The sequence below is a fragment of the Shewanella sp. 553 genome, from assembly GCF_059338375.1.
The window spans coordinates 2,305,367-2,766,739 of the sequence record NZ_CM181701.1; the positions used below are offsets into that span (position 1 = coordinate 2,305,367).

General features: G+C 46.6%; 356 protein-coding genes, 3 tRNA genes, 1 other RNA gene and 12 pseudogenes (2 of these 372 only partly in view). 156 read left to right on the forward strand and 216 right to left on the reverse strand.

Features of this window, described 5'->3' with window-relative positions; all coding sequences use genetic code 11:
* From AC5YBZ_RS10420 to AC5YBZ_RS10440, 5 genes are all read right to left on the reverse strand, one after another.
* On the reverse strand, positions 1-257 hold the beginning of the coding sequence (locus AC5YBZ_RS10420) for a DUF8689 domain-containing protein (protein WP_494542873.1). 1,108 nt of this gene lie to the left of the window's left edge; 257 of the gene's 1,365 nt are visible here — the first part of the coding sequence; its start codon is at positions 255-257; its stop codon lies off the left edge, out of view.
* Between the two features lies 1 nt (position 258).
* Positions 259-828, reverse strand: coding sequence for an A24 family peptidase (locus tag AC5YBZ_RS10425; protein WP_494542874.1), 570 nt, complete (start codon positions 826-828; stop codon positions 259-261).
* Positions 829-920: 92 nt separating this feature from the next.
* The gene (locus tag AC5YBZ_RS10430; RefSeq protein WP_494542875.1) at positions 921-1,121 is read right to left on the reverse strand and encodes a Flp family type IVb pilin; all 201 of its coding nucleotides are present in this window, start codon (positions 1,119-1,121) and stop codon (positions 921-923) included.
* Entirely contained in the window at positions 1,108-1,272 is a 165-nt protein-coding gene (locus tag AC5YBZ_RS10435) for a hypothetical protein (protein ID WP_494542876.1), read from the reverse strand. Before AC5YBZ_RS10435 ends, AC5YBZ_RS10430 begins: the two co-directional genes overlap by 14 nt.
* A gap of 603 nt (positions 1,273-1,875) precedes the next feature.
* Entirely contained in the window at positions 1,876-3,348 is a 1,473-nt protein-coding gene (locus AC5YBZ_RS10440) for a L,D-transpeptidase family protein (protein WP_494542877.1), read from the reverse strand.
* A 488-nt stretch (positions 3,349-3,836) separates the two neighbouring features.
* On the opposite strand from AC5YBZ_RS10440, the gene AC5YBZ_RS10445 reads away from it, so the two are divergent.
* The gene (locus tag AC5YBZ_RS10445; RefSeq protein WP_494542878.1) at positions 3,837-4,241 is read left to right on the forward strand and encodes a hypothetical protein; all 405 of its coding nucleotides are present in this window, start codon (positions 3,837-3,839) and stop codon (positions 4,239-4,241) included.
* Positions 4,242-4,287: 46 nt separating this feature from the next.
* Positions 4,288-6,456, forward strand: coding sequence for a sulfatase-like hydrolase/transferase (locus AC5YBZ_RS10450; RefSeq protein WP_494542879.1), 2,169 nt, complete (start codon positions 4,288-4,290; stop codon positions 6,454-6,456).
* A gap of 93 nt (positions 6,457-6,549) precedes the next feature.
* Here AC5YBZ_RS10450 and gmhB read toward each other — a convergent pair whose 3' ends face one another.
* Both gmhB and AC5YBZ_RS10460 read right to left on the reverse strand, forming a co-directional pair.
* Positions 6,550-7,110: a D-glycero-beta-D-manno-heptose 1,7-bisphosphate 7-phosphatase gene (gene gmhB, locus AC5YBZ_RS10455; protein WP_494521551.1), complete on the reverse strand. Its 561-nt coding sequence runs from the start codon at positions 7,108-7,110 to the stop codon at positions 6,550-6,552.
* A gap of 180 nt (positions 7,111-7,290) precedes the next feature.
* Complete coding sequence (locus AC5YBZ_RS10460; RefSeq protein WP_494521550.1) at positions 7,291-7,875, reverse strand: uracil-DNA glycosylase family protein; 585 nt, start codon at positions 7,873-7,875, stop codon at positions 7,291-7,293.
* An 842-nt stretch (positions 7,876-8,717) separates the two neighbouring features.
* Between AC5YBZ_RS10460 and AC5YBZ_RS10465 the strand changes: the two genes are divergently transcribed.
* The gene (locus tag AC5YBZ_RS10465) at positions 8,718-9,782 is read left to right on the forward strand and encodes a ketoacyl-ACP synthase III (protein ID WP_475514203.1); all 1,065 of its coding nucleotides are present in this window, start codon (positions 8,718-8,720) and stop codon (positions 9,780-9,782) included.
* A gap of 151 nt (positions 9,783-9,933) precedes the next feature.
* On the opposite strand, the gene AC5YBZ_RS10470 is transcribed toward AC5YBZ_RS10465, so the two are convergent.
* From AC5YBZ_RS10470 to AC5YBZ_RS10510, 9 genes are all read right to left on the reverse strand, one after another.
* The gene (locus AC5YBZ_RS10470) at positions 9,934-10,608 is read right to left on the reverse strand and encodes an exonuclease domain-containing protein (protein ID WP_494543715.1); all 675 of its coding nucleotides are present in this window, start codon (positions 10,606-10,608) and stop codon (positions 9,934-9,936) included.
* Between the two features lie 4 nt (positions 10,609-10,612).
* The gene (locus AC5YBZ_RS10475; RefSeq protein ID WP_494542880.1) at positions 10,613-12,460 is read right to left on the reverse strand and encodes a DUF294 nucleotidyltransferase-like domain-containing protein; all 1,848 of its coding nucleotides are present in this window, start codon (positions 12,458-12,460) and stop codon (positions 10,613-10,615) included.
* 359 nt (positions 12,461-12,819) lie between these two features.
* On the reverse strand, positions 12,820-14,538 hold the full coding sequence (locus tag AC5YBZ_RS10480) for a sodium:solute symporter family protein (protein WP_494521546.1): 1,719 nt from the start codon (positions 14,536-14,538) through the stop codon (positions 12,820-12,822).
* A gap of 12 nt (positions 14,539-14,550) precedes the next feature.
* Entirely contained in the window at positions 14,551-14,817 is a 267-nt protein-coding gene (locus tag AC5YBZ_RS10485; protein ID WP_110456929.1) for a DUF4212 domain-containing protein, read from the reverse strand.
* 364 nt (positions 14,818-15,181) lie between these two features.
* Positions 15,182-15,994 carry a Rossmann-fold NAD(P)-binding domain-containing protein gene (locus tag AC5YBZ_RS10490; RefSeq protein WP_475514206.1) on the reverse strand — a complete coding sequence of 271 codons (813 nt, stop codon included), beginning with the start codon at positions 15,992-15,994 and terminating at the stop codon, positions 15,182-15,184.
* 67 nt (positions 15,995-16,061) lie between these two features.
* Entirely contained in the window at positions 16,062-16,556 is a 495-nt protein-coding gene (locus AC5YBZ_RS10495) for a DUF2919 domain-containing protein (RefSeq protein ID WP_475514207.1), read from the reverse strand.
* Between the two features lie 150 nt (positions 16,557-16,706).
* Entirely contained in the window at positions 16,707-18,716 is a 2,010-nt protein-coding gene (ligA, locus tag AC5YBZ_RS10500) for an NAD-dependent DNA ligase LigA (RefSeq protein WP_475514208.1), read from the reverse strand.
* A gap of 69 nt (positions 18,717-18,785) precedes the next feature.
* Complete coding sequence (gene zipA / locus AC5YBZ_RS10505; protein ID WP_494542881.1) at positions 18,786-19,808, reverse strand: cell division protein ZipA; 1,023 nt, start codon at positions 19,806-19,808, stop codon at positions 18,786-18,788.
* 22 nt (positions 19,809-19,830) lie between these two features.
* A complete protein-coding gene (locus tag AC5YBZ_RS10510; RefSeq protein WP_494542882.1) occupies positions 19,831-23,235 on the reverse strand; it encodes a chromosome segregation protein SMC in 3,405 nt (1,134 codons plus the stop codon).
* Between the two features lie 185 nt (positions 23,236-23,420).
* Here AC5YBZ_RS10510 and cysZ point away from each other — a divergent pair, with 185 nt between their 5' ends.
* Entirely contained in the window at positions 23,421-24,194 is a 774-nt protein-coding gene (gene cysZ / locus AC5YBZ_RS10515) for a sulfate transporter CysZ (RefSeq protein ID WP_494521501.1), read from the forward strand.
* A gap of 95 nt (positions 24,195-24,289) precedes the next feature.
* Here cysZ and AC5YBZ_RS10520 read toward each other — a convergent pair whose 3' ends face one another.
* Positions 24,290-25,468, reverse strand: a complete 1,179-nt coding sequence (locus tag AC5YBZ_RS10520) for an RDD family protein (RefSeq protein WP_494521500.1) — start codon at positions 25,466-25,468, stop codon at positions 24,290-24,292.
* Positions 25,469-25,752: 284 nt separating this feature from the next.
* On the opposite strand from AC5YBZ_RS10520, the gene cysK reads away from it, so the two are divergent.
* The 3 genes from cysK (at position 25,753) to AC5YBZ_RS10535 (ending at position 31,307) form a co-directional block, all read left to right on the forward strand.
* On the forward strand, positions 25,753-26,721 hold the full coding sequence (gene cysK / locus AC5YBZ_RS10525; protein WP_494521499.1) for a cysteine synthase A: 969 nt from the start codon (positions 25,753-25,755) through the stop codon (positions 26,719-26,721).
* A gap of 301 nt (positions 26,722-27,022) precedes the next feature.
* Complete coding sequence (locus AC5YBZ_RS10530) at positions 27,023-27,988, forward strand: TDT family transporter (protein WP_494521498.1); 966 nt, start codon at positions 27,023-27,025, stop codon at positions 27,986-27,988.
* Positions 27,989-28,592: 604 nt separating this feature from the next.
* Complete coding sequence (locus AC5YBZ_RS10535) at positions 28,593-31,307, forward strand: TonB-dependent receptor plug domain-containing protein (RefSeq protein WP_494521497.1); 2,715 nt, start codon at positions 28,593-28,595, stop codon at positions 31,305-31,307.
* A gap of 101 nt (positions 31,308-31,408) precedes the next feature.
* On the opposite strand, the gene yfcC is transcribed toward AC5YBZ_RS10535, so the two are convergent.
* The 3 genes from yfcC to AC5YBZ_RS10550 all read right to left on the reverse strand — a co-directional run bounded on the left by yfcC (position 31,409) and on the right by AC5YBZ_RS10550 (position 34,791).
* Positions 31,409-32,947 carry a putative basic amino acid antiporter YfcC gene (gene yfcC / locus AC5YBZ_RS10540; RefSeq protein WP_494542883.1) on the reverse strand — a complete coding sequence of 513 codons (1,539 nt, stop codon included), beginning with the start codon at positions 32,945-32,947 and terminating at the stop codon, positions 31,409-31,411.
* A 229-nt stretch (positions 32,948-33,176) separates the two neighbouring features.
* On the reverse strand, positions 33,177-34,622 hold the full coding sequence (gene panF, locus AC5YBZ_RS10545) for a sodium/pantothenate symporter (protein WP_494542884.1): 1,446 nt from the start codon (positions 34,620-34,622) through the stop codon (positions 33,177-33,179).
* Positions 34,615-34,791, reverse strand: a complete 177-nt coding sequence (locus AC5YBZ_RS10550) for a DUF997 family protein (protein ID WP_494521494.1) — start codon at positions 34,789-34,791, stop codon at positions 34,615-34,617. Before AC5YBZ_RS10550 ends, panF begins: the two co-directional genes overlap by 8 nt.
* A gap of 422 nt (positions 34,792-35,213) precedes the next feature.
* On the opposite strand from AC5YBZ_RS10550, the gene AC5YBZ_RS10555 reads away from it, so the two are divergent.
* Positions 35,214-36,125 (forward strand): LysR family transcriptional regulator, encoded by a 912-nt coding sequence (locus AC5YBZ_RS10555; RefSeq protein ID WP_494543716.1) that lies wholly within the window; start codon positions 35,214-35,216, stop codon positions 36,123-36,125.
* Between the two features lie 94 nt (positions 36,126-36,219).
* On the opposite strand, the gene focA is transcribed toward AC5YBZ_RS10555, so the two are convergent.
* Complete coding sequence (gene focA / locus AC5YBZ_RS10560) at positions 36,220-37,788, reverse strand: formate transporter FocA (protein ID WP_494521493.1); 1,569 nt, start codon at positions 37,786-37,788, stop codon at positions 36,220-36,222.
* Between the two features lie 855 nt (positions 37,789-38,643).
* Here focA and AC5YBZ_RS10565 point away from each other — a divergent pair.
* The 3 genes from AC5YBZ_RS10565 to pflA all read left to right on the forward strand — a co-directional run bounded on the left by AC5YBZ_RS10565 (position 38,644) and on the right by pflA (position 43,826).
* Positions 38,644-40,176 carry a DUF3360 family protein gene (locus tag AC5YBZ_RS10565; protein ID WP_494521492.1) on the forward strand — a complete coding sequence of 511 codons (1,533 nt, stop codon included), beginning with the start codon at positions 38,644-38,646 and terminating at the stop codon, positions 40,174-40,176.
* Between the two features lie 530 nt (positions 40,177-40,706).
* Positions 40,707-42,989, forward strand: coding sequence for a formate C-acetyltransferase (pflB, locus tag AC5YBZ_RS10570; RefSeq protein WP_494521491.1), 2,283 nt, complete (start codon positions 40,707-40,709; stop codon positions 42,987-42,989).
* A 96-nt stretch (positions 42,990-43,085) separates the two neighbouring features.
* Complete coding sequence (gene pflA, locus AC5YBZ_RS10575) at positions 43,086-43,826, forward strand: pyruvate formate lyase 1-activating protein (protein ID WP_494542885.1); 741 nt, start codon at positions 43,086-43,088, stop codon at positions 43,824-43,826.
* 3 nt (positions 43,827-43,829) lie between these two features.
* Here the strand turns inward: pflA and yfbV are convergent, their stop codons facing one another.
* Positions 43,830-44,273 carry a terminus macrodomain insulation protein YfbV gene (gene yfbV / locus AC5YBZ_RS10580; protein ID WP_494521489.1) on the reverse strand — a complete coding sequence of 148 codons (444 nt, stop codon included), beginning with the start codon at positions 44,271-44,273 and terminating at the stop codon, positions 43,830-43,832.
* A 196-nt stretch (positions 44,274-44,469) separates the two neighbouring features.
* Here yfbV and ackA point away from each other — a divergent pair, with 196 nt between their 5' ends.
* From ackA to AC5YBZ_RS10595, 3 genes are all read left to right on the forward strand, one after another.
* Entirely contained in the window at positions 44,470-45,669 is a 1,200-nt protein-coding gene (gene ackA / locus AC5YBZ_RS10585; RefSeq protein ID WP_494521488.1) for an acetate kinase, read from the forward strand.
* 80 nt (positions 45,670-45,749) lie between these two features.
* Positions 45,750-47,888 (forward strand): phosphate acetyltransferase, encoded by a 2,139-nt coding sequence (gene pta, locus AC5YBZ_RS10590; protein ID WP_494523647.1) that lies wholly within the window; start codon positions 45,750-45,752, stop codon positions 47,886-47,888.
* 520 nt (positions 47,889-48,408) lie between these two features.
* Positions 48,409-48,840, forward strand: a complete 432-nt coding sequence (locus AC5YBZ_RS10595) for a nuclear transport factor 2 family protein (protein WP_494523648.1) — start codon at positions 48,409-48,411, stop codon at positions 48,838-48,840.
* 550 nt (positions 48,841-49,390) lie between these two features.
* On the opposite strand, the gene AC5YBZ_RS10600 is transcribed toward AC5YBZ_RS10595, so the two are convergent.
* On the reverse strand, positions 49,391-50,317 hold the full coding sequence (locus tag AC5YBZ_RS10600; RefSeq protein ID WP_494523649.1) for a class I SAM-dependent methyltransferase: 927 nt from the start codon (positions 50,315-50,317) through the stop codon (positions 49,391-49,393).
* Positions 50,318-50,337: 20 nt separating this feature from the next.
* Positions 50,338-51,432 carry an AI-2E family transporter gene (locus AC5YBZ_RS10605; protein ID WP_494521484.1) on the reverse strand — a complete coding sequence of 365 codons (1,095 nt, stop codon included), beginning with the start codon at positions 51,430-51,432 and terminating at the stop codon, positions 50,338-50,340.
* A gap of 473 nt (positions 51,433-51,905) precedes the next feature.
* Between AC5YBZ_RS10605 and AC5YBZ_RS10610 the strand changes: the two genes are divergently transcribed.
* The gene (locus AC5YBZ_RS10610; protein WP_494521483.1) at positions 51,906-52,829 is read left to right on the forward strand and encodes a TIGR01777 family oxidoreductase; all 924 of its coding nucleotides are present in this window, start codon (positions 51,906-51,908) and stop codon (positions 52,827-52,829) included.
* 85 nt (positions 52,830-52,914) lie between these two features.
* Here the strand turns inward: AC5YBZ_RS10610 and AC5YBZ_RS10615 are convergent, their stop codons facing one another.
* The gene (locus AC5YBZ_RS10615) at positions 52,915-55,365 is read right to left on the reverse strand and encodes an ABC transporter permease (RefSeq protein WP_494542886.1); all 2,451 of its coding nucleotides are present in this window, start codon (positions 55,363-55,365) and stop codon (positions 52,915-52,917) included.
* Complete coding sequence (locus AC5YBZ_RS10620; protein WP_494521481.1) at positions 55,365-56,102, reverse strand: ABC transporter ATP-binding protein; 738 nt, start codon at positions 56,100-56,102, stop codon at positions 55,365-55,367. Before AC5YBZ_RS10620 ends, AC5YBZ_RS10615 begins: the two co-directional genes overlap by 1 nt.
* A 58-nt stretch (positions 56,103-56,160) precedes the next feature.
* Here AC5YBZ_RS10620 and AC5YBZ_RS10625 point away from each other — a divergent pair, with 58 nt between their 5' ends.
* Together AC5YBZ_RS10625 and AC5YBZ_RS10630 are read left to right on the forward strand one after the other, a co-directional pair.
* The gene (locus AC5YBZ_RS10625) at positions 56,161-56,730 is read left to right on the forward strand and encodes an arylesterase (RefSeq protein ID WP_494523651.1); all 570 of its coding nucleotides are present in this window, start codon (positions 56,161-56,163) and stop codon (positions 56,728-56,730) included.
* 321 nt (positions 56,731-57,051) lie between these two features.
* Positions 57,052-59,701: pseudogene (locus AC5YBZ_RS10630) on the forward strand (parallel beta-helix domain-containing protein).
* Between the two features lie 81 nt (positions 59,702-59,782).
* On the opposite strand, the gene AC5YBZ_RS10635 reads toward AC5YBZ_RS10630, so the two are convergent.
* From AC5YBZ_RS10635 to AC5YBZ_RS10645, 3 genes are all read right to left on the reverse strand, one after another.
* Positions 59,783-60,805 (reverse strand): AraC family transcriptional regulator, encoded by a 1,023-nt coding sequence (locus AC5YBZ_RS10635; protein WP_494523652.1) that lies wholly within the window; start codon positions 60,803-60,805, stop codon positions 59,783-59,785.
* Positions 60,806-61,007: 202 nt separating this feature from the next.
* On the reverse strand, positions 61,008-62,039 hold the full coding sequence (gene sohB, locus AC5YBZ_RS10640) for a protease SohB (protein WP_494523653.1): 1,032 nt from the start codon (positions 62,037-62,039) through the stop codon (positions 61,008-61,010).
* A gap of 134 nt (positions 62,040-62,173) precedes the next feature.
* Positions 62,174-64,705, reverse strand: a complete 2,532-nt coding sequence (locus AC5YBZ_RS10645; RefSeq protein ID WP_494542887.1) for a VolA/Pla-1 family phospholipase — start codon at positions 64,703-64,705, stop codon at positions 62,174-62,176.
* A gap of 260 nt (positions 64,706-64,965) precedes the next feature.
* Between AC5YBZ_RS10645 and AC5YBZ_RS10650 the strand changes: the two genes are divergently transcribed.
* Complete coding sequence (locus AC5YBZ_RS10650) at positions 64,966-65,703, forward strand: YciK family oxidoreductase (protein WP_494521475.1); 738 nt, start codon at positions 64,966-64,968, stop codon at positions 65,701-65,703.
* 66 nt (positions 65,704-65,769) lie between these two features.
* Here the strand turns inward: AC5YBZ_RS10650 and fabB are convergent.
* Positions 65,770-66,980: pseudogene (fabB, locus tag AC5YBZ_RS10655) on the reverse strand (beta-ketoacyl-ACP synthase I).
* Positions 66,981-67,083: 103 nt separating this feature from the next.
* On the opposite strand from fabB, the gene mnmC1 reads away from it, so the two are divergent.
* Positions 67,084-69,090 (forward strand): FAD-dependent 5-carboxymethylaminomethyl-2-thiouridine(34) oxidoreductase MnmC1, encoded by a 2,007-nt coding sequence (gene mnmC1 / locus AC5YBZ_RS10660; protein ID WP_494523655.1) that lies wholly within the window; start codon positions 67,084-67,086, stop codon positions 69,088-69,090.
* A gap of 292 nt (positions 69,091-69,382) precedes the next feature.
* Here the strand turns inward: mnmC1 and AC5YBZ_RS10665 are convergent, their stop codons facing one another.
* From AC5YBZ_RS10665 to prmB, 6 genes are all read right to left on the reverse strand, one after another.
* The gene (locus AC5YBZ_RS10665) at positions 69,383-69,919 is read right to left on the reverse strand and encodes a TrmH family RNA methyltransferase (RefSeq protein ID WP_494524812.1); all 537 of its coding nucleotides are present in this window, start codon (positions 69,917-69,919) and stop codon (positions 69,383-69,385) included.
* Between the two features lie 2 nt (positions 69,920-69,921).
* On the reverse strand, positions 69,922-70,203 hold the full coding sequence (locus AC5YBZ_RS10670) for a YfcL family protein (RefSeq protein WP_475514233.1): 282 nt from the start codon (positions 70,201-70,203) through the stop codon (positions 69,922-69,924).
* A gap of 38 nt (positions 70,204-70,241) precedes the next feature.
* Entirely contained in the window at positions 70,242-71,372 is a 1,131-nt protein-coding gene (locus tag AC5YBZ_RS10675; protein WP_494523656.1) for an ATP-NAD kinase family protein, read from the reverse strand.
* A gap of 51 nt (positions 71,373-71,423) precedes the next feature.
* Positions 71,424-72,599 (reverse strand): MFS transporter, encoded by a 1,176-nt coding sequence (locus AC5YBZ_RS10680; RefSeq protein WP_494523657.1) that lies wholly within the window; start codon positions 72,597-72,599, stop codon positions 71,424-71,426.
* An 88-nt stretch (positions 72,600-72,687) separates the two neighbouring features.
* Positions 72,688-73,782, reverse strand: a complete 1,095-nt coding sequence (aroC, locus tag AC5YBZ_RS10685; protein ID WP_475514236.1) for a chorismate synthase — start codon at positions 73,780-73,782, stop codon at positions 72,688-72,690.
* Positions 73,783-73,879: 97 nt separating this feature from the next.
* Complete coding sequence (gene prmB / locus AC5YBZ_RS10690; protein ID WP_494542888.1) at positions 73,880-74,824, reverse strand: 50S ribosomal protein L3 N(5)-glutamine methyltransferase; 945 nt, start codon at positions 74,822-74,824, stop codon at positions 73,880-73,882.
* 79 nt (positions 74,825-74,903) lie between these two features.
* Between prmB and smrB the strand changes: the two genes are divergently transcribed.
* A complete protein-coding gene (smrB, locus tag AC5YBZ_RS10695; RefSeq protein WP_494523658.1) occupies positions 74,904-75,431 on the forward strand; it encodes an endonuclease SmrB in 528 nt (175 codons plus the stop codon).
* Between the two features lie 77 nt (positions 75,432-75,508).
* Here smrB and sixA read toward each other — a convergent pair whose 3' ends face one another.
* Positions 75,509-75,979, reverse strand: a complete 471-nt coding sequence (gene sixA, locus AC5YBZ_RS10700) for a phosphohistidine phosphatase SixA (protein WP_494521469.1) — start codon at positions 75,977-75,979, stop codon at positions 75,509-75,511.
* A gap of 219 nt (positions 75,980-76,198) precedes the next feature.
* On the opposite strand from sixA, the gene AC5YBZ_RS10705 reads away from it, so the two are divergent.
* The 3 genes from AC5YBZ_RS10705 to AC5YBZ_RS10715 all read left to right on the forward strand — a co-directional run bounded on the left by AC5YBZ_RS10705 (position 76,199) and on the right by AC5YBZ_RS10715 (position 84,513).
* The gene (locus AC5YBZ_RS10705) at positions 76,199-78,988 is read left to right on the forward strand and encodes an insulinase family protein (protein ID WP_494542889.1); all 2,790 of its coding nucleotides are present in this window, start codon (positions 76,199-76,201) and stop codon (positions 78,986-78,988) included.
* A gap of 354 nt (positions 78,989-79,342) precedes the next feature.
* Positions 79,343-83,665, forward strand: coding sequence for an EAL domain-containing protein (locus AC5YBZ_RS10710; RefSeq protein ID WP_494542890.1), 4,323 nt, complete (start codon positions 79,343-79,345; stop codon positions 83,663-83,665).
* Positions 83,666-83,862: 197 nt separating this feature from the next.
* The gene (locus AC5YBZ_RS10715; RefSeq protein ID WP_494542891.1) at positions 83,863-84,513 is read left to right on the forward strand and encodes a hypothetical protein; all 651 of its coding nucleotides are present in this window, start codon (positions 83,863-83,865) and stop codon (positions 84,511-84,513) included.
* Positions 84,514-84,758: 245 nt separating this feature from the next.
* Here the strand turns inward: AC5YBZ_RS10715 and AC5YBZ_RS10720 are convergent, their stop codons facing one another.
* From AC5YBZ_RS10720 to fadI, 3 genes are all read right to left on the reverse strand, one after another.
* Positions 84,759-84,959 (reverse strand): hypothetical protein, encoded by a 201-nt coding sequence (locus AC5YBZ_RS10720; RefSeq protein ID WP_475514241.1) that lies wholly within the window; start codon positions 84,957-84,959, stop codon positions 84,759-84,761.
* 268 nt (positions 84,960-85,227) lie between these two features.
* Positions 85,228-87,348, reverse strand: coding sequence for a fatty acid oxidation complex subunit alpha FadJ (fadJ, locus tag AC5YBZ_RS10725; RefSeq protein WP_494542892.1), 2,121 nt, complete (start codon positions 87,346-87,348; stop codon positions 85,228-85,230).
* A 4-nt stretch (positions 87,349-87,352) separates the two neighbouring features.
* A complete protein-coding gene (gene fadI, locus AC5YBZ_RS10730; RefSeq protein ID WP_494542893.1) occupies positions 87,353-88,663 on the reverse strand; it encodes an acetyl-CoA C-acyltransferase FadI in 1,311 nt (436 codons plus the stop codon).
* Between the two features lie 401 nt (positions 88,664-89,064).
* Here fadI and AC5YBZ_RS10735 point away from each other — a divergent pair, with 401 nt between their 5' ends.
* From AC5YBZ_RS10735 to AC5YBZ_RS10810, 16 genes and pseudogenes are all read left to right on the forward strand, one after another.
* Positions 89,065-90,021 carry an AAA family ATPase gene (locus AC5YBZ_RS10735; RefSeq protein ID WP_110456115.1) on the forward strand — a complete coding sequence of 319 codons (957 nt, stop codon included), beginning with the start codon at positions 89,065-89,067 and terminating at the stop codon, positions 90,019-90,021.
* Entirely contained in the window at positions 90,021-90,950 is a 930-nt protein-coding gene (locus tag AC5YBZ_RS10740) for a DUF58 domain-containing protein (RefSeq protein WP_475514243.1), read from the forward strand. Before AC5YBZ_RS10735 ends, AC5YBZ_RS10740 begins: the two co-directional genes overlap by 1 nt.
* Positions 90,951-91,454, forward strand: coding sequence for a DUF4381 domain-containing protein (locus AC5YBZ_RS10745; RefSeq protein WP_494521461.1), 504 nt, complete (start codon positions 90,951-90,953; stop codon positions 91,452-91,454).
* Positions 91,442-92,446: a vWA domain-containing protein gene (locus AC5YBZ_RS10750; protein WP_475514245.1), complete on the forward strand. Its 1,005-nt coding sequence runs from the start codon at positions 91,442-91,444 to the stop codon at positions 92,444-92,446. The genes AC5YBZ_RS10745 and AC5YBZ_RS10750 overlap by 13 nt, the downstream gene beginning before the upstream one ends.
* Positions 92,443-94,395 carry a vWA domain-containing protein gene (locus AC5YBZ_RS10755; protein ID WP_494542894.1) on the forward strand — a complete coding sequence of 651 codons (1,953 nt, stop codon included), beginning with the start codon at positions 92,443-92,445 and terminating at the stop codon, positions 94,393-94,395. The genes AC5YBZ_RS10750 and AC5YBZ_RS10755 overlap by 4 nt, the downstream gene beginning before the upstream one ends.
* The gene (locus AC5YBZ_RS10760) at positions 94,389-96,008 is read left to right on the forward strand and encodes a BatD family protein (protein ID WP_494523669.1); all 1,620 of its coding nucleotides are present in this window, start codon (positions 94,389-94,391) and stop codon (positions 96,006-96,008) included. Before AC5YBZ_RS10755 ends, AC5YBZ_RS10760 begins: the two co-directional genes overlap by 7 nt.
* A gap of 101 nt (positions 96,009-96,109) precedes the next feature.
* Positions 96,110-96,673: a sigma-70 family RNA polymerase sigma factor gene (locus AC5YBZ_RS10765; RefSeq protein WP_494521457.1), complete on the forward strand. Its 564-nt coding sequence runs from the start codon at positions 96,110-96,112 to the stop codon at positions 96,671-96,673.
* Positions 96,666-97,370, forward strand: a complete 705-nt coding sequence (locus AC5YBZ_RS10770) for a DUF3379 domain-containing protein (protein ID WP_494521456.1) — start codon at positions 96,666-96,668, stop codon at positions 97,368-97,370. Before AC5YBZ_RS10765 ends, AC5YBZ_RS10770 begins: the two co-directional genes overlap by 8 nt.
* Positions 97,371-97,508: 138 nt before the next feature.
* Positions 97,509-98,960: a sodium/proline symporter PutP gene (putP, locus tag AC5YBZ_RS10775; RefSeq protein WP_494521455.1), complete on the forward strand. Its 1,452-nt coding sequence runs from the start codon at positions 97,509-97,511 to the stop codon at positions 98,958-98,960.
* Between the two features lie 434 nt (positions 98,961-99,394).
* The gene (locus tag AC5YBZ_RS10780) at positions 99,395-100,711 is read left to right on the forward strand and encodes an OmpP1/FadL family transporter (protein WP_494542895.1); all 1,317 of its coding nucleotides are present in this window, start codon (positions 99,395-99,397) and stop codon (positions 100,709-100,711) included.
* 314 nt (positions 100,712-101,025) lie between these two features.
* Positions 101,026-101,735: pseudogene (locus AC5YBZ_RS10785) on the forward strand (SIMPL domain-containing protein).
* Between the two features lie 198 nt (positions 101,736-101,933).
* A complete protein-coding gene (locus AC5YBZ_RS10790) occupies positions 101,934-102,977 on the forward strand; it encodes an efflux RND transporter periplasmic adaptor subunit (RefSeq protein ID WP_494542896.1) in 1,044 nt (347 codons plus the stop codon).
* Positions 102,978-103,024: 47 nt separating this feature from the next.
* Complete coding sequence (locus AC5YBZ_RS10795; protein ID WP_494523672.1) at positions 103,025-106,282, forward strand: efflux RND transporter permease subunit; 3,258 nt, start codon at positions 103,025-103,027, stop codon at positions 106,280-106,282.
* Between the two features lie 14 nt (positions 106,283-106,296).
* Positions 106,297-106,518, forward strand: coding sequence for a YgaP family membrane protein (locus AC5YBZ_RS10800; protein ID WP_475514254.1), 222 nt, complete (start codon positions 106,297-106,299; stop codon positions 106,516-106,518).
* A gap of 54 nt (positions 106,519-106,572) precedes the next feature.
* Complete coding sequence (locus tag AC5YBZ_RS10805; RefSeq protein WP_494543717.1) at positions 106,573-106,923, forward strand: rhodanese-like domain-containing protein; 351 nt, start codon at positions 106,573-106,575, stop codon at positions 106,921-106,923.
* A 301-nt stretch (positions 106,924-107,224) separates the two neighbouring features.
* Complete coding sequence (locus tag AC5YBZ_RS10810; protein WP_494542897.1) at positions 107,225-107,572, forward strand: VF530 family protein; 348 nt, start codon at positions 107,225-107,227, stop codon at positions 107,570-107,572.
* 110 nt (positions 107,573-107,682) lie between these two features.
* On the opposite strand, the gene AC5YBZ_RS10815 is transcribed toward AC5YBZ_RS10810, so the two are convergent.
* The 7 genes from AC5YBZ_RS10815 to rssA form a co-directional block, all read right to left on the reverse strand.
* Positions 107,683-107,847 carry a hypothetical protein gene (locus AC5YBZ_RS10815; RefSeq protein WP_494542898.1) on the reverse strand — a complete coding sequence of 55 codons (165 nt, stop codon included), beginning with the start codon at positions 107,845-107,847 and terminating at the stop codon, positions 107,683-107,685.
* A gap of 16 nt (positions 107,848-107,863) precedes the next feature.
* Entirely contained in the window at positions 107,864-108,502 is a 639-nt protein-coding gene (gene ribA, locus AC5YBZ_RS10820) for a GTP cyclohydrolase II (RefSeq protein ID WP_494523674.1), read from the reverse strand.
* A gap of 245 nt (positions 108,503-108,747) precedes the next feature.
* Entirely contained in the window at positions 108,748-109,104 is a 357-nt protein-coding gene (locus AC5YBZ_RS10825; protein WP_494523675.1) for a YibL family ribosome-associated protein, read from the reverse strand.
* Between the two features lie 86 nt (positions 109,105-109,190).
* Entirely contained in the window at positions 109,191-109,658 is a 468-nt protein-coding gene (gene nrdG / locus AC5YBZ_RS10830; protein WP_494523676.1) for an anaerobic ribonucleoside-triphosphate reductase-activating protein, read from the reverse strand.
* 61 nt (positions 109,659-109,719) lie between these two features.
* A complete protein-coding gene (nrdD, locus tag AC5YBZ_RS10835) occupies positions 109,720-111,837 on the reverse strand; it encodes an anaerobic ribonucleoside-triphosphate reductase (protein WP_494542899.1) in 2,118 nt (705 codons plus the stop codon).
* Between the two features lie 260 nt (positions 111,838-112,097).
* Entirely contained in the window at positions 112,098-112,796 is a 699-nt protein-coding gene (locus AC5YBZ_RS10840) for a hypothetical protein (RefSeq protein ID WP_475514261.1), read from the reverse strand.
* A gap of 226 nt (positions 112,797-113,022) precedes the next feature.
* Positions 113,023-113,973 carry a patatin-like phospholipase RssA gene (gene rssA / locus AC5YBZ_RS10845; RefSeq protein ID WP_494523678.1) on the reverse strand — a complete coding sequence of 317 codons (951 nt, stop codon included), beginning with the start codon at positions 113,971-113,973 and terminating at the stop codon, positions 113,023-113,025.
* A gap of 204 nt (positions 113,974-114,177) precedes the next feature.
* On the opposite strand from rssA, the gene AC5YBZ_RS10850 reads away from it, so the two are divergent.
* From AC5YBZ_RS10850 to AC5YBZ_RS10860, 3 genes are all read left to right on the forward strand, one after another.
* Positions 114,178-115,521 carry a DEAD/DEAH box helicase gene (locus AC5YBZ_RS10850; protein WP_494523679.1) on the forward strand — a complete coding sequence of 448 codons (1,344 nt, stop codon included), beginning with the start codon at positions 114,178-114,180 and terminating at the stop codon, positions 115,519-115,521.
* A 177-nt stretch (positions 115,522-115,698) separates the two neighbouring features.
* Complete coding sequence (locus AC5YBZ_RS10855) at positions 115,699-116,139, forward strand: DUF3010 family protein (protein WP_110456136.1); 441 nt, start codon at positions 115,699-115,701, stop codon at positions 116,137-116,139.
* 80 nt (positions 116,140-116,219) lie between these two features.
* A complete protein-coding gene (locus AC5YBZ_RS10860) occupies positions 116,220-116,726 on the forward strand; it encodes a M48 metallopeptidase family protein (RefSeq protein WP_475514264.1) in 507 nt (168 codons plus the stop codon).
* A gap of 69 nt (positions 116,727-116,795) precedes the next feature.
* On the opposite strand, the gene AC5YBZ_RS10865 is transcribed toward AC5YBZ_RS10860, so the two are convergent.
* The 22 genes and pseudogenes from AC5YBZ_RS10865 to AC5YBZ_RS10970 form a co-directional block, all read right to left on the reverse strand.
* Positions 116,796-118,049, reverse strand: coding sequence for a peptidoglycan DD-metalloendopeptidase family protein (locus tag AC5YBZ_RS10865; RefSeq protein WP_494543718.1), 1,254 nt, complete (start codon positions 118,047-118,049; stop codon positions 116,796-116,798).
* Between the two features lie 260 nt (positions 118,050-118,309).
* Complete coding sequence (locus AC5YBZ_RS10870) at positions 118,310-121,366, reverse strand: AAA family ATPase (RefSeq protein WP_494542900.1); 3,057 nt, start codon at positions 121,364-121,366, stop codon at positions 118,310-118,312.
* Positions 121,363-122,508: an exonuclease SbcCD subunit D gene (locus AC5YBZ_RS10875; protein ID WP_494542901.1), complete on the reverse strand. Its 1,146-nt coding sequence runs from the start codon at positions 122,506-122,508 to the stop codon at positions 121,363-121,365. The genes AC5YBZ_RS10870 and AC5YBZ_RS10875 overlap by 4 nt, the downstream gene beginning before the upstream one ends.
* Before the next feature lie 167 nt (positions 122,509-122,675).
* Positions 122,676-122,951 carry a hypothetical protein gene (locus AC5YBZ_RS10880; RefSeq protein ID WP_494523682.1) on the reverse strand — a complete coding sequence of 92 codons (276 nt, stop codon included), beginning with the start codon at positions 122,949-122,951 and terminating at the stop codon, positions 122,676-122,678.
* 79 nt (positions 122,952-123,030) lie between these two features.
* A complete protein-coding gene (locus tag AC5YBZ_RS10885; RefSeq protein ID WP_494521439.1) occupies positions 123,031-123,810 on the reverse strand; it encodes a TSUP family transporter in 780 nt (259 codons plus the stop codon).
* Positions 123,811-124,019: 209 nt separating this feature from the next.
* Positions 124,020-124,406, reverse strand: coding sequence for a ribonuclease E inhibitor RraB (locus tag AC5YBZ_RS10890; protein ID WP_494521438.1), 387 nt, complete (start codon positions 124,404-124,406; stop codon positions 124,020-124,022).
* Between the two features lie 25 nt (positions 124,407-124,431).
* Positions 124,432-124,665, reverse strand: coding sequence for an RNA-binding S4 domain-containing protein (locus AC5YBZ_RS10895; RefSeq protein WP_494521437.1), 234 nt, complete (start codon positions 124,663-124,665; stop codon positions 124,432-124,434).
* 58 nt (positions 124,666-124,723) lie between these two features.
* Positions 124,724-125,260, reverse strand: coding sequence for a GNAT family N-acetyltransferase (locus tag AC5YBZ_RS10900; protein ID WP_494523683.1), 537 nt, complete (start codon positions 125,258-125,260; stop codon positions 124,724-124,726).
* Positions 125,261-125,274: 14 nt separating this feature from the next.
* Positions 125,275-125,552 (reverse strand): annotated as a pseudogene (locus AC5YBZ_RS10905) (peptidylprolyl isomerase).
* Between the two features lie 100 nt (positions 125,553-125,652).
* A complete protein-coding gene (locus AC5YBZ_RS10910; RefSeq protein ID WP_494521435.1) occupies positions 125,653-127,479 on the reverse strand; it encodes a DUF885 domain-containing protein in 1,827 nt (608 codons plus the stop codon).
* 354 nt (positions 127,480-127,833) lie between these two features.
* Positions 127,834-129,081, reverse strand: a complete 1,248-nt coding sequence (locus tag AC5YBZ_RS10915; protein ID WP_475514275.1) for a tetratricopeptide repeat protein — start codon at positions 129,079-129,081, stop codon at positions 127,834-127,836.
* Positions 129,082-129,083: 2 nt separating this feature from the next.
* Positions 129,084-129,701, reverse strand: coding sequence for an energy transducer TonB (locus AC5YBZ_RS10920; RefSeq protein ID WP_110456698.1), 618 nt, complete (start codon positions 129,699-129,701; stop codon positions 129,084-129,086).
* Between the two features lies 1 nt (position 129,702).
* The gene (locus AC5YBZ_RS10925) at positions 129,703-130,107 is read right to left on the reverse strand and encodes an ExbD/TolR family protein (protein WP_110456699.1); all 405 of its coding nucleotides are present in this window, start codon (positions 130,105-130,107) and stop codon (positions 129,703-129,705) included.
* Between the two features lie 13 nt (positions 130,108-130,120).
* Positions 130,121-130,648, reverse strand: coding sequence for a MotA/TolQ/ExbB proton channel family protein (locus AC5YBZ_RS10930; protein WP_475514276.1), 528 nt, complete (start codon positions 130,646-130,648; stop codon positions 130,121-130,123).
* Positions 130,648-132,003 (reverse strand): MotA/TolQ/ExbB proton channel family protein, encoded by a 1,356-nt coding sequence (locus tag AC5YBZ_RS10935; protein ID WP_494521434.1) that lies wholly within the window; start codon positions 132,001-132,003, stop codon positions 130,648-130,650. The genes AC5YBZ_RS10930 and AC5YBZ_RS10935 overlap by 1 nt, the downstream gene beginning before the upstream one ends.
* Positions 132,003-132,785, reverse strand: coding sequence for a DUF3450 domain-containing protein (locus AC5YBZ_RS10940; RefSeq protein WP_494521433.1), 783 nt, complete (start codon positions 132,783-132,785; stop codon positions 132,003-132,005). The genes AC5YBZ_RS10935 and AC5YBZ_RS10940 overlap by 1 nt, the downstream gene beginning before the upstream one ends.
* A gap of 685 nt (positions 132,786-133,470) precedes the next feature.
* Positions 133,471-133,884: a TonB-dependent receptor domain-containing protein gene (locus AC5YBZ_RS10945; protein WP_494543719.1), complete on the reverse strand. Its 414-nt coding sequence runs from the start codon at positions 133,882-133,884 to the stop codon at positions 133,471-133,473.
* Between the two features lie 7 nt (positions 133,885-133,891).
* On the reverse strand, positions 133,892-136,303 hold the full coding sequence (locus tag AC5YBZ_RS10950) for a TonB-dependent receptor plug domain-containing protein (RefSeq protein ID WP_494542902.1): 2,412 nt from the start codon (positions 136,301-136,303) through the stop codon (positions 133,892-133,894).
* 992 nt (positions 136,304-137,295) lie between these two features.
* Complete coding sequence (locus AC5YBZ_RS10955) at positions 137,296-138,504, reverse strand: porin (protein WP_494542903.1); 1,209 nt, start codon at positions 138,502-138,504, stop codon at positions 137,296-137,298.
* Positions 138,505-138,765: 261 nt separating this feature from the next.
* Positions 138,766-141,132: a DNA polymerase II gene (locus tag AC5YBZ_RS10960; RefSeq protein ID WP_494543720.1), complete on the reverse strand. Its 2,367-nt coding sequence runs from the start codon at positions 141,130-141,132 to the stop codon at positions 138,766-138,768.
* A 126-nt stretch (positions 141,133-141,258) separates the two neighbouring features.
* A complete protein-coding gene (locus AC5YBZ_RS10965; RefSeq protein WP_494542904.1) occupies positions 141,259-141,864 on the reverse strand; it encodes a response regulator transcription factor in 606 nt (201 codons plus the stop codon).
* Positions 141,857-143,689, reverse strand: coding sequence for a sensor histidine kinase (locus AC5YBZ_RS10970; RefSeq protein ID WP_494521430.1), 1,833 nt, complete (start codon positions 143,687-143,689; stop codon positions 141,857-141,859). Before AC5YBZ_RS10970 ends, AC5YBZ_RS10965 begins: the two co-directional genes overlap by 8 nt.
* 248 nt (positions 143,690-143,937) lie before the next feature.
* Here AC5YBZ_RS10970 and dsrO point away from each other — a divergent pair, with 248 nt between their 5' ends.
* Genes dsrO through AC5YBZ_RS10985 form a run of 3 tightly spaced genes read left to right on the forward strand, consistent with a single transcriptional unit; the run spans position 143,938 to position 148,924 of the window.
* Entirely contained in the window at positions 143,938-144,705 is a 768-nt protein-coding gene (gene dsrO / locus AC5YBZ_RS10975; RefSeq protein ID WP_494521429.1) for a sulfate reduction electron transfer complex DsrMKJOP subunit DsrO, read from the forward strand.
* Between the two features lie 2 nt (positions 144,706-144,707).
* Positions 144,708-145,808: an NrfD/PsrC family molybdoenzyme membrane anchor subunit gene (gene nrfD / locus AC5YBZ_RS10980; protein ID WP_494521428.1), complete on the forward strand. Its 1,101-nt coding sequence runs from the start codon at positions 144,708-144,710 to the stop codon at positions 145,806-145,808.
* 23 nt (positions 145,809-145,831) lie between these two features.
* A complete protein-coding gene (locus tag AC5YBZ_RS10985; RefSeq protein WP_494521427.1) occupies positions 145,832-148,924 on the forward strand; it encodes a tetrathionate reductase subunit A in 3,093 nt (1,030 codons plus the stop codon).
* A gap of 389 nt (positions 148,925-149,313) precedes the next feature.
* Here the strand turns inward: AC5YBZ_RS10985 and AC5YBZ_RS10990 are convergent, their stop codons facing one another.
* Entirely contained in the window at positions 149,314-150,885 is a 1,572-nt protein-coding gene (locus tag AC5YBZ_RS10990; RefSeq protein ID WP_494521426.1) for a methyl-accepting chemotaxis protein, read from the reverse strand.
* A gap of 426 nt (positions 150,886-151,311) precedes the next feature.
* On the opposite strand from AC5YBZ_RS10990, the gene dinG reads away from it, so the two are divergent.
* The 5 genes from dinG to AC5YBZ_RS11015 all read left to right on the forward strand — a co-directional run bounded on the left by dinG (position 151,312) and on the right by AC5YBZ_RS11015 (position 156,058).
* Complete coding sequence (dinG, locus tag AC5YBZ_RS10995) at positions 151,312-153,384, forward strand: ATP-dependent DNA helicase DinG (protein ID WP_494521425.1); 2,073 nt, start codon at positions 151,312-151,314, stop codon at positions 153,382-153,384.
* An 8-nt stretch (positions 153,385-153,392) separates the two neighbouring features.
* Positions 153,393-154,166, forward strand: a complete 774-nt coding sequence (locus AC5YBZ_RS11000) for a sulfite exporter TauE/SafE family protein (RefSeq protein ID WP_494521424.1) — start codon at positions 153,393-153,395, stop codon at positions 154,164-154,166.
* A complete protein-coding gene (locus AC5YBZ_RS11005) occupies positions 154,163-154,825 on the forward strand; it encodes a primosomal replication protein (RefSeq protein ID WP_494521423.1) in 663 nt (220 codons plus the stop codon). The genes AC5YBZ_RS11000 and AC5YBZ_RS11005 overlap by 4 nt, the downstream gene beginning before the upstream one ends.
* Positions 154,826-154,834: 9 nt before the next feature.
* A complete protein-coding gene (locus AC5YBZ_RS11010; RefSeq protein ID WP_494542905.1) occupies positions 154,835-155,518 on the forward strand; it encodes a DUF2057 domain-containing protein in 684 nt (227 codons plus the stop codon).
* Between the two features lie 267 nt (positions 155,519-155,785).
* Positions 155,786-156,058: a late competence development ComFB family protein gene (locus tag AC5YBZ_RS11015; RefSeq protein ID WP_494521421.1), complete on the forward strand. Its 273-nt coding sequence runs from the start codon at positions 155,786-155,788 to the stop codon at positions 156,056-156,058.
* 506 nt (positions 156,059-156,564) lie between these two features.
* On the opposite strand, the gene ffs is transcribed toward AC5YBZ_RS11015, so the two are convergent.
* Together ffs and AC5YBZ_RS11025 are read right to left on the reverse strand one after the other, a co-directional pair.
* An RNA gene (gene ffs, locus AC5YBZ_RS11020) (signal recognition particle sRNA small type) lies at positions 156,565-156,661 on the reverse strand.
* 174 nt (positions 156,662-156,835) lie between these two features.
* Positions 156,836-157,135: a ComEA family DNA-binding protein gene (locus AC5YBZ_RS11025; RefSeq protein ID WP_494521420.1), complete on the reverse strand. Its 300-nt coding sequence runs from the start codon at positions 157,133-157,135 to the stop codon at positions 156,836-156,838.
* Positions 157,136-157,534: 399 nt separating this feature from the next.
* Between AC5YBZ_RS11025 and AC5YBZ_RS11030 the strand changes: the two genes are divergently transcribed.
* Positions 157,535-158,926: an SLC13 family permease gene (locus AC5YBZ_RS11030; RefSeq protein ID WP_494523690.1), complete on the forward strand. Its 1,392-nt coding sequence runs from the start codon at positions 157,535-157,537 to the stop codon at positions 158,924-158,926.
* A 56-nt stretch (positions 158,927-158,982) separates the two neighbouring features.
* On the opposite strand, the gene megL is transcribed toward AC5YBZ_RS11030, so the two are convergent.
* From megL to pspA, 6 genes are all read right to left on the reverse strand, one after another.
* Positions 158,983-160,161, reverse strand: coding sequence for a methionine gamma-lyase (megL, locus tag AC5YBZ_RS11035; protein WP_494542906.1), 1,179 nt, complete (start codon positions 160,159-160,161; stop codon positions 158,983-158,985).
* A gap of 96 nt (positions 160,162-160,257) precedes the next feature.
* Positions 160,258-161,349 carry a YcjF family protein gene (locus AC5YBZ_RS11040; protein WP_494521417.1) on the reverse strand — a complete coding sequence of 364 codons (1,092 nt, stop codon included), beginning with the start codon at positions 161,347-161,349 and terminating at the stop codon, positions 160,258-160,260.
* 40 nt (positions 161,350-161,389) lie between these two features.
* Positions 161,390-162,832 carry a YcjX family GTP-binding protein gene (locus AC5YBZ_RS11045; protein ID WP_494521416.1) on the reverse strand — a complete coding sequence of 481 codons (1,443 nt, stop codon included), beginning with the start codon at positions 162,830-162,832 and terminating at the stop codon, positions 161,390-161,392.
* Between the two features lie 103 nt (positions 162,833-162,935).
* The gene (gene pspC / locus AC5YBZ_RS11050; RefSeq protein ID WP_475514302.1) at positions 162,936-163,331 is read right to left on the reverse strand and encodes an envelope stress response membrane protein PspC; all 396 of its coding nucleotides are present in this window, start codon (positions 163,329-163,331) and stop codon (positions 162,936-162,938) included.
* Complete coding sequence (pspB, locus tag AC5YBZ_RS11055) at positions 163,318-163,557, reverse strand: envelope stress response membrane protein PspB (RefSeq protein ID WP_110456720.1); 240 nt, start codon at positions 163,555-163,557, stop codon at positions 163,318-163,320. Before pspB ends, pspC begins: the two co-directional genes overlap by 14 nt.
* Before the next feature lie 20 nt (positions 163,558-163,577).
* Positions 163,578-164,273 (reverse strand): phage shock protein PspA, encoded by a 696-nt coding sequence (pspA, locus tag AC5YBZ_RS11060; protein WP_494521611.1) that lies wholly within the window; start codon positions 164,271-164,273, stop codon positions 163,578-163,580.
* 178 nt (positions 164,274-164,451) lie between these two features.
* On the opposite strand from pspA, the gene pspF reads away from it, so the two are divergent.
* The 7 genes from pspF (at position 164,452) to fabV (ending at position 172,258) form a co-directional block, all read left to right on the forward strand.
* Complete coding sequence (gene pspF / locus AC5YBZ_RS11065) at positions 164,452-165,525, forward strand: phage shock protein operon transcriptional activator (protein ID WP_494521415.1); 1,074 nt, start codon at positions 164,452-164,454, stop codon at positions 165,523-165,525.
* Positions 165,526-165,613: 88 nt separating this feature from the next.
* A complete protein-coding gene (locus AC5YBZ_RS11070; protein ID WP_494542907.1) occupies positions 165,614-167,257 on the forward strand; it encodes an ABC transporter substrate-binding protein in 1,644 nt (547 codons plus the stop codon).
* On the forward strand, positions 167,257-168,288 hold the full coding sequence (locus AC5YBZ_RS11075) for an ABC transporter permease (RefSeq protein ID WP_494542908.1): 1,032 nt from the start codon (positions 167,257-167,259) through the stop codon (positions 168,286-168,288). The genes AC5YBZ_RS11070 and AC5YBZ_RS11075 overlap by 1 nt, the downstream gene beginning before the upstream one ends.
* Complete coding sequence (locus AC5YBZ_RS11080) at positions 168,275-169,165, forward strand: ABC transporter permease subunit (protein ID WP_494542909.1); 891 nt, start codon at positions 168,275-168,277, stop codon at positions 169,163-169,165. The genes AC5YBZ_RS11075 and AC5YBZ_RS11080 overlap by 14 nt, the downstream gene beginning before the upstream one ends.
* Before the next feature lie 12 nt (positions 169,166-169,177).
* Positions 169,178-170,191: an oligopeptide/dipeptide ABC transporter ATP-binding protein gene (locus AC5YBZ_RS11085; RefSeq protein WP_475514306.1), complete on the forward strand. Its 1,014-nt coding sequence runs from the start codon at positions 169,178-169,180 to the stop codon at positions 170,189-170,191.
* Entirely contained in the window at positions 170,166-170,951 is a 786-nt protein-coding gene (locus tag AC5YBZ_RS11090) for a peptide ABC transporter ATP-binding protein (protein ID WP_494521411.1), read from the forward strand. The genes AC5YBZ_RS11085 and AC5YBZ_RS11090 overlap by 26 nt, the downstream gene beginning before the upstream one ends.
* 104 nt (positions 170,952-171,055) lie before the next feature.
* The gene (gene fabV / locus AC5YBZ_RS11095) at positions 171,056-172,258 is read left to right on the forward strand and encodes an enoyl-ACP reductase FabV (RefSeq protein WP_494542910.1); all 1,203 of its coding nucleotides are present in this window, start codon (positions 171,056-171,058) and stop codon (positions 172,256-172,258) included.
* 396 nt (positions 172,259-172,654) lie between these two features.
* Here the strand turns inward: fabV and AC5YBZ_RS11100 are convergent, their stop codons facing one another.
* The 9 genes from AC5YBZ_RS11100 to AC5YBZ_RS11140 form a co-directional block, all read right to left on the reverse strand.
* On the reverse strand, positions 172,655-174,520 hold the full coding sequence (locus AC5YBZ_RS11100) for a SurA N-terminal domain-containing protein (protein ID WP_494523694.1): 1,866 nt from the start codon (positions 174,518-174,520) through the stop codon (positions 172,655-172,657).
* 217 nt (positions 174,521-174,737) lie between these two features.
* Entirely contained in the window at positions 174,738-175,010 is a 273-nt protein-coding gene (locus AC5YBZ_RS11105) for an HU family DNA-binding protein (protein ID WP_011866302.1), read from the reverse strand.
* Positions 175,011-175,268: 258 nt separating this feature from the next.
* A complete protein-coding gene (gene lon, locus AC5YBZ_RS11110; RefSeq protein WP_494521408.1) occupies positions 175,269-177,626 on the reverse strand; it encodes an endopeptidase La in 2,358 nt (785 codons plus the stop codon).
* 126 nt (positions 177,627-177,752) lie between these two features.
* Positions 177,753-179,033, reverse strand: coding sequence for an ATP-dependent protease ATP-binding subunit ClpX (clpX, locus tag AC5YBZ_RS11115; RefSeq protein WP_494521407.1), 1,281 nt, complete (start codon positions 179,031-179,033; stop codon positions 177,753-177,755).
* Positions 179,034-179,115: 82 nt separating this feature from the next.
* Positions 179,116-179,727 carry an ATP-dependent Clp endopeptidase proteolytic subunit ClpP gene (clpP, locus tag AC5YBZ_RS11120; protein ID WP_110456621.1) on the reverse strand — a complete coding sequence of 204 codons (612 nt, stop codon included), beginning with the start codon at positions 179,725-179,727 and terminating at the stop codon, positions 179,116-179,118.
* 89 nt (positions 179,728-179,816) lie between these two features.
* Positions 179,817-181,121, reverse strand: a complete 1,305-nt coding sequence (gene tig / locus AC5YBZ_RS11125; protein ID WP_494521406.1) for a trigger factor — start codon at positions 181,119-181,121, stop codon at positions 179,817-179,819.
* Positions 181,122-181,376: 255 nt separating this feature from the next.
* A tRNA-His gene (locus tag AC5YBZ_RS11130) sits at positions 181,377-181,452 on the reverse strand.
* 7 nt (positions 181,453-181,459) lie between these two features.
* Positions 181,460-181,536 (reverse strand) — tRNA-Arg (locus AC5YBZ_RS11135).
* Between the two features lie 63 nt (positions 181,537-181,599).
* Positions 181,600-181,676 (reverse strand) — tRNA-Pro (locus AC5YBZ_RS11140).
* A gap of 420 nt (positions 181,677-182,096) precedes the next feature.
* Between AC5YBZ_RS11140 and folD the strand changes: the two genes are divergently transcribed.
* A complete protein-coding gene (gene folD / locus AC5YBZ_RS11145; protein ID WP_494521405.1) occupies positions 182,097-182,951 on the forward strand; it encodes a bifunctional methylenetetrahydrofolate dehydrogenase/methenyltetrahydrofolate cyclohydrolase FolD in 855 nt (284 codons plus the stop codon).
* A gap of 90 nt (positions 182,952-183,041) precedes the next feature.
* On the forward strand, positions 183,042-183,929 hold the full coding sequence (locus AC5YBZ_RS11150) for an IS982 family transposase (RefSeq protein ID WP_475514295.1): 888 nt from the start codon (positions 183,042-183,044) through the stop codon (positions 183,927-183,929).
* A gap of 106 nt (positions 183,930-184,035) precedes the next feature.
* On the opposite strand, the gene cysS is transcribed toward AC5YBZ_RS11150, so the two are convergent.
* Complete coding sequence (gene cysS, locus AC5YBZ_RS11155; protein ID WP_494521404.1) at positions 184,036-185,415, reverse strand: cysteine--tRNA ligase; 1,380 nt, start codon at positions 185,413-185,415, stop codon at positions 184,036-184,038.
* A gap of 256 nt (positions 185,416-185,671) precedes the next feature.
* Here cysS and AC5YBZ_RS11160 point away from each other — a divergent pair, with 256 nt between their 5' ends.
* A complete protein-coding gene (locus AC5YBZ_RS11160) occupies positions 185,672-186,166 on the forward strand; it encodes a peptidylprolyl isomerase (RefSeq protein WP_494521403.1) in 495 nt (164 codons plus the stop codon).
* A gap of 45 nt (positions 186,167-186,211) precedes the next feature.
* Positions 186,212-186,928 (forward strand): UDP-2,3-diacylglucosamine diphosphatase, encoded by a 717-nt coding sequence (locus tag AC5YBZ_RS11165; protein ID WP_494521402.1) that lies wholly within the window; start codon positions 186,212-186,214, stop codon positions 186,926-186,928.
* Positions 186,929-186,994: 66 nt separating this feature from the next.
* Here AC5YBZ_RS11165 and miaE read toward each other — a convergent pair whose 3' ends face one another.
* Complete coding sequence (gene miaE, locus AC5YBZ_RS11170; protein ID WP_494521401.1) at positions 186,995-187,759, reverse strand: tRNA isopentenyl-2-thiomethyl-A-37 hydroxylase MiaE; 765 nt, start codon at positions 187,757-187,759, stop codon at positions 186,995-186,997.
* 249 nt (positions 187,760-188,008) lie between these two features.
* On the opposite strand from miaE, the gene AC5YBZ_RS11175 reads away from it, so the two are divergent.
* A complete protein-coding gene (locus AC5YBZ_RS11175) occupies positions 188,009-188,605 on the forward strand; it encodes a Yip1 family protein (RefSeq protein WP_494521400.1) in 597 nt (198 codons plus the stop codon).
* Between the two features lie 97 nt (positions 188,606-188,702).
* Here the strand turns inward: AC5YBZ_RS11175 and glnS are convergent, their stop codons facing one another.
* From glnS to AC5YBZ_RS11190, 3 genes are all read right to left on the reverse strand, one after another.
* Positions 188,703-190,373 carry a glutamine--tRNA ligase gene (gene glnS, locus AC5YBZ_RS11180; protein ID WP_494521399.1) on the reverse strand — a complete coding sequence of 557 codons (1,671 nt, stop codon included), beginning with the start codon at positions 190,371-190,373 and terminating at the stop codon, positions 188,703-188,705.
* A 187-nt stretch (positions 190,374-190,560) separates the two neighbouring features.
* The gene (gene feoB / locus AC5YBZ_RS11185; RefSeq protein ID WP_494523696.1) at positions 190,561-192,855 is read right to left on the reverse strand and encodes a Fe(2+) transporter permease subunit FeoB; all 2,295 of its coding nucleotides are present in this window, start codon (positions 192,853-192,855) and stop codon (positions 190,561-190,563) included.
* Positions 192,848-193,087 carry a FeoA family protein gene (locus tag AC5YBZ_RS11190; RefSeq protein WP_494521397.1) on the reverse strand — a complete coding sequence of 80 codons (240 nt, stop codon included), beginning with the start codon at positions 193,085-193,087 and terminating at the stop codon, positions 192,848-192,850. The genes feoB and AC5YBZ_RS11190 overlap by 8 nt, the downstream gene beginning before the upstream one ends.
* Before the next feature lie 455 nt (positions 193,088-193,542).
* Here AC5YBZ_RS11190 and AC5YBZ_RS11195 point away from each other — a divergent pair, with 455 nt between their 5' ends.
* The 9 genes and pseudogenes from AC5YBZ_RS11195 (at position 193,543) to AC5YBZ_RS11235 (ending at position 210,509) form a co-directional block, all read left to right on the forward strand.
* The gene (locus AC5YBZ_RS11195; RefSeq protein ID WP_494524814.1) at positions 193,543-194,445 is read left to right on the forward strand and encodes a DmsE family decaheme c-type cytochrome; all 903 of its coding nucleotides are present in this window, start codon (positions 193,543-193,545) and stop codon (positions 194,443-194,445) included.
* A gap of 15 nt (positions 194,446-194,460) precedes the next feature.
* A complete protein-coding gene (locus AC5YBZ_RS11200; protein ID WP_494521396.1) occupies positions 194,461-196,569 on the forward strand; it encodes an MtrB/PioB family decaheme-associated outer membrane protein in 2,109 nt (702 codons plus the stop codon).
* 32 nt (positions 196,570-196,601) lie between these two features.
* The gene (locus tag AC5YBZ_RS11205) at positions 196,602-198,524 is read left to right on the forward strand and encodes an OmcA/MtrC family decaheme c-type cytochrome (RefSeq protein WP_494542911.1); all 1,923 of its coding nucleotides are present in this window, start codon (positions 196,602-196,604) and stop codon (positions 198,522-198,524) included.
* 79 nt (positions 198,525-198,603) lie between these two features.
* Positions 198,604-200,752: pseudogene (locus AC5YBZ_RS11210) on the forward strand (OmcA/MtrC family decaheme c-type cytochrome).
* A gap of 590 nt (positions 200,753-201,342) precedes the next feature.
* Positions 201,343-203,596, forward strand: a pseudogene (locus AC5YBZ_RS11215) (OmcA/MtrC family decaheme c-type cytochrome).
* 371 nt (positions 203,597-203,967) lie between these two features.
* A complete protein-coding gene (locus AC5YBZ_RS11220; RefSeq protein ID WP_494542912.1) occupies positions 203,968-206,028 on the forward strand; it encodes an OmcA/MtrC family decaheme c-type cytochrome in 2,061 nt (686 codons plus the stop codon).
* 118 nt (positions 206,029-206,146) lie between these two features.
* A complete protein-coding gene (locus AC5YBZ_RS11225; protein WP_494521609.1) occupies positions 206,147-207,094 on the forward strand; it encodes a DmsE family decaheme c-type cytochrome in 948 nt (315 codons plus the stop codon).
* Positions 207,095-207,106: 12 nt separating this feature from the next.
* Positions 207,107-209,206, forward strand: a complete 2,100-nt coding sequence (locus AC5YBZ_RS11230; protein WP_494521391.1) for an MtrB/PioB family decaheme-associated outer membrane protein — start codon at positions 207,107-207,109, stop codon at positions 209,204-209,206.
* A 148-nt stretch (positions 209,207-209,354) separates the two neighbouring features.
* The gene (locus tag AC5YBZ_RS11235; protein ID WP_494521390.1) at positions 209,355-210,509 is read left to right on the forward strand and encodes a sugar diacid recognition domain-containing protein; all 1,155 of its coding nucleotides are present in this window, start codon (positions 209,355-209,357) and stop codon (positions 210,507-210,509) included.
* A 69-nt stretch (positions 210,510-210,578) separates the two neighbouring features.
* On the opposite strand, the gene AC5YBZ_RS11240 is transcribed toward AC5YBZ_RS11235, so the two are convergent.
* Positions 210,579-212,288: an RluA family pseudouridine synthase gene (locus AC5YBZ_RS11240; RefSeq protein WP_494542913.1), complete on the reverse strand. Its 1,710-nt coding sequence runs from the start codon at positions 212,286-212,288 to the stop codon at positions 210,579-210,581.
* Between the two features lie 785 nt (positions 212,289-213,073).
* Between AC5YBZ_RS11240 and AC5YBZ_RS11245 the strand changes: the two genes are divergently transcribed.
* The 5 genes from AC5YBZ_RS11245 to panP all read left to right on the forward strand — a co-directional run bounded on the left by AC5YBZ_RS11245 (position 213,074) and on the right by panP (position 219,989).
* On the forward strand, positions 213,074-213,298 hold the full coding sequence (locus tag AC5YBZ_RS11245) for a hypothetical protein (RefSeq protein WP_494542914.1): 225 nt from the start codon (positions 213,074-213,076) through the stop codon (positions 213,296-213,298).
* 401 nt (positions 213,299-213,699) lie between these two features.
* The gene (locus tag AC5YBZ_RS11250) at positions 213,700-214,101 is read left to right on the forward strand and encodes a GFA family protein (RefSeq protein ID WP_494523703.1); all 402 of its coding nucleotides are present in this window, start codon (positions 213,700-213,702) and stop codon (positions 214,099-214,101) included.
* A gap of 1,426 nt (positions 214,102-215,527) precedes the next feature.
* Positions 215,528-216,886: a GntP family permease gene (locus tag AC5YBZ_RS11255; protein WP_494521387.1), complete on the forward strand. Its 1,359-nt coding sequence runs from the start codon at positions 215,528-215,530 to the stop codon at positions 216,884-216,886.
* Positions 216,887-217,009: 123 nt separating this feature from the next.
* Positions 217,010-218,176: a glycerate kinase gene (locus tag AC5YBZ_RS11260; protein ID WP_494521386.1), complete on the forward strand. Its 1,167-nt coding sequence runs from the start codon at positions 217,010-217,012 to the stop codon at positions 218,174-218,176.
* A gap of 169 nt (positions 218,177-218,345) precedes the next feature.
* Positions 218,346-219,989 (forward strand): pyridoxal-dependent aspartate 1-decarboxylase PanP, encoded by a 1,644-nt coding sequence (gene panP, locus AC5YBZ_RS11265; protein ID WP_494521608.1) that lies wholly within the window; start codon positions 218,346-218,348, stop codon positions 219,987-219,989.
* A gap of 41 nt (positions 219,990-220,030) precedes the next feature.
* Here the strand turns inward: panP and AC5YBZ_RS11270 are convergent, their stop codons facing one another.
* The 3 genes from AC5YBZ_RS11270 to AC5YBZ_RS11280 all read right to left on the reverse strand — a co-directional run bounded on the left by AC5YBZ_RS11270 (position 220,031) and on the right by AC5YBZ_RS11280 (position 223,370).
* A complete protein-coding gene (locus AC5YBZ_RS11270; protein WP_494521385.1) occupies positions 220,031-220,435 on the reverse strand; it encodes a thiol-disulfide oxidoreductase DCC family protein in 405 nt (134 codons plus the stop codon).
* Between the two features lie 84 nt (positions 220,436-220,519).
* Positions 220,520-220,984 carry a GyrI-like domain-containing protein gene (locus AC5YBZ_RS11275; RefSeq protein WP_494521384.1) on the reverse strand — a complete coding sequence of 155 codons (465 nt, stop codon included), beginning with the start codon at positions 220,982-220,984 and terminating at the stop codon, positions 220,520-220,522.
* Between the two features lie 286 nt (positions 220,985-221,270).
* On the reverse strand, positions 221,271-223,370 hold the full coding sequence (locus AC5YBZ_RS11280) for an amidohydrolase (protein WP_494523704.1): 2,100 nt from the start codon (positions 223,368-223,370) through the stop codon (positions 221,271-221,273).
* Positions 223,371-223,564: 194 nt separating this feature from the next.
* On the opposite strand from AC5YBZ_RS11280, the gene AC5YBZ_RS11285 reads away from it, so the two are divergent.
* Positions 223,565-224,212, forward strand: coding sequence for a TetR/AcrR family transcriptional regulator (locus tag AC5YBZ_RS11285; RefSeq protein ID WP_475514343.1), 648 nt, complete (start codon positions 223,565-223,567; stop codon positions 224,210-224,212).
* Positions 224,213-224,619: 407 nt separating this feature from the next.
* On the opposite strand, the gene AC5YBZ_RS11290 is transcribed toward AC5YBZ_RS11285, so the two are convergent.
* From AC5YBZ_RS11290 to AC5YBZ_RS11300, 3 genes are all read right to left on the reverse strand, one after another.
* A complete protein-coding gene (locus AC5YBZ_RS11290) occupies positions 224,620-226,380 on the reverse strand; it encodes a phospho-sugar mutase (protein ID WP_494542915.1) in 1,761 nt (586 codons plus the stop codon).
* A 212-nt stretch (positions 226,381-226,592) separates the two neighbouring features.
* Complete coding sequence (gene hdhA, locus AC5YBZ_RS11295) at positions 226,593-227,354, reverse strand: 7-alpha-hydroxysteroid dehydrogenase (protein WP_494521381.1); 762 nt, start codon at positions 227,352-227,354, stop codon at positions 226,593-226,595.
* Positions 227,355-227,612: 258 nt separating this feature from the next.
* Positions 227,613-228,563 (reverse strand): GGDEF domain-containing protein, encoded by a 951-nt coding sequence (locus AC5YBZ_RS11300; RefSeq protein ID WP_494521380.1) that lies wholly within the window; start codon positions 228,561-228,563, stop codon positions 227,613-227,615.
* 394 nt (positions 228,564-228,957) lie between these two features.
* On the opposite strand from AC5YBZ_RS11300, the gene AC5YBZ_RS11305 reads away from it, so the two are divergent.
* Positions 228,958-229,806, forward strand: a complete 849-nt coding sequence (locus AC5YBZ_RS11305) for an RluA family pseudouridine synthase (protein ID WP_494521379.1) — start codon at positions 228,958-228,960, stop codon at positions 229,804-229,806.
* Between the two features lie 60 nt (positions 229,807-229,866).
* Here the strand turns inward: AC5YBZ_RS11305 and AC5YBZ_RS11310 are convergent, their stop codons facing one another.
* The 4 genes from AC5YBZ_RS11310 to AC5YBZ_RS11325 all read right to left on the reverse strand — a co-directional run bounded on the left by AC5YBZ_RS11310 (position 229,867) and on the right by AC5YBZ_RS11325 (position 234,162).
* Entirely contained in the window at positions 229,867-231,828 is a 1,962-nt protein-coding gene (locus AC5YBZ_RS11310; protein ID WP_494521378.1) for a monovalent cation:proton antiporter-2 (CPA2) family protein, read from the reverse strand.
* Positions 231,825-232,451 carry an NAD(P)H-dependent oxidoreductase gene (locus AC5YBZ_RS11315; protein WP_494542916.1) on the reverse strand — a complete coding sequence of 209 codons (627 nt, stop codon included), beginning with the start codon at positions 232,449-232,451 and terminating at the stop codon, positions 231,825-231,827. Before AC5YBZ_RS11315 ends, AC5YBZ_RS11310 begins: the two co-directional genes overlap by 4 nt.
* A gap of 245 nt (positions 232,452-232,696) precedes the next feature.
* The gene (metA, locus tag AC5YBZ_RS11320; protein ID WP_494542917.1) at positions 232,697-233,638 is read right to left on the reverse strand and encodes a homoserine O-succinyltransferase MetA; all 942 of its coding nucleotides are present in this window, start codon (positions 233,636-233,638) and stop codon (positions 232,697-232,699) included.
* Between the two features lie 122 nt (positions 233,639-233,760).
* Positions 233,761-234,162, reverse strand: a complete 402-nt coding sequence (locus AC5YBZ_RS11325; RefSeq protein ID WP_494542918.1) for a YbaY family lipoprotein — start codon at positions 234,160-234,162, stop codon at positions 233,761-233,763.
* A gap of 203 nt (positions 234,163-234,365) precedes the next feature.
* On the opposite strand from AC5YBZ_RS11325, the gene AC5YBZ_RS11330 reads away from it, so the two are divergent.
* Both AC5YBZ_RS11330 and AC5YBZ_RS11335 read left to right on the forward strand, forming a co-directional pair.
* On the forward strand, positions 234,366-235,160 hold the full coding sequence (locus tag AC5YBZ_RS11330; RefSeq protein WP_494521374.1) for an SDR family NAD(P)-dependent oxidoreductase: 795 nt from the start codon (positions 234,366-234,368) through the stop codon (positions 235,158-235,160).
* A gap of 292 nt (positions 235,161-235,452) precedes the next feature.
* A complete protein-coding gene (locus tag AC5YBZ_RS11335; RefSeq protein WP_494521373.1) occupies positions 235,453-237,192 on the forward strand; it encodes an AMP-binding protein in 1,740 nt (579 codons plus the stop codon).
* 213 nt (positions 237,193-237,405) lie between these two features.
* Here the strand turns inward: AC5YBZ_RS11335 and AC5YBZ_RS11340 are convergent, their stop codons facing one another.
* Together AC5YBZ_RS11340 and AC5YBZ_RS11345 are read right to left on the reverse strand one after the other, a co-directional pair.
* Positions 237,406-239,277 carry a methyl-accepting chemotaxis protein gene (locus AC5YBZ_RS11340; RefSeq protein WP_494542919.1) on the reverse strand — a complete coding sequence of 624 codons (1,872 nt, stop codon included), beginning with the start codon at positions 239,275-239,277 and terminating at the stop codon, positions 237,406-237,408.
* Positions 239,278-239,799: 522 nt separating this feature from the next.
* Complete coding sequence (locus AC5YBZ_RS11345; protein WP_475514355.1) at positions 239,800-240,336, reverse strand: GNAT family N-acetyltransferase; 537 nt, start codon at positions 240,334-240,336, stop codon at positions 239,800-239,802.
* Between the two features lie 568 nt (positions 240,337-240,904).
* Here AC5YBZ_RS11345 and AC5YBZ_RS11350 point away from each other — a divergent pair.
* Positions 240,905-242,614, forward strand: coding sequence for a proline--tRNA ligase (locus AC5YBZ_RS11350; RefSeq protein ID WP_494521371.1), 1,710 nt, complete (start codon positions 240,905-240,907; stop codon positions 242,612-242,614).
* Positions 242,615-242,712: 98 nt separating this feature from the next.
* Here the strand turns inward: AC5YBZ_RS11350 and AC5YBZ_RS11355 are convergent, their stop codons facing one another.
* The 9 genes from AC5YBZ_RS11355 to AC5YBZ_RS11395 all read right to left on the reverse strand — a co-directional run bounded on the left by AC5YBZ_RS11355 (position 242,713) and on the right by AC5YBZ_RS11395 (position 254,494).
* A complete protein-coding gene (locus tag AC5YBZ_RS11355) occupies positions 242,713-244,545 on the reverse strand; it encodes a S8 family serine peptidase (RefSeq protein WP_494521370.1) in 1,833 nt (610 codons plus the stop codon).
* A 416-nt stretch (positions 244,546-244,961) separates the two neighbouring features.
* Complete coding sequence (locus AC5YBZ_RS11360) at positions 244,962-246,191, reverse strand: phenylacetate--CoA ligase family protein (protein ID WP_494542920.1); 1,230 nt, start codon at positions 246,189-246,191, stop codon at positions 244,962-244,964.
* Positions 246,192-246,202: 11 nt separating this feature from the next.
* Entirely contained in the window at positions 246,203-247,021 is an 819-nt protein-coding gene (locus tag AC5YBZ_RS11365; protein WP_110458636.1) for an ABC transporter ATP-binding protein, read from the reverse strand.
* A gap of 66 nt (positions 247,022-247,087) precedes the next feature.
* A complete protein-coding gene (locus AC5YBZ_RS11370; protein ID WP_494521368.1) occupies positions 247,088-248,332 on the reverse strand; it encodes an ABC transporter substrate-binding protein in 1,245 nt (414 codons plus the stop codon).
* A gap of 186 nt (positions 248,333-248,518) precedes the next feature.
* The gene (locus tag AC5YBZ_RS11375; protein ID WP_494521367.1) at positions 248,519-249,592 is read right to left on the reverse strand and encodes a branched-chain amino acid ABC transporter permease; all 1,074 of its coding nucleotides are present in this window, start codon (positions 249,590-249,592) and stop codon (positions 248,519-248,521) included.
* A gap of 57 nt (positions 249,593-249,649) precedes the next feature.
* Entirely contained in the window at positions 249,650-250,543 is an 894-nt protein-coding gene (locus AC5YBZ_RS11380; RefSeq protein ID WP_110458633.1) for a branched-chain amino acid ABC transporter permease, read from the reverse strand.
* On the reverse strand, positions 250,540-252,501 hold the full coding sequence (locus AC5YBZ_RS11385; protein ID WP_494542921.1) for a long-chain fatty acid--CoA ligase: 1,962 nt from the start codon (positions 252,499-252,501) through the stop codon (positions 250,540-250,542). The genes AC5YBZ_RS11380 and AC5YBZ_RS11385 overlap by 4 nt, the downstream gene beginning before the upstream one ends.
* Complete coding sequence (locus AC5YBZ_RS11390; RefSeq protein ID WP_494521365.1) at positions 252,501-253,298, reverse strand: ABC transporter ATP-binding protein; 798 nt, start codon at positions 253,296-253,298, stop codon at positions 252,501-252,503. The genes AC5YBZ_RS11385 and AC5YBZ_RS11390 overlap by 1 nt, the downstream gene beginning before the upstream one ends.
* A 155-nt stretch (positions 253,299-253,453) precedes the next feature.
* Positions 253,454-254,494 carry a DcaP family trimeric outer membrane transporter gene (locus AC5YBZ_RS11395; RefSeq protein WP_494521364.1) on the reverse strand — a complete coding sequence of 347 codons (1,041 nt, stop codon included), beginning with the start codon at positions 254,492-254,494 and terminating at the stop codon, positions 253,454-253,456.
* Between the two features lie 352 nt (positions 254,495-254,846).
* Here AC5YBZ_RS11395 and AC5YBZ_RS11400 point away from each other — a divergent pair, with 352 nt between their 5' ends.
* Positions 254,847-258,344 (forward strand): sensor histidine kinase, encoded by a 3,498-nt coding sequence (locus AC5YBZ_RS11400; protein WP_494521363.1) that lies wholly within the window; start codon positions 254,847-254,849, stop codon positions 258,342-258,344.
* 117 nt (positions 258,345-258,461) lie between these two features.
* Here AC5YBZ_RS11400 and AC5YBZ_RS11405 read toward each other — a convergent pair.
* Positions 258,462-259,122 (reverse strand): annotated as a pseudogene (locus AC5YBZ_RS11405) (response regulator transcription factor).
* Between the two features lie 451 nt (positions 259,123-259,573).
* On the opposite strand from AC5YBZ_RS11405, the gene AC5YBZ_RS11410 reads away from it, so the two are divergent.
* A complete protein-coding gene (locus AC5YBZ_RS11410; protein WP_494521361.1) occupies positions 259,574-260,707 on the forward strand; it encodes a patatin-like phospholipase family protein in 1,134 nt (377 codons plus the stop codon).
* Here AC5YBZ_RS11410 and AC5YBZ_RS11415 read toward each other — a convergent pair.
* Positions 260,704-261,516 (reverse strand): SGNH/GDSL hydrolase family protein, encoded by an 813-nt coding sequence (locus AC5YBZ_RS11415; protein ID WP_494521360.1) that lies wholly within the window; start codon positions 261,514-261,516, stop codon positions 260,704-260,706. The two genes, AC5YBZ_RS11410 and AC5YBZ_RS11415, sit on opposite strands and share 4 nt — an antisense overlap.
* A gap of 79 nt (positions 261,517-261,595) precedes the next feature.
* A complete protein-coding gene (locus AC5YBZ_RS11420) occupies positions 261,596-263,545 on the reverse strand; it encodes a monovalent cation:proton antiporter family protein (protein ID WP_494521359.1) in 1,950 nt (649 codons plus the stop codon).
* 290 nt (positions 263,546-263,835) lie between these two features.
* On the opposite strand from AC5YBZ_RS11420, the gene dgcS reads away from it, so the two are divergent.
* The gene (dgcS, locus tag AC5YBZ_RS11425) at positions 263,836-264,714 is read left to right on the forward strand and encodes a diguanylate cyclase DgcS (RefSeq protein WP_494521358.1); all 879 of its coding nucleotides are present in this window, start codon (positions 263,836-263,838) and stop codon (positions 264,712-264,714) included.
* A 48-nt stretch (positions 264,715-264,762) separates the two neighbouring features.
* Here the strand turns inward: dgcS and tilS are convergent, their stop codons facing one another.
* The 17 genes from tilS to rpsB all read right to left on the reverse strand — a co-directional run bounded on the left by tilS (position 264,763) and on the right by rpsB (position 284,581).
* Complete coding sequence (gene tilS, locus AC5YBZ_RS11430) at positions 264,763-266,133, reverse strand: tRNA lysidine(34) synthetase TilS (protein ID WP_494521357.1); 1,371 nt, start codon at positions 266,131-266,133, stop codon at positions 264,763-264,765.
* 1 nt (position 266,134) lies between these two features.
* The gene (gene dnaE, locus AC5YBZ_RS11435; RefSeq protein WP_494523717.1) at positions 266,135-269,608 is read right to left on the reverse strand and encodes a DNA polymerase III subunit alpha; all 3,474 of its coding nucleotides are present in this window, start codon (positions 269,606-269,608) and stop codon (positions 266,135-266,137) included.
* Positions 269,609-269,727: 119 nt separating this feature from the next.
* Positions 269,728-270,348, reverse strand: a complete 621-nt coding sequence (gene rnhB / locus AC5YBZ_RS11440) for a ribonuclease HII (RefSeq protein WP_494523718.1) — start codon at positions 270,346-270,348, stop codon at positions 269,728-269,730.
* Position 270,349: 1 nt separating this feature from the next.
* Positions 270,350-271,498, reverse strand: a complete 1,149-nt coding sequence (gene lpxB, locus AC5YBZ_RS11445) for a lipid-A-disaccharide synthase (protein ID WP_494542922.1) — start codon at positions 271,496-271,498, stop codon at positions 270,350-270,352.
* Positions 271,499-271,710: 212 nt separating this feature from the next.
* Complete coding sequence (lpxA, locus tag AC5YBZ_RS11450) at positions 271,711-272,478, reverse strand: acyl-ACP--UDP-N-acetylglucosamine O-acyltransferase (protein ID WP_494542923.1); 768 nt, start codon at positions 272,476-272,478, stop codon at positions 271,711-271,713.
* Positions 272,475-272,936: a 3-hydroxyacyl-ACP dehydratase FabZ gene (gene fabZ, locus AC5YBZ_RS11455; protein WP_494542924.1), complete on the reverse strand. Its 462-nt coding sequence runs from the start codon at positions 272,934-272,936 to the stop codon at positions 272,475-272,477. Before fabZ ends, lpxA begins: the two co-directional genes overlap by 4 nt.
* 30 nt (positions 272,937-272,966) lie before the next feature.
* On the reverse strand, positions 272,967-273,992 hold the full coding sequence (gene lpxD / locus AC5YBZ_RS11460) for a UDP-3-O-(3-hydroxymyristoyl)glucosamine N-acyltransferase (RefSeq protein ID WP_494542925.1): 1,026 nt from the start codon (positions 273,990-273,992) through the stop codon (positions 272,967-272,969).
* A 6-nt stretch (positions 273,993-273,998) separates the two neighbouring features.
* Positions 273,999-274,493 carry an OmpH/Skp family outer membrane protein gene (locus AC5YBZ_RS11465; RefSeq protein WP_494521607.1) on the reverse strand — a complete coding sequence of 165 codons (495 nt, stop codon included), beginning with the start codon at positions 274,491-274,493 and terminating at the stop codon, positions 273,999-274,001.
* Between the two features lie 68 nt (positions 274,494-274,561).
* Complete coding sequence (bamA, locus tag AC5YBZ_RS11470; protein ID WP_494521351.1) at positions 274,562-277,045, reverse strand: outer membrane protein assembly factor BamA; 2,484 nt, start codon at positions 277,043-277,045, stop codon at positions 274,562-274,564.
* A gap of 31 nt (positions 277,046-277,076) precedes the next feature.
* A complete protein-coding gene (gene rseP / locus AC5YBZ_RS11475; RefSeq protein ID WP_494542926.1) occupies positions 277,077-278,438 on the reverse strand; it encodes a sigma E protease regulator RseP in 1,362 nt (453 codons plus the stop codon).
* Between the two features lie 12 nt (positions 278,439-278,450).
* Entirely contained in the window at positions 278,451-279,644 is a 1,194-nt protein-coding gene (gene ispC / locus AC5YBZ_RS11480) for a 1-deoxy-D-xylulose-5-phosphate reductoisomerase (protein ID WP_494542927.1), read from the reverse strand.
* Positions 279,645-279,646: 2 nt separating this feature from the next.
* Positions 279,647-280,504, reverse strand: a complete 858-nt coding sequence (locus AC5YBZ_RS11485) for a phosphatidate cytidylyltransferase (RefSeq protein ID WP_494521348.1) — start codon at positions 280,502-280,504, stop codon at positions 279,647-279,649.
* A gap of 18 nt (positions 280,505-280,522) precedes the next feature.
* On the reverse strand, positions 280,523-281,317 hold the full coding sequence (gene uppS / locus AC5YBZ_RS11490) for an undecaprenyl pyrophosphate synthase (RefSeq protein ID WP_494523722.1): 795 nt from the start codon (positions 281,315-281,317) through the stop codon (positions 280,523-280,525).
* An 81-nt stretch (positions 281,318-281,398) separates the two neighbouring features.
* On the reverse strand, positions 281,399-281,956 hold the full coding sequence (frr, locus tag AC5YBZ_RS11495) for a ribosome recycling factor (protein ID WP_494521346.1): 558 nt from the start codon (positions 281,954-281,956) through the stop codon (positions 281,399-281,401).
* A gap of 48 nt (positions 281,957-282,004) precedes the next feature.
* The gene (pyrH, locus tag AC5YBZ_RS11500) at positions 282,005-282,751 is read right to left on the reverse strand and encodes a UMP kinase (protein ID WP_475514382.1); all 747 of its coding nucleotides are present in this window, start codon (positions 282,749-282,751) and stop codon (positions 282,005-282,007) included.
* Between the two features lie 133 nt (positions 282,752-282,884).
* Positions 282,885-283,733 carry a translation elongation factor Ts gene (gene tsf, locus AC5YBZ_RS11505; RefSeq protein WP_475514383.1) on the reverse strand — a complete coding sequence of 283 codons (849 nt, stop codon included), beginning with the start codon at positions 283,731-283,733 and terminating at the stop codon, positions 282,885-282,887.
* A 119-nt stretch (positions 283,734-283,852) separates the two neighbouring features.
* Complete coding sequence (rpsB, locus tag AC5YBZ_RS11510; protein ID WP_110458609.1) at positions 283,853-284,581, reverse strand: 30S ribosomal protein S2; 729 nt, start codon at positions 284,579-284,581, stop codon at positions 283,853-283,855.
* Between the two features lie 290 nt (positions 284,582-284,871).
* On the opposite strand from rpsB, the gene map reads away from it, so the two are divergent.
* The 5 genes from map to AC5YBZ_RS11535 all read left to right on the forward strand — a co-directional run bounded on the left by map (position 284,872) and on the right by AC5YBZ_RS11535 (position 289,864).
* Entirely contained in the window at positions 284,872-285,669 is a 798-nt protein-coding gene (gene map, locus AC5YBZ_RS11515; protein WP_494521345.1) for a type I methionyl aminopeptidase, read from the forward strand.
* Between the two features lie 103 nt (positions 285,670-285,772).
* Entirely contained in the window at positions 285,773-288,343 is a 2,571-nt protein-coding gene (glnD, locus tag AC5YBZ_RS11520) for a bifunctional uridylyltransferase/uridylyl-removing protein GlnD (protein ID WP_494521344.1), read from the forward strand.
* 47 nt (positions 288,344-288,390) lie between these two features.
* Entirely contained in the window at positions 288,391-289,215 is an 825-nt protein-coding gene (gene dapD, locus AC5YBZ_RS11525) for a 2,3,4,5-tetrahydropyridine-2,6-dicarboxylate N-succinyltransferase (protein WP_494521343.1), read from the forward strand.
* A gap of 303 nt (positions 289,216-289,518) precedes the next feature.
* Positions 289,519-289,653 carry a hypothetical protein gene (locus AC5YBZ_RS11530; protein WP_494542928.1) on the forward strand — a complete coding sequence of 45 codons (135 nt, stop codon included), beginning with the start codon at positions 289,519-289,521 and terminating at the stop codon, positions 289,651-289,653.
* On the forward strand, positions 289,613-289,864 hold the full coding sequence (locus AC5YBZ_RS11535) for a DUF3718 domain-containing protein (protein WP_494542929.1): 252 nt from the start codon (positions 289,613-289,615) through the stop codon (positions 289,862-289,864). Before AC5YBZ_RS11530 ends, AC5YBZ_RS11535 begins: the two co-directional genes overlap by 41 nt.
* 212 nt (positions 289,865-290,076) lie before the next feature.
* Here the strand turns inward: AC5YBZ_RS11535 and purU are convergent, their stop codons facing one another.
* The 5 genes from purU to AC5YBZ_RS11560 all read right to left on the reverse strand — a co-directional run bounded on the left by purU (position 290,077) and on the right by AC5YBZ_RS11560 (position 294,518).
* A complete protein-coding gene (gene purU, locus AC5YBZ_RS11540; RefSeq protein ID WP_494521606.1) occupies positions 290,077-290,910 on the reverse strand; it encodes a formyltetrahydrofolate deformylase in 834 nt (277 codons plus the stop codon).
* Positions 290,911-290,987: 77 nt separating this feature from the next.
* The gene (locus tag AC5YBZ_RS11545) at positions 290,988-292,454 is read right to left on the reverse strand and encodes a PTS transporter subunit EIIC (protein WP_494542930.1); all 1,467 of its coding nucleotides are present in this window, start codon (positions 292,452-292,454) and stop codon (positions 290,988-290,990) included.
* Complete coding sequence (locus AC5YBZ_RS11550) at positions 292,418-292,882, reverse strand: flavodoxin (protein WP_494523724.1); 465 nt, start codon at positions 292,880-292,882, stop codon at positions 292,418-292,420. Before AC5YBZ_RS11550 ends, AC5YBZ_RS11545 begins: the two co-directional genes overlap by 37 nt.
* Before the next feature lie 495 nt (positions 292,883-293,377).
* The gene (gene truC / locus AC5YBZ_RS11555; protein WP_494524817.1) at positions 293,378-294,175 is read right to left on the reverse strand and encodes a tRNA pseudouridine(65) synthase TruC; all 798 of its coding nucleotides are present in this window, start codon (positions 294,173-294,175) and stop codon (positions 293,378-293,380) included.
* 22 nt (positions 294,176-294,197) lie between these two features.
* Complete coding sequence (locus AC5YBZ_RS11560; protein WP_475514390.1) at positions 294,198-294,518, reverse strand: YqcC family protein; 321 nt, start codon at positions 294,516-294,518, stop codon at positions 294,198-294,200.
* A 149-nt stretch (positions 294,519-294,667) separates the two neighbouring features.
* Here AC5YBZ_RS11560 and AC5YBZ_RS11565 point away from each other — a divergent pair, with 149 nt between their 5' ends.
* Together AC5YBZ_RS11565 and AC5YBZ_RS11570 are read left to right on the forward strand one after the other, a co-directional pair.
* On the forward strand, positions 294,668-295,681 hold the full coding sequence (locus AC5YBZ_RS11565) for a DUF3549 family protein (RefSeq protein ID WP_494523725.1): 1,014 nt from the start codon (positions 294,668-294,670) through the stop codon (positions 295,679-295,681).
* A complete protein-coding gene (locus AC5YBZ_RS11570) occupies positions 295,678-296,067 on the forward strand; it encodes a DUF3301 domain-containing protein (RefSeq protein WP_494523726.1) in 390 nt (129 codons plus the stop codon). Before AC5YBZ_RS11565 ends, AC5YBZ_RS11570 begins: the two co-directional genes overlap by 4 nt.
* 1,387 nt (positions 296,068-297,454) lie before the next feature.
* Here the strand turns inward: AC5YBZ_RS11570 and AC5YBZ_RS11575 are convergent.
* Both AC5YBZ_RS11575 and AC5YBZ_RS11580 read right to left on the reverse strand, forming a co-directional pair.
* A complete protein-coding gene (locus AC5YBZ_RS11575) occupies positions 297,455-297,769 on the reverse strand; it encodes an Mpo1-like protein (RefSeq protein ID WP_494521338.1) in 315 nt (104 codons plus the stop codon).
* The gene (locus AC5YBZ_RS11580; RefSeq protein ID WP_475514394.1) at positions 297,762-298,412 is read right to left on the reverse strand and encodes a GNAT family N-acetyltransferase; all 651 of its coding nucleotides are present in this window, start codon (positions 298,410-298,412) and stop codon (positions 297,762-297,764) included. Before AC5YBZ_RS11580 ends, AC5YBZ_RS11575 begins: the two co-directional genes overlap by 8 nt.
* Before the next feature lie 272 nt (positions 298,413-298,684).
* On the opposite strand from AC5YBZ_RS11580, the gene AC5YBZ_RS11585 reads away from it, so the two are divergent.
* Positions 298,685-298,915: a DUF2789 domain-containing protein gene (locus AC5YBZ_RS11585; protein WP_475514395.1), complete on the forward strand. Its 231-nt coding sequence runs from the start codon at positions 298,685-298,687 to the stop codon at positions 298,913-298,915.
* A gap of 141 nt (positions 298,916-299,056) precedes the next feature.
* Here the strand turns inward: AC5YBZ_RS11585 and AC5YBZ_RS11590 are convergent, their stop codons facing one another.
* A complete protein-coding gene (locus AC5YBZ_RS11590) occupies positions 299,057-299,461 on the reverse strand; it encodes a DUF3192 domain-containing protein (RefSeq protein ID WP_475514396.1) in 405 nt (134 codons plus the stop codon).
* Between the two features lie 115 nt (positions 299,462-299,576).
* Here AC5YBZ_RS11590 and AC5YBZ_RS11595 point away from each other — a divergent pair, with 115 nt between their 5' ends.
* Both AC5YBZ_RS11595 and AC5YBZ_RS11600 read left to right on the forward strand, forming a co-directional pair.
* Entirely contained in the window at positions 299,577-299,912 is a 336-nt protein-coding gene (locus tag AC5YBZ_RS11595) for a hypothetical protein (protein WP_475514397.1), read from the forward strand.
* Positions 299,912-300,685: a Zn-ribbon-containing protein gene (locus tag AC5YBZ_RS11600; protein ID WP_494542931.1), complete on the forward strand. Its 774-nt coding sequence runs from the start codon at positions 299,912-299,914 to the stop codon at positions 300,683-300,685. The genes AC5YBZ_RS11595 and AC5YBZ_RS11600 overlap by 1 nt, the downstream gene beginning before the upstream one ends.
* A gap of 114 nt (positions 300,686-300,799) precedes the next feature.
* Here AC5YBZ_RS11600 and syd read toward each other — a convergent pair whose 3' ends face one another.
* Positions 300,800-301,462: a SecY-interacting protein gene (syd, locus tag AC5YBZ_RS11605; RefSeq protein ID WP_475514399.1), complete on the reverse strand. Its 663-nt coding sequence runs from the start codon at positions 301,460-301,462 to the stop codon at positions 300,800-300,802.
* Positions 301,463-301,522: 60 nt separating this feature from the next.
* Between syd and queF the strand changes: the two genes are divergently transcribed.
* Positions 301,523-302,380, forward strand: a complete 858-nt coding sequence (queF, locus tag AC5YBZ_RS11610; protein ID WP_494542932.1) for an NADPH-dependent 7-cyano-7-deazaguanine reductase QueF — start codon at positions 301,523-301,525, stop codon at positions 302,378-302,380.
* A 245-nt stretch (positions 302,381-302,625) separates the two neighbouring features.
* Here the strand turns inward: queF and AC5YBZ_RS11615 are convergent, their stop codons facing one another.
* From AC5YBZ_RS11615 to AC5YBZ_RS11625, 3 genes are all read right to left on the reverse strand, one after another.
* Complete coding sequence (locus AC5YBZ_RS11615; RefSeq protein ID WP_494542933.1) at positions 302,626-303,615, reverse strand: 4'-phosphopantetheinyl transferase family protein; 990 nt, start codon at positions 303,613-303,615, stop codon at positions 302,626-302,628.
* 385 nt (positions 303,616-304,000) lie between these two features.
* Entirely contained in the window at positions 304,001-305,194 is a 1,194-nt protein-coding gene (gene hmpA, locus AC5YBZ_RS11620; protein WP_494521333.1) for an NO-inducible flavohemoprotein, read from the reverse strand.
* Positions 305,195-305,407: 213 nt separating this feature from the next.
* Complete coding sequence (locus AC5YBZ_RS11625) at positions 305,408-305,764, reverse strand: RidA family protein (protein WP_494521332.1); 357 nt, start codon at positions 305,762-305,764, stop codon at positions 305,408-305,410.
* 238 nt (positions 305,765-306,002) lie between these two features.
* Between AC5YBZ_RS11625 and AC5YBZ_RS11630 the strand changes: the two genes are divergently transcribed.
* Positions 306,003-306,479, forward strand: a complete 477-nt coding sequence (locus AC5YBZ_RS11630) for a cupin domain-containing protein (RefSeq protein ID WP_494521331.1) — start codon at positions 306,003-306,005, stop codon at positions 306,477-306,479.
* 140 nt (positions 306,480-306,619) lie between these two features.
* Here AC5YBZ_RS11630 and AC5YBZ_RS11635 read toward each other — a convergent pair whose 3' ends face one another.
* The gene (locus AC5YBZ_RS11635; protein ID WP_494521330.1) at positions 306,620-308,788 is read right to left on the reverse strand and encodes an OmcA/MtrC family decaheme c-type cytochrome; all 2,169 of its coding nucleotides are present in this window, start codon (positions 308,786-308,788) and stop codon (positions 306,620-306,622) included.
* Positions 308,789-309,826: 1,038 nt separating this feature from the next.
* On the opposite strand from AC5YBZ_RS11635, the gene AC5YBZ_RS11640 reads away from it, so the two are divergent.
* A complete protein-coding gene (locus tag AC5YBZ_RS11640) occupies positions 309,827-310,681 on the forward strand; it encodes a PA4780 family RIO1-like protein kinase (protein WP_475514406.1) in 855 nt (284 codons plus the stop codon).
* A gap of 108 nt (positions 310,682-310,789) precedes the next feature.
* Here AC5YBZ_RS11640 and fusA read toward each other — a convergent pair whose 3' ends face one another.
* A complete protein-coding gene (gene fusA / locus AC5YBZ_RS11645; protein ID WP_494521329.1) occupies positions 310,790-312,838 on the reverse strand; it encodes an elongation factor G in 2,049 nt (682 codons plus the stop codon).
* 434 nt (positions 312,839-313,272) lie between these two features.
* On the opposite strand from fusA, the gene AC5YBZ_RS11650 reads away from it, so the two are divergent.
* The 5 genes from AC5YBZ_RS11650 (at position 313,273) to pfaD (ending at position 331,612) form a co-directional block, all read left to right on the forward strand.
* The gene (locus tag AC5YBZ_RS11650; RefSeq protein WP_494521328.1) at positions 313,273-314,151 is read left to right on the forward strand and encodes a transposase family protein; all 879 of its coding nucleotides are present in this window, start codon (positions 313,273-313,275) and stop codon (positions 314,149-314,151) included.
* Positions 314,151-321,947, forward strand: coding sequence for an SDR family NAD(P)-dependent oxidoreductase (locus AC5YBZ_RS11655; RefSeq protein WP_494542934.1), 7,797 nt, complete (start codon positions 314,151-314,153; stop codon positions 321,945-321,947). The genes AC5YBZ_RS11650 and AC5YBZ_RS11655 overlap by 1 nt, the downstream gene beginning before the upstream one ends.
* Positions 321,947-324,142, forward strand: coding sequence for a PfaB family protein (locus tag AC5YBZ_RS11660; RefSeq protein WP_494521326.1), 2,196 nt, complete (start codon positions 321,947-321,949; stop codon positions 324,140-324,142). The genes AC5YBZ_RS11655 and AC5YBZ_RS11660 overlap by 1 nt, the downstream gene beginning before the upstream one ends.
* A complete protein-coding gene (locus AC5YBZ_RS11665) occupies positions 324,142-329,898 on the forward strand; it encodes a hotdog fold thioesterase (protein ID WP_494521325.1) in 5,757 nt (1,918 codons plus the stop codon). The genes AC5YBZ_RS11660 and AC5YBZ_RS11665 overlap by 1 nt, the downstream gene beginning before the upstream one ends.
* A 91-nt stretch (positions 329,899-329,989) precedes the next feature.
* On the forward strand, positions 329,990-331,612 hold the full coding sequence (pfaD, locus tag AC5YBZ_RS11670) for an eicosapentaenoate synthase subunit PfaD (protein ID WP_494542935.1): 1,623 nt from the start codon (positions 329,990-329,992) through the stop codon (positions 331,610-331,612).
* A 118-nt stretch (positions 331,613-331,730) separates the two neighbouring features.
* Here pfaD and AC5YBZ_RS11675 read toward each other — a convergent pair whose 3' ends face one another.
* Positions 331,731-334,031, reverse strand: coding sequence for a penicillin acylase family protein (locus AC5YBZ_RS11675; RefSeq protein WP_494542936.1), 2,301 nt, complete (start codon positions 334,029-334,031; stop codon positions 331,731-331,733).
* A 124-nt stretch (positions 334,032-334,155) separates the two neighbouring features.
* On the opposite strand from AC5YBZ_RS11675, the gene AC5YBZ_RS11680 reads away from it, so the two are divergent.
* Positions 334,156-334,407 (forward strand): hypothetical protein, encoded by a 252-nt coding sequence (locus AC5YBZ_RS11680; protein WP_110458578.1) that lies wholly within the window; start codon positions 334,156-334,158, stop codon positions 334,405-334,407.
* 302 nt (positions 334,408-334,709) lie between these two features.
* On the forward strand, positions 334,710-335,513 hold the full coding sequence (locus AC5YBZ_RS11685) for a molybdate ABC transporter substrate-binding protein (protein ID WP_494521322.1): 804 nt from the start codon (positions 334,710-334,712) through the stop codon (positions 335,511-335,513).
* 85 nt (positions 335,514-335,598) lie between these two features.
* Here the strand turns inward: AC5YBZ_RS11685 and AC5YBZ_RS11690 are convergent, their stop codons facing one another.
* A complete protein-coding gene (locus AC5YBZ_RS11690) occupies positions 335,599-337,569 on the reverse strand; it encodes an alpha/beta hydrolase family protein (RefSeq protein ID WP_494542937.1) in 1,971 nt (656 codons plus the stop codon).
* 348 nt (positions 337,570-337,917) lie between these two features.
* Here AC5YBZ_RS11690 and AC5YBZ_RS11695 point away from each other — a divergent pair, with 348 nt between their 5' ends.
* Positions 337,918-340,695, forward strand: coding sequence for a TonB-dependent receptor domain-containing protein (locus AC5YBZ_RS11695; protein WP_494521320.1), 2,778 nt, complete (start codon positions 337,918-337,920; stop codon positions 340,693-340,695).
* 223 nt (positions 340,696-340,918) lie between these two features.
* Here the strand turns inward: AC5YBZ_RS11695 and AC5YBZ_RS11700 are convergent, their stop codons facing one another.
* Positions 340,919-341,815, reverse strand: coding sequence for a choice-of-anchor H family protein (locus tag AC5YBZ_RS11700; protein ID WP_494542938.1), 897 nt, complete (start codon positions 341,813-341,815; stop codon positions 340,919-340,921).
* A gap of 383 nt (positions 341,816-342,198) precedes the next feature.
* On the opposite strand from AC5YBZ_RS11700, the gene AC5YBZ_RS11705 reads away from it, so the two are divergent.
* The 3 genes from AC5YBZ_RS11705 to AC5YBZ_RS11715 are packed head-to-tail and all read left to right on the forward strand — an operon-like array spanning position 342,199 to position 344,517.
* On the forward strand, positions 342,199-342,432 hold the full coding sequence (locus AC5YBZ_RS11705; protein ID WP_494521318.1) for a PepSY domain-containing protein: 234 nt from the start codon (positions 342,199-342,201) through the stop codon (positions 342,430-342,432).
* 22 nt (positions 342,433-342,454) lie between these two features.
* Positions 342,455-343,135, forward strand: coding sequence for a response regulator transcription factor (locus tag AC5YBZ_RS11710; RefSeq protein ID WP_494542939.1), 681 nt, complete (start codon positions 342,455-342,457; stop codon positions 343,133-343,135).
* Positions 343,136-343,140: 5 nt separating this feature from the next.
* The gene (locus AC5YBZ_RS11715; RefSeq protein ID WP_494542940.1) at positions 343,141-344,517 is read left to right on the forward strand and encodes an ATP-binding protein; all 1,377 of its coding nucleotides are present in this window, start codon (positions 343,141-343,143) and stop codon (positions 344,515-344,517) included.
* An 85-nt stretch (positions 344,518-344,602) separates the two neighbouring features.
* On the opposite strand, the gene AC5YBZ_RS11720 is transcribed toward AC5YBZ_RS11715, so the two are convergent.
* Complete coding sequence (locus tag AC5YBZ_RS11720; RefSeq protein ID WP_494542941.1) at positions 344,603-346,159, reverse strand: methyl-accepting chemotaxis protein; 1,557 nt, start codon at positions 346,157-346,159, stop codon at positions 344,603-344,605.
* A gap of 743 nt (positions 346,160-346,902) precedes the next feature.
* Here AC5YBZ_RS11720 and AC5YBZ_RS11725 point away from each other — a divergent pair.
* Positions 346,903-348,291 (forward strand): DUF3300 domain-containing protein, encoded by a 1,389-nt coding sequence (locus AC5YBZ_RS11725; RefSeq protein ID WP_494542942.1) that lies wholly within the window; start codon positions 346,903-346,905, stop codon positions 348,289-348,291.
* Between the two features lie 57 nt (positions 348,292-348,348).
* On the opposite strand, the gene AC5YBZ_RS11730 is transcribed toward AC5YBZ_RS11725, so the two are convergent.
* From AC5YBZ_RS11730 to AC5YBZ_RS11740, 3 genes are all read right to left on the reverse strand, one after another.
* Entirely contained in the window at positions 348,349-349,089 is a 741-nt protein-coding gene (locus AC5YBZ_RS11730) for a pseudouridine synthase (protein ID WP_494542943.1), read from the reverse strand.
* Positions 349,090-349,158: 69 nt separating this feature from the next.
* Positions 349,159-349,662 carry a YgjV family protein gene (locus tag AC5YBZ_RS11735; RefSeq protein WP_494521313.1) on the reverse strand — a complete coding sequence of 168 codons (504 nt, stop codon included), beginning with the start codon at positions 349,660-349,662 and terminating at the stop codon, positions 349,159-349,161.
* Between the two features lie 261 nt (positions 349,663-349,923).
* Positions 349,924-350,514: a Crp/Fnr family transcriptional regulator gene (locus AC5YBZ_RS11740; RefSeq protein ID WP_494521312.1), complete on the reverse strand. Its 591-nt coding sequence runs from the start codon at positions 350,512-350,514 to the stop codon at positions 349,924-349,926.
* A 153-nt stretch (positions 350,515-350,667) separates the two neighbouring features.
* On the opposite strand from AC5YBZ_RS11740, the gene AC5YBZ_RS11745 reads away from it, so the two are divergent.
* Together AC5YBZ_RS11745 and AC5YBZ_RS11750 are read left to right on the forward strand one after the other, a co-directional pair.
* Positions 350,668-351,018, forward strand: coding sequence for a putative quinol monooxygenase (locus AC5YBZ_RS11745; RefSeq protein ID WP_494521311.1), 351 nt, complete (start codon positions 350,668-350,670; stop codon positions 351,016-351,018).
* Positions 351,019-351,279: 261 nt separating this feature from the next.
* Complete coding sequence (locus tag AC5YBZ_RS11750; RefSeq protein WP_494521310.1) at positions 351,280-351,645, forward strand: group I truncated hemoglobin; 366 nt, start codon at positions 351,280-351,282, stop codon at positions 351,643-351,645.
* Positions 351,646-351,859: 214 nt separating this feature from the next.
* On the opposite strand, the gene nqrF is transcribed toward AC5YBZ_RS11750, so the two are convergent.
* The 6 genes from nqrF to AC5YBZ_RS11780 form a co-directional block, all read right to left on the reverse strand.
* The gene (nqrF, locus tag AC5YBZ_RS11755; protein ID WP_494521309.1) at positions 351,860-353,077 is read right to left on the reverse strand and encodes an NADH:ubiquinone reductase (Na(+)-transporting) subunit F; all 1,218 of its coding nucleotides are present in this window, start codon (positions 353,075-353,077) and stop codon (positions 351,860-351,862) included.
* Positions 353,078-353,128: 51 nt separating this feature from the next.
* Complete coding sequence (gene nqrE, locus AC5YBZ_RS11760) at positions 353,129-353,737, reverse strand: NADH:ubiquinone reductase (Na(+)-transporting) subunit E (protein WP_494521308.1); 609 nt, start codon at positions 353,735-353,737, stop codon at positions 353,129-353,131.
* A 9-nt stretch (positions 353,738-353,746) separates the two neighbouring features.
* Complete coding sequence (locus AC5YBZ_RS11765; RefSeq protein WP_494523738.1) at positions 353,747-354,370, reverse strand: NADH:ubiquinone reductase (Na(+)-transporting) subunit D; 624 nt, start codon at positions 354,368-354,370, stop codon at positions 353,747-353,749.
* A gap of 1 nt (position 354,371) precedes the next feature.
* On the reverse strand, positions 354,372-355,142 hold the full coding sequence (locus AC5YBZ_RS11770; protein WP_494523739.1) for a Na(+)-translocating NADH-quinone reductase subunit C: 771 nt from the start codon (positions 355,140-355,142) through the stop codon (positions 354,372-354,374).
* Between the two features lie 114 nt (positions 355,143-355,256).
* Complete coding sequence (locus AC5YBZ_RS11775) at positions 355,257-356,471, reverse strand: NADH:ubiquinone reductase (Na(+)-transporting) subunit B (protein WP_494521305.1); 1,215 nt, start codon at positions 356,469-356,471, stop codon at positions 355,257-355,259.
* Positions 356,471-357,832 carry a Na(+)-translocating NADH-quinone reductase subunit A gene (locus AC5YBZ_RS11780; protein ID WP_494521304.1) on the reverse strand — a complete coding sequence of 454 codons (1,362 nt, stop codon included), beginning with the start codon at positions 357,830-357,832 and terminating at the stop codon, positions 356,471-356,473. The genes AC5YBZ_RS11775 and AC5YBZ_RS11780 overlap by 1 nt, the downstream gene beginning before the upstream one ends.
* 397 nt (positions 357,833-358,229) lie before the next feature.
* Here AC5YBZ_RS11780 and AC5YBZ_RS11785 point away from each other — a divergent pair, with 397 nt between their 5' ends.
* Positions 358,230-359,522 carry an O-acetylhomoserine aminocarboxypropyltransferase/cysteine synthase family protein gene (locus AC5YBZ_RS11785; protein ID WP_494542944.1) on the forward strand — a complete coding sequence of 431 codons (1,293 nt, stop codon included), beginning with the start codon at positions 358,230-358,232 and terminating at the stop codon, positions 359,520-359,522.
* Positions 359,523-359,614: 92 nt separating this feature from the next.
* On the opposite strand, the gene AC5YBZ_RS11790 is transcribed toward AC5YBZ_RS11785, so the two are convergent.
* A complete protein-coding gene (locus AC5YBZ_RS11790) occupies positions 359,615-360,346 on the reverse strand; it encodes a DUF599 domain-containing protein (protein ID WP_494521603.1) in 732 nt (243 codons plus the stop codon).
* 254 nt (positions 360,347-360,600) lie between these two features.
* Between AC5YBZ_RS11790 and AC5YBZ_RS11795 the strand changes: the two genes are divergently transcribed.
* Both AC5YBZ_RS11795 and AC5YBZ_RS11800 read left to right on the forward strand, forming a co-directional pair.
* Positions 360,601-362,193 (forward strand): S41 family peptidase, encoded by a 1,593-nt coding sequence (locus AC5YBZ_RS11795; protein ID WP_494521302.1) that lies wholly within the window; start codon positions 360,601-360,603, stop codon positions 362,191-362,193.
* A 9-nt stretch (positions 362,194-362,202) separates the two neighbouring features.
* On the forward strand, positions 362,203-362,613 hold the full coding sequence (locus tag AC5YBZ_RS11800) for a hypothetical protein (protein WP_494521301.1): 411 nt from the start codon (positions 362,203-362,205) through the stop codon (positions 362,611-362,613).
* Between the two features lie 119 nt (positions 362,614-362,732).
* Here AC5YBZ_RS11800 and AC5YBZ_RS11805 read toward each other — a convergent pair whose 3' ends face one another.
* Together AC5YBZ_RS11805 and AC5YBZ_RS11810 are read right to left on the reverse strand one after the other, a co-directional pair.
* Positions 362,733-362,975 carry a DUF2496 domain-containing protein gene (locus AC5YBZ_RS11805; RefSeq protein ID WP_494521300.1) on the reverse strand — a complete coding sequence of 81 codons (243 nt, stop codon included), beginning with the start codon at positions 362,973-362,975 and terminating at the stop codon, positions 362,733-362,735.
* Positions 362,976-363,046: 71 nt separating this feature from the next.
* Positions 363,047-363,790, reverse strand: a complete 744-nt coding sequence (locus tag AC5YBZ_RS11810) for a substrate-binding periplasmic protein (protein WP_494521299.1) — start codon at positions 363,788-363,790, stop codon at positions 363,047-363,049.
* Positions 363,791-364,205: 415 nt separating this feature from the next.
* Here AC5YBZ_RS11810 and AC5YBZ_RS11815 point away from each other — a divergent pair, with 415 nt between their 5' ends.
* The 3 genes from AC5YBZ_RS11815 to AC5YBZ_RS11825 all read left to right on the forward strand — a co-directional run bounded on the left by AC5YBZ_RS11815 (position 364,206) and on the right by AC5YBZ_RS11825 (position 365,764).
* A complete protein-coding gene (locus AC5YBZ_RS11815) occupies positions 364,206-364,457 on the forward strand; it encodes a hypothetical protein (protein ID WP_494521298.1) in 252 nt (83 codons plus the stop codon).
* Between the two features lie 43 nt (positions 364,458-364,500).
* Positions 364,501-365,157 carry a Rossmann-fold NAD(P)-binding domain-containing protein gene (locus tag AC5YBZ_RS11820; protein WP_494521297.1) on the forward strand — a complete coding sequence of 219 codons (657 nt, stop codon included), beginning with the start codon at positions 364,501-364,503 and terminating at the stop codon, positions 365,155-365,157.
* Positions 365,158-365,242: 85 nt separating this feature from the next.
* A complete protein-coding gene (locus AC5YBZ_RS11825) occupies positions 365,243-365,764 on the forward strand; it encodes an NUDIX hydrolase (protein ID WP_494521296.1) in 522 nt (173 codons plus the stop codon).
* A gap of 49 nt (positions 365,765-365,813) precedes the next feature.
* On the opposite strand, the gene gltS is transcribed toward AC5YBZ_RS11825, so the two are convergent.
* Both gltS and AC5YBZ_RS11835 read right to left on the reverse strand, forming a co-directional pair.
* Positions 365,814-367,043 (reverse strand): sodium/glutamate symporter, encoded by a 1,230-nt coding sequence (gltS, locus tag AC5YBZ_RS11830; RefSeq protein WP_494542945.1) that lies wholly within the window; start codon positions 367,041-367,043, stop codon positions 365,814-365,816.
* Between the two features lie 154 nt (positions 367,044-367,197).
* Positions 367,198-367,650 (reverse strand): YaiI/YqxD family protein, encoded by a 453-nt coding sequence (locus tag AC5YBZ_RS11835; RefSeq protein WP_494521294.1) that lies wholly within the window; start codon positions 367,648-367,650, stop codon positions 367,198-367,200.
* Positions 367,651-367,898: 248 nt separating this feature from the next.
* Between AC5YBZ_RS11835 and AC5YBZ_RS11840 the strand changes: the two genes are divergently transcribed.
* Together AC5YBZ_RS11840 and AC5YBZ_RS11845 are read left to right on the forward strand one after the other, a co-directional pair.
* Positions 367,899-368,603 carry a DUF2461 domain-containing protein gene (locus tag AC5YBZ_RS11840; RefSeq protein WP_494543721.1) on the forward strand — a complete coding sequence of 235 codons (705 nt, stop codon included), beginning with the start codon at positions 367,899-367,901 and terminating at the stop codon, positions 368,601-368,603.
* A gap of 113 nt (positions 368,604-368,716) precedes the next feature.
* On the forward strand, positions 368,717-369,346 hold the full coding sequence (locus AC5YBZ_RS11845; RefSeq protein ID WP_494542946.1) for a glutathione S-transferase: 630 nt from the start codon (positions 368,717-368,719) through the stop codon (positions 369,344-369,346).
* 273 nt (positions 369,347-369,619) lie between these two features.
* Here the strand turns inward: AC5YBZ_RS11845 and AC5YBZ_RS11850 are convergent, their stop codons facing one another.
* Together AC5YBZ_RS11850 and AC5YBZ_RS11855 are read right to left on the reverse strand one after the other, a co-directional pair.
* Entirely contained in the window at positions 369,620-370,402 is a 783-nt protein-coding gene (locus AC5YBZ_RS11850; RefSeq protein WP_494523744.1) for a 2OG-Fe(II) oxygenase family protein, read from the reverse strand.
* A 122-nt stretch (positions 370,403-370,524) separates the two neighbouring features.
* A pseudogene (locus tag AC5YBZ_RS11855) lies at positions 370,525-371,857 on the reverse strand (aldehyde dehydrogenase family protein).
* Positions 371,858-372,018: 161 nt separating this feature from the next.
* Between AC5YBZ_RS11855 and AC5YBZ_RS11860 the strand changes: the two are divergent.
* Positions 372,019-372,354, forward strand: coding sequence for a winged helix-turn-helix transcriptional regulator (locus tag AC5YBZ_RS11860; RefSeq protein WP_475514440.1), 336 nt, complete (start codon positions 372,019-372,021; stop codon positions 372,352-372,354).
* A 531-nt stretch (positions 372,355-372,885) separates the two neighbouring features.
* Here AC5YBZ_RS11860 and AC5YBZ_RS11865 read toward each other — a convergent pair.
* The 11 genes from AC5YBZ_RS11865 to betI form a co-directional block, all read right to left on the reverse strand.
* Complete coding sequence (locus AC5YBZ_RS11865; RefSeq protein WP_475514441.1) at positions 372,886-373,686, reverse strand: PhzF family phenazine biosynthesis protein; 801 nt, start codon at positions 373,684-373,686, stop codon at positions 372,886-372,888.
* A gap of 95 nt (positions 373,687-373,781) precedes the next feature.
* Positions 373,782-374,177 carry a DUF3465 domain-containing protein gene (locus tag AC5YBZ_RS11870; RefSeq protein ID WP_475514442.1) on the reverse strand — a complete coding sequence of 132 codons (396 nt, stop codon included), beginning with the start codon at positions 374,175-374,177 and terminating at the stop codon, positions 373,782-373,784.
* An 89-nt stretch (positions 374,178-374,266) separates the two neighbouring features.
* Positions 374,267-374,689 carry a VOC family protein gene (locus AC5YBZ_RS11875; RefSeq protein ID WP_475514443.1) on the reverse strand — a complete coding sequence of 141 codons (423 nt, stop codon included), beginning with the start codon at positions 374,687-374,689 and terminating at the stop codon, positions 374,267-374,269.
* 263 nt (positions 374,690-374,952) lie between these two features.
* The gene (locus AC5YBZ_RS11880) at positions 374,953-375,354 is read right to left on the reverse strand and encodes a carboxymuconolactone decarboxylase family protein (protein WP_494542947.1); all 402 of its coding nucleotides are present in this window, start codon (positions 375,352-375,354) and stop codon (positions 374,953-374,955) included.
* Between the two features lie 214 nt (positions 375,355-375,568).
* A complete protein-coding gene (locus AC5YBZ_RS11885) occupies positions 375,569-376,423 on the reverse strand; it encodes a patatin-like phospholipase family protein (protein WP_494543722.1) in 855 nt (284 codons plus the stop codon).
* A gap of 408 nt (positions 376,424-376,831) precedes the next feature.
* A complete protein-coding gene (locus AC5YBZ_RS11890) occupies positions 376,832-377,308 on the reverse strand; it encodes a MarR family winged helix-turn-helix transcriptional regulator (protein ID WP_494542948.1) in 477 nt (158 codons plus the stop codon).
* Between the two features lie 272 nt (positions 377,309-377,580).
* On the reverse strand, positions 377,581-378,312 hold the full coding sequence (locus AC5YBZ_RS11895) for a TorF family putative porin (protein WP_494542949.1): 732 nt from the start codon (positions 378,310-378,312) through the stop codon (positions 377,581-377,583).
* Between the two features lie 57 nt (positions 378,313-378,369).
* On the reverse strand, positions 378,370-379,587 hold the full coding sequence (locus tag AC5YBZ_RS11900; protein ID WP_494542950.1) for a BCCT family transporter: 1,218 nt from the start codon (positions 379,585-379,587) through the stop codon (positions 378,370-378,372).
* A gap of 225 nt (positions 379,588-379,812) precedes the next feature.
* A complete protein-coding gene (gene betA / locus AC5YBZ_RS11905) occupies positions 379,813-381,510 on the reverse strand; it encodes a choline dehydrogenase (protein ID WP_494542951.1) in 1,698 nt (565 codons plus the stop codon).
* Positions 381,511-381,519: 9 nt separating this feature from the next.
* Positions 381,520-382,983, reverse strand: a complete 1,464-nt coding sequence (gene betB, locus AC5YBZ_RS11910) for a betaine-aldehyde dehydrogenase (protein ID WP_494542952.1) — start codon at positions 382,981-382,983, stop codon at positions 381,520-381,522.
* Positions 382,974-383,579, reverse strand: coding sequence for a transcriptional regulator BetI (gene betI / locus AC5YBZ_RS11915; protein WP_494542953.1), 606 nt, complete (start codon positions 383,577-383,579; stop codon positions 382,974-382,976). The genes betB and betI overlap by 10 nt, the downstream gene beginning before the upstream one ends.
* Before the next feature lie 698 nt (positions 383,580-384,277).
* Between betI and AC5YBZ_RS11920 the strand changes: the two genes are divergently transcribed.
* Together AC5YBZ_RS11920 and AC5YBZ_RS11925 are read left to right on the forward strand one after the other, a co-directional pair.
* Entirely contained in the window at positions 384,278-385,681 is a 1,404-nt protein-coding gene (locus AC5YBZ_RS11920) for an RsmB/NOP family class I SAM-dependent RNA methyltransferase (protein ID WP_494542954.1), read from the forward strand.
* Between the two features lie 259 nt (positions 385,682-385,940).
* Positions 385,941-386,429, forward strand: coding sequence for a glutathione peroxidase (locus AC5YBZ_RS11925; protein WP_494521286.1), 489 nt, complete (start codon positions 385,941-385,943; stop codon positions 386,427-386,429).
* A gap of 846 nt (positions 386,430-387,275) precedes the next feature.
* Here the strand turns inward: AC5YBZ_RS11925 and AC5YBZ_RS11930 are convergent.
* The 6 genes from AC5YBZ_RS11930 to AC5YBZ_RS11955 all read right to left on the reverse strand — a co-directional run bounded on the left by AC5YBZ_RS11930 (position 387,276) and on the right by AC5YBZ_RS11955 (position 394,649).
* The gene (locus AC5YBZ_RS11930; RefSeq protein ID WP_494523754.1) at positions 387,276-389,060 is read right to left on the reverse strand and encodes a M1 family metallopeptidase; all 1,785 of its coding nucleotides are present in this window, start codon (positions 389,058-389,060) and stop codon (positions 387,276-387,278) included.
* A 566-nt stretch (positions 389,061-389,626) separates the two neighbouring features.
* Positions 389,627-390,598 carry a PstS family phosphate ABC transporter substrate-binding protein gene (locus AC5YBZ_RS11935; RefSeq protein WP_494521284.1) on the reverse strand — a complete coding sequence of 324 codons (972 nt, stop codon included), beginning with the start codon at positions 390,596-390,598 and terminating at the stop codon, positions 389,627-389,629.
* Positions 390,599-390,886: 288 nt separating this feature from the next.
* Positions 390,887-392,194 carry a phosphate regulon sensor histidine kinase PhoR gene (gene phoR / locus AC5YBZ_RS11940; protein ID WP_494523755.1) on the reverse strand — a complete coding sequence of 436 codons (1,308 nt, stop codon included), beginning with the start codon at positions 392,192-392,194 and terminating at the stop codon, positions 390,887-390,889.
* A gap of 94 nt (positions 392,195-392,288) precedes the next feature.
* Entirely contained in the window at positions 392,289-392,978 is a 690-nt protein-coding gene (phoB, locus tag AC5YBZ_RS11945; RefSeq protein WP_475514456.1) for a phosphate regulon transcriptional regulator PhoB, read from the reverse strand.
* 250 nt (positions 392,979-393,228) lie between these two features.
* Entirely contained in the window at positions 393,229-394,053 is an 825-nt protein-coding gene (locus AC5YBZ_RS11950) for a mechanosensitive ion channel family protein (RefSeq protein ID WP_494521282.1), read from the reverse strand.
* A gap of 32 nt (positions 394,054-394,085) precedes the next feature.
* On the reverse strand, positions 394,086-394,649 hold the full coding sequence (locus AC5YBZ_RS11955) for an OmpA family protein (RefSeq protein WP_494542955.1): 564 nt from the start codon (positions 394,647-394,649) through the stop codon (positions 394,086-394,088).
* A 323-nt stretch (positions 394,650-394,972) separates the two neighbouring features.
* On the opposite strand from AC5YBZ_RS11955, the gene AC5YBZ_RS11960 reads away from it, so the two are divergent.
* Both AC5YBZ_RS11960 and AC5YBZ_RS11965 read left to right on the forward strand, forming a co-directional pair.
* Positions 394,973-395,269: a hypothetical protein gene (locus AC5YBZ_RS11960; RefSeq protein WP_494542956.1), complete on the forward strand. Its 297-nt coding sequence runs from the start codon at positions 394,973-394,975 to the stop codon at positions 395,267-395,269.
* Between the two features lie 27 nt (positions 395,270-395,296).
* Positions 395,297-396,852, forward strand: a protein-coding gene (locus AC5YBZ_RS11965; RefSeq protein ID WP_494542957.1) for an IS3 family transposase whose coding sequence is annotated in 2 segments (ribosomal slippage) — positions 395,297-395,750 and positions 395,750-396,852 — 1,557 coding nt in all. Because the reading frame shifts where the segments join, the coding sequence is not laid out codon by codon here.
* Between the two features lie 185 nt (positions 396,853-397,037).
* Here the strand turns inward: AC5YBZ_RS11965 and AC5YBZ_RS11970 are convergent.
* Together AC5YBZ_RS11970 and AC5YBZ_RS11975 are read right to left on the reverse strand one after the other, a co-directional pair.
* Complete coding sequence (locus AC5YBZ_RS11970) at positions 397,038-397,490, reverse strand: DUF924 family protein (protein WP_494521279.1); 453 nt, start codon at positions 397,488-397,490, stop codon at positions 397,038-397,040.
* A gap of 258 nt (positions 397,491-397,748) precedes the next feature.
* The gene (locus AC5YBZ_RS11975; protein WP_475514462.1) at positions 397,749-398,309 is read right to left on the reverse strand and encodes a DUF4136 domain-containing protein; all 561 of its coding nucleotides are present in this window, start codon (positions 398,307-398,309) and stop codon (positions 397,749-397,751) included.
* A gap of 176 nt (positions 398,310-398,485) precedes the next feature.
* On the opposite strand from AC5YBZ_RS11975, the gene AC5YBZ_RS11980 reads away from it, so the two are divergent.
* From AC5YBZ_RS11980 to ruvX, 4 genes are all read left to right on the forward strand, one after another.
* Complete coding sequence (locus tag AC5YBZ_RS11980) at positions 398,486-398,797, forward strand: hypothetical protein (RefSeq protein ID WP_475514463.1); 312 nt, start codon at positions 398,486-398,488, stop codon at positions 398,795-398,797.
* Between the two features lie 198 nt (positions 398,798-398,995).
* Entirely contained in the window at positions 398,996-399,325 is a 330-nt protein-coding gene (yciH, locus tag AC5YBZ_RS11985) for a stress response translation initiation inhibitor YciH (RefSeq protein WP_475517015.1), read from the forward strand.
* Positions 399,326-399,342: 17 nt separating this feature from the next.
* Positions 399,343-399,900: a YqgE/AlgH family protein gene (locus AC5YBZ_RS11990; protein WP_475514464.1), complete on the forward strand. Its 558-nt coding sequence runs from the start codon at positions 399,343-399,345 to the stop codon at positions 399,898-399,900.
* A gap of 19 nt (positions 399,901-399,919) precedes the next feature.
* Positions 399,920-400,339, forward strand: a complete 420-nt coding sequence (gene ruvX, locus AC5YBZ_RS11995; protein WP_475514465.1) for a Holliday junction resolvase RuvX — start codon at positions 399,920-399,922, stop codon at positions 400,337-400,339.
* 232 nt (positions 400,340-400,571) lie between these two features.
* Here the strand turns inward: ruvX and hemH are convergent, their stop codons facing one another.
* The 4 genes and pseudogenes from hemH to AC5YBZ_RS12015 form a co-directional block, all read right to left on the reverse strand.
* A complete protein-coding gene (gene hemH / locus AC5YBZ_RS12000) occupies positions 400,572-401,588 on the reverse strand; it encodes a ferrochelatase (RefSeq protein WP_475514466.1) in 1,017 nt (338 codons plus the stop codon).
* Positions 401,589-401,611: 23 nt separating this feature from the next.
* Positions 401,612-402,154, reverse strand: coding sequence for a glutathione peroxidase (locus AC5YBZ_RS12005; protein ID WP_494523759.1), 543 nt, complete (start codon positions 402,152-402,154; stop codon positions 401,612-401,614).
* A 177-nt stretch (positions 402,155-402,331) separates the two neighbouring features.
* A complete protein-coding gene (locus AC5YBZ_RS12010) occupies positions 402,332-403,444 on the reverse strand; it encodes a PilT/PilU family type 4a pilus ATPase (protein WP_475514468.1) in 1,113 nt (370 codons plus the stop codon).
* A gap of 14 nt (positions 403,445-403,458) precedes the next feature.
* A pseudogene (locus tag AC5YBZ_RS12015) lies at positions 403,459-403,920 on the reverse strand (type IV pilus twitching motility protein PilT); the annotation flags it as partial.
* A gap of 108 nt (positions 403,921-404,028) precedes the next feature.
* Between AC5YBZ_RS12015 and AC5YBZ_RS12020 the strand changes: the two are divergent.
* Complete coding sequence (locus tag AC5YBZ_RS12020; RefSeq protein ID WP_096035922.1) at positions 404,029-405,150, forward strand: ISAs1 family transposase; 1,122 nt, start codon at positions 404,029-404,031, stop codon at positions 405,148-405,150.
* Between the two features lie 20 nt (positions 405,151-405,170).
* Here AC5YBZ_RS12020 and AC5YBZ_RS12025 read toward each other — a convergent pair.
* Positions 405,171-405,755, reverse strand: a pseudogene (locus tag AC5YBZ_RS12025) (type IV pilus twitching motility protein PilT); the annotation flags it as partial.
* A gap of 35 nt (positions 405,756-405,790) precedes the next feature.
* Here AC5YBZ_RS12025 and AC5YBZ_RS12030 point away from each other — a divergent pair.
* The 7 genes from AC5YBZ_RS12030 (at position 405,791) to hemW (ending at position 410,886) form a co-directional block, all read left to right on the forward strand.
* Positions 405,791-406,486, forward strand: coding sequence for a YggS family pyridoxal phosphate-dependent enzyme (locus tag AC5YBZ_RS12030; RefSeq protein WP_494521275.1), 696 nt, complete (start codon positions 405,791-405,793; stop codon positions 406,484-406,486).
* A 242-nt stretch (positions 406,487-406,728) separates the two neighbouring features.
* Positions 406,729-407,547: a pyrroline-5-carboxylate reductase gene (gene proC, locus AC5YBZ_RS12035; RefSeq protein WP_494523760.1), complete on the forward strand. Its 819-nt coding sequence runs from the start codon at positions 406,729-406,731 to the stop codon at positions 407,545-407,547.
* A gap of 27 nt (positions 407,548-407,574) precedes the next feature.
* Entirely contained in the window at positions 407,575-408,123 is a 549-nt protein-coding gene (locus tag AC5YBZ_RS12040) for a YggT family protein (RefSeq protein WP_494521273.1), read from the forward strand.
* A complete protein-coding gene (yggU, locus tag AC5YBZ_RS12045) occupies positions 408,123-408,416 on the forward strand; it encodes a DUF167 family protein YggU (protein ID WP_494521272.1) in 294 nt (97 codons plus the stop codon). The genes AC5YBZ_RS12040 and yggU overlap by 1 nt, the downstream gene beginning before the upstream one ends.
* Positions 408,417-408,539: 123 nt before the next feature.
* A complete protein-coding gene (locus AC5YBZ_RS12050; RefSeq protein WP_494521271.1) occupies positions 408,540-408,974 on the forward strand; it encodes a DUF4426 domain-containing protein in 435 nt (144 codons plus the stop codon).
* Positions 408,975-409,144: 170 nt separating this feature from the next.
* Positions 409,145-409,747: an RdgB/HAM1 family non-canonical purine NTP pyrophosphatase gene (rdgB, locus tag AC5YBZ_RS12055; protein WP_494521270.1), complete on the forward strand. Its 603-nt coding sequence runs from the start codon at positions 409,145-409,147 to the stop codon at positions 409,745-409,747.
* Positions 409,747-410,886 carry a radical SAM family heme chaperone HemW gene (gene hemW, locus AC5YBZ_RS12060; protein ID WP_494523762.1) on the forward strand — a complete coding sequence of 380 codons (1,140 nt, stop codon included), beginning with the start codon at positions 409,747-409,749 and terminating at the stop codon, positions 410,884-410,886. The genes rdgB and hemW overlap by 1 nt, the downstream gene beginning before the upstream one ends.
* A 783-nt stretch (positions 410,887-411,669) precedes the next feature.
* Here the strand turns inward: hemW and AC5YBZ_RS12065 are convergent.
* From AC5YBZ_RS12065 to trmB, 5 genes and pseudogenes are all read right to left on the reverse strand, one after another.
* On the reverse strand, positions 411,670-412,611 hold the full coding sequence (locus AC5YBZ_RS12065) for a LysR family transcriptional regulator (RefSeq protein WP_475514476.1): 942 nt from the start codon (positions 412,609-412,611) through the stop codon (positions 411,670-411,672).
* A gap of 343 nt (positions 412,612-412,954) precedes the next feature.
* Positions 412,955-413,776: a YggN family protein gene (locus tag AC5YBZ_RS12070; protein ID WP_494542958.1), complete on the reverse strand. Its 822-nt coding sequence runs from the start codon at positions 413,774-413,776 to the stop codon at positions 412,955-412,957.
* 248 nt (positions 413,777-414,024) lie between these two features.
* A pseudogene (glsB, locus tag AC5YBZ_RS12075) lies at positions 414,025-414,938 on the reverse strand (glutaminase B).
* Positions 414,938-415,261 carry a YggL family protein gene (locus tag AC5YBZ_RS12080; RefSeq protein ID WP_475514477.1) on the reverse strand — a complete coding sequence of 108 codons (324 nt, stop codon included), beginning with the start codon at positions 415,259-415,261 and terminating at the stop codon, positions 414,938-414,940. Before AC5YBZ_RS12080 ends, glsB begins: the two are co-directional and overlap by 1 nt.
* A gap of 80 nt (positions 415,262-415,341) precedes the next feature.
* The gene (gene trmB, locus AC5YBZ_RS12085) at positions 415,342-416,058 is read right to left on the reverse strand and encodes a tRNA (guanosine(46)-N7)-methyltransferase TrmB (protein WP_494521266.1); all 717 of its coding nucleotides are present in this window, start codon (positions 416,056-416,058) and stop codon (positions 415,342-415,344) included.
* A gap of 283 nt (positions 416,059-416,341) precedes the next feature.
* Between trmB and mutY the strand changes: the two genes are divergently transcribed.
* Together mutY and AC5YBZ_RS12095 are read left to right on the forward strand one after the other, a co-directional pair.
* On the forward strand, positions 416,342-417,427 hold the full coding sequence (gene mutY / locus AC5YBZ_RS12090; protein ID WP_494521265.1) for an A/G-specific adenine glycosylase: 1,086 nt from the start codon (positions 416,342-416,344) through the stop codon (positions 417,425-417,427).
* 2 nt (positions 417,428-417,429) lie between these two features.
* Positions 417,430-417,708, forward strand: coding sequence for an oxidative damage protection protein (locus tag AC5YBZ_RS12095; protein ID WP_494521264.1), 279 nt, complete (start codon positions 417,430-417,432; stop codon positions 417,706-417,708).
* Between the two features lie 337 nt (positions 417,709-418,045).
* Here AC5YBZ_RS12095 and AC5YBZ_RS12100 read toward each other — a convergent pair whose 3' ends face one another.
* Entirely contained in the window at positions 418,046-418,996 is a 951-nt protein-coding gene (locus AC5YBZ_RS12100; RefSeq protein WP_494542959.1) for a porin, read from the reverse strand.
* A gap of 302 nt (positions 418,997-419,298) precedes the next feature.
* Here AC5YBZ_RS12100 and rdgC point away from each other — a divergent pair, with 302 nt between their 5' ends.
* The 6 genes from rdgC to AC5YBZ_RS12130 all read left to right on the forward strand — a co-directional run bounded on the left by rdgC (position 419,299) and on the right by AC5YBZ_RS12130 (position 427,382).
* Complete coding sequence (gene rdgC, locus AC5YBZ_RS12105; protein ID WP_494521262.1) at positions 419,299-420,210, forward strand: recombination-associated protein RdgC; 912 nt, start codon at positions 419,299-419,301, stop codon at positions 420,208-420,210.
* 439 nt (positions 420,211-420,649) lie between these two features.
* Positions 420,650-422,803, forward strand: coding sequence for a tetratricopeptide repeat protein (locus AC5YBZ_RS12110; protein WP_494521261.1), 2,154 nt, complete (start codon positions 420,650-420,652; stop codon positions 422,801-422,803).
* 185 nt (positions 422,804-422,988) lie between these two features.
* Positions 422,989-424,545, forward strand: a complete 1,557-nt coding sequence (locus tag AC5YBZ_RS12115; protein WP_494521260.1) for a GGDEF domain-containing protein — start codon at positions 422,989-422,991, stop codon at positions 424,543-424,545.
* A 159-nt stretch (positions 424,546-424,704) separates the two neighbouring features.
* Positions 424,705-426,057 (forward strand): nucleotide 5'-monophosphate nucleosidase PpnN, encoded by a 1,353-nt coding sequence (ppnN, locus tag AC5YBZ_RS12120; RefSeq protein ID WP_494521259.1) that lies wholly within the window; start codon positions 424,705-424,707, stop codon positions 426,055-426,057.
* Positions 426,058-426,078: 21 nt separating this feature from the next.
* Positions 426,079-426,846, forward strand: a complete 768-nt coding sequence (xni, locus tag AC5YBZ_RS12125; protein WP_494521258.1) for a flap endonuclease Xni — start codon at positions 426,079-426,081, stop codon at positions 426,844-426,846.
* A gap of 140 nt (positions 426,847-426,986) precedes the next feature.
* Positions 426,987-427,382: a DUF3192 domain-containing protein gene (locus AC5YBZ_RS12130; RefSeq protein WP_494521257.1), complete on the forward strand. Its 396-nt coding sequence runs from the start codon at positions 426,987-426,989 to the stop codon at positions 427,380-427,382.
* Positions 427,383-427,418: 36 nt separating this feature from the next.
* Here AC5YBZ_RS12130 and AC5YBZ_RS12135 read toward each other — a convergent pair whose 3' ends face one another.
* Together AC5YBZ_RS12135 and AC5YBZ_RS12140 are read right to left on the reverse strand one after the other, a co-directional pair.
* Positions 427,419-427,943, reverse strand: coding sequence for a methyltransferase family protein (locus tag AC5YBZ_RS12135; RefSeq protein ID WP_494521256.1), 525 nt, complete (start codon positions 427,941-427,943; stop codon positions 427,419-427,421).
* 94 nt (positions 427,944-428,037) lie between these two features.
* The gene (locus tag AC5YBZ_RS12140; RefSeq protein WP_494542960.1) at positions 428,038-430,869 is read right to left on the reverse strand and encodes a S9 family peptidase; all 2,832 of its coding nucleotides are present in this window, start codon (positions 430,867-430,869) and stop codon (positions 428,038-428,040) included.
* A 289-nt stretch (positions 430,870-431,158) separates the two neighbouring features.
* On the opposite strand from AC5YBZ_RS12140, the pseudogene AC5YBZ_RS12145 reads away from it, so the two are divergent.
* A pseudogene (locus AC5YBZ_RS12145) lies at positions 431,159-432,167 on the forward strand (isocitrate dehydrogenase).
* 79 nt (positions 432,168-432,246) lie between these two features.
* Here the strand turns inward: AC5YBZ_RS12145 and rlmM are convergent.
* The 4 genes from rlmM to AC5YBZ_RS12165 all read right to left on the reverse strand — a co-directional run bounded on the left by rlmM (position 432,247) and on the right by AC5YBZ_RS12165 (position 435,447).
* The gene (gene rlmM, locus AC5YBZ_RS12150) at positions 432,247-433,332 is read right to left on the reverse strand and encodes a 23S rRNA (cytidine(2498)-2'-O)-methyltransferase RlmM (protein ID WP_475514489.1); all 1,086 of its coding nucleotides are present in this window, start codon (positions 433,330-433,332) and stop codon (positions 432,247-432,249) included.
* A 94-nt stretch (positions 433,333-433,426) separates the two neighbouring features.
* Positions 433,427-433,816 (reverse strand): DUF423 domain-containing protein, encoded by a 390-nt coding sequence (locus AC5YBZ_RS12155; RefSeq protein ID WP_494521253.1) that lies wholly within the window; start codon positions 433,814-433,816, stop codon positions 433,427-433,429.
* Positions 433,809-434,555 carry an alpha/beta fold hydrolase gene (locus AC5YBZ_RS12160; RefSeq protein ID WP_494521252.1) on the reverse strand — a complete coding sequence of 249 codons (747 nt, stop codon included), beginning with the start codon at positions 434,553-434,555 and terminating at the stop codon, positions 433,809-433,811. The genes AC5YBZ_RS12155 and AC5YBZ_RS12160 overlap by 8 nt, the downstream gene beginning before the upstream one ends.
* Positions 434,536-435,447, reverse strand: a complete 912-nt coding sequence (locus AC5YBZ_RS12165) for a transcriptional regulator GcvA (RefSeq protein WP_494521251.1) — start codon at positions 435,445-435,447, stop codon at positions 434,536-434,538. The genes AC5YBZ_RS12160 and AC5YBZ_RS12165 overlap by 20 nt, the downstream gene beginning before the upstream one ends.
* A gap of 180 nt (positions 435,448-435,627) precedes the next feature.
* Between AC5YBZ_RS12165 and AC5YBZ_RS12170 the strand changes: the two genes are divergently transcribed.
* Positions 435,628-435,861, forward strand: a complete 234-nt coding sequence (locus AC5YBZ_RS12170) for a hypothetical protein (protein WP_494521250.1) — start codon at positions 435,628-435,630, stop codon at positions 435,859-435,861.
* A 466-nt stretch (positions 435,862-436,327) separates the two neighbouring features.
* Here AC5YBZ_RS12170 and thiI read toward each other — a convergent pair whose 3' ends face one another.
* The 3 genes from thiI to pomA all read right to left on the reverse strand — a co-directional run bounded on the left by thiI (position 436,328) and on the right by pomA (position 439,656).
* The gene (gene thiI, locus AC5YBZ_RS12175) at positions 436,328-437,782 is read right to left on the reverse strand and encodes a tRNA uracil 4-sulfurtransferase ThiI (protein WP_494521249.1); all 1,455 of its coding nucleotides are present in this window, start codon (positions 437,780-437,782) and stop codon (positions 436,328-436,330) included.
* 166 nt (positions 437,783-437,948) lie between these two features.
* The gene (locus tag AC5YBZ_RS12180; protein ID WP_494521248.1) at positions 437,949-438,884 is read right to left on the reverse strand and encodes a flagellar motor protein MotB; all 936 of its coding nucleotides are present in this window, start codon (positions 438,882-438,884) and stop codon (positions 437,949-437,951) included.
* 4 nt (positions 438,885-438,888) lie between these two features.
* Positions 438,889-439,656, reverse strand: coding sequence for a flagellar motor protein PomA (pomA, locus tag AC5YBZ_RS12185; protein ID WP_494521247.1), 768 nt, complete (start codon positions 439,654-439,656; stop codon positions 438,889-438,891).
* A 401-nt stretch (positions 439,657-440,057) separates the two neighbouring features.
* Between pomA and xseB the strand changes: the two genes are divergently transcribed.
* From xseB to dxs, 3 genes are read left to right on the forward strand one after another with little or no spacing between them, the layout of a single operon-like run.
* Entirely contained in the window at positions 440,058-440,297 is a 240-nt protein-coding gene (xseB, locus tag AC5YBZ_RS12190) for an exodeoxyribonuclease VII small subunit (RefSeq protein ID WP_494521246.1), read from the forward strand.
* Entirely contained in the window at positions 440,298-441,179 is an 882-nt protein-coding gene (ispA, locus tag AC5YBZ_RS12195; RefSeq protein ID WP_494542961.1) for a (2E,6E)-farnesyl diphosphate synthase, read from the forward strand.
* A gap of 22 nt (positions 441,180-441,201) precedes the next feature.
* The gene (dxs, locus tag AC5YBZ_RS12200) at positions 441,202-443,070 is read left to right on the forward strand and encodes a 1-deoxy-D-xylulose-5-phosphate synthase (RefSeq protein WP_494521244.1); all 1,869 of its coding nucleotides are present in this window, start codon (positions 441,202-441,204) and stop codon (positions 443,068-443,070) included.
* A 101-nt stretch (positions 443,071-443,171) separates the two neighbouring features.
* Here dxs and grpE read toward each other — a convergent pair whose 3' ends face one another.
* Positions 443,172-443,804 (reverse strand): nucleotide exchange factor GrpE, encoded by a 633-nt coding sequence (grpE, locus tag AC5YBZ_RS12205; protein WP_494521243.1) that lies wholly within the window; start codon positions 443,802-443,804, stop codon positions 443,172-443,174.
* A gap of 100 nt (positions 443,805-443,904) precedes the next feature.
* Between grpE and nadK the strand changes: the two genes are divergently transcribed.
* Complete coding sequence (gene nadK / locus AC5YBZ_RS12210) at positions 443,905-444,783, forward strand: NAD(+) kinase (protein WP_494521242.1); 879 nt, start codon at positions 443,905-443,907, stop codon at positions 444,781-444,783.
* A gap of 223 nt (positions 444,784-445,006) precedes the next feature.
* On the opposite strand, the gene AC5YBZ_RS12215 is transcribed toward nadK, so the two are convergent.
* The 5 genes from AC5YBZ_RS12215 to AC5YBZ_RS12235 form a co-directional block, all read right to left on the reverse strand.
* Positions 445,007-446,071 carry a TonB family protein gene (locus AC5YBZ_RS12215; protein WP_494521241.1) on the reverse strand — a complete coding sequence of 355 codons (1,065 nt, stop codon included), beginning with the start codon at positions 446,069-446,071 and terminating at the stop codon, positions 445,007-445,009.
* A 125-nt stretch (positions 446,072-446,196) separates the two neighbouring features.
* Complete coding sequence (locus AC5YBZ_RS12220; RefSeq protein WP_494521240.1) at positions 446,197-447,537, reverse strand: MATE family efflux transporter; 1,341 nt, start codon at positions 447,535-447,537, stop codon at positions 446,197-446,199.
* Between the two features lie 130 nt (positions 447,538-447,667).
* Positions 447,668-448,780 carry a CobW family GTP-binding protein gene (locus tag AC5YBZ_RS12225; protein WP_494521239.1) on the reverse strand — a complete coding sequence of 371 codons (1,113 nt, stop codon included), beginning with the start codon at positions 448,778-448,780 and terminating at the stop codon, positions 447,668-447,670.
* Positions 448,781-448,921: 141 nt separating this feature from the next.
* Positions 448,922-450,193 (reverse strand): DEAD/DEAH box helicase, encoded by a 1,272-nt coding sequence (locus AC5YBZ_RS12230; protein ID WP_494521238.1) that lies wholly within the window; start codon positions 450,191-450,193, stop codon positions 448,922-448,924.
* A 139-nt stretch (positions 450,194-450,332) separates the two neighbouring features.
* Positions 450,333-453,392, reverse strand: a complete 3,060-nt coding sequence (locus AC5YBZ_RS12235) for an EAL domain-containing protein (RefSeq protein WP_494542962.1) — start codon at positions 453,390-453,392, stop codon at positions 450,333-450,335.
* 271 nt (positions 453,393-453,663) lie between these two features.
* Between AC5YBZ_RS12235 and AC5YBZ_RS12240 the strand changes: the two genes are divergently transcribed.
* On the forward strand, positions 453,664-454,104 hold the full coding sequence (locus AC5YBZ_RS12240) for a thioesterase family protein (protein ID WP_494542963.1): 441 nt from the start codon (positions 453,664-453,666) through the stop codon (positions 454,102-454,104).
* Positions 454,105-454,114: 10 nt separating this feature from the next.
* Here AC5YBZ_RS12240 and AC5YBZ_RS12245 read toward each other — a convergent pair whose 3' ends face one another.
* Together AC5YBZ_RS12245 and AC5YBZ_RS12250 are read right to left on the reverse strand one after the other, a co-directional pair.
* On the reverse strand, positions 454,115-455,620 hold the full coding sequence (locus AC5YBZ_RS12245) for a putative bifunctional diguanylate cyclase/phosphodiesterase (RefSeq protein ID WP_494542964.1): 1,506 nt from the start codon (positions 455,618-455,620) through the stop codon (positions 454,115-454,117).
* A gap of 70 nt (positions 455,621-455,690) precedes the next feature.
* Complete coding sequence (locus AC5YBZ_RS12250; protein WP_494521234.1) at positions 455,691-456,533, reverse strand: HDOD domain-containing protein; 843 nt, start codon at positions 456,531-456,533, stop codon at positions 455,691-455,693.
* 787 nt (positions 456,534-457,320) lie between these two features.
* Here AC5YBZ_RS12250 and trhP point away from each other — a divergent pair.
* Positions 457,321-458,685 carry a prephenate-dependent tRNA uridine(34) hydroxylase TrhP gene (trhP, locus tag AC5YBZ_RS12255; RefSeq protein ID WP_110458485.1) on the forward strand — a complete coding sequence of 455 codons (1,365 nt, stop codon included), beginning with the start codon at positions 457,321-457,323 and terminating at the stop codon, positions 458,683-458,685.
* A gap of 13 nt (positions 458,686-458,698) precedes the next feature.
* Positions 458,699-458,959 carry a YfhL family 4Fe-4S dicluster ferredoxin gene (locus AC5YBZ_RS12260; protein WP_110458198.1) on the forward strand — a complete coding sequence of 87 codons (261 nt, stop codon included), beginning with the start codon at positions 458,699-458,701 and terminating at the stop codon, positions 458,957-458,959.
* A 148-nt stretch (positions 458,960-459,107) separates the two neighbouring features.
* Here the strand turns inward: AC5YBZ_RS12260 and ubiT are convergent, their stop codons facing one another.
* The gene (ubiT, locus tag AC5YBZ_RS12265; RefSeq protein ID WP_494521233.1) at positions 459,108-459,620 is read right to left on the reverse strand and encodes a ubiquinone anaerobic biosynthesis accessory factor UbiT; all 513 of its coding nucleotides are present in this window, start codon (positions 459,618-459,620) and stop codon (positions 459,108-459,110) included.
* Positions 459,621-459,817: 197 nt separating this feature from the next.
* On the opposite strand from ubiT, the gene ubiU reads away from it, so the two are divergent.
* Both ubiU and AC5YBZ_RS12275 read left to right on the forward strand, forming a co-directional pair.
* Positions 459,818-460,819: a ubiquinone anaerobic biosynthesis protein UbiU gene (gene ubiU, locus AC5YBZ_RS12270; protein ID WP_494521232.1), complete on the forward strand. Its 1,002-nt coding sequence runs from the start codon at positions 459,818-459,820 to the stop codon at positions 460,817-460,819.
* Positions 460,820-460,836: 17 nt separating this feature from the next.
* Positions 460,837-461,373, forward strand: the 5' portion of a protein-coding gene (locus tag AC5YBZ_RS12275) for a U32 family peptidase (protein WP_494521231.1). The gene runs 369 nt beyond the window's last position; 537 of the gene's 906 nt are visible here — the first part of the coding sequence; the start codon lies at positions 460,837-460,839; the stop codon falls past the right edge of the window.

Below are 461,373 nucleotides of genomic sequence, written 5' to 3' on the forward strand. Positions count from 1 at the left end.
AAAATCCCCCCAGTTATACCCATTTTAGCAACCATCAACTCTTTGGTGAGCACTCCTGCACTAAATATATGTTTTACCAAGAGATCTAACAATAAGGACTCTGAAAGCCCTGTGGCGTCTAAAGTAATAGGCTTAGGCGCTAATTGACTAACGTCTACAACATTTTGAGGTTCAGTCTGTTGCAACTCTGTATGTTGCGACAATGGCTTAGACAATGGCTCAACTGTCGCATTATGGTCCACATCCGCTCGCAACATATTACGCCCCCGCTAAAGAATGGCTTAACTGCAAATAAATACTGGGTAAATCATAGTTGATGCTGCAAGCCACCAACCAGCCTATGGCCAATGCGGGGGCATAGGGCACTTTTTGTCCCGCAGCTTCGCCAGACTCAGGTTTGAAATAGGTTTTGCAGTAAATGCAGTCCCAATAACGCTTAAGCGTGTTGACTACACCACTAAAACCGGTGCGCCACAACACAAGTATCAAGCTGGTGATACTGCCTGCAGCAACGCCATATAACAGACTCCAGGCTAACAATTCTGGGCCCATTAAGGCGCCAATCCCCATCATTAATTTAATGTCGCCAGCGCCGAGAACCCGAATCATAAATACCGGAAACAAGATGATAAATGCCAGAGCAAAGCCAAAGCTGGCTAACAGCAGGCCATTAAGCTGTGCATAATATCCGTTGATGGCAAAACCACAGAAAATCGCTGCCAATGACAAGGCATTAGGAATGCGTTGCGATCTTAAATCGGTAGCGATGGCGATGATAAAAAACAGCGCTGCCAACGTAATTTGAAGCACTAACTGGGCATCTGTCATCGAAATAGGATCTCTTTAAATTGGCATGGAAATAAGTAGTATAGATGCCTAGCTTACAGGTCAAACTAGGCATCTCTATAGACCTCAGTACCTTAAGGAGTTGTAGTACAGTCGGTGCTAGCACCATTCACAGCAGAGGCGAGGCAATCAATTTTAGCTGTTGCATTTGTTCCCAACAGGTTAAAGGCGGCAATCATACCGCCGACCACCAAGCCACCGGCGATGGCATACTCCACTGCCGTTAAGCCACTTTCATCTTCAATAAAATCTTTCAATATGTTAGTAAGGTTCATAATTTTCTCCTAACGACCCAAAGGGCATACTGTCGAGATACTGAGTGCCGAGATACTGAGCGCTGAGATACTGAGTGATATCATGACGCGATACGTAAACTTGCTTATGCTCATCTAGCTCACTTTCATAACTCACTTTCTGCTTCACCATCTCGTTTTCCTTGTATTCAACGGTGCCATTATTTGTTGTCGAGCATTGGTTACTATTGCCAATCGTTGATAATGGCAGGTACAAGCCCTAACGCTCGCGACCTAGCCTGCTGTGCAGCAATTGGAGGTAAAATCGCACCATTTCACATTGCTGTTACATTTAAAGGTAGCAAAGTTTTTACAATACACAGCTTAAAAATAAAAAATAAATAATTACCGCAAGGCTATTGCGCTTTATGGCAACATTATATTTCCAATACAATGAGTTTAGGCAAGACGCTTAATAGCAAGTAGTAGCAAGTAGTAGCAAGAATGTTGTCGTAAAAGGAAGCATAAGGCTTGATGTTGCATTGTTATGTGACAGCTTTATTGGGCGACAGTAAGGCACCTCTAAGGCAGCGCAAATGACTAGGCTAATGCTATAACGCAATACACAGCTAACGACTTCAGCGCCGTTATCCTTTAGCCGTTATTAACCTAGATTAACCGAGTCATAAGAAATACATCATAGGCGATGCTTGAGCGGGCTATAAGTGACGAGCTATAAGTGAAAAGCGAGGAGTGACGGGCTAGCGCCTAATCGCTAGGCTGTCCTCTATTCGCCTTAAGGGGGGTTTAACTGGTAAATATCGGGGCGAAACTGCACCACTCCATTCGTATCTATCCAAGTGGTTAAATAGGTCATTAATACGGGCAACGGTTCTGCGAGCTTAATATAACGCGGCGATGGTTGTGTTAACGCATCTTTAATAACCGCGGACGACTGTTTAATATGCTGATTTAATAGATAGTTAACTAAGGCATCAGCTTGTTCCAAACGAACACAACCATGGCTCAAGGCGCGGTCTTGATGGGTAAACAGCGACTTAATCGGGGTGTCATGCAGATAAATCGCTTCATTATTTGGAATAGAAAATCGATAGCGCCCCAATGAATTATTAGCGCCGGGTTGTTGCACGAGTTGATACTCGCTCAGCAGAGCGGCGACTTGCTTAGACGATTGGTTTGCCAATGGTATCACTGAAGAATGACCTTGACTGACTTTACGCAGCTCAAACCCATGGGCAGCCAGATACCCTGGCGAGCGGCCATTTTTAGGCAATAACTCTCCATAAACAATACTTCTGGGCGGGGTCCAGGTCGGGTTCAATGTCACTAGCGTCAGTGTGGTCACCATTTGAGGCGTCGGCGTGGCGGGTTTGCCGACAATCACTCGCATATTCAATACGCTGGTGTCATTTTCCATAATCTGTAATTGGTAGGCCGGAATATTGACCCACAGGTAGCGTTGCGGCAGTTGCGTGGGTAACGCAAACCAGCGAAATAAGGCTTGGCGCAGGTGCAAAATTCGCTGCGATGGTGATATATGTAAGGCTTGCAGCGTCGCGTTATCGAGTTCTCCGCTTTGAGTTAATCCGTGCCTTAGTTGAAAATGCTTGATGGCGCTAACGAGGACAGGATCATAAATCGCATCACGATAATTGTTAGGCGCCTTAGGTGGTAAGTCACCTAATTGAGTCAGCATCCAGCGCAATTTGGCTATTTCGGGCGATCTTTGTCCAAAACGGTATGACATGGGCGAAATTGATGGCCATACATATCGTTCAAGTTGTTGATAGTGCCTAATTTGCTCGCGTAACAATTGCACCTGTTTATGTTCGGGTAACATGCTATCGAGCAGGTTATGTAACCGCTGAGCTTGTGCGGCGCGGCGTAATTGTTCAACACTCAACAGCGCTGCATTGCCCTGTCCTAGCCTTATGGTTTGGATCATATCGATAAATAGTTGTGAATAGCGGTCATCTACCGCATTAGAAGCTGAAGTATAAGCGCCAGCCAATGGCTCGTTTGTTGGCTGCCAAAAGCCTAGGTCTTGCGCGAGTGAGAGCATATCGAGCGTAATTGGCTTCGGGCCTTGCTCATTGAGCCAAATAAACGCCGGCTCATGTTTCACTGGCTGATTAAGCTGCGCTGTCTGTAAGACTGGTTCAGCCGTCACCAACGCTGGCAGGCCGATGAGGTAGAGCAAAACACAGGTAAATGCGAGTAATCGTTCGCTGAGTAAATAAGGTTTCATGTTGTCGATATCATCCATTTATCTGAGTTCATATATACCTAGCACCCACCTAACAACATTGAGTACTGCTGCCAGTGAGTACTGCTGCCAGTCACGATTAGAGTTCGAAGTATAAAATCGAATCATAGAGGCGTTTATCACGGTCACAGCGTCATATGCGTCACCTTAATGAAATGATGCCAAAGTCCACTTAAGTGTAGTCAGTAGCTCAGGTTTAGCTCATACATCACTTTTAAACAAGATGATTAGGGACTATTGTTTGTTGTATGACATTTTTTAGATAAGTGAATAAGATAAAGCCGCTAGTTTTGTCAAGCTTACGTATGCTAAACAGCGCGACTGACATCAGAGATTAATGAGTCATCTATACTTGAAATATCAGATTAGTCACAGCGACATAAATGCAGTGCCGTAGCGATTGCCTATATGCAGCTATTACCTATGTTACCTATGTTACCTATGTAAAGAGTGCAGGATAATTATTAAGCATGAACAATATAAAATTAACTCAGCCGCAACGACTGCAAGTGATATTAATCGTGCTAATAAGCCTATTATTACTGACCATTATCTACCCAGCCTGGAGAGGGGTAAAAACGCATCAAGCCTTAAAGTCCGACACTGAATCGGGTAAGACATTAGCAGAACGTTATCTATTACTGGGTGATTGGCCATCGGGTAATGAAGATACTTTATTGGCTAATTTCGATGACTTTCAAGTCAATATGGCCACTCAGATAAACGAATCAACTATAGATAGGCTTGACACTGACAGCGCGACCCCACCAACGAGTCGCAAGATTGCGCGCGCAGCATCGAACTCGACACAGGACCTAAAGCTAAATACACAGCAGCCTATCGATGGCGCTATTGAACTCGACAAACTAAAGTAAAAGCCGAGGTATTTAAACCCTCATAGCAAGATATGATTGAGAGACTATGCCTAATACAATAAAACATAACATTACCCCAGCAAGCACTGTCACACTCGCGCGCACCTTTTTCAGAACGTTTGCCTTGCTGGTGTTGTTTATTGTTATTGCGATTAACTATAAACAGCTAATCCAGTATTACTCTGTCTTTTCAATTGCCAATGCTATGACTCATATCGAAGATGAGCACTTAGTGAGTAGTGGTTTGGTGTTAGACCTGATCTATTTTGCGCTAATGGTCTTGGTACTGCATATAGGTTGGGCTTGGGTGATCACCCTTTCCTGCCGCCCATGGTTTGCTACCTGCTCTAATGATAATGTCAAAACACAAATTTGGTTGGTGCTGTTACTAGTGCACTGCATTTTTGTGCTGTCAGCAAATGCCTATTTTTATCCGACATCGTTACTGGGTTTTTTTCGTGGCACGCCGCTGGCAAGCGGTATAGCAGTAGCGACCTTAGCGCTATTACTGTTAGCGAATCTTGTTTATGCTTTGATGGACACCATCGCTAGTAAGAAAAGAGGACTCAGCATTCTATTCACCATTAGCCTATTGGTGTTTAGCTTGGTGCCTGTTTATCTTTTTAGCAGCAACACAAGCACACCGACGCTCCCCAAGAGTCACGATCAGCCTAATATTTTTATTATCGGTATTGATGGTTTACGTCCAGATCACCTTGCTTATCGCGGCGCCGATAGATCGCTTGCACCAACACTGAATCAGTTATTGTCGCAATCATTGATTTATAATCAAACCTATACGCCGCAAGGTCGTACTTATGTGGCGTGGATGGGGATTTTATCAGGCTTATACCCCATTAATAACGGCGCTAGGTTTAACCTTGCACCGCCAGAATTCGTCGAAAAACCGTTTCCCATATTAAAGCAGCTTTCTGCCAGTGGCTATCAGGCCACTTATGCTATCGATGAGCGCCGCTTCAATCAAATCGATGCTAGTTATGGCTTCGATCGCGTTGTTGGCCCCAAAGTAGGGGCTGCCGATGCAATTATCTCGAATGTAGCCGATCTCCCCTTGGTTAACTTAATGATTAATGCTCCGCTATCGCGCAAGCTATTTCCCTATCTCTATATCAATCGCGCCTATGGGAAAACTTACGATCCTTTGCTGTTTAATCATGAGGTTCTTCAGAGTTTGTCGGTCGATAAACCTAATTTTTTAGCGGTACATTTTTGTCAATTACATTGGCCTTTCACCTCAAAGGATTTTATCGAGCTGGATAAATCACGTTGGGATGGTAATTACAATCACTATATGTACAGCGAAATGATTAAAAAAGTTGATGTACAGATTGCCGACTTTATCGGCAAATTGCGCCAAGGCGGCCTACTAGACAATGCTGTGGTCTACCTGTTATCGGATCACGGTGAAGGCTTTTTATTGAGTCAAGATAAGCTCGTTGCCGCTGATAGTTTGGTACAAACAGACCCTGCTATTGTTCCAACAGCACTCAATGTCGCCGCATGGGGACATGGCACAAACATTCTATCTCAGGAACAATCGCAGGTGGTGCTCGCTTCATTAAGGTATCGAGATGGTAAACCGATAAACCCTGCTGGCAAAGTAGATGGTTTATTTTCATTGATTGACCTAGCACCAACAATAATGTCAGAACTCACCCATACCGCCTCTAGAGCATCGATAGATGAAGACATGATATTCGATGGCGAAGAACTGCCACAGGAGCTGAGCTTTAGTAATAACAGACATATATTTGTCGAATCGTCACTGCCAGTGCGTTCAATTAATACCAGCTTTATCGATAATAAAAAGGTGATGTCAGAAACCGCATCTCATTACGAGATAAGGGATGATGGACGAGCGGTAATGAAACCTGAGTCCTATTACAATAATATCCAATTAAAGCAACGCTCAGTGTATGCCGAGCACTGGCAACTGGTTATGCTGCCTAAAGATGAACGGCTTATCTTAGTGGATACGGCAAACAAGCGCTGGCATAACCTCAGCGATTATTCGGGTAATGCGCCTTGGGAAACGATGCTCGATTCATTATGCTTGCACTATCAAGCAGATTTTATTGGTACACCACGCAGCGCATGCAGCCCTTCATTTAAGCTACAGCTAAGCAAAAACAGGGCTGTCAACACTGATCACGCACAGTATGTCAAGGGACAAGATGTTCCATTATCGCGCTAACCACCACATAATCTTTAGGCGGCAGTCAACGCTATTGTTCACGATTAAGCTAAATAATGCGTGGCAGAGTTCACTTTGGAATGAGCGTCTCCGTTAACCCGCTGCCAAAGTACGTAGGTACTTAGGCACATCGGCGATTGAATCGAGAACCACGGTCGCTGCGGCAATGGCCTCATCAGTCACCTCTTTACCGGTACGAACCAGGATACGTGTTGGGACACCGGCTGCTTCAGCCGCTAACATATCATCACGCTTGTCGCCGACCATGACCGATGTTGACAGGTCGATCGCTAAAAACTGCGCCGCACTATTGAGCATTCCCGGCTTGGGTTTACGGCAGTCACAATCGATTTTGTATTCACCAATGCCTTTATCACTATGATGCGGACAGTAATAGATGCCATCTAACTCAACGCCTTTATCGGCAAAGTTCCAATCCATCCATTCGGTTAAACGGTGAAATTGCTCTTCGCTATAGCGTCCACGGGCGATGCCTGACTGATTGGTGACTACAGCCAGTTTATAGCCCATCTGCTTTAATTCGGCACACGCCTCGAATACACCGTCAATATATTCAAAATCATCCACTTGATGTACATAACCATGGTCAATATTGATGACACCATCTCTATCTAGGAACACAGCAGGATTCACAGGAAATACCCCAAATCAGAACAACACAATTTAATGGACATTATTATCACACCACAATCACTAAAATGCACCGTTCTATCTCTATAATGAATACAAAATGAATAAAATTATCTTATTGACCAGGGTTTTAAACTCATGTTCCACAGTGAAAGTTATCTTGTTGGTAAACCTGAGTTCAAATTAGTCAGCAATAATTTCAGCAACCCGCTGTTTTAGCGAAGGTAAGACTTCAATTTCAAACCATGGATTGGCCTTTAACCAGCGGTTATTGAGCGGGCTAGGATGAGGCAACGGCAATACTTCATCTTGATCGGTACAGCTATTTCTGACTCGCTGAGTCAAGGTTAAGGCAACACTGCCTTTAGGCGTTGGGCAATGGTAGGCTTGGGCATATTGACCAATCACTAGGGTCAGCTTAACCTCTGTCAGCTGACTTAATAGTTTATGTCGCCACATTACGGCGCATTCTGGCCTAGGCGGCAGATCGCCACTTTTGCCTTTGCCAGGATAACAAAACGCCATAGGTAAAATGGCAAACAACTGCTGATCATAAAACTGCTCACGACTAACACCCAGCCACTTACGTAAGCGCTCACCACTGGCATCATGAAAAGGCACACCGGTCTCATTTGCCGCCCTGCCGGGCGCTTGTCCTGCGATCAAAATTTTAGCCTGCGCCGCCGCCTGAATGATCGGCCGAGCATCCAACGGTAAATACGCTCGGCACAACTGGCACTGCGCTACCTCATTGACTAACCGACTCAACGTCGAGCCTTGATCTGCTAAAAGCTGCCGCTTTGAATTGATGATAATGATGTCGCTGGAAATGATGTACCTGCCTTATTTTGCTATTGATCCACGGGTTTGCCGTGAGCTTATCTAAACCATAACGATAAATTCAAACACTACCGTTAACCTAATGCGCCATTATAGGCCAATCATACACACATCACCTCGGCTTACACTGGCTTACAAGCGTCATTTTATGTAAAGCGAAACCACAGTTTCCCTTTATTTATAGCGTTATAAACGGTAATCTTATCCGGCTCAGCGACTATCATGCATATACATTACGACAAGTATGAGCCGAGCTGGCCTTATGTGTTCACAAAGTATACAAACTAAGTGTAGTGAGAACCTTAAGAGAGAACATGCAGTCAGGAGATATCGCAGTAAGCGGAATCTGTCTGTAAAACTGCGTTGGATCAAGCAAGCAATATACACCGTATCTCTGGCGGCAGGAGTGAACTCAATAGCCAGTTTCATACCTGTTTCTATCAAGCCGATAATCGCCCGGACGCTTGATTTTATTATGATGTAAACACCAATCTCGACCGCAATATTCATTTACAGTTGTTATTGACAGGCACTAGCACTAAAGCTGCCCCATAGCATCCTACTCGTGCAGTGCCACTAGAGATGTAGAAAAATCCGTTTCTGTACTTTTAGGGAACACATATTAGATGCAGCAGATACATTTAAGCATTTGCTTGCACAACAAGTCGACTAGATCACGGTTGATTTATCAACTTATTGCTAGGCTTATTTAGATTAGTTCGATAAGGCAGAGCTGTGCTTCTGCCTTTATTATTTTGAGAGAATATAAGATGCAGTACGCCACCATTACAGGTTGGGGAAAATGTGTTCCCCCCGCCACGCTTACAAACCATGATCTTGCGACTTTTATCGATACGTCAGATGAATGGATTAAGCCTCGCACCGGCATAAGCCAACGACACATTAGCCATGTCAACACATCGGAACTGGCATCCGTTGCTGCACAGCGTGCATTAGCTGCAGCAGGGCTTGAAGGCAGTGATATCGACTTGATAATCCTAGCCACTGCGAGCCCAGACACTCTAATACCCAACATTGCATCAACAGTACAAGCCAATATTGGCGCAAGCTGTGGCGCTTTTGATATCAACGCCGCCTGCAGTGGTTTTCTGTATGGGCTAGGTCTGGCCAGCTCACAAATTAAGAGTGGCCAATCTAAGCGAGTACTGGTGATTGGCGCCGAACGTCTCTCTTATTATCTTGATTGGTCACGCCGTGATACCGCCGTATTGTTTGGCGATGGCGCTGGCGCCGTGGTAGTAGAAGCTACCGACCAACCTGGTGGTATTTTAGGTTATGAGCTGAATAACGATCCTGCTGCGCGCGACATCCTTAAAGCGAGCTTCGGTACCGCTATGGACCGATTTAATGCCGCGTCTCTGGACTTTTATATCGAATTCAATGGCCAAGAGATCTTTAAGCGTGCCATTGCCGGTATGGGTAAACTCAGCACCCAAGTGCTTGAAAAGTGTGGCGTAGATAAAGACGATATTGACTGGGTCATTCCGCACCAAGCTAATGAGCGCATTATTGATACCCTAATCAGCCGCATGAAGATCCCTAAAGAAAAAGCAGTGGTCAACATTGCCAATTACGGTAACACCTCTGCGGCAACCATCCCGATTGCTATCTGTGATGCGCTCGAAAAAGGGATGATTAAACCGAATCAAACCATTTTATCTTGTGCCTTTGGCGCTGGCCTAACCTCGGCAGCCGTGTTGTTTAAATGGGGCGATCGCATCACTCCAATTAACCAATCTGATGCAGAGCTGCCACCTTGTGATAAAACCGGTATCGAACTGGTCGCCAGAGCCGTTAAGCATTTCTGCGGTTAATCGTTATCCACACTAAGGCGCACACGCCTGATACATAAAAAATGTCGGCATTTGCCGACATTTTTTATTTAATCGCTTGTATGACACACACCCAATAATAATCGCATTTATCAAAATTGATTGATGCGCTCATCGGCAACCTAGAGTGGACCTAAAATAGCTCGCTCACCTTAAGTTTATCGCCACCGCCCATGGCCGCAACTTGAGCTAACAATAATTCACCACAGGCAATGGCATCGATTAACGCATTATGGGCCGCATAAACGGGCAAGCCATAACGGGCTCGGCTAGCCCCCAAGCGCAAGGCCCCCTCTTGCAATACCTCATGCTGACGCAGCAATCGCTTTTTTTCCAGTGCCAAAGTATCAACCGCCATCAGCTTAATGTGTTCACCATAAGCTTGAGCAAGCCCTACCTGTAAAAAGGCCAAATCCAAAGGAGAGTGATGCGCCACTAGCACCTTGCCCTGAGTGACGCTTAAAAACCATTGCATTGCCGTTTTCATCGATACGGCTTGTTGCAGATGCATATCTAATATGCCGTGAATGGTAGCGCTTTGACCGACACTGCCCTCAATTTGCACCAGTTTATGTTGTGCCTGTTGCAGTAAAATCCGCCCCTGCTGAATCGGGACGACACCAATACTCAAGATTTGATCGCAAACAGGGTTCAGGCCTGTCATCTCCAAATCAATGGCCACTAGACTCACTTGCTCGACATTACGGGCTAAGTTATCCAGTAATGCCTGTTGGTAAGCCTTGAGCTGTGGATGCTTGGTTGTCGCCGTGCGCCAGCATAAGCGGCTTTTAAGCATAGGATGATGCAACACCCTAAAAGCTCCGCATAAACTTAAGCTTCATGCCCGCCTGCGCGTCATGCACCACTTTAAACGCATCACGCAGTTGATGGCGCACTAGTGATGACAAGTTTTGGGGCATCAAATAGTTACTCAGCACCTGATTGTGGGTAAATTGATAACCTTGATTTGATAAGCGGATATGGGCAATAAACTCATGAGCATCGGCAAGGTTAAGCGCATCTTTACGATTAATGATGTTTTGCTCCATCAACAATCGGATGCGCTTGGCAGTATTAACCTCTTTGATCCCCGCCGAGAGTGCATAAACACGGGCGATATCGTTAATTAAGACGCTGCCTTTATGCTTTAAATCGATTCCTTTAACCTCTTGCCCATCACGTTCTAAGACAAATTTCTTAAAGAAGCCCAGCGGCGGTGAGACTTGCAGCGAGTTACCCGCCATCCCGGCTAAAAAAATATCATTGTCTTTGGTCGATGCAAGCACCTGCGATTGCAGGCTGTCAAATAAACTCTGTGGCCCATAAACACAGCGCATATCAAAAAAGATACTGGCATGCATTAACGCCTTAGGCTCTGGGCTATCGACCCAATGACGAAACTTATTTTGCCACTGCTTTAAGGTCATTTGCCATTGAGGGTTTTGCGCCATGATGTCACCAGGGCAATAGATATAACCACAGCTATCTAGGCCGGCACATACCGCTTTGGTGAGTGCATCAAAATACCCCTTGGCCTGTTCATCCATATCATGGGCTAACAATAAACCGTTATCTTGATCTGAACACGCCACCTGATCTTGCCGCCCCTGAGAGCCAAAGGCCAACCAGCAAAAAGGCATAGGCGCTTGGCCCAAGATCTGCTGATTAAGTAAGATCAGTCGCCGAGTAAGGGCATCGGTTACCGACGTGAGTACGCGACCAATCTCTTCGGCTCTGGCATCGGCGCTGATGAGGTTTTGCAACAACAGCGGGATCTGTTTACTGACAGCGATGAGACTATCCAAACTGTTTTGTCGCTCAATTTCACCAATCAACAATAAAGGCTGCGAGCTTTGTCCGCGTAAAATATCTGTGCTACTGACCACGCCCACGGGTAACTCGTTATCCACTATCGGTAAATGATGAATATTATGCTGACTCATCAGTAACATCGCCTCAAACACTAAGGCACTTGAGGATAAGGTTATGGGATGGCTGGTCATGGCTTGATGCACAGGCAATTGGCCATCATGCCCCAGCGCTAAAACCCGATTACGTAAATCTCTGTCGGTTAAAATACCGGCCAGTTTATGATTGTCGATAACTAACAAGGACGACACCCGCGAATCGCGCATTAAGCAGGCCGCTTGGGTCACGCTGGCGTTGATATCGAGTGTCAGTGGCTGTTTAGACATCAAACTACTCACCCGACTGGTGGAGCCTAATTCTTTAGCCTTGAAACGGCTTTGGTGACGTAAACGTTTAGCAAAGGCGCGATTAAAAAAGCGATCAAATTCACGGCTTTCACTGCGTAGTTGATTAAAAGTATCGGGGTCGAGATGATAGACTAGACCATCTTCAAGAATTTGAATTTTATTGCTTATTTTCTCGCCAGACAGTAAAGAGGGAAAACCAAAAAAGTCGCCATCACCTAACCTATCAATTAAGTCACCGTCATCACCGTGCACCTCAAATGCGCCACTGCGGACGATATACAACTGCGGATGGCTTTCATCTAACGGCACATAGGTTGAGGCTTTACTGTAGTAGCCTATGGTCAACGTACGACAACAGCGCGCTAAAGTGCTGGCAGACAAAGTGTCAAATGGCGGAAGCTGGCGCAAAAAATCGGTGATGGGTTGTAACTCACTGGCATCCATAATCGACCTCATCAAGTAATGTGAGGATCGATTGATCCTCTAACGCGTTATCATAATAAAATGAAGCAGTGAGCGAATGATAGATGTAAGGCACACCGGCTTATTATCATGACTGGATGGATATAAATACAGTATGTGCTTGACTCGCTCAACATAAAACCACCGCTAAATATCACTATAACCTTGAGTCATCACATCTTGCTATACGACTTATGGCCAGCCAAATCGATACATTTATCCATGTTTATTCCCAATGACACCGTAGCTAATCGATTAATGCCTCCACACATCATGCTACGCAACCAGAGTCATAAAAAAGGAGCGCTCAGCGCTCCTTCTTAACTTAAGATCATGATTGATTAATGATCATGCGCCTCGCCAGACCCTTTAGGGAAGCGAATCGACTCAACCATATCCACCACATCTTGGGGTACGGCTGTCGTCACTCTGCTGACAATAAAGGCCACGGTAAAGTTTACTATCATACCAAGCATACCAATCCCTTCTGGCGAAATACCCAATAACCAATGCTCAGGATTATTATCTGCAGGATTGATAAACTTAAAGTTAATAATATACGCAGCACTAAACAGCAAACCGGTTACCATACCTGCGACCGCACCTTCTTTGTTCATGGTGCGAGAGAAGATCCCCATGATGATCGCAGGGAACAAGGATGATGCTGCTAAACCAAAGGCTATCGCGACCACCGCAGCCACGAAACCGGGTGGATTAATACCAAAGTAGCCAGCCATAACGATGCCTAAACCAGCCGCTACACGGGCATACATAAGTTCTTTTTTATCAGAGATATCAGGCATCAAGTTTTTCTTCAGTAGATCATGTGAAACCGACGTTGAAATCACCAATAGCAAACCAGCTGTTGTCGACAGCGCTGCAGCCATGCCTCCCGCAGCCACCAATGCAATAACCCAAGCAGGCAAATTAGCAATTTCAGGCGTTGCGAGTACCATGATATCGCGGTCAATCGTCATTTCATTGGCCTCACCATTGGCATAATAAAGCTTTCCATCGGCATTTTTATCATCCCAACTAATCAAACCGGTTTTTTCCCAATTTTTAATCCAGTCAGGCGCAGTTTCATAAGCAACACCGCTAGCATCTGGACCATTAATGGTCTCAATCATATTTACACGAGAGAACGCTGACAAAGCAGGCACCGTGGTATACATAATGGCGATGAACACCAATGCCCAACCAGCCGACACTCGAGCATCTTTCACCTTTGGTACCGTGAAGAAGCGAACAATCACGTGTGGTAAACCTGCCGTCCCAAACATCAAGGCTCCAGTGATAAAGAACACATCAATCATGCTCTTAGAGCCCTCTGTATACTGGGAGAAACCCAGTTCCGCCGAGAGGCCATCGAGTTTCTCAAGCAAAAAGACCCCAGTCCCATTGCCCGCGGCATCAATCAGTTCGGCCCCAAAGCCAATTTGCGGCAAAATATGTCCCGTCATCATGATAGAGATAAAGATAGCTGGCACCATAAAAGCGAAAATCAATACGCAATACTGTGCAACCTGGGTGTAAGTGATCCCCTTCATGCCACCGAGCACGGCATAAAAGAACACCACGCCCATACCGATATACACTCCAGTTTCAATCTCAACCTCGAGGAAACGTGAGAACACTACTCCTACACCACGCATTTGTCCTGCGATATAAGTAAAACAGATAAAGATGGCACAGATAACCGCCACCGTGCGCGCTGTCTGAGAATAATAACGGTCGCCAATAAAGTCAGGTACGGTAAACTTACCAAACTTACGCAGATAAGGTGCCATACATAGCGCCAGTAATACGTAGCCACCGGTCCAGCCCATCAGGTAGACAGAGCCGTCATAACCAACAAAAGAGACGATACCAGCAAGCGAAATAAATGACGCTGCAGACATCCAGTCAGCCGCTGTTGCCATACCGTTCATAATAGGATGGACACCACCGCCAGCGACATAAAATTCTTTAGTCGAACCAGCACGAGACCAAATCGCAATACCAATGTAAAGCGCGAAGGTTGCGCCAACAATCAGATAAGTTAATGTTTGTATATCCATATTCGTTACTCCTTAATCTTCATGAACACCGTATTTTTTATCTAGCGTGTTGGCTTTCGCCACGTAGACAAAAATAAGCGCAACGAATACATAGATAGCCCCTTGCTGAGCAAACCAGAAGCCCAACTTAAAGCCCATAAAATGGATTTCATTAAGTACATCGACCAGTAAAATGCCACAGCCAAATGAAACAGCAGCCCATATTGCCAGCAGTCCAAGTACCAAGCGTAAATTCTCACGCCAGTATCCTTCTGCCTTTTCGTTATTTTCAAAAGCCATTACGACTCCCCTGTGCTAATTATGATTAAATCAAAATTTAATCTAGCAAGCATCTGCGCAACAACAATCACGACCTTAGTCTAACGCCAGCGTAAACCTTTTAGCGGGCTCTAAATTAACAATTTAAAAACAATTAGATACAGGTTTACGTAAGCGTAATGCAAGCAAAATATGAAACGGCAACATTAGACTAATGTCGAACAGAAATGTGACTAATTCGTTAATTACTAGCGCGCCGGGTGACTTGAGAAATGGTTACACTTGTATGGATAAAATGAAGCAGTAAACTCTGACCTTGGCAAAACGGGCAATGTTGGCTAACAATAACTTGGTGAGTACACCAAGTTATTGTTAAATTGAAGGGCTAACAAAAGTTAAGCGTATTAAATAGATCCTGATGGCAATATTGATAACCCAGCTGCTGACAAATGAGCGAGCCGTCGACCACTTTATCCTCGGCCTTATCTCCCGATGAGGCAAACTCTGGCTCAGCTAAACCGAGCATTGCCGCCGCGCGCTGATAGAATGCAACCTTATTAGGATGATCGGGGGAGCAGATATTATAAGCTGGCGCCAGTGGGCCTTGATGGGTAAGTAAGGCCATCACGCCGCCGACACAATCATCAAGGTGAGTCATGTTGACCGATAACATTGCCCCAGTTAAGCCCGTTTTACCGACTAGAAAACGCCCCGGATGACGTTTAGGCCCCATCAATCCGGCAAATCGAACAACAACCGCCCCTGTAAACATGGCTTCAGCCTGCAGCAGGATCTCACTGGTATCGTTATATGCTTTGGCGTCAGCTTCATGTTGCACCTTGCCATTAGCAGGATACACGCCTGTGGTGCTAATAAAGATAATGCGCTGATAGGCATGGTCGCCCATCAGCGTCAGTAGACGTTCAAGTCGCGCAAGATAACCAGTGTCGCCACGGCGAAGCCCTGGGGGGATATTAATGACTATCGCATCGGCGTGAAGTTTAGCTAACTGCCCACCATCAACAGGCTGCTGCGCGTCAAGATCTAATGCAAACCCATCAATGCCTTGCTCTTTTAATGCTAATGCTTGAGCTGCATCCCGTTTAGATCCACGCACAGACAGACCTTTTTCCACCAACGCTTGGGCTAAGGGTAAGCCAAACCAACCACAACCGACAACGGCAACTGAATGAATCATAAAGTATCTTTATTAAAAATAATGGTAACCATAAAATACCTTAAATCCTCAAGCCAGCAAAGTCAGTTCACTTCCCGCTATCGATATGGGCCACGTTAGCGTCAGCTCGCCAGTCATTAAGGTAATAACGCAGATGTTTGGAACTGGCGATATACAACAGACTCCAAAACAAAAAGAGCGCGTCCAGACCAAAGTGCCATGTGTACAAAAAGTGATTATGTATTAAGCGTTGTAGTAACAAGCCACCATCAATCATCAATAGCAACACCAACAACCACTTCAATTGATTGAATAAAGGACGAGCCCAGCAAGGAGCGCGTTTACGCTCGGCTATCACCAATGCATACAGTATTAATGCCCCGGCACCGGCGGCTAATGCCAACAGAAAATCAGACTTTTGCGGATAGATCAACGCCACCAAGGCCGCCCTGTCACTGGCTTGGGTCAGCGAGGCGATAAACACACACCAACCTCGAGCGATAAACGCCAAGATCAGGTAAAGCATGATAGGCGGTTTAAAGTGCCCATTGTCATCAATCCAGTTGATGTGACCAAAATTCAAACGTGCATCTCCGTAATGAGCCAACCCTTAGCGGCATTGCAAGAAGTGTGATACTGGCAGTGACAGCGCTAACGCATAAGCGGTAGACAATAATAAGCTGACAGATACCCGATAATATTATCTGCCAGCCGAGTGACTTAGGTGTTTGGGCTACCCATTGAGTAAGGCTAATAACTCATCTTCACCGATCACCTTCACCCCTAACTCCTGCGCCTTAATTAGCTTTGAACCAGCGGCTTCTCCAGCTACTAAGCAGTCGGTATTTTTCGACACACTGCCTGCCACTTTGGCGCCAAGAGCCTGTAATTGCGCCTTGGCATCGTTACGATTAAGCAGATTTAAGGTGCCAGTTAACACCCAAGTTTGCCCTTTTAGTGGTTGTTCATCGGCGGCGACCTCTTCGATTGCAGGCCAAGTCACGCCCGCCTCTAGCAGTCGCTCGACCACTTCAAGGTTATGGGGCTGGGCAAAAAAGTGCACCAGATGCTGCGCCACAATCACTCCGACATCATCGACCTTCATAAAGGTCTCGGCATCAGCCTGAATCAACTTATCGAGGGTTTTAAAATAATGGGCCAAATTAGCTGCGGTGGCCTCACCTACCTCGCGGATCCCTAATGAATAGAGAAAACGGGCAAAGGTAGTTTGTTTCGCCGCTTCAATGGCTGCGACTAACTTGGTGGCTGACTTAAGCCCCATGCGATCTAGCATGGTCAATGATGATGCGCTCAGCTTAAATAGGTCCGCAGGGCTTTCGATAAGCTCTTTATCGATCATCTGCTCGACCACTTTATCGCCCATGCCATCGATGTTTAATGCCTTGCGTGAGGCAAAGTGCTTAATCGCCTCTTTACGCTGCGCTTCACAAAACAGGCCGCCACTGCAACGGGCCACAGCTTCACCTTCGATACGCTCCACATCACTGCCACACACAGGGCAAGCCATAGGAAAAACAATGTCTTGTGCATCATCGGGACGCTTATCACTTACTACAGCCACAATTTGCGGGATCACATCGCCAGCACGGCGAATAATGACACTGTCGCCAATTTTCACCCCAAGACGTGCGATCTCGTCGGCATTATGCAAGGTGGCGTTCGACACCGTCACCCCACCCACAAACACAGGTTTTAACCGCGCTACCGGGGTCACTGCGCCAGTGCGCCCGACCTGAAAGTCAACCCCTTCGAGTACCGTTAACTCCTCTTGGGCGGGGAATTTATAGGCGGTTGCCCAGCGCGGCGCTTTGGCCACAAAGCCAAGCTGCTTTTGCTGCGCGATATCGTTGACCTTAAGCACTACCCCATCAATTTCATAAGCTAAGTCGGCTCGGCGCGCCATAATATCTTGATAATAGGCAAAAATAGCAGGGATATCCTTGCACACTTTCACTTCGGCGCTTACGGGCAGCCCCCAAGCTTTAAGCTGCATTAACTGCTCATAATGATTGTCTGCCAAGGGCCAAGATTCAGGTTCGACGACTCCGAGCGCATAGGCATAAAAGGCTAATGCGCGGCTGGCGGTAATTTTACTGTCGAGTTGACGCAAGCTGCCAGCTGCAGCGTTACGCGGATTAACAAACAGCTTTTCACCCTTTTGGCGCGCCTTATTATTGACCGCTTCAAACGCGGCTTTAGGCATAAATACTTCGCCGCGTACCTCTAACAATGGCGGAAAATCATCACCACGCAGGCGCAATGGTATCGATTTAATGGTGCGCACATTTTCGGTAATGTCTTCGCCCACGGTGCCATCGCCGCGGGTGGCGGCGCGTTCATATAGCCCATTGCGATATAAAATACTGACCGCCAAACCATCGAGTTTGGGCTCACAGCAAAATGCGGGCGCCGTGATGGTTTTATCGCTCACACGTTTATAAAAAGCATTAAATTCGGTATCACTAAACACATTGTCTAGGCTAAGCATCGGCTTTAAATGTGTCACTTGGTCAAACTTTGCTAGCGCGGCACCGCCTACACGTTGGGTCGGTGAATCCATTAAGGCAAACTCAGGGTATTGCGCTTCTAAACTCTGTAAGCGGCGCATAAGGCGGTCATATTCGGCATCGGGAATAGACGGCGCGTCGTCGACATAATAACGGTAATTGTGAAGATTAAGTTCGGCGGTGAGTTGTTGAATTTCGTCTTGTATGGCTTGCATGGTTTCTCGTCCAGATTAAGCAATAGAGGCCGCATCTGCGGCCTCTATTTTCAATATATATGCTTCAATTTACGCTTGGGCACGGATGCGTTGTAGGTATGACTGCTTAGTTTGCTCACTCCATAAGCTGCGGCCACCGTCGAGTACCTTGCCGCCTAAATCATCGGCCAATTGGTGCGCCGAATTCAGCATAATTGAAAAGTTCATCAGTGGGTCGCCATAACAAGGTAGTGTCATAAATAACACGATACCTTGAGTGGTAAACTGCTCCATTTCATCGGGGTTAAACACACCAGGCTTAACCATATTAGCCAACGAAAATAATACCTTACCTGTTCCAGCGTTATCCTCATGGCGATGGAAAATATCCATGTCGCCAAATTTAAAGTTGAGGGTTAATAAGCTCGGCAGTAACTCGGCACCCTGTAACGTTTCGCCTTCGTTGGCCACAACATGCAGTACCAGCACATCTTGTGGTTCGCCCAGTGGCTCATCCTTAATCTCAGCTTGCGCCGATGACGCTGCTAGCGGTTCTGTAGGCTCGGCAACTTGCGGTGTTTCATCGAGCGGTTGAACATCATCAAAAAATGAACTTTGAGCCGGTGTTTGCCCTAAACCTAACTCCATTTGTTCTACTGTCTCTGGACTGTGTTGCTCGTTGCTACCGATACTTGGTTCAATTTTGTGGCCTACATCTTTATGGCCTGCATCGCGTCCAGCCGTGACGGGTTCTTGGCGAGGGCGAGTCACTTTGGCGTGGGGCTCGTCAGACAAGGTAAAGTCAGCTTCACTGTCACGACTTGAGGTCTCCGTTGGCGCATCAACACTGTGAACACCCGGGTTTATCGCCGCAGCATCACCCATAGCACGCGCAGGTACTTCTTCAGGGCTCAGTTTTCGTACACGCACGGCGCCAATACCGTCGGCGTCAAAGCCTTCGCGATCACGATTTTTATCTGTGTACATTTCCGCCATGGATCCAGACTTTAATGACTTAGGCTGCTGCCGTCTAATGGACCAAAAACCATGCACAAGTACCGCGATAATGGCTATCGCTCCTAACACGGACAATACCAGTTGCAAATTTTCCATTGATTACCCTGTTTTCCCAAAATTATCCTGCGTCGGCTAACGCCACCGCTTCATCAATATCGACGGCAACTATGCGTGATACCCCTAGTTCATGCATAGTGACACCTATTAATTGATCCGCCAATTCCATGGTGATCTTATTGTGACTAATATAAACAAATTGTACGCTTTGAGACATCTCTTTAACTAAACGACAGAATCTGTCGACATTAGCGTCATCGAGTGGCGCATCGACCTCATCCAACATACAAAAAGGCGCCGGATTGAGCCTAAAAATTGCAAATACCAATGATAAAGCGGTTAGCGCTTTTTCTCCACCAGAAAGCAGGTGAATTGTACTATTCTTTTTGCCTGGTGGACGCGCCATAATGGTCACTCCGGTTTCAAGCAAATCGTCATCGGTCAATGCTAGCTGCGCACTGCCACCACCAAACACCTTAGGAAACAATAACCCTAAATCTTGATTAACCTTATCAAATGTCTCTTTAAAGCGGGTTTTGGTTTCTTTATCAATCTTGCGGATCGCTTCTTCTAAACTGTTAAGCGCCTTATTTAAGTCGGCATCTTGGCTGTCTAAATAGTGTTTACGCTCACTTTGTTGCTCATACTCTTCAATTGCAGCCAAATTGATGGCGCCTAACTGAGTAATACGGACTCGAACCTGCTCTAAGGCTTTTTGACGCTGTCCGACAGTGGTTGCTGCATCGAGTGTGGCTTTAACCGCCTCGAGATTAATCTCATGTTCTGTCAGCAAGGCCCGTTGGCTATCGGCCTGTCCCTTTATGCCTTCGCGTCGTAACTTTAGCGTGCTGATAGCCTGAGTCAAGTGTTCGATATTACCAAATAGTTGTTTTTGCTTAGTTACTATCTCATCGATCTGAGTTTGTAATTGCGCTTGCTGCGCACGTAATGCCGTCAATGCTTGCTGCTTAGCTTGTTGTATTTCCAGCTCTGCGTTCAGTTGCTGCTGCATCTGCTGCGCGCTGTGATCGCTTATTGCTTGGTCGCTCCCCCCAAGTTGCTGGCTTAGGGCGGCCGATGCAGCTGACAGTTCACCGATCTGTTGTTGCAGCTGTTGTATTTGTTGTTGATTGAGCGCTAGATCAGTTTGCAATGTTTGCAGCGCGGTTTGGCTCTGACTGCACTGGCGAGCGCAGTCGGCGCGCTGCTGCTTTAATCGTTTAAGTTGGGCGCTACTTTCTTGCTGCGCCCGAGCACGCAGTTCGCTTTGCTTAATCAGGTCGCTAGCACGGGACTCATCGAAGCTTAAGCGCTCACTTAAGCCTAGGCAGCGCTGCTCATCGGCCGCTAAAGTCAGTTCTAGTTCACTGAGCTGCATCTCAAGCTGACTATGCTGCTCACGGGCATGGGCTATGCGCTGCTCAGCAGCATCAATTTGGCTATGTAATCGCTCAAGACTCAATTGCATTTGCTGCATTTGAACCGCGCCATCCTTGCAACGAGTGCGGCAGGTTAGCAGTTCGCTAGCACACAGCTGCGACTGCTGGCGAAAGGTGTTTAAGGTCGCTTCGCTGCTTGAAATACTGGCCGTTAATGCCTCTTTTTCCATTTTAAGCTGAATTAAAGCACTGCCCTGTTCGCTTTTTTGCAATATAAACCCATGACCGATTAGGTAGCCATCGGCTGTCACGATACGTTCATGTTGCTCGATACTGGGCAGCAAGGCTTGTGCGCTACTTAAATCGTTCGCCCAGCGCAAGTGCGCCAACCAAGGGGTCAAGTTAACGGCGGCGCTAACACCCACCCAGTCATGGGATTCAGTGGTGACAAACCCATGACCAGATGCGGCGTCCACTTTTTGGGTCAGCACCCCTTCGAGCGCCAAGTCGATGGCCACTTCCCATCCGGGAGTCACGTTAAGGGTTTGCCATAGGGCACTGCCATCATGGGTATCTTCACTGGGCAGTAAACGATTGACGACATTGAAACGACCTCGCTCCTCGGCTAAGGACTCTGAGAGCGCATCTATCTGCTGCGTGAGACGTTTATCTTGTTGTTCTAGCTCATTTAATTGGCTATTTAACTGCTGATTACTCTGGTTAAGCCGTTTAGATTGCGCTTGTAAATCATCGCGCTGAGCTTGTAATTGCTGCAGCTGGATCTTGGCGTTATCTTGATTGAGTTTGGCAAGCTGAGTGACTAAAGCCGCTTTTTGAGTTCTCTTTTGTGCCAAGTTACTTTGACTGTGGCTCAGTTCCGTTTGCGCCACTTTATAGGCTAACTGGTGCTGATTTTGCGCTTGTGTGGCGAGCACTTGTGCCTCGCTATCTTGCTCAAATGCTTGTTCGGCTTCGACGAGCTGCTCATCAAACACCTCAAGTTGCATCGACAACTGTTGGTATGCATCGATTGCTGCTTGGTGATGTTGGCTTAGTTGCTCGCGGCGATCATCTAACTCACTCAACTGACCCTGAGTTTGCATCAGCTTAGCTTGGGTATCTTCAACCCGTTGATGCAAGTGGGCATCTTGCTGCTGACGATGTTTTAGAGATTGTTCGAGTTTGGCGATATGGGTGCCGGTTAGATAAAAATCTTCTACCTGACGATGCTCTTGTTGATCGAGTTCATCGAGTTGCACCTTAAGCTGAGTATGCTCACTTTGCAGGGCCTCTTTCGCGGCGTCGAGCTCACTTTTTTTCAGCTCTTGACTAACAATGTCACTGCTGAGCTTATCAAACTGGGCTTGCAACTCAACAAAACGACAGACGCTCAGCTCTGCATCTTGGGTACGCTCGGTCTGTTTTAGGGCACGATATTGTTTAGCCGCTTGGGCTTGCTCGGCCAATTTATCAATTTGACGACCTAGCTCTTGGCGAATATCACCTAAGCGCTCTAGGTTTTCACGGGTATGGCGTATGCGATTTTCGGTTTCACGACGGCGCTCTTTGTAACGCGAGATCCCCGCCGCCTCTTCAATAAACACTCTAAGCTCTTGCGGCTTAGATTCGATAAGCCGCGAGATAGTCCCCTGCTCAATAATGGCGTAGCTGCGCGGCCCAAGCCCGGTGCCCATAAACAGGTCGGTAATGTCTTTACGACGACACTTTTGCCCGTTGAGAAAATACGCCGAATCACCATCACGGCTAACTTGGCGTTTAACCGCGACCTCTTGATAACTGGCGTACTGCCCAGCTAAGCGCCCCTGTTGATTGTCAAACAGTAACTCAACGCTGGCGACGGAAACGGGCCTACGGGCCGAGGAGCCATTAAAAATAACATCGGACATCGAGTCGCCGCGCAGATGTTTGGCCGAGCTCTCACCTAACACCCAACGCACCGCGTCAATGACATTGGATTTACCGCAGCCGTTGGGGCCGATAATAGCACTTAGCGGTTGGTTAAAAGGGATTTTAGTAACATCGACAAACGACTTAAATCCAGCAAGTTTTATCTGTTTGAGTCTCATTGAGCCAGCGGGTCGTCTTTATTGATGGAGCCTGAAAAACTCCGGCGAATATTGGCTGCCACTTTAGCAAAGCACGGCGCATTTTGTAACGTTTTTTATCGCTTAGCGGCTCATTTCGCTCTTGTTTTTCGCGCTTTGCTGACACACAATCGTGGCTAATTCAGTTAACGGTGGTATTTAGCACAATGAATCAACAAACCCGCTCAACGCCCAAGAGTGGCGTCAACTATTTTATCGATGGTTTTCGGCTCATAAAGCAGCCTGGATTAAGACGTTTTGTCTTTATCCCGCTGACCATCAACTTGCTATTATTTTCGGCGGTGATCTATGTTGCCATTGGGCAACTGGAGCAGATGTTTACTTGGGTCACCAGCCAATTACCCGACTATTTAACGTGGCTTAACTTCTTACTCTGGCCACTGGCGGTACTCACCCTACTGGTGGTGCTCTCTTTTGTGTTTAGTTCGGTGATGAACTGGCTCGCCGCCCCTTTTAATGGGTTATTGGCCGAAAAAGTCGAGCAGTACTTAACGGGTAAAGACCTGAATACCGGCACCACGGTTGATCTCATCAAAGACTTGCCCCGCATCATGGGCCGAGAATGGATTAAGTTGAAATATTATTTACCGCGGGCATTGGTGTTTTTAATTTTGTTTTGGGTGCCATTTATTGGCCAAACCGCCGCCCCCATTCTGTGGTTTATGTTTAGTGCGTGGATGATGGCGATTCAATATTGTGATTATCCGTTTGATAACCACAAGGTGCCGTTTGAGGATATGAAATTTGCCCTCAATCAAACTAAGGGCAGCAGTTTCAGCTTTGGGGCATCGGTCACCTTGTTTTCAATGATCCCCATTGTTAACTTTATCGTGATGCCAGTGGCCATCTGCGGCGCGACCTCTATGTGGGTCGACAAATATCGGGCTGCCTATAAAAATAACCTTATCGCCCCCGAGTAACCGCCCGCCTTTTACCTGACGCATAAAGGGCGCTGCTACAACGCGGCGCCCTTTGCCATTAAGCCCTATACCATAGATTAAAGCTGATTTAGCGATTAAGTAGACTCAGCCACAGCACTAACCATGGTAGTCTCGGTGGGATTTAGCCTTTTTTTAGATAGATCGATCACCACAGTTGCCGATATTTTATCTTGGATCGCCTGGCGATTGGCATCCCAAAAAATTTGTATAAACCCTAACAGCCCTGTGGCAAATCCCGCGCCATAACCGCCATATCGCCCAAAGGCATCCCAGAGTGAAATGCCAGTGCCATCGAGCTGGATCACCCGAATATTGAGCAACTTTTTGCCCAAGGTTTGGCCATCGAACCAGGCAGTGAACACAGTGAAATAAAACGCGGCCCAGCCAAAACCTAAACCTAAATCGTTAAGCAGCCCCTTAGCCCACGCCAGCAGACTGTAAGGCGCGCGGTCAGTGCTATCGGACTCGCTACGGTTGGTGTCAGTAGGCAAAGCGATGCTGCCGGTATCATCTATAATGGGCTCGCCTTTATCGCCACTGCTCTGCGTAAAGCTAGGTTCTGGTGTGGCTGATATTGATGATGTTGTTGCCTCGGCAGCACCTTTAACAATGGCAGGTGTAGCGCTATCACTGGCAATCTCAATATTCGAGGCAAACATCTCTGTGACCATATGGGATAAATCAGCCTTGTCCGCTGGCGGCAACTCTAGCTCAGAGAGGATATCCAATAACATCTGCTGCTTGTCGGCCTCGCTAAGGCTTGTCGTGGCGAGCTTACTACTCAATTGAGCTAACTGCTTATCGGCACAAAGTCGGCTTTCACACAGGGTTAAGCTTAAGATGTCGGGCAATAATTTAAGTGATGCCAGCCCAACCTTGTCAGTACTCACATCTGTGCTATCTTGCTGCTGGACATCGCTATTTGCATCTTGTTTAAATTCAATCAGGTTATCACTGGTCACCCAAATGGTCATCAGCAGCATGGCGGCATATAACAGCCATTTCAGGGCGCGCCCTAGCTGATGGCTTTTGCGCTCGATCAATAAGGTTAATCCCACCAGCAAGATAAATACTGCCCCGGCCTGTTCGGCTAATACTGTGATTAATAGTCCATCAATAATCATTGCCAATCCCCGTTTTAATGGAGATGCCAAAGGCGTATACAGCACACTAGGGGCAATAGTAAATGCCAGCGGCGTGACAATGGTTTTTGGATCTTTGTCTCGATTTTTAAGGGCTCTATCAGGGTTCACACATCCGCTCCATGGGATAAATTAAGTTATCTATAGTGAACAAAAAATAGCTAAGATCAATGATTAATGGCTTTCCTTCCATTACCCAATGAAAACGAGCCATGAGGCGTCATCATTCCACCTCTGATATTGCTAGCGACTAATGGGCTGCGTTACACTGGGGTAATTAATGATAAATATGACTCTATTAATAACTAAAAAGAATAAAGAAGACGAAACTATCATTTCTAAACTGGCAAAAGAACACTATGATTTAACGGTATAAATAAAGGAGCAAGCAACCCATGAGTCACATTTTCGAAGATAATTCACATACTATTGGCCATACCCCTCTTGTTCGTCTCAATCGTGTCAGCAAGGGCTATGTCCTCGCAAAAATAGAAGCACGTAACCCTAGTTTCAGTGTTAAATGTCGCATCGGCGCAAACATGATTTGGGATGCAGAAAAAAAAGGCTTACTGACTTCGGATATCGAGCTGGTAGAACCCACCTCAGGTAACACTGGGATTGCATTAGCCTACGTTGCAGCTGCTCGCGGCTACAAATTAACATTGACCATGCCCAATACTATGAGTCTTGAGCGTCGTAAATTATTAAAAGCCTTGGGTGCCAACCTGGTATTAACCGAAGGCGCTAAAGGAATGAAAGGCGCTATCGACAAAGCCGAAGAAATTCGTCAATCAGCACCTGAAAAATACCTTATTTTAGGCCAGTTCGATAACCCAGCTAACCCAGAGATCCATGAGAAAACCACTGGACCTGAGATCTGGAACGACACCGACGGTGAAGTCGATGTTGTCGTGGCCGGTGTTGGCACCGGTGGGACCATCACAGGTATCAGCCGGTACATCAAAAATGTACAAGGTAAAGCGATCACGTCAGTGGCGGTTGAGCCAGTCGACTCACCCGTTATTGCCCAAACCTTAGCAGGCCAAACCATTCAACCTGGGCCACACAAAATTCAGGGTATTGGCGCGGGCTTCATTCCCGGTAACCTAGATTTAGAAGTGGTTGACCGCGTAGAAGCTGTCAGCAATGAAGATGCGATTGAAATGGCGCAGCGACTCATGAAAGAAGAAGGCATCTTAGTGGGAATTTCATCGGGTGCCGCCGTAGTTGCCGCTAATCGCATTGCGGCGCTGCCTGAATTTGAAGGCAAAAACATCGTGGTGATTTTACCTTCAGCAGCCGAGCGATACTTATCTTCAGTCTTGTTCCAAGGTCAATTTGGTGACGCTGAAAACGTGCAGTGATCTGTTTAATGTGTGTAAAACATTGATTAACAAGTTACTTATTTAATTGCTTTTGATTAAACCAGTCCATTCGGACTGGTTTTTTATTAGGTATGCTCATAAGGTTAAGCATTACTTAATCAACAATTAAAATAAATCAACTATTCTTATGCCACTCATCTTCCTACAATGACGTTACTGACAAAACGGACACTATTTTTGCTCGTGAATACCATGATAGTTAGCGCATGAAGAGTAGTCAGATAACTAAATGCTCAAGCAATTTGCTCAAGCTATTTACTCAACAAGTAAGGGGGATAAGATGAGACAAAAAATTCATTCTGTGTATCACGGTGCATCCCGCTTACCCAGCCCTTTGGGTGGCTTAGCCCTCGCTATCGCCAGCCTAGGTTGGGCTTGGGATACCTTGTTACCTCAGCTTAATGGCACAGGACAAACCGTGGGCGCGGCGATAGCCAGCGTGCTCTTACTGGCGCTTGTGGCTAAATTTTTGCTTCACCCTCAAATATTGAAAGAGGAATTAGCACACCCCGTTATCGGCAGTGTGTTACCCACTTTCGCCATGGCTTTGATGGTGGTATCTAACAGTGTTAGCCAGTTTAAGCTTCAACTTGGTCAAGGACTGTGGCTAACGGCTATCGTATTACACTTAGTCTTTTTATGCGTGTTTCTCTATCATCGCGCACGTGAATTTCAGCTCAATCACATGGTGCCGAGCTGGTTTGTCCCCCCTATTGGCATCATTGTGGCGGCAGTAAGCTACAGTGGCACTGACTACCAATGGCTTGCCCAAGCACTGCTTAAATTTGGGATTGGTTGTTACTTATTTTTATTGCCCGTGATGTTATACCGACTGATTTTTTGTGGTGAAATTGACGATGCGGCTAAGCCAACGATGGCGATCATGGCAGCCCCTGCCAGCTTGTCTTTGGCGGGTTACCTTAGCATCACTGAGCATCCGTCAACCATATTAGTGGCATTATTACTAGGTATCGCATTATTAATGACCAGCCTAGTGTACATGGCGCTGGTGAAACTCCTCACCCTGCCATTTTCACCAGGTTATGCGGCATTTACCTTTCCACTTGTGATTGGTGCTACCGCATTATTTAAAGTGTATCACTGGATTATTAATGAATTTGGTCAAACTGAATTAGCCATGGGCATAAAAACAACAGCCATTGTTGAATTAATGATTGCTAGCATCGTCGTCAGCTATGTTATTTATCGCTATGTACGTTTTTACAGCATGCAGGCGGTTAAGTAATGACCGTCTGCTACGACAATTAAACGGTCTAACCATAATATAAAAAGTGTTAAAATGGCTTACTAGAGATGAGCCTTACCCATAATTCAATATAATAAATCTTGCATCAATATATTGAAAACCATGACTTAGTAACACAATGTCATTAAATTGTTACCCGCAGAACTCATCTAAAGAACAGTTAATATTAAGGTGTTAGCTATGAAAGCATTTAATTCAAAAAAAATTATATGTAAAACAACTTTTTTACCGCAACAACTGCAACAAAATCACAACCAAAATCTATATAAAACAGCATGGTAAAGATGCCCGTCAGAGCAGTAGCAAAGTAATCTATATCAGCAAAGCTCACAAAAAATATTATTATATGACATTAATCAGACAATAAAAGCTGAAATGTTTATATTAAAAAAACCAATAGTTAATGAACTGAGCTCAATACGTTAACAACACTCTCTTCGATTGCTGTAACCCGTATGTTGCAGTTGTTATTTGGCTATGATTATATCCCCATAAGTAGAAGCGATTTATATAAGAAAACTATTAAAAACCTTTTACTTAACAAAAAATCAAATCAATAACAATATTCTCAGGGAGAATCAAAATGCAGCCTAATTCTATATTGGCTAAAGCTGTGCGTTTTGCATTAATAAGTGGTGCCACTGCCGCCGCACTTGGAACATCTGTAGCCTATGCGGCCAATGAAGATAGTAGCGTTGAACGAATCGAAGTAACAGGTTCACGCATTAAGCGTACCGATATGGAAACCGCCACACCGGTTACGGTAATGAGTGCCGACGAAATGGCCAAACAGGGTTTCACTAATATTCAAGATGCGTTAGAAAGCCTAACATCAACAACTGGTGCGATGACCACACAATCTGTGCATGGTTTTACCCCTGCAGCGTCATCAATCAGTTTACGTGGTGCTGGCGCAAACCGGACCTTAACGCTTATCAATGGTAAACGCCTGAACCAATACCCGAAACCTGCAGGCGGTACTGATAACTTCGTTGACACGGCTAACCTGCCGATGGAAGCGGTACAACGTATCGAAATTTTACAATCGGGTGGTTCGGCTATTTACGGTGCCGATGCCGTCGGTGGCGTCATTAACATCATCTTGAAGAAAGACTTTGAAGGCGTTGCCATCAAGTATCGCCACGGCGATACCAGTAACGGTGGTGGCGGCAGTGACCGTATTGCCTTGTCGTTAGGAGCCTCTTCTGATCGCGGTAACGTATCAAGCTTTATTGAATTTACCGATAACCAGCAGCTTAAAGCAACCGACCGTGATAATTTTGGCCTGCACACGGATAAGGTCCCTTACAGTCCCTATTCGGCATACAGTTCGTACGGCGCACGCATTGCCGCTATCGCTCGTGACGATAAGACGGTTCCAACAGGACAACGGGTACTAACGGCACAAGAGTGCACTGACGCCGGCTTTACTATGGCTGGAAGCCTATGTGGCTTTGACCGTTCACAATGGCGCGATCTACAACCAGAAAGCACGCGCTTTATCAGCTCGACTAATTTTAACTATGAGATAGCCGATGATATCTCTTTTGTTGGCCGTCTCGATTTTGCTGAAGCCAAATCGGTAACCAATATCGAACCTATGGCCATTGGTGATGAATATGGCATCACAGTCGATGGTAATAGCCTCACTGTCACAGGCGCTGGCCAAAGTAAAACATTTGCCGACAAAACATTAGCCCTTGGCGGCGACTTTGCCAATGCAGAAAACGGCGAATACTTTTACGCCCGCCGCCTGACTGAATTTGGTAGCCGCGGCGGTGAAACCAAGACACGTAACTACTTCTTTACTACTGGTCTTGAGGGCATGTTAGCCGACGAATATAACTGGGATGCATCGATAAACTACGGCCGCACTAATGTCGACGTGCTTGGCCAAGGTTTAGCGACTGAGCTTGGCATGTATAACTATCTGACTGCTGGAGATAACGGTAATTCATTATTTAAAAAAATGAGTGGTAGCGATGTGGCTAACGCATCTTATACGCCATTTGAAACAGCCCAGTCGACCCAGAAAAACATTCAAGCCAATATCTCAGGCATGGCGTTTGAAATGCCTGCTGGTGATGCAATGTTTGCCTTTGGTGCTGAGTACTCAGAGCAAGATTATCAAAGCGATGCCGACTCTGAGTCGAAAAAAGGCAATGTGTTAAACAAAGGTGGCTCATCAGGTGCGGGCGAGCGCTCATACTGGGCAACCTACGCCGAGCTTAGCTTACCTGTATCTGATGTGGTCACCATCAACGCGGCGCTGCGTTACGATGATTACGATGATTTTGGCAGTAACTTGTCACCACAGATCGCCGTTGAATATCGTCCACTACGCGAACTCTTAGTGCGTGGTTCGGTCTCTAGTGTGTTCCGCGCTCCCGATATGCACCGTGTTTATGGCGATCCTACCGAGGCTTTCTCATCGGTTATCGACTTCAAGCAGTGTCAAGCGATGGGCGGCACCCCTGGCCAAGCGTATGACAATGACCCAGCACTGAATGAAGTGTGTAAAGAACTGCACATCGATATGACCACAGGCTCTAATAAAGATCTCGAAGCTGAAACCGGTTATACCGCTAACATTGGTGCGGTATGGGGCGGCGATACGCTTAATGCTTCTTTCGACCTATGGGAGTGGAAACTCGATGACATGGTCAGCGATATCAGCCCAAGCAAGGCGGCGCGTGAATATGAGCAATATGCAGATATGATCACCCGTGATGAAAGCGGCAAAATCACCCATATCAACGCCGTTGCCCAAAACCTCGCCTTCCAAAAAGTACGTGGTATTGATGTTACTGCGGGCTATGGCTGGGATCTTGAGCAATTTGGTGAACTAAAACTTAACTTTAACGGTAGCTATATTCTGCTGTCGGAAGGTCAGATCTCACCAACCGATCCTATCGAAGACGATATCGAAAATGGCGGCCTCCCCCAGTACCGCGCTAACCTTGTTTTAGGTTGGTTTGTTGATGATTTCGAAGCGACACTGGGTGCTTATCACACGGCGCGTATGCACGGTATGTACTACAAATCGTTTAAGCAATCAGCTATCGATAAGGGCGAAGCGTTTGAAGAAAGCGCATATGAAGTGGCGTCACAAACGAAGTGGAACCTGACTGCAGGTTACAACATTAGCGATGCGATTAAGGTGAAAGCCGGTGTTGTTAATCTATTTGATGCCGGTCCTAACTTCGATCCAACGGCCACCTCTTGGCCACATTATGACCGCTCGGTTTACAATGCACGTGGACGCGAATGGTTTGTTGAAGGTGAAGTGAAGTTCTAACATCAATATCACCTATTAAAAACGGCATCCTTGGATGCCGTTTTTTATCGCGCAAGACAAGTTTAATACGCCAGCCTCTGACTCATCATGTACACGATAAGCTAAACAAAACCTAAATAATGCGCCGCGATAACCAATAGACTCGATACGACAAACAAGCCCAACATAAAACGCCAAATAAACTTAAGCCATATACCCCAATCGACTCGGCACACACCTAATGTCGCCATTAATGACGCCGATGTGGGCACCAACACATTGGTAAATCCATCGCCCAGTTGAAAGGCCAGTACCGCCACTTGCCTGCTCACCCCCACAATATCGGCTAATGGCGCCATCAAGGGCATAGTCAAGGCCGCTTGACCCGAACCCGAGGTAACAAAGAAATTAAATACCGCTTGGAATAACAACATGAACCACGCCGATAACGCCGCGGGCAGCTGACCAATAATACTGCCCGCGCCACTAAGCAAGGTATTGAGCACACTGGGCGAGGTCGGATCGCCGCCGCCCAGTAAAATTAAGATCCCCGAGGCACAGCCCACCAAAATTGCCGGCTCTAACATGGTCGCCGCGCCCTGCTTAAAACTGCTGGCAACTCGGTTAATGGTCATGTCATTGAGCCCAAACACCACGGCAATCACCCCCACGGCGATCCCCATCGTAAAAAACTGACTGGCGATTTCAGGAATAAACCACCCATTGGCCACCACGCCCCATATCACCCACACCACAGTCACTAAGATGCTGCTGAGCACTAGGATATCGCCCCAATTAAAGCGCGAGTCTAGGCTTGCATGAGACTGATGATCACGGAAATATTGATCGCTTTGATAACTGTATGACAAACTTGGTGTGGCGCGGATCTTAGCGCCATAACGCATGGTAAAGATGATCCCCATCAGCGTAAAACCGGCCCACATCAGCCCACGAATGCCAGCACCCGACAACACCGGCACGCCGGCGATACCTTGAGCGATGGCCACACTAAACGGGTTCATCCACGAACTGGCAAAACCAATTTGGGTCGCCACATATGTCACCATAACCGTGGTGATGCCATCAAAGCCTAAACGGATCATTAACGGGCAGATAATAATCGCAAAGGCAATGGCTTCCTCCCCCATGCCAAAGACCGCGCCGCCCAGCGAGAATAGGGTAAATAATGCGGGGATAAACAGGTTTTCATTACCTTGAGTTTTGTCGATTAAGCGCAAGATACCATTGTCTATGGTACCGGTTTCCATCACGACCCCAAAAGCACCGCCAATGACTAACATAAACATGATGACGCCAATGGCCGTGCCCCACTTAGACCCCGAGGCTAAGCCTTCAAACGCGAAATTAAAAAAGCCCACCCCACCGCCGCCTTCAAACAGCGCCACGGGTTGCATCACCGCATGACCACTGTCATCGCGTTGATATTGAAATGAACTTGGATCAACCACACTGCGGCTTTTCTCAACACCATCGCTTACATAAACAATCTCTTGGGTGTCAAATGAGCCCACTGGCACTAAATAGGTCAATGCCATGGCGGCTAGGGCGACAAAGAAAATAATAACTAAGGTATCTGGCATCTGCCAGCGGGTGAGCGACGTTGCGACAACAGAGGATTCTTGAGTAGTTTGTGAGTGCATGTTACGACCATGATTCTTATTATGATGAGACAATCTGCACGCAAATATAAACTAATTCACCCACCATTTACACTGACGCAGCATTTTTGCGACTAAGTTAGCTGCAAGCCTCACCTCGTCTGCGCATTACTGTGCTCACTTAAACGTACGACAAACAGCAAAAAGCCGCTTGATGACAAGCATCAAGCGGCTGTTCAAGTCAAAAATCAGCGACGAACGATGTTGATGGTTACAGATGAGCACCGGCCTGACGCGATGGACGCCGCTGGATCATATGGCTCAGCAACATCGCTGCTAATGAGACCACCAAAGCCGGTACAATTGGGTGGATCTGCCACATAAAGGGTGCGCTCCATTGCAGCAATAAATAACAACCTAAGCCCGAGACCATAGCCACCAGCGCGCTGCTGCCATTAATGCTTGGCCAAAAGACGCCAGCAATAATCGGCCATAAAAACACTGCCTGCAGGGCACCAAAGGCGGCTAAATTGATCCACACTATCATTTTGGGCGGCGACAGCGCCCAATAGGTGGCCACCAAGGTAATAAGGGTTATGGCGATGCGCGTCAAACGCACCTGCGCGCTTGAACTTAAACTGGGGTAGCGTTTAAGCGCACCATCACGAATCAGGCTCACCGCCGATTGCAATAGCATAGAGTCCACCGACGACATTACCGCCGCAATGGGGGCTGCCAGCAATACCCCAGCCCAAAACGGATGAAATAACCCAGCAATCAAGGTCGGCATAATGTCATCGGGTACTGATAAATCAGGGTAAAGCGCCCGTCCGAGTACACCGCACAAATGGGGCAATAGGGTCATCAAGAAACAGATCACCGTACCCCATATTATGCCTCGCTTCAATGACGCGCGATCTTTAACCGCCAATAACCTGACTAGGGTATGAGGTAATCCCATAGTGCCAAAACAGATCAACACCCAAAATGACAACATCATCGGCCAACCAAGAGCATCATTGACCCCGTGCGGAGTTAACATGGCCGGCGAATAATCACTAACCCGCTGCATCAGCTCAGGCAATGGCGCCTGTAACAATATCACCACCAACAGCAGTAACAATCCAGCTAACATGACCATGCCCTGCAGCGCATCGGTCATGACGACGGCACGAAAGCCGCCGGTTAAGGTATAGGCCAACACCGTGACCACAAATAGCCCTAAGCCCAGCTCATAACTGATGCCGCTAACACCTGCAAATAAGCGGGCGCCGCCAATAAATTGCACCGCGATCATTGCAATAAAGCCCGTCACCAGACTGAGTACCGCTATTCGGCTAAGCCAGGGACTGTGGTAGCGGCTATCGAGCCATTCGATTAAGGTAGCATGCTGCGCGGCGCGCTGGTGCAAAAACTTAGGGCCCAACACCCCTAAGGTTAAAATGGCGACAGGCACTTGAATTAATGCCAGCCATACCCAGCCTAAGCCCATTTTGTAAGCCGCCCCAGGGCCGCCAATAAATGAACTGGCACTGGTGTAGGTTGCCACGAGTGTGAGCGCCAGCAAGGGACCATTCAAAAAGGCGCCACCAATAAAAAACCGTTTTGCTTTATCTTGATAAAGCTCACCATTGGTTTGATTTTGCCTATGGCTCCACCAACGAGTGATCACTAGGCTCAGTAATAAGTAGCCTAATACTGGCAGTAGATTAATCATCAGCAACCACACTCATCACTAACACCAGTACCAAAATCAACAGCAGAGGCGCAGCAATACAGGAAAACCAAAACCACAAGGGTAACCCTACCCATGTACCAGCATCTTTTAATAATAAGGGGCCAGCGCACCATAACAGCAGATAGCCAAGGGTTAATGCCAATGCCATTTTCGACAATGAAACCATAAGGAGTACACGAGAAATAAACCAAGTGCCCGATTCTAGACAAAACCAATAACATGGGCTAGCCCTAATCATCAACGCCGCGGGGAGGATGGCAAAATTTCACGCTACAATGGACTCACATCAGCCGCGAGCGCCCTAGTCTGATGTTTTATCCTCTCGATAAGCGGTGAGTAAGGTGGCCTTTTTAGCCATTGAGACAGGGCTCACCTGCTATAAGTGCTGCTAACAAGTGCGTTAACGCACAGTCCCGCCAAAAAAGTGAAGCGCATCTAGGTCTGCTCAAATAGATCAACAACTTACTTGTATCCCTTGCCTGACGCTCCTACAATCACAGGCAAGCAACCATCAATAAAATTGATACTTTAAATTCATTATTTTTTCCGTTAGGAGACCTGCTAGCCGTGATGAAGTATTCACTCAAACAAATCATGGTTTTTGATGCCGTTGCCAGCTTAGAAAGTGTCAGCGCCGCCGCAAGAAAACTGTCGATGACTCAATCAGCCGTCAGTATGTCACTGGGACAATTAGAAAATCTTTTGGGTCGGCCACTGTTTATTCGACAAGGTAACCGACTCACGCTTAGTCACTGGGGCAACTGGTTACGCCCTAGAGCGAGAAGACTGCTACAAGATGCGCAGCAAATCGAATTAGGCCTTCATGAACAACACCTTATTAGCGGGCGCTTCCGATTATGCTCTAGCCAGACCGCGGCGGAGCATCTTTTACCCGAGCTTATCAGTAAAATCGATACTGATTTCCCCGAGCTGAGGATCGAACTTACCGTTGAAAATACTGACAATGTGACCGATGGTCTGCTCAATTATGAGTATGACTTCGGCATTATTGAAGGGCGTAATGACGATGCACGGTTATATCAAGAACAATGGCTGGACGATCATTTAGTGGTGGTAGCGTCTCCGCATCACCCTTATGCCAGTAATAAAACCACCAGCCTATCGCAATTAGAGCAGGCGAAGTGGGTGTTGCGTGAACAAGGCGCTGGTACACGGCGTATTTTTGAAGGCGCGATACACGGAATAATTGAGAAATTAAATGTATGGAAGGAGTATGAGCATGTCTCGTTACTTAAAGCACTGGTAAAAAATGGGACTTACTTAAGTAGCTTACCCTTTTTAGATGTTGAGAAAGAGGTTGCCGCTGGCGAGTTGGTGATCCTCTCAACGCCGCAGCTCAATATGCAACGCCACCTCTCTTTTATATGGCGCAGTGACTCTGGTGACAACCCATTAAGAGACTGCGTGATAACCGAAGCGCGGCGACTGAGTAAACACCGCCAGCGCAGCAAGAAAACTTAAATAATACCCAGATATAAGCAAATGGGGCGTTCAGCCCCATTGCTTAGCGATTAATGATGATTGACTAGCGATACCCTAATTGACAGCTCATTGCTCACGCATAGACTGCACATACTTTCGCTGCCAGCGCTTCACGACTAATCACGCCGAGCAGTTGACCCGCTTCCACCACAGGAAAACAACTGGGTTTATTGGCGTATGCATGCCTTAAACGCTCCTCATAACTGGCAAACGTACTACCGGTGAGTACCCCCATTTGGCTGACTGGGAATAATTTATTTCTGTCGACTACCATAAGTTCAATCACATCAGCGACGGCATCATTAGGGGCTACGGTTAGCACTTGGGTTTGCATCAAGTCAGCCACTTTATAGGGAATGCCGCGCACATATTCTTCTGACCATAGGCTACGCAATAAATCTTGCTGTGAAATAAACCCCAGTAACCTTTGCTGCTCATCAATAACCGGTGCGCCCCGTTCATTGGCATCACATAAGCGCTTAAGGCCTTCATAGACTGATAACTCAGGTGTTAAGGTAAAAGGCGTGGTGTTCATAATATCGCTAATATTAAGTTTTTGAATTGATTTAGGCATTGATAACTCTCCAGAAGAAGCTACTGATAACGGATTTGTTTGAATATAAGCATCATGGCTCGCCGATTGGTGAACTGATTCAGTCAAGGAAGATGGCGCTTGCGTAACTGATTTTTGAGCGGCTAAAGGGGTAATACACTCGGCCAGTGGTGGCGGTGCAATATGCAGTACAGTGGCAACTTGAAGCTGTTTCTCAATCAGCCAGTAGCCTAAACCCACCAATAATCCGCCGCCGACTATGTTGCCAAGCGTCACGGGGATCAGGTTATGTAAGATAAAGTGGGCAATGGTTAAATCGCTATACTGCGTCGCACTGATCCCGGCGCTAGCAAAAAAGCTCGCATCGGCAAAATGGGCAATAGCAATTCCAAGGGGCACCATAAACAGATTGGCGATGCTGTGTTCAAAGCCACTGCTGACAAACATGGCCACCGGCAACATTAATAAAATGGCTTTAGTCAGTGCATCTTTGCTGGCGAAGGTCATCCATACACCAAGGCAAACCAACATGTTACACAACACCCCCAGCACAAAGGCTTGCCCCCAACCATAATGCAATTTGTGCTGCGCAATATTGAGTGCGTTCACGCCCCATAAGCCGCCATCGAGTTGATGCATGCCACCAGCAAATACCAGCCCTAGCATCAAGAGGGCGCCCAATACATTGCCAACATAAACTCGCAGCCAACAGATAAGTAGCGCTTTGGTGCTTACCAGTTTTTGTGCCCACGCCACGGTGCTGAGTACGGTACTGGTAAACAGCTCACCGCCACAGATCACCACCAACATTAAGCCCAAGCTGAAGGCTAACCCGCCCGCAAGCCTAACTAGGCCCCACGAACCGCTAGCCCCGGTTGTCACCGTGATATAAAACACAAAGGCTAATGCAATAAAAGCTCCAGCGAAGGCTGCTAAGCCGATGGACTGGCCGTGAGATTTATTGACTTTTGACAACCCATAATGCTCGGCATCTAAATACATACTCATCGAGCCACTGGGTGCCTCTGCGCTGGAGTGTTGAGCCAAGTGGGGCTGCTCTTGTTGGCTATTCATCGAAGAAGGTGACATCACTGCCCCTCCTTCATACCAAAATATCGAGGCTGATATCTGGCGCATTTACTTAATAACATTCTGTACTCCATCATAAATTAAGTAAGAGGTTCATTAGATATGGATAAGCTAGCCTTAAATTAAGCAGAAGAAAATCTGATAATAATGAACGTTAGTATCAATATAAATGATGTAAATCCCCTACAAATAACTCAGTGGTACACAAGCCGCAAAATAGTGGTTAACCGACTGTATTAATTAGATTAGTTACATAAAAACAACAGAGGTAATAGGCAGAAGACGCCAATGAAAGATGAAGTGCTCAAAGACAGATAACCAAAGCTTAATTCTGTCTATTGCTGGCTCGTCCTAACCGCATAAAGCGTGACCCGACCCTCACTAAACCAATCTTTGCGCCATACAAGCACATCAAATCACGCCGCAAAGAGAGGCAGGTCAAGCAAACTCAAAACCAGCGAGGCGCTTCACAAAACTCCTGGTTAATGAGAGCCAAGCAGCAGCGCAATATGCGTGCCTAATTAGAAAAAATCGGCTACTTCGTGGTGTAAGTTGTTAAGTTGCTCCCAATTCATCTAATCTTTAGTTTCAACTTTATTGATACTTAATGTCAGCCTTATTTGGCTGTGTTAAGATTTTTAAGGTAAATTGGTCAGACCAATTTTAGGCAAGTAAGGGACGCATCTGCTCACTCTAAAATGGAGCGTTTTCATTTCATTTACAGTAGCGGCCAAGTTAATCGAGTATCACAGACGGCATAAATGCCTGCACCACTTGACTAACTTATTAGGGATTCAGTTGCAGCCATCATCAATTTTGATGAATCACTATGTTCTTTTCGGAGAATGAGAAATTATGTCAGAAACCGTCAAACACGAAGAAATGGAAGCCTCAGAGCAGTCTTACAAAGCGCTTCATCGTCCCGCGTCTGAGTTTAATACTCGTGAAGAATACTTAGATCATGAATTACAAATCATGAAACCAAGGCGTTGGGGACTTAACTTACCAGGTCGAGATTTTCGCTTTGAATGGGAAGACCTTGTTCCCGCCATCGCTGGTACTATCGGCATTACCGTTATGTACTCTGCGGTAATGGCAGCTTGGGCCGCTGGCCTGACCGAAAAATGGGAACACGTTAATTTAGGTGCCGAGTTTGCCATTCAAGTTGTTCGAGTAGAAATGCTCATCCCCGCGTTACTCTTCTGTATTATCAGTTCCGGTTTTATCAATCCTCGCGCCAACCTTGGCGGTAACCATGGTCCGATGATCCCACTAATTGGCGCTATTGCCTTAGCAGGAGCTCATCCCCTTGCGCTGGCTATTTTGCTTGGGATCTTTGGTCTTATCCTCAGTTACTTTAAGGGCGGATCACGGTTGGTTAACCTCACCTCCAGTGGGGTGGCCGGTGGCTTATTGGTGTTCCTCGGATTTATGGGCGCCAAGAGTCAAATTAGCTCATTGTTCGATTGGGCCGGCGGTTTACAATCCAAGCATGCGCTCGATTACAGCTTAGGCTATGTGGCCTTCTTTATTTTGCTGGTGAATGTGATCTTATATGCCTATCTCGCTAAAGTAGGTAAACGATGGCTGGCTATTCCACTGTGCTCAATTGCCGCGATTGCTCTAGCATTCGGGCTGGGAGCAGGGCTAGATCTGCAGTTTGTCACTGAACCTGGCATCCCTAACTTGAACCCGGCTTACTGGTGGGGTTCAACCGAATACGGTTGGCAACTAGGCTTGCCGAATGCGGCGCATTTTATCGCCTCACTGCCCTTTGCGATTCTCGCTGTTGCCATGTGGTCGCCAGACTTCTTAGGTCACCGTATTTTCCAAGAACTTAATTACCCTAAAGGTACTGAAAAGGTACTCATGGATGTTGATGACACCATGACCACCTGCTCTTTACGTCAAATTGTGGGGACAGCTGTGGGCGGCGGTAACATCACCTCATCATGGGGCACTTACATGATCCCCGCAGCCATTGCTAAACGCCCTATTCCTGCTGGAGCCATTTTACTGGGCACACTTTGTATCATAGTGGCAGTTCTGGGCTATCCAATGGATGTAACGGTATGGCGCCCGGTGATGTCAATTGCGTTACTTGTGGGCGTATTTTTACCACTACTCGAAGCGGGTATGCAGATGGTAAAAGACACCCAAAGTAGCCAAGCGGCCGGGATCTGTATTTTTGCATCGTTTGTGGCCAACCCCGTGCTTGCATGGGCATTGACCATGTTCTTAGACAACAATGGCCTGATTGGTGACAAAGAGCGCGCTAAAACATTAAGCGTTGCCGACCGATTAATTATCCCAGGACTGGCGTTTGTTATCTGCCTTGCGGCAATGCTGGCAGTAGGCATGATCCAAGGGATCCCAGCCCTACTTTAAGACTGCGTCACAAAGTGGGTGATAACGCCCTCTTTGTGACTTCTCTTCTATACTTATGATGGTTTAACGCTCTCTCATTTCTGGTCGTCATTATCACAGTCAAAACCGCAATCTCATACGCTAGCGGGATTGTTATTGGCTAATGGTGACGCTAATTTAAGTCTAAATAACCGACTTTGAGATGAGATGCAATTAGACAATGCAGGTAAAAATGATAGGTCGGTAACAGTTTTGCCTTTATCTCTAGCGAATCTAATGCAGCTAGTAGGTGGATATGCTAATATCTATCAGGTAAATTGGTCTTACCAATTTAATGATCGCCGATAAAACTGTATCGCGTCATCTTATCGGCCATCTAAAGTATAGAATTTAATCGACTCGTTAACACGAATCGATAATCAGTTCCCATCATCAGGGCTACACATTGAGGGGAGCTGTTAAGACTTAGCTATTGGTGTATCGCAATCTTTGTAATCAAAGTTAACCCGCTACCCAATAACCTTTATCTCAATACAAAAGGTATTAGTACGATGACCGAAAAAACTGAGCTGTTCACCAAAGCGTGGGAAGGTTTTACTCCTGGTGATTGGAAGTCTGCAGTAAATGTACGTGACTTTATTCAAGCGAACTACACCCCATATGAAGGCGATGAGTCATTCCTAGCTGGCCCAACCGAGGCGACCCTAAAATTATGGGACAAGGTCATGGAAGGCATTAAGCTAGAAAACCGCACCCATGCCCCTGTTGATTTTGATACCGATAAGGTATCAACTATCACCTCTCACGAAGCGGGTTATATCACTAAAGAATTAGAAACCATCGTTGGCCTACAGACTGAAGCGCCTCTTAAGCGCGCTATGTTGCCAAACGGCGGTATCCGTATGGTAGAAAGCTCTTGCGCTGCCTACGGTCGTGAATTAGATCCAAACATCAAATATATCTATTCAGAGCTACGTAAAACTCATAACCAAGGTGTATTCGACATCTACACCCCAGAGATCATGCGCTGTCGTAAGTCTGGGATCCTTACCGGATTACCCGATGCCTATGGCCGTGGTCGTATTATCGGTGACTACCGTCGTATCGCGCTCTACGGTATCGACTATCTGATGCAAGACAAGTTTGCCCAATTTAGCTCGCTACAAGAAAAATTTGAAGCCGGTGAAGACTTGACTGCCACAATGCAACTGCGCGAAGAGATTGCAGAGCAGCATAAAGCCCTTGGCCAGATGAAGCAGATGGCAGCTAGCTATGGTTTTGATATTTCACGCCCTGCAACCAACGCCAAAGAAGCGATTCAATGGACATACTTTGGTTACCTTGCGGCAGTGAAAAGCCAAAACGGTGCTGCTATGTCACTGGGTCGTACTTCGACCTTCCTTGATATTTATATCGAGCGAGACCTTAAAAATGGCCTGATCACCGAAGAACAAGCGCAAGAAATGGTTGACCATTTCGTGATGAAACTGCGTATGGTTCGCTTCTTACGCACCCCAGAATACGATGAGCTATTCTCTGGCGATCCAATCTGGGCGACCGAGTCTATCGCTGGTATGGGACTAGACGGCCGCACTTTGGTGACCAAATCAAGCTTCCGTTTCTTACATACGTTATACAACATGGGCCCAAGCCCAGAGCCAAATATCACTGTGCTTTGGTCAGAAAAACTGCCTCTGACCTTTAAAAAGTACTGTGCTAAGGTGTCGATCGATACTAGCTCTATTCAGTATGAAAACGATGATCTGATGCGTCCAGACTTCCAGTCTGATGATTACGCTATTGCTTGTTGTGTTAGCCCTATGGTTGTGGGTAAACACATGCAGTTCTTCGGCGCACGTGCCAACCTAGCTAAAACCATGCTTTACGCTATCAACGGCGGTATGGATGAAAAACTCAAGACCCAAATCGGTCCTAAGTTTGAGCCTATTACTGACGAAGTGCTTGAGTTTGATGACGTGATGGGACGTTTAGATGTCATGATGGATTGGTTGGCTAAGCAATATGTATCAGCGCTTAATGCCATTCACTTTATGCACGATAAGTACTCTTATGAAGCGGCCCTAATGGCACTACATGACAGAGATGTTCGTCGCACTATGGCGTGTGGTATCGCGGGCCTTTCTATCGCAGCCGATTCATTGTCAGCTATCAAATTTGCCAAAGTGAAGCCTATTCGTGACGAGCACGGCATTGCAATCGATTTCGACATTGAAGGCGATTACCCTAAATTTGGTAACAATGATGCACGCGTTGATGACTTAGCTACTGAACTGGTTGAGCGCTTCATGGCGAAAATCCGTGACATGAAAATGTACCGCGATGCGATTCCAACACAGTCAATTCTCACCATCACCTCAAACGTGGTTTATGGTAAGAAAACAGGCACGACACCCGATGGCCGTCAAGCAGGTGCGCCGTTTGCACCAGGTGCAAACCCAATGCATGGCCGTGACGAGAAAGGCGCTGTCGCTTCATTAACCTCGGTGGCTAAACTGCCCTTTGCTCACGCTCAAGACGGTATCTCTTATACCTTCTCTATCGTGCCAAATGCACTAGGTAAAGATGATGATGGTCGCCGCACTAACCTAGCTGCGCTGATGGATGGCTATTTTGCCCATAACGATTCTCGTGAAGGTGGTCAGCACCTCAACGTGAACGTAATGAACCGCGAAATGCTGGAAGATGCCATCGTTAATCCTGATAAGTACCCACAGCTAACTATCCGTGTTTCTGGTTACGCTGTGCGCTTTAATGCCCTAACGCCAGAGCAGCAACAGGACGTTATTACACGTACTTTCACTAAAGGGATGTAAAACTAGGCAATCCCTAGTATTAACGGTGGATTTTTGGTGAATTTAAGATAGGCTGTGCGGCTAATTTAGCACAGCCTACTTTACTTAGGAGTCGTAATGACAGTAAAAGGCCGGATTCATTCGCTAGAATCCTTTGGTACAGTTGATGGTCCAGGCATAAGGTTTATTGCCTTTATGCAGGGCTGTTTAATGCGCTGCCAATACTGCCATAACCGTGATACGTGGGATCTGAATGGTGGTCGTGAAGTCGAGGTCGATGAGCTAATGGAACAGATCATTAGCTATCGCCCGTTTCTCGAATCGAGCGGTGGTGGGGTAACCGCCAGCGGTGGTGAAGCCATACTGCAAGCCGAGTTTGTTGCCGCCCTCTTCCATGCCTGTAAAACCCAAGGTATCCACACCTGTTTGGACACAAACGGCTTTGTCCGTAAATACACCCCTGTTATTGACGAGCTGCTCGATAACACAGATTTAGTGCTACTGGATATCAAACATATTGATGATGCCAAGCACATCGAATTAACCCAAGTCAGTAATCATCGCACCCTGCAATTTGCGCAGTACCTTCAAAAACGCCAACAAAAAACATGGATACGCTATGTGGTTGTCGGTGGATTTACTGATGATATTGACTCAGCTAAAAGCCTCGCTGAGTTTATTAAACCCATGAGTAACGTTGAAAAGGTTGAGTTATTGCCCTATCACGAACTCGGTAAACACAAATGGGAAGCCTTAGGTGAAGAGTATCAACTGAGCCATATTTCGCCCCCGAGTCGCGACACAATGGAACAGATAAAACAGATTTTTTTAGATGCTGGGATCAATGCAGTTTATTAATCACTATAGATTTTCCCAGTAACTGTTATCGAGACGTTCAAAGGCCATTTTTAAAATCACCGCCATATCGAGATAACATGCTTTTGCCCCTAAAGGGGCACAAGCAACACCCATGCTTTGCAGTTTGATTGATAAATTATTACACCAATCGAGCAAGCTTAACGGTAACGGATGCGTGGCTCGCCAGCCGAGCCAAAATAAACCTTGGATAGGTAAACTGATAAAAAACAACGCAATGGTAATGGCTTGCGGTAAAAAAGCCCAACCATAGAGATAAAGTTGACTGCCAGCAGCAATAATGGCTAACAACGGCATCAAGCGTAACGCCAGTTGAGTCGCCCTGACAACGCGATACTCTGGGAAATAAAAACTAAGTTGTTTGACCATGGGCCACGTTTTCATATAACGACGACCGTCCCCTAAGGTCTTAAACACTTTTACTGTCAATGATGACACCTAAACTTTGAGACACTGCCTTTACCATAGCACAATCGGTTTAAGAGTCCCAAGTACTCACGACTGGCTTAAGGTAGTTTATCAGCCCCATTAATGGGCAAAACACGTGGTTTGCACTACATATTAATGCAGCCATTACATTTTGGTGAACGCACCCGATTCATCTACTTTGCAAAAGGTTTTAAACATGTCAAATAAACTGGTATTGGTACTTAACTGCGGCAGTTCTTCATTGAAGTTTGCTATTATTGATGCCCTCACAGGTGATGACCAGATCTCTGGCTTAGCAGAGTGCTTTGGTCTTGAAGACTCACGTATTAAGTGGAAGGTTAACGGCGCTAAATCTGAAGCCAAATTAGGCGCTTTTACCGCTCACCGTGAAGCAGTTGAGTTCATCGTAACCAAAATATTGGGTGAACATCCGCAAATTGCAGAAAAGATCCAAGCGATTGGTCACCGTATCGTTCATGGCGGCGAGAAATACACTCAGTCAGTCATTATTGATGAAACCGTGCTTAAGGGGGTTGAGGACAGCGCAGTATTTGCACCGCTGCACAACCCTGCTCACCTGATCGGTATTCGCGCTGCACAAGCATCTTTCCCTGAGCTACCACAAGTTGCTGTATTTGATACTGCTTTCCACCAAACCATGCCTGAACATGCATACATCTATGCACTGCCATATAAACTATACCGTGAGCACGGTATCCGTCGTTATGGCGCACATGGTACCAGTCACCTATTCGTTAGCCGTGAAGCGGCGAAAGCCTTAGGTACAGAACTGAGCGACACCAATGTTATCTGCGCCCACTTAGGCAACGGTGCATCTGTTACAGCGATTAAAGGCGGTAAGAGTGTTGATACCTCAATGGGCTTAACACCGCTTGAAGGCTTAGTGATGGGCACACGTTGTGGTGATATGGACCCTTCTATCGTATATCACCTAATTCATCAACTTGGCTACACTGCAGATGAAGTCAACAACTTGATGAACAAGCAAAGTGGCCTACTGGGCATTTCTGAACTGACCAATGACTGCCGTGGCATCGAAGAAGGTTATCAAAATGGCCATAAAGGCGCGACACTGGCATTGGAAATTTTCTGCTATCGTTTAGCCAAGTATATCGCCTCTTATACTGTGCCACTCGGCCGCCTAGACGCATTGGTCTTTACCGGCGGTATTGGTGAAAACTCCGATCTTATCCGTGAAAAAGTGCTTAACTTACTTTCTATCTTCAATTTCGAAGTGGATAAAGAACGTAACACCGCAGCACGTTTTGGCAACCAAGGTCGGATAACCACTGACAATAGCCCAATCGCCATGGTTATTCCAACCAATGAAGAGTGGGTTATCGCCGAAGACGCGGTATCACTGCTCAATAAATAATAGTGAGTCGGGATTAACCCGTCTCGCCTAAGCGTAAATTGACCTGCAAGTGTTAACTTGCAGGGTAACTAGAGGTATTTATGTCTCGTAATATCATGCTCATACCTAACGGCACTGGTGTAGGCTTAACGTCTATCAGTCTCGGTATGGTTCGTGCGTTAGAGCGCCACGGCGTCAAGGTGCGTTTTTTTAAGCCTATCGCTCAGCAGCGTCCAACCGATACAGGCCCTGAACGTTCGACCACTATTTTAAGTAAGTCGCCTACAGTAAACCCGCTTGAGCCGTTCGATATGGCTCACGCTGAAAACCTGATCCGCAACGATCAAACCGATGTGTTAATGGAACAGATCATTGCGCGTGCTACTGAATGTGCCGATGCCAGTGAAACATTGATTGTCGAAGGTTTAGTGCAAACCCGAAACCATCCGTTCTCTGACGATATCAACTATCAGATTGCCAAAGCACTTGATGCGGATATTATTTTCGTCGCAGCGCCGGGAAATGAAACCCCAACGGCACTGATGAACCGCCTTGAAATTGCATTCAACGCTTGGGGCGGCATTAAAAACAAACGCATTATCGGCGCGATTATCAACAAGATCGGCGCACCTGTTGATGATGAAGGTCGTGCTCGCCCTGATCTGTCTGAAGTATTTGACCATCAAGATGTGCAGCGCCCCGATCCAGCAAGCATGTTCCAACTGCCAGGTAAGAGTAAACTGCGTATTCTAGGCAGCGTACCTTACAACTTAGATCTGGTCGCGCCACGGGCATCGGATCTGGCTAAGCACTTACGCGCGCGCATCATTAACGCTGGCGAAATGCATACCCGCCGCTTGCGCAAAGTAACCTTCTGCGCGCGCAGTATTCCTAACATGGTCACCCACATTAAAACCGACTCATTGTTAGTCACCTCGGGCGATCGCTCAGATGTGATTGTATCGGCTTGCCTAGCAGCAATGAACGGGGTCAAGGTTGGCGCACTGCTGCTCACGGGTAGCTATGAGCCAGAGCCTGAGATTATGGCATTGTGTGAGCAAGCCTTTGAAACGGGTTTGCCTGTGTTCCTTATCGACACTAACACATGGCAAACATCACTTAATATTCAACGTTTTGATCATGAAGTGCCTGTCGATGACGCCGTGCGTATCGAACAGGTACAAGAGTATGTGGCTAGCCATATCGACCAAAACTGGGTAGAGAGTGTGACCGAAAACTCACCTCGCGAACACAGACTCTCACCACCGGCTTTCCGTTACAAACTCACTGAAATGGCGCGTGCTGCGGCTAAAACCGTGGTATTACCCGAGGGCGACGAACCTAGAACCATCGAAGCGGCTGCCATTTGTGCACAGCGCGGTATCGCTCGTTGTGTACTACTAGGTAATCGCGAAGAGATCTTGCGTATCGCCAACCAACAAGGCGTTACACTGGGCGATGGCGTTGAAATTGTTGAGCCAGAATCCGTGCGCGAGCGTTATGTTGAGCCTATGCTCGATCTTCGTCGTCACAAGGGGCTGACTGAAGTCGTCGCGCGTGAACAGCTTGAAGACAACATGGTTCTTGGGACTATGATGTTAGCCCAAGGTGAAGTTGACGGTATCGTTTCGGGTGCCGTTAACACCACAGCAAACACTATTCGCCCACCGCTGCAGTTAATTAAAACCGCGCCGGGTTCAAGCTTAGTCTCTTCTATCTTCTTTATGTTGATGCCAGATCAAGTGCTGGTGTACGGTGACTGTGCGATTAATCCAGATCCAAATGCAGAGCAACTGGCCGATATCGCCATTCAGTCAGCGGAAAGCGCAGCAGCATTCGGTATTGAGCCTCGCGTGGCAATGATCAGCTACTCAACGGGTAGCTCGGGCACAGGATCTGATGTAGACAAAGTGCGTGAAGCAACACGTATCGCCAAAGAGAAGCGTCCCGATCTGATCATCGACGGACCACTGCAATATGACGCAGCAGTTATGCCTAATGTGGCCCGTTCTAAAGCACCAAACAGCCCTGTAGCTGGTCAAGCGACTGTATTTGTGTTCCCAGACCTAAATACCGGTAACACCACTTACAAAGCCGTACAGCGAAGTGCTGACTTGATTAGTATCGGTCCTATGCTGCAAGGTATGCGCAAGCCGGTTAACGACCTTTCACGTGGTGCATTAGTCGATGATATCGTCTACACCATCGCACTGACCGCGATTCAAGCTTCACAAAGTTAAGCCATGATCCCAAGGTAAGTCGTTACCCACAAAAAAGCCTGTCAATCGACAGGCTTTTTTATTATTGGAAATAAAAAAATATTAGAAAAGGACAAATAACTCAATCAAAATCACAATGCGTCAAAATTTAACCAATAGTTATTATCAATTAAGTTCAACGACTTAAAAGTTATGCATCTAGTCTTCAACATAGTTGTCCACAGATTCTGTGGATAACCGCAATAAGTTATTCATTAAGATATGCCTGATTGCTGCGCCATAGTCAAGCAATTTGTGGCAACAGGCCTTAAAATTGGTACCGCGGCAGGTTAACGTGTATTCTTATCGACTGTACACCTTGATGATGACACTTAACCTTGGTAGCTTTGCTCCCTTGTAGAGAAAACGACTGGTCAATTTATCGACATCCAAATCTGTTCGTAGATCTAACCTACACACAGGTAACGGCGAGTAGCTCTACCCCTTGCCAAGTCAATGCAGAGTCGCGATACTATTTAACAAACTTACCTATATAAACTTTATGAGAAACTTACTTTTTTTGGTGATGGTTTTACTTGCTGGTTGCAGTCAGGGTAGCGATCCGATGAAGGGAATACAAACCCCGGAGCAGGTGTCATTGGGATTTTTCAACGCCATCTATGTCGATAGGAATGTAGAACAAGCGCTGCAATATGTCGATGAGCCAATGCAGCAAGTCCTGCAGCATTACTATATCGCTTCAGCGGTACAACGCCATGTACTCAATCTATCAATGACAAATGTCACGCTAGAAATAGAAGAGATTGATATCGATTTTTTTCGTAAATTCACCAAAGACATTACGGTCATAGTGAAGTTCTTCGGCCAAAAAGACGGGCAGCAATGGATAGATGACCGTACTATTAGATTACATAAAATGGATAACCGCTGGGTAATAGTTGAGATATTACCTGAGAAAGGTAATTTAAATTAGGTTATTGATAAAAAGCAAAAAAATAGCAACCTGATGATTGCTATTTTTATCTGAAATCGGCCTTATGCACATTGTGGATAGGATAACGCTGACTCAGTTATGGCGTTAGCCATTAACATAATCCCTTATCCAAAAACGTTTCTTCATCCATTTCAACAGGCAGTGATTCCATCACTTCATCTTGAACTTGGTAATATGCGCTTTCGTAATCATATGCTTCCATAACGACTCCAGATAGTATTGTAGGATACAGGCATGCTTTATGAACGCATTTTGCCTTGGGTATTAATCTGCCTCTCAGCAAACTATGGCGTGCATACTAACATCAAAAAACGCCGACTTACAGAAAACTTTCAAAAGCGTTACCGCTTAAAGGTTAAAAAACCACTTCACACAGAAGATATCGACAAAACCTGAAAGACTTTCAGATTGACATACGTTTTTAGCCCACATAATAACTATATTTTTAGTCAAAAGCATAAGTGATATTGAGAGCAAGACTATGACGCTACGCCATAGTCTTGAATAAGTAAAATCTCCTATTCAATAATTATGTTAGGGCGCTATCCTTCTTATGCTGATAACGCAGCACTTTAAGGGCTTTATTGGGATCTTTATCGCAATACACTTCAGGGTTAGCCAACTGCTCAATAAACGCTAAGCTAGGACTATGTTCTGCCACCTGTTGCATCAAAAAATCGATATCCAGTTCAGGTGCATTTAGACACAGCAAAATATCTCCCTCTTCAGATAAGAGGCTGGGAAGACGCCTTAATAATCTGGCGTAGTCTTTTGTTGCAACAAAACTGCCACGCTGATTACTCGGCGGATCGGCAATAATCAGATCATAAGGCCCAAATTTAGTTAGTTTGCCCCATGATTTAAAAATGTCATGGCCTAAAAAGCGGGCGCCATGAGCAAAACCGTTACGCAGATGGTTTTGCTTACCAATACTCAACGCGCCCTTACTCATGTCGATATTAACCACTTCATCGGCACCACCTTGCAGTGCCATCACTGAAAAGCCACAGGTATAAGCGAATAGATTAAGTACTTTCCGCTGCTTAGCGTGTTGCTTCACCCAGGCCCTACCCGCTCGCATATCGAGAAATAAACCGTGATTCTGCCCTCTTAACAGGTGCACCTGAAACTGTGCCTCATTCTCAGTAACATAATGGGGTTCAGGGACTTCACCTTGAAGCAGTTGGGTTTCTGTCTGACCGCCACAACGGTGTTGAAATACCAAGTTAAGGGCCTCTTGCCCTTTAAGTTGGTGCCAGCGCTGAGAGATTGCCGTTGTTAATACCTTAATTTCCTCATCATCGATGGCCTTAAAACTGGTTAAAAGTAATACCGGAGGAAACCAATCTAAACATAGGTGCTCACACCCAGTAAACATACCACCACGGCCATGAAAAAGGCGCTCTGCATCATCACCAAAAGTAGCGTGTTGCAATGCTTGTACAAATAATTGCATTAAATTTTATAACCTATTAATTAAGCCTGACTATCATTGTCAGCCACTGATTCATCGGTAGCGATATCAGCGATATCAGCCACCTCATCGACCTTATCGGCCAATAATACAGCTAACCAGCCACCACTCTCACTCGACTCTAGGGCAATCTTGACAATCATCGTCAGCGGCACAGATAACAACATGCCAACCGAACCTAATAGCCATCCCCAAAAAATTAATGATAAAAAAACAACCAAGGTCGATAAGCCTAACCCTCGACCCATATATTTAGGTTCCACTACATTGCCCATCACCATATTGGTTGCTAAATAGAGCAATGCTGTTCCGCCAGCGGCGGCAGGTCCAACCTGAATAAACGCTAGCAATACAGCAGGAATAGCCGCGATAATCGAGCCAATATTGGGAATATAGTTAAACAGAAACGCCACCACCGCCCACAGTAATGCGTAATCCACGCCAATCACAGTCAAGCCTATGCCAACTATGATACCTGTCCCTAGGCTAACTAGGGTTTTAATCACCATATATTGATTGACTGAATGCAGAAATTTATCGATCTGCTTTAAGCGCATGTCAGGATCATCCAAGGCGAAGTGTAATTTTTTAGGTAAACTTTCCGCTTCAGACCACATAAAGACGACGGTTAGGATGATCAAAAACAGATTAGCCATCACCCCGCCCACACTAGACAACATATTGCTGGTCATTGACAGAGCGGCACCTGGATCAAAATAAGCCAAGATCTGCTCACGTGATAACTCAATATTTAACGTTTGTAATTTCGTCAAAATCCAGGCGAATTGTTCGACTAACTGGTCACGATATTGCGGTAACTGACGTGAAAACTCGTTGATAGAACTGCCTACTAGTGAAGCCATCCAAAGTCCCATCAGTACGATAAATACCATCATAAAGAAAATCGCAATCGCCCTAGGGATCTTAAGTCGGGTCATCCCATTAATTGCAGGATTACAGATAGCCGCAATAAAAGCCGATAATACAAATGGTACCACTATCGGGCTAGCCGCCTTCATACCAGCTAAAATCACCACTATAAAGGCCATAATGGCAAAACCTTTAAATGCGACGCCTTGGTTTTCAAATCGAGCCATCTACATAATATCCTTATAAATAAACTATAAAATGATAAAGTGTGAATTGTATTAAGATACCACCACACTGCAAATGGTCACCTAACGCTATCTTCATTTATCGACTAACACCACTTACTTCAAACCAAATCATTCAACCTTGGTTTCACCATAGTGAATTAAATTATCGCACTATGATTAAATAAATCATTACTTTGATTGCAACCAACACCTTAGCAGAAACTGTGGATCACCGCTTTAGCAAACAACATAATGACTTAATTAGCCATTAAATATCATAGTCACTCATACACTCTAACCCAAACACTCAGGTTATCCCGACAGTGCAGCTCAAACGGGCACCAATACCTTGTTCTTAACAACCTTGCGTCATTGCCTAGATATTAGCGCCGATTAAATTATTAGCAATAATATGATCCTAACGATAATAGTTAGTGTATATTTTTGATAACGCACAAAAAAGTGGAGCAACCATGAAAATACTCATCACGGGAGGCACGGGCTTTATCGGGCGGCAACTCGTTAAGGCATTAAGCGCCGATAATGACATCACCATATTGACCCGCTCCGCGGGTAAAGCACATCTCGAGCTGGGCCATCAACATCGACTCCTTGGCAACCTCAGTGCGTTATCCTCGCTAGACGGATTCGATGCAGTGATTAACCTTGCGGGCGAGCCAATTGCCGACAAGCGTTGGACCTTAGAGCAAAAACAGAAAATTTGTCACAGCCGTTGGGATATCACCGCACGGCTCAGCCAACTGTTTAACGCCAGTCAACATCCGCCGTCGGTGTTTATTAGTGGTTCGGCGATTGGGATCTACGGTAATCATGATGATCACACCTTAATTGATGAGAGTTTTGAGTTAACTCAGCAGCATGAAGCTAGCCATTCTACTGATTTTGCCCATCGAGTCTGTTCACACTGGGAGGAATTAGCACTGGAAGCCGCTGACTGCACACGGGTTTGTATTGTACGCATTGGTTTAGTGCTAGGCCTTGACGGCGGCGCGCTGAAAAAGATGTTACTGCCCTTTAAAATGGGCGGTGGAGGCATTATCGGCTCAGGCAAGCAAGGGATGAGCTGGATACATCAAGCGGATTTAGTGGAACTCATCCTTTTCTTACTCCGCAATGATAAGTGTAGTGGCATTTTTAACGGCACGGCGCCCAATCCGGTGAGTAATAAAGACTTTACTAAAGCATTAGGCAAAGTGCTGCATCGACCCACTTTTTTACCTATGCCTGCTATGGCGCTGAATATTGCTTTAGGTGAGCTTTCACAATTGCTACTCGAGGGGCAATATGTCTACCCTAATCGTGCATTAGCAGCGGGTTATCAGTTTACATACCCACAACTACCCGAGGCACTAACCGCATTAATACAACATGATTAACGGTATAGATGACAGTGTCTAAGCTACCGCGCTGACACAAGAGGCCAGCGATCCCTGACGGAATCACCGGCCTCTATTTTTATGCTCAAGCTTTGAGTAACTCACCACACGACTTTTGCAGTAATTGACGGCAACGCCAGGTGCCTAACAAAGCCACAATTACGGCGCCAGACAGTGGCGCTAATATCCACCAATCCCAATGCATATACACAACAAGCTCAAACACTTGGGTCTTTAACAGATACAAGGTGAATTCGGCCACAACCACAGCCATCACCCCGGCTATCAGCCCCAATAAGGCAAATTCTAGTGCGGTCGCCATGCGCAATAACCAGCCCGATGCACCAAACGTCCTTAACACGGCAAGTTCGCGTTGGCGCGTTGCCATGCCCGCTTCCGTTTGCGCCACCATCACTAAACTACTGGCGAGCAATACCAGAACCAGCACTAAGGTGAGCGATAACGACACTTGGTCGATGATCTCACGCAACTGCTTAACCATGGCGCCCACATCAATAATCGACACGGTTGGAAAGCGTTTAATCAACTCAAGTACCAGATGCTTTTGACTGTCTTCAAGATAAAAGCTAGCCATGGAGGTATACGCAAAAGGCGCTAACGCCTCTTGGGTGAAAATCATAAAAAAGTTGGGCTGTAAGGTTTCCCAGTGCACCGCACGTATACTGGCAATGTTCACCGTGAACCTTTGATTATCTATTTCAAAAGTTAATGCATCACCTAAATCAACGCCCAAGCGTTCTGCGACGCCAGACTCAATTGATACCTCATCACTGTCTTGGTTAAATGTGCCCGATAACAGATCGTTATTAGGAGGTAAATTATCACGCCAGGTCAGGTTGAGCTCTCTGGATATTCCCACCCGGCCTTGATCGCCCGCATCGGCTTGAGCCGATGAAATCAAGTCTTCGCCATTGATCTGCACCAAACGTCCACGGATCACCGGATAAATATCGGTAGCCTTTATCGCATTTTGACTAAAGTACTCATTAAGGGCTTGCTGCTCATCAGGAGCAATATTGACTAAAAAGTAATTAGGTGACCCCTCTGGCAGCTGCTGTTGCCACTCATTGAGCAGGTCTTGACGCAACGCAATGATAGTCAACAAGAGTACTAACGCACTACTAAAGCCCACCAGTTGTACCGCATTCTGTTTTGCTCGACGGCGCAGACCTGCTAATGCCAATTGCATAGGATTGGTAGTTTTCATGCCTACGCTGTGACCAGCCCTGATAAGCACAAAACCAAAGAGACTCAGCAGTATTCCTAACAACAATACACCAGCAACAACTGTCATGGTCAGCGCAAGGCTTTGCGAATACAAATAACCTAACAAGGCCATGGCACCGACACTCAAAACTAGGTGTAACCACATGCCAAACTGCACGGCTTCAAGCTGCCGCTGCAGCACCCTTAATGGCGGAATCGATAACAAGCGCATCAGCGGATAAGCCGAAAACATAAACGCCGAAATAAGCCCGGTTGCTACGCCCAATAAAAGCGGCCGAGCCAAGGGTGCGTCATAGTCGGCAATCGCTTGAGGTAAATAAGCGGTTAACATTGCATCAAGCGCGAGCCCACCAAGTAGCCCTAAAATAATGCCTAAACTGGTGACAAGTAAGAGATGCACGCCAAATAACACGCGAATTTGCTGGCTCGATGCGCCGAAGGTTTTAAGCATAGCGACGACGTCAAAATGGCGCTGACAATAGCGCTGAGCCGCAATACCAATAGCGGCGCAGGCAAGTGCGATACCCAGTAAACTGGCCAAGAGTAAAAAACGCTCCGCCCGTTTAACCGCACTGGCAATGGGAGAATCCCCCGATTGCACATCGACCCAGCGTTGGCTGTTGTTAAGCAGCGGTTTAACGGCCTCTTCAAATGAGGTTAGCTTATCGGCATCGCCCGCAAACTGATGAATATAACTGACTCGGCTGCCTGGTTGAATCACCCCCGTTTTCCCCACGTCCTCGAGACGCATCAATACCACAGGTGACGAAGCAAAAGGATTAAAACCCGCATCGGGTAGACGCGCTATCTCGGCGCCCAGGTGAAATTCGGCATTACCAATCTCAAGTGAGCTGGGGTAACTTAATATGCCACCCAGACGCGTCTCATACCATAAGGTGTCTGCTTGCGGTAAGGTATTGGTCACGCCATCAATTAACTCGATTTGACCTTTTAACGGGTAATTTGAATCTACCGCACGGACGGTAACCAGCTGAAAATTATCGTTAGCAAACACCATGGAATTAAACTGCATGCTCTGAGCGTGCGCGAGCCCTAGGGTATCTGCTATAGCTAAAATCTCGCTGTCGATGGGCGTTGGCGAATTGATAATACGGTCGGCGGCAATAAATTTAGACGCCTGCCCATTGATGGCAATTTGTAATCGCTCGCTTACCCGTGCTAGCCCTGTGACTGATAATACTGCTAGGGTAATGGCTAAGATGATCAGCAGAAGTTGGCCCTGAAACAGCTCACGCTTAAATAACTTCCATGCAATGCGCATCTCCATTAACTTGCCTCCATCGATGCCAACTTATCTGACTCATGGGAAGCGGTTTGCAGCGTTTCATCTGGCTCAGTTAACACTCCTGCCTGCATAATAAATTGACGCTCACAGCGGTTAGCCAGCTGCAGATCATGGGTGACTAAAACCAAGGTCGTGTCACTATCACGGTTAAGTTCAAATAACATATCAGCGACCTTGTCGCTGTTGGCACCATCGAGATTACCCGTAGGCTCATCGGCAAACAGCACCTTAGGCTCGCAGATAAACGCCCGCGCAATCGCGACACGTTGTTGCTCTCCCCCCGATAACTGGTTAGGAAAATGGGTTAAACGATGACTTAAACCAACGCGCTCGAGCATAGCTTCGGCCTTTTCACGGGCACGCTCAACCCCTGATAACTCTGCCGGCAACATCACATTTTCTAATGCATTGAGGGTATCTACTAGCATAAACGATTGAAAAATAAAGCTAACCTTTTCCTTCCTCAACCTCGCTTTACCTTCTTCATCAAGACCGTGCAATGCGACACCATCGAGATATATCTCGCCAGACGTCGGTGAGTCCAATGCCGCCAGTAACCCAAGCAAGGTCGATTTACCCGATCCCGAGGGGCCGAGGATCGCCACACTCTCGCCTAACTTGACATCCATCTTGATGCCGTTGAGGATAGTAAGCTCTCCCTCTTGGGTAGCCACTGACTTAATGAGATTATTTACCGTGATAGCGCTATTGTCTGACATAAAATCCCTATTCATCCTTCGCTTAAATGTTGTGTTGCGACTGCTCGGCCTCGGCCTAATGCTCAATATGGCCCCTGTCCATGCTAGCCCAATCTTGATACTAGGTGATAGCCTAAGTGCCAGTTATGGTATGGAGCAAGATCAAGGTTGGGTGCATCTGTTGCAACAAAAAATGCCCGATAAAACCATAGTCAATGGCTCTGTCAGCGGAGAAACCTCCGCAGGCGGCCTTCGTCGGTTACCAGGGCTGCTGAAATCAGTTAAGCCCAAACTGGTGCTTATCGAACTCGGTGGTAACGACGGTCTGCGCGGTTTTTCACCCAAGCAGCTAAAGACTAATCTTGCCGAAATGATCAGCCTGAGTAAACAAGCAGGCGCTAAAGTGCTATTAAGTGAGGTCATGGTACCACCTAACTATGGACCGCGTTACGCCAAAATATTTACTCAAGTTTATCAAGACTTAGCCAAGGAGCATCAAGTGACTTTAATGCCCTTTTTTATGACAGATATTGCCATACACCCTCACCTCATGCAGGCCGATGGTATCCATCCTAACCAAGCTGCTCAACCGCAGATTGCCGACTTTGTGCAGCCTTGGCTGTTAGATACGCAGCCCGCGTCGCTTTAGGATCAACCCTATGGCGTGTGTTGACGCTATGGTTAATCGTAGGGAGACTAAACCTCCCTACCTCTAAAGAGATAAATTGCACATCCCCCTCCTGATATTCGCCTCGCCGTAAATAGAGCCGATCCGCTGGATTATAAATACCGCTAACCATCTATTTTAATTATGTAAAAATGCGATGACTGAATAATAGTTACCACTTCTTTGCGGGGCAAATTGCCTACCACACCAAATGTTAATAAAATGTTGGCCAGATCTCATATTGAATATCTACGATGTCAGGGCAAGCTAGGACAGCTATAAGAAAAATAATGAGGAGAAACCATGTTCAACAACCGCCCTAAGTGGTTAATCACCACTCTCATTGCAGGTGCTGTCGCAATGTCACTTGCAGCCTGCTCTCAAGATGATGATACCCCTACAGTCACTGCGCCACCGACTGCCACCATTCCCGATGATACTAGTGCAGGCTTTCCGGATGGTGCAATAATGATTGCTGCAGGTGATAACCTAACAACCCGAATTCAAGAAGCACTGATTAATGCACAAAGTAATGATGTGATTGTACTGCCAAAAGGCACCTTTAATATTGAGTCAACTTTGCTATTTGATGGTGATGTTGATGGCGATGGGGCTTATGCTAAAAACATTACGATTATGGGTTACGGTATGGAGGAAACCGTACTTAACTTTTCAGAATCAATAAGTGGTGACGGTATTTTTGTGCAAAATGCTGTCAACATTATCATCCAAGATCTATCGGTTAACGAAGCCAAAAATAATGGTATTAAACTCAAAAATACCAATGGCATCATACTACGGCGCCTCGCCACTATCTGGGAAGGTGCGCTAGACGAAAATAATGGCGCTTATGGCCTATACCCTGTTGAATGTGAAAATATTCTGATTGAAGATACCTATGTGCGAGGCAGTGCTGACGCTGGTATTTATGTTGGTCAATCTCAATATATCGTTGTGCGACGTAATATTGCCAAAGAAAATGTTGCGGGGATTGAAATCGAAAACTCTAAATACGCCGACGTTTACGATAATGAGGCCATGGGCAATACCGGCGGCATTCTGGTATTTGATTTACCCATTAATAACCATAGATATGGCTCAAGTGTCAGAATATTTAATAACAAAATATACGATAACAACACCCCCAATTTCGCCAACGCCTCAGCTAATCCGGCAGGTGTTCACATTGTTCCCCCAGGGACAGGGATAATCATTTTATCCACGAGTGATGTTGAAATTTTCAACAATCAAATAACGGATCATGACACGCTGGGGGTCACCATATCCAGTTTCTTCATTGCCGAGCCTGATATGGCCACTTTTGTTGGTAATTATGGTCAGCCGGGTCAGTCTATCGAAGATGGTTGGCGCGCGACCCCACGCAATATTTATCTGCATGATAACTTTATCAGCGAGTACGGGAGAAAACCCAACGGTTACTTGATTAATGACATCATCAAAGCTTATTTGTTCACTCATGGTGCCTTTCCAGGAGTACTTTATGATGGCCTTGGTGAACTCTTAGCCAATAATGGCAGCGCCGCTTATTTAGGCCTAAAAGAGATGCCCTTTGCTGACGATGGTAGCGATAATGTCTGCGCGAGTAACAATGGGGATGTCTCTTTCGGCCGTCTGTACGCTAACAGTAATACCGATATCAATATTGTGGATGTCTTATACGAAAGTAAACAAGCGGCATTAATGAACTGTGCTCAAGTGAGCCTTCCGGTCCACACGGTCACTTTTGGTGATCAAATCTTCGGTTGCGGCGTTGACGATAGCGTCGCAGGTTGTGATGGCGGAGTCTTAATCGGCGGCGGGGGCTCCATAGGTGAAGGTGAAGCGGACTTAATCGGCGATGGCGATTTAAGCTTATGTCAGTCGAACGATAGCGGAGTCAATTGGAGCGCGCTGTTAGCCTCTAACTGCCCTAATTTATCTGACTACAACTTATTTGCCGATCCGAGTGATCCAACAACAGGAGCAAACTCTGAGGGCCTGCCATATGATCTTAATACCGAGCTATTTACTGACTATTCCAGTAAGTACCGTTTTGTTTTCGTCCCAGAGGGGTTATTTGCTAGCTATTCTGCCAACGAAAGCATGGATTTCCCCGTGGGAACCGTGATAGCCAAAACCTTTGCCCTACCAGCTGATACCGCTCAACGTGGGGTCGATAATGAGAGCTTAGTTGAGACCCGCTTACTGATTAGACGCGCGTCAGGTTGGTCAGCCTTACCATATGTGTATAACGCCGAGCAAAATGATGCGATTTTAGCTAAAGCGGGTGCCATTCAAGCCAAACAGCTCATTCACAAAGGCGAAAACTTAAGCTTTGACTATGTGGTGCCGAGCATGAATCAATGTAAGCAATGTCATCAATTTAAAGCCGATGATACCAGTCAGGCAGTGTTTGTCCCTATAGGACCCTAAAGCTCGTCACCTCAATAAAGATTATGTTTATAGTGATGGCAATATGAATCAGTTGTTAAAATGGCAGTCAGCGGGCATTTTACAAGGTGTACCTGAGATAAATAGCATAGCTAAGGTACCATCATTTAACGACGGAGATGAGTTGGATTTAACCAGCCTCTCTGATGCCGAATTAATGCATAAAGCTAAGGGCTACCTAGATATTAACTGCGCTCATTGTCACCGCCCAGAAGGCAATGCCTCTAATACCGGACTAAAGCTTGAGTTTTGGCGAGCTTACGACGAAGACAGTGGATATGCACACGGTACCTGTAAATCACCAGTGGCTTATGGAGGCGGCACGCTAAGCTACGATATCGTACCGGGCAGCGCTGAAACCTCAATCCTCCATTTTAGGATGCATAGCACCACACCAGGCGATCGCATGCCAGAGATTGGCCGCAGTCTATCTCATGCCGAAGGTAGTGCTTTGATTGCACAGTGGATTAATCGTTTACCTCGTGCAAGTTGCTCACTGTAACACGCTAAAACCGTAAGGCTGCCTTGTGGCAGCCTTACTTCACTACAGCAATACACTCGGTCAATTCAGTTCTAATGATAACTAAAGCTGACGCTTAAAATACCCTGGAGGGTAACCCAACCAATGCTTAAAGCTTTGTCGAAAATGACTGACTTCTCCAAATCCCATCAATTCAGCTATTTCCTGCGTACTGCAATCTCCCTGCACGATTAACGCAATTGCGGTTTGGCAACGTACTTGGTCAATCAATTTCTGATAACTGGTGCCCGCCAATGCTAACCGTCGCCTAAGGGTTCGTGCCGAAACATTGTGTATTGTGGCCATTTGTTGCAGTTTTGGGGTATCCGGAAAGCCACGCTTTAACTCACATAATATTGACTCGATAAAAGAAGGTGTCGCCACGTAATTACGTTCAAAAGAGATAGCATGAAAATCAAAGCATATGGGCAGCGCGAGTTGCTGTCGATTAATAGACCATTCATAAAACGGGCTGTTATATCGCACATTGGCCTGAGTATAGTGTGGTAAAAAATCGCAGCTCGAATGAGTAACTTGTTTATCGACTAAACACAGTTGGTCCAGCACTATCGGCTGTAAAGTCAGTTGCCGTGCGATGGCGAGCATCGAACAAACACTATTTAAAAACTGTAATCTAAAGTGTCCTCTAGCAATTTTTGCGGTATTTAACCAGCGTAATGACAATACTTGCTTACCATTACCCAGTAAGGTATCAGAGACACTGCCCACCAACTGCGGAGACGAAATCACAAAATTTAAACAATCACCTAAGGTCGCACACCTCGATAAATGATGCAAGATATAGCCCAGATCCTGTAAGCGACAACTTGCCCCTAATTTCGCCCCTAACTCGAGATTGGCATCTAACTGACTTAAATAAGCCATGGCGTAATCCACCTGCCATACCGACACAAATTGCATTTGTGACACTTCACTTAAACCAATACCAATCTCTTGGCATAACCGCATCTGGTGCCTTTCACCATAATATTGTGCGACAAACATCAGTAAATTACGAAGTTCATATGCGGGGTAAGGTTGATCGCCAACCATGAGTGTTGCTTCAAAGCGTCGGGGAAAGTTCATAGAGTTAGCGTACTTTTATTCATTACCGGCTCTTTATCAACTGAGCACTAAATTAGTGTTTATTATTTATATAAGAATAAACCAGCAATGAACACCAGTATTAACCAAAACTTAACAATTAAACATTAACGCTATTGCGATCAAGACAGAGAACCAATAAAAAACCCGCCTTAAGCGGGTCTTAAAATATGCCGAGAAGTGATCAACTCATTGGTTGATTTTTTTCAGCCATACGATTAAAAATGGCATTTACACAGAGCGATGCACCATGGGCAATTTTATCTGCCAACTTTTTCTTCAATCGATAGCGCACTTTAATTACGGTTTTATCTTTAGCCAGATTCATAATCACATCATCGCTAGTAGATAGCGCATCGATTAATCCTAATGCTATGGCTTGCTGACCATACCAATGCTCACCCGTCGCCACTTTATCAAGATCAAGTTTAGGGCGGTATTTCGCGATAAACCCTTTAAATAATACATGGGTTTCTTCTAGTTCTTGCTGAAACTTTTCACGTCCCTCATCGGTGTTTTCCCCAAAAAGAGTCAAGGTTCGTTTAAAGTCACCCGCTGTATGTTGCTCATAATCGATATCGTGCTTTTTCAGTAAGCGATTAAAATTAGGAATTTGAGCAACCACACCAATAGAGCCTACGATAGCAAACGGTGCAGCGTAAATCTTATCGGCAACGCACGCCATCATGTAACCACCACTGGCAGCGACTTTATCCACACAGATAGTGAGCGGGATATTTGCACTGCGCAATCGATCAAGCTGACTGGATGCCAAACCGTAACCGTGGACCATACCACCGCCGCTTTCCACATTCACTACCACCTCATCGCCAGCTTCGGCAATGGTTAAAATAGCGCTGATCTCTTCACGCAGTGATGCCACTTCACTGGCGTCAAGACTGCCTTTAAAGTCAATGACAAATACCCTAGGCTCTACCTGTGTATCAGCATGGTTTTTTTCCGCCTTTTCTTTTGCTTTATCTTGCGCCTTACATTGCTTTTCGTAAGCCTTAAACTGCTTCTTTGACAGCAGCTCTTCTTTTAAATCGTGCTTTAATGACTGTAACTCTTCAGACAAATTAGTCAGTTTTAATTCGCCTTTATCTGCTTTCTGTTTAATCGCAGACGCCAATATCACCACCACTACCGCGATAATGGCGATAACGATAGTGACTGCCTTGGCAAGGAATAATCCATACTCGTACAAAAAATCCAAAATAAACTCCGTTTGAGGCTCTATTACTACCCTAAAAATGTGGCCGTTATTCTATCAGTACTACTTTGAATAACAAATGCAGTGATAAAAAAAACCCAGCATATGCTGGGCTTTTTATCTAATTATTCAAATCGCTACTGAGCGGCAACTGGGCACGGTTGAATCACCGACGCATCTTGAATTAAGATAGACGCCTGCTGCTTACCGGCCGTTAAGGCGAAAGTGGCAACTTGCTGCTGCATCTCTGCCGTTGCAGCGCCCGCTTTACCATCTGTGACACCAGGGATCTCACTTGGGCTGATGATAGAGCTATGATGACCCTTACTAAAGCGCACCGCACCCGAGCCAGCAGTGGTCGTATCGACACACTCAAGACCGAGATTTGCGATTAACGGCTCTGTACCTGAAACAGGGAAGTTCTCAACGCTATTGGGTAATACTTGATCCGGTAAGTTGCTACCATCACCTGCAATTTCAATTAAGTGAACCGGCAAACCTGTCGCCTTTAACGCTGCGGCGTGGTTAATTGGATCCATGCCATCCACCGCTGTTTGTACAGCAAACGCAAACGTCGGCAGGAACTGTGCGTATACCGCCTGAACAAGCGCTGCGTATTCAGGCGAACCTGGTTCATAGTTGGTGCTCTTATTGGCTTCATCCACTAAAGCTTGGAACGTTTCAGTGGCAGTAACATTGTTAAACAGTACTGGACCAAAAGTCGCTGAACCGATAAAGGTACCAGCAACACCACCCGCTGGCGCAACGAGCGATACCGCATTGAGCTTATGTACATAGCTTAAATCGGCACCATTTTCTGGGTGCGTTAAACCTGTGCTGGCATAGGTGGCAAAGTCAGTACCGACTATCGCCCCAAGACTCAAGCCTTGCGCGCTAATTTTAGTAATGTCGAACATCTGTGGCATCTGCGCAGCGGCTAGGCCGCCAGCTAATCCGGTCAATGCCGCACGAAGACCTAAATGATCGACAGTCGCTTGTCTGAAATTATCTCTGACCGACAAGGTACTGCCGATGTTGATAAAGACTAGTGGACTTCCATTTGTAAATGCATCTGGCGTCCCGACAACGGCACCATATGACGGGTCTGTCGCCGATACTTCATAGGTACCATCGCCATCAGCATCAAATGAACGCGCACCGTGCAGCGGCATATCGATAGCAATAGTCGCAACGCCCATGGCGGCATAGCTTCCGGCATAGGCAAGTGACATCTCTTTACCCCCGCCTAAGCCATGCATGGCAATTGTTGTCGGCCAACCAGCAGTAGGAGCAGTAAAGGGTAAACCTTGTGCGGTATAAAAAGCGGCTAATCTCTCTGCATTTGGCATAGAGATCAATACAGGGACTGTCTCACGACCTGTTGGCGCTGGGATCGGATTAAATTTAGTCAAATGCTTGGCTTTATCGGCGGCAGTGCCATCATCGAGCAGCCACGTTTTACCTGCCAGCAACGCTGGGTTAGCCAATCCTTGACTCGGATCGATACCGTGTGCCACCGCTTGTGCGCCAAAGTTTTGCTGACTCATAGTGCCAGATTGAAGCGCTAGCAGTACCGAGACTGGGCTATCGCCTAATGCTTTCCAATAGCCATTCCTGCCTGCGCTCCATTCATCATCGATACTGCCAGCACACCTTACAGAGTTACACTGCCCATAAGTTGGCAACGTCAGCTGTGCGACATAAACATCGGCAAGGCTCGATACGACATAAGCTGGACCATCGGCTTCCGTCAAACCAGCAGCCTCTGCCACGGTCAGGCCTAACGGATGTGGCATGGGGATTGTCATCGAAGGAGCAAATGGAGAGCCTTCTTGTAACATCAATAACTTAGTGGTCTCATAGACATCACTGATCGCTTGAGTGGTAAACAAAGCAGAATAACTGATGCTTGAAGAGTCAACACCGTGGGCAGCGGCAATGCCTTTTTCATAACTATTAACTAAACCTTGTAGCATTAACTGCTCAGGTGTCTCTAACGGCTTGGTTTCAATATCAAGCTTTAACAAGCCGTAAGTCGAAGATGGCGCAAGCGCACGGCCCTCTGAATCGTGTACCAGATTGGTGGTAGCATAAATATAAGATTGATTGGCTTTAAGTGGTTTAAGCGGAATAACGGCAATGGTGCTACCCGATGTGGTTGTGACAAAATCAATACCAAATTGCAGCTCATCGCCCACTTTACAGGCCGATACCGAAGCTGCCGCTTGGCATTCGGGATCGGTTGAAAGTGGCCCGCCGACCGTCGCTTCAAACAATCGCACCGCGCCAGGCTGAGCAACAGAGGCGGCATCTAATGTCAGCGCTTCGCCTTCACTGTTAGTCGCCAGAGCAACATTAATCGAAATTGGCGAGGTGGTAGACCAACCATCCAATGCCCCTAGCGCTATTGTGGGATCAGTGTAATCACCTTTCGCCTCACTTGGCGCATCGGGATCTGAACTTTTAGGAATAGTGATGGTACCATCGAGCGTACCACTAAAGAGCAGATCGTTAGGTAACGGCACTGCGCCATTAGCCGGATCAAATACTATTGTTGATTGAGGAGTCAACGGTTCGGTCTTATCCGCTAATTGCTCAACACTATCCTCGCTACAACCTGTCATTCCTAACGCGGATGCTATTGCAACACCCAAAAAGAGTCTTTTCATCTTTTTTCCCCAAATCTTGTTGTAATAATTTTGTTTTCCCCAAAAATTGGTCACAATAGTCTTCCTTGCGTGACCCGTAGGACTTTTTCAGCCCCTATCTCAGCTCAAGTTAACGTAAAATTATTGAGTTAGCTACATTTTTGTCACAACAAGGGGTACTAGAAAAGGTCGTAACTTAATCGTTTGTTTTAAACAACTGTTTTTGACTGTAATAAATCATAGAAATGGCGGGTAATTCCGCTAATAGGAAAAATTAACTCATGTTGGAATATCAGGCAGCAAAAGATTTACTTAAAGATAAAACCATATTGGTTACTGGTGCAGGTGATGGCATTGGACGCGCCGCTGCACTGGCATACGCTGAGCATGGCGCCACGGTGATCTTATTAGGCAAAACGGTCAAAAAGCTTGAAGCCGTATATGATCAAATTGAACAAGCCGGTTACCCAACACCTGCTATTGTGCCATTAGATTTAAAAGGCGCTACTGAGCAAAACTATATCGATATGGCCGAAACCATAGAACAGCAATTTGGCCACCTAGATGGTTTACTGCACAATGCCAGCTTATTAGGGGTGTTAGGGCCATTTGAGCATATCTCACTCGATTCGGTAAGAGATGTATTGCAAGTCAACGTGGTTGCCGAGATCATGATGACCAAGGCATTATTACCCGTGATGAAGAAAGCGCCATCGGCATCGCTCATTTTTACCTCAAGCAGTGTTGGCCGTCAGGGCCGCGCATTTTGGGGCGAATATGCTATTTCAAAATTCGCCACCGAAGGCATGATGCAATCCATTGCCCATGAATACCAAGGGACTTCCCTGCGCGCCAATAGCATCAACCCTGGGGCGACTCGCACAGGTATGCGGGCCAACGCCTACCCAGCAGAAAACCCACAAACCTTGAAAACCCCAGAAGAGCTCATGCCAACCTACTTATACCTAATGGGTGATGACTCTAGTGACATTACAGGCCAGCAATTTAACGCCCAATAGCCTGATTGAATTATAAAAAAGGGAAGCTTGCGCTTCCCTTTTCTATGCATCAACTATAAAAATTATCTATTTATATTTGCGCATCACTAAAGTGGCATTAGTGCCACCGAAGCCAAAGCTATTACTCATAATAGTATTAAGCTCCGCCTCACGATATTCAGTCACAATCGGCATGCCTTTAGCTTTTTCATCGACGTTATCGATATTGATGCTCGGCGCAATAAAGCCGCTTTCCATCATGATAAGACTATAGATCGCTTCATGAACACCAGCTGCACCCAGAGCATGCCCCGTCAGTGACTTAGTAGAAGCTATCGGTGGAAGCTTATCACCAAAGGTTTCGGCTAATGCTTCTAGTTCACGCATGTCACCTACTGGTGTCGACGTACCATGGGTATTGATATAATCGATAGGGGTATCGACATCGGCAAGCGCCATTTGCATACAACGCACTGCACCTTCGCCTGATGGCGCAACCATGTCATAACCATCTGATGATGCGCCGTAACCCACCACTTCGGCATAAATTTTTGCACCGCGCGCTAGTGCATGCTCAAGTTCTTCAACGACCACGATTCCGCCACCGCCAGAGATAACAAAACCATCACGGTCAGCATCATAGGTACGAGAGGCTTTTTCCGGGCAATCGTTATACTTAGTCGATAGCGCGCCCATGGCGTCAAAGCCCATGGTCAAAGTCCAATCAACCTCTTCTGCACCACCAGCAAACACCATATCTTGTTTGCCCATCTGAATAAGCTCAACCGCATGACCAATACAGTGCGCACTGGTAGCACAGGCAGAACTAATCGAATAGTTCATGCCTTTAATTTTGAATGGAGTAGCAAGACAAGCGCTAGCCGTGCTCGACATAATACGTGGCACAATGTAAGGACCAACGCGCTTAACGCCTTTTTCACGCAGGGTATCGGCAGCTTGTACCTGGTGGCCGATGATGCGCCGCCCGTACCTGCGATAATACCAACGCGATGATGTGAGTATTGCTCTTCTGTTAGCCCTGCATCATTAATCGCTTGCTCCATGGCAATGTACGCATAAGCTGCGGCATCGCCCATAAAACGTAATGCTTTACGATCGATATGTTCTTTAGGGTCTAACTTAATGTCGCCCCAAACATGGCTACGAAGCTTCATTTCTTCAAACTGATCTGAGTGGGTGATCCCACTACGACCTGCTTTAAGTGACTCGGTGACTTCTTGCTTGTTATTACCAATACTTGAAACTATGCCAAGTCCGGTGATCACGACTCTTTTCATTATTTACTGTCCATTCCGTACGTTTAGTACCAATTTTGCTGGGCCAATAGTAGCGCTTTTAACGCAATTAAGTGGTCAGCTTTCCATAAAGGCAGGTAAAATAATGCCTAATATCATCGTCAGAGTAAAATCATTGGCTAACGAACCTGAAAATAAAACCCCAATTTGTGTAAACAAAAGTGTCATTGATTCTATTTTGGCACACCTTTATCCTGCAGCACACCGACCTATGATGTTGGGTATCATAGGTCCTGGCCTTGAATCTGTCATCAAACAGTTGCTCAGCCATATCGGCCATTCACCTCAACAAAGCCCATTAAGACTGCACTACTTTGTTGCACAGGCGAGTGATTTAAGCTCCCTTGCACAGCAATGCCAACCATTTGATGCCATTGTACAGCAGCTTGATGACATCAGCATGTCGGCAGTGGCTGGCTGTCATCGGGTTATTGGCTTCAATGGTGCCTTATCGATAGATGTGCACATAGACCAAACCGTACAAGCATTAAAACAACTCGCTACTGCTGAGCAAACCTTTGGTGCGTGGATGTTCAGCAAAGCTCAAGCCTCTCAATTAGATCACCCGCTAGCATGGCAGCTCGCGAGATTATCCGATGATGACGCAAGCGTAATACTGGCGGCTTACCCCAATGAATCACTCAGTACCTCGGTGCAGCAACAGCTGAGTAACGTCACCCAGCTTTGCGGCTTTCGTTTATTACAGTGGCCGTTAGAACCGCTCAGTGAAATGACGCTCCTTAGCCATCCCGATCCGGTCAGTCTGGATATTGCTAAAAAAGAGCGCGCCGCATTACGTTACCAGCAGCAACAAACCTTTGCCTATAATCCGCTAAAAAGTGCCACAGACGGTAATACCGCCATTATCGGCGGCGGCGTGGCCAGTGGCTGCTTGGCCTTATCACTTGCCGAGCGCGGCCAGGCACTGACGCTATTTTGCATGGATAACGCCCCAGGCCAACAGGCCTCTGGCAATAAACAAGGGGCAATCTATCCGCTATTGACACCAGAAGATGGGCCATTGAGCCAATTTTTTCTGCAAGGATACCTGTTTAGTCGCCAGCGGATTAATGCCCTCGTTAAGCAAGGATACAAGATTAATCATGATTTTTGCGGTGTCTTGCAAACAGGCCATGATGATCGCAGTGCCAAGCGCTTGCATAAAATCATCACCGCCAGAGCCTGGGCTGATACCATAGCTAAGCCTCTTACTGGCGCCCAAGCCAGTGCTATCGCAGGGATAGAGATAGGCATAGACGCTATCTATTACCCCTTGGGTGGCTGGGTTAACCCACAGCAACTAACCACCGCTGCCATAGAAAAAGCCACCACACTGAGTGATGTGACGTGCCACTTTAATACCCAAGTGACCGCCATTGAGCGGCGTGATAATCAGTGGTACATCAATGCACAAGTGGGTCATAAGCAACAAGCGTTTGGGCCATTTGCCAACCTGGTTCTGGCCAATGGGCGCCACTTAACCGGTTTTTCGCAAACCGCACAACTTCCGATCAGCGGCTTTAGGGGACAAGTTAGCCATATTCCATCACGTTTTGCGCTTAAAAAGCTCACTACGGTACTGTGCTCTCACGGCTACCTAACGCCAGCCCATGACGAACTGCATTGCACTGGGGCTAGCTATATTAAAGATCCCGATAACCTTGATTACAGTGTGACCGAACAGCTGGATAACTTAGATAAAATACGCACCAGCTACCAAACTGACTGGACTAAAGATGTCGATATTAGCGGCCATAGCGCCCGCGTAGGAGTGCGTATGGTGACCCGAGATCACGCCCCTATGATGGGCTGCGCGCCAGATTATGATGCCATCATCGACGCCTACCAAACCCAGCAACACACTAAATCGAGCGCGCAGTATTGGCAACATACCCAGGCACCGATCCACGATGGACTCTTTATATTAGGAGGACTGGGCTCGCGCGGTCTGACCTCGGGCCCGTTAGCGGCAGAGTTGCTGGCAGCGCAAATGTGCGGCGAATTGATCCCAACCACGACACCCATTCTAGGCTTGTTGAATCCCAACCGGATGTGGATGAGAAAATTGATTAAAGGCAAAGCACTGATGTGACATCAGGTTACTTATATAAGCTATAAGCAAGCAAATATGTAAGTAAGCAAGAACGATGATTGCTGAAGCTGCGGATATTATTGAAAGATATGTGTGACGGATATTAACGGTAATTGATTACGTAAGGCTAAATAAGCTTGCTATGCAACATGGCTACAATAAAACAGATAGGGCCTAAGTTAACAATTAAGGTGAACGATTAAGCGTGTGCTAAAAGTTAAATCACCTGAACGCTGCCCTATGACTAACGTTTAACGTTGGTCATAGGGCAAAGATTGAGTATGAGCTTAGCTTATAACGTGGCGTTGGTTTTCACTTTGACGCGATTATTGGTATCGCGACTTTGACGGATCAACTCATCGCTGCCAGTGGGCTCACCTTTAGCTAACCTGTCGTATAACAGCACATTGACTGACGATGCTAAGTTCATGCACCCCACAGTGGGCATATAAACCACCGCATTGGCGCGATCAATCAGATACTGATCAATCGTGCCATCTTCGGGGCCAAACAGATAAATGGCTTTATTAGGGTGCATAAATTCAGGCAGCGGAATAGCCCCTTCGACTAAATCAACGCAGATCACTTGCGTATCGACATCAAGCCCCTCCAGTAGACATTCGACACCCGTTAAGGGGATCGTTAGTCCCGCACCTTTGGTATCGGTATTGTATTGCTCACCACGATGCTTGGCTGCGAGTGCATAACGTTTACCCGTATAAGTGACGGCATCGGCGCGGTAACAGCCTGCGGCGCGCATAACGCCACCCACATTAGTGGGGCTTTTGGGATTAACTAACCCTATCGTCACAAACGAATCGCATGGCATGATCACTGGGCTTCCAAGCTGGCAATTTTTGCGCTTAATTCATCCCAAGCGCCTTGCACTAATAAAAAGTCGGCCGGCGCGAGCTCCGTTTTAGCGGTTTCCAAACAAACCTGCATCTTGTCATCTAGTGCTTGATGGTCTTGCTCTGCTTGAACTTCTAACTGCGACAACACCACGGCAAAGTGGCCTTGCAAATAACCACTGGCAAACAGTTGATCGTCATCGCCCTGCGCTACTTTTGTTGCAATCCATTGATCTAATGCTTGTTCGTACTGCTCTAACATGGTTTCTCCAATCAATTAACAGTGTATTGCCGCTTAACTTATCTTGAGACAAGATCAGGGTTGGCCACCTGATACATGACATAATCGCGGTATCCCGTGACGACTTTATAATAGCCGCACAATTCGGCGTCGAGTTCTGGGTCGCCACTATCCACAATTAAGGGGCGTCCTTCAAGTGCTTTTAGTTTAGTTTTTGTGGCTAAGATAATAATATTGTCTTTACCAACGGCGCGGATAAGCCGACTCGACAACTGTTGGTTGCCTCGGCCTAAAATATGGCCTTGTCCACCAATAAGGGTGATCACCAATTTACATTGCCTATCTTGAGTCAATTCAAGCAGCTCGTTGGCGGTTAAATCGCTACCAACCAACTGACGGTGCGCGATCACATCGACCCCAAGCAGCGTATTCGCTAAGCCCAGCTCTTGCATAACCGCAGCCACAGTGCTGCCAGAGCCCATGATAAAAAGCTCATCTTCCATCTGATCTATCACTTGGGCAGCAATATCACTAAGCACTAACTCATCAACCTCTCTACCGCCCATTTTTACGGCTTGAATATAGCGTGGCTCGGCTGGAACCAACATCTCACCAAAGCGGCGCGCCTTTACCGTCCCCTGCCGAAAAGCCACTTCGTCGATATCCATCACATCACCCGTCATTAAGCTGACCAACTCGCCATCTAATAGCAACTTGATCACCATGCCAGAAGCGTGGGGGGTAATACCATAAACGCCCGAGTGTATTTTGACCCCTGCTGGTACGCCCAGCACTGGCAAGGTCTCATCAACCACGGCAAAGATATCCCGAGCGGTACCATCGCCACCCGCAAACAACAGCAGATCTATCCCATAGGCTTGTATGGCTCTGACCGCATCTTGGGTATCTCGCGCCTCTGTCTCTACTGCGCTGTGATATGCCACTTGATGGTTAAAGCCCAATTTAAGCGCGACCTCTTCGCCCATAGTGCCAGAGGCGGTGATCAGCTCCACTTTATCTCGATAAGGTAAAATAACCTCTAATGCTTGAGCCATACGCAAATGCGCCTTAGGCTCAGCGCCGCGAGCCATCGCCTCAGCCGCCACGCCATCACTGCCCTTTAAGGCAACACTGCCCCCAAGTCCAGCCAGAGGGTTAATGATAACCCCCAAGCGAAATGTGTTACTCATCCAACGGTTCTCCCTGTTTTATACTTTGCACTAATTTGATTGGCTTTCACCTTAGGCGTTCGCGGTCTTCGGGTTACTCGAATTAAGACTAGGAATACATAATACCGCTAACATAGATACACCAGCGCACGCGGCGGCAACCGCCCAACTAAGCCACGCTTGCGAACCATCACCCCAAATAAAACCACATAGCCAGGTGCCCAACGCGCCGCCCACTCCAAAGCTTAGGCTGGCATACAGCGCTTGGCCCTTACTGCGGTGACGAATATCAAATTTTTGGTGCACAAACTGAATCGACGCCGCGTGCACTAAACCAAAGGTAAAGGCATGCAAAAGTTGGCTCACGCCAAGCCAGAACATATTGCCAACACAAAAAGCCATTAATAACCAACGCACAGCACTAAAGCCAATACTGACCACCAATAATGTCTTCACCCCGTAACGCCCCATGAGTCGCGGCGCAAACATAAACATCACAATTTCAGCCAGCACTCCCAGCGCAACATACACGCCAGCGGTGGATTCGCTATAACCAACTTGCTTGAGATACAGCACAAAAAAGCCATAAAAAGGCCCGGCGCTCATTTGCAGTAACAGTGCCGACACCAAAAACCAAAAAATTCCCTTATCGATTTTAAGCGGTTCAACTGAAGTCAGTTTGTCCACCATCACTCGAGTGTTAGGCAGTGACAATGAACAGCCCAGCAGACATAAAAACAAACCCAACCCGACAAAAGGAAGAATTTCGGTGCCAAAATAGCTGATACCAAAGCCAACGCTGACCACAAACACCAGATAACCGACACTGCCAAAACTGCGGATTTTACCGTATTTACTGGTGTTTTCGCCCAAGGTTTCTAGCGTGATCACTTCTAACTGCGCCAAAATAGCATTCCAGAAGAAGGTGTAAATACTGAGACTAATAGCAAGGTAGACAAAACCACCGTGATAGAAAAAGCTTAAAAACGCCACCGCGGAGCAGCCCGCGCCGAGCTTAACCAGTTGACCGCGCATGCCGGTTTTATCGGCAACCATGGCCCATACATTGGGGGCGATAATTCGGGTGGCCATTAAAATCGCCAATAAGAAGCCAATTTCTTGCGCCTCAAAGCCGCGATGCTCGAAAAATACGCCAAGATAAGGGACTAGCACCCCGAGAATAGCGAAGAAGAAAAAATAACAAGCGCTGATCCAGCGCAAGGAGTGAAAAGTATCTGCTTGTTGCATGTGTAAGGCTCAATCAACTCATTAATTATCTGATGTACAACAAAAGAAGGCACATACTATGTGCCCTCTTTTACGTCACTGATTGAGATTATCTCATCCCAATAACCGGGGTTTCGCTGTGTACATCGGCATTTTGTGCACGGTGACGTAACAGGTGATCCATAAGTACAATGGCCAACATCGCTTCGGCAATGGGCACGGCGCGGATCCCGACGCAAGGGTCGTGTCGCCCTTTGGTCACCACCTCAGACTCTTCACCTTGTACCGTCATGCTCTCGCCCGGCACACTGATGCTGGATGTGGGTTTCATGGCTATATGGGCCACTATCGGCTGACCCGAGGAGATCCCTCCCAAGATGCCGCCGGCATGGTTAGATGCAAAACCTTGAGGTGACATTAAGTCACGATGCTCAGAGCCTTTTTGATTAACCACCTCAAATCCATCGCCAATCTCGACGCCTTTTACCGCGTTGATCCCCATTAATGCATGGGCAATGTCGGCATCGAGTCGATCAAATACCGGTTCACCCAGACCAACGGGAACATTGGTTGCGACGACTGAAACTTTAGCGCCAATCGAATCACCGCTCTTTTTCAAATCACGCATGTAATCATCAAGGGCGACTAACTTATCGGCATCAGGAAAGAAAAACGCATTTTGCTCGACCTGAGCTAAATCGACTTTGTCAGCCACAATCGGTCCTAACGCGCTGAGATAACCGTGAATGTCGATACCATGCACTTGCTTTAAATACTTTTTAGCCACAGCGCCAGCAGCAACACGCATGGCCGTTTCACGAGCCGATGAACGTCCCCCACCGCGGTAATCCCGCAGGCCATATTTTTGCTGATAGGTATAATCAGCATGTCCTGGACGAAACTGATCTTTAATGTTGGAGTAATCTTGACTGCGTTGATCGGTATTTTGAATCACTAAACCAATCGAGGTCCCTGTGGTTTTCCCTTCAAACACCCCCGAGAGAATTTGCACTTCGTCGGCTTCACGTCGTGCAGTGGTATAGCGAGATGTTCCCGGGCGGCGACGGTCAAGATCGTGTTGCATATCGGCTTCATTCAGCGTCAATCCCGGAGGGCATCCGTCAATAATACACCCCAATGCCTTACCATGGCTTTCACCAAATGTAGTCACTACAAAATTTTGACCAATACTGTTTCCCGACATCTGCTTTATTCACCTCAATGTTATTAGACGTTTTCAAGCCTAGCCTAATGGTTAATTACCCAATAGGCTGGCTTATCCCTAAACCCACAAATGGCTATTATTCACTATCTTTGTAGATGGCGAACAGTGATTCATTTTCAACTAGCTGATCATGAGTCAAAACAAATACCCCATCACCGCCGTTTTCAAAGTTCACCCAAGTAAACGGGACTTCGGGGAATTGCTCGATAAGGTGCACCATAGAATTACCTACTTCAACCACTAACAGGCCATCTTCAGTGAGGTAGTCTAAGGCATTGGCTAGAATGCGCTTGGTTAAATCTAGACCATCGCGCCCCGACGCTAACCCTAGCTCTGGCTCATGATGGTATTCATCTGGCATATCACCAATATCTTCAGCATCGACATAAGGCGGATTAGAAACAATCAGATCGTATTGCGGCCCTTTAGGGATAGCACTAAAGAGATCCGACTCGATCGGAAACACCCTGTCCATCACACCTAAGGTTTCAATGTTAATCTGTGCCACTTCTAGTGCATCGGCGCTGATATCAAGTGCATCGACCTCGGCGTCTTCAAACTCATAAGCACAGGCGATGGCAATACAAGCACTGCCGGTACATAGGTCAAGAATACGGTTAACTGGTTTGTTATAAAGCCAAGGGCTAAAGCGATTAGCTATCATTTCGGCAATTGGAGAACGCGGCACTAATACCCGCTCATCGACATAAAACTCAAGCCCTGCGAAATGAGCTTTATTGGTCAGGTAAGGAACAGGTAAACGTTCACGTACACGACGTATGATCAGCTCAACAATTTTATGTTTTTCGCTGCTGGTCAAATTAGAATGGATGACCTGTTGGCCTATCTCTTCAGGAAGGTGCAGTGCATGAAACACTAATGCAATGGCTTCATCCCATGCGTTGTCGGTTCCGTGACCATAATAGATGTTAGCATCATTAAAACGGCTCACAGACCAACGTAACATGTCACCTATGGTGCGTAATTCGGTTACCGCTTCATCAACAAAAATCTTATCCAAAACATACTCCAGCTAGATAGTTCGACCTCATTGTAACTGAACTCTATTCATATGGCATCGGATTCAATAAAATAGCCCCATGAATAAAGAAAAAGATGAAGGTCAGGCGCTATTTTCGGCCCTGACCCAAGGCATAACGCCGCTTAAACAAGATAAGCGTCATTTTTCGACGCCACAAAAAACCAAGCGGGAAGTGGAAGCCAAAACCACAGAACTGCATGCCGACAGCTATTTTTCAGATACTTACCAACCATACTTGCCCACCGAAGGTGCAATGCGGTGGGCGCGTGATGATGTCGACAGCTTTGAAGTCAAACGGCTACGCCGCGGTGATTATCAACCCGAACTGTTATTAGACCTCCATGGCATGCGCCAATCTGAGGCCAAATTAGAACTCGCTGCCCTGCTGCAAGCTTGCATAAAACAACATTGCCCATGCTGCTGCGTTATGCATGGACATGGCACTGGGGTATTAAAACAAAATATCCCCATGTGGCTGGCACAGCATCCACATGTAAAGGCATTCCATAAAGCCCCTAAAGAGTGGGGCGGCGATGCCGCACTACTGGTGTTAGTCGATGTTGGCGAGCGTCATGAATGGGATTAGCTCAGCAAAAAGGACGCTTCAAGCGTCCTTTTTAATACATATCGCTGATGAATCCTAACTCGCCATTTTTAACGTCACTAACTCACAGTGTGAGGCGTGTTTTGCCAGGAGAGCGATGCCCTTTCACCGTGCTTGTCTATTAAGGTGATCCCTGAGGTGGCAAATAACGGTGGCTCGATACCGGGCACTAACTCACTGACCATATAACCAAGCAAAGGCATGTGAGCAATCACTAGCACATTATCGGCCTTATACAACTCACCATAAGCCAAAACAGTCTCGACCGCGCGCAGTGGATCGGCTGATGGGGTTAAATCATCTAGTACTTGCCAATGCCTTGGTTCAGGAAAGTGCTTACTCACTTCTTGCCAAGTTTGCTGAGCGCGCAAATAGGGGCTAACCAAGACTAAATCAACATCTGTGACACGCCGGGCTAACCAATTACTCATTAATTCGGTTTGGTGGCGCCCAGCATCGGTCAATACCCGTTCCCGATCGGAATGTGCATTGTACCCAGCGTCCCCATGACGCATCAAAAAAAGCTGCATACTACTTCTCGCTACAATATATTTTTTATTCTTCTCGGCAATTGTAGCGTTAAAGTCAACCGTAACACACCTAAAGTCTGTTAATAATTAGTCGAATAGGCAATAAGGTATTTGCCAAAGTTGTTTTTCGAGACCACTATGTAGGCTTACTGTTTTATTTACCCTTTTGCGAGCAACCTCTTTTTAGCGTGTTGCCATATTAAGGTTGGAGCCGCTCAATTGCCAACGTCAACTTGTATCACTCAAAGCCCCAACGATCATCGCCAGTATCGCTATGTGCAACTTAGCAATCGATTAAGGGTACTTTTAGTTGAAGATTGGCAAACCAACCAAGGTGCCGCCTCTATGGCGGTGAATGTGGGCCACTTTGATGATCCTAGTGCACGTCCGGGTATGGCACACTTTTTAGAACACATGCTCTTTCTTGGCACCGAAAAATACCCAGATTCGGGCGAGTATCATGCTTTTATTAACCAGCATGGTGGCAGTAACAATGCATGGACAGGAACCGAGCAAACCAACTTCTTTTATTCAATCGATGCCGACGCTTTTGAAGAGTCACTCGACCGCTTTAGCCAGTTTTTTATCGCGCCTTGCTTTAATCTCGACTTGGTTGACCGTGAGCGACACGCTATTGAATCTGAATTTAGCCTAAAACTGAAAGACGATATTCGCCGTGTGTATCAAGTGCAAAAAGAAACGGTAAATCCAGCTCATCCATTTAGTAAATTTTCCGTGGGTAATTTACAAACCTTATCAGGCAGCCAACAAACATTACGTGACGAATTAGTGGCATTTTATCAGCAGCACTACAGCGCAAATTTAATGACCCTTTGCTTAGTCGCGCCCTTACCTATTGATACATTAGCCCAATTAGCTAAGTGTTACTTTTCATCCATTGTTAATCATGATTTGCATAAACACTATCCTGAAACACCGCTCTATCAAGCATCACAATTAGGCCAACAGATAAACATAGTGCCACTTAAGGAGCAGCGCCGAGTCGCGATTACTTTTGCGCTGCCCGCCATTGACTGCTTTTATAAAAGCAAACCCCTTACGTTTATCAGCCATTTATTGGGTTACGAGGGTAAAGGCAGCTTACTCAGTTATTTAAAAAGTCAGGATTTGGCAGCAAACCTCTCGGTCGGCGGCGGTGTTAGTGGCTATAACTTTAAAGATTACAACATCAGTATTCAGTTAACCGATAAGGGGCTGGCGCAACTCGATGATGTCATTCAAGCGACATTTGAATACTTAACCCTCATCAAACATAGTGGCTTAGCCTCGTGGCGCTACCAAGAACGGGCTAATCTCTTAACCCTGGCGTTTAAGTACCAAGAACAGATAAAAGCACTCGACTTAGCGAGTCATCTCAGTATTAACATGCACCATTATGATGTGGAAGATATCGTTTATGGTGATTACCGCATGGATGGGCTCAACATCGCAGAAACCCAAGCCCTACTGGCATTAATGACACCCGATAACCTGCGCATTCAGCTGATCTCGCCAGAACTAGACACAGACAGGCAAGCGGCGTGGTATCACTCCCCCTATCAAATCAAACCCATTGATAAAGCCCGTTTAACGCCATGGTACAACCCCACGATCAGGCAGGAGCTTAGCCTTCCTGAAGTCAATCCTTTTATTATTGCCGACTCAGTCGCCAGAGATGAAAAAAGCGCACACAGTGTGCCTGTGATTGTCTGCCAAGAAAATGGCTATCGAATTTGGCATCGAAAAGACGATGAATTTAATGTCCCCAAAGGACATATCTACCTATCCCTAGACTCACAACAAGCGACCGCCACTCCCCGTCATGCTGCGCTGACACGCTTATATGTTGAAATGCTGTTGGATTATTTAACAGAATACACTTACCCTGCCGAAGTGGCGGGGCTAAGCTATCATATTTACCCCCACCAGGGCGGTATAACACTGCATCTAACCGGATTTACCGGCAAACAAGAGGCGCTGCTAGCCTTATTAATCAGCAAAGCCAGAGAGCGCAATTTTACCCAAGAACGCTTCAAGCAAATTAAGAAGCAAGTATTACGCAGCTGGTACAATCAAAGCCGTGCCAAACCTATCTCGCAATTATTTACCAGCTTAACGGTTACACTCCAACGATGCAGCTATGAACCACTTCGCATGGCTGAAGAGTTAGAAAAACTCACCTTAGGTGATCTGCATGAGCATATCAGTCGCTTCTACGAGAAAATGCATTTAGAAGGATTAGTCTATGGTGATTGGTTAACGAAAGAAGCTAAAGCCCTAGGTAAACGACTCGACCATATTTTGTCACTCGTCTCATCCCCTAGCGGCGAGTCTGAGCGCGAACTGATTAACCTTGAAAATGTCGGTACCCTCATCAGAGAGGTCCCTGTCGCTCATCAAGATAGTAGTATCATCGTTTACTATCAATCGACACAAGCATCGACGTTAAACATGGCACTATTTAGCTTGCTAAACCACACGATGTCATCAACCTTCTTTCATGAACTGCGTACTAAACGTCAATTGGGTTACATGGTCGGTACCGGCTACTTACCACTAAATCGCTACCCTGGCATGATTTTCTATATTCAATCACCAACAACAGGGCCGCTGCAACTGCTGGAAGCCATTGATGAGTTTATCGCTGATTTTAATTATGCGGTGATGCAGATAACAAATACCCAGTGGGAACTCACCAAACAAGGCTTAATTAGTCAAATAATGGAACACGATCCCAACTTAAAAACCCGTGGCCAACGTTACTGGTCCAGTATCGGTAATAAAGATTATCAATTTAATCAACGTGAGCTCGTCGTCGAGCAATTAAAACAACTGACTCGTGCTGACTTAATCAAATTTATGATGCAAACAATGCGCACCAAACATTGTGATCGCCTTGTACTGTTTACCACGGGCGAGCAACATCGAAATCAGGAACCACTCAACTCCGACAATATGATCACGGACCTGCGCTCATTTAAACAGCAAGCACCCAAATTTAGTTATTAAAACTAGCCAACACATCGAGGTTAATCGTTATCTTAGGCTGCCAACATTCTGATCAAATCGATAAGATACACGCAACTTACTTCCGAATCTCCACTTCTAACAAAAGGCGTAAGCAAGTCTATGATAAAACCAGTTATTACAGTCGACCAGATGTGTTGAAACATCAATGCTCCCACTAATAATCCATTCATCCACCTCTGACTTTACACAATAAAAGAATGCATCAGATGCGTATTGAGCCCATCCAATGACACAGGACTGTCAAAGTCAAATAAAAACAACAATGATTAACATACAAAAAACTCAGTGTTCTTTTGACAAATCATTCACTTTCTGGAAAAGTAGGTTATCTACATGCTGCCTAAGCACTACTGGCTAATAATCAAACTAATAATTATGCCTAATTCTTTGAAAAAATTGATACTAATTCTTTTTTTAACGCTCTCTTTTTCTGGTTTATCCCTCGCCAGCGAGACGATCAATCCCACTATTTTACTCAAAAGTAAAACTTACTCAGTTCAAGACGGCTTATCACAAAGTACTGTTACTTCTGTCGCAGAAGATAGATTAGGGTATGTTTGGATTGGCACCATAAATGGTTTAAACCGTTTTGATGGAAAGGATTTCAAAAATTACTATAAAAGCGTTAAAACTGGATTACCTAGCTCTTTTATCCGAAGTTTAGAATATACAAATAGTGGAATATTATTAGTTGGCACTGATAGTGGATTAGTTAGTTACAACCCTAACTTAGACCGATTTGAAGAAATTAAAATCAAACCATTACAAGGCCCAATCTGGAGTATAAAAAGTGAATTAGAAAGTATTTATATAAGCACAGAAAAACAATTGATAAAAATCCCTATGGGAAAAATCAATAATTTAAAAACAACAGATATAACACAAACTTATGACGTAGGTGAAGTAAAACAAGTCATCGATTTAAACGATACCATTTTAATAAGAAACTTTCAAAAAGAACTTTACATATTAGACAAGGAAAGCAAAAAAAAAGAACTTATTGCATCTAATGTAAACGACATAGCTAAAAATAACAAAAGTATAATATTTTTAAAAAATGAGGGTGCGTTTAAATTAGAAAACAGGAAACCATTAAAAATAACAGACAGAAAGTTTGAAAAAGCTATTATCAATAATGGTGTACTTTACGGGTTAGATGGCAACACATTATTTCCAATAGAGACATCTGATTTGACTAAAAAAGTGAAAGAAATTGAAGGGTCATTTACAAAATCATTTGTTTTATCCACCGAAATCTCTATTTACATTGGGGTTATTAACCAAGGGATTATTATAATTAATAATTCTGAAAACATAATAACCACCATAGAACCATCATATAATAACATCTGGCACTTTAGTCATTCTGACGAAAGTATATTAACCTCATCAGATAACACTGAAGTGGTATTATATGACTCTCAACTTAAATCAAACCATAAATATGATACCTCAATATATGGTTATAAAAACTCAATTTTAGAAGGAGACAAACTACTTATAGCAAGCTCTGAAGGGTTAACATTTATAAATATAAAAAACAACCAAAAAGTGAAAATTTCAGATGCAAACATTACATTCATGAATAAATTAGAAGGTCTAATGTATGCTGGCACTTATAATGGCGACATTTTAAAAGTCAATGAGGATTTTTCAACTATACAAATTAAAACACATCTTGAGCTACCTATCCTTGGATTGTCGAAGTTACAGGATGACATATACATAGCAACTGAAAATGGAACTTATCGATATAACACTGTAAAAAAACAGACAACAAAAATATTCAATCAACTTACTTACAGCCTAGCCATATTTAATCAGAACCTATTAATAGGTTCTACAAACTCAATAGCCCTTTATAACACAAAAACAAAATCAACGACTGAGATATTTAAAAACAACAAAGCCATATATTCAATAATACCAAATAAAAATTATATCATTGCATCATCTTTGGGCGAAGTGATTTATATACGTGATGGGAAAAGCTATATACTATCAACTAAAAATGGAAGTCAACATGAATATAACACCCCTGGAGGAATAATATTAAATGATAGTGAGATATTACTCGGTGGTATTGATGGCATAAGCTATATAAATATCGAAAAAATTAATAATTTCCTCAATGAGGATATTAATCTAACAACAAACATAGACCAACTCCTGATATTCAACAACCAGGTCCCCATAGATAATAATGTTCTTTCCCAAGCAATGTCTTTTACGAAAAACTTAAAAATGACATACTCTGACTATCCTTTTACATTCAAATTTAACAGCCCTAACTCCAAAGGCAGATTAACAGAACACTTTTATCAAATGGATGGGCTTTCTGATGATTGGATAGCTTCTAAAAAAACCGACTCAGCTACCTACACAAACCTTTCACCAGGGAACTATATATTCAAAGTTTACGCAAAAGATCTACTAACCAACAGAACTGGACCGATTCAGGAAGTAAACTTAACGATAACCCCTCCTTGGTGGCTATCGCTTCAAGCTAAGTTAGTTTATTTATCTTTATTTTTAATCATTAGTAGCATTATCGCCAAAGTGATACTGAAAAAACGCGAAATACAACGCCAAATCGCTAAATCAGAAGAACGCTTAAAGTTATCACTCTGGGGAAGTGGCGATGAGATGTGGGACTGGGATATTGAAACAGGACAAATTTATCGCTCTAATATTTGGGGTTCATTAGAGTTCCCTCGCGATGGCCAGCGTTCAGGTGAACAAGGCCAAGAAAGCAATATCCACCCCATGGATCAGGAACGAGTGAATACAGCATTAAACAAACACTTTTACGGTGAAACCGATCATTTTGAAGCGGCATACCGTGTCAAAGGTAAAGATGAACAATGGGTGTGGATTTTAGATAGAGCAAAGATAGTTGAGCGAGATGAAGATGATAAAGCCCTGCGGATGACAGGCACCATCAAAAATATCAGTAACTTCAAACAGGCTGAAGAGCAATTAAGGTTATTTGAACGTGCTATCGAAAATATCTCTGAAGGGATGTTCATTTTAGACAATGAATTTAAGTTTGTTGAGGTTAACGAGGCCTGTTGTGACTTATGTGAAACAAGCCGTAATGATTTTATCGGTTCAACATTTAAATTCGATCTATATCCAGAAAGTTACTCTCAACAGATCCGCTCTATATTGCAACAACAAGGCAGCTGGAGTAATGAAGTAGAATCACCAAAAGGAGATGGTAGTAGCTTCTTAATGGAGCTCACTGTCGATGCTATTTACGATGAGCAAGGGGTACTCTCCCACTATGTCGGTGTATTTTCAGATATTTCACGTCGTAAACAACAAGAAGAAGAACTAAGAAAACTTACCAACAATGATTTATTAACCAATCTTCCTAATCGATCTAGTTTAATGGTGACTTTGGGAAATCTAGTCAAAAAAGATACACATCATACGTTAATGATCCTCGATCTGGATAATTTCAAAAAAATCAATGATTCATTAGGACACCAAGTAGGCGATGAACTCCTAATTCAAGTAGCACAAAGAATTGAAGCCAATGTGCCACGCCATACTAGTATCTACCGATTAGGGGGAGATGAATTCGCTATCCTCGTCGATAATAATCCTGATATAGGGTCAAGTGCAGTTATTGCAAATAATGTAGTCGATGCGTTTTTAAATCCTTTTGAGCTTGCTAGGGACAGAGTCGTCGTTGGGGTGAGTATTGGTATAGTGCTCTACCCTGAAGATGATCAAAATGAACAAGCGCTGCTGCGAAAAGCCGATATCGCCATGTATCATGCTAAATCGGCTGGCGGTAATCGTTACCAATTTTATTCTGAATCACTCAACCGCAATGCTATTCGCCAGTTGGAAGTTGAAAACCTGATCAGACAAGGGCTAAAAGAGGATCTGTTTGAAGTTTACTATCAACCTAAAGTCGATCTCAAATCGGGTAAAATGGCGGGAATGGAAGCACTCGTTCGTCTAAACCATCCAACTCTGGGGTTAATTCCTCCTAATGAATTTATACCATTAGCTGAAGAGAATGGACTTATCGTCGAAATTGGTGAAGTGGTTATGCGAAAAGCTTGCTTCGCAGCGCAGAACTGGCGCAACCAAGGCCTGTTTAATGGACGTGTTGCCGTCAATTTATCGTCACTACAATTTGCACTTCCTGATTTACAGCAGCGCATAGAGTCAATTTTACGACTCACTCAACTGCCGGCAAGTAATCTAGAACTTGAAATTACCGAAGGCACTGTCATTAAACATCCGGAAAAAGCCATTAAGGTCATGATGCAACTGTCCAAAATGGGGGTGAGCCTAGCGTTAGATGACTTTGGTACCGGCTATTCATCACTGTCTTACCTCAAACGCTTCCCTATAAATACATTAAAAATCGATAAAGCATTTGTCGATGATATCGATAAATCGGATAGAGACTTAAAGATGGTAGACTCAATCATTACCATCGCCCACAACATGGGCTTATCAGTCGTTGGCGAAGGAGTTGAGGACGCATCACAACTAAGTATTTTAAAAGCGCTTAAGTGTGAGGAAATTCAAGGGTTTATATTCAGCAAGGCGGTTACTGAACATGACTTTAGTGAACTTTTAAAGCGAGAGAACTTGCAAGCCCAGTCAATCGATAACATTAAAAAAGCATAGGAGCATTTATAGCTTCAGTTATCGCTAAAGCTGTACCTTAACCCTAAATTACAGCACATAAAATCAACTAAAAAACAACCAAAGGTGCATTAATTGGCAATAAATTAAAAACATGGCATAACACCTGCAATACTTCTTTCAGACGTCAACTATTTGTTGGCAATAATAAAATTATAAACTCTGAGAGAATGAACACTATGATTACTTCAATTGTTACTGCCATCGCCCTTGCTCTTTCTGTAAATGCAACTGATAACAATTCATTTACAAATATTGACACTAACATCTCAAAAAATTCGATAGAGCTAGCAGGCTCTTTTAAGCCGATTGAAGTAGCTGGCTCACCACACATTCGTTTTAAGCCGACTGAAGTCGCTGGCTCACCACACATTCGTTTTAAGCCTCTTGAAACCGCTGGCTCACCACACATTCGTTTTAAGCCTCTTGAAACCGCTGGCTCACCACACATTCGTTTTAAGCCTCTTGAAACCGCTGGCTCACCACACATTCGTTTTAAGCCTCTTGAAACCGCTGGCTCACCACACATTCGTTTTAAGCCTGTTGAAACCGCTGGCTCACCACACATTCGTTTTAAGCCTGTTGAAACCGCTGGCTCACCACACATTCGTTTTAAGCCTCTTGAAACCGCTGGCTCACCACACATTCGTTTTAAGCCTCTTGAAACCGCTGGCTCACCACACATTCGTTTTAAGCCTCTTGAAACCGCTGGCTCACCACACATTCGTTTTAAGCCTCTTGAAACCGCTGGCTCACCACACATTCGTTTTAAGCCTCTTGAAACCGCTGGCATTCCTAACATTCGCTTCATCAACTCTGCAACGGCTTAAGTTTAAAGGAGAATCATTATGTTGAAATCAATAAAGAAAGCTCTTGGACTTAATTGCAAACCCGAACGTAAAAAAGTAAAACTACCAGCAGGTCTGGATCGTTTAGAAGTGATCCCAGCTAAGGGATGGTGGAATTAATTATTATCCTCAGGCAAGGGTTTACCAAGCACAATCACGAAAAAAGGAGCATAAATGCTCCTTTTTTCGTGATTGTAGTAATAACCTAGTGACTAAAGCCCTAAGCATTACAGGCGGATAATTGCAGCACCTTTACCTTGAGCACGTTTGATAGCTAAACGCTTATGAGTTGCTAACAAGGGGTAGCCAACGGGACCAATAAGCAAACCTAATAAGGCCCAGCGTTTAACCCCAAGCCCTGCGCGAAACGCCATATTTCCCATGACCACACTGCTTAATGTGAGAATACTACCTACCAATACAATCACTTAAAACCTCAACTGTTAACTTATTGACCCGTAACGGCTAATCACTTGTGTCATCACACATGTTGTCCTGTTTGTACCAACGACTTTGCCAAACACTTTTACAAGCAGGCATGATAACGAAACCAAAGTGACAAGTGAACAAAAAACAGGCAGTAATTTTCCTTCAGCCAAAAAAAACGCGGCATCATGTTGCCGCGTTGTTAATTAAAATATCATCATTTTAAATTAAGGCTTTTAGGATCACTGCTGCATTTTAAGCAGAATTCATTTATTGATGAAATTGTGCACCTGAGGTCGCCATGTCCACCAGTGTATCGCATGGTTTAAATCGTTCACCATGGACATTGGCATAACGGTTTAATTGCTCTACTAATTTGTCTGCCCCTAATGTATCGATATAGCGGAAAGGGCCACCTAAAAACGGCGGGAAACCTATCCCAAATATCGCACCGATATCACCATCACGTGCAGAGGCAATAATCCCCTCTTCTAAGCAGCGCACCGCTTCATTAAGCATCTGCACTACGCAGCGCTGTGCCAATTCAGGGGCATCAGTACTCGCAGATGGGGTTAACCCCAACAGAGTATATACCGTCTCATCGACCTGTTTCTTTTTCGATTTAGAGCCGTATTGATAGAAACCTTTGCCATTTTTACGACCCTTACGATCGTCAGCGAGTAACTTATCAAAGGCTGCAGGCGCCTTAAAACGCTCGCCAAGTTCTTTCTCTAAAATAGGCGAAATCTTAGCCCCAACATCAATGCCGACTTCATCGAGTAACGTCATTGGCCCAACCGGAAAACCAAACTTGACTAAGGCTTTATCTAGATGATCAACGCTTTGCCCTTCCAACAATAAGTTTGCAGCTTCATTCATGTACAAGGCTAAAATACGGTTGACATAAAAACCAGCGCCGTCTTGCACGACAATTGGTGTCTTGCCTTGCTTACGCGCAAAGGCCACTGTGGTCGCAATCGTTTGCGCCGAGGTTTTTTCATGGGCAATCACCTCGACAAGAGGCATCTTTTCGACTGGCGAGAAATAGTGTAAACCAATCACATTTTCAGGACGCTCTGCCGCCTCTGCAATTTGCGAGATAGGCAATGACGAGGTATTTGAGGCAAAAATGGTCTCTTCGCCACATTCACGCTCAATATCTTTAACCATCTGATGTTTTAAGGCTAAATCTTCAAATACCGCTTCAACAACGATATCTGCATCTTTAACGCCTGTATACTCAGTGGTCGTAGTCATCAGAGACATGATATTATCACGCACGGCCGGCGTCATATGACGGCGCTTAACCCCTTTATCCAGTAGCTTGTAGGCATAGGATAATGCGTTGCTTAATCCGGTTTCATTGATATCTTTGACCCGCACCGGAATTTTAGCTTTAGTCGTGGTCACAGACGCAATACCACCACCCATTAAGCCGCCGCCCAAAATCACCGCTTTATGAACGGGTTTAGGTTGCACGTCACCTGCACCCGACTCTTTTTTCATCTCTGTGGTGGCAAAGAAAATACTTCTTAACGCTGCCGACTCGGCCGACACCACTAAGTCACCAAAATGACTCGCTTCGACATCAAGGCCTACAACCATGCTTTTGGTCATGCCTTGACGTACGCAATCGATAATTTTAGCTGGCGCAGGATAGTTACCCTGAGTCTTTTTGTTAACTTGCTTTAACGCTTGATCGAACACAATATTGCGCCCAACAGGCGTGCCTTCTAGCAGACGATTGACCAGCGACACTTTACGTTTAGGCGCTATTTTTTTGCCTGCTAACGCCATCTCTATGGCCGTTTGCAACAAAATCGATTCAGGTACCACATCGTTAACTAAGCCCATTTTCAAGGCTTGTTTAGGGCGAACTTGCTTCCCCGTCAACATCATATCCAGCGCGGTAGTGATCCCCACCAAACGCGGTAAACGCTGGGTACCGCCGCCGCCGGGTAATAAGCCTAACTGTACTTCAGGCAGTCCCATCATGGTTTTATTACTGTCACTGCACACTCGCTGATGACAGGCCAATGCCAACTCTAATCCACCACCTAAGCAGGCACCATGAATGGCGGCAACCACGGGAATATTTAGCGACTCTAGAGCCTGAAACACCTCATGACCCTGTTTAGACAGCTGTCTTGCATCTTCGGCGGTTTGACACGCAGCCAACATAGAAATATCTGCACCAGCCACAAATGAATCTTTTTTACCCGATACCAAGACGATGCCACGGATCTGTGAGTCCGCTTTTATCTCGGCCAACATTTCACAGATCTCTGGGCCAAATTCGGCGCGCAGGGTATTCATTGTTTCACCAGGCACATCCATTGTCAGAACGGCAATGCCATTTTCAAGGCGATTTAAACTAAAACTCTTTTCCATGAGATCACTCCACTTCTACAATCATTGCTGCACCAAGACCACCCGCGGCGCAGGCCGTGGCAAGGCCCGTGCCCCCACCGCGTCGTTTCAATTCACGGCACACTTGAGTGATCAAACGTGTACCTGTGGCGGCAAAAGGATGACCATAAGCCAGCGAACCACCCAGCACATTAAATTTACTCATATCAATTTCACCGATGGCGCGATCACGACCAAGCTTTTCTGCGGCAAATTTCTTCGACGCGAACATCTGCATGTTAGCCAAGGTTTGCGCCGCAAATGCTTCGTGCATCTCGATAAGGGTTAAATCTTCCAGCTCCATTCCCGCTCGCTTAAGGGCTAACGGCGTAGCGTATGATGGGCCCATCAACATATCTTGCCACACATCAATGGCGGTAAAAGCGTAGCTCTTGATATAGCCAATAGGCTGATAACCTAAGGCTTTAGCACGGCTTTCACTCATCAACAACACAGCCGAAGCGCCGTCGGTTAATGGCGTACTATTAGCAGCGGTGACTGTGCCATGTTTACGATCAAACGCGGGGCGCAGTTTGGCATAAGACTCTAGAGATGAATTTTGACGAATATTATTATCCCGATCGATAAAGGACTTATAAGGCGGCACATGGGCAGTCATCACTTCATCACGTAAGTTACCAGAGTCCCATGTTTCTGTCGCCAAGGTGTGCGAGCGATGGGCAAGCGCATCTTGATCGGCGCGGCTAATATTATAGGTTTTAGCCATCTGCTCTGCCGTTTGCCCCATTGACAAGCCGGTTGAGTATTCGGCGACCGCAGGCGGGACGGGTAATAAATCTTTTAAACCAAGGCGTCTGAAGATAGTCAGCTTTTGGCTAAAAGTACGGGCTTTATTCAAATCCACTAGCGCATGGGCCAGTTTTTTTGACACACCTATGGGTAATACTGAAGAGGAGTCGGCGCCACCAGCAATCCCGATGTCGATATTGCCTGTCATGATAGATTCAGCCACATTAACGGTCGACTGGAAACTGGTCGCACATGCTCGCGTCACGCTGTAAGCATCGGTCGCTACGCTCATGCCTGTGCCAAGTACAATTTCACGAGCAATATTGGGCGCTGCAGGCATCTGCACCACTTGCCCATAAACCAGTTGCTCAATCTCCTTAGGGTCCAGCTCTGAACGGGCAAGCAGTTCGTTAACCACCATTTTGCCCATATCCAACGCCGATACACCATGAAACGCGCTCGCTTGCTTAGCAAACGGGGTTCTAAGCCCCATCACAATCGCAATACGATCGCCTTTTGCATTCCTAACTTGCTGTAGATGACTCATTTTTTGCCCTCGTGTCACGCCTATTCGAATAGATTCTCATGGCGCAATTATTATTGTTCCCTTACCCACAGATTCAGCTCATTAACCCAAGCAATCAAACAGGTCAGACCATCAAAGTGTGATCTGATTCTAACTTCTTATTCCAAAGTTTTAAACACTTGTTTGGTTTATAGACAGTGAAATTAAAAAAATTCTGTGTTAACAATGTTTAATAAACTAATTACTCTGAGTGATTAGTGTAATTTCCACCACAAGCATGCTAACTTATTTTGCTTCTATGCCATTGCAATGGACAGCTCGAGGCCAATTGGTCCTGTATTTAGACTAGCCAAAACTGGTCTGAATTTTTTACCATATGCGCTGTCTATAGCTCACACAAATTAATATAACTGAGTAGCATCATGCCTTTAAGTCGATTTCATGCATTACGCGAATACCTAGACAATGTCATTCTAGGTCAGCCTGTTCTTACCGAAAATTTACTGATCGCATTAATTGCCGATGGACACCTGTTAGTCGAAGGACCACCAGGTTTAGCCAAAACCCGCGCGGTGAAAGCGCTCAGTGATGGCGTTGAAGGCGATTTCCATCGCATTCAATTTACCCCCGATCTTTTACCAGCCGATCTGACCGGCACCGATATCTACCGCGCACAAACGGGCACCTTTGAATTTGAAGCAGGTCCCATCTTTCATAACCTGATTTTGGCCGATGAGATCAACCGCGCCCCCGCCAAAGTTCAATCGGCGCTTCTCGAAGCCATGGCAGAAGGCCAAGTGACCGTTGGCAAACACAGTTATCCTTTACCTAAATTATTTTTAGTGATGGCCACGCAAAATCCGCTCGAAAATGAAGGCACTTATCCTCTGCCCGAAGCGCAACTCGACCGGTTTCTAATGCACCTTAACTTAGATTACCCGAGCGCCGAAACTGAATTTAAAATCATGCGGTTATCACGTAGTGAAGCCCTAACTCACGATGCGCCCAGTGTCAGCCCAATTGCGCAAGCAGATATTTTTGCCGCCCGTGAAGCCGCACTTGGCCTCTACCTTGCTGAGCCGTTAGAGCAATACATAGTCAATATCGTGATGGCAACTAGGCAGCCGCAGCAATACAGCGACACTCTCGCCAGCTGGCTAGAATACGGCGTGAGCCCACGCGCCACTATTGCTATCGAGCGTTGTGCGCGTGCCCGCGCCTGGTTAATGGAGCGCGACTTTGTCTCTCCTGAAGATATACAAGCCGTGGTGCCCAACGTATTACGCCATCGATTGCTACTCAGTTATCAGGCTCAGGCCGAGGGCGTCAGCAGCGATCAGGTGATCAACCACATTCTTAGCCAAGTCGCGGTGCCTTAATGTCAGTCAGTGAATTACCGCTATTTGCCGATGGCGTATCACTCAATCAAAAAGAGCTACTTGCATGCCAGAATATTGCCCGCGCTCTGCCTGAAACGCCAAGCAAAGCTCGCGCGGCTCTCGCAGGCCACCGCGCGAGCAACATCAGAGGCCGAGGCATGGAGTTTGCCGAAGTACGGCACTACCAAAGTGGTGACGATGTGCGCACCATAGATTGGCGCGTGACCGCTCGCACAGGCAAAGCCCATACTAAATTGTTTGTTGAAGAACGCGAGCGGCCAGTGCTGCTGCTACTGGATTTAAGCCATAGCCTCTATTTTGGCTCAAGCCTAATGCTACAAGCAGTGCAAGCCGCTCATGTGGCTGCGACTTTAGGCTGGCGCGCCGTGGGCCATGGCGATCGACTCGGTGCGCTCATAGCCTGTGAGCAACAACATATCGAGCTCAAACCCCGTAGTCGTCAAAGTGCCATGCTGCCATTGATCTCGGCGATGCAAACGGTTCATCAAGCGCAGCTTGACGGTATGGGATCTCACGTCAGCGAACCTGAGCATATCTACCGCGCCTGCCTGCGTTTACGCCGCATAGCCAAGCCCGGCTCACTGATTTGGATCATCAGTGATGGCAGCCATTTCACGCCGCAGTGCCTGCAGCCATTAACTGAGTTATCTCGCCACTGCGATATAGGCGCCTTACTGATCACCGATCCCCTCAGACAAGGAGAGCTGCCTTTACCTGCTCAGTTTCAGCTGCCAGTCAAAGACGGCGCGCAAGAATTAGTGCTCAACCGAGACAGTTATAACGGTTGGCTAACCCGCCAACACGCCCAGCAACAAGGTTTTATCGATATGATGCGCCAACTTAACGCGCGTTTACGTACAATCAGCGCAGCACAACCATTGAATCAACAGATTGGAGCCTTAAGATAGATGCAAACGGCCAACAATCCAGCCCTTGCTGCCATGAAAGACATTCAACTGCCCGAGCCTATCCATGCCTGGCCACCCGCTTACGGTTATTGGCTGGTACTGGCCGCATGCCTTACTATTTTGGCTGTCTGCCTATGGTGGTTCATCAAGCAATATCGACATCGCGCCGCGAAACGTGAAGCATTAAAGCAATTAGCCCATCTGGCGCTCAATCACCCACAATTTGCTATTGAAGTTAACACCATACTCAAACGCAGCGCCATGAGCTACCTGCCCCGTGAACAGGTGGCATCACTTGAAGGTGAAGCCTGGTTACAGTGGCTACAGCAGCAGGTCACTCACATAGACGATAACTTGCCGCTGTTATTAGCGAAACGCTACCAGTCCAAGGCACTCACTCCCACTCAAGCTGAGCAACTGCGCCTAGCTGCCATAGGCTGGCTTAAGCAGGCACTGCCACTCAAGCATCGCGCATCGACTAAGGAGGCAGCATGTTCACATTAGCCTGGCCTTGGCTATTACTGTTACTGCCATTACCCTTGATGTTTAAAGGCTCAGGCGCCCAACAGCATCAAACGGGTGGCCATTTACACCTACCCGGTGTTGCCGATGTCGGTGCGCAGGTTAGCCAGCAGCGGCCACAGCGTCGGCGCTTACCCTATTGGCTTATTTGGTCACTGTTGGTGCTGAGCGCCGCGCGGCCATTGTGGATTGGCGATGCTATCGAGCTGCCCAGCAAAGGGCGAGACTTGATGTTAGCCATTGATTTATCAGGCAGTATGCAGATTGAAGATATGGTCATCGAGGGTAAAACGGTGGATCGTTTTACCTTAGTGCAAGCGGTTATGAGTGATTTTATCCAGCGCCGTAAAGGTGACAAATTGGGCCTCATTTTGTTTGCCGACCACGCATATTTGCAAGCGCCGCTGACACAAGATCGCCGCTCTATAGCCCAGTTTTTAGCCGAAGCCCAAATCGGCCTGGTGGGAAAACAAACAGCCATTGGCGAAGCCATCGCCCTGGCGGTTAAACGCTTCGACCAACAGCAACAAAGTAACCGGGTGCTGATCCTCCTCACCGACGGCTCGAATAACTCGGGCAATATTAGTCCAGATCAAGCTGCTGCCATTGCCGCCAAACGCGGCGTGACCATCTATACCATTGGGGTCGGAGCCGAGATAATGGAGCGGCGTACACTATTTGGTAACGAGCGCGTTAACCCGTCGATGGATCTTGATGAAGCGCAATTGACGGCGCTGGCAAGCGCCACAAACGGACGTTACTTTCGCGCCCGCAATGCCACCGAACTGGAACAAATTTATCAAATGATCGATAAGTTAGAGCCGACCAACAGCGATCAACTCACCTATCGTCCTCAATCAGAGTTGTTTTATTATCCGTTAAGCGCTGCCTTACTTATCAGTGTTCTGCTGATATTGTGGCAGTTGCCGTTATTTCAGTCGCTGCCATGGTTAAGATCACGGGGAGCCTTATGATCCATTTTTTACGCCCCGAATGGCTATTGGCCCTATTCCCCTTGGCACTATTATTGTGGTTTGCCCGTCGTAGCCAATACCAGGTATCAAGCTGGAATCGCTACATCGCGCCTCATTTGGCCAAGGTACTGGTATCAAGCCAAACACAGTCAGGTAAACGCCATCTACATGTGATTGGTTTTAGCTGGTGTATCGCGGTACTCGCGTTGTCAGGTCCTGCTTTTACCAAGCAAACCCTACCGGTATTTGAAACCAACCAAGGACGCGTGATAGTGATGGATATGTCACTGTCAATGTACGCCACCGACTTGGTGCCTAACCGCCTAACTCAAGCTAAATTTAAAGCCAACGATCTTATTAGCAGTCTCAGCGAAGGTGAAACGGGCTTAATTGCCTATGCTGGTGATGCCTTTACCATTAGCCCACTGACCCGAGACAGGGCAACCCTGTTGAATCTATTACCCACCCTATCGCCAGAGATTATGCCAGTCCCGGGCTCTAATTTGCCTGCGGCTTTAACCCAAGCAACCACTTTGCTTAAACAAGGGGGACATCTGCGCGGCGATATCATATTACTCACCGATGGGGTAGCTGTAGAGCAAATTAATCAAGCCAAAGCGCATTTACAAGGCAGCCAATATCGGCTCTCAGTGCTTGCCTTTGGCAGCCCACAAGGCGCCGCAATTCGTTTACCTGACGGACAATTAATGCGCGATCGCAGCGACCAAGTAGTGGTAGCCAAAACCGATTATCAACATTTAAGTGAATTAGCCAGCGCCAATGGCGGCAAGGTATTTACTTATCGCGCCGATGGTAGCGATCTCAGCGCGCTAAATCTATGGTTAGCCCAGAACACAGCAACTAAGGCCAGCGACTTAGAAGGTGAACTGTGGCTCGATGCTGGCCCATATATCGCTTTATTATTGTTATTGCCAGCACTATTAAGCTTTCGCCATGCCATTGCAGCACTTAGCTGCATCATGTTGTTCAGCCAACCGACGCCCGCCTACGCCAACAGTTGGCTACCCCCTTGGCAGACAGACAACCAACGTGCAATGCAAGCCTATGAAAACCAAAATTATCAGCAAGCGGCAAGCTTGTTTTCCGATCCTCATTGGCAAGCGGCCGCTCGATATCGCGAAGGCGATTACCAACAAGCCCTTAAGCTGTTTGAGCAAGACACAACTGCAACAGGCTTTTATAACCAAGGCAATAGCTTAATGCAGCTGCAAGATTATGCGACTGCTATTAAGCGCTATCAACAGGCGCTAGCTCAAGATAACGACTTTAGTGATGCGCAGCATAATTTAGCCTTAGCCCAACAACTGCTGGCGCAGCAACAAGCTGATAGTGAGCAGCAAAGTCAGAGCGAACAAAATCAAGACACGCAACAGCAAGCAGAATCTGACAACAATCAGCAGCAAGGCGATGGCAAGTCAGGCGATAAACAACAAGATGAGTCAGACAGCAATCAGCAACAAGGCAATCAGCAGCAAGGCGATAAACAGAGCGCAAGTGAACAAAGTAAACCGCAACCTGATCAACAGCCCAGCGAGCCGTCATCACAGCCGGATAATGTTCCCGCCACTGGTGATGATGAGCCAAATAACGAAGCACCAATGAGCGCTCAAGCTCCCAAGTCTGATGAGAATAATGAGCAGACTCAGCCTGAACAAGCACAAGCGCGCAGCGATAGCAGCGCTAACGAAAACGACAGCTTCAATGCAGCAGCAGATCTAAATGAAGACTCGGATAAAGCCCCTCATGATAATCCGCAGGCCCAAGCTGTCAGTCAGCCAGCTCCGCCCGAGGAGCTGCCAGCCGACATGCAACGCGCACTAAGCGGCGTCATAGACGATCCGCAGGTTCTGCTGCGTAATAAGATGCTATTAGAGTATGAAAAACGCCGCCGTCAGGGCATTACATCAAAGGAAAGTGAACAGTGGTAAATCGATATTTTTTAACTTTTGCCTTATTGGCTCTGACTCTTATCCAGCCAGCTTTTGCCTTAACTCAACTTGAGACCTCGGTTGACAGAAATCCTGCCATAGAGGGCGAATACCTAGTACTGACGATTAAGGCCGACGACGATATCAGCAACGGTAGCTTAGACACCTCGGCGCTATTAAAAGACTTTATCGTGGGACGCACCAGCGTGAGTCGCAGCACCCAAATAGTCAATTTCGATGCACGTAAAGAGACGCGCTGGCAAGTGTTATTAGCCCCCAAACGCACAGGGCAGCTGATTATTCCCGCGCTCACCATTGATAATGTCAGCTCCTCGCCCATCACGCTGACGGTCACGGCGCCTGGCAGTCAACCTACGCAGATGAAAAACCTATTTATCCGCAGCTCGCTCTCCACCGAGCAGGCTTATGTCGGTCAGTTGGTCACCTACAAGGTAAAGCTCTATCTAGCCGTTGAGCTGCAACGCGGCGTATTGAGCGCCCCCAATGTGGAGGGGGCGCAACTCAAGCAGTTAGGCGAAGACAGTGATAGCAGCGAAATTGTCGATGGGCGGCGCTATCGTGTCATCGAGCGCAGCTATAGCATTGTGGCCGATAAACCCGGCACCTTACACTTATCGGGCGCGACTTTTTCTGGTGATGTATTAATTGAAGCCTCGCGGCGTGGTGGTATGTTCTCATTTAATGAAAGCCGCCCCATGCAAGCGCAAGCGGCGCCGAGTGAAATCACGATTTTACCGATTCCCAGCCAATACCACGGCCAATGGTTGGTGAGCGATCTGGTGGTACTTAAAGAAGATTGGCCTGATCTCGATACCATAGAGGTCGGCACGCCCATCACCCGCAATATTACCCTGCTGGCCTCTAATACCGAGCAAACCAGCCTGCCAGCATTAACCATTGGGCTACCCGATGGCTTTAAAATGTATCCTGAAAAGCCCAAACGAGAAACCTTTGTGCGCGACAAACAGGTGGTGTCACAGCTAACACAAACGGCGGCGATAGTACCGACTCAAGCGGGCAGCTACACCTTACCCGAGATCCGCGTGTCTTGGTTTAATTACATCACTCAGACCCAAGAGTTTGCCACCCTACCGGCGCGTACGGTCAACGTGATAGCCGCCAGTGCCAACCCGGTAGCGCTCAACCCAAGTGCCACCACAGTGCAACCCAGCGCTGGCTTTTGGCCTTATCTGAGCGCATTGTTGGCACTACTGTGGCTACTGACTCTGCTGCTGTGGGCTAAAGAGCGTGGTAAATCGGTAGCAAAAGTCGCCTCGCCAGCATCATCGAGGCCCCAGCAAACCACGGGGTTAACGGCACTGTGCCAAGCCTGTCAAACAGGTCAAGCGGGCACCATCATCTTGGCGCTGCAACACTACTTTAGCTTACAACAAGGCAAGCCTATGTCCTTAAGTGAGATAGCGGCGCTCAGCCCCGCTCTTAAACACAATATCGATAATATTCAACGCCAAGCTTATAGCCAAGTACCACAAGCGATCGACACTTCGGCCCTACTTGATGCTATTAAACAAGTTACAAACACGATGCAAACACCATCTTCCAGTGCTTTATCATCGTTAAATCCAAGCTAAGCTATTTGCGTTAGTCGCAACAACAGGAATACCCTTATTGCAGTTGGTTCACCACAAAATTAATCACACAAGCACCACATACGCCTACATAGCGAGTAAAAATGTTTAGCTTTAAACGAAAGAAAGTACCGAGTCTCTCGGTCAATAATGACATGCTAAGTAAACAACGACGATACGATAGCCTTGTCAGGGCGCTCCATGGCGATCTCTACCGCTACGCCTACTGGCTTTGCGGCGACAAACATATCGCAGAAGATATCACCCAAGAGACCTTTTTAAGGGCTTGGCGTTCGCTCGAATCCCTTAAGGATGATAAAGCCGCTAAAGCTTGGTTAATCACTATTTTACGCAGAGAAAATGCCCGAAGGTTTGAACGCAAACAGTTTGACTACTCTGATGTTGAACAATCTGAATTGGCCGACAATGTGTCGTTATCAACTGAAGACAATATGGAGCAACATCTGCTCAGACGGCAAATAGCTCGCCTTGAAGTCGAATACCGAGAACCACTGGTGCTGCAGGTTATCGGTGGTTTTACTGGCGATGAAATTGCTAACATATTAGAACTTAACCGCAATACTGTTATGACGCGCCTCTTCAGGGCACGCAATCAATTAAAAGAAATGCTCGATGATACGCAAACAAGGGGGCACTCCAATGGATGAGCTAAAATTCCGCCGCGAGGCCTATGAAAATCCGCAGCGTCGTGACGCCGACTTTGTTGCTGCTATGGGAGAATCGAGTCAGCGCGCTCAGTTTGTCAATGACTTAAAGCGCTTAGACCATCAAATTGAAGCGGCGCTGAATATTGACGTCCCTAGCGGTTTAGAAGCAAAACTGCTATTGAATCAACAGTTGCATCGACACCAAGTGCAACGACGCAAAATGGGCTTCACTTTAGCGATGGTGGCATCGGTGGCTTTTGTCGCAGGCATCAGTTTTAGCCTGTTTAGGCTGGGACCGGTCGATTTGGGTGAACATGCCCTAGCCCATGTTGCTCATGAGACCGTAGCGATGCAAAGCAGTCTGGATATCAGCTATAACACCATCAATAGTCAGTTAGCGTCATTGGGTAATTTTGCCAATGCTCGTTTTACTGAGCAGCCAGGACGCGTGTTTTTCAGTACCTACTGCGACTTCCAAGGGGTTAGAAGTTTGCATTTAGTCATGCAAGGTAAGCAAGGCAAGGTCACCTTATTTATCGTACCCATTGAAGAGCGCATGATCCTAGAACAAGCTTTTGCCAACAACCGTTATCAGGGTGAAGGCTTCACGGCAGACAATGCCTACATGTTGCTAGTTGCAGAACATCACGCCGATATAGACAACATTAAAAGCGAAATTCAGCAAACATTCATCTAAAATCATTACAACCTATGGCAAGTTTTACTTGCCATAGGTTAGATCTTAATCACATTCGCCCCCTTTATTGAGCTACAGAGCCAACATCTGCTAGCATAGCGACCTCTTAAAAAAGCATAACTATAAAATGGCACAAGCATGACTATTGAATTACCCATATTAATCACTTTTTTTGGCTATCTTGCCTTAATGATGGGCATAGGCCTATGGGCCTATAAAGCAACCGACTCGGTTGACGACTATATCTTAGGGGGTCGCTCTATGGGCCCAGCGGTAACGGCATTGAGTGTTGGCGCATCTGACATGTCAGGTTGGTTACTATTAGGCTTACCTGGCGCCGTCTATCTTGGTGGTTTAGGAGAAGCCTGGATCGGCATCGGCTTAGTCTTCGGTGCGTGGCTCAACTGGCTGTTTGTTGCCAAGCGCCTGCGTATCTATACCCAATTTACCGATAATGCGCTAACCCTGCCTGACTTTTTTGAAAAGCGCTTCGACGATAAACATGGTATGTTAAGACTGGTCTCCGCGGTCACTATTTTGGTGTTTTTCACCTTTTATGCCTCATCGGGCATGGTCGGTGGCGCCATACTGTTTGAGAAAGTCTTTGGGTTAGATTACACCTTAGCCCTAATCATAGGTTCAACCATTATTGTGGCTTACACCTTTGTCGGGGGCTTCTTTGCCGTAAGCTGGACTGACTTCTTCCAAGGCTGTTTAATGCTTATCGCCTTACTGTTTGTCCCTGTGGCCATTTTCAATCAACCCGAAACGCAAAATGGTTTACATCAGCTTGATCCCGCCATGTTGTCGATGATTAATCAAGATACTACTGTGATTGGCCTAGTGTCGTTACTGGCTTGGGGGCTGGGTTATTTTGGCCAGCCACATATTTTGTCACGCTTTATGGCTATCGGCACTGCCGATGATATTGTCGTGTCACGCCGCATCGCCATGAGTTGGATGGTGGTAGCCTTAATTGGTGCCCTCGCTACAGGACTTGCTGGCTCGCTCTATTTTGCCGATGAACCACTAGCAAACCCAGAAACAGTCTTCATTCATTTAGCGCACGCCGCTTTTAACCCTTGGATAGGTGGATTGCTCATCGCCGCTATTCTGTCGGCCATTATGAGTACTATCGACTCGCAGCTACTGGTGTGTTCCAGTGTGGTCACAGAAGATTTCTATAAAAAATGGCTACGTCCAGAGGCGAGCAGTAAAGAGTTGATGCTCGTTGGCCGTGTGGGTGTGCTGGCTATTGCGCTAGTCTCCGGCGTTATCGCACTTAACCCAGAAAGCAGTGTATTAGGCCTCGTCAGTTACGCTTGGGCCGGATTTGGCGCCGCATTTGGCCCTGTGGTATTGCTCGCACTATTTTGGAAGCACTATAGCCGTAATGGTGCCGTTGCCACCATTTTAGTCGGTGCGCTAACGGTAGTGCTATGGAAACAAGCCAGTGGTGGCATATTTGAGTTATACGAGATTTTACCTGGATTTTTGTTCGCCACTCTTGCGGGCATAGTATTTAGCCTGCTGTTTAAACCAGCTAAAGCCATCACGCAGCAGTTTGAGCAATTTAGCGCCAAGCTTTGATCCTATGCTACTGCAGATTACATTGTCACATTAGACTGGGGCGGTAAACGGAGCTAACGATAAACCGGTTTATCGATATCAAGCTTTCAGGCAAATGACTGATCCAAACTAAAAAGCGTACACGTGTACGCTTTTTTTATACTTGTCACTTTTGACACAAACAACCAAATTAACAACCTATTAACTTGACAGTTAAACAAGCTGAACCCCACAACACAGGCTATATCTAATGTCACGAGCGACATTCAGACACTACGCCACTTTTACTATCGCCTAAGCCATTAATTTCACATAAAAATAACATCCAACCCTCATCTGGTCGGAGTTGTTGGCGCATCGCGCCCCCCCTACTATGCACCCGACTAACAAAAGGATCTCGAGAGATTGCTAAGCCAACTCACTAAGACGAGACCGATAATAATGAGAATTGATTTATGAAGCCTTTTAACAAGACAATATTAGCCGTTGCCGTTACGCTCGCGAGCTCGCAAGCTATGGCAGCTGGTTTTTTACTTAATGCACAATCAGCAACCGGTGTGGACCGAGCCTTTGCCGGTGATGCCGTTATTGCCGATAATGCATCGGTATTAGCGCGTAACCCAGCCGCAATGGCGCTGTTTGACAAAAAACAACTATCAATGGGATTGAACTACGCCGATGTTGAAGTGACAGTGAGCGATGTCTATATCGACTCTCTGTTAGGCGAAATCCATTACGGCGGTGTCGATGATGCGGCAGATGCCAAAATCATCCCTAACTTTTACTACGTTAGCCCGGTAAACGATAAATTCGCCTACGGTGTGGCACTGTTCAGTAACTTCGGTACAGGTACCGATACCTCAGACTTATCGACCCAACTCGTGGGTGGTACGCTACCCGCGCCGCTTGATCTATTAGGCAAGACTGAAGTCACCACGCTTAACTTCAACCTAAGTGCATCATATCGTTTTAATGACCATTTTAGTGTCGGTGCAGGCCTTGATATGATCTACGGTAAAGGCACGCTCACTCGTGGTGGTAAGCTGCCGACTCCTACGGGCGCCATCGATCAGCAGTTGGTTGATGTCGATGCCGATGGTGTGGCGTTTGGTGGTATTATCGGCGCCGTGTATGAAATCAATGCCGATCACCGTTTTGGCATGAGCTACCGCTTTAGCCCAGATTTTAAAGCCTCGGGTGATATCAATATTTACAACCCACAAGCCAACGCATTTGTGGCCTTTGATGAGATCAATATTCCCCTACCCGATATTTTCCAAGTGGCAGGTTTTCATCAGTTGACCGATAAATTTGCGCTGCACTATACTGCGCAATTAACCACTTGGGGTGATTTCCACGAGCTAACCGTGACAGATGGGACGTTAGGGCCAGTATCTGTTGGCTCAAGCAGCTTAAAGACCTACGCATGGGATGACTCATGGTTGTTCAGTGTCGGTGGTACTTATAGTCTAAACAACACTTGGACTCTGCGTGCCGGCTTTATGGCTGATGAGGGCGTTGTGGGTGAGCTGAGTTCAATCTCTATCCCAGATTCTGATCGCAAATGGTATACCGCAGGCGCGACCTACGCCTTATCGACCAACACCAGCATCGATTTTGGTATCGCCGTGGTGCGCGGTGAAGATGTCCACTTAATTGAAAACAGCTCAGTCACGGACAAGTTACCTATTGGGCCAAACACTGGTATGGTCAATGCCACGACGCGATCAAATGCAACCTATTATTCAATGCAGTACAACTACACGTTTTAAGGTGTAATTAGCATAAATTGTAATTACCTATCACTGATAGGTAACCTAAAAACCGCACAATTGTGCGGTTTTTTATGTTATAAAAATCTCGTTTTATCTGCTCTGGCGTAAAAATCATGCTAATCAAAAGGAATAAGGCGTTAGAGCAAAATACGGCCCCGCTGATACTTACTCGCAACCAACAAACTGTGTCAAATATCTCCTCCTCATCAAGAACTGCAACGAACTCAATTTTGATCAAAAAATAGGCTAGATAAAAAGCCTTAACAAGCATATGCTTTATAAAGCACAACAAGCAATTAGGACGCTTTTTTATGCAAAAATCACTCCCCACGATCCTGCTCGGCGCGTTTATCTGCATTGGTCTCTATCTGCTGGGCAGCCAAGTGGGCAATAGCCTCATCACTATGCGCGCCATGGAGCGCACCGTCACCGTAAAGGCCTGGCTGAATTGGAAGTGAATGCGGATACCGCCATTTGGCCCATCCGCTTCACAGAGGTGGATAACGACTTAAATAACCTCTACCTCAATGTGCAAAGCAAAACCGATAAGGTGGTTGCTTTCTTGATAAAACAGGGCTTTAGCCGTGATGAAGTGTCAATATCACAGCCTTCTATCCAAGACAGACAGGCGCAAGGCTATGTCGATCCTAATGTGCGTTATCGCTACGCCGCACAAGTGACTGTCTCCCTTTACACTCAGCGCGTTGAGTTATTACTGCGCATACAAAGCAATCTATTGGAATTAGCCAAAGAAGGTATTGCGATATCGAGCCAAGATTATGATAGTCGCACCGAATTTATTTTTACTCAGTTAAACGACATTAAACCGCAAATGGTGCAGTCTGCCACTGAGAATGCGCGCCAGACAGCAGAAAAATTTGCTATCGATTCGGCCTCAAAATTGGGCAAAATCAAACAGGCTTCTCAAGGGCAGTTCACTATTTCCGATCGCGATAGCAACACGCCCAGCATCAAAAAAATAAGAGTGGTCTCGACACTGACCTATTACCTTAATGATTAATCGCGCAGATAGAATCTCGAATAGTACCATTTACCTAACGGGTGCAAGCGCAAATTGAAATACCATAAGTCATTAAATACCTTACATGAAGTTGTTAGATGTATTAGATGAAGTCGAAGCGTAAACCTATCGCAACACTTCATCGCATTTTTCTAATAAAAGATTGCACAAGCTTGAAAAGTTCATTAGAATTTTCTTATGAAGTTTTTGGAGGTCGTTAGTCTCATGCGTATTCAACATCTATTATCAATCACATTGCTGCCATTACTGCTGAATGTTACAGCGTCCGCTAGTACCTTGCCGACGTTAACCGTCACCGCAAAAGAGCAACCCCACTGGGTCACCTTAGATGCGCAGCTTGAAGCGGTAAAATCTGCCACCGTATCGGCGCAAACCTCAGGCAGGATCATTAAGCTTTATTATGATGTGAATGATATTGTGCCCCAAGGCGCACCATTACTCGAGATCACCAGTAAGTCTCAAGGTGCAGAGCTCGCCGCTGCAGAAGCCGAATACGCCCGAGCCCGCGCACAAAATGAAGAAGCGCAAAAACAACGTCGCCGCTTTGAAGAGCTGTTTCCGCAAGGCGCGATTTCACAGGGACAGATGGATCAAGCCATTGCCACCGCCCGCTCGGGCGCGCAAGCCGTTAGCGCCGCCAAAGCGCGGATCGTGCAAGCCAATGAGTCATTGCAATATACCGTGGTCAGCGCCCCTTTTGCTGGCGTGTTGACTCAGCGTTATGTTGAAGAGGGTGAAACGGTCGCCCCAGGTCAAGCTTTACTCAGTGGGTTTTCAACCGAGCACATGCGCGCCGTGACCCATGTACCACTGCGTTATATCGACGCCCTACGGAACCAATCTAGCGTTGAACTGCAGCTTAGCGACGGCCAAAAAGTGATATCACAACAGTTAACCATATTCTCCTTTGCCGATCCTTTGAGTCATAGCTATAAAACGCGCATTGATTTACCTGAAGGCATGAGTAACTTAATGCCGGGCATGTGGGTTAAAGCCAAGTTTATTGCAGGCCAGCGCAACACTATTACCATTCCTCAATCGGCGATTATTTATCAAAATGAGATGAGTGCAGTCTACCTTGAGCAACAAGGGACATTCCAACTCACCCAAGTTCGCCTAGGCGCGCAACGAGATGATCAATTTGAAGTGCTTGCAGGCTTAACCGCAGGCGATGTCATCGCGACTGACGCTTATCAAGTCCGACTTAACCTAGCCCAATAATATGGCGCTGTAATGGACTTGGCCGTTTAATAGGAATCGTAAATAAGATGAAGCCGTCACATAATCAAGATAGCGACAAGCAACAAAACAAGCCCTATTCACTGGGTTTTTCCGGGCGAGTCGCCGCACTATTTCAACTCAGCGCCATCACACCGCTATTGGCATTGCTCGGCATTTTACTGGGGCTATTCGCGGTACTCGTCACCCCTAAAGAGGAAGAGCCACAGATAGATGTTACCTTTGCCGATGTCTATATTCCTTTTCCTGGCGCAACTCCGAGTGAAGTCGAACAATTAGTCACCCTACCAATGGAGCAGGTACTGTCGCAGATAAAAGGGATAGATACCCTGTATTCGTTTTCACAACCTGATGGCGCCTTACTGATCGCCATTTTTGAAGTGGGTATTCCCCGCAACGAGGCGATTGTAAAGCTGTACAATCAGGTCTACTCCAATATGGATAAAGTGGCCACTCAAGCCGGGGTCGGCGAGCCCCAGATCAAGCCACGTGGTATCGATGATGTGCCCATTGTCAGCCTGACCCTCTGGTCAAAGTCGACCTTAACCTCTGCCGAACAATTAACTCAAGTGGCTAAGGGGCTCGAAACTGAGCTAAAACGCATTCCGGGTACCCGCGAAATTTACACTGTTGGTAGCCATAATGTGAGCCTTAATGTACGTATCGATCCGGCAAAAATGAGCTTTTACGGCTTAACCTATGACGCGATCAGCAATAGCCTTGCCAGCAATAACCATGTCTCCATGCCGGTATCACTTATTCAAGATAACCAAGAAATTAAGATTCAAACCGGGCAGTTTTTACAATCCCAACAAGAAGTTGAGCAACTGGTTGTCGCTGTCTATCAAGATGAGTCCGGCCGCAGTGCACCTGTGTATCTCGCCGACATAGCCGATATTAGCCTTAGCAGCGATATCCCGACCCAAAACGCGTGGCACAGCGACAAACAAGGCACCTACCCTGCGGTCACTATCGCCATTGGCAAACAACCTGGTGAGAACGCGGTTGATATTGCCAATGAGATCTTGGCTCGCGTTGATGCGGTCAACAACGTGTTAATTCCTGCCGACGTAGAGGTGACGGTATCGCGTAACTACGGTAAGACCGCCGGAGATAAAGCCAACACCTTAATCTTGAAATTGGTGTTTGCCACCTCGGCTGTGGTGGTATTGGTATTTCTTGCCATGGGGTTACGCGAAGCCATCGTGGTCGGTATTGCCATTATTATTACCTTGGCCATCACCCTCTTTGCCTCTTGGGCATGGGGCTTCACCTTAAACCGAATCTCATTGTTTGCACTTATTTTTTCAATAGGGATTTTAGTGGATGATGCCATAGTCGTGGTAGAAAACATCCACCGCCATATGGCGCTGGGACAACGGCAATTTACCCAGTTAATTCCGATTGCCGTGGATGAGGTCGGTGGCCCTACGATATTGGCCACCTTCACCGTCATTGCCGCCCTAATGCCAATGGCTTTTGTGTCTGGACTCATGGGGCCTTACATGAGCCCAATCCCCATTAATGCCAGTATGGGGATGTTAATCTCACTGGCGATCGCCTTTATTGTTACCCCGTGGCTGGCCACTAAACTGTTAAATACATCTCACCAACACCAGGAGAGCAGCGACACCTCCAGCAGCAATCGCATGGTCGCGCTGTTTACGGCGCTCATCTCACCCTTTGTACACGGTAAACAAGCGGGTAAAGCTCGTCTGGGTCTGGCTGCTGGGATTGTGGTGCTCATTGCCATTGCGATCTCTTTGCCTGTGACTCAACTGGTGGTACTCAAAATGCTGCCTTTTGATAATAAATCAGAATTTCAAGTGATGCTTGATATGCCCGAAGGCACGCCGGTGGAGCAAACTCAGCGCGTACTTAAAGCCTTAGGACAGCAGCTTAACCAAGTGGCCGAGGTCGAAAATTACCAGCTATATGCAGGCACCAATGCACCGATGAACTTTAATGGCTTAGTGCGCCATTACTTTTTACGCCAAACACAGGAGCTTGGTGATATTCAGGTCAATTTAGTCGATAAATCTGAGCGCGATCGTGACAGTCACAGCATCGCCGTAGCGGTGCGCGAATCACTGCAAGCTACTGCGGCGCACTATAATGCCAATGTGAAGGTGGTTGAAGTCCCTCCCGGCCCACCGGTATGGTCACCTATTTTGGCCGAGGTGTATGGGCCAAACGAAGCGCTCAGAGAAACCGCCGCCCTGCAGCTGCAAGCGTTGTTTCAGCAAACTCCAGATGTGGTCGATATCGATATCTATCTGCCTGCGATGCAACAAAAATGGCAGGTGTCCATCGATCGCGCTAAGGCCAGTTTATTAGGCGTGCCTTACAGCAATATCGTTGATCTGGTGACCACCTCCATTGGCGGCAAGCAGGTGAGCTACTTACATAAACCCAATCAAACCACACCAGTGCCAATTAAGTTACAGCTTGAGGAGGCCGCCAAGATGGATCTTGAGCAGGTATTAAACCTCAGACTCACCACCCAAAGCGGTCACTCAGTGCCTGTGTCTGAATTGGTGCGCATTAATAAAGGCAGCATAGATGCGCCCATTATTCATAAAAACATGATCCCCATGATCATGGTGGTTGCCGATATGGCTGGGCCGCTAGACAGCCCGTTGTACGGTATGTTTGAGATGGCCGCCGACATCGATAGCGAGACAGGCTTGGGCTTTGAGCAGCATTATGTCAACCAACCCTCAGGCTTAGACACCATTGCCGTATTGTGGGATGGCGAATGGAAAATTACTTACGAAACCTTCCGTGACATGGGGATCGCCTATGCAGTGGGCATGATTGCGATTTACCTCTTAGTGGTGGGTCAATTTCGCTCCTACTCGGTTCCGCTGATCATTATGGCTCCCATTCCGCTTACCATCATAGGAGTGATGCCGGGTCATGCCCTGCTCGGAGCTCAATTTACCGCCACCTCAATGATCGGCATGATCGCCCTCGCCGGGATTATTGTGCGTAACTCAATATTACTGGTCGACTTTATTAACCAGGAGACCGAGTCGGGCGTGCCCTTTGAACAGGCGGTTATTCACTCTGGTGCCGTCCGAGCAAAACCCATTATGTTGACAGGCCTTGCGGCCATGATTGGTGCCTTATTCATTCTGGATGATCCCATTTTTAATGGATTAGCCATCAGTTTGATCTTCGGCATCTTAGTCTCAACCTTGCTGACTCTGGTAGTGATCCCTGTGCTCTATTACACAGTGATGCGCCACCGCATACCACAAAAAACGGCAAATACTGCCGCTTAATTAAGGAGTTAATTATGTCTATCGAACGTAGTATTTTCGCTTTTGCTGGCTTTATGGTGTTACTGTCTCTCGCGTTGACGGCATTAGTACATCATAATTTTATCTGGCTTACCGCCTTTGTTGGCGCTAATCTATTACAAAGCGCTTTTACTGGGTTTTGCCCTGCAGCCATGATAATGAAAAAACTGGGTGTAAAGAGTGAAGCCGAGCTTGAACGCGCTAAATCACACAGTTAATACCAAGGAGTTTACGTGGGACAAGCCACTACATTACTTAGCCGATTCGGCGCACTGATTGTGCTACTTTTTGTGGCCGCTATCGGCTTATCATCACCTAGCATCGCGGCTGAACAAGACATTGAAACCGCATGGAAGATGATAGATAACGGCGCCATGATAGTCGATGTGCGTACCCCTGAAGAGTTTGCCCAGGGGCATTTAGCCAATGCAATTAACATCCCATTTGAAAATATTGCCGCTGAATTTGCTAAGCGTGATATAGATAAAGCGACCAATGTGGTGCTGTACTGCCGTAGCGGACGTCGCAGCGATATAGCCCAAATGAGTTTAATTGAACAAGGTTATACCCACACTTATAATGGTGGTGGCTATCAGACTCTAAGCCAGCAGCAAACCAAATAAGCTGCAGGCTCTGTTTAAATCCATGATAAAGGCACCTATGGGTGCCTTTTTTATGAATAACTTGGCGCCTCCCCTTGGCTACACATCCATTAACAGCACATCCTTTAAGCTGAACTGATAGGTTATCAGCACAAAACACCAACCATGCGTCAATGCGAAAAGGCAATAAGGTAATAAGGCAACCTAATACCGATAAAACCCAATAACGCCAAAGCGGGAAGCTGGAGCGAGTGGTTTTTTATCAACCCACCTCCATATAAACTGATATAATCAGCCTAATTTACATGGACAATCGCACAATATGACACAAGCAAATAATCCTCTGCACGGCATTAAACTCGAAACAATTCTCACCGATTTAGTTGACCATTATGGGTGGGAAGAACTGGGCACACGTATCGACATTCGTTGTTTTAATCATGATCCTAGTATTAAATCTAGCCTTAAGTTTTTACGTAAAACGCCTTGGGCCAGAGAAAAAGTGGAATACCTTTACCTCAAAATGAATAAGCTACCGCTACCTAAGCCGAAAGCGGACAGTGAGGTACGCACATCTACTCGAGTGGCAAGCCCTGCGAGCAGCAACAAGAGTGCAGCTAAAGGTGCCGATACCGGCCGTACTAACGCACAGATTTGGGGAAAGAGTTAAGCTGGCATATTAACGGGCTTTACCGCCGTCATCATCAGCTTATTGCATAAGATAGCCCGCTCAAATAACCTACTTGCGATTCGCATAGATAGGCACTAAAGCTAAAAGTGCTATGAAAGCACGACACCGCAACTGTCATTTTGATGTTGCAGGTTTTGCAGGTTTTGCAGGTTTTGCAGGTTTTGCAGGTTTTGCAGGCAGAGAGTAAAGAAGCTAAGCGCGGCAACCAAGGACACTGCCGCAATCGCCGCAGTGTCTTGATAGCGTTGACACACTAAAAAAGCGCGAACGTTACTCAGCCTTAGGGGGCTTAACGACGTTTGCTTCTTCAGTAAAATGATACTCAGACATCATATGTCCCAACTCTGTTGACTTGGTTTTTAAATACGCTTCATTGTAGCGATTTTTACCCACTTGCAGCGGAACACGTTCAACCACATCAATGCCAAGCGCTTTCATTGCTTTAACTTTACGGGGGTTATTGGTCATCAATTTAACTTGATGTACGCCAATTTTCTCCATCATCGGCTTGATCATGTCATATTTGCGCATGTCGGCTTCAAAACCGAGTCGCTCATTTGCTTCGACCGTGTTAGCGCCTTGATCTTGTAGTTCATAGGCACGGATTTTATTGAGTAAGCCTATGCCTCGTCCCTCTTGGCGAAGGTATAAAATAAAGCCTTGGCCTGCCTCGGCAATATTTTGCATCGCCGTTTGTAGTTGAAAACCGCAATCGCAACGCAAACTAAACAGCGCATCACCAGTTAAACATTCTGAATGAATGCGCCCAAGTATGGGGGTATTGGCATCTAGTTGACCAAAAGTGAGTGCAACATGTTCTTTGCCAGTGTCTGTGTCTTCAAAACCATGCATGGCGAATACGCCCCAAGGCGTAGGTAACTTTGAAGTGGCGACATACTTAATTGACATGAAATAACCTTTACTACTCGCTCTGTCCGAGTCAAAAAAAGAGGTAGAAAATAACTAAGGCTAGGATGCGGCCTTACTATCAGACTGAGCATTTTATGTGTTTTTGCCTTACAGTGAAATAGCCGAGTACTTGCATCGGTTATTACTTCACCCTAGCGTATTTGAAAGTGCTAAGCATACGCCGAGCACACAATAAGCGATAGGATATCGCTCACGTATGCTAATCAAATAGTGGCAATGGAGGATTAAAACGCTTTCGGGGCGAAGCCTGTGACTTGGGTTAAGCCCATTTCACGCCCTAATGCAGTCATTGGATGCACAACCACTAATCCTTTGACAGATTTCTTTAATTTGCCCATATCGGCTTGCTCTGCTTTAGTCAGTGCGCGACTAAAAGGCAGCGACTTTACATCGGTACCTTTTTTGTTCAACAAGCGAGTCTGTTGGTTTTTAACATGGGCAATCTGTTTCGTTACAGCATTGATCTCTTGCTTAAACTGCAAAATCACCGCGTGATCACCGCGTTTTTCTGCCGCATCTAATTTACGACGACATTTGTCGAGTCGGTCATTAAGTTGCTGTAACTCTTGCTTTAAATTCATTAACTTGCCTTAAAGTAAATCGATAATACTCGGCCAATCATGCAAGATTGCTGACTGCGCCTATCTGTTTGGCCGACATTATATCACTATTGCTTGAAATGGTGGATCATCTGATTGCTACTGCCACGAAATCTTAAGCTTGGATCGGCAAGATGTTGCTCAAATTTACCGTCCACCAACACATCAACATAATGCAGCACCTGGCGCTGGGCTGTCGATAATTCATCTAAGCGATAACCGCTCCACAGCCAAATATCTTTATCTGGACACTCATGCTTAACACGCTTTACTAGCGCAAGTATCTGGGCCACATTTTGCGGGTAAAGCGGATCGCCGCCCGATAATGATAACCCCCGGCGCACGATACGGGTATCTTGCAGATCCGTGATGATCTGCTCAACCATGGCGGCATCGAATAGATGACCCGCTGCTGCGCTCCAAGTCGACTGATTATAACAGCCGCGGCATTGATGCTCGCAACCAGACACAAACAAGGTCGCTCGCGTACCTGGGCCATTGACCACATCGACTGGAAAGTATTGCTGGTAATTCATCTATGCCTCAAGCCTATTAACACTAAGGCGCGCATCAGCGCGCCTACATTCACCTTAACGCCTACAGGTGTTTTACCCGGCGCTTAACCTCTTCTTGTTTGCCATAGTTAAATGGCCGCGCGTCTGGGCTGCCTAAATAACCGCACACTCGACGTGTCACAGAGACTCTACTAGGCTCATGATTACCGCATTTAGGACAGGTAAAGCCCTTACTGGTACAGCTAAATTCACCAGTAAAACCACAGTCATAACACTCGTCAATCGGCGTATTTGTACCATAGTAAGGTACTCGGCTATAACTGTAATCCCACACATTTTCGAGTGCTTCAATATTATGCTGCATATTGGGATATTCGCCGTAGCAGATAAATCCACCGTTGGTCAATGCTGGATAAGGCATCTCAAAATCCAACTTATCGTAAGGATTGACCTTTTTTTCCACATCTAAATGGAAACTGTTGGTGTAGTAACCTCTGTCGGTCACGCCATCAATCACCCCAAAAGCCTTAGTGTCGAGCTTACAAAAACGGCTACAAAGGTTTTCACTCGGTGTGCTGTATAAGCTAAAGGCATAACCGGACTCTTCACGCCAGCGCACTGTTGCCGCTTTGAGGTGTTCAATAATGGCAATCGCTTTGGCGCGCAGCTGCTCACTGTCAAACAGGTGTATTTGATTACCATAAAGCGCATTAACGGTTTCATGCAGCCCTATGTAACCTAACGAAATTGATGCGCGGCCATTTTTGAAGATCTGGCTAATATCATCATCGGCGCGCAAACGTACACCACATGCCCCTTCCATGTATAAAATCGGGGCAACGCGCGCCTTGACTCCTTCGAGCCGCTCGATACGTGTATCTAATGCGCGTCTAGCAATGGCTAAACGTTGATCTAAAATGGCAAAGAAACGCGCTTCATCACCATTGGCTTCTAAGGCGACTCGCGGCAAGTTTAAGCTCACCACACCCAAGTTATTACGCCCATCATGCACCAACTCGCCGTCTTCTTCGTAGGTACCTAAAAAACTACGACAGCCCATTGGAGTTTTAAATGAGCCAGTGACTTTTTCGACTTGCTCATAATTTAAAATATCTGGATACATGCGCATGGTGGCACATTTTAGTGCTAACTGCTTGATATCGTAGTTACAATCACCTTGCTTATGATTTATACCATCTCGAATAGCAAACACCAGTTTGGGGAACACGGCCGTTTTACGGTTTTTACCCAGCCCAGCCATACGCACTTTCATCATTGAGGCTTGAATTAATCGCGACTCCCACGAGGTGCCTAAACCAAAACCAAAAGTCACAAACGGGGTTTGCCCATTGGCGGTATGTAAGGTGTTGACCTCATATTCCAACGACTGAAACGCATCGTGACACTCTTTTTCTGTCTGCGCGGTGGCAAAGGCTTTAGCATCTGTAATGCCCCACTTTAAGGCCACTTGATAATGTTTGTCATAGCTTTTAGCCACAAATGGCGCCAGCACTTCATCGATGCGGTTAATGGTGGTGCCACCATAAATATGGCTTGCTACCTGAGCAATAATTTGCGCCGTAACCGCTGTGGCCGTAGAGATCGATTTTGGGGTTTCAATTTCGGCGTTGCCCATCTTAAAACCGTGGGTCAACATGCCAGCTAAATCAATTAGCATGCAGTTAAACATCGGGAAAAAAGGCGCGTAATCCAAATCATGATAATGGATCTCACCGGCTTCATGGGCCGACACCACATCTTTGGGTAAAATATGGCGAGTCGCATAATGCTTGGCCACAATACCGGCGAGCAGATCACGCTGAGTGGGGATCACTTTTGAGTCTTTATTGGCGTTTTCGTTAAGCAAGGCAGCATTACTTTGTTCAACTAGGCCACGAATATCGCGATTAAGTCGACTGCTCTGCTCTCGATGGACATCTCTATCGTGACGATATTCGATATACACGCGCGCTAAGGCTTTATAGGGGCCTTCCATCAGTTGGTTTTCAACGGCGTCTTGCAGATCGTGAATATCCACTTCGGCCACATCAGCCATGGCACGGCTCACTTGACTCGCGACTTGAGTAGCATAGGCAACATCATCAATACCTGCTGAGTTTGCAGCGGCAATTACCGCATCTCTGATCCTTGTTTCGTCAAAAGGCGTGCGGTAACCATCCCGCTTAATAACTACTGGCATTGTTTAATATCTCCTCAAGTAACGTTTAAAATGACACCATATATAGTGCCAAGAAAACATTAAGACACAATATGTAGCGCATTAAGCTACAAAGTCACTTGAAGTACCTTGATCCAGATCATGATTTTACCGATGGTATTTTGCGACAAAAGATTACTGCAAACTAGGCCACTTATCTTAAAAAGTGGCCTTGACCAAGCATCGAAACAAGGCTAGATAATGTAAAAAGTCGGGACAAACTGTGGATAAGTGTAGGTAAGTTACGTAAGCCGCTTAGATAACGCCAAATAACTGCTTAATTGGCCGCTCGATTGTTGTGAATTTCCCATCGAGGCAGCTAATTGCATGGTCGATTTTAATCCTTGCCACTGCTCTTTTTCCATGGCAGGCATATTGGTATCGGCATTGATCAACACAGTTAACTGCGCCGATACTCGAGCGGCGGTTTGGCTGTATAATGCGCCATCAATACCGTCCATGTTATTCAGCACGGTTTTAGCGTCATCGAGCATTTTATGCTGCGCCTTATCAGGCTCCGATTGCGTTAACCCTGCTTGCTTACTGTCAATAAAGTCCAGCAGTGATTGCGACGCCTCATTGGGCTCTGGGATCTCAAACCCTGCAGAGCTTAAGCGATTTAGCTGGTTATCTGACAAGATACCATCTTGATGTAACCGCTGAATAAGCTTAGGGATATCATTGATACTAAACTCGCCAGCACTAAAAAAGTCGCCCGCCATCGCCTCAATTTTTTGTGCTCGCTGCGCCCGAGGCGATAACGACACTTCTTCTTGAGGGATAGTCGCCCCGTTTGCCTGTACTGGGCCTGTTCGCTCGCCTAAGCTCACCCTGTCAGCTGGAGCATTAGCGCCTTGAGTTTGATGATTAACCGCACCACTATAGGCGTCGGCAACCTGTTGATGACTTGAAGTTGTTGGAAGATGACTAATTGAATTCATTGTCAAAATATCGACGACAGCTAAACGAATACTCTGTTAAAGCAAAAACTAGGCCGTTTTTTAACAAAATACCGCAAGAGATCCGATGATAGCTAATAAATACCTTAGGTCTTACCTGATTAAATATCATCGAATCACTATCAAGTCCGCATAGCGTCTATTGACACGCTAGGCAACCAAATTTAATCGCCTTAACTGATAAGCAAGTAATAGCCGTTTAAATTGATTATTTATGCGGAAACTCTTCCAGCATAGTGGTGATAACATGAGCCACCTGCTTCACCGCTTGCTCTCCGGCGGCTATCGCTTCATTAGCCCGATGAAATTCCATGGTGCCGATGTCAGCCACATTTGGGGTGATCAGCAGTTCGGGAGGATCGCCCATTAACCGTACCCGTTTATGGCGCTGCTCTAAAATATCCATCGATTGTGACATCACAGCCAACATCCCTGGTTGATTGCGATTACCCAGAGAAAACTTATCGGTTAATCCCGACACATATTCTCGGCCTCGCGCCAGCAGATCCATAAAGCCGACATCTTGTCCTTGAGCCTTTGCCTCCTCTGCGGTTGGCACCGACGCTTGCGCGCTAGACGACAACGACACGGGCAGTTGCTCTATGCGCGTCTTACGATGGCCATAAAGATCGACCGCAATCACTAAATCGACGCCCATCGCCCGACTCACAGATATCGGCACAGGATTAACCACTGCACCATCAACCAACCAACGATCGCCAATGCGAGCCGGAGGCAAGATGCCCGGCATTGAACACGAGGCGCGCACCGCATGGCGTAAATTGCCGCGTTGAAACCAGATCTCCTGCCCGCTATACAAGTCAGTTGCCACGGCGGCAAAGGGACGCTTCATCTGTTCAATGTCGAGCACGCCAATATGCTGCTGCATCACATCAAATACCTTTTCACCGCCAATTAAGCCACCTTTACGCCAGCTTAAATCCATTAAGCCAAGGACATCCCAACTGGAAAAACCACTCACCCATTGTTGCAGTTCGTTCAGGTGATCTTGGGCATAGGCAGCACCGACGATTGAACCAATAGAGCAGCCCGCGACTTTGTCTGGTTTGATCCCCATTTTGGCTAATTCATTAAGCACCCCAATATGCGCCCAGCCCTTGGCTGCGCCGCTGCCTAACGCGATACCGATTGTCGCCATCTATTATCTCCCTTACTCATTGCTGCCTAGTATCAATTAGAGGCATACCCCTTATCTGCCATCCATCATAGGCTAAAGCATGGCGCGCGAAAATGGCTTATTTAACGGGATTACGATATCCGTCGTCCACAAGCACTAATCCTAATGGCTGAAAGCCCCAAGTCGATGTATAATGCGCTCTTATTGATATTTTGGAGCACACCTTTGCAATTTTCAGATTTTTCACTCGATAAACGCCTACTAACCAGCCTAGAACATATGGGCATCGACAAGCCGACCGAGATCCAAGAGCAATCGATACCTGTAGGCCTATCGGGAAAGGATCTAATGGCATCGTCTAAAACCGGCTCGGGTAAGACCTTGGCGTTTTTACTGCCCGCTATGCAGCGTATTATCTCGACCAAAGCATTGAGTAAACGCGATCCTCGCGTACTCGTTTTATTGCCAACTCGAGAGCTGGCAACGCAAGTGTACAGCCAGTTACGACTATTGGTTGCCAATACGCAATATAAGGCGCTTAAAATTCTCGGTGGCGAAAATTTTAATGACCAAGCGAAAGCCCTCGCCAGAGATCCCCATATTGTGGTGGCGACACCAGGCCGCTTAGCCGATCACCTTAAGCAGCGTCATCTGCACCTCAACGGGCTTGAGTTACTTATCCTTGACGAAGCCGACCGAATGCTCGACTTAGGCTTTGCCGAGCAGCTGCGCGCCATTAACCAAGCGGCTGATCATAAACGTCGTCAAACGTTGATGTTCTCTGCGACGCTAGATCATGGTGAAATTAACGAGATAGCGGCTGAACTGCTAAAAGAGCCCGTGCATGTGTCGATTGGGGCTTCAAACGTTGAAAACCAAGATATTACCCAAAAAGTCTATCTGTGCGATAACTTAGGCCACAAAGAAAAGCTGTTACTGACGCTCCTGAAGCAAGAACAACATAAGCAGGTGATCATCTTTACTGCCACCCGCAGTGATACCGACCGTCTAGCCACAAAACTCGCCGATGAAGGCTTTACCACCGCCTCACTGAGCGGCGAGCTAAAGCAGTCGGCACGTAATCAGATAATGGATCAATTCAGCCGCGGTCAACAACAGATCTTGGTCACCACTGATGTGGCTTCACGCGGCTTAGACTTACTCAACGTCTCTTTGGTGATTAACTTCGATATGCCCAAGTTAGCCGAAGAGTATATTCACCGCATTGGCCGTACCGCCCGTGCTGGTGCTAAAGGTGATGCTATATCACTTGTGGGCCCAAAAGATTGGGACAATTTCAAACAAGTGCAGCTATTTTTACGCCGCACATTTGAACTAAGCGAAATAGCAGGGTTAAAACCCAAATTTAGCGGCCTCAAAGCAAAACCTAAAGGTAAGCCGGCCACCGCTAAAAAAGCGGCGCAAAACAAGGCTAGACCCGCTAAGGCAAAATCCACAGCCAAGACCAAAGATAACCGCGATAAACGCTTTATCACAGGTGTCGATATTGGCGATGCGCCTATGCTGCGCAAACCTAAGTCTACCTTGCAAGACACCCCTGAAGAATAACCACACTTTGTAAAATGAGCGGCCAACCAGCCGCTCAACGCTTTGGGATCCCTTGCATAACGGCTAGGATTTACAGCAAAAGATGATTTTTATGGCGTAATTTGTTTTAGCAACTGCTGCTCATTATGCCAATTAAGGTTACAATAACCCCATTACAGTTTTATTATTAGGTTTATCATGAGAGTTTGTGGCGTTGAGTTAAAAGGTGGCGAAGCCATCATCAGTTTATTAAGTTATGAAGGTGAAACCTTTAACGTGCCAGAATGCCGTTCTCGTTCATTAACGGTATCAAATTCGGCTAAAACAGAATCGATTAAAGAGTTTCATTTTGCCTTTTGTAAATTGATGGAAGACTACAAAGTCGATGAAGTGGTTTTAATCGAGCGTGAGCAAAAAGGTAAGCTTGCTGGCAGTGCCACCAGTTTTAAGATGGAAGCGGCAATCCAGTTGTGCGGCCTACCTGTACACTTGATCTCACCTGTGACCATCAAAGAGCAACTCAAGCGCAACCCGCCTATGGTGGATTTTGATGGGCTCGACCTTAAGCGTTTCCAAAAGAATGCCTTTGAAGTAGCTTACGCTTATCATAACCAACGTATCTTTGCCAAACCTGAATAATTGCCGCCATCGCGCAAGCTTTATTCACCAAAGCACGCCGGGCACCCTAGCCCGGCCGATATGAGTTCGGCTAAGATCACATGACCCATCTTCATTACCTACAAGGTTACCGCCCCGAGATAATTACTCAGGTCGAGGCACTTATTGCACAAAATCGACTCAAGAACGTCCTGCAACAGCGTTATCCCGACATTCACGATATCCGCAGCGACAAAGCCCTGTACGATTACACTATCGCGCTTAAAAACCGTTATCTCAAAAAGTCGCAACCACTTAATAAGGTGCTCTACGATGACAAGATCACCTTAAAAAAGCAGGCCTTGGGTTTACACAGTTACATCGCTAAAAATCATGGTGGCAAAACCAAGACCAAAAATGAGATCCGCATCTCCTCTAAGTTGCGTTATATCCCCGAACCCTTGCTACGCATGGTGGTGGTACATGAATTGGCGCATTTAAAGGAGAAAGATCATAATAAAGCGTTTTATCAACTCTGCTGCCATATGGAAAATGATTACCACCAACTAGAGTTTGATTTACGTTTGTGGCTCACCATGCTTGAACTAGAGTCCAACGTAACGACATAAAAAAGCCGCTATATTAGCGGCTTTTTTATAACGAGATGTTGGGTGAAACAACTACCACGCTTGGGAACACTAGCTTTGTCCCATGATCATTTTGCGCACCTTCACTAACTGCGCAAACTCCTTCATCTGTTTATTGGACAATTTACTCGCCATGGGAATATTCGCTTTCATCGGATCGACTGGGCGACCATTAACGTGAAACTCATAATGCAGGTGTGGACCGGTTATTCGCCCCGTTTTACCCGATAACGCAATCACTTGACCCCGGGATACTCGCTGGCCTTTATGCACTAAGGCTTTGGAAAGGTGCAGATAACGGGTGCGATATTTGTTGCCATGCTCAATCACCACATACTTACCTGCATAACGATGATCTGTCACTAACGACACGATACCATCACCTGGGGCCACAATTTTGGTGCCCACTGGCGTGGCAAAATCGGTACCATTATGCGGTGCAGTGCGCCCCGTGACAGGATGGTGACGGTGACGGTTAAAACGAGAGCTAATACGGTAATTTTTGTCTAATGGTATACGTTGAAATGCTCTGGCTAAGCTGCGGCCTTGTTCATCATAAAAGTTACCATCACTGTTTTGATAAGCATTAATACTGCTGCGGCCACGCTGAATGTTTACCCCTAAAATGTCACGATTTCCCGTGACTTCGCCGTCAATATACTGTTCGCTCATTAATACTGAAAAGGTATCACCGGCACGCAAGTCACGGGCAAAGTTGAGCTTTTCTTTGAGTAGTGATTCGATACGTTGAATGTCAGCAGCGTTAAGCCCAACGCGCTGCGCCGATAGGTAAAAGGAGCCTTGGATATCCCCCGTCAGTGAGCGATTTTGCCAAATGCCCTCAATATTGATCTCTTCAACATTAAAGCCGCCTTCCTCGTAGCGGCTAAAAACCACTTGACGAGCGGCATTAAAATACAGCTCTAGTTGCGTTAATTGGCCACTGTCATCGAGCCAAAATCGAATAATATTGCCCGGTTTTAATGTGTCTAAGGCCAAAATATTGAGATCGGCTTCGAGCACCTTATACATGGTTTGTTGATCGACATTAGCATCTAAAAACAGGCCGCTTAAGGTATCGCCGCTGACGATGGTTTTGACGTAATCAGGACGAGCAACAACCGTCTCAGTTAGCATCTGCTCTGCTGGCTGCACGAATGATTCAATATCAAGCGCGACAGGGATCCGCTGCGGTAGCATCTGTTGCTGACTCGGCCATAACAGTGCTATGCCGACTAACCCACCCGTGATCATTAACAGTTGCTTATGGGGTGACGGTAGCGCCACCAAACGGGTTAGAGACATAGTGACCAAAGAAAATTTATTTGTTCGCAACCTAGCCTCTACTTTTTATTATGGTGGTTATCAATTAAACGGTCTTATCCCATGAGCAGGAAAGCCGAGGGCAAGTTATATCAAAATTTTCGCCAGATACAAATAGGTCGAGAGCACAAATTAAGCTAATAAAACGCCACATTATCGACTCAAACCGATAAATGTGGCATTTTACTTATAAAAAACGTGCCATTACAGCACGTTTATCTTCAGCAATCATAAAATTAAGATTAAGGTAAAATAACCTTAATGGTACTGCCCGTCGCCGTTTTAATGATATCGAGGCGGCTGCCAATCTGCTCTTTCATCTCACTCACATGGGAGATCACCCCCACCATACGCCCTGCCGATTGCAGATCCATTAATGTTCTTATGGCCAGTTCGAGTGAATCTTGGTCCAAACTGCCAAAACCTTCATCAATAAATAGGGTATCGAGTTTAATGCCGCCCGCATAGGCTTGCACCACATCCGATAATCCCAGTGCCATCGATAGCGCCGCCATAAAGCTTTCTCCGCCACTTAAGGTCGCCACCGAGCGCACTTTCGCGGTGTAGGCATCTTCCACCTCAAGTTCGAGCCCTGAGGCTTTGTTGCCTTTAGCCCTATCCTCTTTACGAAGTAAGCGATAACGCCCCTTACTCATCATTTGTAATCGATGACTGGCTTCAAGTAACACATCATCGAGTAGCACACTGAGCACGAAACGCTGCAAGCTTATCTTATTACCCGTATTGCCATTGGCGACATCGGACAATGTCCCGACTACCGCATACTGGGCTTCAAGCTTTTTCGATTGCATGTCTAGGCTGTTGAGCTGCTCTGCAGTTTGCTCCAGTTGTCGCATACGGCCGCTCAGTTGTTGCCACTGATTAAGCACATTTTGCTGCGCTATTTCAAGCTGTGTCTTACTGGCTGTTATCGCTGCGATATCGGGTCGTGTGCTGTCAGCAAGTTTGGTTTCTAATTGCGCAATATTAGCTTGATTAGTAATACAGCGCTGCTCATATTGCTTGATCTCCTGCTCTAAAACCGCCATGTTCTCGTCTGGTTGCATGGCAAGATTAAATGCGGATAAGGAGTCAAACTTAGAGGCTTGCAACTGTCGTTCAAACTCATTGACGGCAAGCAGATGTTGCTGCTGTGCTCTTGCTAATGTTTCATTCGCTGATTGCAGTTGCGCCGCAGCGCTGGCTACTCGCTGCTCGGCTTGAGTATGTTGCCCACGCAAAGATGAAATCTGCAGCTTCAACTGCGCTGCAGTTTGCTCCAGCTTATTGATCTCTTGCTCTAGTGCCGCTAAGTTGGTCAGCTCTTGCGGTATCGCGGCCTGTAACTGCTTAAGCTGGCCTGCGCTTTCATTAAACTGTTTTTCAAGTTGGCGATATTGTTCGCGCTCTTGCTCAAGCTGTAGATTAAGCCGCTGCTCTTGCTGCTGCACCGATGTAAGGCGGCTGTCAATATCAACCAGTTGTTGCTGCGCTTTCGTCGCCGCTGCAAATTGTTGTTCAAGCTGCCCCTGCGTGGTTTCAAGACCAGCTTGAGTGAGGCTGTCGATACCCGGTAGCTGCTCCGCTAACTCACGGTTTCTTTGCTCAACATCCTTTAATTTTTCTATTAGCTGACGGTAGTCTGAGCGTGCATTGGTCAACTCAGCTAATGCACTCTGCTCATTAGCTTGCGCCGCTTCGCGCTCCTCATCTGTAGGCACGACCTGCTCACTTTGTGCGGGCTGTGGATGCTCAAGACTGCCGCATACCGGACACGCTTCGCCGACTGATAACTTTGCCGCGAGGATGGCCGCCTGGCCCTGATGCCAGCGTAACGTCAACGTTTGACTATAAACTTGGCACTGTTGATGCTGCTCTTTTAATTGCGCGCCACGCTCTTTTGCATTAACTAAGCGAGCATTGATTTGTTCCACCTCAGCGCTGCCGCGCTGCCACTGAGCATAAAATTGCAGATGATGTTTATTATCACTTATCTGTTGCTGCAAGGTGAGTAACTGCTGACTATGGGCTTTTAACTGTGGCACTTGGGCCTGGGCAGCAAGCTTTTCATCATTTAACTGCGCCAGTTGTGCTTTTGTTTGCTTACCTTGCTGCTCCGCATGAGTCATCTGCTGCTGGCTGTCACTCACATGGGCCTTCAGTTGCTCAAGCTGTTTAAGTTGCGGTAATAACGTGCGGCGCTGCTCGGCAGTGGTTAATGTCTGTTGCTGCTGAGTTTCTAGTGCGGGGAGCGTCTCTATTGCTGCAAGGCTTTGATTGAGCAAAGCCTCACTTTGCTGCAGATGCGCCTGCGACTTTAATTGCTGCTCGGTAGCGTCGGTTAACTCCTGTTTGCGAGATTCAACCGCCTGATAAACGGGTTGCAGCAACTTGGCATTGCGCGCGGCGAGTAACTGCTGTTGCTGCTGGTCGATCTGTGCTTGTTGCTCATCAAGCTGCCTAGCGAATAGCTTAAGCTGTGCTAGCGCGGAAAACTCATCGGTTAACTGCTTAGCCTGCTCCAGTTGCTGACTCACCAGTTGAACTTGTTTATCTACCTTAGCCTTTTTTTCAGTCGCGCTGGCAAGCTCAGGAGCCAACGCTTTAAGCTCATCATTGAGCGCCGCATCGCTTTCAAGGTCAGCGCCTTGCAAAACTCCGTCGCGGCGATTGCGCATCGCCTCAACCTCTTTTTTAATGCCTAAGGCTTGCTGCTTGAGTTTGTCTTCAATCTTGCGATAAATATGAGTTTGAAACAGTTGGCTGAAGATTTTTTCGCGCGCCTTAGAATCGGCCATCAGCAGCTCGCGAAACTTACCTTGTGGCAATACCATCACTTGACGAAACTGATCCACATCGAGTCCGGTTAATTGCTCTATCTGCGCAGTTGCTTCCGACACCTTAGCTGCCACCAACAGCACCTCAGTGCCATCGCGTTCAATACAGGTAAGCTGAGCTTCAGGTTTTTGTACCGTATAGCCATCGCCACTTTTTTTGGCTCTAGGTTGCTCTGGTACGCGGCGAATATGGTATTGCCGCTCACCGAGTTCAAAGGTAAAGCTCACCTCTGTGAGGCGCTCGTCATCGGCCATATCGCAGCGCATCTGCGATCCTTCGCGCTCATCACCGGTGGTTTTACCATAAAGCGCAAAACAGATGGCGTCTAAGATGGTGGTTTTACCCGCACCAGTAGGGCCATTGATTAAAAATAAGGGGTTTTTACCCAGCAATTTAAAATCAATCACTTGCTCAGTAGCAAAAGGGCCAAATGCCGTCATGGTCAAACTTAACGGTCTCATTGGCAGTCCTCCGCTTTATGCAAGCTGTCGAGAAGCTCGGCCATTAATTGCTGCTGCTCTTCGGTCATCGGCTCGCCGGCCACTTGACTAAAGAAATCGGTAAACATGGCTAACTCACCCTTTTTGATATGGTCGCTGCGAATAGCAAGCTGCTCGCTTTGGGCCATCAGCCCTGTCCGCTCAAGATGCAGCACATTGGGATACACCGTCCGTAGTTTGCCCATCGCATCTAAAATGGCGCTTTTATCGGATAAACGCACCATCAAATAATCGTCTCGCTGGGGATCGTTAACACCATCGGCTAATAACTGCGCCAGTTCACCTTCGATAATACGTACATCTCGACGCGGTGTGAGTGGCAACAGCTCAATATTGACCTCGCCGACCTCATCGAGTTCTACCAAGGTGACCGATTTATGTTGATGCTGTTCGCTGAAGGAATACTTCAAAATGGAGCCCGAATAACGGATATGAGGTTGGCCCTTGTATTGTGGGCCATGCAGATGCCCCAGTGCGGTATAGCTAAAATCATTAAACAGCTGTGGGGCAATTTTATCGGCGCCGCCAATACTCAAGGGACGCTCTGAATCTGACTCACTGCCGCCATCTAAGAAGCAGTGGCTAATCACTACTTTTGGCAACCCTTGACTGTCATGCTCTGTAACCTGCTCAAGCAGTGTTGCCATCGCCTCTTCATGGCTAGACACATCACAATCGAGCACATGACGCACCGTTGCTGGCTCGACATAGGGCAGCGGATAAAAGAGGGCATCACCACTTGCACTGGCAAGTTTAATCGGCCGTACTGTGTCACTGAGCGGCCCAATAATATGTAAACCACTGCTCAGCATCTGCCGCGAAGCAAAGGCTAACCGCTCATGCCCATCATGGTTGCCGGCAATTAAAATGACCGGAATGCCTAGCTCATTGACCACCTGATTAAGCACATCATCGAGCAGCGCCACAGCGTTGGCGGGCGGCACGGAGCGATCGTAAATATCACCCGCCACCACGATGGCATCGACTTGGTGCGCCTTGGCTAATTCGATGATTTGCGCTAACACATGGCGCTGATCGTCGAGCAAACTTTGATTATGTAGCTGACGACCGATATGCCAGTCCGAGGTGTGGATAAATTTCATCAGTTCTCGTTTAAAAATGAGGAGGATACGAACGTATCTAATGCTTGTTATAGTAAGAAATGCAGCAACAGATGGCAACGACCTTACATCAAGTTTATCTCTGTAAGCGCCACCCTAAGGCGTCAATTGGGGACTAAATCAATCTCATCGATAATGAGATTTTTACGCTATAACACTCCGCTACGTTTTAACCCGCGCCGGACGTTTTTACACAGTTTACCGAAACGGGAGATGTCACCAAGCTGCGGCATATCACCATTGGCAATGGCGGTTTCCCAATAAGATAATTCACTATCAACCAACTCGAGTAATTTTTTAGGGCAACCGATACAACTCCCTTCTGGGCCGCAGACAAAATGAGCCGGCTCAGTTAAAGGAAGCTCCTGCTTAACTTGTTCGATAAGCTGCAACATCGCCGTTACTCGATCGGGTTTTGATGCCATACAGTGCCTACTTTTATCTTATCTATCTGATGCAATGATTAATGTATTAATCAGTCATGTACTGCGATACAAATAAATTCTAAAACCATGCCGTGAGATCGTACTGATCCGACAATAATTTTACGCTCATCGCGATCGACATGGTCACCACTAACGGCTTAATAATTTTACTGCCTTTACTCATCACCATCCGCGAACCAAGCGTGGCCCCCAGAGCTTGACCAACAAGCATACATGCACCGAGTAACCATACTACTTTGCCGCCGAGCGCAAAGAAAATCAGCGAGGCGATATTGGTTGAGAAGTTAAGTACCTTAGCGTGGGCAGTCGCTTTTGCCAGCCCAAATCCTGCTAATGACACAAAGGCAAGTGCAAAGAAGCTACCAGTCCCCGGCCCAAAAAAACCATCGTAAAAGCCGACACCTAGGGCCGCAGTAAAGCCAAACACCGTGGGGGTGAGCAATTGTTGTTTGTCCTCTTCGCTTATCTTCTTCGAAAAGAGGAAATAGCCGCCAATGGTTAACATTAAAAATGGCAATACCAACTGCAATACTGAGGCATCGATTAACTGCACGGCAACAGTGCCCAACGCCGAACCGATAAACGCACAACTAATAGACAGCTTCATTTGCGTTAAATTAACCATGCCTTTACGGATAAAATACAGGCTGGCAAAAAAACTACCACCACACGCCTGCAACTTATTGGTCGCTAACGCCGCAGTTGGAGGCAGCCCGGCCCACATCAGCGCTGGAATAGTCAATAGTCCGCCGCCACCGGCGATTGCATCGATAAAGCCAGCCACAATAGCGACGGCAAATAGAATAGCGATGAGCTCATAAGTTAATTCGAAAGACATAGTGACTGCTTTATAAATCAATAGAGTAGAATTGCGGCTATTAAACTTGGTTTGCATTGACAAGGCAAAGAAGTTTTATCTTTTTTAGCATTGTTTTATGTAACCCAGCCTAAAATCAGTGCTAGTAAGACCCAGCTAAAAACAACCTGTCTCAGTAAAATAGGCAATAAAAAAGCCACTGTATACAGTGGCTTTAATCGTCGGTAGCATTAATGCTGACAGTCATCACTGCATTGGTGTTCATCATCAGCAAATTCATCATCGCCTTCCTGATGCTGCATGACGCCCCAGCCATCAGTGGCACCACCGAACTCGGCGGCAAAGGTATTGAGTTCGAGCTCTTGGCTAACAATCGCATCGTACTCAGGCACCATATTCATGCACACGATAAGCTCCCACTTACCGAGTTCATCGTTGAGGTGTAATTCCATTTCGCCCTCGAGTTCAGATTGAGCTAACTCTTCTGCGGCTGACTCAGCATCACGCTGATCTTCAAACACAAGGAAAAAATCAACATCAAGCGCCTTGCTCAAATCGATACCGGATTCCGCCATTGCGGCCAGCATTTTGCCATTATCATCATCTGGAAATTGCATTATTAACTCCACTTACTTAAGGACGTTATTCGCCTGCGACAATCATTACGCTTTCGCCATTAAAGCTCACCACTTGCCCGGGTGAAACCTTCTTGCGCTTGCGAGTTTCCACTTCGCCATCGACAGTCACCATGCCTTCGCTTATGACGAATTTAGCTTCGCCACCACCGCCGGTCATCGACTGTACTTTTAATACTTTATAGAGCTCTATAAACTCTTCGCCTGGCAATAATGCTAGGGTTTGTGATACTGTGGTCACACTGTATACCTTTTTGAAAAAAATCGGCGCGATTATAACACTTGTGCATGATGACACGCTACAGTGGGCGCTCTGAAGCCAATAAACCGTAATAACAGTCATCCACCCAAAGATCGTCAAGCTTGTAGTTATGGCGCAAAATGCCTTCAAGTTGAAAAGCACATTTCTCTAACACCCGAGCAGAAGCACGATTGTCCTTAACACAGACGCCGACAAACTTGTGAATTTGATACTGTAAACAACCCCAGTCAATCACGGCATTGAGGCTTTCGGTTGCATAACCTTTACCATGACTCACTGGGCTGAGCATATAACCGACTTCGGCGTGGGCAAGCGTGACATTACTGGCGTAAAGACCGGTAAATCCCACGATTTGCCCCGTGGTTAACTCTTCAATAGTCAAGGTTAACCAATCACCCGACTCAAATACCCAAGGTGTTAGCCGCGATGCAAATTTATCGGCGATAACCTCAACACTATCCGGTCGGCGAACAAATTGATTCACACTAGGATCTTGGTGGATTGACAAGTAAACTTGCCAATCCTCACGTTGCAACGACCTAATCTTTAACCTGTCGGTATATAGCTCAAGCATCGTGTTGCCTCAGTTTAGCCGCGGCTGGTCACTTCAAGTAAGTGATAACCAAACTGGGTTTTAACTGGACCTTGAACTTCATTTAATGGCGCACTAAATACCACTTCGTCAAATTCACGCACCATCATGCCTGGGCCAACGAACCTAAATCACCACCTTGAGCGCCAGATGGGCAAGATGAATGGGCTTTGGCGACATCAGCAAAATCAGCGCCGTCCAGAATTTGCTGCTTTAATTGCTCGCATTGTTCTTCGCTGCTGACTAATAAATGACGTGCAGTTGCTTGTACCATGTATCGCTCCTAAAAAATGTGTCAAAAGTAAGTAAAATAAAACCCAGCAAGTATAAAACATTTGCTGGGCTTAATGAACGATGATGTTCAGCCGAGAGGATTATGCCTTGGTCGCGGCGATCCAGTGGTGGATTTTTTGCTCCATCACAGCCATTGGCAGTGAACCAGAGGTCAAAATTTGATCATGAAACGCTTTTAAATCAAACTTATCACCTAAGGCTTGTTCAGCCTCTGCGCGCAAGGCCAAAATTTTCAACTGGCCCACTTTGTAAGATAATGCCTGACCTGGAATGGCCATGTAGCGCTCGACCTCAGCAATAATATCTGACTCCGCCATTGGCGAATTATCTTTCATATACTCAATCGCTTGCTCGCGGCTCCACCCTTTGGCGTGCAGGCCAGTATCGACCACTAAACGCATAGCGCGTAGCATCTCGTCTGATAACTTACCAAAATATTGGTAAGGATCATTAAACATGCCCATCTCGATGCCTAAGTACTCCGCATAGAGTGCCCAGCCCTCTTCAAATGCGGTGTAGCCGCCAAAGCGCTGGAATTGAGGAATGTCACTAAGCTCCTGTTTAATAGCAATTTGAAAGTGATGTCCAGGAGCAGCCTCATGTAGCGAGAGAGTGGTCATGCCCCACTTCGGCTGGGCTTTTAAATTAAAGGTGTTGATATAAAATACCCCAGGACGCGAGCCATCAACGGCAGGAGCATCATAGGAGGCGCCAGCAGCAGACTGCTCACGGAAACGCTCTACTGGTTTAACAATGTAATCTGCTTTTGGCATCACATTGAAGTAGTTAGGTAGCTCAAGATTGATTTTATCTTTCAACACCATATAACCATCGATAAGCCCCTGACGATCAGTGAAAAAATATTGTGGCTCAGATGACAGTGACGCAAAAAAAGCGTTTAAATCGCCTTCAAAACCCACTTGCTGACGTACTTTATCCATTTCAGACAAGATACGGGCCACTTCAGATAGACCAACCTGATGAATTTCATCAACCGACATGGTAGTGGTGGTATGTGAGTTGGCTAAGTGTTGATACCAGACTTTTCCATTAGGGAGTGCCCACCAACCGTCACTGCCGCGGGCCATCGGCAGATAAGTGTGCTGAAAGTAGTCTGTGAGCTGGCTCAGTGCAGGTAGTAACTGCTCATCAATAAAGTGGGTATATTGCTGCGTCAGCTGTGCTTTTTCTTGTGCTGTAAATGAAGCCGGCAATTGCGCAATTGGCGCGTAAAATAGGCTTTGCTGCGGCTGGCTGACCAACTGCGCTTGCAGTTGCGGAATAATGCGCTCCACTAAGACTCGAGGCAACACCACTTTACTAGCAATGCCTTCATCCATACGAGTTTGTGCCAATTTAGTCCACTCAACGAACCCAGCTAAACGCGATAACCAATTAGTATAATCTTGCACAGTATTAAACGGTTGAGCACTTTCACCGCTGCCTAATTGCACCATGCTGATCACTGTGCTGTAAAACTGATTCATGGGCATGAAATGCTCAGGAAAGGTTTCAGAAACAAGTGCGACATTTCTGTCGTAAGAAAACATGTCATAGCTCAGTTGCAACGCTGGCGACAATGCATCTCGGTCAATGACTTTGACTTGCTTTAAGTAGCGAGTGTTTAACTCATGGCGCTGTTTTAAATAGGTTTCAGTCAATGCGCCGCCAAATTGGTCGTTATAATCATTAACTCCCACAAAAGTCGCATAAATCGGCTCAAGCTTTAGGCTGTCGTTAAAATAGTTATCAGCCAGAGCCAAATACGCTTGTTCGGCAGTTTGCGTGCTGCCACTGATAGTGGTTTGCTTAGCTGCAACAGTGGCCTGCGTGCCTTGCTGTGCCTCTGAGCAACCTACAAGGATGGTGCTCGCAGCGATAGCCATTGCGAGAATGGTTTTCTTCATTTTTATGCTTTCCTTCATATTTTGTGCAATTGCTAGTTAGTTATTTTTCAGTAGATTAATCTAAGAGGTTGGCAGCACACGACTCATTAGCCCCTCTGATTTTGGTAACTCGAGACAGTTACTTTGACCAGGCTAACCTTATGAAAATCGTTCATCGACGATAGTGTCGCCCAGTTTTACAGCGTTAACATTAGCCCTATTGTATCTATGCCCGCATATTGATGAAACCAGCAACTAACCTTAATTACTGGAATGATTTATTAAATAAACACTGAGGTAGCCACCTCAAGCAGCCGACAATTTATTTGCCCCATAAAAAAAGCCCCATGAAGGGGCTTTTTAGACTTAGAAAAGTTAAAGCGCAACGTTATAAATACGTGCCTTTTCTTTGATGTAAGCAAGATAGCTGTTAGCTGTACGTTGAGTTTTCTCGTCTTTGGCCGCTTTTAAGCACGCATTATATGCCGCTTTATACTGCTTAGTACCGAGATAAGCTAATGCCAACTCAAATTCAACCTCACCTTCACTCACATCACCCGCTGCTAGCGCGTTTTTGAGTACGGGAATCGCTTGCTTGTACTCTTCTTGCAATGTCAATAAACGTGCCTGTTTTAGGTATAACTTACCATCATTATTGATGGCAGCGGCTTTACCATAATAGGTCGCTGCCTTATCAAGTTCTTTGGCATTATGATAAAAGCCTGCCAAGATTGAGAGCGTTTTTTCATCCTGCTCAATCAGACCGCTTTTTAAATGCTTTTCATAGATTTTAGCCGCGTTGTAAGGTGACCCATTTTGCGCTAAAAGCTGCGCTAAACGGGTGATATTACCTGCGGTTTCTAAAAATCCATTCTTGTAAGCCAGATCATAGGTGGCCAACGACTTGCTGTAGTCTTCGGTTATCAAATAAAACTGCGCTAATTGTACCCAGAGACGACCATCTTGTTGGAACAATGGCACCATGGTCTCGAGCACTTTAACGGCATTTTTATAATCTTTCTTATTGAAGTAAGCAGTCAGCTTCATCTGATATAAGCCTTTATCTGGCTTATCACTGATAGAAAGACCTTTATCAACGACTTGAAGTACTTTATCCCACTCTTTAAGTTCAGAGTAAGCAATACCGATACGGCGATACACTTGTGCATCTTCCTTACAGGTAAACTCCATCCACTTATAATACTGTGGAATCGACTCTTTGAACTTCTTCTCTTGGATTAACAAATCTGCATATAAACGCAGTGTTGCACCATGATCGGTTCCACCAAGAATGTCAGCATCTACGGCCGTTTTAAGGTACTTAATCGCAGTGCCCATCTGATTCTTTTCGGCGTAAAAATTACCCAGCATACGGGCAATATAGGCCTTATCAAAATCATCACGCGGGTTGGCTTCCAGCAATACCGCAATCGCTTCGTCAATGTTGCCTTCTTGATAAGCTTCAAAAGACTTCTGCACTTTTTTAGCAGAGTTTTGACCAACAGCCTTAGACTTGCGCTTTTCAATTGGACATTTTTCTGCGGCATGTGCCACAGGCAAAACAGCCAAACTACCACCGATAGCAAACAATAGGGCAGCTGCAAGCGTATTTACTTTTTGCATCTCTATTTGCCTCCATCGAGTTTAAAGTCTAATTGAACCGTCATGCCAGGCTGTTTAAGTGCTTTACCGTCAACAATCTTTGGCTTGTATTTCCACTTCCTGAGTGCGCGTTTAGCTTCTCTGTCGAAAATACGTTTTGGGTCTGCATCAATCACTTCGATATCGTCAACACCACCGAGTTCGTTAATCGTAAAGCTAAGTTGTACCCAACCTTCTTTACCATCACGAGCTGCTGCAATTGGGTATTGTGGCTCAATACGTACAATTGGCGTGGCATCACCATCACGAGTCATCATGTTGCCTAGCTTAAAGCCCGTACTTGCTGAACCTGCCACTACACCGCTCATGTTAAATGACATATTAGTGTCAATATCAGATGAGCTATCTGGTGGCGGAGTGTCGGGCAAAGGTGGTTGCTCAGGCGGCGTAGGTGGCTTAGGTTTTACCCTAGGCTTATCCTGCACTTTTGTATCCTGTTTATCCATACTGATCTCAATTACTGGAGATTCAGTTGCGGTGTCGGCGCGTTTAGCGCCGCCACCGACCAAGAAGGCCATGAATACAAACAGGGCAAAAGTAACAGCACCACCAATTAATAATGATACTATTGCTCTCAGCATATTAATCTTTCCCCGCTGATACCGAAATTTTGTCGATACCGGCTTTCTTCACGTTGTCCATCACCTTAATAACCAGGCCATGCTCAGCTTCTTTATCTGCTTCAATCAATACAGCCGCTTCTGGTGATTCAGCTAACATACGCTCTACGTTGGCTGTTACACGTTCGATGTCGACCTGACGGTTTTCCATCTTAATCACGCCTGTCTTGCTCACACCAATAAAGATGTTTGCAGACTTCTGAGTAGTCGCTTGAGAAGCTTCAGGCTTGTTATAGTCAAGACCTGATGGCTTAATAAACGATGTTGTTACGATAAAGAAGATCAACATGATAAACACGATGTCGAGCATCGGTGTCATATCAATCTGTGCTTCTTCTTCTATACTTGAATGCTTTTTACGTGCCATGTTCAATCTCTCTCTAGTGGTGTGGCAGGCTGTCTTTTAGCTTTTCCATACTGATCTTCATTTTTGCATCAAGGCGAGTACTGAAAAATACTCCCGATAATGCAGCGACCATTCCCGCCATTGTCGGCATGGTTGCCATTGAAATACCAGCTGCCATCATACGAGCGTTACTCGTCCCATGAACTGCCATCACATCGAATACCTGTATCATACCGGTTACGGTACCTAGCAGACCTATCATCGGACAGATAGCTACTAAGGTTTTGATAATCAGCATACGAGCATTCATATCTTGTTTCGCTTGGGATACCCAAGCTTCACGGATACGGTGTGCATGCCAAGAGGTAGAGTCCTCTCTGTTATTCCATGCGGTGATAATATTGCTATGCTCTTTTGGCGCAATCAAATTGAGATACCAAAAACGCTCAAGCATTAACACCCACATTAGAAATAGCACTGCCGCAACCAACCAGAGGACGTCGCCTCCGGAGGCCATGAAGCCCCTGACGGAATCCCAGATGTCCATCAGGTATAGCATCATTACGCGTTCCTCTTCTCAGCGTGCTCGGCAACGATACCTGCACTTTGCTCTTCAAGCACTTGAACAACAGACTTGCTGCGTGCAATAACAATCGCGTGCATCAGCATTAGTGGTAATGCCGCAACTAGACCTTGTACTGTAGTCATTAGTGCCATAGAGATACCACCCGCCATAAGCTTAGGATCGCCAGTACCGAATAACTGGATGCTCTGGAACGTCGCAATCATACCGGTCACAGTACCAAGTAGACCCATCATAGGCGCGATAGCCGCAAGAACCTTAATGATAGAGATGCGAGTTTCAAGCGCTGGCGTCTCTTTGAGGATCGCTTCGTCAAGTTTCAGCTCTAAGGTCTCAACATCGACATCTTTATTGTCATGGTAAGCCTTTAACACACGACCAAGTGGGTTGTTACCTGGATTTTCAATATCTTTGCGCTGTGCATTAACTTTTGCACCAACAATATAAAGAGTAACTAAACGTTCGATAGAAATTAGCGCACCAAGTACCAATAGTGCGATAATGATGTAACCGATCGTGCCGCCCGCTTCAATGCGTTCTTCTAATGTGGCTTTCTGTGTAAATACATTGAGTAGTACACCGCGCGCAGGGTCAACAAACAATTTGTGCACACCTGACGTTTGACCTTCGAATTTTTTAACGCTTGCAACTTGCTCACCACCAGGCTGTTGAGATAACTGCTGGATAAGACGCAGATCAGGGTTATAGACAACATATTGGCCATCGGCTAATAGGTTATAGGCACCGACGCGGATCACATTAGTGTTGCTTACATTACCGTCTATACCAGTGACATCAGCATTGAATGAAACGACTTTACCTGACTCAGCCATTTCGAACAGCTGCGCTTCCCAGAACTTCTCTAACTCTTCAATTTTTGGTAGTTCTTTACGAGCACCTAATTCAGAGATAAACGCTGCACGACCAGGAAACTGAGCGCTAACGTTTGAAGATATTAGTTTGCCCGCAAAATCACCGGCCTCACCTTTAACGACACCGAACATTTCACCCAAGTCACCTTGAGCAATTTTGCGGTCTTCTTCTAACTGAGCAATTTTACGCTCGTTATCAGCAAAGGCTTGTGCTAGATCTTTACCACGTTGTTCTTCAGCAGCTAACGCGGCTTTTTCACGTTTAAGTAGTGCTGCTTTATCGCCACGTTCAGCTTGAAACTCAGCTTCACGCTTTTTGTTAACTTGAGCGGCATTAGCGCGATCACTTTGAACTTGCTTAAGCAGTTGATCAATCGTCTTAGGTGCATCAGCTGCACTGACCATTCCCGCTGTTAAAGATAGCGTTGCAGCAACGATTGCTGTAGAGATTAACTTTTTCATTATTGTGCAGCCTCCGCAGCTGGGATTGGTAACGCGAACATATCTGGAGCGCCTTGGCCACGTGCCTGGCGAATAGCTTTAGTTATGTTACGCAGATAGCTATCTTCTAGCTTATCCCATGCTTTTGTCTCTGGATTGAACATCCACGCAGACTTTTGGTCTAGGCTTTGTGCGTAATAGCCAACACGACCAAAGTTGATGAAATCAACTAGAATCTCTTTGCTATCAAGCTGCAACTTACCCGTTTCAACATTCAACTTTGAACCGTATTCGCGTTCGATATTGTATGCATCAAGAATAAGGCGATATTTTTCTGCAAGCGTCACGTTTGCAGTATTAAGCGTCTCACGTAAACGCTCGATACGAGCCTGACGAACTTCTTGATTGAAAGGCAAATCTAAAGCAACAAACTGCTCCAGCGCATCAACCATTTTAAACATTAATGGCACAACACCTTGACGTAACTTATCAACACCATTGATGTCTTCTTGAATAAGTTTCATCGTCGCTTCTTGGTCTGCGACCAAACCAGCAACGTAATCATTATATGATTTTGTTGATTCACGCGTATCAGCGACTTGGCCATATTCAAATGCCATGTCTTGTGCCTGATCGTAGAATTTATCAACTTTCTTTTGAGATGCTGCTGCATCAGAATGAATTCTCGCATCCGCTTTCTGTACATCAGAAAGTGGATCGGCAACCACTAAGTTACTGCCTGCTAAGGCCAGCGCGCCTACGAGCGCTGTAGCGATTTTAGTTCTATTGCTTACCTTGGACATAGTTCCCAACCAATTTGAAGTGAAAATAAAAAGTTTAACCTAGTAGCAACATGGGTTTCTGCTTATCTTGCTAGAATGACGTTGCTATAAGTGTGTATTTCTCTTGTGATTGTTAGTTATTATCTTCCCTCTCTACACTATACAGAGTGCAGACCCGCTGGCATCATTTCACAAAATGTTGACCGATGTCAACATTTCGAAAGCGGTAGAACTGTGTGAAAAGGCGATTACAGGGCTAAATTTACATAAGATGAGCTTTTTCAACTAACTCCTTTTGGTAGGTATTACATTTACAGGCTAGTAGACATAAAAACCTCAAACATAAACCATTGAAAATAAGCAACTTTAACTAAAGCGCGACACAACGCTCAACACGAAACAAAAAGGTAACAAATGGAGAGCAAAAAAGATTTTGAGTGTCCATTTGTTGCACAGACATTACAGCTAGTTAACTGCCATGATTCATTTTGACGTATTTTTCATAATACCCCATGACGCAAAATCGGTTTGAATAAGAAGAGGAGTATCGCAAAACAGACTTTTAGTAAAATAAGAGTCTTTGACTATAAACTATCTAAGTCTGAGGACATCAACCATGAATGATTCATGGCTTACAGTTAAATTGTAATAAAAAGGGCAATGTTTCCATTGCCCTTTTTTATCTATTATTTACGTAAGTGAAATATTAAAACTTCACACTCACACCAGCATAGAAGTTACGACCAGTGACATCATAAGCTTCTGACGCAGTATTGATACCAGTACCGCCATTGTTAGTGCCTTGCGGTAGCATCGGAGGCTTCTTATCAAATAGATTTCGAATACCAACAAATGCTTCCACACCATTGTTGAAGTTATAACGGGCATTGATGTCGTGATAAACTACAGCATCAATTTCATTACCTACACTAAGAGCTTCACCAGTATAGAAGTTTACGTTATTGCCATCGACTGAATCGACAACTTTATCCCAGTAACGCATGCGCCATGACAAATCTAAATCATCTAAACCGTAAGATAAGTTCAAGTTAGCTCTGTGTTCTGGAGTTAAAACTTCACCCACATAGTCAGTTGCCTCACCGCTTTCAATACCAGTAATTACGTATTCAAAAGTGTAGTTCCAAACTAATTGTGTACGGAATGTACCTGGACTCTAAATCCATAGCAAAGTTAACTTCTGTATCTAAACCAGATGTATCAATTTGGTTTTCATTGCCAGTACCTGAATTAACTGCTGTTAAAGCACCATCTTCATTACGTACAGCGTTGCCAGCACAATTAGGATCAAACTGACCTGGTGCGACATCAAAACAACGGCGCATCACAGTAGAGCGACTAGTAGTAGAAATCGCATCATCAATAGCAACGTTATAATAATCTAACGTAATAGATAAGCTATCAATTACCTGCCAAATAGCACCGACACTGTATGTTTCTGCAGTTTCAGGCTCTACATTAGGACTACCACCGATAGTGCCGCCTGTACCTTGAATTTCTGTTTGTGTTGGTTCAAAAGCACCATCAGCAGCAATTCGGTCGCTAATCGCTTGGATTGAACGACAGTTTTCAGCCACATTACCAGCCGTTGTCGCAGTGACACCAGCACAAGGGTCAGAGACCGCAGCAAATGTTTCACCGCGACCAGAATACAGGTCGGCAATATTTGGAGTACGTACTGCTGTTGCAGCAGAAGCGCGCAGGCTCAACGACTCAATCGGTGTAAACTTAACACCCGCATTCCATGTAAAATCGCCACCAGTGATATTATGTTCACCATAACGTCCAGCAAGGTTAAGCTCTAAAGTATCTAGAATTGGAAAAGCAGCCTCTGCATAGATATCTTTAGTGATTAACTTACCATACGTTGGTTCAGACTTATTGGTGCTAGATGCACCGATCTGTGCCATGTCGCCAGGGCTGTAACTGCCAGTTTCTTCACGGTATTCAGCACCAACAGCTAATCCCATTAAGCCACCAGGAAGTTCGAGTGGTAATTCACCAGTGAAGGTTGTTGAAAGAACAAACTGCTCAGCCTGACCAGCCGCTTTCGCTGGAACAAACACGAAATCTGCAGCTTCAGGAGTAATTGTGCCTTCACCAAACATATTAAGTGGAACACACCCTTGCAACACAGCATAAGGATCTGCACATACAAGGTTTCCATCACTATCTTCGATAACGTTTAATGCCATATTGGCTCTATCTACGTTTACCTGACCGCCATTTTCTTGTAGCTGATCCGTTTTACCCCAGCTTAAATAGGTATTATTAGCCCATGAATCATTTATAGCCCAATCAAAACCTGTTGCAACTCGAATAGTATTACGTTCAACATCTGTTGAGCGAGCACCTAGTTCAACCATTCTGCGAACAAATGTGGTTTGATTTAAGTTAGTAACACCTGCAGCGATCAACTGTGAACGCAATGCTTCAGGGATTAATGGATTATTCACATCCATACCGCCTACACCATTACGATCTTTAAGCCAAATGTCATTTACAACATCTAACGGAGTTGGTTCGATAGTAGAACCAATTGTTTTACTCGAGTTCCAGTTTAATTCACTAAAAAGAGAGATACTGTCATTAAGTTCATGGGTCAACCCTGCAGCCGCATATTTACGCTCCAAGGGAGTAACAAGCTGACGATAAGCAGCACGATTAAATGTTCCACTAAAAGGAGTGCCATCAGCATTCAATCGAATGGTTTTCCCATCTTGATCTTTAAACTGAATGCGGCCTTGTGGAGGATATGAAGATTCAACGGGACCAATTACCTCATTACCTTCATCATCAGTTATCCATGCAAGATCCTGATTTGAGAAGTCACGATCTGATGATTTTAAACCGTCATCTTCATCGTAACCAAGTGACAACCAAGCATTGCCACCATCCCAATTACCACCAGTCGTTAAACTGAAAGTACTTGTATTTCGGTCGCCCTCACCGGAAACTCCAGCTTGCGCATTAATGTCAACGCCTTCAAAATCTTTACGAGTAATAATGTTAACAACACCTGCAACGGCATCTGAACCATAAGTAGCAGAAGCTGCACTCTTTAAAATTTCGATACGCTCAACCATCGACGTTGGAATGGAGTTCAAATCAACAGCATAACCACTAGAGGGTGATACGCCTGATACAAACCGTCGACCGTTAAGTAAAACGAGTGTTCGTTCTTCGCCTAAATTTCTTAATGCTGTCGTATTTAAACCAACACTTGTTGTCGAGAAAGAGCTATTTGATTGATCTGAGCCCGCAAATGCAACTGGTGATTGATTTAGAACATCAGCAACATTAATAGCACCTGTTTGAAGAATATCGTTACGTGACAGGACAGTGATCGGAGTCGGAGTTTCGAGATCATTACGCTTAAGGCGAGAGCCGGTAACTTCGATACGTTCTACGTCAGCAGTCTCATCTGCAGCAAAAACTACCGGTGCGGTAAAAGCTGTTAATGCAGCGCCACTAACTAGTGCAAAACGCACAGAGTTAGCCAATAGGCTATTTTTATACATGTTGTTTCTCCCTGGACTTCATTTTTTTATTACGAATATCTAATCCAATAACCCAAAACTACATTACTGGTTAAATTTCTAGGTAAGATGAAACCACAAGAGAAACACTTGCGCAACAATTTAAACTCAATTTTTACAAACCAAAGACTGAAAGCTGAATTTATGCACATTTAAACTGAAATATTTTATAACCCTGTTTCTTATCATAACCCGTAAATCTTTGTTATTCCTGTGCAGCCCACAAAAATAATACTAAATTTATCAAGGGTATAAATTGGCATTATCAACTCATCTTTCTCCAGTAACACGTAAACGCTAAATTAGATAATTAAACTAAAGCAACACTCTAACTTGAATGTTACAAAAGACTCAAAAAGCAAATGGAAGAAAAACCTTACTAATTATATGGTTTGTAATTTTTGTCATACTTAAAGCTAAGCCATGTAGACTATTATCATTAAATATCTGTACAGACCAACCACGCCATTGTTGTTTTTAATCAGATTGAAAAATATAAAAAATATATCACTCGACCGTCACGAATATCATCAGCATGAGTGTGTTATAAAGCGGATATTTTTACGTTTAGAAGAAGCTATGTAACGCTACATTATTCATTGCTCCGCCCCTCCTTCAACCAAAGCTTCTCTTAATCACTTGCGACTAATCGTAAACAATAAGTTACAGTTTCGGCTGGGAAATTAATAACTAAAACATTACTTCAGAATGCCTTAATGCTAGAGCAAGGAATACTGACAAAAGAAGTGGGTAAAATAGCCGGATAAAATAAAAGATCCAAAAATCGAGCACAGAGCGTTAATGCGAGTGATAGCAAAACGGTAAGCGATTGCTCATTATCAAAACGACTATTTTTGAGCGAGTAACCAGACAACTACCAAAAAAGTCATGTAAAAACGCTGTGAGCAGTCAAATAAAAAGCGCTTCATAATGAAGCGCTTTTTATATCTAGATGACGAGGTTAAACCGTCAACTTATAGTGTGTAGCGAATACCGATCGCGATACCATCATCTTCAGATAGTGACATTCTTGCTTCTTGCTCTTTATCTGCACTGGTGAAATCACTGTAATCTTTACGACCTTCGATATAAAGCACAGTATTGTTATCCCACACATAATGCAAACCAACAACCACAAACTGACGCTTAAATACATCGTTAGGATCGGCATTGAAGTTAGGTTGGATAACATAGTCATCGCCAGCATCTAAGATGTTGTACGATACAAATGGACGCAGACCATTGTCGAAGGTGTAAGAGAATAAACTTTCTACACCCCACGCATCTTTGATTAAGCGACCGATATTGTCGGTATCATGGTTTTCTTGCTTATTGACATTGGCCGCCGCATAGAAACCAGCATCATCGAAGTTGCCCCAAGTCACACCGGCACCATAGATAAGATCAACTGCCGTCGTTTGTTCACCATTACCAAAACGGACGTCAAACTCACCACGGTTTACACCGGCAGTCAGAGTTAATTTATCCGTTGCTGCATACGTGATTGCACCACCGTAAGTGTAGTTAAACTCCACTTGCTGAGCCGCTCTGTCACCACTTGCCCAAAGTGCTTCACACGCTTCTTCAGAGATATTATCTGAATCACAGGTATAGAAACTGCTATTTTTTAACTGGGCTTGTACAGCAAAGCTGACATCACCAAATGAGTTACGGTATTGAACCGTTTTATCACCACGGCCTACACCGTTTACAGCACCATCATCTTTGTTATAGGTGTATACACCTGCGGTATTTCCATCCCAAACAAAGCCATAGTTTGTGCTATAGACCACATCGTACCAAGCACCCCATTGCTTACCAATGGTTAAGGTACCGTAGGTGTCGTGAGCGATGCCGACATAACCTAGACGGTTATAGAAAAACTCATCCTGAACAGATTCAAAACGGTTGTTATAGACAATATCGCTATTACCAACTGGATTTACGCCCCATTCCAATTTAGTGAACGCTTTCCAGCCATCACTCATATCACGAGTAAAACCGAAGTTAATACGTGACGCGCCATTAACAACCTCTGTTTCACCTTGAGTGTTAATAACTCGGGCGTCAATATAACCACCAATTTCGACAGCATTTTTATCGTCTTTATAGATTTCGATAGCTGATGCTGCTGGTACAAAAATGACAGCCGCTAATGCTGTTGCTATTAAACTCTTTTTCATGTGTTGGCTTAACCTTTAATTATGTTCAGTTTGCTGTTAACTTTTCTGTGCTAACTTTTAATGTTAACTTTAATGCTACATTCCGTTGCTTTATTTCACTCCACTTTCAAATTTAGACTACCAAAAGATCGCTAGTCGCTCAAAGCTGAATATCACATAAATTGCAGTTTTATTGCACCCAAATAGCAAATGAAACCATAGCAACCAAAGCCCAAAACACCCTATTAACACTAGGCGTCAACCCCATTAAAATCAACCCAACTAAATTAACGTTAACTGTTTTGAGGTTAACTCAGTGAAACTAGAATCAACAATGGTAAGGATGGGATCAGAAATAGGCGCGATTTGCTTATCCAGATAATACTGGTAATCAATATTACCCTGGTAACATTGCCTTGGTTCTGCCCCATTTGTTGTCATCAAATACTCCACCTTACACCCTCGCTTACCAAAACGAGATTCACCACTTCGTTCACACCACAAAGTGGCCGCTTTAACATGCGGCGCTGATTTTGCCGTATAGTCTTCTATGTTGCGGCGTAATCGCTTAGAAAACACTAACAGTTCGTCTAACTCGCCATTCTGCAGTGCCATAACCATAGTTTTTAAGTATTCGACCACATCTTGCTTAGTAAACAACCGATGATAAAGTTCAGCTTGTATCTGCCGCGCTAACGGACTCCAATCACTCCTTACCTGCTCCATGCCCTTAAAAACCAGCTTTAGCTCACCGTTTTGCTGGGTATAAGCCCCCACATAACGTTTTTTTGAGCCTTCTGATGAACCACGTAATGTCGGCATAAAAAATTGCTCAAAGTGTCGTTCATACTCCAATTCGAGATAACAGGCTAAATTATAGTCACGCTTTAGCAATTGCTGCCATTTTATATTGATTTTTGTCACCAGAGAGCGCGCAAAGTCATCGATATGATCAATTGAACTCACATCGGTTACATGCACAAAAGTAGAGTCGGTGTCACCGTAGATCACCGTTAACCCCATCTCTTCGAGCCACCGACGGGTTTGTTTCATGATCTCATGCCCACGCAGGGTAATAGAGCTAGCCAACTTTGCATCATGAAACACACATCCCCGCGATCCCAATACCCCGTATAAGGAGTTCATGATGATTTTTATCGCCTGTGACAAGGGGGCATTGGCCTCTAGCTTAGCTTGCTCACGCTTAGTGGCTAGCTCCGCCACTAAGTCAGGTAAAATAGGCGCATTACGGCTAAAACGCGCGCCTAAAAAGCCTGCAACGGTATCGGTATCGCTCATCGCCAGCCCTTCGATTAGCCCTTTAGGATCAATTAAAAAGGTGCGGATGATAGAAGGATATAAGCTCTTAAAATCGAGTACTAAAATATGCTGATAAAGCCCGGGGATAGAATCCATCACATAACCGCCAGGGCTCTCTATGCCATCACTGGCTGGCTCACTTGGCGCTACATAGCCGGCGCGATGCAGATGCGGTAAATAGAGATGATTAAACGCCGCGACAGAGGCCCCTACTCGGCCAAACTCCAAACCTGTTAGTCTTGAACGCTCAAGGGCAAACTCTGTCAGCGATGTTTTTTGAAAGATGTCCCACACCAGGCGGCTATCTGTGATGTTGTAATAGGCCAACGCCAGCTTATCTTCTTCAAATAAGGCGGTGATCTCCTCGCCCCGATTGGCCACATTATCAATCGCTTTGCCTTCATCAAGCAGCTGACGAGATACATTGTCTAAAGCATAACTATCAAACTGATAAAATGCGGCCTTGAGCCAATCGATACCATCGAGCACCACTCGCCCGGGAAGCACCAAGGTTTCAGGACGAAACTTACCTTCCACCTTCCACGTTAATAACTGATGATGTCGCCCCAGATTAAGCGGAATTTGATGATGAGCGGCCCTGCGATACAGTAAGGCTAAATCGAATGTGACCACGGCCCATCCAATAATAATGTCGGGATCAAAGCGAGCAAACCAGTTAATCAGCGCGATAATCAGCGCCGCTTCATTATCTACCCATTCAATATTGGTTACGTAGCTAGCATCCAATGGAGGATTAACGCCCTCACCATCGCCCACCATAATAACTAACTCAATCGCCTCGCCATCATTATCCTTGCCATATAAGCCAACGCTATACAGCTCGCCACTCATTGAGCATTCAAAGTCCAAAGACACGATTGAAAGTGTGACATCAATATCGGTACGGCGAGCTCGATGCCCGATAACCGTCTTGATACTCTCATTTGGCACCAACTCAGCAATAAACTCCACATCTAGGGCGATAAAACGCTCAATGAGATAGCGTTGCTCAGGGCGAATATCAGCTTCGTGCAGCACTATTCCTAAGTCGGTCGCCTCTCTCACTAACTGACGAAAGCTTTGGCTGTTACCACAGTAAAGCGCCGTTACCGCTTGATGGTCAAAGGTCTTTAGTGTCAGCGCTTCGGTTCGTACAGACAGGTGCGCTAAAGGCGATAACAGCTGAGCGACATCTTGGGTGCGACAAAAGCAGACTCGCTCACTGTCGTTAATCACCACACGTATGGGGCCATCGAGGGTTTTGAGATAATAATGCAGGGCGTTGCCCACATGATGGCGGGTCAATATTCGGCCTTTAATCGATTGCATCGCAGCAGAGGTTGAGCTGGTAGGCTGAAGTGTGGCAGCGCTGGGTGTTACAGATTGAGATGTCACGTAAGGTGGCCTGTCATTGTTTAAATGCGCCAAAATTAAAGCGGTAAATCGATGCAGCTGTCACGAATGCAGCACACCATAAATATAGGCGAGTTCTGCCACGGTTTTGGCGGCAAATTTTTTCAATAAACTGGCGCGGTGCACTTCAACGGTTCGCATCGCAATACACAGCTCATCGGCAATTTTTTGATTGCGTTTGCCGGCAACAATTAACCCCAAAATACCTTTCTCACGCTCGGTTAATGAGCGATATGCATCGATACTGGCCAATTTATCCAGCTGTTGCATTGAGGTTTCCAAGGCTTGGTTAATCGCTGCCACCAGCTGATCGGCATTGACTGGTTTTTGAAAGAAGTTGACCGCCCCAGCTTGCAGCGCATCAACGGCCATTGGCACATCGCCATGACCAGTTAAATAGATCACCGCCAGCGGACTTTGATTATCGCGTAAATATTGATGCACTTGCTGACCGCGCAGCACAGGCATACGACTGTCTAATATCACGCAGCCTGGCTGCGTCACCGTTACACTGTCAAGAAATTGCTGACCATCGGTAAACACTGCAACATTAAATTCATACTCATCGAGTAAAAACGCCAAAGACTCCCTGACAGACAGGTCATCATCGACAATATACACGGGTAAGTTAGTCAGGCGATCATTCATGGGGTTTACCACTCACAGGGATAACAATGGTGACTTTACAGCCGTGAGGCGCAATAGGGCTCAAACTCATTTGCCCAGCATGATCTTCTATCACATCACGGCAAATTGCTAGTCCTAACCCTAACCCTTGTGTTTTGGTGCTCACAAAAGCCTGGGTCACATCGGCGTGTTCTGGTGAGATACCAATGCCGTTATCGCTAACCGTTAAAGTTAAAACGTTAGCCTGATAATGGCTCTCAATGACGATTTCTGGCTGCCAAGTCACATCAATGTGCTGCGCACTCACGCAAGCATCAATGGCATTAGTGACGAGGTTAACTAACACTTGCTGTAAGCCTATCGGGTCGACATAACACAATGGCAATGACGCCTGCAGTGACAAGCGGTATGGGATCTCAAGCTTAGTCAGCCGAAAATCAAGCAGCTCCATAGTATCACTAATCAGTTGATTAATATCGGTATAAGCCTTTTCTGCCGCATGCTTTTTAATCATGGTTCGCAGCCGCCGCACTATGCTGTCGACCCGCTCCACCTGATGTTGAATTTTTTCAAGTACAGGCACCAGATCCTCAAGCGGACGCTGCTTAGCGATACGCAATAACCCCGCTTCGGTGTAATTTCTTATCGCCGCCAAAGGTTGATTAATTTCATGGGCGACACTGGTGCCCAGCTCACCCACGATGGCTATTCGCTGGGCATGCTCGAGCAGCTCGCCATTGTGTTTAAGCCGGTGTAGCGCCTGCTCTAACTGCTTTTTATTACGGTTAAAACAGTACTCTAACCAAAAGTGGTAGCCATTAAGCAGCACTAAAGTCACCAACAGCAACCAGCCCCATTGCTGATTATCCTCTAGCCAGATAAACGCCTCTTGCCACCAAGGCAGATGCAAGGGATGCATGTTCAGTTCTTGATACAACTTATCGATAGTTAACAGGCTCACCGGCGATGTCCAGCCTGACGCTCTGGCGGCAATGGCCGCCTTGCTGTCAGCGGGCATTGCCAATAGGGCTTGGGACATCTGTTTTGCTAATTCGTTTGAAGCGCGCTGGGTCTTGGCAAATGACCAATTAGGATAAAGCTCACTGGTCACTTGGCATGGAAAGTGGGCCGGCGAGCGAGACTGGATCACCCGATAGTTAGCCTCGAGTAATCCATCTGTCACCATGCTTTCTAATAAACAGGCTGGGACCACGGCGGCCTCAATATGCTTATCGCGTAACTGATACAAACTGGCATCGATGGGGAAGCCTAAAAAGCGTACACGAGAAAAAAACGCATTGGCATTAAAGCCCTGGCTAATTAAATGATGGCGCAAACTTAAATAGCCACCAAAGGCGTTACTGGCCACGGCAGAGACGGGCTTGCCATAAAGCTGCTCAAAACTGTAATAGGGTGAGTCACCGCGCACCACCAGCGCCGAGCCAATGCTGTTGGTTTGACTCTCATCGGTGGGGCTGGTCATGGTTGCCAGCCAAGAGAGATCAAATTGCCGCCCAAGTTGCACCGCTTGCCCGGGGTTAGTGACCACAAAATCGACCTTGAGCTGCTCAACGGCTTGAGCCATTTCATCCAACGTTAGCGGATGCAACATAAAACGCGTGTCAGCAATATGCGACTCTAACCAAGCCATGGTTGGCTGCCAGCGATTACGCGCCGCCGCCTTACCACGAGTGGCTAATACCGCAACATCGATCACTTGCCCCGCAGCCGGCTGACTAGCCTCAGCGATGTCAATGTTGCGCTGCACTACGACTTGGCTCGTTATCCTATCACTCGGCATTGCCGCCAGCGAAAAATGAAGACCAGCGCATATAACCCCACTCATGACGAGCCACAATGTGCAATTAAATAGCGCTCTTTTACATGGGGATATTAAGCATCGCCTCAAGGTCATCCTCTCCTGTTTAAGTATTATATCTTCTTAATTATTAGAGATATATCACCCTATAGCGGTCACATAACTTGTTCTAGATCAATATTGATCTGGGTATGTGGAAATCCACAATATCGCCACTGATGTGAATAACGAACAATGCCATTGTATATTTTATCACCCACCCAAGTAGGCGTTATATGGATACTGATAAACGACATTTTCTCAATCGCATGGCGGGTATTACTGCCGGTGCGGCGCTCATTCCCGTTGCAGGGATCAATACTGCGGTTGCTAGCACAGTTATCCGCAACAACCAACAGGCCGATCGTAAAGGTCACATAGGCAAACGCTATGCCATGGCTATCGATCTGCGTCAATGCGTCGGCTGCCAAGCGTGCACCGTCGGTTGCAGCATAGAAAATCAGGCGCCAATAGGCCAATTCAGAACCACGGTCAAACAATACCAAGTCAAGCTAGACGGTAAAGAACAGCCCCAGCAAGTGAAGGCGTTTATGTTACCGCGTTTATGTAACCATTGCGATAACCCACCTTGCGTTAAAGTCTGCCCAGTGCAAGCCACCTTTCAACGTGAAGATGGCATCGTCATGGTCGACAACGAGCGCTGCGTCGCCTGCGCCTATTGTGTGCAGGCCTGCCCCTATGATGCCCGTTTTATCAATCACGACACCCTAACCGCCGATAAGTGCACCTTCTGCGCCCATCGATTAGAACAAGGTTTACTTCCTGCCTGTGTCGAAACTTGTGTGGGCGGTGCTCGCGTGATTGGCGACATCAACGACCCCAATAGTGTTATCAGTCAATTACTGACCGCAAACAAAGACGATATCAAGGTATTAAAACCTGAACATAATACCCATCCGCACGTGTTTTACATCGGGATGGATGAGCGCTTCGTCAGCCATGTCGACGGTCAAGCCGCCCTCTACGAACCTGTGGGAGAATAGTCATGAACATCACCGAAATCTTGATTCCTGCACAAGAAGTGGCCTGGCTCCCCTGGGCAGTGCAATACTTTTTCTATATTGGCGCCTCTTACGCCGCGGCCATCTTGTTGCTCGTCGCCTTGGTTTTTAGCCGTCAAACCACCCACCATTTTCGTGTAGCACTCGCGCTCACCATGGCCATTGGCGCCATTGTTGGCCCGCTGGCCCTCACCGGCGATTTACATCAACCGGGCCGTGCTTGGCATTTCTATTTTCATGTCACGCCATGGTCTTGGATGTCGTTAGGCTCATTTTTCTTACCACTATTTTCTGGGTTAAGCGTGCTGACCGCCTGGCTTTATCTGCGCCGCGATATTGCCGCATGGCAGTTTAGCCAGTCTCCCTTGCTGCGCAAGTTAGCGCTGTTAACCTTGGGGCAATGGCAAACAACTCACACACAGTTACTTGTAGCCGCCAGCCTAACCGCGCTGTCTGGGCTGAGCATTGCTATCTATACTGGCGCCGAAATTTCAGTCATCGCCAGTCGTCCTTTATGGCATCAACCCGCCTCAGCACTACTGTGGTTTACCAGCGCATTTGTTGGCGCCATCGGCTTTACCCTGCTGACATGGACACTGCTGCCTAACGCGACAAAACCGGCGTTAAGCGGCGCCGATCGCAATATCATCCAACGTACCAGCATTATCGGCGCGACCTTGGCCTTAGTGTTAGTGCCGATTTGGGCCTCAAACAACCCCAGCTTTTCATTGTTCGCCAACCCAGTTTGGGTCATCAACCTTACGCTAATGGCCGCCACCTTATCTGTCTGTATTGGTCTAGCGCTATTATTCAACGTCTTTGCCACGCGCACATTTGGGGTCATTGCTATGGTAGTTAGCAGCCTACTGTGTGCGTGGGTAATACGTTGGGTAACCATTTTGGAAGTACAAACCATTGCTCGCTTTGATGTGGGAGATTTTGCCTATCAGTTGCCCGCTGGGAGCGCTGGCTGGCTTGGGATCATTGGCATATTCGGCCTATGGCTGGCGCTGGCACTTATCGGCTCAGAGCTTATCAACGCTAAAGCCACTGCGGTTCACCAATCTCAAGCTCTGCAGCAATAACCAACATATTTAAGGATTTTAAAATGGATAATAAACGTCGTCTGCTACTAAAATCAGGTTTTGCTGTTGGTGGATTAGGTGCATTCTCTGCCGGTTACAGTGACACCATTCATCATGCGGTCAAAGGAACCTTAGAGGGCAGCGCGGGTAAAAAGACCCAACATATTCACCATGGCAACTCGTTAGCGCCAGAGTATCACCTCAATGCGAATGGCAAGCTACTGCCTAATCCAGATCAAAGAGTCGCGCCATCTATGTGTTTTGGCTGTTGGTCGTTATGTGGCCTGCGGGTACGTATCGATAATAATACCGATGATATTTTGCGCATCGCTGGCAATCCATACCACCCACTATCACACCATGAGCAGATCCCTTACGCTACGCCAGTTAAAGAGGCTTATCGCTCATTGATGGGCGAAGCTGGGCTCGCGGGACGCTCCACCGCCTGCGCCCGCGGCAATGGCATGTTAGAGATACGCAACAGCCCTTATCGTATCACCCAACCGCTTAAACGTGTGGGTAAACGCGGCGAAGGCAAGTGGCAACCCATTAGCTATGAGCAGCTGCTCAGCGAAGTGGTCGAAGGTGGCGATCTGTTTGGTGAAGGCCAAGTAACTGGGCTGCGTGAAATACGCGACATTCACACCCCGCTGGATCCACAAAACCCCGAATATGGCCCCAAAGCCAATCAGCTATTGGTCACCAATGCGGGTAACGAAGGCCGTGATGATATTTTAAAACGCTTTGCCTTCAACAGTTACGGCACGCGTAACTTTGGTCACCATGGTTCCTATTGTGGTTACGCGTTTCGGGCAGGCTCAGGGGCTATGATGAATGATTTGAATAAATTCGCTCATCTAAAACCCGATTTAGACCACGCCGAATACGTGCTATTTATTGGTATGTCACCAGCGCAAGCGGGCAACCCGTTTAAACGCCAAGCAAGGCAATTGGCCGAAGGACGCACTAGCGGTCGGCTCAAATACACCATCATCGCCCCGAGTTTACCGGCAGGTTCATCGAGCTTAGCCGCCGGTGATAACAACCATTGGCTGCCCATCAACCCCGGAACAGACTCCGCTTTAGTGCTCGGCATGATCCAGTGGATCATCGCTAATCACGCTTACAACCAACCCTTTTTGGCCCAGCCTAGCGCCGCAGCTATGGCAAAAGCCAATACTGCCCATTGGTGTAATGCGACACACTTGGTGATAAGTGACGAGAGTCATGCCGATAATGGTCGCTTCCTGCGCGCCTCCGATATCGGCCTGAGCTACAGCGGCGAGCCGTTATCTGACAGCGATCCTTTTGTGGTGGTTAATGCGGCCTCAGAGCAACTCAACGTCAACACCCAAGACGATGCCGCGCAACTGTTTGTCGATAGGCAAGTCATTAGCCTTGGCAAAAACATACGAGTGAAATCCTCATTGCAACGCTTGAAAGAGGAAGCCTTTAAGCATGATTTAGCGTTTTATAGCCAACAGTGTGGCATCGCTGTAGCGCAAATCGAAGCCTTAGCACGTGAGTTCACCAGCCACGGTACCAAAGCGGTAGTCGATACCCATGGCGGCAATATGCACACCAATGGCTTTTATAACTCTTTTACTATTTTAATGCTTAACGCGCTGATTGGTAATATCAATATGAAAGGTGGTGCCATGGCTAAAGCTGGCGGCTACCCCACATCGGCCGCAGGCCCACGTTACGATTTCACCCAATTTAACGGCAAGACTAAGCCTAAAGGAGTTTTCTTATCTCGCAGTAAATTCCCCTACCAAAAAACCAGCGAATATAAACGCCGCGTCGCCGCAGGAGAATCACCTTATCCTACTCGCGCACCTTGGTACCCGATCTCAGCCCCGCTGCTCACCGAGCACTTATCGGCGGCTATCGACGGTTACCCTTATAAAGCCAAAGCCTGGATTAACCACATGGCTAACCCACTTTATGGGGTCCCCGGGCTAAATACCCTGCTGGGCGATAAGCTGAAAGATCCACAGCAATTAGGCCTGATTATCTCTATCGATGCCTTTATCAATGAGACTACCGCACTGTCTGATTATATTGTGCCCGACACTGTGACCTATGAAAGCTGGGGCATGTCTACCCCTTGGCACGGCGTGCCGACCAAAGCGGTCACCGCACGCTGGCCCATCGTTGAACCGCGCACAGAAAAAACGGCCGATGGTCGAGCGATTAACTTTGAAAACTTCATCATAGATGTAGCTAAGCGTATGGAGCTAGGCGGTTTTGGCGACAATGCCATACAGGACAGCCAAGGTAACTGGCATCCCATTCATAGCGCTGAAGATTTTTACCTGCGCGCAGCGGCAAACCTTGCCTATGCCAAAGGCGGCGTCCCGAGCGTCGAAGCCGAAGACATTGCCTGGTCAGGGCTTGAGCGACTCATGCCGGCGATGACCCGCACTCTAACAGGTGAAGAGATGCGAAAGGTAGGTTACATCTTTGCCCGTGGCGGTCGTTTTGAAGACGCCAGCCAAGCTTACCAGCAAGATAGAATGAAGCATCGCTGGGCTAAGCCACTGGCCATTTGGAATGAAACCGTCGGTACGTCAATCAACACCATGACCGGCGAGCGCTACCTAGGTTGTCCTACTTGGTCACCGCAGCGCTTGGCTGACGGCACACCATTTGAGCAGCAATACCCTAAAACACAGTGGCCGTTTAGCTTGACCAACTTCAAGTCAAACATCCATAGCTCGGTGTCTAATTTGTCACCGCGCCTTGCCTCGATTAAAGGGGTTAACCCTGTATATATTCACCCCATTGATGCTGAAAATGCGGCAATAAGCACAGGCGATCTGTTTGTGATTGAAACCCCAAGCGCTAAAACCCAAGCCTTAGCAATGGTCGTTGAGGGGATAATGCCCGGGACTTTAGGTTTTGAGCATGGGTTTGGCCATACCGAGCTAGGTGAGCGGGCTCATTGGATTGGTGATAAACAGCAACCCGTTAAAATGAAATCCAGAGATGGAGTCAATATTAACGATATCGGCCTTATCGACCCGACTCGTGAAGGCCAGGGCGTGATGCTCGACTGGGTGGTTGGCGCCGCCGTTCGCCAAGCCATACCAGCTAAGATTTATAAGGTGTAAGCACGCCGCTGGATTGATCCCAACCAACGCCGTCTGATCAACATGACGGCGTTTTTTTATGCCTTTGACTGATGCTATTTAGTCGATGCCAAGCCAGCAATCCCCTCGTGATGGAACATTAGCCAAATAGAATTAATCTCGTGGAATTAGCTAGGTGACATTAGCCGTACTGCATTAAGCGCTTGAAGCAGAACCATGGCGATAACCGATAGATACGGTTTTATTGCCAGTCGCTATAGAGATAAAAACGCCGCTGTATCAGCGGCGTATGGTGGCACTCATGTAAACTTCAGCTCACGGGCCTCAATCCACCAGGCCTGCAATTTAAGAGACTCTGATAAAGAGAAGTGGCGATAATGAAGATAAGCGATTGTAATTAATCAATCGCGTTATCGCTTTTGAAATTGCTGCATCAAACGTTGTAGATCGCTGAGCTGACTCACCAACTCAGAGCCACGATTTACCGAGTGATCGCTGCGCTCAATATTGGCCAATGACAACTGCTGAATGGAGATGATGTTGCTATTAATATCTTCAGTCACACTCGCCTGCTGATGCACCGCGGCAGCGATTTGATGACTCGCGCTGGCCACCTCACTCAACATACTATTGGCATGTTTCAGCACATCGCCGGTACGAACAGCATTGTCTCGACACACATCCGATAAATGGCTGCCTTGTTGCGTCGCTATCACGGCTTGGCCAGCGGTATCTTGCAGGTGAGCAATCATGGAGCGAATTTCTTCGGTGGAAGCTTGGGTTTTTGAAGCTAACGCTCTAACCTCATCGGCTACCACCGCAAATCCACGGCCACTCTCTCCTGCTCGAGCCGCTTCAATCGCCGCATTGAGTGCCAGCAGATTGGTCTGATCGGCTATGGTGCCGATGACTTCGAGGATCTTTTCAATCTCTTGGCTACTCACCGATAGATCGTTAATTATGCCGTTTGCACGCGCTAATTCTGAGTGCAGTTCTGCCACCGAGTCTATCGTGGTTTGCACATTATTGAGTCCGTCATCAGCAAGCTGATTCACTTGCTCCACTAATTGTGATGCCGCCATCGCATTATCAGCCACATCGCGAATTGAGCTGGACATTTCGGTTACCGCTGTCGCTACAGAGTCGGTATCGGCACCTTGCTTATTCAAGTTATGCTTAATCTCTTGCTGATTAACTAACTCGTGCTCAGCACTAACGTGGATCCCCTCTGCGGTTTCGCTGGCTCTGGCAACAATCGCACGCACCTCGGCTTTACGCTTTTGCAGCGCGAGCTCTATCATGGAATATTCATCATAACGCCCGGTATAGACGAGCTCCATCAACGGGTTATCATATGCTTGCGTCGCAAGTGTTGCCACCTGCCCTAAACGTCGTTGATGAAAAAACTCATTGAGTAACAGCCCGGCCATCGCCAATATCGATACCGTACCACCTAAGTGTACCGATGCGCCGCTCATCATAGCTAGGGTGCTGGCAAGCGCTGTTAACGCAGCAAGATAACGCGCCCAACGATAACTAAAGCGTGGCCTTGATAGCTTAGATGGCGTCTCTTTTTGGCTCATTTCGCTATAGAGCGCCTCTGCACGCTTAACCCATTCTCGGTTAGGCTTAGTGCGCACAGACTGATATTCAATAATTTTGCCCTTAGCATCGGTGATGGGGGTGATAAAGGCTGATACCCAATAAAATCCGCCTCCTTTACGGGCGTTCTTCACCAGTCCCATCCAACTGCGGCCAGATTGCACCGTTTGCCATAACTGCTTAAAGGCGGGCTTAGGCATATCGGCATGGCGCACAATATTATGTGGTTTACCAATTAATTCATCGGCTTGATAACCGGCAATATCACAAAAACCGGCATTAGCATAGGTGACTATACTGGAGGGATCTGTGGTTGAAATGAGATTAGCATCGAGTTCAAATTCGATTTCACGTTCTGCGTTAGTATGTTTATTTACCATATTATGGTGACTTATTTCCGAGCTGTGGTTGGTTTGTGTGCGGCGCAGTGCACTATGACTGGCAGGCCCTGTACGTAAAAGAGTTCGCTGCCGATCACAGTTGCTAGCGTTTTGAATGGAAACGCAGTTGTAATCGATACAGGATCAGCAACTATGGTATCAATTTCATTATTCAAACGATACAGGACCAACAACTATAGTATTAATTTCGTTATCCAAATAAATGAGGTGAACGACACAATATGAGCTTGCTCACTCATCAGCTCATTTATCTTGCCAAGCGCACAGCTGACAACTGGTCAAATCCATATTGTTAACATCGCTAGTCGCTTATGCTTGTATCGACTGTTTCAGAACTTATTCATATTCCGCTTGTGCTGTTTTACTGTTATTATGTACAGCTGTATTTCTCTGCTATGTGCCTTCATGTTATCTGCCACTGTTAAAACTCAGATCCGCACCATCTATAAAGACATTGCGGCCGCCTTGCCCAACTTTCGCTCTCGGCGCGAGCAAAACTACATTGTGGCAGAGATCTCAAAAACATTAGCAGGTGAATATGACAAACATAGGCGCATCATTGTCGTCGAAGCTGGCACGGGTATTGGTAAGTCGTTGGCTTATATTCTAGGCACCATTCCATTAGCCTTAGCCAGCAAGAAAAAAGTCTGTATCGCCACCGCCACGGTGGCGCTGCAAGAGCAGTTACTCAATAAAGATTTACCCTTCTTTTTACGGCAATCTGGACTCGACTTTACCTTTGGTCTGGTTAAGGGGCGTCAACGCTATATCTGCTTAGCCAAACTTGAAATGCTCATTGGCAGTGATGACGGCACCCAGATGGCCATGTGGCAAACTAAACCCGATAACAGCCAGATAGCCCTATTACAAAGTTTGTTAAAAGATTTCCATGAAGGTCGTTGGAATGGCGAGCGCGATACCCTAACGCAACAATTGCCCGATCATCTTTGGAGCCAAATCGCCTGCGACAAACACAGCTGTCATCGGCAACTAGCCAGTCATCGTCACTGCCCATTTCATAAGGCCCGTGAAGATATTGATAACTGGGATGTGTTAATCGCTAACCACAGTCTGCTTTTTGCCGACTTGGAACTAGGCGGCGGGGTGATCTTGCCCGATCCTGAAGATCTCTACTATGTGATTGACGAGGCCCATCACCTCCCCGTTGTCGCCAGAGACTTTTCCAGCGCGCAGGCGACCCTTAGAGGCGCGGTGGATTGGTTAGAAAAGATCGGCAAAACCACAGCTAAACTGCAAAATCAGCTTAAGAGTAATCATATTATTGCCCCTGCTCAGGCGATGTTAGACCACATTAACGAATTAACCGGGTTGCTCAACGCCGTAGCGCAGTATTGCGACGGCCAAGGCGCTGCATTTGATAACCCTGAAAACCGCATCCGTTTTGAACATGGCAAGCTGCCGCAAGCTTTAGTTATCCAAGCAGAAAACTTAGCCAGTGCCGCTAATAACGCCCTCAAGCAGTTCAATAAGATGTTGACCTTGCTTAACGAAGCCATAAAAGATGGTGAGCTGCCCAAGCATCAAGCCGAGCAACTGCTGAGCGAAACTGGCTTTATGCTGCAGCGTTTAGAAAATCTGCAAAAATTGTGGAAGATGATGGCCAAGACCGACAGCCCTAAAGGGGCACCGATGGCCAGATGGATAGAGCAACTTCCGGGTAAACAACACGACTACTTGTGTAACGTCTCACCGATTGAAGTGGGCTTTATGCTCGAATCCTTATTATGGGAAAAAGCCGCTGGTGTGGTGCTGTGTAGCGCCACTTTACGCGCATTGAATAATTTTAATCATTTTACCCATCAGGTGGGCCTGTCGATAAACGATGGTAGTCGTTATCTGGCCATGGATAGCCCATTTGATTTTGAGCAAAATGCGACCTTATACCTGCCAAAAATGCGCACCGAACCGACGGACGACCGTTATACCGATGAGCTTGCCGAGCAGATATTGACCCTTATCGAAGGTGAAACCGCCACCTTAGTGCTGTTTGCCTCATACTGGCAGATGGAGAAAGTGGCCGATATTGTCCGCCCCAAGATTGACAGCCCATTATTGATCCAGGGGGAAGACTCGCGTCAACAACTGCTGACACAACATAAACAGCGCTGTGATGCTGGCGAGGTAAGTATTATTTTCGGCACGGGCAGCTTCTCTGAAGGGCTCGATCTGCCAGGAGATTATCTCACCAATTTGATTATCACCAAATTACCCTTTGCAGTGCCGACCTCCCCTGTGGAGCAAGCCCATGCAGAATATATCAAGATAAAGGGCGGTAATCCGTTTTTACAACTGACCATACCTGACGCATCACGTAAATTGATCCAAAGTTGTGGTAGATTACTGCGTAAGGAAGAAGATTATGGCCGTATCACTATCTTAGATCGTCGCTTAGTCACGAAACGTTATGGAAAGTCGCTGCTTGATGCCTTACCTCCGTTTCGCCAAGTCATAGAGTAGGAACCACATTGGAGTTACTTTTAGACCCCAGCGTTTGGATTATTTTAGCCGCCACAGGTTTTATTGCCGGCTTTATTGACGCTGTCGCAGGCGGCGGAGGCTTGCTATCAATACCTGCATTATTAACCATAGGCATACCGCCACACGCGGCGCTGGGAACCAATAAATTGGCCGCCAGCTTTGGTTCATCCATGGCGGCATTCACCTATTACCGCAAACATTTTTTTGAGCCACGCTTTTGGTACCATGCCGCAATAGCCACCTTCATTGGCGCCGTTATCGGCACCTTCGTAGTCTATCTCATTGATAATCAATGGCTCGAAAAATTACTGCCGCTCATTATCATCATCATTGCCATTTATACCCTAGTAAAACCCAGTGTGATGGGGGGCAACAGCCACTTACCACCAACTCGCGCACCCTCGGCCTTTAAGCAATGGCGCCAAGGGTTGCCATTGGGCTTTTATGATGGTTTTGCTGGCCCCGCTGTCGGCGCGTTTTGGACCATCAGCAGTATTTCGCAATACCAATTACCAGTACTTAACAGTTGTGGATTAGCACGAGCCATGACTTTTATCAGTAACCTAACCTCTTTAACGGTCTTTTTAGCCTTGGGACAAGTCAATATTGTTATCGGCTTATCTATGGGCTTATGCATGATGTTAGGTTCGTTTGTTGGCGCTCGCACCGCAATCAAATTTGGCGTACCATTTATCCGTCCGCTATTTATCACCGTGGTTATTTTGATTGCCATCAATTTGGCGTGGAGCGCATGGGCATGAACACCTCAGAACTAATTTATCGTTTACGAGTCCAACTTAAGCAATTAGAACAAGAAGTGCTGCAACATGATAGCCAGCTGGCAAAAGGGCAACGTAAGCTACTGCATGATACCGAACGTTTTAATCATGGCTTATTTAACCAATCCGGTGCCCAGCTTGCCCCGTGTATCAGCCAAATTAGCAATAAAATAGCGCAGCTCGAAAAACTACTAAAGGGGAATATCTCGACATCGACCATAGCGTTAAGCTGTGAAGGTATTCAAGATAGATTTACCGCACTGCGACGCGCGCTGAACACCACCACATTAGATGTGAAATCGGCTGAGCAACAAAAATCATCACGTATTGCGAATGCCAAACAACGTCGCCAGCAGTCGCACGCCGATAGTGGTTTTAGTTGGATCGCTTCTGGCGTAATGCATAATAGCCACCAGCTATATGATGAATTAAACAAACATCTGAACTGGGTTCAAACATTTGAGCAAAAGATTGCAGATTTACAATCAAAACTTGAAAACTGTCATAGTGCTGACAAAATTGCACTGCAAAATGAGATACTTTTAGTTCACCGTCGCTTAGGTAAGTGCCGACAAGCTATTAGCTATATTGAAGACCGCATTCAGGCGTTTGAACGCCCATATAAAAGTCATAATCGTTAAGGAGCAACAATGAAATCAGTAATGCCAATCACCGCTTTAATCGCTTTGCTTGGTGCCTCATCGGCAATGGCTGCCAATCTCACCATTCCCATGGCATTTGAATACTTAGCCCTTAATGGTCAAAAAGTAGAAAGCAGCTTGTTTAACCATAAGGCCGATTTAAGCCTAGATAACGGCACGCACAAGATTGCTATCCGTTATCACGATATGGTGCAAGATGATTTCAGTGACAGCGAAAGCTTTATTAAATCATCCCCCTTTATTATTACTCTTAATGTCGATGGCGATTATGACTACCAGTTACAACCCGCCGAAGGCAAAGTGATTAAACGTCCGAAAGAGTTTGCTAAATCACCCGAGGTCATCATCACGCGTGCAGATGGTGGTAAAGTCAGTTATCAAGTAGCACAAACCGATATTGCAGAAACTTCATTTGTAGGTCGACTCTTAGGTGATGACAGCGGTCAAGATGTTGAAGTCGCTGCAGCCGTTGCAACGAGCGGTACGATGGCAGCTAGTTCCGTACCAGCAAAGCCTGTTAGCGCCATCGAGGCTGCGACATTACCCGCGACAGCAGCGCCCACCAATAAGAGCGAAGCTGAACATGCTCAGCAAATGCTGCAATACTGGTGGTTACACGCCGATGAAACAACGCGCAAAGAATTCATGAGCTGGGCCATCAAACAGTTGTGATCATTTGATAAAACCCACAAGCAACGTCACGCTAACCTAAGGTTAGCGTGACCCTCTCCCCCCATATAGACTCTCCCGTTTTACCTTGAACCATATACCATCTAATTTTTTAGTCTCATTTACCTGCTATAGATTGTCAGCATTCCCCTAGCTTGCGCTTACGCACTGAACCATTACGCGACATTAAATAGTGATTGCGGCTAAGCCAATATGATTGCAAACTAGACAAACGATATAAGCCAAGCCCCTCATCGTGGAGATAGATGCATGCAACTAGAAATTCGAAATTATTATGAAGTACTGTTACTTGAGATGCTGTCGGATGAAGGATTGATGGATGAACTCCCTGAAGACTATCTGGCCGATTTATGCTGCGTGACACTCAATCAGCTGCCCGTGCGCTACATTCGGCACCTCGTCGATACTTACTTTTTTGAAGATTATGACGAACTCAAGCAGATGAAAACGGAGATCCAATCTGCCTTAGAAAAATCGCGCGCCTTTCTAAAAACCAAGCTTCCCCAACAAGAAAGCCTGTAACTCGAACCTAGGCGTTCAATTAATGAGGACGCCTTGGTATTCACACACACGCGACTTTCCAGACATACCCCAAGCATAGCCCAGACATAAAAAGTCACACTGATGGGTATTTCACAATTGATAACGGCACGCAATTAAACAAAGTTAAAACGGTGAATGTAAAACAAGATAGGAAAATTTAGAAACAAATAGGGGGGAGTTTTTTACTAACCGATTTCTCATCGAGTGTACCACCAAGCGTATCACCTGAGGTATGTATGAGATAAGCCTTTGATTAGACTTTAGTTTGGAGGTTATCCTAGAGCCACACATTGACTATATAAGCCACATGAGTAACTTGCTGCGGTTGTTCCCTTATAAGCCAATACGTCATATTTTCTGATGAGGTGGTACACAGGAATTGTACAACTAGCCGATTTATAGGTTACAGCTGAAAAGGTCAGTTATTTTGTCAAATCAGAGAGCGACTTTGGATTCATAAATAAGAAAGGGGAGTTTTGGAGGTTCCCCTAGAGCCACACCCCGGCACATGAGTCGCCTGCTGCGGTTGCTCCCTTCCGGGCCTGGCCGAGTTCACAAGTTATCATTGCGGGGGGACCCTAGGGTCACCATAGATTCTTGAAGCGTGTTATCTTCAAGACGGGGGCATTATCTATCATGCAGGGGATGCGATCAAGGGAATATCGGTCTTTGAGCCATTCTTTATGATTGAGTGGTGAATCTATAAACAAATACCCACGAGCGTGGGTATTTTTTATAATAACAAGCGCCAATGACTTACAATTTAATATTGGCTCGGTTTTGTTCTAACAGTTTAGGACCGATACCTTTAACTTCAGATAATTGATTAATATCGGTAAATTTACCATGTGTATTGCGGTATTCAATAATCGCCATCGCCTTGTTTGCACCAATCCCTTTTAGCTGGCTTAACTGCTCTGCTGTCGCCGTATTGATATTAACGGCTTGTGCCTCAACGGTTGTATTCACCGGAACTGGCTCAACCTTTTCAGCAGCATAAGCGGGAAACAGTGCTAATGTCGTAGCAATCAAACTGCCCAATAATATTGCTTTCATAACTTACTCCTTGATTATCCATTAGGGGATGACCAGCATTCCTTTCTCCTTGGCCACCTTAAAAACATAGAACAAACTCAAACCTTGCGCAAATACGTGACCCCCGCCAACCAAAACCCCACCCCCAAGGTGACCAAGGTCACACAAACAACTTTCAGTTTATTTCATAACGAGATTAAATCTGATTCAACCGATGCACTATGAAAAAAATTGTGATCTACCCCTTACTTTAAAACGTGATTCGGGTAACATAAGCCACCATTTTATTGCGCTACATCACACGCAGAGCTCGAACACAAAGTAATTTAACTACAAATAAAAAGCTTTGTGCCGATCCTGCGCTGAGATAGTGTTGTGCGCCTAACAACAAGTACTAACAACAAGTATATGGACTCTTCAATGTCTCACGAAACCACGCAGGCACAGCCGCTGATCCCTGAAAAGCCAACACAATATAAAAAAATGCTTATATTGTTTGCCGATATCTGTTTATTTATTTTGATGTATCAATTTCTGCCTTTTGAACAGAGCATTAATATTGGACTCGCCATTCTCGTTTTTGCTGCAATATTGTGGCTGACGGAGGCTATCCATATTAGTGTGACGGCAATCATTATCCCTATTCTTGGGGTCGTGTTTGGCGTGTTTGAAACCAAAACGGCAATGAGCAATTTTGCGAATCCGATTATTTACCTGTTTTTTGGTGGCTTCGTCCTCGCTGCAGCCCTGAACCATCAAGGTATCGATCGCCGTATCGCTCAAAAAGTACTTACGGCTTCCAAGGGTAAACTGAGCCTTGCTTGTATGATGTTATTCGGCATCACCGCCCTGCTATCGATGTGGATCAGTAATACCGCCACTGCGGCGATGATGCTGCCATTGGCTCTGGGGATCTTGCAGCAGCTAGACATTAAAGAGCATCGCAACACCTACCTCTTTATGCTGCTAGGTATCGCTTACTCTGCCAATATTGGTGGCATAGGTACCTTAGTGGGCAGCCCACCGAATGCTATCGCCGCGGCTCAAGTGGGTTTAAGCTTTGCCGACTGGTTAGAGTTCGGTTTGATCACCGTCGCTTTAATGTTACCGAGTATGCTTATCGCTCTGTATCTTTATTTGAAACCTAATCTCAATGTGGTCTGTGAGATCCCAAGCGATAATCAGAAATTAAATTTCCAAGGTAAACTCACTCTTATCATCTTTTTGGCAACCGTATGTTGCTGGATCTTCAGTAAGCCTATCTCTGGCGCTTTAGGCGGCATCAAACAGTTCGATACCATAGTGGCGTTAAGTGCCGTGGTATTACTGGCGGGTTTAGGTTTAGTGCAGTGGAAAAAAATAGAAAAAACCACAGATTGGGGCGTGCTCATCCTCTTTGGTGGTGGCTTAACACTCAGTGCTATTTTAAAAGCCACAGGCACCAGCGTATTTTTGGCGCATTGGGTCACCGATATTTTTGGTAACACCCATATGGCATTATTTACCTTTGCGGTGATATTTTTTGTGGTGATGCTCACTGAGTTTGCCAGTAATACCGCCAGTGCTGCTTTGTTGGTACCTGTATTTGCCGCGATTGCTGAAGCACTGGGACTATCACCTGTGATGCTGTCGGTATTAATTGGTATTGCGGCTTCTTGTGCCTTTATGCTGCCAGTGGCGACGCCGCCCAATGCGATTGTGTATGGGTCAGGCCACATTAAGCAATCAGAGATGATGCGAGCTGGCGCAATAATCAACTTTATCAGTATGTTGGTACTGTATATCATTGCCCACCTGTTCTGGACTATCTAAGCATAATCCGCTTGCACATTTGTGGCCTACTCGATAATGAGTTGGCCACAGATGGATTAACTCCCTTCTAACGCTTGGCGTAAATCGCTAATAATATCTTCAACCGCCTCTAAGCCTACCGATATACGCAATAGACTGTCACTAATACCCGCCACAACTCGCTCCTCAAATGAATAGGGTGAATGGGTCATCGAAGCTGGATGCTGGATAAGTGACTCAGCGTCACCCAAACTGACCGCGATGGTAAATAACTTCAGTCGATTCACAAATGCAACAGCGCCATCAAAACCACTATCAAGTTCAAAGGCCACCACTCCCCCAGCTCGGCGCATCTGCGAGCCGATAAGATGATGACCACTATGATGACTTAAACCTGGATAATAAACTCGGCTAATTTGCGGGTGTTTATCCAGATATTCGGCAATCACTTGGGCATTATCACAATGACGAGCAACTCTAACATCTAAGGTTTTTAGCCCGCGTAAGATAAGCCAGGCATCGTGTGGTGATAATACCGCGCCGATATCTTTGAGGATTTCTGTTTTGAGTTTAGCTATCATCTCCTCACTGCCACACACTATGCCGGCAATCACATCGCCGTGGCCATTAAGGTATTTAGTGGCGCTATGCACCACCATATTGATGCCCAACGCGATGGGCTGCTGCAACAACGGCGTCATAAAGGTGTTATCAACAATACTCACCAGATGATGCTGCTTCGCTATACCTGCAATCGCGGTTAAGTCATACACATCGAGATGGGGGTTCACCGGAGTTTCACAAAACAGCACTTTCGTAGTGGGCTTAATGGCGCGCTTTATTTCATCGACATCATTAAAGTCCACCAAGGTGACTTCAATCCCAAACTTACTCAATTGCGTGGTCATCAAGGCAAAGGTACAGCCGTAAACGGCTTTAGCGGCAACTAAATGATCGCCACAGCATAAATGGGTTAATAATGCGGCCGATACCGCCGCCATACCCGATGCGGTAGCGGCAGCGGCTTCGCTGCCCTCGAGTATCGCTAACTTGCGCTCAAGCTCTGCCGTGGTGGGATTACCTAAGCGGGTATAAATATACCCTTGCTGCTCACCAGCAAACCGTGCGCTACCTTGCTCTGTGTTCTCGAATGCAAAGGTGGCGCTTTGATACAGTGGTGAGACTAATGCGCCCATGGCATCCCTTTGATGCCCAGCGTGGATAACCTGAGTCGCCTGCTGCCATTTTTGTTGCATTATCTCTCTCCAAAGTGTTGATTGACTAAGTCAAGGTAAACACTAACCTTGGCTCGTTTTGCGCCTGAGAGTAAAGTTATAGCAGCAGATTAAGCCCTAGTTGGATGTAAAATCTTTGTTACGGTTGGTGCGTTTACCGAGTGCGGCTAATGAGAAATCTTTGAGTTCACTCAGTAGTGCGGTATGGATCTTGGTTAACTTGGGGCGGGTCTCATGACTAAATACCACAGGGCGACACAGTGCCATGGCCTGATAACCCAATCTTGCAGTGAGCAATCCCCCGCCTAACCCTTGCGCCATCCGCGTCGATACCTTGCCGGACACTTCAAGTGATAGCAACTGGGTACCAATATCGGTCACCACCTCACTGGCCCCCGCATAAATAATATTGATTATCACCGAGCGGATGAGCTTAATGCGGCTCCAATAACCTAGTTCAATGCCATAGCAGCTGGCTAACTCGCGGATCATCTTCTGGTTACGCCATAAAATAATCGCCATATCGAGCACGGCTAATGGGCTTGCGGCTAACAATAACGCCGATTCAGTGGCATAGCGATGCACCAATTTTTTGGCTTTTTTATCGATTTCAGTTAACACCAGCGACTCAAACAACAGCACGCGCTCGGCATCGTTATGCTCATCACGCACATGATCACGGTAGTTTTGGGTGTCGATATCTGTGGGTAATTTAGCCAAAATACGCTCGATAAACGGGTCGGCCTCACCAATTTGCATGCTCAGGGCTAAGCGCTCACTCACTTGCTGCGCCTCCTCTACGCCCCTTAATCGTTGCAGTTGGCGCCATTCATTAAAGGTTATCCGCCCAGCCCACAAAATAACCAAAGCCAGAACACTGGCATATACCCCAAATAACCAAGGGCTGTCGGTCCATGCTTGTGACAAGGACAAGCCGGTTTGGGTCAGTACTAAGATGATAAGGCCAAGCAACATGCTTTTAGTCAACCATGACCAGCGGCGACGCTTACTCGCCATCAAGGTGCGCTTAATGCTAGGGTCAATATCTAATAATTGTGCAAGCTGCTCCTCGTCACTCTCGGGCGATAATATGTGTACAGGTTCAGCATCAAAATGCCTTGCCTGTTGTAGCCTTGGCTGAGTCGATTGATCATCATCGCCTAGCTCGAATAACTGTTTTTTTTCTATCGGATCTGAGGGGTGTGTCATTATCGTTCCTATCATCAATCAAGATGTAAATCAGGGATAGCTAAGTTAGCTTATCGCCAATTAAATACTGCAATAGGTGATCTAAGCGAATATGCTCAAAATGCACATCCTTAGCAGTACTGGCGATTTGAGGCGGCGCAAAATTAACAAATTCAAACCCTTGTTGCTGCCAAAATTCACTGCGAGGCAGCTGCTTGGGGACTTCGCCAGGAAACAAAGTGACCGCTTTACCACTTGCCATATCGCGTCCCTTAACCACCTCTATCTGTTTAGTGTCAACTTGCACCATGCCATGTTGTGTGGCTTTTATAGCACTGATCGCCATCACCTCAACATCGCAACCTTCAAACTTAGCATGTTGCTGACTGCGGTTAACCAGCTGGGTCAATAGCGATAACACATTACCCTGCTGATCGCGGGTAATATGGTCCACTTTACTGGCAGCAAATAACAGCTTATCAATACGAGGAGAAAAGAGCCTTTTCAATAAGTTAGATTGACCAAAATGAAAGCTAGCCATGATGCCGTCTAGCGCCTGACTCATATCATCAAACTGCGCTTTACCGCGATTAAGCGGCGTAAAACAGTCAACTAATAATAATTGACGGTCAAACTTGCCAAAGTAATCGCGGTAGAAGGGTTTAACAACCTGGATTACATAGCTGTGATAACGTTTTTTAAGTACATGGTAATAGGAGTCTTTAGGGCTTTTTTCTAATGCATCGCACTGCCCCTCACTTAAGCCGAGTAGAGGAAAAAACGCTAACACTGGCGTATCGGCCAGCTCACCTGGCAATAACATGCGTCCAGGTTGGGCATTATAAAACCCATGGGTATGTACACTGTCACACAGCAGTTGTTGATACAGGCTCGACACCTGTTTGAGTTGCAGCTCTTGCGCCGGTGATGCTAAAGGCAGCTCGGCGCAAGCGTCGATAAAGGGCGTATAATACTCGCTAAGCGACAACAAGCTGCTACGCAGACTTTGACGCTGACACCACTGTGGATAGGTGAGTTTTAACATAGGTAAATCGAGTAACCACTCACCTGGGTAGTCAACAATATCAACATATAAGGTGCTATGGTCAGTCAGTTTTGCCAGCAGCCCTTTTTGCGGCTGGTATTTAATCGCTAACCTCAGCTCACTGATATTACGCGTGGACGCTGGCCAGTGAGGTTCACTAGAGGTTAAGGCCGCCATGGCGCCTTCGTAATCAAAACTGGCAATGGTCATATCGGGCTGTAAGGTGCGCTTTACCCCATAAAGGCGCTCATCTCGCGCCACTTGCCACAAGGGCAACGCATTATGTTGCCCAACGGTACCACTGTGCAGGAGTTGATTCACTAATCCGGTGATAAAAGCGGTTTTGCCTGCGCCAGACAAACCCGTTACCGCTAGGCGTACATGATTGTCTGTGGTTCGTTTGACCAAAGATTTTGACTGTTGTGATAGCTTATGAAGTGAGCGATTGAGTGAGTTCATAGCACCTATCTTGGCCCCTATAATATCCGTATTCGAATCGTAGCCATGTTTAAGGGCGGTATTCACCGCCCTTATGCCTTATGTAAGTCATGATGAGTCAAGCTTACAGGTTGTTGATCTCCCGTTTGAGATCGAAACTATCAGAGGTGACATGACGTTCAAGCTGTTGAAGCCTTACCTCTAATTGTCTAAATTGGCTGCTGACATCCCGTAACGCTGCCTTAGCGGGTTCGCCAGCCTGCCAGACCTTCTTTTTAACCTCAATCTCTTTATGCTGGTGTTTGTTCTTTGTGCTGCCAGGCTTGATATCTAATATCATCCACAGTAGCACATAGATGATAAAGATGATGCCCGATCCCCCAAGTAAAAATATCGATGCTGCCACCACCCTGACTAACCAGGTTTCGAAGTTAAAGTAATCGGCTATGCCGGCGCAGACCCCAGCGATTTTGCCTGATTCGGGAATGCGATATAAGGGACGTCCATTAGATGCGCTCATCTCGATGCCTCCATTGTGGCGCCTCGCTGTCTAAAATAGCTTCCAAGGTTTCTATGCGTTGGGCCATTTTATCGGCTTTGCTAATTAACTCATTTAGCTGAGTAAACTCTTCTTCAGTGAGTCCTTGGCTCACTTGGCGTTTACTACGGTAATGTAGGATCAGCCAAATGGGTGCCACCACTATCATGAAGATGATGATCGGGGCTATTAATAAATCCATATCCATAACTCACCTCTGAATCGTTTCTATTTAGTTGTTTTAGTCGTCTGTTTTTTCGCGTTGCTGGCTTTAACCTTGGCTTTTAAGGCTTCCAACTCGGCGTTGACTGAATCTTCGGCTTCTAAAGCGGCGAACTCATCATTAAGTGTCTTTTGATTACCCAAGTCGTAAGACTCAACTTGTGACTCTAACCCTTCGACACGGCGCTCATATTGCTCAAATTTGCTCATCGCATTATCAATTTTACTTGAATCAAGCTGACGCTTTACTTCTAAACGAGAAGAGGCGGTCTGCTTGCGCATGATAATGGTCTTTTGACGTGCTTTAGCATCGGCTAGCTTTTCTTGTAGCAGATTCACTTCCTCTTTGAGGCGAGCAATGTGCTCTTCAACGACCATTAACTCTTTTTCAAGCGTAGCTGCCAGTTCGCTGGCTTTCTGCTTTTCCAGTAATGCCGCTTTGGCTAAATCTTCGCGATCTTTCGATAACGCTAGCTCAGCTTTATCTTGCCAATCATGTACCTGCTCTTGCACTTTGGCGATACGACGCAGGATCTCTTTTTTCTCTGCAAGCACTTTAGCTGAAGTTGAACGTACTTCGACTAAGGTGTCTTCCATCTCCTGGATGATCAAGCGCACCATTTTTTCTGGATCTTCGGCCTTATCGAGTAGCGCGCTGATATTAGAATTGATGATATCTGCGAAGCGAGAGAAAATGCCCATAATACTGTCCTCTAAATTAACGTTGGTGTCGCAAAGAATAATACATTTAGTGTGCCAACTTTTGATATTCATTACAATACAGACACTTAAACATTATTTTAACTTTTGCTTTATTTTGTAACCGCGGCCACATATTATAAATTTCACCAATTATTAGTGTGAAAGGCTAAAACTTATCGTGGCGAATCAATTCCAACAAGATAATCTGATCGGCCAATCGAATGCGTTATTGGAAGTACTAGAGCACGTTTCAAAAGTTGCCCCCTTATCCAAACCCGTACTTATTATTGGGGAACGTGGCACGGGTAAGGAACTCATCGCCGAGCGATTGCACTACCTGTCAACGCGCTGGGAACACAATTTTATCAAACTTAACTGCTCCTCCTTGAGTGAGAACTTACTGGAAAGTGAACTCTTTGGCCATGATGCTGGTGCATTTACCGGTGCCAATAAAAAGCATGAAGGTCGCTTCGAGCGCGCCGATGGCGGCACACTTTTTTTAGATGAATTGGCCAACACCTCAGGACTCATACAAGAGAAGCTACTCAGAGTCATTGAGTACGGTGAATTTGAACGAGTGGGCGGCAGTAAAACGGTACAAACCGATGTGCGCTTAATCTGCGCCGCCAATGAAGATCTGCCTTCACTTGCCCAAGCCGGAGAATTTAGACCAGATCTGCTAGATCGCTTAGCCTTTGATGTGATCACCTTACCGCCACTGCGTCATCGCCCCGAAGATATTATGCCGCTGGCAGAATACTTTGCTATCGGCATGGCGCGGCAATTAAAACATGAACTGTTTGACGGTTTCTCCCCCCGCGCTGTCGAGCAATTAATGCAATATGATTGGCCGGGCAATATTCGTGAACTCAAAAACGTGGTTGAGCGCAGCGTTTATCGTAATACGGATCTGCATACCGCGATTGATAATATCGTCATTGATCCCTTTGCTTCACCCTACCGCCCAATGCACAGAGTAAAAACCACTTCGCGCCAAGCTATACCGCAGCCCAATGCGACGCCTGTCGCCCCACTTGAGCCTGAGCCTGAATCAGCGCCGCAACCACACAAGGCTGCCGCAATTGAGTTTCCGTTAGACTTTAAAGAACACTGCGAATCCCATGAAGTGCAGTTACTCAGTAAAGCCTTAGATGCGGGGCAATACAACCAGAAAAAAACGGCCGAATTGCTGGGTCTCAGTTACCATCAACTGCGAGGAATTTTGAAAAAATACAATTTATTGGATAAATAAATCTCGCTTAACGCAGATGAAGTTTGCTCCTAGCTCTGTAGCACTGTTAAAATGAAATTATTCATTCAAACAACGATTACATCTACTGATGACAGAGCTGCTTAAGCGTCTCACGTTAGGATTGGTTCTTTGCTGCGTTATCCCCCTATTAGCAGCCTGTGGTCCTTCTCGTGTTCCTTCTGGCCTGGTTTATTGTTCTGAAGGTAATCCAGAGTCTTTCAATCCACAATTAGTAACCTCTGGCACCACAATCGATGCCACTTCACAGCAACTCTATGATGGACTGGTCGATTATGATGCGACATCAGGGCAGTTAGTCCCCTCTTTAGCCACCGCCTGGACTATCAGTGACGATGAGCGCGTGTACACTTTTTCGTTACGCACTGGGGTGCGTTTCCATCACTCAAACATCTTTACCCCAACGCGTAATTTCAACGCCGATGATGTCCTGTTTTCATTTAACCGTATTATCGATAGCACTCACCCGTATCATGATGTGGCTAAAACAGGTTACCCTTTTTTCCAAAGCATTGGCTTTTCTGATTTAATCGACAACATTGAGAAAATAAACGACTATCAAGTTGCTTTTCACCTGACACAAAAAGACGCCTCATTTTTATCTAACCTCGCCACTGGGTTTGCCGTCATCTTGTCACAAGAGTATGCGCAGCAACAACTGCAGGCCGGCGAACCTGAACTCGTCGATAAACTGGCGATTGGTACTGGTCCTTTTAGGCTAGTCGACTATGTCAAAAATGATTTTATTCGCTATTATCGCAACCATCATTACTGGCGCCTAACTCCCGAAGTTGAGCAACTAGTCTTTGATATTACCCCCAAAAGTACCACACGACTGGCGAAGCTCATTACAGGCGACTGTAACATTTCTGCGCTGCCTAAAGCTGGAGAGTTACCCGTAGTGATCGATAAGCCCAATTTAGAGGTCGATTCCATCCCGGGTTTTAATGTGGCTTTTTGGGCATTTAATACCGAACGTATTCCCTTTAACGATGTGCGGGTGCGCCAAGCATTAGCCCATGCAGTGGATAAAGAAAATATCCTGCGGGCGGTATACCATCAAACGGCCGTAGAAGCCGTTGGTCTGCTGCCCCCGTTATCATGGGCCTATTCAACCAATAAAAGCCTAATCGACTATAACCCGGAAAAAGCACGTAAATTACTTAGCGATGCTGGCATCAGTGACTTAAGCATCGATATCTGGGCAATGCCGGTAGCACGAATTTATAACCCTAATGCCCACAAAACCGCTGAATTAATTCAAGCCGATTTGGCGCGTATTGGGGTGAAGGTCAACATAGTCAGTTACGATTGGAGTGTGTTTAACCAAAAACTGAGTGGCCAAAATTATGATTCGGTACTCATTGGATGGAACGCCGATAACAGCGATCCGGACAATTTTTTCACCCCCATTTTGAGTTGCGCATCGGTAAATTCTAACAGTAACCGCTCACGTTGGTGCTCACCAGAATTTGACCGTATTCTACAGACGGCTAGGTCGACTACGGATCGCGTTACGCGCACAGCCTTATACCAACAGGCTGAGCAATATATTGCCGAGCAAGTTCCAATGTTGCCTTTTGCACACGCCACCCGCATGGTAGTCAAACAAAAACGGATAACTCAGTCTAAGTTAACCCCGTTTGGGGGGATCTCTTTCACCAATACCACTAAGGTGACACCGGCCATTGTGGCTATTGAGGAGCCAAACTGATGGCACGCTATCTTGCTCGCCGCTTAAATCTATTTCTTGCGACATCACTGGTGCTGTTTATGGTGATGTTTAGTGTCACCGCACAGTTTCCGGTCGAACACACCGTCGCCCTCACTGGCATTCAAGCTCCCACCACGGAAGAACAAGCCAGCATCAATGCAGCTTATCGTCTCGACCAAGGCCAAATCAGCCAATTTATTGCTTATTTAGAGCAGCGTTTATCGGGAAACTTAGGGATCTCTGTTACCTCGCAAAATCCGGTGTCTAATGAATTAACCGCCGTGCTCAGCGCCAGCTTCGAATTGGCCTTTGTCGCTGGTGCGATTGCACTACTACTCGGGATCCCTCTAGGAGTTTTAGCGTCGTTAAGTCAACATAAAATAACCCAACATACCATTATGGCGATCACCTTAACTGGCTATTCAATTCCGGTCTTCTGGCTGGGACTGAGTCTGTCACTGTGGTTTGGCGTGCGCTTAGGCTGGCTACCCATCTCAGGTCAAATCAACCTGCTTTACGAGATAAAACCGGTGACGGGTTTTCTGCTGATCGATATCTTGTTATGGGACTCTCAATATGCTTGGTCGGCGTTTATCGACGCCTTACAACACATTGTATTACCCGCGGTCACCTTGGCCGTACTGCCTTTTACTGTGGTGGTGCGCATCACCCGAAGTGCCATGATGTCGATTATGGAAAAAACCTATATTAAAGCCGCCGAAGCTCGGGACCTGAGAACCTATACCATAGTGATACGCCATGCACTGCCCAATGCCTTTATCCCACTACTTAAAAATATGGGACTGATGCTCGGGGCATTTGCCAGTTACGCGATTGTAGTTGAAGTAATTTTTAGCTGGCCAGGGGTCGGTGCTTGGCTGGTATCGGGGATCTACCAGCGAGATTATACCGTGATCCAAGGGGGGATTTTAGCGGTAGCAATGATCATTATCTTTTTAAGTATCTTAATTGAAGTGTTACATACGGCGATCAACCCGCTCAGTAGGAAAGAACTCTATGCCGCCCATTAAAATTTATCAGGTAGGCCATATCCCCTCACCTCTGAGACGCATCTGGAATGCGTTTACTGACAACCCATTTGCATTTGCCGGTTTTTGGGCGATTTGCTGCCTCATATTACTGGCATTATTTGGACCAATTATCGCGCCATTTTCAGCCGCACATCAGGATCCGCAAGCTTTATTGCTACCTCCCTCTTGGGATCCTGCTGGCACGGTTGAACACTTTTTGGGAACCGACGATCTGGGCAGAGACATCTTTAGCAGGTTGCTGCATGGGGCGCACCTGACCTTTGGCATGGCACTGGCTATTGTCGCCACGGCCTTGGTGATAGGCTTTGTAATAGGCTCTATTTCGGGCATGATGACGGGCTTAAAATCGAGTATATTGAGTCATTTACTCGACGCATTACTGTCTATCCCCTCGTTATTAATGGCAATATTAGTGGTGGCTGTCACCGGACCTGGACTGGGCAATGTATTTTGGGCGGTAGGTATTGCATTAACGCCTCAATTTGTCAGGGCTATCCACCAAGCGGTACATGAAGAGCTGCAAAAAGAGTATGTGACCGCCGCAAGGCTCGATGGGGCCAACCCACTACAGATTTTTTGGTATGTGATTTTACCGAATATTTTAGACACCATGATTATTCAAACCACCTTAGGTATTTCAGCAGCTATTTTGGATATCGCCGCCTTAGGTTTCTTAAATCTGGGGGCACAAGCACCGAGCCCTGAATGGGGCGCTATGGTGGCACAAGGGTTAGATAACCTCTTAACGGCGCCATGGACCGTCAGCATCCCTGGCGTAGCCATCTTATGCAGTGTACTGGCGATTAACCTCGTTGGCGACGGTCTGCGCTCTGCACTTTCACCCATTCGCCATTAATGAGAAACCAACATGCCATTATTGGACATTAGAAACCTCACCATCGAACTCGATACGCCCCACGGCCGGGTGAAGGCACTAGAGCGGGTAAGCTTAACCCTTAACCCGGGTGAAATTCATGGTCTTCTGGGAGAATCTGGTTCGGGGCGAACCTTGCTGGCAAAAGCCATTATGGGGATCCCTGGGCATAATTGGACAATACAAGCCGATCGCATGATGTGGGATGGTCAAAACTTATTGGACATGAGCACTAAAGCGCGCCGCGCCTTAATGGGCAGCGAAATGGCGATGATTTTTCAAGATCCCATTAGTAGCTTAGACCCCACCATAGTGGTCGGCGTGCAAATTATCGAAGCCATGCCCGAAAACAAGGCCTTACCTTGGTGGCGACGTGAGCAAGACAAACGTAAAACCGCGCGGCAATGGCTACATAAGGTGGGCATTAAAGAAACCCAAAAAGTGATGTCAAGCTACGCCTGGGAGCTGTCTGACGGTGAATGCCAAAAAGTGATGATTGCCATTGCGGTCGCCAACCAACCACGCTTACTGATCGCCGACGAGCCGACCAACTCCATGGAAGTCAGAACTCAAGCGCAAATATTTCGCCTGCTGAGTAAATTAAATCAATTACATAATGTATCGATTTTATTGATTAGCCACGAGCTAGAAAACTTATCTCAATGGTGCGACCGTTTATCAGTCATGTACAGTGGCCAAATAATGGAATCTGGCCCCACCGCCGATGTGATTGCTCAGCCATATCACCCTTATACCAAAGCGATACTGGACAATATCCCTGATTATTCTAACCCTGAGTTGCATAAAACCATGATGCAAACTCTGCGTGGCTCGGCGCCATCACTACAACACCAACCCATTGGTTGCCGCCTTGGCCCCCGTTGCCCTCAGGCGCAAAAGCACTGTGTGAATCAGCCTAAATTGAGCCATCATAAAGATCGCTATTTTGCGTGTCATTTCCCTTACTATAATGAGCCAAGTCATGACGAGCCCCTTACTAAAAGTTAGCCAACTCAGTAAAACCTTTTTTGCTGGCTACAAAGGTTTTAAGCGTCAATATAATCAAGCGCTTGGGCCAATATCATTTGAGCTTAACAGCGGCGAAACCCTGGCCATTGTGGGCGAAACGGGTTCGGGTAAGAGTACCCTAGCGCGCATTCTTGTGGGCGCAGAGCAGCGCAGCGCGGGGGAGATTTATTTTGAAGGTGAACGCCTTGATAGCCGTAACCTTAAGCAGCGTTGCAAGTTAATTAGGATGATTTTCCAAGATCCCAATACTTCATTAAACCCAAGTTTAACTGTGGGTGAACTGCTCGATGAACCGCTACGCTTTAATACCGACTTAGATAAACACAGCCGCCGTGCACAAGTGATTGACCGCTTAAGAAAGGTTGGCTTACTGCCTGAGCACGCCGATTTTTATCCCCATATGATTTCAGAGGGGATGAAACAGCGCGTCGCGGTGGCAAGAGCCTTGATGTTAGACCCAAAAATCATTATTGCCGATGAAGCATTAACCGCATTGGATCTATCGGTGCGATCGCAAATTTTAAATCTGTTGCTTAAACTCCAGCAAGAGATGGGATTGTCTTATATTTTTGTATCACACAACATGAACATTATTCGCCATTTTAGCGACAAAATTATGGTGTTACATCAGGGTGAAATGGTGGAGAAGGCCACCACGGAGAATTTATTCAATTCGCCGCAACATGAATACACCCAGCGGCTGATCCAAGAGCAAACGATGTTCTCCTACAAACGCTAAACTGCTCCAACCACTAGGGCTTATATGCCTAATTATTAAAAAACATGTGCCATTTCATCTTGCTTTAATTATCCTTATGGCACTTTTTCAAGAGAAGCAGAAACATGATAATCAAACCCAAAACACGTGGCTTTATTTGTACTACCACTCATCCGGTCGGCTGTGAAGCAAATGTACTTGAGCAAATTAACCTAACTAAGGCAAACGGACCTGTTGCCAACGGCCCTAAAAAGGTACTGGTTATCGGCTCTTCAAGCGGCTATGGTCTATCTTCACGTATTGCAGCGGCTTTTGGTAGCAGCGCTGCAACCCTCGGCGTCTTTTTTGAAAAACCAGGAACCGAAACCAAACCAGGTACCGCCGGTTGGTATAACTCTGCGGCATTTGACAAGTTTGCTAAACAAGCTGGCTTATACTCAAAGAGTTTAAACGGTGATGCTTTTAGCCATGAGGCTAAACAACGCGCCATTGAGATCATCAAACAAGATCTTGGCCAAGTCGACATGGTGGTCTACTCACTGGCCTCACCGGTTCGAAAACTGCCTGATAGCGGCGAATTAATCCGCTCAGCGCTTAAACCTATAGGGGAAACCTATACCGCAACCGCGGTGGATACCAACAAAGATATCATTATCGAAACCAGCGTTGAGCCCGCCACAGAGCAAGAGATCCAAGACACCATTACCGTTATGGGTGGTCAAGATTGGGAGTTATGGATTAACGCCCTAGCCGATGCCGGTGTATTGGCCCCCAAGTGTAAGACCGTTGCTTATAGCTATATCGGCACCGAATTGACTTGGCCTATCTATTGGCATGGCGCTCTTGGCAAAGCCAAGATGGATCTTGACCGTGCAGCCCATGAACTTAACGCCAAGCTATCAGCTACCGGTGGCAGTGCCAATGTTGCCGTGCTTAAGAGTGTCGTCACTCAAGCCAGCTCAGCTATTCCGGTCATGCCCTTGTATATCGCGATGGTCTTTAAAAAGATGCGTGAAGAAGGCCTGCATGAAGGTTGCCAAGAGCAGATTAACCGTATGTTCAGAGAACGTTTATTCCGCGAGGATGGCACGGCGCCACAACTTGATGAAGCCAATCGTCTGCGCCTAGATGATTGGGAGCTCAAAGAGGAGATACAGCAGCATTGCCGTGACTTATGGCCGTTAGTCACCACAGAAAATCTCTGTGAGCTCACCGATTATCGCGAATATAAACAAGAGTTCTTAAAGCTGTTTGGTTTCGGCGTGGAGTCAGTTGATTATGATGCCGATGTTAATCCTGAAGTTAACTTCGACGTAGAACCAATATAATCTGAAGCTAGAAACACTGTCAGCTAAAAACAGTACCTAGCAAAAAAACACTCTAACAAAAAACCACGATGCCTATCGTGGTTTTTTATTTACCCCCTCTAGGCGCCTAAGCGTTCCTAACTTCATCTGCGCACCATCTCTAAGCGATATAATTCTAATCAACGCTATTGTTGTAAACGATAAATAAGCACTCGTCTCGTTAGTTTTCGCACCGTCAAAAAAACGCGATTCCTATTAGCAAAGCGACTCAATAGAACAAAATCCTAACCTTATAGCGTTAACAGAGAGACGATGACACAGCGTAAGCCTGAATCTATACCGCTAGCATCGATAACTTTTCAGCATAAAAAAAGCCAGAAGATCACTCTTCTGGCTTGTTATCATTAAAGTTGCAATTTATTCTGCTGGGCTGTAAACCACTTCGCTTTGTGCTTTCAACAAGCTTATCACAGCACGGTAATCGCTTTCAGCATACTGTGAATTTAAGCGCTGCTTAATGGCATTGGCCAAGTTGTCATCGACAGTCTCAGCTGCATTGACTTTATCGAGCACGATAACCGCATAGCCATTGGCCAAGGCGGCGGTATCTACCACAGGCTCACCATCTGGCTGCGCCATTTCAAAGGCTTTAGTGGTAATAGCGTTATCAATGCGTTGATCGAAACGCGCCAGTTGCACTTGAGTCGTTAGCTCAGCAGTATTATCACCGGCTTTGATTGCCGTCATCAGTGTTTGAGCCTGCTCACGAGCAATATCGTTGGCCTTGTCTTGCTTCAGGCGCTCAACAATACTGGCTTTAACTTGCTCTAAGGCTAGCGTTCCTGCTGGCGTATGGGATTTAACTCGTACCACCATCACATGGTTTGGACCTAATTCAATAACGTCGCTGTTCATACCGTCGAGCAATACCGTTTCAGAAAAGGCCGCTTTAATCACTTCAGGCGCATTAAGCGGCTCTGGTGCATTATCACGTGAAAACTCTGGACTAGTCTTAACTGCTACACCCACTTCTTGAGCGGCTTCAGACAGGGTATCTGGCACTTCGTAGCTCACATCGGCTAAGCGTTGCTGCAGACCATAAAATTGATCTACGGCTTTCTTTTCCGTCAACTGGACGACAATCTGCTGTTTAACATCATCAAATGATGCAGTAGAGCCGGCTTGTACGTCGAGTAGTTTAATGATGTGGAAACCAAAATTGGTTCTTACCACATCAGAATACTGACCTTTATCTAGCGCGAATAAAGCACTGTCGAAAGCGGGATCCATAACGCCCTGTTCAAACCAATCAAGTTGCCCGCCCTGCTCAGCACTGAAGGTATCATCAGACTCTGTTTGGGCTAAGGTGGCAAAATCCTCACCAGCTTCTAACTTAGCATAGATAGCATCGGCTTTGGCTTTAGCCGCCGCGTCATCATCACCAAAATTAACTAAGATATGTCCAGCAAGACGTTTTTCAGGCTGCAGGTACTGCGCTTGATGCTCATCATAATAGGCTTGAGCTTCTTCGTCTGAAACACTGTGTCCACTGGCCATATCGGCCACATTCAGTTCAATATAATCGACTGACACAGTTTCTGGGCGCACAAATTGATGTTGATTAGCTTGATAATAGCTCTCAACTTCCTCATCAGAGATACTGACTTGGTCAAATAGCGGTGTAGCATCGACAACGTGATAACGGATATCGCGAGTCTGCGCCTGGATATTGGCTAAGTAATTGACTTCACCTGGTAGCACAAACTCTGAACCGACTAATGAGGCCACCAACTGACGACGGGTCATATCGACACGCATCATGTCACGGAAACTATTGACTTGATAACCCAGCTGACGGATCAGCGCAAGATAACGGTCATTATCAAATTGGCCATCGGTTTGAAAGGCTGGTTCATTAATAATCGCATTTTTGATCTGCTCATCAGAGACGGTCAATCCTAAATCTACAGCAGCTTGATCGATAAGCTTGTCGGCAACTAAACGCTCTAGCACGCTTTGTTTTACGCTTGCTAAGTAAGTGTCATTACTGGCAAGTGCATCATACATTTCGCCCAGTTGCTGCTCTAATCGAGCACGCTCGCTTTGATAGGCTTGCTCCAACGCTGAGTTACTGATCTCTTCGCCGTTTACGGTGGCAGCTACAGGCTCAGATGATGATCCTAAGTAGCTACTCACGCCAGTAAATGCAAAGGATAGTATTACAAGGACGAGAATGCTTTTTGCAATCACGCCCTGTGAGCCTTCGCGAATCTTTTCTAACATCAGATTTCTCGCTTGTTACTTAAAATAAAAAGGCGCATCACTCGATAGGATGCGCCTTCTATGTAAATTGTCAGACCTAGTTATACATTACGTAAGTTAGGCCAACGGCATGATAATGACAACTGCATTACCAAAACACTTACTCGGTAAAAAGCACTGCCTAAACAGTGCTTATTGACATGTAAGGTTTACAAAGGCCACCTTGACTAAGTATGTCTTAGTTTACAGCGTCTTTAAGTGCTTTACCTGCTTTGAACGCAGGAATGTTTGCCGCTGCAATCTTGATCTCTTTACCCGTTTGTGGGTTACGACCAGTGCGCTCTGCACGTTGACGAACTTCAAAAGTACCAAAACCAACTAGAGAAATTTTATCGCCATCTTTTAGGCCATCTGTCACAGCAGAAATAAAAGAATCTAGAGCACGGCCAGCTGCCGCTTTAGAAATATCAGCACCAGATGCGATTTTCTCGATTAGTTCAGATTTGTTCATGTCATCCCCTTGAATTTAATTTTGTGCGCCGCAACCAAATCCTTGTCTAGAGCGGTCTGCGGTGGCTTTTATAACAAGCTTGATCCTAAAGTTCAAGCCAAATAGGAAAACCTAAGAAATAAAATTGGAATAAGCTAAAAACCAGTAGCGCCAAGGCCTGTAGCTAAAAAGCTATCCACCGACCTAGGCTACCACAGGTTAAGACTTTAGAAAGCCCCTTTTTGCATTTTTTTTAATGCAAATAAGTATTTTCTTGCGTTAGCCCAAATTTTTAACAACTTCAAAGCCTTCGATTGGTCGTTCTAACGCCAAAGCCAATACTTCATCGACCCAACGCACCGGTCTAATGTCCAGATCGGCAATCACATTAGCAGGAATTTCTTCTAAATCGCGCTCATTCTCTTTCGGAATAAGCACCAGTTTTGTCCCGCCGCGATGGGCTGCAAGTAACTTCTCTTTTAAACCACCAATAGGTAAGACTTCACCACGCAAGGTGATTTCACCTGTCATCGCCACATCGGCCCGTACAGGGTTACCCGTTAAGCTAGACACTAATGCCGTACACATAGCGGCACCTGCAGATGGACCATCTTTAGGTGTCGCGCCTTCAGGTACGTGCACATGAATATCACGCTTTTCATAAAAATCAGGGTTAATGCCTAGCTGTTCGGCGCGCGCGCGAACGACTGTCATTGCGGCCTGAATCGACTCTTGCATCACATCACCCAGTGAACCTGTGTAAGTTAACTTGCCTTTACCGGGTACTGAGGTGGCTTCAATAGTGAGCAAGTCACCACCCACTTCGGTCCAAGCAAGGCCCGTTACTTGACCAATTTGGTTATTTGACTCTGCTTTACCGTAATCAAAGCGCTGTACACCTAGGAAGGATTTCAAGTTTTCCTGATTTACATCGACATGCTTAACCGACTTATCGAGTAAGATTGTCTTTACCACTTTACGGCAAATCTTAGATAACTCGCGCTCAAGCGAGCGCACACCAGCTTCACGCGTGTAATAACGAATAATACCGATGATGGCACTATCATCGACCGTCACTTCACTGGCTTTGAGGCCATTACGCTCAATCTGTTTAGGCAATAGGTGCTGTTTAGCGATGTTTAGTTTTTCATCTTCGGTGTAACCAGAGAGACGAATCACCTCCATACGGTCAAGCAACGGACCCGGAATATTCATTGAGTTAGAGGTGGCAACAAACATCACATCGGATAGATCGTAATCCACTTCTAAATAGTGATCGCTAAAGGTCGCATTTTGCTCAGGATCGAGTACTTCAAGCAACGCTGACGCTGGGTCACCACGCATATCTGAGCTCATTTTATCGATCTCATCGAGCAAGAACAGCGGATTCTTAACGCCGACTTTCGACATTTTTTGAATCACTTTCCCCGGCATTGAGCCAATGTAGGTACGACGATGTCCACGGATCTCCGCCTCATCACGGACACCACCTAGCGCAACACGCACATATTTACGGCCTGTCGCTTTAGCAATGGACTGACCCAGCGAGGTTTTACCTACACCTGGTGGCCCAACTAAACATAAAATGGGCCCTTTAAGCTGCTTAACGCGGCTCTGCACCGCGAGATACTCTAAAATGCGCTCTTTGACTTTTTCCAAGCCAAAATGGTCGGTATCGAGCACATCTTGTGCTTTGGCTAAGTCACGCTTAATTTTAGAGCGCTGCTTCCAAGGCACTGAGATCATCCAATCGACATAGCTGCGTACCACTGTGGCTTCTGCCGACATTGGCGACATCATCTTCAGCTTATTTAGCTCAGCAACGGCTTTCTCTTTTGCCTCGCTAGGCATGCCGGCTTCATCGATTTTTTTCGCTAAGGTTTCAAATTCATCATGGGACTCGTCGATATCACCAAGTTCCTTTTGAATCGCCTTCATCTGCTCATTGAGGTAATACTCACGCTGACTCTTTTCCATCTGTTTTTTAACGCGAGAACGAATGCGCTTCTCGACTTGTAACAGATCGATTTCAGACTCCATCATGGCCATCAGGTATTCGAGTCGCTCAGAAACATTAACCATCTCGAGAATGGTTTGTTTGTCTTCAAGCTTTAATGGCATATGAGCGGCCATGGTATCGGCGAGGCGCGCGGCTTCATCAATACCTGACAGCGAGGTCAACACCTCTGGGGGGATCTTTTTGTTGAGCTTGATATAACCTTCAAATTGACCGATAGCAGAGCGAACTAAGACCTCTTCTTCTTTGTCGGCAATTTGATCAGACTCTAAGTACTCAGCAGTAGCAATAAAGTATTCAGTTTCTTGGGTATATTTATCAATGCGAGCACGTTGGCCACCTTCAACCAGTACTTTTACTGTGCCGTCGGGTAACTTAAGTAATTGTAGGATTGATGCAACTGTACCCACCTCGAAGATATCATCACTAGTTGGTTCATCTAGTTCAGCATCGCGTTGTGCTACTAAAATAATCTGCTTATCTTGCTCCATCGCCGCTTCTAGGCAACGAATTGATTTTTCCCGACCAACAAACAGGGGAATAACCATATGAGGATATACCACCACGTCTCTCAGCGGCAGTACAGGGAGTTCGATTCGCGCTTCACGCTCTAAGGTCATAGCTCGATTCCGGTTGCTAACAATAATAAGGAGTATATTGGGGTTGATTAATGGGTTTCAATGGCAAACATAAAAAAAGGAGCCCGTCGGACTCCTTAATCATAATTTATTGCTCTGTTAGACCAATTATTGTTCGGCAACAGCCGCTTGAGATTCAGTGTTCTCATAAATCAAGATGGGGTCTGATTCGCCGTTTACCACAGATTCATCGATAACGACTTTGACGACGTGATCCAGTGATGGTAAGTCGTACATGATATCGAGTAACAAACCTTCTACGATTGAACGTAAACCACGTGCACCTGTTTTACGGGTCTTCGCTTTTAACGCAATCGCTTTTAACGCATCCTCTCTAAACTCAAGTTCAACACCTTCCATTTCGAAAAGCGCAGCAAACTGCTTAGTTAATGCGTTTTTAGGCTCAGATAGTATCTGTACTAACGCAGCATCATCAAGTTCAGTTAACGTGGCTAATACTGGTAAACGCCCAATAAACTCTGGGATCAGACCGTATTTAACTAAATCTTCAGGTTCAACCTGCATCAACATATCAGAGATAGTAGCCTTATCCGATTCACCTTTAACTTCAGCACCAAAACCGATACCGGTACCGACTTGTGAACGTTGCTCAACTACTTTCTCTAAGCCCGCAAATGCACCACCACAGATAAATAAGATCTTTGAGGTATCAACCTGTAAGAACTCCTGTTGCGGATGCTTACGGCCGCCTTGTGGAGGCACAGCAGCAACCGTACCTTCTATCAGCTTGAGCAAAGCTTGCTGCACACCTTCACCAGACACATCACGGGTGATCGATGGGTTATCTGACTTACGGCTGATCTTATCAATCTCATCGATATAGACGATACCACGCTGGGCTTTTTCTACATCGTAGTCGCACTTTTGCAATAATTTCTGGATGATGTTTTCAACATCTTCACCCACATAACCGGCTTCGGTCAGTGTCGTTGCGTCTGCCATGGTAAACGGAACATTCAAGAACCGAGCTAGCGTTTCGGCCAATAAGGTTTTACCGCTACCCGTAGGACCTATCAGCAAGATGTTACTCTTTCCTAACTCAACACCATCTTTAGGAGAAGCATTCTTTAAGCGCTTATAATGGTTGTATACTGCAACCGACAACACTTTTTTCGCTTTTTCCTGACCGATAACATAATCATCAAGATGTGCTCTGAGATCATGAGGTGTAGGTAGCTTATCTTGTTCAGGCTTAGGTGATATCTCTCTGATCTCTTCGCGGATGATGTCATTGCAAAGCTCGACACACTCATCACATACATACACAGAAGGACCAGCAATGAGCTTACGAACCTCATGCTGACTCTTTCCACAAAAAGAGCAGTACAGTAGTTTCCCACTATCACCGTTGCTTTTGTTGTCGCCCATTACTTTACCTCTTTTGCAGTGTCAGGCACTGCACAATTAATCTTACAACCTTTACTGATCATAGCTCAGCAACGGACAATTATCAGCTTCGTTTATCTAACACAGAGTCAACCAGACCATAGGCTTCGGCCTCTTTGGCGCTCATAAAGTTATCACGATCGGTATCACGTTCAATCACTTCCAAAGGTTGACCTGTATGATCGGCCAGCATTTGATTTAATTTATTCTTAATGCCCAAGATCTCTTGCGCATGAATCGCGATATCAGACGCCTGTCCCTGGAAACCACCTAGTGGCTGATGGATCATCACCCGCGAGTTAGGCAAACAATGGCGTTTACCTTCGGCGCCACCGGCTAACAAAAATGCGCCCATGCTGGCTGCCTGACCGATACATACCGTGCTGACATTCGGTTTAATGAACTGCATAGTATCATAAATTGCCATACCTGCAGTGACCGAGCCACCTGGAGAATTAATATAAAGATAAATATCTTTGTCTGGGCTTTCCGACTCTAAAAACAGTAGTTGAGCAACAATGAGGTTAGCCATGTGCTCTTCAACTTGCCCAACAAGAAAGATCACGCGCTCTTTTAAGAGACGAGAATAGATATCATATGAGCGTTCACCTTTGGCCGTTTGTTCAACAACCATCGGGACAAGTGCATTCAGTACTGATTCTGGTGCATTTAGCATTATTAACTTCCCTAAATAAAAATGGCTCGCATGAGGAGCCTCATACGAGCCATTATAAATGGCTAATAGCCATTTAAGTCAAGCATAGGTTATGCGCGACCGGTAGCCTTGTTCATAAATTCTTCGAAATTGACTTCTTTTTCGGTCACTTTCGCAGATTTTAACAATGCTTCAACGGCTTGCTCTTCTAATGCAACGTTACGCATGTTCTGCATCATCTCTGGATTGTTGTTGTAATACTCAACAACTTCACTTGGATCTTCATATGCAGAAGCCATAGAGGCGATTAGCGCTTGTACGCGATCATCTTCAGCTTTTAGCTCGTTAGCTTTAATCACTTCACCAAGCAGTAGACCCACTTTTACGCGGCGCTCAGCTTGTTCAGTGAATAGATCGGCTGGTAGCTCAGGCATGTTAGCCGCTTGCTGACCAAAACGTTGCATCGCTTGCTGACGCAGTACGTTTACTTCACCGTCGATAAGTGCTTTTGGCAGTTCGATATCATTTTGCTCAAGCAGACCGTTAAGTACTTGCTCTTTAACATTCGCTTTTAGCGCTTGTTCAAGTTCACGGCTCATGTTCTTGCTGATCTCAGCCTTAAGTGCCTCTAGGCCACCTTCAGCAACACCAAACAACTTAGCAAACTCATCGTTCACTTCTGGTAGATTCGCCGCTTGAACTTCTTTAAGGGTGATTGCAAACTTAGCAACTTTACCTTTCAGGTTTTCAGCGTGGTAATCTTCAGGGAAAGTTACTTCAATGTCGAACTCTTCACCGGCTTTGTGACCTTCAACACCTGATTCAAAACCAGGGATCATGCGGTTACTACCCAGTTGCAGCTCGAAATCTTCAGCTTTACCGCCTTCGAACTCTTCACCGTCGATAGAACCAACGAAATCGATTTTCGCCTTGTCGCCATCAGCCGCTGCACGGTCAACGACTTCAAACGTAGCATGTTGCTTACGTAGGGTTTCAATCATCGCATCAACGTCAGCATCAGTCACTTCTGCTTTAGGTTGTTCAACTTCAATCGCATCTAGACCTTTTAGTTCTACTTCTGGGTAGATCTCGAAAGTAGCCACAAACTGGAAGTTTTCACCGTCAGTTTCGCCAGGAACGAAAGTAGGTGCACCTGCAGGATTTAACTTTTCAGCGATAATAGCTTCAACAAAATTACGTTGCATCACTTCACCAGTGATGTCTTGACGAATCGCACTACCGTAACGCTTATTGATCACGCTTACTGGTACTTTGCCTGGTCGAAAACCAGGAATACGCGCACGCTTGGCTTCATTTTTCAAACTATCTGAAACGGCTTTCTCGATCTGCTCAGCAGGAACAGAAATAGTTAGACGGCGTTCTAAACCTTGTGTTGTTTCTACAGAAACTTGCATTGTTTTACCTCGAAATATGTCAAACGTCTTTTTGTAATAGTCGAATATTCAACTACTAAGGTATTCGTTTCTTGATCTAAAAAAACGACTAAAATGGCTTGGTAACTGAATTTGGCAGTCGTCGCACATAGTTGAAATTTATCAAGACGCGACATTATAGCCACGGTTTTCTGCATAGTCGAGCCTCATAGCTCGAATTACAGACGTAAAAAAAGCGACTCAAGGTCGCTTTTTTTATTTTCTTCTAAAAAGAAGTGGGGTGACTGATGGGGCTCGAACCCACGACAACCGGAATCACAATCCGGGGCTCTACCAACTGAGCTACAATCACCACTGTTTGGTACGCCCGGCAGGATTCGAACCTGCGGCCATCCGCTTAGAAGGCGGATGCTCTATCCAACTGAGCTACGGGCGCTTCGTTATGAACTAGGTTCATATCCTAACTGGGCAAATAGCGTTTACACGCTACTTAAAAATTTGGTCGGTGATAGAGGATTCGAACCTCTGACCCTCTGGTCCCAAACCAGATGCGCTACCGGGCTGCGCTAATCACCGAAGGTGTTACATGTTCACCGATTGACTAAGTCTGCCTGAGAACGGAGCGCATCTTATCCCCTCAGTTAAATAGCGTCAACGATTATTTTTAAAAGCGCATTCACTTGCTCACTTTAACATCTACACGCTAGTAAATTCACCTAACCAGCTATTATGGTTTGACATAAAGTGGCTCTCTCGCTGACTGTTAACACCATAAACCGTTGCCGCTCAATCCATAACAGCTGCATTTTGCCTTATTGCTATGCTAAAGGCCTTTTTCGCCAAATAATCAAGATGCTATTAGCTAAATCCAGCATCACTGGATTATTCTTATTTTAAAACGGTCTGTTATACGGCTAAATCAATGACACCAACCTATGCCCCTGTTAAAATGTCGCCGTTTTTATTATCGCGCCATATAAAGGAAATCCACCCCTCATGACAGCCCAAATAATCGATGGCAAAGCGATCGCCCAATCCATTCGAACTCAGTTAGCTATAAAAGTAACCGCCCGTAAAGAGGCTGGACAACGTGTTCCTGGCTTAGCCGTGATCCTTGTTGGAGCCGATCCGGCATCACAAGTCTATGTTGGCAGCAAAAGACGGGCTTGTGAGGAAGTTGGCTTCCTCTCACAATCATTTGACCTTCCCTCTGAGACCTCTGAAGCAGATTTACTCGCCTTAATCGATAAGTGTAACGACGATGCAGCTATAGATGGCATTTTAGTACAATTGCCGCTGCCAAAGCACATTGAAGAGTCAAAAGTGATTGAACGTATTCGCCCCGATAAAGATGTCGATGGTTTCCATCCTTACAACGTCGGTCGTCTAGCACAGCGCATTCCTGTGCTGCGTTCTTGTACACCTATGGGTATTATGACGTTGATCAAATCAACCGGAGTCGATACCTATGGTTTAGATGCCGTGGTCGTTGGTGCATCTAATATTGTTGGCAGACCCATGACTTTAGAGTTGCTTCTCGCCGGCTGTACAACCACGACTTGCCATCGATTTACCCGCAATCTTGAAGATAAGATCCGTGGTGCCGATTTAGTGATTGTGGCGGTAGGCAAAGCCAACTTTATTCCTGGTGAGTGGATCAAACCTGGCGCTATCGTGATCGATGTGGGAATTAATCGCTTAGGCGACGGTAAACTCGTCGGTGATATACAATTTGATGTTGCAGCCCAGCACGCCAGTTATATTACGCCTGTGCCTGGTGGTGTTGGCCCAATGACCATTGCTAGCTTACTCGAAAATACCTTGTATGCTGCGGAAAACTATCACGACTAGATAACCTGAACTCGGGATAAGAAATTGAACTAATAGCCCTCTTTGTGATCAGATCTCTCGACCAAGATTAATCAATCACGCAGAGGGCATATGAATAATTTAGTGGATGTATTTTGTGATGTCGATGATTTTTGTAATGCTTTTATTCCTCAATGGGAACAACAGTGTCTAACTGATGGAACCCGCAAGCGTAAGCGCGCTGGCAGAATGACGATGAGTGAAATTATGACAATTATCATTGCCTTCCATATGTCTAATCATCGTGACTTCAAGAATTTTTACACAGGATATCTGGCTCGTTTCTACAAATCTGATTTTCCAAACTTACTCAGCTACACTCGATTTCTTGAAGTCATGCCGAGTACAGTCATTCCAATGTGCAGTTATTTTTCCTCTTTAAAAAGCGCCCCAACAGGCATCGAATTCGTTGACTCAACGAGCATTAAGGTTTGTCATAATTTACGAATTCCAAGGCATAAAACGCTAGCAGGTCTCGCCAGCCGAGGAAAAGGCACGATGGGCTGGTTCTATGGTTTTAAACTTCATCTTATTGTGAACCATCGAGGCGGCATCGTTGCAGCCAAAATAACACCTGCGAATGTGCATGACACGAAACCCGTAAAAGGTATGGTCGTTGAATCAATGGATAAACTCTATGCTGATAAGGGGTATATCGGCAAAGCGTTAGCAGGCGACCTATTAGAACGTGGGGTAACTATCGTTAATAACGTGCGTAAAAACATGAAAGCAAAGGCTTTATCATTATGGGATAGAGCCATGCTTTCTAGACGATTTATTATCGAAACAATCAATGACCAGCTAAAAAACATCTCACAAATAGAGCATACGCGGCACCGCAGCGTACATGGTTTCATGCTTAATGTGATAGGAGGTTTAGTGGCTTATCAACTCAAAGAGAATAAGCCACAACTCAATATTACATCAGCAGAATTCAACGTGATTTCAGTGTTACGTTAAACCGATCTGAGGTTAGATAAGTTTCGAGTTTCGAGTTTCGACCAGCATAAAAAATGCCTGCGCTCTCACGCAGGCATTTTTATTTGTACTCAACAAGCAGAACTAATTACTTTTTACGCCAAGTCGTGCCTTCTGGACCATCTTCTAAAATAACGCCAAGGGCATTTAGGCCATCACGGGCCACATCAGCCGCCGCCCAATCTTTTTCAGTACGGGCGCGATTTCGCTCAACAATTAAGGCTTCGATTTGCGCAACTTCGTCATCACTGCCCTCGCCTTTAAAGAAGGCATCGACATCTTGATCTAAAATGCCCAGCACATCGCCAAGCTGTTTCAGGCTAACGCCTAATGCAGACGCTGCTGCCAAGTCATCGACCTTAAGACGATTAATCTCACGGACCATGTCAAACAACACCGAATAAGCTTCAGGCGTATTGAAATCATCATCCATCGCTGCAGTAAACTTAGCCACAAATTCTGTTGCTGGTGCAGCCTCGACGGTTAAATCTAAGCCCTTTAACGCGGTATAAAGACGCTCTAACGCTGCCTTAGCCTGTTTAAGATTATCCTCAGAATAATTAAGCTGACTGCGATAATGGCCGGACAACAGAAAATAACGCACTGTCGACGCATCGTAATGAGCGAGCACGTCCCGAATGGTAAAGAAGTTATTTAATGATTTAGACATCTTCTCTTTGTCGACCATCACCATACCGGTATGCATCCAGTAGTTCACATAAGGTGTGTCATGGGCGCAACAAGATTGAGCAATCTCATTTTCATGATGTGGGAACTGTAGATCTGAACCACCACCGTGAATATCGAAATGTTCACCTAAGTGTTTACCGTTCATCGCAGAGCACTCGATATGCCAGCCTGGACGACCTGGTCCCCATGGCGACTCCCACGTGGGTTCACCGGGTTTAGACATTTTCCACAACACAAAATCCATCGGGTCGCGTTTATTTTCATCAACTTCAACCCGCGCGCCGGCTTGCAGCTGATCTAAGTTTTGTCCCGACAAGCGGCCATACTCTGGGTATGATGACACACTAAACAGCACATCGCCGTCTGCTGCAATATAAGCATGTCCACGCTCAATCAAACGCTCAACTAACTCAACAATTTCAGGGATATGTAATGTTGCACGCGGCTCAAAATCAGGGCGTTTCATATTAAGCGCATCAAAATCCCGGTGCATTTCACCAATCAAACGCTCGGTTAATGACTCACAACTCTCGTTATTCTCTGCTGCGCGTTTAATAATTTTGTCATCGACATCGGTAATATTGCGCTGAAAATTAACCTCATAACCACGATATCTGAGGTATCTCACTATCATGTCGAAAGCAACAAACGTACGTCCATGACCAATATGACATAAATCATAGATGGTCACCCCGCAGACATACATGCCAACTTTACCTGGCTGTAATGGCTTGAATTCCTCTTTTTGGCGGGTAAGACTGTTGTATAACTTCAACATTGAGATTCTCTATATAAATAATTGACAACAAAAAAGTGGCTTCAGTCTATCACCTGAAAACCAGCGCTTCCAGCTTGATAGCGCGAATCTACAGCGTTTTTTGCCCTTCAACACATTATCGACATTTTGCTGATTAAAACCCCAGCAACTTGGTATTGCTCAACAGGAAAAGTCGACAGAATGGCTTTATGCTGCAGGTGTAATAGGCTAGAATCTTGCACTATCTATCCTGTTACACACGATGAGAATGAATCAAATGATCACAATGCAAACCAATCACGGCGAAATCAAAATTGAATTAGATGCCGAAAAAGCCCCTGTTACCGCGGCTAATTTCACTCAATATGTAAAAGATGGCTTTTATGACGGCACCATCTTTCACCGTGTTATTGACGGTTTTATGGTGCAAGGCGGTGGTTTCACCGAAGATATGACGCAAAAACGTGTGAATGAGGCTATCGAAAATGAAGCCAACAATGGCTTGTCAAACACCGTTGGCACCATTGCAATGGCAAGAACATCTGATCCCCATTCAGCAACCGCGCAGTTCTTTATCAACATCAACGATAACACTTTCCTCGATTTTAAAGCTGAATCGGCGCAAGGCTGGGGTTACTGTGTATTTGGGAAAGTAGTTGAAGGCATGGACGTGGTAAACAAGATCAAAGCGGTAGCCACTGGCAACCGTGGTATGCACCAAGATGTGCCACTGGAAGCGGTTGTGATTGAAAAAGTGACCATTGCTGAATAATCAGCCTCTCTTAAGCCACTTTTCATCACACCAGAGTATCACTTGTTGAATTACACTCTTTTCGTGGGCGATCTGCACCTGAGTGCCGATCGCCCCGACATCCTCGCGGCTTTTTATGGTTTCCTCAAGCAACACACTAACCACTGCGATGCCTTATACATACTTGGCGATCTGTTTGAGGTGTGGGTGGGCGACGATCTGGCTGAGCCTTTTGCCCTAGAACTGGCTGCGACACTTAAGCGATTTTCTGCACATACCCCTATCTATTTTATCCACGGCAACCGCGATTTCTTACTCGGTAAAGAATACGCAGCCTTAGCTGGCATGACGCTATTGCCTGAAGTACATTGCATCGATTTGTATGGACAAGCTACTGTGTTATTACACGGCGATAGTCTGTGCACCTTAGATAAGGCTTATCAACGCTTTCGCTGGTTTAGAAATCAACCATGGGTAAAGTTTATTTATGGTTTGCTGCCCAAAAAACGCCGTGTCGCTATCGCGAAAGGACTACGTAATAAGAGTCAACAGAGTAATCAGCAAAAAAGTCACACTATCATGGACGTTGAAAACCACGCGGTGACAGACTTAATGGATAAAACAGGTGCTATCTTGATGATCCACGGCCACACCCATCGACCTGACATTCATTCTTTAGCGCGAGATCGGCGACGCATTGTGGTCGGCGACTGGTACGATCAAGGCAGCGTATTAACGGTCACTTCTACCAACACCACATTAGCCAGTTTACCGCTTAACTAAATCATGGCTAGCATAGCTGCTAGCCCCGCCACTAAATTCTGAGTACCCAATCATTCACCTAAATGACTAAACTGGGCAACCTGAATGAAATTTGAATTCATTATCTGGTTCACGGATCAACTGGGCTTCAATCTGTGCAAAATGAGCAATTCGCTCACTAATATCCTCTGTTGCAATAGCTTGAGCCAAGGTCAAATAGTCTTGATAATGACGCGCTTCTGAGCGCAGCAATGAAACATAAAACTTTTGTAAGCCGTCATCGAGATGAGGGGCTAACTTTGCAAAGCGCTCGCATGAGCGCGCCTCGATAAAGGCGCCCACAATCAGCTTATCAATAAGTGTGGCAGGCTCATGGGTACGCACCTGCTTCATCATCCCTTTAGCGTAACGTCCAGCGGTTAAGTTTTGATAGGGAATATTTCGCGCATGCATTATCTCAAGTACCTGCTCAAAATGATGAAATTCTTCTTTAATCAGCCGCACCATTTTGCTAATAAGATCTGCACTATAATCTACACCCGCCTTAGGTGTTAACTCCCCTAAAAGCTCATTCTTTTTGGCTTCTCTTGCTAAAAAATCGGTAATAGAGCGCTGTTTATTGTAAACAAACTCCTCATAGGGTTTAGCCCAGTTCAGGAGTAAATCCCCACTGACTTTATCGATAGCGTACTTACGAATCAAAAACATCGCCGTCTGCGCCGCCTTAAGCTCGCAATTACAATGATCGATCAACAAGGCTGGCAATTGCTCAGACTTGATCGCCTGTGCAATCCACTCATCTGGGGTTTCACATTGTAAAAACGCTTGTATCGGTGCTAATAAGCCTTGCATGGTCGACTCTAAAGGGTAGTTGCTACAGTCGTCCATTTTAACAAAAAATGGCGCTATGGCTATATTCTGACAGCCAACATGACAGCGTTACCTTGACTAGTTCGGGTTTATGTTCAATAAATAAACTATGCCCGTCACAGTGACGTGGTGGATTGGAGCCTAGGGTCTATTGGTTGCAGGCCAGAAGGCATTACGGGTTCGTCTGAGGTTTGGCGAGCACAAGATTGAAGCTAAACAAGGATAACTATAATGATATTGAATCACTTAATGGGGTTATACACTCATCCTAAGGAAGAGTGGCACACAATTGAAAAAAATCACGAGGCGGTCAAAAGTAGTTTAAGCCATGTATTATTAATCGCACTTATACCCGCTATTTGCACTTATTTCGCCTCAACCTCTATAGGATGGGACTTAGGTGTTTCAGATCCTCTATTTCTCACCAAAACCAGCGCACTGATGATGTCGATTAGCATGTACATTGGCCTCATAATTGGAGTATTTGCATTAGCTTATTTAGCATTTTGGATGGCAAAAACCTTTGATGCTATGCCAAGTTTTACCCAAGCACTTGAACTCGCAGCCTATACCGCGACACCACTATTTATGGTAGGGCTGGCCGCCTTGTATCCGTCACTTTGGTTTATAATGGTGGTTGGATTGGCGGGGCTTAGCTACTCAGTGTATTTACTCTACACTGGCGTGCCAATTATCATGAATATTCCAGAAGAAAAAGGCTTTATCTACGCAAGTTCTGTAGTCACCGCAGGCCTTGTACTATTAGTAGCCTTAATGGCCTCTAGCATCATCTTATGGAGCCTAGGACTAGGACCTATGTACCAATAACTTGTCTCTAGGGGAACAATAAAAACAAAAGGCCTTAGGATATCCTAAGGCCTTTTTGTTCACTATTCCCAATTGGATAATTGAGAGTGTGGCATCATTAGTCTGACGAATCTCGTAGTGCGACCGTTAGATTAAACACTAGATTCTCAGGTGTTGAGTCTTTACTGTCAGCACAGAAATAGCCTTCGCGCTCAAACTGATATGCTTTTTCTGCTGGAGCATTAACCAAACTTGCTTCAACCAAGCCATGCTTAACCACCAATGAGTTAGGATTTAATACCTCATCTACGGTTGCTGCTGCTGCTGGATTAGGCTGGCTAAACAACTTGTCGTACAGACGCAACTCGGCTTTCACTGCGGTTGTGGCTTCAACCCAGTGGATCACACCTTTGACTTTACGGCCATCTGCGGGGTTTTTGCCCAATGTATCCTTATCATAAGTACAGTAGATGGTAGTTACATTACCCTCTGCGTCTTTATCACAACGTTCCGCCTTGATCACATAAGCATTACGTAACCGCACCTCTTTGCCTTGCACCAAACGTTTGTACTTTTTGTTCGCCTCTTCACGGAAATCATCGGCATCAATGTAAATTTCACGGCCAAAGGCAAGCTCACGCTGTCCCATCGACTCTATCGTTGGGTGGGCTGGTGCGCTTAAACGCTCAATCTGATCTGCTGGATAGTTCTCAATAACCAACTTAACGGGATTAATCACCGCCATGGCACGAGGTGCGTGTTCGTTTAACTCTTCACGGATACAAGCATCAAGCATACCCACTTCGACCATATTCTCTTGTTTAGTCACGCCGATGCGACGACAAAACTCGCGAATTGATGAAGGCGTGTAACCACGGCGACGTAGACCCGCGATGGTCGGCATACGCGGATCATCCCAACCCGACACCAAATTACGTACCACTAAATCATTAAGCTTACGCTTAGACATCAGGGTATATTCAAGATTTAAGCGCGAGAATTCATATTGACGCGTCCGGTTTGGCGCCTGAAAATCATCAAGATTATCTAATACCCAGTCATACAAACGACGATTATCTTGAAACTCTAAGGTACACAAAGAGTGAGTGATATTTTCAAGGGCATCAGAGATACAATGGGTAAAGTCGTACATTGGGTAGATGCACCACTTGTCGCCCGTCTGATGATGATGGGCAAAACGAATACGGTAAATAATAGGATCGCGCATACACATAAACGGTGATGCCATGTCCACCTTTGCACGCAGCGAACACTCACCTTCTTTAAACTCACCCTTACGCATTTTTTCAAACAGCTCAAGGTTTTCAGCCACTGAAGTGTCACGGTAAGGACTATTTTTACCTGGCTCTTTTAAGGTGCCACGATATTCACGTGTTTGTTCACCATTAAGAAAACACACGTAGGCTAAACCTTTGGTGATTAATTCAACCGCATACTGATGTAATTTATCAAAGTAATTTGATGAATAACGAACATCCCCATCCCACTGAAATCCTAACCACTGCACGTCAGCCTGAATAGAGTTAACGTAATCGATATCCTCTTTCTCAGGGTTAGTATCATCAAAACGTAAGTTACATAGCCCTTTATAGTCTTGCGCTAAACCGAAATTTAAACAGATCGATTTGGCATGACCAATATGAAGGTAGCCATTAGGCTCTGGTGGGAAGCGGGTATGCACCTGAGTGTGCTTACCGCTTGCTAAATCTTCATCTATGATATTACGAATGAAGTTACTTGGACGAACTTCAGTGCCCGCATGACTCATGGAAATCCTCTTTGCCAACAGTGCTATGACCAATCGAGAGTGTAGTCGATCGGTGCCGATTAGGGAAAACCTGCATATTCCTACAGATCAGGTTGAGTTACAACGGCTGATAGACAAAAAGCCCTATCATTTATCGCAAAAACAAAAAAGCAGCGATAATTCGCTGCTTTTTGAATCAGAGCCCGCTTTATTCGGTCACGATATTAACCACAGGGATCAAGGTCTGTGCCTTTCTTCCTTTGCGCTTCAGCCACAGATAGAAGCTGATTAATGCCACCACAAAGAAACCAATCCAAAGACTCGACTGGAGTGGATGCTGGGCAAATGTCGCCGCTTGATAAAATACAGTCGCGGTGCCATAGGCTAAGGCAAAGGTCCAAGTCGCCGCAAAAGTGGCCCAACGTGAACCAAACTCGCCCACTAACGCTCCCATTGCTGCAACACAGGGTGTATACAACAAAATAAATAACAGGTAAGCAAACGCTGCAATAGTGCCACTAAATCCTGCCTGTAATGCACTGAATGTCGTGGTATCAACCACCAACTCTTCAGCTGCAACCTCTACGTTTGAAATATCACCTACTGACATAGACAATGGATCTTCTGGCGCAATACCAAACAGATTTTCCGGTATAGTTGCCAATGCTTCACTTACACTTTCAGATAATGGCGTTAATGCGCCCTCATCGCTACCTGCGGTCGAGTAAAGGCTATTTAAGGTGCCCACGACAGCTTCTTTAGCAAAAATTCCAGTGATGATCCCCACTGTAGCAGGCCAATTATCTTGCTCTATCCCCATAGGTGAAAACAGTGGAGTTACCTTTTGGCTTGCCACACTGAGCACCGACTCAGAACTATCTTCATGACCAAAAGAGCCATCAACACCAATGGCATTAATAAAGTTAAGCAAGGTCACGACAATTACAATGGTTTTACCTGCGCCTTTAATAAAGCTCTTGGTGCGCTTGCCCGTACGGGCCATTACCGTCTTGAATTTAGGCGTTTCATAATTAGGTAGCTCCATCACCACCGCACTACTTGAGCCAGGAAGCAAGGTAGAACGTAACAGCAAGCCAGTCCCCACAGCGGCGATAATTCCGATGATATAAAGTAAAAAGACTAGGTTTTGTCCCGATTCAGCAAAAAATGCCGCGGCAAACAAGGCGTACACAGGTAGACGAGCACCGCACGACATGAAAGGTGCCATCATGCCTGTCACGATGCGCTCACGCTCACTGCCTAGGGTACGGGTTGCCATAATGGCGGGAACTGAGCAGCCAAAACCTACAATCATAGGCACAAATGCTTTGCCTGGCAGACCAATGCGACGCATCAGGCCATCAACCACAAACGCGGCGCGCGCCATATAACCAGAACCTTCCAATACTGATAGCGCCAAAAACAGCGCAGCAATCACCGGAATAAAAGTAGCAACTGTCTGAATACCTTGACCAACACCACCAGCAACAATTGTCACCAGCCAGTCTGGCAGACTGAGACTACTCATTAAAGCACCGAGGTGATCAACAAATACGGCGCCGGCGACGATATCGAAAAAATCGATGAATGCACTGCCCACGTTAATACTAAACATGAACATTAAATACATCACAAATAGAAAAACAGGGACCCCCACAACAGGGTGTAGTGCCACTTTATCTATACGATCGCTTAAGGTAGGCACGTTGGTGCTAATAACAGACTGATCAAACACCTGCTGCACAAAATCAAAGCGGGTCGTTGCAATCATGATCTCGATATCTTGGCCTTGTGCCGCTAATGCTTCAGAACACTGAGACACTTCAGACAGCATTTGACCATTTTTACATTGGCCACAACCTAAGCCATTAGCCAACATCGCTAAGGCACGACCACGGCTAAGGTTGGCGTCACGGCTATGTAGCGCCTTAATTCCACGCTCGATTTCATCATCGTATGACAATACTAAAGGCGCTTCAGATACTTTCCCTTCAAGTAAATCGACAACTTGGCTTTTAACTTGCTCAATATCGCCCGCTTCACGCGAACATACCGCAATCACAGGGCAACCTAATTGCTGGCTCATTTCAGTGACGTTAATGTCAATACCGTGAGCCTTAGCGACATCAATCTTATTAATAACGACGACCATAGGGATACCCAGCTCACGCAGCTGGACGGTCAAATAAAGGTGGCGCTCAATATTAGTGGCATCAACCAAATTAATAATGGCATCCATACTAGTATCGGCTAAATACTGCTGTGCAACCTGCTCATCAAGTGAGCAATCACAGCTACTACCTGCCGGAAGAAGATCGTAAATGCCAGGTAAATCAGTTAATAAAACATCGGCTCCATTGAGTGTGAATTGCCCCGTTTTCTTTTCAACGGTTACACCAGACCAATTACCAACCTGCTGATTAGCGCCAGTTAACGCATTAAATAAAGTCGATTTACCCGCATTAGGGTTACCGACTGTGACACAATGAAATTGGTTAGCCATGGGCAACATCCACCTCTATTACATCTGCTAAATCTTTACGCATACACAATTTACTACCGCGAATAGCCAATTCTACACCTGTGCCTAATGGCGCTCGTCTGAGCATAGTGAAAGCGGTGTTAGGGGTTATGCCCATGGATAACAGCTTACGCTTAACAACGGACGGCAGATTAATCTGACCTACTTCGGCGATAACAGCACTCTCGCCCGGCTTTAATTCGCTTAATTTCATATGTCTACCTTTTCAGGCCTCGAAAGAGCTTTATTAGCACCGATTCTAACGGAGCATCACTTAAAATAACTTTATCTAGATCAACATTTGAGACCGTAAACGATAATAGTTTTCAATTGTGTTTTGTATTATGTGACAGATCTCTCAACGAGTAAAACCCTTTATGCGATTGATAATGATTTTCATTAATATCAAAATCTACCATCCACAACAGCCAAAGTTGTGACGAGCATCACACTTAAGCATTCTCCCTAGCAGAACGAGCTAAAAAAGCACGAAATATAACTATTTATTTACACATCATTCACACTTTAATTCTACTATTTACCTTTGGTAATTTAGCCAATCGTGAAACATAACAATTAAAACGGCTTACGTGCTCGGGACGAATAATGATGAATATGGATACAACAGGGATAAAGCCTCTATTCCAAGGAAGTTTTATCGCTATCTTGATGCTATTAAGCATCAATGTAATGGCTACCCCGTCGGATGAACAATCGGCTCAAGAGGTAGAACAGATACTCGATAAGAAGTTTGCTGAAGGTCAGTACTCATCCAAAGGCGCTGATAGCTGTTTAACTTGTCACCGTAAAAGCCAAACTGTGATGGCACTATTCGACGGTGTTCATGGTAGCACCACTATCAAGGGCTCCCCTATGGCCGATCTACAATGTGAAGCATGCCATGGTCCTATGGGGAAGCATAATAAAGGCGGTAAAGAGCCAATGATCACCTTCGGCGCCAACTCTCCAGTACCGGCTGCAAAACAAAATAGTGTTTGTATGAGCTGCCATAACGATGACCAACGCATGGCTTGGAATGGCAATCATCATGATACCGCCGATGTTGCTTGTGCTGATTGCCATCAAGTCCATACTGGCCATGACCCTATATCCGATCGCGCTCAAGAAGTGGCCGTGTGCACCAGTTGCCATACCCAGCAAAAAGCCGACATGCACAAACGCAGCGCTCACCCAATGCAATGGCAACAAATGGTTTGCAGTGATTGCCATAACCCACACGGCAGCCTCAGTGATGCCAGTCTCAAACAGATGAGTATTAACGACAACTGCTACGCCTGCCATGCAGAGAAACGCGGGCCTAAGCTGTGGGAGCATGCCCCCGTCACAGACAATTGTGCCAGTTGCCATACCCCGCACGGCAGCGTTAATGAAGCCATGCTAATCGCTAAACCACCACAATTATGCCAGCAATGTCATGCATCCGATGGCCATACATCTAACGCGGTGTTTGGTAACACGGCTAATGCCTTTAATGCAGGCCAAAGCTGTATGAATTGTCACAGCCAAGTCCACGGCTCCAATCATCCATCTGGCAAACTGCTGCAGCGTTAACAGGGAGTATGAGCAATGACACACCACACTAGAAATCCCCTGCCGCTGCGCCTAAGTACGCTGGCACTGGCCATCCTCAGCACAACGGCACTTGGCGAAGGATATAGCCTGGCATCGGTCAACCGCGACAACCTTAAAACCGAGGCTTGGGAGTGTAAACGCTGTACCACCGCAACTGGCACCAGTGGTGCTATCGGTGTAGGTGCAGCCTATAACGATGGCGAAGATAGCCATTTTGGCAATACCAGCGGTACAGATAATGATGGTGTTGTAGCAAGCCTAGAGGCGGATATACAACATAAGGCATCATCGGGTTACCAAACCCACTTTAGCGCCGATAAACTGGGTTACGATAATGGTTCGGCTCAGCTCACAACAGGTAAACCGGGCCAATATAAAATATCGGCCGCCTACCGCGGTATTGCCCAATATGACACCAATCATGCTTTAACCCCCTACCGCTCCCAAGGCGATACGTGGATTTTACCTCCACAATGGCAAACCGGTGCGACCACATCACAAATGACGGACCTACAAAGCAGCATTCAGCCAACTGCATTGCAGATAGAACGGGAGCGTTACAACTTAGATGCCAGCTATACTGGTAGCTTTTATCGCGCCGAACTGGGTTATCAATATGAGCAGCGCCAAGGTCAGCGCCGCGCCAGTGGCAATCTACTCACTAACAGTACCATGCTGGCAGAGCGTATTGATGACGCGACCGATAATGTTACCGCTAAAATTTACCTTAACGGTGCTAATTGGTTAGCTGGCATCGAAACACAACTCAGTCATTATAAGAATGATCAACAAGCCCTGCGTTGGCAATCGGCTTTTACCCCCACCTTTGGTGCCGCTTACTCTGGCCAAAATGCCGTATCACCCGATAATAAAGCGTATCGCATCGCAGGAAATAGTCAGTTTACCAACGGGGCTCAGCACGTATTGATGCATGTTGGCTTTACCCGTATGACCCAAGATCAGTCCTATTTGCCCGCCACCATTAATGGCCCCTCTCCTGTGCTACCAACGGATAATTTAGCGGGCCAAGTTGATATTACCGAGATGAAACTCAACTATTCGGGGAGGCTGTCTCGGGTATTGTCACTGCGTGCCAGTTATGACTACCGTGACCGTGACAACAAAAGCCAAGTTAATCCTTATCCCCAGATCATTACCGACAGCTATCTCAGTGGTTATGCACACAACCTCGAATATGATCGCACCGCACAGCAGGCCAAACTTGCGGCTAAATATCGACTAAATCGCGCCGCGTATATCGATATAGGCTACGACTATGATCACAATAATTACAGTGATTTAGACAGACAAAGCCTGCAAGAGTCGACGCTATTTGCCAAAATAAATTATCGCATTTCCACCCAATGGCAAGTCTGGCTCAAAGCCAGCGGTAGCGATAGAACGGGTAGCGAATACTCACCAGTCACCAGCACAGCAAGTCCTAGCAATCCTTTGTTAAGAAAAAGCTATTTGGCAGACCGCGAGCGCCAACGTTACGGACTATACGGCAGCTACGTCACTGGTGCCTTCTCTGCCAGCGCCAACGCACATTGGATGCAAGATGATTACACTGACACCCTTATTGGGCTCACCAAAGTAGACACACAAGGCTATGATCTGTCGGCACAATACGCCGTCAACGACAATATCAACCTCAACGCCTTTGTTAATCAAGATTGGCGCGATAGTGACCAAGCCGGCAGTAGCAATTTTGGCGCGCCTAACTGGTATGCCACCTCAGCCGCAAAATCAACTCTGATCGGCGCTGGATTAAATTACGCTAACCTACTAGATAACAAGCTTAAATTAGGAATCGATTACACTTATGCCGATGGCCAAAACGATACCGAAGTGCTCCAAGGTCTACGCAGCCCCTATGACAATTACTATTCAACTAGGCACACACTCAATACCTTTGCTAACTACCAAATTAGCGACAAATTTGGGCTGCGTTTCGATTGGATTTTTGAACAATATCAAGATGCTGACTGGGCAAATGGGGGGCTAGCGCCAGACAGTATCCCGAATGTGTTGAGCTTTGGCGATTTAAGCCACGATTACAACGCCCACTATTTTGGGCTGACATTAAGTTATCAACTCTAACTGATGCCAACGACCAAATTTCCAAGGAAGAGATGATGAAGAAAATGACCTACCTTAACCGTTACGCTGCCACGTTAGCTGTGGCTTTTATCCTCAGCGCCTGTGGTGGTGATGATGGTGCCCCCGGTAAACCCGGAGAGCCTGGCGGCCCACCAGCAATGACGATCGATACCTTACAAATCGCTATCGATGATGTCACTATGCAGTCTGGTATTGCCACCGTTAACTACCGTGTCACCAACCAAGATGATCAACCGGTGGTTGGCGTGGCAAGCGCAACCTTTATTGCTGCGCAGTTGCTGCCCCAAGGTTACACTAACGCCGGCAATAGCTCACAATGGCAGTTTTTTACCTCACAAAACTGCCCTGCTAGGTGTGCAGGGGATTATGTCGACTATAAAAATGGCGACTACAGCTACACCTTCGATGCCCCATTTGATGGCATGAATGACATTAGTTACCAAGCAGGGGCGACTCAACGAATCGTCATAAAAATGGGCGGTGATAGCCTAGCCGATGGCACAGCCCTTCCCGTGACCAATCAACATCTTGATTGGCAAGCCCCCACTACAGGGCAAAGTGCAGAGCCCGCTTACACCCGCAATATCGTGACCATTGCTACCTGTAATAGCTGCCATAATGACTTAGCCTTTCATGGTAGTAACTACAACCAAATAGAAACCTGCGTCACTTGTCATAACGCCGATAGAGTCAGTAATCCTGACAATATTTTCCCACAGATGGTACACACCAAACACTTATCGGGCTTTCCTGGTTCTTTGGCTAACTGCCAAACATGCCATGTGGCTGATGATACCTTAAGTGAAAATCATAATTGGGCTCGGGTTCCGACCATGGAGGCTTGCGGTGCTTGCCACAACAATATCGACTTTAAAGCAGGCCAAGGACATCCAGCTCAAGCAGACAATGCCAACTGTATCGCCTGCCACAACCCAGATTGGACAGCCAATGTGCACAACGACGGTGGTAATGATGAGGCCCTAGGCCAGTTTGCAGCCAGCATCACATCAGCATCACTCAGTGGCGACACTGTCTCCTTTACCTTGAGTTTACGTAACCCCGCATCAGGTCAGATCTATACAGACAGTGCCAACAATCTTAACTTTGTCGCCGATCTACGTGTATACGCTAATTGGGGAACCAGTTTCGATTACGCGACACGTTCGCCACGCTCCATCCGCTTGCAAGAGGAAGCCCCCATCGCTGGTAGTAATGGCAACTATAGTTATCAAATTACTGGCGTCACGGTTCCAGCTGGCACTGAGATGGATTTAGGCGCCTTAGCCATACAAGGCAAAGTTTGCGCCGCCAATGGCGTATTAGGCGACTGTAGTGACACCACAAACAGTGAAGTTAACATCAAGTCGAGCCACCAATTCTTTAGCGCACAAGCACTAAGCGATAGCGGTCGACGAGTCGTGGTCACTAATGACACTTGTGGGAGTTGTCATGGCGATCAACAACTTAATTTCCACGGTTCACGCAATGATTTAGAAGGACAATGTCAGCTGTGTCATAACCCTAATATGGTTGCCGATGCCACCGATAACCCCTCTACCGCCACCGCCGATTACAAGCACCTAGTGCATGGGATACACAGCGGCCAACGTGAAGGTTATGAGTCGATTAACTATCCTGGAAACTTAGGTAATTGTGCGCAGTGTCATAGCCAACAAGCTGGCGTATTAACCGCAGCATTGCCACTGTATGCGGGCGTAAAACCACTGGCTATCGCGGGCGATTTGTACACCAGCCCTACCGCCGCCATCTGCAGCGATTGCCACGCCAGTGATAGCGCTACCAACCATATGGTGCAACAAGGCGCCGTATTTAAGGGTTCCTTAGCCGATGCCAACGCCGGAACAGAAAGCTGCACCACCTGTCACGGTCAGGACGCAAGCGCCGATGTACTCAAGGTTCACCCGATCAAGTAATGACGATGTGCGCTAGGTGCTCCCTCGTGCACATCTTGTTAGTGACTTTTGAAACGCACTATTTATGGAACGCATAATTATGGATATAAAAGCAAAAGGTACCCCATGGAGCGTTATCGCTCTGGCGTGTAGCACGTTATTAATCGGTTGCGGCAGTGACGGAGACGATGGCAAAGATGGCGTAGATGGCCCTATTGGTGTCAATATTGATTCAACATCGACCATCATGGCTGAATTTACCCAAGCCTCGATTGCCGATGGTATCGTCAGCGTTGACTTTAGATTAGAAAACGCCAATGGCGTTGCAGTGCTGGGCGTTTAACAAAGACTACGATATCCGTTTTGGTATCGCGCAACTGGCACCTGTCACAGAGACAATCGAGGGTGAGGTTTATGATAGGGGTTTGCAATGGCAGGCCTATATTAATACCTTGAAACAACCGGGCACACTGCCAGATGATGCTGCTGGGCTAAACCCATCGCCACAATATCAAGCCAATGTCGAAGCCGCCAGCAACTGTGAAGATTGCCTTGTCGACAACCTCGATGGTAGTTATCGCTACACTTTCCAACAAAATATCGCCAATGTAACCGAGCCGCTGACGATCACTTATGGCGCCGACAATACCCATAGAGTGACGTTAGAATTAAAACTTGATCAAGCAACGGCCAATGCCCATCACGATTGGCAGCCCTCAAGTGGCGCCACCGACGATATTCAAACCCGTAATGTGGTGACTATCGACACCTGTTATACCTGTCATCAGCCAGAAAGCTTGGCACTGCATGGCGGTCGACGCATCGCATTAGAAAACTGCGCCAGTTGCCATACATCAACTTCAGGCGATCCTGAAAGCGGTAACAGCGTCGACTTTACCTTCATGATCCATGCCATTCACAGAGGGCAAGACAGACAAATCAGCACCCCTGATGGATTAGTACCAGCCCCTTATAAGATTGTGGGTTATGGCGGTAGTTTACACGACTATGGCAAAGTCACCTTCCCGCAAAAGCCTGCGGCAGATTGTGCCTCATGCCATGTTGAAGGCGCTGGCGCTCCGGCGAATGCGGATCTGTTTAAAGCCGATCTGAGCAACACGGCATGTGTCGCCTGTCACAGCGAAAAGCCCTCACAAAATCATACTGATACCAACTGTATGGCCTGCCATAACGCCACCAATACGTACCCTGGTACAGGCAATGCGGAAAAACGCCATGGTGACGTATTACAAGCGTATGTTGACGCGGAAGCCATGGGCGTCAGCTTTAGTAATATCGGGCTCGATGCCAACGGTAAACTGACGTTTGATGTACAAGTAACCGATGCCAGTGGCGCACCTATTGCCAGTGAGTTTGTCGACCAAAGTACCCGAGTCGTGGTCGCGTGGGATACCGATAAGGATTACCCCGCTTATGAGGATGCCTCTTATCGCGAGCGCCGCATACGTTTATCTGAAGGCACCTATGATGCCGCCACGATGACTTACACTCTTATTGGCAGCAACTTTGATATACCTGCTGATGCTGATGGTAAAACCTTCGAGTTATGGTCAACCATTGAGGTCTGCTTTAACAATGGCGGCTATGGTGTGGCCCAAGTGGTCATGACAGCTTGTAGCGATAACACCCGCAGCGTTGCCGTTAAAGAGCCGCCTTATCAGTTTGTCTGGGCAGGCTCAGGCCTCGATGCTAACGCACAAACGACCATGCGCCGCAGTATTATCGACAGTGCTAAATGTCAGGGCTGCCATAATCAAGAAAATCATCACTATAACAACGGCTACAATTGTCAGACTTGTCACACCGCTGATAAAACGACCCGTTCTGACAGTGACTATCCAGGTGGCCAAAAATCCACTAGCTATGCCTTTAAGGCTCATGAGGCGCCAGGTCACTATCTCAAATATGCCGGAGTGCAATCTGGCACTGTCTTAAAAACCGATTGCAGTACCTGTCATACCGACAACGGTATTGCACTGGGCCGCGCAAGTGAGCGCGTATGGCGCTATGGCGACACCACTACAGGAGCCGATATCTGGGTATCATCAGATGCTGGTACCTGTTTAAGTTGTCACCAGAAATACCTCAGTGACGCTGGCGCCAGCCATATCGAAACCAATGGCGGGATTCTCGATGGTACTAGCGTGGATGATGTCAGAACCCGAGCGGCAGAAGCCTGTTCGACCTGCCACACCCCCACGCAATTGCGCTCAATACACGGTAGCTAGTGTAATAATTTAGTCTAATGAGTTAGCCGCGAGGGAACTCCTTAGCGGCTAAAGCCAATACCTTAGCGATTAAGTGTGCTAGCTGATTCAGGCTAAAAAAGAGATTAAATCCACAAAGGAGGCTTGCCCTCCTTTTTTATTGCCCGTCAACCAACGATAAGCTTCATCAATTAAAGTCATTAGAGTAGTCCCCTCCCCCCCCAACTGGCTTTGCAAAAAAATCTCACTCATCGTTCACTGAATCGTTAAAAGTGACGTGTCTACAATGCGATAGCATTTGCTCAGGACTTTTTACAAGTGCCGCTCAGCTGTTAATTTTTGTCTTTTGGACAGGGTTTAATTCTGCATCTTCCATTTATCTAATCCAATTCGACTACCTCTAAAGAAATAGTCAGATCTCAATCACATAAAGCAATTAAAACAACTGCTAAATCGCCGCAGCTTAGATAGCCTTAGAGGTGGAAATTTAATTCCACACACTAATTGAGTGTTTTACAAATTTATAAATAGAAACGGCTCTCAATTTTGAGGCCTGTTTTTAAAACAGAACAACTCAATAGTGATGATTAAAACTATTGCAGGGAATAATCATGATGAAAAAGTTCAATTTTAATGCGGCGACCAAAGCTGTATTAGGTGCAGGGCTTCTTTCTTTAGCACTTTCTGGTTGCGGCAGCGACGGTAAAGATGGTGAAGACGGAAAAGACGGCGTTATTGGCGTCAAAATCGATACAGCTAAAAGCATCAATGCAGTATTTACTAATGCCACTGTCGATGCTGGTAGCGTCACAGTTGATTTTAAACTCGAAAATGACAATGGCGTTGCCATTCTTGGGCTAACCAAAGATCACGATTTACGATTTGGTATTGCACAATTAACCCATGAAACTCGCATATTTGGCGAAGGTGATGATGCTGTAGAGTTCGATAGAGGATTTCAATGGCAATCCTATATCAACGCAGAAAAAGCGCCTAATCCAGATTGGATCCCTGACGGCGAAACCAACATCAATCCAACAACGCAGTTCCAAGCGAATGTTGAACAAGCCGCTAAATGTGACACCTGTTTTGTCGATAATGGCGACGGTACCTACAGTTATACCTTCCAACAGAATATTGCTGATGTGACTACCCCAGTCGCAGTCACTTATAATGCCGACTACACTCAGCGTGCCACCTTAGAGCTTGAACTAAGTCCTCTTGCAGCCAATGCAAACTTTGACTGGCAACCTTCATCAGGATTAACCGAAGGGATCCAGAGTCGCGATGTGGTTTCAATCGAAACCTGCTATACCTGCCACCAGCCAGAGAGTCTTGAGCTACATGGCGGCCGCCGTATTAACATCGAAAACTGTGCCTCTTGTCATACCGCCACATCGGGCGATCCTGAGTCAGGTAACAGTGTCGACTTTACCTATATGATCCATGCGATCCACAAAGGTCATGCAAGAACAACTTACGCACCAGACTCGACCGATCCTGTACCTGATGCAAACGGCAATATTCCTGCACCTTACAAGGTAATTGGTTATAAAGGCTCTGTGCATGACTATGGTAAGGTGATGTATCCCCAAAAGCCGGCAGCTGATTGTGCAGCGTGTCACGTAACAGGTGAAAGTGCACCAGCCAATGCCGATCTATTTTTGGCTAATCAAAGTAATACGGCCTGTATTGCTTGCCACACTACCATGCCTAAAAAATATCACGATCCTCAAAATGAAAACTGTATCTCTTGTCATATAGAAGAGGGTTACGCTAGAAGCGGGGCTGAAGCACATGGCGATGTGATGAAAAGCTATAATGCTAGCCAAGGCTACTCAGCTAAGTTCAGCAACATCAAGGTTACAGCTAAAGTATTAACCTTTGATGTGCAAATCTTAGATGATAAAGGTGAGCCTGTAGCCAAAGAGTTTATTGCAGACCCTAGCCAATACACGCCGTCAAGCATCTACTTCTCTTGGGATATCGACAAAGACTACCCCGCTTACAAAGATGGGAGTAAATACGGTGACCGCGGCTTTGCACTGAATGCCGCCAGCTATGATGCAACTACTAAAACGTTCAGCATAGATAGCAGCAACAGTACACTAAAGCTCCCTACCGATGATATAACAGGTGACTTAGCACTAGAAGGTAAGAGTGTTGAGCTATTTGCAGGCGTATCGACTTGCTTTAGAAAGGGAGGTTATGGCCGACCTGTTGTTGAGCCAGTAGCTTGTGATACGGTCGACGACTATGGTAATTCAGTCGTCACCAGCGCCTACATTCAAGATGAGCCTCTGCGCTTTACCTGGAATGATACCGACACCAGTGAACCTGCTAAGGCTCGCCGGGCGATTATCGATTCAACTAAGTGTATGGGTTGCCACAATAAAGTGATTGCTCATTACGATAATGGTGTCAACTGTCAAGCTTGTCATACTCCTGATAAAGGCTTAACTCAGTGGGGAGACATTGCACCTACAAGCTTTGCTTATAAAGCTCATCACGCTTCAGGGCATGATATGAACGCTAAATGGGGCAGCGGTCTAAAATCTGAGACAGTCATGAAAACAGATTGTACAACCTGTCATGCTGACTCAGGCGTTAAACTGAGGCCAAGCACCTGAGCGCGCATGGCGCTACCCTGCTTTCGATGGTAATGGTGAAATTTGGGTCTCATCTGATGCAGGTAGCTGCCTAAGCTGTCACCAAGCGCACCTAGATGATGCCGCTAAGTCTCACATCAAAACCAACGGTGGTATTTTAGATGGTAGCAATGCTGACTATGTAAAAGCTAATGCAGCAGAGACCTGCCAGACTTGTCATACACCAGCAAATATCATGACAATTCACGGTAACTAATATTGAGATAATGATGCATCCCTAAGTGATGAGTTAACTTCAATAACACCCCAAAGGGAGGCTTTGCCTCCCTTTGTTTTTTCAGTAAAACAATATAATAACAATGCAAACAATTGCGTTAAGCTAATGTAATACGCCTGTTTTTTTGTTCACCCTCATGCTTTAGCTTCCAATCTAACTACCTCTTTAGAAATAGAAAGATCTCGGTCACACATTAGACTATGTTCGGCAGATTTTAGCCGCTTGTTACGTTACGATTTCGGTGGGGATTTCTATTTCCAGCATTGACTTAGGTTGCACTACTTATAATGAGAACGGTTCAGAAAACTGACCATGCACTTAAGACGATGCCAAACCTATGCAGGGAAAATATGATGAACGTACAAAATAATAAGTTTAAGCTGCTTCTCGCAGCAGGTGCAGTCTCTATGGCTCTTAGTGGTTGTGGCGGCAGCGATGGTGACAACGGCAATCCAGGTAACCCTGGTGGTCCAGCTGCGCCAGCAATCAATACACTTAACCTAGACGTGAAAAGCGTCACCTATGACAACGGCACCCCAACGGTGACCGTATTTGCCACCAACGAAGAAGATTTACCTATCGTTGGTCTGCAAGATTTAGGTATTGTCGCCGCACAATTGACTCCTATGGGGGCGACTGGCGCAGGTAATAGCGCACAGTGGACTCGCATTGCTCGGGTATCTGGTGCTGACAACTACATTGACAACAAAGACGGTAGCTATCAATTTACCTTCGAAGTCGAAGGTTACAATCAAGAGCTCACACAGCGCTTTAACGTCTATGCAGGCGGTAAAGACTCTACGCTTGCCGACGGTGTAACGTCAGTGCCCCGCCGTGAAATCGTTGCAGACTTTGATGGCAACGGTTATCAAGCTAAGTACACTAAAGATATTGTCAGTCACCAAGCTTGTACTGCTTGTCACGCCGAAGGTGAACCGCTGACGACACGTCACAGCAGTTACTATACCCAAGAAACCTGTGCCACTTGCCATAGCAGCTCAATGTCAACTGAGTCGCAGTGGAACCACCTAGTTCATAACATCCATAACTCAGCAAAAAGCTTTACTGACAGAAAGGGTAAAGAGTATGACGGTAAAGCGGCTGAATTGTTAATTCAAAACAACTGTCAGGCCTGTCACGTAGAATCAGAAGAGCTTTCTGAATGGGGTAACTGGTCACGGGTTCCTACCATGGAAACCTGTACTAGCTGCCACGTCAATGTCGACTTTATGGCTGGTAAAGGCCACTCACAGCAAGATGACAACAGCAACTGTATTGCCTGTCATAATGCCAGCTGGACTGAAGAAATTCATACTGCCGATGCCATTCAAAAACGTGCCCTTATCGATTTAGTCGGTATGAACGCAACCCTAACTGCTGTACCAGCAGATATGAGTGCTAACATCACCATTAGCTTCTCTGATGAAGCCGGCAACGCGTTGGATGTCAGCAGTATCCTGCCTAAAATTAAACGGGTCGAAAGCATCACCAATGTCGGGCCCAACTACCCAATTATGGGTTACAACGCAAACCCCATTAATGGCGAGCACAAAGTCGCTATCGATATGATTAAGAACAGTGCACTTAACGGCGGCGCTCAAATCGTTGATGGCGCATTGGTTGTTAACACTGGCCCATTACCTTTTGGCACAGCAGGTACTGACACTGATACCGCCTTTAGTTTAATTGGCTTAGAGATGTGTACAGCACAAGGCAAACTTGTTGAATGTGCCGAAGGTGTTGCAACGGCCAGCATGAAAGCTGAGCTAACCCACGGTACATTATCGGGTGAAGCCCCAAGCACACGTCACATCAACTCGGTTAATTTTGCTGGCTGTGAAAGCTGTCATGGTGAAACCTTCGAGATCCATAAAGGTTATCACGCAGGTTTTGTCATGTCAGAGCAGTTAGGCCGTGAGCTTAATGGTGAAATCGTTACGGGTGTCGATGGCTGTGTGGCTTGTCATACACCTGATGGCACCTATGCAAGCGGCGCTAACAAAGGCGCACTAGAAATGAAACTGCATAAAACCCATAGCCATGGCGATTATGCCGCGGTTTATGGTATGAACTGCAGCTCATGCCATAACGACTTCAATACTCAAGCGTTCAAGCAAAAAGGCGCTTTAGCAACCTCTTCTCGTAAAGAGCAATCGACTGAAGATGAAAACAAAGATGGCGTCGTTGATGAAAAAGACCAAATCACCATATCTGCTTACACTACACCCATAGCAGCAACGTGTTATTCATGTCACAGCTACAGCGGTGACAAGTTTAAGAATCACGTTGAAGGCCAAGGTGCGATTGTAAATATGGAAAATAAAGGTGCTGTAAACGATGCCGCACAGCTAGAAACCTGTTTCTACTGCCACGCACCGGTTATCGACGATCACACGGCTGTGAAGATGTAATTTGCTCATCTCAATATGAAAAACGGGGGAGTCCTCTCCCCCATTTTCGCTACCATTTGTGCAAATTAGGAAGTCTATTATGAAAATCACCAATAAATTAACCCGCTTTATACCAGCAATGCTTGCTGCTGCGCTGCTCTCGTTTGGCGCCAGTCAAGCAACCGCTGCCAAGTGGGACGCCAGCATGACACCGGACGAAGTGGAAGCCACCTTGGACAAGAAATTTGCCGAAGGTGACTATTCACCTAAAGGCGCCGACTCTTGCTTAATGTGTCACCGCAAGTCTGAAAAAGTGATGGATCTGTTCAAAGGCGTCCATGGCGCAATTGATTCAAGCAAAAGCCCCATGGCGGGCCTACAGTGTGAATCATGCCACGGCCCAATGGGCAAACATAACAAGGGCGGCAAAGAGCCAATGATCGATTTCGGTCCTACCTCTAGCTTGTCTGCTGAAAAACAAAACAGTGTCTGTTTGAGCTGCCACCAAGACGATAAGCGTATGTCATGGAATGGCGGTCATCATGACAATGCCGATGTAGCTTGTGCCTCATGTCACTCAGTGCATACCGCCAAAGATCCTGTGCTATCAAAAAGCACCGAAATGGAAGTATGTACGAGCTGCCATACTAAGCAAAAAGCGGATATGCACAAACGCTCAAGCCACCCCATGAAATGGGATCAAATGGTGTGTAGCGATTGTCATAATCCTCACGGCAGTATGTCTGATGCGGATCTAGTTAAGCCCAGTGTCAATGAAACCTGCTACTCATGCCACGCCGAAAAACGCGGCCCAAAGCTGTGGGAACATGCACCCGTAACTGAAGATTGTGTTGCGTGTCATAACCCACACGGCAGCGTGAACGAAGGAATGCTCAAGACCCGTGCACCACAGCTATGTCAGCAATGTCATGCTAGCGATGGTCACGCCAGTAACGCCTACATGGGTAACACTGAACTGGGTTCTGAAGTGGGCACAAATGCCTTCACCGGTGGTCGCAGCTGCTTAAACTGCCACAGTCAGATCCATGGTTCAAACCATCCATCTGGCAAGCTGTTTCAGCGCTAAGGAGACGACAACATGAAATTTAACTTAAATTTAGTCACGCTCGCCCTCATCGCTAACGCCAGTGTGTTTGTGCCCAATATCGTGCTCGCCGATGGCTATAATATTCAACAGGCCAACACCAGCAAGGTGCAGCTAGACAAGTGGGAATGTAAGCGCTGTGACATTGAAACTGGCGTATCGGGCACGGTTGGTGCGGGCGTCGGCTATAACGACAGCGATGATATCCGCTCTGCCAATGCCTTTGCCGCAGAAAACGAGTTTGCCGGTAAAGTCGATGCCGATGTGAATTACGTCGGTACATCGGGCTACCGCGCCTCTGTCGAAGCACAAGACTTAGGCATGGAAAATGGTCGTTTAGAGGTGAATGCTGGTAAAGTTGCCCAGTACAACCTCAATTTGAATTATCGTCAAATTGCGACCTACAAAACCGACAGTGCCATGACCCCTTACCAAGGTATTGGTGGCGGCGATTTAACCTTGCCTAATAACTGGCAAACCGCCGGGTCAAGCCAAGAGATGAGCCAGCTTAACGCCAGCTTAACGCCGCAAGAGTTGTCGCTTAAACGTAAGCGCGCAGGACTTGGGCTGAGCTATCAAGGTGAAGAGTTATGGAGCGCTTACATCAAGTATCAGCGTGAAGATAAAACCGGGCTAAAGTCAGCATCTGGCAGCTTCTTTAATCAGTCGATGATGCTCGCTGAACCCGTTGATCACACCACTGATAACCTTGAGGCCGGCATTAAACTCAAAGGCGATAATTGGTTTACCGCGCTCAACTATTCAGGTTCGAGCTTTAAAAACCAATATAGCCAACTGACGTTTGATAACGCGTTCAACCCAACTTTTGGGGCGCAGACCCAAGGCACTATGGCGCTTGACCCTGACAACGAAGCCCATACGGTCTCGTTACTAGGCCAATATCACCTAGGGCAAACCGTGATGAGTGGCCGCGTTCACTATGGTCAAATGACCCAAGATCAAGCCTTTGTCACCTCAGGCTATGGTTATCAATTACCTGCAGAGTCATTGGATGCGCAGGTCGATATGAGTGGCGCTAATCTTAAAGTGGTGTCGCGCTTAAATCGTACTGTGCGTGTGAATGCCAGCTACGACTACAGCGACCGTGATAATCAAACCGAGATTGAGCAGTGGACGCAGATCAGCATCGACTCGACTAGCGGTAAAGTGGCTTACAACACGCCCTATGATATTACCACCCATCGCGGTAAATTGGGCGCTGATTTTCGTATCAGCCGCGGCATGAAGCTCGATGCGGGTTACGATTACCGTCGTGATGAGCGTAGCTACCAAGATCGTGAAACCACAGATGAAAATACACTTTGGACTAAGTTCCATATCAGTGCATTTAACAACTGGGATATGTGGATCAAGGGCAGCTATGGCGAACGTGATGGTTCTGAGTATCAAGCATCACAGTGGACTTCAAGCGAGTCGAACGACCTACTACGTAAGTACAACTTAGCTGATCGCAAACGCAGCATGGTCGAGGCTCGTGTGAGCCACACGCCTATCGATGCGCTGACTATCGATCTAGGTGCACGCTACGCTCTGGATGATTACAACGACACCCAGATTGGCTTAACTGAATCGACCGATCTTAGTTACGATATCAATGCCAGTTACTTGATCACCGACGACATGATGGTTAACGCTTTCTATAATCGTCAAAATATCGATTCGGATCAGTCAGGTAGCACCAACTTTGGTGCCGCTAACTGGTTTAGCCAAATCGAAGATCAAGTCGATGTGGTGGGTGCGGGCTTTAGCTATAACAATCTGTTAGAAAATAAACTGCGTCTAGGCGTAGATTACACCTATTCAGATTCAAGCAGTAATACCCAAGTCACTCAAGGCATAAGCGGTGACTATGGCGATTACTTTGCCAAAGTGCACAACGTCAATGTCTATGGTCAATATCAGGCCACCGAAAAAATGGCCCTGCGTCTTGATTACAAGATGGAAAACTATCAAGACAATGACCCAGGCAATAGCATCGCTCCCGATGGTATTTGGAATGTGGTCAGCTTTGGTAGCAACAGCCATGATTACACCGCCCATTTGGTGATGTTAAGCATGAGCTATAAGCTATAAGTGTTATCGCTTCATATAAAAAACCCGCTTAATTAGCGGGTTTTTTTATGCCCGACACCACAGCAATTAACAAAAGTGCGGTGCAGATCTAGTGCCACTCACCAATTTACCGTAAGCTCATGTAAAACCATAACCGCGTAATAATTCTGTGTACCTTTTAAACTCGCCGCTCGCACAACAGATTGTCGATCGCACCATGGTGATTATCGGCCACAATATTAATGTGATGAATAACCAAGGGGTTATATTAGGCTCTGGTGACAACAATCGTATTGGTTCTGTCCACGAAGGTGCCTTGCTCGCCATTAGCCAAAATCGCACCGTTAAGATTAATCACGGCACCACGGCTAGCCTACAAGGGGTAAAACCTGGCATCAATTTACCCCTGCACTACCAAGGTGAGATCATCGGAGTGATTGGCATTACCGGCGAGCCCGAAACCCTGATGGCCTTTGGTAAATTGCTTAAGATGAGCGCCGAGATGATTGTCGAGCAAGCCAACTCTATCGAGCTTGCTCAATGGCAAAACCGCCAGCAGGAAGAGTTTATTCTGCAACTGATTAAGGGCGAATATCAGCAGCTAGGGCAACTGAGCGACAGAGCCCAACGTTTGGGCATAGATTTAACCATGCCCCGGGTCGCGGCCGTCATTCAAGTGCAAGAGGACAGCACTGAATCGAGTGCTAAATCGCTACTGAAACAGGTACTAAACCTATTAGAAACCCCCTCACGCGGCAACCTTATCGCCATGACCTCGATGACAGAACTGGTGATCCTCAAACCCGCCTTTCTCGATGGAAAACAGTGGCGCGCCGAACTTGAAAGCCAGCGTATCGATCAACTGCTCAAGCGTATACCGCCAGAGATGAGCGCCCAGCTTAATATCGCCTTGGGGCATTATTTTCCTCGTCCAGAAGATATTCACCGCTCCTACCAAACCGCCAAAGAGACCCTAAAATTTGGCATGCAGATGCACCCTACACGCCATAAATACCTATTTGAAGATTATGCACTGCTGGTAATGTTATCTGGGCTGCAACAGGATTGGCGGGGTCAGCAACTGCTCACCCCTTTTCAAAAGCTGGTCGACCAAGACAATAACCAACAACTGCAAAAAACCCTCGCCGCCTACCTAAACCATTTTGGCGATCAAGGTGCCTGCGCTAAGCAGTTGTATATTCATCGCAATACCCTGCGCTATCGGCTCGACAAAATAAGTCAGATAACAGGCGTCGAGCTGAGTAACCTTAACGGCTTACTGCAGCTCTATCTGGGTCAAGCGCTATTCACCTCGCGCACCTAAGCTTCAGGGGCTGGGAGATTCAGGATGATGGGGTCTCAAGTTGATGGCGCTAACCGCTATGCGTTAACCCTAAAATGCAGGCTCAGCCTCAAAGGTCATCCGCACCTGTGTTGTAGGGTGATTAAGCACTAACTTCTGCGCATGTAAATGTAATCGGTCCGCTTTAGTGCCGTATAGATCATCACCAATAATCGGCAGATTAAGTCCATCAACATGGGCACAATGCACCCGCAACTGATGAGTACGGCCAGTTTGGGGATAGAGGTATAGCCAAGTGTGGTTATCGTCTCGCGCCTTGACCTGCCACAGGGTGTGCGCCTGTTTACCATGTTCAAAACAGACCAGCTGGCGCGGCCTGTCGTCAAGGTCGACTCGCAGTGGCAAGTTAATCTCGCCCTGCTCGCCTGCGACAATCCCCGCCAGTTTCGCCACATAGCGTTTCTCAACCGTGCGGCCAATAAACTGCTGCACCAGCGCCCTGTTGGCCTCTTTGCTTAAGGCTATAACCATTAGGCCCGAGGTCGACATATCCAAACGATGCACGATCAAAGGCCCCGTCGCCGTGGGAAACAACTGCTTCATGCGCGCATAAACTGAATCGGTAATATTTTTGCCCGGCACCGACAAAAACTCAGCCGGCTTGTTGATCACCGCTATCGCCTCATCTTGATACAAGATATCGATAGTTTTACCTTCAGCCGGGTTATTCAATAATGGATTGTCATCCATCTCGATGCCTTTAAGCATATGGCTCAAAATCGGTTGGCATTTACCATGGCACGCACCATAAAACTGCTTATGTTGCTTCACCTCTGACTTTGGTGAGGCGCCCCACCAAAACTCGGCTATCGCCAGTGGCGTTAACTGCTGGGCAAAAGCGTATTGTAGTAACTTAGGCGCGGCGCACTCACCGGCTCCCGCTGGCGGCAGCTGATTGGGCGCAGCGTTAAAGATCTGATTAAGATCTTGCAGCTCACCCGCTTGATTCAAAAAGCGATACTGAGCGAACAGTTTTTGCTGCAAGGCGTTAGACTGCTTTGCCCGCCGCGTTTTAAGTGATTCAATCTCGGTCTCTAACAATTGTAACGAGGCGCTCGCCGCTGCAATGAGGCTATCCCAATGCTGCTTTATCGCTTTTAGCTGGTGCTTTTCAGCCACACTCTCTTTGCCCAATTGCACATTTAACGCGGCTAACGGCTGTGGGCCTAACTCAGCTTCCGCCTGAGCGCGCGTTAATTTGCGCGCTTTGCGCCCTTCGATAATAGCCGCGCGCATCGCTTCAAGCTCATCATCAGCCTGTTGCACTAATGTGGCTAACTGCTCTCTCAATCTCGATAACTCTGTCGAGGCCTCAAGCTGTGTTAACTCACAGGTCAGCTGATTAATCGCCTGTTGCTCAGCATGAAAGAAGCTGTCTTTAGTCAACATATCAAAGACTGGCGGCACAAAACCATCGATAAGGTTTTGCTCAGCCAATTTGCCAGAAAATGCCGCCAAGTAACCAATCTCACCGCTCTTGTTGCGCACTAACAGCACACCAAACATCTTACCGATAACATTATTGGTATCGCTGCCTAAGCCAAAGTTATGTTGCCAATCCGTTTGGCTACTCAGATAAGCTTGTAGCTCCTCTGCCGCCAAAACGCACAAAGGGTGCGGCTCATAATAAAACGGAAAGGTAAAACGCTCGGGTAGTTGATAACTATCGATTGGCGATTTAAACGCGGTAAAACAATGCTGAGCCTGATCTACAGGAGCTTGGATAGGAGCTTGGTGCATAAATTATTGACATCTTAACGGTGACAGAGCGAAACAAGACTGATACGACACAAGGCCTGCACAGCAATAATGAGGCGTGATTTTACGCTGTCAGGCCAGTGAAGTCATTATTTAGCAACCCGTGCAGTGTGAGGAAGGTGGATATTGAAATGAAGCTTTAGCTTTTTTAAGTTTACTTGAGCTGCGTTATGCTGAATTTTCATTTATTGATGTGCTTTGAAGACGCGCCTTAATGGCAATTAATAGCCTGCCGAAGGTGCAGTGCATGGATGCGCAAATGTCGTGATCACATGGATATGAAAGAACGACCTTATGTGCAAGCGCTCTTTTGGCTCGGTGAGTGAAGCGTCGCTTCGAGCCCACGAACGAGAGACTGGGTGAGCTTGGCGACAGCCATATACTCGTGAACGAGAGACAGGGATGTCGAACTGGCTTTTGTATATGGATATATTTTGTCGAACTGGCTTTTAGTTAGGGATATCGTTGTGAGCCATCCGTGGAGGCTTGGCATTTTTTTGAGTAGCGGCTGGCTGCATTTTCATTTATTGAAAGCGGTGAAGGTTGAACCTTCAATGTGAGTTAATTGCTTGCAGCAGGCTTATGTGCAAGCGCTCTTTTGGCACGCCGCGAGCACGTCCTTGTGGGCTCTGCGAAATCATCCATGATTTCGAAGGCCAAAACCGCGCTTACACTTATATCTATCGCCTCTTCGATTTAGCCGTATTTGGTGTGAACTCAGAATTAAAAGCTAACGTACTTTTGCCCCAAAGTGTGCTGGTCTTGGAATGAAGAACGATGACATTTGTTTAAGTAGCGGCTGGCTGTATTTTCATTTATTGAAAGTGTTTGAAGGTCGAACCTTCACTGTTATTAATCGCCTGTCCGGCGGGGAATGTGCAAGCGCTCTTTTGGCTCGCCGCAAGCACGTCCGTGTGGGCTCGGCGAAATCATCCATGATTTCGAAGGCCAAAAGCGCGCTTACACCTGTACTCATCGTCTCTTCGATTTAACTTTATCTGGTGTGAGTTGCGAGAGAAAAAAGTGAAAAACACAGATTAGTGCTCGATAAGTATCCGTAGATTCAGTAAGACCTTGCTATGAACATCAGTGAGGCAAAGGCCTGCGGCCTTAGTGGTATGAATGGTCTAAAAAGCACGGTTAATCACGAGTATTTGCCGTCAAGAGGCGCTAATGAAATATAAAAATACTAAAGAAGACCAATTGATAACCTTACCTCAGCTCAAAAAAACGACTACCACATAAAAGCAAACTCCTATAGCATAATGCATACCAAATACATGGATGTGGCAGCGGCCAAGTCCAATAAGCGATTTATGCCTTGCAGACAACGTAACGCATAAATACTAAAACGTTATGTGTGTTTTATCCACAGGCCATGGAAGGGATTCTGATGACTGATCATATTGGTTCTTGTCTGTGTGGCACCGTGAGCTTTGAGGTAAAAGGTGAGTTCGATAGCTTTTACCTGTGTCATTGCCAGCATTGCCAAAAAGATACGGGTTCGGCTCATGCGGCAAATCTATTCTCACAGTCAGCTAAATTGGTCTGGCGGTCGGGTGTAGATGCTGTGACCTCCTTTACGCTTCCAGGCACTCGTCATAGCAAAAGTTTTTGTAAACTGTGTGGCTCAGCGTTGCCGAGCACTCAGATCGCAGGTTTACTCGTCGTTCCGGCAGGGTGTTTGGACACTGAAATCTCTATGTCGCCAACAGCGCACATCTTTTCATCCAGCAAAGCTGCTTGGGTTGGAGAGTTAGGGGAAGTGCCAAAGTTCGAGGGGCTGCCAAATTGAGCTACCATCACATAACCAGTGGCTGTTGGCGGACACACCTACGCTGCGCGCCGCAAAGCCAAGCGTTAAATTCACGGAGTGGAACCATGAGAACGATACTCGCAATCACACTGCTACTTCTCCTGTCGGGCTGTGTATCAACTCATATGAAGAAGTACATCGGAAAGGATATTCGTGAAGTAATACTGGATAGCGGTCCGCCGCTTAACGCAATGGACATGGGCGGTGGAGTAAGAGCTTTTCAGTTCAGATGGGGCGGTGGTACTTTCAGCATGCCAAGCACCACAACAACACAAGGAACTATTACGTCATATGGTGATAGTGCTTGGCTTTCTGCAAGTTCAATCACGACTGGGGGTGGTGTTGTCCATAGTGAAGGGTGTCTAATAAGTTATATGACGACATGGAATAGCACCCAGAAAACATGGATTGTAAATGGCATCAGGTATCCAAAACGTCTTGTCTGCTAATGCATTTAATCGGTAGCCGGAGGTATCTAACCTCCAACCCCCACACCACCCTGCATGCGGCTCCGCACACGACTAAATGGATTTAGGAGGTAGGGCAAAGCAGGATGCCAGAGCCGAGGGCGGTTCATTTAGAACGCCTAACCTAAACTTTCTGGTTAGCTTCTTAGTTTCGAGAGTGAACTGCGATCCATCCATCTCTTAATGAACAGAAGCCTGCTTTCTTAAGAGCGTCATTACTAATGATAATGTGAATCGTATAATTTAGAGCCTAAGCACTAAACGATTTTTGTCCAAAAACAATTTAACTTTTGATTGTCCGAGTGACACTAGTAAGGTCAAATAGAAGAGATTAAGAACTCGGGTGTAGGTGCGGTTGTGACCTTCCGTGACATGGATGTCACGGCAGAGCCTACAGGGATTGTACTTGAACAACGTCCATGTCTAAAAGCCAGTTCGGCATCCATGCCTCTCGTTCGTAAGCGCGAAGCTGGGCTTCACTCACCGTGTCACAGAAGCACCTGCACGAAAGCCATGCGGCAGGCAATTGGTTGCCATAAAGGTTAACGCTACCATCAGCGATGTAAAAAACCTATTCCGGCAAATGCTATAAGCCAAACAATGCCTACACCTTCATTCGAAGGCCCTGCATTCTTTCATATCCATGTGATCACGACATTTGCGTATCAGTGAAATAAAAACAACTCAACAAAATGCCGCAAGCAAAAAAGCGCAATATGGTCATAGCTAGCACACCAAAGCGTCAAAATATGTGCAATTGCACAAAATAAGCTTATAAATCCCTTAAAAATTCATCAAGTTTGCCGAAGCTTGATTATCCTTTTGTGCGGATAATAGTCGCAGCCTGAAATACCTTAGCCCTCACTTTAGGTGGCGCTGACTAAGCGGGTCATTGTTCGAACAATCAAATAAATATAACCCAAATACAGGGACACCCTATGAGCCTCGTACTGATCTTGCTCGCCGTGATCGCGTTTATCGTTATCGCCACGTCGAAATTTAAGTTACATCCGTTTTTAACCCTTATTCTCGCGTCATTTATTGCTGCATTTGCCTACGGGCTACCAAGTGCTGATATTGCCAAAACCATCACCTCTGGCTTTGGTGGCATCTTAGGCTATATCGGCCTAGTGATTGTATTAGGTACCATTATTGGCACCATCTTAGAAAAAAGTGGTGCGGCTATCACCATGGCTGATGTAGTCATTAAGGTGCTGGGGCAACGCTTTCCCACCCTCACCATGTCGATCATTGGTTACTTGGTCTCGATACCGGTCTTTTGTGACTCAGGCTTTGTGATCTTAAACTCGCTGAAACAATCGATGGCCAATCGCATGAAGGTCTCAAGCGTGTCGATGAGTGTCGCCTTAGCCACCGGCCTGTATGCCACCCATACCTTTGTGCCGCCAACACCTGGGCCTATCGCCGCGGCGGGGAATTTAGGCCTCGAATCAAATCTTGGATTGGTGATTGGTGTCGGTATTGTCGTCGCGGCCGTTGCCGCCTTGGCCGGCATGTTGTGGGCCAACCGTTTTGCCCATGTAGAACCCGACGGTGAAGGCGCACAAGAGCTTAAAGAGAGTGTCGAAGATTTCGATAGCTTAAAAGCCGCTTACGGTAAACTGCCTAGCCCAAGCAAAGCCTTTGCGCCTATCTTCGTGCCGATTCTGTTAATCTGTTTAGGCTCTATCGCTAAGTTTCCGTCACAGCCTTTAGGCGATGCTAACCTCTTTGCTGTGCTCACTTTCTTAGGTCAACCGGTGAACGCCTTGATGATTGGCCTCATGTTGTCGCTGGCATTACTTAAGAGCGATAATCGCATCAAAGAATTTAGCGAGCGGATCAGCCATGGCTTAGTTGTCGCTGCGCCGATTTTGCTGATCACCGGTGCTGGCGGCGCATTTGGCGCAGTATTAAAAGCCACCGAAATTGGCAGCTTCCTTGGCAGTTCATTGTCGGCTCTGGGCATTGGCATTTTCATGCCCTTTATTGTGGCTGCGGCGCTTAAGTCGGCGCAAGGTTCATCCACCGTCGCCTTAGTGGCCACCTCGGCGATGGTCGCGCCTATGCTTGGCGATATTGGTCTAGCAAGCGAGATGGGCCGAGTGTTGACCGTCATGGCCATTGGTGCAGGCGCCATGACAGTGTCTCATGCTAACGACAGCTTCTTTTGGGTCGTCACCCAGTTTAGCCGCATGAGCGTTAAGCAAGCCTATAAAGCGCAGACAATGGCCACCTTAATTCAAGGCGTAACCGCAATGATTTTAGTGTATCTACTGAGTCTTGTGCTGCTGTAAACAATAATCATCGGCATGGGCCTCAACCATTAATCGAGACCCATGCCGCTTATCACGCAAGATGTGCGCCCCCTTTTCCGCCCACGGCTTGTCACTCCCATTTTTAGATCACAGGATGTTTCAATGAAGATAGTCATTGCGCCCGATTCGTATAAAGAAAGCTTGAGCGCCATGGAAGTTGCCACCGAAATCGAACGCGGATTTCGCCAAGTGCTCCCCAATGCAGACTATGTAAAAGTTCCCGTCGCGGACGGCGGCGAAGGTACAGTGCAATCTATGGTTGATGCGACAAACGGCAAGATCATTGAACTGTCCGTTATCGGGCCACTGGGCGAGCCCGTCACGGCTCGCTACGGTATTTTGGGTCCCAAAAATATTGGCGCAAGTGTTAATAAAACCAAAACGGCGGTTATCGAGATGGCCTCGGCTTCTGGGTTACATCATGTCCCTATTGGCCAGCGCAACCCGCAGTTAACCACCAGCTATGGCACTGGCGAACTGATATGTCACGCCCTAAATGCAGGCATAAAACATATTATTATTGGCTTAGGCGGCAGTGCCACCAATGATGCGGGCGCGGGAATGCTACAAGCCCTTGGCGTGAATCTGCTCGATAAACATGGGCAAGCCATCAATGTGGGTGGCGCTGGGCTTGAAGCGCTGCACTCTATCGATATCAGCCAATTGCATCCACTGCTAGGTAGCTGTCAAATCGAAGTCGCCTGTGATGTTAACAACCCACTGTGTGGCGATAAGGGAGCCTCGGCTATCTTTGGCCCACAAAAAGGCGCGACTGACACTATGGTTGAACGCCTCGATAATGCGCTGGCCCATTTTGCCGATATCACATCCAAAACCACGTTAACCGAACACCGTAATACCCCGGGAGCGGGCGCTGCTGGCGGCATGGGCTTTGCGGTACTGGCTTACCTTAAGGGTGAACTCAAACCCGGTATCGATATCGTAATGAAAACGGTCGATCTGGCCGAAGCGCTCAAGGGCGCCGATCTGGTGATCACTGGTGAAGGTCGCCTCGACAGCCAAACCCTGCATGGCAAAACGCCCATGGGCGTCGCTCGTGAAGCCAATAAGCTGAACATTCCGGTGATTGCCATTGCAGGATGCGTCAGTGATGATGCCAATGTGCTACTCAATCATGGCTTTTGCGCGCTCTTTTCTACCACCCCAAGGGCGATGCCGCTGAACCAAGTGTTGGCCAGCGCCAAACATAATTTATACTCCACCTCGGTAAGCATTGCCGCGCTATATAACACCAATCGCACCCGCTAAGCCAAATAAAGGATAACGGGATCGGCTCAATCCCTTTATCCTGATAAACAACGGCCATTTAACTTTTCCGCTTGATGCGTTATAAAGCTTACAGTAAAGTGAGCTCCCATTTTTGACTGACCACGCCCCAGCAATAAGGGAGCGGGTCACAGTGAAGCGATGCACCTTGATGACATCTAAACAGACACGACAAGCAACGGCCTCTGAAGCAGCATTACTGCGTATTTTCACCTTGCCAGAAGCCCCCCACTCGACCTTGAGTCAGATTGAAAAAAATCTCTCTGAAAATCTCATGGGGTTCTTAAAAGAAAATATTGTCGCCGTCGAAAAACCCTTAACTGAAATCGAGAAAGATTTTCAGGCGCACCAAATTCCCGCATCACCGAGCTTTGTGTCCGATTACGCCGAGCAGATGATGCAAACCTTAATTGCTCACAGCGTGCACACCTCGGCGCCAAGCTTTATCGGCCATATGACCTCGGCACTGCCCTACTTTGTGCTGCCGCTATCGAAGATGATGGTGGGGCTTAATCAAAACCTCGTCAAAATTGAAACCTCAAAAGCCTTTACACCGTTAGAGCGCCAAGTACTGGGCATGATGCACCATATGGTATATGGACAAGCTGATGGTTTTTATGACAATTGGATGCACAGCGCTAACCATTCGCTGGGGGCGTTTTGCTCTGGTGGCACGGTGGCGAATATTACTGCGCTGTGGATTGCCCGTAACCGCTTGTTAAAAGCCGATGGGGATTTTCGCGGCGTCACCGCCAGCGGCTTAATGGGCGCGCTGCGCCATTATGGCTATGATGACTTAGCCATTTTGGTGTCGACTCGTGGACACTACTCGCTTGGTAAAGCCGCCGATCTCTTAGGTATCGGCCGCGATAACATTATTCAAATCCCCTGCGCTAAAGATAACAAGGTCGATGTGGCTAAGATGCGCGCCGCAGCGAATGAGCTCAAGGCGCGTAATATCAAGGTGATGGCGATTGTAGGCGTGGCTGGCACCACAGAAACCGGCAATATCGACCCTTTAGACGCGCTTGCCGATTTAGCCGCAGAGCTTGAGTGTCATTTTCATGTGGACGCCGCATGGGGCGGCGCGAGTTTATTATCCAACAAATATCGTCACCTACTAGCCGGAATTGAGCGCGCCGACTCGGTCACCATCGATGCCCATAAACAGATGTATGTCCCTATGGGCGCAGGCATGGTGCTGTTTAAAGATCCTCAGCTGGCGAATGCCATTAAGCACCACGCCGAATACATTTTACGTAAAGGATCAAAAGATTTAGGTAGCCAGACACTGGAGGGCTCTCGCCCTGGCATGGCGATGTTAGTGCACGCCTGCCTGCAGGTGATTGGCCGCGACGGCTATGAGATTTTGATAAACAATAGCCTAGAAAAGGCGCGCGACTTTGCCGAGCTGATTAAGCAGCAAGCGGATTTTCAGTTGGTGTCGGCACCCGAACTCTGCTTGCTGACCTACCGTTATGTGCCCGCTACAGTGCAGCGTTTGCTTAAACTGGCGGTGCTCGATAGCGACCTTAACAAGGTAAGCCAGATAAACGGTTTACTCGACGGCCTGACTAAATTTATACAAAAACGTCAGCGCGAACAGGGGAAATCGTTCGTGTCGCGCACCCGAATCACGCCAGCAGATAATCTTGAGCTCACCTCGGTGGTGTTTAGAGTCGTACTCGCTAACCCGTTAACCGGAGATGATATTCTGCAGCAGGTACTTGAGGAGCAACGCGAAATTGCCCAGCAAGATAACCCATTCTTACCGCAGCTATTAGCCTTAAGCTAAACCGGAAATAAGCCCTATCTTATATTTAACTGACAACCGCTTCACTCAACGAAGCGGCTTTGGGTGTCATCATCGGGGAGCAAACAGAGCGGGCGCTGGCCAAATAAGCGGTAACGATAGCGCGCTACTAAATCATATATCCCATCACGTAACCATAAAGGCAGCCACCGCCCATAACGTAGCAGCGGCCAGTGACCCGCTAATAATTGGGCAATTTCAATCGCCGCCTCACTCTTGATATATACCCTATCATGTTGAAATAGATACACAGTGTCATGCTGCAATAATGTCGCATCACTTTGCGCCAGTATTGCCTGCGCGGCAGCGCTTTGTAGAGCGCAAAATCGAAACTGTTTGTGTGGATCGCGCCCGATAATAAAAGTCACCGCGCCGTGACATAAATTACAACGCCCATCAAACATCACTAGCGGCTGCAGATGCGTCATTAAGTTTTACTCATTAATCCGCACCTCAGCGTCCATCGGCACAACATCAAAACCGTGAGCCGCATCAAGATAAACGGAGAAGAGTTACACCTCAACATGGACACCGATATAAATATCGACACTCTCACCTGAGGTATAACATTCAAAATCGGTCAGGTACTGGCGCTGATAAGGACAAGTTGCGGCGGCAAAATAGGTCCAAATCTGTTGCCAGAGCTTAAATACAGTATGAGGCATTTCGCCCTTGGCACTAAAGCAGAGGTAATTGCCAGCGGCTAAGGTAACCTTAGTAAGCGCTGTATTGGTCAGCGAAGTGGGCAATGCCTCACTCACCACCGCCGCCATAACGCTAAACTCACCGTTCATGTCCGATTGATAATCATAATACACCCCATAGAGCGGCTGATTGCCGAGGTGCTCGCCATATTGCGCCATAAACGCTTGCCACATAGGCGCAATTTTTTGAGTTTGACTGTCGGCCTCTGCCGCATTGGTGGTGCGAATGCTTAAGCCACTCACTTGCTGCGCCGCCCGTGTCACTGTTTTCATCTCAACTCCCGTCTCTGTCTCTGTCTTATCAGCCTAAGCCTTGGCTTAGCCATTGACGCTTAGCTTTTGGCGCGTAGTGATGACTCGCTGTTGTCGATAAACAAGCAACAAACACCCTGCAATGCCTGCACGCTACATCTGCGTGATTCATCATAGGGTAGTCACCTGAATATAGATATATGGGGATAAGGAAAGTTAAGCCGTCTTAAACTGGCACAGCGTATAAGTAAAAAAGCGCTATGTTAATAAAACCCTAAAGTTTATCAACATAGCGCTTACTCATTGCCTACTCATTGCTGGCGGCTTGATAAACCACTTCGCCATCAAAGACCGTTGTCAGTACCTGAGTGTCATACACACCATAAATCGCCTCAGGATCGTCGCTTTCAGCCAGCTCAACAATGTTACGGTCAATAATCACCAGATCCGCTCTTTTACCCACTTCGATTGAGCCAACAATGTCATCTTGGCGCAGCGCCTTGGCACCATTAATGGTATAAGCGGCGATCATTTGATGCACATTAAGCACCTGATTGGCATTGAGTGAATAGAGTTCATCGCCAATAAAATCGTTGCGCGTCATTCCCGTCGCCATATGTGAAAATGGCACTGGTTCTCTGGTATCAACCGGTGCATCACTCCCGGCAATTAATACCGCTCCCGCATCTTTTGTGGTCTTAGTTGGATACGTCGCCTGTATGTAGTAGTTGTTTTCATCGAACAAGGTGGCAGGTTCAAGATTATCTAGCTCATCTAAAAATGGCATCACACTTAAGTCATATAAGTAATCAGGGATAGCCCAACCATAAGTGAAAGCCAAGTAAATACCCAGCTCACCTAAGCGTTGCTGATCGTCCGGGTGCACCACCTGAAGATGGGCTATGGTATGGGGCAAATTACTCGAACTATTTTTGGTTTTAGCGATTTCAATAGCATCGATGCCAGAGCGAACCGCGCCATCTCCCACCGCATGCATGTGCACCACAAAATCAGCGGCATCCAATTCAGTGACAAAGGTATTTAAGAAATTAATGGGCGCGATATGATTCTCATTAAACAGAAAGGTGTCACCGCTGGCCGCTAATGTTTCGCCTTTTTCTTTGGCACATTGAGTGGGATGATAAGAGTAGATCGCCATAAACGCGGCGACCTCAGCCGTATCATTATAATCATCAGGCTGACTTCTCACGGCCTTACACTGATCACTTTCTAAGTCGACATATCCCTCTAATGTCACAATACCATCAGACAGTTGACTCAAATTAACAATGGGCTGTTTAAAATCGTCAATCATCACCGATGTGGGTAAGGTCGGTGGCACTTCAATCAGGCTTCCCTCCTGCACTCCGTCAATCATGATCTTAACCGCATCCGCTTTGATGTAGGGATAGCTTGTTACACTTTCACGCACCGCTTTCACGTCAGCGATCAAGCCTGCGTAGTTCACCACACCAGCATTGATATTCTCAGCGACACTGTATTTTTGCGCTGCTGTGAGCCTAAAAGTCATGTTGCCGTCATCGGCGAGCTGTTTATACAGGGCTAATTCATCGGGTCCAACCCAAGCATCTTGCACCGATGTAATGCCATACTTATTAAGCTTTTGCGCTATTTTTGGCAGCTCTTCAGGGTTCTGTTGCAACGGATAGAGAAAATTAGGCACGCCCACGAGATGCAGCGCCGATTCCGACAAATTACCATTAGGGTTACCCGCCGCATCCACACCAACAAACGGCGCATATTGGCTAAATTCACCTTTGAGAGTCTCTTTATTTAAGCCAACCACTTCGCCCTTATCGTTTTTCACCTTTGCCAGCGCAAAGCTATTAGCGGCGCCCGTGTGGCCATCGGGGCCAGCAAGGTAAACCGCTTGTGTCGTTGAGATAGCATCGAGCGCGGCAACCAAATTCTTATAGCTCGCCGTCGGCTCGTTGCCAACATAGGAGTTCCACTGCAAGGCAAATATGAGCTCATCATCGCCATATTGATACTGCGCCTTACAGCCATTAAGTGCGGCAACTAATCCGTCTAAATCCATCTCTTCCACACCGAGATCGCACATATCAACATCGACAATGCCGGTTGGATGAATATGGGCATCATGCAGCCCAGGTAACATCATTTTATTTTCTAACTCATTGATCTTTGTCTCATCGCCAATAAACGCTTGGACTCCTGCAGTATCGCCCACATAGATGATCTCTCCCGCCTTTATCGCTATCGACTGTGCAACGGATTGATTCCTATCGGCAGTATAGATGTAACCGTTTTGGTAAATGGTATCGGCAACCACTTGGCTATCATTGCTTTGCTCTGTGTCATCGCTTCCACATCCCGTCATCAAACAAAGCGTTGTCGCAGCTAACAGTGTTTTAACTAATTGCATCATTTCTCCTTATATTTAATTTCAGCAATTACTGAAATAAACTATAGGATCATGGTCAAATATCAAGCAGTAAATTCAATATTTTTTACAAAAAGATAACAAATCTTCATTTTGTTCAGTTTTTAAAACAGCGATTAACTTTAGAAAGCATCTGATTTTTCTGATAAAGTATCTTTTTTAATGGGGGTTTAACATTGATTGAATTGCCAGTGCCAACACGCTTGCAATTACGTAAGCAGCCAAAACAAAAGCGCACCTTGGCGCTATTAGAAAAGGTGATCCAAAGTACCCAAACTTTGGTGCAACAGTATGGTTATCATGCTGTAAATACTAATGCGATCGCCCAGCACGCAAACATTGATATAAAGTCTCTGTATGAGTTTTTCCCCAATAAAGAGTCGATCCTTTATCTCATCGCCGACAGGTGGCTATTGTCACTTAGGCAAATGTGCCTCGATTTTGAATCAGAGCCCTATATGCAACTGCAATGGCGGGATTATTTCTATCAAATTTTAATCCGTTGTCGAGCCGACGGGCATTACGAAACCAACTATCACTCTTTACAAGGATTGTGGGAGCTGATCCCAGAGTTTACCGCTCTAGATGATTTTCATAGAGAGTTCTTAATTGCATTCCATATCAGACAGTTTCGTCGCTTTGGTGCCACGGGATCGGATGAAGAGTTAACTATGCTATGTCTATTTTTAATGGGGATGGAAGATGGTGTTGGCTTGGCGTTTGCGCACCTTGACCCAAAACAGTCAAAGCAACTTTGGCAGCTGCAATACGATACCTATTGCTTTCATTTAGAGCGTATTTTACCTAACTCATCAAGCACATAATCTGGGGTAAATTCACCTGACAAAAGTGTATTATCAAAGGTAACTTAAGCCCTGCTCTGGGCTTAATTCACTTAGGCTTAACTCACAGGGATGACTGTCTCGTTTTATTGGCCTAGCCTTGATAAACCTAAGCTTTATTCAGATAGTTTCGTTGAAATAGCTTTTGTTAACCTCACTATATTGAACGGCTTTATTGAGCCGCTTTATTGAATTAGCCACTAAATTAGGTAACCTATTCGATCATTTCAGTCTTGTTTTGCTATTGCATTAGGTGCATTAAGGGCCGGACATTAGCCCGTCGCCTAAATGATAAAAGCCACCGTTCATCCTCGGTGGCTTCAACTGACGCTAAGCAACTAAGTTAATGTCCCGCTTCATTAACTGACCTTATTTGTCAGCCACATAAGTTACCTCAACTTCGATAGCTCAGCTTGATGCACGCTGATAATGTCATCCATATGAGCCTGCGCTCTCTGCTGGGCACTTAGTAAATCATCATCTGCCGTCATAGACTCGACCACCTCGTAATAACATTTTACCTTAGGTTCGGTGCCTGATGGGCGAACAATGACCCTAGCGCCATCGTCGAGCTGATAAATAAGCACATCACTGCGGGGCAAGTCTATAACCTCCTCTTGACCATCAGCAAAGTAACGCATGCCAAGGCTAATATCATCAGTTGATACCACGGCTCTGCCGGCAACCTTACGCGGTGCTAATGCCCTTAACTGCTCACCAATAGTCGGGCCGCCCACCTTACTCTGATCTAGGGCAATACTGACCTGCTGATTAAGATAAAATCCGTGCTGACGATAGATAGCTTCGAGCCTGTCCCAAATGGTTTGCCCTTGGGCGGCGAGATCTGCGGTTAATTGAGCAAAGGCCACTAAGGCCGATAAGCCATCTTTATCCCACACCATGCTGCCGATGGTGTAGCCCAGCGCCTCCTCATAGGCAAACAAAAACTGATTGTCTGGCGTTTGCTTAGCCATGCCCACATTGGTTAACCATTTAAAGCCGGTTAAGGTGGTTTCACACACACCGTTCATCGCCGCACTCACCTTAGATAACAAACTGGATGAGACTATGGTGCGGCAGGTAAGCCTTTGATTTTCTGGCGCATGAGACAATAAATAATGCCCTAACAACACCCCCACTTGATCGCCTGTGAGCATTTGATACGCCTCAGCTGCCGTCATAGTGGCAGAGGCATCGGGCTTTCTTACCGCCACCGCAAAGCGGTCGGCGTCGGGATCGTTGGCGCACGCTAACATGGCATTATGTTGGTGCGCTTCGGCCATCACCAAATCCATCGCCCCAGCTTCTTCGGGGTTAGGAAAATTCACCGTCGGGAAATCGCCATCCGGCTCACGCTGCGCAGCCACCGAATACACCTGAGTAAAGCCAGCATCTTTGAGCACAGTTTCCGCCATCTCAGCGCCGACGCCATGCATGGCGGTATAAGCTAGGCTCACTAATGTGGGTTGGGTATGGTTTTGCAATACTTTGGCCTGTTTAATGCCGTTGCGGTAAGCCTGATAAAAATCGTCGCCGAGCATCACCAACAACTCGCTTGCCAGCGCATCTTGAGTCGGCATTAATGACACTCGCTGCTGAGCAGCCTGTTCGATACGCGCCGCAATACCTGTGTCGTGCGGCGGAATAATTTGTGCGCCATTGCCCCAGTAGACTTTGTAACCATTGTATTGTGGCGGATTGTGGCTCGCGGTGACCACTATGCCCGCAGCCGCCTTAAGGTGCAGTACACCAAACGCCACTAATGGCGTGGGAGCCACATCTTCAGTGAGATAAACCTTTATCCCAGCTTCAGTCAACACAGCAGCGGCATCATAGGCAAACTGACTGGAATCATGGCGGCCATCAAAACCGATCACCACACCACGACTGGGGGCATCTTTGACCTGTGCTTTAAGGTATTCGGCTACCCCTTTTGAGGTTTGTTGAACCACTAAACGGTTCATTCGCATCGGGCCGGCCCCCACCACACCACGGATCCCAGCGGTGCCGAAGGTCAATCGGCCACTAAAGCGCTGCTCAAGCTCACTATGGTCACCGCTATCGAGCAAGGCTTGGATCTCGGCGTGACTGGCGGGATCGCCATCTAGCCCTAACCAATGATGAATTTTTGCCTGTAAATGTGCATCCATATTAACCTCCTTTTCACCGAGTAAACCCTTATGCGAATACCTAGAATCACGATTAACAGTAGGCCGCTGCGCACAAGAGAACAAGTGAATTTGTATTAAGGTTAGTATACGCAGTAAAGCTGTGGGGCGTTCATGATCAATCGCTACCACACGCTCATCACCAAAGCGCGTGATAGCTAAATCCTCACATGGCTCAAGGCCAGAGTCAGTGCCTAATCCAGCTCCTGCACGCCGCCCCCACTAATGGTTAATACTTGGCCACTCACCCAACTGGCCGCCCCAGAACAGAGATAAAGTGCACCATAGGCGATGTCACGAGTCTCGCCTAAGCGCGCCAATGGGGTATGTTTCAGCATAGCCTGCTCAATTTCAGGGGTTAACACGCTATTTAAGGCATCGGTCTTAATGGCGCCAGGGGCGATGGCATTAACCCTAATGCCCTTGGGCCCTAAATCGAAAGCGATGTTACGCGTCAGGTGGCTCAGCGCCGCTTTTGATGAACCATAGGCCGCCATATTGATATTTTTATTCTCCGCCGACATCGAAGAGATATTTAAAATAGCGCCGCCATTGGCCTCGGCCATATGAGGCGCGCACAGCTGGCACAATCTAAATACTGAAAATACGTTAAGCTGATACGCTCGGTTAAACTCATCCATCGACATATCAAATGGTTTGGGGCCGCCACCACCGGCATTATTAACCAATAAGGTGATTTTACCGAAGGCGGCTAGGGCCTTGTCGACTAACTCGGTTAGGGCGGTTTCATCGGTGACATCACACCCAACTGCGATGGCTTTGCCTCCGGCAGTGGTGATGGTTTGTGCCACATCGGCCGCAGCCTGCGCTTTAAGATCGCTCACCACCACAGCCGCGCCGGCCTGAGCAAATAACTGCGCAATGGCTCGGCCAATACCAGCGCCAGCACCGGTCACAATTGCTACCTGGTTGTCGAGTTTAAATGCCTCTAGCATGGCTAAGTCTCCCTTATATCATTCATGAAAATAGTATCGTTAATCAACAAATCAGCCAAAAATCACCGCACACCTTAACTTGTGTGCAGGCTGAAGAGGCCGTTAAATTTACATCTGGTGATTAGCACATAATAAGTTATTAAACAGTTGATTAGCACATTAGGGTAATTTGGCGGCAATCACAATCCCTGTAGTCAAAGCACGTCCGGGGGAAAATCAGACATAAACAGGTAATGCTCCGCCTTGAGCAAATCCTTATCACGCCGTTAACACGACACAGTTTTTACCGGCTCCCTTAGCCCGGTACAAAGCGGCGTCGGCGCGTTTGAGACAATCTTGATAACCGGCATCACTTATCGCCATGCTCGCCACACCAATACTGACCGATGCCGACAAGCCCTGCACCGCCAACCGTGCAAACTCGGTTAGCGCACATTGATGTAATCGCTCGGCAAATGCTAAAGCTTGTTTTACGCTCAGACAGGGCAAGGCCAATACAAATTCATCACCACCAAAACGATAAGCCGCGTCGGTTTTTCTAACTTGTGCGCGGCAAATATCCGCCATGGCAACGATGATATCGTCGCCCATATGGTGGCCCAAGGTATCATTTATGGTCTTTAAATTATCCAGATCGAGCATCAATATACTGCAAGGTACACCATGGCGTGTCCATTGCTCATAATGTAGGGTTAAATCACGATCTAACCTGCGCCGATTAAATAACCCAGTGAGTTGGTCGGTATCGCTGTACTGTCGCAGTTGCTGCTCCATTTCATGTCGCTTAGAAATATTGCTTGCCACCCACAGCACCACACCCTCACCCTCGATTGTAAAGTCGAGCGGTTGGATACGCCCCTCAAACCAAATGGGCTGCTCTGGCCCATCGTCTGATACTCCTAACACATCTTTATTGGATAGCTCATACTCTTCAATGAGTAAGATATTAGATTGTAACGCTTGCGCTATTTTATCGAGGAACCACTGTGCTTTATCTGCCGAGATAAGTTCATGTAGATATAAACCAACCAATGTAGAACCATCATGATAGTAACGCGAATCGTTGCCGCCAAATACGCCAAGATATTTGCCACTTTGCGACAAGATAAAAGTTGGGTCGGGTAAGGCTTTTAACACCGCTGCTAGGTGTTCGATGTGCACCGCAGTGACAGTAGGATGTTGAATAGGTTTTGATCTGGATAGATGCATGGTTTAATCCCTATCGAGTAAGGAATGCCGTGCGAGCATGTCGCTTTATCACCTAACGAACCTGACTGATGGCCGATAAGGTGGCACTTTCGTCCTGAAATTATGCTTATACTCAGATTACGTTTTTAACAGCTTAACAACAAGGTAATTTCGCGCCTAAGCTTTGATCTAAAACCTGTTTTCAGCCTAAAAATATAATTAACCTTGCCGCATTCACCAAACGTGAAGCGATCTTAATTATGCAATCGCAGCCAAAATGGTTATTTTGCTATTTCACTACAACCATGGCTACCGTTTAAGCCAGTATCAGGCCGATGTCAGCCTCTCATGTTCGTCGAAAATAGTGTAAACTCGCCAGAACAATAGCGACAACCATCAACAAATAGCCTAATTCATGACCCCAAGCAAATCTGAATATCACCTTACCATTACTCAACCCGATGACGATGCGGTTAGCCTCTTAGCAGCGCACAGCGGATTGTCTAAGCAAACCATTAAGCAGGCCATGGTCAAAGGTGCAGTGTGGCTAAGCCGTGGCAAATATACCCAACGCCTACGACGGGCAAAAAAAGCACTCAAAGTGGGTGATGAATTACACCTGTATTATCATCCAGAGGTGTTGGCGCAAACGGTTGCCGATGCGCAGCTCATTCTCGACAAAGGCCAATACAGTATTTGGTATAAGCCTTACGCCATGCTCTGCCAAGGGTCAAAATGGAGCGATCACACCACGATTAATCGTTTTGTCGAAACCCACCTTACCCCTCAACGCCCGGCTTTTATTGTGCACCGCCTCGACCGCGCCGCCACAGGCTTAGTGATCATCGGTCACAGTAAAACCACCACGGCGGCACTGGCGGCGCAATTTGAGCATCGCGCACTGAATAAGCAATACCGCGTCATAGTCAAAGGCGAGTTTCCCAAGCAGCGCCAAACGATAGAGACCGACGTCGATGGTAAAGCGGCGCGCTCGCATGCTGAGCTTATCGAATACGATGCCCAGCATCATCGCTCGCTGGTGCAGGTGACCATTGAAACAGGTCGCAAACATCAGATCCGTATCCATATGGCCAGCATAGGTTATCCCGTGGTTGGCGACAGGCAACATGGCGATGCCATTGCAGGTGATCCTAACCTGCAATTAACCGCCTGCTTTCTCGACTTTACCTGTCCGCTCACCCAAGAGAAGCTGCATATTGCCCTGCCCGAGCACCTACAACCTCAGCTTGCCGCGCTCGATTAATCCATTAATCACAGCGCGGCTCAAGTGAGCACAAGGAACATCTCGCAGCCTCGGCGGCCGTTAAGGTGTGATATCGGCTTTAGCCGCCGAGGTGTCGATAGGCTCATCGCCATCAAGCACCTCTTCATAGCCTTTAGGCGGCGGTGTCCAGCCACGTTCACTGTTAGAGTGCTTGTCACTTCTATCTCGCGTCATCGCGGTTTTAATGGTCTCTTCCAGCTCAATAAATAACTTACGATAGTTATTGTCGAATCGCTCACCTGAGCTGTCATCACACCAGGCTTGATAGAGGATATCGGAACTGCGTTTTTCGATGCGCTTGAAGGTGTTTTTCTGCTGCTCAACGTGAAAGGGATGAAAACCTAAACATTTCATCGCATCGGCACCTAGCTCTAACGCCGATAAAAGGGTTTCCTTTTGAATAAAATCCGCGCCCGCGCGGCGCAGCATATAAGCATGACCGCGGTCGAAGGCCCGCGCTAACACCTTCACTTTAGGGTAAGCATGTTTCACGTATTTCACTAACTCGGTCGCACTTTCAGGGTTATCCATCGACACCACTAATAAGGAGGCCTCTTCAATACCTGCGGTGTGCAGCAGATCAGGGCGAGTGGCATCGCCAAAATAGCTTTTCACATTGATACTGCGCAGAATATCCACTTGGCTTATCTGATGATCCAGCACTACAGTGTTAACCCCGTTGGCCGTCAATAAGCGGTTCACCACCTGGCCAAAACGGCCGACACCGGCAATGATCACCGGTCCTCGGTCTTCAATAATATCGGCCTCTCGAGCGTCTGGCGCTGCGCGGTAACGGGGTAAAATGAGCTTTTCGAAGGCGATAAATAACCCGGGTGTGAGGAACATACTCAGCGCCACTACCAGTAATAAGGTTTGGGCCAAGTCGGTGGGTAGCACATTATTTTGCACTGAATAGCTCACCAATACGAAGCCAAACTCCCCCGCTTGAGCAAGGCTCAGAGCAAATAGCCAGCGATCGCTTTTTCTAATCTTAAACAGCAGGCTCAGCAGCAGTAATACTAAAACTTTGAGCAGCATCAAGCCCAGTGTCATCAAGACAATGACCCCTAACTCTTGCCACAACCAAGCAAAATTCACTCCCGCGCCTACGGTGATAAAAAATAAGCCTAATAACAAGCCTTTAAAAGGCTCGATACTCGACTCTAGCTCATGGCGGAACTCACTGTTGGCTAAGACTACGCCGGCTAAAAAGGCCCCTAAAGCCGGCGATAACCCCACGAGACTCATCAAGGCGGCAATGCCAATCACCAACATCAGCGCGGTGGCGGTAAAAATCTCTCTTAAGCCTGAACTGGCAACAAACCGAAACAGCGGCCGGCTCAAGTAATGGCCGCCAATCACCAACAGGGCGATGGCCCCGGTTATCACCAAGGCGTAAGCCCAACCGGGCAAGCCAGCAACCAGACTCACCTCTTGATGGTGCTGCGCAGCGGTGCTCGCTATCTGTTGCGCTTTATCCACCAACTCAGGCAATGCCAATAATGGGATAAAAGCTAACATGGGGATCACCGCGATATCTTGCAACAGTAGCACCGAAAATGCGCTGCGCCCGCCGTCGGTTTTCCCCAGCCCTTTCTCATTGAAGGTTTGCAACACTATCGCGGTCGACGATAGGGTAAACACTAAGCCTATGGTCAAGGCGATGGTCCATTGCACCTCAAAATAGAGCGCAACCGCCATCACTGCAGCGGCGGTCAACACCACTTGCAAGCCGCCCAGTCCCATTAAGCGATGGCGCATCGCCCACAACATTTTGGGCTCGAGTTCTAACCCCACCACAAACAGCATCATCACCACACCAAACTCGGCAAAATGCTGAATAACGCTGGCTTCTTCACCCACGAGCCCGACCACAGGGCCAATAACCACACCGGCGATGAGGTATCCCAGTACCGACCCTAAACCAAAGCGTTTAGCTAAGGGCACGGCGATCACCGCGGCGACTAAATAGATAAACGCCTGTAGAAAATAGCCCGTCATCGCACCTCTCCCTCGATAATGGTGTCCAGATGATGATTTAAACAGTCTAGCTTAGCCGCCTGATGCAAATTGACTCTATCTTCGACAAGGGCTTTTAACAGGCGTTGCCACTGGCGTATATGGCGCGTCATAAAGTCATCTTCGATAGCCGTTCGGGCACCAAACAGCACCAGCGGCGCTAGATAATGCATGCCAGTCAAGCTGGCGGTTTGCTCCAGTGGGGCCAACAACTGGCGCACAGTGAAATGGTTATAACCTTGCGCTTGATAAGCATCTTCCTTACCACCAGCGCTGAGAGCGCAAAAAAAGGTTTTACCCTTAAGCTGAATGCCATCGGCGCCATACGCAAAACCATATTCAAGCACTAAATCTTGCCACTCTTTTAAAATGGCAGGGGTCGAATACCAGTACAGCGGAAATTGGAAAATAATAATATCGTGCTCAATCAGTCGCTGCTGCTCGCGCTCAATATCAATATCGAAGGTAGGGTATTCGCCATACAGATCGACAGTGGTCACGCCATCAATGGCCCTTGCCGCCTTAAATAGTGGCAGATTCACTTCAGAGCGATGCTGGGAAGGATGGGCAAGCAAGAGTAAAACACGTTTGTGAGTCGTCGACATGAGCGTCCTATAGGAGGCGGTATGACGCAATTGCCTTGCAATATTATCGCGTCAAAGGTCTAAATAAAATAGCCTGTAACGCCTTGAGTCTCAAGCACAGTAACGAGAAAGTTGCCGCCTAAAAATGGCGAGGTCAACCGCCATGCTGGCCTATTAATCCAGCCATAACTCTGAGCCGCATTGGCAAGTGTTAATGACAAAATACGCGCCCAGACAAACTCCTGCTATCGAGGCCGTCATCACGCTTACCTTGATTCCCATGGCGTAATGCCACTCATATCTTCAAGATTGTAGGGGGTTAGCTGATAAACATAGTAGTTAAGCCAATTACTCACCAGTAGACTACCGTGACCATGCCAGCGAGCGACGGGCTCTTGGCTAGGATCGTCGCCGCGATAATAATTTTGCGGAATGTCGGGATTAAGTCCAGCGTTTAAATCGCGCTGATACTCCTCATTCAAGGTCGACTTTTGGTATTCGGGGTGGCCCATCACAAACAGATTACGGTTACTGCGACTGAGCACCATATAAGCGCCCGCCTCGTCCGATTCGGTCAGCACTTGCAGCTCAGGATGTTGCTTTAATTGCTCAACATTCATCTCGGCAAAGCGCGAATGGGGCGCAAAAAACTCCTCATCGAAGCCGCGCAGCAGCGGAAAATGAATCGACGTACGCTGGTGACAAAATACCCCAGAGCGTTTTTTATCCAGCAATTGGCGTTGTAAACCATACAGATGATAGAGCGCGGCATGGGCGGCCCAACATAAAAACAATACCGAGGTAACATGAGCTTGAGACCAGTCGATGATCTCGCAAATATGCTCCCAGTAGATAACATCTTCAAACTCTACTTGACCGAGGGGGGCACCGGTAATGATTAAGCCATCGTAATTTTTATGGCGCACATCTTCAAAATCACGATAAAAGTTATTCATATGATCGATAGAAGTATGCTTGGACGCTTTGTCATGAATACGCAGCAGATCGACATCGACTTGTAGCGGCGTATTGCCCAGCAGGCGCAGCAGTTGGGTTTCGGTTTCAATTTTGTTGGGCATCAGATTTAAGATCAGCACCTTCATGGGTCTGATATCTTGATTCGCTGCCCGGGTTTCAGACATGACGAAAATATTTTCTGATTCAAGGATCTCTGCCGCTGGCAGATTATCGGGAATTTTTACCGGCATAGCGCGCCTCTTTCAATCTTGTTAAGCACACTTAAAGGTGCACAATAATGAAATCGGCGCGATAACGGCTGTTTAGCGCTTTGTCAGTGCCAAAGTTTATGGCACTGAACAAACATTCAGGATTATCGGCCGACCTGCTGTACCAATACCGAAATGGGTTCTTGTGAGCCAAGATCGATAGGATACGCCTGAGTATTAATGAACATCAGCTGATCGTTATGACTAATTTTCGCCCCGACGGCATAAGTATGCCCAGGCTCAAACTGATCACTTGGGATCACAAACTGAAACGGTGCTGGAGTAGTAATATCACTGCGCTGCAACTCTGCTATCACCACCGCTGGTGCATCCATCTTAGAGACATCTTTCACCTGCACCGTTAATACCGCATCGCTAGGTAGCGCGATACGCTCTCTAAACCACACTTCGCCTTGAATTTCGACACTGGCATTTGGCGTCGCACAGCCACTTAGCACACTGGCCGCCATGGCCACAGGTAACAGCGGTTTTAACCATTTGTTCATTATCTAGCTCCTTATAATACATCAAGACATCTGGATGTCTATATGTCTAACCTCAATTGCAACAAATAACTGATCTCACAAGCAGTTATCTTACCAAGAATTGTGAAAGCACCCATGTTTGTGTCATTCACTTAAGTGATACACCTTGTTCTAGGATCGATATCTTCATATCATGGAACGACCATTTGTTGCGAAATAGCCTAATGACCCAAGCTACTGCCATTATTGTGGGCGCAAGCTCACTACTCAGCCAAGAAATAGCCAAACAACTTGCCAAACAAGATGTTGAACTCGTCCTACTGGCTCAAGATCCTGACTCAATTAATGAATTTGCGCAATCCTTACCGACCAAGGTCAGGGTTGAGGCGCTGCAAATTGATCAACCCGCGGCCATCATTACCACCCTAGAAACCCTCTGGCAGCAACTTGACAGCGTACACTTAGTATTAGTCAACACAGGGCTCAATAGCTATGATCCCACCCTGCCTTGGCAACCTGAAGCCGACATTATTACCGTCAATGTACAAGGCTTTAGCGCCGTCTGTAATACTGCTTTTAGGCTGTTTACCGAACAAGGTTATGGTCAGCTCGCGGCGATCAATTCTATCGCAGGCCTGCGCGGCGGCCCCAGTGTGGCTTACCATGCCTCAAAAGCCTACGCCAGCAACTACCTTGAAGGGCTGAGTATGCATGCTCAGCGACTCAAATTGCCCATTACCATCACCGATCTGCAACTGGGACTGCTCGATAAAGCCGCCCTGCAACGCAGTCGCTTATGGCTCTCGCCGCCGGATGAAGTGGCTCGGCAGGTGATAAAGGCGATGCAATCGGCCAAACGTAAAGCTTATATCACTAAGCGCTGGCGTCTGGTCGCCTGGCTCACTAAGTTACTGCCTGAATTTATTTATAACACCCGCCACTGGCGCACTAAAGCGCAGCGCCTAGCTGAAAAATCAGCCCAAAAAGCCACCCGCGATCAGCAGGACACGCCAGAGTAATTTCACCTTGGCTCGCCGATGCGAACTTAAGTCATCGGAGAGTCAAGCTACGCGCTTATCACCGCCTCATAATCCCTATCGGCAGGTAAATTGGGGTGTATATTCCAAAATTCAACGCCTTGTTGATAGGTCATTTTATCGCCACCTCACCACTAAGCTGCAGCCCTATTTATCACCTAACAGGCTATTAGTGCTTTAGTCTATAAATGCCAAAATGTGCTTGTGGCGTCTTACCAGCATTGGGTAGTGTGTTGACCTAATCACTCAGAACACTGTTATGCATGGAGGCCTCATGTCTGCCGTACCGACATTTGCAAACAACAACACTTTTCCGCTTACCCTCAGCCAATATGACGGCCACACTAGCTCGCCGTTAATAGAGCGCACCATAGGCCACTATTTCGATGACATCGTAAAGCGTTACCCAGATAAACTCGCCATTGTGATGCATCACCAAGGGATCCGCTGGAGTTACCAAGAATATCAAGCACAGATAGATGAATTGGCGGCTGGCCTGCTGGCTATCGGTATCCAACCAGGCGATCGCGTTGGTATCTGGTCACCCAATAATATTGAATGGTGTTTAACCCAATTTGCCACCGCCAAAATTGGCGCCATTATGGTGTGCATCAATCCTGCCTATCGCCCCGAAGAGCTGCAGTATGCCCTCAATAATGTCGGCTGCCGCGCGATTATCTGCGCCGAAAAATTTAAGTCGAGTAACTACCTCGAGATGCTGTATCAATTAGCGCCCGAGTTACACGACTGTCAACCGGGGCAACTCACCGCGGCGCAGTTACCCTCGTTAGAATGTGTGATCCGCATGGGGCACGACGCCTCCCCCGGCATGCTCAATTTCGACCACGTTAAGCGCCCACTGAGCAGCGCTGACAAGATACAACTCAATGCCGTCGCGCAAGGGCTCTCGCCCTTTGATGCCATTAATATTCAATTTACCTCAGGCACCACTGGCAATCCTAAAGGCGCGACCTTGAGTCATCATAATATTCTCAACAATGGCCTCTTGGTGGCTAACGCCATGCAGCTGAGCGCCGATGACAAGTTGTGCATCCCAGTGCCCTTATATCACTGTTTTGGGATGGTGCTGGGTAACTTATCGTGCATCAGCAAAGGTGCGGCGGCGATATTTCCAAGCGACTCATTCGATCCGCTCACCACCTTGCAGGTGGTTGAAGCAGAAAAGTGCACCGCCCTGCATGGGGTACCGACCATGTTTATCGCTCAGCTTGAGCACCCAGAATTTAATCAGTTTGATTTAAGTTCGCTGCGCACCGGCGTCATGGCTGGCGCCACCTGCCCCGAAGAGGTGATGCGCCGAGTACAAAGCCTGATGTATATGGAGCAAGTGCTTATTGGTTACGGCCAAACCGAATGCAGCCCAATTAACAACATGACCGAAATCGACTCTTCGGTAGAGAAGCGGGTCACCACGGTAGGCCGCGCTCTGGCCCATACTCAGGTTAAAATAGTCGACGAATTTGGCGAACTCGTGCCTATAGGCCAGCCTGGTGAAGTGTGCAGCCGCGGCTACGGGGTGATGCAGTGTTATTGGAATGATGCTGAAAAAACCGCGGCCACCATAGACAATGACGGTTGGTTACACTCTGGCGATATTGGCGAAATGGACAGCGAAGGATACGTTAAAATTGTCGGGCGGATTAAAGATATGATCATTCGCGGCGGCGAAAATATCTACCCGCGCGAAATTGAAGAGAAGCTTTATAGTCATCCCGATGTACAAGATGCGGCCGTATTTGGGGTGCAAAGTGACAAATACGGTGAAGAGGTGTGCGTGTGGATTAAAGTGCAGCCACGCGCTCAAATTGATGAGGCGGCGATCCGCCATTTCTTAACCGAGAAAATAGCCTACTTCAAGGTGCCAAGGTACATCAAATTTGTCGAGCAATACCCAATGACAGTGACGGGGAAAATCCAGAAGTTCAAAATGCGTGAACTCATGTATCAAGAACTCTATCAAGACATTAACCGTGAGTCGGTAAGCTGCGCCTAAGCCTGATGGATAGCCGTGTATTAAGTTGCAGGCAAGGTTCATCAGTCACTCAAAGAGCAAGGCAAGCTGACTAAGACTAAAACGAAGACTAAACCTTAGCGGTATGCGTAAAAATAGCGACCAAACAAAAAGCCAACCTGCATGCAGGTTGGCTTTTTTAGGTTATGCCCGGACGCTCGTTGGCAACCCCATTGATGACATGTCGTCTGACGCTTACAAAATAAACGTCGCGACCTTCTCGCTCAAATCGGTTGCCCGATCTTTGAGTATTTTTGCCTGAGTTAAATGGGTTCTGGCTGATGAGGTGATCTCATCGGTAACATCTTTTATCGCAACCGTATTTTGAGTGATCTCGTTGGTCACCTGCGTCTGCTCTTCTGCGGCAGTGGCAATTTGGCCTGCCATATCAGAAATCACATTCACCGCTTGAGTGATCTCCTCAAGTGCTTGCGCGGCCGCATTAACATCATTGACACTGTTATTGGCCAGTCCCTTACTGCTGTCCATCAAACTAACCGCCTGCTTGGTGGTATTTTGTAAGGTTTCGATTGTGGTATAGATCTCTTCGGTAGAATCTTGGGTACGGCGAGATAACACCCGCACTTCGTCAGCCACTACCGCAAAACCTCGCCCTTGCTCACCAGCGCGCGCCGCTTCAATCGCCGCATTTAACGCCAATAAGTTGGTCTGCTCTGCGATCCCTTGAATCGTGGTTAAGATGCTTGAAATCGCTTGAGCGTGTCGACTTAACTCACCAATCACAGTGGTTGCCTCGTCAACTTCTGATGCCAGTGCATTAATGGTTGTGCGGGTTTGATCCACCAACCCTTTACCCTGAGTACTGCTTTGCGCCGACTGCTGCGCCGCGGCGGCGGTACTTTCAGCATTGGCGGCAATTTCATGAGTCGCGCTCGACATTTCGGTGACCGCCGTGGCGACCATAGACACTTCTTGCTGCTGGCGTTGCAGCTCATCGACACTCGATTGGTTAGTGACTAAGCTCTGCTCGGCGTCAGCATCAAGCTCAATAGCGAGCTGACGAATATGACTGATTAGCTCATGCTGACTACTGACAAAACGGTTAAAGCTGTCGGCCAGAACGCCCACTTCATCTTGGCTGTCCACCTCGATGCGCTGGGTTAAATCACCATTACCATCGGCAATACGTGACAGCGCTTGTGATACGCGGCTTAATGGCCCCAGTAACAGACTTAATAGCCAAGAAATAGCTAACACACTGATGATTAAGGCTAGTGCAGCTAAACCTAACTGAGTTAGCATCAAGTTGCTCAATGGGGCTTCTAACGTCTCTTTATCGAGAACAAACACCAACTGCCAATCGGTAGTGGGGATCTCAACAGCCCAAAGCAGTTTATCGCGTCCTTCAGCCTCAAAATAGGCGGGCGCTAATTGCCCTGTTTGACGACTCATTTCAGACAAGCGCTGACTCAACTCATCATCGACATCTGTCACCTTGCCCATCAACTTACTGGGATCTTTATGGGCTATCACAGTGCCATCTTTGTGCATCATGATGGCGTAACCGTTGGCCGGCAGTGACATATTGTTGACACTTTCGACCAAGCTGGCAATCGATACATCGCCCCCTACCACACCATTGCGTGTCGGCTGGGCTATGGTTACCACTAATACATTGAAGGCCACATCTAAATATGGCTTGGTAATAATGGCGCCGCGCGCTTGTTGCGCTTGCTCATACCAAGGACGAGCGCGAGGATCGTACCCTGTGCGGTCGATACTCGGATCGGAGTCAACCATGACACCAGTGTTACTGCCAAAATAGGTTAACTGAAAATCGCCAGAGGCTTGTGCTTGTTGCAGCGCATTTAGCGTATCGCCCTCAACTTTCGTCGCGACCGATGCGATGACACGTTGACGATCGGCTAACCACTCTTTAATGCGCATCGCCTGTTGCTCGCCAGATTCACTCACCTGAGCGACACTGCTTTGCAGTAACAAGGCTTTTTGGGTGGAATAGCTGCGCCATGATAGCAGTGCAATAACAACCGCAAGGGCAAGTACAACCGATAACAATATTTTTTTCTTGAGTGAATATGAATTCATATTGGATGCTAATCTGATGTTTAATGAAACTAAGGGACAGGGATAAATAAAGCCATTTAGTCGCTAAATTTAGTGTGCGATTAGAGACTGAAAAACCACCTCAATCTTGGCGGGCATTCTCGCACACGTAATAAAACAACAAAAGAAAAAAACACTATTTATAGCGAAACCCACGTCATTTTAACACTGGTAGTACAAGTTTAATTTACTCTTGACGAAAAAATCAGTGGAAAACACTAGAGATGTAAATTGATTGGGTTGGATGGGGCGAAAATGTAAAGCAAATACTGCACAGAGCAACACTTGATTAAACTTGCCGTTGCTAGCCTATTTTCATTAAACAGATCTTGGCTAACGATGCTCATTAATGGGTTATCAGGCGTTGGCCAATGATGTGCAATAATGGCGACAAACAGCATGAATAGGCACATTAGTGCTATTTTTACCATTCAGCATCCAAGGGAAAACGCAGTCAATTATCATACAATGTGTCCATCATTGTCCCCCATGACCAACACCGAGTTAACTACAGATGCGGCGCGACATCATGGTATACCCAAGAGAGCGACCATCGATGCGATACATATCATTAATCTGCGCACATTGAATAAAGTCATGACGTTGATACAGTTTGTAAGCAGACTGATTCTCCGTCAGCAACCATAAATCAATCACCTCACAGTCGGTGTGCAGCGCCGCCCACACAAACATGCTATTAAGTAATTGGCTACCAAGCCCCTGTCCACGACACGACTTATCGACGCCCATGCCGAGTAACACTCGATGCGGCGTATGCGGCTCTTGATGAGGACGAATATCGATATGCCCCACAACCTGCTCATTATCAAAAGCCAACAACAGACGACGCCAACCACCTTGTTGCAACGGCTTGTCTATTCCTTGTGTGAAACGGGCACGCATCTCATCATTAAGCTGCGACTCGGCCACCGACAATGGTAGAAATGGCACACTGTCATCGGCGCCATTCTCTTTAAGTTGCTTGGCCAGATAAACAAAAAAACGCGGTAAATCGTCACTGGTCGCTAATCGAATGTCCAAAACTCAGTATCCTTTTTATAGTTAAGCATGAGTTAATATAGGTCTCTATCACCGCAATGAATAACCCAGCAAGACGCACTATTAGCAAGATGCTACTAATATTTAGAGAAATTAAGGCAAATAGAATGCGTGATATTTTATCAATACAGGTTAACCGACTGATGTCAAATACACACTTAAAAATCACCTAACTCTGGGTTTATTTAAATTTGCCATAAAAAGAGCCGCGAGCAGCTTGATATGCCCGTAAGACTCGAGGCCAATACCACTAACGACTATCCCTTATTGGGCTTCACAAATCTACAGCACAAACATGCTTTTCTAAACACGGCATGACTCAAATCGCGACTGACTCATTACAGATAGCTGTTATACGCAAATAACGTCGGTTAAAGTAGGAACAACAAAACAACCGCAAAAAAGCACTCTAACGACGGTTAATGATCAAATTAAGCCAATCATTCACAACCAGCCCGTTTTCGCTGCCAGTGCTCAAACAAACTAGGTGACATCAACACACAGGGTGCTAAAATGTCGACCTATTTCACTACATAACTGGATATTGGCAATGCGAGTTAGCAAGTACCTGCTGTCAACACAAAAAGAGACCCCAGCAAACGCTGAGGTGGTAAGTCATCAATTAATGCTACGTGCGGGAATGATCCGTCGTAACGCATCAGGTCTTTACAGCTGGTTGCCGACAGGCTTACGTGTACTGCGTAAGATTGAAGCGATTGTGCGTGAAGAGATGAACAATGCAGGTGCTGTTGAGATCTTAATGCCCATGGTACAACCGGCTGATCTGTGGGTTGAAACCGGTCGTTGGGAAAAATTTGGTCCTGAGCTATTGCGCTTTCAAGACCGTCACAACCGTGACTTCGTCTTAGGCCCGACCCATGAAGAAGTGATCACCGACATCGTTCGTAAAGAAGTTAACTCATACAAGCAGTTACCACTTAACCTTTACCAAATTCAAACTAAATTCCGCGATGAAGTACGTCCACGTTTTGGTGTGATGCGCTCGCGTGAATTCTTGATGAAAGACGCTTACTCTTTCCATTTAGACCAACAAACCATGGATGAAACCTATGAGGCGATGTACACCGCCTATAGCAACATCCTAGGCCGTATGGGTCTGGCTTTCCGCCCAGTACTTGCTGATACCGGCTCTATCGGTGGCAGCATGTCACATGAGTTCCACGTATTAGCCAACAGCGGTGAAGACTTAATAGCTTACTCAACTGAGAGTGATTACGCCGCTAACATCGAAAAAGCAGAAGCGCCAATCCCAACTGAGCCACGCGGCGCAGCAACGGTTGAAATGAGCATTATCGATACGCCTAATGCTAAGACCATTGAAGAACTCGTCTCACAGCACGGCATCGCTATCGAAAAAACCGTTAAGACCATTATTGTTAAAGGTGCAACCGAAGAAGCGCCGTTAGTTGCCGTGATCATTCGTGGCGACCATGAGCTTAACGAAGTGAAAGTTGAGAAGCTTGACGCCGTATTGGCTCCATTTGAGATGGCCGATGAAGCCGATATCCGCAAAGCACTGGGTGCAGGCCCTGGATCACTAGGTCCTGTCGGGCTTAATATTCCAGTCTATATTGACCACAGCGTTAACATCATGAGTGATTTTGCCGCTGGCGCTAACCAAGATGGTAAGCACTATGTGGGCATTAACTGGGAGCGCGACCTACCGGAAGCCCCCGTTGCCGACCTACGTAACGTCATCGAAGGTGAAGCGAGCCCATGTGGCAAGGGCACTATCGGACTACTGCGCGGCATCGAAGTGGGTCATATCTTCCAGTTAGGTACGAACTACTCAGAGTCGATGGGCGCTAACGTACTAGACGAAAACGGCAAGTCAAAAACCTTACTGATGGGTTGTTACGGTGTGGGCGTAAGCCGCATGGTGGCGGCGGCAATTGAGCAAAACAACGATGATCGCGGCATTATCTGGCCAGATGCGATTGCACCGTTCAAAGTAGGCATCTTGCCAATGAACATGCACAAATCTCACCGCGTTAAGGATATGGCTGAGCAGCTATATCAAGACCTTAACGATGCCGGTATCGAAGTGCTGTTTGACGACCGTAAAGAGCGCCCTGGCGTAATGTTTGCCGATATGGAGCTTATCGGTCTGCCACACGTTATCGTGATTGGCGATCGCAACATCGACAGCGGTGTATTCGAATATAAGAACCGCCGCACAGGTGAAAAGCAAGATATTCCATTCGATCAAATCATCGACTTTATTAAGTCTGCTAAGTGATATTGAGCACAATTAGCTCGCATTATTAGCAATCAATAGCCAATAAAAACGCCTAGAATGATCTAGGCGTTTTTAAAAACTGCTTTTAGAAAGCTGGCTCAGAAAACAATAATCACATCTGCAGTGCAAGTTGAAGTGCCTGCATCACATGCCTTATAAGTGTAGCTTCCGCCTCCCTTACTACTAATAGTATCAGTGTAGGTGGTACTCGCAGACGTTGTTGTAATCAAGCTCTCATCACGATAAACATCCACACTGGCACCCGCTGCACCGCTAAAGGTTAAGTCAACCTTGTTAACACCTTTACTCTTATAACTTGTTGCAGAGATGGAGAAATCACCAGTGCCACCGCCGTTATCTCCGCCATTACCACCGCCGGCGCAACCATTTGCCGTTAGATAAGCATCCGCAGCAGCGGCTTGAACTATACCGTATCCAAAGTAAACATCTTTACCCGTTGCGCCAGCATCAAGTGCCGTGGCTTTAAGCGCTTGACGGATCTCACTACCTGTACATTGGTTATGATTAGACCATACCAATGCAGCAATCCCCGATACTGCAGGCGTTGCCATAGAAGTACCACTCATAAACCCATAATCAGAAGCACCAATATCGATGCTGGCCGTATTGGCTGCAACTAACACCGCCCTATCTTCTTGCGCTGCACCGACTGCAGCAATAGAGGTGTTATTAACTGTGCCTAATGTGGCGTATAACATGCCGGGCTCGTTGTTAATAATGATCGCACCGATACCACCCGAGCTTTCGCAGTTCGCGACTTTGTCATGAAATGAGATCACTCCACGGTCAATGACACAGATGTTACCGTTGGCACTGGGATCTGGCGTTTGCGCCGTCCCCATAAAGTAAGTATTACCAGAGACAGCCCCAGCGTTCTCCATCGCGCTGCTCGCCACAACAACACCATCTGCCGACAAATAAGAGGCTGTCGCCATATTCGCAGGGTAAGTCGATAACGTATCCACACCACCCGCAGTCACTTCTACACAGGTGTTTTCATCTGTCCTCACGCGCTTACCACGACCCGATGTACACGATGGGAATTGTGAAAAATCGGCAATATTGTTATTTGCATCGTTAGCCCCCACCATCATCACAGATGAGTAACCCGCAGGATATGAACGCACATTATTACCGTCGTTACCGGCCGCAGCAACGACTAAACCGCCAGCATCAACAAATGTTTGGAATGCATTCGACTCGGTCGCATTAGCACCGCCGCCACCTAAACTCATACTGATGATGTTAGCTCCCGCGGCACTACATAAATTGGTTGCATGGGCTAAATCTGAGGAGTAGCCCCAGCCTGTAGCATTAAACACCTTGATAATGTGCATATCGACCCCTGGCGCCATGCCCAACACACCAATATTGTTATCGGCAGCCCCTATGGTTCCAGCAACATGGGTGCCATGTGGGCCACCATTTTCATTCCAGTTGCCGGTACCGGAATCGTTGTCACCGGTGATATTATTCCAAACGAAGTCAGGATTAGAGGCATCTAAGCCCGAGTCGATAACACACACCTTCATACCGGCAGCAGCATTAAAGCTTACCTGGTCGGCTTGAGATTGATAAATAGCATAAGGAGTCAATTGCTGGGTCATAGGATCACCCACATCATCACTAAAACCCATAAGGTAACGACGTTGATCCACTTCGACCCATTTTACATGTGGATTATTGAACAATCCTCTCACTTGAGCTAAATCTCTGCCCGTAAATGTCGCAGCGACAAAACCATCGCCATCAACGTGGATCTGAGCCCCTAATTGCTTAGCAAGCGCCTTTACAACACCCTTGCCTCCATTTTCTACTTGGATGATGTAACGCTCATCATCAGCAACTGCCGAGGTTGAAAGGCCAACACTTAATGCCATCACTGCACTTGCTAATTTTGTCAACTTCATAAAGCTATCTCCATTATATTGTTTATATTTAGAGTTACTTACTCGAGTATCCACCTGCAAACGCCACGATACATCTCACGCTATTTACAACCGTTTTCGGCACTTACGACTACGTAAATTTGAAACACCTATCATAAAAACTAAGGTAAAACGAATTATCAATAAATAGTAGACCTATGCTAGAGATCTGTAAATGTTAACAAATGGTTACACCTAGCTATTGGAAAGATTGCTTATGCTGACAATAAACCCATCGCATCAGCTAAACAAAACTCCATCAGCCAACCACCAGCCACGACTCAAACAAACACAAAAATGCCCAGCCTCATTCAAGGCTAGGCATTACACTTAAGTACATAATCGACTGAGTATCATCGCTCATTCTAAGCACTACTTTTTAGCACGACATCAAAACGCTATCTTTTATCCTCAATCACCACGCCATCATTGGCTAATGTCCCTGTGGCAACCAAAACCACCTCGCCACTGAGCTGGGTTTCGGCTCGAATAGAGGCGCTAATGGCGGCAATATCCAGTTGCGATCGCTGCGGCTCATCCACTTCACACAGTAAACACATAGTATCGTTGTGGTTACTGCTCGCGATCACTAGCCGTACTTTAGCAAGCTGGCTATGACGACGGCGAATACGCTCAACTTGTTCTGGGTGCACAAACAAGCCTTTCACTTTACAGGTTTGATCGGCGCGGCCCATCCAGCCTTTAATGCGCATATTGGTGCGCCCGCAGCGACTTTCCCCACCCATGAAGGCTGACAAATCCCCGGTGGCAAAGCGGATCAGCGGATAATCGCGATTAAAGCTGGTGACCACCACCTCGCCAACTTCACCATCGACAACAGGAGTTTGCGTACCTGGGCGCACAATTTCGACAATAATATCTTCGGCGACCACTAAGCCGTCATCGCTGACACTTTCAAAGGCGATAAGCCCCAGATCAGCAGTCGCATAAGCCTGCTTAACGGTAATGCCCGCCTCGGCAAAGCGGGCTTTGAGCGGCGCCGTTAACGCCTCGCCAGAGACCAGCGCCTTAGTGATTGACGAGACATCGCCATCCAACTGCTGCGCTTTTTCGAGCAAGATATTTAAAAATGAGGGTGTGCCGCAATAGCCATTGGGCTTTAAGGTGCCAATCAAGGCCAGTTGCTGCTCTGTCTGCCCGGGACCTGCGGGGATCACGCTGCAACCACAGGCCTTAGCGCCCGAGTCCATCATAAAGCCGCCAGGAGTTAAATGATAAGAGAGACAATTTTGCACCCGATCGCCCTGACGAAAACCCGCAGCAAAAAACGCTTGTCCCATGCGCCACCAATCATGGCCATCACATTCGGGCTCATGAATTGGGCCCGGTGATTGAAATATACGCCCCACATGATGATGCGTGGGGGTCATGCCGGCAAAAGACGGCTTCGCGGCCTGCAATTCAATCAGATCGGCCTTACGGGTGATGGGCAGCGTCGCTAACGCAGCCCGGCTATTGATTTGGCTAACATCGATGTCGGCTAACCGCATCGCATAATAGTTGCAGTGATTTTTAGCAAAGCTCAGCTGCTCGGCCAGCGCCGACATAAGGTAGTCTTCGCGAACGGTAGCGCTTTGCCCTTCCAGTGGGTGATAAAAATGGCTCATGTCGGCTCCTGTTACAACCAGCGTTTACGGCGTTTATACGACTTTAAATTTTTAAAACTTTTGCGGGTTTCATTACCGCCCCCCAGATAAAACTCTTTTACGTCTTCGTTATTGAGCAGCTGCGCCTTACTGCCATCGAGCACTATCTTGCCCGACTCCATGATATAGCCGTAATTGGCAGCCTTTAAGGCGTAGTTAGCATTTTGCTCTACCAGCAGCATGGTGATCCCCTGCTCGCGATTGATCTTCTCAATAATGCCAAACACCTCTTTAACCAGCAGTGGCGATAGGCCCATCGAGGGTTCATCGAGACAGATCATCTTAGGGCGCGCCATTAACGCGCGGCCGATGGCCAGCATTTGCTGCTCGCCGCCCGACAGGTATCCGGCGAGCCCGGTGCGCTCTTTTAGGCGTGGAAAGTAGTTAAACACCATCTCAATGTCTTGATTAACTTGACCGTCATGACGGGTATAGGCGCCTAACTTTAAATTTTCAATCACGCTCATATCTTCAATGATCCGCCGACCTTCCATCACCTGAAATAGGCCTGAGCGCACCACATCCGAAGCGTTTTGGGTATCGATTCGCTCGCCCATAAAATGGATGTCACCACGAGACACCTCACCGTTTTCGGTCTTTAGTAATCCAGATATCGCCTTCAAGGTGGTCGATTTACCTGCGCCATTAGGGCCAAGTAGGGTGACGATTTCGCCTTGTGGCACATCGATACTGACGCCGCGAAGCACCTGAATGACATCGTCATACACCACTTCGATATTATTAATAGAGAGAATGGGGCTTTCTGGCTTTAACTGCACTGCTTGTGTCATAACAACTCCAGGGCGATAGGTGATGGCCTAGCAGGCTGTAATACCATGCTAGGCCGAAATGGGTAATTAATAACCTAACCAATCAACGCGGCGCTCAAGCGTGACTTGGTTGACCTTCTCAACCTTAATGTCTCCACCGTTATAGTTGCCTTTGTAGATGTTGACCTGATTAATGCCGCGGTGATCATCAGGTGTCCACGTCGCCGCTAAGCAGACGCCTTCAAGCCCTTTAGGCACCCAGTTTTGCTGCACATACATGCCTTTTTTAACGTTAGGCCCAGTAATCCCGCCATTGGCCTTAGCCCACTGCATCGACTCTTTCATAAAGTAGGTGGAGCAAACACCGCGAATATAGTGGTGTAGACGAGGTTCTTGACCGCTAGCATCGGACATTTTTGAGATCTCACGAACCAGCGCCATGCCCGGTACCTCATCGCCCCAAAACGGGGTCATGGTAGGGAAGATATAGTTTTTCACCCCTTCACCCGCCGCCTGAAATACCAACTTGTCGCCGCCCCAAATATTAGACATAAACTGAATATCGGTGCCGACCGTGTCGCACGACTTGATTAACGACTGCACCGAACCGCCTAAGTTGCCGATATAGCCATAATTGGTCCCCGAACTTTTAAGGCTTAAACATTGCGCTTTAAAGTCACCGGGTTTCATCGAGATCACCACCGGCGGCTGTACATCAAAGCCAAGCTCGGTGGCGTATTCGGCGCACGCCTCTTTAGGGGCGTTAGGGAACGGATGGTTGGCACCAATGTGGGTGAACTTTGGCTTGCCCTGCCCACCTTTTGCTTGCCAATCCTCTGCGGCCCACTGCACCAAGCCACGACATGCATCAGAATAAGACGCGCCATAGAAGAAGTTATACGGCGCAGGCTTTTTGGTATTGGGGTTTTTACCTTGCGGATCGGTGAGATGCCCCGAATAGGAAGCCGAGAAGATCGGCAGTTCATCTTTAGCGGCAAAAGAGATCAACGCTTCGGTATCGGCCGTGCCCCAGCCTTGCATCGCCACCATATTTTCACGCGACAACCACTTTTTATAGGAGGCGATAGCCTGCGGCACCTTGTAAGCATAATCTATGGTTTCATATTCCAGCGTGGTGCCGTCGATACCGCCATTGGCATTGATATACGCCAGCGCATCACGCACGCCATCGGCGTAAGGCTTGCCCACAAACGCTGTGGGGCCTGACATATCAGCAAGATGGCCAACAAATACCGAATCTTCGGCTTGCACGCCCGCACTGACTAAGGTCATTCCTGCCAATGTTGAGCCAAGTAATAGTGTCTTATACATAATAATTTCCCTTCAAAAATGGTCCATCAGGTTGAACGCTGCCGCCCCCAAGTGGGTTAGGCTAAGCCCGTTCTCATGTCAAACTGCGTGCTTCTTTAAAGGCTAAGAAGAGTATCTTGTTAACGCTGCTCGCCAGCACCGTTAACGGCTGTGTCCGCTCTCGGGACACAGGTAAAACCGTCACTACTAGTAAGCAAATGGATAGCACTTCCAGTAGTTTTTAATTTGGCCCCAGCGATGGGCTAGACCTTGCGGTTCAAAAATCAAAAACAAGATGATCACCAAGCCAATGGCCATCTCTTTGATATAGGCAAGGCCGTCGGTCACCATAGGGATGTCACCCCACGGGGTGTAATTCATTAACCCCACCATGCTCTCGAGCACTTCGGGCAGTAACACCATAAACACCACCCCCATTAAGGTGCCTTTTACCGACCCTAGCCCGCCGATGATCACCATGGCCAGAAACTGAATCGACATAAAAATGGTAAAGCCTTCCGCCGACACATAACCCAAATAGTGGCCATATAGCGCGCCACCAATGCCGGCATAAAAAGAGGAGATCCCAAAAGACAACAGACGATATTTATTTAATTTAACGCCCATGATCTCGGCAGAAAGATAATGGTCGCGCACCGCCACAAAGGCGCGACCATCACGGCTTCGCATCAAGTTACAGCCCCAGATGTACATAAACACTAAGGCGAACAGCGCGATAAAGTAGAAGCTCAAGTCGGTATCAAATTCGAAACCAAACAGGTTAACTGGCGCAGCCATCGCCCCCGACGCACCGCCAGAAAACCATTCGGCGCGGCCAAAGAAGTCCTGAATAATGAACTGCGCTGCCAAGGTGGCGATAGCCAAGTACAAGCCCTTAATGCGCGCTGCCGGCATACCAAACATCATGCCAACCGCCATGGTTAAGAAACCCGCCAAGGGGATACAAAACACCACAGGAATATTGAAACTGGTATTGAGCCAAGCCGAGGCAAACGCACCAAAGCCAAAAAAGGCGCCGTGACCTAAGGAGATCTGTCCGGTAAAGCCCACCAGAATATTGAGCCCCAGGGCCGCAATACCAAGATAGGAGATTTGAATAAACAGGGTTAAAAAGTAACCGTCGAGCACCAACGGTGCCGCACACGCCAGAGCGATCACCATGATGGTTACTAATCGAATGGTACTGGTTTCGAAAATGGTGTTATCCGCCTTATAACTGGTGCGGAAATCACCACAGGGGCGCATCGCCAAACTAGACATAACAAACTCCTTGGGCCAATAGGTCAATCTCAAATAGTTGATTCATAATGCTATCCTCTAGATCCGCTCAATATCACGGGTGCCAAATAGGCCGTAAGGTTTAAACCACAAGATGATAAGCAACACATAAAAAGGCGCGATGTCGTACATGTTACCAATATGCAGATATTGGCTGTCGAAGAACTCGGCCACGTTTTCCAGCACGCCAATCACCACGCCGCCGACAATGGCACCGACAATGGAGTCTAGCCCGCCCAAGATCACCGCTGGAAACACCTTAATGCCGATAGAGGAGAGTGAGTCTGATACCCCGTTAACCATGCCAATCACCACACCTGCGGTGGCCGATACGGTGGCGGCAATGCCCCAGCTCATGGCAAAGACCTGCTTAACCGAAATGCCTAGGCTTTGTGCAACCTGCTGATCAAACGCGGTGGCGCGCATGGCTAACCCATGCTTAGAATATTTAAAGAACAGAAAGAAGCTCACCATGATCAGCAGCGCAATCACAGTACTCATCAAGTAGGCAAATTCGATATTGAGGCCAAAGATGGCCACCGACTGGGTATCAAACACCTGCGGATAGCTCTGGGGCGACACCCCAAAAATCCATTTAGTTAACGACTGGAAAAAAATCGACAGGCCGATAGTCACCATGATCACCGAAATTATCGGTTCGCCAATCATGGGGCGCAGCACTATCATCTGCAGTAACACGCCAAACGCGGCCATAAAACAGAGGGTTAATATAAAGCCTAAGAAAAAAGGTAACTGGAAGTAGGTTAAAAATGCCCAGCAGACCCACGCGCCCACCAGTAAAAACTCACCTTGGGCAAAGTTGACGATTTGGGTCGACTTATACACCAACACAAAACACATGCCGACAACCCCATACAACAGGCCGACTATCAGGCCGTTAATGATCAGTTGTAATAACAGTTCGAAATTCATGATGCTCTCCTTTGCGTGACATTGGCATCGGTAGCCGTAGGGCCATCGACCACGGTGGCGACCTTAAGTTGGGTTTTAATCCGCGACTGAGTGCCATCTTGGAAGGTGATCACTGTGTCGATATCCACATGGGGCTCATCGTTATAAATCGAGTCGATAATGTCGCCATACTTGTCGGCGATCACCCCACGGCGCACCTTACGGGTACGGGTGAGCTCACCGTCATCGGCATCGAGTTCTTTATATAACAAAATGAATTTATTGATTTTTTGTGCATCTGGCAGGGTTTCATTGACCCGCTGCACTTCAAGGCTGAGCTGCTCATACACCTCAGGCAAACTCGACAGGTTGGTGTAGTTGGTAAACGCCAAGCCTTGCTGCTCGGTCCACTTGGCGACAATACTGAAACGAATGCACAATATCGCCGACAAATAGGGTTTATCTTTGCCCAAAATCACCGCCTCACCGATAAAGGAGGAGAACTTGAGTTTGTTTTCGATATATTGTGGTGAGTACTGAATACCGTTACTGGTTTTAGCCAGATCTTTAATGCGGTCAATCACCACCAAATGACCCGATGGCTTGAAGTAACCAGCATCGCCGGTGTGCATCCAACCATCTTTGACATCTTCCAGATAAGCTTCATCGTCGCCTAAATACCCGTTAAACATGCCAACGGTTTTGGCGATAACCTCACCCACCCCTTCACTGTCGGTGTTGATCACTTTGAGTTCGGCGGTATCAAAGGCGACCCCAACGCTGTCGTAATCCACATCATCTTGCTGATGAATAGTGTAAGCGCCACACATCTCGGTTTGCCCATAGAGCTGACGCAGCGGAACGCCGATGCTTTGAAAAAACTTAAAGGTGTCTGGCCCCATCGCGGCGCCGCCGGTGGCTGCCGATTTTAAAAACGAGAACCCTAAACGATCACGCAGCGCCTTCATCAACAACCAATCGGCAAGCTGAGAACGTTTGCCCTGCGTCAGCCGTTGTTCGGCGCGCGCCATGGCAAAGTTAAACAGCTTTTGCTTAAAGGGGGTGGAGTCCATCATGCGCGCTTTGACATCGGCAAGAATGCCTTCCCACACACGGGGAGCGAGCAGCACAAAGCTAGGACCTATCTCGCGCAGATCCGCCATCATGGTCTCTTGCTCTTCCACAAAATTGACGATTTGCCGGGCAATTAATGCCTGCCCCACAGCATATACCTGCTCCATGATCCACGGCAGCGGCAAAACCGACACATAGTTATCACCCGGTGCCCTAGGATCGGCACGTAAATAGGAGCAGCAATGGTCGATAAATTTACTGCCTTGCAGCAACACAATTTTCGGCTTAGAGGTGGTGCCCGATGTGGTGCAATAGATGGCGATGTTGTCGGCCTTTCCGGCATCGACTAAGTTGTCATAATAGCGCGGTGAGGTGTTATCCACCTGCTGACCAATGCGGTAAATCTCTTCCACACTGATCAGGCGTGGGTCGTCATATTTACGCATGCCTCTTGGGTCGCAATAGACAATGTATTTTACCGACGGGATCTGGTCGCCCAGCTCGAGTAACTTATCGCACTGCTCTTCATCTTCAGCCACCACCACTTGGGCATTACTGCGATTAAGCAGATAAGCCACCTCTTCATGCATCGAGTCTTGGTAAATACCCAGCGAGTAACAACATAAGGCGTGGGCGGCCACCTCGCCCCACACCCACTCGGGGCGGTTTTCACCCAGTAGGGCAATGGTGGTGTTGGCTGTAATGCCTAAATGGTTAAATGCGAGCGCCATCCACTTGACGCGATTGTGATAATCTTGCCAGCTAAACTCGCTCCAAATGCCAAACTCTTTTTCACGCATGGCGATGTCGGCGCCCCAGTTAGCGGCGTTATGGCGCAAGATCTTGGGAAAGGTATCCATGCTTCCCATATCAAAGGATTGCGCTGCTTGATTTGACCTACTCATTAGACGACCTCTTTTAATTGCTCATTGTCTTCAAGCCCTAAATAAGCCTGCCTTACGTGCTCGTCGGCCATCACCTCATCCGGGAGACCACAAATAAGCCGCTTACCAAAATCGAGCACCATCACTTCGTGGGAGATATCCATCACCACGCCCATATCGTGCTCAATCATCACCACAGTGATGTCAAATTCTTCATTTAAGTCGAGGATATAACGCGCCATATCCTCTTTCTCTTCCAGGTTCATGCCTGCCATCGGCTCGTCAAGCAAAATCAGCTTGGGATTGAGTGCAATAGCGCGCGCCAATTCAACCCGTTTGCGCAGCCCGTATGACAAGGTGCCTGCGACAGATTTACGCACATGAGAGATGTCGAGAAAGTCGATGATCTCCTCGACGTGGCGACGATGACTCAGCTCCTCTTTTTGTGCCGGCGATGCCCAGTACAGCGGGCCCGTCAGCCAGTTATTTTTCATCAGGTGATGACGCCCAACCATGATGTTGTCGAGCACCGACATATGGCCAAACAGCGCCAAGTTTTGGAAGGTGCGCCCAATGCCAAGGTCGGCGCGATCGTTAGGGCGCATGTGGGTCACATCTTGGCCGTCAAAATGAATCGAGCCCTGCTGCGGGCGATAACGGCCTGAAATGCTGTTAAGCATCGAGGTCTTGCCCGCACCATTTGGACCAATGATGGAGAAAACGGCGCCGCGATTGACCTCAAAACTGACATCGGTCAGCGCCTTAACGCCACCAAATGCCAGTGAAATCTGCTCGACTTTTAAAATGGTCTCTGTCACACCCATACTCCTTTTAAAAAAACGCTTATCTCGCCTTGAGCGCAGCGCGGTTTATCTCAACCCGCTAGCTCACTTAACTGGTAGCGCTGTATTGTGGTGTCAAAACTGATGTCAAAAAGGCGAGGGGCACATTGCCGCCTCGCCAAGTGGTGGGTCTAGAGGGCGTAGCGCATAGACAGTTGCACGTAGTCTGAATCGACGTTTTGCTCATCCATGGCAAAATTGCCCACCTCAACACCTATGGCTAGTGCTGGCGTGAGATTTTGGAACAAATTAACGCTCCATTGGCTGCGCTCAATATTGGTTTCATCGGTTTCTAGGTAGCCATAAAGCACGGTACTTCTGAGGGTATCGGTCCAGTAATGACGGTAGGCCGCTAAATACGAGGTGGTGCTTTCTACCTCTTCGCCCACTAAGTCTTGCACGGCGCCCACGCCCACATAACGCCCCACATCACCTAGGTGCACCTGAAAGCGAAAATCATCTTTGCCAAAGGTGTTAACCACGCCGGCGATAGAGCCACCAAAGGCGGTCTCACTGTTACCCGTTGTGGTATTAAGGTTGCGGCCTAGAGCCGAAAACGACACATTACCCCAGTCGCCTTTAAGGTTGTAACGCGCGACCACATCGGGCAAGTCGTCATTAGCCGTATCGCCGCCGACACTCTCTGGATTTTCTATCGACACCTGGAAATTGCCCATGTCGTAACGCACCTGCCCCTGACGCACAAACGCTAAACCAATGGTGGCACCGGCAAAGTCGGCCGTTTCAGGTATGGCACTGGTGTTCATAAAGGTGGTCCAGGTTTGCCCAGCCGTCAGCCCTTTGTATTTTATAAAGGCGTGGCGCAGGCGTGGATTAGCCGAATTCGATACCACCTCGCTACCGCCACCACCATAAAAATCCATCTCAATAAAGCCCATCACATCGCCATGGACATACTTGGTGTTAAAGCGTGATTCGTTAGCAAAAATCTTAAATTGATTCGCACTTTCTGCGAGCGGCTGACCCGCTCCTATCCAAAAGTCGCGGTAGGCAACGTCACCAGACACGTAACGCGCATCGGCTTTTAGGTAACCGCCAAATGACAACTTGCCCTCGTCGCCGACCTCAAAGTCAAATGCAGCAGCGGCAGAACCCGCCACGAGGCAGAGTGAAGTAGCAAGCGTGATGTTTTTTATGGTTGAAGTGAGCATCGTTTTTCCCCTGTTTAGTCTGCCTCCAAGATGGACATATAACCTTGAAGGCTCAATTGGGAATAGGTATTAATGCACAGGGCTTAGATCCCTTGGCTTACACCATGGGACTTAGTCACCAAGGCGTAATCAGCAAGCATTAACCAATAAGGGGTAACCCATAAGTCGTAAGACAAAAGTGTGTGTCATCTCAACTGCCCTCAAGTGGGCAAACTAAGCAAGCCCTTAAGACTTAAGTCGGTAGCCTATATGTGATGCAGATCGCACAAAATGTGATAAGTTAATTTACATAACAATCACAGCAGTGGGCTGCCTAGCCACAACACTGCGCCGCAATAGGTTTAGCGCTACCATGTTTCCTAATTGGCTCTTAGTGACCATCAGCATCAGCTATATCGGTTTGCTGTTTTTGATGGCATTTATCGGTGACAAATACCGCGATAAGCTGTTTAAACAGCAACATAAGATTATCTATTCACTGTCTCTTGGGGTGTACTGCACCTCGTGGGGCTTTCTGGGGACTGCAGGGCAAGCGGCGAACAACTCGTTTGCTTACTTACCTGTGTATATTGCGCCTATTTTACTGTTTATTTTCGCTTGGCCCTTTATTCAGCGGGTGATACGGGTCTGTTTGCGGCTCAATATCACCTCGATTGCCGACCTGCTCGCGTCCCGCTTTGGTAAATCGCCGCTATTGGCAGTAGTGGTGACCTTAGTCGCCCTGTTCGGCACCCTGCCCTATATAGCCTTGCAGCAAAAAGCGATTGTTAACTCCTATGAAATTTTGCGCCAAGACCACCTCTTATCATCGTGGCAGTTGGGTCTGGTGGTGAGTTTAATCTTGGCCGGTTTTACCATTATCTTTGGCGTGCGCGCCATCGATGTCACTGAGCGCCACCCAGGTATGATGCTGGCGATTGCCTTTGAATCTCTGGTCAAGCTTATCGCTTATCTCACCATCGGGATTTTTGTCTCCTTTTTTCTCTTTGAGTCGCCCCTAGAGATATGGCGTCAGGCCAGCGCGCTCTCCCCTATCACCACCGAGTTTGCCTACCCCAATATTATTTCGATGTTTGGCTTACTGTTTATCGTGATGTCAGCGTTTTTGTGTCTGCCGCGCCAGTTTCAGGTGTTGATTGTGGAGCTAAAAGAGCAAAAACACGCGCTATGGAGCCGCTGGACGTTTCCGCTGTATGTGTTGGTCTTTGCTTTTTTTGCCACCCCGCTGGGACAGGCAGGCAATATTCTCTATGGCGATTCGTTGCAAAGTGATGCTTATGTATTGTTTTTACCCACGGTTAACGGCGATCTTTGGTTAGGCTTGTTTAGCTTTCTTGGGGCGATTTCGGCGGCCAGCTCTATGGTGATCATCTCGACCATCGCCCTGAGTACCATGCTCAGTAACGAGGTGGTGTTTCCCACCCTATTTAAGATCAATAATATCCACAGCAACGACTTTCATAAATTTCGCTCACACCTGCTCAATATACGTAAAGCACTGGTATTAGTGGTGATATTTATGAGCTATGGCATGTTCCTTATCGCCCCCCCCGACACCCTATCCTCACTTGGAGAAGTGGCTTTTGGCGCTATCGCGCAAATTGGTCCGGCGTTCTTTGCCGCATTTTTATGGCGCCGCGTGACCCTGATTGGCGTGTTGGTGGGGATAAGTGCAGGCTTCAGCTTGTGGTTGACACTGAACTTACTGCCACAGCTTGGCTTGTATCCACATCCCTTTGCTGGCAGCGACTACTCCATGACGACCATGGCGACCTTAGTGGGCTTGTTTGTCAATATCATGACTATCTGGTTGGTGTCTTCCTTTACCCGTCAAAGCGTGCATGAGCAGATGCAAATCGGCCACTTTATCGAGCGACCAGAGCTGGATAAATTACAGCAAGAGGTGCCCAAAAACGTTAATCCGACCGAGCTTGAACTCTTAGTGGCGCGCTTTGTGGGCAAAGATAAGGCCGCCCAAGGCTTTTACCATTTTTTTGCATGTCAGCCCCAACCTATTGTCGATAAAAACGCCCATAATCAGGCGCTGATTTTCTATACCGAAAACATGCTTGCCAGCGTAATGGGGTCAGCGTCGGCGCGCTTAGTGCTCTCTTATGCCCTCAATGGCCGCGATATTGCCATTGAAGATGTGGCCCAGTTGGTGGAAGTCGCCTCCAGCCATCGGATGGAGTTTAGCCGTTCGGTACTCCATAGCGCGATTGAAAATGCCAGTGAAGGGATTTCGGTGATCGACAGAGATCTCAAGTTAGTGGCCTGGAACCAACACTATTTGAACCTGTTTAACTATCCGGACGACCTGATCTACATAGGTTGCCCGGTGAGCCAACTTATCGAATATAACCTCAGCGTGGGCAAACGCTACATTGCCAATCTCGATGAGCAGGTAGAGCGGCGGTTGGATTTTTTACGTCAAGGCAGTCATCACAGCACAGAGCGCCAGCAGCCCGATGGTAAGACCATTCGCATTCAGGGCAATCCGATCCCCGATGGTGGTTTTGTGATGATTTTTTCCGATATCACTATCTATCGCGAAGCGGAAAAACTGCTCAAAGAGAAAAACCTCGATCTAGAGGCCCGAGTCTCTGAGCGCACCAAAAAGATGGAGCAAGCCAACGCCCAGCTGGCCCAGTCCAACGCCGAGCTGGCTCAGGCGCTGCAAAAAGTGGAGCAGGCTCACCAGAAAAAAAGCCAATATCTCAAGGCGTGCAGCCATGATCTCCTGCAGCCCCTGTCGGCGGCCAGATTATTTTCCTCCGCCTTTGTGCAAAATGGTCAGCTCAGTGCCAAACAAAAACAGCAGATAGGCTATATCGACAATGCCCTGCAGGTGGCTAACGAACTGCTACTGGATCTTAATGAGGTATCACGTATTGAAAGTGGCACGGTAGTGCCCGAAATTACCGCCTTCGCCCTGCAAGAGGTGCTGGACTCGCTTAAAGAAGAGTTTAGCGCCATGGCGGCGGCATCTAAGGTTAAGTTCAAGTTGATTAACACCTCGGTGTGGATCCGCAGTGATAAAGTGTTGCTCAGACGCATCTTACAAAACCTGGTCAGCAATGCGTTTCGCTACGCGGGGAATGGTAAAATAGTACTGGGTTGTCGCAGGCAAGCAACTGGCGTATTAGTGCAAGTGGTCGACGATGGCCCAGGGATCCCAGCCGACAAACAGGCGATGATCTTTGAGCAGTTCACCCGCCTGCAGCATTCGGGGCATGATGGCGTTAACGGTTTAGGGTTAGGCTTAAACATTGCACAAGGATTAGCCGGGTTACTGCAACATCAGCTGACCTTATCGTCCGAGGTGGGCAGCGGCAGCATCTTCAGTTTGGCGGTGCAAACGGTCACGGCTCAGCCCTGTACAACAATTGCCACTCAGGCAGATATTTTGACTCTCAATGGGGTGCACGTCTTGGTGGTCGATAACGATCCTAACGTACTCAATGGCATGACAGAGTTGCTGGCAGGCTGGCGCTGCCAAGTCTACGGGGCATCGACGCCAGAGCGAGCCAAAGCGCTGTTTAAGCAATATGCTGCCAATATCGATATTGTATTGATGGACTATCAACTCGATGATAACCAAAATGGTTTGGATTTAATGAGTCAGCTACAAGCCCTGTCACCCCATCCGGTGCCAGCAGTGCTGATCACCGCCACCATAGATGAAAGCGTGGTATTGCAGGCCAAAGCCTTAGGTTATGGGTATCTACGCAAAATCATTAAACCCATCGCACTGCGGGCGGTGATGAGCGCCACACTGGCGAGTAGCCTACACAATAACTACTCGGCGCCCACATCGGCTAATTATGCCGCCGGCGAACGAGAACCTTAATAACGAGTTGTCATCGCAACTAGGCATGGCTAGCGGCTTAATCGAGTAATAGAGAGTGGCTATCGATGAGGTGGAGTCTGCTTAATCATATTAACGTTAGCCATGTAAACTTAGTCGTTAGGCCTGCTCAGGCTGCGGCGTCTTATCCAGATATAACTGACTCATGGCAATCACGGCCTGAGTGCGAGTATGGACGCCTAATTTTAGGAAAATCGCACTGGCGTGGGCCTTGATGGTCGCTTCAGATAAACCCAGCTCGTAGGCAATTTGCTTATTGAGTAAGGCCATCGGCAAACATCATTAAAATGCGGTGTTGCCGCGGCGATAAACTGGCAATTTTACTGCTCATACTGTCTAAGGTGACCGAGGCTAAGTCGCCACAACCCTGAGGGATCCATTGCTGCCCCGCCAGCACAGCCTTGATGGCTTTAACCATCTCATCGACCGCCGTCGACTTAGGGATAAAGCCTGCCGCGCCAAAGGAGATGCTCTTGCCTACGGTTAGCTTATCTTCTTGGCCAGAGATCACTAATACACCAATCTGTGGGTAACTATTACGGATATTGACTAAGGTATTAAAACCATGAGCATTAGGAATATTAAGGTCTAATAACAGCAGGTCGGCATCGTCATGAGCCATTAACAGCGCTTCGAGTTGACCCACGCTTTCGGCCTCTAACAAGGTTATGTTGTCGAACTGACTGGTTAGGATATTGACTAATGCTTGTCTAAACAGTGGATGGTCATCAGCTATTATTATTTTTAGTGGCTGTAACATGGTTAATCCCTCAAATGTAGATTTTTCCAGTCTACCGCAACCTCCGATATTATCAAATCTGCCCAGTTGGCAACAAAGTAGACGCCACTTCAAACTTAACATATTAATTACAATAAGATAGGCTTATATCTCTTGCTGAAACACATTTTCAGGCTTGGGTAAATATAGACTTATTAACTAGACGATATCGGCAGCACTTTATGTTAGGGTCGCGCTTTGCTGCCAAGCCCTAAAATACGCTAGCGCTGATGATAGGAAGCAAACATCACAGCAGCCATTACCTGATAAAAAGATGCCATGTCACTTGAACATCAACAGCCGCTCACATATTCTAAATTAATAACAACTTGATGACATAGCGCATATTTGACCAACACGCAAAACCAATAACAATTAAAAATAAGTGTTTATTTTTAATAAGATAGTAGCTTAACGATAGTAAGGGATGAACTTGCCGGACACAACAGCGTTAGTCTTGGGGGGTGGGGGTGCAAGAGCCGCTTATCAGATAGGGGTGCTCAAGGCGATTGTGCAATTTTATCCTCGTAATCATGGCATCCCTTTTAAGATCATTTGTGGCACCTCTGCGGGGGCGATCAATGGTACTTCTATAGCGACTCACGCCTCCTGTTTTCATCTTGGGGTTCGTAAGCTCGAGTGGATTTGGCGCCATTTTAATACCCATATGGTCTACCGCTCCTCCTTTGGTGGCGTATTTTCACACCTGGCTAAAATGGCATTAATGGGATTACAAGATGAGCGGATCAATCCCGAACCTGGCAGCCTATTTGACAATGAACCGCTGCGTGGTCTACTCAATGAAGTAATCAACTTTGCTCGCATCGACAGAAATATTGCCAATGGCGCCCTGCACGCCTTAAGTATTGACACCTCATGCTATAACTCGGCACGTTCAGTGACCTTTTTTCAAGCCAGTCGCCAAATTGAAGAGTGGAATCGAGCCCGCCGTGGCGGTCAACGGACACAGTTAAATACCGAACATTTACTGGCGAGCGCGGCGATCCCTTTGGTGTTTCCCTCGGTCAAGCTCAACCGAGGTTATTATGGTGATGGCTCAGTGCATCAACTGGCTCCACTGAGCAGCCCGATTCATTTAGGGGCCCAAAAAATTATGGTGATTAATTTAGAGAGCCCACATAAACAGCTACATCAGGAGATGGAACATCATCCTAAGACGGCGACCATTGCGGGTCACCTATTAGATACTATCTTCTCTGACACGCTCAACAGTGACTTAGAACGATTACAGCGTATTAACAGTACCTTGAGTTTGATCCCAGAAGCGGCGCGCCAACAAGTTTCGCTTAAACCTATCGATACCTTAGTGATTAAACCCAGCGAAGACTTAAGCCAAATTGCGGCGCAGTACTATCATAAGATGCCGCTGGCGGTGCGCACATTACTGCGCCTTATCGGCATTAATCAGCAATCGGACTCGAGTATCGCCTCCTATCTGCTGTTTGAGCAGCCCTATTGTGGCGCATTAATTAATTTGGGCTATCAAGATGCCATGTGTCAGATTGATGAGATTAAAGCGTTTTTTAATATCGACTCATCATACTAATTCACCCTGCCGTCAATACCAGGCTGCGATAGCATTTGCTGCACAGCAACGTCAGCCCACAGGCGATAGCTCGACTCACTGGGGTGAAATCCATCAGCTGCCAGCGAATCATGACTCAAAGGAAGTTGCAGTGATAGCAGGTAGCAACGGCTCTTTGAGGCGAGCAATTGTTGTAAACGCCGATTAAATTCATCGCTTCGTTGTCCTACAAACCAGCGCAGTGGCTGTGGGAATGCCAAAAATGCCCCTAACGGCGGCACGGGTGTAAGTAGTAACTGCGCCTCTGGCGAGTGTTGCCTGAGCTCATGCAGTAAACATTCTGTACTGCTAAGCCATTTCGTCACCCTTAACGGGCTAAGCACGTCATTAACACCTAGAGACAGCAACACCACATCATATTGCCCTTGGCGTAAACTGGCTTGCCAAGACTCACTGCTGAGCTTAGCCAATGTTTTGTTTGTGGTTAAGCCACTGCGAGCAAGCAAGGTCCAACGCACGACATAATGTTCGCTTAACCGTTTGGTCAAATAGCCGCTTAGTGCCTGTTGCTGCAAATCCACCCCCACTCCCGCCGCAGCTGAGTCGCCTAAAATAAGGATATTAATGCTCTTTATCAACGACGTATCGGCAGTTCCACAAGCCTCCTTAGCCAATGCAAAATCCAACATATTGTGACTCGACTCAATCAAGCCTTCACGTGGCCCCTTAGCTTCTGGTAATTTAGGCGTTACCCGCTTAACCCATAAGGCCTGTAGCACTAACATTGGTGTAAGCAAAGGCAGTAATAGGGTCGCTAACCACGATTGCATCCGCTCCTCCTTTTTGTGCTGACTCATCATATGTCACTTACTGCTATCATGCTGCGCCTCAATAACACGCCTTAATCACTCACCCTTGCAATAAAAAATGTTCCGCTTTCTCGACACGCCTAGGTTTACCCAGCAAAATTAAAATATCACCGGGCCTGATAAGCCAGGTCAGATCGGGGCTTTCCACTTCAGCGCCGGCTCGCCTGACAGCGCGTAACTCTACCCGTAACTCTTGCCATGGGATATCGGCTAAGGTTTGGCCCACCACTTGCGCCCCCTTGGGCAGTGCTACCGCATGCAGTAACTCTAAGGTAAAGTCAGTCTCCTCTCCTGAAAAAAAACCGTGCAGATATTGATAATGGTTACGACGTTCATATTCGAGCCGTTTTAAGATGCGCGTCAGTGGCACACCACACTGATACAGCACCTGCGATACCAACATTAAACTGCCCTCGAGCGACTCGGGGATCACCTGGCTTGCACCCGCTTGTTCGAGCGCTTCCATGCCCTCATCATCGCGTGTTCTGACTAAAATGTTGGCATCGGGTGCCAACTGGCGACACAAAGGCAATACCTCATCTAACACCCGCGCACTGCTAAAAGTAATCACGATTAACTTGGCTTGCCGTATTTGCGCTTGTTTTAAAATAGCCCGTTTAGCCACATCACCAAAGTACACCGGCTCTCCGGCGCGGCGGGCTTCGGTCACTCGAGTGGGATCAAGGTCGAGTACAAGATAAGGCACCGCTTCGGTTTTCATAAAGCGAGCAATGGTCTGCCCGACTCTGCCATAGCCTAAAATCAACACCAGATCTTTACTGTGCTCCATTGGCGGTATGCCTTGCCCCTCTAACTCACTCTTAAATCTACTGCCCTGTAAGCGCCGTGCAATATCGACGCTGTGCTTAACCAGCCATGGCGCTATCGCCATTGACAGCACCGCCACCATTACCAGCTTAGTACTGACGGTGATCTCCAATAACTGGTAATTGACCGCCAGTGCCAGCACCACAAAACTAAACTCCCCCACCTGAGCTAAACTGATCGCACTGGCCACCGAGGTACGAAACGATTCTTTAGCGGCGCGAAGTAAGCCATACACAATCAATGCCTTAGCCACTATCACCGCTACCACCAGCAAGAGTACCTGCCACCAAAAATCGACCACCAAACCAAAATCGAGCAGCATACCGATTGAGATAAAAAACAGCCCCATTAACAAGTCCCGAAAGGGGCGAATATCGGCCTCTAACTGGCGCTTATATTGGCTTTCCCCAAGTAACATCCCCGCCATAAACGCCCCTAAAGCCATGGATAACCCCAGCCATTGAGTCACTGCGCCAGTCACCAAGGCCACCACTAGGGTTGATAATACAAACAACTCATTGGATCGCGAGCGAGCCACCTCATCAAACAACTTAGGCAGAGCCCACTTACCAAAGGCCATTAACGCGATGAAGGCGAATACCCCCTCTACCATAGCAAGACCGATACTTTGCCAACTTAACGGCTCACCGTCTGAGGCCAGTAAGGGCATTAAAATCAGCAGAGGGACTACGGCAAGATCTTGAAACAGCAACACACTAACCGACAGTTCACCGTGGCGACGACGCAGCCACCCCTGTTCGTTGAGCAGCTTAAGAACTATGGCGGTGGAAGATAAAGCGATGGCCGCGCCGACAATAATCGACTCATTAATGCTCAGCCCCATCATTAAGCTGATACACATACTAAGCAAAACAGTGACAAAGACTTGCGCACTACCTAGGCCAAATACAGTGCGGCGCATGGCCCACAGGCGTGGTAAAGAAAATTCTAATCCTAGCGAGAACATCAACAGTACTACACCAAGCTCGGCCACCGAATGTATTTGCTGCTGGCTAAACCAATTGAATACCGATGGACCACTGAGGGCCCCAGTAACTAAATAAGCTAAAATAGCCGGCAAGCCCAAACGGCGAAACATCGCAATGGCGACGATCGCTATCATCAGCATCAATAAAATTTTAATCAGAAAGCTATGTTCCATTTAGGCTCCAAATCAGCCATTCCTCCCTACCAACATGACAATGCCCTGACGCATTCTGCTCGATGCTCGACCGAACATAGATGAGGTCACATTTGAAATGTTGACACACGCAACACCTTACCTTGTCAGGGTTTATTGAGCTTGTCAAAATCCTGACGCCCGATTTACTACCTTTATGTAACCGAGGTAACTGAATGACAAATATAGAGAAATAATCAATTAAAAATGTAGGCACGATAATTGCTTTATTTTTAGCATATCTCTAGTCCAATTTTTTGTGGAGTTAATGCATGGACTTTGCCTTAGCTAGCGAGTTTTCACCCGGCGAATATCGTTACCAGCCGGCATATCGTCAAGCCAGTATGGACTCACCCAATATGGTGACCATAGTGCAACAGCTACACCAGCATTTAGACCCGGCATCTGTATTTAGCTGTTACGGCAAAGTGGTCGGCCAATATTTGCCTGTCAACGGCATAAAGCTGCACTTTAAAGAGTATCAGCTAAGCTGGGGCAGTGAGCAAGGTTTGCAAATAAAACAACACCTGCCCATTGAAGGCAGCAGTGCTGTTATTGAATATCGCCTCAATGCGCCGATGCTAAATTCGCAAACCGAATTACTTTATCAACTGCAGGCATTATTAGCGCGTCCGCTATTTAACGCAGCGCAGTATGAGCAGGTGGCTAAACAGGCGATGTACGATGCATTAACTCAACTGGGTAATCGTCGTTATTACATCGAAAGCCTCAAGCAATCGCTAGCCAGAGCCACTCGTCACGACGAACCTTTATCATTAATCTTATTAGATTTAGATCATTTTAAGACGCTTAACGATAGATACGGACACCACATTGGCGATGAGACGCTCATTACATTCGGGCAAACCATTAATCAGGCAATCCGTAGCAGCGACCAGGCTTTTCGTATCGGTGGCGATGAGTTTACTATATTAGTGCAAGGCAACGCACAAGCGGCAAGCCTCATTTGTCAGCGCATATTGACCATGATGCAGCATAATAATCAGCAACATAATAGAGAGATTTATACCAGCTTAGGTGTCGCCGAGTGGCAAGCTATGGATAACGCCGAAAACCTCTACCTGCGCGCAGATAAAGCCTTATATGATGCCAAGGTCGCTGGTCGTCGCTGTTATAGGATCGCAGAATAACATGAGATATTTGAAGCTAAGTCAACTATCTCTAACTAACTACAAAGCTTAAACAACGCACTCAAAAACCACCCCCACGTCATCGGCCATCGCGATATCTCGCTTTTCTATCCAGTAGCCCACCGCGGCAACGAGATTGTCATCAAAATAGATAAGCGGCACTTGATCGCGCATCCACGGCGGTACGGCTAACTCCTGCCACAGTTTTTTTAACTCACGTCCCTTATCTCGAAAATGGGGATGACAACGCAGCGCACCTGGCGCACCAAAGCGTACGCTCACCCGCTCATCTGCCATAGGAAGGCGCAAGCGATCGCCGTGACAACAGCGCTTAGCCTGCAATGAGATGGTGTCCGTTATCGGCCAATGTTGTAATGGCGCATCGCTAACGCAAATATTAATTGGCGCTAACTTTGTATGAGGTTGATATCTATCGATATAGAGCTGATGACGAAAGCGGCGTAACACCATAGCGTTAAGCCTGATTTCGACCTTAGCATCTTCTTTAGCGTCAATGAGTTGCACCAGAACCTGTTTAAGCTGCGCTGCAGATGGCATGGCAAACCCGAGAGAGTCGATAAAACCCCTTAATAACTGCGCGCGCCACGGCGCTGATTGCTGGGCTAACAAACGTAAATCTAATACAGGCCTGCTTGAGTTAGCGGTATCTTGCAACATGACGGGTAAGCGAGAGGCTACCTCGTCATCAATCAAGGCTTGCTGCTCGGCGCACAGCTGCGCGCTGCGAGCACTGGTGGCGGCAATGGCCGGCCAGCGCGCACGCAAAGCGGGGATCACCTCAAGACGCAGGAAGTTTCTGTCAAAACGATTATCTAAATTGCTCTCATCTTCGATATGTTCAATGGCGTGAGTGGCCGCAAATTGCTCGACCTGTTGCCGGCTAATATCGAGCAAGGGACGTAGCAACCACTTATCTTGATGAAATGCTTGTATTGCGCCCATGGCGGCCAGTCCCTTGGGACCCAAACCGCGCTTTAACGCCAATAATAAGGTCTCTAGCTGATCGTCTTGATGATGCGCCGTCAATAGCAGATCGCCTGCAGTTAACTCTTGGGCTAAGGCGTGGTATCTGGCGTCGCGCGCCGCGGCTTCTAGGCTTACCCTAGGCCCAGTGTTCACCGCAACTTGCTTAACCTTAATGGGTAGGTCGTATGCTAAGGCGCGCCCTTGGCAATGGGTTGCCCAGCACCCGGCATTGTCACTTAACCCATGATGCACATGTACCAACAGATAACGATACTCGGGATACTGCTTGGCAAACTGGGCCAAACCAAAAGCCAAAACTTCAGAATCGACGCCGCCACTGTAGGCCAGCACCAGTTGAGTGCCAGGCGGTGGCGTTAACTGCGCGATTAATGCCGCAATTTGCTCTGCGGGCTGCCAAGCGGTGGCGTTCATATTAAAATAGGATCCTGACTTTATCGGAGCCCGTCAAGGTCTCCAGTGACAACATCAGCTCATCGGTTGGGTTAACCCGCCATTCATCGCCCAGCTTAAATTGGGCTTTGGCTTGTGGCTGCGCATAATTAATCACCACCGGCACCGCGCCCGCTTTCCACGGCATTAATGCCTGATGAAACCGGTTGAGCCAGTTGCTGTCGACTTCGCTTGCATCGACATCCACCTCTACCGCCTGGGCAAAATGGCTCCGCGCCTCGCCCATATCGATAATGTTACGTGCCGTCATGCGGTTGCCACCTGAAAAGTCATCAAAACTGACTTCGCCTTCGACAATTAAGATGCGATCTTTTTCAAGCAGGTGGCCAAATTTATCAAAGGCTTCGGTAAATAGCATCACCTCTAGGCGCGCACTCTTATCGTCTAAGGTGACTAAGCCCATCTTAGAGCCGCGTTTGGTCATCATCACTCGGGTGGCGACCACCAAGCCAGCGGCCTTAGTGGTTTTACCGCGCTCGGTCGGATGCACGTCTTTTAAGCGCCCCGAAGTGTAGTGTTTCAACTCTTTAAGATATTGATTAATCGGATGACCTGTAAGGTACAAGCCCAAGGTATCGCGCTCCCCTTCGAGCCAGACTTTATCGGGCCACGGGGTGCATTCGACAAATTGCTGTTTGCTGTCTTCGGGCTCGCTATTGAGTAAGCCAAACATATCGTGCTGGCCAATCGCTTCGGCTTTCGCATGTTGGTCGGCGGCGCGAATGGCCTCTGGCAAGGTGGCCATCATTGACGCGCGGTGCGGCCCTAAAGTGTCGAGGGCGCCAGCACAGATAAGTTTTTCGATAACCCGTTTATTGAGCTTTTTCAGATCAATTCGCGCACAAAAGTCGAATAGGTCGATAAAGGGGCCATCTTCACGCGCCTTGAGAATCGAGTCGACAGGACCTTCACCCACCCCTTTAATGGCACCAATGCCGTAGACGATGTTCATATCGTCATCCACGGTAAAACGAAACAGCCCTTTATTCACATCCGGTGGCAACAGTGGCAAGCCCATGCGTTCACACTCATCAACCAGGGTGACGATCTTGTCGGTGTTATCCATATCGGCCGACATCACCGCGGCCATAAATTGCGATGGGAAATGGGTCTTAAGCCACAAGGTTTGGTACGACACCAAGGCATAAGCGGCCGAGTGAGATTTGTTAAAACCGTAACCGGCAAACTTTTCCACCAAGTCGAAAATCTTCATCGATAGCTCGCCATCGATGCCGTTATTGACTGCGCCCTCTTTAAAGATACTTCGCTGCTTGGCCATCTCCTCAGGTTTTTTCTTACCCATAGCACGACGCAACATATCCGCGCCGCCCAAGGTATAACCAGATAAGACCTGGGCTATCTGCATCACCTGTTCTTGATACAAAATAATGCCGTAAGTGGGCTCAAGCAGGGTTTTTAAAGACTCATGCTGATATTGAGAGTCGGGATAGGAAACCTCTTCTCGACCGTGCTTACGCTCAATAAAGTTATCTACCATGCCTGACTGTAGCGGTCCGGGACGAAACAGCGCCACCAAGGCGATCATATCTTCAAAGCAATCGGGTTGCAGACGCTTAATCAAGTCTTTCATACCGCGAGATTCCAGCTGGAATACTGCCGTAGTTTCATAACGCTGCAACAGCCTAAATGAGGCCGGATCATCTAGCGGTATCGCTTCGATTCTAATGGGCTCTTTGCCGGCTTTTTCTAGACGCGGATTGATCATCTGCAGCGCCCAGTCGATGATGGTTAAGGTTCGCAGCCCCAAGAAGTCGAACTTAACTAATCCAGCGGTTTCGACATCATTTTTATCAAATTGGGTAACCGGATTTTGCCCTTCAGAGTCGCAGTACAGTGGCGCGAAGTCGGTGATCACCGTTGGCGCGATCACCACGCCACCTGCGTGCTTACCCGCGTTACGCGTCACCCCTTCTAAGATGCGGCACATGTCGATGAGATCTTTAACCTCTTCATCGGCGTTATAAGCTTCAGGAAGCGCAGGTTCCGCCTCAAAGGCTTTAGCCAACGTCATGCCAGGCTCGGCAGGGATCATCTTTGAAATACGGTCGACAAAACCATAAGGGTGACCCAGCACGCGGCCCACATCGCGCACCACGGCTTTGGCAGCCATGGTACCAAAAGTGATGATTTGCGATACCGCATCTCGGCCATACAGCTCGGCCACGTGATCGATCACCTCATCGCGGCGGTCCATACAAAAGTCGACGTCGAAATCGGGCATAGATACCCGTTCTGGGTTCAAGAAACGTTCGAACAGCAGGTCAAATTCTAATGGGTCAAGGTCGGTGATCTTCAGCGCATACGCCACCAACGAGCCCGCTCCTGAACCACGCCCCGGGCCAATCGGAATACCGTTGTCTTTACCCCACTGAATAAACTCCATCACGATAAGGAAGTAGCCGGGGAAACCCATGTTGTTAATCACGGTCAGCTCAACATCGAGACGCTCATCATATTCGGGGCGGCGCTCGGCTCGAACCTTAGGGTCGGGAAACAAAAATTCGAGACGCTCTTCAAGCCCTTTTTTAGACACGGCAACGAGAAAATCTTCGATGGACAGATCGCCAGTGGGAAAATTAGGCAAAAAGTATTCGCCAAGGCGCACAGTGACATTACAGCGCTTGGCGATCTCCACCGAGTTTGCCAACGCTTCAGGAATATCGGCAAACAGCTCACACATCTCATCTTGTGAGCGGAAATACTGCTCTTTGCTGTAAGTTTTAGGGCGGCGCGGATCGGCGAGTGTATAGCCATCAGAAATCGCCACACGGATCTCATGGGCCTCAAACTGCTCGGGTTGAATAAATACCACTTGGTTAGTCGCGACCACGGGCAAGTCTTTTTCTGCCGCCAGTTCGACCGCCATGTGCAAATAGCGCTCTTCGTCGGGGCGACCCGTTCGGATAAGCTCTAGGTAATAGCGCTCAGGAAAATGGGTCTGATAAAATGCCACCAAGGAGTCAACTTGGCCTTTGTTGCCTTTAAGCAACGCCTTACCGACGTCGCCATCTTTGGCGCCCGAAAGTAAAATTAACCCTTCGCTGTATTTAATCAGCCACTCTTGATCGATCACCGCGCGGTCGCGTACATGGCCACGTAGATAGGCATCGCTTATCAATAAGGTGAGGTTTTTATAACCTTGATTGTTGATGGCCAATACCGTAATCGAGCAAAACTCGTCGTCAAAGCCTGGCACCAACATCGAAAAGTCAGTGCCAATAATTGGCTTAATCCCCGCCCCATGGCAGCCGCTGTAAAACTTAACCAAACCACATAAATTGGTTTTATCGGTCAGGGCAAGCGCCGCCATTTCAAGCTCAGTCGCCTTAGCTAGAATGGGCTTCACTTTCGAGAGGCCGTCGGACATGGAAAAATCACTGTGAACGCGCAGATGCACGAAACGAGGTTCTGACATAGTTGATAGTATCTTTTTAGTTGGGCGGCAAGCGCCCATTGAGATTAACAGACTGAGATTAACACATAGCGAAACACAGCGTCACCCTTTCAACTCGGCTTTGCCTGTGCTGATAAGGATTAATCGTCCCGCGATAAACGTGCCTGTACGGGGCGAAAACTCTTACGGTGTTCGGCTAATACGCCATGTTGTTCTAGCGCCTCAAAATGCGCTTTTGTCGGGTAGCCCTTATGCTTAGCAAAACCAAATTGCGGGTACCTGGCATCGAGCGCGTCCATCTCTTGATCTCGCACCACTTTGGCAATGATCGATGCGGCGCTGATGCCAGCGATCAGGCCATCGCCTTTGATCACCGCATGGCTTTCAATACCAAAGTCAGGCACACGATTACCATCGACCAGTATCCGCGCGGGGCGAGCCTTAAGACCGGCCACCGCGCGCTGCATTGCCAGCATAGTGGCGTGCAGAATATTAAGCTCATCTATCTCAGCAGGACTGGCACGCCCCACACTGACATCGAGGGCTTTTTGGTTAATCTCGGCAAACAAGGCTAAGCGTTTTTTTTCTGACAATTTTTTCGAGTCATTCAGCCCAGCGATAGGATTATTAGGGTCGAGCACCACGGCTGCGGTCACGACATCACCAACTAAAGGTCCGCGCCCCACCTCGTCGACACCGGCGTAAAACCCTTGGCACAATAGGCTGATTTGCGCTTGAGTGATATCTTTAAAGGTCGCCATATTACGCCTCCTCAATTAACGCGACCACCGCATCGGCGGCCCGCTGACTGGCATTACATTTGAGTTGTTGATGCAAGGTGGCAAAACGTTTCATTAACGGGCGATGATCGCTATCGAGTTGTTGCGCTACCGCATCGGCGATCTTCTGCGCGGTGCAGTCGGCTTGGATCAACTCAGGAATAATTTTCTCACCAGCCAATAGATTAGGCAGTGAGTAACTGTCTATCTGCATCATACTTTTGGCAATGCTATAGGTGATCGGACTGACGCGATACGCCACCACCATCGGCCGTTTAACCAACATGGCTTCTAACGTCGCCGTGCCTGACGCCAGTAAAATGGCATCAGCAGCCGCCATCACCACCCGCGACTGACCTTCAACCATATGAATCGCCAAATCGGGAGCAAATTGTTCAAGCGCTGCCTCAAATTGGGCGCGGCGTTTGGCATTAACCAGCGGCGTGATGAACTTAAGATCGGGATAACGTTGTCGTAGCAGCAATGCCGCTTTCACAAAAGGCTCTGCCAACTGCTTTAGTTCGCCACCGCGTGAGCCCGGCAATAAGGCTAAGTATTCATCTTCGGCATCTAACCCCAGCTGAGCTCGGGCTGCTGCTTTATCATTCTCCATAGGGATGTCGTCGGCTAAGGTATGACCGACGAAAGTGCACGGCACCTGATGTTTATCATAAAACGCCTTTTCAAACGGCAACAACGACAGCACCATGTTGGTTGCTTTGGCAATTTTAAAGATGCGCTTAGGCCGCCATGCCCACACAGATGGGCTGACATAATGCACGGTTTTAATGCCACGCTGCTTAAGCTTTAACTCGAGGCCGATATTGAAATCGGGCGCATCGATACCGATAAAACAATCGGGTGACAAGGCGGAGATTTCATCGATGAGGGTTTTACGCACCTTAAGCAACCGAGGCAGACGCGACAAGACCTCCACTATCCCCATCACCGCTAACTCTTCAAATGAGAACAGCGACTCAAAACCCAATTCGTCCATCTGTGGACCACCAATGCCGACAAAACGCGCGTCAGGATAACGCTGCTTTAGGGCACGGATTAAACCTGCGCCTAAGATGTCCCCAGACAGTTCGCCTGCGACCATGGCAAATATTTTTTGTCTACGTTCAGTCATAACCCGATTCTTATCCGTTGTTTCCGACTTACGATTAATCACATTAACTCAATGACTTTTCATTGATGTCTGCAATGGGTCGATACCACTTACACCAGAGTAACAGTCTATTTTAGCCATCAAGCTCGAGCTGATAATTAATGCGCTTGGTTTAATTTCACTCATAAAAAAAAGCCCGTCTAAACGAGCTTTTGATTTCCAAGACCAGTGGCTTAACGAATAATGCCTCGACTGGAATTGGCAATGAAATCAGTAAATAGCTTCACTTGCTCATCTTGGGAGTCTTCACTCAAAGCGGCAATGGCTTCATCAACCGTCAACCCTTTGCGATACACTGTTTTATAAGCTCGGCGCACCGCAAGTTGGCTCTCTTTAGAGAAGCCACGACGCTTGAGCCCTTCGGCGTTAAGACCACGCGGTATCGCAGGCTGGCCTGAGGCCATCACAAACGGAGGCACATCTTGCAAAATAAGAGAGCTACCTGCGGTAAAAGCATGCGCGCCTATATGCACAAACTGATGCACGCCAGTCATACCACCTAAAATGGCCCAATCACCGACATGAACATGACCTGCAATCGAAGCATTGTTAGCCATGATCACATTATTGCCAACCACACAGTCGTGGGCAATATGCACGTAGGCCATAAACAGGTTGTTAGAACCAATAACGGTTTCGCCCTTGTCTTGAATCGTGCCGCGATGAATGGTCACCGATTCACGGATCACATTATTATCGCCAATAATTAAGCGCGTGGGTTCGCCCGCGTACTTTTTATCTTGGCAGTCTTCACCCACAGAGGCGAACTGGAAAATGCGATTGCCTTTGCCCATCACTGTCGGGCCTTTGACCACAACATGAGAACTCAGGTGGCAATCGTCACCAATTTCAACATCGGCACCAATATAGGTCCATGGACCTATGGTGACATTATTACCAATTTTGGCATCGGGATGTACAAACGCTAAATCATCAATCACTGACTAATCTCTCTACGGGCACACATAATCTCGGCAGAACAGACTAGTTCGCCATCGACCTTTGCTTCACCAGTAAACACCCCAATCCCGCGGCGTTCTTTAATCATTTTCACTTCAAAATGCAGCTGATCGCCTGGCTCAACCACACGCTTAAAACGTGCTTTGTCGATACCCGCGAAATAGTAGAGTGCATCATTTGATGGTTCGTCACTCATGGTCTTAAATGCCAATAAACCCGTGGCTTGTGCCATCGCTTCGAGGATTAATACCCCCGGCATCACGGGTTGAACGGGGAAATGGCCTTGAAAAAATGGCTCATTAATAGTGACATTTTTGATCGCATGGAGTGATTCGCCTGGGGTAAAGTCGAGGACTCTATCGATCAATAAAAACGGATACCTATGGGGCAAAAACTTTAGGATCTCTTTGATATCCATTGTGTTTAATTGATTTGACACTCAATAATTTCCTTAGCTGCCAAGGGGCACTTAATCTTCTATTTTAACGTTTTTTTCTAACTTTTTAACGCGTTGGAACAGTTCATCTAGCTGTCTAAACCGTACGGTATTTCGACGCCACACCTTGTTTTCCATCGCCACAGTAGCAGAGGAGTATACACCAGGCTCCCTGATAACACTCGTAACGTTTGTGCCACCTGAGATATGGGTACCGTCGGCGACGGATAAATGTCCAGCTACGGCGCTACAGCCACCAATGATACAATATTTACCTATGGTGACACTACCCGCAAAGGTAGAACCACCGGCAAGAGCACTGTTTTCACCAATAATCACATTATGGGCAATTTGCACTTGGTTATCGATGATCACCCCATCATGGATCTCGGTATGATCTAGTGCGCCACGGTCAATACTAGTACAAGCACCAATTTCAACCCGATCACCAATACGCACGCCCCCCGTTTGCGGAATGCGGATCCACTGCCCACGCTCATTAGCATAACCAAAACCGTCCGATCCCAGTACCGTGCCCGAATGCACTATACAGTCTTGACCAAGGTGGACATTGTGGTACACAGTCACATTAGGCCACAAGATGGTATTGGAGCCGATGATAACGTCTTGGCTTACAACACATCCTGCACCAATCTGTACCTGCTGCCCCAAAATCACATTGGGGCCGATAACGGCATTGGCGCCAATAGCAACGCCTTCGCCTATAGTGGCACTGACATCAATCACTGCGCTGGGATGAATTGCTTCAGCGGCTTTAGGCGTCGAGTCGAGTAACTGCGCCACCCTTGCAAATCCTACATAAGGATCATTAAGTACAATTGCGTTGCCGTTAAAATCAGCCGCCATTTTGGGCGACAACAACACTGCTGATGCCAATGTGCCCGCAAGCTGATGCTGGTATTTTGAGTTGGCTAAAAAAGAGATCTCACCCTTTTGCGCTTTTTCGAGAGTGGCAACTCGGTTAATTTCAACCGTGTCGTCACCTTGTACCGCAGCATTTAAGTAAACAGCGATCTCTTTTAATGTATAGCTTTTCATTAATCGTTAGCCTTTGCTCAACGCTTCAACAACTTTACTGCTGATATCTGAAGAAGGCTTAACATAGATGGCAGCACCACGCTGCAGCACTAGGTCATATTGCTCTTTTTCCGCAATAGCGGTGATCGCTTTTTGCACTTCAACTAACAGTTTGTTTTGCTCTTCACCGTTACGACGACGCATATCTTCATCTAAAGCTTTGCCTTTTAATTGCAGCTCAGCTTTGAGTGATTCCATCTTACGCAACATATCGGTTTTTTGGCTTTCGCTCATCAGCGCGGCATCACGCTGCTGCTTCTCAAGCATGCCACGTAGCTCGTCTTGCATCTTTTGCACGTTAGCCACACGGTCACCAAATTCGGTTTTGAGTGTTTTACTCACGGCTTCGCGCTGGGGTAACTGCTCAAATACCGCTTGCATATCTACCACTGCAATTTTTTCTGCTTGTGCAGCAATCGGTGCACCTAACAGAACCAAAACCATCATTGCGCGATTAAACATCTTATTCAAAATAAACTCCTTGTTGTCAGCAAAACTTGCCGATTATTTTTATTTAAATTAGTTCTAACTTAGAAAGTTTTACCAATGTTGAACGAGAAAATCTCGGTTTCATCATCTTCATACTCTGTGATTGGCCACGCAAGGCTAAATACCATTGGCCCCATGGGCGACAACCACTGAACACTCATCCCCGCTGACGCACGAATGCGTGAAGGATCAGAGTAATCTGCCAGTTCGGCAAACTCTTCAGCAGGCAAGCCGCGATAGGAATCGTAATCAAATTCAGTATCCCAGACATTACCCGCATCGACAAAGAAGCTGGTACGCACAGAGTTAGTATAGGCTTCGTCCAAGAATGGCGTCGGCACAATAAGCTCAATGCTGGCGGTCGCGATGGCATTACCACCGATAGAACGCCCTTGGCTGACTTCGATGCGATTTGGATCGCCAGGCAAGGTACAACCATCACCCGATGGATCTGGTGAACACGGCTCACTACCACGATACAAGTAGAATGAACGAGGGCCCACAGAGTTCGACTTAAAGCCACGTAATGAGCTGCTACCACCCGAGTAGTAGTTTTCCCAGAACGGTAAAATCTGATCGTTATCCCCAAACTGGCCATAACCATTACCGTAGCCGACACGCGCCTTAGTTAATAACACGAAGCTATGGCTACGGTTAAAGGGCCAGTAGAAGCTGGTGTCAAAGTCGGTTTTAAAGTATTGCAGATCTGAACCAGGAACCGTCATCTTACCGCTTAAACGCTGTGAAGAACCGTCTGTTGGGAAGGTACCGCGGTTCAACGTACTGCGATACCAGCCAAGATTCAATTCGAAATTATCAAATGCTAGCTCGGCATTAGGGTCATCTTGATCACGATAGATATTGTAGAAACGCAGCGCCTGCTCATAAGCTGAAATCTCTGAAATTGCGTTATGACGATAGCCTATACCACCGTTAATACGGTTATATTCGTTAATTGGGAAACCTGAGTTTAAAGCAACGCCGTAAGAGCTGTTTTTATAACGCTCAAGGTTAGCCTCTTGCGCATCAAACTCATTCCAGAAAACACTGCCGCCTAAGCTCACGCCGTCCTTAGTGAAATAGGGATCGGTATAAGAGAAATTAATATTCTTAGAATACTTATTAGTATTTAAGTTAATGCCGGCCTGATTACCAGTCCCTAGGAAGTTGCTTTGCTGGACACCAAACTGCAAGCTTATACCTGATTCGGTACCATAACCCACACCCGCGTTAAATGAACCAGAAGGCTGCTCTTTCACATTAAAGGCAACATCGACCAAATCATCGGTGCCAGGTACTTGCACCGTTTGTGTATCAACAGTTTCGAAATAACCTAGACGGTTAAGGCGCGCTTTAGATTGCTCGACTTGCGCGGCATTTAACCATGCCCCTTCCATCTGGCGTAATTCACGACGCATTACTTCATCTTTAGTGACTTGGTTACCCGTGAAGTTAATGCTACGCACATAAACCCGCTTGCCCGGTTTAATATTGACATTAAGAGTCACCTCTTTGGTGTCGTCATTAATTTCTGGGTAGGTTTTCACTTCAGGATAGGCATAGCCGAAACGACCAAGATACTTGCCGTACATCTCTTCGGTAAAGGTCACGTCGCCGCCATTGTAGGTATCACCCACTTTGATCGGCAAAATCGCTTGCATCACCTCTTCACGGCCCATAAGGTCTCCGGTGAGGTTGACCTCTTTTACCTTGTACTGCTCACCTTCATCGACATTAATCGTGATATACAGCCCTTTACGATCAGGCGTCATCGCGACCTGAGTCGAGGTGACATCGAAGCGAATATAACCGCGGTTATGGTAAAAGGTTTTGATGGTTTCAAGGTCGGCTTGCAGCTTTTGCTTTTGGTAACGACGCTCACCAAACAGGTCCCACCAGGCCACATAATCTTTTAATTCCAGCATGCTGATCAATTCAGCATCGCTAAACACTGTGTTACCCACAACGTTTATCTGGCGAATTTCAGCGGCTAAGCCTTCAGTAAACTTAAACTTAAGCTCGACACGATTTCGCGGTAAGTTAATCACCTGCGCTTCAACTTTAGCGCCGTATTTACCCACACCGTAGTAGAAATCTTGCAGGCTTTTTTCAATTCCGCTAAGCATGGTGCGATCTAATGACTCACCAACTTTAACGTCACTGCCATCGAGACTCTCTTGCAACTGCTCATCTTTAATGTCTTTGTTGCCTTCGAAGGTCACAGCGCTAATGGTTGGACGCTCTTTGACCGTCACCACGAGGACATTGCCATCGCGACTGACTTCGATATGTTCGAAGTTAGTTGACGCGTACAAGCTTTTAATCGCTTGCTGCAGACGCGTTTCGTCAACGGTATCGCCCACCTTAATGGGGATATTGAGGAGTGCGGCACCTAATGCAACACGTTGTAAACCTTGTACTTGGATGTCTGTAACTTCAAAAGGCTGGAATGTTTCGGCCCAACCGTTCCCTGATAAAGACGCACCGACTAATAACATCGAGGCAAAAATTTTATTCAATCTCATAGAGCACTTCTAATTATGTGTGTGTCCTTGCTCAGAGTCGGGAAAAATCATTGAAAAGGGCGATACTCATCAACATTAGCAGCATAGCTGCCCCAAATCTGAATCCAATTTCCTGTACCTTCTCCGGTACAGGCCTGCCTGTGATCACTTCGATGAAGTAATATAACAGATGCCCACCATCTAGCACTGGTAAAGGCAATAGGTTAATAATGCCTAAATTGACGCTAATTAATGCTAGGAACCCTAAAAAGTAAACTAAACCATAGTTAGCACTACTCCCCGCACCTTGTGCGATTGAAATAGGTCCACTTAGGTTTTTCACCGACACATCGCCAGTAAATAATTTGCCAATCATCTTAATGCTGACTGACACAAGTTGCCACGTTTTATCGGCGGCAACCACAAAAGATTCGCCTAAACCGTATTCTAACTGTAAACGCATATCATCTGGCCAAGGAGCTTGAGTGGGTGCAACACCAATTACCCCCTCTATTTGACCATTATCGCCAGTACGCGATTTAGGCGTCACCGCAAGCTCAACCTGCATACCATCGCGTAGCACAGTGATGTTTACAGTCTTACCCGCCGCCGCTTTAATTTGTTCGACAAACCCATCCCATTGGCTATAACGCTGGCCATCGATAGCAACCAAGGTATCACCAACCCTAAGCCCTGCGGCATACGCGGCGCCATCTTCACTGACAAAGGCCAAGGTGGGACTCACGTCTGGTTGATAAATGCCTAACCCCAGCGAGGTGATTGGCGATTGTTTTTCTGGGTCAAATTGCCACTGACGAGTGTCGAGGCGATAAGTACGCTCTTGGCCCATAACACCTGATAGTGGGGCTAGGGTTATGTCGATATTATCATCGCCAATATGCCCAACTAAGGCATAGGTCACCTCCTCCCAGTTGCGGACGGCTTGGTCGCCAACGGCAATCACTTGCTGCGGCTGTTTAACCTCAATGATAGCGGCAGGCGTATTAGGCTGGGTGGTTTCAATAACTGGTTTTAATGACGGCACACCAATGAGGTACATGATGTACAACGCAAAAATGGCGAAGATAAAGTTAGCCATGGGGCCGGCGCCGACAATGGCAATGCGCTGCCAGACGCACTTACGATTAAAAGCTTGAGGTTTTAATGCTTCTGGCACATCGTCAACACGCTCATCGAGCATCTTCACGTAACCACCGAGCGGGATCATCGCGACCACATACTCGGTGCCATCTGCTCCGATTTTACGCCAAATCGCTTTACCAAAACCGATGGAAAAGCGCTCCACTTTGACGCCGCAGCGACGTGCGACCCAAAAGTGGCCATATTCATGGGCCGTGATTAATATGCCTAAAGCAATAATAAAGGAACCTAGGTTCCATAAAAAATCTAGCATTGAGCTCCTTCTTTACTGCTGCACACGTTTAACATGTTCAGCAGCCACTCGGCGAGTTTGGTTATCCAGCGCCAAAATATCTTCAATCGTGTTTAAACTTTGCTTGGCCACTTTGGTTAGGCAAAATTCGTTGATAAGAGCAATATCGGTAAACCGAATGCGCCCTGCTAGGAATGCTTCGACCGATATTTCATTAGCCGCGTTGAGCACAGTTGTCGCTTCTTGGCCTTGCTCACAGGCATCAATGGCTAATGCTAAACAAGGGAAACGGTTAAAATCGGGTTCAAGAAAGCTTAACTGTCCGACTTTGAAAAAATCTAAAGGTTCAACGCCAGCAGAAATTCTTTGTGGATAAGCCATACAATGTGCGATAGGCGTGCGCATATCAGGGTTGCCCAACTGAGCGACAACAGATCCATCTTTATATTGCACCATTGAGTGAATGACACTTTGTGGGTGCACCACCACTTTTAATTGCTCTTTGCCGGCATTAAACAACCAACGGGCCTCAATATATTCCAGCCCTTTATTCATCATGCTAGCCGAATCAACAGAGATTTTACGTCCCATCGACCAGTTGGGGTGCTTACAGGCTTGATCTGGTGTCATGTGCTGCAAAGTGGCAAGGTCAGTACTAAGAAAAGGACCACCCGAACCAGTCAGCAAAATATGTGAAATACCGGCGTCGGTTAGTTGGCATACGCCGATTTGCTGCTGCACCTCGAAGGGTAAACATTGAAAAATCGCATTATGCTCGCTGTCCACAGGCAGCACTTGCGCGCCAGAAGCTTGCATCTGATCGATAAACAAACGTCCTGACATCACCAATGATTCTTTATTGGCCAATAACACTCGCTTGCCCGCACGAACCGCAGCTAAGGTTGAAGGTAATCCGGCAGCCCCGACAATGGCCGCCATCACAGTATCCACCTCACTTGCGGCAACTAAATCGAGCAGTTCATCTGCACCGCTAGAGACTCGGGTGCGCAGTGATTTAGGCAGTTGGTCTGCTAACTCTTTGGCCGCCTCGGCATCGACCATGTGCGCCACACAAGGCTCATGGGTTATGCATAACGCTAGCATCTTATCGACACTACGATTGGCCACTAGGGCGTAAACCTCATAATCAGCCGGATTACGCTCGACAACACTGAGCGTGCTGGCGCCAATTGAGCCTGTGGCCCCTAGAATCACCATCTTTTGCATGGTTACATCCAAAATGCGATATAAATGAGTGTAAAGACTGGCAACGCGGCGGTTAGGCTATCAATTCTGTCTAGAACGCCACCATGGCCAGGCAAGATAGTACCTGAGTCTTTTATGTCGGCAACACGCTTAAACATACTCTCAGACAGATCGCCCACCGCAGACACTAAGGCAACAAACAGGGTGACTACAATCACCAAGCCTAACTCTTGCTCAGGTGAGAGTAACATCACCCCAGCAACAACAAGCATAGTCGTCAGCAGGCCACCAATGAGGCCTTCCACGGTTTTAGCAGGGCTGACATTGGGCATCAATTTATGTTTACCTAAGGCTTTACCCGCAAAGTAAGCGCCAGAATCGGCAGCCCATACGGTCAACATCACCAAGAAGACCAAGGTACCACCGTAATAGGGATCAGCCTGTGAGCTTAATGCCTTGAGCGCAACTAATGCAGTAAAACAAGGGATTAATGTTAACTGGCCAAACATCGACTTGAACATGTGGCTCTTAGCCCACAAGGTCGAACTTTTAGGATATGACACGATGAAGAGTAAGGAGATAACCCACCAAAATGCACCAATGACCATAATCGCTAGAAATATGGGATGTAAATGGCCCTTAAACCACACCTCTGTGCTAGGTACAAACAGATTGAGCGCCACTAATAAAATACCGATAGTCAACGTGAAACTCCACTGAGTGATGTTACAACGTTTATCGATAATACGGCCCCACTCTTTAGCGGCGATTAAAAATACCGCCACCAGAGCCCATGAAAAATACTCCACAGGGAAAAAGAATATGGCACCCATCACTAATGGGATTAACCATACTGCTGTTATTATTCTATGCTTTAGCAAAACTTTCCCTCTTATAATTTATTGCTCAGCCTGTAGCGTCTCAATTTGCGTTCCCGTTAATCCGAAACGGCGTTGACGCGAAGCAAATACAGCGACAGCTTCTTTAAAGGCTTGCTCGTCAAAGTCGGGCCAAAGCACCTCAGTAAACACTAACTCTGCATAAGCGGCCTGCCAGAGTATAAAATTACTGATGCGAAAATCTCCACCCGTACGGATCATTAAATCAACTTCCGGCTGATTTTGCATGCATAAATGCTGACTTAACGCCTCTTCGGTGAACTGACTGCTGCTCATTTCGCCAGATTCAACCTTTTTGGCTAAGGTTTGCGCCGCTTGCATGATGTCCCAACGACCGCCATAGTTGGCTGCGACGTTTAAGATTAAACCGTCATTCTCGGCAGTTTGTGCCATTGCCGAAGCAATTTGCTTTTGTAAACGCGGCGAAAAGCGACTGGTATCGCCTATGATATTGAGGCGTACGCCATTGTTATGTAGTCGCTTTAACTCCCGTTGTAACACGGTAAAAAACAGCTCCATTAACAAGCTAACTTCTTTGTCTGGTCGACGCCAATTCTCACTGGAAAATGCAAATAAGGTCAATGAACCGACCCCCATTTCTCGTGCAGTGCTCACCGCTCGGCGAACCGCCTTTACGCCTGCTTTATGTCCAATCACCCGCGGCTTACCTTGAGCTTGCGCCCAACGCCCATTGCCATCCATGATAATAGCAACGTGCTTAGGTATAGACAGCTTAATCAGCTCAGCGAGTGTGTCATCAGCTAACTCTGAGCCAGATTGAGATTCGATCGACATCTATTACAACCCTTAAAAATAGCAAACGCCGTGTAGTATACCCCTACACGGCGTGTTAACTCTAGTAACTAAGACTGCAGATTAGACTTCCATCAACTCTGCTTCTTTAGCCGCCAAAATTTCATCAATCATTTTAATGTGTGCATCGGTAAACTTCTGAATTTCATCTTCACTGCGACGCACATCGTCTTCGGTACACTCTTTTTCTTTCTCTAATGCTTTTACATCAGAGTTAGCATCACGGCGAACGTTACGTACGGCAATACGTCCGTTTTCCGCTTCGGCGCGAACCACTTTGATCAGGTCTTTACGACGCTCTTCAGTTAGCGCAGGTAGCGGAATGCGAATAGTGGTGCCTGCAGACATAGGGTTTAGCCCCAAATCTGAACTCATAATTGCCTTTTCTACCGCTGCTATCATAGTTGAGTCAAAAACGCTGACCGCTAGGGTTCTTGAATCTTCAATCGATACGTTACCCACTTGCTTTAGTGGAGTCAGTGAACCGTAATAAGGTACCTTGATTGAATCAAGTAGACTCGGGTGAGCACGACCGGTACGCACTTTAGCCATTTGCGTTTTAGTCGCTTCAACACATTTACCCATGCGTAGTTTCGCATCTTCTTTGATTTCATTAATCACGTTTAATATCCTTTTTGCTTACTAAATTTACGTTAGTATAAATGGTACTTATTCGGCTGATTTTACGCGGCTACTTTTGATCATTGTGCCTTCATGATCACCCATAATAACACGGCGCAGCGCACCAGGCTTATTCATATTGAACACTAAAATAGGCATGTCGTGATCTCTCGCCAGTGTAAATGCAGCAAGATCCATCACTTTTAATTCTTTGTCTAGTACTTCGTCGTAACCCATTTCGTCATATTTAACGGCTTCAGGGTTCTTCACTGGGTCGTCTGAATAGACGCCATCGACTTTGGTGCCCTTGAGCACAACTTCGGCTTCAATCTCAATACCGCGCAGGCACGCAGCAGAGTCAGTAGTGCAAAATGGATTACCCGTACCGGCTGCAAAAATCACCACTCGACCCGATTTTAGCAAGCTAATCGCTTCAGCCCAGTTATAATCGTCACACACACCTTTAAGCGGTATTGCTGACATCAGGCGCGCATTAACATAAGCACGGTGCAAGGCATCACGCATTGCTAAGCCATTCATCACAGTGGCTAACATGCCCATATGGTCGCCAACAACACGGTTCATACCGGCTTTAGCCAGCCCTTCACCACGGAACAGGTTACCACCACCGATCACAACACCAACTTGAATACCAAGCTCAACCAACTCCTTAACCTCTTGTGCCATACGATCGAGTACTTTAGGGTCGATACCAAAGCCTTCTTCGCCCATCAGGGCTTCGCCACTCAATTTAAGAAGAATACGTCGAAAAGCGGGTTTGGGGTTTGTGCTCATAGTTTTTTGTCCTGATAAATGCTGGTGGGTATTTTACCAATTATATCGAAAAAAATGCAGGCTGTGACAATCTAATTGGCATAATAAAACCGCAGCGATTGCTGCGGTTTTTAGGGTATCAAAAAAGCGGCGATTACGCCTTTGAAGCAGCGATTTGTGCTGCAACTTCAGCAGCGAAATCTTCTTCTTTCTTCGCGATACCTTCACCAACTTCTAAACGAATGAAGTTTGTAACAGTAGCGCCTTTCTCTTTAAGAATCTCGCCAACTGTTTTCTTTGGTTCCATGATGAAAGCTTGACCAGTAAGAGAAACTTCACCGGTGAACTTCTTCATACGACCCGCAACCATCTTCTCAGCGATCTCTTGAGGCTTGCCTTCATTCATCGCGATTTCGATTTGAACGGCTCTTTCTTTCTCAACAACATCAGCAGGAACATCTTCTGGGTGAACGTATTCAGGCTTAGAAGCCGCTACGTGCATTGCGATGTGCTTAAGTGTTTCTTCGTCTGCATCACCAGTGACAACAACACCGATGCGTTCGCCGTGACGGTATGAAGCAGTGTTAGTACCATCGATGTACTCAACGCGACGTACGTTGATGTTTTCACCGATTTTAGCCACTAGTGCAACACGCGTTTCTTCGAACTGTGCTTTTAGGTCTTCAACAGTCACTTTAGATGCAGCAGCAACATCAAGTACTGCGTTAGCGAATGCTAGGAAGTTACCGTCTTTAGCAACGAAGTCAGTTTGACAGTTAACTTCTAAAAGTGCAGTGAAACCTTCGCCTTGCTTGATAAGGATAGTACCTTCAGCAGCGATGTTACCCGCTTTTTTAGCAGCCTTAGCAGCACCGCTCTTACGCATGTTTTCAATCGCTAGCTCAATGTCACCATTGGTTTCAGTTAGCGCTTTTTTACAATCCATCATGCCAGCGCCAGTGCGCTCACGTAGTTCTTTAACTTGGGCAGCAGTAATTGCCATTGTTAAATCCTCTATAGGTAAATCTACAAATCAAATGATATAAAACAGGGGCCTTAAGGGCCCCTGTTCACCAATCATATATCTTGGTTAATAAGGGCGATGAAATTCATCTCGCCTTATTATTCAGCTTCTACGAAACCGTCTTGTTCAGCTTGAACCGCTAGGTCTTGACCGCGACCAGCTTTAGCAGCTGCAGCAACTGACTCAGTGTACAGACGGATAGAACGCATAGCATCATCGTTACCAGGAACGATGTAGGTGATGCCGTCTGGAGAAGAGTTAGTATCTACAACAGCAACAACTGGGATACCTAGGTTGTTAGCTTCTTTAATCGCGATGTGCTCATGGTCAGCACCGATAACGAAGATAACGTCAGGTAGACCGCCCATGTTCTTGATACCACCAAGAGACTTTTCTAGTTTCTCAAGCTCGCGAGTACGCATTAGCGCCTCTTTCTTAGTTAGCTTGTCGAAAGTGCCATCGATTGACTGGCTTTCTAGATCTTTTAGACGCTTGATTGATTGACGAACTGTTTTCCAGTTAGTCAACATACCACCTAACCAGCGGTTATCAACATAGTACTGATCACAAGAAATTGCTGCTTCTTTGATAGCTTCGCTTGCAGCGCGCTTAGTACCTACGAAAAGAACTTTCCCTTTCTTAGATGCTACGTTGCTGATGAACGCTAGTGCTTCATTGAACATAGGCACAGTGTGCTCTAGGTTAATGATGTGAACACCATTACGAGCGCCGAAGATGAATGGCTTCATCTTTGGGTTCCAGTAACGAGTTTGGTGACCGAAGTGAACACCGGCTTGAAGCATGTCGCGCATTGAAACTGTAGTCATTTTATTACCTTAAAATTGGGGGTTAGACCTCCACGCATCCCATATCTCCGACCTTTTATAGGCACCCCGGAGAACGTGTCGATACGTGTGTGATTTAGTATTTAGTAATTGCCATGTATAATGGCCGCCAGATTCGCTCTTAACCAAACGTCAGAAGACCTGGTCAGATGACAAGTAATCAAGAGTCAAACGTAACGGCGCGCTTTATACCATGAAACCAGCGAAAACACAAATTTTTAGCATAGTTGACGCGCCAAAAATAAGACTACCGAGAAACAAGAGAAAGCCTAATGAGTATAGTGATTAAAACAGCCGAAGAGATCGAAAAAATGCGCGCTGCGGGCAAATTAGCCGCCGATGTTCTAGAGATGATAGCCCCTTACGTTAAGGCGGGCGTCACCACGAATGAGCTTAACGATATCTGTGCCAAATATACTGCAGAGCAAGGGGCAATTTCGGCGCCACTTAACTATCACGGTTTCCCGAAATCTATTTGCACCTCTATTAATGAGGTGATTTGTCATGGCATTCCCAATGACAGAGCCTTAAAAGATGGCGATATCCTCAATATCGACATTACCGTGATTAAGGATGGCTACCATGGTGACACCTCAAAAATGTTTCTGATTGGTGATGTCAGCGCCAAAGACAAACGTTTGTGCCGTGTCGCTCAAGAAAGCTTATACGAAGCCATCAAAAAGGTGCGTCCAGGTATGAAGCTAGGTGAAATTGGCACCATCATTGAGAAATACATTAAGAGTAAGAAAACCGGTCTAGAGAAATACAGTATCGTAACCGATTACTGTGGCCATGGTATCGGCGCTGGTTTTCATGAAGAACCCCAAGTCATGCATTACAAAAACAATGACAAGACCGTATTGCGTCCTGGCATGTGTTTTACCATCGAACCAATGATCAATGCGGGTCGTCATACAAGCGTATTAGATAAAGATGACAACTGGACGGTAACGACCTCTGACGGTAAAAACTCGGCCCAATGGGAACATACCCTATTAGTGACTGACAAAGGGGTTGAAGTATTGACCCTACGTTCAGAAGAAGACTTCCCGCGCATAATCAATCACTAATTGCTGTACTTTCCGTTTAAGTAGTGCGTAAAGTGGAGAGTGGATTACGATAATATCAGGCTGCGGTTCGGCAATAGCCGCAGCCTTTCCCCGAAGGATACCAATGAATAACGCACTGAACGCTAAATCAGCCTTAAAACTGCAAAACGAGCAACTATTAGAGCGATTTAATGCGGGCGAGTCGGTTACCTTGCTGGTAAAGCAACGCTGTCGCGCCGTAGATGCGTTACTGTGCAAACAATGGCGTTCTCATCAACTTGAGCAACATCCTGTGGCACTGATCGCGGTTGGTGGTTATGGTCGTGGCGAACTGCACCCGCACTCAGACGTAGATCTGCTGTTTTTGATTGACGGACAATTATCCCAAGAAGGTGAACACCTATTGGGGCAATATATCGCCTTTTTGTGGGACGCTGGCTTAGAAGTGGGCCATAGCGTCCGCAGCGTTGATGACACTATCAATCAAGGCCGTAATGACATTACCATAGCAACCAACTTGCTCGAAGCGCGGCGGCTATGTGGTCCACACAAGTTATTTGCAGAGTTATATCGCCGCGTAAGAGAAGCCAACTTTTGGCCTGCCAGTGAGTTTTTTATTGCTAAGCGCGATGAACAGATTCTCCGGCACGCTAAAGCCAGTGCCTTCGATCTCGAACCCAACATCAAATCATGCCCTGGTGGTTTACGCGATATTCAAACCATTACTTGGGTAGCTATGCGCTACTTTAATGCCAGCTGCACCGAAGACTTAGTCGCCCACGGTTTTTTAGAAAAAGCAGAGTTAGACGAACTACTCGAATGCCAAGAATACTTGTGGCAGTTGAGATTTGCACTGCACCTTATCTCTGGCCGTGACGAAAACCGTTTACTGTTTGACTTGCAGCGTCAAGTTGCTGAATTACTTGGTTATAAAGATAAAACTCAGCTTGCGGTAGAACAGATGATGAAACGCTACTATCGCACGGTGCGCCGGGTGATGGAGCTTAACCAGATGCTGCTGCAACTGTTTAAACGGGCAACCTTAGGTCACACTACGGCACTTGAAATCTTCCCTATCGATGAAAACTACCAACGTCGTAGTAGCTTTATCGAGTGTCTTAAGCCTAACCTTTTTGACGATCCCGCCGAGATCATGGGGCTCTTCTTACAAGTGGCGCGTAACTCCAATATTAAAGCCATTTACGCGCCTACCCTGCGCCAGCTTCGCCGAGCGCGGCGTGCACAAACCCAACCGCTAATGCATCATGAGCCGTGCCGGGCGATATTTCTTGAAATATTACGCCATCCGCGCGGTATTGCGGCCTTATCATTGATGCACAGCCACGGGATCATGTCTGCCTACTTACCTGCTTGGCGCAGTATCGAAGGTCAGATGCAGTTTGACCTGTTCCATGCCTATACGGTCGATGAACATACCCATAGATTAATCTTAAATATCGAGCGGTTTTCTCAACCCGAGCAAAAAGAGGAATTTCCACTTGGTTCAGTGCTGATTAATCAGCTGCCTAAAAAAGGTTTACTGGTCTTGGCGGCCATTTTTCACGATATAGGCAAAGGCCGCGGCGGTGATCACAGCAAGCTGGGCGCAGTCGATGCTCAAGCATTTTGCGATCTACACGGCTTAAATAAACACGATGGCAGACTGGTTAGCTGGCTAGTCGAGAATCACCTGATTATGTCGGTAACGGCGCAGCGCCGCGATATTTCCGACCCTGATGTGGTTGCTGAATTTGCCGATAAAGTGCGAGATGCGGTGCATTTAAGCTATCTCTACTGCCTGACGGTCGCGGATATTTGTGCCACCAATGAAAAAACCTGGAACAGCTGGAAAGGCTCGTTACTGCGCGATCTTTACTTTTCGACGCAGCGGGTGCTAGCACGCGGCAAAGAAAAGCCGGTTGATATTCGTGCCCGTGTACGCGAACACCAAGCCAAGGCAAAAAAAGAGCTGCTAAGACGCGGCATTAAAGAAAAAAGCCTCGACCAATTATGGTTACGCTTTAAAGCCGATTACTTTTTGCGTCACCAGCCCAATCAAGTAGCTTGGCATGCCGAGGCTATCCTTAAACATAAACATGATGAAGCCTTAGTACTCATCTCCAAACACACCACTCGTGGTGGTACAGAATTATTTGTTTATACTCCAGACAAACCGAGATTATTTGCCACTGTTATGGCGGTACTCGATAATAAAAACATCAATGTGCATGATGCTAATATCATGAACTCAAAAGATGGATATGCACTGGATTCTTTCGTCATTTTAGAGCAAGATGGCAGCCCAGTTTCGCAGTTATCTCGAATTCAGAGCTTAAGAAAAGCCCTGATCAGAGCCTTAAGCAGCGATACCGCCAAACTGCCCAAATTTAAAAAATTGCCGCGTAAGATGAAACCCTTTAGGGTACCGACTCAGGTGAGTTTTTTACCCGCGCGCAAGCAAGGCACCACCTTAATGGAGCTTATTGCATTAGACAGCCCTGGCTTACTGGCTAAGGTCGGTGATATTTTTTATCGTTGTCAGGTCACGCTGCTGGCGGCCAAGATCACCACGATTGGTGAGCGTGCAGAAGACTTTTTTATGTTGCAAACCGCCGATGGCAAACAGTTAGAACCAGCTCAACAAGAGGAGCTCAGCGCCGCGTTAATCGAAGCGCTCGCCGAGCCAAGTAACTAAATACTTTTTATTCAGCAATCATCTTTAATGATAATCGGGAGACGTTAATGGAGGCTTTACGCCAACGTATTGAGGCAGCTTTTGAAGCTCGCGCAGAAATTACCCCTACCACGGTCGATGCCAGCGTGCGTGCCGACGTAGAAAAAGTCATCAATATGCTTGATAAAGGCGAGGCACGCGTCGCCGAGAAAATTGATGGTCAGTGGCATGTGCACCAATGGTTGAAGAAAGCCGTTTTACTCTCGTTCCGTATTTTCGACAATCAAGTGGTCGACGGTGCAGAAACTAAGTACTTTGATAAAGTGCCGATGAAATTTGCCGACTACGACGAAGCACGTTTTAAAGCGGAAGCGATTCGTGTGGTACCTCCTGCAGCTGTGCGTAAAGGCTCTTATATCGGCAAAAATACCGTATTGATGCCGTCATATGTCAACTTGGGCGCTTACGTCGACGAAGGCACTATGGTCGACACTTGGGCAACTGTGGGCTCATGTGCACAAATTGGTAAAAACGTGCACTTGTCAGGCGGCGTTGGCATTGGCGGTGTACTTGAACCGCTGCAAGCTGGCCCCACCATTATCGAAGATAACTGTTTTATCGGCGCCCGCTCTGAGATTGTTGAAGGTGTTGTGGTTGAAGAAGGCTCGGTTATCTCTATGGGCGTCTACATTGGCCAAAGCACACGTATTTTTGACCGTGAAACTGGCGAAGTGCATTATGGCCGCGTTCCTGCCGGCTCTGTGGTGGTGTCGGGTAACTTACCGTCAAAATGTGGCACTTACAGCCTCTATGCGGCGATCATCGTCAAGAAAGTCGATGCCAAAACTCGCGGCAAAGTGGGCATTAATGAACTACTGCGTATCGTTGATTAATCACCGTTGCACCTAATATTAACGCCAGCTGCAGCACTATCAGCTGGCTTTTTTATACGCTGGGTACAGGCATTGCTCTATGCTAATAGCCTTGTACTAATTATTCATCGCCCTATCCCCTTAACCTTTGAGCTCTCTTCTCTGACCGAATTAGCACCAGTTAGACACATTTGTTTACCTGCAGATACCATTCGATACATGCCTCACATAAAAATACATTTTTAGACAATTTACTCACAGCTTTTGGCGCTAAAAACGACTTAACTCAACCTTAACCGCCATAAAAAATGCTAGGAGTTCAACATGAAAAAGTTACTCTCGATCGCTGTCATTGCTTTAGCGCCATTGGCTTTCTCAACTCAGGCAGCCATGACAGTGCAGATGGAAAACGCTTTAATTGCCGTTTGCAAAGCAGGGGGCCAGCAACAACGTCGTTAAGTTTAATGGCACCATGCGGGAATACCGCATCAATAAACAGCGTATTTTCCCTAGGCTCGTTTGTAATCAGCAGAGCTTTTACCAGTTCGCTCAGTCCCAAGGCGCAGAGCGTACCGCACAGCAGATATTACGTTACACCAAAGGAAGTGTAACCATCACAGATATTGCCATGCATTATGAGGATATGCAGCCACTTACCGTTAACTATTAACGACTTATCATAAAGCATGGAGCGTAAACCTAGAGAGATTAGCCGTAATCAACAAACCAGTGACGAAAGCAGAAGCTACGTAGCCGATAGGTTAGCAATTCTCAGTTAAAGATTTGAGATTTGATCTCAGTTGACCTCGTCGCCTAGCGACGGGTCAACCAAGACTTTATATGCTCATTGATACCATCACCGCAGATTTAGCGTCACAGCTATTAAAACACCACCGTCTTATTGCCATAAACAATGACATTTTCTTGCAGTACCAATTGCAGCGCTTTGCTCAACACGCTTTTCTCAACATCACGACCACATTGAGCCAGATCATCGGCGCTAAAGCTATGATCCACTGGGATCACATCTTGCTTAATAATCGGCCCTTCATCCAAGCAATTATTGACAAAGTGCGCCGTGGCGCCAATGATTTTCACCCCACGTTCCCACGCTTGTCGGTAAGGTGCAGCCCCCACAAAAGCCGGCAAAAAAGAGTGGTGAATATTGATGATACGGTTAGGGTGTTGCTCTACAAACTCCGGGGTTAACACCCGCATATATTTAGCCAAAACGAGGTAATCAGGTTGATATTGCACGATAATATCCAACATGGCTTGCTCATGTTCATGACGAGTCAAGCCCTCATGAGACACCTGATAAAACGGGATATTAAATTTTTCAGCTAATGGTTTGAGTAGATCGTAATTACCAATAATTGCTGATATTTCAACATCTAAAGCACCGTAATACGCTTTCATAAGTAAATCGCCAAGGCAATGAGCCTCTTTGGTTACCATCACAACAATCCGCTTGGTGCTTTTGGTCACCAGTTTAAGATGACGCTGGGGCGGTAATACCTTCCCTACATCGAACAGTAACCCCTGCTCATCCTCACAGCCTTCGACCTCGGTGCGCATAAAAAATCGCCCCTGTGCATTATCAACAAACTCACTGTTCTTAACGATATTTAAGCCGTGGGCATAACAGACAGCGGTAATTTTAGTGATTAACCCCGGCGCATCGGCGCAGTCGGTGATCAGTACTTTTCGTTGCATCATTTTTCTCCATTAACCTCGATCTAAGCCAATAATGACGCTTGTTTTGTTCATTAGCTAGCCCGATAACTCAGCCGTTATGATGACGGTTTATGTCGGTCTAAATACCGCTGTAACAAGCGACGAATGCGTTCAGCTTTAGTCCCATAAACCAGTTGTACGCCACTTCCGACCATCACCACACCCTTTGACCCCAGTTGTGCTAGGCGTTGCTTATCCACAAGTTCGGCCTGTTTAATGCCTATCCGCAGCCGAGTTAAGCAAGCACTCAATCCACTGATGTTATCTTTACCACCTAAGGCTGAGATCATGGCAATGATGCTTAGAGGTGGTGCCGATTGTCCTTCTACTCGCCCAGGGGTTTTCAAATTAAAGGTCATAATGGAAATACGAAACACCAGATAATAGATCACTGCCGTCAGCGGGCCTAATACCCAAAACCAATGTGTATTATGTGACAATCCAAACAATAAGGTAAAATCCACCAGCCCATGGGAGAACACCACACTGTGGTGAATATCTAAGGCAATAGCCACCGCATAGGCAAGCCCGGTCATCAAGGCATGCACTAAAAACAATAATGGCGCGACAAGCATAAAGGCAAATTCGACGGCTTCGGTCACCCCAGTTAACCAGCTTGCCCCCGCTGCTGAGAGCATGATTCCTGCGACGCAATTACGCTCACTTTTATCCGCGCAGCGCCAAATAGCCAGTGCCGCAGCAGGTAACCCCCACATTTTAATCAGATAACCACCAGCTAAATGACCTGCTTTAGGATCGCCCGCTAAATAACGGGCAACTTCGCCCCTCACAACTTCGCTATCGGTAGCATATTGCCCCATTTCAAGATAAAACGGCGCATTCCAAATATGGTGTAATCCAAATGGGATTAATAGCCGCTCAACACTACCGTAGATAGCAAAGGCCAATACGGGCTCTTGATACACGGCCCAATCTGAGACGCCCTCAATCCAATGAGATAATGGCGGCCATAGCAACAGGGCACCATAGCCCAACCCCATGGCAATAGGTAACATTAACAACGGAGCGCTACGATGGCCTTCAAAAAACGAGAACACTGCAGGCAGTCTAAGCCGCTCGCTAAGCCTAACCGCGATGCAGGTCACTGCACCAACAACAATACCACCAGCGATACCAGTGTCGAACGTTTGCGCCCCTAATATGCTCTGCGCATCAAATTGATGTATATCGACCCACGCCGATAAACTGGCAAAAAATACGCTATAGCCAAATACTGCAGTAAAGGCGGCAATCCCTTGATCACGACAAAACCCTATCGCTATGGTCACCGCAAATAGCATCGGCATCATAGCGAAAATCAACTCACCTATGGCTAACATTACAACGGCACTATTGGCCGAAATAAACGCAATAGGGTTGAAAGCTAACCCCACCATCAGCCCTGCTGCAGGTAAAATCGCGATGGGCAATAGCAATGACTGGCTTAGTCGCTGGGCAAACTTAAACCATTGATGACGGAGTTGTTTCAACCGACGTGATTCGGTGAGGCCATTAATAGCCATTGACTCAACCAGGCTTTAGCCGCGAGCTCGGGCTCCATGGTTTCACAAGCATCAAGCTTAAGTAGCTCACCGACCCTAGTAGCACCTAATTCAGTTAATAGCTCATCAAACTTAATTCCTGCATGGCAGAAAGTCTCATAACTTGAGTCACCCAAGGCAATGACCCCGTAAGCTAACTTAGGTAGATAAGGTGCTGCCTGTCGCAGCGTCTCAAACCAAAGATTAAGCTCGTCTGGAATATCCCCCTGTCCTGTAGTCGATGTAACGATGAGTAGCAACTCATCTTCTGGCGGCACAAAGCCCGTCAAGGTTTCAGGGGCGCTAAGCATCACAGGCCATTGGGCCTCGACAAGTTGTGCTTGTAAGGTTTCGGCCACAAACTGGGCGTTACCATAAACAGTTCCAAAAACTAGATTAACTTTTTTCATTTTTTCTTTAGCCCTCGGCACAGAATTTACATATAATTCAAACAATACTTTATTGAAAGCTTGATAGCTACACTAGGTTATTGAGTTTCAAGGATCAATTAGATGCGACACTCTAGCCGAAAAAAACATCTAAAGCATGTTCAACGAAGCGCTCATATTAGACGCATGTGTTATTTCAGAACCGTCCACACTTTCGCCCCGCTGCAACCATACGAACTGACTATCAAGAAAGAAACTGAGTTGTTAACCCATCAGACTGATAAAGATAAACAAGAGTGTAAATAGCTAACCGGTCGTTAGTCCTGTTCTAGTCATAACCAGTAACTTATCTACGGCGCAGAGCACCGACTGACACTTACCGATGAGTATGACTAAATAAACACCTTCAATGAAAATACCTTACGCACTGACACTTGTTTTTATTCAAGGTGGCGTAAGGCATTTGATGATAACGGTAAAATATAGTGGGCAATGAGCGGTATTACACCAACATAATTAGCGTGCGATCAGTAAGCTTGGCTTATCAGACAACAATTCATCATTCCAACCAAAGGCCTCAAACAAGGTCAACCACTCTGGTTCTAACTCGGTTTCGACACTCATAGGCTCACCCGTTCTTGGATGAGTGAAGCTTAATTTTTTAGCGATAAGCCATAAACGATTGATGCCAAAGTGATCCCTAAAAAAGCGATTTTGCTTACCATCACCATGGGTGGTGTCACCCACAATTGGATGACGCAGATGCGCCATGTGCCGGCGAAGTTGGTGTTTACGTCCCGTATGAGGCGTTAACTGCACCAATGCGTAACGACTGGTAGGATAGCGTCCTGAAGCATAGGGTATTTCACAGTTTAGCAGAGGCTGGTAACTGGTTTGCGCTTCTTGAGCCGCCTTATTAGGGTCGACATCCTTATCGCCCAGCTCATCAAACTCCTGTTTAAGCGGATAATCCAAGGTATCACCTTGCAACATATTTCCACGCACTATGGCTAAATAGTGCTTTTCAACCGCTTTTGAGGCGAATTGCTGACACAAAACATTAGCCATTTCACTGCTTTTAGCAAACAACAATACACCCGATGTTGGCCTGTCTAGGCGGTGTACCGGAAACACATGGCAGCCGACTTTGTCACGCGTCATTTGCATGGCAAAAAAGCGTTCTCGGCGAGCAAGATAGCTGCGATGCACCAATAAGCCAGCGGGCTTATGGATCACGACCAGATCTTCATCCTCATAAAGAATAACTATCTCTGGCGCTGAGTCTGCGGCACTACAGGTTTCATCACAGAGCATCGCTTGCGGATCGACTATTGGATTATCTTGGTTCACTTAAACACTCATCTAATTGATTAATAATGCTAATTAACGTTCGCAGCTCAATGCGGTGCTGCCATACGTATTCAGCCATCGGTGCTAGCGCAATATTAGTTGGCAAAGGAGCTCGCTGGGCCACAAGCTCATTCATCTTGGGAATAAAAATAAATTGCAGCCAATGCTCAAATGGCATTGACTCACAAGCAAACGGCGTAGGATCGGCCATGGCCTGCGCTGACGGTGGCTCATCAGCCCATAACGCCTGCGCTTTTAGTTCCTGCGTAATGAGAGCTAATTGCTTTTGGGTAAACCGGTACAACATTGTAATTTCCTAGCATCATTGACGATGGATCTTGTCTCTAGTGACGGATATCTTGGCTATTTTGCGCCAAATTATACCATCTCGGTAGAGTTCTCCCTATAATAACGGTCATTGAAATCTAGTCCTCACATGTAACGGCATTCTAACTCATGACTGAAATCACCACTCTCACCCAATTTTTAACCACGGCCAACTCTCAATTCGAAATCTATGATCTAGGCCGCCGGGTACAACATATCGATAAGTTAGCATTTTCCCAAATTGAGCAGCTAGCAACGCCTTACCCTTCACCTATTCAAGGCCATGCTCAATTTGCATTGGTTTTTTGGGACGCATCAAAACAGTATTACATCTGGTTTTTAAAACTCCCTCTTGATGAGCGAGGCTTGCTCTCTCCTGCGCCAAGAACCCAATTTATTAGTATGGTGCTTGAGGCGTTGGGCAGCGATCCCACCCAGCCCATATCTGAAGAGCAACAAAATAGACTGGCCAATCACCCTTTCGCCTTTAAGCCTAGCGCCGAAAAGCTGGCGCTGTTTAATGCTCTAGTGAGAAAGCAGCTCGGCCAAGTGGCTTCTGCGCAATATGAATTTGCCTATCAATACCTCTCCGGCCAAGTGGATACCAGCCGCTGGCAAGATGTGGGTTTGCAAGGGATTGCCGATATTTGTGTTCACGCCGATGAACTCGATCACCAAACTCAGATTGAAAACGCTTTAGAGCACGGTGCCATAGAGGTACAAATCGCTATATGTCAGCAATTAGAACATTTAACCCTTTCTGCCGAATTTGCAGAGCGCTTACTGGAGAAACTCTATAGCGTAAAGGCTGAACATAAACTCTACTTTATGCGCGCTTTAGCATCTCAAGCTAAATATTCTCAAAAAGCCATTCACTACTTTGCTCAGCACGACCGTTTAGATAAAGAGACACTAATTACCATTGCCGCTCGCAATTGGATGGCCCTAAAAGACGATCAGACCCGCACTCTTTATCTCGAAGCCCTTGCAAAACAAGATCAACACTTCTTTAACCAAATTTTTGCTGATATCGTAGCTATTCCAGCGATTAGAGCCGAGCTATTAATGGAACTCCGTAATCCTAATCGCAGCACAGTACTGTCTGCCGCAATTGGTGGATTATTTAAGGTAACGAAAGCATGATGACAGACTTTTTATTGATTGCGGCGCTCGTGATCATTGCCGCCTTTTTCTGGCAATTAAGACAGATGGCTGAAGTAAGCCGTTTGTTTGCCAGTAGCGAATGCAAAAAACAACGAGTGCAGTTTTTGGCTATCGCCATGGAATCGGCTCGCCCCAGCATAGGCGGTAATAGTGGTCTCACATGGAAAGCTAAGTTTCTATTGGATTTTAGTACCGACGGCCTCAATCAATATCAAGCAACTATCTGGATGCATGGAAAAAAGATCCAAAAAATTCAGTGGCCAATATTTCCTGAACCCGAATGGTTAGATGCACCACAAGCCAGCGGCTCTATTGGCGGCGGTTGCGGTAGTCGTGGCGGCTGTAAACCCAATGGCTGTAAATAGCACTAAGCCTATAAAACAGGCTCAAAAAAGATAATGCGAAGCTGAACTCAATCCAGGCGATATGTGAAAGTCTCCAAAAAAAAAAGCGCGGCTCAATAAAGAGTCGCGCCTTGTGTCTTTCGCTAAGCTATCCTGCTATGCCTGTGCTCCCTGCACCATCCATGGGTTCGAATTGCTCCTTGCCTCTTCCCTGTATCCCTTGCATCCTTGTACTTGACGTACTGTCCCTTTACTTGGTCATCCTTTTACCAAGTTTGCTTACTCCTTAAGCATGTCCTTTGTCGTCCTTGTGCTTCCTTGCTACACACTCCGTGTCTACTGCCATCCTAGGCAGAGCGCGTTCATCCATGAATATTCGGCCTTCCTTAGTCTGCTTGCACTCATCCTGAGCGCTACATCCTTGCCACTCCTAGTATGCTATCAATCCTAACAGCACTGAATCATCCTGATTCATTGTCCATAAGCATTCATCCTTGAACACGATCAATTGTAAAACACCGAGAAATATTTTGACCGGTAATAACCATTAGCATTGCCATAACAAGCTATCTTAACCAGCCAAACCGTTAATAACCGTATGAAAAAATTGAAAATTAAAATCAAAGATGAGTTTTTATCTAGTGGTAACTCCCCAAAGTCTTACGCTGTTGTAAGAGATAGCTCACAAGATCACGAGCAGATGTGGGTTTATACACCAATAAATGTTAACAACATAGCAGCTGTTAACTCGAGAAGGCCAACATGCAATGACGAGAGCAGGCCTATATTTAACCAAAGAAAAAGGCGCACTAAAAAGTGCGCCTAGTATACTTTTGTTAGCCTTCCTGCTATCACACTGCTCCCTGCTTCATCCCTAATGCTGCGGCATCCTGCCAGCTCCAAACAGATCCTTTAACATCCTAGCTGTTTTTCCTGAGTTCAATTATTCCGTTTAACTGAACCGCTCATTCCATTAAGCATTGGTGCATCCAGCAAGACAATCCTTGTACTAAAGACTTAAGTCGTTATTCCTTATTGTCACATCCCATGTCACTAGAGTGCATCCTGACTCCATCCATCACCATGTCCCAAGCACTTCATCCTGAAGTCATTTAAGGTGTGACTTAAGCTCAATTCCTTAACTGCGGTTATTATAAGGCCAAGCTTTGTTCTAGCGTACGATGATAAAAACAATCATACTCAACATGCTAGGGATAACCTGCAAAAAAATATAATTTAAGCCATTGTTTTATAAAAGCTTACTATGTAAAAACCCCATAAAACACTCAATGAAAAAGTTAATCACTCACATCATTGTAAGAGATCTCTTACATCTAGATGAGAGATAAGGAGTTAACCGCCACAAAGCAATTCGCTCGATAAAAGCCATTAGCCCAAGCTATTCTTGTTATTTGGGTTTAATTTTATATAACGATTTTACCCACTGCGTAAACATCAGCCAATCTGCCAAAAAACTGTATATTGGGTGAGTAAACGTCGCGGGGCGATTATGCTCAAAAGCATAGTGTCCTAGCCAAGCTGGACCATAGCCCACAATAGGAAGCAGTAATAACACCCAAACGTTACCCAGTGAGATTGCTAAGGCGATTAATAGTAATACCAAAGTACTACCAACATAATGCAGCGCACGACACATAGGATGCTGATGTTGTGATAAATAAAACGGGTAAAAATCGCTAAAACGGTGTAAAGGCTTATTCACTTTCGGCGCTGCGATAAAATAACAGTTCGCCCTCTACACCGTCGATATCCAAGCTTTCTATTGCGGCAAACCCCAGTTTGGAAAACAGATGAGCATGTTTATCTTCGGTTACAAACACACCAATGCCATCAAGCTTTGGTTGTTCATCACACCAACTAATCACCGCCTCGACTAACCACACTCCTAAGCCTTTATTTTGTTCTGTTGGTGTCAACGCAATAAATTGCAAGATACCACAATGAGTACTGGGTAAGTGTTCTAGAATGGAGTCTTCTTTGTTCATTAACGCTTGAGTTGAGCGCCAGCCAGTACTGATTAACATTTTTAGTCGCCAATGCCAATATCGTGCTTCACCCAGAGGCACTTGCTGAGTCACAATACACACTAACCCAACAAGTCTTTGATCATCAAACAGGCCAATTAACGCTTGCTCTTCTTGCCACAATGTATGTAATTCTTCGCGAATTGCCCCGCGCAACTTTTGTTCATATTGCGCTTTGTCGCCTTGATATAAAGCGGCCATAAAAAAAGCATCATCATGGTAAGCGTTATATAAGATGGAAGCGGCGATGCGAAGATCTTCAGCGGTTAAATATACAGCCTTATAGCCATTGAGGGTCTGTATGGGGGCTTTGCTATTCATTTCTGAATGTCCAAATTAGCGGTCAACCTTTCCAATGTAACAAAAGTGTTAATTAGTGCAAAGCATAATCTTTGTCCGCCTAATCTGACTAATATCTGCATCCACTTCGAAATGTAATAAAAATTTTCAGTAGATAATTTACTGGCATACTGATTACGCGCTGCAGGCTACAGTGCATAGGGTACTGACAAACAGGTTCATAATATTTCAGTAACTTAATCATTTTGTTCCATACTCAATGAACTGATTCGATATTAATTAAGGAGCCCAAAATGGATATCACTACACCCAATCTCAATAGTTTATTTGCACAGCTAGGACTACCTAATAGCGATCAGGCGATAGCAGACTTTATTGCGCAACACAAAATGGCAGACAATATCCATATTGCTAACGCCGACTTTTGGAACCCATCTCAACGCCATTTTATTAAAGAATCACTCGAAGAAGATGCGCAGTGGACAGAGGTGATCGATCAGCTAGATGCGCAGTTAAGAGCATAAACTTGCAGGTAAAGAGTAGATAGACTTGGCTCGATATCGTATAACGAGCCAAGTGTCTAATAGTCGTTATGGCCTTTATCATTTCGCCATGTGACGTATAGCGGGATCAAGATGATTAACCCTTTAACTGAGTAGCCATGCTTAGAGGTTAGCATAGGCCGCATCGCCCCAACCAGTAACCTTGTTATCGGCTAAGACTATCGGCGTACATTCATCTTTAGTAGTCGTACCATCTCCTCTGATGCGCTGGGTACGATAATAGAGTATGGCGACCTCTTGGCCTTGTTTAACATAGGCTTCAGTAAAATCAGCCGTGCCCATTAGTGAAATCACTTGCTCTCTATTCATGCCGATGGCCAACTTCGACAAATTTTCCCGATTTTGTGCTTGCGTGGCTTGCCAGCTATGGCCCTTATCCCAGCCGCCCTCTTCGTCGCCAATATTGATCACACAACCTGACATTCCAATGGTTGATGCTGTCAAAATAATCAAACTCAGTAATTTTGTTTTCACTTTAACTCCCTGTTTATCTATTATAATCGACATTAATTACAGCAAAGTGCATGCCAAACAACTATCTATATGAATAATAATGTTTTTTATTTGGTCGGTTCTTTTAATGGATACCATAATTGCTAAAAAGTAAGGAATTTCACTCATTATGACTCCGATCGAACAGGTCGTTGCAGTGGCAAAAGCGATTGTCGACTCCGGCAAGACACCTAGTCTGGCACTGATAAAATCAAAGCTGGGAAACGCATTGCCTATGCCAGTGCTCATTCAAGGCATACAACGTTTTAAGGCGTTATCTAAGGAAGAAGTGGCGGCGCTTGATGCAAGCTATCACCTGCCCGCCGTGGTAGAGCAGTCCGCCAGTGCCGAGACCGCCTTAGCGCAATTGCAGCAACAAGTGCATGCCTTAACACAACAGCAACAGGAGTTAATCAATAGGATCTCCGCCCTAGAAGCCAAACTCACACAGCGAGATAACCATTAATGCACGTCGTGGAATTAAGATTTGAATGCTTCGATAACACCACCATCACCGCAGCAGAACAGGCTATCAATGGGCTTCTCGAAGCTTACCGTGCTAACGGCCAAGTCCTTGGGCGCGAATTTGCCGTGGCATTTAATGACGGGGAATTTCGCGTACGTCTGCTGATGCCAGAAAAAAGCAGCCTAGCAAAACGCTATAATAGCCCATGGGTCGAGCACGCCTTAGCTCAGCTGACCGAAGCAAAACTGTTGCACCCTCGCGAAAAGTATATCGGCCAAGATATCAATTCAGAAGTGACCAGTACAGAGACGCCCAGTTGGCAGCTAATTTACACCAGTTACGTGCATATGTGCTCCCCACTTCGCAACGGTGATACCTTACAACCTATCCCGCTATACCAGATCCCAGCCACCTTTAATGGCGATCATAAACGTATCATTAAATGGCAAACTGAATGGCAAGCCTGTGATGAACTGCAGATGGCTGCGGCCACCAAAGCCGAATTTGCCGCACTTGAAGAGTTAACCTCGAGCGACAGCGACCTGTTTAGACGAGGTTGGGATCTGCGCGGCCGCGTTGAATACATAACACACATCCCCACCTACTATTACTTATATCGCGTTGGGGGCGAAAGTTTAGCGTCTGAGCAACACCGGCCATGCCCGCGCTGTGGCAATCAAGACTGGTTACTCGATGAGCCCTTATTAGATATGTTCCACTTTCGGTGTGATGACTGCCGTATTGTCTCTAACATCTCATGGGATCACCTTTAACTATTTAAAAAATAGCTTTAGTGAACTCACCTCAACAGGCTCATCAATGGGGCATACATTGATGAGCCAGATTGACTTAGCAGTACTGTTAACGTTAGCCTGCAACATAAACCTTTAGCTTTTACCTCTGAGATTGGCCCACATGGTTTTAATCCGCTGCCATATCCCCGGATGGTCAAGCTCGGGCAGAGACTCTTCAATATGCTTAACCGGCGGGCATACTCTGGGAGATAACGCATCGATAAACTCATTTAAACTCTCGGCTAACCGTTGATGAGGCACCTGCCCAGGGATCTCCAGCCAGACACTGCCGTCATTATTATCGACCACCAACATCTGATCGCCTTCGTTAAGCACACCAATAAACCAGGTGGGACTCTGTTTCAATTTTTGCTTCATCATTAAATGCCCAATCAAGTTTTGCTGTAAATATTCAAAATCTTGATGGTTCCACACCTGTAGCAGTTCGCCTTGCCCCCAGGCAGAATCAAACATTAACGGCGCCGCATAGTAAGCCCCATAAAAGGCATTTATGCTGTGATGCAGGCTCAACTCTAAGGCATGTTCAATATTATTAAAGCCGCCGGGGGATTGCCGCTCAACAGCCAGCCAACGCACAGCAACCTCTGGACGATTCACCACATGGGCTTTATCTTCGCTTAAAATGCACTCAGAATCTTCACCTTCAGGGTAATATCTAGGCGGTTCAGCTAGCTTTTCAATATAACTTTGGTGGTAAACGTCAAAAAAATTATCTAAAGCAGGTAAAGAAGACACTTAGCAGCAGTCCAAAATTTGAGTATAATGTAAGGCTATTTTGACATGGAAATCCACTCGATGACACCAGTTCATGACCCATACAGTGATGCTCCCGCCCTTGCAGAATTAACCTTAGGTAAATCGACGGGCTACCAAGCACAGTACGATGCCAATTTATTACAGGGCGTGCCGCGTAAACTTAATCGTGATGCCATTGATTTAGGCCATCAATTGCCATTTCATGGGGCCGATATTTGGACAGGTTATGAACTTTCATGGCTCAATGCCAAAGGTAAACCCATGGTTGCCATTGCCGAGTTCTGCTTAGATGTGAATAGCGCCAACTTAATCGAATCTAAGTCGTTCAAGCTGTACCTCAATAGTTTTAACCAAACTAAATTCAACAGCATTGAACAGGTGCAGCAGACATTAACTGACGATCTTTGCGCATGTGCTCAAGGAGAAATCTCGGTTAAAATTATCGAGCCAAAGCACTTTGGTAGCCAAAGAATCGTTGAGCTTCCCGGTACCTGCATCGATGATTTAGATATCGAAGTCGATGATTATGATTTTAGCAGCGACTACCTTATCGACAGCACCGATGACAAAAGTATTGTCGCAGAAACCTTGACCTCAAACTTGCTCAAGTCCAACTGTTTAATCACCTCACAACCGGACTGGGGCACAGTGATGATTCGCTATCAAGGCCCTAAGATTGATCGTGAAAAACTGCTGCGTTATTTGATTTCGTTTCGTCAACACAACGAGTTTCATGAACAGTGCGTCGAGCGTATTTTTGTGGATCTCAAAAAGTTATGCCACTGCGCTAAATTAACCGTTTATGCTCGCTATACTCGCCGAGGTGGGCTCGACATTAACCCTTATCGCAGCGACTTTGAAAATCCACCCGAGAGCCATCGCCTCGCGCGCCAATAGTCACTAAGGCGTTTGCCAGCAAAAGCAAACGGCTAATAACCGCGCCTTGATTATGCAATGATTTAATTACAAAAAGATTTGTTATATAAAAGTCAATCGCACAAAAAGCCCGTATGCCTAACGGGCTTTTTAATGTTTCACACAAGTACACTTGGCACCCAGACAGGCACAATCATTAGCGACAGAATTCACTCACATAGCCAATACCACCGCACTGAAACACAGACTCCCCCAAGATAAACAACCTAGCAATAGCGTAATAATTGCAGCACATTCAACTGCATTGCCCGTAGCGTCAGTTTATCTTCGTCCTCAGGTTTAGCTTCTTGAGTCTCGGCGCGCTCAAGGCTCAATGCAAAGCGGTACTGAGCATCAAGGTGGCCTAACACCAACTGCCAACTGTCGCTCGACCGTTTCCCCTGCTCATCATGAAACGACAAGGTAATATTGCGCTCAATCTGAGCTTGCATCCCCTCACGTAAAGCACGGCTTGCACACGCTTGATTATCGACTTGAGGGTGACAGTCTGACGCTGAGATCTGCTGGTAAGCAACTATCTGTATATTTTCAGTTTGAGTAACCCTTGGTAGCGAAGTTGATTCAGCATTCATAACATCATCATGCTGTCGCGAGTCAAAGGCAAAACTAAAGGATTTAAGTGATAATGCTAGCCCCAAGCCCTTAGCCTTGATATATGACTCTTTAAGCGCCCACAGATCGAAAAAGCGGGCTCGTTGCTGCGCCAGCGGTAAATCCAGTAGGCTATCGGTTTCATCACGAGTGAAATAATGATTTAAAATAGGGTAGATATTGGTGCTCTCACGTTGGCGCTCAATATCAACCCCAAGCGAGAGCCAGTGGTTAGCATGAGCGATGGCCACCAGCAGATAATCGCCACTGTGGCTGATATTGAACAATAACGGACAACGGGCGAAACAAGCCGCGGACAACACAGGCTTACCTTTATCAAGGTAAGTAAACTCCCATTGCGAAGGAGCAATTTCAACTCCCATGTCACGGGCGTACAGCGACAATATAGCGCGTAAATAACTGCGTACCAGTAAGCCTTTCACGCGCGCATCAGGCTGTATAAAGCGGTCGGCTTTGGCTTGCTCGTCATCAGGTAGCCAAAAGCGCAATTGCTGCAACTGTGTTTGCCTTACCCCTTGAGGCGCCAAATCACAAAAATAGAGGGTCACTGCCGATAAAGGCTGAGATAAAGCAAATGCGGACACGATAGCAAACACCATGAGAGAACATATGCCCTAGTATAACCTCCTCCGGTGGCATTAATCGCGATGAGTTTGCAGCAAAAAGCACTAATTAAGGATTAAGCACACCGAAAGGTTAATACGTTTAACTTCCCCTTGCCTTCATCTCCCTCGTGTTCTCGATGCTCTACATTAAGCGGCGGTATAAACGCTGTATAAACTCAGTGGCGGGTTAACATGAGTGATGGGATAAAAATAAGTAATGAGATAAAACAAATGGCGCTCTTAAGCAAGATTAAGCGAAAGCGACGCTCCCCTATACGTGACGGGACCAGCGCCGTGTATTCAACGTGCTGGGCCCTTTATTTTTCTAGCCTATTTTTTATCTAGCCAATCGAGCAGCGATTAATTACAAGCTTTGATGCGGGCCAAAGACCTCGTAATGCAACTGACTAGGCGCTATGCCAAGTGCTAACAATTGTCGCTTTACCTCAGCCATAAAGGGCACAGGCCCACAAAAATAGTACTGCGCATGAGGGAGTAATCTGCCTGCAACCTTGTCCAACTCGATAGTACCAGTAAACTGATAATCCTCACCGATACGGTCATCACTGCTTGGCTCGCGATACCAGGTATAGGCCGCTAAAGGCTCATAACTAGCCGCTTTTTGCTTAATATCTGACTTAAAACCATGAAACGCCCCAAATTCACAGGCATGTAACCAAGTGATGTCGCTGTGATGCTCAGAGCCCATCAACTGATTAAGCATGCTCATCATTGGGGTCAGTCCCACACCCGCTGAAATCAACACCGCTGGCGTGTCATCATCGACCGCCAGCACAAAGTCTCCCGCGGGTGGGATCACCGCCAGTTCATCACCCACATTAAAGCCATCATGCAGTTTAGATGAGACTAAGCCACCCACTTCACGCTTAACACTGATCCGATAGCTACTGCCATTGGGGGCATCTGACAACGAATACTGGCGAATTTCTTGTTGCTCAAAATCGCTATCTTGTACCTGCACACTTAAATATTGCCCTGGTACAAAATCCATAACCGCTTGGCCATCATTTGGAGTGAGAACAAATGAAGTGATCACCTCAGACTCTTGCTGCTTGGCGGTAATCGTAAAAGCCCGCGTCCCTTTCCAGCCACCTGCTTGCTCGGCACGAGTTTGATAAAGCTGACTCTCACGGCCAATAAAAATATCGGCTAATACCCCATAAGCACGACCCCATGCATCGAGTACTTCATCGGTTACTGCCTCGCCGCCCAACTCTTTTAGCGTGGCTAACAGATGATGCCCAACAACTTGGTACTGCTCTGGTTGGATTAAAAAGCCGGTATGTTTTTGCGCGATGCGCTCCACTGCGCTGCTGAGCACTGCTAAATTATCGATATTTTTCGCATAAGCCGCAACCGCATTAAATAGCGCGACTGGCTGACCACCATTATGTTGATTGGCTAAGTTAAATGTATCTTTTAATTCAGGATTGTGCTCAAACATACGCTGGTAAAAATGGCTGGTTAACGCGGGGCCCGCAGACTCTAATAGCGGAATCGTGCTTTTGACGATTTGAATAGTTTGCTTATCTAACATAGTGCGACACCTTTAACATGTAAATAATATATATTTTTACGGATAATAAAGATGTATTTGATTTAGATCAATGTTTTTAAACAACCTCGACAAAGTAAGTTAAACTTATCGCGCTAAAATGCCATCAAGGCGCCACGACTTAATAAGATAGAACACCAAGGATGTCGACAAACAGAGCGCTGCTAATCGACACCGTCGCACACAGTAACCTTGCTAAACGGCAGCGACAAAAGCAATTTCAACCAAATAGTTAGGGTCGGCAAGCTCAGCCTTTATACAGGCTCGACTTGGCGCACACCCTGCGGGTAACCAGGCATCCCACAGTGCATTAAAGGTGGGGAGGTAAGTAAAGTCTGTAATATAAATCGTTGCCGACAGTAAACGCGAATGATCGCTGTTAATGTGCGCCAATGTCGCTTCTGCTTGAGCAAAGATCTGTGACACCTGGCCTGCAATATCCGCGTCGGTATCGGCTGCAATTTCCACAAAATGACCAATACCGTTATACACAGTGGCATCTGACCAACGTGTTGTGGGATTGAGGCGTTCAATTTTCATACTCTGTGTCATTAATAACTCCTTTAATCGATTATTAGCTCGCTATGGTAATGTCATTAACTGACTTGGGCTAGCGGCCGTATAAAAATAGCGCCTTAAGTAACATCAAAGCGGGATTGGCTTTGACAAGTATTTTAAGAGCGCGTTTAATGGCGCAGTACAAGCATACCTCATAAGCAAATGGCATGACTCATGCCACTAACACACGCTATGCCCTCTACATAATTTAGACATTTAATAGGTACTTTACATGCAAACAGCCGATGACTTTATTCAACAACTCGAACTCGAACAACATGTTGAAGGTGGTTACTATCGATCCTCTTTTCGCTCACAAAGTGATTTCGATGCCACGCGCTCACTGTGGAGCAGCATCTACTTTTTATTGCGTACTGGTGAGGTGTCGCATTTTCATCGCTTAACCTCTGATGAGATGTGGTATTTCCATGCAGGGCAGTCATTAACTATCTATATGATTGATGAACAAGGTGAATTAACCACGGCCCAGTTAGGTCTCGACATCGCCGCGGGTGAACGTCCACAATTTTTAGTACCCAAAGGCTGCATTTTCGGCTCGGCGATGAACCAGCCCGGGTTTTCACTGGTCGGTTGCATGGTTTCACCTGGGTTTACTTTCGATAATTTTGAGTTGTTTAGTCAACAAACCCTACTCGCCCAATACCCGCAGCACCAAACCATTATTGAGCGCCTGAGTCGCCCTGAATAACACAGTGCTAAACAGATAAGCCCACATACTGCACAGATAAAAAGACCCGAGAATATCGGGTCTTTTACTTTAATTACCATCAAACTTTGCAGGGAAATGATGTTACTGCATCAGGGCAAAGCATAACCTTGCCCTACCCACTAAAACTGATGCGACTCAGCTAACTTGTTGGTTGAGTGACACACAGAGCACGACTCTCTAGGCAAATTAACATCGACCACGACATCACCGTCAAATGTAGCATTGCTACTGTCGACTTTGACTTCAAAAGTGGCGCCGTTACTTTGCATATGGGCCTTCAATGAATCCCCACCGTAAGGGCCATGACATGACCAGCAGGTTGCTGCAGCTGGGCTGGTGGCAAAGAAATCAGCGTTATCAACATAATCGTGGCGAGTGATCAGCGCATTCGCTTTTTCAATCTCAGTTAGGCTTGCACTGCCATCCACATGGCACTGGGCACAATCGTTTAGCCTTGCTGGATACTTAAATTGGCGTTTGGCACCCTCTTCCAGTTTCTGCTCATCGCGGTTTTGTGCGTGTAAAGCATGCACAAAGGTATTCCAAGAGATATGGTTTAATACCGTATCTTTCGGCGCAACTTGCTCAGCCATATGGTACTTATCCCACTCGGCGTTACCTAAGTTATGACAAGCTACACATTGCTGCTCTAGATCATTACGACGGCCATGATACCCATAAGCTTGGTCGCCATGACACGAAGCACATAAGGCATTATCGACCACTTGACGGCGCGGCGTATCGCTCAGTCCGGCTAACGTAAAGAAACTTGAGCTTGAACGCAAACGCTCAGTCAAGGCCCCATCAGCATCAGGCTGACCTGTTTTCTCATCGGCTTTCAACGTCGTTTCGATGGCTAAAATACCCGTTTGGCTATCGGTACTATTAGGAATGATGAGTCCTGTACTACCTTTGCTCAAATCATCCACTAAATCCCCAGATATTACATAGGTATATTCACCTGTCGCTGGATCGCCACTGATGGGATCGACGCCAACAAACTTGTAGTTAATCGCATGGTTGGCCATACGGCTCAAGCCACCATCTGGTTTAGTTTCTGTGGTCAAAGTGCGGTAACCCGCTTCCATGTCCCATGCCACTGTAGCGCGCATGTCCGCAAAGAAACCTGCATCTTTAGGTGACACAGCTAAAGGCTTACCAGCATGGTCTAACACTTTAATGGTGAAAGTAATTTCAGCCGTTTCGTAGGTATTACCATTACGCATAGATGTTACTGGTGCCAGCGAAACTTGGGTGACATCGACACTATATGCATCACGCGCAGTTTTTTTAGCGTCTTGTTTAACCAGATGCATTTCAGCCACATCATGACAACTAGCACAACTTAATGGCAAATCACTGCCATGCTTAAGTGTGTCCGCACTGTGACAACTCAAACAGGCCTTATCATTAGCGGTTTTACTGAGCCATTCATCACCATTAAGCAATGTGTCGTTATTTTCGGTGACGTGACAGCTAGTACAATCATAAGAACTGGCGACTAGATTATTAGGTAACCCACTGTGCCAACGGTGAGCCCGCTCAACAATAGTCCCCTTACCGTCTTTTTCGCCAGTGGTATGACAGGTGGTACACGCTTCAACGTTGTTGCCATAATGCGGTGAACGATAATAGCTATCGTAACGTGCATAAGCGATATCGGTATGACAGGCATTACAACTTTCGGTACTCACCATAGCGCGAGTCAAGGTGACTGCAGAGCCGTCGATCATAAAATCAACTTCTTGCATAATATCTTGCACGCTACCAATTCCAGGAATACCGTTATAGGCTTGTACGCGTACCATAAAGCGTTGTGGCGCTGTTTCATCAAATACATAAGACTTATCGGTAAAATCTAACTCGCCGATTTTGGTGGTACTCACCACGGTATAAGTACCGTCTTTATGATCGGTTAAGCAACTATCTGCTTCGGTTGTACAGGTTTCATAGCCAAGTCCCTGTCGTTCGCTGTAGCCCTGCTCACTCTGAACCAATTGCGAACTCAAGAAACGTACCGAGGGCACACCAACAACAGGCAAGCCCTGTTCATTAGTCACTTTAAATGTGGCAGAACGCACCCCATCGGCATCGAAGCCATAAGTGATATATTCTAAGCTTAATGACTCGGCTGAAGTCGCGATAACAATGCCATTCTCACCGTCACTACCATCACTGCCGTTAGTCCCGTCTTGACCATCTTTACCATCATTGCCATCGCTGCAACCCATCGCTAGGCCAGCAATTACTAAGCCACAAATAATCGACTTATTAAATGACTCACTCATAGTCTCTCCCATTTATGTTTAAAACATAGAAAATTTATTATTTTATTTAAGTTGGTACTTAATCATTACCTGCTAATTATTTAAATACTGTTAAATACAACTAACGACTTAAATTGAAACAAATGTAAAGATTAAGTGAATCAACCGTACTAAGCCAACCTTAATTTAAAATGAATTAACATTTATCATACCAAGTTAAATGCAATACCGTGATCAACTTAAAAATTATCAATAACAACCACCACATTTAAATTTTTCACAAAAAAAATAATAAAAGCCCTGATTTTAATTTATAATAAATATCTATAAGACCTTGGTAGCAAGCTCTATGTAAAAATAGAACAGATAAAAAATGACATATCAATACGTGGATAAAAATAGCAACACCACAAAACAAAATCCAAATAAAAACGATTAAATACAGCGCTTTAAATGAAAAACATAAGAATAGCTATATTAAAACAAGCAAGCCCCCCTGAACTCAACTAATAACAAAGAGAACTCATCAAGAAGAATTAAATTGAGCGACAAAAAATAGTAAAGAACAATAAAAACAACTTGAAAATTGATAACTTAACAATAAATAATTTTATGACGGATAAATTAACAATGAGGAAATTAGCAATAAAAACCTGACGATAATGACTTTACCCTCAAAAAAATAACTAACATATAAAACTGTAAATAAAAATCAATACCAAATAAAAAGCCTCATTTAAACAACATTAAAAACCTACAAACCACTAAAATCACATTGTCGCTATTAACATATGTCACCTACCATATGCTAATACCATCAAAACGAATAAGGAGTGTTCGAAAGTTCATAAAAGTGAACATGATAATAATTACGTCAATAGCGTAAAGCTTACAGACATGATTAATCAGAATGAAATCGATGCCCCTTACTAGCGTTAACAAAATCGCCCATTATTGATAACCAAAACAGGTAACAAACATTCCCCCTTATTGGCCACTATCGGCTTATTTACTGGTGTAGAGGTACCATCCGAGGCTGAAGTAAGGTATAACGACGCAATGAAAACTCCCAAACGCATACAACCACTCGTTGATGACGGTCTCGTCGACGAAGTCATCAGTCAATTGATGAGCGGTAAAGAAGCCACTGTCTACATCGTTCGCTGTGGGACAGAGATCCGCTGCGCCAAAGTCTATAAAGAAGCAACTCAACGTAGTTTCAAAAAAGCGGCGCAATATCAAGAAGGTAGAAAGAGTCGAAATAGCCGTCGCAGCCGTGCAATGGAAAAAGGCTCAAGCTATGGACGCGAGCAACAAGAGCAAGCCTGGCAAAATGCCGAGGTTGATGCCCTGTATAAATGTGCCGCCGCCGATATTAGAGTTCCCACTCCCTTTGGCTGTTTCGATGGTGTGTTATTAATGGAACTCATCACGGATGCCAATGGGGATGTGGCGCCGCGTCTCAATGATGTGATGCTAACCCCCGAGCAGGCAATAAAAGATCACGACACCATGATGGGTTACATCACCCGCATGTTGTGTGCTGGCATAGTCCATGGTGATCTATCCGAGTTTAATGTATTACTGGATGCCACAGGTCCTGTGATCATCGACCTGCCCCAAGCAGTTGATGCCTCAGCCAATAATAACGCCAAAGCCATGCTCGCTCGTGATGTTAACAACATGACAGGCTACTACTCTCAATTTGCCCCCGAGCTAAAACAAACCAAATACGCCAAAGAGATGTGGGCCCTGTATGAAAAAGCTAAATTGACCCCTGACACCCAGTTAACCGGTCAATTTGCAGAAGATACCCATACTGCTGACGTCCATTCAGTGCTCGAAGAGATCCAAGCTGCCTTTGAAGAGGAACAAGAAAAACACGAGCGTATAAGAGAAGCTAACGAGCTGTGATGAGGCAAAGTTAAAGAATAAGGCGTTAGTAATAACGCCTTATCTCATCACAGGATCTCCATTAACCCCACCGTAAAAACCATGCTCCAACACAACCAATAGGCTTAACTAATCACGCTTGGCACCAGCCACCAATTCCCGCTGTATATGCTCTGGTACCACATCATAACGACTAAAGCTGACTGAAAATTGCCCATCACCACCAGTAAGCGATTTAAGCCGAGTGGAATAATCATCCACCGTGGCCAGAGGTGCTTCTACTGCCACCTCGACCTTGTTGTTATCGAGTGCTTGCGTGCCACAAATAATGCCGCGATTGGCACTGATATCACCGGTGATATCGCCGACGTGCTCTTGCGCTACTTGCACTTTCATCTCCACTATCGGCTCTAAAATAACCGGACTGGCTGCTTGGACCGCTTCAATAAAAGCCTTTTTGCCGGCCATGACGAAAGCGATCTCTTTCGAGTCAACACTATGATGCTTACCGTCAAGTAGCGACACGCGCACATCTTGCAAAGGGTAACCCGCCAAGACGCCGCTACTCATCGCTTCTTTTACCCCTTTTTCCACCGCCGGAATGTATTGGCTAGGCACGGCGCCACCCACCACTTTACTGACAAATTCAAATCCTGTACCACGGGGCAAGGGCTCAATGGCCAGCATCACTTCACCAAATTGGCCAGAACCACCGGACTGCTTTTTGTGGCGATAACGCGCCTGCGCTGTCGATGTCACGGTTTCACGATAGGCAACGGCGGGCACATCGGTATCCATATCGACATTAAACAGGTCGTGGGCTTTTTCGAGCGCGATTTGCAAATGTAAATCGCCTTGCCCTTGCAAAATGGTCTGGCCTTCGGCTTCATTCTTGGCGATCTGTAAACTGGGATCTTCCACCACCAACTTATGCAACACCTCGGCAATTTTTTGTTCATCACCGCGACGCTTGGCCGACACCGCTAGGCCAAAGATAGGCTCAGGCAGATGCAATTCCGGCATGCGAAATTCATCCTCATCATGGCTGTCATGTAAAACCGCCCCCACCATCAATTCATCGACTTTAGACACAGCGCAGATATCACCAGGGATAGCCGAGGTCACTGCGATCTGTTTATCCCCTTGTAACTTAAATAAGTTACTGACTTTGAAAGGTTTGCGCCCATCACCAATAAAGAGCTTCATGCCTAATTGAATCGTACCTTGGTGCACTCTAAACACGCCCATCCGACCAAAGAAAGGATCGATCGCGACCCGAAATACATGAGCAAGTACATGATCATCGGCAGCTTGCGTGACCTCTACAGGCTTAGTTTTGTCGGCAAATCCTTTTAAAAACTGCGGTGGATTGGCTTCCAGCGGATTAGGGCATAGCTTAATGATCAGTTCGAGTAGCTCGGTAATACCGATCTCAGTTTCGGCGCTAGTAAAACAGATAGGCACTAAATGCCCCCGTCGCAATGCCATTTCTAACGGCCCATGCAACTGCTCGGGAGTTAACGTCTCTCCCTGCTCTAAATAGAGTGCCATTAACTCATCATCTTCTTCCAATACCGTATCAATCAGCTCATCACGGGCACTGGCAATATCATGAAATAGCGCTTCACCTTGCAGCTGTGGTTCGGGATGCAGATAACAATCAATCACCTTATCAAGATCTGTATTAGGTAAATTAACCGGTAAACACCCTTGGCCCCACTTAGTTTGAATATCGTCTAACAAGGCAGCAAGTTTATCGCCATTACCATCAATATGATTAACGACGATAAGTACCACTTTGCCCTGAGCCCTTGCGGCTTCAAAGGCACGTTGGGTGATGGTTTCAATCCCTGTGATGGCGTTAATCACCAACAACACAGTCTCGACGCCTGGCAGAGGTAATAGTGCTCGTCCAAAAAAGTCAGGAAGACCTGGGGTGTCGATAAAGTTGATGTGCTGATTGTCAATGTCGAGATAGAGAAAGGAGGGTTCGAGGCTGTGGCGATGATCTTTTTCTTGGGCAGTGAAATCGGCATGATTTGTGCCCTTATCCACCCTGCCTTTTTGAGGGAACGCTTTACCCTTAAACAGTAATGCCTCGAGCAGTGATGATTTACCTGCCCCCGTGTGTCCGAGCACCGCTAGGTTACGGATCTGCTCCGTCATGAACTCAGCCATATAGGCCTCCTTTTGTTAATGTTATCCCGATACAACCGCGCGATGGTGTGATCATGGGGTACACGCAAAAAGTGGAGACTGCATCGATGCTACTGCCACCCTAATGTGATCATTGCTAACGATTTGTTAACCAGTATAGGCGTCTCAGGCACAGTAACTTTTGATCGAGATCACGGATTGATAAACACTCAAGAGTGATCCATACGGGAGCCTCTCAAGACTGATGTTGAGCGCACATGAGTACGCTAAAACAGTACTCATACGAGACTTTTAAGTCCCAGGTGATTGTGTTGACCGTAAACCTACTGTAGTCTGCTGGCAAATAATGATGAATCATCGATAAATATGTGACCTAGGGTGTCGTTGTTTCGGCATCAGTACGCAAAGATTTGGTGGTTGTCCCAACTGATTATTAATGGAATTTAACTGAGCCTATGGTTGAACCTCAGGATGAAAACCCGCTTGTGATAGATGAAAGGTTACCAGCGCGCCCTGTACGCCTTGAGGCCAGCAGATTAAGTGAGTTAAGCCATAAAAATGCTACGACGACGCCCGAGATGCGCCGCTTCATTCAAGGCTCTGATCTGCCAGTAAGTCAGCTGGCGAGAGTGCTCAATATCAGTGAAGCCACGGTACGTAAGTGGCGTAAGCGCGATTCAGTCAATAACACACCGAATACGCCACATCATCTCAATACCACGTTGACCCCAATGCAAGAATATGTGGTGGTGGGCTTGCGCTATCAATTAAAGATGCCGCTCGACAGATTGTTAGAGGTAACTCAGCAGTTTATTAACCCCAATGTATCTCGCTCTGGTCTCGCTCGCTGCCTCAAGCGTTATGGTGTATCACGGGTCAGCGACATCGAAAGCCCCAACGTGCCCGAGCGTTATTTTAATCAATTGCCTATCGCACAAGGGAGCGATATTGCCACCTATACGCTAAACCCTGAAACATTAGCCAATACCTTGGCACTGCCCCAAGCCGATGGCGACACTGTGGTGCAAGTAGCATCACTGACCATTCCGCCACAACTAACCGACTCCACCCCTAGCTCTGTGCTACTGGGTATCGACCCTCACAGTGACTGGATCTATTTAGACATATACCAAGATGGCAATACCCAAGCCACAAGACGCTATATCGCCCACGTATTACAACATGGGCCGTTTCATTTGCGTAAGTTATTAGTACGCAACTATCACCTATTTTTACAGCGATTCCCTGGTGCCAAGCTCACTCATGGCACACACACAGACGCTGACATTCACAACAAGACGCCTGACACTCAGGCATCTACTGGAGACTCATAATGAGCCAGACCGCTAAACCTACAGCCGAACAAGCCGCTGAGCAGCGTGACACACGCCTCAATAAGCGACTGAAAGATATGCCAATTGCCATCGTTGGCATGGCCAGCATCTTTGCCAACTCTCGCTACCTGAACAAGTTTTGGGACTTAATCAGTGAGAAAATTGATGCGATAACGGAAGTGCCAGACACCCATTGGAACAGCGAAGACTACTTTGACACCAATAAGAGTGCGCCCGACAAAAGTTACTGTAAGCGCGGCGGCTTTATGCCAGAAGTCAACTTCAACCCAATGGAGTTTGGCCTACCGCCAAATATCCTCGAGTTAACCGATACCTCGCAGTTATTGTCACTCATCGTCGCCAAAGAAGTCTTAGCCGATGCCAATCTGCCAGCCGATTATGATCGTGACAAAATCGGGATCACCCTTGGGGTCGGCGGCGGTCAAAAGATCAGTCAAAGTCTCAATGCACGCTTGCAATACCCTGTACTTAAAAAAGTATTCAAAAACAGCGGTATCAGCGATGCAGACAGTGAAATGCTGATCAAGAAATTCCAAGACCAGTATATCCACTGGGAAGAGAACTCATTCCCTGGTTCCTTAGGTAACGTGATTGCAGGCCGTATTGCCAACCGTTTCGACCTAGGTGGTATGAACTGTGTTGTCGACGCCGCGTGTGCTGGTTCATTAGCCGCTATGCGTATGGCGCTGAGTGAGCTCGTTGAAGGCCGCTCAGAGATGATGATCACAGGTGGTGTGTGTACCGACAACTCTCCTTCGATGTATATGAGCTTCTCAAAGACCCCCGCCTTTACCACCAATGAAACCATTCAGCCCTTTGATATCGACTCTAAAGGGATGATGATTGGCGAAGGCATCGGCATGATAGCGCTTAAGCGTCTTGAGGATGCGGAGCGTGACGGCGATCGTATCTATTCAGTGATCAAAGGCATAGGTGCATCGTCAGACGGCAAATTTAAGTCTATCTATGCACCGCGCCCTGAAGGTCAAGCTAAGGCACTTAAACGCGCCTATGATGACGCAGGCTTTGCGCCCCACACTCTTGGGCTTATCGAAGCGCACGGCACGGGCACAGCCGCCGGTGATGCGGCCGAATTTAGGGGCTTAAGCTCAGTATTTGCAGAGGACAATGACAGCAAACAACATATCGCGCTGGGTTCGGTAAAATCGCAAATCGGTCACACCAAATCAACCGCGGGAACCGCAGGGTTGATCAAGGCGGCACTAGCGCTGCACCACAAGGTGTTGCCAGCTACCATTAATGTCAGCGAGCCAAATCCAAAACTGGATATCGAAAACTCACCGTTTTACTTAAACACTGAAACTCGCCCTTGGCTGCCTCGTCCCGATGGCACGCCGCGCCGCGCGGGGATCAGCTCATTTGGTTTTGGCGGCACTAACTTCCACTTTGTATTGGAAGAGTACAACAGTGAACATGCGCGTACCGATAGCCAGCTGACCCAATACCGTCAGCGCAGCGTTGCTCAAAGCCTGCTATTTAGTGGCACGAATAACGCTGAGTTAATCGCAAGCCTCAATAGCGCCCTCAGCGCCGCCAACAATGGCACTCGCCTAACCGACATCGCCAGCGGTTATGGTCTACGAAAACTTGAGGCTAATGCCCCGCGCCTAGGCTTGGTCGCTAGCAGCAATGACGAGCTCATTAAGCTGATAAATCAGGCGCTAACCAAGCTGCAATCTAGTGACGAGGCTCACTGGTCACTGCCAGGTGGTATTCATTACCGCGCCGCAGCAATGACAGAGGGTAAAGTGGCCGCCCTCTTTGCAGGGCAAGGCTCACAGTACCTCAATATGGGCCGTGAACTCGCTTGCCACTTCCCAGAGATACGCCAGCAATTTGTACGCGCTGACAAGGTGTTTGATGCCCACAACAAGACACCATTGTCTCAGGTTGTTTACCCTATTCCAGTGTTTAGCACTGAGGCTAAAAAGGCACAAGAAGCACTATTAACCAACACAGCTAACGCACAAAGTGCGATTGGTGCCATCTCAATGGGCCAATACGCGTTACTGACCGCCGCAGGTTTTGAAGCTGACATGGTCGCTGGCCACAGCTTTGGTGAACTCAGTGCGCTTTGTGCCGCAGGGGTTATCAGCAGTGACGATTACTACAAGCTCACCTTTGCCCGCGGCGATGCCATGGCGACTAAGCTTGATGACGGTGTGGATAGCGGCGCAATGTATGCCATTATCACCAAAGCTGCCAGTGATCTTGAATTACTTGAATCAACTATCGCCAAATTTGATGGCGTAAAAGTGGCAAACTACAACGCGCCAACTCAGCTAGTGATTGCAGGCCCTACCGCCGCAACTTCAGAGGCAGCAAAAGCCTTAAGTGACATCGGCTTTAAAGCGATCTCACTGCCGGTTTCGGGTGCGTTCCATACGCCATTGGTTGGCCATGCTCAAGCTCCGTTTGCTAAGGCTATCGATGCGGCGAAATTCACTAAGCCACAACGCCCGATCTACTCAAATGCCACAGGCCAACAGTATAACTCGGCCGCGAAGACCATTAAGAGCGAGTTTAAGCAACATATGCTGCAATCGGTTCGTTTTAGCGAGCAGTTGCAAGCCATGTATGATGCGGGTGCCCGTGTATTTGTTGAGTTCGGTCCTAAAAACATCTTACAAAAATTGGTTGAAAACACCCTTAGCGACAAGATGAGCGAACTGTGCACTGTCAGCATCAACCCAAATCCTAAAGGCAATAGCGATGTGCAACTGCGTCAAGCGGCAGTTCAACTAGCTGTTAATGGTATTGCATTAGAAAACCTCGATCCTTATGCGGCGCCAATAGCGGCCGAAGAGCAGCCATCGGCAATGAACATCAAGCTGACAGCGACCAATCATATTAGCCCAGCAACTCAGGCTAAGATGGCCAAATCGTTACAGACAGGTGCGATCTCGAGTCAAATAGTTGAAAAATTAGTTGAAGTTGAGAAAGTGGTCGAAGTCGAGAAAATTGTAGAAGTAGAGAAGATTGTGGAAGTTGAGAAAGTTGTGGAAAAAGTCGTAGAAAACAACGGCGCGGTAAACCGTTCGCCTGTAAACAATACCCCAGCACAAGCGGCTGCGCCCAAAATGGCTACCACCATGGCCACGCCAGTGAGCAACGATGCCCTAAGCCAGTTCTTTGCAGCCCAAAGCCAAGCGGCGGCATTGCATCAGCAGTTCCTGTCAATTCCTCAGCAATATGGTGAAACCTTCACTAGCTTGATGACCGCGCAAGCACAGATGGCAGCCTCTGGAATGACTATTCCAGAAAGTCTGCAACGCTCAATGGAGCAGTTCCACCAGCATCAGGCGCAAACGCTGCAAAGCCATACACAGTTCCTTGAACTGCAAGCACAAAGCAGTACTGCTGCGCTTGAACTGTTAAATCATGGTGCAATCGCTACAACTCCGCCAGCGCCAGTACAAGCAGCGCCAACCCAGTCAGCCCCAGTCGTTACCGCTGCACCATTGGCTAGCACTGCGGCAACCTCAATGACAAAGGCTGCACCTACCGTTGCCCCTGCGGTAGCACCAAAAGCTGTAGCGCCTGTCGTGGCAGTTACTGCACCAGCCGTTATAACGCCAGTTGTTGCAAGCCCAGTCGTTGAACCAGCGCCAAGCAACGCGCTTTCTGCTGATAAAGTGCAAGCGACCATGATGTCGGTAGTGGCTGAAAAAACCGGTTACCCAACCGAGATGCTTGAACTTGAGATGGATATGGAAGCCGACTTAGGCATCGACTCTATCAAGCGCGTTGAAATTTTAGGCACAGTGCAAGATGAGCTACCAGGTTTGCCAGAGCTCAGCCCAGAAGACTTAGCTGAGTGTCGCACCTTAGGTGAAATCGTTGCTTACATGAACAGTAAACTGCCAGCCGTTGGCAGTGCACCCGTTACAACAAGCGCGTCGGCTCCAAGCGGTCTAACTAACGAGCAAGTGCATAGCACCATGATGAACGTGGTAGCCGAGAAAACCGGTTACCCAACTGAGATGCTTGAGCTTGAGATGGATATGGAAGCCGACTTAGGCATCGACTCTATCAAGCGCGTCGAAATTTTAGGCACAGTGCAAGATGAGCTACCAGGTTTACCAGAGCTCAGCCCAGAAGACTTAGCCGAGTGTCGCACCTTAGGTGAAATCGTTGCTTACATGAACAGCAAGTTACCAGCGACAGCCGCTGCGCCCGTTGCTGCAAATGCGCCAGCTGCCCTCACTCCTGCCACGACTGCTGCGCCTGTTCAAAGCGGTCTGACTAACGAGCAAGTGCACAACACCATGATGAACGTGGTGGCAGAGAAAACCGGTTACCCAACTGAGATGCTCGCCCTTGAGATGGATATGGAAGCCGATTTAGGCATCGACTCTATCAAGCGCGTTGAAATTTTAGGCACAGTGCAAGATGAGCTACCAGGGCTACCAGAGCTCAGCCCAGAAGACTTAGCCGAGTGTCGCACCTTAGGCGAAATCGTGGCCTATATGAACAGCAAGTTACCAGCGATAGCCGCTGCGCCCGTTGCTGCAAATGCGCCAGCGGCCCTCACTCCTGCCACGACTGCTGCGCCTGTTCAAAGCGGTCTGACTAACGAGCAAGTGCACAACACCATGATGAACGTGGTGGCAGAGAAAACCGGTTACCCCACCGAGATGCTCGCCCTCGAGATGGATATGGAAGCCGATTTAGGTATCGACTCTATCAAGCGCGTTGAAATTTTGGGCACAGTGCAAGATGAGCTGCCAGGGCTACCTGAGCTCAGCCCAGAAGACTTAGCCGAGTGTCGCACCTTAGGTGAAATCGTGGCCTATATGAACAGCAAGTTACCAGCGATAGCCGCTGCGCCTGTTGCCCTCACTCCTGCCACGACTGCTGCGCCTGTTCAAGGCGGCCTGACTAACGAGCAAGTGCAGAGCACCATGATGAACGTGGTGGCCGAGAAAACCGGTTACCCAACAGAGATGCTCGCCCTAGAGATGGATATGGAAGCCGATTTAGGTATCGACTCTATCAAGCGCGTTGAAATTTTGGGCACAGTGCAAGACGAGCTACCGGGTCTACCTGAGTTAAACCCAGAAGATTTAGCTGAGTGTCGTACCTTAGGTGAAATTGTTAGCTATATGAACAGTAAGCTCGGCGCTTCATCAATCGCTGCGCCTGTAAAGGCTGAGCCCTTAAATGATAAGCCTGCTGCGATCTCAAGCGAGCCGAGTGTTGAACTGCCACCTCACAGCGAGGTAGCGCTAAAAAAGCTTGATGCGGCGGAGTTAGTTAACAACTGTTTCGCCGCTAACACTCACATTGTGATCAATGATGATGGCCATAATGCAGGTGTGCTAGCCGAGAAACTGGTTAAACAGGGCTTAAACGTGGCCGTAGTGCGTTTACCGAAAGGTCAACCACAGTCACCGCTAAACAGTGATATCAAAAGCTTTCAAGCTGACAGTGCAGATGAAACTGGCATCGCTGCCGTAATTGATCAGATTGAAAAGCAGTTAGGCACTATCAGCGGCTTTGTTCACTTGCACCCACAAGAGACGCAAGCAACAGATAATAGCAGCGTGCAGCTTAGCGACGACAGCTTCAATCACTTGAGCCAAGCCTTCTTGTGGGCCAAGTTGTTGCAAGCTAAATTAACCCAAGATACCGGTGCGCGACGCGCGTTCATCAGCGTCAGTCGTATTGACGGTGGCTTCGGTTATTTAGACCTTGAACAGTTAAAAACTGCAGAGCTCAACCAAGCCGCACTGGCTGGTCTCACCAAGACATTAAGTCACGAGTGGCCAAGCGTATTTTGCCGTGCATTAGACATCGCACCTGCATTGGATGCCAGCCGCTTAAGTGATGCCATCGCCAACGAGCTGTTTGATAGCAATGCAACATTGAACGAAGCAGGTTTAAGCCTCAATGAGCAAGGTCAACTGCAGCGCACAGCCCTGATTGCAGGCGATGCGAGCGTAAAAACAGCAAAAAGTGAGCTAAACAGCGCAGATAAAATACTGGTGACCGGGGGTGCAAAAGGCGTAACCTTTGAGTGTGCCCTAGCTCTCGCTAAGCGTTGTCAGTCTCACTTTATCTTGGCGGGTCGTAGCCAACATGTGACCCTTAACAATCTGCCCAGCTGGGCACAAGGTAAATCTGCCACTGAGCTCAAATCAGCCGCGATTGCCCACATTATTGCCTCGGGTGACAAACCAACGCCTAAGCAGGTAGATGCACTCGTGTGGCCGGTACAGAGCAGTTTAGAGATCAATGCCGCGCTGGATGCGTTTAACGCAGTAGGCGCGAGCGCCGAATACATCAGCATGGATGTGAGCAATGCTGACTCGGTAAACAGCGCACTGAGCGCTATCACTCAGATAACGCCAATCACAGGCCTTATCCATGGTGCTGGTGTCTTGGCTGACAAACATATCCAAGACAAAACCTTAGATGAACTGGCACGGGTTTATGGCACCAAAGTCAACGGCCTCAAGGCGCTGCTTTCTGTCATTGATACCAGCCAGCTAAAACTGGTTGCCATGTTCTCCTCGGCGGCAGGTTTCTACGGCAATACTGGCCAAAGCGACTATGCCATGTCGAACGACATCCTTAACAAAGCGGCACTGCAACTGTCGGCAAAGCACCCAAGTGCCAAAGTGATGAGCTTTAACTGGGGACCTTGGGATGGCGGCATGGTTAACCCGGCGCTGAAAAAGATGTTTACTGACCGAGGCGTGTATGTGATCCCTCTGCAAGCAGGTGCGGAGCTATTTGCAACCCAACTACTCACAGAGAGTGGCGTGCAGCTGCTCGTGGGCACAGACATGCAAGGCAACAGCAAAAGTAACACTGCCACTAAGGAAGCGACTGTAAAAAAGCCTAATGCGGGTGAGGTGCAAGTTGCACAGCGCCCGCAGCGCGACGTCACCGCACTGACTGAAGTGACACTTAAGCGAGTGCTAAAGCCTGATGCATTGACCTTTGTTCGAGATCACCGCATTGGTGGCAATCCCGTATTGCCAACGGTCTGTGCTATCCAATGGATGCGCGAAGCGGCGCTTGAGCAGTATGGGCTAACGCTCATGGTGCAAGACTACAAGTTACTCAAAGGCATAGTGTTCGACTCAGGCGAGAGCCAAACCTTAATGATGAGCTTAACCCCGCAATATGAAGCGGGTGCACTCAAAGGTATTAAGGCGTTAATCAGCTGTGAAGGACGGCCTCAGTATCAGGCACTATTAGTGAATACAGGCGACGTGCAACATAGCACTAAGCAGTTTGATGAGCTCAGCCAAGTCGTGCCTGTAACGGATAAAGCTAGGCTTTACAGCGACGGCACCCTGTTCCATGGTCCGCGTTTACAAGGCTTAGATAAGGTGCTGCGCTTTAATGAGCACGGCTTAGTGGTTAGCTGTCAGCTGCCTAATGTGGCCAAGCAAGATTGTGGCGACTTTACCCCAAGCTTAACGGCTAAAGGGTGTCAGCCTTTTGCTGAAGATCTGCTACTGCAAGCGATGCTAGTTTGGGCAAGATTAACCTATGGTGCTGCCAGCCTACCCTCGACCATTGGCGAGTTCGTCAGTGTGTTACCTATGGACTTTGGCGACAATGGTTATATTGAACTCACCGTCCTTAAAACCAGCAGCCGACAGCTCATCGCTGATGTCGCCCTGTATCATCAAAATGGCCAATTAAGCTGCGTAATGAGATCGGCAAAAGTGACCATTAGCAAATCGCTTAACGGCGCTTTTGTTAACGAGCAACACATTAAAGAGGATCATGCATAGTGACACTCAATAATGGGACTCTCAATAAAGGGAGTGCAACGCAAAGCGATAGCAAGCTTGACCAAGATGAGGCGGCGCCACTGCGTGTCGCCGCGCTCGTGATTAATATGGCAGACGTTATGCCTAGCGAGCTGAGCAATGAACCTATCTTGGTGATTGAGCTTGACAGGTTCACAACAAATCTTGAAATGGCGCTAGACCTTGTGGCCGCTGGCGAAGTAGTCAACATTCAGGCACCGCAAAGCAGTTTGGTATTAATGCCCGCACTTGTGGCCGCGCAGCGAAAGCTGCATCCGCACGCGTATCTCGCTGGGGTGCAATATGCCAAAACTGCTGACGTGGCATCGAACCTCGCGCTAAAACAAGCTAAGCGAGATCTGAGCGCGGTAAACTGTCAGCGCACTCTTGTTATTAATAATGAACAAGTGAGTCATCCAGAGGTTGAACGCAATCAACTTGCATTTGACGCGCTTTGCCAACTGATTATCGATATCGCACAGCGCACCATTACCCGTGACGATAACTCGAGCCACTATTGGTTTACAGAGCGTTATCAGGCACGTGTAGCAAGGTTAAATCTGCAATTTGACCCCGCAGATAGTGCAATGATCCATGTAGCCATTGTGCTGACCCAAGGTACGGGTCGATTAAAAGCAAGATCCTTGCTCAAAGCACAGCGCCTATTCTTCTTAATCTCTGGCACCAGTGAAGCCGAGTTAAATCAAGGTTTGTGGGCGTTAGCCGCTGAGCTAGATAGTATTAGGTTGATGGTCGACAATTCAAAGATCACGTCATCTTTGCTGGAGTTAATGCAGGAAAATTTACATGAATTTGAAATCAGTACCAGTCCACGTTTTGCGCTCACATTGCAAGCCACTAGCATAGAGTCTCTCACGCAAGAGATTGCCTGTATGAGTGATGCGTTAGGCGGAGTGTTTAAAGAAAAAGGACAATACAAAACCCCAGCTGGAAGCTTTTTTACGGCCGAGCCACTTGGACAACAACACCTGGCCTTTGTTTATCCTGGTGTTGGCACTGTCTACCACGACATGCTCAGCGAACTGCATCACTATTTCCCTGCGCTCTATGCCCGCTTAGAGCAGCAAGGCGATCTCAAAGCCATGTTACAGGCTGATGAGATCTATCATAGCGACAAACAGATCACAGAGCAGATGGCGCTGGGCGATATGGCGATTGCAGGCGTAGGTGCGAGTTATCTGCTGAGCAAACTATTAATGGATGAGTTTGATGTTAAGCCAGAATACGCGCTAGGTTACTCCATGGGCGAAGCCTCAATGTGGGCCAGTCTTGACGTATGGCAGCAGCCTCATCTCTTGATCGACAAAACCAAAAGCGATCCGCTATTTACGTCCGTCATCTCAGGCGACTTAAGCGCTGTGCGCAGCGCTTGGGGACTGACCGATAGCGATGTGATTCATTGGAACAGCTTTGTAGTACGCTGCACTCCTGAGTCGATTCGCTCAATGCTTGAGCAATATCCACGTGTTTACTTAGCTATTACTCAGGGAGACACCTGCGTGATTGCAGGTTGTGAGCATGGCTGTCAGCAGCTACTAAAAGCCTTGGGGAAACGCGGGATTGCAGCCAATCGTGTAACGGCAATGCACACGACACCTGCACTCAGCCAGCATGAAAATGTGATCGCTTTTTATCAGCAAAATATTGTTCCAGAAGCGGTGAGTCACCCAGTCACATTTATCAGCGCCGCCGATACAGGCAAAGGTATCGATAGGGGCGTTGGCGATGAACAGGGTCAGTTGAATCCTAAGCTGATAGCAACCTCGATTGCCGATACCTTCTGCAATAGCTTAGATTTTACAGCCCTGATCCAGAGTGCAACGCGCCAAGGCGCACGGCTATTTGTCGAAATCGGTGCCGATCGCCAAAACTGCACTCTCATAGACAAAATACTAAAAAGCAGTGACAGTGAAAAACTCATCGATAATCTGTTATCACCGTCGGCACACCTTACATCTCAATGCTGCACTATTCCGCTAAACGCCAAAGGGAGCAGCGATATCGCGACTCTGCTTAAGGCGATCGGACAGTTAATCAGTCATCGTGTCCCCGTCAGCCTGACCGTGTTGCAGCTGGGACTAAAGCGTCAATTAGCACTGCAAGAGCAGCTAAAGACAACTGATGCGGCAAATACCTTATTAAAAGGGGAAGCATAATGCCTTCAAATGAAGCGCCTTCTCAACCATGCAAAATAGCGATAGTCGGGTTAGCGACCCTGTATCCCGACGCTAAAACGCCGGATCAATTTTGGCAAAACTTACTCGATAAACGCGACTCACGTACCACATTGAGCGATAAAAAACTCGGTGCCAATAGCAGCGACTATCAAGGTGTACAGGGCCAATCGGATCGTTTCTACTGCGACAACGGCGGCTATATTGAAGACTTTATCTTCGATGCAAACGGCTATCGTATCGGGGCTGAGCAGCTCAAGGGACTCGATGACAGTTTCAAATGGGCACTCGATACCAGCCGTAACGCGCTACTCGATGCAGGCGTGGCAGTGGACTCACCGCTACTCGAGCGCACAGGCATCATCATGGGCGCGCTGTCATTCCCAACCGCAAAATCGAATGAGCTGTTTCTGCCGCTCTATCACAATGCGGTAGAGAAGGCCTTGCAAACCAAGTTAGATAGCCGAGATTTTCGCCTGCAAGCCTTTAACGCGCAGACCCAACACACGCCATCAATCGATTGTGCCAACGGGGCTATTGCCCATAATGCCTCTAAGGTTGTTGCCGACGCGCTAGGCCTTGGTCGCGTGCAGCTCAGCCTAGATGCCGCCTGTGCCAGCTCAGTTTATTCACTTAAATTAGCCTGTGATTACCTTGCAACGGGCAAAGCCGATTTAATGTTGGCGGGCGCCGTTTCTGGCGCGGACCCTTTCTTTATCAATATGGGGTTCTCGATTTTTCACGCCTACCCAGATCATGGATTCTCAGCCCCCTTTGATAAAAACAGCAAAGGCTTGTTTGCCGGTGAAGGCGCTGGCGTACTGGCGCTTAAACGTCTCGACGATGCCGAGCGCGACGGCGATAAGATCTACGCCGTGGTCAGCGGGATCGGCCTGTCTAACGACGGTAAAGGCCAGTTTGTACTGAGTCCAAATAGCAAAGGCCAAGTAAAGGCCTTCGAACGCGCCTATCGCAGCAGCGACATAGCGCCAGAAAATATCGAAGTGATCGAATGTCATGCCACTGGCACGCCACTGGGAGACAAGGTTGAACTGGCCTCGATGGAGCAGTTTTTTGCACCACGTCTCAATGGCTCAGCCGCACCCCTTATTGGCTCAGCCAAATCCAACTTAGGCCACCTACTTACTGCCGCTGGTATGCCGGGGATCATGAAGATGATCTTCGCCATGCGCCAAGGCGTATTGCCGCCCAGCATTAATATTAGTGAGGCCATTGGCTCGCCAAATGGCCTATTTGGTGCTCATACTTTGCCAAATAAAGTCACCCCATGGCCGGTAAAGCCAGGCAACCATGAACGGCTTGCAGGGGTCTCGGTATTTGGCTTTGGTGGCTGTAATGCTCACCTACTATTAGAGTCATACACCGCTAAACAGCCAAGAGCTGCAAGCGCACCTTCACAGGCCTGCAGTAACGGCTCAACTCCCGCATTTGCCATTAGCGGTATCGCCAGCCACATTGGGCCGCTTAGCACCATTAATCAACTCGATGCGACCTTACAACAGGGTCAACATGCGTTTATCGACCTCCCCAACAAACGTTGGAAAGGGCTCGACAAGCACCCTGAACTATTAGCTAAATTTGGCATCCATGCCATTCCACAAGGGGCTTATGTTGACAGTTTTGAGCTGGATTTTTTACGCTTTAAACTGCCGCCTAATGAAGATGATCGCTTGATCTGTCAGCAACTGATGTTGATGAAGGTGACCGACGAGGCCATTCGTGATGCCAAGTTAAAGCCGGGCCAGAAAGTGGCCGTGCTGGTCGCAATGGAGACAGAGCTTGAACTACATCAGTTCCGTGGCCGCGTCAATCTGCATACGCAATTGAAACAAAGCCTCAATGCCATGGGCGTGACACTCACAGACAGTGAGTATCAATCCATCGAAACCATCGCCATGGACAGCGTGCTCGATGCTGCCAAGCTCAACCAGTACACCAGCTTTATTGGCAACATCATGGCATCGCGTATCGCATCCCTTTGGGATTTTAACGGCCCTGCTTTCACCATTTCAGCGGGTGAACAGTCTGTGAGTCGCGCACTCGATGTGGCCGAAAATATGATGGTGCAAGAACAGCTCGATGCCGTGGTGATTGCCGCGGTCGACCTCTCTGGCAGCATTGAGCAGGTGATGCTTAAAAATGCCGTAAGTCCGATGGCGGTAACCCCAAGCGATACAGGCTGGAAACTGGCAGAGGGCGCGGGGGCGATAGTGCTCGAACCACTTGCCCAAGCCAAGCAAAGTTATGCCACCATTGAGAGCGTAAACTTTGGCGCCACCAGCACGGTTAGCCGCGTCGCCGATGAGTTACTGACACTCACAGGCACCCATGGCGCACAAATCAGTCTAGTTGAGCAGAGTATTGCTCCAGGCAGCGCGTTGACATGCGACCAATTGCAACAAGCATTGCCGCTAACCCATGCACGTTATGAGCAGGGTCAACAACAGCTTGGACACAGCTTTGCCGCCGCAGGCATGACCAGCCTTATCTATGGCCTGCTGCGCCTCAATCAACAATGCAATCAACAAGGTGCGCAAGATACAAGTCAGCATGCGGTGATCGCTAACATCAGTGAAAATCAGTGTTCGCTAACCCACATCAGTCAAGATGCCGCGCAGTGCACAGCACTGACTCAGCGACTGGCACACACCTTAGGCACCCACGCTGAGCGCAGCTTAGTGAAAGAGGTCGGTTTAGGTGGGCGCGATATCGTGGGTCATATTATTAACACCCCGATACCTGGCCTAGACACCATCAAAGCAAAAGTTGCTCAGGGTCATTTAGCGCCAACCACTTCACGTGCGTCGCAACTAATCAGCTACCCACAGCCAGTTGCGACGTCGGCGGCAGATGCCCAAACGCCAACACAGGCTCACATTGCTAAAGCAATAGGTACCCAGAACATCATGACAAGCAACACACCCAGCGCATTCGATGCGAGCCAATTAGATTTGCCACAAGGCGAGTTAGCGGCATTTCAACATAACCAGCAGCTCACACAGCAGGCGCATATCGCCTTCCTAAAAAGCCGTGAAACAGGCCTTAAAGTGGCTGACCAACTGCTCAAGCAGCAGCTTGCACAAGCCACTGGTGCGGCGCCGGCTCAGTCACACGTGCAGGCTAAAGCGCAACCAACCCTTAAACCACAGCATGACAAAGTAGAACCTTACCGCGCCCCAGTGCCAGCACACAAGCCCTGCATCTGGGATTACCATGATCTCGTCGAGTATGCTGAAGGCGACATCGCCAAAGTATTTGGCCCAGAATATGCCTCAATCGATAACTATTCGCGCCGCGTTCGCCTACCGACCACCGACTATCTGTTGGTGTCGCGGGTGACGAAACTCGACGCCAACATTAATGAATACAAGCCAAGTTCAATGACCACTGAGTATGACATCCCAGAGGATGCGCCTTACTTAGTCGATGGCCAAATTCCTTGGGCAGTTGCCGTTGAATCGGGTCAGTGTGACTTAATGCTAATCAGCTACTTAGGTATTGATTTTGAAAACAAGGGTGAGCGCGTTTACCGTCTACTGGACTGTACCCTCACCTTCTTAGGCGACCTGCCACGGGGCGGTGACACATTAAGATACGATATTAAGATCAACCACTATGCCCGTAACGGCGATACCCTGTTGTTCTTCTTCTCTTATGAGTGTTTCGTTGGCGATACCATGATCCTCAAGATGGATGGTGGCTGTGCTGGCTTCTTTACCGATGCTGAACTGGCCGACGGTAAGGGTGTCATTCGCACAGAAGATGAAATTAAGGCCCGTAATAACGCAACTAAGCTACGCTTTAATCCGCTACTGGATTGCCCGCAGACTCAGTTCGATTACACTGCGATTCATAAGCTATTATCGGCCGACATTGAAGGCTGTTTTGGTCCGTCACACGCAGGTTCAGCTCAACCGTCACTGTGTTTTGCCTCTGAGAAGTTCTTGATGATCGAACAGGTCAGTAAGGTCGACAGAACGGGCGGTGCATGGGGACTAGGGTTAATCGAAGGTCATAAGCAACTGGAACCTAACCATTGGTACTTCCCTTGTCACTTTAAAGATGATCAGGTGATGGCAGGCTCCTTGATGGCAGAGGGCTGTGGCCAGTTACTGCAGTTCTACATGTTACACCTAGGGATGCACACCCAAACGAAAAATGGTCGTTTCCAACCACTTGAAAATGCGTCACAAAAGGTACGTTGTCGTGGTCAGGTTCTTCCGCAATCGGCCCAGCTCACCTATCGTATGGAAGTGACCGAGATTGGATTCAGCCCACGTCCTTATGCCAAAGCCAACATCGACATTCTGCTTAATGGCAAAGTGGTGGTGGACTTCCAAAACCTCGGCGTGATGATCAAAGAGCAAGATGAGTGCACCCGCTATGACGCTCCATTGGCGATTAGCAGCACAGTGCCTGCTGACTCAGCAAGTGCTAAAAAGGGCTATCAAGGTGCGTCAATCAATGCACCGTTAATGGCACAAGTGCCTGATTTGAGCGCTGCACCTAACAAAGGCGTGATCCCTCTGTCACATGTAGAGGCACCACTCACACCTGATTATCCCAATCGCGTGCCTGACACAGTCCCGTTTACGCCGTACCACCTATTTGAATTTGCCACAGGCAATATTGAAAACTGCTTTGGCTCTGAGTTTTCAATTTATCGCGGAATGATCCCGCCACGTACCCCGTGCGGCGATCTGCAGTTAACCACCCGCGTAGTAGAAGTTAACGGTAAACGTGGGGAATTTAAAAAGCCGTCAAGCTGTATTGCCGAATATGAAGTGCCAACGGATGCGTGGTATTTCGATAAGAATAGCCACCATGCTGTCATGCCTTATTCGGTGCTGATGGAGATCTCTTTGCAGCCTAATGGCTTCATCTCTGGTTACATGGGCACCACATTAGGCTTTCCGGGGCTTGAGCTGTTTTTCCGCAACCTAGATGGTAGTGGCGAGCTACTACGCGATGTCGACCTACGCGGTAAAACCATTGTCAACGACTCGCGTCTGTTGTCGACGGTGATGGCTGGCACTAATATTATTCAAAGTTTCAGCTTTGAGTTGAGCACCGACGGTGAGCCCTTCTATCGCGGCACCGCAGTATTTGGCTACTTCAAAGGCGATGCGCTTAAAGACCAGCTGGGCTTAGACAATGGCAAAGTGACTCAGCCTTGGCATGTGGCCAAAGGCATTAGTGCCGACACCAAAGTGAATTTGTTAGATAAAGCTGGGCGCCACTTTAATGCGCCGGCCAATCAGCCTCACTATCGCCTTGCTGGCGGACAACTCAACTTTATCGATAGCGTCGAGATTGTCGATAACGGCGGCACCGAAGGCTTAGGCTATCTCTATGCTGAGCGCACTATCGATCCTAGCGACTGGTTCTTCCAGTTCCATTTCCACCAAGATCCTGTGATGCCAGGTTCGTTAGGCGTTGAAGCCATTATCGAAACCATGCAAACTTACGCCATCAGTAAAGATTTGGGCGCTGGATTTAAAAACCCTAAGTTTGGCCAGATTTTGTCAAACATTAAGTGGAAATATCGCGGTCAGATCAACCCACTCAATAAGCAGATGTCGATGGATGTCAGTATTACCTCGATAAAAGATGAAGGTGACAAGAAGGTGATCACAGGTAACGCAAGCCTAAGTAAAGATGGGCTGCGTATCTACGAAGTCACCGACATTGCTATCTGTATCGAAGAAGCCTTGTAAAAAATAGATCACTTGAGGTATTTGGCCACCCGCCAATACCTCAAGTTAGACAATCGAATAAAGCATAAAAAATGATAAGGGTCTTATTTAAATGAATCCCACCACAACCAACGACAAATTATCGCCATGGCCTTGGCAAGTCAGTGATGCCGACATCAGTTTTGATACGACAACCATGGCCGCGCAGCTGAAAGATTTCAGCCGCGCCTGTTATGTCATCAATGACAGCGACAAAGGCGTTGGCATCGCGACACAAGCCAGCCTAATGACGACTAACAACACTCAAGGCCATCCAGTGAGCGCTTTCACCCCTGCACTGGGCACCGAAAGCCTTGGCGACAGTAATTTTCGCCGCGTTCACGGCGTAAAATATGCTTACTATGCTGGCGCCATGGCCAACGGCATCTCCTCTGAAGAGCTGGTTATCGCCTTAGGTAAAGCGGGCATTCTGTGCTCATTTGGCGCTGCGGGTCTGATCCCTAGCCGGGTAGAAGCCGCCATTAACCGCATTCAAGCCGCGCTGCCCAATGGCCCTTACATGTTTAACCTTATTCATAGCCCAAGCGAACCCGCCCTAGAGCGTGGCAGCGTCGAGCTGTTTCTTAAGCATAAGGTACGCACTGTTGAAGCATCGGCTTTCTTAGGCCTCACACCACAGATTGTTTACTACCGCGCAGCGGGTCTGAGTCGTGACGCCCATGGCAACATCGTTATCGGCAACAAGGTGATCGCTAAAGTGAGCCGCACCGAAGTGGCAGAAAAGTTCATGATGCCTGCGCCCGTGAAGATGCTACAAAAACTCGTGGATGAGGGTTTGATCAGTGTCGATCAGATGGAGATGGCCCAACAGATCCCCATGGCTGACGATATTACTGCCGAAGCCGATTCTGGCGGCCATACCGATAACCGTCCTTTGGTTACGCTGCTCCCCACCATTCTCGCGCTAAAAGAGGAGATCCAAGCCAAGTACCAATACCCAACACCACTTCGCGTGGGTTGTGGCGGTGGTGTGGGCACCCCAGATGCGGCATTGGCGACCTTTAACATGGGCGCCGCTTATATCGTTACCGGTTCAATCAACCAAGCCTGTGTCGAAGCCGGGGCCAGTGAGCATACCCGCAAGCTTCTGGCCACCACAGAGATGGCCGATGTCACCATGGCACCTGCCGCCGACATGTTTGAGATGGGCGTTAAGCTTCAGGTGGTTAAACGTGGCACGCTATTTCCGATGCGCGCTAATAAGCTGTATGAGATCTACAGCCGTTATGACGCCATTGAGTCCATCCCCGCCGATGAGCGTGAAAAACTTGAGAAGCAGGTGTTTCGCTCAAGTCTCGATGATATTTGGGCGGGCACCGTCGCCCACTTTAATGAGCGCGATCCTAAGCAGATAGAACGCGCAGAAGGTAACCCAAAACGTAAGATGGCACTGATTTTCCGCTGGTATTTAGGACTGTCGAGCCGCTGGTCAAACTCAGGTGAAGTTGGCCGTGAGATGGATTACCAAATTTGGGCAGGTCCTGCACTTGGCGCCTTTAACCAGTGGGCCAAAGGCAGTTATTTAGATGACTACCAAAATCGTAATGCGGTGGATTTGGCGAAACACTTGATGTACGGCGCGGCTTACCTCAATCGCATTAACAGCATCACCGCCCAAGGCATAAAACTACCTAGTGAACTACTGCGCTGGAAACCCGTTGAGCGCATGGCCTAAGAGGTAAGTTCAAACTCTAGCTGCAAACTCTAGCTACTAGAGTTCAAGCCGCGAGTTCGATAGATAGTCAAAAACCAGCTTAAGCTGGTTTTTTATTATCTAGCACTCTGTATCTTGGTCAGTTTGCGGGTTGCAGCACTAAACGCGCCTGAATCGCTCCAGGTAATAACGGCGTGGCAGCCTGCTCTGCATACTCATCGAATCCGGCGCGGTAATAAGGCGATAGCGGATGCCCCGACTGCCCGCCGGGTATGGTTAAAATAGCGTGCGACTCAAGCCCTGGCTGCACAATAAAGCGCTGTGATGCACCAAAATTAGGGCGCTGCACCGCAGGCATAAAGGTATCGCCAAAGCCTGCCACCTTAGGCATATCTAACCAACGGCTCAACAGCGGCATCTGCTTACTAAACGGGTGCTGAATATGCAAGGTGTTCACCTTACCCCATGCCAGGTCTTCATAACGATGACTCTCACTGTGCTGGGCCATCAGAGACTGAGTGGCCATCACATAGGTACCAATCACAAACTCCTGCCATGAAGCGTACTCACTGGGTAACCAGCTTGCTGGCTGCTCGCGTAACAGCTGCCACATGGCGGGTTCAAGATAGCGCTTTAACACTGACAGACTTAATTGATGCTGACTCAATGGTGTCTCTATCGCCGCAAAACTGCGATCGACAAGCTGGCTTCTAAACTGTTTCACTAAGGTAAAGCCTATCGACTCGCTGCAAGCACATTCGCCCCATTGTTGCAGATGATGAATATCTTCGGCAAAACGCTGCGGTTGAGACATCAACGTCTTAAGTAGGAGATCATGCCAAGGTCGATAAAAGCGCGCCTGATTATCCAGTTGAATACGGTAAAAATCGGCTTCGTTAAATTGCTCTTGCTCTTGCAACCTATCACGCACTTGTGCGCTGCGCGCGCCCAATGCATAGCCTCCATCGCCAAAACGCCTTGCATCGTTTGTGCTCATCACCCGCGCATTCGCACTCCATAATCTAGCACCGCTGGGATTGAATGCCTGCGGTAAATGGCTTTCACCTTGTTGCCACAATGACAGTTTTACCTGCTCAGGCTCTTGCGCCACATCACTTGGATTGGGTCTTGCCGGCACCGCTCCCGCTATTTGCCATGCCGCATTGCCTTTAGCATCGACAATCAACATATTTTGCACCGGCACGCCAAAACCATGGGCAATGGCTATCCCCTGCTCGGCATCGCTTACGGTCTCAAGTGCCATTAACTCCATATTGACGGCGTAATCTTGGTGCGCCACCCAAGAGAGCGCATAAGGTTGACCTGCATAGGTTTTAACCGGTCCAAAGCGAGAGGTTATCACCTGATGATCCACAACATCACCAGCCAAGGCAATGGGCTCTTGTTCTTGGGTTAACGGTTCATCGGCGGTAATGGCGACCCAATCGGCGGTATCGATGTAAGCATTAGTAAAGCCCCAAGCCACTTTACCATTAGAACCGACCACAATCGCGGGAGCCCCGGGTAGGGAAATCCCGGTCACTTGTACCGCTTGGCCGTTTGCATCAGTATAATTAAGCTGCGCCCGATACCAGATAATAGGCACGGCAAATGACAGGTGCATATCGTCAGAGAGCATGGCATGTCCTGACTCGGTTAAGGTGCCTGTGACCGCCCAGTTATTACTGCCAACTTCAGCCATCTCGCCAATAACGCTATCGCGGCGATTTGCCATTAGGCTGCTTTCGAGCATAGGAATAAGCGGCGGATCGGAGGGGAATAAACTGTGATCTAATGCCGCCTGATAGTTCGAGGTTTGGGTGATAAATGCCCGCATCGGTTTGCCAAACATCCGATCTATTAGGGTCAGCGTGATATCTCTTGCTATGGTATTACTCTGTAAATCCAGATACATACTGTAAATTACCAGCAAGCTATCACTTGGATGCCAAGGCTCAGGGCGACTGCGGGTCAGTAGGTATTCGAATGAGCGTAATCGCTGCTGAGCTAACGCTTGATTGACGCCATCGGTATAACGATCGAGCAACTGTTGCTGCGCCACGGGCAACTGAGTCAATGCCTTATTGGCACGCTTTCTCAGTTGATGGAAACGGCGCTGTTTGTCGAGGTTAACCGCTATGGGGCCAAAAATTTCACTCAGCTCACCCGCCGAATTACGCCGCAGCAGATCCATTTGAAAGAAGCGGTCTTGACCGTGGGCAAACCCCAATGCAAAAGCCACATCTTGGCGATTTTTGCCGCTAATGACCGCTGTGCCTAGTTTATCTCGCTCAATGGAGGTTACACTGCTGATCTTGGCTGTCTTCAATTCGCCAGTCAGTTTAGGTAGACTCAAGTGCAAACTAATATAGGCGCCAACGAGCAGCAAAAAGGCAACCGATAACAGCAAGATGACACTTTTTTTTATTATGTTAATCATGAAGTAACACCAACTTCGCTTGAATGGCCACCACTATAACCAAGTTGCGCATATGTTAACAGTATGGCCCCATTTTTTATGACGTAAGCATTAGGCTCTAAGCCGTTGAGAGCAAAATATTATTATGGCAAAACCCAATAAGAAAGGCCCTAGTCGGACTGTCGATATTGTCTGTGCTCAGTGCAAATGCAAACTGTATAAATACCGTAAGGGAGGCAAAGGCGCACTGGTTAAATGTTTTAAAGAGCGGATAAGCGAAGACTATACCTTCGCACCGGGTATCTGCCCTCAGTGTCAGCAAGCCTTTGCAAGGCCAACGTTGGTCAGAGGCGTTCCGGCATTTAAAATTATCGGCACTAAGGCTCTGATGAAATAATGGCCGTGATGAAGTAATCGCCGTGATCAATTGAGGCTAGTTGTGAGCTTAATCCCCCCTTTGTAAGGTATTAAGCTCAATGCAGTGGCCAAGCTGTTGGCACTACTAATGCTCTCTCACTGAGAGTGATAGCCAACCAAACAAGTCTCTCATGATGGGCTGCGACAATTTGTCGTATAATCAACGTAAGTTAGCGATCTCTACTGCAAGTCTTTCACCTAAACTCAACACCCTATTGCGAGCCGCTATCAACTCAGGCTTGATACCCTGAGCAACTATCGTTTACGTATAGGAATACAATAATGAAGCATCAATGGATATTAGGAACCTTACTGACTCTCGGATTAACCACCAGCGCCGTAGCACATGACAACCCACTGCAATTTCGCGCAGCCGGGAGTTTAAAAGCCGCCATGACAGATATCATCGGGGCATATCAACAAACAAGCGGTACTGTTAGTGATATTGATGCGCAATTTGCGCCCTCAGGACTGCTACGTCAACGTATTGAGCAGGGAGAAAAAGTCGACCTGTATGCATCTGCGAACATGAAACACCCCACCGCATTGCATAACGCGGGCCTGAGTGGTGAAGTGGTGATGTTTGCCCGTAATAAGCTGTGTGCCCTCGCCCAGCCAGAAGTCACCGTAACGCCTACCACCTTACTCCAGCAGATGTTAAATGACACGACTCGCTTAGGCACCTCGACTCCCAAAGCCGATCCCGCTGGGGATTATGCTTTTAAGGTATTCGAGCGAGCGGAAAAACTGTCACCAAATGCCCAAAAAATACTAAGCAGCAAAGCCTTGCAATTAACCGGCGGCCCAACCAGTGCTAAAGCACCTGATGGCCGCAATCCCTATGGCTGGGTGATGGAAAACCACCAAGCTGATATTTTTTTGACCTATTGCACCAACGCAGTATTGGCCAAAAAGCAGGTGAATACACTGCAGATAATCGCCCTACCCGACAATCTCAGCGTCGGCGCTAACTATGGCCTCACGGTGCTCAATGGTGCCCACCCTCACGCCAATGAATTAGCCAATTTTATAATCGCGCCACAAGGCCAAGCCATTCTGGCAGAATACGGCTTCGATGCACCGTAATTACTAAGTTAAAAACCAATAAACGAAATCCAATAAAAAGCCACCTTATAAAGGTGGCTTTAAGCTTATCATCTAGCTCAGAGATTTAATTCAAATAGGTTTTTAAGAAAGAAGCCATTTCCGTATAAAGCTCTTTGCGGTTATCCTCGTCATAGAAACCATGACCTTCTGTTTGTTTCCACAACCACTTAGGCTCTTTACCCGCCTTAGTCAAAGCATCGCGCATGACATAGGCATTCTCATAATGAGCTTGCTCATCTCGCCCGCCATGAACTAAAAATACACCGGCTTTGATTTTATCGGCATGGTATGCAGGAGAGTTTTTCTTCATTTCAGCTTCAGTACCGCCAAAAGCTTCTTCCATATATTGCTTACCCCAACCAAGTCTTTCAGCAACATTGCCTTTGCTGAACATCAAAGGTAAGTCATATACCCCAACATAGCCAATAGCACATTTATAAAGATCCGGTTCTTTAACTACCCCCATTAGTGCTGCATAACCACCATAACTCGCACCAGAAATACAAATCTTATCTTTATCTGCATACCCTTGTTTTATCGCCCATAGGGTACCATCGGTTAAGTCATCCTGCATCTCTCCGCCCCACTGACCGTAGCCACCATCTTCAAATTCACGACCATAGCCGCCAGAGCCACGAAAGTTGATCTGAAGAACGCCATAACCTTCACTGGCATATACTTGTACTTCATCTTCAAATCCCCAGTAATCCCTAGACCCATGAGGACCACCGTGGGGGTGAACAATCAGTGGTAAATTTTTCCCTTCACTACCTTTGGGGATGGTTAAGTAGCCATGGATAGTCAATCCATCACGTGCAACAAAGCTGACAGGCGTTTTATGAGACATTTTAGTCTCATCAATCCATGGTCGAGAGGCTGCTAGAAACGATGCCTTTTTCGTCACTCTATCATAAATAAAAAACTTACCAGGATTAACATCCGAGTACGTCATCAATACCCATTTATTGTTATCAGCTGTTTTTGAAGTGATACTCAAGACGTTACCTTTAAACGCTTGTTGTAACCCCCTAAACTCTTTAGCAAATGCAGACTCTTCATCAAAAAAGACCAGGTCGGGTTTTCCATCATGGAAAACTGCGCCTACAACTTCTTTTATACGCTTACCTTCTTTTGATGTATAAACATCCATCAAGGGGCGTGAATCAACTATCTCATTGCGATACATGAGTTCACGCTTACCTGTCGCTAATTCTATTTTATAGATACCTTGTGTACTGGCTTCTGTATTATCTAATGTATACATGTAGTTATTATCAGCACTAAATCCAACTACATTTGCCGAACCTTGAGCACTGGTACGCACCAAATCAATTAAAGACAGTTTTTGCCAATTATCTTTACTATCGCGAAGATAAGTGATCATGTCTCCAGAGCCTTCAGCTTTTAAGATGCCCTTACGCTCCGTCACCATTGACTGACTTACTCGCCACTTATCGTCGTTGTCTAACACAATTGAAGCGTTTTCAAAATTCGCTTTCTCGACTAACTGACGTTTTCCATTATAAATATCTAATTTATATAAATTACTAAATTGCTTTTTTTCTAAATTTGATGAAATTAATATGTTTTCGGGATCATCCATCAACAGGCTTTCTATATTTGCCGCTGCAATATCGTTATTACGCACTCCGAATAATTGCTCTTTTTTAGAGCAATCATAATTACCCGCAAATAACTCACCGGTCAGAAAAGGGGCCGCGTATTGACCTGACTGTGTAGAAATTGTCATCAATACACGTTCGTCATTTGCCCACCAAAAACCCTGAACTGACTCATCATCCTTAAAGAAAAAATTACAAACTATCTTTTGATCAGCATTATTAATGATTGCCAGTCGCCTATGCTCCTTAAAGGGGTAAGTCGCAGCTAAATAACGACCATCTGGAGAAATTTTGACATTATTAAACATACTGTGTTTAGAAAATTGCTCAACATCAGTGGCTGCAGAAACTACCGCACTACTACTTAAAAATAACATTCCTGCCGTAAGCAAGACTTTAGACCCCTTCACCATATACAACCTTCCATTATCAAATATCACTCAATAAATCTCGCGTTGTCACTATGACACTCCATGCCATTAACAATAAATGTCGAGCTTTAGTGAAATATAAACCTACCTGAGCATTATTTATCAGAATAAATATCCTCAGAGACATATAAAGCAAAGCAATACTTACAACATTAACAACTATTACGCAACTTTTTAACCACCTTGTTTACATCCGATTCTCTTTGATATACCGTAGGTTATGTTGCAAAGAACCAACAAAATTAACATAAAAACAAACAACCAAACTCGCATATCCAAACGTAAAGCAACAGCAATACGGGGATCGCGAAGTGGTTCGGAGAAGTAGACATGCACAGTACAACAAAGTTATACCGGGCAATTCAATTAGGATTGCTGGCTACATCATTGACTGCTGGGACAAGTGCGTTTGCAGCTGAAGCAGATGAAGTCGTCATTGAACAAGAAATAGAACGAGTGGAAGTTACCGGTAGTCGTATTAATCGAACCGACTTAGAAACTGCGCAGCCTGTTGTAGTATTAACCGCTGAAGATATGAAAAACGAAGGTTTTACTACTGCCTTTGATGCGATTCAAAGTATCTCGCAAAATACAGGTACAGTACAAGGTAATGAATTTGGTGCTCAAGGCGGTTTCACACCAAACGCTGATGTCATTAACCTACGTGGTTTTGGACCCGGTTATACTCTTGTACTACTCAACGGCAGACGTATTGCCGAAAACCCAACACCTTATAACGGACAAAGTAACTTCGTTAACTTAAGCGGCGTGCCATTTTCAGCGGTTGACCGAATTGAAATTTTGACTCAAGGCGCTTCCGCTATTTACGGTTCAGATGCTGTTGCTGGTGTTGTTAACATCATTCTAAAGAAAGACATTGATTCCACAACTGTTAATGCCATGTATGGCTTAACCCAAGACGGTGGTGGTGATCAAAAGCGCTTAAGTATTACCTCAGGAACCACAGGCTCTAATTATTCAATAGGCGGAACATTAGAGTATTATGAGCAAGAGCCTATCTACTCTCGTGATAGAGACTTTATGGACTCTGTTGATGATAATCCAGCAGGCGCAGGCCCATTATCGCGTGGTATTTTATTTATGGATGCCTTTACGGCACAGTATAGAGATCCGGGTGCCCAAAAATGTGAAGACTCGGGCTCTGGATATACCTATGCTGAACGTGAAGGATTTGGTAATTACTGTGGTGTCGATACTACAGGTGATAATACCATCCGTAACGAGCGCGAAACTTTAACCGGTTACCTATTCGGTACTTACGATATCAATGACCACCTGCAATTATTTGCAGACACTATGTATTCAACAGTCGACTCAGCTGTTTATGGTTCACGCCATTTCTACAGCGAATACTTATTGATGGACACACCTGATGGCTCTGGTAACTTTGCCGGTGGTTCAAAAGACTATGTGCTTGCTCAACGTCTATTTAACTTTAACGAAATGGGCCAGCGCACCACTACATTCGATGAGCAAAGCTACAATGTCACCCTTGGTTTAAAAGGGGATATCGGCAATGAATATAACTGGCAAGTTTATTACTCTGAAAGTCGTTATGACTATGAAAGTAATAGAGATTGGATGAAAGAAGAGAAAGTTACTGAGCTCTTTTTAGGCCAAGTCGATAACCCGTATGGTCTTTATAATGGTCAAGGCTCTGTGGGATTATATGATGTCATTACTCCTGAGATTAGAGATCAAGTACTTGGCACCCAAGTGATTGTCGCCGATTCGTACTCTCGTACCATGTCAGCCGACATCAACGGTGATCTCTTTGAGCTACCTGCAGGTCCTGTTGGCTTTGCCGCGGTTATCGAATACAACAAGCAAGGTTACGAGCTTAATCAAGATGAACGTACTCTGAATCAAGATGGCAATGGTTGGCAAGGCCTAACGGGCACTGAAGGCGGTGGCGATCGTAGTCGTTATGCTGCAGGTATCGAACTACTGATCCCAGTGATTGACGACCTAGATCTTGGTGTTGCAGCGCGTTACGATGAATATGATGATAGCACTACCGATGTTGGCGGACGAGTATCTCCAAGCGTTAACTTAACTTATAAAGTGATGGATGAGTTGAAGTTTAGGGCTAACTGGGGACAAAGCTTTAGAGCGCCAGATATGCATTATGTATTTGCAGGCCCATCAGGCTTCTACTCTAGTGCATATGACTATGTTGATTGCCGCGTGAATGATTTTGGTGATGATCCAAACTTCATCCCAAATCCAAGCTCGTGTGAAGCCACTAACTACCAGGGAAGTCGTTCAGGTAGCCAGACTCTTGAAGAAGAGAAAGGTACTAACTGGGGTGTAGGAGTTATTGTTGAACCTTTTGATAACTTCAGCTTTACTCTTGATTACTATGATATCTCTTTAGAAGATATTATTGCCGATGAGAGTGCCCAAGATATTCTAAACCTAGAATATGACTGTCAATATGGCTTAAACGGTAAAGATCCAAGCAGCAGCGAATGTACAAGCAATAGCGCTAAAATTAATCGCGGTGCGGCGGGTACACCGGGTGAAGGTCAACTGGAATCAATCAGTGTAACGCCAGAAAATAAATCACTCTACGGTCAGAGCGGTTTAGATGCTAAGGTAAATTACACCATTGATACCTCTTACGGTGATTTTGGCTTCCAATTTGGCTGGACTCATATTCTTAAAACAGAATATCAAGTCAACGATGATTCTCCAGTAGAAGATATTCGTGATGACAAAGATAATTCAGAGCCACGTTCTAAGACAAACGTAGTGGTTAGCTGGCAATATCAAGATTGGATTGTTGCTACTCGTGTTGACAGAATTGGTCAAATCCCTGTGTGGGAACAACCTGCTGAAAACTACGATCCTGACACTGGAGAAGTACTTAAAGTCGACCGTTTAGACCCTTACTTCACAGTAAACATGACTGTGGGTTACAACTTCACGGATGACTTAAGTGTGTTGATTAGCGGTGAGAACATCTTTAATGAGCGCCCACAAACTGATACTTCTCATGATTCATGGCCGTATTACAATAGCTTTGCCTACCCAGGCGCTGCTATTGGTGCAACATATCGTGCGGAAGTTAGCTACCGTTTCTAATCAGCTAATATAAAGTTAATTAGCCAACTAAGCGATAGTAGGGATGACCTACTATCGCTTTATTATTTAAATTTCCCACTACAAGCTCAGTGGCAGCAAAAGTAAGCCTTGCCTAAGTCGCTATCAATTGCCACCTCATAGATGGGTATAAATCATCTGATAAGTAAGACTAACATTGATATATTAGTGCCATTACACAGAAATAGCCCCTTTAAGTCGGCGTCTACGCCTGATAACGGGCCAACCCAACTAAGCCTAACAGCCCGAACACAGATATTGCGCCGCCTTCGATAATCACCTCTGACACTATGTATTCGTCATTATCGCGATCGGCACTTTCTAAGGGTAAAGCATAAAGCTCGTCGAGATCATCGCTGCTAATGGTGGCAACAATATCACTGTAACCAACCTCATACAGATCGATCAACACATCGTAATGATCGGTTGGATAACCTGCATGCAAGGTCGTTAATACCTCAAAATCGTCATCACTCACATCGTCAACAATAGTGAAAACATCAGTGGTATGATAAAGCTCCCAGGGGCCGCCGTTTCGACTTAAATAAAGATCAGCAAAAACATCGGCACGCTCGCCCATATAGAAACTATGAACATCGGCATCAAAGGTCACGCTAAATGTGCGGAAAAATCCATCGTAGTCAATATCTTCAAACAAACGACTACTCGCCTCATAGATAGAGAATTCATGGTAAATGCCCGCATTCAAACGCTGGGATGCTGAGCGTAGCTTCTCGGTTTTATTCCCGCTAGACTGACGCTCCGCGATCACTTGTTCACGAGTCTTGCGTTGCTTACTCGTGCTCTCAATTTGCTTAAGTTGCTCAGCGGCTAACAACTGAGCCGCGTTCATTGGCTGCAAAGCGCGGCTAAATGGCTGCGGTTTGCCACTTGAGCCTTGCGCAATACTTTTCGATACTGAGCTCAACGTATCTGTATTGTCAGCAGCGCTATTTTCACCAGCAGTATTGCCGGCCGCAACCGCTATGCTCGAACTCAAACCAAGCAGTAACACACTCGGTAAGACTCTTGAATTAAGCAGCGAGATTGTCGATGTTAACGCCGTTGTAACGTTTTGAGTAAGCTGAGTGATTGTTGGCATAATCAATCTCCATTTAGAACTGTTATCTTGTCGTTGCATCTATTAAAGCCCGCCCAAAATGAACATGAGCTGAACGATAAAATATCGTTAATTCAGTGTGATGATGTAAAAAAACCATTCAGCTAATATTCATTTTCACTTGGGGATAATAGGAGTTAGCCATCAGTTTATGAGTGCAACAAGGTGTGGCACAACAAGCGAAATAACAGGACTAAAATAGGGCCTAAGTAGGTTGATATGTTTCTTATTTTTATAGGATCTTTTACACTGAGCAGACAATAGGAATACAGGTACTTTTGATGAGAATTGCGCTGATATTGATAGCATCACTTTGCTTTTTACTCCCCTCTCATGGGAATGCAGCAAGCTATGGGTTATCGACGATGGCAAGTAGTAGCATGTTAATCGCTGCACAAAAAAACCAACCCAATCTCAGAGTCAAAAACCGCCAACAGGCCACCCAAATGGTTAAAAGCCAATACGGAGGTAAAGTGCTCAGTGTTCAATCAGCCAAGATCAATGGCAACCCAGGATATCGCGCTAAACTGCTCAGCGCCGATGGTGTCGTTTTTTATGTATCAATTGACGCAGTAAGCGGACAAATGAGTAGACGGTAACCTGATAGTTAAGGAAAAACAGATGCGATTATTACTGGTTGAAGATGATTTAGCGCTACAAGATAACTTAAAGCAGCATCTGCTTGATGCCAATTACACCTTAGATGTGGCCAGTGATGGTGAAGAGGGATTATTTCAAGGGGTAGAATATAGCTATGACGCAGCCATTATTGATGTGGGCCTGCCTAAGTTAGATGGTATCGCGCTCATTAACCAGCTGCGTGCTCAAGGTATTGAGTTCCCCATTTTAATCCTCACCGCACGAGACAGTTGGCAAGATAAAGTCGAAGGGTTAGATGCTGGCGCCGATGACTATCTCACTAAACCTTTTCACCCTGAAGAGTTAATCGCCCGCCTCAAAGCACTTATTCGTCGCTCGGCGGGAAAATCGAGCCCACTCATTCAAAACGGCATATTTAGCCTCAATACCAGCAGCCATGAAATCAAAGTCGGTGAGCAGCAGATCAAGTTAAGCGGTTCAGAATACAAGCTATTTGAGTATTTCATGCTGCATATTGGTGAAGTGAAATCCAAAAGCGTACTTATCGAGCATATTTACGATCAAGATTTCGATTTAGATTCCAATGTCATCGAGGTGTTTATTCGCCGTTTACGTAAAAAACTCGATCCTGATAATGAACATGGCTTAATCGAAACCTTGAGAGGCCAAGGGTATCGTATGCGACAACTGGCTAACGACTAAAAACCATGAAGATAGTTAACCAACCTACTAAGCTATTCAACTCACTTAGCACCCGCTTAATGCTAAGTGCCCTGCTGCTTATCGTGGTGCTATTGCCCATCATAGGTCTTGCGCTTAACAATGCCTTTAAACAACAGGTAATGATTAATACTCAGGACCAACTCAGTGCCTATTTATATTCAGTGCTTGCGGTGACTGACATGGAAGATGGCGAACTGCTGATGCCTGAGCGCTTATTGGAAAATCAATTTAATGTCATCAATTCGGGACTATATGCATTAATTTCGGAGCAAGTAAATAAGCCCCCTAACAGCAAAGTTATATGGGCATCTAACTCGTTTTTAGGTCTCAGTGAGCCACAGCAGTTACCTAATCCAGACGTCGGCCGTGGTGACTTTAGTGACATCGACATCGATGGCAAAGCCCACCTTATCTACAGTTTCAGCGTACGTTTTGCTGCCACAGCTCACAATCCATCCGATGCGCCAATTACCGTGCATATCATTAAAGATTTCGCCACCGTTTCGGAGCAACAACAGGCGTTCAGCCAGCACCTTTGGAGTTGGTTACTGCTACTGATGTTAGTGCTGCTCACCATTCAAATCGCCTGGTTACGTTGGACATTAAAACCCCTTGCCCGCTTTAAATTAGAGTTAAAATCGGTGCAGCGAGGAGAGTCACACCAATTAACTGGGCAATATCCAACAGAGTTACAAGCCGTAGCCAAACAACTCAATACGCTGCTGAGTACCGAACAACGTCAGCGCAGTCGCTATCGTAATGCGCTATCGGATTTAGCCCACAGCCTCAAAACGCCCTTGGCAGTCATCCAGAGCCAAAAAGATCTCAGCCCAACCTCTATCGAGCAAGTGGATCAGATCAACCGCACCATAGGCCACCAGCTAAAACGTGCTCAAAGTGCTGCAGGCACCGCGTGGCATTTGGGCATCAAGGTCAGCCTAGTATCAGATAAACTGATGCGCACCTTAACCAAAATCCACCCTGGCATTGAGCTCGATTATGCTCAGCCCCCCACTGAACAATGCGTCTTTTATGGCGATCAGAGTGACTTAACTGAGTTACTGGGGAATTTGCTCGATAACGCCTGCAAAGCTGCCGCCTCGCGGGTGAGGCTATCGGTTGTACAACAAGAGGCGACACTGCGCTTTATTATTGAAGATGACGGCAACGGGATTAGTGAGCAGCAACATCATGCCATATTTGAGCGAGGCAAGCGGGTCGATACCTACGAGCAAGGCCATGGCATTGGCCTAGCTATTGTGCGCGACTTAATCGATAGCTATCAGGGACATTTAACCATTACCACCTCATCACACCTTGGTGGCGCCTGCTTCGAGGTGAGTTTCAATCAACCTGGATAATATGGATAGCATCACCACGCCGCTATGACTCAACTCCAGTCATAGCGGCGTGGAGCTCGACTTCACTTCAGCTTTAACAGGGCCATTAATGAGGCTTAAACCGCACCACTAATTCATGTAATTCATCAGATATCGATTTAACCAAAGTCATCGATTCAGTGGTTTCACTAGAACTATCCGCACATGCCGAAGCTAATTCTGAGATGCTCACCACTTGACGATTAATATCTTCAGCAACATGGGCCTGCTCTTCTACCGCTGCCGCCATTTGCGTCGACATATTGGTTATCTCACCCACGGCATCGAAAATACCGTTAAGCATGCTAGTGCTTTCTTGTACTCGCTCTAACCCTTCTTCTGCCGCATCAGTACCAAGCTTAGCGGTATTCACTGCGACTTCTGCGCTGGCCGTTAACTCATGCACAATACCGTAAATATCACGCGTCGACTCTTGCGTGCGCTTGGCTAAGTTTCTAACTTCATCAGCGACAACCGCAAAGCCTCGCCCTTGCTCGCCGGCCCGCGCCGCCTCAATAGCGGCATTAAGGGCCAACAAATTGGTCTGATCGGCTATCTGTTCGATATGTTGTGCCGCTTTGGCAATTAACGCGGTTTGATCGGACAACTGACTCACAGAGATGCTGATATCTGATACCGTTTCATTAAGCTTTTGAATAGATTGATGGGTTATTTCAGCAACCTTATTCCCATTCACGGCCAAGTCATTGGCGATCCCTGCATGGCTTGCCGTATCGGAAACGTGGCGAGAGACCTCGGTGATGGTGGTGGCCATTTGATTCATCGCGGTAGCCACTTGGAACGTTTCAGCCTGTTGTTTCTCTATCTCTTGCGCGGTTTTAACCGTTTGTTGATATCCCCTGTCGGATTCTCTAGCCACTCTTAAGGCTGCCGTTTCAATGCGAGCAATGACAGTGCCTAAATGAGCAATTTGGCTCAAAATAGCAACCTGCAATAACCCCACATCACCACTTGAATCTGAGTAGGTTTGTGCTGCTAACGGATGCGAAAAACTATTTTTTAGCATAGCGTTCAAGTGATTAATCGTGGCATTTTTGCTGTATGTTACCCAAGCGGCATAAATAAATGCGATAGCCAGTAAAGGGATTTGAATGGATGACCAACCAGCAGATAAAAATAGAATAAAAGTAGCAATAACAGTGAGGATTAAGAAGATATTTTCTGGCGCGAGAGAGGTGAGCTTCGACGGGGTTTTACCTTGATTAACTTGAGCATATAACTTTTCGGCTCTGGTAATATCGTCTCTTTTGGGACAAGACCTTACCGATTCATACCCTACCACCTGGCCTTTATCGGTTATTGGCGTCACATAAGCATCTACCCAATAAAAATCGCCGTTTTTACAGCGATTTTTCACTAAGCCCATCCAAGGTTTACCCTGTTTTAAATGCGACCACATCACTCTAAATGCCTCTGCAGGCATGTCTGGATGACGCACTATACTGTGTGGCTGCCCAATAAGTTCATCCTTAGCATAACCACTAATTTCAACAAAATCGTCATTGCAATCCTGAATATTTCCTTGTAAATCAGTAACGCTGATTAATTTATTATTAGCGCTAAATTTACGTTCATTATTGGTGGTGTATCGATTATTTTTCATTGATTAGGCTCAGTTGTTCTATTTTTTAATAATGTATATAACGCAATAAGATATATTAGATCTGATTGTTATAGCGCGGCATGATATATGATAACAACCAGCTTCACTATATAACCAAAAGCAATAAAAGATGATAGCTAAGCACAACAAAGAATAAACACAAACGAACTGCTCAATTTAAGAGCAGGAAGTGCTTTTAACAACCAGGGCGAGCTCAATAAGCCATCAAAAAAACACTTTTTAGCAACAAACAAATCCATCTGTAACGTCAGCTAACGGATAAATAAATTAATTAATTTTGCCATGACATTCAGATCACACTGTTCGTGCGAGTTGTTATCTATATCGCAATAACATCACACTCTACTTTTCAATCAACAGCACCACTCAAGTAACAACTAAACAACAGGTGATACGCAAGATGTACAGAGCATTTTTCATGGATACAGCAATAAAACGACACAAAACCTGCATAAATGAAGTGATAACCTTTAATAGGCCAATAATTGCCGTATTTGGACTTAAATACTGCTGTCAGCAGCAATGGCTTTATTAAAGATAAAAATGCCCATAAGCAAATTATTGGCTATTAATACGGCTAACATGATGACTTAAAAAAACGTATCCCCTTTGCAGCTCATCACTACACTGTCATATCCACCGCAAAAGACTTTCAGCTTATGTTCATCTTCACTCGTCTACTATCGAAGTCAATCAAAAGACAGTGAAGAGTTGGAGACGATATGAACAGCATAAAACATGGCGCTTTAGTCTTGCTTATCGCCCTATCACAGCTACTACTGGCACCTAGCGTATTAGCACTAGATGAACCAGCAGAACGTATCGAAGAGATACAATTTAGTGAGGCCCAGCTAGCGCAAATATTAGCCCCAATCGCGCTCTACCCCGATAGTTTACTAACGCACATATTAATCGCCTCGACCTATCCTTTAGAGGTGGTACAAGCCAACCGATGGCGCAATAAACATCAAGCACTCGACGCTAAAGCAGCGGTCAAACGCGCCGAAGATAAGGGTTGGGATCCTAGCATCTTAGCGCTACTCGCCTTCCCTAGCGTACTTGAAAAGCTCAGTGACGACTTAGATTGGACACAAACACTGGGCGATGCCTTCTTGCAAGATGAAGCGCGCGTACTCGCCAGTATTCAAACGTTGCGTCAGCAAGCCGATAACGCCAACACCTTCGATGATATGGACAATATGAAGGTGACTAAAGTTAATCAGCAGATCATCATTGAGCCTGTGCAGCAAGAGATTGTTTACGTGCCAGTGTATGACACTCGCGTGGTGTACGGCCATTGGCGCTGGTATAACTACCCGCCAGTGTATTGGGTCTACCCACCACGATACCCAGTGCACTATCCTAGCCACTACTCGAGCCGCTTTTATTGGCATAATGGTATTCACATTAGCTTTAATTATTACTTTAGCGCGTTCCACTGGCACAAGCGCCATATTGTGGTTACTCACCATCATCACGCTAATCGTTATCGCTCACACAGTCGCATTGTGACCAGCAGTGGCGCGCAGCGCTGGAACCATAAACCTGCCCATCGCCGAGGTGTAGCTTATCGTTCGACCAGTGTGAAACAGCGCTATAACAGCCATAGACCCAGCACACTGCACACAAAGCAACTAAGAAGTGTCGAGCGCCATGGTAACAGTGCAAAACCAAAACACTACAGCACAGCTCAAGTAAAGCAGCGCCGTGAACAGGATTTTCATCATAAACTGGCAATCAGTAATACGAGAGCAGATCGGAATATTAAAGCAAGCCAAAAATCTGAGTTTAACAGTAGCTATAAACGGGATAATCGTGGCCAACGAAAGATAAGCGACACAGCAATCCATCAAGAGAAACGCATTAAGCAGACGACAAACTCGGCCCATAAAGTCGAGTCATCAAAAACTCAGCCCGCTTTAGGCAAAGATAGGACACATCAAAGAGAGAAGAGCCTGCAACGGAATAGAAGTCCTCAACGAGATTACAGTACTCAACGTGAGAGAAGCGTTCAACCAAACACTCAGCATCGCGCTCAAGTCAATCATCGAGCTAGTCGCGAACGTTCACAGCACAGTTCCCAAGACAGAACTAAGCAGCGAGAGCATTAGCCAATGAACAAGCCGTGATTTTATGAGGCTAGATAGGCTCAAGTCAGCCACTTGAGCCTACTGTTTATCTAACTCGCTTAATGGCGAAAAACCAAATCCCTCAACCTCGGTATCACTTAAATATCGCCACTCACCGCAAGCAACATCACATTGGATCTCACCCACACGCTCTCGGTGAAGGCCGTTGACGCGATTGCCCACAGCGGCAAACATACGTTTGACCTGATGATAACGCCCTTCGCTAATCGTCAGCAGCACCTCACGCGCACTGACATACTGGAGTTTGGCGGGCAAGGTGGGCTTAGTCTCACCGGGTAACGCTAACCCCTGCTTAAACCGAATCATTAACTGTCTATCAAGTTCGCCACTACGTTCACCTTCAATGCTATCCCTTAACGTGACCCGGTACACTTTCTGGCAATGATACTTAGGATTAAAAACATTAAACGACCAGCGGCCATCATCGGTGATCAGCACCAATCCTGTGGTGTCGGCATCGAGCCTGCCAGCAATATGCAGCTCATGAGGGTTAGGGACATCGATTAAATTAAAGATGGAGGGATAATCGCCATCAACATTAGAACAAAGTGTGTCAATCGGCTTATTGAACAGCAGATAGCGAAAAGGTCTCAATACGAGTCGCATGCCCTCCAGCTCAATACAATTACTCTCATGCACCTGTATGTTGGCATCAACAATCGTATTGCCATTGACCGTGACATCACCTGCAGCGATAGCCAATACTGCTTGTTGGCGATCAAGCCTTGTACTCTTGCACACAAATTTGTCTAATCGCATTCATCCTGCCACTCTGCCTTGGGTCATTAAGCTTTACATTATGAGTATTGTTGATCAGATATCCAAGCATTAATCTAGCGCTATCCGCGTGCCATAAAAGCGATAATAGCCAACCAAGTTGCTACCAATAAACAGTACCTCCATCAATACTGCCGTGGGTGAACCGACTAGAATATTGTTAAGCAACCAGAGGCTAGTACCGATTATCATTAGTTGCCGTAAACGTTGATCGCTTTGGCTAAATGCCGCGACAGTTTGCGTGGCACTGCCAGCAAAACTAATCAGGCTAAGTGGGCCAGCAAAGGTGACTAAGGTAATAAGGCTGCTAATGGCCAAAAATAGCGACATCAATAACTTTGAGTGGCTAAAGATAGTGACAACATAGCGTATCGCTGCCACTAGCATTAAGCCTGCTGCAGTCCACTGTTGCAGTAGAGCAAAGTGGCTGCTAATGAGTACACCCGACACCGCTAGACACGCAACAATATGGTGCTTTGGTTTAAATTGAAATGAGGCAAGATCAAAGATAATTGCAATACCAATAAGCCATTGCGACACCATAAATACTGACATAAACCACCTGTTGAAAACATTGTTCTGATTTCAGTTGAGACAATGATAAGAGAAGTGGCAACAGTATGATGCTCACACCCATCCTCAGCATTAACTTAAGTTAATTGCGCTAGGTTATTGCCATTTTTAACGGTAAATAGCTGATTGAGATGGAATTGATTGAATGGAATGTGATTTTACGGAGCATCGCCGCCCCTGATGGCCAATCGCCAGCCACTTCCTGTTACAGGACAAACACCATAACGGCGCCAGACATGCGAGTTAGCGAGCGGCGACATAGAGGTCATTAGCAAGCCGAGCTTTTAGTCGAGACAAACTCACAGGGCTAATACCGATATAATAAGCCAGTTGCTGATTATTGAGTCTATCAACCCACATAGGCCTATGTTTAAGCAGGTGGAGATAGCGCTGCTCAGGTGTATGCAGTAATAAAAAGGCTTCTTTCTGCTCTTTATAGATCAGTTGTTGACTCAATAAGTTGATTTTGACCTTATGCCAACTGCGATCATCAAGCAGCACTAATGGCAGCCTGACAACATGGGCTTCTTGCATCACCTCAATCTGATACTGCGCAACCTCACCTGTTAACCAACTGCTATATAAGAAACACAACTCCTGCTCAAAATAAAACTCTTTGACCAAGGGCGCGCCATTGTCATTGTAATGGCAGGCTTTGAGTAGCCCCGCGCTAATAAAATAGGCAAATTTTTGCCGACTTCCTTGATGTAACAGTACCTCGTCAGCACCCAGTTGTAGCAATGTCGCCTGCCCAGTAGCAGTCGTCATTAAACTGTCGTCTAGCCCTAGCTGTTTTAAATAGAGCGTAAAATCCGCTAATTGACACTCTGACATTATTCCTTAGTCCTCGAGGGAGTCGCAGTGTTAAAGCGTAAACTCTATCACTGCTTATGTTTATGGCCAATATATCAATCCTAGAGCACTGACCAATCTTGGTTTACACTCTTGATTTACACTCTAGCTTTTACCAAGGAAAAGGCCACACTTATGTCATCACGTATTTTTGTTATTGCTCAATTTCGCCCAAAGATAGGTAAAGAGGCACAACTGTTTGACGTGCTGAAAGCGTTAGAGCCCGATGCGCTGCGTGAACAAGGCTGTATTCAGTACATCTTGACCCGTCAAATCGACCACCCTAGTGCCACTCGCACCGATTATCCAATTATGTTTAATGAAATTTGGATGGATGCCGCTAGTTGGGCCGCCCACGGACGCCGCAAACAGATACAGCACTTTTTTGATACCCAAGTGGCCGCCGCAGACGGTTTAGTTGACGATGCCATCGTGACCGCATACAGCGACGAAGGTTACGATTACGATGCGCCAGTATTTGTGTAATAGCAATCCAATTACACACTAAAATGCAGCCAGTGGCTGCGTTTTTGATTTGGGCTAAAATGATCTTTTTAGCCCAACTCATAGGCTAAAAACGATAATCGAGAGTAATGAAGTATCTCCTTACAACTACCAGCCCAAACTAATCACAATGACAGCTCATTAGCGCCATGACATTCGCCTCAGGCACTACACTTAAAGACTACGATTTACGATTGAAGATCCTTAATCTCTACCGTTTCTTTGAGTCAAATAAGAGGCAATATGATGAGTGAAACCAGTCTTTATACCCGCCTAGGTGGCGAGTCAAATATAGCCAAAGTGGCAGCCGACATCTTTGATACTCACGCTGTAAATCCAATTATAGCGAGTCGTTACCAAGACTCTGATCGTGATAACGTTATCAAGAAAGTCACCGAATTTCTGTGTATGGCTACGGGCGGACCGCAGGAATACACGGGTAAAAGCATGGTTGATACTCACAGAGGCATGAATATCAATGAGCGAGAATATATGGCGGTGATCGATGATATCTTGGTAGTACTGGCCAAACACAATGTCGGCCAGCAAGAGCAGCAGGAACTGTTAATGGCTGCATATTCGCTGCGAAATGAGATCTTAGGTCAATAATGCGCTGAGCGATACCAACAGGAACGACGGATTACTCCATATCTGAAACCAGTCATCAAATTAAACTTACATGAAAAAATCAGCAATTTAATCAACGCCGACATCAAACCTAACCGATGCACAGCATCGTCGCACAAGTGGATTTAAGGCTAAAACTAAAAAACGCCCTATTGGGCGTTTTTTATATCAATGGGTCAAACGAGTCTAATCACCTCTAATCACCAAAGTCATCGAGTAAGATGTTTTCTTGCTCAACCCCTAAGTTTTCAAGCATGTTGATCACTGACGAGTTCATGATTGGCGGGCCACACATGTAGAACTCACAATCTTCAGGCGCCTTATGGTGTTTAAGGTAATTCTCGTAAAGTACGTTGTGAATAAAGCCGGTGTAGCCGTCCCAATTATCTTCAGGGAGCGGATCGGACAGTGCCACATGCCATTCAAAATTGTCATTTTCCGCTGCTAGGGTATCAAAATCTTCTTTGTAGAAGATTTCACGCCGCGAACGCGCGCCGTACCAGAAGGTCATCTTACGTTTGGTCTTTTCACCTTTAAGCTGGTTAAAAATGTGTGACCGCATCGGCGCCATCCCTGCACCACCGCCAATAAACACCATCTCAGCGTCGGTATCTTTGACGAAGAACTCACCAAAGGGGCCCGAAATAGTCACCTTATCACCCGCTTTGAGGTTAAAAATGTACGATGACATTTTGCCTGGTGGTAAACCGGGGGCTGGCGGCGTCGCGATACGCACGTTAAGCATGATAAGGCCTTTCTCATCAGGATAGTTGGCCATCGAATAGGCGCGCAATACCTCTTCATCTACGGTCGAGACTAGGTCAAATAAACCATATTTCTCCCAGTCATCACGGTACTGCGCTGGAATATCAAAATCACTGTATTTAACTTGATGCGCGGGTGCTTCAATCTGAATATAACCACCCGCCTTAAACTTAACGTCCTCGCCTTCAGGTAGTTTAAGCAGTAACTCTTTAATAAAGGTGGCCTGATTGTTATTGGAGATCACCTCACATTGCCACTTCTTCACCCCGAAGATCTCCTCTTCGATCTCTAGCTCCATGTCGGTTTTAACCGCCACTTGGCAAGCAAGACGACACCCGGCTTTGGCCTCTTTCTTATTAATATGATCGCGCTCGGTCGGTAAGATATCCCCGCCACCCGATTTAACGGTAACTCGGCATTGACCACAAGTGCCACCACCGCCACAGGCCGATGGGATAAAGATATTTTTACTCGCAAGCGCCCCCAGCAGTTTATCGCCAGCGGCGGTCACAATGCTTTTTTCCTCGTCATCGTTAATATTGATTTTTACATCGCCATTGATGACCAATTTGCTTTTGGCGAGCAGTATCACCATAACCAGCACACACACCACTATGGTGAACATGCCTATGCCTATTGCCATTTCCATCTCAAAACCCTTTTGTATAATGCATCTGATTTAAATGGGACAAGCCACCACTTAAAACGAAATCCCCGAGAACGACATAAAGCCTAACGCCATCAGCCCAGTGGTAATAAAGGTGATACCCACGCCCTGAAGCCCCGCGGGTATGGCATGAAACTTCATCCGCTCACGCAGACCCGCCAGCATCACAATCGCCACCGCCCAACCAAAACCTGAGCCAGCAGCAAACACCACCGATTCAGTAAAGGTATAGTCGCGGTTGGCCATAAAAATGACCCCAGCAAAAATGGCGCAGTTGACCGTTAGCAATGGCAAGAAAATCCCTAAACTTTGATAAAGGCTCGGAATGTACTTGTCTAAAAACATCTCTAAAATCTGCACTAAAGCAGCGATCACGCCAATGAAGGTGATCAGCTGTAAGTAGCTCAGATCCAGCTCAGGGTAACCGGCCCACGCCAGCGCTCCTGGGGCTAACACATTGACATAAATCAGCTGATTTAACGGCACGGCTAACATCATCACCACGATCACCGCGATACCTAGACCAAATGAGGTCGATACCTTTTTCGACACCGCAAGGAAGGTACACATGCCCATGAAAAATGACAGCGCCATATTGTCGATAAAGGCCGCTTGAACAAAAAGATTAATATAGTGTTCCATATCCGTTCCTTACCCTCGCTTACGCTGAACAACATTGATTGCCCAAATCATCAAGCCAATCAAGAAGAAGGCGCTTGGTGGTAACTTGAACATCTCGTTGGCCAGATACCAGCCACCGTTTTCAATAGTGGTAAATATTTCATGACCAAACAGGGTGCCACTGCCCAGTAGCTCTCGCACAAAGGCAACACCTAACAAGATAACGCCATAACCTATGGCGTTACCTAGGGCATCGACCACGGCTAAATGCGGCGGCATCTTCATCGCAAAGGCTTCAGCACGGCCCATAATGATGCAGTTGGTGATGATAAGCCCCACAAATACCGACAACTGACGCGACAGCTCATAGGCGATATCTTGCAAAATCATGTCGACGATAATCACCAAGGAGGCGATAACCGTCATCTGCGCAATGATCCGCACACTGTTAGGTATAAAGTTGCGAATGGTGGAGATAATCAGGTTAGAAAACACCAAAACGAAGGTCACCGCCAGTGTCATCACCAATGCCGTTTGCATTGAATTACTCACCGCCAGCGCCGAACAGACCCCAAGCACCTGCATCGCAACGGGGTTGTTAGCAAAAATAGGACTGGTTAATAGATCCCGAGTCGCTGTCATGCTCTTACTCATGTTAAACCTCCGATGCTTTTAGCTTGTTTAGGAAGGTCTCAAAACCTTCATTGCCAAACCAGAACTCAATAGCACGCTGCACGCCGCGCCCGGTCATAGTGGCGCCACTAATGGCATCGACGCCATGTAGGTCACCCGGCTTAGCACCACCTTTCACCACTTTGAACGAGACCTTGCCTTGTTCATTAAACAGTTGCTTACCCTTAAAGGTATCAGTCCAGGCAGTATCATTGAGGAAATCACCAATACCTGGGGTTTCACCATGTTCGTAAAACACCACATTTTCGATGGTATTGAAATCGGGTTTAACCGCCACATAGCCATAAATCATCGACCACAGCCCTTTACCGTAAATAGGCAGTACCACGGCGCGCAGCTCACCATTATCATTCAACACTTTAAATACCCGCGCTTTGTCGGCGCGGCTTTTGATCTTAGCGGTGTCTTTTTTAGGCTTACTCGAGGTCTCGGGGTTAATCGCCGCCATCCGCTCATCAAAGTCGAGCACATCGCTGCTGGTATCAATCTCACCTGTATCGAGTTCAACCAATAATGGGGTGACAGACTTAGCAAAAATTTGTCGAAAATCTTGCTCACCAGCGATATCTACATCGGCCGCCATCAGCACATAACGCTTTAACTCGTCACGTTTTTTGGCCAATTTACGCTCTTTAAGGATCTCGGCGGTACCGGTGATCATAAATGAACAAGAGAGGCAGAGAATGATAGTGAAGATCATGGTCCCCACGACGGTGTCTTTCTTAAATGCCATTAGGATTTATCTCCCATATCGACGCGCGAGTCGCGGCTGGACAGTCGAAATAAAAACGATGCGATGATCGATGACCATAAATTGGCCGTCTGCACTTGTAACATCTGCTGTGATTTATGCGGCATTACGTTTTAGCCTCCGCTTCATATTGCTACGGGCAACGACATAGTCGAATAAGGGGGCCCACAGATTGGCAAACAGGATAGCCAGCATAATGCCTTCTGGCATTTTGAGGTTAAGCACTCGAATCAGCACTGTCATAAAGCCAATCATCAAACCATAAAAAAACTTGCCCTGACGGGTGTAAGCTGTGGTCACTGGATCGGTCGCCATAAACATCATCCCCAGCGCAAAACCGCCAGTCACTAGGTGCCAGGTCCACGGCATAGCAAACATCTCGTTTTTATCCGAGCCAATCAGATTAAACATCACCGCCGTCAACACCATACCGAGCATGACACCCACCACAATGCGCCAATCGGCCAAGCGGGTTAAGATCAGCATTAAACCGCCAAATAAAATTGCCAAGGTGCTGGTTTCGGCAATGGTGCCCACCGTAAAGCCAAACAGGGCATCCCACCATAATGGATCACTAAAGGCTTGATACCAGCTCTGATCGGCAAAGCTCAGCTTGCCCGCAGCCACTTGCGTTAAGGTCGTCGCTCCGGCAAATCCATCAACCGCCACAAACTGCGACAACTGCGCCACCTCAGTGGGGTAGGCAAAGTAGATAAAGGCATAACCCGCCAGCGCAGGGTTAAGGAAGTTATACCCCATGCCGCCAAACATCTCTTTCGCTATGATCACCCCAAAGGTAATGCCCAAAGCCACTATCCATAGCGGGGTCGACACCGGAATAATTAAGGTAAATAGCAATGCGGTAACGAAGAAACCTTCGTGCAGTTCTTGACGACGCACCTTAGCGAATACCACCTCCCAAAAGAGGCTAACCGACAAGGCGGTCAAATAGATAGGCACATAGAAGCTTAAGCCATAAGCAAAACGGCTTAACAGCCCAGACTGCTCAGTGAGCCCACCGGTAACGCCATTAAAGGCCAATAGCTGCCATACATCGGGCGTAGTCAACCCTGACGCCAGTGCCAGCTGAGCCTGCAGACCCAAGTTATAGACACCGATTAAGATGGCCGGCAGCAAACAGAGCCCAACTATCGTCATAGTCCGCTTAACATCAATGGCATCACGCACATGCACTTTGCCTTTGGTACTGCGACCACTGGCATAGAGCAAGGAGCGAAAATAGCTGCGCATTGACTCGCCATGGGCATAGTAGTCAGTTTGTTTGTCAGGCGTGTTATTTGGCTTACTCATTACCCTTCCCTCTCAATAATATCTAGGCAGATGCGCAGTTCTTGGCCAAAATCATATTTGCCCGGGCAGACAAATGTACACAATGCCAAATCTTCTTCATCGAGTTCTAACGCCCCTAAGAGTTGCGCTTCGTCTGTGTCACGCACCACAAGGTCGCGCATTAATAGTGTGGGCAAAATATCCAGTGGCATAACGCGATCAAGTTGACCAAATGCCATTATCGCACGGTGTGAACCACCCGCCTGAGTGGTTAAATTAAACAGCCGCTTAGCACCTTTAAAGCGTGACGTCACGGCGCGAGTAATAGAGAACTTGTTTGAGCCACCGCGTACCCATGGCAGCAGCTGTTGGCCTTCTGCTTCGGCCAAAATAGCAATTTGTTGGTGGAAGCGACCGAGATAATCGTGAGGACCATCGGCAGTATGACCTGCAAGAATAGAGCCTGAAACGATACGGTTATTACCGGGCTTCATTTCACCTTGCACTAACTGGCTTAGCTGAGCACCCAACTGAGTGCGCAGTAAACGCGGATTTGCCACCATTGGGCCACCAAGGGCCACCACTCGGCTGGTGTATAACTCGCCGGTCAAAAACAGTTTGCCGTAAGCAATCACATCTTGGTAACCCAGGTGCCATACCGGCCTTTCAATGCTAGCGGGTTGAATAAAGTGAATGTGAGTGCCCACTAGGCCTGCTGGATGCACTCCGGCAAAGCGATGACTGGTTACTTTAGGTAAGTCAGCGCCAGGCATTGCTTCACCTACATCATGGCATAGGTGTATCGGGCCATCAGTTAGATAGCCGAGCACAGTTAAACCTGCGGCAAACGCTTGTGGCTGCTCGGCAATAATAATGCGCGGATCGGCCGCCAACGGATTGGTATCCATGGCATTAACAAAAATGGCCGTTGGTTGGCTATCAAGCTGAGGGATACGAGAAAAAGGACGCGTTCTGAGCGCTGTCCACAAACCACTATTAACGAGGTTTTGCTGCACCGTTTCGCGGCTTACTTGGCTCAAGTCGTTGAAAGATTCAAACCTAAGCTTGTCATCACCTTCAACCGCAATCACCACAGATTGCAGGCGACGACGTTCACCACGATTAATTTCGACCACCACGCCGCTGGCGGGCGCGGTGAATAGCACACCAGGGGTTGTCTTATCTTCAAACAGGGGCTGACCTTGCTTGACGCTATCGCCAACCTCAACCAGTAACGTGGGTTTTAACCCCACATATTCTTCACCCAGCAGGGCCACCTTAGTAGGAAACGCTGCTGTTTCAATCTCTTGCCTTGGCTCACCGGCGATGGGCACATCTAAGCCCTTCTTGATTGTCTTAATCTTGTCTGAGAAACCTGCCATCGCAAACATCAACCATTAAAATTTTGGGATACTCAATAGTAAATGATTGTTAACTAAAATACCGATAGTAAAGTCACACTCCGGCACCGTTTGGTAACTAAGCAACGCAGCTTTAGCGCATAACGTGATCTAGATCGGTAAATAATGTGGCCTCTTCGACACTCTGACCTAACAATGTAGTTTTATAACAATAAAAAGCGCTTTTAGTGCTTAAAAATCTCGTAAGGCAGGTAAGTAAACTCGCCAATAAGTCCCACAAACGAGTCATTACGCGACATCGCCATGTTGAAAGTCAGCTTGCTGATGACCCCAGACAATATGTCCAAAAAAACATTTAGACATCCAGATGGCCAAGTGCTATGTTCTTCATTCACTCAAAGGAATAGGAACCCACAAGATGAAACTCGAATCATTAGCACTACACCATGGATATGAGTCAGAAGCGACCACCAAAGCGGCGGCGGTTCCCATCTACCAAACTACCTCCTACACCTTTGATGACACTCAGCATGGTGCCGACCTGTTTGACTTAAAAGTGGCTGGCAACATCTACACCCGCATCATGAATCCCACCACTAATGTGTTAGAGCAACGCTTGGCGGCAATCGAAGGGGGCATTGGCGCCCTTGCTGTGGCCTCGGGAATGGCCGCCATCACCTATGCGATCCAAGCCTTAACTCAGGTCGGCGACAACATTGTTAGCACCAGCCAGCTCTATGGCGGCACCTATAATCTGTTTGCCCACACACTGCCGCGCCAAGGGGTTGAAGTTCGCATGGCGGCGTTTGATGATTTTGACGGCTTAGCCGCACTCATCGATGACAATACCAAGGCTTTATTTTGCGAGTCGATTGGTAATCCGGCCGGTAATATTGTCGACATCGAACGCCTAGCCGACATCGCCCACCGCCATGGAGTGCCGCTTATCGTCGATAATACCGTAGCAACACCTGTGCTGTGTCGCCCATTTGAATTTGGTGCCGATATTGTGGTGCATTCGCTCACCAAATACATTGGCGGCCACGGCACCACGGTTGGCGGCGCCATTATTGACTCGGGTAAATTTGACTGGGCTGCGCAGCCCAAACGCTTTGCCGTGCTCAACGAACCCGATCCCTCTTATCATGGCGTTGTCTATACCGAGGCTTTTGGTCCTGCCGCCTTTATTGGTCGTTGCCGAGTAGTGCCACTGAGAAATACCGGCGCGGCGCTCGCTCCACAAAGCGCCTTCTTGCTACTGCAAGGGCTAGAAACCTTGGCGCTGCGAATGGAACGCCATTGCAGTAACGCACTCACTTTAGCGCAATATCTCAGCCAGCATCCGCAGATAGCTTGGGTCAATTACGGCGCATTGGAGCAGAGCCCCTATCGTGATAACTGCCATAAAATCACTGGCGGCAAAGCCTCGGGCATTATTAGTTTTGGCATTAAAGCCTCGTCACCACAGGAAGCCAAGGCCGCAGGCGGGCGCTTTATCGACGCGTTGCAGATGATCTTACGTTTGGTCAATATCGGCGATGCAAAGTCCTTAGCCTGTCATCCGGCCACCACCACGCACAGGCAGCTTGACGCTACCGAACTGGCGAAGGCGGGGGTATCTGAGGACTTAGTACGTATCTCGGTGGGCATTGAGCATATTGACGACATTATTGCCGATGTGGCACAGGCATTAGAAAAGGCCAGTCGCTAGACAATATAATCTGCTGTAATAGCAATAAAAATGGCTAACGATACTCAATCATTAGCCATTTTTTTGTATGCCAACCATGCTACGGGGCCGCATCATTGTGCACGTGATTTATCGTGAGCAAGCTGCTCGGCATCAAGGATCTGCATGCCTGCAGTAATCGCCACCACCGCCTTAGATTTAAACTCTCGGCGGTAGAGGGTATACACCACCACAAGGCTGGCCACAATAAACAGCAAGGGGTGAAAGAAGCCACATAGCACCGCCATGGCAAAATAGTAGGAACGCAAACCGTAGTTATAGGCATGGGCGGCGCGATCTTGCACTCTGGCCATCTGCAACGCATAGTCTTGCAACGGCTTATTAGTACCACTTTTATCCACTGGCGTTGCCCCAATCATCACGTTTAAAAAGCCATATTGGCGCATCGACCAGGTAAACTGAAAAAAGGCCATCACAAAAATAAATGCCAATAACGTCAGTTTCAATTGGATCAGTAAGTGCTCGGGCGGCGCCGTCAAGGGTATCGATGCGATCACCGCTTCTAAGCGCTCCACTTGGGCAAATAGGGTCAGTACGCCAGCGAGCACTAGCATGGTGGTCGAGGCAAAAAAAGTAATATTGCGCTCTAAATTGGCCAGTAATGCTGCCTCTGCCACCCGCACTTCACGGCCCACTAACTGGTTCATCCAATGAATACGATGTTGATGCATGCATTTGGCGATACAATTGCTTGATTTAGCCTTAATGCGTGCAAATCGGCTATAGCCCGCCCAGCAACTAAAAAAGCAGAGCGCGGCAATCATGTCGAACAGATAATAGGTCATCACAGTTAATCGTCCTTAACGCACATCATCCACCGAGTGCAGGTAGCACCACAGCATACCCGTGGCGACAACTCATTAAATCATATGCTATTAATATTGCAAACAAACGACAAGCCCACTCGCACAGCCTTTGTCCATTTAGCACGAAATCCTCACCAAAAGATGAAACACTTGTTAATGAATTGTTTTAAGCCCTAATGAGTTGTAGAATTTCGTCCTAGTAACAACGACTAATAGACAATAAAGGATTATTTATGACGTTATCCATTAAACACCGACTGCCAAGCTTATTACTATCGGCACTGTTCTTGACCGCATGTGGTGGAGGCGGCAGTGGTAACACTATTGATCTCACTGGTGGAACTAGCGATACGGGCAACAATAACGGCGCTTTGACCTGGGTTGAGGGTGAGTTCACCCCTTATGCCCAACTGGCAAACCAATGCATTGCAGACCAAACGGGATCTGCACTCAATGAAAAGCTGTGGCTGCGTTCATGGAGTAACGACACCTATTTATGGTATGACGAAATCATCGATAGAGATCCCGCACCTTATACGGTGCTCGAGTACTTTGACCTGCTTAAAACCGATGAATTATCGGCATCTGGCAACATCAAAGATCAGTTCCATTTCGCCATGCCCAGCGACGAGTGGGAGCAATTAAACCAGGCGGGAGCGTCGTTAGGTTACGGCTTTAATTTATACTTACAGCAGGCCAGTGCCGGGGTGGATAGAAAAGTCACCGTCACCTTTAGTGAGCCCAACTCTCCAGCGGCGTTGGCCAGTATCGGCCGCGGCGCGGTGATTGTCAGTGTGGATGGCGTCAGTATTAAAGATGCGAATGACAGCGACTCAATCAACATTCTTAATGCCGGTCTATTCCCTAGTGTGTCAGGCAAACAGACAGACTTTGGCGTACTCGACTTAGGCGCCACCGAGACCCGCAATGTCACTTTAACCGCCAAAAGCGTGGTGTCGACACCAGTGCCTATTGCCAGCGCCATCCCCACATTTAGCGGCAATGTCGGCTATATCCAATTTAACGCCCATATCGCCACTGCAGAGGGTCAATTGGTTGATGCCATCAACGGCTTAAAGAATTCTGATGTACAAGATCTGGTGTTGGACTTACGCTATAACGGCGGTGGCTTACTCGCCCTAGCAAGCCAATTGGGTTACATGATTGCCGGTGAGCAAGCGACCCAAAATCGCACCTTTGAACGACTCACTTTTAACGACAAATACCCTACTCGCGATCCGGTGACGGGTGATGCCTTAACCCCTATCCCCTTTATCGACCAGAGCATCGGCTTTGATCCCAGCTCACTTGGGGCCGGACAAGCCCTGCCGTCACTCAATCTACAACGGGTGTTTGTACTTACCACCAATAACACCTGCTCAGCCAGTGAAGCCTTAATGAATGGCCTGCGCGGCATCGATATTGAGGTGATCCAAATCGGCGGCACCAGTTGCGGTAAACCTTATGGTTTTTATCCAACGCCGAACTGTGATACCACCTACTTTAGCGTGCAATTTAAAGGGATCAACGACAAAGGCTTCGGCGATTACTCGGACGGATTTGTCCCCAGCAGTAACCCTACATTAGCCAGCGATCTTCCAGGTTGCGCCCTTAATGATGACTTTAGCCAGCCGCTCGGTAATACTGAAGAGCGCTTGTTATCCGCCGCACTTTTTTATCGCGACAATAACCGCTGCCCAGCCGTGAGCACATCAATGGCCAGAGCCGCCGTACAGGCACCCTTTATCGATAAAGGGTTTACCCTCGAAGACACGCGGATGCAAAGTAAGCTACGTAATAACCGTATTTGGCCTACTGGGTTATAAGGAGTACAGATGCAAGCTGATGCTGAATCTCACCCTCTTACTCGCCATAGCTGGTGGCTGATGACTTACTTGCTGCTTGCAGGCTGTAGCCTACAAGCCGATGACAGTCAGGCCGAAGCCTTGCCAGCAGTTATCGTTGAACCTAGTGCCGCCAGCACCTTAGAGTTAGAGCGTACTATTGCCACCCTGCTGCAGATGCAAAAGGTGACTCTGGCTGCAGGGGCTTTTACTCAAAACCCCAACCTGACACTAGCACGCCTAGCGCATAAGGATGCCAACGGCGTGCTTATTATGGGGCGTGACTATGAATCGCCGCGCATTGTGCAGTTATTAATAAAAGACGGCCAGTGTCTGCTGGCCGATGGGCAAGGTAAGCAAAGCCCGCCTCTAACTGATACTCGATGCAAACGAGCCAAATAGCATGGCGAGTTCCTGCCAGCAGCAATAGCCCACAGCGATAAGCCAAAGCCTTGCACTAAAAAGCCACTGTTCGATTAAAACAGTGGCTTTTTTATGGGTCGCTGATTGACCCCAGCGCCTTACTCCTCACTGGCGGCAATTTTAGCCCGCAGATCGGCACTGACAATGGCGAGTGCGTCCAGCGCAACTTGTGGGTCAATGGCATGCGTCTCTAGCAAGTAGATCAAATCCACCGCCAGTTTCATCTCATCGCTCGCCTCCGCTAAAGGGCTTGCTTGCGATTCGCCGCTCCCAGCTTGATTCGCTCGAGGAGTACCGTCTTGGCGCTGACTTTCTTGAGTTAGGTTGGCTTTAGATGACATAGCGATATTGAGTTAACCAAAATGAGCCGATATTTTCACACAGCCCCACCGTCAGGACAAGCCATCCACCGTTACCGCCCATTATCTGGCGTGACGACAACATAGCCTTTAGATAACAAATATTGATAGGCTTTTCGTGCAGTCGCGCATTCAAGATTAAGCCAAATTCCTATTTGCACATCTTTCAACAAGGTTTCTGAAAATTGATATTCCTGCGCATCGATATCTAACTGCTCGAATATCGCCTTGGTCGAAATGTTATCGGCAAAAGCGTAGTCGACTCTGCCTTTAATCAATAACTGCACCCCTTGCTTGATGGTTTCGACATCAAAAATACTCATGTTAGCATCAAGCATCGCTTGCCCCATCCCTGAGGGTTTTAATGAACCACGAAAATAAGCCACTTTTTTGCCGCTTAATTCGGATAAATCCTGCCATCGAAAACGGTTATTTTGCCGTTTTCTAAGTAAGCCCAAATGAACCAGTTGATCTGATAGTCCGACTAACACCTCGCGCTTAGATGCTAAGGTAGGCGGGTAAAAACTGGCACACCACTGCTCGCTGTCGATTAACTTTTCGGCTCGTGCAGGGGGATAGGTTAACGTCTTAACTTTTATATGTGCGCCCGTTAACGCCTGACGAAGCAGAGTATAGGATAAGCCATTATCGCCATCAATCGATCTCATGGTAAAGGGTGGGTAATGAATACTGACGACCGACAATATCTCATCGGGCTGCTCAGCATTGCCGCCACCCATAGCGCTTTTAAGTTGTTCGACGCTACTGGGATTAGCCATAACAGACAACGTCATCATTATGGTTATGCTGAATATGATGAGCATATTAAAAAACCCCATCGCCACGCACCTCATTATACTAACAGTCGGCATCCACTTTATGGTTAAAGCATAGCAGCCGTAAAACAGTCGTTGAGCTAACTCTATCCCATAAGCCTGTTAATCTCACCATGAAAAGTCGATTGCGAGTGATTTTGCTAACGGCGATGTGTTAACGCGTATTTGTGTAGGACTATTTTTGTGCAGGGCTATGTTATTAAGCCACTATATTTGAGGATGATGAGGTATCAGAGAAACCTGATAAATAGCCGCTGTAAACTGTCATCAATGTGAATAATTAACCACTCAGGTAGCGGATTAAACAGAAAGACTTTAGTGTTATAGCAAGACTGAATATACTGGCGCAACGATTGACCGACGACGAATGAGAAATATGAGCGAGAATAGCGCCCCGAAGACCCAGAAACTGGATTTTTCAGCCATCAATAAAACCACCGCCAAATCCTTTAATGAACAAAAAAATTTGATCAAACGCCTGTTCAAAGGCAATACCGTGCTGTGTGAAGAGTGTAAGCAGCCACTGCAATTGGTTGTACCAACCGATAAGCAAGCCAGTGGTAAATACGGCGTTTTTTGTAAAAAAGGCTGCACCGACATTGAACTTGAGATGGATGTAATCGCATAACTCATCACGCTAACAACAGCCGGAGCGTTACCGAGACCGCAATATGAATGCTGCAATTATTGGCGCAACTGGATTAGTGGGTAACGCGCTATTAATGCGCCTTGTTGCAGATCAAAGATATCAAAAAATCTGGGTATTAGGCCGACGCGCGCCTGCTTTGGAGCATCCAAAATTAATATTTCAGTCAATTGAGCTTGATATGCTTGCGCAACTCACGCCCCCCTTCCCTATTGACCATGGGTTTTGCTGTCTTGGCACCACAATAAAACAAGCGGGCAGTAAAGCAGCTTTTGCCGCGGTTGACCACGACGCGGTAATTCAATTCACCCTGTGCTGTAATGCTAACAAAACGGCTGTCATCACGGCACTGGGAGCCGATGCCAACAGCCGCGTGTTTTACAACAGAGTCAAAGGAAAAACCGAACTTAAACTCACCACTTGGGCAGTAGAGCAAAGTAAAGCCCTACTGTTGGTACAACCGAGTCTGCTGTTAGGCCAGCGCGATCACAGTCGGATACTTGAAGATATTGGCCAGCATATCATGCCACTTATCGCCCCATTAATGCTGGGTAAGCTAGCTCAATATCGCCCCATAAAAGCAGATGTCGTCGCCAAGGCGATGCTCACTACACTTAACCACATTGAGCCAACAGCGATAGCGACATTAGATAACCAACAAATGCTGAGCATGGGCTATTAACCCTCATCGGTATAAAGATGTCATCGCTCCCCCATTAACGCTATAATCGGCGCCTTTTTTATAATTGACCTTCGCCTAACGTCCTATGCGCTTATTAAAATCATCCACCCATGCTGCTCTTAACAACCAACAAACGAACGCGAAAGGTTTTCATCGCCAGGCTGCGCGCGGCATCATTTTACGCGGCGAACAAATTTTGATGCTATATACCGAGCGTTATCACGATTACAGTATTCCCGGCGGCGGAGTGGATGAAGGCGAAGATATCCGCCAAGGCTTGATTCGTGAACTCGAAGAGGAAACTGGCGCGCACACCATTGAAATTGTGTCTGAATTTGGCCGCTATGAAGAATACCGTCCTTGGTATAAAGATGGTTTTGACTTTGTTCATATGGAGTCATTTTGCTTTGTGTGTTCCATTGGTGAAACCCTAGGAGACACTAAGCTTGAAGCCCATGAGATCCAAAATGGCATGTATCCGGTGTGGATTAACATCCATGATGCAATCGCCCATAACGAGCACACTATGGCCCATAGCAATAAAAAAGGGATGTCGATTGAACGCGAAACTTACCTGCTAAAATTGATCACCCAACAACTGTTATAATGTCAGCAAGAGGGAGATGATTCTCCCTCTTAAATCCGTCAGTAAAGCCTTAAAAATTTACAAACATATTGATGATCATCGCATTGATAATATCAATAAAGAACCCACACACCAGTGGCACGATAATAAAGGCGCGGTGAGCGGCGCCATATTGCTGTGTCACCGCGGTCATATTGACAATCGCGGTAGCGGTTGAGCCTAATGTCACACCGCCAAAACCTGAGCATATCACCGCTGATTCATAATCTTTGCCCATAGCCCGAAACACCACGAAGATGGTGAACATCACAGATAACAGCACCTGTAAGCCCATCACCGTCGAGATATACAGTAAACTGCCTTCAAGTTCCCATATTTTTAGGCTCATCAATGCCATGGTTAAAAACATCCCCAAACAGATATCTTGGATCAAGGTTAAGCCCCGGCCAGCCTCAAGGATATAAGCACTTTGCGCTCGCCCCTTGCGCTCAAGATAAAATCGACCACTATTACCAAGGATAATCCCCGCCAGTAAACAGCTCACAAATAGCGGTAATTTAAGCCCAAACCCCGTTAACCCAATATCGATAAAATAACCCATGATGAGAGTGACATTGAGCCATAACCACGCTCGTAATACCCCAAAATAGTCGACCTGCATGTGCTGGCTATTCTCTTGATGGCTAGTACCAATATCAAGCTCATCATCACCACTGGCTTTAAGGTGGTGACGTTTCATTAAATAAGCCGCGATCGGCCCCCCAATCATACAAGCAGAGATTAAACCGAGCGTATTAGACGCTATCCCGAGCTCAGCCGCATTGGCAATACCTAACTCTTCAACAAAAGTGGGTGTCCACGCCATGGTGGTCCCCACGCCACCGATGAGGGCAATAGACCCAGACATTAATCCCGCTTTAGGATCGAGACCAAATAGGGTCGCGACACTGACGCCCATCACGTTTTGAATAAAGATAAAGCTGGAGGAGAGCAGCAGTAAAATCAGTAACGGCTTACCACCTTTCAACAGAGTAGCGATATCAGCCTTAAGACCAATACCCGCAAAGAAGTACAACAGTAAGATGTCACGAACATCGAGGTTAAACTCAATCTGCAGATCGAAGCCATAATAGAGAATGCCCACAATCGCCGCACAGGCAAAGCCCCCCACCACTGGCTCTGGAATACTGTATTTACGCAGCAGCTCATAACGTGAAATGATATTTTTACCGATAAATAGCGCAATAATCGCTAAGGTAAAAGAGACGAAATCCTTTATTTCAACAAGTTGGGGGTCCATATTGAGTCCTAGCGCATCGTGTTTACAAAAGGATAACATTGTTGCCGTAAAATAACGACTAATGGCTAGGTTAAATCTTTTATTTCACACGGTTGACTAAAGGCTAGGTAGCAGCCGATAAGCTATGCAAGCTTAAACGGCCAAGGTGATGAGCTTAACGCTTATGGTGCTTAGTGATAAACTTATCAAGCTGATTGCCAAAGGCCTGTTTCTCACTTTGGCCTATCGCCGCGGGGCCTCCCGTTTGTACGCCACTGGCGCGCATGGTGTCCATAAAATCACGCATATTAAGAATCGATTTAATATTTTGCGTGGTATATAGCTCGCCTCTTGGGTTTAACGCAAAGCCGCCCTTATCTATCACCTCTGAGGCTAGTGGAATATCGGCGGTGATCACCAAATCGCCTGCATTTAAGCGTTTGACTATCTCATCATCGGCCACATCAAAGCCTGACGAAACGGTCACTAAATTGATGAAACGTGACGGCGGAATGCGCATTGCGTGATTCGCCACTAAGGTCACCTCGATTTCGGCGCGATCGGCTGCGCGAAATAGCATCTCTTTTATCACCCCAGGACATGCGTCGGCATCGACCCAAATTTTCATTTACCCCTCCAGCTCATTTGAGCAAACACTTATGTGCCTATCTATTGCACTTAACCCTCATGCGTCGCTATCTATGCCAATGGCGCAGCGCGATTAAGTGCATGATTAATTGGCGGCGACTATAGCATAAATCCGCTTGGCGACTAAATATGCCCAGCCCCCATCTTGGCCAAGGTTCGATTAACACTTTAGTAAAAGATATGGTATTTTTATCCCATTATCAGGGCTTTATTAGTAATCAATTTATTATGACAGTAGTTAGCAGCAACGCACCTGCGCCAGCCTTTACGCCAGACACCTTCGCCTTTTTAGCTCAACTTGAAGCGAACAACCATCGCGACTGGTTTAAGGCCAATCAAGCCGACTATGAAGATAAGGTGCGCACCCCTGCACTGCAATTTATTGCAGCGATGGCGCCGCACATTCAACAGCTATCGCCTCGCCTAACGGCGGTGGCCAAAAAGGTCGGCGGCAGCCTAATGCGCCCCCAACGCGATGCCCGCTTTAGCAAAGATAAAACCCCCTATAAAATCAATGTCGGTATCCAGTTTCGCCACTTCCAAGGCAAGGATGTGCATGCACCGGGTTTTTACCTGCATATTGCCAACGAAGGCTGCTTTATCGGCGCTGGTATTTGGCACCCTGACAGCAAGGCGCTAAACCACATTCGTAGCTGTATCCTTGACAACCCCAATGCCTATAAACAAGCCTTAAAGCAACTGGCTGATGCCGGTTTCGCCATGGAGGGCGACAGTCTAATCAGGCCACCGAAAGGATTTGATAAAGACCACCCTATGATTGATGAGCTTAAGCGCAAAGACTTTATCGCCATCAAAGCCATCAGCACGGAGCAACTATTTGCCGACGATTTTGATGTATGGTGCGCCAAGCAATTTAGCCACGCCAACAAGCTTATGGGTTACCTTTGCTTTGCATTAGATCTAGATTATTAACCGTAACCCGCTAAGTTCACGGTGCGTGACGAGCATTAGCACTACACTGTCTATCAGCCCTTTAGCAATGGGCATTCCCGCAGCCATTTACACCATCATGCAGGAGAGAAAACATGAAGCTATATGAACTAGCCATGACCCCGAGTGCGAGGCGGGTCAATATTTTCCTTAACGAGATGGGAATTGAACTTGAGCGCGAAACGGTCAATATACGTGCTGGCGACAACCTCAGCCCTGAATTTAAGGCACTTAGCGTCAACGGTCGTATTCCGGTGCTGCAGCTTGATGATGGACAAACCTTGTGTGAGTCCATAGCCATATGTCGCTACCTTGACGAGATCTATCCAGCGCCGCGTTCGCTATTTGGCAACGCTGCACTTGAGAAAGCCCAGATTGAGATGTGGCAACGTATCTGTGAACTACAAGGTTTATTCGTCGCGTTTCAGGCCTTTAGAAATATCACTAAGATTTACCAAGACCGTGAGCGCTGCATCGAAGCCTGGGGGGAAGAGTCACGCCAACGCGTCATCGAATTTCTGCCCACACTCGACACTCAGCTCAGCAAGCAGCCCTATATCGCTGGCAAACATTTTTCGGTCGCCGACATTACCGCTTATGTCATGCTGAGCTTTATCAAACATCTTGAAATAACCCCTGATGAGGCTCAAATACATCTCATCGCTTGGCTAAATCAAATTGAGCAACGCCCCTCGATTCAAGCGGTTAACTCAGGTAAGCACTAACAAGTGACTCAGCCTCAGCACGAATATCAGTGCTACAAGGTAAATGCAGTAATGTAAGTAACTAATGTGAGTAACTAATGTAAACCGCTAATGTGAGTCACTAATGTAAACCGCTAATGTGAGTCACTAATGTAAGTCATTAAGGGCAAATTGACTGCTGCACTGCGGGTTAATCGGCTGAGTAACGGCGCTGATCACAGCCTAAGTGAGGCCAATCGGGCTTCACTTAGGCTCCACTTCACTTAGGCTTAGCCGATATAAAGACTAGGGCAGTTAGAGGCTAAATAACACATCGCTGCGAATGATATATTTTACCCCTTTGGTTATCGCCACAGAGCTATGAATACAGTGCATTGGATGCATGCCATGTGGGAAACATAACACGCTACCGCCTGGGGTTCTGACATCGACATTGGCCACCTCATCCCCGGCTTTAGCCGGTTTAGCGGCATCGTTAGCGTTGACCATAAAGCGGGTTTCTCCGCCTTCAAAGTCATCACTTAACAATATTAAAAAGGTCATTTGGCTAAAACGATCTGGGTAGGCATTGGCAACAAGTTGGTTGTCGATAATGCGGCTACCCGACCAAGCACCATCCGAGTGAGGTTTGAAATAGTCATCTTGGCTATAACGATAAAAACGAAACCGCGCATTGATGCCTAACGCCGTCGCACCGTTAAAAATCCCCTGCCTATCGTCCATCAGATGTGCCACTCGTTGCCAAATTATGCCATCGGTATGAGTATCAACGACCCAAGTTAAGCTATCGTTATGACGAACACTGCGCGGCAGTGATACTGCGGCGTCAGGTAAAAAGCCCAGCTGCTCGCTGAGCGCAATCAATCTCGCGCATTCATCCTTAGACAATACATTTAGTAACTGAAACGCCCCGGGGACATGGGTTAACTCGCGGCGCATGATCTGGCTAATATCAAAGTCACGGCTTAACATGGCCGGGTTAGCAGCAGAGTTTCCCCATGCAGGCAACGCCGGATGTTCAGCCCCTGGCTCAAAGGCGGCAACAAAAAACGATTCTGGCTTATTTTCAGGTTTCATATTTATCTCGAATTACAGTTAATTTTGCGGTGATTAAGCGGCGCATCACTGGCAAACAATTTTCATCTATATCATTAATATCAATTTGATAAGTAACAATTGGCTTATATTATCCAACCGCGTTATCGGCTGAGTACTCTCACCTGCGCAAATTGGCGATGCCCAGCAGCCGTGCCATGAAAACCAAAGCCACTTTGTTTAGCCCCAACCCATGGTCCGACACCACCAGCGCCCTGATTAATCCCCACCATACCCGCTTGCAGCTGCTCGGCTACATCCGCGGCGCCAACACCGCCAAACACAGATGCGCCCAGCCCATAAGGAGTGGCATTCGCTCGCTCAATCGCTTGAGATATATCAGTGAAGCGGCTAATGGCCACAACTGGGCCGAAGGTTTCCTCTTGCTCTAATTGCATGTCGGCGGTGATATCGGCCACTACCGTTGGCTGTATAAATGGTGGCTCATAATGCGCCTGACCGAGTAGGAATCGGGCGCCTTTATCTTGAGCATCGATAAGCTGTGCCATCACGCTCTGATGCTGCTTATGGTTGACTATCGGCCCAATGTTCACATTAGCCTGATCCCAAGCTCCCACGCGATAACGGCTAGCTAGAGCCACCACTTTTTGCTCAAATTCATCAGCAATACGAGCATCGACATAGATACGCTCGGTCGAGGTACACATCTGCCCCGCATTTTCAAAGGAGCTCGCCACAGCAAACTGCACCGCGTTATCAATATCCGCGCTTGCCATGACGATTAATGGATCATTTCCGCCAAGCTCCATGACTAAGCGTTTTAATGAAGATGCCGCTGACGCCATTATGTGTTTACCCGCAGCAAGCGAGCCGGTGAAGGCCACCATATTAATATCGGCATTGACTAAAGCCTTCCCCGTTTCCGCCCCGCCATGGGCAATTTGCAATAAGGCCTTCGGGCAACACCTCATTTAACGTGTTCACAAATAAGTCTGCCACCAAAGGGGTTTCCTCTGATGGTTTTAATATCACGCTGTTACCTGCCATTAGCGCAGGAAGCAACAAGTTGTTCGCCATCGCAAGCGGATAATTCCATGGAGAAATCACCCCAACCACGCCTAAAGGTCGGTATTGCAACTCGGCGCCGCGCCCTAAAGGCTCAGCCTTTAGCGCAGCGGCAATCTCTTGGCAAAAATACTCGGCATTTTGTACCGTGCCTGCGGCTTCATAACTCGCTCTGCGATGATCTTTACCCATCTCTTTACTGATTAATAATGCCAGTGATGGTTGGACTTTTGTGAGATTGGCATATGCCTGAACCACTTTTTGCTGCCGCGCGCTTAAGGATAATTGCCCCCAAGAGCGCTGCGCGGCTTGTGCCCGTTTAACTCGCAAAGGCATTTGTGCAAGAGTGGTAATGGCAACCTCACCGAGCGCTTGTTGATCGATTGGGTTGTAAGAGGTGAGCATAGACATCAATTGGTTTCCTTCAAAGGCATTAACTTAGGCTCATGCCAGATACATTATCTTTGGTGATTGAGACATAGTTTGCTAGAGTGGTAAATTAAAGCAACCAGTATACTTTTAGTAACCACCCATATTTTAACGACAATATTAAAAATAATAGTTTAAATACAATGGCTAAAGATAAAGAAATAAATTCACCAAGCTGTGAACAACCTTGTCTGATCGAGCGCGGCATGCGGATTTTAGGCGGAAAGTGGAAGGCATCCATTTTATGGCATTTAAAAGATGGCCCAGTGCGCTTTAATGAACTGTCACGCATGCTGGCAGGCGCCAGTAAAAAAATGGTCGATCAACGCCTTAAAGAACTAGAAGCCCAAGGGCTGGTGACCAGAGAGATCATCTGTACTCGTCCTATTGCTGTGACTTATGAAATCACCGACTTTGGCCGCACTGCACTAGCGATATTAGAAAAACTCAAAGATTGGACCGAAGAGAATAACCTTTAACAGAGATTAACCGTGCGCAGCACTGGGCGATCACATCGCTCAATGCATGTTTATATCGCCGCGGTAACATTAGCTGTACCACTAAACTAGCGTCAGGTTGAGTGTCGTGTTGACCACTCTGACACTGACGTCTTTGGTGCGGGCCTTGGGCTTAGTGGTTACATCAATAATACAGATGTAATCACTACGCCTTAGATTAAGCCACCCAATCGCTTATTCGGCGTTATTTTTGATGACTTTTATAATTAACATCATTGATCACCTAAGCTCATCGTGCCAGCCTATTATCTCGATTAACTTAATTGATGGTTTTGACTCCAATAACGATTGAATATCAAACCTTGCGATACTTTTGATAATAAAGAGTGAGGAGATATGAGTCTCAACAGTGCGACGATACTTAATCACTTCAGCACCTAAGAATGACGTAATTCTTTTCCATGGTAAAAATCATTATCTAACGGCGCCCGCGTTCTAGCCTAATGTCACGCGTTGGACGCCTGTGTTTCATCTTTAGTGCTGAATGCTATGTTATGCGATTTTCATTTGTCCTTTCAGTACCGTAATCGCCTGACCTGATAGTTTAATCAAACCTGATGCCAACAGCTCAACATCAACATAGCCACCTCGCGAAGAGGCCTGAAACCCCTGCATACGAGATTTGTGCAACTTTTCTGACCAATAGAGACACAAGGCACAATGGGCAGATCCCGTCACAGGATCTTCATTAACCCCCACCCAAGGCGCAAAGTAACGGGAAATAAAATCAACTGCGGAGTCTGATTTAGCCGTGACAAGCACACCACGACCTTGAAGCTCTGCTAGACGGCCGAAATTAGGCGAAAGCCGCTTGACGCTATCTTCACTATCGAGCACGATTATGTGTTTAGTATCAAAAGTGCCAGAATCGATAACACTCTCTGCGGTCATACCTAATAACTGAATAAGCGCAGGATCCATGTCACGGCTCATATTTAACCGTGGGGCGGGAAACAATAGATGAATACAATCGCTATCCAGCTCTGCTTGTAATACTCCCGATAGCGTATTGAACTCAATGATGTCACCAGCATGATTGCGCCCCTGTTCTTTAAGTATATGCGCAACGGCTAAGGTTCCATGGCCACACAAGTTGACTTCAACGTCTGGTGTAAACCAGCGTAATTGCATCGTATCAAGTGCTAAAAATGCCGTTTCTGACACCGCCATCTCACCTGAAATGGCCAACATAGTACTCTTATCGAGACTCTGCTCTGTAATACATACCCCTGCTGGATTGCCTTTAAAGACTTCAGATGTGAACGAGTCAACTTGATAAATATTTACTTCCACGGCATCTTCCTAATTGATAATGGTAGGCTTATGGTTGATGAGGCGATGTTCGCGTTGCCGGTAACGGTTTAACAGCACACAGGAGCAACGCTCACTCATTGGTACTTTATCCCTTTGTGCTTTAACCAGCCATGAGGGTGACGGTTTTTAGGATCTTGGTGCGTCCAGTGAATGACGCCGCCTTTTTTATTCCACGCATATTCGCCATAAAATTGCACTGAGTCGCCAATAGCTAGGTTAGGGATCTTGGGGGCGATATCGATATTATGTGCAATTAAAATACTCTGTCGATTATCAAGACGTAAAATAAAGCGTTGGTGTCTTGAGCCTTTATTATCATCAGCTAACAAACGAATCACTGTGCCCTCGCCTTGCACCTGAATATGACTTTGTTGTGATTCATAAGCCTGTTGTAAAAGCGCATCATTGGCCCACACAGGCAAGGACAATAGGCTTAAGCTCAATAGAATACAGGTTAATATCCGCTTCATTCTCACCCTCTCTTGAACCTGGCGCCTATCCACAAGAGACGCGATAACCAGTTCAATCTAATGCTTAAGGCTCATCTGAGCCATTGTCGTTATGCGGTTCTTGATACCATTGGATGATCTGGCTTTAATTGCAATAGATCCCAGCGGTTGCCGTAGAGATCTTCAAACACAGCGACGGTGCCATAATCTTGCTCTGCAGGCTCTCGAATAAAGTTAACCCCAACAGAGACCATGTGATGGTAGTCACGCCAAAAATCATCGGTATTAAGGAATAAAAAAACGCGTCCACCGGCCTGATTGCCGATAAAGGCCTCTTGTTCAGGTTTAGATGCTTTAGCGAGCAGTAGACTCATGCCAGTTGAACCCGGCGGCGCGACCACCACCCAGCGTTTATCTTGTTCAGCTTGGTAGGTATCTTCGACCAGATCAAACTTTAACTTGTTGACATAAAAATCGATCGCTTCATCATAGTCTTTTACGACTAATGCAATATGGACAATATTTTGTTTCACAATAACGCCTCACTGATTATAGGGCTAGATTAAACGCCGCCGTTGCAGCTAACGTTAATATGAATAGCCGTGTGCTTATTCCATGTATCTAGATTACTGGTTAAAGAGTCCATTTTGTGGGTTTGTATTCATTAAATTGAGACAACTAAGGCTAAGCTGTGTCGCTCAGCCTTATCTATACGCTTGCCACCATGCTAATCATTTTTAGGTTAAGAGTCTTGTGGCAAAACGCGCCTTAAAGCCAGCATGGCCACAGTCTAAGGTTACTCTATATCCGTTTGTGAGCACTCGGTCTGCCAAGCCTCAATGGCATCGGCGGCGGCGCGAAATGCCTCGATACCCGATGGCATGCCGCAGTAGACAGTTGAGTGCAGTAACACCTCTTGGATCTCTGCAACTGTGCAGCCGTTTCGCAGCGCGCCTCTTACATGGCCTTTAAGCTCTGTCGGCGCCTTTAATGCTGCCAAAGTGGCAATGGTAATAAGGCTGCGAGTTTGCTTTGAGATCCCCTCTCGCACCCACACTTCTCCCCACGCATTTCGGGTCACCAGATCTTGCAGTGGCTGGGTAAAATCTGTGGCTGAATTTAGCGCCCTATCGACAAATGCATCGCCCATCACTTCTCGCCTTACCGCTAACCCTTGCTGAAACTTATCTTTGTCCATCGGTTGCACTCCTAAAATTCATTAACAATACTTTAAAATACTGTTTGATAATGAGTACCGCAAGTGATTAAAAAACAATACGTTCTGCTTTAATCTATCAGACAGAAACTGAAGCAAACTAAGCAGCAAAAATACGCCAATGATGCCCTAACGATACAGACTTGGTAAAAGCAGCGTTAATTAGGCAAGATTAATTGACCTACTCGCCGCCCAGTTAACCCACAAAATCGAGCAGCTGAGGCAAAAAAGCGTTACCGTCTGATACGCCGCGATGATACACCGCCTCGACTTTTGACACGTCACGCTCTAAACGCGATAACCCTAAAGACGTTTGTGGCTGTAATACCAGCGCACTGCCCGCTGCTCGTGCGGCGGCCAAGTCAGCTAAAGCGTCATTGTATACTTGATGACGGGCTAATATCGCGGCGGCCACTTTAGGGTAACGACGGTAAACGCGCTGTGCTAACCACTTTAATTTAAAGGCTGATTTTCGATAGTCTGGCTCTTGGGTCAAAATAACCACTTGACGTTGATAACCATCAGCTCTTGCTTGCGCCAAAGGGATAGGCGCTGCAATACCGCCATCTAAATAAGGAGTGTTGTTTAATAGGGTGGGGGAAGAGATAAACGGCAAACTACTCGAGGCAATAAGCACCTCTAAAAATGTGTCATGCTCGGCAAAATCACACTTACCAAAAAATGCGGTCTCACCCGTTAGGCAATTAAAGGCGCCGACTTTAAATTCAGCGTCAGCGTGTTGAAAGGCCTCAAAATCATAGGGTAAGAGCTCATGGGCCATACGCCGATAGGTAAAATCGGTATTAACATAATTGCCGTCACGTAAAAAATACTTCAATCCCATATAGCGCTTATCGGCAAGATAGCGTTGCTGAATTTTAAGGTTGCGCCCGTGCTGACGCGACAGGTAAGACGCAGGATAAATCGCCCCAGCGGAGACCCCAACCAAATACTTAAAATGAACATCGGCAGCGAGAAAGGCGTCTAATACCCCAGCGGTATAGATAGCGCGCAGCCCACCGCCCTCGAGCACTAAGCCTGTGTCACTAATTGTTAAGCCGCGAGGCGATGTTGTCTTGTCCACCGAGTTTAAATTAAGCACCCTGCCCCCGTTTATCAATGCGCGACTAACATCAGTTAGGCTGCACCTATATTGCCACTACAAGCCTATTATCGTCATATATTAAATGGCTTGCTTCTATAAAATCGACATTGAGAGTACACAGATAAAGTAGAAATAACAAACGCCAACGCCATAGACTTCATTGACAATACACTGTTATTAAAAGGCTATTTAAATCAGGTAAGGATAAGAAGGGAATCGCGAGGTGACTAGCTAATTGAGGCGGGCACAACAAGATGAAATAACATCGGTCAATAAACAAGTGAAACCCTTAAAGAAGACAAGCCAAGGTTTGGCGTGACGCCTTAGATTTGTTGGCAGGTATTATTAATGGTTTCACTCTTCGGCTTGGATCTGTCCCACCAGCAATACGGGGGCAGCATCGAGCTCTTGGGCATCCATCATAGAGGCGATACGCTCGACAGCAGATAACAGCTGACTCTGTTCCCACTCTTCAAGATTTTGATAACGTTTAATAAAGTGCTCTTGCAGCGGTTTAGGCGCCGCACCCAAAATCGCTTTGCCCGATTCGGTTAACGACAAATGCAATTTACGCTTATCGGTTTCACTGCGAGTGCGAGTCACCAAGCCTCGGGTTTCTAATCGCTCGATAATGGTGGCAACCGTTGCTGGGCTCAGCGCCACATCCTGAGCAATTTGCTTGGCGAGCGGTACTTCAAGCTGGACAATCTTCTGCATTACCATCAGTTGCGGGCCGGTTAACCCCGATTGCTTACTGAGTTGCCGAGAATGTATATCGATGGCTCTTATCACGCGGCGCAGTGAAATTAATAGTTGTTCGTACTTTTCCATAATCCCCTCTCATTTGAGCTGCACCATAACAGAAATCGCGCCCAGACTCATGTGCCAAAGACAAAAAAAACAGAACAACTTAACCAGTTGCTCTGCTTTCATACTCACAGGCCACCATCAGCCCTAAAATAGCCGATATGATGAGCGTCAGTTGCGCTTTTAGGTTGGAGTTAGCCCTACCGTTTATTGGCTATATTTTTATTCGCTCGTTTAGCGTTAGCCAAGCAAAGGCTATCAATGTCGCCTTTAGCACAGCAAACATAACCTATAGATTAAAACGCAAAGGTACGTGAAACCGACAATATCGCACGGGTATCACTCGTGTCGGTATCCATGCTGGTATCTTCGGCGGCGAGGTTAAAATCAAAGCCTTTCCAGCTGGTCATGTATTCGACGCGATAATGGTTATACGCATCTTTGCCGTTCCATAAATATTTGTCATCATCGAGTGACGTTGAGCGGTCGACACTGACTCGAATATCGTGACCTTCGGCAATGCTAAAGGTATGCGCGGCCATCATGATGTAATGCCCAGCATCGAGACCGAAATAATCCCAAGAATACCAAAAATTTAACTCAGTTTGCCCAAGTGATGAGCCGTAACCAAACTTAGTGTAAGCTTCCGGATATTGGTAATCGTCAGAAAAAGAGTCGCCATGGTAAGTATAGTAAGCAATACCCGCATCGAGTGACACACGCTCGGTTAGCTGAATATACTTACCGCCGTAAAAATCCAGCTCTAGCCAGGTGTCGTCACCGGCACCAAAATCGACATTTGATGCCCACGCGCCCACGTACCAACCACTGTCGACGTCGTAATCTAAGCTGGCTTGCAGTGCCGGGCCATTGTCGGTCTGACTAACACCGTTAAAAGTATAATCAGAGGCCAGATTAACGGTAGAACTTAACCCAGCAAAGGCCGATGTAGGCAAAGCCAGTAACCCCAAAATGGCCATATTTTTGATGGCGGTATTAATGGGACAGTTTACTCTATTTTTTATCATGGTGTTCATCATTTTTCCTATTATTTTTATCGTTTAACGTTGCGATTTACTCAGTGATTAACTGGCAAGTTCAATCTTAGTAAAATCAATCTTGTTCTCTTTCGGTGAACGCTCGATTTCGGCCACTTTCTGATAATGGGTCATCAATATATAAGTAAAGCAACCTAAGATAAGCGCGATGGCTAGCGCACCAACCCACTGAATTTGTAAGAAGTCTAGGCTAAACAGTAAGGTCAACCCACACATCAATACCAGATTACCTATGATGTATTGCGCCTTACCCAAACGCTGTACGGTAAGGTTAAGGTTGTCGGTGTAGAGTCGAATTAATGAGTCTAATGAGTTGATAACAAAGGTGATGCCAACCGCAACCATGGCGAGATTGTAAAAGCCTGCCGTCGCAATGGCATTGGCGCTGTAGTAATAAAGCACGCTAAACCAGATGGCGATGGGGATAGACGGAAACACCATCATGGCGATTAACACTTGATAGGTTTTCATCCCCCCCACAAAGCGTGAGGTAAACTGACCAATCATAATGCTCCAGGCAAACCACCAAAATAGGTAGAATTCGTGGTAGTCGTTTAACGGCAACACAAAATGGTGCAAGTTACCAAAGTAATCGCCAAGCAGCGCAAAGGTAGTGACAAATTCGCCAACACCTGACTCTGGCGACATAAAGGTGCCCACCCACATCAGTGCAATTAGCCCTAAAAACATCCAGGTGCTGGCAAGGCTAAGCGTGCGAACGTAGCGGATGCTGGTACTCGAATAGACAGCGGCGGCAATCACCACAAACACAATCAGGTAGAAACTACTCACTATGGTTTCACCATCACCCAGCCCTGGTAAATACCAAGGTAAGTTGGTTAGTAATAAATAGGCGGTAAAGGCACAGGTGCCAATAATCACTAAGTTATTAATAAACTTGATCACTGGGATCTCAAAGAATTTAACCCTTGGCTCAATCACACAGAAATAGAAGCAAGTTAAAAAGTAGAATGCCCAGATAAGGAATGCCCAAAAGCCAAACTCAATCGCCAGCGGATTGGTAAAGCCATATTCAGGGTTAGCGGCCAGATCGGCATAACCGGCAAACTCGGTCAGCGGGAACATGATCAAGCCCACATCCAAACCAGAGGTAAATAAAATCGCAATAAAAGTAAAAGTACGCACTGGCGTAACGCCAACACACTTAATGTTTCCCCAGCGGTATATCACCAAAGCGATGGCCGCAAAGGTAAATAAAATGCCAATTGTTAACCATGTCGTCATTGCTATTTCCTTGCCTTCAATATTAGATAAAACATAGAGTTATCTCATTTTTTAGTTTTATATAACGCCAAGGATTAATTTCTAAAGGCTGCAACTATCCCTCAGGCGTTAAATATCGCGCTAACGATATGAAATCCCTGATACAAACACTTAAAAATTAAACCTGACAATCAGGGCCTTTCAGTCAATTGACTTAGGTAGGCCGTGGACCTAGAAAGTGCTTAGTTAAGCACTCTGTCTTTTGGGCGCACGTTGGCGCTGTTGATCTTGCCAGCCCGGTGCCAATACCACCTTGGCATCGATGGGAGCAAGCGGCTGTTTGCCTAAGATAATATCGGCAGCGCGCTCGGCTACCATGATCGTTGGTGAGTTCAAGTTACCGTTAGGGATTGTGGGGAAAATCGATGAATCGACCACCCTTAATCCCGACACGCCATGCACCTTGGTGTCACTGTCGACAACCGCCATGGCATCTTCACCCATCTTACAAGTACATGACGGATGATAGGCACTTTCCACCGCGCTACGCACAAAGCTGTCTATCTGATCGTCACTTTGAATATGCATGCCCGGTTGGATCTCTTCGCCGCGATATTCATCTAAGGCAGGCTGATTAATGATCTCTCGAGTTAAGCGCACGCAGGCGCGAAAGCCTTCAATATCATCTGGGTGTGACAGGTAGTTAAACTGAATGCTCGGCGCCACCTTAGGATCATCTGATACCACAGTGACCGCACCGCGACTCTTAGGTTTATTATGGCCAATGTGCACCTGAAAACCGTCTCCGGCAAACGCTTCTTTACCGTCATAACGCATCGCTGCAGGTAAGAAATGGTATTGCAAGTCGGGCCATTCCAGTCCCGCTTTAGAGCGAATAAAGCCGCAAGACTCAAAATGGTTAGTCGCACCGAGACCTGACTTATTCAATATCCAGCGCGTCCCAATAAACAGCTTATTGAGCGGATCTAATTTACCGTTCAATGAGACTGGCTTGAGGCACTTAAACTGAAAGTAAAACTCTAAATGATCTTGTAGATTTTGCCCCACGCCCGGCAGTTCATGCACCTGAGCAATACCCGCTTGCTTGAGCGTCTGCGCGGCGCCAATGCCAGATAATTGCAAAATATGCGGCGAACCAATTGAACCTGCCGATAGCACAACCTCCCGATTACAAATCACATCATGAGTCTTGCCTTTACGCTCGTAACGAACGCCCACGGCGCGCTTACCTTCAAACAGCACTTTATGTACTAATGCATGGGTGATCACGGTTAAGTTACTGCGCTGCATTGCTGGTCGCAAATAGGCATTAGCTGTTGACCAACGTACCCCATTTTTAACCGTCATGTGCATCGGGCCAAAACCCTCTTGCTGCGCGCCGTTGTAATCTGCGGTCGATAAGTAACCGGCATCAACCCCCGCATCAACAAAGGCTTGATAGAGAGGGTTTTTCATCTCGTTGCCGTTGTTTACCCCAAGTGGGCCGCTGTCACCGCGGTACTCATCGCCACCAAAAGCCCAGGTTTCAGCTTTTTTAAAGTAAGGCAAACAATGGGCATAATCCCACCCTTTGGCTCCCTCTTGCTGCCATTCATCAAAGTCACGGGCATGACCTCGCACATACACCATGCCGTTAATTGACGATGAACCACCCAGTACCTTGCCGCGTGGGCAATGCATACGGCGATTGTCTAGATAAGGCTCGGCTTCTGTTTCAAACTGCCATGCGTACTTCTTGGTATTCATTGGAATAGATAAAGCGGTAGGCATCTGAATAAAAATGCTTTTATCGCTACCGCCTGTTTCTAATAACAACACCTTGTTAGCGGGGTCGGCCGATAGACGATTAGCCAATACACAACCTGCACTGCCTGCGCCCACAATAATAAAATCGTATTCTGCTTTAGGATTAATCTGGCTCATGGGGACTCCTTAAAATGGGCTCTCAAGTGGTTGCATTCCTACATATACCGCCTTGATTTGGGTATAGGCCTTTAAGGTTTCACTGCCATTTTCGCGGCCGATGCCTGACATCTTATAGCCACCCACTGGCATTTCTGATGGTGAGGCGCCATAAGCATTTATCCAGCAAATACCGGCTTGCATCTGATGGATAACACGATGGGCACGAGTAATATCTTGGGTAAATACGCCAGCGGCTAATCCTAGGTGGGTATCGTTAGCACGCGACACGACTTCTTGCTCATCATCGAAGGTTAATACCGACATCACAGGGCCAAAGATCTCCTCTTTAACTATGGTCATCTCATCACGGCAATCGGTAAAAATGGTCGGAGCCACAAAGTAACCGTTAGGGGCATTGTCGGGCTTAATGGCATGACCACCGGTTAATAGCGTTGCGCCCTCTGCTTGGCCTAGGGCAATATAGTCGAGCACTTTCTGTTGATGGGCTTTAGAGATCAGCGCGCCAAAGTTAGTGGCCTCATCCATAGGATCGCCACAAACGATATTATGTTGAGTACGCTCGAGCAGTTTTTCGATAAATTGAGGATAAATCCCTTGCTGTACAAACACCCGAGTGCCATTGGTGCAGATCTCACCTTGAGTGTAAAAATTCGCCAGCATAGCTGCCGATACGGCATTATCGACATCCGCATCATCAAAAATGATCAATGGCGATTTACCGCCAAGTTCCATGGTGACCTCTTTTAGTGTGCTAGCAGCCGCCGCCATCACCTTAGTGCCAGTGCCCACTTCGCCGGTAAAAGAGACTTTAGCAATATCGCGATCATGGGTTAACCAAGCGCCGACTCCACCATCGCCCTGCACCACATTAAACACTCCATCGGGTACACCGGCTTGTGTGAAGAGTTCAGCTAGCTTAAGTGCGCCGCGTGGGGTTTCTTCTGACGGTTTAAACACCATCACATTGCCACACGCTAGCGCAGGCGCAGCTTTCCAACAGGCGATTTGCAGTGGGTAGTTCCAAGCGCCAATTCCCGCACAGATCCCTAATGGTTCGCGGCGGGTATAGTAAAAATCATCGCCAATGGATTGTTGATTACCTTCAATACTCGGGGCAAGGCCTGCAAAAAACTCAATGGCATCGGCGCCAGTGACTACATCGACCACTGAAGCTTCTTGCCAAGGTTTACCAGTATCTTCAACTTCTATTACTGCGAGTTGATCATTGTGTTCGCGCAGCAAGGCCACGGCTTTTAATAAAATACGACTACGCTCCATGGCGGTCATCGATGACCATTGCAGGAAACCAGTTTTAGCACTTTCAATGGCTGCGCGTTGGACCTGTTCATTAGCCACTTCAACCAGATAACTGACTTCACCTGTGGCAGGGTTGATCACCTCAAAGGTTTCACCGGTTCCATTGGAAAGGGGCTGACCATGAACATAATTTTGATAAACAACTAGTGACATCTATTTTCTCCGTGCTGCACGATCGCCGCCTCTATAAAGGCTTTGCATAAATATTGCGCCTGCTCGAACTCTTGTTCAGGCGACGCACTTAAGGCACTGCGTAACCAAAACCCATCGATCATTGCTGCGGTCTGTTTGGCTGCGGCAATAGCTGCCGACTTGCCCATAAGGGGCTTAAAAGAAAACAGAAGGTTGCTATACAAGCGTTGGCAGTTGATGTGTTGAAGCCTTGCTAATCCCGGATCGTGCATCGCTTGGGACCAGAAGCTCAACCAGGTTTTGGTGGCAGCATTTGAACGTTGTAATTCGGTGAAATTGGCTTCGACAATCATGGACAACCGCTCAATGGGCGTCAGCGTTTTCCCCGCTGTGCGGCTTAATAACGCCTGTTTAAGTTCGTCGAGCAAATATTTAAGTGTGGCTTCTATCAACCCTTGTTTGCCGCCAAAATAGTGGCTGATGATCCCAGACGACATACCTGCTAAGCCACTAATGGTGTTGATGGTAGTGTGGTGTAAACCGTAACGCTCAACAGAGATTAATGTGGCGTCAATTAGCTGCTGCTGTCTCACTGTTTTCATCGCTGGTCTAGGCATAAAAGCTGATATCTCCGCGTTAAAAATTAGTTAATTGAACGTTCAATCAACGCAATCATAATAGTTAGAGATGTAACTATCAACAGCAACTTAATATTTGCGACATCAATCACAGAATTTAACGCCAAGTATGATAGGTAGAGGTGGGTCTGTAATACCTTGTTTTATATTGATAAATTTAGAGAGGGAAATTAAAATTTAATAGACGTAAAATAATTTAATAAAAACCCATTAAAAATCAGTCATAGTTGCAACTTCTAAGGTTTAACATTAACGGAAAACTTAGTTTCAACCGTAACTGTTATCTGAGCGATAACCCATTACCATTAACTAAGTTATAATCCATTAGCTGTTCAAAGTGCTCCGATAGACCACTCAAATGCGAGCGTGAGGGTAATCCGCCCATGACTTAGGCCGCTTACTATTAACAGCAACAACGGCTACTTGCCCTCTACAAACTCACACAAGTAAGTAAGTGTGTGAGTACTGATAACAAACCATGCCTTATAGCAATCAAGTAGCGCTAGAGAGCCACCTTATTTAAGCACGATTATCATCAAGGCACGCTTTTGGATCACTCGAGAACCGCTGCTATAAAAGCAGTTAAAGTGTGTCAATCTCTAGCCAAGAGATACCAAAATCGGCCACTTCTGTTAAACTTGCCGCTCTTAACACCTATCAGCGCTGGGCAAATATTCATGGCCGATACTACACCTTCTTCGTTAACCTCTTCTCAAGCTCAAAAGGCAACCGATACTTCCCCAACTTTAGGGTTGCATCATGGTATCAATGCCGATACATCGGCACAAAAACGCGCCCTGAGCTACAGCATCACAATCCACCAGCTCTTTGAACAAGTGATGCAGAGCAAGCAACCTGCCGATCGTATTGTGGCTGAATATTTTCGTATCAATAAGAAGCATGGCTCTAAAGATAGACGCGTGATCCGCGAGAGCCTATTTGGACTCTTTCGTTGGCATGGTTGGTTAAGTCAACTGGCAACTCTTTGCACAGCGCCTAAAGCTTGGTTTGCCTCTTTAGCATTAACCGCCAAAATTGAAGGCCACCCTTGGCAGGAATTTAGCGATGCTTGGCAAACCTTTGCGGCGCACCCTGCACTCGCGCCCCTTAACGATGCTGGCGATCTCTCCCGCCTAGCGGCCAAGCAACAACTGCTGCAAACGTGCTTTCCACAGCATGAGTTTGCTTTCACTCAATTAGTCCCAACTTGGTATTGGCAACACTACCCAACAAGCAGTGCTGATGAGCAATATGCCTTGATTGAAGCGCTCTGCTCTCGCCCCCCCATTTGGGGCCGCCTGCAAGGTATTAATAGTGAAGATGCACTCTCCTCACTAAATACTAGCGGTATCGAAGCCAAAATGAGTGACTACTTCGGTGATGCCATCAACCTTGGCCATAAGAGCATCAACCTAAATAGCCTTAAGCTCTACAATGAGGGACAACTGGAGATCCAAGACTTAGGCTCGCAAGTGATTGGGCATATCTGCGCGCCGCGCCCCGATGATAACTGGTGGGACGCCTGCAGTGGCGCCGGCGGTAAAACGCTGCAACTACGCTCTTTAATGTTACAGCAAGACAGCCACAGTAAAGGCAGTATCATTGCGTCAGATATTCGCCGTAAGCCATTAGAAGAACTGGCTAAACGCGCAAAACGGGCCCATTTTAGCCAGATCAGTGTATCGCCATGGAAAACCGATGCATTGCCTGTCGCAAGCGATCAGTTCGATGGTGTATTGGTGGATGCCCCCTGCAGTTGCACTGGAACTTGGCGACGCAACCCCGATATGCGCTGGCTCGATGATGCAAGCGCCATTAGCGACAAACCCGCTTTACAGTTAGATATTTTACAGCGCTCAGCCAAGGCGGTGCGCACTGGCGGAGTACTAGTGTACGCCACCTGCTCCATTAGCCCCACCGAAAATGAAGCTGTGGTTGAGGCGTTCCTCGCCAGCAACCCTAACTTTACATTACAACAGCTGTGCCATCCATTTACCGGTGAGCAGCAATCGATGTTAACCGTATTACCCTATCAAGCCGATAGCGACGGCATGTTTGTCGCGAAGATGATAAAGCGTTAACGCCGCCATACAGGGCCAGTCACACTAAAGCCGTTTACTGGCCCTGTAGCCCTGCAGCAAAGGGTTTTTTTATCAAACTCATCCTTTACCCATCGCTTGAATCGACTCTTGCTAAATCCCCCCGCTTATCACACTGCGGTAGGCATTCAATGCTCATTTAACGCTAAATGACACTCACCTTACTACTCAAATCACCATGTAAATTGCGCACAATTTACTTTACTGATAGGCTATCCTTTCATCAAAAAAGGAGAATACGATGTCTATTTATGATTTTTCGCTGACCAATATCGATGGCAGCACGCGCTCAATGCAAGAGTTTAAGGGAAAGGTGTTGCTGATTGTAAATACCGCCAGCAAATGCGGCTTTACACCACAATACAAGGCATTACAGGCGCTATATGAAGATTTTGGCCCAGAAAAATTTGTGGTATTAGGTTTTCCGTGCAACCAGTTTGGGCAGCAAGAACCTGAGGCTGAAGCCGAAATTAATCATTTTTGTGAGCTCAACTTTGGGGTTAATTTCCCGCTGTTTGCCAAAATTGAGGTCAATGGAGCCAACACAGATCCGCTCTATGACTACTTGAAACACCAAGCCAAAGGCTTGCTTGGCAGCGAAGCAATTAAATGGAACTTTACTAAATTTTTAGTCGATAGTGAGGGGCAGGTCATTGAGCGTTATGCTCCCACGACTAAACCCGAATCTATGAGGGACAAAATAAAATCTTTACTGAATAAATCCAGCTAGATAGCAATAGGTCAACCTATGACACCATAAAAAACGCTCATTTTATGTACGTTGAAATGAACTTTATGTGTCGCTTGCACTCCAATAATTGAACGCGAAGATTTGCTTATTCATGTTCATCATTCTCCCTGGGACTTCTAGCGCGGTCCCCTTGATCTAAATAGATCAACAGGCAACCAGTTGAGTTGCCTTTTTTTATGCCCTCGGTTGTCGGTATTAACCCTCCTCTTTTATCGGGCGGCAAAATTAAATGATTTTTTTGACAAACTCAGTGAACTTTTTATTCGCTGACGACTCTGATTACTTGAACGGATTATTGAATTAGGTGCACGGCACATAATTTTGTTTCATTGTTCATCATCATCTCCCTTTGGTGGCCGGATGGGCCCCAGGAGCATTAATCCAACGCTAGCGCATTTGGATTAATCACACTCCAACACTTTGTTTATGGCAACCTATTAGGTTGCCTTTTTTTTTGGCTATTTTGACAACGAGCGCTGCGAAGTCTGCTGATAGAATAAGTCGTGAACAATGTAAGGCACATCATGTAGCTACCTCATAAAGTCGTTAAATTGCGCCCCTCTATAAAGTACAAATAAAGCGTGATATTAAGCGGCAATATTATTTTTTTTACTCAAGCTGGGAACTAACTGGCAACCATGCACTCTGATAAAGGGTAACAGATTTTTCATCATGATTTGTTCATCATCATCTCCCTTTGGTGGCCGGATGGGCCCCAGGAGCATTAACCCCACGCTAGCGCATTTGGGTTAATCACACTCCACCACTTTCGTTTATGGCAACCTATTAGGTTGCCATTTTTTTTACCTATTGATTGGCAAGCTGTTACACGCCCAATTGCTTATCAAGTTGCGCAACTAATGACGGGTGATACCTTACTCGCGCCTGTTGATAAATCGCCATTAAGGGTTGCTCATAGCCTGCCAACAAAAGCTCGGCATATAAGGGCCGCACAAACTTAGCTCGGCCAATATTTAGTAAGAACGTCTCCACCAAGGGCAGCACGACATCATAATGATTACGAATGGCCACCCGATACCAATCACAGGCAATTTCAGCGTTAGTCGAATGACTAAAATCAAAAGCACTATCTAGCTGTTGCAGCTGTTGATGGCTTAATTGTTCCGGCAAGCTATTAATAAAATATTGCCAATGATGCACGCGCCAATCTGCGGTTTGCGCGGGAGTAATATCACCACCGGCTCGCCAGCTCATCAGAAGCGCATCGACTTTATCTAAACTATTTGAATAAGGCGGCGTAAACCATGACGGCATGCCTGTGCCGTAGATCCATTCCAGCAACTCAGCCTCACTCAGTACATCACCATGTTGTTGCAGTAATGTCTGCTGCGCATAATCGATAAACTGCTCTGTGGTGATCGCCTCAAAGGCAAAATGGCTCACATAGGCGTTTAAGAATGCATCGAACGCCTCTCTGCCTAAGCGTTTTTCTAAGTCATGCACAAACATCGATGCTTTATCGTAGGTAAAACGGTTAAAAGCCTCATTTGGATCGCCTGCTTGCACATTAGCTGGCAAGGTTTGCGCCGTTGTCGGCATGGAGGCGAGTTCTTGCGCTAGGCGACCATACTCTAAGACTAATTCGAGCTGCGCTTGCTCTTTGCCATAAACCGCTTCAACAATTCGATGGGTAAAATAGGTGGTAAATCCTTCATTAAGCCAAAGATCGCGCCAAGTTGCATTGCTGACTAAGTTGCCGGTCCATGAATGTGCCAGTTCATGGGCAACGGTGGACACTAGGCTTTTATCACCTGCAATTAAGGTGGGGGTCATAAAGGCCAAGCGCGGATTTTCCATACCACCAAAGGGAAAACTAGGCGGTAAGACTATCATGTCGTAACGCCCCCATGGGTAGGGGCCCAGCAGCGACTCTGCGGTATTGATCATCTGCTCTGTATCTTCAAATTCACTCACCGCCGAACCAAGCACCTCAGGCTCGGCATAAACGCCACTACGCGGGCCTAGGCTGCCAAATTGTAAATCGCCAACGGCAATCGCCAGCAGATGAGTCGGAATGGGCTTTTCCATTTCAAATAAAAACTGGCCATTAAGCGGCGCGCTTGCATCGTTCATGGCACTCATCACAGCGCGCATACCAGCAGGCACATTCACTTTGGCATCAAAGGTGATTCTGGCTTTAGGGGTGTCTTGCAACGGGATCCAACTGCGGGCATTAATGGGTTGCGACTGACTAAATAGAAACGGTAACTGCTTGCCGCTGGTTTGTTCGGGAGTTAGCCACTGCAGCCCCTGCGCATTGGCGCTAGTGTGATAATCAATAGTGATGTTCGCTGAATTAGCACGCAGCTGAATATGCAGTCGCTGCCCGCGGATAAGATCGTGCTTATCAAAATGAAAGTCGAGCCGATTGTCTTTGTCATCTCGCACCGAGTGGATCACGAGATCGCGGCAGTCCAGATACAAATGGCGGCACTGCTCATCAAGATAATTCAGCGTTAACTTAGCACTGCCAGCGAGCCTATGCCGCTCAAAATCGACCGCAACCACCAAGCTTAGATGCAATACGCGGATCTGTTCAACATTCGCAAAAGAGTGATGGTCTTGCTGATTATCCCATTGCTTAGCCACATTTTATCCTTATTATTGTTGCCCTAACGTCAATAGCGCTTAGTGTAATCATCGACTAACCGCTTGTCATTGAGATTAAGCAAACCACTATCCTATGCAGCAGCATTCGCCGCTAAGTTCACCGTTTACAAAGATTGGCTCTCGGCTAAATTCGGACCTTAAAAATCAACCCCAAAAAATAATCACAAAAAATCGGAACTAAAATAGTAAAGTAGACTCTGATTATATGAACAGAATTGATATTAACGAATACAGAGTCCCTAACGGGTAATTAATTGGTTAGTAAGGTTTTCATGGTTCATCATCTCCCTTTTTCGATAGCCTCTAGCGCGGCTATCAACCAAATCCCAACTGGCATTTGTAGCGACCTACTTTAGGTCGCTTTTTTTTGCTCACCAATATGGCATCCCCTGTTATCGTATTGTTAGCCACCGAAATAACATGGGTAAAGCGCCTCGCCTATCAAATGGGTTCATAACTGATGGCTCATACCTGATAGTACAAAAAAACAAAAAGGCCTCATTATTGAGGCCTTTTTGATGGGGTGTCACTCTACACTATGTCCGTTATAGGCGGATACCGGCTTTTGCTAAATCTTTGGCTGTCACAGTCAGCGGTAGTGGTACATAACCGTCTTTCTCTACTGTTTTCTGCCCTTGCTTAGACAAAATAAAGCGTAGGAATTCACGCTCTAATGGCGCTAAGTCTTTATTGGGATGCTTATTCACATAAACGTATAAGTAACGTGATAGTGGATAACTGCCGTCTGCTGCATTGGCAGCGGTTGCTTCGATGTAATCATCGCCTTTCTTGGCGATAGCCACGGCTTTCACCCCAGCAGTCTTATAACCAATACCAGAATAACCAATGGCATTTAATGACTGCGAGACAGATTGCACTACCGACGCCGAACCAGGTTGTTCGTTCACGTTGGCTTTAAAGTCGCCTTTACAGAGTGCTTTTTTCTTAAAGTAACCGTAGGTTCCAGAAACCGAGTTACGACCGTAAAGCTGCACATCTTTCGCTGCCCAATCGCCCCCAAGCCCCACATCAGCCCAACGCTGCACATCATTACCGCCGCACTTATGGGTAGCCGAGAAGATACCGTCGATCTGCTCGATACTCAGCCCCTTAATAGGGTTATCCTTATGAACAAAAACAGCCAGCGCATCAATGGCGACACGGATCTCCGTTGGCTTATAGCCATAATGTTTCTCAAATGCTTCGACTTCATTGGGCTTCATTTTGCGGCTCATTGGGCCAAACTGTGAAGTGCCTTCAGTCAATGCTGGCGGCGCAGTAGAAGAGCCCGCCGCCTGAATTTGAATGTTAACGTTAGGGTACATCTCTTTGTACTCTTCGGCCCACAGGGTCATCATATTCGCTAAGGTATCTGAGCCAACAGATGAAAGGTTACCCGAGACTCCACTGCTTTTTTCATAAGTGGGCAGTGACGGATCGATAGCTGCCATAGAAGTGACAGAGAAAACGCTAGCGGCTGTCAAACTTACCGCACCAACAAGCTGTTTAAGTTTCATTCTTTGCTCCAGTGTTAAGCGACTTGCTTACTCGTTTTATTTAAGTTGCAGTCAGTATCTATCGCAACAATGACAAGTGTATGACGAAGATATGACACTGAGATGACAGACCACCATAAAAGTGATTTATTGCAGCCTCGCCTTAACTTGTACATTCCAAAACACAAATAGCAAAAAAGCGCCTTAGTGGCGCTATCTCTCTTCATGATGCGAATAAACAGGGATGGTTAACTGATTTATGCAATAGACAGATAATTTAAAGTCACTTAGCACCTTTAACCCATAGGTTTAATGAGCACGCTTACCCGTATCAATAAGGTGATTGGGAATAATAAAACTAAAGCAGCTACCTTTACCCAGTCGACTTTCTATCATCAAATCACTCTGGTGATGATTAAGCGCATGTTTCGTGATCGCCAATCCTAGCCCTGTTCCGCCCCGCTGCCGAGAACGGGCACTGTCGACGCGATAAAATCGCTCAGTGAGTCGTGTTAGGTGCTGTGGCGCAATGCCCTCACCCGAGTCGGTCACACTAAACTGCGCCCCTAAAGGCACTCGCTGCCAACACACATGTACACTGCCGCCGGGATCGTTATAACGAATGGCGTTAGAGAGCAAATTCGAGCAGGCACTTCTTATCTGGACTTCATTACCAAAAATATTCAAGGTCGGATCACAATCAAAACTCAATTGATACTGCCCCTTAGCTAAGGCTTGTGCTTCCTCTTTGAGCATATCAATCAACAAAGCCATATTAACTTTGGTATCGAGATTGACCGCAGAGCCATCTTCAATACGTGATAACACCAGTAACTGCTCGACCATAGAATGCATGCGATTAGTCTGTTGCTGCATTTGCTCTAACGCTTTATGTTGACCAGGATTAAACTCTGCCATCTCCTGCATCATTTCCAAATAACCTTGTAACACGGTTAAGGGCGTTTTTAATTCGTGCGACACATTAGCGACAAACTCTTTGCGCATCCCTTCGAGTTGACGAATACGGGTAATATCACGGGCGATCAGCAAGCGTTGCCCAGCGCCATAATCCATAATACGAATTTCTAACACGCGTGATTCATTTTGACTATCGACAAACTCAAAGGGCTCATCAAAAGTCGCTTGTTTAAGATAACCAGAAAAGTCGGGATGCCGTAGCAGATTATCGATACGCTGGCCCTTGTCTTGTGGCCATACTAATCCCAACAATCGTTGGGCTAATTTATTACACCAAGCAATATTATTGTCTGAATCAAGCACGACAGCTGCATCTGGCAGCGCCTCCGCCCCTTGCCGAAAACGCGCTAGCAGATCGGCTAATTGCGCCACCCGTTTACGGTTTTTACCTTGCAGACGATAGATACCATTAAACACCCCTTCCCAACTTCCGCTGCCGTTAGGAGGAGTCAGACGTTTATCACGCCATAGCCAAAAATTAAGCCTAGATAGCTGCTTATAATGCCAAGCCAATAAACCGATACAACCGAACAGCATCACTGGCAACAATTGCCCAAGCAGCAAGCCTATAACCAGACAAGCCAACAAAAACAGCGCTAAGCGACTCAGCAATTGATAGCCAGAGTATGAATTAAACATAGCGAAACCCTAATGCGCAAGTGAGCACAAGATAATCGATACTGAGGCTAACGCCTATTAAATTTTCATGCACCCATTAACTCAACACAAGCCATTAGAGCCGGGTCGAAAAACGGTACCCGGCCCCTCTAACGGTTTGAATCAACCTGTCGTGATTAGAGGGTTCAACGGCTTTACGTAAGCGGCGAATATGCACATCAACGGTGCGGTCTTCAACATACACATTAGTGCCCCACACATTATCAAGCAGTTGTTCGCGGCTATATACTCGCTCTGGATGGGTCATAAAGAAATGCAATAATCTAAACTCGGTCGGCCCCATATCGACTACCTGTTCGCCGACGGTGACTCGGTGACTAACAGGGTCTAGCACCAGACCTTGCACATCAATAGGTTCATCTAAGGCCGTAGGCGCACTGCGGCGCATAACCGCCTTAATTCGTGCTACCAACTCTTTAGGCGAAAAAGGCTTGGTAATATAGTCATCGGCGCCGACTTCTAGCCCTTTGACCTTATCTTCCTCTTCGCCCCTTGCCGTTAACATGATCACCGGTATATGGCGCGTAAATTCATCCTGACGCAGCTTTTTAGCTAATTGAATACCACTCCCACCGGGAAACATCCAATCCAGCAGCACTAAATCGGGATAGGGCTCTGTCAGCATGTCGAGTGCTGAATCAAAATCCTCTGCTGTAGTTGTCGTAAATCCATGTTGTTCTAAAACAAAAGCTAACATCTCTCGGATGGCTAACTCATCTTCAACTATCAAAATCCTAGCAGTCATATGCGATCTTCTATCAGTGAATACCCACGTTGCCATTATTAGGCCGTTTTATTACAAAATTATGAATCAGCCCCCCTATATTGTCATAAAGTCGCTTATTATTGTCATGAAACTTAAAAACAGAGAGGAGCCAAGGTAATTCTTCGCCGCTGTATATCACCGCTTTAGGGTATTCACCTTAGATAAATGGCAAACAAAAAAGCCAGCCGTGAGTAACGGCTGGCTTTAGACCACACAATAAGATTAATGCTTAAGTGGCGGGTGTTTCTTTGACGTAAATATCCATTTGTGGATAAGGAATACCAATATTAGCTTCATCCAGCGCGACTTTAATTTGCTCAAGGATCTCAAAGCGTGCAGGCCAGTAATCACTGCCTTTAACCCAAGGACGCACCACAAAATTAACCGATGAATTAGCCAACTCAACCAGTGCCACTGTGTAGGCAGGCTCCTTGAGTACATAGCTATTATTATCTAATACACTTTTTAATACCGCCTTAGTCTCTTTTAGATCGGCATCATAAGAGACCCCAATGACTAAATCGATACGACGAGTGTCCATTGCCGAGTAGTTGGTAATAGTGCCATTCATAACCGAGGAATTAGGCGCAACAATCACCTTGTTGTCAGGGGTGCGCAGTTTAGTCGAAAAGATGGTGATCTCATCGACAGTCCCCGCGATACCCGCAGCCTCAATATAGTCCCCGACACGACAAGGACGAAATATTACCATTAACACGCCAGAGGCAAAGTTTGATAGAGAGCCCTGTAATGCAAGACCCACAGCCAAACCGGCGGCACCGATAACGGCCACTAATGAAGCCGTCTGCACCCCTATCTGTCCTAACGTGGCTATCACGGTAAAGACAAACACCGCCGCCCACGCCAAATTAGACACAAACGAGACAACCGTCGGATCTATCTTGCGTTTAGTTAATAATTTACTGGTGATTTTTTTAGCAATATTGGCAAAGTATTTACCAACAACGAAAATCACCAGAGCTAACACAACCTGCAAACCGTAGGTCATGATAAGCTCTGGCGCTTGTGCAATATAACTATCCAAGTTTTCCATTTAACGTTCCCTCAATAATATAAACCCGGTAACTACCGCGTCTCGACAATAAATTCGGCTCGTCGATTTTGTGCTCGCCCGGCAACAGAGGCATTACTGGCAATGGGCTGAGTACTGCCTTTGCCTGCGATACAAAACCGACTGGGATTAAACCCATACTCTTCAACAAGTACTTTTTTGACATTCAAGGCTCTATCATAAGACAAAACTTGATTAAACTCTGCAGTGCCTACACTATCGGTATGGCCAACAATACACAACTTAATGGGATGCTCAGTTAACCAAGTCGCTAACCGAGCAATACTGAACCATTGTGAATAATCCACCTCGGCACGAGCAAAGCGAAAGTAGATCCTAACTGATTCATTAAGTTTACATTGTGCCGGATATGTCTCACCACTGGTTGTCGGTAAACACAAGGACACCAGCCTTAGTTTTTCACAGCCACGGGCGTCGACTCTGGTGTCTGCCGCAGTATGTGGACAAGCATCTTTGGGATCGGGCACACCGTCGTTATCTGTATCTTGCCACGAAAAGGCATTCGCACAATACAATCCCGCTAATACTAACAGCCCTATGCGAATAAATATGTTCATTATAACTGACCTAAAAGTGCGGCAGATTTATTGCCTCTTTTACTAACAAGGGGATGAAATGCAATTAAAAATCATTAATATCCCATCCATTTTAGCTACTTAAGCGCCAATCGCCAACGAAGAGCTCAACATCTCAAACGAATCTGTTAACCAGTATAGCCATCCGTCGCCAGTTACTCGAACACATAGCCAAGATAGAGGCCGGTGTGTTCCGCAGCGATTTAGTTTAGCCATAGACGAAGGAGTGCCATAGGCTGACTTAACCGAGCAACTGAAAATGCTAGCAGAGCGCTACCCACAGCTTAACGTTATATCGACAATTGGTGATCGGAGCAAAAGATACTCAGCACTCAAGTTATCAATTACAACACTCGCCAGATGTTGGGGATGCGGACAATTATTATGTGTTGTTGGAGCAGACTAAATCAGGCTTTGGCTGGGCACTATTACCCGAACATTTAGCTCAAGAAGCACTGAACAAACAGCAATTATGCAGCATATCTATGTCTTTTGAACAATTTGGTTGGATAGTGAATGTTGACGTAATACAACATCATGGTATCAATGAGGACCCCCTGTGTCAGGATTGTTGTCACCCCTTAAAATCATCCAATAATTAAATAAAGGGGGCGGTCAATGAGAGCTCAATGGCACGATATTCACCTGAACGTAAAGACGCTGTCTTAAAGAAATTATTACCTCCCCACAATATGACGGTCACGGAAGTGGCTCGCAGTGAGGGGATCTCCTACCAAACCCTGTATCATTGGCGAGATAAAGCCAAAAAAGAGGGTCGCCCTGTGCCAGGTAAAACATTAACCAGTAATGATTGGTCAGCTGAAGCTAAGTTTGCAGTTCTCATTGAAACAGCACCAATGTCAGAAACTGAAATCAGCCAATATTGCCGAGAAAAAGGCTTGTTTCGAGAACAAGTTCAGCAGTGGAAACAAGATTGTTTAGGTGGTTTTAAGACGAGTGAAGTTCAAGCTAAAACGATTAAGCAGCAAGCCAAATCAGACAAGGCAGAAATAAAATCCCTGCAACGAGAATTACGTTATAAGGAGAAGGCACTCGCTGAAGCTGCGGCTTTACTGGTGCTTAGAAAAAAGCTCAATGCGCTTTGGGAGGACGACAGCGAGGAGAGTTAACGCCTTTGCCTAAGCGCATAACACTGGTGGATTTAATACAAGAAGCTTATGCCCACGGTGCGCGTCTTTACAAAGCTTGCGCTGAAGCAGAGTTAAGTAAACGGACGTATCGCCGCTGGTATCGAGCAAGAAAAGTGCAGGCAGATTTAAGGCCTACGGCAGTAAGACGGGAGCCTGCTAACAAGCTTAATGATGATGAGCAAGAGCAGATATTGGCAACCTCTAATGAGGCAAGGTTTGCAAGCCTACCTCCGTCACAAATCGTGCCGACACTGCTTGATGAGGGGGTCTATATCGCTTCAGAGTCGAGTTTTTATCGAGTGTTAAAAGCCAATGAACAATTAAATCGGCGTGGGCGAAGCCAAGGCGTAACAAAAAGAAGCAAACCAGATGCTTACGTTGCAGATGGGCCAAACAAAGTATGGTCTTGGGATATTACTTATTTAGCCTCGGTCATCAAAGGACGCTTTTATTATCTGTATATGTTTGAGGATATTTATAGCCGTAAGATAGTGGGTTATGAAGTCCATGACCGAGAATGTGGTGAGCTAGCGGCCGAGTTAATGCAGCGCAATATGCTACGCGAGCAATGCTTCAAAAAACCGTTAGTACTGCACTCTGATAACGGTGCTCCGATGAAGTCATTGACGATGAAAGCCAAGCTTGAAGAGTTAGGTGTTACCGCTTCGTTAAGTAGACCAATCGTAAGCAATGACAATCCTTACTCCGAAGCATTATTCAGAACCTTAAAGTATCGGCCAGAATGGCCTAGCTCTGGCTTTAAAAACATCACCGAGGCACGGGAATGGGTAGAAGAGTTTGTGACTTGGTACAATACCAAACATAAGCACAGTAAGCTCAATTTTGTATCACCGAGTGAGCGACATGCGATGCAAGATAAAGCGATTTTATCTAAGCGTAAGGAGGTACTAGAAGAAGCAAGATCAAGAAATCCTAAACGCTGGCCAAACGGTATAAGGAACTGTGACGTTATCGGTGAGGTAGTGTTGAACCCAGAAAAAGAGTCTGAAACTGAAACAAGAAATGCAGCTTAAAATTTAAGTAAAGAGTGCCAACTACCTTGAAAAACACCGAGGAGCTCAGCTGCTTAGTAAGGCAACTACTTAAAAATATGATGAACAATATGGTCACATAACATATGAAGTCATATTGTTCAGGATTGCGTAACCAATAATCGCTGCTCACTCACTTAAAATAAGCATTCACTGCACATGGTGACTTAATGACTTGCAACAGATGCTTGCTGATACCAGGTAGACCAAGCAGGCTTGGCCGCAGAAGCTAATTGCGACTGCATCCCTTCGAGTAAGCGGATCAACAAGGCTCTATCATCGGCTTTAGCTGAATAAAATAGCGGATCGTAAAAACAGCGGCGTTGCACTGGCTCTAATTGGGTATCAAAACCTTTATCAACCCCTGAGACACACAGCTCTCTAGCTTTAAGCTGTAATGTCATGGCGCTATCATCTTCTAAAAGGTGCGCCACAGGTCCCATGAGTAAAATCAGTGCCAACCTGCCTGGTGGATTATGTTGCCAGCTATTAAGTTGACCACTTTTGGCGTTAAGGAGTAAACATTGCCAATGTCGAGTAGTCTCTTGGCTCAAATCACTCGCCTCTACGCCTACACCTTTATCGTAATGATGAAACCATTGCTGTAAAAACTGTTCCACGCTGCCTCCATAACCCATAACCAGTAGATAGTCTGGTGAGAATAGCACCAGAGAGCAGCAATAATATCTAGCACTTTGGTCTAAATACCTCTGCTTGTGGAGTATGCAACTTTTACGCATCTAACCTAATAGATAGAAACAACACAAGCGACCTGAGCCGCTTGTGTTGTTTTAATGTTAACCATCAAAAGTAAAATTGAATTTATCACCTGATAACATTGCCATTGATGCATTACGCTAAGAGTTCAACCCTCAGTACTATTTTACTTCAGCTTTGGGTGGGTAGTGGGTCATCACCTCGGCAATCGCCCGATTAACCACTTCAATACGCTCTTCGGGGGTGTTCTTATTGCGCACGGTATCGGCAACAGAACCACGCCAAATTAACTGCCCAGAACTACGATCAACCAAGTCGACCACTAAAGTACCCACTTCATATTCGCGCACCGTAGTTTGGGTATGCATATTGCCACCCCATGCCCAGCCCGGCCCATAATAGGGGTTGTAGCCAAAGTTGGTATTGAAAGTATCAACATCAATTTTTTTATCGACCTTAGTAAAGTAGTTCACTAATACATCGGCCTGTTCGGCGCGGGTTTTGGTGATGCCTTTAAGTTGCAACTGACTCTCGATAGCACTTCTAACACGTTGATCCATCAAACCATCAAGATGATAAGTCGTATCATCATTTCTTTTATCTACCCAAGCATAACTTTTAATCTGATTAAAATTTACTTTTGGATCATAATCTGAGCTCGACTTCATCGTGCTACAAGCAGTTAACGCTAGCGCAGCTGCTAAAACGATTATTTTTTTCATACTAACTCCAGCAAAAAACAAGGCCTACTATCAACCTAACTCATTAAATTTTAGCTTACAGAGCAAATTTCTGATCTACAACTCTATTTTGGCACACTGTAAAACATAAATACCTTGACTTGAAGTAACCACCAAATGATAATGATTATCAATTAGATTTAAAAAGGGGGTTAAATATGACTTGGTTTATCAGTGCATTTGTTATCGCCAGTGCTATTTTTGTCTTTGCGCCAAAGTCATTAGCCACGCCAACCGCCGACTCTCTCACCCAAATTAAAGGGCAGTGGCGATGCTTGCTACTGCCACTGCTATTGTTGATGTCGCTTGCTTTTATTTTAGCCACCTTAGACAACGCCCCTTACCTTACGGTTGCAATGGCCTTTACCCTTACAGGCTTCGCAGTGGCAGTACCTAAACTACACCCTTATATTATTACTGGCGCGGCATTTACCGCATTAAGCCTGCTATTATTAGTATTACAGCGATAACCCATTTGCTCACACCTTGCGCTAATTCGTTAGTTGCTTTGGGATAATACAGACTTTATATCTCCCTGCAGATTGATATAAAGCCTTATCCATGACCACATTTTTGTGGTCTTTTTTTTGTCTAATGTTGCGAAGACCTCCCACTGGATAGCGCAATTTGGTAAACTCGATATATCGCCCATAACCGTCCGATTAAAGATGAGAATCGATCCTAATGTAGCTTTAGTCTATAGCACAGATATAGGCAAAATCACTGAAAAGAAACAGCCAGAATCCGCCCCACAAGGTGACGGCATAGTCCGAATTCACAAAGACAGCAAAGGCCGTAAAGGCAAAGGGGTCTCTGTTATAAAAGGCCTAGGGTTAGATGAAAAAGAGTTAAAAGCATTAGCACAGAAGCTCAAAAAACAGTGCGGTTGCGGCGGCACGGTCAAAGAGTTCAATATTGAAGTACAAACCGACAATCGCGAACAACTCAAAACCCTACTTGAAAAACTCAATTATCAAGTTAAATTAGCCGGTGGCTAATGACTCTGGAGTGCTAGATGGAAAGTTTGCAGCATCATCTACTTATTGCAATGCCTTCGCTTCACGATACCTTTTTCGAGCGTTCAGTCATCTACTTATGTGAACACAACCAACAAGGCGCCATGGGGCTGATGATTAACCGCCCAGTCGGTATCGATGTTAATGAGCTACTGCAGCAGATGAACCTCAACGAGGTCAATAAAGTTGACAGCATTAACAGTGAAGTACTGCTTGGCGGCCCTGTAGAACAAGAAAAGGGCTTTGTGCTTCACACCCCCCAAGATAAGTGGAGTAATAGTCAGCTTATAAATGATGAAATAATGCTCACTACATCGCGCGATGTACTGGCTTCACTGGGCAGTAACAATGCACCCGACAACTTTATTGTCGCACTAGGTTACGCCGGATGGGGCCGGCAGCAATTAGAGCAAGAGTTAGGGGAAAATTCATGGTTAACCATCCCCGCCTCTCTCGATATTTTATTTAAAACGCCACACGAGCAACGCTGGCAAAAGGCCACCCAAACCCTAGGCTTTGATATTGGCCAGCTTTGCAACCAAATAGGCCATGCCTAACCCCAACAGGACATAAGAGATGAATGCAGCAACAGTGCTTGGTTTCGACTTCGGCACTAAGAGTATTGGCGTGGCAATAGGCCAACAAATTACCGCAAGTGCTACCCCGCTAACGTCAATTAAAGCTAATGATGGCATCCCGCAATGGGAAGAAATTGGCGCGTTAATCGATGAGTGGAAACCCGATATTGTCGTCGTCGGTTTACCACTCAACATGGATGGCAGCGAACAAGAGATGACCCAAAGGGCGCGTAAGTTTGCCAACCGAATCAGCGGCCGATTTGGCGTCAAAACCGCCACCCAAGATGAGCGCTTAACCACGGCCGATGCTAAAGCGCGACTGTTTGAAATGGGTGGCTTTAAAGCACTATCGAAAGGGCAAGTGGACTCGATGTCCGCTGTGCTGATTATCGAAAGCTATTTCGAGAACCTTTATTAACCTCACCCGAGCCAGTTGCGACTGGCTTGCACATTCCCCCCCCACCGAGCAGGCGATTAATAACAGTGAAGGTTTGCCCTTCAAACGCTTTCAATAAATGAAAATGCAGCCAACCGCTACTCAAGCAGATGTGATTGCTCTTCATTCCAAGGCCAACAAACTTTGCGCCAAAATAAAATAGGCCTTCATTGGAAGGCCTATAGATATTTACAAGTGATAAATATTGAGTGTGTTAAACCAAGTAAGGCTTAACTAAATTTTCCATCATCGCAATATGCGCATCATCATCGTTTAGCGCAGCAATATAACGATACTGCTTGCCACCAGCTTCGATAAACACCTGACGATTTTCATGTTCAATCTCTTCTAACGTCTCTAAACAGTCAGCACTAAATGCTGGGCAGATAATGGCGACATCATCTACTCCTTCATTGCCCAAGCGTTGCAGCGTCTCATCGGTATAAGGCGTCAGCCATTTTGCCTTACCGAATCGAGATTGGAAGGTGGTAATGTAATCACTCTCTGTAAGACCTAGCTTTTCCACCACTAAACGGGTGGTTTTATGACAAAAACAAGAGTAAGGATCGCCTAAATGTAAATTACGCTCAGGCATGCCGTGATAAGAGATCACTAGCTTCTTCGGCTTACCATGTTTGTCAAAATCACGCTGAATAGAGTCGGCCAATGCGGCAATATAATCAGGGTTGTCATGATAGGTATTAATAAAATGCACGCTGGGTAGATAGCGCCAATTACGCAGTTCTAAGGTCAAGGCATCAAACGCCGATGCCGTGGTTGGCGCCGCATATTGAGGATAAAGCGGCAACACGACTAGCTTGTCTGTGCCTTGTTGATGTAAACGGTTTAGGGTGTCTTTGACACTTGGCTCACCGTAACGCATACAGAAATCGACATTAATGTCATCACCGCGCTCACGAAACCGCTCTGCTAACTTGGCCGTCTGTTTTTGGGTGATCTCCATCAATGGCGAGCCTGACTCTCCCCAAATTTGCTTGTATAACGCGGCCGATTTAGCCGGTCTCACTCGTAAGATAATGCCATGTAAAATGATCATCCAAAGTAGCTTAGGGATCTCGACCACACGCGGATCGGCCAAGAACTCGGCCAAATAACGACGCACCGCTGATGTTGTCGGTGCGCTAGGGGTGCCTAAATTCATCAGCAATACCGTTACTTTCGATCGCTTTTGATGCCCTTGCTCTTTGGTTAAACCAATATATTTAGCCAATTTAACTCCCTGATTTTCAATTTTTATAATTGCTTTTCAATTGCTTCGATTAAAACACTGTCGTTAGGTTTTACACTAGAAGCAAATCGTTGAACTTGTTTACCGTCGGCGCTGATTAAGTATTTATTAAAGTTCCAGCTGGGAGCTTTAGTCACCGCGGCTAAGTGGTCAAATGGACGCTGGGCCGCATCGCCTTTTACCGCGCCTGTGGCTAGCATGGTAAAGGTGACGCCGTAATTGATGTAACACACATCGGCGGTTTTTACCTCCTGTGCTTCTTCTTGATTAAAGTCATTAGAAGGAAAGCCTAATACCACTAAGCCGCTATCTTTATAGCGCTGGTGCAGTTGCTCTAAGCCTTTAAATTGCGAGGTATAGCCACAACGGCTGGCAGTATTGACCACTAATACCGGCTTGCCTTGGGTCAACTTACACAAGTCGAGTTCTTGCTCAGAATGCAACTTACGCGCCTCAACTTGGAAAAACTCGGCACATTCCGCCGCACTTGCTTGGCTTGATAAGCTTGCCATGCCTAAAACAACTAAGGGTAATAATATCGATTTCATCGTGATATCTCCAGCACTGTAAAGGCGAATATACGTGTTAATCAGTGTATTAGATCACAGCATCGAAAGATTCTTCAGCGGATAATTGGCTTCAGTTAGCGGCATAAAATTAACGTCTACTCACATAATGACAAAGCCGATAACCATAGAGGTTTTTCGGCTTTGTCACATAAGGCGTTAATCTAAGTCTAGAGTTACACCTTCCATAAAACCTGAGCTCGTTGGTTCACTACTTTGTAGCTTAATCATTAAGCGCAAGTCGTTAGGAGAGTCGGCATGATGCAGCGCATCGGCATAGCTTATTTCGCCCTCAACATAGAGCTTTAATAACGCCTGATCGAATGTTTGCATGCCTTGCTCATTAGACTTGGCCATGGTCTCTTTTAACACATGCAGTTCGTTTTTGGCGATCAAACTGGCGACTCGCGGAGTATTGATGAGTACTTCAATGGCGGCTCGGCGACCCGTACCATCACTTTTTGGCACCAGTTGCTGCGCCACAATACCCCGTAAGTTAAGCGATAAATCAAACAGTAACTGCTGATGCTTACTCTCAGGAACTAGGTGCATAATACGATCTAACGCTTGGTTGGCATTATTAGCATGTAAGGTCGCCATACATAAGTGACCCGTTTCGGCAAAAGAGAGGGCAAATTCCATGGTCTCCTGGCTGCGGATCTCACCAATCAAAATGACATCGGGCGCCTGACGTAACGAACTTTTAAGCGCGGCATCAAACGATTCGGTATCGATACCTACTTCGCGCTGGGTAATAATGCTCTTGCGGTGATCATGTACAAATTCAACCGGGTCTTCGATAGTTAAAATATGCCCGCGGGCATTAGCATTACGATAACCCACTAATGCGGCTAAAGAGGTTGATTTACCCGTGCCGGTGCCCCCAACCATGATGATAAGACCACGCTTACTCATGACTAAATCTTTTAGGATGGGCGGTAATTTTAAATCTTCAACCTCAGGGATCTTGGTTTCGATACGGCGCATCACGCAACCGGGAGATTCGCGTTGCCAAAAGGCACTGACACGAAAACGCCCCAGATCTTTGGCCGCAAAGGCAAAGTTACATTCACGACTTTCATGAAACTCTTTACGCTGCGCTTCAGTCATTAACGCTTCGACAAACTCAAGCGATTGCTGCGGCGTAAACGGATTTTCGGCCAGTTGCCTGACCTCACCATCGATTTTGGCGCTAGGGGGAAAGCCTGCGGTAATGAACAGATCCGACGCTTTGCGATCGACCATGACTTTTAAAAAAGGACGAACTTCCATAATACTACCTTAACTTAGAAACTAGCGTTCTTATTGGAACTCTTTGACATGGCGTCTTCGCGAGTGATCAGGCCTCGATTGACCAAGTTTTGTAAACACTGATCTAAGGTTTGCATGCCATGGGCCATACCCGTTTGAATGGCTGAATACATCTGGGCGACCTTATCTTCACGGATTAAGTTACGAATGGCCGGTGTTCCCATCATGATCTCATGGGCTGCAACACGACCACCGCCCACCTTCTTAATCAGGGTTTGTGAAATCACCGCCTGCAGCGATTCTGATAACATGGTTCTGACCATGCCTTTTTCACCTTCGGGAAATACATCGACCACACGGTCAATGGTTTTCGCCGCAGAGGTGGTATGCAAGGTGCCAAAGACTAAGTGGCCGGTTTCTGCCGCCGTCATCGCCAAACGTATGGTTTCGAGATCGCGCATTTCCCCCACCAAAATCACATCAGGGTCTTCACGCAGTCAGGGCGAGATCGCGAACATAATTTGAGCTATTAGGGTGATATTCGCTCAAATAGCTGGACGGGCCATATTGGCTGTGATCTTATACTCTCTTTTGTGGAGAGCCCTATGAACTCCGGTGCATTTCAACAGTTCTTTAGTTCCTTAGAAGATCCTCGTCAGTCAGCCAAAGTCGAGCATCTATTTACTGATATTTTATTCCTCGTGGTTTGTGCCTCAATAGCTGGGGCACAAGGTTGGGAAGATATCGAAGATTTTGGCGATCTCCACTTTAACTGGTTTGCCAAAAAAGGACTTTTTAAGAATGGGTTACCTGTTCATGACACTATTGCTCGAGTCATATCGAGAATAGATAGCGAGCAGTTTCAGTATTGCTTTATCGACTGGATGAAGTCTGTTGCTGAGTTATCCGACGGTCAGCTTATTGCGATAGATGGTAAACGGCTATGTGGTTCATATAATCGCGAGAACAGACTGTCAGCCATCCACATGGTAAATGCCTTCGCAACAGAAAATAACGTCGTGCTTGGGCAAGTTAAAACCGAAAGTAAGTCGAATGAAATTACCGCCATTCCCGCATTACTGGCGCTGTTGGATATAAAAGGTTGTCTGATATCAATAGATGCCATGGGATGTCAGACAGATATCGCCGAACAAATTATTGAGCGGGGTGGAGATTATTTACTTGCCGTAAAAGGTAATCAAAAAACACTGCATAATGCCGTTCGTAAGGCGCTTGGCAGCGAGATTGACGAAGAAGTGCTTTGCTTAGAGAAGCAGCACGGACGTAACGAAGCTAGAGCCTATTGTGTAATGGACGCAGGCAGCTTAGCCGACGCTTTCCCTGAATGGAAAGGGCTTAAAAGTATTGGTGTTGCGTTAAGCTATCGTCGAACGAAAAGCGGCAATGAATCCCTTGAGTACCGTTATTACATCAGTTCAGCCAAACTGAGTAAGGCTCGTTTTGCCAATGCAGTACGCAGCCACTGGGCGGTTGAAAATAGCCTGCATTGGGTATTGGACGCGTCGATGAAGGAAGACCAATGTCAAATATATAGAGGCAATGCGGCGGAGGTATTGTCCGGAGCAAGGAAGATAGCGTTGAATATGCTCCGAGCGGAAACAACTCGAAAAATCAGTATCCCACGCAAACAGAAGCGTGCACACGGCAGCACTGATTATCTGGAGCAGGTACTAACAGCAGGCTTAAAGACGTTGGGTGATATTTAAGCATTCATGCTCTCACCCTGTTCACGCAGTGCACTTCTGAGCGCGGCATTAAAGCTGTGAGTGTGGCGATGCACTTCACGTTGGTTAATCAAACATTGCTTATTTTGGTGGACGAATTCGATAGGGTCTTCAATGGTCAAAATATGATCATGGCGGTTTTCATTAACGTAATCGATCATTGCCGCCAAGGTGGTACTCTTACCCGAGCCTGTCGGCCCCGTCACCAATACTAAGCCACGAGGGTAACTGGCTATCTTTTTAAAAATCTCAGGGGCGCCGAGTTTTTCTAGGCTTAAAATTTCACTGGGAATAGTACGAAATACCGCTGCTGCGCCACGAGACTGGTTAAAGGCGTTAACACGGAAACGGGCTAAATTAGGTACTTCAAAGGAGAAATCGATTTCAAGATGTTCTTCGTAATCTTTACGCTGCTTATCATTCATGATGTCATAAACAAGGCTGTGCACGCCTTGGTGGTCTAAAGCAGGCAGATTAATCTTTCTGACCTCACCATCTACACGTATCATTGGCGATACACCTGCAGAAAGGTGTAGATCCGATGCATTGTGCTTTACACTAAAGGCAAGTAACTCTGTGATTTCCATAGTTTGGGATATCCATTTAACCAAAAACGTAGACCATGACAACAATAGCAGACAGACTGGCGCTAGCCCACCAAAGAATCGCTCAAGCGGCGCAAAACTCATCACGTCATAGTGACGAAATAAAGCTACTGGCAGTGAGTAAAACTAAGCCTATTTCACAGATAGTAGCCGCTTATCAGGCCGGACAACGTCTTTTTGGTGAAAACTATGTTCAAGAGGGTGAATCCAAGATTATTGCCCTAAAAGCTGACTACCCCGATATTGAATGGCATTTTATCGGCCCGCTGCAATCGAATAAAACGAAAGTGATTGCCGAGCACTTTGATTGGATGCACACCCTAGACCGAGCCAAGATAGCTCAGCGCCTAAATGAGCAGCGCCCGCTTCAGTGCGCGCCGCTCAATGTGTGTATTCAACTTAATATCAGCCAAGAAGCCAGTAAATCTGGGCTCCCCCCTGATGAGGAGCAGATAACGGCATTGGCAGATGTGATCGACTCATTACCACATTTATGTTTACGCGGGTTGATGGCAATTCCTACTGCAACCGATGATGAGCACCGCCAACAGCAAGAGTTGTCACATATGCAGCAGCTATATCAAGCATTACAAGTCAAATATCCGCAGCTTGACACTCTGTCGATGGGTATGAGTAACGATTTGGAAATGGCGATAGCTTCTGGCTCGACCCTAGTACGTATTGGCAGCGCCATTTTCGGTGCCCGTAGCTAGGTTAATCTCAATCTGCAATCGTCATCGCTCAGGAGTGATTGGCTAGCAATGATTGGCTGGCAATAATAGGCCCGAAATAGCATAGCGATGCCCTAAACAGCGTAAAATTAGGTCGGTGTAAAAGTGCTAATCTAAATGCTGCCCCATCAGCAGGCTAGTCTATTAGATTGACAAGCCTTGTTTTTTCATCACTTGCCCTAATATTATTAACATCAGTTTTAGGCAAAAAAACAGAGACCCTTATGATACAGAAAAAAATATGCTTTATTGGTGCCGGTAACATGACGCGCAGCATCGCCAGCGGTTTAGTCAACAGTGGCTATCCAGCTGAACTCATCCACGCCACCAACCCCAGTGAAGCTAAGCTGCAAGTCTTATCGCAGCAACTCGGTATCAAGGTGTCACATGATAATCGCCAAGCGGCTATTGAAGCCGATGTTATCGTTCTGGCGGTAAAACCTCAGTTAATGCAGCAAGTGTGCGAAGCATTAAGCGACTTAGATTTATCACAAAAACTGATTATTACCATAGCTGCGGGCGTAGCGGCATCACGTTATCATGATTATTTTAAGCAGCCGATAAAGCTCATTCGCACTATGCCAAACACGCCAACGCAAATCGGCTACGGCATGACTGGCCTGTATGCCCAGCCGTCGGTGTCATCACAAGACAAAGCCCTGTGCGAACAAATCATGCAAAGTGGCGGCGAAACTGTGTGGGTGTCAAAGGAAGATGATCTTAATCAAGTCATTGCGTTAGCGGGCAGTTCCCCCGCCTATTTTTTCCTGATGATGGAGGCTATGATTGACAGCGCGAAGCAAGATGGCGTTGACGAGGATATGGCCCGTCAATTAGTGCAGCAAGCCGCCCTTGGCGCCGCGCAAATGGTGAAGCAAAATCCACAACTGTCGGCCGGACAGTTACGCGAAAATGTCACCTCTAAAGGCGGCACTACGGCGCAAGCATTAGCGGCATTTGAAGCGGCTAATTTAAGGGGCATCGTCAGAAATGCAATGCACGATTGTATGGATCGCGCCGCAGAGATGGTTAAACAATTTTAATTCAATACCGTTAAATAGAGAGATCCAATGAACGCATTTAGCTTTTTAATCAGTACCGTTTTCGACCTGTACCTGATGGTGGTCATTATCCGCATCTGGTTGCAGCTGGCTCGCGCCGATTTTTACAACCCATTTAGCCAATTTGTGGTAAAAGCCACTCAACCCATTGTGGCGCCAATGCGACGTATCATCCCCTCTATAGGGGCATTAGATACCGCATCAGTGGTACTTGCCCTATTAGTGGTTGTGGCTAAGTTTGTCATACTCAGCTTGATTGCTGGCGCCGCCATTAGCATTCCGACAATTTTACTGATATCTGTAGTCTCAGTGGTTAAAGAGGCTGGGGTATTGCTGTTTTGGATGTTGATTTTACGTGCAATTTTAAGCTGGGTGAGCCAAGGCCATAACCCTATCGAAATGGTCATGGCACAACTAACAGAGCCACTATTGTCACCGATCCGCCGTATTTTGCCGCCGATGGGAGGGTTAGATTTGTCGTTACTGGTGATGATGATCATTCTTAACTTTGTCAATATTTTGCTCGCTCAATACGTGCCATTTTGGGCCAATGTTTAATGGCGTCAGTGACACAAGAGCAAGGTGATCTGCTGCTCAAGCTCTATATACAACCTAAAGCCAGCCGGGACCAGATTGTGGGTCCCCATGGTGAGGAGCTGAAAGTGGCGATCACCGCTCCGCCTATCGACGGCAAGGCCAACGCTCATTTGAGCAAATATTTGGCCAAGCTGTTTAAGGTGCCGAAAAGCCATATTGTTATCGAAAAAGGCGAATTGGGTCGCCATAAACAAGTTAAGGTGTTGGCGCCAAAACAGCTGCCTGATGAGATTGCGAGCTTACTCACGCTATAAACTAATGATGCTCGAAAGTAGTCTAAATTCAATATTAAGACTCAATACCGCTATGCTTAAAGACACCAAGTTAAGCATTAAAAGCTATACTAATATCCATTATTTAGTCTCTAGGAGTTAACCATGTTTCGTTCTTTATTTTGCGCTCTATTGCTGTCGCTAGGCATAGCAGGTCACGCTAGCGCCGAGCAAAAACAGAGCGTGGGCCATTACGATATTCATTATGTCGCCTTAGGCAGCACTTTCATCACCCCAAATATAGCCAAAACCTATGGCATAAAACGCAGCAGCTACACAGGATTAATTAATATCTCTGTGCTAGACACCAGCAAAGAAGGTAATCCTGCTATCCCGGTGGAAATTTCTGGCATTGCCAATAATCTGCTCGATGCTCGTCTCGATTTAGTATTTCGCGAAATAAGAGAAGGCGACGCCATCTACTACATCGCTGAAGTGCCTTATCGTGATGATCAAGAAATCAATTTTCAGGTGGCAATTAAATACGGCAATAAACTCAATACCCAGATCACCTTTAAGCAGAAATTTTATGTCGATTAAGCCTAAAAAATAACAGTACACAGCGAGCTGCGCCTCACACAAACACGGCACAGCACTTTGCTTTTTAGTCGCCGCTAAAGAGCAAAGTAAAACGCGCTTTCCCCTACCGTTTCGGCCCCAGCTTGGGTATCATTGCCGCCAATTATCTCCATCTCTCATTGGTGCTCCAGATGAATAAAATAGTGTTAGCCAGCGGCAATAAAGGCAAGTTAAAAGAGTTTGCTGAAATCTTAGCTGAATTTGGTATCGAAGTACTGCCCCAAAGCCAGTTCAATGTTGAAGAAGTGCCTGAAACAGGCACCACCTTTGTTGAAAATGCGATTATCAAGGCGCGTCACGCCGCAAACATTACCGGACTAGCGGCCATTGCCGATGACTCAGGACTAGAGGTCGACGTTCTTGGCGGCGCGCCAGGGATCTATTCGGCCCGTTACGGCGGTGACAATGCCAGTGACAGCGATAATTACAACAAACTCCTAGCAGCATTAAAAGATAGCCCCGAGCAGCGCAGTGCGCGCTTTCAATGTATTTTGGTCTATATGCGTCATGCCGATGATCCGACTCCAATTATCTGCCAAGCGGCGTGGGAAGGAAGTATTGCTTTCGAGCCCCAAGGCGATAATGGTCATGGCTACGATCCGATTTTTATCCCAGAGCATCATCAATGCAGCGCGGCACAAATGAGCAGCGAAGAGAAAAATGCCTTAAGCCACCGCGGTAAGGCGATGCAACTGTTACTTGCTGAATTACAAGCCAAAGGCGTACTAGGGTAATGTTACTACTGCCACCACTGAGTCTCTATATTCACATCCCATGGTGTGTCCAAAAATGCCCTTATTGTGACTTTAATTCGCACGGTCAACATGGCGAGCTGCCCCAGCAAGAATATGTCGATGCACTGCTGGTCGACTTAGCTAAAGATCATCAATATGTTCAGGGGCGTAAGCTACACTCCATCTTTATTGGTGGCGGCACGCCGTCACTGTTTGATGCGAGCCAAATACAACGGTTACTTGAAGGTGTAAGAGAACAAATTGCCTTTAAAGACAATATCGAAATCACCATGGAAGCCAACCCTGGCACCTTAGAGCACGATGACTTTGCCGCCTACCGCGCAGCAGGCGTTACGCGCTTATCAATTGGGGTACAGAGTTTTGCCAGCGATAAGCTTAATCTGTTAGGACGCATCCATGATAAAGATGAAGCTCAAGTGGCGGCAGAAAAAGCCCAGCAGGCTAACTACAATAGCTTTAACTTAGACTTGATGCATGGGCTACCTAATCAAAGCTTTGACGAAGCCATGCAGGATATCGAAACAGCCGCGGCACTTAACCCTCCGCACCTGTCTTGGTATCAACTGACGATTGAGCCAAACACCCTGTTCCACTCTAAACCGCCACAACTGCCCGATGATGAGGCGCTATGGCACATATATGAACAGGGGCAGCAACGTCTGGCACAGCTTGGGTATGAGCAATATGAGATCTCCGCCTATGCGAAACCCGGCTATCAATGCCAACACAACCTCAACTATTGGCAGTTTGGTGATTACCTAGGCATAGGTTGCGGTGCCCATGGCAAGATAACCCTCGAAGCTGAACAGCGCATTTGGCGCACGGTGAAAATTAAGCACCCTAAGGGGTATCTCAGTGCAGTAGATCACCTGTTTGACAAGAGTGAAGTGCTAAATGAGGATCGCCCGCTAGAGTACCTAATGAACCGCCTTCGGCTCATGTCGCCTATCCCTAAACTGGAGTTCGAGCAGCGCACAGGGTTGCATCGCAGTGTACTCGATAAGGGTATGCTACTGGGTGAACAAAAAGGCTTAGTTACCACAGGTGACGAGCATTGGCAGCTCACCCCCAAAGGCAACATGTTCGTCAATGAACTACTCGCGCAGTTCTGCGATTAATCACCAATATTGTTAATACAGTACTATTCTCCTGCCCGCTAGAACAGACTAGCGGGCAATCGAAATATCGCTTACTGCGTACCTTCCTTTATCTACAACCATCTGAATATTTCAGCAGTCATCAATCGATAAACTTGACGATGAAACCACAAATTCAATCGCCATTCCAAGCCCATTAAGGCATAGCGATATCATGACAAAACTGCACTCAATTAAGCCTGCCGCGCTGGTTAATGTGCTCAAAAATCGAATCATTAGTCGGACAAATAAGAAATAGCACTAGGATAGCTAATGGAAAGTATATTGAAGGGCGCAGGGCTATTGATAAAGAAAAATCACCCCAGCAAGCCTTGCTGGGGTAAACCAAAACTAGGATGATGGTTAAGGCTAGCATTGTTTTAGTTATTAAACCGCTGCCAGCATCAATTTAAGATTGCATAATACTAAATAGTGCGAACCTGCGTAAAACCGATCAAGAGGGGTCATTCTTAATCGACTTAACGGGATCAGGTCATCCCAAATCAACTGCAACTATTGTATTAAATTAAGAACGTTGTGCAACGTGTAATATAACCAAGTTACTATCACGTTTAAAAATCAGCACAAGCTCAATCACCAAAGCAAGATTAACTATATGAATTAAAACAAAAAAGCCCTACAACCAATCGGTTGTGGGCTTATTGTGTTCATGCTAGAACAATGTTTTCAATTATATGTTTACTCTCTCACAAACTCCCCCGCAGAGACTAGCACCATTGCGAGAACAATAACGAGTCTACAAAATTACTTTCGCTTAGCATATAGCGACTCATAAGGCGCATCCCAATAAGGTGGCGCACCGATATGCCCCTTAATAAAGTCAATAAATGCACTCACCTTGGGTGCTAAATGTTTACGTCGTGGGTAGACGGCTTGCAAGGGTAAATGGTGAGTCAATTGCCATTCTGGTAACAGCGGGACTAAGGTGCCTTTGGCTATCTCATCTTCTAATAGATAACTGGCAAGATACACCACACCTAAACCACTAACCGCAGCCGATTTCAGGGCAGGTGCATTATCGACCCTAAAGTTACCCGAGACCCCTATCTCACAATAATCATCTTCTTTCTTAAACTGCCAAACACTGTGTTCGTGCCACTCGCCTTGATACACAAGACAGTTATGGTCGACTAACTGCTCTGGACGCTCAGGATAACCATGCTTTTCGACATAATCGGGGGAAGCCAGCAGTAAAAACTGGCACTTCATTAAGGGTCTGGCCACCATACCCAGCGGCAATTGCTCTGACATAGTTAATAGTAGGTCTAATCCTTCACTGACGACATCCACTTTATGGTCTAACAAGCTGACCTGTAATTCTAACTCCGGATGTTTAGCCATAAAATCAGGTAATGCTGGAATAAGATGCATGGTTCCAAAAGACTGTGAAATCCCCACTTTAAGCACACCGCGGGTGGCATCATTAAGATTGTGTACACTCGCAACCGCTTGCTCGGCATCTCTCAGTAACTCTTCACCTTGGGTATAGAGTAACTGTCCGGCCTCGGTTAGACTCAAACTACGCGTGGTACGCTGGATCAGCTGAACACCAAGTTTATGTTCTAAATCAGCAACCTGGGTGCTAACTTTAGATTTAGAAATCCCCAATTTACGCGCGGCGGAACTAAAACTACCTGCACGAGCAACATGAGTAAAAATTGCAATAGGTTCTAAAAGTTCTAACATTTAAATAGCCTTAAGGTGTTTGCGACCATATTAATATATGTTGTAAACCATAGTGATAAGCCACCCGTTTATGGTTATCTCTGTGATAATTAAAAATAACTTAACAGTAGAGTCAAACTGTTACTCATTTCATCATCGAAATTTAGCCAGCATTGTTATAATTTTTCGCAAGTATACCAAAAATTTACGCTTTAATTCTAATTCCTGCCATGCATTAGCATTGATTCTGTGGGTAAATGAAGAAATATAACCAACCTGCAAACAAAAAAGCCCTACACCCAAGGCAAGTGTAGGGAAAATGTAGCCATATAAGGCCTACTAGAGAAGATGCAACAATTCGCAGTTATTCTAACAATAGTTTCTGAGGGGGATTCATTAGGGGATAAGTAGTCAACTCAGGTACTTGTTGACGTAATTGCGACTCAAGCGCAACCAACTGCTGAAAGTCATCACACAGTTTGTCAGCGCGCTGCTGCAAATCATTACTTTGTTGCTCAATTTGCACTTCGATATCTTTACCGACATTGTCCATCTTGGTGGCGAATGCTTGCATTTTTTGCTCAAACGAGTCGCCATCACCTTTCATCATCTCGCTACCTAGCGTCATTATCATGCTACCAATAGAGCTTTGTACCAATTGCTCCATCTGCTGTTCAAACTCTTGGTCCAAAGTCTCTTCCAATGAAGACTCTGTAGCACCTAGATAAAATTTATCGCCATTTTGGTAAGCAACAGTATCAATTCGCTGGCTTAATCCGGCCATCATTTCATCAATTTTGGCGCCACTCGCATCACCAAGCAAAGGGGTTAACGCCATGCTGACTGCGGTTGAGGCAATATCCACAGCATCATGAACAAGATCAATAACCTCTGGCAACTGTCTCGACACTTCATCAGCGTATTGGTTAACTAAAGTTCGTTGCTGCTCGTTGAGTGCCACCTCGACGCCATCGACATACAGCTTGCCAAGCTCGATGCGATACACCTCTTTTTGAGCCTCTGTTATCACCAGTTTCTGAGGTTCAACCGCCACGTCATAATTAAGGCTTACCTCGCACTGATGATTATCATGGCCAAAAGAGAGGCGATTATCTTGCTCGCTCGCCATAGTGCTGCTAGTGACCAGTAGTGCACACAATCCCAAAGAGGTGCTGATGTTGTTCATATCATTAATCCTTAATTATAAGTTATGGATATCAATTGCCAGCGGCATCACCAGAAACGGGCATGAGATATCGCTATCGTTGACGCTTGTTAGATTGACTTAATGTAAGCTCAATGAATACAGGATTTATGCCAAAATAAATATAAGTATAACTATCAATTGTTTAAGGATTTATTTAAAAGAGGTATAAGCGAGAGGTTAGCAATTTAAACCAGTAGTTAGTCACTATTGCTAATCTCATCAAAAGATTAGAAAATCGAGCGACCCAGAGATTGAGATAGCAGCTCAAGGGCTGCGGTGCCAGCAAGAGAGTTACCATTTTTATCTAACTCGGGCGACCAAACGCATACGCTCATATCGCCGGGAATAACGGCAATAATGCCACCGCCAACCCCACTTTTACCCGGCATGCCGACGCGATAAGCAAACTCCCCTGCGCCGTCGTATAGGCCAGATGTAGCCAATAAGGCATTGAGCTTTCGGGTCTGAACCGGCGAAACAATCGCCTCACCCGACAAACTTTTACCGCCATTCGCCAAGTAAAGCATCGCCTTAGACAGATCGGCGCAGCTCATACGCATGGCACAATAATGAAAATAGTTTTTTAAGACTTTATTGACATCATTATTGAAATTACCAAAAGACTTCATCAAATAGGCAATCGCAGCATTGCGGGCGCTGTGATCATATTCTGATGCAGCCACCTGCTTGTCATACACTATATGCGGGTTACCGCTAAAGCCCTGACTATCTCCAGCATGCGCTGCTTAGGTGCTCCAAGACGAGTATGCAATAGATCGGCAATAATTAAAGCGCCAGCATTAATAAACGGATTACGCGGCACGCCACGTTCAAGTTCAATTTGCACTAGGGAGTTAAATGATTGTCCAGATGGTTCTTTGCCTACCCGAGACCAGATATCTAGTTCTTCATACAGGGTGAGCGCCACAGTCAGGCTAAACACTTTGGAGATACTTTGTATCGAAAAAGGCTCTAAGTAATCACCAGCGCCTATGGTGGTGCCATCAATAGTGGTGACCGCAATGCCTAACTTACCGGGATCGACATTAGCTAATGCAGGAATATAGTCGGCGACCTTGCCTTGGCCGAGCAGGGGGCGAACTTGCGCCACCACCTGCTCTAATAATGCCTGTTCGGGCATTAATTCCACCAAATATCGTAAAGCTCGCTAACTTCAACCTTGGTTGTCGGTTGTTGCTGCCAAAACGCACGTACCGCTTCACGGTCTTCTTCGGTGCACTTACCGATAGACTGAGTGGCAACAATACCTTCCCACTCTTTATGTCCACCACCGTGGAAGCCTAACTTACGCGCCTCTATCACTTGGGCAATAAACTGATCCACTATAGTGTCGATCTGCTCTTCTGACACTGAATCGTCAAATGTCCAGTTAACATCAAATCCAAACTCTTGAAACTCATCAATACGCAGTTTTTTGCGAAGACGACGGCTACGTGTTGCCATATTTTACCCCGTTAATTGCTAACAATACTTACTCAATACAGCCAGATTAATCATTTGATTATCATGGCAATGTTAAAATCTTATTCACAGCGTTCGAACATTAGATCCCATACGCCATGGCCGAGACGATGACCACGGGCTTCAAACTTAGTTAAGGGGCGATGCTCTGGACGTGGCACAAAATCCCCGGTAACAGACTGATTTTTATAACCAGGTGCCGCGGTCATAACCTCAAGCATATGCTCGCTGTAATTTTCCCAATCGGTTGCCAAATGAAACACACCACCAATCTTAAGGCTGTTACGAATCGTCTGCACAAATTCAGGCTGCACAATACGACGCTTGTGATGACGTTTTTTGTGCCAAGGATCGGGGAAAAACAGCTGCACCCGCGCAAGAGAGCCAGGTAAGATACTGTTTTCGAGCACTTCAATCGCATCATGATGGAACACGCGTAAATTGGTCACGCCCGCTTCGGCGGCATCGGCTAAACATGCGCCAACCCCAGGTTTATGCACTTCAATACCAATAAAGTTCAGCTCAGGAGCGGCCTTAGCCATCTCGACCAGTGAGGCACCCATACCGAAACCGATCTCCAGTACGGTATCTGCTTCGCGGCCAAATATGGCGGCTAAATCCAGTGGCTGTGGCGAGTAATCTAGCCCCATCACTGGCCATTGTTGCTCCATTGCAACCGCTTGACCTTTTGTTAAACGCCCTTCTCGTAATACAAAGCTTCTTACTTTACGAAGGTATTTACCCTCTTCATTAAATTCAGCGGTGGTAACGTCACTCATTGTTTTAGCCTCAATAATCTGCCTGCGATGGCCATATAGTCTCTGATGTAGCTTAAATTAGGGTTATCTGCCGATAACGGCGCCTCACCAGCAAGATTGTAGTTAACCTTGATACTAATATATTTGGAAATCATAAAAAGAAAGGCATTATGCAAAGTTACTGGTGCAGTGCAAGCCCTATTGTCGCCAAAGTATACCAATAATCATCATAGATGCGACCAACGCTATAGCTTAACGCCTATTTAGGTTGAGAAACCAAGATACGCTCTATACACTGTGCGCCATGAAAAAAGAGCCATTTCACCAGCGCATTGTTAGCTGGTACGCCGAACACGGCCGTAAGCACCTTCCTTGGCAACAAGATAAAACCCCTTATAAAGTATGGGTTTCTGAGATCATGTTGCAGCAGACGCAAGTCGCGACTGTTATTCCCTATTTCGAAGCCTTTATGCAGCGATTTCCGAGCATAAAAGAGCTCGCAATGGCCGAGCAAGATGAAGTGCTGCACCATTGGACGGGCCTAGGCTACTATGCCAGAGCGCGCAACTTGCATAAAAGTGCCCAGCTTATCGTCACCCAGCATGGCGGCGAGTTTCCTATTGAATTTGAACAAGTATTAGCGTTACCCGGCATTGGTCGCTCCACAGCAGGCGCGGTGTTATCGCTCTCTCTTGGTCAACATCATCCGATTTTAGATGGCAATGTAAAAAGAGTGCTCGCGCGCCACGGCGCCATCGCTGGCTGGCCAGGAAAAAAGCAGGTTGAGGAGCAGCTATGGCAGCTTACCGACACCCTTACGCCAAAACAGCACATTACCCAATACAATCAAGCGATGATGGATATTGGTGCCAGCATCTGTACTCGCACAAAACCTAAGTGCGAACAGTGCCCTGTGGCAGTCGATTGCCAAGCCCAGTTAATGGGACGCCAAACCGAGTACCCAGGGAAAAAACCTAAAAAAAGCATCCCAGAAAAACAAGCCTTTATGTTGGTGATCCGCAATAACAAGCGGGTCATGATGATTAAACGTCCTCCGGCAGGCATTTGGGGCGGGCTCTGGTGTTTCCCTCAATTTGCCTCTCAAGCCGAGTTGGATAACTATGCCCAGCAGCATGCAATTAGGCTGCACTTAGCTGAGCCGCTCACCAGTTTTAGGCACACCTTTAGCCATTTCCATCTCGATATCACCGCCATAGAGGGCACCATAGTCCAAAGTGACAGCCAAGATAAAGTGGCAGCAAAAGCCCATCTGGTAATGGAAGATGATGCATCACTCTGGTATAACATAACCAATCCACCGAAAGTTGGCCTTGCTGCGGCAACCGAGCGTATTTTAGCCAGCCTAGGTTCAGTAGTCATTAAGGAGTAATCATGGCGCGTACAGTGAATTGCCAATATCTAAAGAAAGAGGCTGACGGCCTAGCCTTCCAACTTTACCCAGGAGAGTTGGGTAAACGTATTTTTGACAATATTAGTCAAGAGGCATGGACACTTTGGCAAGCAAAACAAACCATGCTTATCAACGAGAAAAAGCTCAACATGATGAATGTTGACGACCGTAAGTTCCTCGAAGAGCAGATGGTCAACTTTTTATTTGAAGGTAAAGAGGTCGAAATTGAAGGTTATGTCCCTCAGCAGGATGACCAGTAATCAGTAAAAGGACGACAAGTAAATCCTCCTCGCATAACCTCGCAATAAATAGGCGCCACTTAACGATGAGTTAATGGCGCCTGTTTGCATTTATGGCAAGTTAACCTTACTTACCAAGCCACCTCTATTCAGCCTATTTGCTTTATCCCTGTTGCCTATGCCACCACAATATCACCTTAATTTAAGTACCCCCATATAAGGTGAATAAACATAGATATGGCTGCCTTTAATGACTAGCAGGGCTAGATTAAATCCATCAAACAAAAAACCCTTAATGCTGGCATTAAGGGTTTTTGACTCAGCGTTAATGGCAATTAAAGCTGGCTATAGAGTCACATTAAAATTTATGCTCTAAGCCTACACCGAAGTATTTTTCATCGTTAACTTCAGCTTCTAACGAACGGTTAGTGTAAAAAGCAAGTAGCTTAGTTGGCTTACCCAGTTTGTAATCACCACCCACTGACCATGAGTCACCCAAATCTTCCATATCTTGGTATTGCGCTTTCAGCACGATAGCCTCTATGGTGTAAGCCGCACTTAACAAGTAGCCCGTTTTACTCTCGGCGCCGACAACCGCTTCACCTAACTTAGTGTAAGTCGCCTCTTGCTGCTGATACATACCACCTAACACTAAATCGGCAATTTTACCTTGCACCGTGGCGCGCACCACCTCGTAGCCTTTTACGTCTGCATCATAGGCAACCGAGGCGAAGATAGGCGATTTTTTCAACTTAGCATCACCATACATGGCTGCAACGCTAAATCCATCTTGAGCATATTGTGAACTTGCACCTTCTGCGGCATAGGTCACCCCAAGGGTAAAACCGCTAAAGGCTGGCGTAATATAAGTCGCTGTCTGCTCGATACGGTTTTCACCTTTAAATAAGATTTTCAGATCACCCGAGAGATCGTTAAACTGGTCAATCTTACCTTGAGACACCTTAAGCATAGTGTCGTTACGGCCAACAGAAAAAGCCCCAAAGTTACCTTTAAGGCCAACAAACTGATTGCGCGCCTTGAAGTTTTCCTTGGCTGAGTCACCGGTATCAACTTCATATTCCACAGTATAGAAAGCTTCGAGCGAATGGCTTAACTCAAAATCCCCTTTAACACCAAAGCGTGAAGCGTTACTTTGAATCGTCGTTGTTGCATCACCATCGACATCATTAGATTGAGCCGTCACATTTAACTTTCCGTAAACAGTCAATGGATCCGCCGCCTGTGCAGATGCAAGAGTGGCTGTTGCTAACGCAGAAGCAAGCAGAGTTTTACAAAAAACGTTCATCATTTAATCCTTTCGACGTATGTTCGTCTGGGTTATTGGTTTGGACGGCCGAAAGTGTGCAATTTTTATGTTGCAGTTTTATTTCATGTTTTGGCATTGCTATCGAGCTAAGCGTATGAAGACGATGAGATTGGCTCTCAAAGCCATACAGAGTAAGGCTTTGAGCAAGACTAAAAGTAATGTGACAGTTTGATGAATTATGCTAAAAGCGAACTTTTTATGACATTTTGCCGCTAAGCGATAGCGGTTTACCCGACGTCGACAATGGCTTACACTGCGGCTTTATTTTTGATTGGGCGCCTATCATGTGGTTTAAAAATCTTACTGTTTATCGTTTTAATAAACCTTTCTCTGTCGATACAGAAGCGCTAGAGAAGTCACTTGAAGACTTTACCTTTTCTCCCTGCTCAAGTCAGGACATCAGCAAGTTTGGCTTTTCAAAAGCATTAGGTAAACTCGGGCACACCTTAGTCCATAGCGCAGGTGACAGACACCTTATTTGTGTCACCAAAGAAGAGAAAATTCTCCCATCACAAGTGATTAAAGAGGCGCTTGATGAAAAAGTCATGCAAATCGAAGATGCAGAAAATCGTAAACTGGCGAAAAAAGAGAAAGATGCATTAAAAGATGAGATCACCACGACCTTGCTACCACGCGCTTTTTCTCGTCGTAGCCAGACTCATGCGTTGATCTTGCCTGAGATCGATATGATTTTAGTCGACAGCTCAAGCGCCGCTAAGGCAGAAGAGTTACTCGCGCTACTGCGTAAGGCATTAGGCTCGCTACCGGTTATTCCATTGAGCTTTAAAACGCCTATTGAAACCCAGTTAACCGATTGGTTAAAAGCCAATAGCGCACCAGCGCCGTTTGAGATGCAAGATGAAGCCGAACTCAAATCTGACTCAGATGAAGGTGGTATTGTACGCTTCAAGCAGCAAGATCTGACCGAAAACGAGGTCCTTGCCCATATCGAAACGGGTAAGCAAGTACATAAGTTAGCACTGCATTTTGCTCAATCCATTGCGTTTGTACTGCAATCAGATGCTGGCATTAAACGCCTTAAGTTTTCTGAAGAGTTTAGAGCAGGCAATGACGAAGTGGGCACCGAAGATCCTATCGCACGACTGGACGCAGACTTTGCCTTAATGGGCAGCGAATTAATCGCCTTGATGAACGCCTTAGTGGAAGTGCTTGGCGGTTTCGAAGATAGCCTGTAAAGCAGTTAATCACTAAGTTAGTGAGCAAGGCTTAACCTGACCTATTGGTTAGCTCTGCAGGTATGAATAAAAAGCCACCACCATCTGCGGTGGCTTTTTGTATCGAGTTGCCAAACCTTAAGATAAATTGACACTTTACCGCCGTAAATAAAGGTAAGCTTCAATCGATATTAAGCAATAAACGTTAATAGAAATAACACATCCAGCTAGGTGACAGGCTTAGACTAAAGTCTATATAGCACTTAACCTCGATAGAATATTCGACGATAAAAAAGACATTTAAACTCAAAATCAAGCGTATAGCTAGTTTCTCGCGCGTCTCCTTCTGTTACTATTGTTGCCACATCAAGTTCGTCCTCATACCTCAATAACATTGAGTTACGAACCTAATTTAAAAATCATAATAAGCCCTTAATTAAAGGGATGTGGCGAGATCCTCATGCGCGCTTTTTTCTATTGTTTATTAGTATCGGCATTCTTGTATTGCTCTGCGGCAACTGCCGCATATAGCCAACTTCAACTTGTATCACAAGAGGTTAAAATACGGGAGACGCCTAGCCTGCTTTTTGAAGAGTTGATGCCACCTCTAAACTTTGACCTCAGCTTTAGCAGTGACATTGAATTTAGACAATTGGCGCTTGAGCATGGTTTCGATGCTGATGAATTAGAAGAGCAACTGCAATGGCTCGCACGTATCTATCTTGAGCCAGGGTTAGGAGAAAACACCAGCATAAGCAAGGCTAGCGCTCTCATTGCGTCACTAGAAACCATTGCTGACACACCTTACGACATCAGTAATTTATACATGTTACAAGCACGTAAAGCAGGAAGAGAAAAGCAAGATTACCAACAAGCCATTGCGCTTTATACTCAAGCCCTTAATCAACTAGGTAACACTGAAGATATTCGCACCACGCTGCTAAGACACAATATCCATCACCAAATAGGCGATCTCTATCGTATTACACTACAAATACCTCAAGCCCAACTCCACCTTAATCAATATCGACAACTCGCCTATCAGCTCAATAATGACTACCTCAGCGCCAACGCTGAAGCAGCATTAGGCAAACTCTATACTCAAAATGAAGAATTTACTAAAGCATTACAACATTACACCGAAGCATATCGTCGCTCAGAAAACATCAACAAACCTTTCTTAAATGCAACATTATCACTGAGATTGGCACGGGTTTATCGCGATCTACAATCTTGGGATGAAGCATTACAATATGCTCACAAGGCAGCAGACAGTTTTAAAGCTCTCAATAACGATAATTATTTATCAAGTTGCATGACAGCGATTGCGATTGTTTATGCCGAGCAAGGGTTATGGAACCAAGCCATTGATTATTATCTTAATGCGCAACAAATTGATGTCAAAAGCGGTAACCTAACCGCTCAGGCGCTTAACTTTCATAATTTAGGTGAAGCCTATTTTAATAACAATGAAGCCCAAACCGCATTAGACTTCTTAGTAAAGGCTAACAACTTATTTTTACAGAAAAAAAGCAAACACTACCTAGTATACAACGACCTACTTATCGCTCAAGTTGCCAGTAGCCTTGAAGACTGGCGCATGGTTAATCACTATGCCGCCAAAGCCTTTCTGTTAGCCAAAGAAAAAAGCCTCTTAGAGCAGATGATTGAGGCATTACGCTATCGCATTCAAGCCTTTATCGCACTAGGAGATACAGAAAAAGCCCACAATGCGCTAACACAACTGCTCGACCTTAGCGAAGAGCTTAATCAACAAGCCAATGAAAAAACAGAACAGCATAGTAATAGCCTTGCAGAACAAAAGCTTGAACTACAATTAAGCCAATTAAAAGCCGCAAGTAACCTCCTACAACAACAACTTGCACAGTTTAAAACGGCATCAGTGATAAGCCTTGCATTAGCAGCCCTATTGTTATTGTTTTGTCTTTATCAATGGCGTAGTAAGCAACAAATTCGCCGACGTAAGTTCAACCTAAAACGCCAATTGTCTACTGAACCCGTTAGTGAAATTAATGGCTACCGAGGGTTAATTGAATCCTTAGCCCAAATCGACAATCTAGCCATGGTGGGATTAATTTCCTTAACCAACAAACACAATATCGACATCGAATGGGGACTGGACACTTCTGCACAAGTGCAGCAGCAGTTTATACACCAATTAAACCAACAACTCGATTGTGACAGTTACCTAATCCGCCCGGGCGTTTTGGCTATTACGCTCAAAAAGATGCAAGAACGCCAAACACTGCTGGAAAATATTCGCCACGTGCTTGACTCCCAACCTAAGCTTAATGATGCCCAGTTACATTTAGGTATATTGAGCCTACCGCTACTACAAGACCCCGATATTAAACTCGAACCAAAAACCTATTTTGATGTACTGCAAATGATGGTCGCTGGTGCGATAAGTCTCGGCCACAATAAAGACTATTTTGTCTCAATCACACCACAGAGTTTTGCACCTGTCGCTGTGTTCTCCGCGCCGCTCTATTCACACTTAGAAAAAGGCATTAATCGCGGTTTAGTCAAAGTGGAATGTAATGATGATAAAACGCTTATTCGTTGGTCAAATAATGACTCTGCTACAGCTTAAATGATCAAAAGTGCGGAGAATGACGCAACTCGCGCCTAAAGTTCGTTTGCTTACCCCCTTTAATGGGATAACATAAGTGCCATATAACTTGCTTTAAAGTGCTATCAATTTAGCTATTTCAAGATGCACGGCCCAGGATATTTTTACCATTATGATTACGCGTAATTACAATTATAAGGTCTAGCATGAAAGACTCTATGGCTAGTGTTTCACAAGTATCACTTTTGCAGCAGAAACTTCATTCTGCTAGAGCTGCATTAGTTGAACTCAGCGAACAAAAAAACCAAAATCAACATTGTTTGCTGCAATTTATCAGTCAGTTAAGCCTCGCCTGTAAAGGGCAAAATATCGAACTGGATAATAAATTAGCTAAACTGCGTCATAACTTGACAAACGTCGAACAAATCGAAGAAGTCTTACCTGAATTAGTCGAAGTTGAGCATTTAATTAAACACCAATATCATCATGTTATGGCGCAGTTAGAAGATGGCCGCGCAAGCTTAACCAAAGTGGTACGCCAGCTACAACGATTTGACTCGTTACCCGAAAAACTTAAAAAAGAGATCGCCTATTTCAAACAAGATTTAGGAAAACCTTTTCATAGTTATTGGGATTATTTCCCAAAAGTCAAAAGCCTAGTCAATTTTTATGATGCTATTTTACAGGCGCAATTGACCCAAGGTCACTCCCTCGAGATATTACCCAAACACCGCCAACTTGCCCATGAGTTGGCTCAAATGATCTCAGAAATCGAATTTAGAAAAGATCAGCGCGATCAAGTCTTAGTCATTAAAGACTATTTGGCCAGTGAAATAGACATTGATGGTCTTATCGATGCTTATCAAACCGTATTAACCCTATTACTGGAAAATATCGCGCTAGAAAAAAGTGCCTCACAAGAATTTTTATATGTACTTAACGATGCGCTATCGGCCGTGCGAGAAGTGGTTACTGACTCCTATAATAATAGTCAACGCAGTTACCAACTCAAACAGCAGCTTAATAGAGAAATTAATTTACGAGTAGATAATGTGGGTGAAGCGGTTATCGATATTAATAATATTGACCAGCTCAAATCACAGGTCACTCAACAACTGGTCTCTATTCGTACTGCTTTAAGTCGCAAAGAAGCGTTGGAACAACGTGAGCAAGCCCTACTCCGTAAGTCGATAGAAACGATGCGAGACGAACTCAATGAGTTGAGTCAAGAGGCCAATGCTTATAAAGAACGGTTATTTGAGCAACAAAAACTTAATATGCTCGACTCACTGACACAACTGCCCAATCGAGCCGCCCTTGAAGATCGAATGGAGCTTGAGTACCGCAATTACCAACGCCATAAAAATCCACTATGGGTCGCAGTGGCCGATATCGATCACTTCAAGGCCATCAATGATAGTTTTGGTCACAGCACAGGCGATAAAACCTTGCAGGTGATCTCCATGGCACTGAAAAACTCCTTACGAGAATCTGAGTTTGTAGCCCGTTACGGTGGTGAAGAGTTTGTCCTACTTATCCCCGATGTCTCGGCGACCGATATAAAGTATCTGCTCAATCGCGTAAGGGAAAAAGTGAAAAACATTCCTTTTAAATTTAAAAATCAGAGAATTACAGTTACAGTATCTATAGGTGCTGCACAACTTCTCGATACCGAACAGATAAATGAAACCTTTGAACGAGCCGATGCTGCACTCTATCAGGCTAAACATGAAAGCAGAGACAGAGTGATTATTGACGCGTAACCCGAGGCCAAGGCATAAACCGACAGCCGAAGATTTAGCCATCAACTTAAGTCCCCTGACATAAGTCATATCGCTAAAGCTACATCACTTTTAGCATAGTGAGCATCCGGACATTCTCCTGTCATCTTCATGCGTCACTGTGCACATTAAGGAGATGCCATGATCGTCAACATCAGTCCTAGAGGCAGTATGGATCAACTTTCACAACTGGAAGTCGATCGCCTCAAACAAAACGCCAGCAGCGAACTGTACCAACTATTTCGCAGTTGCGCGCTCGCGGTACTCGCCTCCGGCTCCCACACCGATGATGCCGTTCAACTATTTGAACAATACAAAGATTTTAATATTAATGTGCTACGCCGTGAACGTGGCATAAAGATAGAGTTAATCAACCCACCAGAAGCGGCTTTTGTCGACGGTAATATTATTGCGGGCATTCAAGAACACCTGTTCGCCGTCTTACGCGATATCGTCTATTTAAGTGACCGTTACGATAACCTCAAACATATTAACCTCACAAATTCGAGCCACATCACCAATGTGGTATTTGATATCTTACGTAATGCTCAGGCTATTCCTCGCCGCGAACCTAATATTGTCGTGTGCTGGGGTGGCCATAGTATTAATGGCGATGAATACCAATACACCCGCGAAGTCGGCTATCAGCTAGGTTTACGCAATCTCGATATTTGTACTGGCTGTGGTCCTGGCGCAATGGAGGGACCAATGAAGGGCGCGGCGATTGGTCACGCTAAACAGCGGGTCCGCGATGCCAGATACATAGGCTTAACCGAACCCAGTATCATCGCCGCCGAGCCGCCCAATCAAATTGTCAATGAACTGGTCATTCTACCTGATATCGAAAAACGCCTAGAAGCCTTTGTACGCCTTGGTCACGGTATCATTATCTTCCCCGGCGGCGCCGGAACCGCCGAAGAGTTGCTCTATCTACTGGGTATTTTACTCAGTAAAGAAAATCAACCACTCCCTTTTCCACTCATCTTAACAGGGCCAAGAGAGAGTGAAGATTATTTTAATAAAATTGATGAATTTATTGCCGCTACATTAGGCAAAGAAGCGCAAGACAAGTACCAAATTATCATAGATGATCCTGTGCATGTGGCTCGCATTATGAGCCATGGCATGGATGATATTAAACACTACCGTAAGGAGATTGGTGACTCATACCAGTACAATTGGTCACTTAAAATTGAACCCGAATTCCAGCTACCTTTTACACCCACCCATGAAGTAATGAGTAATTTAAACCTATATTTTATCAATAACAAAGCGGAACTAGCCGCTAACCTAAGGCGCGCATTTTCAGGCATCGTCGCGGGAAATGTGAAAATGGATACCATCAGAGATATTCAACAATTTGGCCCATTTGAACTTAAAGGCGACCCTAAACTCATGGCGATGATGGACACACTATTGCAAGCCTTTGTCGACCAACAACGCATGAAATTACCCGGTAGCAAATATCTTCCTTGCTATAAAATCATCAGCTAACGCAGAGACCCGATACCGTTTATGAATACGTTTTTAATCATTGATGGACTGAATCTAGTGCGGCGTATCCATGCCGCCCAACCCAACGAAAATGACGTTAATGGCTTACCCCAACGTGTCGGTTCTGCCTGCTTAAAACTACTCAAAGTCCACGAACCGACCCATATCGCTATTGTCTGGGATGGTGATGCGATCTCTTGGCGTAAACGGTTATATGAAGATTATAAAAAAGGCCGTAAACCTATGCCAGATGCGCTAGCAAAAGCATTAGATGGCATTAAAAACTACTTGGCAGAGCTTGGAATAAACTCAATCAATGCCCAAGCGGAAGCCGATGATGTCATAGCCACACTCGCCACTAAAATGAGTCAAGCGCACAGGGCCATTATCGTCTCAACCGATAAAGGCTTCACGCAATTATTGCACCCCAACATTTTACTGTGGGACTACTTTAACCAATGTGATATCAGTATCGCAGAGCGCGAACAAAAGCTAGCTGTCGATCGCAGTCAATTCATCGACTTTTTAGCACTAGCTGGCGATAGCGGTAATAAGATCCCCGGTGTGCCCGGCATTGGCCCTAAATCGGCTGCTGAGCTATTAAAAACCTATAGAACGTTAGCCAATGTATATGCTTCACTAGAGAGTATCGGCGCGAAACAGGCACAGAAACTTGAGCAGGGAAAACCACTTGCCAGACTGAGCTATAAATTAGTCCAACTTCAAACTGATATACCACTCAACACCCATTTGGCCCATTTTAGAATCAAGCAGGCCAATAACGCGTAAACATTGGCTTACTGAATAATTGAGTACATTTACCAAGCTAAAGCTATCTTCGCTATTTCATCTGTTTTATATTGTAAAGGTTATGTTAACTGCAAAGGCGATATTCTGTTTACCGCCAATCATAAGGAGCGTATACCGGCATGAAATCAAAGGTCCCCGTTATTATTGGTACTCTGTTTGCGGCTTACGTCGCTTTTGTACTTGTGGTTGTATTGGTTTATGAACCAAGACCTGAAGATATGGACTGGCAAGATAGACAGGCTTACAACAATGCAAAGCTGAGTGAGTTAACCTTAGGCCAACCATTAGATACCGTCACATTGGTGCTAGGTAAAGCCGATTTTTCAGAGGCTAAAACTGTCGAGCAAGACTCGCTACAAGTGTTGTTTTACCGCACTCACCACAGTCAATCTGATGGTGAAACTACGCGGGATGAATGCACCCCACTGCTGTTTAAAAACAATAAACTTATTGCATGGGGTCAAGATACTTATCAGCAATATTTAACCACTAATGTTGGCGGGGGAAACCCATAGCAGAGCTTAATCAACAACATAATCTAGATAGTGCGATTAACACCAGCGCCTAACACGCTGACAATACTCGCCATACGCTTTAGGAAAGCGGGCTCGCAGATAACGCTCCTCAGGCTTAATCGCAATGTAATACACTCCCACGCAGCTGGGGATCACACTAAATATCACCCATAGCGAATCGAGTACCACTCCCAGACCAAGAGGATAGAGACAAAAAATCACATAAATTGGGTTACGCGAGTAACGATAATAGCCACTGGTGATGATGCATGAGGCCGTCCCCCAAGGCTCAATCGAAGTACGGTTTCGTTTAAAAATCAACAGTAAATGCACAAGCATCAACAAGCCAAGTAACATCAGCAGCTGCGCCAACACCTTAACGACTGTGGGCAACGTAATACCCGACGGATAATACAGCTCAGCCACATAGGCTAACCCTATCATAATGATAAAGACTAGCGGTGGTGGAAACTTTACCCTAGCACCTTGGTTGTGCGCGCCTTGATTGTCGCCAAGGGTTTTTGCTCTGTCAGTATCTGCATCGTTATTTTTAATCGTCATGGGCATTCCTGTTGTTATTTTGGATAACAAAAAGCCGAGCAAGGTTGCGCTCGGCTTTCACTCAATTAAATTATTGCTCGCGCATCAACATCACTTAATCGGCTTTTTTATACTCAGTATACGCTTCGCCTTGCTGCAACCATTGCGGCGCTGGCGTGCCTTTAAGGTAATGATCGAAATACTGCATCATACGTAGGCTGTAATCGAGTTTATTGGGGTACTTTTTCAGATGATGAGGCTCATCTTCATACTGTAAAAACACCACCTCTTTACCCGCACGTCGCATGGCTAAATAAAGCTCAACGCCTTGCTCCCACGGCACGGCATTGTCTTTGTCGCCGAACATGATCATCATAGGTGTTTTAATCCGCTCAGCATAGAATACTGGTGAATTTTCGATATATTTTTGCGGCGAATTGAACAAACTTTCACCTATACGACTCTGACCCGTTTCATACTGAAACTGACGGGCAAGGCCTGTTCCGTGACGTATGCCACTGTAAGCACTGGTCATGTTTGCCACTGGAGCCCCTGTTACCGCCGCTTTAAATATATGGGTTTGAGTCACCGCAAATGCGGTTTGATACCCGCCCCACGAATGACCTTGAATACCAATCGCCTCTCTATCGGCAATCCCCATTTCAATCAAATGCTGTACACCAGAAGTTAAAGCCTGAACCGATGCCGCCCCCGGATACCCTACTTCAAAACGGATATCGGGTAAGAAAATAGCGTAGCCATTGTCGGCATACCAAGCAAAATTGGGCCGATGGTTGAGTTTCATTTGCGGAAAAGCATGCAACCTGTCACTCATAAAACGGTAAAAATAGACCAGTACAGGATAGCGTTTACCCGCTTGGTAATTGCTCGGTTTAATTAATACGCCATCCAATGGCTGGCCATCACCATTGGTCCAGTGTACCAGCTCAGCATTACCCCAATCGAGACCACGTTTTTGGCTATCTAGGTCGGTTTGACGCACTGCGCGCTGCGGCGCGCTAATATCGCTGCTGTATATATCGGGGTACAGGTCATAACGCTGCTTACTAAATAGTACCGTATCACTGTGCTCTGCACGGGCTAAAGGCGTGAGTTTATAATCGCCTTGCATCAATGCCTTAACCCCAGCTACCCCAACCTTAGCCTGATAAAAACCATCACCTTTAGTACGCTCGTTATAACCATGTAATAACACGCTTTGGCCATCGGTTAAGGTTGTGGGTTTATTTTTATGCTCCACTAAAGCTGCAACTCGATATTGGATCTGCTGCTGACGCCCTTGGCCCGCCGTAAGCGTAAACCCAGTAAATGATTCGGTATTAAATTGCCAAATATCATATTTATCATAAGCTAAAAGCGCCGAGCCATCGTCCAGCCAGGGACCAAAACCGTAACTCGGTGCGGCCGAGGGGTAATCATGATCTTCGTCGGCAAACGGCGTATCTATCCCCATGGTGAGGTGCACGCGTCGATCTTGTGCTATCTGATAGAGAAATAGCTCACCTTGCTGGTAATACGCCACAAAACGTCCATTTGGCGATAAGGTCGGTACTTCATCACTGGGCTGCTGGGTTAAAAACAACGTTTTGCGGCCCGTATTGATGTCAACAATATAGTAGTCGTGGTAAAAGCCCGCCCAGGTGATCATTTTAAGATAAGGCTTATCCGAACTGGCAATCAAATAGCGCTGCTGCTGTTGCAGCTCAATATCTGGAACTTGTAGATCAGCTAGTTGCACCACTTGATTGCTATCAAGATGCAATACCGCTAGATAACTGCGCTTAAGATCTTTTTCATATTGTTTTATTTCGTTAGGTTTAATCCTAGGATCGTCGCCATGCCAAAGCTTAAGACCACGCTGAGCGGTGATCATACTAGGGTCAAAAAGATCGGACTCTGACGCCACTTTAGGCAGCTCAAGCTGTTGGCTTACCTGAGGCACACGACCAAAAAATAGGCGCTGGCTATCATCAGAAAAGGTCAGTTCACTATAACGATTAAGGGTCCATCCATCTGTATTGGAAACGCTATGAGCGCGGCCATCGGCTAAACCATATAAGCTCAATTGGTATTCACGGCCAAAAGGCGCCTGTGATGCCGCACCAAAAGTATGTGCCACAAAGCGGCCATCTTCGCTTACTGCTACCGCACCAATTTGTTGGTCAACATAGGTTTGTAGCACAGTTTGTTTATCGGTAGTTAGATCGATTAACACTAAATTGTGCACATTGGCGGTGATATCATTTTGCGCCACCAGCGCATAACGGCCAGCCTTATCAAAATAATAAGCAGTCACTTGGTCGATTTTTTGACTGCTAGCACCGTTTAAGTTTACTAATTCTAAAGTGCGGCCTTTATCGTATTTATCCACTTTAGGGGCGCTGGTGTCAGTCGCCTTAGGGGTAGCAATCTCAGTAGCAGCGCTTTCTTGAGGCTCACCCTCCTCTTGAGTATCACTTTCATCGGAAGCCTCATCGGCCACATACCAGATGGCCAGATGCGAGCCTACTTCATTAAAAGCAAATTGCTCGACGCTGGCATACTGCACTTGGCTACCGGTATCGGTATTGAGTAATACCAACCCCGACTTTAATTGCTTACGCGCCTTATCTGTAGCCATCTCTTGCGCAAGTAAAGTCGGCTCAATCACAAACGCGGCAAAACGACCATCACGATTGATTTGCGGTTTAGATCCGCCTTTCACTGTAAATGACTTCTTGGAGTCGAGTCGTTTCGCTAAACCGTGACTATCGCCGCGATCGGGGGCAACTTCAACGGCAAAGGCGCTCCCTTGGGCTGCTAATACTGGCTTATGCAGTGACTCAAATTTCATGATGGCGCTGGGGGTGACATCTGCGGCAAACGTACCGGCAGAAAAGAGGCTGACACATAACATGGTCAGTGATGCTGTAGGTAATAACTTCAAGGCTTTCCTCATTTATAATTATTTTATTAACAATTTTGTCGCATGCTGTCGCTATATCTTAGACTAAAGTAGACTTTTTTAACGCTTAAGGATCAATCATCGTCATTAGCCTTTATTAATGCAAGTTAAGCGCAACAAATAATGTGATTTTGCTCACTATTTCCTGTAAAACTTGCGCGAAAGTGGTTAAAATAGAGCGGATAAGTTTCTAAACAATTCATAGTCATAAAACCGTGTCTTCGACATGGTCAGACAATAGCAGTAACGACCAACCGTGGAAGGACTCTCCATGTCAAAAAGAACAATTACCGTGATCCCGGGTGATGGGATTGGACCTAGTATTATCGACTCAGCAATCAAAATTTTAGATAAAGCAGGCTGTGATTTTGAGTATGAGTTTGCCGATGCAGGTTTGGCTGCGCTTGAGAAGCAAGGTGAGCTTCTTCCGCAACGTACTCTCGATTTAATTGAAAAAAATCGTATTACCCTTAAAGGTCCACTTACCACTCCAGTTGGCGAAGGCTTTACCTCAATCAACGTGACTTTACGTAAGCGATTCAGTCTTTACGCTAACGTACGTCCTGTATTGTCTTTTAAAGGTACTCAAGCCCGTTACGACAATATCGACATTATTACCGTACGTGAAAATACCGAAGGTATGTATTCAGGGCCTTGGACAAACTATCTCGGCCGATGGTGACACAGCCGAAGCCACCAGCATTATTACGCGTCAAGGCGCTGAGCAGATCACCACATTTGCTTATGAACTTGCTCGTAAAGAGGGCCGTAAGAAGGTCACTATCGTGCATAAAGCCAACATCATGAAGTCTACTTCCGGTCTATTCCTGAAAGTGGCACGTGAAGTGAGCCTACGTTACCCAGACATCACGACCGAAGAGATGATTGTTGACGCAACTTGCATGAAGCTGGTGATGAACCCAGAAAACTTCGATGTGATTGTGACGACTAACCTATTTGGCGACATTTTGTCAGACTTGTGTGCCGGTCTTGTCGGTGGCCTAGGTATGGCTCCTGGCGCCAACATTGGTAAAAATGCCGCGATCTTCGAAGCCGTTCATGGCAGCGCACCTGACATTGCGGGTAAAAACTTGGCAAACCCAACTTCAGTGATCTTAGCTTCTATCCAGATGCTCGAGTACTTGGGTATGTCTGATAAAGCCGAAGCTATCCGAGGCGCTGTGTCGGCAGTTATCGCCGAAGGCGATCGTACTACCCGTGACTTAGGCGGTACTCACGGTACTACCGATTTCACTCAAGCTGTGATTGACCGTCTTTAATGGTTTAACACCTCATTAAAAAAGCCCCGCATAAGCAATTATGTGGGGCTTTTTAATATCATGCTGTCCAAGATAAGGCTTAGTTCCAAGCCGTATTAGGGCGCAGCCATAAGTGCACTGTCACTTCATCACGATCGTGATACAAATGCTTGCAGGCTAAATGAAACTCTTCAATGCCATTCTCTTTTAAGATGGTCTTCATGGTGTCTAATATTGTCGACACCTCTTTATAACGACTCTTCATCGGCAGTTTAAGATTAAAAATAGCCTCTTTAAACCAGCCATTAATTGCCCATGCTTCTATCAACTCCGCCACTCGCGAAGGCTTCTCAACCATGTCGCACACTAACCAGTAAATATTTTTACGCGGCGGTTCAAAACGAAAACCATCAGCTTGATAATGTTTTACCTGTCCGGTGTCCATTAAGCCTTGATCCATTGGGCCATTATCGACAGCGGCCACAAACATGCCTCGACGCACCAATTGATAAGTCCACCCACCAGGGCATGCGCCTAAATCGACGGCGTTCATTCCGCTACGTAAACGCTGCTCTTGTTGATCCTTAGGAATAAAATGGATAAAGGCTTCATCCAGTTTAAGCGTTGAGCGACTCGGCGCATCCGCAGCCATCTTTAAACGCGGGATCCCCATAAAGTAGGGCGAGCTGTTATTGCTGAGCGAGTAACCCACATACGCCGTGCCTGAACCAACAAAACAGACATGAATAATCGGGCGTTTTGGATTTTCTTTTTCTAGCAGAGTGCCACTGCGCTTTAAGGCTTGACGAAGCGGTACCGTAAACTTACGGCAGAAGTTAGATAACTCTTTCGCTTCATTGGTATCAGGGGTTTCAACCCTCAGCTCGCCCGCTTTGCTCACTTTGGCTAACGCTTCAACGATTGGCGTGACGCGATCGTTTTCAGGCAGTGATTTTAGTAACTCATTGGCGGCAAACATCTGACGAGTAAAAATGAGCGAATCTAACTCCAGCTTTTTAGCCAGAATATCGGCGTCGCCAGCTTGAAAACATTGAAAAATAACGTAACCGTCATTTTTGTTGGTTTTGACAAAGCCACCAATATCCAATTCAGCAGCGCGATGCTGGATCTCGGCGGCGCACTCTTTCTCGTAGCCAGCACGGCAATATAAAAATAGGTTAATCATCAGAACTTCCTGAATAAAAAATGGCGACCAAAACAATCGGCCGCCATTCTACACTTTCTACTAAACGAATACGATTGCCATAACAGGCAAGGCACTAATCATCCAGCTCAACCACCCTGTCACGCCATACCGCAACGGCAATAAACAGCCAACCAAGTAAGAAGCAAAATCCCCCCATCGGCGTTACAGGGCCAGTCCATTTGGCACCAAGCAAGGCATACAAGTAAAGCGAGCCTGAAAACAGCACAATCCCCAGCATAAACAGATATCCAGCCCACGTGATTAAACGCGACTTTAACCAATGACCACCAAAGGCCACCGCAATTAAGGCAAAGGTATGATAAAACTGATACTCAACGCCCAGATTAAAGATAGTTATCATCTCGGCACTCGTGACCTGCTTTAACCCGTGTGCGGCAAAGGCGCCTAACGCCACGGCCATAAAACCACTGAGCGCCGCCATGAGTAAAAATCCTTTATGCATGTAACCCCCTAATAAAACTCACGCTATAAGATATTGCCTGTTGCAGGTTAGCCGCTTGTGTGGTGCCTGACGACTTTCGCGGCGCAAAACTATGATCGCCATCGCTTAACCATAGTAACTGCGCAGAATATGGGGTAAGCCATGGTTCTACTTGCCCTTTAGCGCCAAATTTATCGCGCTCCCCTTGTATCACCAGCAATGGCGCGGGACACAAAGCAATCGGCTCGAGTCTTGGCTCGCCCCCTTTCGGTGGCACAAATGGATAACCCAAGCAAATCACGGCATCGACCGCCACTTCGCTCGATACCATAGCGGCCATACGCCCGCCCATCGACTTACCCATTAAAATCAGTTGCCGCGGACGGTAGCGTTGACGTATCGCCTCAATATGTAACTTAAAATCATTTAAGAGTTTAGGCGCCCTGTCTGGCGGGCGTCGTTTGCCATCAATGGCATTGTTACGCATATAAGGGAAATTAAAGCGCACTACACTCATTCCTGTAGCACTTAATCCAGCAGCCAAATCGGCCATAAAGGGATGCGCCATATTGGCACCTGCGCCATGGGCCAACAAAATCAGCGTGTCGATATCAGTGTCTTTGTCCGCCACAGGCCCTGAAAGCCAACATTCGCTACTCGGCAATGCGTTATCAAGCATAGGTTGCTCAAGCAACAAACGGCTAAAGGTAGCCGTCTTAGTATCTTGATTATCCGCATCCTTAACCTGGCAACAACTCACTACGAGACTCCTCTTCAAACATATCTAACATCCATTGCCTAAAGGCGGCAATCTTACCGATTTCGGCATGGTTTTGCTGACACACGAGGTAATAGGCATCTTTGCTTACCAGCACTTCAGAGAAAGGGCAGACTAAACGGCCGGCTTTAATATCGGGTCTCGCCAAGACACTGTAACCCAATGCAACCCCTTGACCATGAGCTGCCGCCTGTAAGACTAACGATGAATGACTAAAAATGGGACCTTGGTTCACATTAATATCATTAATGCCACATTGCCGAAACCAAGCCTGCCAATCGTGACGACTTGAGTCATGTAATAGGGTGTGATGCTTTAAATCACTTGGCTGCTGAAGTGGTTTAGGTCCATTGAGTAACATGGGTGAACACACTGGAATTAACACCTCATTGCGCAGCTTGTCGGCACGCACACCGGGCCAGTTTCCCATGCCATAATAGATAGCCACATCAACATCGTCAGTAAGCGAACTGGTTTCATCGTCGACAGCTTTAATGCGCACATCAATATCAGGATTCTTTTCACTGAAATTAGATAAACGAGGCACTAACCATTGAATCGCAAAACTCGGCGAGGTACTGACAGTAAGGGATCCTACGGCGCTTCGAGCAAGTAAACGATCTGTTGCATCGGCCAGCTGAATGAAAATATCTTTGATATCGAGAAAATAGCCCTGCCCCTCTTCAGTTAACAACAAAGAGCGGTTTTTACGACGGAATAATTTTAAGCCAAGGTACTCCTCCAACGCCTTAATTTGATGACTAACAGCGGCTTGCGTGACAAACAATTCTTCTGCTGCTCGTGTAAAGCTTAAATGCCTGGCAGCAGCTTCAAATGCTTTGACCGCATTCAGTGGAGGTAGACGTCTAGACATAGTGATCCTTGTCGCACATTTTGATTAGTTTTCCTAATCCTAATTGTTACATTTTATCGTTTGTAAAGAAACAAGGAACTGGTAAAATTTGCACCAATTAAACGATGATATTAGACAGCCTCTACGACGAGAAGGGGGAGTGTCTAATCCCCCAATAGCAATCGCTCGGAGACGATTAATATGATTAACTTTAAGACTGTTTTTGCTATGGCGTTGCTCTCTAGCTCAACTGTCGTAAACGCAGATGAAATCCTTGTAGATACTACCGATTTACATGCATCGATCAGCGCAGAGTTGGCCGAAGGATTGACCCAGATGCAACAAGATCTCAATGATGACCTCAACGCTATTTTAATTGCACATGAAGATGAGCAATTAAAGACCGAAGCCGTTAGCGCACAACTTGCAGAGTAGCATAAGTTGCATCATCACGAGCAATAGTACTTATTGCAAGTCATAAAAAGCCGCATTCTTTGATGCGGCTTTTTTATTACCACTCATTATGGCCACTTATTCAACCTTTGAGCCAATCAAAGTAGCTTATTGGTAATATAATATTAGCAATATTCATCTTGCACCATTATAGCCATCTGCTAGGCCCATGGATGACTGTGCCTCCCATTGTGACTTTTACCTATGAAGCCAATCTCTTAACTTTATCAAGTCGCTTTGTCTCATCGTTTAAGTCAGCTAGCTGGACTCAATCAAGTCATATAAACTAAACCTTCGCAGATACACTAACCTGCAGGCTGCATTAGATTCAGGCGCTAAACCCTTGTGAGTCGCCATGGTATGTTAACCACATAATGTACTGACTATCGTGTAAACATCAGATAACAAAAAGCCGCCTGTTAGGCGGCTTTTAAAAGCTAAATAACAATTACGGGCGATAGACCTTCACGTTATTATAGCCTTGCTCTTGCAGATACAACGCCTGCAACTTACTCATTACCCCTCTATCGCAATACAATAGATAGGTTTTATCTTTATCGAGGGCGGCAAACTGAGTGGCCAACTTAAAGAATGGAATGGTTTTAATCTCGACCCCGTCAATCGTTAATGGGCTCTGCTCTTGCTCTTCTGGAGCACGAATGTCGATGACAACTTCGCCACCACCAATTGAGTCAACGGTTTCAGTTGCCGTGATCTTAGTATCCATGCTGGTTGCTATCTCCCTAATATCAATAATTTCGGCATCGGCAATCACCCTATCTAACAGATCGTCAGAAAACTTAGCTTCTTCGGCCTCGATTTTTGATAATACCGCTTTTACCGTAGGTTTTTGTGAAATAACACCGCAGTATTCGGGTATCGACTTGGCGAAATCTTCGGTGCCAATTTGACGACTCAGATTAATAATATCTTGCTTATCCATCACAATAAGTGGGCGTAAAATCAACATATCGGTGCAGCGATCTATCACATTGAGGTTAGTCAAAGTCTGGCTCGATACCTGCCCCATAGCCTCACCAGTCACTAATGCTTGAATACCCATTTTTTCGGCAACCCGAGTCGCAGCGCGCATCATCATCCGCTTAAGGATAACACCCATCTGACCATTATCTATTTTTTCTAAAATCTCGGTCACGACAGGATCAAACGGGACTGAAACGAATTTAACCTTATGAGATTCGCCGTATTTTTGCCATAAGTGGTAAGCAACCTGCTTTACACCGATCTCATGTTGATCGCCGCCAAGATTAAAGAAGCAATAATGGGTTCGCGAGCCACGCTTAATAAACTGGTAACTCGACACACCCGAGTCAAACCCACCAGACAGCAAAGAAAGTACATCTTCTTGGGTAGCCATAGGGAAACCGCCGAGTCCGTCGATACGTTTTTCAACCAGATAAAGGTGCTCTCTATCGATCTCTAAATTAACCGTCATATCGGGGTTTTTCAGCCTAACGCCAGTAGCGTCGGTAAACTGATTTAAACCACCGCCCACGTAGCGTTCAACTTCAATCGAGTTAAACTCATGCTTACCACTGCGCTTGACCCTTACACAAAAGGTTTTTCCCGCAAGTTGATCTTTATATAGGGCTAACGTCTGCTGATAGATATCGTCAACCGACTCAAAGGTACTCTCTTTAACTTGCAGCACATGGGCGATCCCAGGAATACAGGCTAAGCGCTCGGCATATACAGCCACCATTTCAGGCTTATCTGCGGGTACCATAACCATGATTTTATCCCACTGGCGCTGGACTTTTGCGTCCTCATCGACCTTGCGCAGCACATTACGAATATTAGTTTCAAGCATCTTGGTAAAACGCATTCTTACCGGTTTGCTTTTCATCATGATTTCAGGAAACAGTTTTACGATAAATTTCATGGAAGTTCCGAGGGGGATAAATTTAGACAGCAATTTAGCCATTATATCAAGCTCACTGCACAAATGCCTATTGTGCAGCGCTAAAAGATCATAATTTTAAACGGGCACACAGCAAACGGGCCCCAAATAGTGACCCGTTATGGACAATTATGATATAAGTCAGCGGTTATGGCCCGACCTTGATCTCATCGGTTTCCTTTGCCTTGCCTTGCTCAATGGCAATTTCGACACGTCGATTGCGTGTACGATGTTCGGCAGAGTCGTTAGCCACCAGAGGCTCTGAGCTGGCCATACCGACCACTTTCATCCGTTGTGGTTTAAAGCCGTCCACTTTAATTAACTCATGGGCGACAGCCACCGCACGCTTACTGGAGAGATCCCAGTTAGAACTATAGAGTTCATTATTGATTTTTATATCATCGGTATGCCCCGATACCGTCACCACACCCGGCACATCTTTGAGTAGTTCGCCAACACGGCGCACTACTGGTTTAAATCTCGGCTGTAAGAAACCAGAGCCAGATGCAAAGGCGCCTTTTTCACGAATGCGGATGATGATCTGCTGCCCTAGAGACTCAATTTCAATCGCCCCATCAACAATCTCTTTATTGAGGGCTTGAGCCATTTTCTTTACTTGGTCGTTAATCTGATCTTGTGAAGAGGCTTGTTGCTGCGACTGAGCTTCGGCTTCCGCCTGCTCTTGTGCCGTCGACGAAGCATCGCCACCGCGCTGAGCCCCTTGTTGCTGCTGTATGCCACCAGCGCTGTCATCTTCACCCGCCTGCACTTCAATCGTCTGCTCTGTCATCTCATTGGTTTGCTGATTAATGATTTCAATAGGTGTGGGCTCGGGTTTGCCAGGACGAAACTCTAGCGCAATAACAGACGTGCCCTTAGGGATATCTTTAACTTCAACCTTATTTTGCACCCCGAAGGCGTATTTCATTGAGCCGGCGATCTGCTTAAACTTCATGACATCCATTTCGGAAAACGCCAGCAGCAGCACGAAAAAGCACATCAACAGCGACATCAAGTCTGCAAAGGTCGCCAACCACTTAGGTGCCCCCGCAGGCGGACAATCGCATTTGACTTTCTTAGCCATACGGCTATTCCCCGTCCGTGGTATCGATTGTGCGCTGCTTCTCTGATAAATAGTTTTTCAAGAAACCTTCTATCACCCTCGGGTTTTGACCATCTTGGATAGCCAATACCGCGTCCATGATCAAGTTACGATTGAGCATCTCTTCACTCATACGCAGGGTCAATTTATCGGCAATCGGAATAGCGATCATATTGGCAATGATGGCGCCATATAAGGTGGTCAGCAAGGCGACGGCCATCGCAGGCCCGATAGACTTAGGGTCATCCATGTTAGACAACATGGCCACCAAGCCGATTAAGGTACCGATCATCCCCATAGCAGGGGCAACATCACCTAAGGATTGAAAAATACCAATGCCGGTTTTATGGCGGTCCTCTGTGAGCGAAATATCTTTTTCCAGTGCTTCACGCACCACCTCACCATCGTGACCATCGACCAACATGTCGACCGCTTTTTGCATAAAACTATTACTGATTTCAGCCTCTTCTAGCGCTAAAAAACCGCCCTTACGCGCCGCATCTGCCATAGTAACCGACTGTTCAATCAACTCATCGGGTTTATCGATTTTAAAGATAAAGGCTTTGGCGGCAATTTTTACTGCACCTAAAAACTGCTTTAAGTTGTACTTCATCATGACCACAAACAGCGAGCCTATCATCACAATCAGTACCGAGGGCACATCAATATAAATTGCTATGCCACCACTGGTGAACATGGCACCGATAATAAAAGCAAACGCACCAATTAGGCCTATCAGTGTCGCTAAATCCACAACTCTTCCTTATCTATAAAATAGGCTGTCTCTAACTTGCTCGCTCAAGCAACGCGACCAAGTTAATCAGCTCGATAAACGCAAAAAATGGGGCCTGTTGATGGTCACCCCATATATCCCTAACACAAATAATTATACGGTCTATGTTTGCCAGATAAAGCCATTATCGGCCACAGACCACCTTAACGGCTTCGCGCACTTTAGGGTATAATCGTCGACAAAATTGAGTCTTAATCTATTACCATTATCGGACAGCTTACACGCAAGTTTAGTTATAAATTCAATTTTTTATAAAAAAACCTCTTTAAAGCGTGCTGTTGCACAAATATACGGCAGCGTAATTTGACCCTTAAGGTTGACTGAGATACTTTGTCTGTCGCTAATTTCTTGGGAAAATCACTGTGGCTAAAAAACCTGAAAACCTCACTTTTGAAGAATCCTTATCCGAGTTAGAACGGATTGTCGGCGACTTAGAGCAAGGTGATGTATCGCTCGATGACGCATTAAAACAATTTGAGCGCGGTATCAACCTAGTCAGAAACAGCCAAGCAAAGTTAGAGCAGGCACAACAAAAAGTGACTATTCTAACCCAAGAGCACGACCAACCCAGTTTGCATCCCTATATTGCCGAGGGCGAATAATTGCTAGCCGATGCGATAACCCAATATCAGCAGCGAGTCGATGACCAGCTGCGCCACTTTATCCATGCTCAAGATGATACCGAGCCGAAACTCAAAGCCGCGATGGCGCATGGCGCATTACTGGGGGGCAAACGTATTCGGCCCTTCCTAGTGTACGCTGTAGGCGACATGCTTAATGTCCCCTTGAAGCAACTCGACGCCTGCGCCGCCGCCATCGAATGCATCCATGCCTACTCACTTATTCACGACGATTTACCCGCCATGGACGACGACGCCTTGCGCCGCGGTCAACCCACAGTGCATATCGCCTTCGATGAAGCCACCGCGATTTTAGCCGGTGATGCTTTGCAGACCCTAGCTTTTGAAGTTATTAGCCAAGAGCAGCCAGATTTACAACCAAGCCAACAGTTGGCCATGGTACGCTCGCTAGCCAAGGCTTCTGGCTATCATGGGATGTGTGGCGGTCAATCGATGGATCTTAATGCCACCGATAAACAGATAGACTTAACCACATTAAAACGCTTACATCGCCTTAAAACTGGCGCCCTAATTCGCTGCGCAGTGGAATTACCTATCATTGCCGCAGCCATCACAGATAACGAGCGCGATCTACTGTTAGAATTTGCCGACGCAGTGGGTTTAGCCTTTCAAGTTCAAGACGATGTGCTCGATATTATCGCCAGCACCGAAGAGCTTGGAAAGCCACAAGGGTCTGACTGCGAGTCCAATAAGAGCACCTACCCTAAATTGCTGGGCTTGCCTGGTGCACAAGCAACCGCTAAAAGTTTGATCGATGATGCCCTATCAGCGCTGGCTAAATTACCATACAATAGCCAGTTAATTGCCGAATTCGCCCGTTTTATCATTGAGCGAAGAGTATAATAAAGAGCCAAAGAATCTCGCTATGAGTTTGGATATAACGAAATACCCTGTGTTAGCACAGGCCAACACCCCTGATGAGCTGAGACAGTTGCCACAGGGCGTGCTCCCAAAACTTGCTGATGAACTCAGAAGTTTTTTGCTGCAATCGGTAGGCATTTCGAGTGGCCACTTTGCCTCAGGGCTCGGCACAGTCGAACTCACCGTTGCCTTGCACTATGTCTATAACACGCCATTCGATAGACTCGTTTGGGATGTGGGGCATCAAGCCTATCCACATAAAATTTTAACCGGGCGCCGCGATAAGATGCATACCATACGTCAAAAGGGCGGCATACACCCCTTCCCTTGGCGTGAAGAAAGTGAATATGACACCTTTAGTGTGGGTCACTCAGGTACCTCTATCAGTGCAGCTCTGGCCATGGCCGTGGCTGCAGAGAAAGAGCAAGCAGGGCGAAAAGTGGTCGCTGTGATTGGCGATGGCGCGATGACTGGCGGCATGGTGTTTGAGGCGATGAACCACGCTGGAGACCTGCATAACGACATGTTAGTCGTGCTTAATGATAACGAGATGTCGATTTCAGAAAACGTCGGCGCACTCAATAATCATCTAGCCCAACTGATGTCTGGCCGCTTATATACCACCATCCGTGAAAGCAGTAAAAAAGTGCTCAAAGGGATGCCTGTTATCAAAGAGATGGCTAAGCGCACCGAAGAGCACCTTAAAGGTATGGTCGTACCTGGTACCATGTTTGAAGAGCTGGGCTTTAACTATATTGGCCCTATCGACGGTCACGATGTCGATGCCTTAGTCGAAACCATGCGAAACATGCGTAACCTATCGGGACCGCAGATTTTACATATCATGACCAAGAAAGGTCGTGGTTATGAACCGGCAGAAAAAGATCCCATAGGCTGGCATGCAGTGCCTAAGTTTGATCCGTCAACCTTTGCCAAGCCGGCCGCAAAACCTTCAAATCCTAGCTTTTCTCAAATATTTGGCCGCTGGCTGTGTGATATGGCAGCAAAGGATGACAAAGTCTTGGGGATCACCCCCGCCATGCGCGAAGGTTCAGGCATGGTTGAGTTTTCTCAGCGTTTCCCGGGGCAATATTTCGATGCCGCGATTGCTGAGCAACACGCAGTGACATTAGCCGCAGGCTTTGCTTGTGAAGGGTATAAGCCCGTTGTGGCCATCTATTCGACCTTCTTGCAACGCGGGTATGATCAATTAATTCATGACGTGGCGCTGCAAAAGTTACCGGTGATCTTTGCTATCGACCGCGGCGGTATTGTTGGCGCAGATGGCCCGACCCATCAGGGCGCATTTGACTTAAGCTTTATGCGCACGGTTCCTAATATGGTGATCATGGCGCCATCTGACGAAAATGAATGCCGGCAAATGCTCTATACAGGCTACTGTTATAACGATGGCCCAACGGCCATCCGTTACCCTAGAGGAAGTGCCACTGGCGAACCACAAGTTGACACCATGACGGCTATGGAAATTGGTAAGGGGTTGATTAAGCGTCAAGGCCAAAAAATTGCCATCCTTAACTTCGGCACCACCTTGGCTGCGGCAGATTATGCGGCCCAGGCCTTAGATGCCACACTGGCTGACATGCGTTTTGTTAAGCCATTAGATGCTGAACTGGTTAAGCAATTAGCCACCAGCCACGACCTGTTAGTGACAGTGGAAGAAAATGCCATTATGGGCGGCGCAGGTTCTGGCGTATTGGAACTACTGCAACAACTGAAATTGCCCATGCCAGTGCTTAATATCGGTTTGCCCGATGAGTTTATTAAACACGGTGAGTCGGCGGAGATTTTGGCAGAGTTGAAACTCGATGGCGAAGGGATTTTACATCAAATCAACGCCTATATCGGTGCGTGATCAGTCAGTATATCTAGTCAAATAGTGACAAAAAAATAGGCCTCAACTTGAGGCCTATTTTTATAATAACGTCTTTTTATACTAACGACATCGAATACCTATTAGGCTTGGGTATCGATTGAGCCAGTATCGGCCGAATCGCCACCTTGCGACACCATTACCATAGCAGGGCGCAGCAGGCGGTCGTTAAGGATGTAACCTTTTTGCATGACCATCATAACGGTATTTGCCGGAAACTCATCACTTGGCTGCATGCCAATAGCTTGATGATGATCAGGGTTAAAGGCTTCACCTTGTGGGTTCAATGGTGATAGACCAAACTTTTCAACCGCTGTAGTAAAGCTCTTAAGCGTCAGCTCAACCCCTTCATAAATCGCCTTGGTGGTCTCATCTTCTACATTGGTTCCTTGAAGCGCTCGCTCCATGTTATCAATAACAGGTAAAAGTTCATTGGCAAACTTTTCGAGGGCGAACTTGTGGGCCTTTTCCACATCCATGGCAGCACGACGACGGACATTATCCACTTCTGCAGCGGCGCGGATCACAGAATCTTTCTGCTCCTCGACTTTCGCTTCCGCAGCGGCGAGTGCCTGTTCAAGCTCTTCTATACGAAAATTAGCTTGGGTTAGCTCATCCATCAAATTGGCCGCATCTTCAACCACTTCGGTGTCGACTTCTGGCGCGATATTTTGATCAATCTGTGGCTCTTGTGCTTTATTTGATTCGTTGCTCATTGTTACTCCAGCTAAAAATGCTTTGTTTCTGCATGCTCTGGGCATATTATGGGGATCAAATTTGAGGTTTCAAGCCCTAAGGCATGGATCAAAGACAAATATGAGTAAAGCGTTCCACACAATCGGCTTAATTGGCAAACCCCATCACCTTGGGACACATAATACTCTAAAACAACTGCATCATTGGTTAACCCAACAAGGCTATGATGTTTATGTTGAAGAGCGAGTTTCCGCTGAAATTGGCCCCCATGTCAAATCGGTCGATTTACTGCAAATAGGTGAATACTGCGATTTGGCTATCGTCGTCGGCGGTGATGGTAATATGTTAGGTGCGGCGCGCGTACTAGCCCGTTTTGATATTGGCGTTATCGGCGTCAACCGCGGTAATTTGGGCTTCTTAACCGATCTGCCTCCCGAAGGATTTGAACCCGCATTAACTAAAGTGCTCGAAGGCAATTACGAAACTGAATACCGCTTCTTACTCGAATCGGAAGTCCATCGTCATGGCAGCGTAAAAGCCAGTAATACCGCTGTTAATGAAACGGTGCTCCATCCAGGTAAAATTGCGCATATGATTGAGTTTGAAGTCTATATTGACGGCAACTTTATGTATAGTCAGCGCGCCGATGGCATGATTGTTTCCACCCCAACGGGCTCTACAGCCTATTCACTTTCTGCCGGGGGAGCCATTTTAACCCCCAACCTTGAGGCGCTCATTTTAGTGCCGATGTTTCCACACACTTTGTCTTGCCGGCCGATAGTGGTCGATGCCTGTAGCACCATTAAACTAGTGGTGTCACCCGATAATGATGATGCCTTAGAGGTCAGCTGTGATGGTCATGTCACTTTAGCGGTACTGCCAGGCGATGAAATTATTATCCGCCGCAGCAAAGAGCGCTTACATTTAATCCATCCTACGGGATATAACTACTTTAACGTACTAAGAAGTAAACTCGGTTGGGGCAGTAAATTGTTTTAACTAATGACCACACTTATAGCTACGGGTAATAACGCCACTTACCCCAGAATCACCCAAGCGAATGACAACAGGCAATTTACCTATTTTTATATAACTCAAATAGGTCACATGCCATCGGTTCAAATTTTGTGACACTCAAAAATAAGCCCTCGCATTACAAGAGGGCTTATTAATTAATAACTTACCATTCGATGGCTTAATCGCCAAAAAGGCAGACTAGCTGTTAACCTTGTACCTCAAACAGTAATCGCACTCTGGTCTGCGCCGCAACGGGCTTACCATCGACAAACTTAGGCGCATAGCGCCACTGCTTTATCGCCTTTAGCGACTCTTTTATAAATAAAGGCCCCCCTTCAGAGGCTAGGGTCACAGGATCTTGCACAAACCCTTGTTCATCGACAGTAAATTCAATCTCCGACCATCCTTCGCGTCCAGCACGGATATAGGACATAGGATAGTTAGGCGACGAACGAAACAGCGGTGTTTGTTCTTGTTGTTCATCCCAAGGCGTCATACTGCCAATCGCAATACAGTGGGCTGTGGCCTGCTCGCTCTCGCCCTCATGCTCATATAGCTCGACTAAACGTGCATGGGCTGACAGCTTATAGGGATGACTAAAATCGAGCACAGCAAACTGCTTGACCACCTCTTCTAGATGGGGAATTGCATCACTGTAGCGCTTTTCACTCGCCTTTATTACGCCAACGTAATAAGTTGCCGTTATCCGGCGGATATCATTATTAGGCAGCTGCTGATAGATCTCATAGGCATCTAATACATCACTGCGAATATCACGACCGTAATATTCCGTCGACACCAACGCCTTAAAAGCCAATAACTTGACCTCGGCGGTAAGTAACAGGTTATCGCTTGTCTGTGCAATGGAGATAGCTTCTTTAAACAGCGACTTTTGCTCTTTAGACGCCGACATGGTTTGCGCAGCGCCCAGTAGTGGGTCGATAAGCTCGATGGCTTCAGCCCCAAAATGGCCGCGATAGCGTGCTAAAACCTGCAAAAACTGTTGCTGCGCGGCCTCAAGATCGCCTTTGGCCTGCAGGGATGTTGCCCAGTTCAATTGCAGGTGAGCAATGTCGATAGCGCCAGGTTCAAAATACCCCTGACCGAGCAGATAGGTTTGCTCTGCATACTGCTCAGCAGCTTGGCTATCTTTAACTTTAACGGCATGTTGATAAGCGGCATAACTGTCGCTAAAAGGAGAGGCGCTAAGCGATGCAGAATTGATTAACAGTACTGCATTTAGCGCCAAAAGCGGTAATTTTAAAACCATATAAACAAATATCCTTATTTGTGAAACTAAACTAACGCAGCTTTTCCCTGCTTTATATTAGGTAAACTCGACTCATGTTAAACAAGCATTTCACTGGTTAACAGCTATCCTAACAGTCTACCCAGTTATTGCAAACTCTTGTAAAGTAAGCTTAATCGCCTGACCATCCATAAGGTCAGTAAGGCGCTGCAACACGCCAAAGAGATCCACACGCCTGTCACCCCAAACGCCCAAGCAAACAGATAAATAATAGCGGCAATTAAAATTAACTTACTGCCCGTTAGCATGGCCGCGTCTTTAGGGCGATTGATCGCCTGGAAAAATGCCGCGCCAGTAAGAATAACGCCTTCAAAAGGCAGTCCCCAAAAATAGAGGCGCATCCCTTCGATAGCCACAGGCGTTAACTCGGCATTATCGCCGGCAAAAATATACACCAAATATTTCGGCAGCAGATAGATAAACAATAAACCGATGGCCGCTGTGATTAAGGTCATCAAAGTAGCAATTTTAAACGTCTGGAACACCCTGTCGAACCGGTTGGCTCCCGCATTAAAACTGAAAATGGGTTGCGTGCCGAGCGCTATTCCCTCAAAAATCAAATAAAACAATGCCTCGGTGTAGCTGACCACACCGTAAGCGGCAACATGTATTGGCCCACCCACCCATAAAAACGCCATATTATGTAGCGTTAACACAATAGAGAGATACAGGTTCATTAAAAAGCTGGGAAAACCCACTTTTACAATGTTGAGGCAGTGATCTAGGGTCAGCTTCATCTGCTCGATATTGATACCGAGGCGCGTTTTTGCCGTAAAAAAATGTTGTAAACAAGCCAAGCCTGTCACTGCTTGACAGATCATAGTGGCAATGGCGGCACCTGCTAGCCCGAAAGGAAACACCACAATAAACAGCCAATCGAGTAGCGCATTAAGGCAACCGCTGATGATCAATATCCAAGTTACAAAACCTGGGCGACCATCGTTTCTTAACAGCGCTGCAAACGCGATGGCCAAAATAGGAAACACACCTAAGGCAAAATACCAAAACAGGTATTCATCGGCGCTGCGTAGCACTTCTCCCTCGGCGCCCAACCAAATTAAGATATCGCGACTAAAAAATGTGCCCACCAGCGCAAATAAAACGCCGGTAATTAAACAGAGGGTAAAGGTGTTACCGAGTATTTTTCGCGCTCGCGCCGGATCATTGCGCCCCAAATTGATAGACACCAATGAGGCGCCGCCCATCCCCAACAGCGCACCGACCGCATACAAAATGGCCCCAACCGGGTACGCCAGCATCATTCCGGCCAAGCCGACTTCGCCCAGATAATGGCCAATAAACATGCCGTCTATCACCATATACACCCCAGTCACTAACATAGATAAGATCGTGGGAATGGTATAACGCCATACTAATGTTGGGATTGGGTCTGTTGCTAACGATTGATCATGTGGTACGTCTTGCATAGTCAGTTATCTATCTGCTCAGTAAAAAAGACAAAGAAATCCTGTTAACCATTCACTGTAACGCGGACCTAGCCGCTACCTTGCCGACAAGGATTGGCTACTATGATTGATAATCATAGGCGCTACGTCGTTAAACGGCGTAGCGCTTGGCAAGCGACAGCAGTTGCTGCTCGGTTGTGGATATAGTGATTGGTTGGCGAGAAATCAACTCAATACGAGAATCCAACGCATCATCAAGCTCAACAACCTGCAGCTGCTTATCGACGTAATTAAGGGCGGCAATACCTTCATCGCAAATTAACAAGGCTTTTAAACGCAGGTAGTCCTGATGCTTTACCCAGGCGACAATGGCTTCAAAATCAAATTCATAATGGCAATCAAATACCCAGCCAGCACTGTATATCCCCTCATGCTGATTATCATTGCGATAGATGCCAAGCTGATCAAACTCCGCCAACGGCGATGTTTGTGGCTCCATGGTGGACGACTCGAATAAAGGGCTTAGCGGTATTGAAGCTGAAAAGAGGGACGAATTAGAGCCAAGAGATGGGCCACTGCGGACTGATGAACTGACCTGCGCGTTAGGAAGGCGCTGAGCACTATCTAACACCTGCTCCGCTAACCGATTAAATAACGCCGGAGTTTGGCTCTCTTGCTCGCGGGTTAAATTGATTGATTGCACTGGCGCGCTAATAGAGTGCTGGGCGAGAAAGGTGTGCAACTGTGCCAAATCATCCTCTGCCGCTAAATCACCTTTGGTGACAAAGATCTGATCGGCAATGGCTAACTGCTGCTTAAAAATATCGCTTTTTCGATAGCGGTTATCGCTCACCTTGCGTGCATCCACTAAGCAGATAGTGCTTTTTAAGGCGATAACCTGTCGAAAATGCGGCTGACTTAGGGTGTCTATAATTGCTTTAGGGTGCCCTAATCCTGTGGGCTCAATCAATAATCGGTCGGGCTTAGCTTGTGCAAGCAACTGATTAACCGCCACCTGAGTGGGCACGCCTGCGGCGCAGCAAATACAGCCGCCGGCGACCTCTTTTATTTGCACCTTACCCGATTGTTTACCGATAAAACTGGCATCAATACCGATCTCACCGAACTCATTAATTAACACAGCCCATACTTGATTAGCGGGCTTATTCGCTAATAAATATTGAATGAGCGTAGTCTTACCCACGCCTAAAAAACCGGTGATCACATTGGTTGCGACAGGCTGAGTTATGATCGGTTTGCGCATCTTGTTCTCGCTATAGTTACATTACGGTCCGGCTCATCAGCTTGGCTAACCTTTACGCTAGATAACGCTTATCTGTGCCAGTTGACTCTAATGATATCGCTTTAGCCCCATTATGACTCAGTAACGATAGCCCCAAGTTCATTACACCTTGCGCGACTTATTCGCCCGTCGGCTAGCATAACTATGATGCTGACTGTCTCGTGCTGAAGGGCGCTTCGCTCGCTTGGGTTTATGTGATGGGCTGGTCGTTTCCAGTTGCAACTCACGGTAACGGGCAGGTAATGGCGCCCCTATCTCATATCCAGGCACTATGTGTCTTGGCAAGGTTTGTCCAATTAAGGCTTCAATTTCTTGCAGCATTTTTTCATCATTCAATGCCACAAATGAGATGGCATGGCCGGCTAACCCCGCGCGGCCGGTGCGGCCAATACGATGCACATAATCTTCAGCATCCAGCGGCAATTCAAGGTTAATCACCAGTGGTAACGCCGCGATATCCAGTCCTCTGGCGGCAACATCGGTCGCTACCATCACTCTGAGTTCACCCGATTTAAACTGCTCCAGCGCCCGATTGCGCGCGCCTTGGGTCTTGTCACCATGGAATACGGCATTTTTTATACCGTCTAGTTTTAGCTCTTTGTGCAGCGACTCTGCACTCTCTTTACTGCTAACAAAGACCAATACCTGTTGCCAATTATTACGCCCGATCAGCTCAGCCAATAGCTCGGCTTTACGGCGCTTATCGACCGGATACACCTCCTGCTTTATATTGGCTGCGGTGGTATTTTGCGTCACATTAATCCACTCGGGATCATCTAGCATCTTAGTGGCTAGCACCTTAATCGCCTTGCTAAAGGTCGCCGAAAACAGCTGAGTCGAATGGCGCGGGGCGATAAGGTTTTTGACTCGCTCAATGTCTTTAACAAAGCCTAAATCCAACATACGGTCGGCTTCATCGATAACCAGCTGCTCGACCGACGACAGATCCAAGCCATGCTGGCCGATAAGGTCAAATAAACGCCCTGGAGTGGCAATTAAAATATCGACGCCCTTTGCCAGTGCCTTACGCTGAGGGTTAATATTAGCGCCACCGTAAACCGCCAGTGACGTTAATGGCGTCAACTGACTGTACTTGGCAATACTCTCGCCCACTTGTATCGCTAATTCACGGGTTGGTGTTAGCACCAGCACACTGAGCTGGCCTAATGGCCTGTCGCTCTCAAGCAGCTTATGTAGGAAAGGCAGGCTGAAGGCCGCTGTTTTACCCGTGCCCGTTTCGGCGCAGGCCATCACATCTCGGCCTTGCAATGCAATCGGAATCACCTTGGCCTGCACTTGGGTTAATTGCTGATAACCGCATAGCGCTGTCGCTTGGATAAGCAGAGGATGCAAAGGGAGTGAATCAAAATTCATAATGGGCTCGATGGTCAATGGCTATTGGGTCAAAACTGAGCGCGGAGTCTATCAAAATCCACGCCATAAGGATAACAATTCAGCATGATTGGCCCGTTATCAGTCGTTAATATTGAGCGTTTATCACTTAGCAACTCATTTAACAATCACGGCCCATTCGGCTTGACGAGCTTGAGTGTTGATTTAAGTAAGTTTGCTCAAACTCCGCTTGTGGCAGCGGCCGAGCAAACAGATAACCTTGGGCATAATCACAGCCAGCCTTGGCTAAAAAGTCACGTTGAAACTCGGTTTCTACACCTTCGGCAATCACGTTAATCCCCAGTTTGTGCGCCATCACGATAATGGCTTCACACAAGGCCACGCCATCGGTATCACTTTCTAAATTACGGGTGAAAGATTGATCAATTTTGAGGTAATCGATATCAAATTTTTTCAGGTAGGCTAACGACGAATAACCCGTACCAAAATCATCTAGCGAGACTTGAATACCAGCATCACGATAGGCGAGTAATTTTTCGGTGACCCCCATGGATGCATCCAATAACAACCCTTCGGTTATTTCGACGCAGATGGCATTGCTAGATAGTTTGAGGCGCTGCAATAAGGCGAGCCAGTCACTAAAGGTGTCACCTTCGTCACAAAACTGCACCGGCGATTTATTAATGCTTATCTGAATTTCGGTGCCAAATTGCTTACGCCACTTCGCACTCTGATGCGCCGCCTGCTCAAACACCCAATTACCGATATCGTTGATTAAGCCCGTCTCTTCGGCAACCGAAATAAACTCACTGGGTGACACCATGCCCCGCGACGAGTGATTCCAGCGGATCAAGGCTTCCGCCTTATAAATATCGCCACTGTTCATATCGATGATCGGTTGATAATAAAGCTCAAACTCATCATGGATGATGGCGTGACGCAGATCTTTAATCAACGCCATACGATAACGGGCAAACTCTTGCATCGAGGGAGTAAAATAATGAAAGCGATTTCGCCCTTGCTCTTTAGCGGCATACATCGCCTGATCAGCATGCTTTAATAACCCTTCAACGCTGGTCGCATCGTCGGGATACATAGTTATCCCAATACTGACACTGATGTAAGCCGTTTCATCACCTAAGCTATAAGGCTCACTAATGCGCTGTAAAATACATTGCGCAACGCGCTCGACTCCGCCGGGAAAATCAATGCCCGATAACACCACGGTAAACTCATCGCCCCCCAGCCTGGCACACATATCGACTTCACGAATACAGCCCTTTAAGCGTTTGGCCGTTTCTTGCAATAGCAAGTCACCCATGTCGTGGCCTAAGGTATCGTTCACCTCTTTAAAACAGTCTAAATCCAAAAATAATAACGCAAAATGGCTCTCGTCACGGTCGATACGTAACATCTCACTGCTTAAATATTCGAGCAGCATACGTCGATTGGGTAAGCCGGTGAGAGGATCATAATTGGCCTGCTTCCAGATAATCTGTTCGGCTTGTTTTTTATCGGTAATATCAGAAAACAGGGCGACACGGCGAAAAACCTCACCCTGTTGGTCGTAAATGGTATTAATGGTGAACCACACCATATATTCATTGCCATCTTTATTTTTGATACACAACTCACCCTGCCAACGCCCCACATCGCTCACAGCTTGCTTTAGTTGTGCATATTGCAACTTATCACCATGCTCGCACTTTAATATGCCAATACCTTGGTGCTCTACTTCTTCTTGTTGATAACCTGTGATGGCGGTGAAGGCGGCGTTAACCGTGATGATTTGACCTTGATGATCTAACACGCTCATCGCCTCGCTAGAGTTATTGTAGACCGAGGCGGCGAGCTCTAATGACTCTTGGATCTGTCTCTGCTCAGTAATATCGCTGTGCACACCACACATCCGCAATGGCCGCCCGTGAATATCACGACTCACGGTTTTACCTGTATCGACAATCCAGCGCTCCTCGCCAGTAAGGGTGATTAGCCGATACTGAGCACTGTACTTGGGGGTCTCACCTTTAAGGTGTTTATCGATAGCACTTAATACCGTGGGTCTATCTTGCGGGTGAATCGCATCAGTCCACAACCTTGGGTCATTATTGAGGCGCTCTAACTCGCAACCAAGCACCTTAGCACACCATGGGTTACGCCTGGTTTCATTGCGGTTGATATCCCAGTCCCATAGGCCTAAATCACTGCTTTCTAACACGAGAGCTAACCTTTCTTGACTGGTTCTGACGGCCAATTCGGCTTGTTTATTGGCCGTAATGTCGATAATGCCAGCAATCACCATATCGACTTGATGATTTACTCGTCGGCACGCAACCGCTAGATGGGTATAAACAATTTCGCCATCTTTGGCGACATAACGCTTATCCATCTCGTAAACATCAATCTCTCCATTTAATAGGCGCTTATACTGATCTTCATCAGCCTGAAGATCTTCAAAATACGTTAATTCAGACCAAGTACGCTGAAGCAATTCTTGTTCGGAATATTTCAGCATCTTACATAACCTTGGATTCACTTTTATCCAATGCTGATCCACCGAGGTGATGGCGATGCCCATATTGCCAATGTCAAATTGCGAGCGAAAAATAAAATCATCTTGCAGCTTAATCTTAGCGTCGCGCTCAACTTCAAGCCGACGTGACAATAGCTGGCCAATTAGTGCCGTTACCAAGGGAAAGATCATCATCATTGGCAGCGCCGCCAAGGATAATATATCCACAAACAACTCAAAAGGTAGCAGCGCTAATAGGGATAAAGTGAGCAGATGTAAAACAAAGCCAAACAGTAGTAACTCTTTAAAGGTCATATCGGCGATATCATTTTTACGATAATAACGCCATAAACAGCCCAAACTGGCCGTAGCAACCATCACCATAATGCCGGGAAGCATCGCTGGACCGCCTTCCAATACACGAAAAACAATCCCCACGAGGGTAGCAACTAAGGTGGGTACGCCACCAAAAAACAGTCCGGAGATCCCTAAAATGATGGCGCGCGCGTCGACAAAAATACCCACTTGGTATTCCCATGAGGTGATCATAGTGATCACAAGCACCACACCTATGAGTAATCCCGCGAGCACACGCCACAACCAAGCATAGTGGTGATGACGCTGACGCGGCACTGCGTCATAAATAACAACTAATACCAGCAGTAGTGCTGCATTTTGAAAAAAAACAGATAAAGTATCGAAGGACATAAGTAATCTAACATCTTATTATCAAGTAGATAACACACTGCAGAGTGTAGCAGAGTTGAATAAAAAATACGCTTAACCAGAAGTGAAAGCCGCCCTTCTATTAGGTCGATACCACCAATGGAAAACCACTTATCAGTGATGGCAATCAATGGCGACAATCATCCATCGAAAGCGACTATCAAGGCTTAAAACTGAAATGGCTAGGCAGCATGTGCGGTTTTACTTAAATGTGCTAAGCTGGCGCGCACTATTAGCCGCCTCCCTTTAAGATATGAAGCAGCCTCAACAAGCGCAATACAGCACCCAATTTCATTTTCCGGTGCAGATTTATTATGAAGATACCGATTTTTCAGGTGTAGTGTATCACCCTAATTTCTTAAAATATTTTGAACGTGCCAGAGAACATGTCATCGGCGCCGAAACCTTGGCTCGCCTTTGGGTCCAGCAAGGTTTAGGTTTTGCCGTCTATCGCAGTGATATGCTATGCCATGATGGCGTCGAGTTTGCGGAGATTGTCGATGTGCGCACGCAGTTTTATTTTGAGAGTAAATACCGCACTGTATGGCAACAAGAGATCTGGCGACCACAAGGCAAAAAACCGGCGGTCAGCGCCCAAATTGAGATGGTATGCATGAATAAAGCGCGGCAGATGACCCCCATGTCAGCAGAGCTTATCGCCGAGCTCAGTCGTTACATTACAAAGCAAGAGTGACACCTTATTATTAAGATAATACGGCAATGGGCCGATTGAGTGTTTGCCAATACATTTCAAGCTCGGCTGCACTCATAGGTTTAGCAAATAGATCACCCTGAATTTTATCGACGCCCATCTGTTGTAGTAACATAAACTCAGCTTGGGTTTCTACGCCTTCAACTGTGACCGAAAACCCCAACCCTTGAGCTAATGACACTGCGCTGCTAAGAATATGCTGGCCACGAAAATCTGTGGTCACATTATCCAAAAAAGCTTTGTCCACTTTAACTTCGTTCACAGGGAGGCTTTTGAGGTACGCCAAAGAGGAGTGCCCGGTGCCGAAGTCGTCGATGGCAGCGTTAATACCCGCACGCTTGAGACAATCGAGGGCATTAATCGTGCGCTGCATATCTGTCATTAACTGGCTCTCGGTAACCTCGATGGCCAGTACATCAGAGCTCAGTTGACGCTGCTGCATCTGCGCCACGATCAACTGGCACAATTGGCTGCCACATAAATCATCAAGCGCTAGATTGACCGCCACCTGCAGCTTAACATCACCTTGACGCCACTCACTTTGTTGCTCGAGCACCTGCTCAATAACCCATTGACTGAGCATAGAAATCATCCCTGCACGCTCGAGCAAAGGAATAAACTCTGCTGGCGAAACCGTGCCTAATAATGAGCTTTCCCAGCGAATAAGGGCTTCAGCGTGGCTGCAATTACGACTGATGAGGTTGTATTTAGGCTGATATACCACATAGAGTTCACTTTGCGCTAACGCCTTAGGAAAACAGCGAATAATACTCAACTGCCTATGTTGACTCTTATCATCCCCTTGTCGATAGGCGGCGATTAAGCCTGAGCTAGACTTAGCTCGCACTAAGGCCAAATCGATGCGCCTTAGCATCTGGCTTACATCGGCATGATGCAATGAGAGATCCATATACCCAAGCTGTACCTGTAGATTAATCACGGTATCATTAATATAAAATGGCTGTTGTAACTGGTTTTGCAATGCGTTGAGTTGCTCACTACTTAGCGGCGCTTTAAACACCACTAAAAACTCATCTTCATTCATACGCGCGACAAGCTCTTGAGCACTCAGCGGCTGTTTAATTCGCTCACTCATGGCCAGCAGTAACTTATCGCCAAAAGAGAAACCAAACAGATCGTTAACGTAGCGAAAACGATGAATATCAATCAGCACAAACATGCCCTGATTGAGAGGCATCAGGCGAGATAAACGTGATTTAAGCCCAACTCGATTAAGCAAGCCCGTTAATTTATCTCGCCCTGGCGGCGGTGGCAAATGCTTTAATAATCGCTGTAACTGTAGGTATAACGGAATAAAATCACTGGGGACGGAATCAATGTCTAACGGCTTACGCACTTTATCTTGTTGCTGCAATTGCTTTGTGAGTTGTTGCAAAAAGCGGATGCCAGCACGTCTATGCCAGTACCAATAGAGGGTACCAGCGACGCCAATGGCTATAATGTAAGCCATTATCCAATAGAGATTAGCAGCATCCACACAAAGCCTTAATGTTTACGAAGCAGAAAAATTAACCACTATTATTAACAGAGTTAATCGACCGTCACAACTATTCGTAACTCATCTTAATAGAATGATAATTATCGAGAAATTCATCAGAGCCTAAATACTCTGGCGATACGGGTAAGCCACGCTTCACAAACACATCTAAACGCTCTTCAAGCTCATGACCCGCTCTTAACTCACCGGTATAAAAAGCGGCCGAACGCACAAAGTCTAAATAGGTCACTCGCTCAGGCAGATAGGGTAAGTCAGCCCATCGTTCAACCACTTCCATCACCTCTGGCGAAAAGTCCCAACTTTTCAATACCGCTCGACCTATCGGCCCCTGCATTTTTCTCACCAGAGCGCGTAATTGTTCTATGCTGGTAAACAGATGCGGATGAGCTTCTGCCTCCGTCAATACAGGCAAGGCACCAATATTGTGTACCAAGCTGGCAAGCGTCAGGGTATCGTAATTTAAACCACAACCTTTATGAGTCTTCGAGTACTTCATCAATAATGCACAGGCCGCAGAGGTCACCTCGATTGACGAGCGCCACACCTCATCCATCACCTCCCACACCATCTCATTAGTAGAGATAAACAACTGCTCCATGGCAACCGATGTCGCGATAGCCTTTATTTGAGTTAAACCGATACGGCTCACTGCGCTGTTAATGTTTTCTGCTTTGGTGCCACGACTGTACATGGCGCTGTTGGCCACTTTTATCATACGCGCCGATATCGCGGCATCTTGACCAATAATCTCCGCCACCTGTTTAGGGCTGGAATCGGGCCTAGCAACGACCTCTTGGACGCGCATTGCTACCTCGGGCAAAGTTGGCAACACTAACGCATCGGCCTTTAACTTTTTTAATAACCCAACCAGTAGTTGATGCTCGCTAGACATGCTGACTCCTTAATAAAATATTACCGCCTAATAATGCGCTAGAGTATATCAGGACTGGTTGCCAAGCGTGATGGTAAAATGGCTTAGCTAGGGCCAGTTGATCTTTCAAGGTTGTTTTTGCAGCGAATTGTTGGGTATTTATACAAGGCGGAAGCTTTATGGTGTAGTTATTCTACATAAAAAGCTGACAACGCAGTAGAAATGACCAACAAACGCTGCCCGAAGGGTTCGGCTAAAAACGTTTTTGTCTCGAACGAAATTCAACCAGCAAAGATCAACAGGCCCTAGACTCAAAGGAGCTAAATATCGCTTAAATTTAAGCAGATAAATTAAGGTCTGTTGCTATTTTAAGCGTCAATATTAGTTAAAGGATAATCATGCGGCAACACATATTGGCCGATAAAAGCCCTCGCCGCTGGTTCACCGACTACCAACTAAATGGTTCTACGATAGCCGCTGCGCCCACAATCAACGCTGATATAACACCAAGCACTAAGAGGGCATTTTGGCAATAATGGATAAAATAGGCTATTAAAAGGTAAGTCGCGAACCTATGCCCCCTAAAGCAAACCAGCTGGACGTGATAGCCACCAACAAGAGCGGCAATCACTGTCATCTGGCTACAAGGGCAAGTATGCGGCGTAAAACAGTGGAATAGGAAGCCTATTTATGGCGGCAATGGGCGGTTGACCACAGAATAAACAAGGTTACTATTTGCATAAGGCTCCCTCCATTGAGTAAAATGCCCGCCCCAAGTTAGTTTGCAACCTGTTAATTGAGAGAAATTATGTTTAAACCTGAGCTACTGTCTCCTGCTGGGACCTTAAAAAATATGCGTTATGCGTTTGCCTATGGCGCGGATGCGGTCTACGCAGGCCAGCCGAGATATAGCCTGCGTGTTAGAAACAATGATTTCAAAATGGAAAACCTCGCTACCGGTATTCAAGAGGCTCACGCGTTAGGCAAAAAGCTGTACGTGGTGAGCAACATCGCGCCGCATAACACCAAACTGAAAACCTATATCAAAGATATGGAGCCTGTGGTTGCCATGCAGCCTGATGCGCTGATCATGTCAGATCCCGGGCTTATCATGATGGTACGCGAAGCGTTTCCCGATCAAGTGGTGCACCTGTCCGTACAAGCTAACGCCATCAACTGGGCCTCGGTTAAATTTTGGCAACAACAAGGCATTAAGCGGGTGATCTTATCCCGTGAACTCTCGCTCGATGAGATTGAAGAGATCCGTCAGCGCTGCCCCGATATCGAGCTGGAAGTGTTTGTGCACGGCGCCTTGTGTATGGCTTACTCGGGCCGCTGCCTGCTGTCGGGTTACATCAATAAACGCGATCCAAACCAAGGCACTTGCACCAATGCCTGTCGCTGGAAATATGACGCCCATGAAGCAGTGCAAACCGACACCGGTGACATAGTCGCGGTGAACCCAGATGTACAACTGCATAACCCGACCCTAGGCGCCGGCGCACCGAGTAATGAGGTGGTGTTACTGCAAGAAGCGGGACGCCCAGGTGAATACATGCCCGCCTTTGAAGACGAGCATGGCACCTACATCATGAACTCTAAAGACTTACGTGCCATCCAGCATGTTGAGCGCCTGACCAAAATGGGCATCGACTCGCTTAAAATCGAAGGCCGCACCAAGTCATTTTATTACGTGGCACGTACCGCACAGCTTTATCGCCAAGCGATTGAAGATGCCGCTTCTGGTCGTGAATTTAACCCAGCGCTGATGCACCAACTGGAAGGACTCGCCCACCGTGGATACACCGAAGGCTTCTTGCGTCGCCATGTGCATGATGAATACCAAAATTACGACTACGGTTACTCTATCAGTGACACACAGCAATTTGTGGGTGAATTTACCGGCAAGCGTAACGATAAAGGCATGGCCGAAGTGGATGTGAAAAACAAATTTTCGGTTGGCGACAGTGTTGAGTTGATGACGCCGCAAGGCAATATTAACCTGACTATCGAACATTTAGAAAACCGTAAGGGTGAAGCCGTCGAAGCTGGACTCGGTTCGGGCCACTTTGTGTTTTTACCGGTACCGCAAGAAGTTAATGTCGATAAAGCGATACTAATGCGTAATCTTAATAGCGGACAAAACACCCGCAACCCGCACCAAGCGGTGTAACTGGACCCAGATAATGGCATTACTGATAGATGATAGCTGCATTAACTGTGACATGTGTGAGCCTGAGTGTCCCAACCAAGCGATCACTATGGGCGAGGAGATCTACGAGATAGATCCAGACCTGTGTACCGAATGCGTGGGCCATTATGACAAGCCCACCTGTGTGTCGGTATGCCCTATCGATTGTATCGACCCAGATCCACAACATATTGAGTCTGATGAAGCGCTGTTGCTCAAGTATCACTTGATCACCGGCAAACCGCTGAGCGAGTAATTCACTTAGTCTATTAACAGACGCAAAACCACAAAAAAGCGAAGTATTACACTTCGCTTTTTTATTAACGGCATCCAAGTAAAGCCTAACGCTTAAATTGCCTAAACTAGCCTCACCGGTTACGTACAACACGGTACAAAAGTTAGCGTTATGCCCACTGAGCATCGGCTTGACGCTGCAGTTGTTCAAGCAGCGAAGCTAAGGCGGTTAGCCCTTCTCTGGCCAAACCCGGCATAGTGTCAAATTCGATACTTAACAATAAATTTTTCACCTCAAGCCCCAATTCAGTATCGCCTTCGATAGCCAGTTGACGTTGAAAAAATAGCGTGTCGGGATCTTCTTTACCTGCGGCAATCAATACCAGCTCTTTGCTGCGACCGCTAAAGGTCACTTCGGCCTTTGCGGGCGCTCGCACCACAAAGTGTTTATCAAAGCTAACATCAAAACTCAGTTTCATATCGACAATGTCAATTTTAACCCAGCGCTGCAGAAGAAAGCTCAGCTCACCATCCTCGATTTGTTCCGCCATTAACAAGTTCAACAGCTTTTCTAATATGCGCGCCTTCACGGCAAAAGGCACTATAGTTAACGGCTTGGCGATCACCTGAGGACCAAGTTGCAACAGATGTTGAGCGGTATTGGCTAGCACACTTTTTTGCATCGCGTGAATAACTCCTTTATGCAAGCGTGACCAACTCGCGTCAACCGCGCTTAATATTAATGATCGATTCGGCTTTCACCCCGAAAGTGAGAGATAATTCAATTTTACCCAGCTTTTATGATCGCAAACCTGTTTTACATCAACATATAGGTGGCCATTCCCTTTTACACTGCACACTTTTTAAGAAAGAGGCAGTTATGGAGCTCTTATGCCCTGCGGGGAACTTAGCCGCATTGAAAGTAGCACTCAATGCAGGTGCCGATGCGATTTATGTTGGCCTTAAAGATGATACCAATGCGCGCTCGTTTGCTGGCCTAAACTTTACCCCGAAGAAACTGGTGCAGGCGGTGCAGTACACTCACGCTCTGAGGAAGAAGTTATTTTTGACTATCAATACGTTTCCTCAACCGGGAGAAGAACAGCGTTGGTATCAGGCTATCGATATCGCCGCCGATCTTGGCGTCGATGCCTTAATTGTCGCCGATTTATCGCTACTTGATTACGCCCATAGCCGCTACCCTCAGCTGCCACTGCATTTATCGGTGCAAGCCAGCGCCACCAATCTTGGCGCCTTAAGCCTCTATAAACGCGAGTTTAATATTGAGCGAGCCGTGTTGCCGCGAGTGTTGTCGATGAAACAGGTACGCGACCTTGCTAAGGTGACACCTGTGGATCTGGAGGTGTTTGCCTTTGGCAGCTTGTGCATTATGGCCGAAGGGCGTTGCCACCTTTCCTCCTATGTGACCGGGCAATCGCCCAATACTGGTGGCTCCTGCTCACCGGCCAATGCAGTGCGCTGGCAAGAGCTTGGCGATCAACGCTTAACGCGTCTAAATGAAGTGCTTATTGATAAGTCCAATATTAACGAACAGATGGGTTACCCCGTGGTGTGTAAGGGCCGTTATATCACAGCAGATAACAACCAACCGAGCCATCTATTGGAATCGCCGACCAGCCTTAATACCCTCAGTTTATTGCCAGAGCTGGCAAAGGCGAACATAGCCTCGCTTAAAATCGAGGGACGCCAGCGCAGCCCTGCCTATGTTGAGCAAGTCACCCGTGTTTGGCGTCAGGCTATCGACACGTTTTTACACCATCCCGAGGCCTACACAACTCAAGCTGAGTGGGACAAAGCGTTAGCCAAAGTATCTGAAGGTCAAGTCACCACACTTGGAGCCTATGAGCGCACTTGGCAGTAGCTAATAAAGGAGCAAATATGAAAATATCTTTAGGCCCTATTCAATATTGCTGGTCAAAGGCGCAGGTCAGCGAATTTTATCAACAAGCAGCCAATAGCGACATTGAGCTGATCTATTTAGGTGAAACCGTCTGCAGCCGTCGCCGCCAACTGAAATTTAGCGACTACCTTGAGCTAGCTCAGATGCTCAAGGCATCGGGTAAACAGGTGGTGCTCTCCACGCTGGCACTGATCGAAGCACAATCTGAATTTACCGCCTTAAAGCAGCAAATCGATAATGGTGAGTTTATGGTGGAAGCCAACGATATGGGTGCAGTGGAAGTAGCGAAATCACTCGGCTTACCTTTTATCTGTGGGCCAAGTATTAACAACTATAATGCGGCCAGTTTGCAGAAATTAGCCGCTTGGGGAATGCAACGATTTGTCATGCCACTGGAGCTATCAAAGCACTGGCTCGAACGAGTATTAACCGACTTGGCTCCAAGGCAAATCGAGGTGGAAGTCTTTGGCCATGGCTACATGCCACTGGCACACTCTGCGCGCTGCTTTACCGCG

Excerpts from the sequence above, each read along its gene's own strand:
- putP (WP_494521455.1), top strand. The coding sequence starts at position 97,509 with ATGACTATTGAATTACCCATATTAATCACTTTTTTTGGCTATCTTGCC.
- AC5YBZ_RS11565 (WP_494523725.1), top strand. The coding sequence starts at position 294,668 with ATGACTGAAATCACCACTCTCACCCAATTTTTAACCACGGCCAACTCT.
- AC5YBZ_RS11275 (WP_494521384.1), bottom strand. The coding sequence starts at position 220,984 with ATGAAAACAGTGACACGGGCGGCGCAGCAAGTGAGTGGCTTAAGCATT.
- AC5YBZ_RS10970 (WP_494521430.1), bottom strand. The coding sequence starts at position 143,689 with ATGAGTGGGGTTATATGCGCTGGTCTTCATTTTTCGCTGGCGGCAATG.
- AC5YBZ_RS12065 (WP_475514476.1), bottom strand. The coding sequence starts at position 412,611 with ATGTTAGAACTTTTAGAACCTATTGCAATTTTTACTCATGTTGCTCGT.
- AC5YBZ_RS11585 (WP_475514395.1), top strand. The coding sequence starts at position 298,685 with ATGGATATCACTACACCCAATCTCAATAGTTTATTTGCACAGCTAGGA.
- pta (WP_494523647.1), top strand. The coding sequence starts at position 45,750 with ATGTCTCGTAATATCATGCTCATACCTAACGGCACTGGTGTAGGCTTA.
- AC5YBZ_RS11805 (WP_494521300.1), bottom strand. The coding sequence starts at position 362,975 with ATGTCATCTAAAGCCAACCTAACTCAAGAAAGTCAGCGCCAAGACGGT.
- AC5YBZ_RS10425 (WP_494542874.1), bottom strand. The coding sequence starts at position 828 with ATGACAGATGCCCAGTTAGTGCTTCAAATTACGTTGGCAGCGCTGTTT.
- AC5YBZ_RS10620 (WP_494521481.1), bottom strand. The coding sequence starts at position 56,102 with ATGTCAGACAATAGCGCTATCACGGTAAATAATCTCATTAAGTCAGTG.
- yciH (WP_475517015.1), top strand. The coding sequence starts at position 398,996 with ATGAGAATCGATCCTAATGTAGCTTTAGTCTATAGCACAGATATAGGC.
- AC5YBZ_RS10870 (WP_494542900.1), bottom strand. The coding sequence starts at position 121,366 with ATGAGACCGTTAAGTTTGACCATGACGGCATTTGGCCCTTTTGCTACT.
- AC5YBZ_RS11335 (WP_494521373.1), top strand. The coding sequence starts at position 235,453 with ATGTCTGCCGTACCGACATTTGCAAACAACAACACTTTTCCGCTTACC.
- AC5YBZ_RS11785 (WP_494542944.1), top strand. The coding sequence starts at position 358,230 with ATGAAACTCGAATCATTAGCACTACACCATGGATATGAGTCAGAAGCG.
- betI (WP_494542953.1), bottom strand. The coding sequence starts at position 383,579 with ATGCCTAGACCAGCGATGAAAACAGTGAGACAGCAGCAGCTAATTGAC.
- focA (WP_494521493.1), bottom strand. The coding sequence starts at position 37,788 with ATGTCACCTTCTTCGATGAATAGCCAACAAGAGCAGCCCCACTTGGCT.
- lpxD (WP_494542925.1), bottom strand. The coding sequence starts at position 273,992 with ATGAAAAGCTATACATTAAAAGAGATCGCTGTTTACTTAAATGCTGCG.
- AC5YBZ_RS10985 (WP_494521427.1), top strand. The coding sequence starts at position 145,832 with ATGGATAATAAACGTCGTCTGCTACTAAAATCAGGTTTTGCTGTTGGT.
- AC5YBZ_RS10940 (WP_494521433.1), bottom strand. The coding sequence starts at position 132,785 with ATGTCCAAGGTAAGCAATAGAACTAAAATCGCTACAGCGCTCGTAGGC.
- AC5YBZ_RS11635 (WP_494521330.1), bottom strand. The coding sequence starts at position 308,788 with ATGAGTGAGTCATTTAATAAGTCGATTATTTGTGGCTTAGTAATTGCT.
- sixA (WP_494521469.1), bottom strand. The coding sequence starts at position 75,979 with ATGCAGCTTTTTTTGATGCGTCATGGGGACGCTGGGTACAATGCACAT.
- uppS (WP_494523722.1), bottom strand. The coding sequence starts at position 281,317 with ATGTCGATCGAATCTCAATCTGGCTCAGAGTTAGCTGATGACACACTC.
- ruvX (WP_475514465.1), top strand. The coding sequence starts at position 399,920 with ATGAATGCAGCAACAGTGCTTGGTTTCGACTTCGGCACTAAGAGTATT.
- AC5YBZ_RS11850 (WP_494523744.1), bottom strand. The coding sequence starts at position 370,402 with ATGAAACCTGAAAATAAGCCAGAATCGTTTTTTGTTGCCGCCTTTGAG.
- rdgC (WP_494521262.1), top strand. The coding sequence starts at position 419,299 with ATGTGGTTTAAAAATCTTACTGTTTATCGTTTTAATAAACCTTTCTCT.
- AC5YBZ_RS10710 (WP_494542890.1), top strand. The coding sequence starts at position 79,343 with ATGCTGCCTAAGCACTACTGGCTAATAATCAAACTAATAATTATGCCT.
- pspB (WP_110456720.1), bottom strand. The coding sequence starts at position 163,557 with ATGGATATGGATTTATTAATAGCCCCGATCATCATCTTCATGATAGTG.
- AC5YBZ_RS11935 (WP_494521284.1), bottom strand. The coding sequence starts at position 390,598 with ATGAAACTTAAACAGCTTGTTGGTGCGGTAAGTTTGACAGCCGCTAGC.
- AC5YBZ_RS11070 (WP_494542907.1), top strand. The coding sequence starts at position 165,614 with ATGACAGAGCTGCTTAAGCGTCTCACGTTAGGATTGGTTCTTTGCTGC.
- nadK (WP_494521242.1), top strand. The coding sequence starts at position 443,905 with ATGAGTAAAGCGTTCCACACAATCGGCTTAATTGGCAAACCCCATCAC.
- nrfD (WP_494521428.1), top strand. The coding sequence starts at position 144,708 with ATGAACATCACCGAAATCTTGATTCCTGCACAAGAAGTGGCCTGGCTC.
- AC5YBZ_RS12080 (WP_475514477.1), bottom strand. The coding sequence starts at position 415,261 with ATGGCAACACGTAGCCGTCGTCTTCGCAAAAAACTGCGTATTGATGAG.
- AC5YBZ_RS10475 (WP_494542880.1), bottom strand. The coding sequence starts at position 12,460 with ATGGATGCCAGTGAGTTACAACCCATCACCGATTTTTTGCGCCAGCTT.
- AC5YBZ_RS10675 (WP_494523656.1), bottom strand. The coding sequence starts at position 71,372 with ATGAGTAACACATTTCGCTTGGGGGTTATCATTAACCCTCTGGCTGGA.
- AC5YBZ_RS10860 (WP_475514264.1), top strand. The coding sequence starts at position 116,220 with ATGACCCATCTTCATTACCTACAAGGTTACCGCCCCGAGATAATTACT.
- AC5YBZ_RS10910 (WP_494521435.1), bottom strand. The coding sequence starts at position 127,479 with ATGAAGAAAACCATTCTCGCAATGGCTATCGCTGCGAGCACCATCCTT.
- AC5YBZ_RS10795 (WP_494523672.1), top strand. The coding sequence starts at position 103,025 with ATGAAGCCGTCACATAATCAAGATAGCGACAAGCAACAAAACAAGCCC.
- AC5YBZ_RS11690 (WP_494542937.1), bottom strand. The coding sequence starts at position 337,569 with ATGGTGAAGGGGTCTAAAGTCTTGCTTACGGCAGGAATGTTATTTTTA.
- AC5YBZ_RS10565 (WP_494521492.1), top strand. The coding sequence starts at position 38,644 with ATGTCAGAAACCGTCAAACACGAAGAAATGGAAGCCTCAGAGCAGTCT.
- AC5YBZ_RS11700 (WP_494542938.1), bottom strand. The coding sequence starts at position 341,815 with ATGCCAACAATCACTCAGCTTACTCAAAACGTTACAACGGCGTTAACA.
- AC5YBZ_RS11040 (WP_494521417.1), bottom strand. The coding sequence starts at position 161,349 with ATGACACACCCCTCAGATCCGATAGAAAAAAAACAGTTATTCGAGCTA.
- AC5YBZ_RS11150 (WP_475514295.1), top strand. The coding sequence starts at position 183,042 with ATGAATAATTTAGTGGATGTATTTTGTGATGTCGATGATTTTTGTAAT.
- fabV (WP_494542910.1), top strand. The coding sequence starts at position 171,056 with ATGATAATCAAACCCAAAACACGTGGCTTTATTTGTACTACCACTCAT.
- AC5YBZ_RS12240 (WP_494542963.1), top strand. The coding sequence starts at position 453,664 with ATGAAGCAGCCTCAACAAGCGCAATACAGCACCCAATTTCATTTTCCG.
- AC5YBZ_RS11955 (WP_494542955.1), bottom strand. The coding sequence starts at position 394,649 with ATGAACATATTTATTCGCATAGGGCTGTTAGTATTAGCGGGATTGTAT.
- AC5YBZ_RS11420 (WP_494521359.1), bottom strand. The coding sequence starts at position 263,545 with ATGGAACATAGCTTTCTGATTAAAATTTTATTGATGCTGATGATAGCG.
- AC5YBZ_RS12030 (WP_494521275.1), top strand. The coding sequence starts at position 405,791 with ATGACAACAATAGCAGACAGACTGGCGCTAGCCCACCAAAGAATCGCT.
- zipA (WP_494542881.1), bottom strand. The coding sequence starts at position 19,808 with ATGGAAAATTTGCAACTGGTATTGTCCGTGTTAGGAGCGATAGCCATT.
- dinG (WP_494521425.1), top strand. The coding sequence starts at position 151,312 with ATGTTATCTGCCACTGTTAAAACTCAGATCCGCACCATCTATAAAGAC.
- AC5YBZ_RS11890 (WP_494542948.1), bottom strand. The coding sequence starts at position 377,308 with ATGGAAAAGTACGAACAACTATTAATTTCACTGCGCCGCGTGATAAGA.
- AC5YBZ_RS10555 (WP_494543716.1), top strand. The coding sequence starts at position 35,214 with ATGAAGTATTCACTCAAACAAATCATGGTTTTTGATGCCGTTGCCAGC.
- AC5YBZ_RS11080 (WP_494542909.1), top strand. The coding sequence starts at position 168,275 with ATGCCGCCCATTAAAATTTATCAGGTAGGCCATATCCCCTCACCTCTG.
- AC5YBZ_RS10610 (WP_494521483.1), top strand. The coding sequence starts at position 51,906 with ATGAAAATACTCATCACGGGAGGCACGGGCTTTATCGGGCGGCAACTC.
- rseP (WP_494542926.1), bottom strand. The coding sequence starts at position 278,438 with ATGCTAGATTTTTTATGGAACCTAGGTTCCTTTATTATTGCTTTAGGC.
- AC5YBZ_RS10485 (WP_110456929.1), bottom strand. The coding sequence starts at position 14,817 with ATGGCTTTTGAAAATAACGAAAAGGCAGAAGGATACTGGCGTGAGAAT.
- AC5YBZ_RS10915 (WP_475514275.1), bottom strand. The coding sequence starts at position 129,081 with ATGCAAAAAGTAAATACGCTTGCAGCTGCCCTATTGTTTGCTATCGGT.
- AC5YBZ_RS12170 (WP_494521250.1), top strand. The coding sequence starts at position 435,628 with ATGATTAACTTTAAGACTGTTTTTGCTATGGCGTTGCTCTCTAGCTCA.
- AC5YBZ_RS11220 (WP_494542912.1), top strand. The coding sequence starts at position 203,968 with ATGATGAACGTACAAAATAATAAGTTTAAGCTGCTTCTCGCAGCAGGT.
- AC5YBZ_RS10965 (WP_494542904.1), bottom strand. The coding sequence starts at position 141,864 with ATGAATGATCGCCTGACTAACTTACCCGTGTATATTGTCGATGATGAC.
- rpsB (WP_110458609.1), bottom strand. The coding sequence starts at position 284,581 with ATGACTACAGTTTCAATGCGCGACATGCTTCAAGCCGGTGTTCACTTC.
- pfaD (WP_494542935.1), top strand. The coding sequence starts at position 329,990 with ATGAATCCCACCACAACCAACGACAAATTATCGCCATGGCCTTGGCAA.
- AC5YBZ_RS11530 (WP_494542928.1), top strand. The coding sequence starts at position 289,519 with ATGAAAAAGTTACTCTCGATCGCTGTCATTGCTTTAGCGCCATTGGCT.
- AC5YBZ_RS10465 (WP_475514203.1), top strand. The coding sequence starts at position 8,718 with ATGCAGTACGCCACCATTACAGGTTGGGGAAAATGTGTTCCCCCCGCC.
- fadJ (WP_494542892.1), bottom strand. The coding sequence starts at position 87,348 with ATGGAAAAGAGTTTTAGTTTAAATCGCCTTGAAAATGGCATTGCCGTT.
- AC5YBZ_RS11350 (WP_494521371.1), top strand. The coding sequence starts at position 240,905 with ATGCGAGTTAGCAAGTACCTGCTGTCAACACAAAAAGAGACCCCAGCA.
- AC5YBZ_RS11400 (WP_494521363.1), top strand. The coding sequence starts at position 254,847 with ATGTTTCCTAATTGGCTCTTAGTGACCATCAGCATCAGCTATATCGGT.
- AC5YBZ_RS10875 (WP_494542901.1), bottom strand. The coding sequence starts at position 122,508 with ATGAAATTTATCCACACCTCGGACTGGCATATCGGTCGTCAGCTACAT.
- AC5YBZ_RS11365 (WP_110458636.1), bottom strand. The coding sequence starts at position 247,021 with ATGACACAAGCAGTGCAGTTAAAGCCAGAAAGCCCCATTCTCTCTATT.
- AC5YBZ_RS11550 (WP_494523724.1), bottom strand. The coding sequence starts at position 292,882 with ATGAAAAAAGTTAATCTAGTTTTTGGAACTGTTTATGGTAACGCCCAG.
- clpP (WP_110456621.1), bottom strand. The coding sequence starts at position 179,727 with ATGCTAAATGCACCAGAATCAGTACTGAATGCACTTGTCCCGATGGTT.
- AC5YBZ_RS11720 (WP_494542941.1), bottom strand. The coding sequence starts at position 346,159 with ATGAAAAATAATCGATACACCACCAATAATGAACGTAAATTTAGCGCT.
- cysS (WP_494521404.1), bottom strand. The coding sequence starts at position 185,415 with ATGTTGAAGTTATACAACAGTCTTACCCGCCAAAAAGAGGAATTCAAG.
- pspC (WP_475514302.1), bottom strand. The coding sequence starts at position 163,331 with ATGAGCGCATCTAATGGACGTCCCTTATATCGCATTCCCGAATCAGGC.
- grpE (WP_494521243.1), bottom strand. The coding sequence starts at position 443,804 with ATGAGCAACGAATCAAATAAAGCACAAGAGCCACAGATTGATCAAAAT.
- AC5YBZ_RS11650 (WP_494521328.1), top strand. The coding sequence starts at position 313,273 with ATGGTTGAACCTCAGGATGAAAACCCGCTTGTGATAGATGAAAGGTTA.
- cysK (WP_494521499.1), top strand. The coding sequence starts at position 25,753 with ATGAGTCACATTTTCGAAGATAATTCACATACTATTGGCCATACCCCT.
- AC5YBZ_RS12215 (WP_494521241.1), bottom strand. The coding sequence starts at position 446,071 with ATGGTTTTAAAATTACCGCTTTTGGCGCTAAATGCAGTACTGTTAATC.
- gltS (WP_494542945.1), bottom strand. The coding sequence starts at position 367,043 with ATGGACCCCCAACTTGTTGAAATAAAGGATTTCGTCTCTTTTACCTTA.
- AC5YBZ_RS11330 (WP_494521374.1), top strand. The coding sequence starts at position 234,366 with ATGACCCAAGCTACTGCCATTATTGTGGGCGCAAGCTCACTACTCAGC.
- AC5YBZ_RS11280 (WP_494523704.1), bottom strand. The coding sequence starts at position 223,370 with ATGCAATTAGTTAAAACACTGTTAGCTGCGACAACGCTTTGTTTGATG.
- AC5YBZ_RS11730 (WP_494542943.1), bottom strand. The coding sequence starts at position 349,089 with ATGCGATTAGACAAATTTGTGTGCAAGAGTACAAGGCTTGATCGCCAA.
- AC5YBZ_RS11465 (WP_494521607.1), bottom strand. The coding sequence starts at position 274,493 with ATGTTTAATCGCGCAATGATGGTTTTGGTTCTGTTAGGTGCACCGATT.
- AC5YBZ_RS10440 (WP_494542877.1), bottom strand. The coding sequence starts at position 3,348 with ATGAAACCTTATTTACTCAGCGAACGATTACTCGCATTTACCTGTGTT.
- tilS (WP_494521357.1), bottom strand. The coding sequence starts at position 266,133 with ATGAACGCCACCGCTTGGCAGCCCGCAGAGCAAATTGCGGCATTAATC.
- AC5YBZ_RS11375 (WP_494521367.1), bottom strand. The coding sequence starts at position 249,592 with ATGTCTAGTTTGGCGATGCGCCCCTGTGGTGATTTCCGCACCAGTTAT.
- map (WP_494521345.1), top strand. The coding sequence starts at position 284,872 with ATGAGTATAGTGATTAAAACAGCCGAAGAGATCGAAAAAATGCGCGCT.
- AC5YBZ_RS11795 (WP_494521302.1), top strand. The coding sequence starts at position 360,601 with ATGACGTTATCCATTAAACACCGACTGCCAAGCTTATTACTATCGGCA.
- AC5YBZ_RS11260 (WP_494521386.1), top strand. The coding sequence starts at position 217,010 with ATGAAGATAGTCATTGCGCCCGATTCGTATAAAGAAAGCTTGAGCGCC.
- AC5YBZ_RS11225 (WP_494521609.1), top strand. The coding sequence starts at position 206,147 with ATGCTTGCTGCTGCGCTGCTCTCGTTTGGCGCCAGTCAAGCAACCGCT.
- AC5YBZ_RS11870 (WP_475514442.1), bottom strand. The coding sequence starts at position 374,177 with ATGAAGCGGATATTAACCTGTATTCTATTGAGCTTAAGCCTATTGTCC.
- AC5YBZ_RS11560 (WP_475514390.1), bottom strand. The coding sequence starts at position 294,518 with ATGTTGTACCGGTTTACCCAAAAGCAATTAGCTCTCATTACGCAGGAA.
- fusA (WP_494521329.1), bottom strand. The coding sequence starts at position 312,838 with ATGGCTGAGTTCATGACGGAGCAGATCCGTAACCTAGCGGTGCTCGGA.
- AC5YBZ_RS10430 (WP_494542875.1), bottom strand. The coding sequence starts at position 1,121 with ATGAACCTTACTAACATATTGAAAGATTTTATTGAAGATGAAAGTGGC.
- AC5YBZ_RS12235 (WP_494542962.1), bottom strand. The coding sequence starts at position 453,392 with ATGTCCTTCGATACTTTATCTGTTTTTTTTCAAAATGCAGCACTACTG.
- AC5YBZ_RS11750 (WP_494521310.1), top strand. The coding sequence starts at position 351,280 with ATGATGAGTGAAACCAGTCTTTATACCCGCCTAGGTGGCGAGTCAAAT.
- ubiU (WP_494521232.1), top strand. The coding sequence starts at position 459,818 with ATGGAGCTCTTATGCCCTGCGGGGAACTTAGCCGCATTGAAAGTAGCA.
- AC5YBZ_RS10635 (WP_494523652.1), bottom strand. The coding sequence starts at position 60,805 with ATGAACTTTCCCCGACGCTTTGAAGCAACACTCATGGTTGGCGATCAA.
- cysZ (WP_494521501.1), top strand. The coding sequence starts at position 23,421 with ATGAATCAACAAACCCGCTCAACGCCCAAGAGTGGCGTCAACTATTTT.
- AC5YBZ_RS10885 (WP_494521439.1), bottom strand. The coding sequence starts at position 123,810 with ATGTCTTTCGAATTAACTTATGAGCTCATCGCTATTCTATTTGCCGTC.
- nrdD (WP_494542899.1), bottom strand. The coding sequence starts at position 111,837 with ATGCCAGTAGTTATTAAGCGGGATGGTTACCGCACGCCTTTTGACGAA.
- AC5YBZ_RS11315 (WP_494542916.1), bottom strand. The coding sequence starts at position 232,451 with ATGTCGACGACTCACAAACGTGTTTTACTCTTGCTTGCCCATCCTTCC.
- nrdG (WP_494523676.1), bottom strand. The coding sequence starts at position 109,658 with ATGAATTACCAGCAATACTTTCCAGTCGATGTGGTCAATGGCCCAGGT.
- AC5YBZ_RS11395 (WP_494521364.1), bottom strand. The coding sequence starts at position 254,494 with ATGCTCACTTCAACCATAAAAAACATCACGCTTGCTACTTCACTCTGC.
- proC (WP_494523760.1), top strand. The coding sequence starts at position 406,729 with ATGATACAGAAAAAAATATGCTTTATTGGTGCCGGTAACATGACGCGC.
- feoB (WP_494523696.1), bottom strand. The coding sequence starts at position 192,855 with ATGGCTAACCAATTTCATTGTGTCACAGTCGGTAACCCTAATGCGGGT.
- aroC (WP_475514236.1), bottom strand. The coding sequence starts at position 73,782 with ATGTCGGGAAACAGTATTGGTCAAAATTTTGTAGTGACTACATTTGGT.
- lon (WP_494521408.1), bottom strand. The coding sequence starts at position 177,626 with ATGACCTTAGAGCGTGAAGCGCGAATCGAACTCCCTGTACTGCCGCTG.
- AC5YBZ_RS10680 (WP_494523657.1), bottom strand. The coding sequence starts at position 72,599 with ATGCAACAAGCAGATACTTTTCACTCCTTGCGCTGGATCAGCGCTTGT.
- AC5YBZ_RS11545 (WP_494542930.1), bottom strand. The coding sequence starts at position 292,454 with ATGGCTATTAATGGCCTCACCGAATCACGTCGGTTGAAACAACTCCGT.
- AC5YBZ_RS10650 (WP_494521475.1), top strand. The coding sequence starts at position 64,966 with ATGTTGGAATATCAGGCAGCAAAAGATTTACTTAAAGATAAAACCATA.
- AC5YBZ_RS11300 (WP_494521380.1), bottom strand. The coding sequence starts at position 228,563 with ATGCATCTATCCAGATCAAAACCTATTCAACATCCTACTGTCACTGCG.
- AC5YBZ_RS11310 (WP_494521378.1), bottom strand. The coding sequence starts at position 231,828 with ATGACGGGCTATTTTCTACAGGCGTTTATCTATTTAGTCGCCGCGGTG.
- AC5YBZ_RS11820 (WP_494521297.1), top strand. The coding sequence starts at position 364,501 with ATGAATGCTGCAATTATTGGCGCAACTGGATTAGTGGGTAACGCGCTA.
- AC5YBZ_RS11680 (WP_110458578.1), top strand. The coding sequence starts at position 334,156 with ATGGCAAAACCCAATAAGAAAGGCCCTAGTCGGACTGTCGATATTGTC.
- truC (WP_494524817.1), bottom strand. The coding sequence starts at position 294,175 with ATGCTCTGTGATGAAACCTGTAGTGCCGCAGACTCAGCGCCAGAGATA.
- AC5YBZ_RS11790 (WP_494521603.1), bottom strand. The coding sequence starts at position 360,346 with ATGACCTATTATCTGTTCGACATGATTGCCGCGCTCTGCTTTTTTAGT.
- AC5YBZ_RS10950 (WP_494542902.1), bottom strand. The coding sequence starts at position 136,303 with ATGTATAAAAATAGCCTATTGGCTAACTCTGTGCGTTTTGCACTAGTT.
- AC5YBZ_RS10745 (WP_494521461.1), top strand. The coding sequence starts at position 90,951 with ATGCAAACGGCCAACAATCCAGCCCTTGCTGCCATGAAAGACATTCAA.
- AC5YBZ_RS10615 (WP_494542886.1), bottom strand. The coding sequence starts at position 55,365 with ATGGAGATGCGCATTGCATGGAAGTTATTTAAGCGTGAGCTGTTTCAG.
- mutY (WP_494521265.1), top strand. The coding sequence starts at position 416,342 with ATGAAAAAAGAGCCATTTCACCAGCGCATTGTTAGCTGGTACGCCGAA.
- miaE (WP_494521401.1), bottom strand. The coding sequence starts at position 187,759 with ATGCAAGGCTTATTAGCACCGATACAAGCGTTTTTACAATGTGAAACC.
- bamA (WP_494521351.1), bottom strand. The coding sequence starts at position 277,045 with ATGAGATTGAATAAAATTTTTGCCTCGATGTTATTAGTCGGTGCGTCT.
- hmpA (WP_494521333.1), bottom strand. The coding sequence starts at position 305,194 with ATGTTAGATAAGCAAACTATTCAAATCGTCAAAAGCACGATTCCGCTA.
- ribA (WP_494523674.1), bottom strand. The coding sequence starts at position 108,502 with ATGTCAATTAAGTATGTCGCCACTTCAAAGTTACCTACGCCTTGGGGC.
- AC5YBZ_RS11340 (WP_494542919.1), bottom strand. The coding sequence starts at position 239,277 with ATGAATTCATATTCACTCAAGAAAAAAATATTGTTATCGGTTGTACTT.
- ispC (WP_494542927.1), bottom strand. The coding sequence starts at position 279,644 with ATGCAAAAGATGGTGATTCTAGGGGCCACAGGCTCAATTGGCGCCAGC.
- pyrH (WP_475514382.1), bottom strand. The coding sequence starts at position 282,751 with ATGAGCACAAACCCCAAACCCGCTTTTCGACGTATTCTTCTTAAATTG.
- AC5YBZ_RS12225 (WP_494521239.1), bottom strand. The coding sequence starts at position 448,780 with ATGCGCAAACCGATCATAACTCAGCCTGTCGCAACCAATGTGATCACC.
- AC5YBZ_RS11325 (WP_494542918.1), bottom strand. The coding sequence starts at position 234,162 with ATGAACAAATGGTTAAAACCGCTGTTACCTGTGGCCATGGCGGCCAGT.
- AC5YBZ_RS10450 (WP_494542879.1), top strand. The coding sequence starts at position 4,288 with ATGCCTAATACAATAAAACATAACATTACCCCAGCAAGCACTGTCACA.
- rdgB (WP_494521270.1), top strand. The coding sequence starts at position 409,145 with ATGAATAAAATAGTGTTAGCCAGCGGCAATAAAGGCAAGTTAAAAGAG.
- AC5YBZ_RS10800 (WP_475514254.1), top strand. The coding sequence starts at position 106,297 with ATGTCTATCGAACGTAGTATTTTCGCTTTTGCTGGCTTTATGGTGTTA.
- dnaE (WP_494523717.1), bottom strand. The coding sequence starts at position 269,608 with ATGTCAGAACCTCGTTTCGTGCATCTGCGCGTTCACAGTGATTTTTCC.
- AC5YBZ_RS10825 (WP_494523675.1), bottom strand. The coding sequence starts at position 109,104 with ATGAATTTAAAGCAAGAGTTACAGCAACTTAATGACCGACTCGACAAA.
- AC5YBZ_RS10930 (WP_475514276.1), bottom strand. The coding sequence starts at position 130,648 with ATGATGCTATACCTGATGGACATCTGGGATTCCGTCAGGGGCTTCATG.
- hemW (WP_494523762.1), top strand. The coding sequence starts at position 409,747 with ATGTTACTACTGCCACCACTGAGTCTCTATATTCACATCCCATGGTGT.
- AC5YBZ_RS10670 (WP_475514233.1), bottom strand. The coding sequence starts at position 70,203 with ATGTTAGAGCAGTACGAACAAGCATTAGATCAATGGATTGCAACAAAA.
- queF (WP_494542932.1), top strand. The coding sequence starts at position 301,523 with ATGACACCAGTTCATGACCCATACAGTGATGCTCCCGCCCTTGCAGAA.
- AC5YBZ_RS11270 (WP_494521385.1), bottom strand. The coding sequence starts at position 220,435 with ATGACGCATCTGCAGCCGCTAGTGATGTTTGATGGGCGTTGTAATTTA.
- AC5YBZ_RS11950 (WP_494521282.1), bottom strand. The coding sequence starts at position 394,053 with ATGGAAAACTTGGATAGTTATATTGCACAAGCGCCAGAGCTTATCATG.
- glnD (WP_494521344.1), top strand. The coding sequence starts at position 285,773 with ATGAATAACGCACTGAACGCTAAATCAGCCTTAAAACTGCAAAACGAG.
- AC5YBZ_RS10755 (WP_494542894.1), top strand. The coding sequence starts at position 92,443 with ATGATCCATTTTTTACGCCCCGAATGGCTATTGGCCCTATTCCCCTTG.
- AC5YBZ_RS11590 (WP_475514396.1), bottom strand. The coding sequence starts at position 299,461 with ATGTCGATTATAATAGATAAACAGGGAGTTAAAGTGAAAACAAAATTA.
- AC5YBZ_RS11105 (WP_011866302.1), bottom strand. The coding sequence starts at position 175,010 with ATGAACAAATCTGAACTAATCGAGAAAATCGCATCTGGTGCTGATATT.
- dxs (WP_494521244.1), top strand. The coding sequence starts at position 441,202 with ATGAGTTTGGATATAACGAAATACCCTGTGTTAGCACAGGCCAACACC.
- AC5YBZ_RS11630 (WP_494521331.1), top strand. The coding sequence starts at position 306,003 with ATGCAAACAGCCGATGACTTTATTCAACAACTCGAACTCGAACAACAT.
- AC5YBZ_RS11765 (WP_494523738.1), bottom strand. The coding sequence starts at position 354,370 with ATGAGTAAGAGCATGACAGCGACTCGGGATCTATTAACCAGTCCTATT.
- AC5YBZ_RS10715 (WP_494542891.1), top strand. The coding sequence starts at position 83,863 with ATGATTACTTCAATTGTTACTGCCATCGCCCTTGCTCTTTCTGTAAAT.
- AC5YBZ_RS11190 (WP_494521397.1), bottom strand. The coding sequence starts at position 193,087 with ATGAAATTAAGCGAATTAAAGCCGGGCGAGAGTGCTGTTATCGCCGAA.
- AC5YBZ_RS11860 (WP_475514440.1), top strand. The coding sequence starts at position 372,019 with ATGGCTAAAGATAAAGAAATAAATTCACCAAGCTGTGAACAACCTTGT.
- dsrO (WP_494521429.1), top strand. The coding sequence starts at position 143,938 with ATGGATACTGATAAACGACATTTTCTCAATCGCATGGCGGGTATTACT.
- dgcS (WP_494521358.1), top strand. The coding sequence starts at position 263,836 with ATGGACTTTGCCTTAGCTAGCGAGTTTTCACCCGGCGAATATCGTTAC.
- trhP (WP_110458485.1), top strand. The coding sequence starts at position 457,321 with ATGTTTAAACCTGAGCTACTGTCTCCTGCTGGGACCTTAAAAAATATG.
- AC5YBZ_RS10780 (WP_494542895.1), top strand. The coding sequence starts at position 99,395 with ATGAAGCCTTTTAACAAGACAATATTAGCCGTTGCCGTTACGCTCGCG.
- AC5YBZ_RS10855 (WP_110456136.1), top strand. The coding sequence starts at position 115,699 with ATGAGAGTTTGTGGCGTTGAGTTAAAAGGTGGCGAAGCCATCATCAGT.
- lpxB (WP_494542922.1), bottom strand. The coding sequence starts at position 271,498 with ATGACTGAACGTAGACAAAAAATATTTGCCATGGTCGCAGGCGAACTG.
- AC5YBZ_RS10490 (WP_475514206.1), bottom strand. The coding sequence starts at position 15,994 with ATGATTCATTCAGTTGCCGTTGTCGGTTGTGGTTGGTTTGGCTTACCC.
- AC5YBZ_RS11380 (WP_110458633.1), bottom strand. The coding sequence starts at position 250,543 with ATGAATTTCGAACTGTTATTACAACTGATCATTAACGGCCTGATAGTC.
- AC5YBZ_RS10840 (WP_475514261.1), bottom strand. The coding sequence starts at position 112,796 with ATGAATTCAATTAGTCATCTTCCAACAACTTCAAGTCATCAACAGGTT.
- AC5YBZ_RS11880 (WP_494542947.1), bottom strand. The coding sequence starts at position 375,354 with ATGGACAAAGATAAGTTTCAGCAAGGGTTAGCGGTAAGGCGAGAAGTG.
- AC5YBZ_RS12010 (WP_475514468.1), bottom strand. The coding sequence starts at position 403,444 with ATGGAAGTTCGTCCTTTTTTAAAAGTCATGGTCGATCGCAAAGCGTCG.
- betB (WP_494542952.1), bottom strand. The coding sequence starts at position 382,983 with ATGTCACTAGTTGTTTATCAAAATTATGTTCATGGTCAGCCCCTTTCC.
- AC5YBZ_RS11980 (WP_475514463.1), top strand. The coding sequence starts at position 398,486 with ATGACTTGGTTTATCAGTGCATTTGTTATCGCCAGTGCTATTTTTGTC.
- AC5YBZ_RS12095 (WP_494521264.1), top strand. The coding sequence starts at position 417,430 with ATGGCGCGTACAGTGAATTGCCAATATCTAAAGAAAGAGGCTGACGGC.
- AC5YBZ_RS11975 (WP_475514462.1), bottom strand. The coding sequence starts at position 398,309 with ATGAAAAAAATAATCGTTTTAGCAGCTGCGCTAGCGTTAACTGCTTGT.
- fadI (WP_494542893.1), bottom strand. The coding sequence starts at position 88,663 with ATGAGTCATCTACAGCAAGTTAGGAATGCAAAAGGCGATCGTATTGCG.
- AC5YBZ_RS11640 (WP_475514406.1), top strand. The coding sequence starts at position 309,827 with ATGAAAACTCCCAAACGCATACAACCACTCGTTGATGACGGTCTCGTC.
- panF (WP_494542884.1), bottom strand. The coding sequence starts at position 34,622 with ATGATTAATCTACTGCCAGTATTAGGCTACTTATTACTGAGCCTAGTG.
- AC5YBZ_RS10435 (WP_494542876.1), bottom strand. The coding sequence starts at position 1,272 with ATGGTGAAGCAGAAAGTGAGTTATGAAAGTGAGCTAGATGAGCATAAG.
- AC5YBZ_RS11745 (WP_494521311.1), top strand. The coding sequence starts at position 350,668 with ATGTCATCACGTATTTTTGTTATTGCTCAATTTCGCCCAAAGATAGGT.
- thiI (WP_494521249.1), bottom strand. The coding sequence starts at position 437,782 with ATGAAATTTATCGTAAAACTGTTTCCTGAAATCATGATGAAAAGCAAA.
- AC5YBZ_RS11595 (WP_475514397.1), top strand. The coding sequence starts at position 299,577 with ATGACTCCGATCGAACAGGTCGTTGCAGTGGCAAAAGCGATTGTCGAC.
- AC5YBZ_RS11845 (WP_494542946.1), top strand. The coding sequence starts at position 368,717 with ATGAAGCTATATGAACTAGCCATGACCCCGAGTGCGAGGCGGGTCAAT.
- ppnN (WP_494521259.1), top strand. The coding sequence starts at position 424,705 with ATGATCGTCAACATCAGTCCTAGAGGCAGTATGGATCAACTTTCACAA.
- pspA (WP_494521611.1), bottom strand. The coding sequence starts at position 164,273 with ATGGGCATTTTCTCTCGCTTCGCAGATATCATCAATTCTAATATCAGC.
- AC5YBZ_RS11305 (WP_494521379.1), top strand. The coding sequence starts at position 228,958 with ATGACCCCAAGCAAATCTGAATATCACCTTACCATTACTCAACCCGAT.
- AC5YBZ_RS11385 (WP_494542921.1), bottom strand. The coding sequence starts at position 252,501 with ATGAGTAGGTCAAATCAAGCAGCGCAATCCTTTGATATGGGAAGCATG.
- AC5YBZ_RS11360 (WP_494542920.1), bottom strand. The coding sequence starts at position 246,191 with ATGAGCCATTTTTATCACCCACTGGAAGGGCAAAGCGCTACCGTTCGC.
- AC5YBZ_RS10645 (WP_494542887.1), bottom strand. The coding sequence starts at position 64,705 with ATGAAAAGACTCTTTTTGGGTGTTGCAATAGCATCCGCGTTAGGAATG.
- AC5YBZ_RS12220 (WP_494521240.1), bottom strand. The coding sequence starts at position 447,537 with ATGCAAGACGTACCACATGATCAATCGTTAGCAACAGACCCAATCCCA.
- AC5YBZ_RS11075 (WP_494542908.1), top strand. The coding sequence starts at position 167,257 with ATGGCACGCTATCTTGCTCGCCGCTTAAATCTATTTCTTGCGACATCA.
- AC5YBZ_RS11085 (WP_475514306.1), top strand. The coding sequence starts at position 169,178 with ATGCCATTATTGGACATTAGAAACCTCACCATCGAACTCGATACGCCC.
- tig (WP_494521406.1), bottom strand. The coding sequence starts at position 181,121 with ATGCAAGTTTCTGTAGAAACAACACAAGGTTTAGAACGCCGTCTAACT.
- AC5YBZ_RS10990 (WP_494521426.1), bottom strand. The coding sequence starts at position 150,885 with ATGGTAAATAAACATACTAACGCAGAACGTGAAATCGAATTTGAACTC.
- AC5YBZ_RS12005 (WP_494523759.1), bottom strand. The coding sequence starts at position 402,154 with ATGAAATCGATATTATTACCCTTAGTTGTTTTAGGCATGGCAAGCTTA.
- AC5YBZ_RS11570 (WP_494523726.1), top strand. The coding sequence starts at position 295,678 with ATGATGACAGACTTTTTATTGATTGCGGCGCTCGTGATCATTGCCGCC.
- AC5YBZ_RS11800 (WP_494521301.1), top strand. The coding sequence starts at position 362,203 with ATGCAAGCTGATGCTGAATCTCACCCTCTTACTCGCCATAGCTGGTGG.
- AC5YBZ_RS11250 (WP_494523703.1), top strand. The coding sequence starts at position 213,700 with ATGACTGATCATATTGGTTCTTGTCTGTGTGGCACCGTGAGCTTTGAG.
- AC5YBZ_RS10900 (WP_494523683.1), bottom strand. The coding sequence starts at position 125,260 with ATGCTTGAGCTATATACCGACAGGTTAAAGATTAGGTCGTTGCAACGT.
- AC5YBZ_RS12155 (WP_494521253.1), bottom strand. The coding sequence starts at position 433,816 with ATGCATAAAGGATTTTTACTCATGGCGGCGCTCAGTGGTTTTATGGCC.
- betA (WP_494542951.1), bottom strand. The coding sequence starts at position 381,510 with ATGAGCCAGATTAATCCTAAAGCAGAATACGATTTTATTATTGTGGGC.
- AC5YBZ_RS11290 (WP_494542915.1), bottom strand. The coding sequence starts at position 226,380 with ATGGATGCACATTTACAGGCAAAAATTCATCATTGGTTAGGGCTAGAT.
- AC5YBZ_RS10740 (WP_475514243.1), top strand. The coding sequence starts at position 90,021 with ATGTCAGTCAGTGAATTACCGCTATTTGCCGATGGCGTATCACTCAAT.
- AC5YBZ_RS12260 (WP_110458198.1), top strand. The coding sequence starts at position 458,699 with ATGGCATTACTGATAGATGATAGCTGCATTAACTGTGACATGTGTGAG.
- AC5YBZ_RS11740 (WP_494521312.1), bottom strand. The coding sequence starts at position 350,514 with ATGTCAGAGTGTCAATTAGCGGATTTTACGCTCTATTTAAAACAGCTA.
- megL (WP_494542906.1), bottom strand. The coding sequence starts at position 160,161 with ATGCAACAAAAATGGCAGCAGGCGACTCAGGTTATCCACGCTGGGCAT.
- AC5YBZ_RS11090 (WP_494521411.1), top strand. The coding sequence starts at position 170,166 with ATGACGAGCCCCTTACTAAAAGTTAGCCAACTCAGTAAAACCTTTTTT.
- trmB (WP_494521266.1), bottom strand. The coding sequence starts at position 416,058 with ATGAGTGACGTTACCACCGCTGAATTTAATGAAGAGGGTAAATACCTT.
- AC5YBZ_RS11245 (WP_494542914.1), top strand. The coding sequence starts at position 213,074 with ATGAAGAACGATGACATTTGTTTAAGTAGCGGCTGGCTGTATTTTCAT.
- AC5YBZ_RS10880 (WP_494523682.1), bottom strand. The coding sequence starts at position 122,951 with ATGGCATCAAAACCCGATCGAGTAACGGCGATGTTGCAGCTTATCGAA.
- AC5YBZ_RS11625 (WP_494521332.1), bottom strand. The coding sequence starts at position 305,764 with ATGACACAGAGTATGAAAATTGAACGCCTCAATCCCACAACACGTTGG.
- AC5YBZ_RS11655 (WP_494542934.1), top strand. The coding sequence starts at position 314,151 with ATGAGCCAGACCGCTAAACCTACAGCCGAACAAGCCGCTGAGCAGCGT.
- smrB (WP_494523658.1), top strand. The coding sequence starts at position 74,904 with ATGAATAAAGAAAAAGATGAAGGTCAGGCGCTATTTTCGGCCCTGACC.
- AC5YBZ_RS11025 (WP_494521420.1), bottom strand. The coding sequence starts at position 157,135 with ATGAAAGCAATATTATTGGGCAGTTTGATTGCTACGACATTAGCACTG.
- AC5YBZ_RS10535 (WP_494521497.1), top strand. The coding sequence starts at position 28,593 with ATGCAGCCTAATTCTATATTGGCTAAAGCTGTGCGTTTTGCATTAATA.
- AC5YBZ_RS10595 (WP_494523648.1), top strand. The coding sequence starts at position 48,409 with ATGAGAAACTTACTTTTTTTGGTGATGGTTTTACTTGCTGGTTGCAGT.
- yfcC (WP_494542883.1), bottom strand. The coding sequence starts at position 32,947 with ATGCACTCACAAACTACTCAAGAATCCTCTGTTGTCGCAACGTCGCTC.
- AC5YBZ_RS11255 (WP_494521387.1), top strand. The coding sequence starts at position 215,528 with ATGAGCCTCGTACTGATCTTGCTCGCCGTGATCGCGTTTATCGTTATC.
- pflA (WP_494542885.1), top strand. The coding sequence starts at position 43,086 with ATGACAGTAAAAGGCCGGATTCATTCGCTAGAATCCTTTGGTACAGTT.
- AC5YBZ_RS11895 (WP_494542949.1), bottom strand. The coding sequence starts at position 378,312 with ATGATAAAAAATAGAGTAAACTGTCCCATTAATACCGCCATCAAAAAT.
- dapD (WP_494521343.1), top strand. The coding sequence starts at position 288,391 with ATGGAGGCTTTACGCCAACGTATTGAGGCAGCTTTTGAAGCTCGCGCA.
- AC5YBZ_RS11825 (WP_494521296.1), top strand. The coding sequence starts at position 365,243 with ATGCGCTTATTAAAATCATCCACCCATGCTGCTCTTAACAACCAACAA.
- AC5YBZ_RS11600 (WP_494542931.1), top strand. The coding sequence starts at position 299,912 with ATGCACGTCGTGGAATTAAGATTTGAATGCTTCGATAACACCACCATC.
- panP (WP_494521608.1), top strand. The coding sequence starts at position 218,346 with ATGACATCTAAACAGACACGACAAGCAACGGCCTCTGAAGCAGCATTA.
- AC5YBZ_RS11175 (WP_494521400.1), top strand. The coding sequence starts at position 188,009 with ATGATATTGAATCACTTAATGGGGTTATACACTCATCCTAAGGAAGAG.
- AC5YBZ_RS11775 (WP_494521305.1), bottom strand. The coding sequence starts at position 356,471 with ATGAGTAAGCCAAATAACACGCCTGACAAACAAACTGACTACTATGCC.
- AC5YBZ_RS12115 (WP_494521260.1), top strand. The coding sequence starts at position 422,989 with ATGAAAGACTCTATGGCTAGTGTTTCACAAGTATCACTTTTGCAGCAG.
- AC5YBZ_RS11205 (WP_494542911.1), top strand. The coding sequence starts at position 196,602 with ATGATGAAGAAAATGACCTACCTTAACCGTTACGCTGCCACGTTAGCT.
- nqrE (WP_494521308.1), bottom strand. The coding sequence starts at position 353,737 with ATGGAACACTATATTAATCTTTTTGTTCAAGCGGCCTTTATCGACAAT.
- AC5YBZ_RS11160 (WP_494521403.1), top strand. The coding sequence starts at position 185,672 with ATGATCACAATGCAAACCAATCACGGCGAAATCAAAATTGAATTAGAT.
- AC5YBZ_RS12110 (WP_494521261.1), top strand. The coding sequence starts at position 420,650 with ATGCGCGCTTTTTTCTATTGTTTATTAGTATCGGCATTCTTGTATTGC.
- AC5YBZ_RS11665 (WP_494521325.1), top strand. The coding sequence starts at position 324,142 with ATGCCTTCAAATGAAGCGCCTTCTCAACCATGCAAAATAGCGATAGTC.
- AC5YBZ_RS12250 (WP_494521234.1), bottom strand. The coding sequence starts at position 456,533 with ATGTCTAGCGAGCATCAACTACTGGTTGGGTTATTAAAAAAGTTAAAG.
- phoB (WP_475514456.1), bottom strand. The coding sequence starts at position 392,978 with ATGACTGCTAGGATTTTGATAGTTGAAGATGAGTTAGCCATCCGAGAG.
- AC5YBZ_RS11580 (WP_475514394.1), bottom strand. The coding sequence starts at position 298,412 with ATGAATAGCAAAGCCCCCATACAGACCCTCAATGGCTATAAGGCTGTA.
- yggU (WP_494521272.1), top strand. The coding sequence starts at position 408,123 with ATGGCGTCAGTGACACAAGAGCAAGGTGATCTGCTGCTCAAGCTCTAT.
- AC5YBZ_RS10605 (WP_494521484.1), bottom strand. The coding sequence starts at position 51,432 with ATGGCTCGATTTGAAAACCAAGGCGTCGCATTTAAAGGTTTTGCCATT.
- AC5YBZ_RS11900 (WP_494542950.1), bottom strand. The coding sequence starts at position 379,587 with ATGACGACATGGTTAACAATTGGCATTTTATTTACCTTTGCGGCCATC.
- AC5YBZ_RS10790 (WP_494542896.1), top strand. The coding sequence starts at position 101,934 with ATGAAGTTTTTGGAGGTCGTTAGTCTCATGCGTATTCAACATCTATTA.
- AC5YBZ_RS11920 (WP_494542954.1), top strand. The coding sequence starts at position 384,278 with ATGGCCGATACTACACCTTCTTCGTTAACCTCTTCTCAAGCTCAAAAG.
- AC5YBZ_RS10890 (WP_494521438.1), bottom strand. The coding sequence starts at position 124,406 with ATGCAATTTCCAGATGATGATAATGGCAAAATGCTGGCCGCAATGGCG.
- AC5YBZ_RS10925 (WP_110456699.1), bottom strand. The coding sequence starts at position 130,107 with ATGGCACGTAAAAAGCATTCAAGTATAGAAGAAGAAGCACAGATTGAT.
- AC5YBZ_RS11370 (WP_494521368.1), bottom strand. The coding sequence starts at position 248,332 with ATGTATAAGACACTATTACTTGGCTCAACATTGGCAGGAATGACCTTA.
- AC5YBZ_RS10765 (WP_494521457.1), top strand. The coding sequence starts at position 96,110 with ATGTTTAGCTTTAAACGAAAGAAAGTACCGAGTCTCTCGGTCAATAAT.
- AC5YBZ_RS10510 (WP_494542882.1), bottom strand. The coding sequence starts at position 23,235 with ATGAGACTCAAACAGATAAAACTTGCTGGATTTAAGTCGTTTGTCGAT.
- AC5YBZ_RS11685 (WP_494521322.1), top strand. The coding sequence starts at position 334,710 with ATGAAGCATCAATGGATATTAGGAACCTTACTGACTCTCGGATTAACC.
- AC5YBZ_RS10600 (WP_494523649.1), bottom strand. The coding sequence starts at position 50,317 with ATGCAATTATTTGTACAAGCATTGCAACACGCTACTTTTGGTGATGAT.
- AC5YBZ_RS10955 (WP_494542903.1), bottom strand. The coding sequence starts at position 138,504 with ATGAAAAAGAGTTTAATAGCAACAGCATTAGCGGCTGTCATTTTTGTA.
- AC5YBZ_RS11780 (WP_494521304.1), bottom strand. The coding sequence starts at position 357,832 with ATGGCAGGTTTCTCAGACAAGATTAAGACAATCAAGAAGGGCTTAGAT.
- AC5YBZ_RS10480 (WP_494521546.1), bottom strand. The coding sequence starts at position 14,538 with ATGGATATACAAACATTAACTTATCTGATTGTTGGCGCAACCTTCGCG.
- rlmM (WP_475514489.1), bottom strand. The coding sequence starts at position 433,332 with ATGATTAACCTATTTTTATATTGCCGTGCTGGCTACGAGAAAGAGTGC.
- AC5YBZ_RS11045 (WP_494521416.1), bottom strand. The coding sequence starts at position 162,832 with ATGAACTCACTCAATCGCTCACTTCATAAGCTATCACAACAGTCAAAA.
- AC5YBZ_RS11810 (WP_494521299.1), bottom strand. The coding sequence starts at position 363,790 with ATGATGACGTTGTCTGTTATGGCTAATCCCAGTAGCGTCGAACAACTT.
- AC5YBZ_RS12130 (WP_494521257.1), top strand. The coding sequence starts at position 426,987 with ATGAAATCAAAGGTCCCCGTTATTATTGGTACTCTGTTTGCGGCTTAC.
- AC5YBZ_RS10960 (WP_494543720.1), bottom strand. The coding sequence starts at position 141,132 with ATGCAATCGATTAAAGGCCGAATATTGACCCGCCATCATGTGGGCAAC.
- AC5YBZ_RS11695 (WP_494521320.1), top strand. The coding sequence starts at position 337,918 with ATGCACAGTACAACAAAGTTATACCGGGCAATTCAATTAGGATTGCTG.
- AC5YBZ_RS12070 (WP_494542958.1), bottom strand. The coding sequence starts at position 413,776 with ATGAACAACATCAGCACCTCTTTGGGATTGTGTGCACTACTGGTCACT.
- AC5YBZ_RS11710 (WP_494542939.1), top strand. The coding sequence starts at position 342,455 with ATGCGATTATTACTGGTTGAAGATGATTTAGCGCTACAAGATAACTTA.
- AC5YBZ_RS12165 (WP_494521251.1), bottom strand. The coding sequence starts at position 435,447 with ATGTCTAGACGTCTACCTCCACTGAATGCGGTCAAAGCATTTGAAGCT.
- nqrF (WP_494521309.1), bottom strand. The coding sequence starts at position 353,077 with ATGGAAATGGCAATAGGCATAGGCATGTTCACCATAGTGGTGTGTGTG.
- AC5YBZ_RS11715 (WP_494542940.1), top strand. The coding sequence starts at position 343,141 with ATGAAGATAGTTAACCAACCTACTAAGCTATTCAACTCACTTAGCACC.
- rnhB (WP_494523718.1), bottom strand. The coding sequence starts at position 270,348 with ATGGCGACCTTTAAAGATATCACTCAAGCGCAAATCAGCCTATTGTGC.
- AC5YBZ_RS11230 (WP_494521391.1), top strand. The coding sequence starts at position 207,107 with ATGAAATTTAACTTAAATTTAGTCACGCTCGCCCTCATCGCTAACGCC.
- AC5YBZ_RS12040 (WP_494521273.1), top strand. The coding sequence starts at position 407,575 with ATGAACGCATTTAGCTTTTTAATCAGTACCGTTTTCGACCTGTACCTG.
- AC5YBZ_RS11200 (WP_494521396.1), top strand. The coding sequence starts at position 194,461 with ATGACACACCACACTAGAAATCCCCTGCCGCTGCGCCTAAGTACGCTG.
- AC5YBZ_RS11735 (WP_494521313.1), bottom strand. The coding sequence starts at position 349,662 with ATGTCAGTATTTATGGTGTCGCAATGGCTTATTGGTATTGCAATTATC.
- AC5YBZ_RS11100 (WP_494523694.1), bottom strand. The coding sequence starts at position 174,520 with ATGTTAGAAAAGATTCGCGAAGGCTCACAGGGCGTGATTGCAAAAAGC.
- ubiT (WP_494521233.1), bottom strand. The coding sequence starts at position 459,620 with ATGCAAAAAAGTGTGCTAGCCAATACCGCTCAACATCTGTTGCAACTT.
- AC5YBZ_RS11030 (WP_494523690.1), top strand. The coding sequence starts at position 157,535 with ATGTCTCACGAAACCACGCAGGCACAGCCGCTGATCCCTGAAAAGCCA.
- ackA (WP_494521488.1), top strand. The coding sequence starts at position 44,470 with ATGTCAAATAAACTGGTATTGGTACTTAACTGCGGCAGTTCTTCATTG.
- AC5YBZ_RS11990 (WP_475514464.1), top strand. The coding sequence starts at position 399,343 with ATGGAAAGTTTGCAGCATCATCTACTTATTGCAATGCCTTCGCTTCAC.
- AC5YBZ_RS11925 (WP_494521286.1), top strand. The coding sequence starts at position 385,941 with ATGTCTATTTATGATTTTTCGCTGACCAATATCGATGGCAGCACGCGC.
- AC5YBZ_RS10770 (WP_494521456.1), top strand. The coding sequence starts at position 96,666 with ATGGATGAGCTAAAATTCCGCCGCGAGGCCTATGAAAATCCGCAGCGT.
- AC5YBZ_RS10550 (WP_494521494.1), bottom strand. The coding sequence starts at position 34,791 with ATGGCATTGGCATTAACCCTTGGCTATCTGCTGTTATGGTGCGCTGGC.
- rssA (WP_494523678.1), bottom strand. The coding sequence starts at position 113,973 with ATGGCGACAATCGGTATCGCGTTAGGCAGCGGCGCAGCCAAGGGCTGG.
- folD (WP_494521405.1), top strand. The coding sequence starts at position 182,097 with ATGACAGCCCAAATAATCGATGGCAAAGCGATCGCCCAATCCATTCGA.
- AC5YBZ_RS11770 (WP_494523739.1), bottom strand. The coding sequence starts at position 355,142 with ATGGCATTTAAGAAAGACACCGTCGTGGGGACCATGATCTTCACTATC.
- AC5YBZ_RS11835 (WP_494521294.1), bottom strand. The coding sequence starts at position 367,650 with ATGAAAATTTGGGTCGATGCCGACGCATGTCCTGGGGTGATAAAAGAG.
- AC5YBZ_RS11195 (WP_494524814.1), top strand. The coding sequence starts at position 193,543 with ATGCTATTAAGCATCAATGTAATGGCTACCCCGTCGGATGAACAATCG.
- phoR (WP_494523755.1), bottom strand. The coding sequence starts at position 392,194 with ATGTTTAATTCATACTCTGGCTATCAATTGCTGAGTCGCTTAGCGCTG.
- AC5YBZ_RS12100 (WP_494542959.1), bottom strand. The coding sequence starts at position 418,996 with ATGATGAACGTTTTTTGTAAAACTCTGCTTGCTTCTGCGTTAGCAACA.
- mnmC1 (WP_494523655.1), top strand. The coding sequence starts at position 67,084 with ATGCCTAATATCATCGTCAGAGTAAAATCATTGGCTAACGAACCTGAA.
- AC5YBZ_RS10810 (WP_494542897.1), top strand. The coding sequence starts at position 107,225 with ATGACACAAGCAAATAATCCTCTGCACGGCATTAAACTCGAAACAATT.
- AC5YBZ_RS12050 (WP_494521271.1), top strand. The coding sequence starts at position 408,540 with ATGTTTCGTTCTTTATTTTGCGCTCTATTGCTGTCGCTAGGCATAGCA.
- AC5YBZ_RS10445 (WP_494542878.1), top strand. The coding sequence starts at position 3,837 with ATGAACAATATAAAATTAACTCAGCCGCAACGACTGCAAGTGATATTA.
- AC5YBZ_RS12020 (WP_096035922.1), top strand. The coding sequence starts at position 404,029 with ATGAACTCCGGTGCATTTCAACAGTTCTTTAGTTCCTTAGAAGATCCT.
- clpX (WP_494521407.1), bottom strand. The coding sequence starts at position 179,033 with ATGGGCGACAACAAAAGCAACGGTGATAGTGGGAAACTACTGTACTGC.
- AC5YBZ_RS10920 (WP_110456698.1), bottom strand. The coding sequence starts at position 129,701 with ATGCTGAGAGCAATAGTATCATTATTAATTGGTGGTGCTGTTACTTTT.
- hdhA (WP_494521381.1), bottom strand. The coding sequence starts at position 227,354 with ATGCTAGAGGCATTTAAACTCGACAACCAGGTAGCAATTGTGACCGGT.
- AC5YBZ_RS11015 (WP_494521421.1), top strand. The coding sequence starts at position 155,786 with ATGCAACTAGAAATTCGAAATTATTATGAAGTACTGTTACTTGAGATG.
- AC5YBZ_RS10865 (WP_494543718.1), bottom strand. The coding sequence starts at position 118,049 with ATGTCTCTAACCCGTTTGGTGGCGCTACCGTCACCCCATAAGCAACTG.
- AC5YBZ_RS11415 (WP_494521360.1), bottom strand. The coding sequence starts at position 261,516 with ATGCAATCGTGGTTAGCGACCCTATTACTGCCTTTGCTTACACCAATG.
- glnS (WP_494521399.1), bottom strand. The coding sequence starts at position 190,373 with ATGAGTCATGCGGGCACTGAAGTTCGTCCAAGTAACTTCATTCGTAAT.
- AC5YBZ_RS12180 (WP_494521248.1), bottom strand. The coding sequence starts at position 438,884 with ATGGCTAAGAAAGTCAAATGCGATTGTCCGCCTGCGGGGGCACCTAAG.
- AC5YBZ_RS11705 (WP_494521318.1), top strand. The coding sequence starts at position 342,199 with ATGGCAAGTAGTAGCATGTTAATCGCTGCACAAAAAAACCAACCCAAT.
- AC5YBZ_RS11675 (WP_494542936.1), bottom strand. The coding sequence starts at position 334,031 with ATGATTAACATAATAAAAAAAAGTGTCATCTTGCTGTTATCGGTTGCC.
- ligA (WP_475514208.1), bottom strand. The coding sequence starts at position 18,716 with ATGCAAGCCATACAAGACGAAATTCAACAACTCACCGCCGAACTTAAT.
- AC5YBZ_RS10665 (WP_494524812.1), bottom strand. The coding sequence starts at position 69,919 with ATGCCATGCGATTCGTTTGTGACGATAGGGTTAGTTAATCCCAAAAGC.
- AC5YBZ_RS10735 (WP_110456115.1), top strand. The coding sequence starts at position 89,065 with ATGCCTTTAAGTCGATTTCATGCATTACGCGAATACCTAGACAATGTC.
- AC5YBZ_RS11240 (WP_494542913.1), bottom strand. The coding sequence starts at position 212,288 with ATGCACCAAGCTCCTATCCAAGCTCCTGTAGATCAGGCTCAGCATTGT.
- AC5YBZ_RS12230 (WP_494521238.1), bottom strand. The coding sequence starts at position 450,193 with ATGAATTTTGATTCACTCCCTTTGCATCCTCTGCTTATCCAAGCGACA.
- purU (WP_494521606.1), bottom strand. The coding sequence starts at position 290,910 with ATGCAACGAAAAGTACTGATCACCGACTGCGCCGATGCGCCGGGGTTA.
- metA (WP_494542917.1), bottom strand. The coding sequence starts at position 233,638 with ATGCCGGTAAAAATTCCCGATAATCTGCCAGCGGCAGAGATCCTTGAA.
- AC5YBZ_RS11355 (WP_494521370.1), bottom strand. The coding sequence starts at position 244,545 with ATGAAGTTGACAAAATTAGCAAGTGCAGTGATGGCATTAAGTGTTGGC.
- AC5YBZ_RS11815 (WP_494521298.1), top strand. The coding sequence starts at position 364,206 with ATGAGCGAGAATAGCGCCCCGAAGACCCAGAAACTGGATTTTTCAGCC.
- AC5YBZ_RS11005 (WP_494521423.1), top strand. The coding sequence starts at position 154,163 with ATGAACACCTCAGAACTAATTTATCGTTTACGAGTCCAACTTAAGCAA.
- AC5YBZ_RS11010 (WP_494542905.1), top strand. The coding sequence starts at position 154,835 with ATGAAATCAGTAATGCCAATCACCGCTTTAATCGCTTTGCTTGGTGCC.
- AC5YBZ_RS11840 (WP_494543721.1), top strand. The coding sequence starts at position 367,899 with ATGACAGTAGTTAGCAGCAACGCACCTGCGCCAGCCTTTACGCCAGAC.
- pflB (WP_494521491.1), top strand. The coding sequence starts at position 40,707 with ATGACCGAAAAAACTGAGCTGTTCACCAAAGCGTGGGAAGGTTTTACT.
- tsf (WP_475514383.1), bottom strand. The coding sequence starts at position 283,733 with ATGGCAATTACTGCTGCCCAAGTTAAAGAACTACGTGAGCGCACTGGC.
- AC5YBZ_RS10530 (WP_494521498.1), top strand. The coding sequence starts at position 27,023 with ATGAGACAAAAAATTCATTCTGTGTATCACGGTGCATCCCGCTTACCC.
- xni (WP_494521258.1), top strand. The coding sequence starts at position 426,079 with ATGAATACGTTTTTAATCATTGATGGACTGAATCTAGTGCGGCGTATC.
- AC5YBZ_RS12135 (WP_494521256.1), bottom strand. The coding sequence starts at position 427,943 with ATGACGATTAAAAATAACGATGCAGATACTGACAGAGCAAAAACCCTT.
- AC5YBZ_RS11725 (WP_494542942.1), top strand. The coding sequence starts at position 346,903 with ATGAACAGCATAAAACATGGCGCTTTAGTCTTGCTTATCGCCCTATCA.
- AC5YBZ_RS10935 (WP_494521434.1), bottom strand. The coding sequence starts at position 132,003 with ATGAAAAAGTTAATCTCTACAGCAATCGTTGCTGCAACGCTATCTTTA.
- AC5YBZ_RS10625 (WP_494523651.1), top strand. The coding sequence starts at position 56,161 with ATGCTCAATATGGCCCCTGTCCATGCTAGCCCAATCTTGATACTAGGT.
- AC5YBZ_RS10750 (WP_475514245.1), top strand. The coding sequence starts at position 91,442 with ATGTTCACATTAGCCTGGCCTTGGCTATTACTGTTACTGCCATTACCC.